The organism is Rhizobium sp. Rhizsp82, from assembly GCF_047325115.1.
Lineage (GTDB): Bacteria > Pseudomonadota > Alphaproteobacteria > Rhizobiales > Rhizobiaceae > Rhizobium.
The window spans coordinates 342,875-796,013 of sequence record NZ_CP168569.1 but is presented as its reverse complement, the minus strand read 5'-3'; the positions used below and the strand labels follow the sequence as shown (position 1 = coordinate 796,013).

The following is a 453,139-nucleotide window of genomic DNA, read 5'->3' as shown; positions in this document are numbered from 1 at the left end:
ACGCAACCGCGCGCCGATCAGGTCGGCGCGCGTGTGCATATGGCCAATGCCGCCGCTCGCCTGCGGATCGACGCGGAAACAGCCCGATCCGTCATCGGAAACGATTACCCGCAGCAGCGCCGGTGTCGATTCGACGCGCACCTCGATGCAGCCGGGCGTTGCGTGCTTGACAGCATTGTTGATCGCTTCCTGCGCAATACGGTATATCGCCGTCAGTGTCCGCTCAGGCAGGTCATCGGCTGCACCCCCGCTCGTATCATGGATGTTCACTGCAATCGATGGTGTGGCCCGGCTGACGCTCCGGTTAAGATGCGCCTCTATCGCATCGCGCAGACCGAACAGTTCGAGGACGCTCGGCCGCATGTCATCGACGATGTGGCGCAGTTCCGTCAGGCAATTGACAATTTCCCGCTCAAGTTCGGCAAGCTGTCCGGCTCCGGCAACACCATGGCGATGAAGCGCCGACACCTGACGCACCACCCGGGACAGGTCTGCAAGCGTTTGGTCGTGCAGGTCCATCGCAATGCGCCGCCGTTCCCGCTCCATGCCTTCGGTCAGCCGCGAAGCCCCGACGCGTAAAAGTTCCTCGCGATTGCGTGCCGTGCTTTCGGCCAGCATGGCGCGGTGCGCCTCCTCGCTCTGGATCAGGGCGAAGATATAGGGAGCAATGAATTCCGCACATTGCTGGGCGATCTCCAGATCGGCGGGGGTGTAGCAGCCCGGTTCATGGCGGCTGATGTTGAGCGCGCCGATGATGTCGCCCCGTGCGCGCAACGGCACGATGATACGGCTGCGGAGCTTTGCGGCAAAGATTGGTTCGTCGAGCGCACCGACGAAATGAAACCGCTGATCGTGCAGCGCGTCGTCGGTCAAAAGAAAGGGCAGCTCGCCTCTGAGCACCGCGCGTACCGGGCTCAGCTCGACCGGTGGCGGACTGAGCACCAGTTCGCTCCAACTCGTCTGGCAGCCGGTCTCATAACAGATGTGACTGCGACCCTCGTTCAGAAGTACCGCGACGTCGATATGATCGTGCGGCAACAGCCTGCCGATCTCGACTGCCGTTGCGCGAAACGCTGTCCCCGGATCCATGTGTCCGGCAAAGGCCCTGGAGATCGCCAGCAGCCGATCGACAAGTTCAGCGTCGTTTCCGATCATGCATTATCCTCCAACTCCGTTCTCCCGGCGAAGTCAGGCCGATGATGGCACCTTTCTATCGAGATTGCATCAGGTTGATTTTCCGGGTCGTGACATTGCCCGGCGAGAAGGCTGGGCTTTCGTCCCTAAAGCCGCCGAACGCGCAATCGGCCACTCGATGTCGGCCCATCACGAATGTTCGTCGCACGCATGGCGACTTTGCGGCCGAATTCAAAGCGTCCGGCCGGGACGTGAAAGTTGAGGTTCGAGCGGCATTGTTGCTATTGGCCGACAAAGGCCCAAAGCTTGGTCGGCCGTCGGCCGATACCTTGAGGGGCCCACTACGGCAATATGAAAGAGTTCCGTTTTGAAGCCGCTGATAGGGAGTGGCGCGCGGCATTCGTATTTGATCCCGAGACAAAGGGCGCAATGGTAAAAGACCATGTCGATCGCGGATTCCTTTCTGCACGTTTTGCCTTCCTGGTCTCCCCGATGGAAGCGCTCTACCTCTATCTCCTAAGCCGCCGTCATCAATCAGCGGCGCTGCGAGCGCTTGTTGCCTCCTAAAAGTCTGCGCCAGCGACCGTCCAGTCCTGCTCAAGCGGAGAGCGATATAACGACGTCCTGGATCGGTTTACTGGGCACCGCCGCCTTCTCGCCAATAACTGTCGATGATATGCTGGCCATTGTTGACGACCCGCTGACCCAGCTCTGGATCGCCGCCTTTCAGCGTATCGGGATCGCCACCGCACAAACGGACGAATGTCACCTGCTGAACCGTGAACATGAAATACTCCCTGCTGGTCGGCGCGAATTCCAGGCCGGCCTCCTTGAAACCGTCTGCGACCTCGGCAGCCGCGACGTCGATTGCCTTGAAGACCTTGTCTAACATCGAACGCTCCGCCGCATTGCGGATCTCAAGGTATTTCCGCTGTTCGGGCGTCGGCGCGGAGCAGGTCTTTTCAGTCATACTTTTCTCCATAGGATCAGGTTGGCGTTACGAACGTTTGCACTATTTGATGGGGAAACGCAGGAGGTTGTAGATGAAGGTCCGAAAGTTCAGCATGTCGGACGCGGAACTCGTCAAATCACCCGGACAGGATGCCGACATTTATGTCGGAAACCTGGTGGACGAGAGAAACGGTGGCCCTGTCTCGATCGGCTATGGGCGGTACGCACCCGGTCAGTCGCTGACCGAAACGATGGCCGTCGACGACACCATGATCGTGCTTGAGGGACGACTGTCTGTATCCACCAACGACGGAACGGTCACCGCGGGACCCGGCGACATTGTTTACATGCCTAAGGGTCAATCCGTCACCATCACGACTGAGGGCGAAGGCGCGACGACGGCCTATGTGACCTATCCGCACTGGGCCGAGGCTCGAGACAGATGAGGAAGACCTCCTGCCCTGCCGACAGGACCTGCCCGGTTTTGCAGCCGCATAGCCCTATCCTATTCGGCGATACGAGAAGACCCGTTGGATTCGCCCTGGATCGCGAGACCATCCGATGAGGTGATGCCGCTCTTCTTGAGGCCCCCCCCGGCCGCAATGAAGTCGTAAAACGAATTCTGCTTATTCGCGACCTCTCCGGCGCGCGATGCCAGGCTCCCCCGTATTCTCCACCACCGCGGATGCCGGCGATTGCCATAACCCCGCCCTGCTCCACCCAGGCGAGGTGGATCGGGTTGGCATAGGGAACCCGAGGAATTCCGAAGCCCCCGTAGCCACAAAGCAATATCGGGCAGCGATCGTAACGTCCTTTCGGCGCACGTTAAAGATCGGCACCTCCGTCCAGTCCTTCGAGCGGTAGATGCGTTGCTCGACAGTGATGTCGTCCGGCTTGTTGGAAGCGTTCCGCTCCACCGCATTGATCTCCGTATCGTACTGATGGACCGCGGTCGGCGCAGCGAACGCCGTAAACCCGAAGAATGCTTCGCTGTCGCGCGGTCGGCCCTGAGATCCGCCCGCCGTCCCAATACCTGGCAACGTGACAATCCCTGCAGGTCTGCCACTCATGCCGACGCGGCGTATCTCCGGCTTGGCATCGACGAGATGGGCGATGGAGAGCCCTCTGCCCATGACCGCAGCCTCGTTGAGAACCCCTATCTGCATCCTCGGCGACGACTTGCCGGAGACGAGGATCGTCCTCGACCGTGCCGAGCGACACGACAAGCCGGCGCTCTGTGCCATCGGGTGACGAGAAAAGGCTTGCTTTCGTCATTACCGATGACGAACCATTCGGCCCCCATACGCCGTTCCAGCATATCGCGGCCGGGAAGCGCGTGGAGATAGCGCTTGGTGACGTTGTTCCGGGCTTCAACCCGGATGGCGACAGTTATGGGGCAGAACAGAAGTGAAACTGATGCTCCAGACAGCTCAAGCAACTCATCTGGGCGAAAACTACGTTGAGAAAGTTCGCCCCGCGAGAAAGCAAATCAAACGTCCCCAACGTGTGATGTCTTTAGCTGCCGACGCCTCCTTCTCCGGCATCCGCGCTGTCGCAGGACTAAACGAAAAAGCCTGCCGCGGGAGGAGTTGCGGCAGGCTTTCAGTAATAACCGAACAGCAACTGGGAGGAGGAGTGTTGCCGTTCCCGCAAACGCCTCTGGGAGGAGTAGGGCGCTTGCATATCGAACCGATGCGGGAGGAGGTGCATCGCTTCGATGGACACATCATATGGATCCCCGCCGCCTATTAAATAGACTTTGCTGCACTGCAGTCATGCGCAAGGCGCATACCAACTACAGAGAGCCTCGGTCGATTGTTCAAGGCCGAATGGCGCGTCTGCCCACCTCCGCTCTCCAACGCGACGGAACAAATCGTTATGTATTGCCATTTGCTCGTCGAGGTCGCGTGCTGAATCAACCGGACGTGACAGGGATGATGACGCGATGATTTTCCGGTTTTCTCATCGCGGCCAACGAACGGCAGTCGCGCGTCTCACCTGTCTGGCCCGCGCCTCATCCCGTCTTCATCCGAGGCGGGAGGCGGATTTGTACCGAGGACGGCCATGGCAAGCGACAAGCTCTCGACCTACAAGCAGAAGCGCGATTTTCAGAAGACGCAGGAGCCGAGCGGCGCAGCGAAGCTGAAAGCATCGAACCGCAGGCGCTTCGTGATCCAGAAGCATGATGCGACGCGCCTGCATTATGACCTGCGGCTCGAACTCGACGGTGTCTTCAAATCCTGGGCGGTGACCAAGGGACCGTCACTTGATCCGCACGACAAGCGTCTGGCGGTCGAGGTTGAAGACCATCCGCTGGACTATGGCGACTTCGAAGGGACGATCCCCAAGGGCCAGTATGGCGGCGGCACGGTCATGCTCTGGGATCGCGGCTACTGGGAGCCGGAAGGCAACAAGACGCCTGAGCAGGCCCTGGCCAAGGGCGACTTCAAGTTCACATTGGAGGGCGAGAGGCTTCACGGTAGCTTTGTCCTGGTGCGAATGCGCAGCGACCGCGACGGCGGCAAGCGGACCAACTGGCTGCTGATCAAACATCATGACGACTTCTCAGTCGAGGAGGACGGTGCTGCAGTCCTTGAGGACAACGCAACGTCGGTCGCCTCCGGCCGAACCATGGAGGCGATTGCCGCCGGCAAGGGCAGGAAGCCGAAGCCGTTCATGGTCCAGAGCGGCGACGTTCAGGCCGACGCGGTCTGGGACAGCAACCAGGGCCTTGCTGCGGAAGAACGCAAAGCCGAAACCAAACCCAAAGGGAAATCAGCCGCAGCCAAAGGTGCCAAGCCAGCGAAGTCCGTAATGCCCGATTTCATTCCTCCGCAACTTTGCGAAACGCTGGAACGCCCGCCCTCGGCCGCGGGCTGGATCCACGAGATCAAGTTCGACGGCTACCGCATCCAGGCGCGCATCGAAAACGGCGAGGTGACGCTGAAGACCCGAAAGGGCCTGGACTGGACGGCAAAATATCCGGCGATTGCAACATCGGCCGCGAACCTGCCAGATGCCATCATCGACGGCGAGATCTGCGCCCTCGACGAAAACGGGGCGCCAGATTTCGCAGCGCTTCAGGCAGCACTGTCGGAGGGAAAGACCGACGCGCTGGTCTATTTCGCTTTCGACTTGCTGTTCGAAGGCGACGAAGATCTGCGGCAACTGCCGCTCATCGAGCGGAAGGAACGGCTGCAGAAATTGCTGGATGGTGCCGGTGAGGATTCACGCCTGCGTTTCGTCGAGCATTTCGAAACCGGTGGTGACGCCGTCCTGAAGTCGGCCTGCAAGCTCTCGCTGGAAGGCATTGTTTCAAAGCAGGCGGATGCTCTCTATGAGTCGGGCCGCACCAAGACATGGGCGAAGTCCAAATGCCGCGCCGGCCATGAAGTCGTGATCGGTGCTTATGCCAAGACCAACGGCAAGTTCCGCTCATTGTTGGTCGGCGTGTTCAGGGGTGACCACTTCGTCTATGTCGGCCGGGTCGGAACCGGCTACGGGGCCAAAACGGTCGACGCGATCTTGCCGAAGCTTCGGAAGATCGAGACCGACAAATCACCGTTCACCGGCATCGGCGCGCCAAAGAAGGATCCCAACATCGTCTGGGTTGAACCCGAACTGGTCGCCGAGATCCAGTTCGCCGGCTGGACGGCGGACGGCCTGGTCCGTCAGGCCGCCTTTAAGGGATTGCGCGAAGATAAACCCGCAGCCGAAGTCGAGGCGGAAATGCCGGCATCGCCGGCGAAGACAGAGACCCCGGCGCCGACCGCGACAAAGCCATCAAGGCCGGCACGCGGCAAGAACGCCAAGGCCGAGGTGATGGGCGTGATGATCTCCAGCCCGGACAAGGCCCTGTGGCCGGATGCCAATGACGGGGTGCCGGTCACCAAGGAGGATCTCGCCCACTATTATGAAGCTGTCGGACCATGGCTTATCGACCATATAAAGGGGCGGCCATGCTCGATCATCCGCACGCCAGACGGCATCGGCGCCGAGCAGTTCTTCCAGCGGCACGCAATGCCTGGAACGTCGAACCTCCTCGAACTGGTCATGGTGTTCGGCGACAAGAAACCCTATCTGCAGATCGATCGGGTCGAGGGCCTCGCCGCCATCGCCCAGGTCGGCGGCGTTGAGCTGCATCCCTGGAATTGCGAACCCGGCCAGCCGGAGGTTCCCGGTCGTCTTGTCTTCGACCTTGATCCCGGTCCGGACGTACCCTTCTCCACCGTGGTCGAAGCCGCCCGCGAAATGCGCGATCGACTAGAGGAACTCGGCCTCGTCAGCTTCTGCAAGACCACCGGAGGCAAGGGTCTGCATGTCGTCACCCCGCTTGCCGTGGCCAAGGGCAAGAAGCTGTCATGGCCGGAGGCAAAAGCGTTCGCACACGATGTCTGCCTGCAGATGGCACGCGACAACCCCGACATCTATCTGATCAAGATGGCCAAGAACCAGCGCAACGGCCGGATCTTCCTCGACTACCTGCGCAACGATCGCATGGCGACGGCGGTCGCGCCCCTATCGCCACGCGCCCGGCCTGGAGCAACGGTATCGATGCCGCTCACCTGGAGCCAGGTGAAGACGGATCTCGATCCGAAACGCTTCACGATCCGCACGGTACCGGCGCTCTTGTCCAAGACGATCGCCTGGCAGGACTATTGTGATGGACAGCGCTCGCTGGAGCAGGCCATCAAACGTCTTGGCAAGATGATGAAAGTGGCGGCATGACGAGCGAGGCCATAGTCAGTGCACGGACTTCCACAATGTCGACCGTCTGCGTCCGCATTGGCCACATGCGTCGGTTAGCGCGGCTCATGGACCCGGGACTCCACGTTCCCGGCATACGATTTTTTTGGCGCTTTCCGCAACGCCGTCGCCTGCGACGCAGGCCCTCGCATTCACCATTTCCTGCTCAGTCCCTCGCTGCGGAACAACTACAAACCTGCGGCGTCGACAAGCTCGCGCGCCGGGGAGCACACCAGCGATCACGCCCCGGTCTCTATCGAACTGGATAACGATTAGGCCGCGATCGCCAAAACCATTGATGACAAAGGAGCAGACAGACAATGGCGGAGGGACAAGACTTTGATGCCGCGGCGTTCGCGGACCAGCTTTCCGCGATGACCGACGAAGAACTCTTTGTGCTGATGCAGAAGCTCGAAGACGAAAGCGGAGACATTCCTTCTAAAGACCGCGACAGCAGCGAGGTCTTTGTCAGGATCGCCAAGGTTGAAACCGCGATCGAAGAGGGATTCCCAGGACAGCTATTGGCGCCATACAAGGACTGGCAGCAGCGACACCTAGATATTTAAGGAGCGACGATGGCGACAGAGTGACCCGACAAATGCCTGTTCCAGCGTTGCCGAGTTTGGTATCGACCGGTGTAAAGCATCAGTTATCGCTCTCGAAACGAGTTGACGAAGGATCGCTGGCAACCCATCTCAACGCCATGCGAAAAGAACAGAAGAATGACGTCGAACTCCTGAAGACGTGGCGGCTCGCGTCGGCAGCGACTATGGGATCGGCGGTTCGCGCCAAGGGTATTCTCCTGGAACTCCGGGCATGGGTTCCAGCTGCCGTGAAGAAGTCGCTTGATCTCGATGCGGGTGAAATCACCCTCGCGATGCCTGCCAGCCAGAAGAACGAATTCCACGCTGTATCGGCTATCGTCAGCAAGGTGCTCGACGGCATCGAGCAGTTGCCGGTCATCCCGCGCGAGATCCAGGACATCCTGACGATCACCACCAGCGAGCGCCATCGTTGGCTGGCGGACGGTCGGCTGCCGAGTGCTGGAACACGAACAGTCCGGCTGAACGGCCGCGCCCGCCGGATCACCTTCCATGTGTTCGATCCGAAGGTTGTCGAGGACATTCTGGATCGAGGTATTGTGGAGGAATGGCGCGAGGAAGACGCGATCGCCAAAGCCGAAAATCGGCGCCGCGCCGCATATCAGGCGAAGCTGACCCGATCACTGAAAAAGGGCAAGGCGAAGAAGACTGAGACCACGACCGACGCCAATTCGCCGAAACTGGAAGGCTGGGAAGAATTCGGACGCTACGGTTTCTTGAAATAGGTTCCGATCCAGGTCTCTAGGCGAAATACGCCCGGGCAAAGAATACCGTCGTGGTTGCTACGGCGAGCACAATAGTAAGAGCCCTGATCGCAGAAGCCGGCAGTTTCCGGCCGATATGCGCTCCCGCCCAGCCGCCGAGAAGCGCCCCGATCAACATGGGCAGACATTGAGACCAGGCAATCGCTCCGGCGATGACGAAAACGATGACAGCCACCGCGTTTGCGGCCGTGACCATCAGCATCCGCATCGGGTTCAATTCCTTGATCTCTCCTCCGCCGAAGACACTCCAGGCTGCCAGCATCATCAGGCCGACCGCTCCACCGAAATAGCCGCCATAGACGCCGAGTAAGAACTGGACGGGGACGATGGTTGAGGTTCGGGCTGAAGCACGGCTCCGGAAGGCCGCGCTGATGCGGCGCCCGAAAACCAGCATGAGCGTAGCGATCAGCAGCAGCCAGGGAAGGATGGCGTCGAAGACACTGCAAGGCGTCAATAGCAGCAGCACGCTGCCGCAGAGCCCTCCGAGGACCGTTGCAAGCGCAATCGGCAAGACCGGCACACCGCAGACTTTGCCGAACCCGTCGCGATAGACCCAGGAACTCGCCAATCCGCCCGGGAAAAGGGAAAATGTGCTCGTGGCATTTGCTGCGACCGACGGTACTCCGACCGAAATCAGCGCCGGCAGGGACACGAAGGACCCGCCACCGGCCAACGCATTCATGCTGCCCGCCAGCATCCCTGCGAACAACAGAAGCAAGATATCATTCATCGAAACTGCCAGAATTTGCATGTGGGCGCGTCGTACGAATGATGGTCTATCATCGCACACGCGTCGAAGCGAGGCCGCGCGAGTGCAGTCCTGCCCTCGACTGGTGCTGGGGCGCTAGCCAACGCTGTAACCGCCACCGACAGGCAAGGTCACACCCGTGACGAAATTCGCAGCCGGCGAGCACAGGAACAAGATCGGCTCGACCAGATCGTCGGCCGTGCCCCAGCGCTTGAGAGCTGACCGGTCAGCAATCTTCGCCTCGCTCTGCGGAACCGACCAGAGCGGCCTCGTGCACCCAGCGCTACTCGTTCGAAGCCTGGCTCTTGTTACGCGAACGAGGATCAGGTTACCAGCGCGCGCTGGGACGCAGCCAATCAAGCCGAGCGCGCACCGAATTCCGTCCATTTGTGGAATAGGTTGCGGAATTCCGAATGATCACTACCGTTTTTTCAGTCATTGGGCAAACAACTGCTCGCAGCCCGCAAAAATCGTCGGCTGAGCCAACCGGCACTGGCTGAGCGAGTTGGCCGAAATCGTGCCCGCATAGCGGAACTGGAACGTGAACTCCCAACGCGATCGCAGACCGGCGATAGACATCTGATCTCTCCGGCGACGTTCGCCATCTGGGAAAATGCGGACTGGCCCGATCCTCGCTGGTAATGCCGGTTCGAACGAGTAGCCGAAATGGTTGAGCCCCGACCTCATCGAAGAGCGACTGCTGGGATTGGCCGCAAGGATCGGGCCGCATCAATGCAGATGAGATTGGATGGCCGAAAGTCACCGGCGAGGTGTTTTCGAACGTGGCCGAATCTGCCGCAGCGGTCGAAGGCGCAGTGGAAAAGCCGCTGCGTGCGAGCACGCCTCCATCAAATGCCAAAAGCAACGCAAGAGTGCATTATTGCTGACATGGAAATGCTTCGCCCAGAGCCTTTGTCAGCAGTTCATCTGAACTTTGCGACAGCGCATCCTGATGTTCAGCGAGATATTGGCAGTAAGCTGTCGTCATTTGATTGGCGGAGAGGTTGCGGCTCAAGCAGAGCCTCGTCGCGCCGTCGACCTTCGAGCTTTCCAGATCGCTCAAGTTATCCGCCGACCATTTGTCGACCCATCCAGTCACGTAACCGGTCACAAAGCTTGGTGTTCGCTGACAAGCATCATGGAGATCCTGGCCCGTCCATGGACCTGCAATCAAGGGTGTGGTCGAGGAAAGTAGGAATGCTGCGGCCAAGTGAAGCTTCATGTTATCCCTTCTCATTCACTTCTCTGCTGTCTGAAGCCAGAGCTAATAGCGCCTTCTGCAATGTGCAATCGTAATTTAAAACGCACAGCTGGCATCTCGCGACGATTAACCCAGCCCTCGCCGGGGCGACGGAGCCGAAGTCGCTCGTCTGAGGCAACACCTCATATCGCCAATCCCGGTAACGACCGAGGAACCGACCCGCTTAGGCCCAAGACCTCAAGGATTGCCGGGCGTCCGCACCGAGAGCCGGCGTTCGCCAGCTTGCCGCCAGCCGGCCTACGAGGCCCCAGGTGATGCCCGGCCACGAGGCCGTTCATGACCCCTGAGCAAAGCAAGCGCGCTACGCCGAGAATGGTTTCGCGTAGGTGCACTCAAGATGACAGGAGAGCACATCGAGCTCACCGGTGACGCCGCGAAAACGGCTAAGCAAAGGGCCAATCCGTCAACGGAACAAGAAGCTTTTTGAGGCGTTTTTTGCGCTTAGATCGACAGAGGCACGCATGCACGCCAAATCTAGGTTTTTCCGCACTTCCAAAGGTACAAGCGTTCACTATCTAGAATCTGGACCGAGTGAGGCCGCCCCGGTTATTCTACTTCATGGGTGCGGAAGTTTCGCCGAAGAAGTTTTGCTGCCCTTCCGGGACACGAGCCATCGTCTTATCGCGCTCGACCGGCCCGGCTACGGCTACAGCGACAGCCTGGACGGCCCTGAACACGGCCCGCTTGGTCAATCGTTCTGGCTTGAGGACGTCTTGGAGGGTTTGAAGATCACTGAAGCAGTCGTCGTCGCGCATTCGATTGGAAGCGCGATCGCTGTGCATCTTGCCGCGCGAAGGCCCGATCTTGCCCGCCGCCTGCTGCTGCTTTCTCCCTGCTGCAGCCCGATCTACGACAAGCCGATGCTCGACCTGCGTATCGCAACGGCTCCAATCGTTGGAACCTTCATAAGTAGACATGTCCTTTCCCGATACGCGGCCTTGCTCGCAAGGAAGGGACTGACAGCGTCAGCCTTTCCGAACGAAGTCCCTACTGAACTTGCTGCGCTTGCGCCTGAGCGCTTCGTCAATAGCAGCGCTATCGTGACAATGGCCAACGAGGCGAGGCTCTTTAACCGCGACATGGCCACTCTGTCCAGATTGCCAAGCGACTTGGAGCTGCGGATCATCTTCGGATCCGGCGACCGGATCATCAAGCCTGCCCGTCACATCGAATGGCTTCGACGCGTGCACGGAAATCCAACGGTTCGGGTCCTTGAAGGGGTGGGGCACCTACCGCACCATTCGGTCCCTGGCATCGCGCTCGAGGCGCTTCAAGAACTCGTCAGCTGCCAAGCCATTGCCGATCCCGCTCTCCAGCACCCCCGTGCTGTTGCTTGATCACGATATTCCTAGCCTTTGAACTCGCGGACAGCCAGTGGAAAACCCGTCGTGGCACCCGCACACAGTTTTCTGCAGCAGTCATCTAGTTTCGATGCGCGTATGACACCGTCGCCTGAGACCCAATAGGAGGCGAAATGCGGGGAAGAAGCTACGTCAGATCGAAGGCATGGCCACTACGATACGCGAATTGGCAGTACCGGGCATGAAGCCCAAGGCGCTGATCGATGCCGTTAAAGCGCGCTATCCGGATGCATCGAAGAAAGAAATCGCTCGCGCTGCGTTCTTAAGCGTGATCCTCTCGTCCGAGTTCAGCCCCGAAGACACACAGGCGCTGCATGATCTGGCACGAGGAACACGCGACAGCGACAACGACTGACGTCCATGAGACAAAGCCTTGCTGAAGCCGCGTCACAAGGATGCCATTGCCACTACAGGCAATCCCTGAAGCCCTTTAAATCAGCTGACATTGGCGGTCGATGGCTCCCGCATTCTAAACGGTCAGCAGCAGAACTCCGACAGCCCGCTGCGAAGTTGCCGGGCGCGCCCGGGCCTGCTTGTCCAAAGTCGGCTGCGAGGTGCCGCTCCCGTTGCCAACGACTGGCGCATTCGCGTCCAGAATGGTGCATGGAAATGCTGTTTGGCCTGAAGCCTGGGACGCGCAAAAGGGTGGAACAGACTGTTAGCACAGCGGCGCAGCAGGGCTTGAAGCTCTCTTACCGCCTCGGCAAGCAACCGGAACGGGACTGGCTTTTGTAGCCGCTTAACGTCACCGCACTCAGGTGGGATGACGTCCGGATCGTAGCCGGTGATGAAAACAAACGCGACGCCGCGCGCCTTCATGGACCGGGCGATCTCGAAGCGGGTCCACCACCGCGCAGCGGCTCCCTCGCTTGGACACGGACAAAGGACTTCCGCCCCAGCTCCCCGTAACGCTGCCGCGGCGTCGCCGGCCAGATAGTCGTCGTCCACGGCTAGGATCCGGCGAGGTCACGCCGGCTATGGTCCTTTCTTTTCAAGAAGGTCTCGCTACGGCTCGCACGGAACTCCAAACCTTCACGCGGGTTTTCCCTCACAACAAAGGAGTGCCGAATGCACAAGGATACAAGGGCCCAGCAGGCCATCGAAGAGACAGGAAAGAAATCGCCTGAAGCAGCGGATCTCCCGGCAGCCGGCCCTCACGACAAGCCGCACCTACAGGACGAGAGCAAGACGCCTGGCGCCGGTTTGCTTCCAGACAAGAACGACGACAGCGTTTCACCAGGCAGCGGCTGAATATAAAAAGGGATGCTCCCCGGTTGGGAACGGGTGAACCCTCTCGGCTACGACTGCGGCGGAGGCCGGAGTGGTTGGACGAATGCCGTGCGAGCCCGGGTCGGCCCAGCAGGCGGGCGATGAACGAAAGTTGTACGGGCAAGATTGGAACAGCGTTTAATACGAGGTAGTTCCCAGCGCGCCCACCGCGTAGGTTCATTTCTCGCAGCGCTTCCACGCTCAGACCACGCCGGGATCGCGTCCGGATTGCCCGCTCGCAGGCGGTAACTGTGTCGCCCCGCGCTCGTTTTCATGCCTCCAGGCGGCGTTGCCCAGCATGTCGCCGAACGCGATCTTGCAATTTGTGAACGTCTGCTTCATGTCGCCCTGAGCCGGAGCTTCGACTTCTAGTTCGCGGCTAATGCCGTTGAGCACCTGGACGTGCCGCATGTGGGTCTTCCTTGAAGAGGCAATCTGGCTTGCGGGTTCCCGGCCATTGAGCCGCTCGATGCGAGATCTTATGCGGCGGTCGCATCATGTGCGAGGTAGAGCAGTTTTGTAGATCCTTGATGTCGGATTGTTGCCAACGGACCAATGTCGTTCTCCTTTTTGGGTTGAAGGAGATCGGGGCACAACAGTGGTTCTTTCTGCGCCGAAACCGTCCTCTATCGTACCGTCCTCAGAATTGAGGGCATATCGGCCGGAACTTCTACGGTACAGGCGGGTTACAATCACGACGTTCCTGTCCCAATCCCATCCCAACTGGAGATGACCATGACCCTAGAAGGGAAGAAGATCGCTATCCTCATTGCACCACGCGGCACCGAGGAACCCGAATTCAAGCAACCAAAGGACGCAGTCGAAGCTGCTGGCGCGACTGTCACGGTCGTCGGGATCGAGGCCGGCGAGGCCAAGACCAACAACGGCGATCTTGATCCGGGCGGCAGCTACCCCGTGGATAAGGCGGTAAACGACGTGTCGGCTAGCGATTTCGACGGACTCGTGATTCCTGGCGGGACCGTCGGCGCCGACAAGCTGCGGGCGGACGGCGATATCGTTTCGTTCGTGCAATCCTTTTTCGATCAAGGCAAGCCGGTGGGTGTGATCTGCCACGGCCCCTGGCTCTTGGTGCAAGCGGACGTTCTGAAGGGGCGTACGGTCACGTCCTATTCGTCGATCCGGAAGGACATTGAGAACGCCGGCGCAACCTGGGTTGACCAGGAGGTCGTGACCGATCAGGGGCTGGTCACGAGCCGAAAGCCCGATGACCTGCCAGCATTCTGTACAAAGATCGTCGAGGAGTTTGGCGAAGGCAGACATCCAGAACAGGCACGCAGCGCCTAATCGGATATAAAGAAGCGTCGGCTTCTTCGGCGCTTCACCACCTTCGAGCGGCCGTCAGCCCACTGCTTACGGCATTTCTTGAACGGATCTCTTTAAATTGCTGGCGGCGTCGTTCAGGCAGAGCGAAAAGCCGAAGCGTCCCCACGACGATTTCAAGGATGTGAACGTACCTGACGTTGTTCGTCAACAGCACGCCGCCGAAATGGGTTTCGGGTCGGTATTGCCGCAGGGCAACCGATGTCCAGTCGAGAGACTACGGTCCATCGTGCCGGAACCATAGCCGCCGCTGCGGCTATGGTTCAAGTCGATGGCCTCATGGCGGCAGACAGGGTCCCGTCGCCACAAGCGCCTTCAAAGGATCCATCCGCCGTCAATTGTAAGACTTGCGCCGGTCATATAGGCAGAACCAGGGCCGGCAAGGTACGACACGAGTTCGGCGATTTCCGCCGGATCGGCGACGCGCTTCAACGGGCTCCGATCCGCAAGGAACTCGATCGACCCGGCATTCATATCGGTATTCGTCGGACCGGGCTGGACGTTGTTGACCGTGATGCGCCTGGGCGCCAGGTCGAGCGCGAGCCCTTTGACCATAGCCGCGACTGCCGCCTTCGTGAACTGGTACACGCTGCTTCCCCGAAATCCGGTTCGTTCAGCCGTATTGGAACCGATGGTGATGACCCGACCACCATCCTTCATCTGTGCGACCGCGGCCTGGATGGCGAGGAAAACGCCCCGGATATTGACGTCAATCATCAGGTCCAGTTCTTCGAGTGTGACCACATCGACAGTGTTAAGGCGAAGGACCCCGGCGTTCAGGACGACGGCGTCAAGTTTGCCCAGTTCGTCCACCGCCTTGCTCACTGCCGCCCGGATCGCTTCGGGATCGGCGCTGTCGGCCCGAATGGCGACAGCATTTCCCCCTCCTCCTCGAATTGAGGAAGCAAGCTCCGATGCGCTGTCGGGTCGCGACACGTAGGTGAAGGCAACGGCGAAGCCGTCCTCGGCCAGCTTGCGTACGGCTGCTGCTCCAATTCCACGCGCACCTCCGAAGACGAGTGCGGTTCTGCGTTCTTCGATCGTCATGATTTTCCCCATTTTTGACAGGTCGATCCATAACTGGCGAAAAGAAATCCCTCTTGCTAGAGGGACCAATCAGTTTTCGAGGCGTCGCGTCGCGAAGCGAGCCATTGCCTTCAGTTCTGCGCTGGATGCGCCGCCGCGTGCCGCCAGCTGGAGGCCGGTCATTGTCATCAGTACGAACGAGGCCGCCTCCGCCGGGTTGAGGCTTCCATCGATCTTCCCCTGCTCCTGCCCTTCGCCAATCCTTTGGGCAATGCCCCTGTAGAGACGTTCGCTGGATGCCTTCCTGCGGGCATTGAGTTCCGGGTCCGTCACCCCGAACTCGCCGACCGATCCGACGCCCATGCATCCCAGCACCCGCTCCTGGTCATCTTCGGCGACGAGACCTGAAAGCAGGTTTTCGATACCTTCGAGCGGATCGCCCTCGGATAGGCGTCTGAGATGACCAGACGTTGTCCGACGCTGGTATGCATCAAGTGCTTCAAGGTACAGGGTCCGCTTGTCGCCAAATGCGCCATAAAGGCTCTGTCGACCTATGCCCATCGCTGCGCGCAGATCGTCCGTGGATGTCGCGGCGAAACCTTTCGCCCAAAACACCCTTAAAGCCGCTTCTAACGCCGCGTCGCGGTCGAACTCTCTTGGTCTTGCCATGAGGTATCAGTACGGGTTACGGACAGATCAGTCAATAACTATCTTAGCGAACGCTTTGATGAAGGCGGGGCAATATCGCGGGAAGTATCACGTTCGCAGTCTATCTCACGTCCTCGACCTCCGCATAATGACATCGCCTCTGCAAGATCGGTCATGGCAGGACGGTCGGGAGTAGTGTGTTTCGCCTACACGAGAGACTTCCGCAGAAAGGATAGTGCCTTCGCGGCGCCGGCGCTCGAAATCGTATGTCCGACGCCCGGCTCAACATCGAGCTCGACGTCGAAACCAGCCGCTCGGAATTGTGCCGCCGCAAGCGTCGACGCAGCGTATGGGATGGTCGTGTCGGCCTGCCCGTGCACCATGAGGATCGGCGTCTGCCGGCTGACTAACGATATCTTCTGGGGCGGAAGGAGGCCAGCGAAGGAAACGACTGCGCCGACCTGCCAGCGGCCGGAGGCGACCGCATCGAGAGCGACGATGGCACCCTGCGAGACGCCGACGAAGGCGACCCTGCCGTGCGCGTCTGCGAAACCTTCGCGCTGGACGACGTCGTCGATCAGTCCGTCGAATGCTTCGCGCGCGGCCATGATCTTGGCTGGATCAAGCGGATTGCCTTCCGTCGAGAACCACTGGTGGCCGCGCCAGTGATGCATGGGGGCGTCCGGGGCAGCGAACCGGGTGTTCGGTAAAACGGCGCGCCAGGAGGAGGCCAGCGGCATGAGCTGAGCGCCGGATGCGCCGATGCCGTGCAGGAAGATGACGAGGTGGTCGAGGGATGACATGACGATCCTTGGAGGTTTCGAAAAGCCCGACGGCGCTCGACCTCAAGAGAGGGAGCGGCCGTCTCACCCCACGCGCAAGCCGTCACGCAGACGCCGGCGGACGCCGCTGCGGAAGCTCACGTAATAATGGGGTGGCCCACTGTAGATGGTGTAGAGAATGCATCTTTGCAAGCTGCAGGACGCGTTGCCGTACGCTAGTGGACGGGAGGCCTCAAGCTGTTGAAGGACCTGCTCAATTACCCCATATATGAGGAAACCCTCAAGGATGATTGTCATGGTAAGCAGGATCAGGAAGACCCTGACCGTGCAACAGCGCGCGGCGGCCTTCGAACACACGAACAAGATTGCAGCCGACGCTGCAGATGAAGAGCGGCGTCTCCGCGAAGAGAAGAATGAGCGTCTCCGCAAGCTCCGGCTTGCGGCCGCCAACCCATCTTCAGAATAAACCGTTGTGCAGACCCGAACGTAACAAACACGTGCTTGCAGCACATCGGAGGAAAGTATGGATCATGTTTATATCGAAACGTCCTCGGACGATGCCGGCAAGGCGGTCGGCTCACGCCTTCGCGAAGCCCGTATCGCACGATCATACAGCCTCGAGGATCTTGCGCTCGCCACCGGCCTGACCGAAGCGGAGATTTCAGCCATCGAGGTCGGGACGTCCATCGACGCTCTTCATATCGAACGCATCGAGCACGCGCTCTGCTAGGAGCGTTCGATCCCACTCTAAATTCGGCCGCTCAAGAACTCCAGAGCTCCATATAAACCAGTGCTGTCCCGTCACTGCTGCGGCCCCTCTGCCTGCTCTTCTTTCCTCCACCGTCACCTTCGCTCAGTCTTCTGTGGCTACCGGCGACGGCGAGAAGAAGCACGCCGATCACACGAAGAAGCGTTCCGCCACTGAAACTCGAGGACCGGCAAGCAAGGCGGCCTGATACCCATGTTCGGGAACCTTCTTCCGCTGCCGCAATCGGCGGCCGGCCGAAGCGTCGACCCAGAACCTGCAGTCGGTCTCTCTCGAGGGGCGTCGAATGCACTGTCCACACATCGCGGATTGACGACCGGAATAATCATGGATATTTTGTATCTATGATTTGGAGGGTGGGATGAAACTCAGCGAAGGCGTCGAACAGGCAATTCATTGCGTGGCGTTCCTGGCGGGACTGTCGGAAGACGGCGTGCTCTCGGCGGCAGCCCTGGCGGAACTGCATGGCGTGTCCACAAGCTACCTCTTGAAGCACCTGCAGGCGCTTTCCGGCGCCGGGATCGTCGTGACGACGCCCGGCCCGAGGGGTGGCTATCGACTGGCCAAGGCGCCGAGGGACATCAGCCTGCTCGACATCGTCCTTGCGGTTGAAGGTCCGGCGCCTGCGTTCCGGTGCGCCGAAATCCGCCAGCGTGGGCCGAACCCTCTTCCGCAGCGCTACTTTACCAAGCCCTGCCAGATCAACGCCGCGATGTTGAAGGCCGAGAGGGCCTATCGCGCAGAACTCGCCAAGGTGTCCGTTGCGGAGCTTCTGGCGGATCTCGGCGCAGACGACGACGGCGGTATCGCCGCCCGCGGATGCGCCTTCCTCGAACTCCACGAACGCAAGACGGGCAATCGCGCCTCGTCATAGGAGAAGCACCATGAGCATAATGAAGAAGGTCGTCGTCATCGGCGGCACGGGCCTGATCGGCTCGAAGGCAGTGAAGCTGCTGCAGGACGCCGGCCACGAAGCCGTCGCCGCAAGCTCACGCAACGGCATCAACGCCTATACGGGAGAAGGACTGGAAGCGGCGCTTACGGGCGCCGACGCCGTCATCGACGTGTCGAACATGATGTCCTTCGACAAGGACGTCATCACGGACTTTTTCAGGACGTCGAGCCGGAACCTGACAAGCGCCGAACAGGCCGCGGGCGTGCGCCATCACGTCGCCCTCTCGATCGTTAATGCCGACCAGCTTGCGGCCAATCCTTACATGGCCGGCAAGCTGGCACAGGAAGAGGCGGTCGTATCCTCCGGTCAGGCCTATACCATCGTCCGGGCAACGCAGTTCCACGAATTCATCGCAACCCTGGCTGGCGCCTATGCAGCGGACGGGGTGGTCAAGGTACCGGATATCGACTTTCAGCCGATCGCGGCCAGTGACGTCGCCGCCGCTCTGGTAGAGGCCGCGCTCGGGCAGCCGAAGAACGGAACGGTCGATCTTGCCGGACCGCATCGGGCACCGTTCGAAACCGTTATTCGGGCGTATCTCGATGCGAAGGGCGACGGCAGTCCGGTGACCGCGGACGCCGCGGTCGATTACTTCGGCGCCCCCGTTGCCAAAGGCTCGCTTGTTCCAGGTGGAGAGTACATCAAGGGCCGCGTCACGGTCGCCGAATGGCTTAAGGTATAGAAGGAGCGCACGATCATGAAGACCATTTCATATGCGGCTGCGGCACTCGCGGCCACCCTTGCCACCGCGTCCGCTCACGATGTCGCTAAGCCAGGACTCGCGTACGATACGAAGGATGCCAAGGTGACGCTCGTCTACGAGCATCCCCTGCCCGACGTTCCCGGCAAGAGCGTCAAGGGCGTCCTCGTCGAGTACGGCCCCGGCGGCTACAGCTCCGCCCACACGCATGCGAAGTCTGCGCTGATCTATGCCACGGTCCTAGAAGGCGCGATCCAGAGCGCCGTGAATGGTGGCGAGACGAAGACCTTTATAGCCGGTCAGAACTTCACCGAGCTGCCCGGAGACCGGCACGACGTCAGCGCCAATGCAAGCAAGACTGAACCGGCGAAGCTGCTCGCCGTCTTCGTCGTCGACACCGGCGACACCGTACTGACGACGCCGCGCAAGCCGTAAAGCGTCCTCCGAACCTATTCGCTAAACCACAGATCAACCGACGACGGCTTCTCCGGCGATCGGAAAGCTGTGTCCTCAAAAAAGGAAAACAACATGTCCCGCATGAACTGGTCCGAAGTCGCCCCCGAGGGTGCCAAGGCGCTCTTCGGTGTCCACCACTATGTCACGGCCAAGACAAACCTGCCGGCAGAGCTGATCCACCTCGTCTTTCTGCGCGTGTCCCAGATCAACGGCTGCGCCCACTGCATAGACATGCACAGCCGCGATCTGCGCAAGACGATGTCCATCGACAAGATCACGCTGGTTGCCGTGTGGGACGAGGTGCCTCACCTGTTCAGCGACAAGGAACGCGCCGCTCTCGCCTGGGCAGAGGAAGTGACAAATGTCAGCCAGACCCATGCGTCGGACGAGGCCTATGCTGCCGCTGCGGCCGCCTTCGACCCGAAGGACCTCGTCGATCTGACGATCGCGATCGCCGCTATGAACGCCTTCAACCGCCTCGGCGCGCCGTTTCGCCTTCCGGTGGCGGCAAAGGCCTGATTTGGCCCGCAGCACTCGGAAGAAAGTGGCCCGCCGGACTGCGCAAAGGTCCGGCAGGCTGCGCCGACTACAGCGGCGACGAGACCATCCGCGTCGCCATCTCCCAAAGACGGAAAGCGTTCTGTGCATCAACCGCGTATCTTGCTACTCCCTTGAACGGCAAGGCTCCGCGCTCGTCGACGACAGGGGCTTCCTGGCAGTCATCGAAATATTTGCCGGAAATTCCCTCCACAAGCGGCGACCCCGCAAGCAACACCGTCGTGGATGCCCCCTGCTCTATCGTCTTGCGCAGATGCTCGGGCGTGCGAAGGCCGCCAGTGTGCTTCTGGAGCCCGGTTGCGATCGCTCCGGGGTTGAGTGCGTTCGACATGATGCCGTCGCATGCCCACGCCTGCCTGATACCAACGGACATCAGAATGCAGGCCGTCTTCGACTGCCCGTAGGCAAGCAGCGGATCGTAGGGAATGAAGCGGAAGTCTGGATCGTCCCAGAATACCGGGGCAAACAGGTTGCCCGTCGAGGCGACGGAAACGACGCGGGCGCCGTTCGCCCTGGCCAGATGCCTTCGCAGGCCAAGCGTCAACGCGAAATGCCCCAGATAGTTCGTGGCGAACTGCATCTCCCGCCCTTCCGCACTCCTCTGCAGTTCGGGAATGGCCATCACGCCCGCGTTGTTGATGAGGACGTGAAGGGGTTCGTCCCAGCACTCGGCAAATTCCTGCACGGAGGACAGATCGGAGAGGTCGAGGCGACGAACGCTTAGCCGAGCGGCGGGCATTGCCTGCCTCATCTCGGCGACAGCTCTCTCGGCCTCGTCCGGGCGGCGCGCCGCGATTGTTACGGCCGCGCCTGCCGCCGCGAGTGCGCGGCTCGTCTCCATCCCGATGCCCGCGGCGCCCCCGGTGACGATGACATTTCGTCCGGAAAGCTCCACACCTTCCAGAACGTCAGCGGCGGTCGACGAGAACCCAAATGGGATGGATGAAGTCATGGTCATACTCCTTCGAACATTCGACTTGCCCGGAACATAAGCGCGTGGCATTCGTGAACTAGATGGCAGAGGCTACACGCAATGATGAGATAATTCGTACAGTGAGCTCGCTCCCGCCCGGCGAGCTCGCGGCCTTTCTTGCCGTTTCCGAGCACGGCGGCTTTCGTGCCGCCTCGCGAATGCTCGGCCAGACGCCGTCGGCGCTGAGCCACGCGGTTGCCGGACTGGAGAGGCGTCTAAAGGTGAAGCTTTTTCACCGTTCGACCCGGAACGTATCGCTGACGGAACCGGGGCGGAGACTTGCGCAACGGCTTATGCCGGCGCTTTCGGAAATTGGCCTCGCGGTCGAGGAGCTGCACGAACAGAGCACCTCGTTGTCCGGGCTGATACGGATCAACTGCGACGCCAATGCCGCCGAGCAGGTCCTGATGCCACTTCTGACCCGCTTCATGAAGCTTCAGCCCACCATGCGCTTCGAAATCCGCTCCGAGGGGAGACTGGTCGATATCGCCGAAGGAGGATACGACTGTGGGGTCCGGGCGGCCGAACTTGTACCCGACGAGATGGTCGCGGTCGCTATCGGTCCAGACCAGCAGCACATCGTCGTGGCGTCGCCTGCCTATCTCGATGGCGCGCCCGCCATCAAGATACCGTCGGACCTTTCGTTGCACCAGTGCGTCCAGCTTCGTATGGCGAACGGGTCGATCTATCGCTGGGAGTTCCAGCGCCGCGGCGAGGACGTCGTTGTGACAACGCCCGGCAATCTCGTCGTCGACCAGTCCAGACTTCTTTTGGCAGCGGCATTGGACGGTATCGGTCTTGCCTATGTGACGCGATGGATGGCGGCCGACGCTCTCGCCAACGGCAAGCTGCAGCAGGTGCTGGACGATTGGACACCGCCCTACCCGGGCCTTTGTCTCTACTACCCGCGGCACCGCCATCTCGGCTCGGGCATGCGCGCCTTCCTTAATTTCCTGAAGGCCGAAGGATCGTTACGAGCTGCGCCTTGACGACGACCCAAGCGGCACCATTCTCCCGGGCATGAAAGCTGTCGCCCCCTCCTCCCAACGCTCACTCAGATCGCTTCCCGAGATGCCAGAAAGCGTTGGCCGATCGCATGTCGGAGGTCACACTTGCGGGCAGTGCGGCCGGCTGGCGTCCCGAAGAGATAGCTGCCGCGCTCGTCGAATTGGCGGACAACGCCATGTTGGCAGTCCTCGCGACCCGAGACGTTGAACGCAATCTTGCCTTCTGAAGAAAGACTGATCATGTGCGGACGCTTTTCCTTCAAGCATGAATGGCCGGACTTCGTGGATCTTCACGATCTGCTCTGGGATGTCGAGCGCTGCCGCAACACGCGTGCGGGCCGCAACACCGCGCCGACGCGGCAGGTCCTTATGGTGTACAACGAAGCCAATGGACGCAGGTAGCCGATGAGGCTCGATACCGCGCCGGCGTTTCGAGAAGCTTTCAAGAGCCCGCGATGCGTCGACCGTTCCTTCGTCAAAGGCCGATGGAGGCATCAGGCACAGCAATTCATCGCCCCGTCGATGTCATCCGCAGATCACTTCCATGACCAGCATGGGCGGCCAACGTCACCGGCGCCGCAACCAAGCACTCCGAAAGGGAATTTTCAGGCTCGGGAGCGGCTACTGCACCTAAACTTTGTCCTCTTCGACGGCGCCGCTGCGCGCCGGATTTCCTTCGGCGATCCGATATGCCCCTGTAGTGGCTAAGGCCTCAGCGAGTTTCGCGGCGTCATAGGGTTTTGCCAAAACGATGGCACCTGTCTCACCGCGCACAGCCGTCGGATCCCCGGTGGCGAATACGATCGTCGTTGACGGGTTCAGAGCCCTGGCCTCAGCCGCCAGCTCTAATCCCGATGCGCCTGGTAGATTGAGGTCGGTCATGAGGATATCGACTTTCATCGTCTGCAGAGCCGCTTTGGCTTCCTCAGCACTTCCCGCCTCGACGACAATCAATCCGGCATCCTGCAGCATCTCGGCCGTATTGATGCGGATGAGCGCATCGTCCTCGACCAGCAATACAGTTATGCGTGCGACGTGTTCCGCAGTCACCGCCGCTGCGCTCTTGGCGGACGTCACCGGCGTGTCCAGTTGTGGCAGGGGCTCCGGCGGAAGTCCCGTTGACTTTTGATCTCTACGCTGAGCTTGATTGGCCAAAACATGCCGGAATTTCCGCGCAAGCGCCTCACGGGTATAGGGCTTCGACAACAGCTCGACCCCTGCATCGAGCTTACCGCCGTGAACAATCGAGTTTTCGGTGTAGCCAGACGTAAACAAGACAGCGATATTCGGCAGTCGTTCTTTCGCCTTGCGGGCGAGTTCGGGGCTTTTGAGCGTGCCTGGCATCACGACGTCAGTGAAAAGAATATCGATCGGAATGCCGCTATCGATCACCGTCAGCGCGCTCGATGCATCAACCGCCTTCAGCGTGCGATATCCGAGGTCGGTCAGCATCGCGATGACAGTCTCGCGGACCTGCGCGTCATCCTCGACGACAAGGACAGTTTCCGTGCCCCCGACGATCGGCCCATTATCGACGGCGACTTCGACATCTTCCGCCTCCATCGCGCGCGGCAAATAAAGCTTGATCGTCGTGCCGTGACCAACTTCCGAGTAGATTTTGACATGCCCGCCCGACTGCTTGACAAAGCCGTAGACCATCGACAGGCCGAGACCGGAGCCTTTGCCCTCTGCCTTCGTCGAGAAAAACGGCTCAAACACCTTCTCGATGATCTCAGGCGGCATGCCCGACCCAGTATCGGTCACCGCCATCATTACATATTGACCGGGGGTGACCTCGTCATGCGAGCGCGCATAGGCATCGTCAAGATGCGCATTCGACAGCTCGATGGTGAGTTTACCCCGTCCTTCCATGGCATCGCGTGCGTTGATCGCGAGATTAAGGAGAGCATTTTCGATCTGCGTCGGGTCGATGAAGGTATTCCAAAGCCCTCCTCCAACAACCGTCTCAACCTCAATGGCCTCGCCGATTGCGCGTCGGATCATATCATCCATGTCGCGGACGAACCGGCTGATGTTGACCACCTTAGGCTCTAGCGCCTGACGGCGCCCAAAGGCTAGGAGCTGGCTGGCCAGCTTGGAGCCACGCGATACGCCCGCCATGGCGTTTGCGATCTTCGACTCGGCGCGTTGGTTGCCGGTGACCTCCTTCGAGAGGAGTTGCAGATTGCCGCTCACGACCTGCAACAGGTTGTTAAAGTCATGCGCGACGCCGCCGGTCAGTTTCCCGACTGTTTCCATCTTCTGGGCCTGCGCCAGCTTTACTTCGGCCTGACGGCGCTCGGCGACTTCGGAGATAACCCGCGCCTCAAGATTTTCATTCAGCTGCTTGAGCTGCTCTTCGGCCCGTTCTCGGTGGCGGACCTGGCGAGCAAGCACGTCCGCCTGATCGCGCAAAGTGGCCTCCGCCGCGCGCTGATGGGTGATATCGGTATGCACGCCCACCCATTCGACGATATCGCCATTTGAACTGATGATCGGCAAGGCCCGGATGGCGAACTGGCGCCAGGCGCCATCGTGTCGGCGGACGCGGTGCTCATGCACATACATGGATTTGGCTTCGACAGCCGCGTTCCAGGTCGCGACTGAGGCATCCATGTCATCCGGATGCACCGCTTGCGCCCAACCGAAACCTTGATATTGAGCAAAAGTCTGACCGGTGAGTGCTGCCCACCCCGGTTGTTCTCCGACCATTCTACCATCGGCACTATTGGTCCAGAGGACACCATGCACCGCGTTCATAGCCGTGCGAAAGCGGCTATTGCTCATTTCCAGCTCGGCTTCGCGCACAGCACGATCTTCGATATCGATGCCAAGGATGTAGACGCCCGGTACTGACCCGTCGGCCTCGACATGGGGGACGTAACGGATCTCGAGACGACGCGGCGCGCCGCCGTTGACCGGCATGTCGGCCTCGCCTGTCACGACTTCACCAGCCAATGCGCGATCAATGTCAGGCCGCCGGTTTTCGTACGGCCCCTGGCCAATCACTGCGCCGATGTGTCTACCGATCATGTCATCAGGCTTCATCCCGAACCACGTCTCGTAGGCATGATTGGCGAAGCGATAAATGTGCTGACGGTCCACATACGATATCAGCATCGGCACAGCATCGGTCACGCGGCGGAGTTTACCTTCGCTGTCCTTCATGCGCTTTTCCATCGCGACGCGGTCACTGTTGTCGACGACCGTGCACATCACGCCGCCGATTTTGCCATCAGCCTCATATACCGGCGTATAAAAGAGATCGAAGATAAATTCCTCAGGCCGCCCATCTCGGATGAGCGTCATGCTTTGATCGTGATAGGAACGAAGCTCCCCGCCAAGGCCGGCCTCAAGCATGTCGCGGTTCCAGTCCCAGATCTCAGGCCAGACTTCCGCGACGTTGCTGCCGAGAGCGCCTGGATGTTTATCGCCTGCGATCTTCGCGTAAGTGTCGTTATAGACCATCACATGGCCCGGTCCCCACATCAGCACTTTCGCGACCGGAGAGTTCACAATGTTGGCGATAGTCGTGCGGAGTTCGACAGACCAACCGCTCATCGGTCCAAGGGCAGTCGCAGACCAGTCCATCTCCCGAATGATTTTTCCGCAGACCCCGCCTCCGATCGGCCACGCTGATGCGACTGTTGCCGCCGGTCTCAGTCCATCGCGAAGCAATCGTAGCCCCGACTGGACAACCTCACTGGCGTTACTGTAGTCGCCGGACGACAAACATTCGGAGATGAACCCCTCGAGTCCGGGGGTCAACGTGAAATTGCGTGTGAGACGTTTGGCCATAATTGGCTCGTCTCATGGAATTTTGCATGTGTCAACGTGTGGCGCTCCACAAGGGATTCTTGCTCTCGATGACCCGGCTTTCCGCCAATATTTGGATCTCGATAATCGGAAACGACAGCACCGTTGCTGAGCGCCTTCAGCACAGCTCCAGTGATAGCGATTGCTTGCAGTTCGTTGCTAAGCTACGGCTAAGACCTGGTCGCCAGGGGCTGCAGGCACTGTCAGGGTTTCAAAGCTCGCTTTTGCCAGTACATAGCCCTGAATGAGCGATACGCCGAGATCTTTCAGCGTCGCCAGCTCATCGGCCGTTTCGACCCCCTCGCACAGAGGGACAATTGCCAGATCCTCGAGCATATCGAGCGTGTGTTTTACAATTTTGCGTCTCACCGGATCGACATCGATCCCACGGATCAGATCCATATCCAGCTTCACGATGTCAGGCTGGAAATGGGTTAAAAGCCCAAGACCCGAATGACCCGCCCCGAAATCATCGATCGCGGTTTTGAATCCCATGTCTCTGTAGGTGCGAAGGATATGAAGGACGTGTTTGGTATCGAGTTGCTCGTTCTCGGTAAATTCGAAAATAATACGATCGAGAGGAAAGCCCGTCTTCATCGCGGTGGCCAGTGTAAGTCGAATACAAGCCCGCGGTTCATAAACGGCGTTCGGCATAAAATTAATTGAAAGCTTCACGTCATCAGCCGGATCGTAAAGGCCCGAAGCCAATTCGATCGCCTTGACCCGACATTGCTGGTCGAAAGCATAACGATTGCTATCCTTGATCTGGCTGAGAACCGAACCAGCCCCCTCGCCATTCGGACCCCGCACCAAGGCCTCGTGCGCAAAAACAGCGCCAGTCCTGATATTCACGATAGGCTGAAACGCCATCGAGAAAGGAACCTCGAAAGCAGCGCCATCGCGGCAGCCATCACAGTGCGTTGGCATATAGAGCCCTCCATCAGATGATAAGCCTTACCGGATCGCCGATTAAACTTTCGTTGCTCGGCAATACGATAAATCGCGGTCGTTGCTTAACACTCACCCTTTACATCGCTTCCAGGGACGCGACCTATGGTCCACCGATACACTTGAGGGACGACATGAGCGAAAATCCTGAGCCGCCGAAGATCAACAAGGGTAGCCTTCAAGAACTGATCGGAGGCCTCAGTGACGGCATCATCCTTTTAGAAGAGGGAGGCCGGATAGCATGGGCCAATGCAGCAGCCTTTGCCATGCATCGAGTGAGTAGCATTGAGGAACTCGGAGGCGACGCGGCAGGATATCGGCGAACGTTCACTCTGCGGTATCGTAACAATCATCTTCTGGAGGCAGGCCAATACCCGATGGAGCGGCTTCTCGCTGGCGAAACAATCGACGATGTGACAGTCGAGATATCGCCGGCAGCCGACCTTGACCTGGTCTGGGTACACACCGTTCGCACGATGTTCATCACCGACGCTGGCGACAAGCCTGACGCACTGGCCCTGATCGTCAAAGACGAGACCTCACGCTTTGAAGCGGAGGAGCGGTTCGAGCGATCGTTTAATGCCAATCCGGCCCCTGGCCTGATCTGCCGGCTCTACGATCAGCGCTTCATTCGTGTCAACGAGGGATTCCTGGAGATGACCGGCTTCACCAAGGACGATGTCATCGGCAGAACCGTCAAGGCGATCGGACTGTTTTCGAACTGCGAAACAGCCGATGATGCCCTTTCGAAACTCAACGATGGCCGGATGATACGCCACCGCGAGGCGTTGGTGCCTCTGCTTGGCGGTGGAGACCGGCTTGTGATCGTCGCCGGCGAGCCGATTTCCGTGGTCGAAGAACCCTGCATGCTGTTTACCTTCGCCGATCTCGATGCCCGGAGAAAGGCCCAAAACGCACTTCGCCAGAGCGAAGAGCGGTTCTCAAAATCGTTCCGGCTGTCCCCCGCTCCGGCAGCGATTTCACGGCTCGACGACTTCGTATTTACAGAAGCAAACGACGCTTTTCTGCAGATTTCCGGATACCAGCTGACGGAAGTTGTCGGCCGGACTGCCGGCGAGCTTCACCTTTGGCAGGACATTGCCGCCAGACGCGCTTTGGAGCAGAAGCTGCGTGACAATATCTTCGTTCGGGAAGAACCGATGCGGTTGAAACAGAGAGACGGTGATCTTGCAGACTGTCTGGTTTCCGCCGAGCGCGTCGAAATCAATGACGAGCAGTGTGTTGTCTGGGCGCTTCAGGATGTGACAGAACGCCGGCGCAGCGAGGCGCAGCTCGTCGAGGCGATCGAAAGTGTCATGGCCGATACGTCATGGTTTAGCCGTTCGATCGTTGAGCGTCTTGCAACGCTCAAGCAAGGGTCGGCAGCCCCGTCGACAGAATTGCTGGAGCTCAGCGAGCGAGAGCGACAAATTCTTGGCCTGATCTGCAACGGCCAGAGCGACGCCGAGATGGGAGAAACGCTCCATCTTTCGAAAAACACCATTCGAAACCACGTCGCTTCGCTCTATGCGAAGATCGGCGTCAACCGCCGAGCTGCTGCGGTGATTTGGGCGCGTGAGCGCGGCTTTACAGCACCCGATCAAAAACATCGGGTGCAGCCTGGGAGAAAACCGAGAAAAAAGTGATTTCGACCGCAAAAAAGGTCACGGGATACTAATCGCCCTAGTACTTTCAGCTCTGAGTTTTCACTAGGTGCAGCCTTATTTTCTCGTTCATGGCGCCGGTCGACACCGGGGTCAGTGATCGAAACGCTGTCTAAGGAAAGGCTGCATTATGGATAAGAACCGTATCGAAGGTGCCGCAAAGGAACTGAAGGGCACGATCAAGGAAGTCGCCGGCAAAGTCACGGGCAACGAGAAACTTGAGGCAGAAGGCAAGGTCGACAAGGCCGCCGGCCAGGTACAAGGCGCCGTTGGTAAGGGCAAGGACGCCGTCAAGGATGCGCTGAAGTGAGGTTGTGATGACGGCTCGCTACAAAGGCGAGCCGTCATCACCCAATAAGGATCACGCCAGATGCTTTTTCAATCTTTTGCAAGCGTAGCAACCGCTGCGGATCCCATTGCGAGTAGTGAGGCGATCAGGTGCCTTTTGGCCTATACCTACGGTCTGGAAGATTGTCAGATCAAAGTTGAAGTAGTTGACGGCGCCATCATGCTGACCGGTATGGCGTCGTCAGAGGAAGCCTCACGTATGGCGACCTCGATTGCTGCCGACTTCACGTCAAAACAGGTAATTTGTGGTCTGCAGGTCGCTGTCACGTCAAGGCGCGCCTGAAGCTGATCGCAAAACAGAACCGCTATGTTTCAAACAAGGAAGAGACCATGAAAAAGACGCTCGTTCTCGCGGTGGCCACCACACTTGGCTTTGGCTCCGTTGCCGCGGCAGCCGATACCCACCACAGCAAAAGGCAGCATAAGCAGCAGGTTGCGTCACAGCCGAAAGAGCGGCTGGGTACGCTTTCCTGCGAAGTCGCCGGCGGTATTGGCCTTCTGATCGGCTCCAGCCGCGCGGTGGATTGCCAGTTCAAGCAGCGAACCGGGAAGGTCGAACGTTACAACGGTACGATCGGAAAGCTCGGCATTGATGTCGGGGTGACCGGCAAATCCTATCTGAGCTGGATCGTGGTCAACACGAAGCCGACGACAGTTGGCGAAGGCAGCCTTGCCGGGACCTATGTCGGAGCGTCCGCTGGCGCATCTCTTGGTTTGGGCCTGGGGGCAAACGCGCTGGTTGGAGGCAATGCCACCAATTTTGGCCTGCAGCCGCTCAGTGCTGAAGCCGGGACCGGTCTCAATGTCGCAGCCGGCGTCTCGCGCCTGCAACTCCGTAAGGCAGACTAATCCGCGATCGTTCTCATCCGGACGGCCATGAATCCGATCGCCGGGCGCACTAGAGGGGCAAGGCTGTGCCCCTCTTATGATTTTGGATGCCGACTACAAGGTAATACCCAGCTGGTATCGGAGAGCCAAGACGCATCGAGCAGGGTAGTCGTCACGCTGCTGGGACGTGCACCGGCATGGTGAAAGTGAGTGGATGGCATTGAACTCTTCTGCAGAAACCGGCAAAGCGGCAGCGCCTTAGATTATGGTGTCAGTTCAGTCGCAACAAAGCTTGAACGCCAGACCCCAACCACGCGATCTGCCGAGCCCATTCGGCACTCAGCTGATTGGCCTAAGCCTGAAGCAATTTGTTTCCCAGTTCGGCGCTGACGTTGTCCGGCTCGACAGGCTCCGACTTCGACCTGTATGAAAATGCCAATTGAAGCGCCGTACGACGAGGTTCATCTCCCCGCCTGCGTCGCCAAGGCCCCAGCGCCCCGCGTCGCCGACGTGCTCGTTGACGATGAGCGACAGAGGCGTCGCCTTCACGGCCGGCACGAAGTCCGGCGAGGTATCGGCGTCAGGCGAATGTCGTCACGCTTGATCGACTCGATAAAATCGATCGTAAGCTCCCAGTCGAAATCGCCTCACGAATGCGCGACACCGCGGCCCGATCCGTCTCAGCCCGCTGCAAGAGCTGACAGTTCCGGCCGATATGGTCTGCATTAGAACAGCCCGTCAGCTTCTGGAACGCCGCGTTGCAGAAAATAATCGAGTTGTCGTCTTGGCTCGGATCGGTGCCGATCATCGGCATGCGCGCTCCGCGGCCAACGGGTCTTCCCGCACATGCGCATCCGCTAGGCGGTTTCCAGCTGTCCTGGCGTCCAGCCGTCTCTGGTCGGTGTCCTGCATCGTCAGCCTCTGAAAGTCCACACGGTCAGTTTCGGCGCAGGATATGGTCCGCATTTACTCGGATTCGGGGAAGACAAAGAGACGTTGTCGATAGTGTCTATAACCTTTCTTGTCCTGGTTAGAAAAATCCCTCCTCAATCAACCATAACTCCGCCCCGCCTTGCCGTACGCACCTCGCAATTGGTGTGATCAGCCAAGACAGTGACAAGGGAACAAAAGGTGTATACTAACCTGCTAATTGACAGCACCGAAGAACGACGGATCGACCGCGAGATCAGCTCAGGATCAGATCCGTTCGCTGCGGCGATGCGGGCCTCGCGGATGCCGATGATCATCAACGATCCCCGTCGCCCGGACAACCCAATCGTTTTCGTCAACGAAGCCTTTGCCGCCCTCACGGGATACAGCCGCCAGGAAGCGCTGGGACGGAACTGCCGCTTTCTCCAGGGACCCGGCACGAATTCGCACGACGTCGAAAGAATCCGAAAAGCGGTCGCCGATAAACGCCCCATCGAGATAGACCTGCTCAACTATCGTAAGGACGGCTCGCTGTTCTGGAACAGGCTGTTGATATCACCGGTCTTCGACGGCGGGGAACTGACCTATTTCTTCGCGTCCCAGTATGACGCGACTTCGGAGCGGACAGCGCCGTCCCGCCCGGAGCAGCAGGAGCTGGAAGCCACGCTCCAGCGCCGGATCGTCGATCTGACGGCAAGCGAGGAGAAGCTAAACTTCACCCTCAAGGCGGGCGGCCTTGGAGTTTGGACGCTGGACGTCCAGGACGGGCGGCTGGTCTGTTCACCGATCTGCAAGGCGAATTTCGGACGCGAACCTGCCGAGAACTTCACCTACGACGATTTGCGAGCATCAGTGCATCCCGATGATTTGGAACGCTGGAGGCAGACCGTTGCGGCGGCGCTGGCGTCCGATGGCAACCTTCATGTCGAGTACAGGATCATCAAGCCGGATGGCAGTCCGGCGTGGATCGAAGTCCGGGCGGAGACGAAGTTCGACGAGGCGGGACGGCCTTTGCAGATGAGCGGCGTTTCGATCGACACGACCGAACGCAGGCAGGCGAAGGCCTATCGCGCGATGATGGCCCAGGAAATGGGCCATCGGATGAAGAAGATGTTGGCGACCACCCAGTCGATCGTCAATCAGTCGCTGCGTGCAGACCAGTCGATCGAGAGGATGAGGTCGACAATATCGGAACGTCTGGCAGCCTTGTCCCGCTCCGCAGACGTTCTGCGCGGGCGAGAGTTCGAGACGCTCGGCTTGCGCGAGATAGTCGAGCAGGCAATCGCGCCTTTCAACGAGGCCGGCCGCATCGCGTCCGACGGGCCTGACCTCGAGGTCTCACATCGGTCGAATACAAGCCTTTCGCTGGCTCTGCACGAGCTCGCGACAAACGCGGTAAAGTACGGCGCTCTTTCCGTGCCGGATGGCCGCGTCGATATCGACTGGAGTGTCGGTGGAGGCGACTTCAAATTCCGATGGCGCGAATCCGGCGGGCCGACTGTCGTGGAGCCGAGACGACGAGGCTTCGGAACGAAGCTTATTCAGATGCTCGGCGCGAGCCTGCGTGGCGAGGCCGACATCGAATTTCGCCCGGAGGGTCTGTCGTTTACCGTTACGACTTCAAAAGATGCACTAACGCAGCCTTGTTGAACGAGGCGACTGTGACGACGCTGCTCGGTCTACCGCGCTACTCCAGGTCGGTTTTCGTGACATGAAGGCAGCAGCCGCGCCGCCATCCCGACGCTGCTCGCAGCCGCCAAATGGCCTCGCCACTGTTTCAGGTACGGCGGTGACCCCGTCGCACAAAGAGATCGTCGCACAAGCCAAGGCTCAACCCAGCCGCTATCCGTGCGACGATCTCGCTTGAAGAAACGCGCATCGATCGTGTAAATTGTTTCCGGGAGCGCACCTCCACCGCGCTCCATTGAGGCCGTCCAAGCTGCCTCTAACTCTCACCTTGGGCGGTCTCTTCAATCAGTTCGAGTGGGTATCGCCGATGGCAGTTGCAGTGATCGCTAGCCTTGCATCCTTCCTCCTGGGGATGATCACAGTCCGCATGGCCGGGCTTCGGCATGAAGTGATCGGCGGGTTGCTTGGGCTGAGCTGGTTCTGGTGGACCTTCATCTGGCTAATGCAGAATAAGCGGCGTGAGATTGAAGCGATCAAAAAGGAGCTAGATCGAATGTATCGCCGGCTGAACTTCTAAGCTTCATCGCACTCCCGCATAGAAAAAGCCCACGCGAGGGCGGCGCGTGGGCTTTCATTATCTCTGCCAATGGGTTCTGAGGGGAGCAGAGATTGAACGCGTGCGGTTGGGTTTCCATAACGTTCGCTGATTAAACGACTGGGGTAACGTTGGGTTCCATCGAATCTCGGAAAAATGGATTGTACCCATGTTGACAAATCGCTGCGCCCTATTTTAGCAATCCGCTCGTGATGGACCTGAGATAACCATCACGAGAAATGCTGGTGCGCATGAAGAGACCCCGGGATCCAGGGCAAAGGTGGTTCCGGGGTCTTTTTTTGCAAAAAGACGCCGGTGTTTCCACCGGCGCAGTTGGGTCATACAGTTGAGAACTGCCGCCCGACTTAGCAAGAACTGGGGTAGCTTGCTCGAACAGGTAAACAAAGCGCCGGGCGGCATAGAGTCAACCTGCGTGGAGCCTTGAGGTTCCCTAGGCTACGCGTTTTCGCTCTGTTTCTGGTCTCAAGGCCGCATCTTTCGCCATTTGGATCATGTACGCGACAAAAGGTTTGTCGCTCAATTCCGCCAACTTCTTTGCTGCTTCGAGATGATCGACGAGATGAACTTGCGACATATCTACCTCCTGACTGTCCGCATATTCATCTTTGCTAATGAATCTTAAGCGAAGCTTACCATGGGTAGACTTTTTTGGCCTTTGATGCCGCATGGGTAGTATAGAGGAGTTTGCCGCTCGGCATACGCAGGAAGAAACTCTGACAATCGACTGAAAGAGCGCCGAGCGGCAGCGCAATAACTTGCGGTGAGCTTACTGGTTCCAAGAAAAAAGCCACCACAAGGCTTAATTCGTGGTGGCTGCCAAGTCGTTGATGGAGAACGGTTTGCCATCAATGCGATATTGTTATTGGCATTGACTGGCATCTGCAAGAGCGCGGCAACCCGTTCATCATCCATTGGGTAGCGAGGATCCCATCTTCACGCATGTCTAACACCATCTGACAGCTTTCATATGATCGTGCCAACGCGGTCACGGCAGCCGATGAAAAACCTGCGGTCGTTCAAATGCACGCGCCGCTTCATGAGAAGATGAACATGATCCTCGGCGTCTTCCTCAAGGTTTATCAACGACAGGAAGCGGACCGACGCCATCGACGCGGTCGCCGCCGACGGGCGGGGCCCATCTGAGCTGCAGCCCTTTGGACCTCGTCTTTTCGTCGGCAGTCTTCGGTGGGCTTATCGCCTGATGCATACCCCGTGCGAGCCGGTCAAAAACCGAGCCCCGCGTACGGCGAGAGGCCGCTTAGCGGTCGGCCCTCGAACATGCTTATTGAGGGGGCTGAGTTATCACGCGCACCCCACTCTATCTCCTTGGCGTTGGCGTCTTTATCCCGGTCACGAGCGATTTGTCGAGGCGAGCTCCCGTTAGTCAAGATCGATCACCTTGAACTCGCGGCTCCCTTCTCGGAGGTCTCTTCGAGCTGAGATATGTTGAACTTTTCCGGGACGAGGCCGGCGACCGGGTCGACGTAGATCGTCGCGGCAGGTCTACGAGACCCCCATAAAATGAAAGACTAAATTGCGTTGGTCGGCGAGTTAGAAAAGCGCAGCTTTGACTGCGCTTTTTCATTGTCCAGAACCAGCTGCAACACATTCTAAAGCTACGTGGAACCCAGATTGTGCCAGTCTGACATAGAGGTCTTGTCAGACCAGGATCGCATAATGGGCAACGAAAAATCGTTTAAGGCAATGCCCCGGGTCCAGATGTATGTGGCGGGCGAGCTGATCATGCTGCACCTGGTCTGTCGATCGTCAGGAAGTGGCGTACAACCGGCTTTTCGGTGCCCGTATGGTACGCGAGCACCTTGCCCTGCAGGTCTGCATCGGCATGCGAAACGCGCTTGTGCTGGCGAAGATGCTCGGCCCAGGACTCCACCATGAACCATTCCACGATCTTCTCTGGATCGGCGGAATCTTCCGTCACGCCCCAGCCATAGGCGCCATCGCGACGACGTTCCTGGGAGAGCGTGTCGAGGGCGTGCAGAAACGCTTTGCGGTGCTGCTTTTCGACATGATATTCGATCAGGATCAGGACCGGTCCACGGTCATGAGCGACGGGCTCGGCAACGAGAGGCTCCGGCCAGTGGGCCGACGGGACCAGATCGGCATCCCCGGTCGGCAGCTTCACGCGGTGCATGATGAGCCCGGCGACCAGCAGACCGGCCGCGCCGATCACCAGCGCGCCGGAAACGCCAACTGCTTCACCGACGGCGCCCCAGCCAAGGCTGCCGGCCGTCATCGCGCCGTTGAAAACGGTGAGATAGACGGCAAGACCACGACCGCGCACCCAGTTCGGAAGGACAGCCTGAGCGGCACCATTGAGCGTTGTCAGAGCGGTAATCCACGCCCCGCCCAGAAAAAGCAGAGCGATAATGGCAATCGAATTCGAAGGCGCAAGGGCCAGGACTGACATCACGATAGCGGTGGTGATGGCTGCGCCAAGCATCAGGCCATCGGCGCTCAAACGTTCGCGCAGCTTCGGCATGACGAGCGCTCCGCCGATCGCACCGGCACCGACCGCGCCAAGCAGGATACCATAAAAGCTTGCACCACCGCCGAGAAGCTGGCGGGCTACCAGGGGAAGAAGGGCCCAGACCGCACTGGCGAAGGCGAAGAAGATTGCAGCGCGCAGCAGCACGACATGCAACGGGCGGTTTGCACGGGTGTAGCGAAGGCCAGCGCGAAAGGCTCCGAAGAAATTCTCCTGCAAAGCATCATTCGGATTCTTGGCGCGCGGCCACCAGACAAGTGCTGCGATGACGATGATATAGCTCGCGACGTCAGCACCATAGGTGAGACCCGCGCCGAACGCCGCAAGCAGAAGACCGCCTGCGGCCGGCCCGATCGACCGCGCAATATTGATGCCGAGCGAATTCAGCGCCACGGCACTTTTGACGTCTTCCCGTCTGACAAGTTCAGGCACGATCGCCTGCCAGGTCGGCCCCATCAGCGCAGCGCCGATACCGCCGAGAAATGTCAGACCGATGAGGGCACTGACCGAGAGCATGCCCGTCTGGGCAAGAGCCATAAGGCTGATGCTGACAGAGGCGAGCAGCAGCTGGACGGCAATCAGGAACTTGCGCCGGTCGAGAATATCGGTCAGGACGCCGGCCGGGATGGCGAGCAGGAAGATCGGCAGCGTGCCCGCCGCCTGGACCATGGCGACAGCCGCCGGCGAGGCCGAAAGATCGGTCATCAGCCAGGAACTGGCGACATCGCGCATGAAGCTGCCGGTGTTGCCGAGAACGGTCGCAGCCCAGAGGACCGCGAAGACCGGTTGTGCAAGCGGTGCAAAGCTGCCCCCGGGCGACTTTGTGGTGCTCATTGTTCAGCTCCCTTGGTGATATCGAAAATGGTGACGAGGACGAAGGCGCCCGCGAGGCCGAGATGTTCGAAGAAGGCGTTGGTTGCCATCATCCGCTCCATGCCGGCGGGCAGTTCCCAGAAGCGGAGCGCGATGAAGGTCGCAAGGACAGTGAAGCCGGCGAGCGCGAGAGCGCCTACCCACCGGAGCGTGCCAGAGACAACCAGGGCCGACGCAGTCAGCTCGAAGGCAATGACGGCGACAGCAAAGACCGGGGCCGGGTGGAGACCGAAATGCTCCATCTCGGCGATCGCGCCGCCGAAATCGAAGATCTTGGTCAGCGGGCCCTGGATATAGGCGGCGCAAAGCGAGAGCAGCGCGACCGTTCGCACGGCGGGCGCCGAAACGACATCGGCCAGAAGCCTGCGCGAGTTTGAAGGAGAGTGGCTGGTCATCATTGCTCCTGCGATCTGGGCCGGTCGGTTCGAGCGGCGCTGTGTTCGTCTGATGGAGCGATATTGCCGGGAACCATTGCGGCCAACAATTGCATCAATAGTTTCGATTTAATTGCGATAAACGCAATTATTCGCGGGAGTTTTCCCCTCTTATAAAACAAGCCTGGGCAGCGGTCTCCCGCTGCCCAGGCCGATACGTCGTTCGATTATCGCGTCAGCCTCAAACGGCCCAGCAGGAGCAACCGAGTGCGCCGAAGAAGCCCTTGAGATCCGCGATCGGCAGCTTCGAGGTCCAGGCACCGGCATGGTCGTGGCTATGAACGCCGCAGTCGCTGGCGCAGCCGCAGGTGGAGATGGCCGTGCGGCGCAGCGAGCGTGCGCCCGCCCCTTCGGGTTCGCCCCAGGCAGCGTAGCCGCCGAACTTGCGCACCGGAGACCAATCCGGCATGGCGGGCGGGATATTGCTTTCGTCGTAGTTGGCGAAGTCACCCGAGCCGTAGACGATCTTGCCGCCGACCATCGTCAGATCGGAGGTCAGGAACGAGATCTCGTCCTCGGCGCAGGTGAAAAAGTCCTTGCTTGGCACCACGAGATCGGCGAACTGGCCTTTCTCGATGCGGCCCTTCTTGCCCTCTTCGTTGGAGAACCAGGTGACCTTTTCCGTCCACATCCTGAGCGCGGTCTCGCGGTCGAGGCAATTGGCACGCGGATAGAGCTGCATGCCGCCGACCGTTTTGCCCGTCACCATCCAGGAGAGCGATACCCACGGATTGTAGGAGGCGACACGCGTCGCATCCGTGCCGGCCGAAACATTGACGCCCTTGTCGAGCATGCGGCGGATCGGCGGCGTGGCCTCGGCAACGCCGTGGCCGTAACGCTCGACGAAATATTCGCCCTGATAGGCCATGCGATGCTGGGTGGCGATACCGCCGCCGAGTGCCGCGATACGGTCGATCGAGCGCTCCGAGATGGTCTCGGCATGGTCGAAGAACCAGTTGAGGCCCTCGAGCGGAATGTCCTTGTTGACCTTCTCGAAGACATCGAGCGAGCGCGAGATGGTTTCGTCATAAGTGGCGTGCATGCGCCAGGGCCAGCGGTTTTCGGCGAGAACGCGCACGACTTCCTCGAGCTCGCCTTCCATCTCCGGCGCCATTTCCGGGCGCGGCTGGCGGAAGTCCTCGAAATCGGCGGCGGAGAAGACCAGCATCTCGCCGGCACCATTGTGGCGGAAGTAGTCGTTGCCCTGCTTGTATTTGACCGAAGACGTCCAGTTGAGGAAGTCTTCCTTCTCCTGCTTCGGCTTCTGGGTGAACAGGTTATAGGCGAGACGAACTGTCAGCTGATTTTCGTCGGAGAGCTTCTGGATGACCTCGTAGTCATCGGGATAGTTCTGATTGCCGCCACCGGCGTCGATCACACCGGTAACGCCGAGACGATTGAGCTCGCGCATGAAATGTCGGGTGGAATTGACCTGGTAGTCGAAGGGCAGCTTGGGGCCTTTTGCCAGCGTCGAATAGAGAATGCCGGCGTTCGGCTTGGCAAGCAGCATGCCGGTCGGGTTGCCGTTGGCGTCGCGCGTGATCTCCCCGCCGGGCGGGTTCGGTGTGTCGCGGGTATAGCCGACGGCGCGGAGCGCAGCACCGTTCAAAAGCGCGCGGTCATAGAGATGCAGCAGGAAGACCGGCGTATCGGGCGCAACCGCATTGATCTCCTCGATCGTCGGCAGGCGCTTTTCGGCGAACTGGTGTTCGGTGAAGCCGCCGACGACGCGAACCCATTGCGGGGCCGGCGTGATCGCTGCCTGACGCTTGAGCATGTCCATCGCGTCAGCCAGCGAACGAACGCCGTCCCAGCGCAGTTCCATGTTGTAGTTCAGACCACCGCGCACGACGTGGGTGTGGTTGTCGATCAGGCCGGGGAGCACGCGCTTGCCCTTGAGGTCGACGATCTTGGTGTCGGGGCCAGCGAGCGCCATGATCTCGGCGTCGGTGCCGACTTCAAGAAAGGTCCCGTCCTTGATAGCGACTGCGCTGGCAGTTGGATTGGTGCGATCGAGCGTGGTGATCAGACCGTGGTGGAGGATGAGGTCGGCGAACATGGGAAATGCTCCTGGCTTTATTATTAAGATTGATTTCAACGCCTTGCGCCGGGATCGACGGGCTGGGGCCCACCGCAAGCGAATCTCCTCTCGCGGTGTCAGCTATCGGACTTGTGCTGATCGTGGCGAGACAGGACAACGTCGTTGCGGCTCTCGCCCTTCGGCATATGGCCGAACATGTGCGGCTTGATCTGGTTGATCCAGGAGACGGCTGCGGGCTCCCTGGCGATCAGCGTCTTGGCGAAAGGAATGAGCTGTTCGCCAACCAGAATGCCAAGCAGGCCGACAAGGGCCACGATCGGCGGCGCGGGAGAGCGAACATTGAGCAGGCTGTAGACGATACCGACCAGAAGACCGGCGCCGATGGAAAGAATGTAGAGTTTCATGGGGGCATCCTCGACTGTGAATGAAGCCGCCTCCGCATCCGGACGTGCGATCCTGCGGAAGCGGCGGTGATGGGTGATTACTTGGCTGGGTTCGGGCCGATGCGCTTGCCGTGGCTGACGCGCTCGGCGCCGCCGTGGACATGCGTGACCGCGTAGTCGATGCCCATGCCGTAGGCGCCGGAATGTTCCTTCACCAGCGACGTGACCGCGTTATACGTCTCCTTGCGTGCCCAGTCGCGCTGCCACTCAAGCAGGACCTGCTGCCAGGTCACCGGAATTACGCCCGCCTGCACCATGCGGTCCATAGCGCGATTGTGGGCTTCCAGCGAGGTGCCGCCGGAGGCGTCGGCGACCATGTAGATCTCGTAGTCCGGGACGTCGTTGAGAGCGGAAAGCGCGAACGTCGTGTTGCACACTTCCGTCCAGAGACCGGAGACGACGATCTTCTTAGCGCCGCCGGCCGCATTCTTGGCAAGGGCGTCACGAACGTTCTGGTCGTCCCAGGAGTTCATCGACGTGCGCTCCAGAATGTCGTTCTCGGGGAAGACGCCGAGCAGTTCCGGGAAGGTGTTGCCGGAGAAGCTTTCCGTCTCGACCGTGGTGATCGTGGTCGGGATGTCGAAAATCCTGGCGGCCTTGGCGAGACCGACGACGTTGTTTTTCAATGTCTGCCGGTCGATCGACTGGACGCCGAAGGCCATCTGCGGCTGCTGGTCGATGAAGATGAGCTGGCTGTTTGCCGGGGTCAGGACTTGGAGCTTGGACATGGTACTTTCCTCGTGGTTGCGGCCCGCATGGGGTGCCTGAAAATCGATAGCGGCGGGCGGGAGCTTCCTGGCCCGCAGGCCGTTTCGCTCGCCGTCCTGGCTGCTGAAATCAAACCTAGCGTTCGACGCCGCGCTGCAGAATTGCAATAATTCTATTGAATGAATTGCGAAAAATGAAATAACCCTTGAGGATGCATGGGTCTGGATGTGCACGAAGGGCCGCGATCCTTGCCGATCGCAGCCCTCGTTGTCGTCAGATGTCTGGTGTGCTCCTACGCAGCCAGGGGCACGAGGTTGGATTCTATTTCAGCGCGCATTGCCTCATAACGGCTGGGCAGCTTGAGCACCTCTCCGAGATGGGCGGTGTCCTCGTCTCGATTGAAGCCCGGTTCGTTCGTTGCGATCTCGAACAGAACGCCACCGGGCGTGCGGAAATAGATGGCCCAGAAATAATCCCGGTCTATGACCGGCGTGACCTGGTAACCGGTATCCATCAGAGCCTTGCGCACTTCGAGCTGCTTTTCACGGTTGTCGACGGCGAAGGCGATGTGGTGAACGGATCCGGCGCCCTGCCGGGCAAAGGGCGTCGTTGGCAGGAGCTGAAGGTCGATCGTGTCGGCGCCGTTTCCGCCCGGAATGATGAAGCGCGTGACGTCGCCTTCCTTTTCAGCGCGCTGGTAGCCCATGAACCCGAGCAGTTCTTCCGTCGCAGCCGTATCGTGCAGGCGGAAGCGAGCGCCGGCAAAACCGCGGATAGCAGCATCGTCCGGGATACCGCGACCAAGCCAGGGGGACGAGCGGCGGTCGTCGGCCGCTTCGATCAGCGCCAGGCTGTCGCCGTCCGGGCCCATGAAGCGAAGCCGCCTGGCTCCGAAGATTGTGTCTGCTTCCAGCCCATCGACGCCTTGCGAGGCCAGGCGGTCGCGCCAGAATTTCAGCGAACCTTTCGGCACGGAAAATTGCGTCTCGCCGACCTCGCCGACCCCGGGGCGGCCAAGCATCATGTTCTGAAAGGGAAAGTAGGTCATCACCGTCCCGGCGCTACCGGTCTCGTCGCCGTAATAAAGGTGATAGACGCTGGGATCGTCGAAGTTCACCGTCTGCTTGACGCGGCGCAGGCCGAGCGTATTTGTGAAGAAGTGGTTGTTCTGGCGTGCGTCCGACGCCATAGACGTTACGTGATGCAGTCCCTTGATGTCCTTGATCATGTCGATGCCTCTCTCTCAGCACGGATGATTGTTGTGTGAAGGCAATCTAGGCCCGTTGATGACCAGGCGGAATTGCAATACTTGTTTTGAACGAATTGCGATTTTTGAAATAATGATATGAACGACTACAAGGCACTCCGCACCTTCCTCCTCGCCGCTGAGAAGCGGAACTTCGCCCAGGTGGCCCGCGAACTCGACATGACGCCCGCTGCCGTAACGCGAGCCATCGCCGCCCTGGAGGCAGAGCTCGGCGTTCAGCTCTTCGTGCGCACCACGCGCCAAGTGTCCCTCACCACCGACGGCGCGATCTTTGCTGCGCAGATCCAACCCGCGGTAAAGACGCTGGAGGATGCCCGACGCGAAGTGATGAACGCCCACAAAGCCGAGGAAGGACGCCTCAGGATCAGCGCACCGACCTGGTTCGGGAAGGTCGTGCTGCCGACGATCCTTTCCGGATTCAAGGAGCGCTATCCGAAGATCAGCTTCGAGATCTCCCTGTCTGACGGCCTGATCAACATCGTCGACGACGATTACGACCTGGCGATCCGCATCTCCTCGCAGCCCTCCGACAAGTTCACGATCTGGAGGAAGATCCGCGTCGTGCCGCGCATCCTTGTTGCCGCGCCCGGCAGCCGCTTCGTCACCATGTCGCATCCCAACGAACTGACGCCGGACGATTGCCTTGCCTATAGTGGAGAAAGCCGGCGGGAGAACTGGGTTCTGTCGGACGGTGGCTCAAGCATCGCAATATCGGCGGGACGAGCGTTCAGCGCCAATAGCGGCGAGGTGCTCGCGGACATGGCCGCAGACGGGGCAGGTGTCGCCCTGCTTCCGGGGTTCAACATCGCCGAGCACATCCGCAGTGGACGGCTCGTGCATGTGTTCAAGGGATGGGCGCCGCCAGATCTGTGGCTCACCCTTTACTATCCGCCCTACCAGGCTCTGCCGCCGCGTATTGCCTCCTTTTCGAAATTCTTCGAAGAGCAGGTGGCGGCGCATATGGTCATGCTGGATTGACAGGTAGCGGGAGAGCCTGAAGCTTCGTTGCCACAAGTTCCTGTAACTGCCATAGGTTCCGGTCGAAGATTTGGCGTTCTGCAAGATCAACGACGGTGCGATGCAGGTATTCCGCACAAGACCCGGCCGGTCCGCAGGCCTGGGCAATCAGCGCCGCCGCCTGTTCGAGAGGTACCTTTTGGGTCAGTGCTGACCGCGTCGGGCTTGCCCAGAATGTCAATGCGCGACGGGGTCCTGCCGGTGTCCGGACCGTGACCCAACGGACCATATCGCAAACTTCGACATAGCGGATTTCGCGGGCCAGGAGCCTACGTAGATCTTCCTTCTTCGACGCGCAGGCAAGCTTGAGGATCAGGCCGGTGCAGCTTCCTCCCGGCTGAAGGGCAAGCATAAGACCCGGCGCATCCGAGGTCGCCCGCAGCCGTTCGATCCTCAATGCGAACGCACGGTGCCATCCGAACGCGACGGCTCTTTCGAAGCCCGCCACGTCGAACCCGGGGTTCCACATCAGCGAGCCATAGGCAAACACCCAAATCTCTTGATCGCGCGCTTCCTCATCGACCCTCTGGACGAGCTCCTCGAGCTGGTTGGACGAGATGGGCGTCCAGTTCGGCTCCGGACCTTCGTCCGTAACAGTCCTCAAGGTCCTGGCAACGAGATCCGTGGTCAGATGCAGGGCGGATGATGGCGATCTTATCGTCGCTGAATATGGTCTTGGCATCGGGAAACCCATCAGGAAAGGTTCGCCGCGGCAGTGCATCACCCCGGCAACGCTTCGAGCGACTGTTGTCTTATCAGGCGACCGTGGCGTCGAGCACCGCGCGGAACGTGATCTCGACGATCTGCTCGGGGAAGGCGAGCGCACTCACTCCGATCAGGTTGCTTGCGACGGACGGAGTGTCCGTGCCGTACATCTCCTTGCGGACCTTCGATCCGGCTGCGAATGCACTCGCGACGTCGAGGACAAAAAGCGTCTCTTCGACAACGTCGTCGAGAGTGGCACCGAACTCAGAAAGAAGCTTCTTGGCGTTCTTATAGCTCTGACGTATCTGCGCCTCCATTGGCTCGAAGTCGACAGGACGGCCTTGCGCGTCAAGGGTGGCTGGCGCGACCATCTTGCCGTCGCCGTCATGGCTTGACTGTCCAGAAATGTAGATCGTATCCTTGACCTGGACAGCCTGCGCGTAGCCGAAGGTTTGCTCCCAGGCAACGCCAAGGTTTGCGATTGTCTTTGTCGTCGTCATCACAGTTTCCTATCGATATGCAGCGCGCTCGCGCGTGTGGACCAGCAATCCGAAGACGGCGGATGCGAGGGAGCCCGCACCCGCCGTCAATGCCGATCAGGCCCGGATGAAAGCCAACAGATCAGCGTTGAGAACGTCGGCGTTGACAGTCAGCATCCCGTGAGAGAAGCCCGGGTAGGTCTTCAGCGTGCCGTTTTTCAGGAGCTTGACGGATTTGTGGGCGGAATCTGCGATCGGGACGATCTGGTCGTCTTCGCCGTGCAGAACCAATGTCGGAACGCTGATATTCTTCAGGTCTTCGGTCTGGTCGGTTTCCGAGAATGCCTTGATGCCGTCGTAATGCGCTTTTGCGCCGCCCATCATGCCCTGACGCCACCAGTTCTGGATCACGCCTTCATGCACAGTCGCGCCATCGCGGTTGAAACCGTAGAATGGACCAGCCGGCACGTCGCGGAAGAATTGCGCACGGTTTGCCGCAAGCGCCGAGCGAAAGCCGTCGAACACCTCCATCGGCAAGCTTTCGGGATTGGCCTCGGTCTTGACCATGATCGGCGGAACGGCGGAAACGAGAACTGCTTTGGCAACACGACCAGAAGGTTCGCCATGCTTTGCGACGTAGCGGGCAACCTCACCGCCGCCGGTGGAGTGACCGATATGGACGGCATTTTTCAGGTCCAGCGCCTCGACCACTGCAAAGGCATCGGACGCATAATGATCCATGTCGTGGCCGTCCGACACCTGGGCCGAGCGCCCATGGCCGCGGCGGTCATGGGCGACGACGCGAAAGCCCTTCGAGAGGAAGAACAGCATCTGCGCGTCCCAGTCGTCGGATGAAAGCGGCCAGCCATGGTGGAACATGATCGGCTGGGCATCCTTCGCTCCCCAGTCCTTGTAGAAGATTTCGACGCCGTCTTTGGTGGTTATAGTGCTCATGAACTCGTGTCCTTTGCTGGAGACTGTGGTGGGATCGATGGTGGCTGCAAGGCCGGAAGCGCGTGACATGGCTGCGAGCGTGACTGCGGCGCCTGCGCTCATCAACACGTTCCGGCGTGTGATCGATGTAAAGGCTTTCGTCATCGTGCGTCCTGCGATTTCCTTTTTGAAACTCTCAGGCGAAGACGTCTTCGTCTGACAGGTGCGATATTGCCGCCAGAACCGCGGATCAACAATTGATTGAATAGTGTTGAGTTTGTTGCGTCTGGCGAAACAATCCGCAGCCTCGGCCAGATCATGCGTGGAAGACCCGACGTCAGGAACGTCACCGCCGACCCTGAATCTGCGATGCACCGGCCGGACGCGAGCGCGCACCGTCGTAACGACACAGGCAGCTGGGCTTGGCTTCGTTGCTCACGCGAGGCAGGTTGTGAAAGCGCTGCGTCCCTCAAGGCCCTGCCAGCCACAAAAGGCATGTCGGCGATACAAGGCGCCAAGCGATCAACGTTTGCCGTTATCGTAGTCGTGCTGCGCTTGCTCCAGCTCGGGACCGTAGGTCATGGACCATGTGTAAAGGGCTTCGAACGGTTGCTGAAGGGAACGGCCAAGCGAAGTGATGGTATACTGCACCCCGACCGGTGTCGTCGTGGTCAGCACTTCACGACGGATCAGACCGTTGCGCTCCAGGCGCTTCAACGCGTCGGCGAGCGCCTTGTGCGTGATCCCGTCCAGACGCCGCATGATCTCGTTGAACCGCGACGGCCTCGAGCAAAGAACCGTCAGGATCAGCACCGACCATTTGTTGGCGATCTGCTCCAGCACCGGGCGCGCCTTTTCTACGTTCAGTAGTGCCTCGGCTGCGGCAGCTTTGTGTCTTTCAGCAGAACAAGGCTTAACCGGAAAACCTACGTCGGTCCTTCGCATCGATATACTCCATGATATCTGCTTTACATATAGTGCGTAATTGACCGTAGGTATAGAGTTTATATCTTCTGCCCATCACTATTGATGGAGTTGATGTGATGAGATTAGCAAACAAGATTTCCCTCGTAATCGGCGGCGTTGGCGGTATCGGCGGGGCCATATCGCAAAGGTTTTCCAGCGAGGGCGCAACGGTCTACGCAACGAGCCGTAAGAGCGCAGAGACACAGACGGAGCCTGGCGGCACCGGCACCATCCACGCCCTTAAGGCCGATGCCGGAAACAATGCAGATCTCCAGCGCGTCTTCGAGCAGATCCGATCGGAGCAGGGCCATATCGACGTGCTTGTCGTCAACGCCGGGCTTTCAGAACACGCGCCTCTCGGAGCAATTTCCGAGGATCACTACGATCGAACGTTCGGCCTGAATGTCCGGTCTCTGCTGTTTGCGGCGCAAGGTGCCATTACCTTGATGCAGCCCGGGGCAACGATCGTGCTGATTGGCTCGATTGCCGGCGATATCGGCACCAAGGGCTATGGGGTCTATGGCGCGACGAAGGCGGCAGTCCGTTCGCTCACACGCACATGGGCCAACGAACTCGCTCCCAAGGGGATACGTGTCAACGTCGTAAGTCCTGGCCCAACCGATACCGCGATGATGGCTGCAGCCTCGCAGGAAATTCGAGACGCACTGTCCAGGATGATACCGCTTGGGCGGATGGGCAAACCTGAGGAGGTGGCGGCCGCGGCCCTGTTTCTGGCCAGCGACGAAAGCAGCTTTACGACAGGCGCGGAAATAGCCGTAGACGGAGGCATGGCACAGGTCTGATGCCCATCCCTGTTATCCGCCGGAGACAAACTCGGCGCTAAAAAGCGCGCGAGCCATCAAAGGACCTCTTCCAGTGATGATGGGTGCATCATCACTGGAAGCAAGGCCCAGGTGAGGCGCTGTCTGCAGTGGCTTTTTCCTGCGGGACAAGCCCAAACACAGACAGGCCTTGGGTTCGACCGCCCGCCTGCTGCTTGACTCCTGCAAGCAGGAAGGCACTATCGAGTGCGTGCGTCAGTATCTGGTACAGGCATGACCGGCATCAGTCGATTGGTTCAAACAAGTCTTGTTCTCACACTCCTTCTTCCGGCTGCCACGGTAAGGGCATTTGCTGGAGATAAAGCGGCCGTTGCATCACCGGACAGCTGGGTCGTGACGCTCGGCGCCAGCATCGAATATGGCCCGAAATTTCCCGGATCGAGGCATGACGGTTTCAGCGCCATCCCGTCGTTCGATATCAGGCGCTTTGACGAACCCGATGAGCCGGGTGCTCCCGACGACAGCATCGATTATGGCCTTATCGGTCTTGGCGGCTTCGAAGCTGGGCCAGTGCTCGGTTTTCGCGATTCTCGGTCCCGTTCCGACGACCAAAGGCTCGCCGGTCTTCATGCGGTTCATTGGGACGTGGACGCCGGCGTCTTTGCGCAATATTGGGCAATACCAGACGAGCTGCGTATCCGCACCGAAATCCGCCAGGCGCTGTCGAATGGCAGCGGTCTGGTCGCCGATCTCGGCATCGACTGGTTCCAGTCGTTTGGCGACAAGTGGCTGCTTTCGATAGGACCGCGCGCATCATTCGCCGACGGCGCCTACATGCGCAAATACTTCTCTATTTCGTCAAGCGAAGCAGCCCAGAACGGGGTTTGGCCCGCTTTCGATGCCACCGGCGGCCTGAAATCGGTCGGACTTACCGTTTCGGCGTCTTGTGACGTGACGCCGACCCTGTCGCTGCAGCTCTATGACCGGCTCGAGAGACTGACGGGCGACGGCGCCGACAGCCCGATCACCTCGAAGCTCGGCGACGCGAACCAGAACATCATCGGCATTTCATTGAACAAGGCCTTCGGCGTCGGCTTCTGACCCGATACCTTCGATTTTCAATGCGATGGCACGGCCGTTGCGATGCACCAGATGCCGATCAGGATCAGACCGCTGCCTGCAAGCTGGAGCACGCTCACCGCCTCGCCGAACGCAAGCCAGGCGACGGCCATCACGAAGACATAGCTGATGGCCGAAAGCGGGAAGGCCCTGCTGATATCGAGCTGTGACAGAACTGTCATCCAGATAGCAAAACAGGCGATCTCAGCAGCGATCGCCGCGAAAAACCAGGGAGACGACAGGATGTGAAACAGCCACTCGCCGTGGGTACGAGCCGCCTCTTCGGCGCTGCGTTTCAACAGCAGCTGCTGGGCTGTGTTCAATAGCGGCACTGCCAACCATATCGGCCGGATCGCATTCACGTCATCACCTCGGCACCGTCATCGCCACTGAGGAAGGGCGATACGGTCTTCAAAACAAGCTGAAGGACCGCATTGCGATGGCGAAAATACATCGCATTGGCCGTCAGGCTGCTACCGAGCCGGACCTTATTGCGATAGTAGGCCTGACCGCTTTGGTAGCGACCGATACGGTGCCTGAGGCAATATTCGAGGTTGGTGAACCAGCTGAGATAATAAAGGTTGTGGGCCCTGCCCCGAGGGGCATCCATGCAAAAGAACTTGTCGATGAGCCTGGACCCGTCACAAACCATGACATTGACTGCCAGCAATTCGTCTTCGACGAAATACATCGTGCAGAAGGACCGGCCGGGCATCCCCTTCAGCAGACCCTGGAAATAGGCAGGCGTCAGCTCTTCAAACTGCCATTCGCTGCGTTCTCGCGTCTCCAGATAGAGTTGCATCACGCGAGGCAGCCATTCGCCGAAATCGCTGCGATATTCGACGCGCACGGTACCGCGGCCCCGGAGCTTGCGCCGCATATCCTTGCGCGTTCCCCCCGACAACCTCGAGAGATAGTCATCGAGCGTATCGAAGTCGATATCAAGGAACGCTGTCGGCATGCTAGCGATCTCAGCATACCCGCCGTCAGACAAAACGCGCGTCACACCCAACGGCAGCGGTAGCGCCAGATCCTTCATCGCGATCAGCGAACAGCCCTCGGCCTGCGCATGCGCTTCGAAAGCGGCGAGAAGCTGCGCAAAGAGCTGTGGCCGGCGGCTTTCGGAGATCCGCGGATGAAAGCCGATCATGCCGGTTTCCGTGCAGGGCGAACCAAGGCAGGCCAGGCGCAGCGTCAGAAATTCGGGGAAAAGGCAACGGATCCTGCCCACCGAACGTCTGATGCGGCCGGGCTGCAATGTCGTTTCGAGCGCGTAGCGGCACAAAAAGGCGGGCATCGCGGCAACGATCTCATCGTCTTCGCGCAATACGACATAGCGAAAGTCGAAACCGGCAATGCCGGCGTCCTCCACCACCAGCAGATAGTCATAGGTCTCGATCTCTTTCGAAAAGCAGATGTTCCAGGCGTGCCTGTCCAGCATACGGATGCTCGAAAGCACTGATGCGACTGGTGAAGGTCCGCCGGATCCGGCATGCTCGGCTGTGTCAATCTCAAGCGCTTGCTGCTGCATGTTCCGCCTCGAAGAATTCGGCTGTCATGTCGGCCACATGCCTGTGCTGGCGATCGACATGGATCATGTGATAGCTGTCATCCAGCCAGCGAAGCTCGCGACGCCCGCCGATATTGGCTGCGATATACTGGGCGTGCGACGGACCGCTAAGGTCGTCTTCACGTGAATGAACGATCAGCGTCGGCGTTCGCATGTCAGGAAGCCTTGCCTTGAGTGCTCTTCCAAGTTCATGCATCTCGATGAGACCGCGCCCAGGGAAGGTCTCGAGCATGCCCTCGCCGTTCATGCCTGCCACCATGCGACGCATTCGCTCATCCTTGATGCCGAGCGAAGGTGTTTCGCGAAATTTCAAGCGGCCGATAAAGGGGATAAACGATATCCAGCGGATATGCGGCGAAAACAGCGCGTAGTACCGGGGCACATCCCAGCCGTCGTAATGAAAGCAGGGAGAATAAACGGCAACGGCGCGGATCGACATCGGATTGCGCTCTGCCGCCATCATCGCGAGCTTTCCGCCAACGCAGATGCCGGCGGCAAAGACTGCGTCGCACCGCTCGCCCATGAGGTCACTGGCGGCCTCGACACTGTCGAGCCAGTTCTCCCAGCGCGACTTGCGCAGCACCGCCTCGTTCTCACCATGACCGGCCAAGAGCGGCGCATAGACGCTGAAGCCGCGGCGATGGAGTTGCCGGGCGACCAGCCGCATCTCGGCAGGGGCCCCCGTCAGGCCGTGGACGAGGACAATGCCCCTGCCATTCGTGCCCTCGAGATAGAAGGAAAGTCCCTCAGCCGGCATCGGGAAATTCCCCCGGCTGCCGGTTTTCCTTCGCCATGAAGCCGAGCGCATGGCAGGTGCTGATCACATGCGTGCCGGCCGCAGCCTGGTCCTGCTTGATCTGCTCGTGGAAATTCTTCAGCTTGGTCCAGTGGGTTTTCGGACGATAATGATGTTCGGCGTGATATCCATTGGCGAACCAGAGCCAGTTGTAGAGCCTGTTGTGGCTGCTGACGCCCCAGGCGATCGGTTCGTCAGGGTCGCCGTGCAGATGCTCGTAATAGCCATTCAGTGACGAGAGGCAATTTCCAAGATAATAGAACGGTAGAAAGAACAAGGCAGCCTTCCAGTCGTAGACCAGCGCCAGAAGCACGAAGGCGCCAACGCAAACCAGCTCGAAACGCCCCCATCTTGCTTCGGCCGGCCGTTTGCTGGCGATCGCGCGGTGAATGTCACCGATGTCGTCGCGAAAGAAGCTCAGAAACGTGTAGGAAAGGACGTTCTCCGGCTCGCCGTTCTTGCCATGCTTGTAGATCGACAGCATGTCGATCGTCTCGCCCCTGTCGTTGGGCCGGTCGCTATTGCCGGAGTGATGGCGCATGTGCACGAAGTGATAGTAGGTCTGCGAAAAGCCGATCGTCACCGATTCCAAAAGGCTGAAGAGACGGTTCATCCATCTCGATCTGAAATAGGGCGTGTGAATGAAATTATGCGAGACACTGTTGATGTTCCAGGATATCGATAGAGCATAAAGTGACCCAAGCGCCGCCGACAGCCAGAGCGGTCGGCTCTCAAATCCGGCAATCAGGTCGATGTTGAAGGCCAGATGCGCCATTGCGGCCAGCACCGGAACGATATCCCATTTCGAATAGGCGAAGATTGTCATAGTCCCGTCGCTCCAACACAGACCACGCCAAAGGTCACCAGGGCGATGCCCAGGACATGGCGACGATTGATAGTTTCCTTGAAGACGATCCCGCCCGCGAGCGCGATCGCCGCATAGCTCAGCGCCATCAGCGGAAAGGCGACCGACAGCGCCACTTCCTCAAGCACGCGCGTCCACATTACCAGTTCGACGGCCCAAAGGAGGATGCCGAGCCAGATTACCTTGTTGCGCAGGTCCGCAAACAGCGCGCCGGTGGCGCCGCGCTTGAAGCAGATCTCCCGGCCGGTTTCGGCCAGGATGCAGAAGACGATGACCCCGGTCGTCCATTCCGAAAGACCCCCAATCATGGCATCAGCTCCGACAACACCTCCAGCAGCGCATGGTTGGCGGCACTGTTGATGTTGCGCACCGCCGCCTTGTCGCGTCGCCGCAACGGCTGATCGATCAGCACTTCGGCCGTCTTCATTGCACGGGTATAGAGATTGCCGCTGTAATGCGGAGTTGAGTAGTCACCGGTAACATCGGCGCCGATGACGCGATATTTTTCACCGATCTCGCTCAAGAGCCAAAGCACGTAGGGAAGCCGCATATGGCCCTGATCCCAGTTTGTCACCGCATCGGCATTCGTCAGCACGTCCTTGTCGATGGTAATGTAAACCGCCTCGGTTTTGATACGGCCGAGCAACCGGTCGAGGAAATTGGCCTCGCCGAGTTCTGATATCGACTGCCAGTGCAGCGCACCGTCGATCTGGCTGAAGCTCGCTCCAGACCCGTAGCTTGATGTCACCCTGCTCGGTGGATGGTCATAAGGATAGAGTTCCAGCCGTCCATCGGTCAACGGTACAAGATTGGCGCCCTTTTTCTCGGGCGACTTCAGATCGTGACTGCAGACGCCGAGGGTAATCACCTTTTCGACGAGCGGCTGCTCCAGCGCCCTGTTGACCCAGGAGCCGCAATGCATGCCATCGCCGAAATGCACCCAGTCGGGGTGATTGTCGATATGGATCAAAGTCACGGGCCGGCGGGCACGCTCCAGCGCTAGCGACAGCAACAGTGCCGTCACGTGATGGAAATCGCCAGAACCCATGAAACAGAGCCGCGATTGATCGCCCGACGGCGACCCTATCCGTGCCAGGCTTCTCCTAAGGGCATCGAGCGCGCGGCGCCGGCCCCAGAGCCTGACTGCGCGCCCGCATTCCTTGTCGCTGACTTCGTGCGCGCCTGCCATTATGCAAGACTGCACAAAATCGGGCTGCAACTCCAACGCATCATCGAGATGAAGGAGAAGCAGTTGCACCGGACTATCTCCGTTCCGCGCGAGTGAGGAGCTGGTCGAGCAGTGAAATTGCAAGCTCGATCTCGTCATGGCTGATCATCAGGCTTGGTGCGAAGGTGATGACGTTCTTGTGGTAGCCGCCGACATCGAGCACCAACCCATATTTGCGACCGTCGACGACGAGATCGCCCTTCATGCCTTCGTCGCACATCCAGTCGAGCGTCGCCTTGTCAGGCGTGAAAGCATCGTCCCTGCAAATTTCCATCCGCAAGGCCAGGCCTAAGCCGTCCACCTCGCCAACGATCGCATGTTGCGACTGCAAGTCTTTGAGACCCTCGAGGAAATGCGCACCCTTCTCCATGACGCTGGCGCCAAAGTCATTCTCCGAAACCATCTTCAGCGTCTCCAACGCGACGGACGTGCCCATCGGGTTGCTTGCAAACGTCGAATGGGTGGAACCAGGCGGAAAAATGGTGGGATTGATCATCTCCTCCTTGGCCCATATGCCAGAAAGGGGATTGAGCCCGTTGGTAATGGCCTTGCCGAACACAAGAACATCGGGCGAAACACCGAAGTGCTCGATCGACCACAACTTGCCTGTGCGATAGACGCCCATCTGGATTTCGTCGACGACCAGCAGAATGCCGTGATCGTCGAGGACCTTCTTCAGCTCGACGAAGAAGTTCATCGGTGGGATGACATAACCACCCGTGCCCTGAATCGGTTCGACGTAGAAGGCGGCATATTCCGACTTTCCCGCCTTCGGATCCCAGACGCCATTATATTCGCTTTCGAACAGACGGGCGAACTTCTGGACGCAATCGTGACCGTACTCTTCCTTCGACATGCCCTTCGGGCCACGAAAGTGATAGGGAAATTCTATGAACTGCGCCCGCTCGCCGAAATGGCCGTAACGGCGACGGTAGCGATAGCTGGAGGTGATCGAAGTCGCACCAAGCGTTCGGCCGTGGTAGCCGCCTTCGAAGGCAAACATCAGGCTTTTGCCGCCAGTGAAATTGCGGACGATTTTGAGCGAATCCTCCACCGCCTGCGAACCGCCGACGTTGAAATGCACGCGGCCCTTTGAACCGAACTTTTCTTCCATATCTCGTGCGATCAGTGCGGCGAGTTCGACCTTCTCGCGATGCAGATATTGCGAAGCGATCTGTGGCAAGCGATCAAGCTGGCGATGCGCAACCTGGTTCAGGCGCTCGTTGCGGTAACCGAAATTGACAGCCGAGTACCACATCTGCAGATCCAGAAATGGCGTTTCGGCTGCATCATAGACGAAGGAGCCCTCACAGGTTTCGAAGAATTTCGGCTTCTCTGTATAATGCACTGTATCGCCGTGCGAGCAGTAGGTCTCTTCGAGCAGACGAAGTTCGTCTTCGCCAATGACCGGCGCGCGGGTGGGAGCAAGTTTCAGGTTGGAACGCATGAGGTCCTCTTGTTACGCTGATTTCTTCACCGGCAGTGCGGGGCGCCGGCGCGAAGGGATTGAAAGAATGCTTGCGAGAGACCGCTGAACATCGGCGAAACTGTCGTAAGGGAAGAATTCGATGCCCCGGGAGCGGCAATAGTCAGCCAAGTTTGACTTGGCGAAGACAACCGGTGCCTCGTTCGAGACACAAAAGTCGCTGCGTCCATCGCCAATGTAGATGTAATCGACCGAGGGGCTGACGACCGCGCATTTGCAAACGCCGGAGCCAGCGTTGCAGCCGCTGCTGATCGCGGGAAAATCGAGATCGTATGCCGATTTCGAAAGCTCGTCGCCCTCTCGGAGCCTGTTTGCAATCACGGGTATGGAGGCGATCTGATGGCGGCGAAGGACGCGACGGATGAAATAGTCAACGCCGTCGCTAACCACGCTCAAGCCGAGCCCGGCGTTGTCGCAGAACCGCTTGAAGGCAATAAAATCGCTGTCGATCTCGACAGTGTCGAGAAAGGCGTTCAGCTCGGCGCGCGTTGCCTCGATCAGCCTGATCTGGCGCTGCATGCATATAGCCGACGTGATCTTGCCGCTGACCCATTGATCCTCGATCGCGCGCCATTCCGGGCGCGCATAGCGCTGGAGCACGAGGTCGGTCACGTCCTCCTTCGATATCGTTCCGTCAAAATCGCAAAACACCTGCATCGCGTGCTCCGTCAAACGTCTGAGGACACGTCTAGAGCGGCGAACTGAAAGCAAGATGAGGCGAAGATGAAATGAAACTGAATTCGGCGCCTCACGCGCCGACAATGTCCAGATCGACCCTTAGGCCCCGTCCCCATTCCGAGGTCCCGAGGCTGAGGGCGATCTCCAGCCGATTGGCGATATCGGCAACGATAGGCAATCCCAGTCCGGCGCCATCGCCGGCGCCCGTATCGAGGCGGTTGAAGCGTTGAAACGCCGCCTCTCTTTGGTCTGGCGGAATGCCAGGACCGCTGTCCATGATGGAAAGCCGCCAGCCGCGCTCGCCGGGCTCGATCCGCACCTCGATCTTTCCGGCATCGCCCGAATACTTGATCGCGTTGTCGAGGAGGTTGTCGATCATGATCCGAAGGAGGGCCCTGTCTGTCTGGACCAAGGCCTCCGGCGCACCTCTAAGGCCGACATCGAAATGGCGTGCATTCAGCAGTACGGCAAAATCGGCAAGCGAGGCGGAAGCGATGTCACGCAGCGACACGGAGCCGAGCTGCAGCGGCTGGTGACTGACCCGCGCCAGGCGCAGGAGCTGTTCAATCAAGTGCATGGCACGCTCGTTGCTGACCACCAGATCCTTCAAAAGCGCTCGCCGCTCATCCTCTGAATCGGCCCGGTCGAAGAGCTGCAGCAAAAGCTTGATGCCGGCCTGTGGCGTGCGCAGCTGATGGGCTGCAAGATCGGAAAAGCGCCGTTCCATCGTCAGCGACCGGCCAAGCCGGCGCAGGAGGTTGTTAAGCGAATGGACAAGCGGCGCAAGATCCCTCGGCAGACCGGAAGTTGCGATCACCGAAAGGTCATCGGGCGTACGCGTCCGGATTTGCGATACCAGCTCCTTCATATTGCTGAGCCCGTTGGTGATCGCCATCCAGATGATGACGGCGATCACAGGGATCAGCACGACCAGCGGGAAAGCCAGGTTGAGAAGAATGTTCTCGACCAGGCCCTCGCGAAGATTGATTTCTTCAGCAACCTCGATGGAAATATCTGTATCAGGGATCGGCAGGGAATAGATCCGCCATCGTGCGCCGTTATTAACGGTCTCTGAAAACCCGGCCTTGAAGCGGCTGAGCCCGGCTGGAAAGGCATTGCTGCTGGCAAAGGCGAGCGTATCGCCCTTCCAGGCACGGAACGAGTGCGCGTCCGCATAATCGTCAGCGTCCTCGTTCAGAGCCAGCTGATTATCCATGTTGAAATCCAGGTCGGGTACCTGGATCGTTGGCCGGTTATCGGGCCGGGTGAGCGGATGCTGCATCAGGGACCACAGGACGTTCGCGTCGTTGATCAACTGGGCATCGTAGATGTTGTCTATTTCTCGTGTCGCGCTGCGATAGGCGAAGAAACCGACGACAGCGATCGCGACGATCAGGGTCGGCAGGATACGGGCAAAGAGCCGTTGGGTAAGGGTCACTGCCGGCGCTCGACCATGTAGCCGACACCACGGATCGACTGTATGAAATCAGGGCCAAGTTTCTTGCGCAAATTATAGACCGTCACTTCGATCGTGTTGCTCTCCACGGACACCTCAGAATCGTAAAGGGCATATTCGATGTCGCTTTTCGTGACGTAGCGGCCGCTGCGCTCCATCAACAGGCGCAGAAGATGGAACTCCTTTGCGGGCAGGTGAAGTTGAACCCCATCGCGACGCGCAACCATCGCGGCCGGGTCAATCTCGACGTTTGCGCAACGGATGACCGTTTCGTTGCGCCCCTGCCTGCGGCGCAACAGCGCGCGGATGCGCGCCAAAAGCTCATCCAGATCAAACGGCTTCGTCAGATAATCGTCGGCTCCCTCGTCCAGGCCGGCAACCCGGTCGCGCACACTGTCGAGCGCGGTCAGCATGAGAACGGGGATGCCATTGCCACTCTGGCGAAGAGCCCGCAGCACATCAAAGCCACTTGCCTTCGGCAAGTTAACATCCAGGACCAGCGCGCCGTAGTCATTGTCTTTGAGGACATGGAGCGCCGTTTCGGCATCACGGAACCAGTCCACGCCATAAGCATGCTTCTCAAGTGCCTTTTTCAGGGCCGACCCAAGAATGTCGTCGTCCTCGACCACCAGTATACGCAATGGAACGTCCTTGCTGCTCCCTGTCAGATCGGCTTATGTTCTCTCGAAATGAGGCTGAAATCCGGCCTGAGATTGGCCCGTACCGAAGATGCAGCCCGGCTACTGTTCAGGCGCTGGAACCCGCCGTTCATAGCGGAAATGATAGGTTTTAACGGCGGGCAAATCGCGAGCGGATCTGTTTGGCGCAGGGGTCGGGCCCTGTCGGCCGGACTGCACCGACTGCCTCGTGGGAGCTAACCGGCCTTTCGTTCCAGAACGCTTTGGCGCGCATGATATCGTGTCGACATGTCCTTGTGGGTCTGCCGCGTAACGGCGGCCACACGACCATCGCGGGCTGCGACGCCTCCGGCTTTCGCGTATGAGATGTAAGCATTTGAAATTGCTTTACCAAGCCGGTTAGCGGGACCTTAAAGGCAGGGTGCTAGAAGTCGCACATGTCCTCTTTGGTCCGTTTGTGCATGATAAAGACAGTTAGGCGCATCTTCGCATGCCGTTCGGGAAATTTCGGGTTATTGACGGCAATCCTGATCACGCCCCTGGTCGGGGCCGCCGGCATGGCTATCGATTTTTCGCACGCGCTGGAGATTCGCACCCAACTCTTTGACGCTGCCGACGCTGCAGCGGTCGGCGCCGTCGCGGAAAAGTCTTCGGCCGTTACTCAGGCCATGGCGATGCCGGCTGACGGCTCCATATCTGTCGGCGAGAGTGAAGCGCGCAAACTGTTCACGGGACAGATGTCGGGAGAAGCCGCGTCGCTACCGATCGACCTGTCAGTGACAGTAACGCGCAACTTGAACAAGGTCACCTCCAACATCGCCTTCAAGACATCAATCCCGACGACCTTCATGGCGATATTTGGTAAAACCAGTATTGAGGTGTCGGGTACCGCCAGCGCCGAATATCAAACCGCGTCCTTCATGGATTTCTATATCCTCATCGACAACACACCTTCAATGGGTGTCGGCGCTACGGCAGCTGATGTCACCAAGATGCAAGCCAACACATCCGACAGTTGCGCCTTTGCCTGCCACGATATCGCAAGCGGCAACAAGAGCTATTACAATCTGGCAAAGTCGCTCGGAGTGACCATGCGTATCGACACGGTTCGCCAGGCGACCCAGCAGTTGACGACGACGGCGAAGAGCACGCGCGTCACGAGCAACCAGTTCAGAATGGGAGTTTACACCTTTGGCACCAAGGCCGAGGATGCGAAGCTCACCACCATTTCAGATCCCACCTACGATCTGGATCAAGTTCGTTCATACACAGATGCCGTCGATCTCATGACCATTCCAAGTCAGGGATACAACAGTGATCAGACAACAAGCTTTGACAGTGCTCTGACGCAGATGAACACCATCATCACCACGCCGGGCAGCGGCAACACGTCCGCTGACCCGCAGAAGATCCTGTTTTTCGTGGCGGACGGCGTCGGCGACAGCTACAAGCCATCCACTTGTACCAAGAAAACGACCGGCGGTCGCTGCCAGGAGCCGATCGACACGAGTTTCTGCGCTCCTTTAAAAGCGCGCGGCGTCAAGATTGCTGTCCTCTACACGACCTATTTACCGCTTCCGAAGAACAGTTGGTACAATACCTGAATCTCGCCGTTCCAGAGCCAGATTCCTGCTAAAATGGCGGAATGTGCGTCCCCTGGCCTCTATTTCGAAGTGACACCGACCGACGGCATCGCGGATGCAATGAAAGCTTTGTTCCTCAGGGTTATCAGGCAGCCGCGCTTAACGTCCTAGTGATTGCGGTCTGATGGTCGATCCCCTTAAGTCGGCTTTGCCGTGCAGCTTGCTCGATCAAAGGCGCCTTGTAGTGCGCATGTCAGTCGCCAAGGTCACGAGAGACAGCACGACTGTTAGTGGCGCGTATTTCGAGGCTTGGCAGAGGAAGAACCTTTAGACCTTCCCTGCTATCGACGATGAAGCCCGACCGTGTTCTTGAGTATGCGATCGAACTTTTGCCGGGTGTAGCCGAGATCGTAAGCCGCCTTCGAGTTTGGCGCTCAAAGCCGGTGTCGGCCGAGTAGCCAGAAGGTAAAAACGACAATCGGCATCAAGGAGAGCGATGCCAGCTGCCACAACCCGTCGCTCGAAACTGACGTCTCGTCATCGGCTCCCAGAAACACTGTCCCTCCCAGGAACACCAAAATTGCGACAACGGTGGCGGCCGGCAGGCCGTACATTATCCAATGATTGGTCCGGTTGCGATCGTCGCCATCTCCCATGAGCAATCCCTTCTCCTCGGGCATAAGGCGGCCGTTTGCAGACCGTCGCGGACATCGACAGGGACGGTAGCCGGGCTGCGACACGCAGCCCGGCAATTCACATCAGGATTTCGGAAGCAGAACTTTATCAATAACGTGGATGACGCCATTTGACTGTTTCACGTCTGCGATGGTCACGGTCGCAGTGCCACCGGTCTCATCGGTGAGGGTGATCTTTCCCATGTTTTCCTTGGCCTTGATCACACAACCTCCGACCGTCTTGATGTCATGCTCGCCGCCATCGTCCTTGATCATCTTCGCGACCGTGCTTGCCATTGCTTCGGCAGCAACCACATGACAAGTGAGGACCTTTGCCAGCTTTTCCTTGTTTTCGGGCTTCAACAGCGTCTCGACAGTACCCTTCGGAAGGGCGTCGAAAGCTTCGTTGGTCGGCGCGAACACCGTGAAGGGCCCCTTCCCTTCCAGCGTCTTTACCAGCCCGGCCGCTTTGACCGCAGCGACCAGGGTCGTGTGGTCTTTCGAATTGGAAGCGTTCTGGACGATATTCTTGTCTTCATACATCGCCGCACCGCCGACTTTAGGATTGGCAGCGTTAGCACCCATAACTCCCGCCAAACCGATTGATAGTGCGACAGCCGAAGTTACCAAAAGCCTGTTCATGATGGTCTCCTCTCGTTGCCGGTCTCTTGCCCGGTCGCCTGTCTACGCATCCTCACGATTTCGGTTTGATTTTTTTCAAGACGCGTCCCGGTCGCCACATAAAGCGATGCGATCACCTCGATATGTTGAAACCCGCGTGTATCAGCACGACAACATAGGACAGAACAACGAGTGCCGTGACTCTTGAGCGCAGCCGTAGATACCAGCGGAGATCTGCACGATCAGACAAGAGCGAGAAATCGCAAGCGAGAAGCACGAGGTAGAGCGCCATCTGGATCGAAAGACCGAGCGCGGGTGATCCGATCAAAACGCTTGCAAAGGAAGCCAACGCCAACACGTTACTTAGCACAATGATACCGAGACCAGACGCCGAAGCCTGCGCGCCGCCCCACAACGCTCCGGCCATGAACGCTGCAATAATGGACCCGTAAGCAGCAAAAAGTTGCGAGGCCGCGCCGACTTGAAGGATTACTGGCAGTACGAGCAACCAGAATGGCAGCGCACCCAGATAGGTGAGGACCGTCGAAACGCCGCGTACCGTCGCTTTCATTCCCGTTCTCCGATCGCTGCGAGGATGGCATCCGCAAGCTTCGAGCCGCTCATGAATGCTGCCTCGACACGACCTCCAATACACCAGTCGCCACAAGCGCCAAGCTGATTGCCTTCATCGAGGAGAAAAGGCTGGCCGGCAGCCTCTATGACGTCGGCATCGCGCCAACGGTGAATGACAACTGTTCGAGTTTCGGCCGGCTTCAGGGGCATATGACGCTTTAAAGCCTCAACCATCGTCCGGCGCACGATATCGAGCGATACATCGATGTTGGCGTCCGCCCATGACGCCGTTGCGTTGACGACCAGGGTCGGGGACGATGCGCGACCTGGCTTAGTGTGATTACGAGCGATCCAGCCGATGACAGGATCCGACAGCCAGGCAGCCTTGAATGGCAATCTGGCATCGTTTAGCATTCTCATCATCAACGTGAAACAGCCACTCATTGTGACCCCCGTCAATGTTCGATGGTGCGAGAACAGCTCAGGCATCAGCATGGCCGCCTGTCGGGCAGGCGCTGCTACGACCACCCAATCAAATGGCCCATGCGAGGCATGACCAGCGTTGACATACCAGCTACCGGGTTTGCCTGTAATTTTGCCCGCAGACGTATGCAGCCGGAGATCAAGACCGACCGACATTGATTTTGCGAGAGCGTCCATCCCTGGAATAGCGACGTACCGTGTGGGGTCCAAGGCAGCCGTTTTCGGTAAACCACTGTCCGGTAAGGTCATGGGAGCGCAGGTCCAAACAGCGACCAGGCCGGCCTCACAAGCTGCCTTCACCTGCCTGGAAAAACTTGCATCACGCACTGTGAAATACTGTGCGCCATAGTCGAACGAGCTGTTATCGACCCGACGTGTCGCCATCCGGCCGCCGACGCCTCTTTCCTTTTCGAAAACCGTTACGTTCGCGGACTTCGACAGCGATCGGGCGCAGCAAGACCGGCCATTCCCGCACCAATAATACCAACGCGTTGCATCGCGACCATATTCGTTCGCCGTAATCAATGACGGTTCACTGTACGGTTCTGCGCCGAAACAGATCAGAAACCACTGTTCAGCTCAACGCCTGTTTGATCCACCTGTGCTTGGTCAGCGTAACACCAGCCTGACAGATTGAGGAGAAAGTGAAATGGACGCGGTGGTGACCAACAGCGAGCTTACGCCAGATCCGCAACGGCCGACCCAATTGGAAGTAGAAGCGGCCGTGCGTACGTTGATCCGTTGGGCTGGCGATGATCCGTCACGCGAAGGGCTAATGGAAACACCAAGACGCGTGGCAAAGGCTTATCGCGAGCTCTTCTCGGGGTACGATGTTGAACCTGAAGACATTCTGGCCAAGACATTCTCAGAGGTCGGTGGGTACAGTGACATGGTCCTCGTCAGGGATATAGAGTTTCATTCGCACTGCGAGCACCATATGGTCCCGTTTCATGGGGTTGCCCATGTTGCTTATATTCCCGATCATGGAGTTCTTGGACTGTCAAAAATTGCAAGGCTGGTCGATCTCTACGCCCGCAGGCTTCAGACGCAGGAGACGATGACGGCTCAGATTGCGCAAGCCTTGGACGAGAGCTTAAGACCCAAAGGTGTCGCCGTGATGCTTGAAGCTGAGCACATGTGCATGGCAATGCGCGGGATCCAGAAAAACGGCGCCAGGACCATAACCACGTTCTTCACCGGCCAGTTCCAGATGTTTGCGTCAGATCAGGCGCGCTTCATGCAGCTGGCGCGCCAGCGATAGAGGGGGTCTTGGGGCGCACGTAACATTGCAGCATGCGCAGCGACTAGCCCCGCTCCAAGCGGTAGCGCAGCTGGAAATCGTGATCAGGATGCAGGTGCATTTGACGGTTTTGTGGCACTCCTGCACCTCACCGGCCTCACCACCGGCATGCGGGCCGCGTTGCGAAACCTGTGGCCTCCAACCGGCTCATGTTTCGAACGTCGCCTTGCAAAGGATCGTCCAATGACCGACCGAACTCGCCCGGTACCTCAAAGCCGTCTTAGCCGACTTGCTGCTTTGGGAAAGCTCGCCGGCGGCGTTGTCGCCGGAGCTGTGGGAGAGGGGCTGGGGCGTCTGGCGCGGGGTGAACGGCCGCATCTTTCAGACCTTGTTCTGACACCATCAAACGCCTCGCGTGCAGCAGAGCAACTATCGCGACTGCGAGGTGCAGCAATGAAGCTAGGCCAGATGTTGTCGCTTGACCCCGGCGACATCCTGCCTCGGGAACTTACCGCAATCCTTGCTCAACTTCGTGAAAATGCTCACACGATGCCGCTGCGTCAACTCGAGGGCGTGCTCAGGAATGCCTGGGGAAGCAACTGGCGATCCAGGTTTGCTCGCTTCGATATGGCCCCGATCGCGGCGGCCTCGATCGGTCAGGTTCACCGCGCCCGGCTTGCGACAGGTCGCGAGCTCGCTGTCAAGGTTCAGTATCCCGGCGTCGCTAAGAGTATCGATTCCGATATTGATAACGTTGCTGCGATCCTGCGCATGTCCGGCCTTGTTCCGGCAAATCTGGATCTCGGCCCCCTGCTCGCGGAGGCAAAACGTCAGCTGCGGGAGGAGGCCAATTATTTGCGCGAGGCGGAGCAGATGAAACACTACAGGGCGCTGCTCGAAGACGACCCACGATTTCTGGTACCGGCTCCGGTCGATGACCTGCTTCATGAGACTGTCTTGCCGATGGACTACATGGCCGGTTCAAAGATCGAGACCTTGACCGATGCCCCGCAGCAAGACCGCAATCTCGCTGTAACTGCGCTTCTTGATCTTGTTCTTAAGGAACTGTTCGAGTTCAAACTCATGCAGACTGATCCCAATTTCGCCAATTATCGGTTTCAGGCCAATACAGGCAAGATTGTCTTACTCGACTTTGGCGCAACGCGGCAGCTTGCACCTGATACCGCCGAGCAATACCAGGCTTTGCTTGGTGCCGGCCTTGCTCGCGATCGCACCAAAATCCGACGGGCCCTGTTGACCATGGAGTTTGTTTCTTCTGCGCAGATTGCGAACCACAGCGCCGCGCTCAATGAAATAATCGATATCGTCCTTCGGCAATTGGCAAGACACGACCGTTACCAGTTCGATTTTTCAGATCGAGACTTCGTCAAAGCCATTCGGGAAAAGGCGGAACCGATCATTGCAGATCGAAATACGTGGCGCGTGCCGCCACCAGACAAGCTGTTCGTACAGCGCAAGATAAGCGGCACGGTTCTGCTGGCGGTAACCCTGCAGGCCAAAGTGCCACTCGAGGTGATGCTTGACCGCTACAATCCGATGAATGGCTGAGATCTAAAGCATAAAACAGTCAGTCGGCACCATCCAAATGCAGCCAGTGGCGTAAGAGCATCAAGGAGATCATGATGCAAATGCTCACACACAACGCGCTACCGGATGATGACGGATTTTTTGGAAGATTCGGGGGACGCTTTGTGCCCGAAACGCTGATGCCCCTCTTGATCGCCCTGAGCGAAGAGTGGCAGAAAGCGAAAACAGATGCATCATTCTGGCAACAGCTCGACATGTTGTCTCGACATTATGCTGGAAGACCGAGCCCACTCTACTATGCGGAAAGACTGACAGGCCGACTGGGAGGGCCTCGTATCTATCTGAAGCGAGACGAGTTGAACCACACCGGTTCGCACAAAATCAACAACTGTCTCGGCCAGATCCTGGTTGCCCAACGCATGGGCAAGACCAGGATCATTGCGGAGACCGGTGCAGGCCAGCATGGCGTGGCCACTGCGACGATGGCCGCGCGGTTCGGTCTCGAATGCGTGATCTACATGGGCGCAACTGATGTCGAACGGCAGGCTCCCAATGTGTTTCGGATGAAGCTGCTGGGAGCCGATGTACGCCCGGTCCGCTCTGGAAACGGGACCCTGAAGGACGCTATGAACGAGGCGCTCCGCGACTGGGTCTCAAACATCGATGACACCTACTATCTCATCGGCACAGCCGCCGGTCCCCATCCCTATCCAGAGATGGTCCGAACCTTGCAATCCGTCATCGGGCGGGAGGCACGCGAGCAGATCGTAGAACTTGAAAAACGGCTTCCCGATCTATTGGTGGCCGCTGTCGGTGGTGGCTCCAATGCCATCGGCTTGTTCCATCCCTTCCTAGCCGACCGCGATGTGGCGATGCTTGGCGTCGAGCCCGCCGGAAAAGGTTTGGACACGTCGCAACACTGCGCCTCACTGACACGGGGAAGTCCTGGAGTTTTGCATGGCAACCGCACTTACCTCTTGCAGGACGAAGAGGGTCAAATAAATGAAGGACACTCGATCTCCGCTGGGCTGGACTACCCCGGGGTCGGCCCGGAGCACTCGTGGCTGAAAGACACAGGGCGCGTTTTCTACAGCTCCGCGACAGACGCTGAGGCTTTGAATGCCTTTCAATTCCTGTCTACGATCGAGGGGATCATTCCGGCCCTGGAGCCTTCGCACGCAATTGCAGAGGTGATGAAGATCGCGCCGCGCATGGAGCGCGACGAGATCATAATCGTCAACCTTTGCGGCCGCGGCGATAAGGATATATTTACTGTGTCGGGCCTTCTGAAGCTGGAATAGCAGCTATCGATGGTAAGAACGATCTGCCCCGTCCCGAAACCTCATATTGGGACTGCAAAAACTCTTCCGTCCTTGGCCGGCAGTCCGGACTGGCAAGGTTGAGTTTTTTAATCGACCCTCGCAACGTCTATCCGGCAATCACATGATGCGGTCAGCAAGCACGCTTCTCCGATCAAACGTTGGCGGGACCGGAATAGCAACGGTCCTGGCGCCGCAAGTGCAAGTGCAGATGGCGGTGCCATGCTGACTGAGGGGCGACCGCCAGCTTGATTCTCATTCTTCCAGCAGAATAGAGGCGTGGGCCACCAGGCCCCTTGCGAAAGCGTTGTCTCTTCTGTCGATATAGCAGGCTACAGCCGGAGAGGACCTCGACGCCCCGTGGGCAGTGCCAGACGTATTCGTCCTGCGTCAGCCCAGGCGATTTGCGGACGACCGCGCCGGACACCGTCCGGCGCGTATACAAAACTATAGCTGCTCCGTCGGGTTCGGCTATGTCCTGTGCGCGGTGCTCGTCCGCAGCAAGCTCCAGACGATGCCTGTTCCGATGATCAGGAACGTGATCCCAAGCGATACTGCTGCGGGAAATTTTTCCAGACCGAGCAGATCGGCCACGAAGACCTTCGAGCCGATGAATATCAACACGATCGCAAGAGCCGGCTTGAGGTACTTGAACCGATGGATCATGGCAGCCAGCGCGAAGTACAGGGCGCGAAGGCCGAGAATGGCAAATATATTCGACGTGTAGACGATAAACGGATCTGTCGTGATCGCGAAGATCGCCGGCACCGAGTCGACCGCAAAAATTATGTCGGCCAGTTCCACCATGACGAGCGCCATGAATAGTGGCGTCATGAACCAGACCAGCCTGCCCGTTTTCGGATCGGGCTTTCTGACAAAGAAGTTTTGGCCATGGTGCTCATCTGTGACGTTAAAGCGGCGACGAAGGAGCTTGACCACCGGGTTGTCGCCCATCTCGGGTAGACTATCGCCCACCCACAGCATCTTGACGCCAGTGACGATCAAAAAAGCCGCGAATGCATAGAGTAGCCAGGAAAATTGCGATACAAGCGTCGCACCGAGGCCGATCATGATCGCGCGAAGGACTATAACGCCGAGGACGCCCCAGAAGAGCACTCGATGCTGATAGATCCGGGGGACGGCGAAAAATGAAAAAATCAAGGCGATGACGAACACGTTGTCGAGCGCCAGCGTCTTTTCGACGACGAAGCCCGTCAGATAGTTGATCCCCGGTTCGGCGCCGAGCTGCCACCAGACCCACCCTCCGAAAGTGAGTCCCAGCCCGATATACATCGACGACAGGATAAAGCTTTCGCGTACCGAAATCTCCCGGTCGTGGCGATGCAGAACGCCCAAGTCGAATACGAGAAGCGCCAAGACAATAGATAGGAACGTCAGCCACATCCAAAGTGGCTTGCCGAGCCAATCGACAAGAAGGAAGCCGTAATCCACATTTCTCTCCGACCGGTCGTTCGATCTGAATACGACATCCGACATCGCGAGAGGACCGGCTTCTCTCGCCAGAGGGCCCGGACTGCAGGGCTCGTGGGGATGTGCCGGATAAGGCACGTCTGTTTGGCGACTTGGTTTAGCGAGCCGTCTCAACTCGGTTCACGCCCAGCGCTAACGCGTTTCTGACCAGGTCGCCGGTCCGTTACATATCCTCGAGCAGAAGAACTCGGGACATGCTGCGGCGGCGGACGACCGGAACGGTCACTGAATGTCCATCTCGGTTGCGCCGCTCGATATAGTCGACACGGTCACGCTTGCGCACGCGCGACCTCTTCCCGTTCGAACGCTGGATCCCAGTTGAGATGAGCTTGCGCTGAGCCTCCCGGCGCGACGGGCTGTTGTCGTGGAATGTAACGTTATCGTTCATCTTCGCCTCCTGACACTTTTTTCAGGACAGAGGTGGAGAGCAGTTCATGATAGCGCCAATTGATTGTTGTAATCATTGCGATAGCATGCTTCTATCACGCAATGCCTTTTCGTCCGTCCTTTCGCCAGTTGGAATATGTGATTGCGGTAGCTGAAGCTCGGCATTTCGGTGCGGCTGCGCGTCGGTGTCATGTTTCCCAGCCGACGCTCTCGGTACAGGTGAGCGCGGTGGAAGACGGCCTGGGGATCCAGCTATTCGAGCGGACATCCAGCGGCGTAATCACGACGAAAACCGGTGAACAATTCGTGCATGGCGCCCGTATCACCCTCGCCGCAATCAACGATCTCCTTGACGCCGTTGGCCAAAGCGCCAAAACCCTTGGGGGTCTGATCAAGCTTGGAACCTCCCCGAGCTTTGGTCCTTATTTTTTGCCGACCTTTCTTCCCACGATCCATGCGGAATTTCCGGAGCTCAGGATATACATCACGGAGGATCGCCCTGCAGCGATCGAGAGCGCGGTGGTCGAGGGTATCCTCGATTGCGGGATAGGACCGGCTCTAACCGACAACACGCTGACATTCATTCCGATCGGGCGGGAAAAGCTTTATCTGGGAATACCCCGGGAGCATCGGCTTGCGGGGGCGCGGGTCGCCCGGGTGGCGGACCTTCGAGGAGAGACATTGCTCGCTCTGGGCAGCGGTAACAGGCTTTTCGAAAATGTCAGACATCTTGCTGACGCCTCCGGCGCCCAAATCGTCGACGACTATGAGGGAACGAGCCTTGACGCTATTCGGCACATGATGTCGATCGGCATGGGCTGCTCGCTCTTTCCCGAGCTCTACGCTCGATCAGAGTTTCGTCAATCTGAAGACGTTCTGCTGCTCCCATTCGTAGACTGGCAGGAGACGCGGACCATCGGGTTCTACTTCCGTGATGGCAGCGGCCGAAAAAGCCACTTCGAGGCGCTCGCACGGCATGGGAAGAATGCTGCGCGAGCGCTCGGGCTGCTTGAGGCCTGAGCCTCAGTGAGAGGAAAAACTGAACAGTGCTGTCACGGCCTCGATTGCGATGCGGTCTGCGATGTATCATCTGGTGTCCGCCACGCCGCCAGGTCGCCACCCTCGATCTTACTTGCGCCAATGATAAACTCAAATTCATGATCCAAAAGGTGTGGCTGCGGCCCGTAATTGAATGCAAATTGGATATTTCCGATGCGCCGCATGCGCACATGCTCAGGTAGGGCCTGAGGCTTCAATCCAGCCTCGTCGCACAATTGCGTGAGTGTCGATCGCAGAAGATTTTCGCTGGCCCAAACAGAAAGGTAGAAGTGATTGTTGTTCTGCGTCAGCGCAGGCCTTCCATCATCGAAGCGTGCGAGCACATTGGCCCCTGTCTCAAGATGCTCCTCCCACCTGGTTCCAAGCCCGGAAACCCGCCCATCGATGGAGCGGGAGAGACCGGGGCGCATCGAGCCGACTTGCGTGACCCGGACCCCGGTCAGATCGGCGAGCGGACCGGGCGCGAGGTTTTGAGGAATTTTGAAATGGCGGTCGCGCGAACCTGTACGGGGGCCGTATAACACCTTGCCCGTCGCTCGCAAAAGCGCCCGGTATGCCTCGTCAGATACGTGCATGAGGCATGGTACGAGTACAACGGCATAGCCCTCGAGAGAGGCGCCTGCCCTCACGAAATCGACGTCAAGCCCCAGACGCCGAACGCCCTCGTACCAGCGGAAGGCAAGTTCGTCGTACCTGAAATCTTTGCCCTGCGGCTGGATCATGGTGGCCCAGTATGTCTCATAGTCATAGACGAGAGCGACGGAAGCCTGCCCTGTTTGCGGCAGAGCGCCGATCTCTTGCAGCTCGCGCCCTACGATTTTTGCCTCTTCTCCGCCGACAGAGAGTTCGTCGAGCCCAGCCAGATTGAGGCCGGCATGCATCTGCTCTTGAGCGAAAGGCGCCTGCCGCCAGCGAAAGTAGCTGACGACTTCAGCGCCGTGGGCTAGCGCTTCCCACGTCCAGAGGCGGACCATGCCTGGCTTGGGCACCGGGTTCCAGGGCGCCCAGTTGACGGGACCCGGTTGCTGCTCCATGACCCAGAAGCGGCCTTTGCCCACGCCCCGATAAAGATCATGATGAAACGCGGCAATGTCAGGATGAGAGGTCTCAGCCCAACGGTCTCTCTCTGTCTCGTTGAAGGGAAACTTCTCCACGAAGCCGATGGGATAGCTATCCCAGGACGCCAGATCGAGATTTTCCGCAACCTGCCAGTGATCGAAGTCGTTTACGAAGCCCATGAAGTTGTGCGTGATCCAGCGGCCAGGCGAGTTACGTCGAATGATTTCGCACTGCATTTTGTCATAGGCGGCAACCTGATCGGAATGGAATCGCCAGAAGTCGAGCCTTGCCGCCGGGTTCGCCTCGGTTACGGTCATGTTTGGGAGACAGACCTCTTCGAATGAGTTGACCTCCATGGACCAGAATACCGAGCCCCAGGCCTCGTTCAACTGATCCGTCGATTGGTAGCGCAATCGCAGCCAGCGCTTGAAGGCAATGAGGTCCTCTGCCCCCCAGGAAAGGGTCGTATCGTGGCAGCCGTATTCATTGTCTGTCTGCCAGCCGACGACGCCTGGATGTTCACCGTACCGTTTGCTGACGGCCTCTACGATGCGACGCGATTGCGCCCACCAGACGTCTGATGAAAACGTGTAGTGTCGCCGCGAGCCGAAGCCGCGGGTTCGACCATGCTCGTCGACAGGTGCTATGGACGGATGGTCGTCCATAAGCCATTTAGGCGGCGTCGCAGTCGGTGTGCCCAGGACGATTTTGAGGTCTGCGGCATGCAGGACGTCTATCGCACGATCAAGCCAGTCAAACTGGAAATCGCCACGCCTGGGCTCCAGTCTTGACCAGGCAAACTCACCGATCCTGACGAATGATATGCCGATCTGCCGCATACGCTCGGCATCAGCTTTCCACCGGCTTTCATGCCAGTGTTCCGGATAATAGCAAACACCAAGCATCAGCGCGTCAGATCCCCATTGATAACTGCGACACCATTAGCGTCGAAGACGTGACAAGCCCGGGCGGGAATGGCAACGGCGATTTTGTCGCCCGGTCGTGCTGTAGAAAGGCCATCAGCCTTGGCGGTTATCCCGCTGTTTTCTGTAAGCGTTATGTGAAGCATCGTCTCCGATCCCAGCCGTTCGGCGAGCCTTACCGTTCCGTCGAGCAGCACGTCGCCTTCCTGGCTTTCCAGATGTTCCGGCCTGATGCCCAAAGTAACTTCTTGACCCGAGCGCACCGCACCGCTTCCCGCGACATCGATCGACGCTCCGCCAGGCAGCGTCACTCGTATGCCGCCATCTATCGGCGATGCTACCGCCTTGAGAAAGTTCATTTTCGGGGAGCCGATAAAGCCCGCCACAAACATGTTCTTGGGACGGTGATAGAGTTCCATAGGTGTCCCGACTTGCTCGACCAGGCCAGCCTGAAGCACAACGATTTTATCGGCCATCGTCATGGCCTCCACCTGATCGTGCGTCACGTAGATCATGGTGGATTTCAAGTCCTGATGCAGCTTGCTGATTTCGGTGCGCATCTGAACACGCAGCGAGGCGTCGAGATTCGACAGGGGTTCGTCAAACAGAAAAACTTCCGGATTACGGACGATCGCACGACCAATGGCGACGCGCTGGCGCTGGCCTCCCGAAAGTTGCGAGGGCTTTCGATCGAGTAGAGCCTCAAGCTGCAGCATTACAGCGGCCTGCCGTATCCGCTCGGTGATCATCGCCTTCGGATGGCCGGTCATCTTCAAGCCGAATCCGATATTTTCTGCCACGGTCATGTGAGGATAGAGCGCATAGGACTGAAAGACCATCGCGACGCCGCGCTGCGCCGTACCGACCCGTGTCATGTCCTTGCCGTCGATCGCGAGCTTGCCCGACGAAATGTCTTCAAGACCGGCGATCATGCGCAGGAGCGTGGATTTCCCGCAACCGGACGGTCCGACAAAAACGCAAAACTCTCCGTCCGCTATATCAAGGTCGACACCTTTGATCACTGCGGCTGAGCCAAAGCTTTTGGTCACGCCTTCCAGCGTCACAGCACCCATTCAATGCACTCCTGCTACGGGTTCAAGTTCAAGGATCAAGCCGCTCTCCGGTCTCAGCATTGGCAGCGGCAGTCCCAGCTCGGTGAGGTCCGGGATCGAGAACGAGAGCTCGCCCCTCAATAAACGACGCTGCATGTCCGACACTCGGATGAAATCGGGTTCTGCAGGGTGGATCGCCTTGACCCTCCACGAGCGGTCGTCATGTTGAGGCGCCGGCACCCTCAGCGGCGGAGGCTGCTCTGCGACCATCTGCGGCCCCTGCGCGACGAACACTGCCATGCGGTCGTTGTCCGCTGCCCCCCAGACGTAGCGGCCATCTTCAGGCGCCATCCGGAACTGTGCGTCCGGAGCATGAAGCAGCGGCCGCAAGTCCTTGTGCAGTTTGATCCAGCGCGACAATTCGACCCTGTCGTCCTCGGAGAGAGCGACCGGATCCAATTCGACGCCCAGATGGTAGGCGAGCGCGACGATCGCTCTGAAGGAAAGCGACAAACGACGAGCCGTCTGGTGGTTCGGCGAGGCTGCGATATGCGCCCCCAGGATCTCGGGCGGTAGCAAAGACGACGCACCGCGTTGAATCTCCAACCGCTCTAGCGCGTCAGTGCAGTCCGATGTCCAGACCCGGTGCGTGTAACGAAGGACGCCGAAGTCTATCCGTCCGCCTCCCGAAGCGCAGGATTCGATCTCCACATGCGGGAAAGCCGACCTAATGCGGTGCATCAGAGTATACACCGCTTGCGTCTGCGCAGAGGTTCGCGCCGTGCCGTCGCGGCCGCCCACATGGGTCAAGTCGCGATTCATGTCCCATTTCACGTATGATATGGCGTGCTTCGAAAGCAAAGCCGAAATCGCCCCGTAAAGGTATTCGCCGACCTCCGGCCTACTGAGGTCGAGAACCAACTGGTTCCTGGAGAGGAGCAATGGGCGACCGTCAACCTGAAGAACCCATTCGGGATGAGCCCTGAACAGGTCGGATTGAGGACTCACCATTTCAGGTTCGAACCAGATGCCGAATTCCATCCCCAGTCCAATGACATGATCGACAAGCGGCGTCAGGCCATCGGGATACTTGCGGCTGTCGACAGTCCAGTCGCCGAGGCTTGTCGTGTCGTCGTCCCGCTTGCCAAACCAGCCGTCGTCGAGCACGAAACGCTCAATCCCGAGTGCCGCCGCAGCGTCTGCCTGCGCTTTGAGCGAATCCAGACGGTGATCGAAGTAGTTCCCCTCCCAAGTGTTCAACATGACCGGACGAGGCTTCATTATCCCCTTGGGCCAGAGCAATAGCTCATCACGGACGAACGCATGGAAGCAGGCGTCGTCGCTGCAAGCGTACGCGACTGGGCTGCTATAGGTCGCGCCCCTCTTAAGCCTGATCTCGCCCGGCTCGAAAAGCTCGCCAAGGTGGACAAGACGCCGGCCGTCGTCGAGAACATCCACGGCGATCACGTGATTGCCACTCCATCCAAGATGGAACAAGAGGTTTTGCGTTCCTACCTCTACCGAGATAAGTGGAGGCTTGTCGTGGGACGTTCGCCCGCGTCTGTTTTCCTGTAGCCAGAGCGAGTGATCGACGCGACACGACCTCGATTGGAACTCGCGTCCCCACATGCCCGTGAAGTAATTCAGCGTAGCCTCCCCCTGCGGAAGAAGAAAGCTCGCGGCCATGCAGCGATCCACCGTGTATTCTGCGCCGCGGTTCGTGAGGAAGGTCGACATGGACAGGACACCAGAGTTACTCATACAGATGTTGATTGCGATCTCGATCGCCGCCACCGGATCTACGGCGTGCAGAGTAGTCGTCGATCCGTCGTGCCTGGCCTTCCAATCCCGGAACTGTAGAACGAAGTCTCGTCCGTCACGATGGCCTGAAATGGCAGGCCAACCGAAATAACCGAGGCCTCCTGTCGGTAGAAGGACCGCCGAAGGCCCGGCCTCATCCATGCCGTTGACCCGGCTCGACCGCATATCGTCGCGCCAAATCCGGCCCGTCGCAGCTTTCAACCCAAAGGAAATGATTTCCGGCATCCCTGCTGTGGGTAGACCAATTACGAGGGAAAGCGGGCCGCTCGTCATTGTGACGATCTCAGTCATCCTTTGGTTGCTCCAAGAGTAAGCCCGGCGATGAAGTGCCGTTGCATGAAAAAGAACATCAGGACCGGGGGCATCGCCGCCACGATCGAACCGGCAGAAACCAGGTGCCAGGCAGCGACCCACTGACCGTTCAGAGAGTTCAGTCCGGCCGTGACCGGCATGGCTGCCTGACCCTGCACGAGGACAGTTGCCCAGAAATAGTCGTTCCAGACGAAGGTGAAGATAAGAACCGAGAGCGCTGCGATGGCCGGTCGCATCAGGGGAAGAACGATGTGCCGGAATATCTTCCATTCGGAGACGCCTTCAACTCTCGCCGCCTCGATGAGCGCGAAGGGCAGACCCTTGATGAAGTTTCTCATGAACAAAGTGCAGAAACCCGTCTGGAAAGCGACGTGGAAAAGGACCAGGCCGGTCACGGTGTCATAAAGACCCATCTTAAGAGTAAGATCGCGGACTGGAACCATGAGGATCTGGAACGGAATAAAGTTGCCGGCAACGAAGACGAAGAACAGGAAGAGGCTTCCGCGGAAGCGATAGACCGCAAGCGCGAACCCACATAGGCACGACAGTCCGACTGCGCCAATCACGGTTGGAACGGTGATTTTGAACGAATTAAGGATATACCAGCCGATCGGAGAATCCCGGAAGACTGAGGTGTAGTTCTCGACGCCGGCGAAGCCGGAAGGCATGCCGAAATAGTTGCCAGCAGCGAGATCACCGGATGGGCGGATCGAGGTGAGTGCGACCCCGATAAGAGGAAGAAGCCAAATGACCAGCAGTATCGGCAAGAGGATCTGATAGGCCCATGAAATCCAGGGCGATGCTTTTTGAACTGGTGTCGGAAACATCACGCGTTCCTTTCCTGCCGGATCATGCGAACGAGGAAGAAGGTGATGAAGACCATCATGATCACGAACAGGACGACGGCGATCGCCGCACCGTAGCCCATTCGGAAGCCGTATTCCGACAAAGCTTCCTCGTACATGTAGTAGGAAAGCACACGGCTGGACCCGTACGGTCCTCCGGCAGTCATCACCGAAACGAGATCGAACGAACGTAGCGCGCCAATAACGGTGACGACAACGGCAATGAAGGTCGCCGGCCGAAGCTGGGGCAGAACGATGTGCCAGAACAGGCTCCAGCCCTTTGCACTGTCCATGCGCCCTGCCTCGACCTGCTCGGGGTTGATGTTGTTGAGGCCGGTTAGGTAGAGGATCATGCAATAGGCGATCTGCGGCCAGAGACCGGCCGCGATGATGCCGTAGGTCACGAAACGCTCGTCGGCGAGAATGGCGACCTCGGTGCCCGTCAGCGAATGTATCAGGGCGGAGAACAGGCCGAAGTTCGGCGCGTAGAACCAGGTGAATATAAGTCCAACGACGACTTGGCTGATCACGAAAGGAAAGAAGAAGAGCGACTTGTAGATGCGAATACCCGCAACCGTCTGGTTCAGGAACAGCGCCGCTGCGAGCCCGGCAGGCACGGCGAGGAGATAGAGGATCAGCCAGATAAGATTGTTCTCGAGCGAAGTGTAGAAGGCATCGTCACCGAGAAGTTCGACATAGTTGCCAAGGCCGATCCATGTCATGGCGCCAAGGCCATCCCAGTCGTGAAAGCTGATCCACACCGACTGCGCTACAGGTGCGATCACATAGACAAGAAACATCAGCGCGCCTGGCGCAAGAAACAAAACTGGAGCCCAGTGGCGCTGGTTTTTTGACCACATGCCGGCTGGGGTCGCTTTTCGGACGACCATTGTTATTTCCTCAACGAAAGGCGCTGCCGGAATGGGGAGAGTCATCCGGCAGCGTAGGTTCAGCGGCTTTGCTTCACTTGTAGGCGCGGGCGCGAACCTTATCGAGCCGCTCAAGGATCGCGTCGAGCTTGTCCGGCTTCACCATGAACTGCTGGAAGCCTTCCATGCCGGCTTTTGCCATGTCCGCCGGCGCATCACGATCGTAGAACTGAGCAAGTGCGTGCGCGCTCGAAAGCATCGTGAAGCCTGCTTCCAGGAACTTGTCCTCAGGCTTTGGAGCCTTGTTATTGACCGGAAGCTGTCCGAGCGTGGCATTCATCTTCGCCTGAGCCTCCGGAGAGCCCAGATACGCGAGGAACGTCCTGGCGTCCTTCTTGTTTTTGGCTGCGGCCGGAATGTGGAAGGTGTCGGTGGGCGCCTCTTCGGAAACCGGAAGACCGGCAGTGATCTGCGGGAATTGCAGGAAGCCGATTTGGTCTTCCTTCAATCCGCCGTCCTTCATCGGCGCGACCGCAAAATTCCCCATGAGATACATGGCGGCCTTGCCCTGAACGAACTGGGGGATCGCGTCCTGCCAGTCAAGTGCTGCGTGGTTCTCGATGAAGTAGCCCGGCTTTACAAGCTCCGCCCACTTGTCAAAGACCGCCTTCACCTTTGGATCCGTGTAGGCGACCTTCCCAGAGGTCAGGTCCATGTGAAATTCGTAGCCGTTGACGCGCAGATCGAGGTAGTCGAACCAGCCGCCCGTCGGCCAGAGCGCCTTGGTCCCGATTGCGAATGGGGTAATGCCATCGGCTTTCAATTTCGCGCAGGCAGCAATCAATTCATCCCAGCTCTTCGGCGGCTCGATGCCCTTGTCCTTGAAGATGTCGGCGCGGTAGTAGATGCCCCATTGGTAATAGGTATAAGGCACGCCCCACTTCTTGCCGTCGATGGTCATGGACGCCGCGGCGGACTTCAACTGGTCGTCGAAGCCGTTTGATTTCCAGACGTCCGTCACGTCATCGACCAGCCCGGCCTTCACGAACGGTTCCATGCGGTTACCTGCATACCAGGCCACGACATCAGGCGCATCGGCAGTCAGGAAGTTCCTGATCGCCGACTTGTAGCCTTCGTGGTCGAAGTTGTTCCACTTGACCTTGATGTCGGGGTTTTTGGCCTGGAAATCGGCAATCAGCTCCTCCATTGCCTTTTTCGGGGCGGGATCCGACTGATCCGAATTGAGAACGAGCTCGCCGGCCCAGGCGCCGGACGCCATGAATGCCGTGCTCATCGCGAATGCATAAATATAGTTCGTAAAGGTCATTTCTTCCTCCCTGACCGATATGCAGCGGGCCGTCCGAGTACCTCCGGCCCTTGCCATAGCCACATCACATCGCGCAGAATTCTGCTACCGCTCTTGAAGCATACGCTTCCTGGATACTAAGATGTCCGCGTTTTACAGGAGAAGGCATGTTCGAGGACGAATCCATTCCGGTGCATTCCGGCGCGACGAGACACCCGCTGGTCGTATTCGGAGATCATCGCTTCTGTGCGGGCGAGCGCCTTGACGTGCGCCGCATGAGCGGTCCTCACATGCACAGCCAGGTCGAGATCAACCTCGTCCTTGAAGGGCGTATGACCTACTGGTTGGATGGACGACTCCTTCAGATCTCGGAAGGCCAGCTTTGTCTCTTCTGGGGAATGGTCCCCCATCAAGTCACTGAGGTGACCGACCCGACGAACTTCGTTTGCCTATACGTCCCGATGAGCGTTCTTGTGAACTTGCACGGCCTGGCACCATTTCGAGACGCCGTCTTCAGGGGCGCGCTGATCGAAGCAATCAGCGTCAGAAGCTTTGACAGGGACATGTTCCTGCGCTGGCGCGAGGAGCTGCTGTCGGGCGATCAGGAAGTCGAGCAGATCGTCAGGGACGAGCTCGTGGCGCGCATCCGACGGATCGGACGGGATGGCTGGCGTGATCTGCGGGAACAGGGCTCCGCTCTCGTATCGTCTCGTGATATGGACGCCGACAGGCTGCCGAAAGTCGAGGTGATGCTGAGATATATCGCCGAACACGCCCTTGGCCCAATCGACATCGCCGCTGTCGGGGCCGCGGCGGGGCTTCATCCAAACTACGCCATGACGGTCTTCAAGAAGACAGTCGGCATGACAATGCATCAGGCTGTTACACGACATCGGCTGGACACAGCGCAGTCCCTTCTGATCTCCTCCGAGCTACCGATCGCTTCTGTTGCGTTCGAAAGCGGCTTTGGGTCGCTCTCCCGCTTTTACGATGCCTTCGAGACCCGCTTCGAAACGACGCCAGCGAAGTATCGCGAAGGTTTTGTCTCATCGCTGCGATGCTGACCAGCTTCAAAGCGCCGGAAAGAAGGTCATCTTCTCAGTCCAATTCTGGCTCACGAAAGGAATGCAACGTTTGGTGCCTGCTGGCCGAAGTCTTGACCGGAGGCTAGAATGGATTGCAAACCGATCGAAAGCAGACCGTTTGCCCCACCCCACCGTGTCACGGCAGGACGTCAGGCTGCGAAAGGTTCAGCGAACGGAGGGCGATACTGGACGGTCTGCAGCGGATGAGCGGTATGTGAAAAGGGGTCGAGTAACCCGGCGTCAATCATGATCTCGCTTTAGCAACAGCGCTGCCAGCGGGTTTGGAAACCGCCTTCGCACGGTAACCGCATAGAATGTTTCGATGATGCTCGGCAGGACGTCAAACTGGATCAACTCACCGGTCTGAAGCTCGCCCTTGACGACGATCGGGGGAAGAACCGCAAGTCCGGCCCCTGCCCGCGCCAGCAAACGCATCATTGCCATATCGTCGACCTCGGCGGCAATTTGCGGCTGGACGCCCAGGCCGGAGACGATGGCGTCGAACTGGAAGCGAACGCCACTCTCCGGTGTTGGGAGGATCAATGGATATGCAGCCAGAAGCTCCTTTACCGATGCGCCGGTTCGGGCGTGAAACGGCTTTCCGACAAGGCTGACGGGTTGCTCGTATACGTGCTGGGCGATCAAGCCGGAGATCGGATCAGCCGCGGGAGACTTGTTCAACAAGACGATGTCGAGGCTCAGTGTCTGCAACGCCTCTATCAGCTCGCGCGAGCTGCCAGATCGAAGAACCAGGTCTACATCCGGACGACCCAGGATCGGTTGAAGGAACTCCATCTGAAAATTGCGCGACAATGTCGCCAATGCCCCGATGCGAACAGTGCGTCTGGTTGCTCCACTTTCCCGAAGCGTGGCGATCAGTTCGTCGCCTGCCGCAAAGATGGTATCTGCATGATCGAGTGCGATACGTCCCGCCTCGGTGAGGTGGAGCTGACGCCCCCGCCGCTCGAACAAAGCGTGGCCCAATCGCTCCTCCAGAAGCTTGATCTGGAGAGACAGGGCCGACTGGGAAACATTGAGGAGCGAGGCGGCGCGGGTGAGGTTTGCCTCATGTGCAACGGCCCAGAAGTAGCGGAGATGATGATAGTTGAGGTCTGCCATCGTTCTATTTAAAAGAACGAAATTGCGCAATCAATGTATTTTTAACGAGCCACGGCGTGGGATAGGTCCTCCTTGAGCATAACAGGAGCCGACTTTGATTTACCTCACGCCACTCGCTTGTCCGACAATATTCCTGCTGGCCGCTGCCTATGCGTTCAGTCCGGGAGCGAAACCTCGCACCGCAGCGACTATCGTTGAGAATGCGGCGATCGCTGCGCTTCTGGTGTCGGCATTTTGTGTCGCTATCCTGCTGGGCCTTGGTGCCGGCACCTCCACCGGTGCCGGGAGCCATCTCGATATTCTGGCCTCACGCATCGACGTCGTCAGTGTGGCAATGCTTCTTCTCGTCTCATTCATATCATGGACGGTCGTGCGCTATTCTCAGATAGCGCTGGATACGGAGAATGGGCAGGCGCGCTTCATGGGGTGGATGGCGACAACGATCGCTGCGGTTCTTCTTGCCGTCCAATCAGAATCCTTTGCCGGACTGCTGGTAGGATGGGTGGGCTCGTCCATTGCAATAAACAAACTTCTTTTGTTCTACTCTGATAGACCCAAGGCTGGAAAAGCTGCGCATCAGGCCTTCCTGTTTGCCCGTGGGAGCGACCTGGCCATGGTCGCGGCGCTCGTCTTGCTTTGGTGGACGGATGGCAGCCTTCAGCTCTCATCGCTCCAGGTCTCCCAATCAACCAGCGGGATCCACTGGGCGGCAGGGCTGCTGGCCGTTGCAGCGCTCCTGCGCTCGGCACAGTTTCCCACACACGGGTGGCTCACCCAAGTCATGGAGACCCCGACCCCGGTCTCGGCACTGCTGCATGCGGGCGTTGTCAACGGCGGCGGTTTTCTGCTCATTCGGTTCGCCGACATCATGGTCCAGGCACCAGCCGTCCTTGCAGCCCTGATCATCCTTGGAGGCTTTACGGCACTGTTCGGCAGTGTTGTCATGCTGACGCAGCCGGCAATCAAGACGTCACTGGCCTGGTCGACCGTCGCGCAGATGGGTTTCATGATTCTGCAGTGTGGCCTCGCTCTCTTCCCGCTCGCGCTTCTCCATACCGTTGCCCACTCGCTCTATAAGGCTCACGCTTTTCTGGCGTCAGGCTCGGCTGTTGAACAGGTTCTTGCAACGCGTCGACCCGGACCCGTTTCCTCACCAAGCATGTTGGCGGTCGGAAAGTCTTTCGCCATTGCGATAGGGGTTTACCTCTTCATCGGCATCGCCTTCGGCATCACCGAAAAACCGCCGCAGGCGATTGCCCTTGGCACGATCCTCATCTTTGGCATCGCCTACCTTGTCGCACAGGGAATGGCGGAGACCGCGCCGAGATCGCTGACCTTGCGCACCACCATGTTCTCACTCTGCACCGCCGTCGCCTACTTTGCCCTGCAGCATTTACTGGAGCGGCTGACAGCGGGCGCCCTTCCTGCCCCTCCGCCGGCCGGTCCCCTTGAATGGACGTTGATCGTCCTCGCACTCCTATCGTTCGGCGCGGTCGCCGTTATGCAGGCGCTGCTGCCAAAATGGGCCCATCATCCCGCTTGCGCTGGCTTGCGCGTCCACGTCTCAAACGGCTTTTACGTGCAGCCGATCGTCGACAAACTCCTGCGCTCCACCGGCGCGATTTCCGCCGCCCAAACAATCACCAAGGACTGACCATGCAACTGCAAACAGCTCACAACCACGATCTTCTTCTCGTCGCAGAAGCTGCAGTCCGGGCGATCCCTCCCGCCTGGCCGCTCGAAGCCACTGTTGCCGTCAACCCTTTCCTGGGCCAGGCAAACGAGAGCCTGGAAAATGTCTCGGCGCTGTTCCAAAGGCTTGCCGGCATCCGACTTGCCCCGCCGCGTTTCTATTACGTCCAAAAGCTACGCGATGGGACCATCCGTGATGATGATATTGTCGGCGCGATCGCCTCACGTGAATCGTTTGCAAAACTGGATCTTGCGCAGATAAAACGAGGTGTTTCGAACGAGCCTGTCAGCTCCGCACCCCTTCCGTCGCTTGCCAGCATCGCCTCGGCCTTTGACGGGAGGGACTGGGAGGGATTGATTGGCGATCGCATATCGAGCTTTGCCAGCGGCTATTTCGACGCCGGGCAAGCTCTATGGGCGGCCCCGCAAGATCAGGGGCTGTTTGCAAGCTGGCGTCACTTCGCGATGCATGACCTGACGCCGGAGTTGTCGGGGCTGAGCGGTTTTGCGTCTCACGTCGCTCACGCTGCCGCAACCGCAGATGCCGCATTTTCAAATGCGTGCCGAGGGCTCGGGATTGGCGAACCGGGAACATATTTTCATCAGCTCCTGGTGAGCATGGGCGGCTGGGCCCAGCACGCCCGGCACCTGAACTGGCTCGCAGAACGAGATGGAAATCGCGACACAACATTATTCGAGCTACTCACCGTCCGCCTGGTGTTCGAAGAGGCGCTCTACAAGATTAGTCCCGCCGACGTCAGGACGCGTTGGTCCGAAGCGCTCGCCGCTCATCGTCAACCGATATCGCCAGGCGTTGAAGACCTGATCGATGCGGTGCTACAAACAGCCACAGAACGCGCCTACCAGCGCGAACTCAAGAGCTTGCTTGAAGAGAGGTGCGACAGTCGCCAGCGGACGGGACGACCGAGCCTTCAGGCAGCCTTCTGCATCGACGTACGCTCGGAAACGTTCAGGCGAGCGCTCGAAAGCGCCGACGCTGGTATCCAGACGCGCGGTTTTGCCGGCTTCTTCGGTGTGGGCGCCAGTTTCCGGCGCCGGGGCACCGTCACCTCGGAAAATCGGCTACCGGTGCTGGTTGAGCCTTCGGTCTTCGCGTGCGAAGCTTCCAGTGCCAGCAAGGATCGGGGTGCGCAGATAACCGCCCGTGCCAAGCGTGCTTGGAGCCGATTCAAGGTCGCCGCAGTCTCCTCCTTTGCCTTTGTCGAAGCGGCCGGTCCCCTGGCTGCCCTGCCCCTCATTCTATCGACCTTGGCAACAGGCAAGGCGGGCAACAAGGTCTACCCGCTGCAACTCTCCGATCAGATGACTGCGGAAAGAAAGACGGACGTCGCGGAGGGTGCTTTGCGCGGGATGGGCCTCATCACCGATTTCGCGCCCATCGTTCTGCTGGTCGGACACGGTTCAAAGGTCGTCAACAATCCCTTTGCCAGCGCTCTGCAATGCGGGGCATGTGGTGGCCATGCAGGCGATGTCAGCGCGCGGCTGCTGGCGATGATGCTGAACGAAGTCGATGTCAGAAACGGCCTGGCTGCGAGGGGGATCGACGTTCCGACCGACACTGTCTTCGTCGGCGCGCTCCATGACACTGCGTCGGACGATGTGACGCTTTTTGAAAGCGACCTTCCAGAAGGCATCGAAAGATCCGCGCTGACCACCGTAGGAACGTGGCTCCAGCAAGCCGGTGACCTCACGCGAGCAGAGCGGGCGGGTCGCCTGCGCGGATCGTCAGCAGACACGATCGGCACACGTGGCCGTCAATGGGCCCAGATGCGGCCGGAAGCCGGGCTTGCCGGCTGCTCGGCCTTCATAGCTGCGCCGCGCACCAGGACGCGGGGACGTTCTCTCGGCGGACGGGTCTTCCTGCATGACTACGAATGGCAACGTGATGTCGACTTCAAAATCCTGGAGCTGATCCTGACCGCCCCGGTCGTCGTGGCCAGTTGGATCGGGTTGCAATATTTTGGCTCCGCGGTTGCCCCGTCGCTGTTCGGGTCTGGAAACAAATTGCTGCACAACGCGGTGGGCGGCATCGGCGTTCTGGAGGGCAACGGCGGAAACTTGCGGACGGGGCTGCCCTGGCAATCAGTTCACGACGGTGCGAATTTGATGCACGACCCGAAACGGCTCACTGTGGCGCTGGAGGCGCCCAAGGAAGAGATAGCAGCGGTTCTGCGCCGGCACCCATCTGTCCAACCGCTCTTCGACAACGGATGGATGCACCTCATTGTCCTCAACGAGGAAGGACGGCTGGCCTGGCGCTATCGTGCCGGCTGCAACTGGGAGCCGGTCGAGGACCCGAATGAAGACGCCGGCCTTGCGCAGGTTGCATGAAAAGCGTTGCGGAAGAAAGCCGATGAAGCCCGAGGAAACAGCAACGGACGAGGCTCCAGCCGTATGCCTCAACGTGCTGCAGGAGTTGATCGAGGATGGGTGGATCGGCTCGGATGAAGAGCGCATTTCGGTGCGAGCACTTTTGATCGACTTCCACGGCCACGGAATAATCAGCCATTCCACGCTGCGCAGGCTTGCTCTCTCGAAGACGGTCAACAGATTGATCAGGGAGGAGCCGAGCCTACTGAAAGTCCGCCCCTCCTACTACGGGTGGGGCCGAGGCCTCTAAGGTCGCAGGAGGGTCCTAACCCTCGCAGCCGGGAAAATACGTGATAAAAAGGTCCTCGTGCGTGATATTACGAACCTCGTGGACTGCGGCTTTATTAGAGCCGCGCAACGATCTGATTTGGCGACGGCGGGAGGGTAATGGCCTTTCGCCAAGACAAGCGCCATGCGCTGCTCAAATCCATAAGAGATTGCAGAGAGGGGAGCGACGCCCCGACGGAACCATTGCTCCGCCCTCGACCTTTGGCGTCTTGTCGGCCCTTATCTGCCAGCGGGGTGGACCCCTGCCACGTTGGTGCGTTCAGGCGGCGTCAACGAAAAAGCAACGTCTGTATGCGGCACCGGTCGACCGTAAAGATAGCCCTGTAGCTCATGGCAACCGAGGCCGCGCAGAAATGCGGCCTGCTCGGGACGCTCTACGCCTTCGGCGATCACTTTCATGTCGAGGCAGTCGGCCAGCAGAAGGGTTGCCTTGACGATGGCCTGGGAGACGGTGTTCGCATTGATGTCCTTTATAAAGGAGCGATCGATCTTGACCTTGTCGAAGGGAAAGATCTGCAAGGTAGACAATGACGAATATCCCGTGCCGAAATCATCCATGGCGATCTGAACCCCCAGTTCCTTCAGCTCAGTGATCACCGCAAGCGCGCGCTCCCGGTCCTCGATGACGCTCGCCTCTGTTATCTCAAGCTCCAGCCGCTGCGCAGGCAACCCCGAGCCTTGCAATATCTCTGCCAGCATCGACCGAAATCCTGGTTCTCCAAGCTGCGCCGAGGCGATGTTAACGGCGACTCTGACCGGAAGCGGCCATGATGCCGCCTGACTGCAGGCACAGACCAAAACCCATCTTCCGATCGGGACGATCAGCCCGGTTTCCTCTGCGATAGGGATAAACTCCGAAGGCGGGATCAAGCCCCTTTGCGGATGGTTCCAGCGCAGGAGCGCTTCCAGACCCAGTATGTCTCCGGAAGCTGCGTTCACCTGGGGCTGAAAATGCAGAACAAATTCGTCCCTGTCCAAGGCAACCCTTAGATCCGCAGCAAGCGCCGTCCTGTCGCGTCGCTTTTCGTCCATGGAGAATTCGTATCTGCAGAATCGGCTGCCGCCGGAGCGCTTTGCACGATACATGGCAGAATCTGCCCGTGCTATCAGCTCCTCGACATCCGAAGCATCCGTGGGGTAAACCGACACGCCAACGCTTGCACCGACAGACAAAAGCCAAGGCTGCGAGCCGTCGCTTCTGACGATCGCGCGCAGCACCCGCATCGAAAAATCCTCGACGTCTTGATCCGCTGCGATGTCGTGCCTGACCACGACGAATTCATCCCCGCCCATGCGAACCGCGAATTCGTTTGGTCCAAGCGAAGCCGACAGGCTCCGAGCGACATCTTGCAACAGTTCGTCACCGGCTTGATGTCCCCTGACGTCGTTGACCTCTTTGAAATGGTCGAGATCAACGACCGCCAGTGCGAGACGCCCAGGCCGGCACGTCGCCACATCCAAAAGCCTCGTCAGCTCGTCATAGAGGTGGGCTCGGTTGGCAAGCCTGTCAGAGCATCGTGGTGCGCAGCGAAACGATACGCTTCGAGAAGCTCGCGTTGCGCGCGTGCGTCAGTCACAATAACGACTGCTCCCGCAAAAATGATCGCGGCGCCGACCACCAGAACCGCCAGCATGCTATTGGATAGCGTACCGTTCGCGGCAGCCTGCAACGGCGCGGGTTCGACCGTGACCGCAGTCATTGCCGTGAAGTGAGCACTGCAGATGGCCAGTGTCATTAGCACGAGGCCAAGACCGAGGCCTATCCTTGAACGCAGACGGATCAGGGTAACCATCGTCGCGACCCCGAAGCCAAACGCCAATGCCGCTGCCGCGACGAGCATACGGCGGTCCCAGAAAAGCGCGTCGGCGTTCCTTAGCCCCGTCATCCCAACGAAATGCATGGAAAGGATTGCGCCGGCAAGACAGAAGCCCGAGACGAACGGTATCGCCGGTCTCGACAGGTTGATCGCGATAGTAAAGGCGGCGACTGAAAACAGTGCCGCAAGAAGGAGCGACCCGACAGTCAGGTAGGGATCAAATGCCAACTCTGTCGGCATTTTGAACCCTAGCATTGCCACGAAGTGCGTCGTCCAAATGGACAGACCTCCGGAGATGCCCGCGACAATAGCGCCGGAGAGACGTGACGTGGCGGGAGAACGAACGGCCTGATCAAAAAGTCTGGCGGTGACCGTACACATCAACATGCAAAGAACGGCCGCGGCTAAAACATAGGCGAGATTATGCTCGTAAGCGATACATGACATAACTCTCAGCACTTCGAACTCCCGAAAATATGACTTTCAATAACATCGTTGGCAAAGTCGTCAGCCCGCCCCTCACGCGAAGCTCACCCCTCTCTCCCACGCTTGCGATTTTTCGCACCGAATCTTTTAGGCCCCGTTAACGTCACAACCCAGGAAAGGCAAAGCAGCTTGCCAGGGTGCCTTTCAGCACGCCTGTGGCGAGTTCGCGACTGACGCGAAGCTGGCAATCTGAACATGCAAAGCGGAACCGGCGTTCTTCAAACGAGGCTTTGCAAGCCGCGACCTGCGATAAAGAAACTCGATCAGTGGACGCTGCGCGTGAAACGATCTTTCGTCCGGCGCGACACGATTGCCTTCCCGGCATCCGTGAGGGTCAGATCTGGCCCTATGAGACCAAGTTCCTCCAGCGATGCCAGACTGGTCGATGTTTCAGGAAGACGTCTGAGCTTGCTTGTATCGTCGAGCATTTCGAGGAGGTCGAACTGCTCAGGGGTAAGTCGCTTCATCTCTGTGACAGCCTTCGGCGGGTGAAGAGGGGCGCCAACGCTTATCACGATTGCGATCTGCAACTATACCCCAGAAGGCATCTTTCCGGAGATCTACAATATATCGTGAGGACTGCGTCCGCGCCGGTCTCTCGGTCACCAGGAAGGAATACAGGTGCAAGGCCTTTGGCCAAGAATGAGCCGCGCAGCAAGGATCATGACTCCCTTCGCAGCATTTTCCCACGACCAAGGCGGCCGCGCATCGGAGCTATGCGGGCCCGCGACTGGATTTGCGTGACCTTCCGACATAACATTTGAAGCAGTTTCAACCGCCTTTAGCGACGGTGGGCCATGCACAGGCATATCGAAAAGCATTCGATCGAGCGGATAGGCTGGCTGCGGGCAGCGGTTCTCGGCGCAAATGACGGCATCATTTCAACCGCCAGCTTGATGGTCGGCGTAGCATCGGCATCCACTTCAACCTCACAGGTGCTTGTTGCCGGTTTCGCCTCGCTCGCCGCTGGCGCTATGGCTATGGCAGCGGGCGAATATGTTTCCGTCAGCTCCCAGGCTGATACCGAGGCTGCCGATCTCGCGCGCGAACGGCGTGAGCTCGACGATCAGCCTGAACACGAACTGGTTGAACTCGCCGAGATTTACGAAGCTCGTGGCGTCTCCAAGGAATTGGCGCTTCAGGTCGCCCGACAGTTGACCGCTCATGACGCCCTGCATGCGCACGCACGAGACGAGCTCGGTATCACTGAGACGTCTACGGCACAGCCCGTTCAAGCCGCCTTGACCTCGGCCTTGACGTTCTCAGCCGGCGCAATCGTTCCCGTCCTCACCGCAGTTTTGGCGCCGCCTCATTCAATTCAACTCGCAATCCCGGTCATATCTCTGATATTCCTCGCAGCGCTCGGCACTGTCAGTGCCAGGGCGGGCGGCGCCGGCATCATCAAGCCAACGATCAGGGTAGCGTTCTGGGGAGCCATGGCCATGGTCGTCACCGGTCTCGTTGGCGCCTTGATCGGCAAGGCACTCTGACATAACCGCGTCGAGCGGCGGTCAACTGGTATGCAGAGACGGATAGGGGAGTTTTTGTGTCGAGGCTGATTGTCATCCTTGGAGACCAGTTGTCGCGGAGTATTTCGTCGCTGGATGGCGCCGACAAAGACCATGACAGCGTACTCATGTGTGAAGTTATGGCCGAGGCAACCTATGTCGGTCATCACAAAAAGAAGATCGCCTTCATCTTTTCGGCCATGCGCCACTTTGCTGATGAGTTGAGAGGAGCCGGCTACAAGGTTCGCTACACCACGATCGACGAGCCGACCAACACCGGCTCTTTCACCGGCGAGGTCCAGCGTGCGAGTGCCGCACTCCGCCCTTCCGCCATATGCATCACGGAACCTGGCGAATGGCGCGTCCTCAAGGAAATTAGGAGCTGGTCGGATACCCTGGGCCTTGAGGTCGAACTTCGGCGCGATCACCGCTTCATCTGCTCGCACCGCGAGTTCCGGCAGTGGGCGCAGGGCCGCAAGTCGCTGACGATGGAGTTTTTCTATCGGGAAATGCGACGAAAAACCGGGCTACTGATGCAAGGCGACAAGCCACTTGGCGGACGATGGAACTTCGATTCCGAAAACCGCAAGCCGGCAGAGCCGGGCCTCCTCAGACCAAGACACCTGGAGTTTGAGCCGGATGCGATCACTACCGAGGTGCTGAACGCGGTCGGACAATTGTTTCCTGGCCACTTCGGCAAGCTTGAGGGCTTTGGCTTTGCAGTCACCCGCTCCGACGCCTTGAAGGTGCTCGACGGATTTATCGAGGATTTTCTGCCAAAGTTTGGCGAAACCCAGGATGCGATGCTGCAGGGTGAGCCCTGGCTTAACCACTCGCTTCTGTCATTTTACATCAACGTCGGGCTCCTCGAACCGCTCGAGGTCTGCCTTTCGGCTGAACGGGCCTATCATGAGGGTCGTGCACCGCTCAACGCGGTCGAGGGTTTCGTCCGCCAGATCATTGGCTGGCGTGAATATATGAGGGGCATCTACTGGTTCGCCGGGCCTGACTATGCCGAGAGCAATTATTTCGGCAACACCCGCGCGCTGCCCTCGTTTTACTGGTCCGGCGACACGGATATGAATTGCCTCTCAACGGTGATCACGGAAACGATCGACCACGCCTATGCCCATCACATTCAAAGACTGATGATCACCGGGAACTTTGCCCTGCTGGCTGGCATCGATCCCAAGCAAGTTCACCAGTGGTATCTCGAGGTCTACGCAGATGCCTATGAATGGGTCGAGCTTCCGAACGTCATTGGAATGAGCCAGTTTGCCGATGGTGGCTTCCTCGGCACCAAACCCTATGCGGCCAGCGGCAATTACATCAACCGGATGTCGGACTATTGCGGCAGTTGCCGCTTCGATCCAAAGCAGCGCGTGGGAAGCAAGGCTTGTCCGTTCAACGCTCTGTACTGGGACTTCCTCGATCGCAACCGCGACAAGCTGAGCTCCAACCACCGCTTGGTACAGCCTTACGCAACATGGTCGAGAATGAGTGATGAGAGCCGTGACGAGACCAGGCGACAAGCCGCCAGCTTCCTCGCAGGCCTTGAGTGAAGCAACCCACGCGACATGCTGCATCTGTATCCCGGGTCAACCTGGTCCTCATGGTCGGAAGGTTAAGGTGAAGGTCGACCCACTTGCCGATGTCGAGCGCCTTAGCTTGCCGCGATGGATCTCGGCAATTCGGCCGATAATTTTCAACCCTATCCCAAGGCTGTCGGTCTCTGCTTCCCTGACAGTTTGGTCGACAGCTGCCATCCGCCGATCTTCAACCTCTATAAGATGGGACCCGACGCGGACGACGATATGGGTTCGCTCCGGCGTATGACGAACGGCGTTTTCAATCAGATTACGGACCGCATCGCGCAAGAGAGACGGAACTCCCCTGACCAGCGCGCTGTCGACGTCTTTTATAAGCTCTACGGAGTGCAGGTTCTCGTATACCCAGGGTGCTACCTGCTCGACGGCAGAGGTTGACACCTCGATCAGGTCAACAGTTTCAAAAGCGCCGTGATCGAAGCTTTCAAGGTGGGCGAGCGACGTTAGCTGGGACACGAAGCGCACGAGATCATCGAGGTCGGCCTCGACCAGCCTCGCGCGCGGATGATCGATATGCCCAAGTTCCAGCTTCATTGCTGCGAGCGGCGTGCGGATTTCATGCGCGATCCCCGAGGTCAGCGTCTTTTGCGACGTCATGAGCTCCGCCACCCTTTCGAACGCCCTGTTAACGGCAATGGCAAGATGAGCAACCTCGCGCGGCATCTCGTCGAACTTCAAATGAGAGCGCGCATCCATCGGATCGATCTGGTCTGCTGCCTCGGCGGCGGCGCGGACCGGTCCCAGAGCCTGTCGTACGGAAAGCAATGTGGCCCCAAGCACGAGAATGAGCAAAATGCTCATTGGCACGACAAGGTGCTCGATGATCTCGTTCCACAAGACGTCGGAAACAACCTCTTGCGGATCACCAAGCGTGGCGACATCGATCAGAAACCGCTGGCCTGCGATAAAAAATGCCCGCCCCCCGACCAATGTGAGAGGTTTGCCAGACGTCAGCGACCGTAGCCAGAAATCCGGCCTGTCGATATCGACGGGAAGAAATCGATCTTCGCAGGCCGGATCGCAAGACTCGAATATGAGTGTGCCGTTGGCACTGCGGATCCTTGCCAAATAGCCAGCCCCGTCCTGTCGATATCGATCCCGGATCGTCTGCGGAAGCTGGTAGCGAACGGTGTCGCGATCGACGAAAATCCCCTCAGACAGTCGTTGGGTTTCCTGTTCGACGTAGAGGCGAGACAGTTCACCAGTGTTCCAGTAGTAGTCGGAGATGACGACGGCAAGCTGAACAAGCATTGCGAGAACCGCAAAGAACGCGATTCTTTTGGCCACTATGGTGCCGAGCGTCGGGCGGTTTCGGCTCAATCAGGCACCTCGCGCATCATGTATCCGACCCCCCTGACCGTTTCGATCAAGGTCCCCGTCTTATGTCCCTCCACCTTCTTGCGTAGCCGCGAGACGGCGAGCTCGACGGCATTGCTGCTTTTTTCGTCTCCAAATTCCGAAAAGGCATGCTCGATCTTCGATTTCGCGACGACTTTACCGCCATTTCGCATCAAGAGCTCAAGCAAGCCCTTTTCCGAGGGGGCCAGAGTGATTTCCGCCCCCGAACACATGACCCGACGCGAGGCGACGTCCATCCGCAGAGCGCCGTATTCCAGAACTGGCATGGACGTCACAGGCGCCCGTCGCATGAGGGCCCGAATTCGGGCGACGAGTTCGCCGTTGTGGAACGGCTTGGCGAGATAGTCGTCAGCGCCCGCGTCAAGCCCGGCGATACGCTCATCGATGGCACCGCGGGCTGTCAGGACAAGCACCGGAGTTTGCAGCTTTTCCTCACGCAGGGATTTCAGGACATCCAGGCCGTCTTCATCCGGAAGGCCGAGGTCGAGTAGCAACAGATCATACGTGTGATCGGCCAGAGCTGCGCGACCAAGTTCGGCGGTTGCAAAGGCGTCGATCTTCCAACCGGCATCCCTGACGGCTTCGCTGACGAGATCGCGAAGCCGGGCGCTATCCTCGATCAGCAGGATCCTCATAGTTTCTTGCGACCCGTTACCATCGACCAGACCAAATTCTCCCGGTGTCTCCAACTTTCGATGATGGCGGCGCCGGCATGAATGAAAACAAGCACCATAATGCTGTTGGCAATGGTCCCATGCAATTGCTCCAGCCATTTTTCTCCCCAGAAGGCATCAAGCGTCGTCATCCAGCCGGTCAGGGCCGTGGCAGCGAGCAAACCGATCAGCACAAGCATCATGATGGAAGCGAGCGGGTTGTGACCGATATATCGGTCCTCGCTGCGCGTCATGATCCCGCGGACCTGTTTCCTGACCTTGGCCGGAGTTGGCAGGAAGTCACGGAAGCGAGCGTGCTTTGTGCCGACAAAGCCCCATATGATCCGGATGAAAATTACGGCGGCAACGACATATCCGGTCACGCGATGCCAATATTTGCCCTCTTCAAGGACAAAGAGGTTGAGGGTACAGGCGGCGACGATCGTCCAGTGGAAAATGCGAACAATCGGGTCCCAGACCTTGATCATCCGCGGTGCGGTATTGGAGGGCGATCCGCCCTCCGCTCTCTTCCCAGTTGTGGTCATGGGTTAATCACCCTTCTGAACGATTTCGCCGGACACCGGGTTGAAGTAGACTTCGGCGCGCTTGCCGTCCTTGTCCTTGCCGTAGATCTCGTAGCAGCTGCCGGTGATCTCAAACGTCTTGACCTTGTAACCAAGCGCATCGATCTTGGCCTTCATGGCGTCCTCGGACATCCATTTGGACTTCGGCTCCGTTGTGCAGCTTGGGCTGGCGAAGGCGACGGCCGGAGTTGCAGCAGACATTGCAAGTGCAGCGATGAGTTTCAGCTTCATGATTTTAATCCCGATTAAAGCCCTCGTGGGGCGACGAGGGGATTAATGGCCTGGCAAACCTGTCCGTCTCCTGTCCGACAAAGTCATTACTCCCAAAAAGAGCTATCGACCATGTAGGCCGTTGGGAACGCTCCAACCTGTGCTCTCTCGGGATTGCAACCTGAGCCGATCTCGTCACGCCCACCCCAAAGCGCGCGACGGACGCGATCGCCGAAACGGAGACGGTGTGAGATCAGTCAGTGATCAATCCTTGCGGGGATCTGACGTTGACCAGCCGGCCGTTGCTCTCCGCGCCAAAATGGCCAGTTGACGAGATAACCTGCCAGACCGTCAACGATGCCAGAGGACGCCTGCAGCGGCAGTTGAACGAGATGGCGGAGCCATTGCCTTAGAGAAACATCGGCAACTCCTAGGCTGTCGGAGGCGCGCTTGATATTGGCTGCTAGGCGTTGTGGCTCAGCGCAGTGATACGCTGGCTCGCACAAGCCATCTGGATGAGCGCTTAGCGTCCGTCGTAATGGAATCCGCACTCCCGGTCGGTCGACTTGTAGCTCGTTGCGAGACCGCCGACGAGGTCAATCTCTCGCAGCGGCTGCGTCGAGAAATAGCCTGCGAATAGGACTCCGGCGTTGTTGACCAGAATGTCGAGCCCGCCAAGTTCCTCGACTGCTTGCTCGACGGCAGCCGTCGCAGATTCGGCAAGCGCGGGGTCTGCTTGAATGGCAACAGCCTTGCGGCCCATCGCGTGGATCTCCGCGATAACGGCACTGGCGTATTCGGAGGACTTCTCGAAAGTTACGGCAACGTCGGCGCCATCTTCGGCAAGCTATAACGCCACGGCGGCACCGATGCCGCGAGCGGCCGCCGTCACGAGTGCTCGCTTACCGGCGAGCGCAGAGTTATCTGTCTTGAGCATCGCTGTGTACCTCGGTTCTATGTTGGACCTGCAAGGGGTATTTCTCACGGCGCCCGCATCGGAGGGCGTGTATCGCTTTGGCGGCGAGCGTCGTCGTTCATTGGGGGGCTGACGGAAAGCCAAGCTGCGGCAAGTAGACAGATAGCTATCGCAATCGCTGCGATGCTGTAGGCATGGCCGATGGATGTCGCGTCGGTCGACGATCCCAGGATCGAGAAGAACAATCCACCGATAAGAGCCGTCGCCAAGGCTCCACCGATCTGAAGCATCGAGTTGACCAGCCCGGAGGCCAAACCAGACTGCGTCGGGTCGACGCGCTGCACGACTGTCCGAACCAGGTTCGGCAACGCGATGCCCTGCCCGGCGCCGACGAAGAACAATGCGACGGGCATGAGCGTCGGCGCCCCGAGTAAGATCAGAGCCGCCGTTCCGAATAGACCCGCCGCTTCCAAGGACATGCCTGCGGCAGTGGAGTACCTGCCAAAGACCCGGAATATGTGTCCACTAGCGAATGGGCCGAGAACGAAACCGACCGCCGCTGGAAGTATCGCTACCCCAGCTTCCAAAGGCGTCCGGCCGAGGCCCGCTTGTTGAAAGACCGAGAACGTCAGCCAGAACGCAGCGAAGGCGTAGAAGAAAAAGGCGGCGAGCAGGCCGCGCTTCAATCCAGGGGTCCGCAGCAGGCGCGGTGCCAGGATCGGATCTCTTCCTGCCGCCTCCAGTTTCCGCTCATGGTGCCAAAATAGGAGGAGAAGTGGCAGGGACGCAGCAAGCATCACAAGCGACCAGATCGGCCACCCTTGTTCACGGCCCTCGATCAGCGGCGATATCAGCGCGAAGAGCGCCAGCGCAATCAGCACGGCTCCTCCCAGATCCAGTTTGCTAGGATGGTCCGAACGGGTTTCGCGCAGGGTCATTATCGCGGACGGCGCGGCTACGGCTATCACTGGAAGATTGATCAGAAATATGGCTCTCCACCCGAGACCAAGGACATTCAGCGCGATGAGCGCCCCGCCCAAGAACAGTCCGGCCATCGACGCCACCCCGAATGTGAGGGCATAGAAGCTCAGCGCCTTCGATTTCTCTCTATCGGGAAAGATGGCGTTTATCGACGCCAGAGCCTGAGGCGCCATAATCGCGGCGGCGAAGCCCTGAAGTACCCGGCCGACGACCAGAGCCAGTGGAGACCATGCGAAGCCGCAAAGGGCGGAAGCGGCAGCAAACGCCATCATCCCAGCAAGGAAGACATTTCGTCGACCGTATAGGTCTCCAAGCCTCCCACCGGTGATGAGCATAACCGCGTAGGTGGTGGCGTAGCCGGAGATTATCAGCTGCATCGTCGAGGCGGAGGCATGGAAGTCCTCGCGTATAGAAGGCAGCGCCACGTTGACGATGAAAAAATCGAGTGGTGGGAGGAACGCTCCTGTTAACAGGATTGCTAACGCGATCCACCTGCGCGGATCAGGGCTTTGCTCAAGGGAACGGACATGTTCCATGAAACTCTCCATGTCGATGCGGAACCGATCGATCAGCTTGTGAAAACACACGTATTTTGGAACCTTTTGGTTCCTATTTAGGCTCAGTCGAGCGATTTCAGCGCGAAGTCAACCATCGCTCGGGTGGCGTCGCGATCAGCTCCGGCCTTCCCGAGCACTCTCATTCCCTGGATTTGGCATACCAGGAATTTCGCGAGTGTTCGCTCGTCGAGACCGGAATCGATCTCACCGAAGGCTTGGGCTCGAATAACCGCTGCCGCATAAAGATCCTCGAGACGCCGAAACAGGCGCGCGATACGTTTGGAAACCTCGTCGTCCGCAGGAAGCATTTCGACAGCCGACAAAACGACAAAGCATCCACGCAGTCCCTCTTTGCCGGAAGACTCTTCAACTTGCCGCGAAAAGGCTTGCTTGATGGCAGCCTTAGGCGATGGGTTGGAATGCAGGATTTCGCCGGTCTTGCGAACGGCGTCCTCGATGTAGACATCGAGCGCTCGGAGATAGACTCCGCGCTTGTCAACGAACGCCTTGTAGAAACTACCTCTCGACAGCTCCATACCTTCCAGTAGGTCGGGAAGCGATGCATCGTGGTATCCGCGGTCCCAGAAAACGCTCATCGCCTTGCGAATAGCATCGTCGAGTTCAAATTCGCGGGGCCGTCCAACCGACGGTGATGTCTCAGTGCGCTTTAGCATTACGAGACTATGGAACCAAATGGTTCCTAATGCAAATGAAATCTGGCCTCTCTCAGATATCAGGCCATCTCGCCGCTCGCTCGACTGGTCCACGATCAATGCGAGCGCCGAAATTTAGACGTCAGGCGCCGGCGCAAATATACCTCAGTCGTCCTGCACTTTGGCTGAACGACGAGCCCTTCCTCATTCGCCGCGCTTTCGCAGGAGACCCGCCTTGCCATTGTCCGAGCTCTGGTCGTGGCCGGGCCTGAAGGATTGGCCGCAGGCGTGATCGCCGAGCGCATGGGCGTTTCCGCCACGAGTGTCTCGTTTCACCTGAAGGAGCTGGAGCGGTCGGGATTGATCTCCCAGCGACGGGAATTCCGCTCGATCATCTAAAGCGCCAGCTACGAGGCGCTCGCCGATCTTGTCAGATTCCTGATGGAAGACTGCTGCTCAGGTCACCCGGCTATCAGGGGGAACCTCGAGCGTGCCGACGACTGCTGCATCCCGGCCGGCAAGGATGACGTCGTTGCGTAGTTCGAAAATTTCGGCCGGGCTCGTCTCGGCTCTGGGCGTGACGCAGTTCATCGGTTACGGCACCCCTCTATTACAGCTTCAGCACCCTGGCGTCCGGCATGGCGGCCAATCTCGGCTTGTCGCTGGCGGAAGTTTTTGGCGTCTTCTCCGTGTCACTGTTCATCGGTGGCCTGTCGGCCACCTATATCGGCAAGCAGACAAGATCGGCGCCGCGACGATTATGACGAACGGCTCGGCCTTGCCGCAGTCACGCTCGCCCTATGCGCCTGGTCGCCCTCGGTCGCGATCTTCGCCGTCGCTATCATCCTACTCGAGGTTTCGTCCGGCATGGTCCAGTATCAGGCGCATTCGCAGCACTGGTCGAAAGCGATCCTCGCACGGCGTCCCGCGGCATCACCTATCTGACGCTAATCGGCGGCTTTGCCTCAACGATCTTCTGGCCGATCTCGGCCACGCTCACCGTCTATCTGTCCTGGCGGGAGATCTACCTCGTCTTTGCAGCGTTGAACCTGCTTCTCTGCATGCCGCTGCACTTCTGGATCCGAAGCCTCAGAAAGAAGGCAGGCGAAACATCCATCCGGCCGCGCGAGACGGTCATCGGCGCAATCCCGCCGCATGCACGCCGCCGCGCCATGGTCATGGTCTCATTTGCGATCGCGCCCCTCGGCTTCACGCTTGCCGCGGTCCTTGCCCATATGGTGCCGATGCTGGGATCGACTGGGCTGGGTGCGGCCGCCGTCGTGATTGGTTCGCTGTTCGGGCCGGCGCAGATGCTGAGCCGTCTGATCAACATGGTGTTTGGGAAGAACCTGTCGCCGCCAGGGCTTGCCGTCCTCTCGGCCGTGCTGATTGTCTTCGGCGTCCTGGTCCTGCTGATGACAGGCAACTGGCTGCCGGGTGCGGTCGCCTTCGCCATTTGCCTCGGGCTCGGTTCCGGCATCAACAGCATCGCGCAGGGGAGCCTGCCGCTCTATCTGTTCGGATCGGACGGATATGGTGCGATCACAGGTAAGATGGCGGCCGCCCGTCTGGCGGTCGGCGCCGGCGCGCCCTTCGTGTTCGCGGCGGCTACCGAGAATATCGGTCTGAGCGGCGCCCTCGTCGCACACGCATGTCTCGGGGCGATCAGCATCGCGGCATTCGTCGCGGTGGCAGCGTCCTGCCGCCAGCCTGCCACCGCGACGGGTTGATCCGTCAGATCGACTTGAGCGAAACCCGCTTCTCCAGCTCGGCTGCTTCTTCCTTCCGCTCGCTATATCGGTCGGTGAGGTAGGACGAGGCATCGCGGGTCATGAGCGTGAACTTCACCAGTTCCTCGCAGACATCGACGACGCGGTCATAGTAGGAAGATGGTTTCATCCGGCCATCGGTGTCGAATTCCTGAAACGCCTTCGCAACGCTGCTCTGATTGGGAATGGTGATCATCCGCATCCAGCGGCCGAGGATGCGCAACTGGTTCACAGCGTTGAACGACTGACTGCCGCCGGAGACCTCCATCACCGCCAGCGTCTTGCCCTGCGTCGGACGGACGGAGCCGAGCGACAGCGGGATCCAGTCGATCTGCGCCTTCATGATGCCGGTCATCGCGCCGTGGCGCTCCGGGCTGATCCACACCTGGCCTTCCGACCATAGGGAAAGGTCGCGCAGTTCCTGAACCTTGGGATGGCTGACGGGTGCCTCGTCCGGGAGCGGCAATCCCGCCGGATCGAATATCCGAACCTCGCATCCGAGGCGTTCAAGCAGCCGACGGACTTCGAATGCAAGGAGGCGGCTATAGGACACTTCCCGTAGCGATCCATACAGGATCAGGATTCTCGGCTTGTGAGTCGAGAATGCCGGCTGCAGAGATTCCGGTGCGATGGGCTGAAGATGGTCGTCCTGCAAAGCGGGAAATGTCTCAGACAATGGGCTTTCCTTCCCGGTCGAGGACCTGTTCGCCGTCTTCCTTCGTGAACGGTCCTTTGAAGGCGTCGGCAGGCAGGATGTCGAGCACGATCTCCGACGGGCGAGCCAGCCGGGTGCCGAGCGGCGTGACGACGAGTGGCCGGTTGATCAGGATCGGTGTCGAAATCATCGCGTCCAGCAACTGCTCATCCGTTCGGCCCGGATGGTCGAGGCCGAGTTCCGCATAGGGCGTGTCCTTCTCACGGATCGCTTCGCGGACCGTCAGGCCGGCATCTGCGATCATCTTCGAGAGCTGCTCGCGCGATGGCGGGTTCTGCAGGTACTCGATGACGGTGGGTTCGATCCCGGCGGCACGGATCAGCGCCAGCGTGTTGCGAGACGTGCCGCAGGCCGGATTGTGATAGATGGTGGCGTCCATGGTCAGGGCCTTTCGATGGTGGTGTTGCGGGAAACGGCGGGCGATGCCTCGTACCAACCCTTCGAGCGGTTCACGATCCAGACGACCGATAGCATTACGGGCACCTCGATCAGGACACCGACGACGGTGGCGAGTGCCGCGCCCGACTGAAACCCGAAGAGGCTAATGGCGGCGGCAACCGCAAGTTCGAAGAGGTTGCTGGCACCGATGAGCGCTGACGGCCCCGCGACGCAGTGACGCTCGCCTGCCATGCGGTTCAAGAGATAGGCCAGTCCGGAGTTAAGATAGACCTGGATCAGGATCGGCACGGCCAACAACGCTATGATGGCCGGCTGAGCGATGATCTGCTCGCCCTGGAAGGCGAAAAGAAGCACGAGCGTGGCGAGCAGCGCGACGAGCGATAACGGATGCAGATTCGCAAGCAAGCGATCGAGCGCGCCTGTTGCGCCGTCGGCTGTCAAGTAGTTCCGCAGCACCTGGGCGATGATGACGGGAACCACGATGTAGAGCGCGACCGACAGGGCAAGCGTCGCCCACGGCACGGTGATGGCTGAGAGACCGAGCAGGACGCCGACGATCGGCGCGAAGGCGACGACCATGATCGCGTCGTTCAAGGCCACTTGCGACAGGGTGAACAGCGGCTCACCCCGCGTCAGGTTCGACCAGACGAAGACCATGGCCGTGCAAGGTGCTGCGGCAAGGATGATCAGGCCTGCGATATAAGAGTCGATCTGGTCGGCCGGCAGATAGGGTCGGAATAGCCAGCCGACGAAAAGCCATCCCAGCAAAGCCATGGAGAATGGCTTGATCGCCCAGTTGATGATCAGCGTGACGCCGATCCCGCGCCAGTAGGAGCCGACCTGCGCTAACGACCGGAAATCGATCTTCAGCAGCATAGGGATGATCATCAGCCAAATAAGGACCGCGACCGGGATGTTGAGCTTGGCAATCTCGGCGCCCCCGATGACCTGGAAGACGCCGGGCATCAGGTGACCAAGAGCAACGCCGACGGCGATGCAGAGGAAGACCCAAACAGTCAGGTATCGTTCAAATGTCGACATCTTACTCGGCCTTCGGGGATTTGACCGATGCGCCTTCCAATGAACCGATTTGGCGAACGTGCTGCTCGAGGGCCAGTCGGTCGATCGAGGCGACGGGCAGGTTGAGGAAGGCGGTGATCCGGTTCTTCAGAAACCGGGCAGCTTGGGCGAAGGCACGCCGGATCTCAACTTCAGTTCCGACGACGGCCGCGGGATCCTCGACGCCCCAATGGGCGGTCATCGGATGGCCAATCCATACCGGGTACGCTTCGCCGGCTGCGCTGTCGCAGATGGTGAAGATGAAATCAATCTCCGGGCTACCTGTCTCGGCGAACACGTCCCAACTCTTCGACGAGATACCCGTCGATGAGTAGCCGAGCGTTTCCAACTCCTTCAGCGCGTGTGGATTGACCTCGCCCTTCGGCTGGCTGCCGGCGGAATAGGCTTTACACCTGCCGCCACCCTCCTTGTTAAGGATGGACTCGGCGAGAATAGAGCGAGCGGAATTGCCCGTGCAGAGGAACAGCACGTTATCGGTCTTGTCAGTCATGGTCGTGGTCCGTGGTCATCGGAGGCCTGTGAGCTTCATGATGGTCGCCGACGATGGGCAAATGGATGATAGTTGGCGGGTCGCCATCACCGCAGCCGGCTTCGGCCCGAGGAACTTCGGAAAACCCGATGGCGGAGAAGAACGGGGCGGCGCTAGTGGTCGCGAGGAAGACATTGCCATCGACGTCGCGCAGCGTTGCCTCGACGATGGCTCGGCCGACCCCATGACCCCGATGTGCCGGCAGAACGACAACAGACCGCAGCAGACAATCGCCGGCGCAGCGTTCGAGGCCGGCATATCCGATCGTTTGGCCGTCGCCTGAGGCTGCTTCAAAGAATGCGCGGCCATCGTCTTCAATGTCATCGGTTGGGAGATCCGCCGCACGGAGCGCTTCGCGAAGACGAGCGTCGCTACCGGCCACTTCGTGCAATGCGATCACGCTCAGCATGGGGTCGCCCCCGGCGCGCAGCACGGCGTCAGTTCTGCGATCAAAGGAGCGCAAAGCTCCGTCGATCCGCCGCAACAATCCTTCAGCAGGAATAGTGTCAGGTCGCGCAAGCCGTTCAGGTCGGCCCGGTAGATGATTGATCGGCTCTGGCGCTCGCTCCTCACCAACCCTGCACGGGAAAGCGTCGCAAGATGCGCCGACATTGTGTTCTGCGGGACATCGAGGAGCCGTGCGAGCTCACCTGCCGGAATTCCCTCCGGTTCGTGCCGCACGAGCAGACGGAACGTCTCCAGGCGGGTGTTCTGGGCCAAGGCCGCAAGGGCCGCTATTGCGCTTCTGCTTTCCATATATCCAGAATAATGGATATATGGAAGAAGTCAACCGCCGCGTAGCCGGGGCGGATTATGTGCAGCTGGAACTCGGAGATGCCCTGCAAACCAGGCCATCGAGCCTGAGGTGACCATAAGTCACCACGGCTCATATTCGGCGATCTCTTCCGGATCGACGATTTCGCCGGTGACCTCGGTGACGACGACAAGGCCGAAAGCGGTTGTCGCCATAGGCCGAGCGAGGGGTGAGAGATCGTCGCTCGGCACGGGCAGCCGTTCTTCCTGCGCTCCGACGCTTCGCTTTGTCCTCCTCGTCGGTGCCCTTGCTTGCCTGGGCGCGCTTTTGCCTTTCTTCCGGTTCATCGCTTCGCCGCCTCCTTGTTGCGACTGTACCCCTGTTGCGGCCCACTTGTTGAGAGGCTATGAAATGCCTGCGCGACATCAGGGGGATCGCTAGTGGCTTACGGCACGGTCAAGTTTTTCAACCAGGAAAAGGGCTTCGGCTTCATTACACCGGACGAAGGCGGTCAGGACGTGTTCGTCCACGTAAGCGCAGTGCAGGGTTCGACACTTCTGCGGGATGGCCAGAGGGTTTCCTACGAGGTGGGCCAGGATCGCCGGACCGGCAAGTCACGGGCCGAGGGCGTCCGCGGCGCCTGACTTAGCGCTGGAGCGTGTCGATGAAAGTCAGGGAAGCGACCAGCAGCGACGTGGACGCGGTGAGCGAACTTCTCGAAAATCTGGTCGCGGCCGGCAAGCGAACTATGCCGGCAGATATCGACTACGTTCGGGAGCATTATGTCGACAATCCGCTGAGCATATGCTGCACTCTTGCCGAAGACGACGACGGTATCATCCTCGGGTTCCAGTCCCTGATTCGCGCCGTCGATGGCAATCCGTACGGCACGCCGGTCGTCTGGGGTATCATTGGTACGCACGTTTCACCGGATGCCGCACGAGGCGGTGTGGGAACCAGACTGTTCGCGGCGAGTGAGCAGGCTGCGATCAGTACGGGACTGACGAAAATCGAAGCTTTCATAGGCAACGCGAACGCTGTCGCCCAGGCTTACTATGAGCGCATCGGCTTCAAGACGTACCGGCATACGGAAACGGCCGTCTGCAAGGTCTGGACGCGCCCGGAGAGTTGACGAACAAGCGATCGTCTGACGAAGATGCCGGCGACGTTCGCAAGACGGGCGCCAAGATGCCGAGATCGAGGAAGAGAGTTCACCGCCATGAACCCTATCCCTTCCCCTCCCGCCGAAGGGGATCCCGACCGTTTCCTGCGGTGTCAGGATGCCATGGACGACCTCGTGGCCGCGGTTGCTTTGGCGGCCGTTGACGCGGGTTGGACACCGGAAGAAGTCGCGGCCGCACTCGTGGAGCTGGCGGACAACCTCATGCTTTCGGTGCTTGCAAATCGTGGTCTGGAACGCGATCTGGCGGGCCTCAGAAGCGGGAGAGCGTAAGAGCATGTGCGGCAGGTTCACGTTCGACCATGAATGGCGGGTCTTCGGGAAGACGAACGGAAACGTCTCGTGGGCGAGCTGATGTCGGATGATGATGATCTGGCGGACTTACCCGCCAGGTCGGCTGTGCGACCAAACACGTATTGGGCGGCTAAGAGCGCCTCCGGAACGGAGTGCACGAGGCGTTCTGGCTATCTGGAAACAGCACGACCCCCGACACCGGTCTCCTGCGAAACTTCGTACTGAAGACGGCAGCCGACATCGACCGGTACTGTCCACTCCGGAGAAACACTTCCACGGTCTTCGTTTCCGGATTGGCGCGCAGCTGACGGCAGCGATCCCAGTCACACAGGAAGCTTGCTGCTGGCATGTCCGTCACATCGACGTCTAGAAGAATATCCTGCGCACTTGCGGTCGCGAAGATAATCAGGTCGTCCGCGCCAACCAGTAGTGCGGGAGCCCTGAGGCGTTCCAGCTTATCAAGAAGGTCCGTCATCATTTTTCGTCGCAGGTGTTAACTAAGTCATTATTGGATTGGACGGGCATCCTTGCCCTTTTTGGATCTGTGTAGCTACAAGCTGGTGTTTGCTCCCTGTTTGTCCAGCGTCCTGCTAACCAATGGCAAATGAAGTCTCTTTCCAATGATTAAAATGCATCAGTTCGACCAAGGTCCGTGGCGCATTTTGATAGACGCACTAGATAGCGTGGGGTAACCACGGGTTACGGTCACGATTTTTTACCGGGAAGATTGCAGTCGAATGACACAGGGACCAAACCCCAGCATTGAGCAGCGCTACCGCCTGCTGATCGAAGCAATCACCGATTATGCAATCTACATGCTGGACCCGGCAGGCAACATCACGAGTTGGAACCCGGGAGCGGAGCGGCTGAAAGGATATTCCGAGGCCGAGATCATCGGTCGCCACTTCTCGACCTTCTATACCGAGGAAGACCGCGCAAAGGGTTTCCCGGAAGAGGCGCTCAGGATCGCTGAAGCCGACGGTCGCTTCGAGCGTGAGGGATGGCGGCTGCGCAAGGATGGATCCAAGTTTTGGGCGAACGTCATCGTCGATCCGATCCGAAACGCTGACGGGAACCTGATCGGCTTCGCCAAGATCACGCGCGATATCAGCGAAAAGCGCGCGGCTCACGAGGCCATGGTTCAGGCTCACAAATTGGAGGCGGTCGGGCAGCTGACAGGCGGCTTGGCCCACGACTTCAACAATCTCCTGACGGCGATCCTGGGCAGCCTCGAGATTGCCAGGAAGCGAGCCATCAGGCCGGACGTCCTAGACCTCATCGAAAATGCCATTCAGGGCGCCCAGCGCGGCGCAACGTTGACGCAACGGCTTCTGGCGTTCGCACGGCGGCAAGAGCTGAAGATCGACTCGCTACGCGTTCCCGACCTTGTCGGCGGGATGGCAGACCTGATGCGTCGAACGATCGGCCCGGAGGTTGTCATCAACACCGCGTTTCCAGCTGATCTTCCCCCCGTGCTTACCGACGCCAATCAGTTGGAGAGTGCGCTCCTCAACCTCGTCGTGAATGCGCGCGATGCAATGCCGGATGGTGGCGAAATCGCCATCACGGCGGAGCGGCGGTATGTGACAACAGGCAGTGCTAACTCGCTCGCGACAGGCGACTACGTCTGCCTTTCGATTGCCGATCAGGGAGAGGGGATGGATGCAGAGACACTCGCAAATGCCAGCCAACCATTCTTCACGACGAAAGGCGTCGGCAAGGGCACAGGATTGGGTCTCGCGATGGTCCAGGGGCTCATGGCACAGTGCGGCGGCCAACTGGTGCTGAAGTCTAAACCGGGTGTCGGCACGACAGCCGAGCTTTGGCTTCCGGTGTCAGGGGAGCCGTCGACATTGGCCCCTTCTACCCCCGAGACCGTGTTTGATCCCGCGCCAACCGCCATGACGGTCCTGGTGGTCGATGATGACGCGCTGGTGCTCATGAACACAGTCCTCTTACTTGAGGATCTCGGCATGGAAACCATGCAGGCGTCCTCCGGGGCGGAGGCCATGACGATATTGGATAGTGGTGAGCTCCCTGCTGTCGTGATCACGGACCATGCCATGCCCCACATGACCGGCGCAGAGCTCTGCAGGCGCGTAAGGCAGCAGTATCCGAGCCTTCCATTGATTTTAGCGACAGGCTACGCCGAGCTTCCCGAGGGGGCCGAGCTTCTGAGCGATGTCGTCCGATTGTCGAAGCCGTTCAGTCAGACCCAGTTGTCGCGGGCACTTTCGGAAGCCTGTAATGCCGGACGGTGCTTCTGACTGATAGACGATTGCGGCTCGGGGACCTGATCGGCCGCGCTTTGTACGGATGCGGACCAAGCTGCGATCCCGGACCAAAGTCCGGATGATCAAACGCGACGGTTGTGTTAGCTGTTGATCTGCCCTGGGGAGGACCCGAATGACGCTGGCGACCGATATCCGTGATGCGTGCCTTGTTCTGCCACAGCTTGATCGTCAGAGCCGCCTGGGCCTGATCGAGCGAATACTCGGACAGCTTGAAGCCTACCGCACGACGGCGCTTGAGGGCGTGCGGCCGGACAAACGCTTCTGGATCGACACCCTCATTGCGTCCGTCAAGACGTCTCTGGACGAGATTGCATCAATGGACACAGCAGAGCTCCTCGGCATCTTAATCGAGTTCGAGAAACTGATTGCGGTTCTCGACGGAATCAGCGCTTCTCGTGTCGCAGTGCCCACGTTCCACTGATCGCGGAGGTTTGGTATGATCGAGACGCAGCAGACCTCCGGCTGGTTGAATCCGACGTTCAACGATCGCCTCGTTTCCAGCTACGAAACGTTACTCTCTCCGATCCTCTTCGATCCCTATGCCGTGCACATGGTCGAGTATGCCGCCCGATCCCGTCCAGCAAACATCCTCGAAGTCGCAGCCGGCACCGGCGTCCTGACACGCGCGCTTCGCTCTCGCATGCCAACCGCTGAAATCGTGGCGACTGATATCAGCCCGGCCATGGCAGCTGAGGGGCGCAGGGCGACCGAGGGGCTGGAGGTCCACTGGTTGGAGGCCGACGCTGGTAAGCTGCCCTTCGGGCCGCAAATGTTCGATCTGGTCGTCTCGCAGTTCGGCGTCATGTTTTATCAGAACAAGGTGGCAGCGTTTCGCGAAGCTGCGCGGGTTCTGCGCAAGAACGGCAGGTTCCTGTTTTGCACCTGGGACTGGCTTCACGACAACGACTTCGCCAGGGCCGTGGACGAGGCACTGGCGAGGCTGTTTCCTGCAGACCCACCGTCGTTCCTGCGCCGGCTGCCGTATTCATACTACGATCAGGATGTCATCCGAGCGCAGATGTCGGCGGCAGGATTCTCGGCCGTCTCCTGCGATCGCGTCGAGCTGACATCGACAGCACCGGACGCCGGCACGATCGCGGCGGCATTCTGCGAGGGCACGCCGCTTCGCAGCGAGATCGAGGAGCGATCCCCGGGCCTTCTGTTCGAAACGGTCGCTGCGGTAGAAAAGGTCATCAGGGCGGATCTCGCCGCCCGACCAGAGGGTGCCATGACTGCTTTGCTTGTGCTCGGTACGGCCGCTTAGTGCTGCAGCGCTTTTGGTCACAAGCAAACGGCAGTAGACCCGTCACGAGCACTGATTTCCGTTGGCATCGCAGGACGAGCCACCCCACGCACAAAATGCAGGGGCGTCACGAATTTGGCACAGTCGTCACGCGTATTTGGTGAGATTATGGTTCGCGAGCATCGACTCGATGCCGCTGCTTTGCAGCGTCTCCCGCACAGACTCCACCGGCCCGCGAACCGTTATCTCAGCGTGGCCATGCCGATTATATCATACCATGACACATATAAGGTCTTTTCGATGTCCCGTTCAAAATCAGCGGCCCTGAGCGATCAAGTCTATGAAGGTCTGGCCGGCTTCCGGCTCGCAATGCGGCGCTTCCTGGCGTTCAGCGAGGCCGCGCTTGCGGAAGCGGGCGTCACGTCTCCACAATATCAGGCCCTCCTCGTGGTGCGGTCCACCCCTCATCGTCAGATCAGGCTTCGAGATCTCGCCGAGCAGTTGCTGATGCATCACCATGGCGCCGTCCAGCTCGTCGACCGCATGTGTTCCGCTGGCTTGGCGGAGCGTATCCCGGCGGAGGACGATAAGCGCAGCGTCATGATTAGCCTGACCTCGAAAGGGCGGGAGGTCCTTGAAGCACTTGCCCGCATCCACGTCGATGGCATGCTCGAAAACGAGCCGCTGCTGGCGGAATCCCTCTCCCGCCTGCGACAGGTCACCGAGCTCGCCTGACGCCGTCAAAGTTTTTTATCACGTCGTGATTGATCTCCAACTTCGTTCTTGTATCATGACATGATATAAAACCAGGATAACAGCTATCGCGGACGCAGAACGCTGGTCGGCACCCTATCGCCCCTCAAAAACCCTCTGGGCGTGGTCGCTCGTCGGCGCATCAGCCTTGACGTCATTATGGGCGGGCCTTCCGCCTTTGCACGGGCGCTCAAACTATCGAAGCATACATCGATAGCGTCCCGCATTAAAAGTTCGCCACCTGGAAACCGATGCATCGCCCGCGCGTTTGCATTTCCTACGGCGTGGAGGTTTTCATGAACGAGCATCTGACTGACCCTGCATCCGAAGGACCGGCCGGCGGCTGGGGATCGGTGAAATCGATCGCGCGCATCTACGGCGAGACCCTCGCCAATCCGGCGGTCCTCGAAACCCTGAAGCAGCAGAACAAGCCTGGCGGCTTCATGTGCGTTTCCTGCGCCTGGCCGAAGCCGGCAAACTACCATCCCTTTGAGTTCTGCGAGAACGGGGCGAAGGCGACGTTGTGGGAATCGACCTCGGCACGGTGCAAGCCCGACTTTTGGAACGACCACACGGTCCTTGAACTTCGCGACTGGAAAGATCACGACCTCGAAATGGCCGGACGCCTTACGCATCCGATGCGCTACGACGCCGACACGGATCGCTATGTCGAAGTCAGTTGGGAAGAGGCGTTTTCCGGCATCGGCGCCGTGCTGAAGCGCCTAGAACCAAAGGAGGTCGTCTTCTATTCCTCCGGCCATGCCGGTCTCGAAGCCTCCTATCTCTATGCTCTGCTCGCACGCCTCTACGGCAACAACAACCTCCCGCAAAGCTCCAACATGTGTCACGAGACGACGTCGGTCGGCCTGACCAAGGTCATCGGCTCGCCGGTGGGTACCGTGGTCTGGGACGATCTGGAAAAGACCGACTGCCTGTTCTTCTTCGGCCAGAATCCTGGAAGCAACAGCCCACGCTTCCTGCACCCTCTCCAGGAGGCGAAGCAGCGTGGGGCGAAGATCGTCACCTTCAATCCGGTGATCGAGCAGGGCCTTGTCAGTTTCGTCAATCCGCAGAGCCCGCGCCAAATGCTGACAGGCGAAGAGACGGTAATTTCCGATCTCTATCTGCAGGTGCAAAGCGGCGGCGATGTCGCGGCAATCCTTGGCCTCTGCAAGGTGGTGGTCGAGGCCGACGACGACGCCAAGACGCTCGGTCTTAAACGCATCCTCGACGTCGAGTTCATCGAGCAGCATACGACGGGCTTCGACCGGTTCGTCGACTGTGTCCGGACGGCATCCTGGTCCGACATCGAGCGCGAGAGCGGTCTAACCGAGCCCGACATCCGCCGGGCCGGTCAAATATATGTCGAGGCCGAGAGGGTCATCGGCGTATACGGCATGGGCCTCACACAGCATTCGAAGGGCGCGCTCAACATCGCGATGCTGGCCAACCTGCTGATGCTGCGGGGCAACATCGGGCGCGAAGGCGCAGGCGTCTGTCCCGTGCGCGGCCACTCTAACGTCCAAGGCCAGCGTACGGTCGGCATCGCAGAAAAGACCAAGCTGGTTCCGATGGACAAGCTGAAGGAACTTTTCGATTTCGATCCGCCGACGGAGGATGGCACCCATATCGTCGACGCGGTGAAGGGCTTGATGAGCGGTCACGTCAAGGGCTTCGTATCGCTCGGCGGGAATCTGCTTCGGGCCGTCCCCGACCAGAGGGACATGGAAGTCGCATGGGCGAAGCAGGAACTGACCGTGATGGTCTCGACCAAGCTCAATCGAAGCCATCTCTTTCCGGCAAAGGCGGCCTATATCCTGCCATGTCTCTCGCGCTCGGAGGTAGACGATCAGGCGACCGGAAACCAATATATTTCCATCGAGGACAGCTTCTCCCACATCCACGGCTCGATCGGCAAGCGCAGCCCGGCCTCGGAGCACCTGAAGAGTGAACTCGCCATCATTGCCGGGATCGCCAAGGCGACCCTTCCCGTAAATCCCAAAGTGACATGGGACGACTGGACCGGCGACTACTCCCTCGTGCGGGACCTCATCGAGAAGACCTACCCGGAAGATTTCGCGAAGTACAACGAGCGGCTCAACGAACCCGGCGGCTTCTATCGTGGCAACGCGGCGCACGACCGCATCTGGAAGACCCCGGAAAAGAAGGCGGTCTTCACAACGCCCGATCAACTGAACTCGCTGTCCTTCCCCGACAGACCTGGCCGTTACCGACTGTTGACGATGCGATCGAACGACCAGTTCAACACGACGATCTATGGATATTCCGACCGATTCCGCGGGATCGAGGGCACGCGCGATGTCGTCCTCATGTGCGCCGAAGACATCGCCGAAGCCGGCCTTGAGCCCGGACAGACAGTGCGGCTCGTCAGCGACTTCGACGACGGCAGGCGGCGAGAGCTCGGCGGTCTTGTCGTGACACAGCACGCCCTGCCGAAGGGGACGATCTGTTCCTACTATCCGGAGTGCAACGTTCTCAATGCGATCGATCACCACGACCAGCTTTCGAAGACGCCCGCCTCCAAATCGATACCCGTCCGGATAGAGGCCAAGCCATGATGGGTGCCCAGCGGGTGACAGGAGGCTTGGCAGCATGAGCGAGCGCAGCGATGAGGCCGGACCAGACCGGCGCACAGTGCTTGCCGCCGACCGCACGATCTATGCCGCCGAACGCACCTATGCAGCCTGGATGCGCACGGGCTTGACGGCGCTTGCCAGCGGGATGGGAGCCAAAGCACTCTTGGCGGACGTCGTTCCGGAAATCCTCATTGTCACGACGGGGACGATTCTGGTCGTCTTCAGCGCTTTCTGTTTCGTCGTCGCCGTTATCAGGGAGTTCAATCCTGGGCCGCCACCGCCGGAGCCGGATATCAAGAAGATACCGAGCGTCCTGCTGCTCGCCGTGAGCGGGTTTCTGGTGATCGTGTCTTTCGCTGCTCTCCTCGGCGTATGGTTTGGTCGCTCAGGCACGCTTGGCCAGTGAGCTGGACGAGGCATGGATCACGAACCCAACTATGGCACGATCGGCATTGCCGCGATCCTCGGGATAGGTGTCCTCGTATGGATCGTGGCAATGACTTTTTGAACGAGCCGGGCTCCTGTCTATCGATCGAATTCCGAGCGCTGCAACACGTTCAAGACTTCCTTCACCATGAGATGTGCCGCCATCAGGACTGCGGGCGATAGCGGCCGTCCATCGCGCGCATCGCGCGAAATCCTCAGGAGACCAATCAACTCGATCGGATTGTCTATGAAGCCGTCAAGAACCTCCTCTATCTCCTGCGGGAAAGAAGGCCCCATCCCGACGGCAAGCTGTCCTTTTTCATCGAGCAATTCCCGATCGATGAGTATGGTTTCGATCCGACCGACCCAAAGGCCGAGTTCGGCGCGCATATCTTTCATCGGTATACCCCTGCTTGCCAGCTCAGTCGAATAGTCGCAATCCCCCCGGGGGAATGCCACGGCCGCCTTTTCGGATGTCCTGCAGATAGGTCAGGACCTTGCCTATCATCGGCGGATGAACTGGCTTGGATATCACGCCCACGACGCCCAGAAGTCCGGTTTGAATGGCCTCGGGATTGCCAGTCACCATCACGACTGCCAACCCGAACTCGCTTGCCAGATAATGTCCAACCCTGGGACCCGTTGCACCGTCTCGAAGTTTGACATCGACAAGCGCGATATCGCTGAACGGAGCGAGCGCTTGAGCGGTCTCGAAACTATCGGCGACGCCGGACGTCTCGTAGCCGAAGCTTGTCACTATGTCGCGAAGATCGGCGGCCAGGATGGCGTCGTCCTCCACAATCAATATTTTCTCGGCCGTCATCGCCCCTCCTCCCAGTTTTGTTCAGCCTGTATTCAGGATTGACAATATGGTCGAAGCGTTAAAGAATGTCATCACATGATATAAAGGATGGTACGATGACGAAGACGGCTTTCATTTCAACGGTATTCGCAGCCTATGTCGCCGTCATGTTCGCTGTCGCGTCGATCCCCGCAGAAGCGCCCCAAGTCGTGTCGCAAATGCAGACCCAGCAGGCGGTCAACTGAGGTTGACGGGATGGACGTGAAGCTTTTTCTCGCCGGAGCAGCCATCATGTGCGCGAGCATCTATGGCGGATCTGTTTATGTCCTGTTCTATCTTTGAAGCACCTTCATCATGACGTGATATAAATTTTGCGGATCGCGGAACCGCAAGGGCGCCTCTCCATTATCTTTCGATAAAGGGAGTACGCAGATGCAGCCTACCCTCATCAGGCCGAACCATTCTTACGTCGCGCGTGGCGGCCGCAATCGCAGATATGTCGCGAGGATCGACTGCGGCGTCGTCGACTACAGCGTGAGCGTCTTCGGCGTTTCCTTTACCCGGTCGGAAACGTTGGACGCGTTCGCGCGGTGGGCCTACGAAGACGCGGACCTTCTGATCCACCGTACGTCAACCCGCGGTGCGGGAGCATCGTGATGCTCATGGCGACGCCGGTCAAGAAGGCCGTCATCTACCGCATGGTCATGAAGGACCACATCTGTCCGTTCGGTCTCAAGTCGCTCGACCTGCTGCAACGCGAAGGATATCGGGTCGAGGACCACTGGCTCAGGACCCGTGAAGAAACGGATCGCTTCAAGGCTGACCAGGACGTTGGCACCACACCGCAGATTTTCATCGACGGCAGACCCGTCGGTGGGTACGACGACCTTCGCAATTTCTTTGGCGATCCTCTAAAGGATCCGGACGCCACTTCCTACGTGCCGGTCGTGGCAGTATTTGCGATGACCGCATCGATGGCGATTGCAGCTGGCTGTGCTGCCGGGACGCTGGCATCGCTTCGCACCGTCGAGTGGTTTGCCGCCTTCAGCATGTGCGAGCTGGCGATCCTAAAGCTGCGCGACCTGGAGAGTTTCACGAAAATGTTCCTCGGCTACGATCTCCTGGCTCGGCGCTGGGTTCGCTACGCCTATATCTATCCATTCGCCGAAGCGTTCGCGGGCGTGCTGATGATCGCAGGCGGGATGTTGGCCCTGATCGCCTCGCCGGTCGCACTGGCCATCGGTACGATCGGCGCCTGTTCAGTATTCAAGGCGGTCTACGTCGAGAAGCGCGAGTTGAAGTGCGCGTGCCTTGGTGGGGACAGCAACGTTCCCTTGGGATTCATATCCCTGACCGAAAACCTCATGATGGTCGCGATGGCCGTCTGGATGATAATAAAGGCAGTTTTGACATGAGCGAGCACCAGGACGAAACCACAGACGGTCAAAATGAGCCGGAAGCGATCCACAACATCGCGTCGCTCCGCCGGCAGTACGGCGTCAGCAGGCACGAGGCCCGCCGGCTTATCGAGCGCTTCGGCAATTCGAGGGATGAACTGGATCTGCTCCTCGCAGGCCGCGGTCGGACGGCCCTCCATCGACGGCGTGAGGTCGCTACACCCGAGAGTGACGCCGCGTTTGGTATTGGGTAGTGCGCGTTTCAATGCGAAACCCTGTCTTAGGGCATCGAAGTTCCATCGTGAGACTCGGAAGAGCGCTTCAGGGTTTGGCGCGCCAAGACCGCCTGCAGAACCCCAGTTCACCCGGACCGCGGTTTCGTTCAAAACCGGATGGACCAGCCCAAGCATTTCCGCAATGACTGCAGCAGGGACACCGCTCACCTATCAGAAAAATCGATCAATTCAATACGAATGCCACGTATATTCCGATGGAGAACCGGAATGAGCGGCATCGGTCTGCCGTTCGCCAATGCCTTTAAGCTGTACGTTGTGCCATCCTCGGCGACGAACGTGCTCTCGATCGGCAAAAGCGCGTTCGGTCTCCGGCCAATCCGCGCTTCCGGATAGAAACCACAGATCACTCGGGGTAGATGTGTCGATCTTTGAACTCTCCGCCATTCTCTTGACTCTATCGGCCGCCCTCGGCTGGATCAACCACAAGTACCTGCCGCTGCCGAACACGATCGGCCTTCTGGTGATGAGTGTGGGGGCGTCGTTGATCCTTGTCGCCGTCGACGCCGCTTATCCCAAGCGGCACCTCTTCGAGCCGCTGACCCAGGCCTTGCTTCGGATCGACTTTACCGAAGTGGTGATGAACGGGATGCTCGCATTTCTGCTGTTTGCCGGCTCGCTGCATGTCGATCTGGGCAGGATGCGCGACCGCGCTGCGCCTGTGGCTATCCTCGCCCTGTTCGGAACGATCGTGTCCACCGCTATTGTTGGCGTCGGTTTCTGGCTCATCGCAAAACTGTTCGGACTCGAGATGCCGCTGGCCTGGTCGATGGTATTCGGCGCCCTCATCAGCCCTACGGATCCCGTGGCGGTTCTGGCAACCCTCAAGAACGTCAAGGTGCCTGCCAATCTTGAGGTCGAAATGCAGGGCGAATCACTCTTCAATGACGGTATCGGGATTGTTCTGTTCACCGTGATGCTGCTGTTTGCGACGCAGGGTCATGACAGCACCATCACCGCCGGGTCGATTATCAAACTCCTTCTCGTGGAAGGCGGCGGCGGTCTCCTGCTTGGCATCGTTACCGGGGGTATTGCTTACTGGGCTATGCGCCTGATCGACGACTATTCGGTCGAGGTCCTGATCTCGCTTGCCCTTGTCACAGCCACTTACGCGATCGCCGATCGCCTTCACGTCAGCGGACCGTTATCCGTGGTCGCTGCGGGCCTGCTGATTGGCTACCACGGACCGCGCAAGGCCATGAGTGATCGCACCCAGACCTATCTGTTCGGGTTGTGGACGCTGATCGACGAGATCCTCAACTCGGTTCTCTTCCTGCTGATCGGGCTCGAAGTACTCGTCCTGAAATTCGACACACGATCCCTGGAGATAGCGGCCGTCGCCATCCCCCTTGTTCTGTTTGCTCGGTTGATCGCCGTCGGCGCGCCCGCCATGGCTGCTTGGTCGAGCGATATGATGTCGACCAGGAACGTGCCATTCCTCACCTGGGCGGGCATCCGTGGTGGCATCTCCATTGCGCTGGCCCTGTCTGTTCCGGAGAGCCCGGCCAAGCTCGCCATTCTCTCCTCCACCTATGCGGTGGTGTTGTTCAGCATCATCGTCCAGGGTCTCACCTTGGGTGCACTCGCCCGGCGAACCATACTTACAGATAAGCCTCCAGCAGCTGAAAAGACCTCCCACTAACAGCCGACTGCCGGAGACGTCCTTCGAGCATTGTCGCACATGGGCCGGCGCCGGGGAAGCCGCCACACGCGCGCTGCAGGCGTCTAACGCTTCACGCTAAGCAAGGGAAACGCAGTTTTGAGTGGAAGACGCATGCATGTCAGAAATAAGTGGCGTCTATAAGTGATCGCGCTCTGGTCCTCCTTGCACTGGGGCAAATTGCGGTCGGCGCCGCTGGGTGGTTCGGCTTTGAGCCTCATTCCATCTCGCTTCCTAGACGGGTGGCGGTGCGACGGTATGGCCGACGGAGAAAGCCAAGTATAGCAGTCCGGCGATCGCGACTGCTGTGACGGCAAGCAATATCGTTTGAGAGGGACGCATTAGCGACCTCCTATGGGAAGAGACGGAATGCACGGCCCTGTTCAGGCTGCTGATCGACAAGTAAGGCGCCTGACGTGCCGTTCAAGCCTTTGTCAGAACGGGCGGCGCCTGTCGATTTCACTAGGCAAACCCATATCCAGTCCTTACTTATGAGACACGCGTGTGCTGCGTGCGCCGGGGATTCCCCTTATTGACGGAGACTGAGATCAACCTTCATCGGAGAAGCGAACCCGTGTCGAAAACGATCCAAGGCCGCATCAAGTCCACGCTGCGTCAGTTTCTCGATAGCGAGGCGTCGGGCGGCCTGATCCTGATGGCGGTGGCCGTGCTGGCGATCGTCGTCGCAAACTCTCCCGCCGCAGACGTCTACTTCCACGCCCTGCATGTCTACCTCGGCCCGCTCAGTCTACAGCACTGGATCAACGACGCCCTCATGAGCGCCTTCTTCCTGCTGGTAGGCCTTGAGATCAAGCGGGAAATGCTGGACGGACAACTGTCGAGCTGGAGCAGACGAATTCTTCCAGGCGCCGCTGCAGCGGGCGGAATGGTGCTGCCCGCACTGATCTACATCAGCTTCAATCTTTCAGACACGTCGACCTTGAGAGGATGGGCGATTCCGACCGCGACCGACATCGCCTTCGCACTCGGCGTCCTTTCCCTTCTCGGGGATAGGGTGCCCGCCTCGCTGAAGATCTTCCTGGCGGCGCTGGCGATCATCGACGACCTCGGCGCGGTGATCGTCATCGCCATTTTCTATACGGCAGACATCAACGTTCTTGCACTTGCCGTCGCAGCCGTCTTGATCGGAAACTTGGTGATCCTGAACCGGTCCGGCGTGAAGAACATCTGGGCCTATCTGGCGCTGGGAGTTCTCCTCTGGATCGCCGTCTTCCTGTCAGGGATTCACGCCACGCTCGCGGGAGTCGTCCTGGCGCTTGCCATTCCGCTGAAGGTCACCCCCGGCGCGCCCGAAGCCTCGGACGCGGACTCACCGCTCCATAAACTGGAGCACGCACTCCAGAAGCCGGTGGCTTTCTTCATCGTGCCAATATTCGGCTTCGCCAATGCCGGCGTCTCCTTCGCAGGCGCGTCGGCAAACGTCCTTGCGGAGCCGGTGACCATCGGCGTCGCCGCCGGCCTCTTCCTGGGGAAGCTTGCAGGCGTGCTTGGAACGGTGGCGCTTCTGGTCAAGTCCGGGTTAGCGCAGCTTCCGGCGCGGGCGACCTGGTCGCAGATGACGGGCGTGTCTCTGCTTTGCGGCATCGGCTTCACGATGAGCCTGTTCATCGGACTGCTGGCCTTCCCGGATGCGTCGTCTCAAGATCACGTGAAGATCGGGATCCTTGCGGGCTCGCTTGCATCGGGCGTGGCCGGGGCCGTCGTCCTGAGGGCGTCGGGCCATAGGAAGCAACCGACGTAGACGCGTATACATTACAAGCTTCGATCGGCGTCAGATGCGGGACGCGAGCGGTTCAATTGGTCTGCTTTTATTGGTCACGCCGATCTGAAAGCACTTCAGCAACTCGCGCGCGAGGTCCCGCCCTTCCTCGCTGTCCGGATTGATTGCCTTCGTCAGGCAATGGTCTTTCACCAGAGCCTGCATCGTGGAAACGTCGTCTGGCCGAGGGATGGCGATCCCCTTCCGAAGGCGCTGAGTATAACGTGCTTGGTGGTTCGGCACGGAGCAACAAACCCCGATCCGGCGCATTTTCAATTCTTGGGGGGTGATCTCCGGGCGCCTTTGGCGTTAGAAGATTTCTTGCCTGCGTCACGTACCGAGTCCGCCATGCCAAGCCGTTACCGCCCTTCCAAGCTTCTTCGCCGCTCCCGCGTGATTTGGGGTTCGTTTTCTCTCTGGAAGCCAAGACTGGTGTTCTGGTGCGGGGCCTTCGCGATCGGTGTAATAAGCGTCGGTTTCGCCAAGCTCGCGGATCTGGCGCAAAACGCATTCCTATCTCTCAACTCTGTCGCTGAAGGAAGCTTCCTGCTGCCGCTGTTGCTGACGCCGGCGGGCTTCATCCTGTCGGCCTATCTGGCGTCGACGTTGTTTCCGAATTCAGGCGGCAGCGGCATTCCGCAGGCAATTGCAGCGCGACACTTACATCACGCAGAAGACAGGGCACGGCTGCTGTCGCTGAAGATTGCCTTCGGCAAGATTGTACTGACAGTGCTTGGATTGTTCTGCGGCGCCTCGATCGGCCGCGAAGGGCCAACGGTACAGGTGGGCGCTTCGATCATGCTCGCCGTCGCCCGCTTTGGCGGCATGGCGCAGGCACGCGGGCTGATCCTGGCGGGTTCGGCAGCAGGTATCGCCGCTGCCTTCAACACGCCGCTCGCCGGTATCGTCTTTGCCATCGAAGAGATGAGCCGTACGTATGAATCGCGAGCCAACGGGCTGGTGCTGACCGCCGTCATCCTCTCCGGTCTGGCCGCACTCGGGCTTTCGGGCAGCTACAATTATTTCGGTATGGCCTCGGCGGCGCCGACCGAACTTCGCGATTGGGGACTGGTTTTGATCTGCGGTGTGGGTGGCGGCGCCCTTGGTGCCGCATTTAGCGGTTTTGCCTTGCATTTCGGCCAGAAGATCCGCCGCTGGGCGCAACCGAGACCGCTGAAGCGCACGCTGGCACTTGCGGGAGCCTGCGGACTGGGAATCGCTGTCATCGGTATCGCATCCGGCGGCACCACCTTCGGCACCGGCTACGAGCAGGCGCGTGGCGCGGTCGAGGGCAATGCCTTGCCCCTGCTCTTCTGTGTCGAGAAACTTGCAGCCAGCTTCCTATCGATGCTGTCAGGCATACCCGGCGGCATCTTCGCGCCGTCGCTCGCCGTCGGCGCCGGTCTTGGCAGCACCGTCGGCTCCCTGCTCGGCACCAGCATCGCCCTTGCAGCAATCCTCGGGATGGCGGGTTACTTCGCAGGCGTCGTACAAGCGCCAATGACGGCCTTCGTCATTATCCTGGAGATGACCGGCGACCACCAGGCCGTCATCCCGATCATGGCGGTGTCGATGATCGGTTACGTGACCTCGCGATTGCTTTCACGTGAACCGCTTTACCACGGTCTGTCGCGGGTCTTTATCGCCGCCGCAATCCGGGCGCGACGCGCTGCGGAGAAGGAACCGGGATCAAATCGAACCTAACACACTCGGCCGACGACCATGCGCGACTATCTCACTGACCGGTATTCTATTCGCCGCGAACATGACGGCTCCTGGACAATCTTCGATCTGTTCACCGGGCTCGCCGCGGAGTACCACGGACGCACAACAACACTGATGGACGAAGGCGGATCGAAGTCCCTATGCATCGTCATGAATGCACTCGACAAGCAACGGCGGCGACAGACCTCGACATAGTGCTCGCTGTGGATTTGGGAAAGACGCAGGCCATATGGAGGATCAGACCAAAGCGACAGTGACGCGAGAAGCCAGTTGCTCCTGCGGCCAGCTTACCATCAGGGCTAACGCGGCCCCCGTAAAGATCTCCGCATGCCACTGCCAGGAGTGCAAGCGCCGCACTGGCAGTGCATTCGGGGTAGCGGTCTTCTTCGACCGGGAAGAGGTGGCGGCTTCAGGAGCCTCGCGACGTTACACGAGGGCGCAAGACAGCGGGAGATCGATCGAGTTCAAGTTCTGTCTTGACTGCGGGTCGACGTTTTTTTGGATGACGGACTTTCGGGAGGATCTCGTCGCGCTCGCCCTGGGATGTTTCCACGATCCGTCCTCCCTGGTTCCGACACTAAGCGTCTACGAGCAAAGTCGCCTGAGATGGGTGGGGCTCGACCTGCCCGGCGGAGACTGACACTCCACCGAGCCCTACCAATGCTTGCGCCTTCCCAGCAGCAGACACCGCTCGCGGTATTGTCATTTCCTTCACGTCCAAAAGTGAATTAGTATCACAACATGATATTTTCAGCCGCAGCGATAGGTCTTAAGGTCATTGGATTCGTAAGCCCTGCCCTTCATCGTCAACCGCACGCCCAAAGGACGGACGCCCGTGAGCTTGTGGCTGTGAGCCTTCTTCTCGACCAGTGGTGCAGGCAAACGGCGGTCAACCGAAGCGATCCAGTGGCCTATGCCACAATTGCCAGGATCGTGGCGCTCCGAAAGGCCGGCAAGACCATTGAAGAGGTGTGGTCCGAAATAGCTTCGGATGCTCCGAGAGGCGCCGAAAGCAGTGACAAGGGGGAATGAATGCGAAGATTCGACCTGGTGGATAGCGGAAACGCATCGTCTTATCCGGGGCATGTTATCATCGTCGCAGGCGACGACGTAAGGACAACCGGCGAGCTCGCAATCAGAGGCCAACCGCATCAAGGCGAAGCGGAACCACTCGAAGCCGCAATCCATCACGCCTTGCTGGTGCGGCAGAGGGACGCGTTGCCAGTTGCGGTGCAAGACGATCTCGGACTGTGGCCCTCAAGGCTCGGAGAACTTGTTCCCTGGACGCCTTAGCGAGGTAGACCGTGCCGATCGACGAACCGGTCTGCGAAACGGCGCCGTCAGTGAGCCGTCGCCGGGGACGACGCTGCCGTCGTGATCGATTGCGTAGAAGCGAAATCATTGAACGGCGCTCGGCAACCTTGATGTCGTGTCCCATCAATCCTCTGCGCCCGGCGCCCAAATATGTTTACCGTCAGCAATGATGGGTGCAGCAGCGGCCCGCAACCTCTCCATGTCGGCGTCAATCTGTATCACCGCGGCCGCTCGATCGAGTGCCTCCTTCGAATGGCGCACGGCGTTTGAATGGAATTGCGGGCCGAGCTTAGAAAGAGCTGCGAGGGTCTTCTGAAGTCGAAGTCCGACTTCGACAAGGCCGGCGCCGTCGCGGGCGATCGGCGTGAACAGGTCGTCGAACAAGTCGGCTGCCGTCAGTGTCGCGACATTGAGCCGGCGATAGACAGCCTCCTCCGGCGCCTCGCCGATTGCTTCGTGCCAGGAGTAAAGGATTCGCATCGCGCGGGAGATGACGTCGATGGCGGTCCCCGGATCATTGACAGCAGGAGACAAGGCGCGCGACGCGATCTCAGTTAGTACCGACGCTCCGAACCGCGGGTCCTGATCGAAGGATCGGACGTCGCCGATCGAAAAGCAGGCCGCGGCCCGATCCAAAACATCCTCGCCCAAAGCTCCACGCAGCCATCCAAGCGGCCGGGCGGGCGAGGCAAGCTTGCCAGGTAACGCCAAGATCACCACGTCGCACTCTATCTCGTCGGCGATTTTCGCCAGCGCCGCTGCATCAACATGCTGCACGTAGCCGATCTCGTCCGTGAAAAACGGTGTGTCACCGGCCCTGGGCTCGAGACTGTCTCCGTCGAGCGCTTTCCCCCCGAGGTTCGGGGATTTCCGCCAGGCCTTTACGGCGTCGAGCGTCGCCTCCTCCACACGGCGTGTCGTCTCTGTCACCCTTCCTAGCCGGGACAGGTGGTCGATCCATCTCAAAAGCGTCACCACGATGAGCACAATGACGCCGATCGTGACGACGAAGAGAACCAGCCGCCCCTGCTCGCCATATGCGCCCGTCGTCAGGGCGACGATGCCGACAAGACTGAACAGAAACGAGCCGACGAAAGTCGCCAGCACGTTTTGTGTCGTGCTGTCCTCCATGACGAGACGGGTCGCACGCGGCGTTACGTTGCTCGTTGCCGCGGAGTAAGCCGAGACCATTGTGCTGAGCGAGAAGGTCGTGACGGTGAGCATGCTCGAAGCGATGATACCCAGGATATTATCGACGGAGTCGGCGCCGATCTTCGTCGACAAGTCCGCCGGGATGTAGGGCGTGACGACGATCGCCAGCAGGGCGGTGGCAACTGCCGCGATTGAGAACAGGGTCGCCCTGAACCAGATCCGCCGCGCCAGAACCGATATCGACCAAATCAAGCGCGAGCTCATGGCATCCCCTTCTTCGAGACAGGTTCAGATAGCATTAGGAGATGGAAATGCAATCGCTCCGATATTTCCGGCCTGAGAGCCGTTTCAACGGCGCGGCGTCGCGCGGTGGCGCTTGTCCAAGGCGTTTACAACGGCGCAAAGGCTGTCGGCGACGCCCTTGTCCAATCCATCGAGAAGCCGTCCGACATAATCTGCCGGCCAGCCGGTGAAGATGTCGAACACCGTCCAGGTGCCATCCCCTTCGATCCGCACGCCGAAACGATCGGTCTCAAATGGCTGCGTTCCTGACCTGCTCTTGCCAACCATGATGAATTTTTTCTCGACGTCACGAAATAGGCACAGTCTTTTTGCCAGCATCAGAAGAATATGGTCCGCGAGTGATCGGTCGACGCCGGTGGTTTGCACCGTCTCCGCATCTCGCACACGCGATCCATTCTCCTGGCGTGGTTCGACGTTTATATCACATCATGACATTTTGGAAGGACTAATGAATGCCTCGATCGGGACGCCGGATTTCCGGCCCGGCTGACGAAGTCTATGATGGACTTGCTGGCTTCCGGCTTGCCATGCGCCGATTCCTGTCCTTCAGCGAGGCGGCGCTCGCCGAGGCTGGCGTGACCTCCCAGCAGTATCAGGTTCTTCTCGTCGTCCGCACGGCGCCTGGCCGCCAGATCAAGCTTCGCGATCTCGCAGAACAGATGCTGATGCATCACCATTACAGCTCGTTGACCGCATGTGTTCGGCTGATCTTGCGGAGCGGATACCCGCTGAGGACGACAAGCGGAGTGTGCTGATCGGCATGACCAACAAGGGCGAGAAGGTTCTTGAAGCTCTGGCGAGGGTTCATGTCGACGGAATGCTCGAAAACGAACCGCTCCTGGCCGAATCCCTCTCGCGACTGCGACAGGTGACCGAGCTCGCTTGACCGGCGTCACCGTTTTTTGATCAGTGCGTGATTGACCTCCGCTCTCTATTTTGTATCATGACATGATATAAAACGGAGGAGAACAGCTATGGAAAATGGCGACAGTGGCTGGTCGCGATACCGGCCTTCCAAGACCCTTTGGGGTTGGTCGATCGTCGGCGCCTCGGCATTGACGATGGTGCTCGGCTTCACCTGGGGCGGCTGGACGACATCAGGCAGGGCGAACGTCATGACCGAGATTGCCGTCCGTAACGCCAAGGCGGATCTGGTCGCAAGCATTTGCGTTCATAACTTTGTTACCGCGAACGACGCCGAGCACAATCTCAAAGCGCTGCAGGCAAAGTCCTCATGGCAGCGCGACGACTTCATCACCGAAGGTGGGTGGGCGAAGATCGCGGGGATCGACGGAACCGTCACGAACGCGGCCGACGCCTGCGCCGACCAGCTCGTAAAAATGAAGGAACTGCCGCGATCGGGAGGAGACGCGCCAGTCACCGACAGCTAGGGTTTAGGTCGGACGTGATGAGATGTCTGGTCCGCGCGAGGCCCGTCCGAAATGATTTCGGGCGGGCCACTTTTGAAAGTGGCGCCGACATTTTGGCGACTGTGGACCCTGAACAGTATCTTCAATGCGGATACGATGTGAGGATTTTGAGGTTACGCCACAGTGTCGGCCAACACGACGCAGAGCGCCTTGGCATAAGTTCGAAAGCTCGAAGCACGAATTGGACCGCTACTTTCGGGCAAAGGTAAACCGCCGTTGCGCCTCCCTGGCGAACTCGCGGCGCCCGCTTACACGTTCGTTTCGAATTGGTTAAGCCCGGCTTCACCTGCATCTCGCGACCCGCTCCAAAGCAGCCGTGATGCCTGACAGAGAATAATCGTAGCTAGTACGCGTTCCTCGTGCAGACGTCGCCTGCAAGGTCATGCGACTGCCGGAGCGAAGCGCGTTGATGAGTCCGGGTTCCTGCGCGGCGTCAGCGACCCAGGCGGTATTGTCCTTTACGAACATCTTGAACGTCTTCTCGCCAACGGAAACCCGTACCGAACCGGGCTGCACTGCGTAGCCGAGGACGGCCTCTGGCTCGTTGCTGCCGCCGTTTTCCGCTGGCGCGACCAGGAAGTAGTTCTTCCCGTGATCGACCTCCGAGGGTCTGGCTTCCTTGGGCACCGAAAGCGCGTAGCAAACAAGCTTTCCATCTCTTTCGAAGGAGTAGACGCCCCAGTCGCCGGTCTGAGAGACCATTCTGGCCGCAGCGTGGGCGGACAGAGGGATCGAGATTGCGACAAAGAGGCCGGCGAGCTTCTTCATTGTTTTCCTTTCTTTACGTCGAATCAGGATCCGCGGCGAACCATCGGTGGCGGGTTGCCGGCGCGCTTTCCGCGCAGAAACCGGACCTCTTCAGAGATGACGGTCCCATCTAGGATAACCCCTTCCCAGATCCTGTTACCGAGCTGGCAGGTGACCACAAACCCGTCGCTCCCGACCGCGTCCGCGGTGGAAACTGAAACGAGGTTCTGCAGGCGATATCGCTTGAACTCCTTGGTGGAGAGGCCCAGGCGATCCGCCAGGATCTCGTCATTCGGCAGATGCCGGGGTTTGATTGGATCTGACACCTCGACGTCACGCTCCGGTCATAGCAATATCATGTCGTGATATAAATCAATGAGCGCCAGCGGTTCAACCCCTTTTTCAAGTGAACTTCGCAGGCGTGTCACATGTGGTCGTTACGCAATGAACCGCTGTGCTTTTCGTCTCCTGGCTCGCCGCTGTGTTCGCCGGCATTCTCGTAGGGAACCGCGGTCCAAAGGATGCGCTGAGTGACGTGACCCAGCGCCATCTTTTCGGCCTCTGGACGCTGGTCGATCAGATACTCAATTCAATCCTCTCCCTGTTGATCGGCATCGAAGTTGCCGTGCTTCGCCTTCGACCCGGCTTAGCTTCCGGTCTCGCTCCTTGCGATCCCGGTTGCCGTCGGCGCGCGCTTCGTCGCCACTGCATCTGCCGTTGCGACAGTCAAGCGTCGGTATAGCTTCCAGCGTAGTACGACCGTGGTGCTGGCCTGCGATAGCCGGCGCGGGGGTATAACGATCGCGCTGGCGCTGTCGCTTCCAGACACCGAATGGAAGCCGCTCCTCCTCTCAACGACAGACTGCGTGGTCGTCTTCTCGATATTGGTTCAGGGGCTTACGCTGGGGCGTATGGCAAGCCACGCGCTGGAGCGGCATGCAGCAAGCGGCTAGGCGACTTTCGACCTCGTGATTGCAGCCTCAGGAGCGGCGATTGTCTCAAAAGCGCCCGCCTTGACAAGGCTCGCTAGGGACACTCCGGCATGGCGGTCCGCCCGAGGGAACTTGTGGACTCTTGACGGCCAAATCGATTATTGAAACCTTCGTTTGCCGGGCGCCGACGTGCCACGCAACGGTTAAGGGGACACCTGAAAAGTTGGCGGATATTAGAACTTGACCGATACTCGACCCTCGAATACATCACGACATGATATTTCTAGGGACTCAAGCGTGCAGAGAGATACCCGCATTGTTGTGGCGGCGGTCATCGGAAGCGTGCTGGTTTGTGGCATCTGCTTCGTCATTTGGATGTGGAACGAACCGTATCGTCCGAACTGGGACCTCCCGGCGGAGACGCGCTCGCGTGAATGAGCGACCGAACGCTGCGAATTTCGTCCGGTCAAACCTGGGCCTCTTGATCGATTGGCAGCAACCGCCGCCAAGACCATGAGGCCGGTGGCAACCAACGGATACATGACAAACAGCACGACCGGCACCGACATAAGGAAGTGCAAGGATAGGTCAAATGCCAAGGGCGCACCTCGGACCCATGCCGGTAAGGGCGATGCCACGCCACGGGATCAGGCCTGCGGAGAAGGAAATCATTAAGATCGGCTCAAGGTTCGGTCGAAGCGTCGGGTTTCCGCGACCCTTCTTACTTTTAGAACTATCGAATGACCTCGGCTGGCTTTTCTAAAACGCCAATGGAGCGCCCTTCCCTTATGTCTCTATGAATACAAAGGATCGATCGGCGGTCTCCAGCAAAGTGTCTGCTATTGTTCCGTAAGAAAGAATTGAGCCTGCACGCTTGCTTACCCCTAGAACAATTAGATTGAACCGGCCCTTTCTCGCATGAGCAAGGATCGCCAGCTCAGGGGAGGAACCATGCGAAACCACTTTCTCCACATCGACATCGTAGAAGCCCGCAATCTGATCGATGCGCTGGAAAGCAGAGTGGTGAATATTGCCGGTGTCGCTTACCCTGGACGGCGACGCCGCTTGCCCAGGCTCCTGGAAATAGACAGCGGATATCGCGGCACCACTCGCCTTTGCTATGACGCATGCGAACTCGGCAGACTTCATGGAGCGCTCTGTTCCGCTGACGGGAACAAGAATTCTGAGCTCGGTATCCTCCGCTGGAACTCTTCCTCTTGATGCGACGAGAGCGGTCGTACCTTCGAATGCTTCAATCATGGTCGAAAGATACTCGCTGTAGCCGCCACCTTCTGACGTCGTCGGCTCGATGCCGACGAACATCATGTCATGGCCCTTCTCTGCCGTGTCAGCGAGGACATCTTCCAACTTGCCATCCCGCTCTCTGATCGACACGTGGATGTCGGATCTGACCTCAGCTCCTTCTTCAGAGGCGGCTTCCACAGCGCCGCCGGCGATTTGGCGAACGCGATCGCTGACCAGTTTTGCGCGATCGCCAGCCTTCGACGATTGCTCTGCCTTGGCGGCGTCGGCATCTGGCGCATCGACCGCCAGAACGGTGACAGGCATATTCCTGACCGCCGCGAAATGCCCTGCCACCCGGGAAGCCAGATCGCTGCTGGATGACTCATCGGTGACAAGCAGAACGCGCTCGAAATCCGATAGGAAGCTGGTGTCTTCGAAAGATTCAAGCTCCAGCCGGTTTCTCTCGTCGTCCCGCATCGGCAGTCTCTTTAGCGCCCAGCGTAATGTCGGTGGCATGGCCATCGTTGTGACAACCGCCATGGCAACAATCACCGAGAACAACCGCTCGTCCAGCACGCCAACAGAAAGGCCAATCGAGGCGACGATCACCTCTGTCGATCCGCGTGCGTTCATGCCACATCCGAGTGCAATTGCCTCCGCGTTAGTGAAGCCGCTGACCTTAGCGCCCGCGAATGCACCCGCAAACTTCCCGACACTTGCGATGACGATCAGGCCGGCAGCGAGGAGAGCGATCGAGGGCTCTCCAAGCACGCTGAGATCCGTGCTAAGGCCCGTCAGTCCGAAGAAGACCGGCATGAACAGTGCCGTCGTCAACCCCCGTAACTGACCTTCGATCTGCTTGGTGAGGATAGGAGATTGCCCTACCAGAATGCCCGCGACAAACGCCCCGAGCACGGTGTGAACGCCTATGGCATTGGTGATGATCGCCATTGTGCCCATGATCGCAATAATGGCGCTTAAGACCGGCAGATCGCTTTTGAATTTGTCGTTCGTCCAACGAATGATTTCAAAAACGATGCGTCGGCCGACTGTGAAGCTCAAAGCCATAAAAGCGACGGTACCGACCACACTCTTCGCCAATGTTGTGAGGTCAACGTGCCCGCTTTGCGCGATACTGAATGTCACTGCGATGATGACCCAACCAACCGTATCGTCGATGATGGCAGACGCCACGATCAGTTGGCCGACGTTGCGGCGCATGAAATCCATCTCTCGGACAACTGATGCAACGATCTTCACCGATGAGATAGACAAGGCAGTACCGAGAAACAGCGAGGTGACAAGACGCGCGTCAGGATCAGGGAGCAGCGTAGCTGGCACGAGCTCACCAAGAGCAAAGCCCAATGCGAACGGCAAAACGATGCCTGTGAGCGAGACGCCTGCAGCCGCGCGACGAAGCTTTAGGGCTAGGCCAAGGTCGGTTTCCATGCCCGCGAGCAGCAACAAAAATAGGATGCCAAGCTGGGCAACAGCATCAGCCATCGCCTTCTGCGCTTCACCATCCGGAAAGAGTGCCGTGTGTGCGCCCGGTGCAATCACCGCGAAGATGGAAGGACCAAGGAGAATTCCTCCGATGATCTGACCCATGATCGAGGGTTGCCCCAATCGCACCATCACCTCGCCCAGGAGTCTGCCGACCACGACGAGGATCATGATCTGAACTAAAAACAAGGCTTCGGACGCCCCGGTGCCGTTTCCTTCCGCCGCTGCCGCGGCGCCGCAAGATGACATGAAGCATAGGAAAGCGATCGGCCACACGGAACGTGAGGGCTTCCCAAAACTTATATTGCTGAATGTCAATTTGACGCCCCCGCACTCTCTTGCGGAGAAACGGTTCAATCGCGGTCCAGTTCCGCCAGGGGGCATCGAGCCAAGCAAGATTGCGCGTCGATGTTGAAACGAAGCGCGGATAGCGCCGGAGCAAGAGGTGTAAACGCGCCTCAACAAAACCGCCACAGATCCGCTTCCCGAACGACCTTCTTGACGATTGGAAATGGACCACTCAGCCTCATCCCATCGCGCGTTGGTTTTTGTCGAGGTCGTCCTGTTTAACGAGTGAACGGCCAGCGGGCGGTTCTAGCAAAGCCGCAGCGAGATTGAGGTCGGCACTTGAGCTGGCCGGGCCTAGCTTTTTTCTCGTCGCAGGTCCGGATCACCGGAGAGATGATTGACGAGGAAGGACACGAACATCCTGACCTTGACGGCGATGTGACGATTGGCAGGATAGACTGCATGGACCAGCGTCGCGATGTCCCAGTCGCTCAGGACCGGAACGAGTTGCCCTGTCCGGATCGCCGGTCCAACGACCAAATGCTGACTGCAATGCGATGCCCATTGCGGAAAGTGCTGCAGCCAGCAAACTTCGTCCGTCATTGCACTCTAATAGCGGCACGACAAAGACGCGCCGTGCGGCCTCTGTGTCCACTGAGCGAGCGGAAATTCCGCCGCAGGTGCCATTCACCCCGGACGACCAGCAGAAGCTTGCGGCGCTCTGCAAGCGGAAAGGCATTGAATTCGTTGGTCCACCGATCGACTGCAGGAGCACTTCACCGACAGCGCGGCCAGACACCGATCTCAGAACCCGAAGTGGCGCTGAGGTACGGTGCTCGATCGACCTGCGGAACACCATGGCAAATCAAGGCGGATCGCACGAACAGCACGTAAGGGCTGCTCAGAGCAAGTCGAGTTCAAAGCAGGCTTCGACGACGAAGTCATCGCCTTCCGAAGGCAAATCGGCTGACAAGCAGGGTGGCTCGCATGAGCAACACGTCAAGCCGGGCCAGCAGAGCCACAAGAACAGCCATTAGGTTCCAGGCCCCCCATCGCCGTGGGCCTGATGCGATTAAGACGCAGGCTTGCGGTTTTTCTGAACATCGAATGGCGATGAGCTGCGGTCGACCCAGACGGTACCGAATTCGAAACTGTCGAACTTGCCTTCGAAGAAGCAAGGGCGAGCGCTAGGGATCTGATGGCGGAGAAAATTCGCGGAGGCCAGAAGGTTAATGGCCATCGTATCGAAATTGCCGATGCTGACGGTATGGTCGTTGCCGCCTCGCCGGAGAGGTTTTACAAGTCGCTCCTACCAAGTACCGTCAACCACCCGAAGCAAACGGAGCGAAATTGACGAAAAGCAAACCGGAAGAATTTGACGCGGTCATTGGATCGCGGATGCGCGCGCAGCGACGGCGCCTAGGTCTGTCGCAGACGCAGCTCGGCAACTGCATTGGCATCACCTATCAGCAAATCCAAAAGTATGAGACGGGACGCAACAAACTGAGCCCGGGACGGCTCCTCCAGATCGCCAGGTGCCTAGAGGTGACTCCCGAATGGCTTTTTGGCGATGTAAAGTTCGTAGGCGCCCTCGGTGACGCATCAGTTTCACGGTTCTCCGACGCTTTTCATTCCTCAGAAGACTTGTTGTCTGCCTTCACCTCCATCGCCGACGCTTCACTTCGGTCACTCGTTATCGAGTTCGTGGAATATTTGACGCAGCGGCCGGAGCTGGCCTCGGGAGTTTTTCCAACTCGCGCTTGCGAGCTTCGCCTGCTGCTCGAAGAAACAGGGGGAGCTAAATCGCTGGGCCATGCCGACCTGGCCGACCGTGAGATCGCCGCCCGGCATCGTTAGAGACGTTCCTTTTTGCCCGCAGATGCAAGGTGCCACCTTCGTAGGTTCTTGAAATAAACCCGTTTATGCGATCTCGCATAAAGAATGCTGGCGGCAAAACGGTGGGCAAGGTTTTGCCGGAATAGCCGGAACCTTCTTCGCGTCTGATCTTTGTTCAGCAATTACTCTGACACCGCGGGGATCTTCCATGGCCGACGACAGCAAACGGACCGAAAGGTGGTGGGAACGCAAGACAATCTACCAGATTTATCCACGCAGCTTTGCCGATAGCAATGGTGACGGCGTCGGCGACCTCGGCGGCATCATTTCCAGGCTCGAATATCTCAAGACACTGGGTATCGAGATCATATGGCTTTCCCCGATCTACACGTCGCCGATGGACGATAACGGCTATGACATCTCCAACTACACCGACATCGCCCCGGAATATGGCACGCTCGCAGATTTCGACCGGCTCGTCAGTGAGGCGCGGCGCCGCGGCATCGGTATTGTACTGGATCTGGTCGTCAACCACACCTCTGATGAACACCCATGGTTTGTTGAAGCGAGGAAATCGGTCGATAATCGCTTCCGTGATTTCTACATCTGGAGAAAGCCCCGGCCGGATGGCAGCGCTCCGAATTCCCTGACCTCGTCTTTCGGCGGCCCCGCCTGGACACTCGATCCCGCAACCGGCGAATACTATCTTCATCTCTTCTCACGGCGGCAACCCGACCTGAACTGGGAAAATCCGCAAGTCCGTAACGAGATCTACAAGATGATGAACTGGTGGCTTGACCGCGGCATTGCGGGCTTCCGCATGGACGTCATCGATTATATCGGCAAGCAGGTGGATCGCGAAGTCGTCACAGACGGACCGCATTTGCACACTTATCTGCAGGAAATGCGCCGCCAGACCTTTGCGGATCGCGATATATTGACGGTCGGCGAAGCATGGAGCGCAACACCCGGCTCCGCGCTTCTTTACTCCGGCCGGGACCGCAATGAACTTTCGATGGTTTTCCAGTTCGAGCATGTAACGCAGCAATGGGATGAGGTCTACGGCAAGTGGCGCTCGCGGCCGTTCGATCTGATCAGGCTGAAATCCGTTCTCAACAAATGGCAATATGCGCTGGCCGACGACGGTTGGAATTCCCTTTTCTGGGGCAATCACGACCTGCCGCGGGCTGTGTCGAAATATGGAGACGTCAAAGGCTATCCGGTCGAATCGGCCAAGATGCTGGCAACGGTTCTGCATCTGATGAAAGGAACGCCCTTTGTCTATCAGGGCGAGGAAATCGGCATGACCAACGTGCCGTTTTCGAAGATCGAACAGTATCGGGACATCGAAACCCTCAACATGCACCGTCTGCACCTGGAAGCCGGCCTTTCGCCCGAAGACTTCATCAAGGGTGCCAACGAAAATGGCCGCGACAATGCCCGCACGCCGATGCAGTGGACGCCTGAGGCCAATGCCGGCTTCACCACTGGCATCCCCTGGATTGAAATCAATGAGAACTACACGGTGATCAACGCGGAACAGGCTATTTCTGATGAACACTCCATCTGGAACCACTATCGAAAGCTGATCGCGCTTAGGAAAAACAGTCCCATCGTCGTACACGGGCGCTACCAGTCCTACTTGGACCATCACCCTGATGTATTCGTCTATTCGCGCAGGCTCGGCGATGAGTTCATGGTGGTGGTCGCCAGTTTTTCCGCCCGCATCATAACCGTCGAACTGCCGGAAGAGCTGCTCGTCTCCGGTCAATGCCTGATCAGCAATTATGCGCCCGTCACACGGTTAGCCGGTGTCGTCGAACTCCAGCCATATGAGGCCTTTGCCATTCTTGTCATGCGAACCTAGGCGAATGGAACAATGACCGGGCAACATGGTTACGACCATCGCCCGCGCATGGCTGTCGATGCACGTGGTCCATTGTTGGAGGGTGAAGTATGAGCGCCAATCAAGACGTCTTGGCAGGTAACGAAAAGATCGGTGAAAACCGACGATATCCGATCGGCGCTGAACCGATCGGCGCGTGCGTGTCCTTTCGCGTATGGGCACCGGCACAGGACAGGATGACAATTGTGCTTGACGAGGGACAGACGTTCGACATGCGTCGTCAGCATGACGGTTACTTCCAAATCGAAGTCGATAACCTCAGGCCGGGCGCCCTTTACCGCTTCAAGCTGGGAAGCTGTGACCAACTTGCCCCAGATCCGGCGTCGCGGTTTCAACCCGACGGGCCCACCGGTCCATCGATGGTCGTCGATCCGGGAGACTTTGACTGGCATGATCACGAATGGACGGGCCTCAGCCCAGGCGGTCAGGTGCTCTATGAAATGCATATTGGAACGTTCACGGCTGAGGGAAGCTATCGGGCAGCGGCCGAGAAGCTTCCCTTCCTCAAAGAACTCGGCATCACCTGCCTGGAGCTGATGCCGGTCAATGAATTTTGCGGATCGTTCGGATGGGGCTACGACGGCGTTCTGGCCTATGCCCCGACACGCCTATACGGATCGCCCGATGACTTGCGCTTCTTCGTCGAGACGGCCCACAAACACGGAATTGGGGTTATTCTGGATGTCGTCTATAACCATTTTGGTGCCGGCGACCGGTTTAAGGATTTTTCGCCGGACTATTTCACGGATCGCTACGCCAACGAGTGGGGCAGTTCGATCAATTTCGACGGTCCCAACAGTGCCGGTGCGCGCGAATATTTCGCGAAAAATGCTGCCTATTGGATCGATGAATTTCATTTCGATGGTTTGCGATTGGATGCGACGCAGGCGCTCTTCGATGAAGGCGACGAGCATATATTGGAGGTGATTGCTCGGGAGGCGCGCCGAGCCGGCGAAGGCAAGTCGATATACCTCGTGGCGGAGAACGAGCCTCAGCAGACCCGTCTGGTGCGCAGCCTGGAACAGGGCGGTTACGGTCTCGATGCGCTTTGGAATGACGATTTCCACCACTCCGCGACAGTCGCGCTGACCGGACGCAATGAAGCCTATTACCACGACCATCAGGGCTGCGCACAAGAATTCGTTTCTGCTGCGAAGTACGGCTATCTCTTTCAGGGTCAACGATATGATTGGCAGGACGCGCCACGAGGGCAGCCAGGCTTCGACCTGCGTCCCAGCGCTTTTGTCCATTTTCTGCAAAACCACGACCAGATCGCCAATTCCGGCAGGGGCGTCCGTATGGACAAGCTTGCGTCACCCGCAAGGGTCCGCGCGATGACGGCGCTGCTCCTTTTGGGTCCGCAGACGCCGATGCTATTTCAGGGCCAGGAGTTCGGCTCCTCAAGTCCGTTCCTTTACTTCGCCGACCAGTCGGGCGAACTCGCGAACCTTGTGCGCAACGGGCGGATCGACTTCCTCAGACAGTTTCCGAGCTTACAGGACAATAGCTTCGTCGAATGGATGCCCGATCCGGCTCAACCCAGCACTTTTGACCGCTCGAAACTCAACTGGTCGGAGGTCGACGCCAGCGGGCATGTCATAGCGTTGCACCGGGATCTCATTGCCCTGCGTCAGCAGACGCCAGCAATAGCCGGCAACGGCGACGTCGATGGAAGCGTTCTTGCTCAGTCGGCTTTCCTGTTGCGGTTTTTTTCCCCGGACCCGTTGGACGAGAGACTGCTGATCGTTAACTTGGGCCAGGATCTCCCGGTCATGAGCCGTGCAGATCCGCTTTTGGCGGCGCCTTCGGGAACACGATGGTCAGTGGGGTGGGCGAGCGAAGAGTTTGTCTACGGCGGATCCGGCAGAAGGCCGATCGACCTGCTGCATCGCTGGACCTTATGCGCAGACAGCGCCGTATTGTTTCGCCCTGTCGCGGTGGCGCCACGATAAGACAGCCGACAGTACTATCAGCCGAGTGGCATGCCCCTCGCCTGAGGGAGCCCGCGAAAACCGCATGGGCGGGCGCCCCCTCCTCACGTGTGACTGAAGTCTCGGCTGACGGCCCTACTTCGCCTCTGTCCACTCGATCGTCAGCGCGCGGGCAAGCTCCGAGAGGGGAGGGAAAAACCAGCCGCATAACTCGCTTGCCACTATCTACCGCCCGGGGTCTTTTGTGAAAGTGCTTGTGCTCCGCATAATCCCCATCTGCTGTTCTCAGCTCACGCCTGCACGACAGCTGGATTCTGATCCTGCGCTGCCCAGTTTATTCTACTATTAACCATCTGAAGAAATGACATTATTTTCAGTGCCGGAAGCAATATCGGCCTTTTCTTCCGCTGCCCGTACAGCCTACGTAGCCACTATTTCCGGGCCCTGGAAGTCGATCGCTGCAGAGTACTCCGCATGGCATCCGGCGCACGTGGCCAACCAGTCTGGCGCCTGGCAAACATACCCGTTGGCGACGGGTTTATCAAGCCGAACCGCCTCTAACATAGGGCCAATGTTCGCAATTTCCGATCCACGCGTTGCCAAGGATAGCTCCCGACCCAATGGCGTCAGCAGGATTGCGGTGCCGGTCGCGAAAGATAGGCGACGTCTTCGGACGGCACGCAACGCGACTATGGCGACCTCGCCGCGGGCGTCTGCCATGAAGACCTGTGGAGGAATGGGTTCGAGATCCCGGGCAAAGTCCTAGCCCAAATTGGCTTTGCGCGCAGATCAACAGGGGGAAGCAACAGGGCCGGTGCCGGGCGGCGTTGCGATCAAAAGGCAGATATTGGTGTCATCGACGAACCAAGCCGGAGGCCTTCCAAGAAGAAAATCGAGCGTCCGCCAGATGTTTCCCGCGGGCAACCCTGTTAGGCAGCGCCGCCAGGAGTTAAGTGACCTCGGAATTGTCAATGACAAGCGGCATGTCCTTGGCATTCGAACCGACCGGGCAGGGATAAGAGCGACGGGGCGGCCTGCCGGGCACCAGCAGATTGACGTGATGCTTCGGAGCAGCATGAATCAAACCGCAGCCCCCCGTGCCGAGGCACCCCTTACGGGCCGTGGCGGGACGTTACGCGCGGGACCCTGCCTCAGCCCCCGCGCTGCACGCCGTGATCGCATCACGGATGCCAAACAGTGCAGGATGCGCCGCAGGATCTCCTATCGCGGCTTATTCCAAGGCCGGACGCCCCGCGCAGCAAATCCCCTCCCCTGAATGTTCATCCAGCGCAGCTCGTCAACCCCGAGCGGGCATTGGCATCCGCCGGAAGGCTCTGGATCTGCTATCCAGCTACGAGCATCGGTCTGGTCTGATGCGAACCGATCCTCGCGTCGATGCCAGGGGAGCCCCCTCGCCGGTCTCACGCGCCCTCTGTTTTCTGGCACGGCGCAGGAAAACCGCAGCGCTACGTCGGAAACGTCAACGGGCTTATGGCGGCGCGCATGAGACAGGAAGAAGCTTCGGCGCGCATGGCGATCGCAACTGGACCCCGACAAGCGCCGGCGCGGAAGAGATCGCATCCTGAGTTGCGCCGGTGTGTACGGCCTATTGTGGGTGTCGCATCGGCAAGATGAGCGCAATCACTGGGGCACTGGAGTTGTCCGCGGACAACTGTTGTGCTGCTCTACATCTTGGCGGGTGGACATCGGCGCTGACAGTCCACCAGCGCTCGCAAGGGTGGGAACGGGCGAGCAATCTTCCCGACATGTCGGCTTCCAAAGGTGCCGGGACCGTTTCGAGCGTGACCTTCTTCCGGCAAGCTCAGAGCGCTAGCCGAGGTTTGCCACAGGGGCGGGTTGGCCGGCTGGTAGAAAACAAGCCGCGCGATCACCTATCCGCCTCGATACAACACTCCCAACGCGAACCGACGTCTCATTAAGGTCGCGCGTTCGCAATCGCCTGACGCTGGGATGCGTCGCTCCCAATCCCTTGCTGGCGATTGACACGGACCGCTGCTGCATCCAGCGCGTGATGGAGATCGTTGGCGCGGCTTATCTTCACCATCTTTAGGTGGCTACCCCACGCAAGGCGCCGCCACCAACCATTGTCATACTGTCTGACTGGAAGCCCTTCTGGGACGCATCTCAAATTGGACTGCGCACCACAATCCGGAACATTGACGGAGCGGCGAGAGCGGTGCCCGTTTGAAGCTGTAAGGCTCCAGGTTCGAATGATGCGATGTGCTGTCGCCGCCTATCAATTTCGTGGGACAAGGCCGCGGGTGAGAGCCGCACCGCCGCGCCGACGTCGCGACGCACAGCACTCAGCGCCACACATCGGCCACGACAGGACCAACCCAATGCAGTTGAAAGGTCCTGCCGACCGCCGGGCAGAACTGACTACAAGCTCAGCGGCAATATCGTTGATCCTGACTGGCATGCTCGCCATGCCTGGCACCAGCGTTCGCCGCCCGTGTGGGACCGGCCCTTTCTGCAAGGCGAACTGGACAGGAGTCTCGCGGCCCACCGCAACATTGATGAACGGGGTGCATCGCCGCTGGCGCCGGCTGGAACGGACCTGTCGCAGAGTTTCCGCTTCACGGCGGCCGCGGACAACCCGCCGAGTTGTCCGCGGACAACTCGCAAATCAGGGCGTGGCGAACACCGTTTCTTGGCCCGAAGGGCCCATCAAATCGGCTCTCCACAGGTCATGGTTAAGCGTTTGTAAATTGGTAACGAATCGGAGCATACTCTAACTGCGCAGTTTTCCACCCTATTCGAACATTTGCGCAGTTGATTGGAAAAACACTATGCAGCCGAGTCTCGCCCTTCAGGATGATCAAGAGCACCTCCCCTCGCTTCTGGCAACAGATGCGCAGGAACTCTCATACCAGCTTCAGCAGCACCAGGCGAAGATCTTTTCGCCGCTGGCACGCAAGACCCTGCGGACATTCTCGCCGGCCGAAGCGGCAAGCTTCATCGGCATCGGCGAGGGCTACCTGCGCCAGATTGCAGCCGAGGGCCACGGCCCCGATCCCCTGGCCAATGGCCGCCGCCTCTACAGCGCCGAAGACATGGATCGTATTCGCCATGCGCTCGACCAGCGCAACGGCAACACCAAATATATCCCCGCCCGCAAGGCCTCCGAGAAACTTCAGGTGGTCTCGGTCATGAACTTCAAGGGCGGATCGGGCAAGACAACCACCGCCGCGCATCTGGCGCAATATCTGGCACTACGAGGTTACCGTGTTCTGGCGATCGACCTCGACCCGCAAGCGTCGATGTCGGCGCTGTTTGGTCATCAGCCCGAGTTGGATGTCGGCGAGGGGGAAACCCTCCATGGCGCTATCCGCTACGAGGATCCGCGGCCAATCGCCGAAATCGTTCGCGCGACCTATACGCCGAACCTCCATCTTATTCCGGGCAATCTCGAACTGATGGAATTCGAGCACGAGACGCCGCGCGCGATGGCATCGGGCAACGCCGAGACGATGTTCTTTGCCCGTATCGGCGAAGCACTGACGGACATCGAAAGCCACTATGATCTGGTGATTATCGATTGCCCGCCGCAACTCGGATTTTTGACGATGTCAGCCCTTTGCGCGGCGACGTCGGTATTGATCACCGTTCACCCCCAGATGCTCGACGTCATGTCGATGTCGCAGTTCCTGACGATGACGAGCGAGCTGATGTCCGTGGTCGAAAGGGCAGGGGGCCGCACAAGCTACGACTGGATGCGGTATCTCGTGACCCGCTTCGAGCCCAATGATGGACCGCAGAGCCAGATGACCGGTTTCATGCGCGCGATCTTCGGCAATCGCATGCTTCACAATGCGATGCTCAAATCGACGGCTGTCTCCGATGCCGGCGTAACGAAGCAGACACTCTATGAGGTGGACCGCGCGCAATTTACTCGCGGCACCTACGATCGTGCACTGGATTCCCTCAATCTCGTCAACAGCGAAATCGAGGCCCACATCCGGTCGACCTGGGGAAGGAGGTAAGTGAATGTCGAGAAAGAACCTGCTTGAGATTTCAAGCCCGAACGGGGAACGCCCCGAACCGGCACCTCATCGTGACAGCCGGCCATTGGCCGGCCTTGCTCCGACGGTCCGCTCAGGCTCACCTGTCGGGGGCATTACCAAGACCCTCGGAAACATAACCGAGAAGATGGAGCGCGCCACCGACCTTGAAAGGCAGCTGGCACAGGGACAGACAATCGTCGAGATCGATCCGGCTCTCGTTGACGCCTCATTCGTTGCCGATCGACTTGAAATCGATCCCGTTGAACTTGCACAACTCGTCGAACAGATTCGCGAACACGGGCAGCAAGTTCCGGTTCTGCTCAGGCCGCATCCCGAGGCCAAATCGAGATACCAGGTCGCCTATGGTCATCGTCGTTTGGCGGCAACGCGAATGCTCGGCATCAAGGTCCGTGCCGTCATTCGCGAACTGACCGACGAACAGCTGGTGGTCAGCCAAGGCCAGGAAAACAGCGCCCGCACTAACCTGTCATTCATCGAGCGGGCATTGTTTGCTGCACGCCTGGAGGAACGCGGCTTCGGTCGCGACGTGATCATGGCGTCTCTCGGCGTCGACAAGGCTGCGCTGTCCAAGATGATGTCGGTCATTTCTCAGGTTCCGATGGCCGTCCTTACGGCAATCGGCGCTGCTCCAGATGTCGGCCGGCGACGCTGGGCAGAGCTGGCAGAAAGACTGACCCCAAGCAGTTGCGAGACCATTGCGACCGAGTTGTCCGCGGACAACTGGCGTGCCTTGAGCAGTCCGGAACGGTTCCAAAGAGCTCTCGAAATTGCACAGAACAAGGAGCAGCGTACTCTTTCGGCCGCCTCCAACGCAGAAATTCCAGGCCTGCCCGTCACCCTGAAGACGTCAGCAAAGAGTGCCACCTTTGTCTTCAACAACAAGGCCGCACCTGGATTCGACCGATTTGTGCAGGAGAGGCTTTCGCAGCTCTTCGCCGAATACCAACAGCAACAAGGAGCGTAACGCGCAAAAGAAAAAGGCCCCCAAACGTCGCCGTCGTGGAAGCCCTTCTCGATCTTAAGCAAATCAAGAATCGCATTTCCCCGAATCACAGTCAAGAGTCTTGGCGCCATTTTGGTGAGCGGATTTCTTTTGCCTCAACGTAGGTGAAAGAAAATGGATACGACATACGTGACGACGCCTGTTGGGCGGCGGCCGATGACGCTTGCCATGATGTTGGCACAGCACAAGGCCGGTACCTTGCCAAAGGACCACCGGCGCAACAAGTGGAAGCTCTTCAGATCGGTCTGCGAGGCACGCCGTGATCTCTGCGTGAGCGACCGGGCGCTGACGGTTCTTGATGCCTTGCTGACGTTTTTGCCTGATGATGAGCTGTCCGGCAGTGCCTCCCTCGTTGTGTTTCCGTCGAATGTTCAGCTCTCTATCCGGGCCCGGGGCATGACGCCAGCGACCCTACGCCGGCATCTGGCTATGCTCGTTGGCGCCGGACTGATTGCCCGCAAGGACAGTCCCAATGGAAAGCGCTATGCCCGCCGGGGAAAGGGCGGGGAAATCGATGAGGCCTTCGGTTTCAACCTCGCCCCGCTGCTTGCCCGCGCCGATGAGATCGAAGCTATCGCCCAACGTCTCCGCCTCGAGCGGGAACACCTGCGCCTTGCCAAGGAACGTCTTTCGATCTGCCGCCGTGATATCGGCAAACTGATTGCTGCAGCTACGCTTGAGGAAGTCCCCGGTGACTGGACATCGCTTTTTGGGGCGTTCCGCCGCGTTGTCGATGAATTGCCTCGCCAGGCCACTCTCCTGGAGGTCGAGGCTGCATTGCGTCAACTCGAAGATATTCGCTCCGGTGTCGTCAACCAATTGGAAAATCATGTAAAAGCACAAAATACAGGCGCCAATGAATCGCAGAGTGAGCGCCACATACAGGATTCAGATCCAGAATCCCTTTTTGAAATTGAAGCCGCAAATCACGACGGAGAAATCCAGCAGCGAGGTCCGGAGACCTTCGTCACTCAGACGGGGGGCGGAGAATATGCAACGTCAGCCGTCAATCTCGGCGCTGTCCTGAAGGCATGCCCGCAAGTGAACTCCTATGGCCCGAACGGAGCCGTCCGAAACTGGCAGGATCTCGCTGCTGCAACAGAGATCGTGCGCACCATGCTTGGCATCAGTCGTTCGGCCTATCATGATGCGGTCCTCGCTATGGGTGCCGAAGGGGCGGCAATCGTTACGGCGTGCATTCTTGAAGGCGCAGAGCGGATAAACTCGCCGGGTGGATACCTGCGCAGCCTCACCCTTCGAGCGCGGCATCGCTCCTTCCAGCCGGGCCCCATGCTCCAGGCACTGTTGCGAGGTAGCCGTCAGAACAGTTGAAAGTCGCAATGCAAACCGTAAGGCCCGATGGTGAAAGCCCATGCAAACTAAAAAGCAGTCCTACACCTTGAGGAAGGGATGACGGAAACTAAGATCCATTTCACTTCTTCTCACGGCAAGATATGTTTTGTTTTCAGAAGGCTACCCCTACGCTGCAGATATTTCTGAAGCGTTCCTCAACCTGAAAAGCAACGCGATGATGCTTCCACCGGGCCCAACGGCGCTAGGGCACGTTTGCTGGCCACAAACGGGAACTTCAATTGACGTCGTTTCTGGGCGGTAATGAGGACGATTATGGAAAAGACATCGGGAGGCCGCGCCCAGATAGTCGACGAGCAGGATCACGAAGTCCACTGCAACGCGAAGAAAGAAGGTGTTTAAACGACGCCGTGAAGCTCGGCAATTCCCGCAAAAAGTGGATCCAACTAGGCAAGTAGGGGAACTCAGTACGCAATCGGACTGATCGATTCGCTCGTTGGCGCGTTACTCTGCCGGAGAACGCAACCATGACGGACGGAATTAGCAAACGCAGGAATGCCACGACGGCGGCCAATCGGCTTGCTGCGAGCGAGTGTACGAATTCACCCGCCGTGAAGCGCTGGCAGAAGAGCGTCGACGGCGCGACGAGATGAGGGAACGTTCGAAAAGGCTCGCCTTAAGGCGCAGGAGCAGGCCGCTAATCATAAGCCCCAGGAGGCAATCATGGACGACGACATTCGAAAGGACGCGTACAAGCGGTGGGAGGACGAAGGTCGCCCTGAAGGCCAGCACGAGAGACATTGGCGCGAGGCCGAAGAGGCCCACCGGTCGAACTCGAGCGGGACACCCCAGACCTGGTCTTCGGACCAAGACGCCGGGGTCGTACCGCCGGACCGAAGCGAGACTTCCTCGGACGCAATCCGTTCGAACGAGCCGGGAAGCTTCAAGCCGGGCGAACTCGCTTCCGAAAACAAGTGAATTTATCCGGCAACTGGAAGCCACGATAATCGATCCTTGTCATACGCACACTACCGGTTATGGTCGATCTTCGTCATATTGCTCTGCCCCCGCGATCGGCGCTAGCCAGGGTTCCCGGCGTTTTACCCAAAGTTCGTACGCAGGCCTTAGCGGCGTCGGCGCGTCGGACAGAATGCCGAGCTTGACCTCGGCCTCCTGTTCGTTGGCCGAGAACAGCCGCGACCCGCATTTTGGGCAAAATGATCGACCGCGAAACTCACGTGTTTCGCCTTTCAATTCGAACCCGCTCGCGGGCCACACGCCGAAGAACGTGAACGCCGATCCGCTTTCTTGACGACAGTCGGTGCAATGACAGATGCCGGTGCGCAGGGCTTCGCCGCGCACCGCAACCTTCACATCGCCACAAGAGCAGGAACCGACCAGCGTTCTCATGCCGACTTCTCCGCTGCATCATCGACGACGTCGGTCTCCGGACGGTCTCCGCCAGATGCATGCTCGGTCTGCCAGCGTCCGTCCGCAAGCTGATATGAAATCTCGGCGTCGCGGCCTTCCAGGTGCTGTCGCTCTGCAGCAGATCTTGCCGCGGCAAGCGCCGCATCATGGTCGGCAAAGGACTCGGACCACACCTCGCCTAGTCGATACGCGAAACCTCCGTCGTGCTCTGCGACATGATAGGTGATCTTGCTCATGTGTCATCCTCTTGAGACTATCAAAGAAAGCGCTCGGTTCGCTTAGCATAACGAGCGTAGTCAAATGGGCGTCCTTGATCGGCGCTATCAAGGCTGCGGTGGCAGTTGCCAAGTCTTCGACGCTGTAATTCTTCCCAAGGAAGCGTCGAAGGCGTCCACCAAGTCGTTCTTCTGCACCTTGCGTCCGGGATAGGGGCACATCTGATTCACTCTGTGCTCCATATGGCGAGAAACGTGTCCGACAAGATCCAGTTCCGCTTTAGCTCCATATCGGCGATGAGCTTAATGCGAGCCCTCGTCCGTTTTATCCTCCAAGGTCCTCCTCAGCGGCGTCTAAAGTGGCTCGGGGTCTGGCCGAGCACGACAGTGGACGGACGTCAAGACAGCGCCTACTCGGGCAGTCCCTCGACGAAAGGAAGGCCCTTCGCAGGTTCTCTCGTCGCGAGTATGGCTGGCCGCCATTCATGTCCCGCATCCTATGTCGGGTGGCACTGCTAATGGATGATCCAATTTAGCGCGGGTGAAAACACTGGCGCTAATTTTTCGTCTTGATGGAACCCGACAAGGCCCACACTCGTTTGTGCCTTGAACGTCATCGCTTTAACCCAGCACGCACGTTCAAGGCTGACTGCAATTAGCCAAAAAGGCCACCGTCGCATCGCCCGCCACGGTGGCTTTTTTATGCGTGGGACTGCCCGGCGAGGGTTAGGTTAAACGAGCACCCCCACGCGATAACGGGGCTGCAATCGCCACGTCGGAAACTTAGGTGAGGTCATCGCCGGACCGCAGGGAGAAAACGATGACCTCCTCCTAAATGAGGCCTGCGTCGCCATTACCCGCGTGCGAGTTAGCCAAGCCGGAACAGTGCTGCTGCCGGGAGGTCCTGAGAAAAGAGAAAAGCGGCAGATGTCATGCTGATCGAGCAGCACGACAAGAGTTTATCATCGGCGCGGCGAGAAACGATAGCGAACGCATCGCACGCGCGATGCCATCGATTTCTGTGGAACGATATAAGAACATCAGCAACAAGCTGGTGCTAAACAAGACTTTTTCAAAATACGAGCGAACAGCCGGTGCACGAACCGTAAATATCCACAGAACACGCACCGTGCACTGCGTTTGAAAAGTAATATGATATCTCGGATTATCGTTCCGCGGGGGGTGTCCTAGCATCACCTTCAATTCGTCGGCGAGTGTATCCAAATTATTCCCGAATTCGTCGCGGACGATGGGGAGGACCTTGCCCGCGTCTTAAATAGAAGCGCGCCTGGAGGCGGGCCTCTTGCGACCGAACTGGCGTCCAAGGTGGTGCCCGTTGCTCCCGGATGCCATGGCCCGCTTTTAGCACTTTTTGAGGCGGCCTATTGCAATTGCCGCAAGGCAGCCGTGCTCTACCTGTTCAAGCTGAACAAATGCATGCGTTGGAATTCAGTCCTCCGCATGGCCTCTGCCACGACGTAGTCGAACCGTCAGCAGCCCGCCGGCCTTTCACCTCGGGGCAGGACGGAGGTTCGCTAAGCAAGGAGGAGACGCGCGATGGGCGATCACTCGGACGGCAATGACCGCCAGCGGGCGCTTGCCGACTTCGGAGACTTTGTGCTCGATCACGACGATCTCGACGAGATTTTGACCGAAGGATGCAGGCTCGTCGCCGCGGCGCTTGGAGCAGATCTCGCAAAAATTATGGAGATCGAGCGAGGAAGCAACACTGCGATCGTGCGTGCCGGCGTCGGGTGGCACGACGGCGTCATTGGAAGAGCACGGGTTGACCTTAACGATCGGTCCTCGGAGGCCTACGCCATCGAGGAGTCTCAACCGGTGATCACCAACGACATCTTTGACGAAAGTCGCTTCGTTTTCCCGAGATTTCTGCGTGATCACGGGGTCGTGGCGCTGGTCAACGTTCCGATTCTCCTCCCCGGCCGCAAGCCTTTCGGCATCCTGCAGGTGGACGCCCGCCATCCCCGCAGCTTCGATAGAGCCGACATCGAGTTCCTGAAGACATATGCAATGGTGCTCGGACCGGTGATCGACCGTCTCCAGACCGTGGCAGAGCTCAGGGCCACCGACAAGCGTCTTCGCCTGGTTGTGGACAACGCACGTGCATACGTCCTGATTGTTAGCGACGCCGATGACAAGATTACCGACTGGCTGGGTGGCTCCGAGCAAATTCTTGGTTGGACAGCCGCAGAAGCCGTAGGGCAGGGTGCCGACATGATCTTCACGGAGGACGACCGGGCCAACGGGGTTCCCGAACGCGAACTCGCCAACGCACGCGAATGCGGGCACTCCGCCGACATCCGCTGGCATCTTCGCAAGGATGGCTCGAAAGTCTTTCTGGATGGCCAGACCATCGCTCTTCGCGACGTGAGTGATACGCTTAAAGGCTACTACAAGATCGGTCAGGATCAGACAGAGCGAAAGCGCAATGAAGATCAACAGGCGTTCCTCCTGGAGCTGTCGGATTCGCTTCGGTCGCTTTCGACGGTCGAGGAAATCGCGCTTGAAGCGGCGCAGCGCCTCGGCCCTGTCTTGAACGTGCATCGCGTTATCTACGGTGCCATCAACGATAGCGAAATGAACGTTTCGGCCGAATATACTGCCGGTGTCCGATCGCTCCTCGGCCGTCACCACCTGACTTCTTTGGGCGCGGAATTCCTCGGCCGATACAAGGCGGGTAACCTTGTGACGTCGAATGACGTCGCCGCGGAAGCCGGTATCAACGCTGCGGGCAAGGAAAGCCTCCTGAACAGACAGGTGGCGGCGTTCGCCGATCTCGTCATTTTCGACGATGGTTCGATCGTGAACTTTCTCGGTGTGCAGAGCGCATCGCCGAGAACTTGGAGCAGTCTTGATCAATTCATCATCCGCGAGGTCGGCGAACGCCTCCGCGCCGCCATAGATCGGGCGAGGGCGGAAGGCGGACGTCGGGAAAGCGAGGCTCGTCTGCGTCAGTTCGGTGAAGCGTCGTCGGACGTCATATGGATACGCGACGCCGAGACCCTGCAATGGGAGTATCTAAGCCCGGCTTTCGAGACGGTGTACGGCATTGCCGTCGAGAAGGCGCTCACAGCCGACAACATCGACAGCTGGCGTGAGATGATTGTTGAAAGCGACCGCGAACGCGTCATCGATCATCTCGATCGGGTTCGCGCAGGCGACGAACGAAGCGTCGACTTCAGAATCCGAAGACGGGACGGCGAAATACGCTGGCTGCGCGACGCCAGCTTTCCGATCCGAAGTTCGGACGGGCGAGTGCAGAGGATCGGCGGTATCCGGCGTGACGTCACCCAATCCAAGCTTGCCGAAGAGCGGCTCGTCCAAAGCGAGGAGAGGCTCAGCAGCGCTGTGGAGGTCGGAAAGCTCGGGCTCTGGGACTGGGACGTCCGAACCGGCGCCATTCACTGGTCGGACGAGCACTTCCGCATGGAAGGATACGAGGTCGGCGAAATCACGCCCAGCTACGATGCGTGGGTGTCGCGCATACATCCGGATGACAGGTCTGCGGCGGAGGAAGCCATCCGAAGGTCGATGGAGGGCCGGGAGGAATTCGCTCACGAGTTTCGAACCGTTCATCCTGACGGCTCCGTCCACTGGCTGTCCGGACGCGGAAAGTTCTTCTACGACGACGCCCGCCGGCCGCTGCGCATGGTCGGCGCAATGGTCGAGACAACTGAGCGACGCGCCTGGGAGGAACGCCAGAAGGTGCTTGTCGCCGAACTGCAGCACCGGACGCGAAATCTCATCGCCGTCGTCCGCTCGGTGGCGGAGAATACAGCCCGATCCAGCATCGATCTGGCTGACTTCCGTGTCCGCTATCGCGACCGTCTTGACGCCTTGGCGCGCGTGCAAGGTCTTCTATCCCGGCTGAAGGACGACGTCGATCGCGTCACGTTCGATGATCTGATCGATATGGAACTTTCGGCAGTCGGCGCAAGTTCCGAGCGCACAACCGTAGAAGGGCCAGCTGGAGTAAGGCTTCGATCCTCGACGGTTCAGACGCTCGCCATGGCCATCCACGAGCTGGCCACCAATGCGGTCAAGTATGGTGCTCTCGGGCGGCCCAGCGGGAGATTGTCAGTCACGTGGTCGCTCGATCCCGACGAAGATGATGGAAGGCGGTGGCTCCACATCAACTGGGCGGAGAGCGGTGTAGACATGTCTGCGGCAGGCAGCGTGCCGCGGGGGACAGGTCAAGGCCGTGAATTGATCGAAAAGGCGCTGCCCTATCAACTTGGTGCGCGGACGGCCTACAGCCTCGGCGCCGGTGGTATTCACTGCACCATATCAATTCCGGTGTCCAACCGCTTGGAGGATCCCCATGATTGATCTTGGCGTGCCAACCAGCCAGATTCTCGTCGTTGAGGACGAGTACATGCTTGCCACCGAAATGAGCAGCGAGCTTTCGGCAGCGGGTGCAGTCGTCGTTGGGCCTGTTCCGACCGTCGAGCAAGCAACCGCTCTAACCCAGGAGAGTGGCGCTATCGATGGAGCAATCCTGGACGTCAATCTTGGTGGCGAACTGGTGTACCCCGTCGCGGATCTGCTCGCGCGGAGCGGAATTCCGTTCGTCGTTGTCACCGGATACGAGACGTCCGCGCTTCCGCAAGAGTATGCCGCCGTGCCGTGTATCATGAAGCCGGTAAACATGGCAGAAGCGATCCGTGCCTTGGGGCGGGCAGGAGGCTAATGATTGCAAAGAAGCAAGGTCTAAACTTGCCTTCCACCTTTGTATTATAGCCACCGCTCCTGCGAGATCATCGCTATGTTCATGCCTGGAACCGTCGTTAGGAGTGCTTGAGGCGGTCCGGCGCCTGCGCCCTGCAAGTCGTGGGCGATGATGAACCTCGCACGAACTCCGGATTTATTCGGTGCCGACTCGGCAAAATCGACCTTTCGCCATCAAAACCATTTCACGTCCGTTATGACCATTTGGGTTCGACAGTCCCGATCCGTCTGTTTCCTGACAAGATCGACGGATCTGGCCCAGTAGCTGGCGTTTTACGGCGTCGGCACCGATGTTCTGCGCGCTCAATGGCCGCCATCATACGGATCTTGCAATCAGACGTATGGACGCCAGGTTTCCCCTATCGTCAGCGGTCACAGCAGCGCCGGATTAACAAATGCGACGTCAGGATCACGCGCAAGCCACAGCCCACTGCCGCGGACGATCTGGTTCAGTGCGAGCCATGACCTCGCCCCGCACTGCCGTCGCCCCGTTGCTGCGCCAATACGTCTGACATGGCGTTTTGATGATCAAGCAGATAGCGCTCGACATCGCCCGCACAGGCGTCCTTTATCTCGGCTATGCTGAAACCTTCGGCCACGCCCGCTTCGACCAGCGCTTTCGCCTGGTCCCGAAAGTCGGATTTTTCTGCGTGGTGGCCGGACAGATCGACAATCTCCTGAACGCGGTCGTCAAGCCAGTCTATGATATTCACCATGACCTCCTCCCGATGATGAGTCTCCAGGGAGATAGGGAGACCTCCTATCACGACAAGACGGTGTTGCCTGCGTTCGTAGAGCTCATCGACGCGCAGCGACAGGCGCCGGCGTATCCCATATAAATCGGTTCGCGGCTGCGACATCTCATCCCTGCCGCAGAGCATTACATCTAACTTCCATGGCGTCAGAAACGCCCGGACGCTTATGTGGTATGTTCATGTGGGTATGTTTCTGCATGGAGGCAGCTATAGGCACCACCCGCTTGACGAGCCGTGAATTGAATCACGATGCCAGTTGTGAGGCGCTCGCGGTTGTAACCCGCAATATCCCAGATTTTGAAGAAGCCCGTGTTGTCCTCGATTCATGGAGCGTAACATTCGATACCCATCGAAACTGAGCGCAACTTCAGTCGCCGCCTTGAGGCAATGCAGATGTCTCGGCAGATGATGCTTGTCGGAGACAATCGGAAAATTGCGGCGAGGCTTTACGTTCTATCGATGTAAAGCGGACGGCGGCGTGGCGTGCGTCTGCCTCTCGGTGAAGCAGACAGGACTTTGGACCGGAACGGCATCAGCAATCCATGACGTCGCGTGCGTTACACCCATCATATTTTTGCAGTTCGCCCCGCATCCTGCCGCTCCACCGGCCGATAAACGCAATGGTATCAGCTGCCAGCAGATGAGCGGTCAACGCATTCTGGTCGACCCACCGTTCCGATATTAGCAGTCGCCCAGTGCGCGAACCGACCACGGCAGCATCATAGCTGATGCATCCGGGACGCCCGCGAGTGGTGGATGCCAGTACATTCAGTTCCGCCATGAATTGCGCCAGGTCGGCTGGATCGACATGCACGTAACCCGTAATGATCAGCATGAGAACTTTCTCCATCAAGAAGACCCGACCGGCCGCCCGCGGCGGCCAGGTGTTTGGTCAAGCGATGATCACGTGGCAACCAGCACGATCTTGCCCTGGATGCTTCCTGCAGACGCACGGCGGTGCGCTGCCGGTGCCTCGGCCAGGGCATAGGTGCTGTCGATCACCACCCGAACGGAGCCGTTATCAAGCAGACGGCCAGCGTCGGCCAGTTGCTTGCCGTTCGAGCGCACCTGCGTCGTCGAGACGGTGATCTTGCGCCGGGCGGCTTCCTCATGGCCTGAAAAGCCAAGCGGGTTGACGAGGAAGAGGGCGCCACCCGGCTTGATGGTGGAAAGGAAGCGTTCCATCTTCGCGCCACCGACGGCATCGAGCACCAGATCCGCATTCGCCACTGCCCTTTCGGCGGCCACCTTCGTGTAGTCGATGAAACCATCCGCGCCGAGGTCGGTCAGCAACGCCTCATGTTTGCCGGAAGCAACGGCAACCACCTTTGCTCCTTGCCATTTTGCGACCTGCACCGCGAGATGACCGACGCCGCCTCCGGCGCCGTTCACCAGCACTGTCTTGCTGGCGAGCGGCACCGGGGCATGGGGGAAGGACTGAAAAGGGTTCGGCGCATCATGACCAAGCTCGACCAGAAACTGCCAGGCTGTCAGCAGCGACATCGGCGCAGCCGCCGCCTGGATATGGTCGATCCCGGATGGTTTCAGCGCCAGGTCCGATGCCGGAACGCGAACATAGTCTGCGTAGGCGCTGCTTCCGGTCATCAAGTCGTGCGGGAACCGGACCATCGCGTAGACAGCGTCGCCCAAGTGGAACTGCGACACGTTTTCGCCGACAGCCGCAACCACGCCGGAAACGTCCGTGCCCAGGATCAGCGGAAAAGCCTGGCTGGGACGCCATTGCGGCGGCAGGGCGCGATAGCCGTCGCGCAGGTAGAGATCCGGCGGGTTGATGCTTGCGGCATGGACGCGAACGAGCACGTCGTCCGCCGAAATCGCCGGTCGGGGCGCATCCTCATAGAGAAGGACATCCGGTCCACCGAATTCGTGGATGCGCACGGCTTTCATCATTTTAGTCATCATCGCCTCACTGGTGCTTGTTTCCGCAAAAGAAATACGAGCATCTTTGCGAGTTGATAATGGCGGCGCTATTCGCTTTAATCATGCCATGAGGGAACAAATCGGAATTGACAGGCTGACCGGATTAATCGCTTTCGCGCGCGCCGGATCGCTTGGAAGCTACACCGCCGCCGCCCGCTCCCTGTCGGTCTCACCCTCGGCGGTCAGCAAGAGCATCCAGCGGCTGGAAAAGCAGTTCGGCGTTTCGCTGTTTACGCGCACAACCCGTTCTCTCACCCTGACGGCCGAGGGGCGCGACCTGCATGAGCGCGCGCTCAAGCTCTTGCACGACGCAGACGAGATCGAGCAGGCGGCAAGAGCAGCACGAACCGAGCCTACCGGCACTTTGCGGATCGCCGCCTCGTTGCCGATTGGCCTGCACATCATCGCACCGGCGCTGCCTGAATTTCGCAGGCTCCATCCAAAGGTGACCATCGATTTGCGTTTGAGCGATCAAATGGTCGATCTCGTCGAAGGCGGCTTCGACCTGGCGGTCCGCATCGGCGATCTTCCAGATTCCAGCCTGCTTTCACGCCAGCTCCTGCCATACAGGCTGTGCTGCTATGCCTCGCCACAATATCTGGCGGGGCGCAGTCCGCCGACCCGTCCCGACCAGTTGGAAGAACATGAGACTGTCAACCTTCGCTACCAGAACAGCGGCCAGTTGTTCCGTTGGCCATTTCTCGTCGGGGGCAGGGAAGTGGAGATCCTGCCGCCCTCCGGTATTATCGTCGATGCGAGCGAAGCTGTGCTTGCGGCGATCGCGGCCGGTGCCGGCATCGGAATGGCAACCAGCTTCATGGCCGGCGCCTGGGTCAGCCGCGGGGCGCTTGTCCCTGTCCTGGCTGACCACGCGGTGGAACGGCACAATATCACAGCGCTGTGGCCAGAAAGCCGCCGGTCCAATCCTGCCGTGCGCGCCTTCCTCGACACTCTCGTGGAGCTGTCGTGAAAAATCACTGTGACTCCCTGCGTCTGGTGTAAGCCGGCCCAACGCCTTCAAGGAGCATGTCGGACGCGGGCAGTCGGTCCCGCTTCTCCTGCGGACCGCTATGCTGAAGCTCCTACGGCTGCCCCGACACGCCCGACCTGCGTCGCGAATTCCCGCTTTCCCGCGCCGGAGGCACGGCGCGATGCTGAAAGCTCCGATACGCTTCATGTTTGTCGCAGGCTCGCCGAGCGAGCCGGCCGCTATTCGAAACCCGGTCATTTCCCCGCCCGAGCCGAGGTAAGACACCGCTCCGCTTTCGGACACAAGGGCGCATCTTGGTGATCCGAGTGGTAATGCCGGGACCGGGGAATGGCGCACCCTCATTGAACGCGACTGTACCGCCGCTCACCTGCCACGACCATCCGTGGCGCGTTCGAAGCAGGTGCTGGTTCAAGGGAAGCTTGACCATAAAACTTGAGCAGGCCGTCTTGCTCTCAGGCGCGCTCCTGGTTCAGGATTCGCAACGTCCGGATCTGGCTTGCCAGGGCGAGAAGCGCCTTCGCCACAGTCTCGTCCGACATCTCCTCGATATGCTGGGCGATGTCTTCGATGACCCGCCCGGTCGGCTCGTCCGACGGAGCAGGCTTGCCGGTCTTCAGCAATAAGCTGCGCAGCGCTCCTGACGCCGTCATGCCGCGTTCAAGAAGCCGTTTGCGCTCGGCAAGCGTCAGGGCCTGGACGGTATTTGCGGCGCGCACGAAGTCCGAAATCATCTGCGTTGTCAGCGTCACCGCGGATGGTCCTCCATCAGCCACTCGTCTTTCATCATCAACCCTCGACATGCCGTAATGTGCTTCGGCCGCCATCATCACGAGCTCGTCCCGCTGGGTCAATAGCGGTAAGAGGCGGCGCGATTTGTCAGGAAGGGCGAGCGCCACGCTAAGGTGGTTATTCACACCATGGGTTCTGATAATGAGGGATCGCACATCCGAACTGGTGAAACGGACGTCGAGCGCATCGGCGTAAAAGCTTGAAAGCCACTGAGCCCATGACGGAACTCCGCGATCGAGACCTTGCCGAAGGCTAGAAGACCGGGCCCCCAGCGCCGGTCGCTGACCCATCTTCACGGACGCTTGCGACAGAGGCACGTCGCGTGCAGGGACAGGTTGCCCACGATGCGTTTCCCGCAACCATCATCCGATCGCGTCCGACAGCATCAGTCAGGGTCCTGGTCGAGGTCTTTCTTGCGGCAGATCGAAAACGTCTTCCCGCAAAGTTCATCTTTGGGGCTGCGCCTTCTTTACCGAAGGAAACGGTCCTTTGCGAACGCCCTGAAGTCCAGGCCGACGTCTGCCCTCTGCGGTGTTCCGCAACAGGCAGAGAAGCCCGGACTCGGCCATTTCAACAATGGGCGAGCCACGCCGAATGGAGCGCGAAGAGAACGGTGGCGCTCAACAACTGAGCCGGCCAGGTTGTGCGCTGAAAGGTGCTCGAAGCGGCGTGTGACAGAGGGAGAGGAGGGAAGGGGTTTTGTAGCGGGTTGGGAGGCTGGAGAGAGTTTCTGGCCGGCTCGCGACGGAGAAACCGCATGGCTAAAGCAATCGAGAAGTTCACCCTCGGTGCAGCCCGAAATATTCCCTTCAACAAGCTGGTGCCCAGCCAGCAGAACGTCCACAAGATCAGAGCGGCCCTGTCGATCGAAGACTTGGCGCAAGACATCGCGATCGCGGATTGCTCACCAGCCTCAGCGTCCGGCCCGCACTCGACGGCGATGGCAACGAGACCGGCATCTAGCGCATTCCCGCCGCAGAGCGCGCTATCGCGTTCTCGAACGCTTGGTCCACGGAAGCGACTGACCAGAACCGCCAGCATTCCTCTCACCGTCAGCAGAGGCGACACCCACGAGGTCGAGTACCCGCTTGCTGAAGGCCTCCAGCGCATCGCCTTGCATCCGCTCGATCAGTTTCCCGGCCTTGCAGGTCTCGCGCAGGGCCTCGGCGAGGACGAGATCGCCGACCATGCGTGCATTGGCGGGAACGAGGCGGATCAGTCTCGGTCGGTTCACCAGCATCACAAAAGCCTGACCCGATCGCGGTGCGGTCGGGTCTTCTGAGCGATGGTTTTCCAGCATGATCGCCAGCGCAAAATTCGCCGCGGCTTTTGGCGATCCGGCTTGCCGCATCGCCGGCCGACACATGGCTAAGCTTTTTTCGAAAACACCCCTCAACCTCGCCCGGCCATCGCGCCGGGTTTTACGTTTATGGAGACAAATCGATGCACATCCTGCCTTCCAACATCCAAACCGCCTCTTCCGCTTTCAAGGTCGATATCTCCCGCGGCATGCGGATCGGCCGCGTTTCGTCCGAATGGTTCTCACGGCCCGACGACGAACGCTTCCTGTCGCTGAGCGATCTCTATGACACCGTTCGATCCCGCGCTGAGCACGCCCATGCCCGGACGATCGAAAGCGCTGCGATCCGGGTCGAAGCAACCCGCGACAATGCTGAGCGGCTTGCGCTTCTTGTTCCCGGCCAGCGCCAGCCGATCGCGCCGACCCACTGGAGCTTCGGCCAGCTCTGCAGCCTGGTTGGCGCGCCCGCCACCTATATGCGCCAGCTTCCGGCGCCGCTTGCGGCGATCAATTTGCAGCATGGCCTGCTCAATCACCGCGCCGAGCTCGTCAAGACTTTGGAGATGGACGATGGCCGGCTGGAACTGCGAGCGGTGACCGGACCCGACTATGGCCGCATCTGGGACCATGAGCTGGTGTCGGCGGTAATGGAGATCGCGGGCAATGGAACTGGCGACACGATATGGAAAGTGCCGGGCATCCTGGATTGGGCGACGATGACCCACAATCCCTTCGTCGATATCACCAGGGATACGACGACGCTCTATGCCAGCGACCGTGACGTCTTCCTGTTTTTGGTGGACGACACCCATCCGATCGAAGCCGGGCGGTTGGCGAACGGCGAGCCGGATCTCTACTTCCGCGGCTTCTACGCCTGGAACTCCGAGGTTGGATCGAAGACGCTCGGCATTGCTTCATTCTATCTCCGCGCTGTCTGCGCCAACCGCAACCTCTGGGGGACTGAGAATTTTGAAGAGATCACCATTCGCCATTCGAAGTTTGCCGCCCAGCGCTTTGCCCATGAGGCGGCACCTGCGTTGACGAGCTTCGCGAACTCCTCGCCGGCGCCCTTCATCGCCGGCATCAAGTCAGCCCGCGAGCGGATCGTCGCGCGCAAGGACGAGGATCGCGAGACCTTCCTGCGCCGCCGCGGCTTTTCCAAAGCCGAGTCCGGCAAGGTGATCGAAATGGTGCTGTCTGAGGAGGGCAGGCCACCGGAATCGATCTTCGATTTCGTCCAGGGCATCACCGCGCTTGCTCGCACCAGGACCAATCAGGACACGCGTCTCGATCTCGAAGGCAAGGCCAGGAAGCTGCTCGAAAGCGCTGCCTGACAGGTTGGCGCGCCTGGCCCACAGATCCGGCGCGCCTGCCAACCCCTCGTCATCTCAGAGCCCGGTCAGGCGCCGGGCCTCTTTGTCTGGGCCACCCTGTGCGTGATGGGCTATCCCCGATCATGCCGGGGCAATCTTCGGCACCCCGCTGTGCGCTTCGCAGCCGATGGGAATCTCGATCTTCTGGAACGCCTCGATGGGTCGACACGCCTTAGGTGCTTTGCGGCGTCGGCTGCAGTTACGGCAAACACGTCTTTGCGTCTTTGGCCATCTTCCCGATGCCCACCCCTCTGACCTCCACCGCCCGACGCCGATGATCCCATCGGCTTTATGGGCAGCCCGACACGCTAAGCGCCGGTGATCATCGGCGCTCCTTGCTGGCGATCGCCGATCCCTCCTTGGCTGCCCGATGACACTTGTCCAGCCCATCCGGCCGGGCGCCGAGCCAGGTCGCTCTTTCTCGCTTCAGGAGAAACTTCGATGACAATCCTCTCGCACCCACACCCCCTTTCCCCCGTTCCGCGGGTTGTCAGGTCCGGCCTTCACGCGCCTCTCGCGGCTGAAGAAACCCAATCGTTTCTGCAGCGGAGTCGCGTCGTTGCTGGAGACAGCCTTGGCGCGAACGTGACCGCCATGTTGGCCGTGACCCGGACCTTGCGGGTCTGGACGGTCGATGTCGCGTACTGGTCATAACGGAGGCCCGCCATGTTCTCCCCAGCCGAACTGGCGGAGCGTCTCGCACAAGACGCGGAGGCCGTCTGCCGCCACTATCTTTCCGCCGGCCGCCGGGCCGGTCACTACTGGCTGGTCGGCGATGTCGACAACACCAGGGGCGCTTCGCTCTACGTGCATCTCGCCGGTCCACGCGCCGGCCGATGGACAGATGCAGCGACCGGCCAGTTTGGCGATCTTCTCGATCTCATACGCGAGACCTGCGGTCTCGTCGATTTCCGGGACGTTGCCTTTGAGGCCCGCCGGTTCCTCAGCCTCCCCAGGCCGGAGCCGCTATCGCCCTCTCGAAGCGGCAGCCATGATTCCGCGGCGGTCGTACTGCCGGCTTCTGAGCGTGCCAGGGGGGGGCGCGGGATCCTGTGCGGTTCTGACCACGCGGCATTGCGCTTCCATGCGGCCTGCTACTACCGCGATCTCGTCACCGGCCAGACGAGCAGCTATCCGGCGCTGATTGCCGCCGTGACAGGCCCTGGGGGCGAGATCACCGGCATACACCGCTGCTTTCTCGATCCGGCCGGCGGGGGCAAGGCGAGGGTCGATAATCCTCGCCGAGCGCTTGGAGCGTTGCTCGGCAATGGCGTTCGCTTCTGCTTCCCGCTCAACGCACCGATCCCGGTCGTGGCCGCGGGCGAAGGTCTCGAAACCGTGCTGTCCCTCTCACAGGTGATGCCCGGCATGCCTTTGGTCGCGGCTCTCTCGGCCAGTCACCTTGCTGCCTTCCGCTTCCCGCCCGGATGCCGGCGCATCTATATTGCCGCCGACGCGGATGCCGCCGGCCGCCACGCACTCGAGCGATTAAGCCGGCGTGCGCAGATCTGCGGGATCCTGCCGCGGGTGCTGTCGCCCGAGCTCAGCGATTTCAACGAAGATCTGCGCTGGCTGGGACCCGATCGGTTGGCCGCAAGCCTGAGGTCGCAACTCACGCCGGAAGACGCGATGACCTTCATGGCCTGACGCCGGGTGGTGGGACGGAGCCGCAGGTTGGGTCGCAGGCGGCGTGGGCGGTAGGATCGGGCCAGCTTTCCGGTTTCCCTTGGCGCGCCTGCGGGCCTGCCGAGAGGCGACCGGTATCACGCGGAGCTCGACCTTCAGCGGGTCGGTTGGGTTTCTTCCCCTGACAGTCCGCCGGTGCGGCCTGTCATTCCTCTCGGGTCAAGAAACCCTCCCTCCGCCGCCCGGCGCTTCGCTGGGCCGCCCGCGCTCCGCTTGCGGTTCCGGTCTCGATCCGCATGACCGGGTTCGCCGTCAGGCCGCGAGAGGCGCGGCCCAAAATAACGGAGATCATCATGGACCCGATCCGTCACGCCGACGACAGCTTCGAGCCCAACCATTCTTCCTCCCCGACCGACCGCTTCATCTACGAGATGCAGCTCTTTGGCTACCGACCCTTCCAGGACGAGCCCGATCCGCGGTCGTTGCCGGAGGAACCGCAGGTCCAGTCATCAATCACTGCGATCTTCGATGCCTTCGCCGACATGCTCGGCGACACCCGGCTGGAGCCTGATCTCGAAGATCTGTTCTGGTCGGTCCCCAATCTCTTCCATCGCGCTGGCGAGCGCATCCAGCGCGAGCTCCACCGCAACGAGGAAGCGCAGCGCACCGGCCAGCGCGAGCAGGACGGTTCGGAGCTGAAGAGTGTCGAGCTCGAACGCCTCGTCGCCGAAGGCATCACGCTCCTCGAGCGCCGCAATGCCTTTGAATTCATGCGCGACTACGCGGCCGATCTCTTCGAGGCGCAGACCGGTTCGTCCTGGCGGCCGCGCACCGGCTCGAAGGTCAACCACGCCACCGTGACGGCGGCGATGATCGACAGCCGCGACTTCCTCTCCGCCCGCCGCCGCGCCGAAACCGAGGTGCTAATTCCGGCGGGCACCAAGATCGCGTTTGCCGGCGGCATGGACTATAACGATCATGAGCGGATCTGGGCAAAGCTCGATCAGGCGCGTGCCAAGCATCCCGACATGGTGCTCTTGCATGGCGGTTCCCCGAAAGGTGCTGAACGCATCGCCGCCTGCTGGGCAGACGCCCGCAAGGTCACGCAGATCACCTTCAAGCCCAACTGGACCAAGCATGCGAAGGCCGCGCCATTCCGGCGCAACGACGAGATGTTGTCCGTCATGCCGGCCGGACTGATCGTCTTTCCCGGAAACGGGGTCACCGGCAATCTCGCCGACAAGGCACGCCGGCTCGGCATCCCGGTCTGGCAGGCGACAGAAGGCGGCGCGTGAGCGCCGATTTCATGTAAATTCGCAAAAGATGGAAAACATGGGAAAATTGGATTATATGGAGAACCATACCGGAGATCATGGCTATGAAGCAGTTCACCACAAGCGATTTGAATAAACAGATCGGCGATATTACCGATGCGGCGAGTCGCGAGCCGGTCATGCTCACCCGGCACAAGAAGCCGCGTTTTGTGCTGATGAGCTACGAATACTATGAGCGCATGCGCACAGGCGGCGATCCGCGCCGCGCCTATCATGTCTCAAAAATGCCCGCCGAGCATGCAGAATTATTCGATGAGGCGCTTGATCGGCTGGCGCGCGGCGAAGGCTACGACGATGAGCCATGAATTCCGCCCCGGCGAAGTCATCTCCTATCCCTACCTTTGGGCCTGGCAGCAGCAGCGCGGCGAAACCGAGGGCCGAAAGCTCGGCCGGTTTGCGTCGTCATCGCCATCCGCAGCGCCGCCGACGGAAATAGCCATCTGGCGCTTCTCGCCATCACCAGGCAGCCGCCCCAGACGGGCCGCTCTGGAGATCCCTGATATCGAGCGCAAGCGCGCTGGCTTAAGCGATCTAAAGCAGTGCTGGATCATGATCGACGAGTACAATTACGATATTGTCGAACGCTCCTGGTACATCGAGCCCGATCAGCGCATCCTTGGCCGCTTCAGCAAATCCTTCATGATAAAGATCGCCCAACTGTTTGCCGACACGCGCGGCCGAACCAGCCGGGTCAACCGCCTCGATTGAGCGGCGATCGAAACGGTCATCACCCGCAACAAGTCCGCAGTTGCATCGTCGGCGCCAACCACGTCTGAGGCCGTCCTCCCGAGGCGACTCTCCGACTGCCGGGTGTTTTCGGCCGGTCTCCTTTTCCTGATCATCACCGGCGCGGGAGCGACGCCGGGCAATCAAACCGGTGTCGTGATCTCACTGCACCCGAGCTGTAGTCGCGCAAGAGCGAGCAGCAATCCGGGCGCCACACCGACTGAAGCCATCTCTCCCAATGACGATGAGATCAGGACGGTGCTGATCTATGGCGTCGCGTCAGATGAGTGGTGGGCAGCATCCGTTGACCCGGAACACCCATCGAAGCAATCGACAAGCGCGGCACTCGGCGGGTCCGCAAAGGGCAGCCACGGCGAGGTCTCCTGCCGACGTCGCAATCAAGGACCATTCCCGTTCTTTGTGTCGCCTTTCTAAGGGACCGGCCGCGTTCAGCGTCAACCCCGCAAGGGGGTTTCCCTTCGCTAAAGCTTCGGTGACGCTTGCGGCGCAGCCCCTTCTTCGGGCGCCATCGGGAATGGTCCCGATGCAACGAAGGAGACAATTCCATGGCTACCACGATCGCAACCCTCACCGAAAAGACCGACGGCACTTTCGAAGGCGTCTTCGCCACCATCCGGGTCAATGCCCCGATCGCCCTCGTCCCGAACGCCAGCAAGGCGAGCGAAGAAGCCCCCGATTACCGCATCATCCATCGCAAGACCGGCTTTGAGATCGGCGCCGGCTGGAACCGCATCTCCCGCCAGACCGGCGAGGAATACATCTCGACAAAGATCGAAGCGCCCGAGATCGGCGTGATCTTCGGCAACGTCGCCCCGGCGCCCGGAGGCGAAGCCGGCAAGAAGGTCATCCTCTGGAACAACCCCGCATGAGCCGGATGCCGGCCCCGAAACGGGGGCCGGCATCCCCTTTTTCAAGGAGATCGTCATGAGCCGCTACTTACGGTCACCCGGACCGCGTCCTAGCACTTAGACCGGATGCCATCATCGGCTACGACCGCCCGCTCCAGACCTTCTTGCCCCAGGCATTTCTTGAACCCGAGGGCGAGGATCTGGACCTTTGACTGGGCACGGACTACCAGGAATTCGAAACACTGTCGCAATTGAAGACCGCAGCTATCGCCAGCGGTGTCGACTTCATACCCTTGCAATCCGGCATCCTTCACAAGCTGCTCGACGACCATGCTCGCGAGGGCTAACCGGCGGTCAGCGATACGATCGTCCGGGGTCTCATCAACAGGACCGATCTTCGCAGAAGCGCCTAAAGCAAAACAATAGCCCGGCTACGGCCGGGCTATTTTACCAGGACTGCAGAATTATTTGTTCAGCGCGTCCTTCAGCGCCTTTGCCGGCGTGAACGCCAGCTTCTTTGCCGCGGCAACCTTGATCGTCGCGCCCGTCGCAGGATTGCGCGCTTCGCGCTCCGGCGTCGCCTTTACTTTGAACTTGCCAAAGCCCGGGAGCGAGGTCTCGTTGCCAGCAACCGCTGCCTCGGTGATCGAAGCGATGACGGCCTCGACGATGGCTTTGCCCTGAACCTTGGTGAGGCCGTGCTCGCCTGCAATCTTGTCGGCGATCTCATTTGTGGTGGTCATTCTGTTCTCCGCACTATGTTAGATTCAGAATCCCTGCCATTGCTGGTTGGACCTGTCATCGACGCTCCGCAGAAAATCGTTCGACAGCCCAGGATCTCCACAGTTATTCAACTAATCACACATCTATAACCCGAAGCCGGGCATCGAGCCCGCCCTCGCGTTCGGGTGCGATACGGAGAGGAAATATCTGCTCAGTCTGTCCCAGGATGCCATGGCGCCATGCCGGCCTCAAGGACGAGCGGTCCCCCCAATTTTGCCTCCGCTCCGGTCCCCTGCGCTCAGGCAAATTTGGCCCCCCCGCTCGCCGCCGCTGGCGGTCGCGTTCCGCGATCCCTGACCCCGCCACGTCCCCATGACCGCGCACGTCGTCTTTCACAAACGTCAAGGAGACGACGATGCTTCTGGAACAACACCTTGAAGAGCTGCAGGCCGAATTGCGGAATGCCGTGCATTCCGACGACCGCCGCGAGATCGAGGTCGAGCTGGAACTCGTCCGCGCCGAGTTGGCCATGATCATTGCGGAACAGGAGGGATTTAAGCACGCCGAGGCGCCGGGCTAAACGGCAGTTGCCAAGTGGCCCTTTTCGGGCACGTTCAATTCCAACCGCAGCTTTATCTGCCGCTTCACTCGCCGTGCGCAGGGAGCCGTACCCGCCCCACGGCGCAGCCTGTTGTATCCATCGACTGATGCAAATGGGGGCTTCGGCGTATAGCCACGCCTTGGCTAGCAAAGCTAAAGACGGCGCGCCGCGGCTTCTTTCTTCCGCGTGAGATCGTGCTCCTGCCTGCGGCCGGTGGCGCCGATAAGCCTATCGCTAGATCACAGTGCCTTCGGCGAACACGTTCCAGATTGAACGGTGGTCAACTCTGAAGAATGGCAGGATAGGCTATTGGTATACCAATAGCCGGACGCCCGAGGGGCGAGTCGCCTCAGAGGCGAGCAAGCGTTTCCCGGTCTGTCATATTTGAGACGTAACGAGGGCATGAGGTAGAGGCGTGGAAGGGGGGCCTGGGGAGCGGACTCTTTCGGACAGGGCCTGCGAATGTGCGAATAGGCGACTGCGCGTGTACGCAAACAGGTGCGTCGCCGTCTGAGCGTATCGGTTGGCCGGCGAATGAGTGAAGCAGTGATTGGGCCTTTAGGTGAAACGGCAGATCTGCAATTAAGCATATCCGCGAACCGGCGAGACACCGATCTAGCGAATGGGAGTTCAGGGGATCGCCTCAATCGGTGTATTGGTGATTGCGCCGATCGCCGAACGGGTGGTTGCGTGCACGCGCGATTGGGCGGATCAGCGAACAGGTCATTCCGGGAGCGGGCTATTGAGCGATCCGGCGCATCGGTGAATGAGTGATGCACCCGTCTGCCAAAACGGTGAAAGCGTGACCAGGCGGCCTCCGCCTTTGCGGATAAGCCCTTAGTTGGCAATTTGTGATCGCAGTCGTGGTCGCTGCGGTTATTGCAACAAACGAGGCTGCGACAAAGGCTCTATCACAATCGTTCGCGTCAGAGGAGCAGCGCGATCACCTGATCCGACGCCCAGCTCCCTCGTCTTTTCCCGCTTGAGCAAGCCAATTGCAGCTGATAAATTATACCCGAGTATAAGTTGGTAATTGGTCCTAGGCTGCGGGCCGGGCCGGTACTCCGTCTTTCAAGAATAAGGTTTGACTCTGATACACAATCGATCCCTCCTGACGAAGGAATGGTACATGGTGCCATTCTCAGCGGACTGCCCCGGCTGTGGTGCACAGACAAGGTCCGCAGCTGTCGTCGTTGGCCCTTCAAGCCTGGTGGGCGACGCATGGTCTGAGCCGGGAAGCGATATACTCGCGAAACCCCGCAGAACCCTTGATGCCTTCGCATTCATCGAGGCGCTGAGCGGTCAGACCGAACACGTCGAGCGATCCGTAGTCAACCGCTTCCATAGCACCTTCGCTTTCCTGGATGGCCAACTGACATCGATCTGTGAACACTGCGCGGAAAATCTTCCACCCGCAGCAATCCGCTCCGCCGTCATGAACGCCTTTGTTAGGCTCGGGCAGAAGCGCCTTCTGGTGAACGAGCGCTTGATGCTCTTTGCGTCTGAGGTGGTGCTGACGGAATTTCGTAGGGACACCTCTGTAGAGGAAAGCGCGATGCGCGATCCTGATTACGCGCTCCTGCTCATCTGCGATACGGAAAGCTCGATCGGCGAAACCGGCACGATCGAGCTTTGGCACAGCATCGCGCGTGACGACTACGCGATCGTGGTCAAAGGCCACGACGGCGGCGAGATGTTGCGGGACGCGTTCAACAGTGACCTTAAGGACGTCGTCGCGACCGTTTCCGATCTCGGATTGGTGCTTACCCAGCTTCACCTGGCTCAGGCATCATCACACTATTGCGCGCTCGCCCGCGATCTTTTTCTCGAAGCCCTCGAACATGCCGGTTATCGGCAGGCAAGCTAGAAAGTAGCACCATGCGGACACTTGCAAAGCTCTTCGGATCTCTGACGGCAATGTTGGCGCTGGCAGGATGTGGTCATCAAGTTGAGCGCCATCACTCGCTGCCGCCGGCACCTTTTGCGTATCTCACGCTGGCAGGCTGTAAAGGATACTCCAGCAATATCTTCGAGTGCCAACTTGAATATGGCACTGACTTCGAGCGCCAACGTCTTGGCCCCGTCCAAGACAGGGGTTTGTCGATCGATTTCTATGGCGGACGCTACCAGATCGAGTCCTGCTATCCGGTGGACAGGATACAAAGAGAGTTGCCGAATTTCGTGTGCCGAATCTCTGTCGCGACTTCGGGCACCGACGCCGGTTCGATACTGATAAAGGGCGGGACCGCCGTCCGTCTTTCTCGCGTTTTGGGAGACCGCGAACAGCTTCAGTATCAGTGGACCCCGGATAAACGGTCACGGCTAAGGGATTGAGTTTCTTTCGGGTTCTCTCCTCCGGACGCAGTGCGGCGAGACATTAATTATACTCCAGTTAAACTTTAGGGTTGATTTCCGCGGCTGAATGCGGTTCAAAATCTTATACCGCAGTATAAGTTTGCATTGGTTCAGCCATGGATAGCGTTCCGCTTTTGCCTGCGAACAGACCGCACAAGATATCCTCGCGGAGCGTGCTTTGGCTCGCCGGCACGTCGGCTTTTCTGCTCACCGGTTTCGCCTCCGGCTCCGATGACAGCAGCGCTTACATCGTCTCGGGAAAGTCGACCCACGTCGCGCATAATGCCAACCGGACGGATCTGAAGGCTGACGAGATGTCAGCCGTCCCGCCAAGTCCGGAGATTTCCGCCGCTGCTTCCACACGGGATGTCCCAACCATCGATTCCGCCAGCTTCAACGACCGATTTAGCGGGCCGGTCACCGATGCGCTTCGGGTCAGCGCTCGCCCGTCGGCGTTCATCGGCGGGTTTAGTGACAGTGCTGGGCCATCATCGGGATCAGCGGCTGGGAGCGCAAATGACCGCCGGGAACGCGCAGTGCATTCGCTGGTCAGCGTCTATTCGTTTGAGGCAACAGCCGTTCCCGAGCCGGCAACCGCACCTGATGTCAGCGAGCAACCAGTACAGGCCCGATCGGATCTGTTATCCGGCGTTCCCACGGACTATGCCAAACTTGCGTTGACGGTTGCCGGGAAGGAGGAGGTGGATCCGAACTGGGTGCTTTCGGTCATGCGGGCCGAGAATGCCGGGTTCGATCCAGATCTGGTGAGCTCTGCCGGCGCCATCGGTTTGATGCAAGTCATGCCACGGATCGGCGAAGCCTTCGGTGCGACTGATCTAACCGATCCCAAACAAAACATCCGCGCCGGCACGCGATTTCTTCGCGTCTTGATCGGCAAGTACAAAAATCCCGTGTTGGTCGCCGCCGCTTATAATGCTGGCGAGCCGAATGTCGACCTTCGCCATTCAATGCCGCTGATCCGCGAGACCGCCGACTACGTCACCCGTGTCGTTGGATACTATACCGGCACGGCGACCACACCGGTCCTATCGACCGCAGGTCGGACGTCCGCCCCCCGCAGCACCGGGCGGGCCGCGCGGGCCAAATCCCCCATGCTTGTGTTCCCAATTGTAACCCCATCCCCGTCAGACGTCACTCCTCAGCGTGATGAGGCTCAGAATGATGCTGGCGGGCCGGTCAAAATTGTCAAGGAAGAGGTGTCTCAATGAATCCCATCGTACTGGCAGTCCAGATGGTCGTTCTCTATGGCAGCGTAGCCTGGTCCTCAATGGCCAAAAGGAAATGGGTCGGAAACGCCGCGATCGTGCTTGCCGCGAGCCTGATCCTGCTCGTCAGCCAGTACGAGCCAGCGGCTGCGCAGAACCTCGATGCCCTTCAAAACGCTGCTGACCGGCTCGTGCAGTTCTTCACCGGGCCGTTCGGTCGTTCGGTCGGAGCGATCGCCTTTATCGGCATGTTCCTCGCCGCAGCCTTCGGCTACTGGTCCTGGGGAGCGCTGCTTCGGGTTGGTGGAAGCCTTGCCGGCATGTTTGCCGCCGCCGAGCTCGTCGACTTCCTCGCTGGCAGCGGGTCTTAAGTCATGGCCGGAGCAGGGAACACCGCCGAAGGTGGCGACGAATATATCGAATCCCATCCCGTCATATTGGCCCTCACACGACCGCCGACGGTGATGGGAATTCCCTACACTTACTTCCTGGCGGAATGTTTTGTTTCGCTAATGGTGTTCATGATCCTGGGATCCATCCTGTGGTTCCCGGTCTCCTTCGTTGTCCTCCACAGCATCCTCTACGTGCTCACTGTCAAGCTCGATCTCTGGTTTTTCGAGATCGTCGGGCGCCTCAGCATGTGCGGTATCAACCCTCTTGGCCGGAAGCTCGGTGGCGGCGTCAGAACCTACGGAGTGTAAGCGATGAACACGATGGCGAGATCGCTGAGAGGCAGTCTGTCGAAGGGTTGGGAGATCTTTGCAGACCGCAATGTCGCGACGCATGTACCTTTCTACGTCCCAATCGAAAACGGCATCATCCGCCTGAAGAACGACTGCCTCGTCTCAACCCTGAAGCTCACCGGCTTTTCCTTCGAGACGGCGGATATCGAAACGATCAATATGCTGCAGCGGCAGCGCAATGCCGCCTTCCGTGCGATCTCCTCGATCGGCAGCTTCGCACTTTATACTCACGTGATCAGACGCAAGGTTGCGCCGTCGTTGCCGTCGGCCTTCGCCGATCCCTTTATGGAGCGCCTCGATCACGTCTATCAGTCGAGCATCTCGAAAAACGAGATGTTCGTGAACGACACTTATGTCTCGCTGGTCGTGCGCCCCATGTTCCGGAAGGGATCGGCGCTTTCCCGCCTCATGGGCGCAGGCGGCACGATCGTGCGCAAGGAACAGTTCCGCGCGATGCGCGATAAACTCAGCGAGGCAACGCGAGCACTTGAGAAATCGCTTTCCGTTTATGGGCCGAAGGTCCTTCGCGACGTGCAACGCGTCCAAGCTGACCTCGGCGAGAACAGAAAAGTCTTCCGCGATGTCTCTGAAGATATGGTCGTCGACGAAGCCGCGCGGAAAATTTGGTTCTCCGAGCAATGCGAGTTCTTCTATACGCTACTGAACGGTGGACGCGTTCGGCCGATCCGGCTGGGCAACATTCCGATCGACGAGATGCTGCCGGCGCGCCGGACATCGATCGGCAACCGCATCATTCACCTGCAAGGCGACATACCGGACGATGACCGCTATGCGGCGATGGTCTCCTTGAAGGAATATCCACCGGAGACGGGCGCCGGCATGCTTGATTATATCCTCAAGCTGCCATTAGAGCTGGTGCTGACGCAATCGATGTCCTTTGTCGACGACATGGCGGCCCGCAGCCGGATCGAACGGCTGGACCGGCAGATGTCGAAGGCCGACCAAGGTGGCTCGAGTGTCCAGGCCAATCTCGATATTGCCCGGGACGAACTTGCCCGCAAGCGGGTTGCCTTCACCGAACATCATCTCACGGTGATGCCGGTCGCCAAAACCACCGCCCAGCTTGACGATGCCGTGGCGCTGATTGGCAACGAACTCGGCGCGCTCGGCGCCTCCTATGTCCGCGAAGACCTGAATGCGGAGCCGGCCTACTGGGCGCAACTGCCCGGCAACCAGGCCTATATCGCCCGGCGAGCGCTGATCTCCACGCTGAACTGCGCCGGCTTGAGCAGCTTTCACGCCTATCCCTATGGCAAACCCGACGGCAACCATTGGGGGCCGGCGATTACGATCTTCGAGACGACGTCAGGCACGCCCTTCTTCTTCAACTTCCATCAAGGCGACGTCGGGCACACGACGGTCTTCGGCCCGACCGGATCCGGCAAGACCGTCATCATGGCCTTGCTGATCCTGCAGGCCTATCGTGTCAGCCCTCGGCTGAAGACGATCGTGTTCGACAAGGACCGTGGCCTCGACATCATGGTCCGCGCGGCAGGCGGAACCTACATGTCGCTGGAGCCCGGCCAGCCGTCGGGATGGAATCCGCTGCTGCTCGACGACACTGAGGAGAACCGCGTTTTCCTCTATGGGCTCCTGAGCTTCATGCTGAAACCGTCCAGGGAAGGCGAAAGCCTGACTCCACAGGAAGAGGCGATCATTCGCAACGCGATCAAATCGGTCCTCAAGACGAAGGACAGGTCGTATCGCCGTCTTTCGTCACTGCGGGCGCTTCTCGCTGGTAGCGAGCGGACCGAGGGCAGCCTGATCGCTCGGCTCGACAAATGGGTCGACAAGGGTCTCTACGCCTGGCTCTTCGACAACGCGGCCGACGATCTCGATATCTCGCGACCGATGATCGGCTTCGACATGACGTCGATCCTTGATGATCCGACGGTGCGCACCGCAGCCCTTCTCTACATGTTCCACCGCTTGGACGCGATTTACGACGGCAAGGCACCGATCATCAACCTGATGGACGAAGCCTGGAAGCTGCTCGACGACGACGAGTTCAAGCGCACCATGAAAGACTATTTCAAGACCATCCGAAAAAGGAATGGTCTCGTCATCTTCGGTACGCAGTCGGCCGACGATGTGGTGCGTTCAAGCGTCAGCCGCACGATCATCGAACAGACGTCGACCAATATCTTCTTTGCCAATCCGAAGGCTGACGAAAACTCCTACATGGAGCATTTCGGCCTGTCGCGAGCGGAATTCGACTGGGTGAAGAACGGCGATCCGAGTTCGCGTTTCATGCTGATCAAGCAGGCAAAGAGCAGCGTGATCGCCCGCGTCGACATGTCCCACATGCCGGAGTTCATCAAGGTGCTCTCCGGGAGGGAAGAGACCGTGCGCGAAGTCGAGATGTTGCTCGACGAGTACGGCGACGATCCAAAGAACTGGCTCTCGAAATTCTGCGACTGGGATGGGGTGACGGTCGATGAAGCACGCAAGGCACCTTGAGGGAGCCGCGGCCGGCGTCTTGGCCTTGGCGCTGGTCCTTCCCGTCGGCACAAGCCATGCCCAGGTCCCGGTCATCGATCAGGCCCGCCAGAAGATCCAGCAGGCGACCGAGAACTGGTATCAATCTTATCAGGCCGATACGCGCAAGGCCAAAGGCGCCTCGGGCGGAACGACCGATAGCGTCGCACCTGGTCAGGGCTCGGGCGCGCCGGCCGATTGCTCGGCCGACGGCATGGGGGGAGCAACCGCGCCCGCAGCGCCGTCGTCTCGCACGCCAAGCCAGCAGGAAGTCGCCAGCATGGTGCAACAGGAGGCAATCCGGCAGGGTGTCGATCCGAATTTCGCGATGGCGATCGCCGAGCAGGAGTCGCGCTTCCGCCAGTCGGCGCGCTCCGCGGTCGGCGCGACCGGTGTCATGCAGCTGATGCCGGGGACCGCCGCGCAGCTCGGCGTCAACCCCTACGACACGCGCGACAATATTCGGGGCGGCGTCAAATACATCAAGCAGCTCCAAGGGATGTTCGGTGACCGCTATGATCTGATCGCCGCCGGCTACAATGCTGGGCCGTATCGGCAGTCGCTGCAGAACGGTCAGATCCCCAACATCCCCGAGACGCAGGACTACGTCAAAAAGGTTTCTGCCTACTATGCCCGTAACAAGGCCCAGATCGGTAATAATACCCCGTCGGAGGGTACAGCCGAGCCGGAAACTGCGAGCTACGCAAACGGCTGCGGCGAGCAGCTGAAGAAGGCGGTCGACCGAAACACGCAGGCGCAGATCGAACGCGGCTCGGTTTGGAACGAGCTGCTTGGAAAGTCGCTCGCTGCGAACCAGCAATACCTTCAACGTCTGCAGGCCGGCCTGCAATCGTCATCGGCAAGCCTTCGTGGCAGTGGTGGCGGCAATTCGAAAGACCATGACGGCTCGCTTGTCATGGCCGAGATCCGGTGCCCGACCAACATCATCGATACTGGTGGCACCCGTTGCTTCGCTGTGCCGCCCAACGCCACCACCGAACAGATCCAACGCTGGCTGTCCGAACTGCAGGATGAGGCACGTGCTAATGGCGCGGTCGCGACCTTCACGGCGTTGGACGATCCAGCACTCGGCCTCGTCACGGTGGTCGATTCCAGGCCCACGTCAAACTGAGAACAGGAGAGGTTAGACACATGAAGACAGCAGTGATCGCAGCGGCGCTCGCCATCGTTTCCGTCCCTCAGGCCTATGCACAAGTACCTGTCAAGGACTCGGAGAACATCTCGATCAGCGAAGAGATTAAACGGCTTTCTTCGGAGATCCAGCAGGACACATCAGTCGTCAAGGACAACACCACGAAGACCCTGGCGGCGATCACTGGCGAGCGAACGCAGGATGCGAGCCAGTTTGCCAAGCTTGCGACCGGCAACGGCTTCACCATGGGACAGGCGCCGGATTTCAGCACGGTGCTATCAAGCAACGCAGCCGTGTTCGGCGGTATTAACGGTCAGTTCCAGAATACCGCGGCCAAACTGATCAATGGCCTCAACCTCGTGAAGATGGTGGTCGATACCGTCAAGGGCGGTGAGCTCTCCGGCGCCAATCAGGCCTATTCTCAAGGGATCAACGCGTTGACGACGCTGACTGCGCTGACGGACGCGATGAACAGCGCCACCAAGGACCGGCAGAATTCGTTCATGCAGGCCACCCAGCAGATTGGAACGGCGAAGGATCTGAAAGGGGCGCTGGAGCAAAACACCCAGATGGTGCTGCAGGGAAATCAGACCGCCAACGAAGCCGTCGGCTCGCTCAACAACCAGGTCATGCTGCTGAACCAGCAGTATAAGGCCGCCCTAGCAACCTCGTCGCAAAACCTCAAGACCTTCGCGCCGCTTCCCGACAGTGTCATGCGTGACGGCGGTACTCAGCCGCAGGATACGTCTGTTCGCGATCAGCTGAAGGCATTCGAGGATCAGAACCAGTGAGAGCGGTTCTGGCCTTGGGGCTGAGCGCGGCAGTGCTTGCCGGTTGCGCCGGAAAATATGAGCAGCTTGCGAAATGTTCGGCCGACGAAAATCCGGTGCCGGCCCTCGGCTTCGTATCCGAGCCCGCGATCACGGCAGGTGAGAATGCGCTTGCGGGCGCCGTCAAAGACGATTGCGGCCCGATGCGACGGGTCAATAATTTTCAGGGTGAGACATGGATCCCGTCAGCTACGCGATAAACTTCTATGGCGACGCGCTTCGATACTTTGACAAGATCAACGAGGCTTCACTGGAGCGGGCCTGGGGGCTGTTTGCCGAAAACAGAAACCTCGTTTCCGGCATCCTGGCGATCTTCCTGACCCTCTACTTCCTTTGGGGCGCATTGGGGCTCTCGAGCGTTTCCCTTCAGGACATGGCGATCACCGCCTTCAAGATCACGCTCGCCTATACTCTCATCATGTCCTGGGCGCTCTTCTACGACAACATCGGCCAGTTCGTGCTGTCGGCCCCGCAGGATCTCGGATCGGCCATATCCTCGGCGATGGGCGGTCAATCGGCTGGCGCGGATATCGCCCAGCAAGTCGCCAGCATGGCTCGCAAGGTCTACGACTTTGCCATGCAGCTCTTCAATTCCTACGAATCCGGATGGCTGCCGAATGTGACCGGCGCCGTGGTTGTCTTCATCGTGCTGGTCTTCGGCCTCCTGCCGATGCTGCTGGTCCTCACCGGCGTTACGCTCTTTGCCAAGATGATCACCGCCGTCATGCTGGCCATCGGTCCGATCGCCATCCTCTGCTATTTCTTTGGCATCACCCGTTTCGTCTTCGATGCCTGGGTGAGGGGCGTCGCGTACGGCATGTTCATGCTGCTGTTCACCTACATCATGGCCGGCCTGTCCTTCGGCTTTCTGATCGGCATGATGGACACGATCAACGGTGACATGGCGACCAAGGAGAACGCACTGGCGATCGTGCTCGCCATGGTGCTCTACCTCGCGCTGATCTCCTATTTCATTTTCCAGGTGCCGGATTTCGCGCGCAGCTTTGCCTACGGGGCAGCCTTCTCCGGCGTCCCGGGCGGCGGTGGCGTGGACACCGCCTACAATACCGCACGCCGGCGGCTCTACTCCAGTAATTTGCGCGCCGGCCAGGCTGCGGCAATAGCACTTAGCACGCTTGCCGGGCCGAGGGGCGCCATCACGGCCGCAGCGCTTGCCGGCCGCAGCAGTGTCGCTGGCGTCGGTGCGCTTGGTCGAATGCTCACCAATCGTCGGCGCAACAGCGAATGACGCGGAGGCGGCAAGGATTAGCGATTTCACTCATTGCGATTTCGAGGTTTGAACTTGGCATTGTTCAAAAGGCAATTGAAAGCCGCTCCGGCCGATCATCCGGCGGGACCACAAGAGATCTACGATCAGCACCTCTCTTGGGGTGAGAAGAACAGGTCGCTGCGGACCCTGATCGGTCTCATCCTGCTGGTTTTCGCGATGGCAGGTTGGATCGTCGCTGGTGTGCTGTCCTTTTCTGTCGCGCAGCTCTTTCCACTGGTGCGCACCGAGGTCGTGCCGCTCATCGTGGACAAGAACACGGGCTACATGGAGACGGTGACCACGCTCGACAAGGACCGGTCGAACGTTTCGGAAATCCAGGCTGTCCGCGCTTCGTTCGTCGGCAATTATGTCATACGCCGCGAGACCTACGATCCCCGTTATCTATCGGAAAACTTCGACATGATCGCTCTTTGGTCGGACCCGGATTCGCCGGCTTTCAAGGACTATTCGGAGTGGATGAACCCTTCCAATCCGAGAGGTCCGGTCAAGACCATGGGAACGACGGGCGAGATCCGGCCCGAAATCCTGTCCGTCAATCCGCTCAATGCCACCACAATGTCGGTGCGCTTCGAGACCCGGGAACGGCGCCGCGGTGGCGATGTCGTCAACCGTTGGTCGGCGACGATCCGCTACCGCCAGATCAATCTGCCCGCCAGCAACCGGGTCCGGCTTTATAACCCCCTCGGCTTTGTCGTCACCGAATACGTCAAGGTTCCCGAGACGATGCCTTCGGGGCTCACCCCATGAGGCGGGTGAGGGTCGGAATAATGCTGTCACTGCTGCTGACGGCCTCTTCGGTTCATGCGGAATTGACCGCCCGGCCTGGCAGGCTCGATCCGCGCGTGCGCACCTTGCCGTACTCAGCCGAACAGGTCTTCGTCGTCACCGGGACTTACGGAATGGTGACGACCATCCTCTTCGGTGCCGACGAAGAGGTTACCCAGGTGGTCGCGGGGGATACGGTTTCCTGGCAAATCCTGACTTCGGCCGACAGGCGCTCACTCACCCTGAAGCCGATGGAGAAAGACGCGCCGACAAACCTCTCCGTGGTGACGACGAAACGAACCTACTCGTTCGATCTTGAGGTCAACGACAGCAGGTCGATCCAGAACCAGACCTTCAAGCTGCGCTTCATTTATCCGGAAGACGCCGGGCTGAAGGGCACGGCCGAACTGTGGAAGCAGGCGCAGGATGCAGAGCGCAATCCCAACATGAAGAATATCCGCCGCGACAAGGTCAACTATGACTATGGCTTCAAAGGAAGCGATGCCGCCAAGCCCTTGTGGGTGTTCGATGACGGTTTGAAGACCTTCATGAAGTTCACCGGCGACGTGCCAGCGATCTTCATTGTCGATAACAAGCGGCGAGAGAGCCTCGTCAATTATCGCCGTGAGGCCGACTACATCGTCATCGACACGGTCTCGCGGCAGTGGACGCTTCGTTACGGCACCGAGAACGAGACCTGCCTGTTCAATCTCAGGACCGCTCCAGCCGATGTGCCGGCGCCGATCGAGGGGGCCGTGGCGCCGAAGCGGCTCGGCTCGTCAGGTGCTGGCTCACCATCGAAATCACGATAGGGAGGCACGATGTCTGATCCGCACTATCATTCGATAGACAATGACACCGCCATCGGCGGTCAGGTGAGGCGCTCCGGCTTCGGGCTGATGCGGCCGATCGCAGTGGTGGCCGCGATCGCCGGCGTTGGTGTCGTCCTCTATTTCCTTCTTTCGGCCGGCGAGCGGGAACCGGCGGTCGACAATACGCCGCATGAAGAGTTTCGCCCGGTGCAGGCGCCAAGAAACGAGGGCTTCAACCCGCCAGCGCCGCCGCCCTTGCCGACGGTGCAGGTGCCTGAGGCACCACCCCCTCCGCCACCCCCGCCACCCGTCATCCCGGCGCCGGCCCAGGTCGCGCCTCCAGTCGATGTCGACTGCTCGAGAGGGAAAAATCCTGACGATCCCAAATGCATCGAGCTTGCGAGGCAGGCTAAGCTGCTTGAGCGCGTGCGCTCCACTGCTGTCGTCTTCGATCAATCGGAACGCGCAGGCGGGGCCGCAAGCGCGTCGTCAGACGCCACGGGAGCCGGCTTGTTCGGTGCGAACGGCTCAACGGCCACGGCCGGCGCACCGTCTGACTCGGGCGGTGCTGTCGATGGCGATCGAGCCTTCCTGAAGGCCATGGGAGGGCAGGGGGTACAGGTGTCGGTAGCCGCCGAGAACCGCCGTATCGATGCCTGGATCCCACAGGGGACGATGATCCGCGGCACATTGGAGACGGCGATCAATTCCGACCTCGCCGGCATGGTGAAAGCGATTGTCCGCGAGGATGTCTTCTCCTTCGACGGCCGGCGCATCCTGATACCGGCCGGCTCCTCGCTAATCGGCGATTATAAATCCGGTGTCGAACGCGGGCAGGAGCGCCTGTTCATCGTCTGGACCCGGATGATCCGTGGCGATGGTGTTTCGGTCCAGCTCGGCTCTTACGGCACGGATCGTCTTGGCCGCTCCGGCATGGCGGGTGCGGTCGACCGGAAATATTGGGAACGGTTCGGGCCACCGGCGCTGATGACTATGATTGGCGGGGTCACGCAATACATTGCCCAGCTCGGTCAGAAACAGGATCGAAATATCACGATCGTCAATACGGACGGTACTGTGACCAGCATTCCGCAAGACAATGGAACGACCTCGCAGGATCGGGCGCGCGAGATCGCCGCCGAGACGATCGCATCAGGGATCCAGCAACTTGCGACTGAAGCCTTCCAGGGCACGCGCAGTATCCGGCCTACGATCCACATCGCCCAGGGCTCCGATATCACCGTCTTCGTCACCCGGGACCTTGATTTCTCGGATCTTTATCCGGACCCGGTGCGCGAGGAGTTCGACCGCCTGCGTCGAAAGAGGGGCGGCAAATGAACGCGCACCCATCGATCTCCGCCGAGCAGCACTTCCTCTCCGAGGCGCTAGACCCCATCAGGAAGTTTCTCGACGATCCCGCCGTGGTGGAGATTTCCTGTCAGCGCAGCAACGAGATCTGGCTTGAGCGGATCGGCCAGCTCAGCATGGTCAGGCGAGAGGTCGACGGGCTAGATCAGGAGTCGATCCGCCACATGGCATCGCGCGCGGCCTCGTTCACCAAGCAGACCATCAATGCCGAGAATCCGCTGCTGTCGGCAACGCTCACCAACGGCGAGCGCGTCCAGTTCGTTCTCAGTCCAACCTCCGCCACCGGACATGCTTTTTCGATCCGCAAACAATTTATCCGGCGCTTCGATCTCGACGACTACGAGAAGGCGGGTGCCTTCCGCTTCACCAAGGTCACGGGTGACGACTATATCGATGACGTCGATATCGAGCTGTCGCGCCTGCTGCGGGCGGGACAGGCGCGCGCCTTTCTGCAGCTCGCGGCGATCAACCATCGCAGCATGCTGATCTCGGGTGGTACCTCCACCGGCAAGACGACCTTCCTCAATACGATGCTGACGGCGATCCCGGACCATGAGCGTTTCATCCTCATGCAGGATACGGCGGAGCTGGAACCGCGCCAGGAAAACGTCGTCTCGCTGCTGGTCTCGAAGGGCGCCCAGGGCGAGGCGCGAGTGACGATGACCGACCTTCTGGCCTCCGCACTGCGTCTGAGGCCAGACCGGATCTTCATGGGCGAGCTTCGCGGCGACGAGGCTTTCGACTTCCTGAATGCGATCAACACCGGGCATCCCGGATCGATGTCGACGATCCACGCGAACTCGCCGCATCACGCGTTCAACCGGCTCTCGACGCTGGTGCTGAACAGCAACGTCCGCATGGAGCGCGACGACATCATCCGCTACATCCGCTCGATCATCCCGATCGTGGTGCAGTTGAAAAAAAGCGATGCCGCCGGCGGCCGCGGCGTCAGCGAGATCTATTTTGCCGACGAGGTGGACGAAGATGGCAAGCGTATCCACGGACGCAGAGGCTGAACGCCCGAAGTGGACGAGGCTTCAAGAGGTTTCGGCCTTCACCTTCCCAGTCGCCGTTGTCGGCACCGTGGCGATATGGCTGCTGTTCTTCACGCTGATCTACGAAGCCTATGTCACATCCTTCGGAACGACATCCTATTACGATTATGTCGTGCAGGCGCCCATTCCAGACGGCATTGCCTACACATGGTCGATCATCCGGACGCGGAACACCGTCGGGCTCTCAATTCTGGCGTTTGTTCTGGCTTCGCCGTTTCTCTTTTTCCTGTTGACCCTCTGGATGCTAAAGGGGGGCAGGGCGCTATCGCGTAAAATCCTCTACCTCCTGCATGTTAGGTCGATGTTGACCCTGATCGCGCATACGGCATTGATATTCGCTGCCACCTATGCCGCTGTCATTATGTACGGCACGGCTTTTTATCTTGTTGCAAACAAGGCCGGCGGGTTAGCGGGAATTGCGGATTATTACGGTGCTCATCTTGCGGCCATGTATCAGGCACCCTTTGGAGCCACCGACGCGGCCGGTGCGTTTCAGCGGCCGTCGAGGCAGACTGTGTTCGCCGCCCTCGCCGGTCTGGCGGCTGCTGGAGCCGTGGTTGGGTTTCCGATCGGGGCAGCGATCCAGAAGCGCCAGCGCATGATCATGGGCAAGGCACGGCTGGCGACCCTGAAGGATGCCGCCGATTTCCGGCTGCGCGATAAGCATGGCATCGTTCTCGGTCTCAAACAGGGCCTTCTTCTGCGCAACGACGGCGACCAGCACGTGATGGTCATCGGTTCGCCAGGGCAGGGCAAGTCGCGCGGCTTCGTCATTCCGACGATGATGAGTTTCAAGGGATCGCAGATGGTCCTCGACATGAGCGGCGAACTGTTCCAGGAGACGTCCGGCTATCTGAAACACCAGGGGTACGAGATTTTCCTGCTGGCGCCAGGCTCCAAGTTTACGGACGGCTATAACCCGCTCGATCTCGTCAGCGCCGACCCGAACCAGCGCATCACCGACCTGCAGAAACTGACGCAGATGCTGTTGCCGGAGCGTCTGCGCTCCGATTCCTCCGACTTCTGGGAAGAGAGCGCCAGGATCCTGCTGACGGCCATGCTTGGTTTCGTGCTGGAATGCCCGGACACCCGAAAATCGCTCAGCGAGCTCTACCGCATCCTCAATTCGATGTCGGACGAACGCAAGGCGATCATCCAGCTCCTGGAAAACTACGAGGCGGTTCTGTCGGATCAGACCCGGATGCAGCTCACAAAATTCGCCGGGCGCCATGAAAAGCTCGGCGAGGGGATCGCGGCGGAGATCGTCGCCAAGCTCAATTTTCTGCAGAACCCTCTCGTCGAGGCGCTGACCTCCATCACCACGATTCCGATCGACACGATCAGAAAGCGCAAACTGGTGATCTTCATCCAGGCCGACTGGAATGCGATGCAGATCTACGAGCGACTGATTTCGATGTTCATCCAGCAGATGGCCGATAAGCTCGTGCAGATGGGACCGTTGCGCAATGGAGAGCACGAGGTGCTGATGATGCTCGACGAGTTCGGTAATGGCGGGCGCATAGACACTGTGCTGACGCTTGCGCCATTGATCCGCAAGAACGGTGTTCGCTTCGTCTTTATCCTGCAGGACGGGGCGCAGCTCGAACGATTGTATCAGCGCTCCGGGCAGAAGATCCTGATGGGCGCGTCCACGATCAAGCTTTTCATGAACTTCCAGAACCAGGAAGACGCCGCCGCCGTCTCTGCCGCAGCCGGCAGGACGACCGAGTGGGTCGAGCAGTCCTCTTACTCCCATCGCCATGGTCGCAGACAACGATCCATCTCGAAGGTGCCAGTGTCGGTGGACCTGCTTCCGGTCAACACGCTGATGATGATGAAGCCGGAGGAGGCGATCCTCCAGGTTACCGGCATGCCACTCATGCGCATCATGAAACTCGACTCCGGCGGCGAGCGAACGTTCTCGAAGGTGCGGATGTTCAAGCCGGTGACCAGGCCATGCATCAAGCCGGTCGAATGGACGGTGGCCGACAGCGAAATCTTCGGGGCGCAGCAGCCTGAGTACGCTCCATCAGCGAGAACGGATAGCCAGTTGCCGATCGTTGGGATGGATGTCGATCGGAGCGCGTTCAATCGGCCGAACCGGCCACAGCAGATTCGGTTTATCGTCAAAGAGGGGGTGCGACACGTCTATATCTCGTCGCTCGACGAACTGCGTCAGCGTCTGGATCTCGACGAAACGCGCGAGGCCGGTCGCACAGAGGAACAACTGCGAGACGAAGAGCAGACTACGGCGCAGAAAAAGCAACCCGCTGCAACAGGCGGCCGCGAAGGGAGCCGCGGCGAAGCGCGCGGTTCCGGCGCCATCCGGGTCGACGACGCCCACATCGAGCTGGATCAGGCAAAGTTGGACCGCAGTGTGTATCCAGGCTCTCCACGAGGAACACGGAATCGAGTTCAACGGAGTTCGGATGTTCAGGATGAAGCTGGAGATCCCGCCACCTCAGCTATTCTGCGGCGACAGGATGTGCGTGGCGCATTCGGTACCGACATCAAGGCCCTGAACGACGCCATCTTTGAGCAGGCGGATGCAGGCTCGTTCGACCCGATGGCGTTGAACGCAGATGTCGAGCTCTTGATCGGAACCCTCTCCGAGCGCCTCACGGAAGATAGCTCGAAAGCATTTCTTCGCGAATTTGTCGATTGCGCTCGCGATCCGCTGCGCGAAGAGGGTCCGCAACAAGACGAGGCAGAAGACCCGGTTGCGTAGGCAGACAGCATGCCAAGCGCGGCATATCGCTCGACATTGAGAAGCAGCATTGACCAGTTTCAATTGGAGCTGACGGAAGGAGGAAATACCGTGGGCGAAATCCGATACCTCCCAAATCGAGGTCTTTTGAAAGACGAGAGTATCCAAAGAATTGTTGCCGCGGCCAAGGCTAACGCTGGTCTCTGGCTGATGGTCAAGGAGCGTGCAGTGGAAAAGCGCGCCATCAAAGCCGAACTCGAACGCCTAGAGGCGGATGCAAAAGACCTGGACCGGCTCTTTCCGACAGGCCTGACGCCGACGATTGCCGAACTCGCAGACGAGCTAGTCTCCACCATGTTCGGGAACTGCCCGCCGGAGATCGGGTCACGTGTTCAGAGCGCTTTGCTAGAGGCAGCCGAATCCGAGCTTGATGGCGATTCGCCACAACCCCAGCAAAAGGCGTGAGAATCTTACCGCGCAACCATCTTGTTGCGCCGATCATCGTCCATCTGTTCCGCCACGGTCGCAGCCATTGCCTATTTTGTCGACGACCCACCCTGCAGCCGGCGCCCGGTCCGTTCAGAATTCGCCTCGGTAAGATCCTCGGGAGAAACAGCAAAGATCGGCCCGAGATGTTTCATTCGGGGGATCGTTTTTTCCTTGGCGTCCCGATATTCCTCAGTCTCCATCCCGAAGGCCTCGATGAGCAATCTGCGCGGTGGCTGATCTCGATAAGTCATCTCCAAAACGAAGTCTGGCCTGCACAGGCCCATGGGCGTTTCCATGGCGAAGAGGGGCTTGATAATGGATATCCGGAGTTCTGGAGCAGCATCGAACAGCGATTGCTGAAGCCAAAGCAGCAGATGGGAAACGTCGCGCTCAAACCCGGACTCGACGGGAAAGAGCGTATCGCCATTGTAGACCGGTTGGGCGTAGGCTTGCACAGCCCGAAGCGGGCCTTCATCGTCGTCCTGAAAATCCACGTTCAGCAGCGTCAGGAACGGTCCTCGGCTTGCCGGATCCCCCCGAAGCGGCTGGCGCACCTTGGAGAGAATGCCGATTGTTCGCGAGGTGGATGCCGGCATGACGGCTTGCGTGGAAACACTGGTCGAAAACAAGAGCATGAAGCCGGTACGGCGAAGCCCCTCGGGCCAGTCGCCGCGCGAGGTCGCAAGCAGCTGCTGCCAACGACTCTCCGGATTCCAGTAGTCGGGGCCCCAAGTCGATAGTAGCGCGTTCAGCGTCCAGGTCCTGAGCACTCTGAGCTCACGGGAAGCGGAACGCAACCGTGACAACTGATTGGCGAGTGTGAAATCAACGCCATCTTGCAACGGCGGGATTACGTTCGTACCCGCCCTATCAAGCATCCGCCCTAGCACGCCACCCAGTCTGGACGGCCGGTCGTTTCGTTCGCTCGGTCGCGCGGGATCCTGACCTGAGACATCGGCCAGGCGATCAGGAATGGCGGGAAGGGCATCGATATACGAGCGGTCGGATTTGGGCGGGGGGCGAAGATGATAGCCGCGGTCAATGAGAGCGGGGCTGGCGTCCTTGTCAACGTGGAACGGGCAGGCAGGGGCGTGGTTCGGCCGCTCCTCATGCCGACCAGGGTCATTGTCCTTCGGCGTCAACCGTCGCAGCGTGAAGGTGCGTTCCTGTTGGATCGGTGCAAGCAACGGCTGATGCTGTGCCTCCAGGCAGTCGCATTCGATCCAGCCATTCATGACCTTGACGCGCCGGATAACCGAAAGCGCAATTGCCTCATCACCGCCGGAGCTCGCGTTGCCGTACCAGGCCCGTAACGCAAAGGCGTCGCCATCGTCCAAATCAGCCAACACATGGGCAGGGCTATTGCGGACCACGATACGCATGGCTCGCCGTTAGTACCCCATCAGCCAAAGACTGAAGCCGAGATACCCGATGCCCGCGGCACCAGCGACAGCCACGACCGTCTCCGCCCAGCCGCGAATGTCCCAGAAGCTTCCGCTCACGGTCCGAGCGCCTTCAATCACGACCGCCAGGAAGACGTAGGACGGGATGACCATCGCGTAGCCAAGGGTTAGACTGTCCCTAAAGGCCATCCGCGCAGCGACGAACGCGATCGCCAGAAATAGGATCGCTATCGCTAATCGCTGTAGGTTGATCCGATAGCCTAACCGTTCGAGCCATACCATCCGCGCTCTCCACTATAAGAAGCAGATGAAAAATTTAACTGCAGTTAAAGTTTTGAGCAATCGGAGATTTGTCTACCAGGTGGCTATGACATGCATTTCGGGGGCCCAGGGGTCGCTTGCACAGCCTGCCTGCTGCGGTGTATTGAAGTCGCACACGAAGATGAAGAATAGAGCGTTGATGCTTAACTTTTTTGGTCTCTGGACAGCCTTATGCATCGGATGAGCGGTAGAACTCTGAGGCCTCCACGGGGCTGTCGGCGCGCCCATTCGGCTGGTTACGGGCCCTCGTCGCTTGGGAACGCGTTTTTGGAACCTCCGCGTAAGGGTGTCGTTCTATGTCGCCGTTGAAGGACGATCACACCGATCAAGTTTCGAATGGGATTGATCTGACGTCTCTCTCCTTTCAGGAACGGCTCGCCATCGGTCTGATGCGGTTGAAGGCTCAACGGCGGTTGACGAACAAGGATCTGGCCGACCAACTTGGCGTGTCGGAAGCATACATGTCGCAAGTCACCCGCGGCATGCGGGATGTCAAGCTGTCGACCCTCGATAAGATGCAGCGCGAGTGGAATGTCACGATTGAGGATTTGTTCAAAATCTCGGAAAGTGATCTTGCTCGGATCGCCGAGTGGCGAGCCCGTCGGAAGAAAAAGAAAACCACCGACGAGCCGACGTAAGTTCTTCCGGTGACACTGGTTCGATGTGGATTAATGGTTCAGGTTGAACCAGAACCTCTGCTTCACGCCTTGTTCGTTAGGGATATCGAAGTAATAGGGGTCTGGACGGCGCGGCCGCGGCGTCGCGATCTGCTGAATGCAGCTATCGCCTCGATCGCCGAAGCTCCGCCGTATCACGACATTGCTCTGATTGCCATCGGAAGCGCGCAGCCCTGGAGATCGGCAAACATCAACAGTTCTGATACATTGGTCAGGCTTACTACTCCAGCCATTGCCAGTCTGCGAACTGCTGCCAACTGTGGTGCCCGACGGGCAGTTTTCGTAGGTCTCGCGCCCCGGTTTGCCGGCATTGGCCTCATGGCAAATAGGCCACGAAAATCCCGGCTCCTTCATGGCCGCGATGAGCTTTGTCATGGGCGGAACGCAGTAGGAAACGCCCTGCCAGGACGGATTCTGTGACGCGGCGCAAAGCAGAACCTGGCATCCCCAGGACGCGTCCTCGGCCTTTACGGGCGCCGTCGATGGCGTAAATGCCGATCCGGCGATGATTGCAGCCAATAGTAGTCTCTGTCTCATTGTCCGCTTCTTCCACGTTATCATTGGATTTGCCGCAAGACCCCATCGATTTTCGCAAAGGAGCGCACACCCGGTTGGCTTGCCCGGCAAAAGATCCAGCGGTCGTTGTGATGATGCCTGAGCACGTCACACCCGTTACTGCCTGGCGCGGTTTGCATTCCGAAACGCGCATCGACCGTCCGGATTTCGCGAGCGCAGCGCTTGCCGCCTCGTCACTTGGGACGTCAGTTATCGTCTTTTGCGACGCTTCGCTTTTAGCCGGGTGAGCTCGTTTTCCAGATCGGTCTCGCGGTCGCTCCTGATCACTCCGTCGATCGCATAGCCGCCAGTCGCGCCGATCATCAAGGCGATCACAGCTGCCAAGACCGCGCTTCCGTGAGGTTTGTTCAGCGCCATCTTCAGTATCCCTCGATCCCGAGCCGTTTCAGGATAGCGACCGGACTGGTTTCGCAGTCTTGTTTCCAATCTGGATGCTTGGCGCATGCGTAAGCGTACTGGCTGAGATCGGCTGACGAGAGATCGGCAAGCCTGTTGCCAACGACCTTCCAACGTTGCACCTCGGCGGGATCGCAGCCAGCGCCTCCGGCTCCGCAAAACTCCGGATCGCGCCGGTCTATCTGCTTCTGGGTCGCGCTGTCCTCGGCGATCGCTGCCGAAGCGGATCCCGACAGCAATATGACTACTACAGCGGCTGCAGCAATACGGCTCATTCAACCTCCATGCACGTCGTTGGTATTGGGTGACTTGGCCGGGATAACAGGCAAATGCAGGGGCAAGCTGGTCTCGGGTTCCGATGCGGAAGCCCTGGCTTTCTCCCCATTCTCTGTCGACGCGGTATATAGCCAAGGCGGAAGGAGATCTGGCGATGACCAGACGCCGTATCCGAGGCCGCGCGCCTTCCTCTCGATGTCGAAATAGGCGGGAACCTGAGGTTCGCCGCGGTAGTTGAACGCATAGCCGATCCCTTCTGCGATCGCCGTGGCGGCGAGGTTGGTCTCTCCGACAAAGCAGTGTGCGAGGATCACGCCGTTGGCATCCCGAGCGATCGGTGCGCAGTTGACGTCCTGCCCAAGCGTACGAAGGATCATCCAGGCCCGCGAGACCTGACCGGCCGGCCAGTCGACGCCGTCGCTCGTTGCTGTCTGTTCGAGGCGAGGTGCTTCGTATCCCGCAAGCCGGACGGTCTCCGCGCCCTTCCTGAATTCGAGGGTGGTCGCATCGACGACCTGGACTTTTCCATAAATTTGGCGCGGGATGTCAGCTTGCCGGACTTGTGCCGTCGTGGAGCCCACTGTCATCGTCAAAAACAAGATCGACAGCGAAACAGGTTTCATCGTTTTTCGCTCCCTCGACCTGCGAGGATCGCGACTGGATGAGGCATATCCGAATAGCCCCACAGGCCGGCGCGCGCCGATCGTGCGCTCTCTTCCGCTACCCTGTATCCGGGAACGATCAATTGCCCAGCGGTATCGACGGCGGCGAATCCCCATCCCTCAGCGATCATGTAAGTTGCCAGGTCATAGCGCCGTTTGCCTGTCGTCGTCTGGCAGCCGACGACGGCATTGTTCTGATCTATATCCTTGATGGTTGTGCAGACGGGCTTGGTATCTTTAATCAACGCCTGGACCATGATCAGGTTGAGCTCGCCGCAATCCCTGACAACGCCAGGAGATATTGTGATGGAGGTTCCGCGCAAGCACGCCTGCAGACCATAGAGACGATATCGCCGCCCGCCGGAAATCCAGGTGTCGCCGGTTTCGAACTGCGCCTGTCCTGGAAAAGGCGCGAATTCGGTCCCATCGCTTTCGTGGCTATCCGCGGCGGCCGCTTTGTTCTCAATCGCCTGGACCGGGATAATCGGAACTTGGGAGCGAGGAAGTTCTGCGAGGTTCGAGCCGGCGAGCATGGGTGTGATGGACATGCCTGCAAAAAGGCCAGAGGCTGCGAGCGCCGACATCAACATCAGGAACCTCATCCGCATCAGTTCATCGAGGGCTTGGCGCGGTAGCGCTCACCGTAAGGATGTAGGAAATGCGGTCTCGCCCATATTCCGGCTCTTGCCTTCTGCGCGACTTCCTCTGCCTGTGCATATTCCGGAAACAATGGCCGGCCCGAACGATCGCGTGCCGCGAACGCTACTCCGGTGCTGATGAGCACTTGCGATAGCGATTGTGTTTCACCGTCCTTCATGAAGAAGCATTCGGCAAAACGGACGGACGGCGAGCCGGCATTCTGACCGAGGAAATGGCACGGGAAAGCGTTATCGGCGCCAGCCTTAGCCTCCTCGAGCATGGCATTTAGACCGGCGAGCGAGACCATAGAGCATGTGGTCTGCATGCCGGCAAATTCCACCTCCTTGGTCGAGAGGCAGCCTTGGGCGCCGGCCAATTTGATGACGGTACCGTTGGAGGCGAGGAACGCGCTTCCGCTCAGTGCGCCTTCAGGCGTGATAGATTGGAGGTCGAGCCGGGCGGCCATTGAGGGGATATCGAGGGGCTTTTGCGGGGCAGGGATCAGATCGCGCCCCTCCGCGTAGGCCTTTTGATAGTAGTCGACAAATCTTGAGACGGCATCCTCTTCGGCCGCAAGCGCCACTCCGTTTGTCGCGCATGCAATGGTGCAGAAGAGGATTTGTACGAGCCGTCGTGCGCCGGGATTCATGCTTGCGTCCGTCATCAATTGGCTCCAGCGATAATGCACAAAATTATACTGCAGTGCAAGTCTAGAAAAGGTGTGCGGATTGGAGTACCTTTGTCCAGGCACTGAAAATCGCTCGTGGAGAAAAGCGGATGTCAGCCTTCAGGCAGTCACTTAAGGTCGTTGTCTTCCCGTTTCGGGCGGCCTGGTTCGTCGTGCTGATCGCCAATTTTATCATAGTGTCGGCCGCGGGACTGATTTTTGCGTCGTTCGTCGCATACGTTGTCGCGTTGATATTCTCATACGCCTTTCTCCCCGCAGAATGGACGCAAGCGCTGTGGCTGTCGGCGACTGGTCTCTACGCTCATTCGTTTTGGTTCAAAGCGGCTACGATTACATTCTCCGCGCTGCTGTTTTTACCAATCCTTCGCTTTTGGCTGCGAAGGGATCCGGTTGCGGATACAACTCGTGAACGCCAAATGGTACGGCTGAACGATGATTTGATCGCCGCTCGGCGGCAGCGCGAGCTACGAGCCCAACTTCGGGCATAACGAGAGAAGAGCTGGTTCGTCCAGAGCGTGGCGGCGATCTCTGCAAACGTTCGCAGCACATGCAACTCCCTTCCGCCCATCAGTAATAGTCGACACAAGATGGTGAAGAAGCTTATGGCAGTTAAACCCCTTTCCCTGGCGATTTCGACGTTCAAGGGCGGTGCCGGCAAGTCAACCCTGAACGTCAATCTCGCAGCCGAGTTCGCGCAGCAGGGACATCGAACGCTCCTGATTGATTGCGACGAGCAGGAGTCATCGACGCGCTGGTACAATGTCTCAATGAAGCGCGGGCTGCTCCCGACGGACGGCACGTTGCTGCATCTGCGAGTCGCACCTGGCGACAGGTTTCGCGACCGCCTGGCCGATGCACCTGAAGCGGATATCCGTATCTATGACGTCGGCGGCTACGTGCATCAACGGGCTATCGAGGTCTATCACGAGTGCGATGCCGTCCTCATTCCGATCATCCCCGAGCCGACCGCTGCCACGTCTGCAATCAAGGTGGCGACGATCCTGAAGGAAATATCCAAAAAGCGCGCTGCAGGGCCGATCCCCTATGCGGCCATCTGGAATTACGTCGACATGATCGCGCTCAAGCACAACAGGTCACTTCCCGAGGTTCATGCGATCCTGACGAGCGGCCGGATTCCGATGGTGGAGACGGTCATCCGGAAGAGCAATCATTTCAGCGATGTCGGAGCCGGTTTTGGCTCGCTCTATTCCAAGCTGGCAAGTATCGAGAACAGTTCCTCGCTCACCCCATCGGCAAAGCGGCGAGCATCCGAGAGCGTGCGCGACGCGATTGATCTCGTGAAGAAGATCAACAACGAATTCATCGGCCTACTGCAGGCGGAAGCGGCCTAACGCATGTCGAGAGAACGGACGCCCGCCGGCAATATTCTTGCCCTTGCCCGGTCCAGGGAGGACCAGGCGAAGGAGGTGGAAGAGAGTGCCACGTCCTACATGCCGACGGACATCGATCTTGAGACGTTGATGCCGGATGAGGCTCCCGAGGCACAAGACGACAGAGCCATCGCGAGCGTTGAGCCCCAGCAACTGGGGATTCCAGCCAAGAACCGCCGCCACGGACGATTGCCGTCACAAGGTACCGCGACGGGCACTGAAACAAAGCGGAAGCGTATCTCTCTCTACCTCGATGACGACGTGCTGACCAAGATATTCCGTGTGTCGTTGGAACAGCATGAACAGCTCTCCTCGGCGACCCACCGGCTGATCGTCGAGGCGCTGAAGGCAAGGGGATTGTGATCAGATGCGCGAGCCAGCTGTGATGTTCCGCCTCCCGGCCCACATTTTAAGCAATCTCGAAGCCCTTGCCCGCAGGCTGGATGTCTCGGTCAACATCGTCGCCAAGCTGATCGTTACTAGAGAAGTCATGCAGATCCCCGCGATGCTCGAGGAACATGATCGCCAACTGGCAAACATCCACCAGTTCCTGCGAGAACTTGCCTTTCGAAATGAGGAGTTCCTCACCGAAGAAAGCGTGGATGCTCCAACCGCCAGAGCGATCGTGCAGCAACTCGAGGACGTGATGGCCGCGCTCGACGCAATTCGAGACGCGGCCTATGTCCGGCCCTCCACCTATATCACCGACTTGATCAGGAACCATGATGAACGACATGTCCAAAAGTCGCTTCGCATCTAGGTCCGAAGGCCGCCGACTGCCGAGCTACTTCGAGCTTATAGAAGACGAACTCCGGCGACGAGGCGGCGGTGGAGGAGGCGGCGCGAAGCGACCAGCGTCGGCCAAGGCGGTCCCCCGCGCCGGCAAACATCCCGGCGCTGACTCGGCTTTCAGCCGTGCTTCCGGCAACAATGCGGTTGTCGTCAAAGTCCTGTCTTATGGGGCGGGCGCGGCTTCAGCGCGCAACGTTCTTGTTTATCAAAGCAAGGAAGAAAAAGCGCACGATCAGGATGGCCGTGAGGTTACTGATCTGCGCGACGCTGTTCGCTCGTGGGAGCGGGAGGTCGGCAACCGGAAAGGCAGTCAGGACATCCTTCGTCTGACCTACGAACTGGAGAATGCCAACCGCGACGATATCGCTCGTGGTCTTGCTTCTCTCGCGGAAGATGGTTTCCGTCAGTCTGGCGACACCGATCGAACCTATGCCTTCAGCGTCAGCGAGGGTGTGAAGGGTGGCATCCGTCTGCAATTTGCCCTGGTCATCGCTCACGAGAAGAAAGACAGGTCGGATCGAAGCAGCGCGACCCGGGTTCCTGCAGAGATAGAGGATGTTCGTGCGATCGATGATCGACTGGACACGGCTCTGCGTGACGCCGGGATCACTCCGACCTCACGCTATCCGGCGGAGTTTTCCTCTGGACCCAAAGGCCTGACGGCAACCCTGCATGCGATGCAACGGGCAGGAGCGGAGGTCACGATTTCTACAAAGGCGCATATCCAGGAGCGGTCTGGCAGAAGTGGCCGCTATGAACTCGGCGAGGAGCGGCGCGAAGTCACGACCAGGGACCACAAGGAACTGACCGCGGAAGGCAGGACGGTTGGCGTTCTCCTCCAAACCCGCCAACCGCGGGATTTTATGCACCTTTTGCTCTCAGGACCCGCTAATGTGGATCGCGACCAGTTCATCCTCGCTGGCCGAGATTTCCTGCGGGAGCAGTTCGCAGGGCATCGTTTTGCCTATGCTGTCCACAATCGTCACGACCGTGAAAAGCACCCGCACCTGCATGTGATCGTCGCACTGCGCAATGCCAGTGGGAGGACGCTCAGCCCCAACATCCGCGACTTCACTGAATGGCGCGTTCGCTTTGCCGAAAAGGCGCGAGAGCGTGGTATCCCGATCGATCGTCAGAAGCGCATCGAGCGCGCCGGGCCACCGCCGGTGAAGCGATGGGAATGGGAGATGTTCCGGCGGATGGGCGCAACGGCGCCTGGCAACGTCGTTGATAAGGTCATGGAAAGGATGCGTGACACTCCGACCGCGCCAAAGCGCCAGGACGCTCGGATCCGGCTCGAACAGAGTCGGCGGTCCGTCGGACGTGTCATCGAGATGCTGGAGAAAATCGCAAAAGATCGATCGGCCCCTAGCACCGCACGCGATCTTGGTCACGATCTGTCCGTGGGGCTTCGTCACGAATACCAACGGCTCGAAACAGCGGTTCAAGAAGGCCGCGATCCCATACGAGAGAAAGGCGAAGAGCACATGCTACGATCCACCCCCATTAGTGCCGCGCAGGCAAGGGCGGCGAAGGAAACACTCGCGAATACAGCTTTAAGCGTTGCCGCCAAGATCGCTAATCCGTCTGATCGGTTGATCTTCGAGCAAGCGACAAAGGTCATCGGCAAGGTGGTAGGGCTGCAGCTCGATTCCCGCGTCGCGAAAATTCGGGATCGAGCGGAGGCTGGCAAGGATAAGCGCACGTCGGATAGCCTGGAGACGAAGTCGGCGACCGGGCGCGACCACGTTGCGGAGCAGGGCGTCGTTAACAAGAGCTCGAGCAACCGTGCTGTTGATCAGTCGCAAATAGCCCGTTCGAATGCCGAGCATGATATCCCTGAGAAAGGTCGGTCAGACCACCAAAGAAACCAACAGCGCGATCGCCAGATACCGAAGTCGATTAAGCTGCGCCCGCCGCAGGAGAAAGACTGGGACCGCGGTCGGTAATGGAAAGAGGTGGAACCGAACCGCCTACTCCAGATCCAAGACATGCTTGATCATCGTCTCAAGCCAACCCACCTTCGATGGCCGGCTGATGTTTGAGGCCGCGCGGGCGCTTAGTCCCGGATAAAATATTTCCGTGAGGCCCGACGGATGAGCACTGACCCGGGGGGATTCTGCCTTCCGTACCAAGACCAACTTATCAAGATCAGCTCCGTAACTTTCCGTCAGTTTCGTTATCAGATCGAGTTCATCTCTAATTTGCGATCCATGGCGCTGTCTCAGGGTCGACATACAGGCTGTGCCTATCCAGAAGTCGGGCAGGGCGCCCGTTACCCTCAAAAGATCGTCGAGCAGGCGTGTCAGCGTAGCGCTATCGGTACGGACACGCGATTTGCGTCGCGGCGGTGAGTGATAGGTAATAAACCCAAAACGAACATCGAGATTACGAAAGTCCTGAAGCATCGCTACGAAATTGGCATCGATATCGCCGAGTGTCAGGTCTTCGAATTGTGGCCTGTGCCTCAGGAGGATATCGTCACGCTCAAAAATAACCAAGCCAGTTGAACCCACTCGTCTGCGGATGCAATGCACATCGAATACGTCAGAATCCATAGCTGCTCTCAAAGCTGACATAGCTTCCCCTGTCGCTTTCGATTTGCGCTCTGCGTCGTTCAAAATAAACGCCTAAGGCGCTGCTCTTCCATAACTCAAAAAGCCGACCTCATAGGTGCTAGAGCCCGGTTAACGTGCGACGGGCATCTGCTTTGCAAACAGCTCATGCGGCAGAGCTTGATAGACATATTCCCGCGGCAATGCTGGGCGCCCCATCTTGCTGATAAGGCGCTTCAAGTTGCGAGCGCTGTTGCTTGCGGCGACAGTGTAAAAGTTGCCGCTGTTCCACGTAATGTAACTTTCGGCAAAGGCGTTAGCCAGGACTTCCGCGAGCTCGCCAAGAGTGACCTCGTTGTCGTTCATCCGTGTCAGAACTTCATCTTCCTTGGCCTGTATTTGCTCATTGCTAAAGTAGCGGGCCTTGAATCCGAAGTCTTTCTGTTGCTCGCGACGGCGGTATTCATCGACGTCGTCATGCCGAAATTTTTCGACCAGGAGAAGGATCCCATCAGCCTTCAAATGCTGCATGACAAAGGCAATCTGATTGGTCCTGTTTGGCGAATACATCTGAAACGTCGTATCTTCCATGATGATGTCGAACCCATCGGAGAACGCTCGCAGATCTTTCCGGCCCGACATCAGAGCCGGCGTCAGATGATGGAACGGGCCGCAAAAGAAAGTCGCATAGGGTGGCGTGCCATACGCCATGAAGCTCCTTTCGTTTTCGACGTTGGGACTGCATGACAAAGATATGACGCCACCGTCAGCGAGTTCGCTAATCGTGCGCGCCATCGTGGCTTCGGCAGTGCCTAAACTATAGAGCTTCAGCGGTTCAATACGATCTTCAGCGTAGTGCAGGATTGCCGTTCCCAAGCGAACTTCTTCTTCGAACCTGTATGGTATGCTGCTCAGATAGTGCTGGTCGAACGGACCTTGGCGCTTCTCATGAAGGTGTATAAACTTCGTTACCAGCGGGTCTCGTCGAAGAAGACGTCGATCAACATCCGGTCGCCTCCACGGCATACCGGAACGGCCCGCGGCAGTCGCCGAGAAGAACGAAGCCAGTTCGTTTAGACGAGGCGCGCGGTCACACTCCGCTATGAAGTCGGTGAAGTCATGCATTGTTAGGTTTCCTCTGGCTCGGCCGCCGCCGCCTCCCTCGGATCCGATCAATTTTGCTACCTGAAGGAAGTGCCGTGCGGCTTCTAGGTCGGCACTTTGAGCGCGCATTTCACGCGGCTGCTTTCGAAAAATTGATGTTCTTTCAGAATATTGATGTGTTTTCTGACCTGAAGTTAACAAGCCTTTGATTGGCAACTATGGGTAAACCTGGTTAGGTTCATGGTTCTGACATAATAGCGGAACGGCCAATGCGTTTTGGATCTGACGATCATCATTTAAGGTCATCGACGGGCAACGTCATTCTTCAGAGAATCGGCGCATGGGAAGGCTTCAGAGCCGAGCTAGTGCGCCGTCGGAGCTTAGCGCGGCAGGATTTTCGAGTGGGTGGCGACAAGCACGCCATATTTCTCAATCTCGAGGGTACAGCTCGTTTTGGCGAGAACTTCTTGGATGGCAAACGAGCCGACTTCGTTGCGCGACCTGAGGGGTCGATCGCCTACGTCCCTCCACATCGCATATGGACCGGCTGGGACGATGGCGATGAAACTGCAGCCTACTTGTTTCTTGCCGTTGATCGAGAACACGCCTCCCGCTTCTTTCGTGACGCTCGAAAAGCCCACGACTTGAAGCCGGAATTCGGTTTCCATGATCTCGCAATCCAGCTTGCCGCACGCAAGATCGCGGCGGAGCTCCCTCGGATCGACCACGCCAGCGGGATGATCGTCGAGGGCTACCTGACGACGATCTTCGGCCATCTCTCCAGACGCGCAAACATCGTTGAACGTCAGGTCAAGGGAGGACTGGCACCCATTGTCCTTAAGCGTGTACTTGACCGCCTAGGCGACGTCCAGGAGGACAAATTGACCATTTCCGGGCTCTGCCACGATATTGGAATTTCCCCATCGCATTTCATTCGAGCATTCAAGCAGTCGACAGGCATGACGCCGCACGCCTACTTAAACGGCCGAAGGATCGAGCGTGCTTGTAAGCTATTAAGAGGGACCGATTTACCAATCACGGAGATTGCACTTATGTGCGGCTTTGCAAATGCCAGTCATTTCTCAACTGCCTTTGCGCAAGCACTTTCCGACAAGCCAACGATCTACCGTTCGATGTGGCGCCAGCAGAGCGGAAAATAATATCAAATTCTCGAAAGCGGTAACGTTCGGCCCCTGCTAGCGTGGTTTGCAAAGCACCCTCGAAGGATGGTTTGACATGAGCAGGTTACTGAAATCCGATCTTTGCATACGCTACATGACCGCCGTCGCGGCATCTGCGGCGGGAAGGAATGGATATTTTATCATTGTTGCATACCTTGCGGTTGATTTGGCTGATGGACCATCGTTCATAGCGATCCTCCTTGCGGCCGGCAGCATTGCTGAGTTTCTGACCACGAACCTTGGCGGTATGATCGTTGACCGCTACGAGCGACGTCTGATCTGCCTTGTTTGCGATTTCCTTCGTATCACACTGATGATTTCGACCCTGTTCGGTCTGTCAACGTTTGACCCTCATCCAGTACTTGGCATCTCGTGGATCCTGTACGCGATTATCGACCGAACTTATTTGACGACACTTCAGGCTGTCATACCTACCCTCGGTCCATCAAGCCAACTGGTTCGCAACAACTCGATTTCCTACATCAACATGCAGGCCGGAAACCTGATCGCGGCCGTTGTAGCTGGAGCGTTACTCATTCTGGTACCGCAATCCGTTGTCCTATTGCTGCCTGTTTGCTGTTTTGTAACGTCATTTTTGGCGATGTTCTCAGGGGATTTTAGCGGTCTTTACAGCAGTGCGGCCGCTACGAAAATAACGAGTATCGTGGGTCGCGACGCACTGCCAACAGCGCTACCATCTAACGAATTGCGGCTTCTGGCGTTTGTCTATGGCCTCATGTACGCGATGGGGATGCTCGTCAGTGTTCTGGCATCGACACTCGTTCTCAAGGAATTGGCAGGGACTGCACTTGATTTCGGCTTTCTTGAAGCGGCTTGGGCAGTAGGCTCGATCTTGGGATGCGTCGTTTTCTGGGCCGGTCCGGCGCGAACCCCTGAGCAGATTGGCCTACTTTTGATTTCAGGGTGCCTTCTGTCAATCTTCCTGATGTTCGGATATCTTCACCTCGCCATCCTGCAATTTACCGTCCTTGGCGTCACCTACAACATCTCTCGCCTCAAAGTGGACGTTCATATCCAGAGATTGATCCCTTTGCAGGAACTCGGCCGATGCAGAGCGCAAGTCCATACGATATGCGTTGGAGTTGGGCTTCTCACCTACGGATCTATCGCTGCAATTGGCAATAACGCAGAGCCGAAAACGATTTTTGGTTTCTTCGGCCTTCTCATGGTGGCGACCGCCTTACTTGTATCGATGAAAGGGAGCGCCGCCGCACGGGCGTCGCGTGAGACATGAGTGAGCGCCGATTTGACCGGGAACAGTTGCTGGGAACAATTTTTGACTTGTTTCCTTGGACGCGTCAGTACCGCGACGAGCCTATAAGGCATTACGCGGCGGCGCTCTATGACTACCGGCCGGCGGTAGCGGATTCGACTCGTCGCCAGGCCCGCAATACCCTCCGCAGATGGGTAACGAAGAAGGCGCTAGAACGTGGCTTCGGCCAAGCTCAGGCCGAACGGCTGGCCGATGATATTGATCAATATCCTGTACTGCAGACTGGACCGCATCTTCATCTGCTGATCGAGCCAGACGCGTTTTTTACCCACCTTTTCAGCCTGATGGGGCTCGCCGCACTCGGTAGCCGATCCTATATCTCCTATGCGTGTTCCACCGTTAAATTCGCGGAAAAAAGCCGGAAAGGGCCGGGCTGGCTGCGGCTCGATGGTCAGGCCATCAATGTTTTCGGGCTTAGTCGCCGGGAGATGATTCCCTACAGCATACTGGCCAAAAACCAGATGTACGAGTTTGCTTTGAAGCCCGCTGAAGGCTTCTCGCGCCCACATGACGCGATCTCCGCGCTGGAGCCGCTGCTTCCCGCCGCGTCGTTCCCTTCCGCAGCGGCGGCGATCAAAGCTGCGAACCTAAATCTCTGGAATGCCCACTTCGACCAGCATGTCGGTTTTCTCCAACTCGATGACGATGATGTTTCCGATCTTGTGCTCATGCATCTGGATGATCCGAACTCATGGCTATGCCGCAAATTTCTTGTTGATCCCGTTTTGCCGGTCAAAATCCTGAGGACTATAGACAGACTGGCTTCCACCCCCTGGAGGGACTGGCTGAAAAACAGCACTCATTTCTTCTGGGGATGCGACAATGGCCGAATATTTCCGATGGAGCTCGGCGACGGCTTCCTGCGCCCAAGTAATGGTGAAGGCGATACCATTGCGTTGACGCGCGAAGGGCTGATGGAAGCGCTTGCGGCGGGGCGGATAATTCCTAACCTGTTCCTCGTCTTCATTGTTATCGCCATCTTGCCAGGTATCAGAGTCCTTGGTGGCAGTCGCCATACGGTTTACTACCCGCTGATGCGATACGCATTTTGTGCTGGTCTCGTCGATAGCGGTTGCGATGATGATCTCTTGCGGTCTCTCGTTCATGAAAGGCGAGCAAGTGCCTGGGGGCACCGTGTCATCCTGGACACGGCAGAACCTTTTGCTCTGTTGCGTTTAAAGAGTGGGGCCGTTCCAAGTTTGATGTCGCGTTACGGCGCGATGAGCTTGGACCAGGCGTGCGGATCGCTGGACGGGTTCTTGGAGGATCCGCTTTGGCAGGATCTTTTCTCGTCGCTAAAAAGCGGGGCAGTTAGTACGACGGGCGGCCCCTGGGCATTCGTTTAGGCCCGCTGGTCCCATCGCCGACAAGTGCGCGAACGCTAAAATAGAAGCCATTGAATCTACAGTGATTTCGCTTGAATATTGCTTCCTCAGCGTGTAGACTTTTAATTGAGGCAGTACGCGCTGCCTTGGGGCTTGGAAACCCCTACGTGCGGCTGGTGCCGGCCGTTTCGGCACCGCACTCCTTGACCTTTGGTCGAGGAGCCTGTGGCGTATGTCCAGGTTCCTCGGAACTAAAGGCCACAGGGTCGTCACGTACGGCTTTCCAACTCCCCGATCAGTGGGTTAAGTGAGTTTCTTCAGGCGGGGGCGCACCGCTTGAAACTCTCTTATGGGGAGTTCGCGATGAACCGTCGATCCGCAATTCATATATCACATGCAAGAGCAGTGAAGAAGCCAGCAGCGCTCGTTACATCCGCTGACGCCCATCCGGTTGACAGACACGTCGGTCAGCAGATCCGGATTTGGCGCATTCAATCTAACGTATCGCAAAGTGATCTTGCCAAAAAGATTGGCGTCAGTTTTCAGCAGGTCCAGAAATATGAGAACGGTCGCAACCGGGTCAGTGCCTCGATGCTCTATCAGGTAGCAAGCTGCCTGAATACCCCGGTCAGCCGTTTCTTCGAGGGGCTGCCAGAACCCGAAGGAAGCCTCAAATCCATCCCGGTTGCTGAGATCGATGAGCGTATTGCGTACATCTCCACCGCCGAAGGTCGGCGCCTGATCGAAAGCGTCCTCAATCTCTCGCCGCGGGTTCGCAGCAAGTTTGCGGCGCTTGTAACCTCGCTTGTGGATGACGAGGACTAAGGAATCAACCTCCGGAGCGGCTCGACGGACCGCTCCGGACTGCAGCCGAGAGTGAATTTTTAGATGCGTGCCTTGTAGATCGCGCGCTCATTGTTTCGCGCGAGTGTCGTACCGAACCCTTCGCAGCGTTCGACCAGGTCGCTTAGGATTTCATCTGCGAGCCAGCCTTCTGCCAAAACAGGATAGGGTAGCCGCTGCTGACCTCGGCTTTCAAGGGCATCTGCGCCGCCAACCACGATCGGCCGGAAATCGATCTCGTCGATCTCATTCTTCTCATTGAATGTGCACGTGGCAACCACGCTTTTCCAGACCTCTCGCGGGCTCCATTCGGTCTCATCCTTCGATGTATGGAACAGGAAGTTGCCGAGCCCGTAAAAAAGGGGAGCCTGCTTATAGATTTCCATGCCCTGTAAAACTGGCGCGCCGTGGCTGACGAAGGCGGATGCTCCATTGTCGATGCATAGACGCGCGAATTCCTGAACCCATTCCGGCACACGACGCCAATCCGGCTCCCAATGGTGATGATGGAGATAAGCGATGACGAAGTCGCCGTTTGCTCGCGCGCGCCGGATGGCTGCAAGCTGAGTGATCGCGCTTTCTGGTTCAATCTCGATGCGGCGCGCACTCGCAGATGCCCGACGGAAGACGGTCCCGAAGAAGTCGGCTTCAGTGCCGCTCGTCGATGGAGGATCATTGGGCTGAGCGTAGTTTGCGAGCTCCAGGCTTGTCGTTCCGAACCGCCGTTGGACTTGCTGCAGCAGGGCAAAAGTTTCGTCGTCGACATCGAAGCTACGCTCAACCTGCAGACGGTTAACACCGGGGCGCGCAGGCCGATTGTCAGTTCCATCGTCGGCATACATAAACGCGGGACCAGGGCCGGCATCCATGGAAACCAAAGCAACTGCTTTTCCTGCGATGGAAGCGGAGGCCGCCTTGGACGCACTGCGTCGGTCTTTGCCGATCCCGGCATGGAGGAAGCCACGCAGCGAAGCCTCTTCGAGGGTCGACAGGACGCCTGGTGGGCCAAGATCGAAGGCGTGATTATTGGATAGCGACAGGACCGAAAAGCCAAAGTCTTTCAGGGCATCCAGAACCTCCGGCTGAGCGCAGCCGAAATAGGAGCCTTTCAAAGGCCAGCCCTCGTGGCGGCCGTAGATCGTCATCTCGAAGTTGGTAAAGGAGACGGCCGACGATCGAACGAGAGCTTTGATCGCCGCAAGCCGCGGGTCGTCGATGGCGCGCAGGTCATGATGTATGAGCGATTGCCCTGTAACAAGGAAAGTGAACGGTTTGGTCATGAGTACTCCAGCGATGGTGTGAAGCCGCCGCAGAAAGCGGCGGCGCGCTCAACCTATTGATTGGGGGAAACATCGAGACCGAACCATTGCAGGCTGAGCCGTCGGAGCGTCCCATCCGCTTTGGCTTCGGCGATCGCCTTGTCAAAAACCGCCACGAGGTCTTTGTCCGATTGACGAAGTCCGATCCCGACGCCCGGTCCCCAGGGGCCACCGGAAAGCTCCGGGCCGAAGAACGCAGCATCGGCCCCATCAGGACCGTCGAGGAACGCCTTCCATGTGAAGTAGTCTGCGAGACCGCCATCGATCCTGCCGGCGGCAAGATCGAGCTGGAGGTTGTCCTGGGAATCGTAGCTGCGAATTGACGCCGCTGTCCCGACCAGCTCGTTGAGAACGACTTCAGAGTTCGATGACCGCAACACGCCGAGCGCCTTGCCGCTGAGAGCTAGCTTAATAGTCGCAAGGGTCTTTTTCTTGGCGTCGTCGATGTCCGTGAGGTCTAGCTTGGCGGCGGTGTCCATAGGCGCGACCTGGAGGTCCTTGCGCAGCACAATCTGATTGAAGCCGCCGGCATAGGGTTGCGAGAACGCAATTGATTTCTTGCGCTTCTCGGTAATCGCCATTCCCGACATGATCGCATCGAACTTGCCCACGGTCAGCGCGGGTATGATCCCGTCCCAGTCCTGGGCGACAAAACGGCAGTCGAGATTGGCGCGCCGGCACAGGTCCTTCCCGACATCGATGTCGAACCCGGCCAGTTGGCCATCCTCGCCTATGGCGTTCCAGGGTGGTGATGCGCCTTCCGAACCGATCGCTACGGAGCGTGGAGCGGCCATCGCTGTGCTTCCGATGGCAAGCTCCAAGCACATTGCAAAGAGCGTCAATTTCATTAGTGTTCCCTTTCTTATTGCTGGAGGCCGACTACTGCGATCCGGTTCTCAGGGCCGGCAGCCTGAGAAGACGGTTGGTTGCTCTCGTGCTGGATCGAAAATCGTTCGACGCGGGTGTCATATGCCGTTCCAGGCGACGCGCGAGGGCTGTAATCATGAGGGTTACCGCGAGGTAGATCAGCCCAGCCACGACGAAAACCTCGTATGGCGCGAAGGTTGCCGCGACCAGCTGACGGGAAAGCCCGGTGACCTCGAGCAGTGTAACGGTGCTGCCAAGCGAGCTGGCCTTCAGCATGCCAATGACTTCGTTGGTGTAGGCGGGGAGGACGATCCGAAACGCGAGGGGGAAGCGGATAAGGAAAAACGTCTGGAGCTTTGAAAGGCCAAGCGCCTGCGCTGCCTCGGTCTGTCCTCTTGGGATCGCGCGAAACCCGCCTGCGAGGATCTCGGTCGTGTGGGCGGCGCTGTTGAGGGTAAAGGCGATAACGGCACACCAGAAGGGCTCGCGAAATACGAGCCAAAGCATGCCGTGCCGGATGAGCGGCAGCTGTGCCAGTCCGTAGTAGACGATAAAGAGTTGGACGAGCAGCGGTGTGCCTCGAAAGACATAGGTGTATGAGAATACCAATGCTGCGGATATCCTGGCCTCGGAGGCGCGAATGAGAGCAAGGGGCAGGGATATCAGGAAGCCGGCGATCAACGGTGCGACCGTCAGCAGGAGCGTGAGGAGCAGGCCACGCGGTAGTGAAACCAGTGCCTCGGAGAGGGCATCCAGGTTCATTTTGAGCGCTCCGGAAGCTGATATCTGTTGTTCAACAGTCTGAAGCCGACGAGCGCGACCGTCGTACAGGCCAGGTAGATCGCGGCGGCTGCGAGATAGAAGGGTAACGGGGCACGCATCGTGCCCGCTCCGATGAACGCAACACGCATGACGTCGCTGAGCCCGACAATCGAAACGAGGGCAGTGTCCTTGATCAGTGAAATGCAAAGGTTGGTGTAAGCCGGCAGAGCCAGTGGGACCATCTGCGGCAGCAGGATGAAAGCCCATCGTTGCCAGCGCGACAGGCCCAGAGACAACGCCGCTTCACCCTGTCCCTTCGGGATGGACATCAGCGCGCCGCGGAAAATCTCCGCGGCATAGCCCGCAAAGACGATGGTCAACGCGCCAACGCCGGACCCGAAGGCATTTACCTCGATGTATCTGCCGGCAATCGCGCTGATCGCAGCTGTCCCGCCGAAGAATGCAAGCAGGATGATCAGCAGCTCCGGTACGCCGCGGATTGTCGCGACGTAGGCTTGAGCCGTGCTTCGGAGATACGCTGAGTTTGCCGAGGTCCCCGCCGCCACAACCAGGCCGACCGCAGTTCCCAGGCAAACGCTGACGGAAAAGACCGATATCGTCACCATTAGTCCGGATAAGAAATGGTAATACATGCAGCAACCTCGGTTCTCGGAATGGAAGGCCGTGAGTGGTCGGTTAGTCACTAGTACTTAGTTGGCTTTAATTTATAAATGTACTTAATGAATAACCTATCGGCGATTTATTTACCCAATTTAACCTTCGGTTTATCATGCTGTACCTACTAAATATACTTTACAATTTGAGCGTCAATTTATAAGTTTCCGAAAATTGCGATAAGCAGAGCTTATGGGGTTTCGCATGGAAGTCGCCGGTACCGGGATCAAGCTCCGCCAGCTTCAGGTTTTCCGCGAAGTTATTAGAGCGGGATCGGAGCGCCTCGCAGGGCGTCTTCTCAACGTCACGCAACCGGCCGTCAGTCAGAACATCCGGCAGCTTGAGGAAGCCGTCGGCTTCCCGCTCTTCCTTCGGGAGAAGGGAAAAATGCGGCCGACTGACCAGGGATGGGAGTTGCTGCGTTCGATCGATTCAGCTTTTTCGGGCCTTGATCGCCTGCGGCAGAACATAGATGGCATACGGTCACGGGATCGGCGCTCGATCGCGATTGCGGCGCCTAGCGCATTCACGTTGCGCCTGCTGCCCGAGGTCGCCAAAGCTTTGAGACAAGAGCACCTTTTCGATCATTTGCAAGTTAGGTCAGGACATTACAAGGAAATCGCGGACGAAGTTCGTGACGGCCACTCGGACATCGGTCTGTCACGGCTGCCTATCGACGAGCGTCTGTTCGCCTACGTGCCAGTGGCAAAAGCCACAAATGTCTGCCTGTTCGCCCGTGGCCACCGATTTGAAGACCTGCGTACGGTAACTCCCGAGGATTTAGTGGGAGAACCACTAATCGACATCGACCCTCAGTTCTCGTCGCATCAGATGAACGTCAATGCGCTGCGCTTCATGGGTGCAGACCCCGACATCGCGGTGGAATACGATCTTCATGGGCATGATGCAGGCTTCGTTGCTGCTGGCATCGGTGTCTCGGTCACAAACAGTGTCATTGCGAGGGAATATCAGCAATTCGCACTCGATAGCCGAGGTTTCGAGCCTGGTGCTGCCTACCACTACGTCATATTGTGGCAAAAAGGACGAACGCTTGACGTCTCAACGAAGCGAGTGGTGGAGATTGCCGCCAGCGCGATGGCAGTGAACTAGGCTATCGACCGGCGCCCGACTTGATCGGCCTGGGGACGAGCAGGGGGCGCGTTGCCTGCCTGCTAGACGAAGCTTCCGTTGATCTCCGACCAAGTGCGCGAGGTGCGAGCAACCGAAGTGTCGATCGTCTGGAACGAGATTTTGTGGACCTGATTGAGGCAGTCTGCCGATGTGGCAGATCAGGTGCAGCATGACGCCGGATTGCTTCTCGGCGGCCTCATGCTTGTGCCCCGCACAAGACAAGCGGAATGTCATTTGCCTTTGCCGTACTCAGACGATTCGGCTAGTTCGCCATCTGCATCCTACACGTAATCAGTTTGTCGCCGGCAGCAGAGAAAGCGCCTCGTGGGTATCCATGCTGCCCTCTCGGAAGAACAGGGCGCCCGCTTTGGTTTCGATATCAATTCTGCGCGAGACGTGCGTCGGGTTGTAAGACTTTTGCGGAACGCTGATAGCAAAACTCTCGGGCATGGCCTGAGCACGTTAATGCTGACGCATCAAGCGGAGATCATATCGAGTTCCGGAACTCGGAGGTTCGCCCCGCTACGCGCGTCGTTCTCGCGCCAGCCCAGAGTATTTGTGCTGAAAGGCTCCGGCGATACGCTGCAACGCACTTTCACGTAGAGCGCTCGCACAACATTGGCTGAGATCACCGGCCCGTAGTGAGGCTCGAAGCCGACAGCAACCTGCATAGGCCTACATACTCCAAGGAGCGCCATATGTATCGTAGTCTGAGGGCTTGAAAATTCTCATCGAAAAATCCATCTCACGCGCGGATTATTTGCAGTGGGGATTGCCGATGACAACAACACAGAAACAGCCAGAACAGCATGCATTCGAAGCCGACGTCAGCCGACTTTTGCACATGATGGTGCATTCGGTCTACTCGGATAAAGATGTCTTTCTCAGGGAACTGATTTCCAACGCAGCCGATGCCTGCGAGAAACTTCGTTATGAGGCGATCGCCCGGCCGGAACTCGCAGGCAGCGGATGGAGCCCTCAGATCCTGGTGACGCTCGACGAAGAGGCGCCCCTCCTCGTCGTCGAGGACAACGGGATTGGCATGAGTCGCAACGACCTTATCGACGCGCTCGGCACGATCGCTCGATCGGGTACAAGGGCCTTCATGGAACGTATCGAGGCCGCCAAGGGCGGCGAGAGAGCCGAGCTGATCGGCCAATTCGGCGTCGGTTTCTACTCATCCTTCATGGTCGCAGGCAAGGTCGACGTGATCTCCCGGCTAGCCGGAAGCGAGGATGCCTGGAAGTGGTCTTCAGATGGCAAGGGAAGCTACGACGTGGTGGCTATCGATCTCGCAGATGCTCCGACTAGAGGAACTCGCGTCGTTCTGCATCTTTTGGAGGACGCCAAGAAGTACACCACCAAGTGGGCCGTGGAAAAAATCATTCGCGATCAGTCCGGGCATGTGCCCGTGCCGATCAAGCTGATCGAGAAGCTCGGCGCCGAGCCGACTCAAATTACAGACGGCGCCGCACTCTGGACGAAGCCGAAGGGCGAGGTTTCAAAACAGGATTATGACGATTTCTATCATAATGTCTCCGGTCAGTACGACGAGCCATTGACCAACGTTCACTTTCACGCCGAGGGTCGCCACGAATACACGACGCTCGCGTTCATTCCTGGTTCTCAGCCCTTCGATCTGTTTGATCCGGACCGACAGGGTCGTATGAAGCTCTACGTCAAGCGCGTCTTCATCACCGACGACGCCGAATTGCTACCGCGCTATCTGAGATTCGTACGCGGTGTCGTCGATACGCCGGACCTGCCGCTGAACATCTCGCGCGAGATGATCCAGGAGAGCCCGGTTCTTTCGTCGATCCGTAAGGGTGTAGCCAGCCGTATACTTTCGGCGCTCGAAAAGATGGCGGAAGGGCAACCCGAAACCTTTACGAAATTCTGGGATCTGTTCGGCACGATCGTCAAGGAAGGTATCTACGAGGATTACGAACGCCGAGAACAGCTACTGAAACTGGCGCGATTCCGCACGACCGCGTCCAGCGAAGCGTCCCGGACCCTTGCCGAGTACGTTGGCGCTATGAAGGAAGGGCAGTCGGCGATCTATTACATAACCGGCTCCAGTGTCGAACAACTCAATTCTTCTCCGCATCTCGAAGGTTTCCGCGCCAAAGGCATTGAAGTTCTTCTGCTCACGGACCAGGTCGACAGCTTCTGGCCGACCAATGCTCGTGACTTCGATGGAAAGCCGTTCAGATCGGTTACGCAGGGTCAATCCGATCTAGATGCGATACCGAGTAATACGGATTCCGACGACAATAAGCCTTCGATATCATCGGATGTGACCGCGTTCATCGAGTTCGCTCGTGGAGTGCTTGGCGAGGAAGTGGCCGACGTGCGTGTTTCTCAAAGGCTAACCGAAAGTTCCGTTTGCTTGGTCGCCCCGGATGATGGGCTGGACCGACAGTTGGAAAAGATACTTCAGGGGGCCGGGCGGCTGCAGGCCGCGTCGAAACCGATCCTCGAGATAAACGCGCAGAGCGAACTTGTGCAGAATATTGCCTCAGTCGCTGATCACGCGTTCCGAGAGGACGCCGTTCGCCTCCTACTGGATGAGGCTCGAATTCTCGATGGTGACAAACCCGGAGATCCCCGCGCTTTCGCCGGCCGGCAGGCCCGTCTGTTCAGTCGGGCAATCGGCCAGCACTGATCATCGTGCACCGAAGGATAGCTGGGGCGGAACTTTGATGGGATGCTCGCGGTCTAGAATACTAGCGTCCTAGGGCATCGCCTAGGTCATTGACGCCGCCCTACACCGCCCGGTTGCTGGGGCTTGTTGGAGGCGTTTTCAATGATAATAACGAGAGCGTTGCGTCAACGCTCTCGCAATTGGAGGTCTCGACGGCGGTGCGGCGCGTGCACAGTCCTCAGCCGCTTGGTTTGCTAGGCAGCTTTCGATAACTTTGCGTTCCTGAAACGAGTTTGATCACAACACGGGATTCGGGACAGCGCTCGAGCAAGATGGTGGTTCGGACTTTGAAGTTGCAGGTGTCGCGGGACTGGCAGCTGATGGGCTTGTGATCAGGTTCACGGTTCCACCTGATCCTTCGCGTTTCCTCATAGCCGGGAAACGCAGAACGCCATGCTTGTTGGCCGTTCTTCGTAACACACGAGGCGACGTCCGGTGTAGGCGCGCCCAAGCAGATGGGGTCGCATTGCGTTTTAATCTGAATTGACCAAGTCGAGACACCTCTTATGCGAAAAGAACGCGACCTATGATGCTGGCAGAATTTACCGCCTGTCGAGAAGCGGGCACGTTCGAGCCCCAGGGCGTGGTCGATACGATGACGCAGCCGAACGTCGCCCTCGATCAGCGGCTATGTATGACCACCAGCCAATAACGCTTTCATTAAAACCTTCCAGGTGGAGTGCGACGATCTCCTCGAAGAGAGCCTGTTCGAGCTGGGCAACGGACTGTAGGACATTCGCGAACTTCGTGATCTAATCGTCAGCGTTATCCCGAGAGTTAGGGATCGGGCAGCGTACCTTCCTGGTCGATGCCCACCGTCTCGTCCACACTGATGGCAACAGCACTAACATCCTGGTGCTCTCGACGACGTCACCAAGTGTCAACCGCATGATGCGGGGAGGCATCATTTCATTCTGTCTGAAACCCGCCACCGCATGAAGAATATGTCGCCGTTGGTCGGTCCCTTGTTCTGCAGACGGAGGTGGAGGGCGCAGGCGGCGCTGAGTACCGTCAGACATTCTCCTTGGTCGCCTCGAGGTCACGCTGCGGGCACAGGAAATCGCCGCGCGCAATGACGGGCCGACCTGTGGGATCTGGTTCAGCAAGCAGGCAACGCATGGAGCGAGCGGAGAAGGCCTTGCCGTTCAGCTCGGACCCTCCAAAATCCTTGCCACAAGCATGATTTCGACGAGCTCACGACCAACGCGGTCTAAAGCGTTTCGCGCCAAACCAGATTCGGGATCCGTGGCGTAGCGGGATATCAACTTGGCGAGTGCTTCAGCGGGTTCGGTCATGCCGGGATAACCTGATCAACGCGGCTGGCTCCATAGGATTAGCGGGCAAAGCGATCGTCTTCCCCTGAGATAAGGCGGGCGTGATCAAGCCGCTTTGTGTAGCGGTGCAGATCGTTTGCGGGCGGGTAGAGGCAGCTCAGCTGTCGGCTGCGAGAGCCGGAGTGCTCGCAGAGCCTGCGTTTTCTTACTCCTAGCCGCTGATTCTGCCTCAAGATTAGTGCGGACCGTGGCGTTGAATAGAACTGCCTTGGCATCAGCCGACAATTTTTCAGGCTTAAAAAAGTGGTCTTTCGTAGCGGTCATGTTGTTTCTCCTGATGGGCTTTTATCTTCGAGCACCATGCGAAGCGCGGCGCGCTCGGGACCTTGAGGATGCAGGTACAGAAAGCGCTCGATTCGTATCGGGTTTAATGCCCACCAGCTTTGTTGGCGCGGTGCAGGACATGATCCATGCCTTCCGCGTTTCCCGTTGCAGGAACCGTCGATCCCCGTTGCTGCTCTATGCGAATTCAGCTCGTTCCATGTTGACCTCCAGGTGTCACTGCGATGAGCGGGCTATCAGCCTTTTCGGGAGCTTCGACGGCTGCTATCGGCCTTGCCTTTCGCCGATGATGTCTTTGCATCATAACCCTGACCAAAATTCGTGCCACCGAGATGGCCGCCGCCGCTGGTGTTTTTCACCTGGCGCACCGCTCTCTGGATCTGCTGTTCGGCGTTGGTTTTTTTCATGTGAGGATCCTTTTAACAAAAATAGGCCGAGGACATTCCTCGACCTTGTGACATACGGTCAATGCCAGTACATCCGTGGTCAAAGGCCGGCGAGGTGTCAGGCTGCCTGAAGATTTTCGGCTGCGCTCTTGCCCGAGCGGCCGTCAGCCACGATGTCGTAGCTCAACTTCTGGCCCTCGAGATGTAGCTCATCCCGGAGCGTTCGACGGCCGAGATGTGAACAAAGATGTCTTTGGAACCGTCGGTCGGCTGGATAAAGCCAAAGCCTTTGGTGGTGTTGAAAAACTTTACGATACCTGTATTCATGACGATTATCCTTCCAATCGCACGATTAGTCGCTGCCCGGCGCGAACCGCCGACAGTCATTCGATCGATGTCTGAAAGAAAAGGTTCGCCAGCTGCGGCTTACCGCAAAGCAAAGCTCAAAAAGCAAATTCGATAGTTCATATATGGTCATAAAATTACATTCAGCAAGGCTGACACCGGCTTTTATTTTTCGTGTATCGCAGCCCGGAGCCTCAAATTATCGCCTCGATCTGCGGATCTATGCTTGTGACCAGTGGCGCGGTCGGGTTCTTCAAACTCGATAAACGAGCCGGGCCAGCAGTGCAGGAGCAGGAGCGGGGCTTGGTGCTATCGCCTGTCATGTGCACGACTGCTGGCTTCGATCTCGGCCGCGAATTGGCGTCGCTCCTAAGCACGCCAGTCAAAGGTATCCATTCAGTAGCTGGCAGACCTAAAGCTCTGCGTACTCCGTTATCCTCGCACAAGCCGCGCCCTCTGATCCTCTACGGTTCCCTGCGCACCGTGTCCTATAGCCGGCTTTTGGCACAGGAGGTGGCGCGCTTGCAGAAGCATTTCGGCTGCGAGGTGCAGATCTCCGATCCGGCTGACCTGCCGCTTCCCGATGCGGAACCCGCCAGTCATCCGAAGGTGCAGGAGCTGCGTGAGCTGTCGGCGTGGTCGGAGGGCCAGGTCTGGATCAGTCCGGAACGCCACGGCTCCATGACCGGCATCATGAAGGCGCAGATCGAGTGGATCCCGCTTTCGGTCGGTTCCGTGCGGCCGATCCGATCTTACACTTGTTAAATTCCAAACTGTACCCACATATCTGTTATCGACCAATGTTTGTGATTTGGAGCTACGCCGGACTCTGGGCGTCTCTACCGGGCGGTCGTTCTTTCCGGCGGGTGCCGCCGGGACCAGGCGGGTTTAGCCGTTCCCGTGGGCGTCAAAGTTTCTGCTGACGGCTTTACCTCAAACAGAAGGAGGACAAAATGTCTTCCAATGAATATGCAGCATGCGTCTCGCAAAACCTGGTGCGAACGAGTTCTTTCGAGTACAGAGAACGAACAAATCCCCTCAGACATGTATTAAGCACAAGCAGCCTGAAATCGCTACCGTTGGTGGTAATGAGGGCGCTCTCACGGTCCGCATCGCAGTGGCATAGGGATTTGCCGCCAGCCTCATAGCGACGGCTGCGCCGTCCCGCGCACGCGGGGCCCTCGTCCATATATAGCGGATGATCAGATAAGCGGACCGAGACCCGGGCCAAGCTTTTTAGCGTCATCGACCACTATCACCATTCAAGGAATTCATAATGAACCACATATTCCGCAAATCGGCGGACAAGCTCTTTCGCGTTGCAAATGTCGAGCAAGGCTCGAATGGAGAAAAGCTCCAGGACCTGCGACGGGAGATGCAGAAGCGATTGCTCGAGCGGAGACAAACGGAGCGAACTCTTAGGGAAGCCTCCCGTCTCGAAGCTCAGCGTCGCTCCATGACCTGGAGGGCAACCACCTGACCCAGTTCGATTATGCAAGTTCGGCGGGGTTGTACGCTGGGAAAGCGGTTCGAGGTCACAACGGGCCTCGCTACCGGCGTTTTGAGACAGCGGCCGAGGCCCTTCGTTTTGCGGTGGAAGATATGCCTGGCGCACAGCAGTTGGGCTGTCTTCTCGAAGTCGATGAGGCCCGTTTCGATCATCGACAGATCCGTGCGCTTTACGACGCCCCCTCGTATCCTCTCCACCGACGCGTCAAATGATGCAACCGTTTGTGATTTGAAACGAGATAGCTTGTTCCGCCGCAAGCGTTGGATGATGCGAAAGATGAAAATTGACCACGACTAAACAGCCTCTCAGCCTCGACGTGTGCTCCGAACTGGTCTGGCTCAAGATCATCGCTAGCTACCGTAATCCCGTGCGGGCGCGAAGCTTTTTCGAACTCGCTGTCACTTTGATCCCGTTTGTGCTTTTATGGACCGCCGCGGCAATCGCGCTGCAGTCCGGTTACTGGGTCGGCCTGGTGTTGGTCATCCCGGCTGCGGCTTTTTTGCTACGGCTGTTCATGCTGCAGCATGACTGCGGGCACGGGTCCTTATTCGCAAATCGGCGTTTGGATGATTGGACCGGTCGCGCCCTCGGTGTCCTGACGCTAACGCCTTACGATTACTGGCGGCGTGCGCATAATGACCATCATGCGTCGGCCGGCAATCTCGATGAACGCGGTGTCGGGGACATAACGACACTCACGGTATCGGAGTATCGCAATCTGCCGCTGGTGGGTAAGCTTGGCTATCGGTTGTATCGGAATCCATTTGTGATGTTCGGGATCGGCCCTGCTTTTCTGTTTCTCATCAAGCAACGGCTGCCGTTCGGAATGATGCGATCGGGCGCACTGCCGTGGATTTCCACCATGGCGACGAACCTCGCCGTTGCCCTGTTAGCGGCAGTGTTGATTTGGAGCGTGGGCATCATTCCTTTCCTATTGATCCATCTGCCGATCGTCCTCATTGCCGGATCCGCGGGCGTCTGGCTGTTCTATGTCCAGCATCAGTTCGAGGAGACCCACTGGTCGAGGCCGCCAGAATGGGCATTCCCATATGCAGCGATGCATGGAGCCTCCCATTACGATCTGCCTCGCCCCTTGCGGTGGATTACCGGCAATATCGGAATGCACCATCTTCATCATCTCTCCAGCCGGGTACCGTTTTACCGGCTGCCTGAAGTGCTTCGTGACCATCCTGAGCTCGCGAATATCGGCCGCATTGGAATTCGCGATAGTCTGGCGTCAGTCCGGCTCGTGCTTTGGAACGAGAAAACGCAGCGACTAATTTCCTTCAGCCAGGCCGAGAAGGAAGCCCAGTGATTGCCTTATCTGCCGGTCTCACGTGGTATTTGCAGTGAACTCGGCCGATCTCTTTTCCGTACTTGCAATTGTGCAGTGCAGCATTACCTAGAGTATCCGGGACGTCGATTGGCATTCCGCAAATAGCGAGGATGCTCCATGAGAAGTCTTTCGGATACATTGCAGCGGCTACAACGATACCGCACCAGTCCGGTGATGGATGCGGGTCCAACCAGACTAACGCGGTTGGAGATCGCTAATGCTAATCCCGGCAACCTGTTCGGCTGGTACTATGCTCCCGAACCGGGCGATCGATCTGGCCTGCTTGCGCTTGTTGTCGTCCTGCATGGCTGCACCCAGACCGCGGCCGGCTACGATGCCGGATCGGGGTGGTCGAAATTGGCGGACGAATTCGGTTTCGCAGTTCTGTTTCCGGAACAGTCCCGCCAGAACAACCCCAACCTTTGTTTTAACTGGTTTTCCGACAACGACATTGAACGCGGTCGCGGAGAGGTTCGCTCGATCCGAGAGATGATCGATACGATGGTTTCTGACCATGGTATCGACCCCACTAGAGTGTTCATTACGGGGCTCTCAGCCGGCGGCGCGATGGCAAACGCCATGCTTGCCGCTTATCCGGAGGTGTTTTCCGGGGGAGCGATTATTGCAGGTCTGCCCTATGGTGTTGCATCCACGGTCCCGGACGCGTTTGACCGGATGCGGGGCCACGGCCTGCCGTCCCACCAACGGCTCCAAGAGCGTCTCCGATCGGCATCGCCGCATGTTGGCCCGTGGCCCACGATATCGGTCTGGCACGGTACGGCCGACAAGACAGTCGATGAGTTGAACGCACGGGCCATCATTGAGCAGTGGAAGGCTATACACGAGGTTGGCGATCGGCCGGCGCGGTCTGACGCAATGGATGGACATGAACATCACATTTGGACAAATAGGGCAGGCGCGGACGCCATTGAGCTTCACCGCATTGGCGGCATGGGACACGGCACCCCGATCGACACGTCGAGCGGCTATGGCGTGCAAGCCCCCTATATGCTCGACGTCGGCGTCTCCTCAACGGAACACATTGCCCGCAGTTGGGGTCTGACGCCCTCCTTCGAGCGTCGCGTCCAACTCGATGCGAGGGCGACGACCTCCAACGAGACGAGACGCGATGACCGCAAGGATGTGACGAATTATGTCCAGGATGTCATCGAGAGCGCGCTGCGATCAGCCGGGCTTATCAGATGAGATGTCCTTGGCTGCCCCCGAGGAAGAAACCTGCCCTGAACTTACGCGCACTTAGGGTACTTCTGCGCGAGGAGCGGAAATGGCGAAGCTTTCCATAGAGCACCGGACGTCCTACAGCTACCGATGTCCCGTCCAACTCACGCCCTATCGGCTGTTGCTGCGGCCGCGCGAGGGACCGGATCTCCTGCTGCGACATCACCAGATCACGGTCTCGCCGGAAGGCAAAGTCGCGTGGACCACGGACGTGTTCGGAAACGCAATTGCGACCCTGACGTTCTCGGAGCCGACCTACCAGATCGAGATCATAAGCCATGCCGACGTCGACCTCAGATCGCAAGCCTGGCCGGTATTCGACATCGCCGCATCGGGCGCAACTTACCCCTTCCTCTACGACGAGCAGGATTGGAAGGATCTTGGCTCTCTCAGGAATGCTCAGTACCCAGACCCCTCCGGCGAACTGCAGCAGTGGGTCAGGGGCTTCGTCATGGGGAACTCGACAGATACGCTGTCGCTGCTGAAAGACCTCAGTGCCGGCGTTGCGAACGGCGTTGCCTATCAGGCGCGAGAGATCGAAGGCACGCAGGCTCCGCTGAAAACCCTTCGCCTAAGGTCCGGGAGCTGCCGGGACCTCGCGACGCTGCTTGCTGAAACTGTCCGGGTCCTTGGCCTCGGGGCGAGGATCGTGTCCGGATATCTCTATGACCCAGCGAGCATCCTCGTCGGTTCAACGCCGGGCGGATCGACCCATGCATGGGTTGAAGTGTTCCTCCCGGGTGCAGGATGGATCGCGTTCGATCCGACAAACAGGAGCATGGGTAGCGGCAACCTGATCCCGGTGGCCGTCGCACGCGACATTACCCAGCTTATGCCTGTTTCGGGAATGTTTATCGGTCCTGCGGACGCATTCGTGTCGATGGATGTCGCCGTGGAAATCGCTTTGATCGCCTGATGGTGCGAGCGACAGACGGGAGCGGTTGAATTCTCCGTGGGCCGAACATAAACCCGGCGCGCCCTTGTAAAATCAGAACTTGCACCCATATGTTGTTTATCGACCATTGCTTGTGATGTTGGTCCGGAGCTTCGCTCCCGTCGGATTTCCTCTCAAAACATCGATCTTATCCCGCAAGGCATCGCGGTAACTACAACGATTGTTCTGAAAGGAAATCGTCATGACTACTGGTACCGTCAAATGGTTCAACTCCACCAAAGGCTTTGGCTTCATCCAACCGGATAACGGTAGCACGGACGTCTTCGTCCATGCGTCTGCCGTCGAGCGCGCCGGAATGCGTTCGCTCTCAGATGGCCAGAAGATCTCCTACGAGGTTATTCAGGACCGCAAGTCCGGCAAAAGCTCGGCCGAAAATCTTCAGACAGCTTAAGTTTCATTCGCCCCGCTGACCTCGGATGTACTGGCAGCAGAGCTGAGTGACTGTGAAAGGTCGGGTTAGCGCCCGGCCTTTTTGTTTTTGGCCGGCCTCTCCTCCGGCTTCGGTCCAACCGTCGACGTTTCGGATGCGTCCGAGCGACAAACCGAAAGAGGATCATCAGGATGACGAACCAGGAGTTATTCAAGCCGGAGAAGGTCTCCGCACGAGACAAGGCCGCGACCACCAGCCAAGTCGCGCGGCAGATCATTGACACGGAAGCGGCCGAGCGAATCCGCAAAACCGAGCGCTTGCGCGTATTACGAAAAGCGCATGCGAACGAGCTGAAATCAACTCGTCCCACTCGGCGCCGGAAGATGGCGCCCGCGGCAGCGTGAGGAGGGAAGATCAGCGGGACCGGCGGTCGCGACCGACACTCTAACTGAAGGAGAGGATATGCCTCCCACCTGTAGATTTTATTTGCCAAGCCCTTCCAACGCTGCTCCAGCAGCGGTTGCTGTAGCGAGCTTCGTCTTTGTCCTGTTCTTGATCGCGGAGGGCTGGCTGTGGTGAACATATCCGTCGTGAAGCAGTCTCTTCTACGTAGGTTACTCAAAAGAGCAGACTATGCGACGCTTGATCTGAAGCCCGAAGCGGGAGCGGACCATGCGGCGGAGACCACTCTCATCGAGCAGATCCGGGCTGCGATGATTGCGCCGGATGACTATCCCGCCTCGACAGAAGACGCGCAAAGGGCGGGCGAGCTGGCAGATCAAGAAACGATGTCTCGCAAGCAGGCTCAGCCCCTAGACGAGATGATTTTTATCGAGGAAAGCTGCGGCCCGGAAAATCAGATGGAATTCGCCAACAGCTCCAACGGCGACCGCTGGTTCGTATGCGATCAGAGCAAGGGTGAAGATGCCTTTGTCCTGCATCGTGCCAATCCAGCATCGGGCGGACAGGAGACAAGCAGGTCGATCGACGCATTCCTCAGTCTGAAACCTAACGGGCCTGAACATGAGGCCTTACGAGCTTTACTCCAAATCGGTCAATAGAAGCGCAACTCTGGCCCTCTTCGAACAACCCGTTTCCGACATTAGCAGCGGGTGGTCCTGACGTGCCCCCGTGGGCATTTACGACATGCGTGCAGCCCGGCCGGTCCGCCTCGTTGCGTTGTTGTAGTAGCTGCTCGTTTGCTGAAGCGATCGATGGCGCGACTGCTCCATTGCCTCGGGGAGGGGAATGCCGCGACCGGCCGCCTCCGTCAGGTACCCCGACCGAACGTTACACTCCGAATCAACAACCATCGATAAGCGATACTTATCGATAGTTTAAACTCCAACTTCCAGTCATACGCAGTGACGAACTGTAATCATACTATAGCATTCGTTTAACGAATGATTTACCATGAATTCAATGCGTTACGATCTCGCTAATCTGCCACTCCAAAGCCTGCTCAAGCCCGTCACCGAGGCGACAGCCGCTCTGTGCCGTCTGGACGAGCGCATCGCCCGCTCAGCCGTTGGCGCCGGCGTCCTCGAGCGCCAAAATTTCGCCGACGCTTGCGCCTCGCTGTGGCTCGACGGCGAACTCGTGCATCTCGAGGACCTCGTCCTCCACGACGCCGGCGCCGACGTCCGCGCCCCGACCCACGAACTGACCATCGCCCGCGACGTACTGCGCAGCCGCCGCCGTATCGCCAGCCCGTCGCCAAACTGGGCCCTCAGTCCCGACGGCCTGCGCACCCTCCGGCAGGCGCCGGCGCAGGCGGGGCCTGCAGCCTCTCTTGGTGAAGACGAAGTTCGCGGTACTACGGATGCCAAGGTCGCAACGCCCGGGGGAGGGGAGGAGGAGCGGGGTGACGAGGCCGACGCGATCGGGTCTGCGGATGGGCCCGAGGCGACCACAAGCGAGTTCGCGGGCATCGATGCGATCCTGGCGCGTTCCAGCGCCGCGATCGAGGAGGCAAAACGCCCCGGCCGTGTGGCCGCTAGCGGTCGCGACGCGGACACCAAGGCGCTGGTCTACGATCTCGACTGGGACGAGGATGCCCGGCTCGAGGAGTGGCGCGACGTCGTGCGGCGGGCGCACGACCTGCCGCCGGTGCTGGCAGCGATCGTCGCCCTCGATGCCTGGAACGAATTGTCCGTGTCGCAGCACGCGCCTTGGCTCGGCCGGCTGCTGGCCGCGGCGCTGCTGCGCCAGGCTGGCAGCTCAACCGGCGGCCACCTGGTGGCGCTCAATGTCGGCCTGAAAACCATCCCGGTCGATCGCCGCCGGCATCGCGATCGCGACACAAGGCTGCTGGCGATCGGCCAGGGACTTTTGGCCGCCGCCGAGATCGGGCTGAAGGAGCACGACCGGCTGGCGCTGGCGCGTACGATGATGGAGCGGAAGATTGCCGGACGACGGACGTCGTCGAAACTGTCGGAGCTGGTCGAGCTGGTGATGGCGAAGCCATTGGTTTCGGCCGGCATGATTGCGGAGACGCTCGGCGTCACCCAGCAGGCCGCGCGGCGGATCGTCGTGGAGCTCGGTTTGCGCGAGATGACGGGGAGGGGGAGGTTTCGGGCGTGGGGAGTGATCTAGATCGGGACATGGTGCCACTAGAAAATCGGCCACAACACAAAAGCATCTGGAAAGAATTCACATTTAATTTTGCAATAAGGTGAGTAAGAAAGCTGCCTTCAGTTGCTGGCAGATTTTGCAGCTGCTATCAACAACTTCCACGATAGCATTCGATATGTGAAGGTCTTATGCAGCCGCCTGTACGATCGAGAACAAGCCATGGTCCAAGCTTTCTGCGATGGGCTGGAAGCAAGAGAAAGGCGCTGAAGCAGTTGTCCGCTGCATACACGTCCGACAGTCTGCTTTATGTTGAGCCATTCGCCGGGTCAGCTGCACTATTTTTTGAAAGGGCTCCACGCAGGGCGCTACTTGGTGACCTCAACGGTCATCTAATCAATACAATGCGCCAAGTCCGCGACAATCCCGTAAATCTCCATTCAATGGTAAGTGCATTAAGCCGGGAGCCCAATGAATACTACGAGAGAAGAGACCAATTCAATTTGTTGAAACCGCATGGCTTGGAGGCCGCGGTTCTTTTCGTCTATCTCAATCGTAACTGCTTTAATGGGCTATGGCGCACCAACAGCAGCGGGAAATTCAACGTGCCGTACGGCGGTACTGAGATGGGCAATACGCCTCCACTGGAGCTGTTTTTGAAGTGTTCTGCCTCACTTCAGAACGCAAAGCTCCGCCATCAGGATTTCAGAATTACAGTTGGGCAGGCTGGCGAAGGTTCCTTCATCTACGCGGACCCGCCTTATTTCACGGCGCATGAACGCACTTTCGTAGAGTACGGACGACGTTCGTTCGGTCGTAAGGATCTCCAGGACTTAATTAATGGGCTGGAAGCTGCTGAGATACGAGGAGCGAAAATTGCACTGACTTACAGCGACGGTATGCCGATTGATGTGCCGAGCCATTGGGTGCAGACCCGATTTGATGTGACGCGGAATGTCGGCGGCTTCAGCGGTAGCCGTAAGAAAAACAGCGAAGTTCTTTATACGTCTGTTCCGCTGAGATACGAAGCATGAAGCGTTTTTTGCTTGTTAGTGACCTCCACGCGACAGATGAGGATCCTTCCTCGTCGAGCGCTCCATCGTATGTCAGCTCCTATTCTGCGTCGGCTTCGGCTCGGCTCGACCCGATTTCTGAGCTAGAAGCCGTGATAAGGGACGAAAAACTTTACCCCGATTACATCCTTTGCCCAGGTGATATCACGAACCGCTCGAATCCTCGCGCATTTACCTATGCCTGGGACCGCTTGAACCGGTTAGCACTCTCTTGCGGGGCAAAGCTCATCGCGACCGTGGGCAACCATGATCTCGATTCTAGATACAAGGAGAACAAGTTCGATCCACGCGGATATGTGATGTCTATCAAGCCTCAAATTCCAGTGATTGAGCGAGAACGTTTCCTGGAGTTTTGGGCCGAAAATTTCACGGTCATCAGTGAGCCAGACTGCAACATCGTGGTGGTGAATACTGCGGCCTACCATGGCGGCGGTAAAGAGGTTGCTGCCGAAATAGAGCACGGCCGTATCAGCGAGTTAACTCTTCTTGCCATTGCTGAGGCAATAAGGGCCGCCCCAAAGGCTGATACCAATGTGCTGCTGTGTCATCATCATCCTATCAAAGGCGATCAAGGTGATGTCGAGTTCGTCGGCCAAACGAGGGGCGGCGAAAAGCTTATCGAGCTGCTAGAGAAAGCTCGAAGCTCGTGGATTTTAATTCACGGCCACAAGCACGTTCCAGACATCTTTTATGGGCACGGCGGCGCTAACGCTCCTATAATTGTCGGTTGCGCTAGCTTCAGCGCCCAAGTCAATGCAGACTCGCAGAACAAGAATCCCAATCAATTTCACTTTCTTGTCACCGATCCCGTCGGCGCCAGAGCAGAGGGTCTTACGACCGCAGGATCGCTTCTTTCTTGGACATGGCAGCCCGGCGTGGGGTGGAGCAAACCATATCGTGGGGTTATCGGCCTACCACATTTTGCAGGTTTCGGCTTTCGAGGAAGTGTGAGAGTCTTGGTTGACCGCGTAAACGATCTGCTAGTGGCCAATGGGACTAGTTATGAGACATGGCCAAACGCAGTTGCGGCCATCGCTGGACTTGAGCGATTGATCCCAACCGACTTCGATGCTTTTGAGGCCGAGTTGGCAGAATCTGGCCTCAATATTCTCAATAACCGTGACGGCAGTCCCGCGCAGATAGGACGCAATGCATGAGCGTTCAACTGGAATACAACGCACGGTCGATGCCTCCAGCCGATGTGGCTAAGTCTTTCATACCGCCTGAAACCCACTTCGTAAGCTTGATTTCTCGGAACCACACTTTGCTGCTTGGTCCGAGAGGAAGTGGCAAAACGACCTTGCTGAAGATGTTGACTTTACGCGCGCTAATCGGATGGACACATCCGCGTGCCTCCGAGTTTGCAGCGCAAGTCTCTTTCAATTCGGCGTTCGTACCTGCAGATATCGCCTGGGGAAAGCAAATTGATGCGCTTGAAACGCTAGACTTCAAAGCGCACAGGAAAGAAGCTGCATTTGTCATTCACACCCTCCGTGCGCTTGTGCATGCGATGCGCGAAGCTGCAGAGCTGGGTGCTCGAGGGGCTCCGGACTATCTCAAGCATTTAGCGGTGAACATCACCTCCCTTCAGGAGGAGCAATTCGCGAAAGTTGTGAGCCCAAATCTTTCAATTCGGCCAGTCCTAAATTCACTTCTAGGTGTTGAACTGGCTCTTGAGGCTAAACTTGATGCTATTAACGCTGGAGAAGTCGACAAGGCGTTTTCCGTAGATGCGTTTCCATCGAAGATCACGTTGTTGATCTCTGCGTTCAACGGACTGACGGGAAACGACGATAGACGTTGGGCGCTATTGTTTGATGAGCTCGAAATTGCCCCCACGCCCATAAAGTCGTTTCTTTTGTCCGGCATTCGAGGTTTTGATGACCGTGTGCTGGTGAAACTGGCGATGGCCCCATATATGGAGGATGTCGCCTTTGAAAGAACGCCATCTTCCCCACAGCCATTTCATGATTATCAAACGATACAACTATCTTACGCAAACAAAGAAGATGCCATCCAGTTTAGCATCGAACTGTTCACGACCACGTTTTCGCGTCTCGGTTTCGTGGTTTCGTCGATCCCCGAAATTTTTCAAAGTCCAACAGATGAAGCTTCCTTCGGTCGCAGAGGTCGCAAGCGACATGCAATCCCTCCAGTTTTCAAAAGCCTGGCCGAAAAAGATGACTCATTCCGCAAGTATGCGAACGAGAGAAAACTCTTATCAGCCGAATATAAGTTCAATGAAAATAGCAATGCTCAGGACATAAGGAAAGTTCTCCCGATTGTTGTCGCCCGTGATTACTATCTTAGGCGATTTGAACAGGGACGAGTGGTCGCAAATCGGTCTCGAAAATCTCATTCATTGTACACTGGCTACCCTTCGATCGTGGAAATCACGGAGGGAAATCCCCGGGCGATTTTAACTTTAGTTGGCCCAATGGCTCAGGAATACCGCGAGTATGCAGCGAGAACGAACTCTGTGGCGCCGATTTCCACAACGTCGCAGGCAAATGCAATTAGGCGTGTTGAGCTCCTCCTTACATCATTGTTGCAAGTGATTCCTTTAGATCTTGGTGGCTTTGAAGCTGGAAAGGGTCTCCTCGATTTTGTTGATCAAATCGGACGCGGATTCGAGGACAGACTGCTTAAGCGACCTTTTTCTGCCGACTACGTAGGCACCTTCACACTGGATGAAAACGTTACACCTGCGGTAGTTAGCGCAGTGGGGAAAGCACTCAATGCGGGCGCTCTCATTCATGTGCCCCCTCCCGAGGGCGGGCCGGACAGCCTTTTGCGCGGTTTGAAAGGGCAACGGTTTCGAGTTTCTTACGCACTAGCTTCACGCTATCGGTTGCTTCTCACGCTTGGCGACAAGGTCAACCTCTCCAAACTCCTTCTGGAGATGCGGGGAGTTCAAGTTTCCGAAACACAGAAATCGCTGTTCGACGAAGGCGCATCGAATGATTAGAGACGAACAGGAGGGAGAACCGCTCGAGTTCGAGTTCGACGTTTCGATCGTATCGATAGGATTTGAGCAGCGATGCAGGTGGGTCACAGAATCGAGAGATATTTCATCTAAGCGAGGCATTGGTTTAGAGTTCGGGTTTCTTGCCGACGGCTCTTACGCTGACAACAAGTCGTTTTTCGAAGGCCGTAAGTTCAAGGTAATCAATGGATTAGGTTCAGGCGCAGTCGGCGCTATCATCCGAGAAGTGAGTTCGCGCGTAAGCGATGAAAGGGACATTTCCGTATTTGTAGATATTTCAGCGATGTCCCGCGAGATGATTGCAAACGTGGCCCTTGCGCTCAAAGAGATTTCTCGGGTAACAGCGCTTAAAGTCACGGTCGCCTACGCGCCGTCGAAATACGCCGGGCCCTACGCTAGTGCACCGATCCGGCTAGCCAGCCCCATCAAGCCGGCATTGGCAGGTTGGTCCGCCTTTCCGGAGTTACCAGTGGGTGCGCTCTTTGGGCTCGGCTGCGACCCCGGATTGGCGTTGGGCGCCTTACAGTTTCTTGAACCTAAAAAGGCATGGGTGTTTTCACCCAAAGGAATTGATCCACAATTTGACAAAGCCTTACTATCGGCGAACGAGCACATTGAGGACATTTTCGACGTTACGCGTTTTGACTACAGGATCTCAAATCCTTCACAGGCAAGGGGTCGGCTCGAGGTGTTACTGAACGCGATTGATCGCGATTTTAGAGTTGTCATCGTTCCGTTCGGTCCCAAGATTTTCGCGTGGCTCGCGCTGGCGACAGTGGTTTTTACTGGGAGATCGAGTGTGGGCGTGTGGGCTTTCAGTTCTAAGGAACAAGCTCAGCTTGTAGACCGAGCGGCAGATGGTCCGATCATTTGGCACACACTGAAGTTAGGTAGTCAGTGATTGAGTGACGCAATTCTCGGCCCTGTCAGTAAAATTAATTGTTTTGGAAACGCCAGCGTTGGATCAGGCATCAATAACGACTTATCGGGTAGTCCACCATGCTCACTTCAAAAGGCCCTCGTCACAGCGGTGACAAAGCCAAGGCAATATTGAGTGATCTTTGTTGCTTGGGTCGCCCTCACCGCAGATAGCCAGTCTCAAGCGGATCAATTTCAAGCATCTCTGAGGCAGAGCTGGTGGTTTGGCTTCCTTGGAAGGCCTTCGGCAGATAAACCTTTTCCAGTGCCTTTCGGACCTCGCCAGAAGGATAGTACTTTAACATTCGGAAATCTGTGAGTAGCTCATCAAGATTTTTGGCCTGCTCCATCAAGCCATTGAATCCAGCGAGCCCAACCTCGAAAGAGGTAAGTTGTGCTCTCAGAAGGTTAGCATACCGGCGGCGCTCTTCTGACGATAATTTCTTATCTTCTTTTAAGCGCCACAGGATCGTGTACAGAAGACGAAAGTACGGCCCGAAGGTACTTTCATATCGCTGATGAACGCGTTTGCGGTACAGCCGGCCCAGGACATCAATTGCTGTTCTGCGATGTTGGGGAATCTCTTCTCGACTGAGCCAAAATTTGAATTCAAACATCGCGGCGCGGAACGCTCCTGGCCCTTCCTCAAGAGAAGATTTTTTCCGGGAGCTTTTGTTAGAAAGGCGATAGTCCTCACTTTGCCTGAATCTGACTTCAGAACGAGCGGCACGGAGCAACTCGAGCAACTCGAAGTAAGTGGCTTCGAACCGCTGCCTGTGCACTTCCTCCTGTTGCTGCTTTATCACCGCCCCCTGTTGAACCAGTGTGACGATTACACCGGCAAAGCCTATTGCTCCAAAGAAAGCGCTGAACGCTCCGAAGCTATCTCCCCAAGCGCCTGCGTTAGCTATCCCGTTGACGTCACCCGCTGCCCAGGTTGCGATTGCCAGGCTATTGCGCGCCCACAGCAACCATAAAACACCCATCAATAGAAGTCCGACGGTTAGACCGCATCTTAATCGTCTCAACGGCTCCCCCAGCCAGCTATCTTAAGTGTTCTCGGTTCTGACGACGGTCAGAGGTCAGTCGGCCGAAAAGATCACTCTATCAATATGCCAGGAATCAACGAGGCTGAAGAGAATGCTTTTCAGCTCAACACTGGCAAAATTGTGAGATCTAAATTCTTTTGCCAAAGCGAGTTGCTCGAACTCACGGCCGACGCTGAAAAGCGCGCGCGCAACGTCATTCTTGGAGAAAAATTCTCCGAGGGCGGCCGTATTCAATTGTTCTAGTTGTCTCTCCACACTCACTCTGACCTGTCTCGATATCGCGGGACCTTCATTTGCATGTTGTTCTACGAGACCCATCGCGACGTTCAAAACTCTTCTCATACCCGCGCTACCACGAGAGCCGTAAGTAAAACCGTCCCTCATGAACTTGCTGCGCTCGCCAGGCTCCAGAAACGAAGCCTCTTTCATGACAAAATCCAGGGCGATAGCGGTAAATGAACATATCAGATAAAGGCATCGCAGTGCCGTTTCCCGCTGATTGCCTTTAGTTACCGCGTGCTCCGCGAAGAATTTCCCCTGAGCGAGCCATTCGTTACAATTGTCAAATGATAATCCCTTGGACAGCAAACTCTTAGAGAAGACAACTCGACCTTTCCAGTCGCCATCCAACTTACTCAGCGAGTATTGGTTTATCTTGGCATAAAACTCTTCGTCAGAGAGCCTGTTCTCTGTCGGGTCTTCTGCAGTAGCGAGTTTACTGAGAAATCCTCCGTCGAGCACAACCACGCCAAGGTCTCGGCCAAAATCCTTAACTTCCGGCCGCTTGTCTGTCGTGGCAACAATTGCGTTTGTGGCTTTAGAAGCCGCCCTTAACCCTTGAACCCAAAAGATGCGCTCGATCGCTTGCGGAGTTTTTCGATTTTTGGCGTCAACGATCGTAACTTCCCTAGAAACAGAAGATGTCCGGCTATACAGCCACAGGTCTATATCTGTGACATCAAAACCTTCGTAAACGAATGGAACGCCCCGAACGACGTAGTAGCCAGCTTTGAGGAAGTATGCTCGCAAGAGCTCTTCCATTTTCGCGCCCTTAGACACTTGCGTGTCATCTCTTTTCATAACCCGCCACCCTTCCGCAGTATTGAAAGCATATCATTTGTTGCTTGCGGACTTACTTTGGTCTGGACTCGGCGCACCTTCTCTCGATTGGCTTCAGGGCCGTCGAACGTGGTCACCGCGGCAGTAGGAAGTGCATTCAAAGAATGTTCACTCACATCACCTTGTCGAATGGCTTGGAGTGCCAATTCGCCGACCTCCTTCTTCAAAAGCCTCAGCATCGGTCCGGTGCGTCCGTTCTTTGAGCCTTGCTTCACCTCGACCACGCCTTTCAGCTCAAGGACCTTATAGTCTTCAGCTATAGCCCGGACTGGCCCAACACTCTCCCCTCGGACTAGGGCGCTCAACAGCGCATCAATCATCTGGATTTGACCGCGCGCCCAAGAGCTTTTGGTCATACCATACGTGACTGAGCTGACGAACGCTTTCGCGAGGTCGAACGCGTCATCGATCATGGAGCTGCTAAACTTTGAAAACGCTGAAGGCAGCGTCACGAAGCCCACGTCCTCTGTCGAGTTACTGACGACGCTGATATCAAAAAGGCCCACGGCTGTCACTTTCTGAAAGAGGGGTTCGCCGAGTACTTTCACAGCGTAGTCCGTTGAAACACATGCCCGCTTTCGCAACGTCTCAGTCAGTTCAGTCAATGCGGTCTGTTCCGCCGGTTTGAGAGAGTCTAGAACCGCCTTTATTTTCTGCGTAGTGTCACGGCGAAACAGATTTCCGTTGAAAAGCAACGTATCGGCTGTTCCAAGCCGCTCTGTGTCGACGAAGCCAATCGTCTCAGAGTCACTGAACAGCTGGCTGACGTCTGCTTTTACGAGACTAAAATTATGCGCGAGTTCTTCCGCTATGTCCTTGGTAAGAACTGGGGAAACAGACGCTCTTTCTGCGAGACTGATTGCTGCAGATTCTTGTGCACGGGGTGACAAAGATTCGAATATATCAGCAGTTCTTTCGAGGGCCGTAGACGTCGTCACGCCCAGGACTGCGATTCCATTCGTCGACCGATCAATGAGCTTCTGCTGCTGCAGAACATCTAAGAGCTTTGGGAGCTCAAACGTAGTATTGATGTTGGCCGCTTGCGCTAGTACGTTGAGTCGTTCGTTACCGATGGTAATCTGCCTGTTAGCCGAAACTGCAGACAGAAGTATTCCGGCCTTTCCAGCGAGGAAAGTTTTCTCGAATCCAACCTGATTGGTCACTCCCTGGAGCTTGTTTGTATGGTGAACGAGCCAAGAACCTTGCGTTTTTTTATCCATCTGAGTGCCTACAGGGAAGTCTAAATGGCCAAATTGGGAGGTGGCAAGTAAAAGCGAATCTAAATTGCCACCGGCGTACCTTTTAACTAGATTGCTTTTTACTGATGCGCAACCGTGGATCGCATCGAAACTCGACAGAGGTTTGTGACCTCAGGCAGGAGCTGAAGACAGGCAATTTGGGAACGTAGAATGCGAACGAGCTGGGTTTTAAAGGATCCGCTGAACTTGCCTCGTTGAAATAATCTATTTTGAAGAGACCTCATGCGATTGCAGTGCTGCACTGGATGCAGAGTAATGATTACTTTGCACTTTTGCTTTTAAGCCTGTGTCATCCTAAAGACCATTCTAGATGTTGCAGATATAATGATTGAGAGCATCCGCGATATTTTGAGCTACTGGCGGGCTTCACTGGCCGACGGCGCCTTGGGTGAAGGAAAATTCACGCAGGCCGATCGCAAGCGGTTTGTTGAAATCCCTGCAGTTGCGTTGAAAACCGGTTTGCTGCCAGCAGAGGTTTTGGAACAGCTCTTCCGGGGCCAGACTGCGGTTACGACCGTCGCCATTCGGTTTTGGCCACTCGTCACGGCGCGAAAGTCTTCACACGGCGAAGCGAGAGCCGGCGGATTGCCGGAACTGGTTGCGCCGGTCGTCACCGAGGCAACAATCGATCGGGGTGGACAAATCACACCACTGCGCAATGCACTCGCTCGAGATCTCTTGACGCCACTTCCGACCGGTGAGTTTGCCATCGGTTCGGTCGATGCCTTGGATGCATTCCTAACCGAAACACCTCTTCCCGATATGTCGGGTGACGATGCCTGGGACAACTACCTCGGCCACTGCCGCAAAATGGTGGATGCCGTTTCGCAGGGGTGGCCGCGCGGAGACGCAGACTATCAGCCGATAGGTTCCGGGTTTCTCGAACTGGCTGAGGATGCGAACGCGACGGTCCGGGGAATCCTCGACCTCTATGACAAGCTTCTAGCCGAGCAGCCCGATACGCCATTGCTGAAGCAAATTGCGCAGCCAGCGGGAACCGCCGCGGACCTGGACCATCGGATTGAACAGGAGTTTTCCCGGCGGCTTGGCCACTCAAACCCGAACTTCCCATTGGCTGAACAGCAAAGGCAGGTGCTTGCGTGGCTGGATGCCTCGGCACCGGGAGAGGTAATCGCCGTGAACGGCCCGCCTGGGACCGGCAAGACCACCATGCTGTTATCGGCGGTCGCAGGCCTTTGGGTGCGTGCAGCACTTCGTGGGGAAGATCCGCCGGTGATCGTGGCGGCGTCGTCCAACAACCAAGCAGTGACGAATATTATCGACGCTTTCGGGAAAGACTTCGACAGGGGAGTGGGTCCGTTTGCAGGGCGGTGGCTGCCTGAGGTGGAAAGCTTCGGATTGTTCCTTGCATCGCATTCCCGGCGTCTTGAAGCAGCCCGTCGCTATCAGACCGAAGAGTTTCAAGTGGAGCGCGAGACAGTAGCCTATGTCGAGCGCGCCAAGAGCGTCTATCTCGAGGCTGCACGGACAGCATTCCCTGAACTTGCAAACCCCGATGTAGGGACCGTGGTTGCGGCCCTGCAGAAGCGTATGGTGAGCGAGGTAGACAAGCTGGAGCAGATCGATCGCGCCATCGATGCATATCGCCACGCCGCCTCTGTTCTCGAAACAAACCTTGGCCCAGATCCGGCGGCGACGGAGGCGCTGCGCGCCGAAGAGGCCGCGAGACGAACGGCTGCTGTCGGGAAGCTTCGTGCGGCGAGGACCGCACTGGATCAGCATCTAGCGTCAGAGTCATCGTTGACCGCGGTGGTCGGTTTTTTGACCTCCGTCAAAGAGAAACGCGCGGCGCGGGCCCGGCTTGCCATCGGCGATCTTGTACCAGGGCTGGAGAATGCCAGGCGGGTTTCAGAGATCGACGATAAGGTTCGAGCCGAACTTCGGGCGGCCGAGGATGCTCTGAAATCCGCCGAACTGTCACTCGCAACGGCGAAAGCTCTGCGCCTTGATTTCCATGAGGCGGACAAGAACTGGGCCAAGGCGAGGGAGCTCCTGGGCGGGGCTGCCGACGTCGCAGAATTGGAACGTCAGGCAGATCTGGATGTTCGGTTTTCCCTCTTCCTTTTGGCAACACATTACTGGGAAGGTCGCTGGCTTCTGGCGATGGAAGCTGATCTTGCCAGTATCGTCGCCTCCAAAGGGAAAAACGGCAAAGCGACAGTTATTCCCCGCTGGCTCCGCCGGATGATGCTGACACCCTGCGCCGTGGCAACATTCGCCAGCCTGCCAGGCAAAGTGACTTACACCCGCCGCGACGGTGGAAAATGGGCGACCGAGTATCTCTTCAATTTCATCGACCTCTTGATCGTCGACGAAGCCGGGCAGGTCTTGCCGGAAGTTTCCGGAGCCGCCTTCTCGTTGGCGAAGCGCGCTCTGGTGATCGGTGACACCCAACAGATTGAACCGATTTCGTCAATTCCTCGGCCTGTCGACGTGGCCAATCTCCGACACAGTGGCCTTTTGTCGAGCGAAGCAGGCATCGAAACACTTATCGACCGCGGGGTCTCCTCGACCAATGGCAGCGCCATGCGCCTTGCACAGCAAGCCTGCCGAGTATCCCCTTACGCAGATCTCGAGAAGGGTCTCTATCTCTTTGAACACCGTCGTTGCTACGACGAGATCATCAGCTTCAGCAATGCCCTGTGCTACAAGGGCAAGCTGCGACCGTTGCGAGGAACGGCCCCGCCAAACGCTGGTCTTCCGGCCCTCGGATATCTTCAAATTGACGGCCGAGCACTCATGTCGGGCAGCAGCCGTTGCAACTCGCTCGAGGCGCAAACAATTGCTGCTTGGCTCGATGCAAACCGGACCGGGCTGGAGACCCGCTATGGCAGGCCTTTGGAAAAGATTGTTGCCATCGTCACTCCTTTTGGCCGGCAGGTTCGCGAAATTCGAGGCGCTTGCGCCGGGCGAAGGATCGCGGTCGAAGGGCGCGATGGCATGACCATCGGAACAGTGCACGCGCTGCAGGGTGCCGAGCGACCCGTCGTCATCTTCTCGCCCGTCTATTCGAAACACGCAGACGGTGGTTTTATCGACGCCTCTCCCAGTATGCTGAACGTGATGGTCTCACGGGCAAAGGACAGTTGCCTGGTATTTGGCGATATGGACCTCATGGCTGCAGCGAAAGCCGGGTCGCCAAGGGCTATACTTGCGGACTTCCTGTTCGCATCGGAGCGGAACGCGCTTGAGTTTGCCGTCGAGCCACGTGAGGACCTGAAGCAGGGCAGCGGTCAGATTCAAATGCTGCGAGATGCAGCCGGACATGATGCCTTCCTGCTGGACGCGCTGTCCGGCGGTGGTCGCCGCTACACCATCGTTAGCCCCTGGGTGATCGCTTCCACAATGGAACGAGTTGGAATTCTCGCCGCCTTCAAGGCCGCCGTCCAGCGAGGCGCCGAGATCGACGTCTTCGCTGACCCACTGCTCAATCTCGGCCCTGCTGCCGATGGATTAAGTCAGATGGAAGCGGTCGAGAAGGACCTCTCGAGGATCGGCGTTCGGCTGCACAAGCTTCCGAAGCTGCACAGCAAGATCGTGGCGATCGACACGGATCTTCTTTGCATCGGTTCCTATAACTGGCTCAGCGCCGATCGACATGGCCAATATGCGCGCCACGAGACGTCGTTCGTTTACCGAGGGCGGCATCTCGACGAGGAGATCAGCACCATCGTTGGCAGTCTTCGGCGCAGAGAAGCATAGAGGCTTGAAGATCGTTCATGGTGCGCGATATGGCGGCAAGCCCGCGCAGGTAAGAGCTCCGTTAGACGTCCGTGGTGCTCCGTTCGACAGGTGCGGGGATGGCACTTTCAATTTTCCGGGCCCGCCAAGTCTCGACCAAGAAGGTCGCCATGGTGCCGGACAGGTTCACGGCAAGCTCGGCATGGCGAGGTTGCGGCTTCGCCTTCTTGGGAACGGGACTATGTGCGTCGCCTAGTTTGCTGCGCAGAGATCCAAGAAGTTCGACAATCTGCTGGCAACTGCCCAAGAGCTGCTTGAAGGTCTGTTCCGTATGATCGTCGGGCGCCAGTCGGAGAACCTTGGCAAGCTTCCGATATAGAACCGGCAGATCAGCGTTGTCGGGGTACTCAGTCTGCGCTTCGTCAAGGATCCATTTGCAGACGTCCTCAAGAAGGGTGCGCGCCAATGTGATGGCGCCACGTGGATCGTCGGCACGACGTTCGACTGCAGCTATCCATCGATCGTGAACATCGTCCGGGTCGAAAGCCCGAAGAGCCGCACTGATACCCTGATCAGCTGGGCTGCCTAGAACAGCGCGCTGCATTTTGAAGATTGGAGACCCGGAAACCTTTCTCACCACGGCAAGTCGGAAATCGTCATGCTGAAGGTGACTGTTCAACTCCGCGACCATAGCTGCCTGCGCATCGGATGTTTGAGCAATTGGCGCGGTGACTTCCTCAAGGAACCGGAACAGCTGGGCTTGCGAACAGGTCAGGAAGCCAAGGTGGATCAGTGTCTCGTCAGTTTCCCAATCATAGTTCCGCACGGTGTGCTGATAGATATCGTCAAGGATGCCGCCAGAAGAGTCATATGGGGATGGGATTGCCGCGACGGGCCAGACCCGCTGCAAGAATTCAACCTCTTCCATTTCAGTGGTCAATGGCCGCGTTTTGAACACGGACAGCAGCCGCCGGCGTGTTATTTCTGTGATCGCGGGTTGCCCAATCTCTTCGAGCTTCGCAACTTGCTCAGACAGACGATAGCTGCTGACTTCCTGCAGATGCTTCTTCGCCATGGGCAGAATCTCTTCTGCCGGGACGGCCGCGAGCCTGCTCATGGCGTACTTGTACTTGCTATTGAACGCCTCGGAGCCATCACCATCCGCTAGGCCCAGGCGGCTGCAAACCCCGGGCACGTCGTAAGCTTTGAAATCCGCAATTGCATTTGCAAGCTCGGTGCGGAGGTCACGGATCATTTGAGGTGGCGAAGTGGTCATTGTCAGTGATCAAATCAGGATGTTCTAGTCCTAGTCAAGCGTCACCACCTAACTGCTGCAACTCCTGTGCCCGATATCGAACTTTATCTCATCGATTCAGTGCTTTGGACTTCAACAGGACAAAATTGCGAGCCGACCAGCGGCTCGCAGGTGCCCCTTATACAGCACGCTTTAGAGCGCCGCCGATCGTCGAGACGATCTCGTCGATCTGGGACTTTTCGACGATCAGTGGCGGGGAGAGCGCAATGATGTCGCCGGTTACACGCACCAGCAAGCCCGTCTTGAAGCAGTCAACGAACACATCATAGGCGCGCGTTCCCGGAGCGCCGTCGCGTGGGGCCAGTTCGATCGCGCCGACGAGACCGAGGTTGCGGATGTCGACCACGTGCGGAGTGCCCTTCAGCGAGTGCAGCGCGTCCTGCCAATAGTCGGCAAGCTCGGCCGCTCGGATCAGAAGGCCTTCCTCCTCGTAGATCTCGAGCGTGGCGATGCCTGCGGCGCAGGCGACAGGATGGCCGGAGTAGGTGTAGCCATGGAACAGCTCGATGGCATTCTCGGCGCCGACCATCAGGCCGTCGTAAACCTTACGGCTCGCGAACACCGCGCCCATCGGAATGGTGCCGTTGGTGAGGCCCTTCGCGGTCGTGACGAGATCGGGAACCACGCCGAAATAATCGGTTGCGAACGGAGTGCCGAGACGACCAAAGCCGGTAATGACTTCGTCGAAAATGACCAGGATGCCGTACTTGTCCGCAGTGGCGCGGAGCTTCTGCAGGTAGCCCTTGGGAGGAAGGATGACGCCCGCAGATCCGGACATCGGCTCCACGATGACGGCGGCGATCGTCTCTGCGCCGTGTAGCTGGACGAGCCGCTCCAAATCGTCCGCAAGTTCGATGCCGTGCTCGGGAAGGCCCTTTGAATACGCATTGCGCTCGATGTCGAGCGTATGGCGCATGTGGTCCGCCGGGATCTGGGGAAACATGCGGCGGTTGTTGACGAGGCCACCTACGGAAATCCCGCCGAAGCCGACGCCGTGATATCCCTTCTCGCGTCCAATGATACGCGTGCGGGTACCCTGCCCGATCGCGCGCTGGTAGGCGATCGCAATCTTCAAGGCGGTGTCCACCGACTCGGAGCCCGATCCGGTAAAGAAGACGCGGTCCAGTCTGTTGTCCGGTCCGCCAGGCGCGATCTTTGCAAGCTTGGAGGCGAAGTCGAAGGCGATCGGATGGCCCATCTGGAACGTGGGGGCGAAATCCATCGTCGAAAGCTGGCGCTCTACGGCCTGCGAAATCTTCTTGCGGCCGTGGCCGGCGTTGCAGCACCACAGGCCGGCCGTGCCGTCAAGCACCCGGTTGCCGTCCACGTCGGTGTAGTACATGCCCTCCGCGGAGGCGAGCAGACGCGGCGCGGCTTTGAACTGGCGGTTCGCGGTGAACGGCATCCAGAAGTTATCCAGCACCGGTTCGTTTTTCATATTGATCTGATCCATCTTGCCCTCCATCGGCGTCGCAGAGGTTTCAGCCATTTCTCGGAGACGAACAAGCCCTTTTCTTCGGCGGCATAAGTCGTTGAAATGTGGTCATTCGCGTGGCATGTTTTCGCTATCTTGAACAACAAGAACACGCGCCTCATGACCTTCGATATCGGAAACCGTCTGCGATACGTCCGGACCGCCCACAACCTTTCGCAGCGCGAGCTTGCAAAGAAGACGGGGGTGCCCAACTCGACGATCTCGCTCATCGAGTCGAACAGTACGAATCCTTCAGTGGGAGCTCTCAAGCGGATCCTGGACGGCATCCCGATCGGGCTGGCAGAGTTCTTCGCTCTCGAACCCGAGACGCCGAAGAAGGCATTCTATGCAGCCGAGGAGCTTGTCGAGATCGGCAAGGGCGGCATATCGTACCGACAGGTGGGCGAATCCATGTTTGGACGGAGCCTGCAAATCCTGAAGGAGTGCTACCAGCCTGGCACCGACACGGGGAAGGTGCCGCTGGTTCACGAAGGGGAGGAGGGAGGCGTCGTCCTGTCGGGAAGACTAGAGGTCACCGTGGACGACGAACGCCGGATCCTAGGACCCGGAGACGCCTACTACTTCGAGAGCCGGCGTCCTCACCGATTTCGATGTGTCGGCCCGGTACCGTGTGAAGTCATCAGCGCATGCACGCCTCCGACGTTCTGACGGGTTCGCCTCCACGAGTTCAGATTAAAGCGCAGTCGTTATTCGGCTGCCTTCAGAGGCCCGAGGGCGACGTCCGTCGTGTAATTCTCGCGCATAAAATTGATGAAGTTGTCCTGGAATTGTCGCGTGTGGGCGTGCGCCAACTCGTCAGCAAGATCGATGTTCCGATCACGGACGGCCTCGAACATCTTGGTGTGCTCGTCGGTCAGCAAATAGCCTTCGTGCGTCCTTTCCAGATACTCGAAATGGAGATGAAGCATCCGCTGTCCCTGCGACAGAAGTTTTTCGTAGAAGGACGCGAGGTACTGGTTCTTGCCCGCGTAGGCGATCGCCATGTGGAATTCCTTGTTGGCTTCCGACATGGCAAGATGATTGCCTGTCTTGACCGCGGCGGCGAACGCCTTATCGCGTTTGGCGATGACCTTGAGGTCGGCGTCCGTACGCAGCGCGGCTGCTAGGCGCGTGTTCATGCGTTGAGCGATATCGAGCGCTTCCACATATTTGGGAAACGTGGCCACCTCGATGGGAGCGACGATCGTGCTGCGGTTGGAAAGCGTGACGACCAACTCGTCGGAGCCGAGACGGATAAGAGCCTCACGCACCGGAGCACGGGACATGTTGAAGCGCTCTGCCAGCGTCGTCTCGTCCAGAAGCTGCCCTGGTGGAAGTGCGAGCGAGAGAATTTCGTTTCTCAGGCTTTCATACACGCTTCGCGAGCCGGTCCCACGCACCCGCTTCGTTTCAGTCTCTTCAGACACTTAGGTCCCTTTCCTTCGCAAGTCCGGCATTGGGCCAGAAAATACTGCCGCTCGCAATGTAAAATTTTCCCTTGACTTTGTCGACACGCTGTTGACATTTTATAGTCAGTCGACACCAAGCCGACAGGTAATTATAAGAAAATCGGTTCTAGCCGACGAGTGGAACAACGCGCTTCGCGCACAGCAAAGAGGAATGCCGATGCTTTCGAAGATGATAACGTCCGCCATGCGGGCGATGCCCGCGCTCGCCTTGGTGGCAGGTATGGCCGCCACTTCCGCACACGCCCAGACCGCCGAGGGATACTGGCAGGGCGTCCAGAAGGCCGGCGTTCTAAAATGTGGTGCCGCCGTCGCGCCGCCCTACATCATGCGTGATCCCGCAACCGGCGAGTACTCTGGTTTCTACGCGGATCTTTGCCGCGAATTCGCCGACGCACTCAAGGTCAAGCCTGAGTTCGTCGATACGACTTGGGACAACATCGTAGCGGGCCTGCAGGCCGGCAAGTGGGACGTCTCTCTGGCGCTCAACCGCACTCCCGCGCGTGCCATGGCCGTGCAGTTCTCGATCCCGGCGATGGAGTACCAGATCTCTCTCGCCTACAATAAGAACAACCCGAAGATTCCTCAGGATGCCAAGTCGGTCGCTGACATCGACAAGGCCGGGGTTACGCTCGCGGTCATGTCGGGTACGGCGCAGGACAAGGCCATTTCCGCTGCGGTCAAAACCGCAACGATCATGCGTCTTCCGGGTAACGACGAGACGCGTCTGGCCCTGACGTCCAAGCGCGCCGACATTCTTGTCGATGCATCCGACACCAATCTACTTCTGACGCAGGCCAATCCAGACTGGGCGGTTGCACTCAGCCCGACCCCCGCGCTCGCCAAGCAGGGCGTTTCCTTTGGCCTGCCGCACAACATGTCTGCTGCAGATGTGGAAGTGGTCAACATCTTCCTCGAAGAAAAGGTCGCGACCGGTCATGTCGACGAGCTGATCAAGAAGGCTGTCGATCAGGTCCTCAAGGACTCGAACTAAGATCGCCAACAGCGCCGACGTTCAAAAGTCGGCGCTGCCCCCGCACTCGATGTAAACCGAGATCGGCCATGACCATGTCTTTCAGTCCACCTCTCGTTAAAATGCAGGCATTGCATAAGAGCTACGGTGACGGTGCAATCCAAGTGCTCAAGGGCATCGACATCGAAATGAAACCCGGCGACCGCGTCGTCGTCATCGGCCCGAGCGGTGGCGGCAAAAGCACGCTTCTCCGCGTCATGATGGGTCTCGAACAGATCGACAGCGGTTCGATCAGTTTCGACGGCAAGCCGTACATCTCGTCGGAAGGTTCTGCCAAAAAGACCCTGATCGACACCAACGTCCGCCGTTGGATCGGCATGGTGTTCCAGCACTACACGCTATTCCCGCATCTCAGCGTCATCCAGAACTTGATGCTGGCACCTTGCAAGGTCCGGGGCGAACCGAAGGCGTCGGCGCAGGCTCGTGCGCAAGCACTCCTTGAGCGTTTCGGCCTGGGCGCGAAAGCAAAGGCGTATCCGGCACAGCTATCGGGCGGCCAAAAGCAGCGCGTCGCCATCGCGCGTGCCCTGATGCTCGATCCGAAGCTGATGTTGTTCGATGAAGTGACGTCCGCGCTCGACCCGGAGCTGGTGAGCGAAGTCGAGCAGGTGATCATGCAGCTCGCCTCGCAGAACATGCCAATGATGATCGTCACGCATGACATGTGGTTTGCCAAGAACATCGCGTCGCGCGTGATCTTCTGCGCTGGCGGCGTCGTCGTCGAAGACGGTCCGCCCGAACAGGTGCTGGGTTCTCCAAAGGAGGAGCGCACGAAGGAGTTCATCGACCGCGTTTTCCACATCAAGCAATAGGAGGTGGCGATGAACTACACGTTCGACTTCAACTCCATCACCTTTGCGCCGCTTCTGCGGGGACTGATGGTCTCGCTCGAACTGACGGTCGCTGCAAACATCATCGGCGTCATCGCCGGCTTTGGCCTGGCCCTGCTGCTGATGAGCCCATACCGGCTCCTGCGCATGCCGTTCATGCTCTTCGTCGAATTCTTCCGGTGTACGCCCGCGATCGTCCAGATCGTCTGGATCTTCTACTGCGTGCCCATGTTGTTCGATGTTTTTCTCGATCCAATCACCATGGGGGTGTTGGCGCTCGGCCTGAACCTGACCGCCTTCAATGCAGAGGCTTACCGCGCCTCGATCCAGGCGGTTCCCAAGGAGCAGATTGACGCCGGGATCGCGCTTGGTCTCAATCCTTGGCAACTCGTGCTCTACATCGTGTTTCCGACCGCGTTCCGCGCCTCGGTCCCCGTGCTTTTGACCAACGGAATCGTCATCTTCCAGCAGAGCGCGCTCGTCGCCATCGTTGCCATCGCCGACCTGATGTACGAGGCCAAATCGCTGGCGACCGAAACCTATCGCCCGATCGAGACCTTCACGGTTGTCGCTCTCATCTATTTCGCAGTGTCGTTCCCCATCACCCAGATTGTTGGGTTCCTGGAACGCCGCCGTCAATTGCTCGCAAGTTAGGAGGTCCAGATGTCGCTTGATTTCTCCGTCCTCGCAAGGTTCGAACACGCTCTTTTTCTTGGACTCGTGACGACCTTGGAGCTCACGGCGGTCTGCATCCTGTTGGGGTGCACGCTTGGCTTCCTCGTCGGCCTGGCGCGGACATCGCGCAGCACGATTCTTCGCCTGGTTTCCGGAACCTACGTGGAGTTCTTTCGCGGCACGCCAGTGCTCATCCAGCTTTTCTGGATCTTCTTCTGCCTTCCGCTGATCCTGGGGGTGGAACTGTCGAACTTCGCCTCGGGCGTCATCGCGTTGACGCTCTACATGGGAGCCATCACCAGCGAGACGTTTCGAGCAAGCCTCAAATCGATCGGGCCTGAACAAAGGGATGCGTGCGTTGCCCTCGGTCTGCCGTCGCGGGTCCAGGTGACAAGCGTCATTCTTCCCCAGGCCGTCTTGCGCGCGATTCCAACCCTTCTGTCGAATTGCGTCAGCCTTTTCAAGGAGAGCGCGCTGGTCTCGGCGGTCGGCATGGCAGACCTGATGTTCGTCGGACAGAACATTTCGAACAACACGGCGCGGCCGGTCGAAGTCCTGACCGTGGTCGCTCTCATCTACTTCGTCATCGCTTTCCCGCTGACGCGAGCGGTCACGCTCGTCGAGGGACGCATCCTCAAGAAACTCGCAATCTAGCGGCCCGTTACAGGAGACAGATTTCATGAAACTTTCCGGCGTCATGCCCGCTCTCATCACCCCGTTCGACGCGAACGGCAAGGTCGATTTCAAAGCCTACGAAAGGCACCTGATTGCGCTGCGCGCCGCTGGCGTCACGGGCTGGGTCCCCATGGGATCGACAGGAGAATATTCGGCTCTTTCTAACGACGAGCGCCTGGAAGTGCTCAAGTTCGTCAAGGATTTCGCGGACGACGGCGAAATCCTGATCGCCGGAACCAACGCCCCCGCGACCCGCGAGGTCATCGAGAACACTCTTCAGGCCAAGGAGATCGGCTATGACACGGTGCTGCTCGCAACGCCATTCTACACCCGTCCGACGCAAGACGAGCTCCTCTCGCACTTCAAAACGGTGCTGAAGGAAACCGACATCAACCTCGTCCTCTACAGCTATCCCTACAAGGACGGAGTCGAGATCGGTTTCGACATTCTGGACGCGCTCGCCGACGATCCGCGGGTGCTCGGGATCAAGGAAAGCTCTGGATCGCTCCAGCGGGCGATCGACATCCATTCTCGATACAACGGCCGCATCGCGCTCGTGTCCGGTTCTGACGACATCGCCCTCGACTTCATGTTCTGGGGTGCGGACTCCTGGATCTGCGGTCCGGCAAACTGCATGGCGAAGGCCTGCGTCGACCTCGACCGCACCTTCCGCTCGGGCGACCTGAAGGCAGCGCGCGAAAAGATGATCGTCCTCTATCGCGCGATGAACATCCTTGAGAGCGGCAAGTTCGTGCAGAAAGTGAAGTACGGCTGCGAGCTGCAAGGGCTTCCAGTCGGTATCACCCGCGCTCCGCTCGGAGAGCTGACCGCTGAAGAAAAGGCCGAGTTCAAGGCTGCGATGCAGCCGATCCTGAACTGGTAAAATGATGCGGACGTCGGGGCAGATCCCCGGCCGTCTCCCATGACCGAGGAGCTGAAGTGTCTCAAACCATTGTCGTCGGCGCCGGGATCATCGGCACAGCAATCGCCTACCAGCTACAGCGTCGTGGCGAGACCGTGGTGCTCCTGGATCGCAACGAGCCGGGGACCGGCGCATCCTACGGCAACATGGCGAGCATCGCCGTGACCGAGTTCATGCCCGCGTCCCGACCGGGGATCTGGGCGCAGATGCCGGGATGGATGATGGACCCCGAGGGACCGGTCCGGATCCGGCCCTCCTACATGCCAAAGCTCATTCCGTGGTTCCTGCGGTTCATTTCCGCCAGCCGCCCTTCGAAGCTCCGCGAGCTAGAGGCGGCGGGCGCGGTGCTTTGCCGTCGCGTTTACGAAGACCTGGACGTACTCTTGGCCGAAACCGGTCTTCAGCACATGATCTCGGCAGAGGGATGTTTGAGCGTCTACACGGACGAGGCGGAATTCAAGGCTGATCGCGAGCACATTGAGATCCTCGATCGTTTTGGTTTCCGCTACGAGATCCTTGGTGGTAATGCGATCAGAGACCTCGAACCCGCCGTGACCACGAAGATCGGCAAGGCTGTTCTCTTCCCGGACAACCGCTCGATTTCCAATCCGTTTAAACTTGTTCAGGCACTCGCCGACCAGTTCAAGAAACTCGGTGGGGTCGTTGAGACCGGGGAGGTCGTCGGCTTCGACCAAGACAACGCTGGCGTGAAGAGCGTGCGGCTTCGCGATGGTCGAGCGCTGAGTTCGGATTGCGTCGTTCTCGCAGCAGGTGCATTTACGGGACGTCTTTCTTCTATGCTCGGCGAGCCGATCCCGCTCGAGACCGAGCGAGGCTATCACACCCAGATCATGGCGCCGGGGGTCTCTATGCGCCACTCGCTCATATGGTCAGCCCGCGCGTTCATGGTGACCCCGACGGCAGGGGGTATCCGTGTTGGCGGGACCGTCGAAATGGCTGGCCTTGATGCAGCGCCGGATTATCGCCGCGCCAAGGTGCTGGTGAAACGAGCCAGGGAGGCGCTACCGGACCTGAAGGTCGAACAGGCGTCCGAATGGATGGGTCACCGTCCCGCGATGCCTGACACAGTCCCCGTCATGGGACGGTCGGCAAAGCGAGGCAACGTCTGGTACGCGACAGGTCACGGACACCTGGGCCTTACCTACGGGGCGACCACGGCTCGACTTCTGACAGATCTGATCCTGGGCGTTACACCGCCCGTCGACATGAAACCCTATCGAGTCGACCGGTTTTAACTGGCTCGACCAACGACAGCAAGGGAAGCGACTATGCGTACAGAACTCTACATCGACGGCCAGTGGGTCAAGCCGATCAAGGGCGGCACATGTGATGTGATCAATCCGGCGACCGAGGAAGTCATGCAGGCAATTGCATCGGCAACCGCAGAGGATGTGGATGTTGCCGTAAAGGCAGCTCGTCGTGCGTTTGACAAGGACGGTTGGGCGCAGCTCACGGGTGCAGAGCGTGCCAGGTATCTTCGCGCTATCGCCGATGGCATCCGCGACCGCCAGGCCGAGATCGCCAGGCTGGAAGTCCTCGACAACGGAAAGCCGTTCCCGGAAGCCGATTGGGATATTGCCGATGCCGCGGGCTGCTTCGACTTCTACGCCGGGCTTGCCGAGCAACTCGACAACAACCCTGAGGAAATTGTTTCCCTCCCAGATGACCGTTTCGTCTCCAAGGCTGTCAAGGAGCCGGTTGGCGTCGCCGGAGCGATCATTCCGTGGAACTTTCCGCTGCTGATGGCTGCCTGGAAAGTTGCGCCCGCGCTTGCGGCCGGTTGCACGATGATCCTCAAGCCAGCTGAACTTACTTCGCTGACGGCGCTGGAACTTGCTGCAATTGTGGACGAGGTCGGCCTTCCGCCCGGCGTTCTCAATATCCTGACGGGATCGGGATCCGTCGCGGGCCAGGCGATCATCGATCACAAGGGTGTCGACAAGCTGGCCTTCACCGGGTCTGGTCCAGTCGGCTCGAAAATCATGGCTGCGGCTGCTCGCGACATCAAGCGCGTCAGCCTCGAACTCGGCGGCAAGTCGCCATTTGTGGTGTTCGATGATGCGGACATCGATGAAGCCGTCGAATGGGTGATGTTCGGCATTTTTTGGAATCAGGGACAGGTGTGCTCGGGCACGTCGCGCGTTCTCGTTCAAGACACGATCTACGGGCGGTTTCTCGCACGGCTCGTCGAGGAGACCAAAAAGATCAAGATCGGCGATGGCCTTGAAGAAGGTGTGCTGCTTGGACCCTTGGTCTCTCAAAAGCAGCACGACAATGTGGTCGCTGCGATTGAAGGCGCGCGAAAGGCGGGTGCGACCGTTGCATACGGCGGCGAGCGTCCTGAGGGCTTCGATAAGGGCTACTATCTGCAGCCGACCGTCCTGACAGACGTTCCACTCGACAGCGACGCCTGGGTCGAGGAGATCTTTGGCCCTGTCGTCTGCGTCAGGCCATTCAAAACTGAGGAGGAGGCCGTCGAGCTGTCGAACGACTCCCGCTTCGGTCTTGGCGCTGCGGTCATGTCGAAGGACGACGTCCGCGCAGAGCGTGTCGCCGCTGCTTTCCGTGCAGGCATTGTCTGGATCAATTGCTCGCAGCCGACATTCACCGAGGCGCCGTGGGGCGGGTACAAGGAGTCTGGGATTGGCCGCGAATTGGGTCGTTGGGGCCTCGATAATTATCTCGAGACCAAGCAGATCACGAAGTACGTCACCGACAAGCCCTGGGGTTGGTACATAAAGTGAGGTCAGAGGCCGTGGCTACCGCAGACAACCTTGAACTACTGCTGGTCCATTGCCAGGGCGAGCTCGGCCACGTCCTGGTCGGTGGCGCTCCGGAAGTCCCCGGCGCGACCATGCTCGACAAAATGAACCACATTAACAATGTCGACGACGGCCTTCGGCGCTTCGTGACGTTCGAGCCGCGGGCCAACGTAGCGATGTCGGTGAACCTCCTGGTCGCTCCGACGCGGCCGGAGGCTGATGCAGGCTTCATCGTGCTGCAGGCCGATCGCGCCCATCCGATGTCAGGCAGCAATTGCATCTGCGTGGTAACAGCACTCCTTGAGACCGGTCGCGTCCCAATGGTCGAACCTGAAACAACGGTCCGGCTCGACACACCCGCCGGACTAATCGTGGCGCGCGCCCGGTGCGAAAACGGCCGCTGCGTAGGCGTCAGTCTCGACAACGTGCCGAGCTTCGCGGAACTCCTGGACCACGAGATCGACACTCCGCAATGGGGTAGGGTGAAGGTAGACGTGGGATTGGGGGAGTCTATTACGCGCTCGTCGATGTCGGCCAGATCGGCCTGAAGATCGACCCGGACAATGCCCGTGAGCTTGCCGAGGCGGGCATAGAATTGAAGCGGCAGCTGGGCCAGCAGGTGAAGGTCTCCCATCCGACATTGCCCGGTGTCGACGAGATCGCCTATGTTATGTTCCGAGATAGCGAGCCTGATGGCGCGGTGCGCACCTGCACTACGCTTCAGCCGGGTCGTGTCGACCGCTCACCTTGTGGAACGGGCAGCTCGGCAAATCTTGCGACGCTTCATGCCCGTGGCCTCGTCTCCGTCGGAGATATAAGGACGTCGCGGTCAATCATCGGCGGCGAGTTCAAAGCGGAAGTCATTGGTGAAACTGAAGTGGCTGGCCGCAAGGCGGTACTGCCCCGGATTACGGGCAGGGGCTACGTCTACGGCCGCACGGAGTTGCGGGTGCTGGATGATGATCCGTTCCGAACCGGTTTCGCGCTTTCCGACACTTGGGGACCGCAGGTTAGCCTGTTGCGTTGAGGTGACGACATGAAAAGAGCACTGGAAGGGCAGGCAGTTCTGGTTACAGGCGCGCCCGGCGGGATCGGCGCGGCGATCGTCAGAAGGCTGGCCGAAGAGGGCGCGAAGCCGGTCATTCACTTCGGACGAGACAAAGCCAGTGCGGAGAAGCTCCTGGCGGAAATTGGCGGAAACGGCTGGATCATCCAGGGCGACTTGTCTTCCGCCGACGGACCGTTCGAACTTTGGTCGAAGGCGTAGATGTCGCCGGACGGATCCACGCCCTGGTCAACAATGCTGGCGTGCGAACTGAAATATCAATCGAAGCATCGCCGGATGAGTGGCGGGCGGCCTGGCACCGAGAATTCCAGGTCAACTTCTTTGCCGCTGCTGATCTCAGCAAGGAAGCCATACGGCACTTCAGGGAACATGGGGGCGGTCGGATCATCAACATGGCGAGCCGGGCGGGGCAGCGCGGTTATGCGGCCGAGGCCCTGCCATATGGCACAACGAAAGCCGCGCTTGTTAATCTGACCAAATCGATCGCCCGGAGCTTCGGCGCGATTGGCGTGACCGCCGTCGCCATTGCACCCGGCTGGGTGCGGACAGACATGGCAATGGAATTCATCAAAACGAACGGCAAGGCGGCGGCTGTCGCCGATATTCCGATCGGCGAAATGGCTGAACCGGCGGAGGTAGCCGAGCTTGTTGCGTTCGTCCTCAGGCCCTCTCAGGTCTCTCTGAATGGTGCCACGCTGGACGTCAATGGCGGCAGTTATGTTCGGTAGAGGAGAAGTCATGATGAGGCGTTTCGAAAACAAAGTTGCGATTGTCACGGGCGCCGGCGGGGGCATTGGGTCCGCGATCGCGCGACGCTTGTCGTGGGAGGGCGCGATCGTTGTCGTTACCGATGTATGAGAGCGGCGGTGGAAAAGTCGGCCACGGTAGCGGCGGAATAGTCCAGCCGCGGGCGGAGTAAAATCCGGCCACCTATTTCCTTTCTGCAATGAGCGCAGGAGGGACAGGGGATCTACACCGTGGAACTTTATTTGAGGGTTCGCCTGGCTGTTTCCGAAGGGATGACGCAGCGCCAGGCAGCAAAGCATTTCAACGTATCGCGCGACAGCGTGGCCAAGATGCTGTCGTATTCGACACCGCCTGGCTATCAGCGGCGGTCACCGATCCGGCGTCCGAAGCTGGATGCATTCGTTTCGACGATCGAGCAGTGGCTGGAAGCTGACATTGTGATGCCGCGCAAGCAGCGGCATACTGCCAAACGGGTGTTCGACCGGCTTCGTGATGAGTGCGGCTTCACCGGTGGCTACACGATCATCAAGGACTACATGCGCGAGCGGGATCAACGCCGCCAGGAGGTGTTCGTGCCGTTGTCGCATCCGCCGGGCCATGCGCAGGCCGATTTCGGCGAGGCGACGGTGGTGATCGGCGGCGTCGAGCAGAAAGCTCGCTTCTTTGTGCTGGATCTTCCTCATAGCGACGGATGCTATGTGCGTGCCTATCCGGCGGCAGTGGCAGAAGCCTGGGTGGATGGTCACATCCATGCGTTCGCGTTCTTCGGAGGCGTGCCGCAGTCGATCGTCTATGACAACGACCGTTGCCTCGTCGCGAAGATCCTCCCTGACGGCACGCGCAAACGGGCAGCGCTGTTCAGTGGCTTCCTGTCCCATTACCTGATCCGGGATCGCTATGGCCGTCCGGGAAAGGGCAATGACAAAGGGAATGTCGAGGGTCTCGTGGGCTATGCCCGTCGCAACTTCATGGTACCGATCCCACAGTTTGCGACATGGGATGCGTTCAATGCCTTTCTGGAAGAGCAATGCCGCAAACGCCAGAACGACAAGCTGCGTGGCGAGATCGAGACGATCGGAGAACGGCTTCAGCGCGATCTTGCCGCCATGCGCCCTTTGCCGGCGTCGCCGTTTGATGCCTGCGACCAGGCCAGCGCTGTTGTGACAGCCCAGTCGCTGGTGCGCTACAAGACCAACGACTATTCCGTACCGGTCGCCTACGGCCATCAGGACGTCTGGGTCCGGGGCTATGTCGATCAGGTGGTGATCGGCTGCCGTGGCGAGGTCATCGCCCGTCATCCGCGGTGCTGGGAGCGGGAAGACGTCGTCTTCGATCCCGTCCATTACCTGCCGCTGATCGAGCGGAAGATCAATTCTCTGGATCAGGCAGCCCCTCTTCAGGGCTGGGATTTGCCAGACGAGTTCGCGACGCTGCGCCGGCTGATGGAAGGCCGCATGGCCAAGCATGGGCGGCGAGAGTACGTGCAGGTTCTGCGCCTGCTGGAAAGCTTCGACCTTGCCGATCTACATGCAGCGGTGAAGCAGGCCATTCAGCTCGGCGCGATCGGCTTCGATGCGGTCAAGCATCTGATCCTGTGCCGGGTCGAGCGCCGGCCGCCGCGACTGGACCTGGCGATCTATCCCTACCTGCCGAGGGCGACGGTCGAGAAGACGTCAGCAAAGGCGTATATGCGCCTCCTGTCATCTGATGCGGGAGAAGCGGCATGAGCAGCGACGCGCCAGAGATCCTGCTTGGCCACTATCTCAAGACTCTCAAGCTGCCGACCTTCCAGCGCGAGCACCAGAAGCTGGCCCGGCTATGCGCCACCGACGGCGTCGATCATGTCGGCTACCTGTTCCGGCTTGTCGAACGGGAGATGATCGAGCGGGATCGCCGCAAGGTCGAACGTCGGATCAAGGCGGCCAAATTCCCGGTCGTCAAAAGCCTCGACAGCTTCGACTTCGCCGCCATTCCGAAGCTCAACAAGATGCAGGTGCTGGAACTGGCCCGCTGTGAATGGATCGAGCGCCGCGAGAACGTCATTGCGCTCGGCCCCAGTGAAACCGGCAAGACGCATGTCGCGCTCGGTCTCGGCCTGGCCGCGTGCCAGAAGGGCCTGTCCGTCGGCTTCACGACGGCCGCCGCCCTGGTCAGCGAGATGATGGAGGCACGCGACGAGCGGCGTCTGCTCCGGCTCCAGAAGCAGATGGCCGCCTATAAGCTGCTGATCATCGATGAGCTGGGCTTCGTGCCGCTGTCGAAGACCGGGGCGGAATTGCTGTTCGAGCTGATCTCGCAACGCTACGAGCGCGGCGCCACCTTGATCACCAGCAATCTCCCATTTGACGAATGGACGGAAACCTTGGGCTCCGAGCGTCTGACTGGCGCACTGCTGGATCGCATCACCCACCACGTCAACATCCTTGAGATGAACGGCGACAGCTATCGTCTCGCTCAAAGTCGCGCCCGAAAGGCCGGCTAAAACTACCCTCAAAAAATCGCCGCGCCGGCTTGAGACCCCCGCTCGGGCTACGCCCTCCCGGCGGTCTCAGGCCGGCGCCACAGTGGCCGACTTTTGCTCCGCCCCGTGGCCGGTTTTTACTCCGCCGTTGACAGCGAAGCTGTTCTTTACCCGGTGTGCCATCTCCTCAAGGAGGAGCTGCTTCTGGTCCTCCTGAAGGCGCTCGCTCGTCTGAACCCGAAGAATTTTTAGATACCCCTGTAGCGAGCCGTCTTCGGCCGTCAGAGGCATAAGTTCGCCGTTCGCCCAGAAGCGCTCGCCACCCTTCCGCAGGTGCCAGCGTTCGTCCATACCGTGTCCGCTTTCCAGCGCCGATTGCATTTCCTGGTCCGGAATGCCCGCCTCCCGATCTTCCGGCGTGAAGAAGAACGAGCCGTCGCGCCCGACCGCCTCCGACCGCTCCCAGCCAAGGATACGGATCGCACCCTCGTTCCAGTCGGTGACCAGCCCGGCACGGTCCATGACGATGATCGCGTAATCGGTTGCACTGTCGAAGACCGCCTTGTATCGCGCCTTCTCCTCGCGCTCCGCCCGGCGGGCGGAAGCCTCTAACGCCGCGACCCGGCGCAGCTCAAGCCGGGCCATCACCTGCGAAGCCAAGACGCGAAGCGTCCGCTGCTGGACTTCGTCCAGCTCTCGCGGCTCGTAGTCCAGAACGCATACCGTACCGACAGGCAATCCTTCCGGCGTCTTCAGGATCGCGCCGGCGTAGAAACGTAGGTGAGGCTCGCCCGTCACAAGGGGGTTGCAGTCGAAGCGCGCGTCCTCCGTCGCGTTAGGGACCATCAGGAAGTCGTTCTCGAGGATGGCCTTGGCGCAGAACGAACTTCCGAAAGGCGTCTCGCGAACACCTAGTCCGACCTCAGCCTTGAAGAACTGCCGACGGTCACCGATCAGATTGACGACCGCGATCGGCGTCGCGCAGATGTCGGAGGCGAGCTTCGCGACGTCGTCAAAATCCTCCTCCGGCGGAGTGTCGAGGATTGCGTAGGCCTCGAGAGCCTGCAGGCGGCGGAGCTCTCTGGCGTTTTCGTTCGCATTCATAAAGTATGCCCCTTGACCCGAGGGCCATTGAAGTGAAGGGACCCTATTACCCCGGTACGTAATCCGGCAATGGCGCCCCGACTAAGCGCTTCTTTGGTCGCTCGACAGGACTGAGTAGAATGGCGTCCCCCGATCAACTGATCCGACTGCTCGGCTCATGGATCGGGCAACCGTTGAAGCGCTCTCTGAAGCCGGCGGAATGTTCGTACGGCGCCTTCCTTGCCCGGTTGATGTTGCCGAGAGGACGGTGGGCTTCCAATCCAGTCCAGACGCTGAAACGCATTTCCTCGTCGACCCGCTGGACCTGCTCCGGCTGCCAGCTATCCTGCGGTCCGGCTCGAAGCCGGGCAACCGTGACGAAGGGTGCCGCGTCTTCCTTCCATTCGACCGTCGGATCCTCGACCGGCTGCTGTTCCAGATCACGACAGAGCTGCACTCGAAACTCCCACTCCGCCTCAAGGTGGTTCATGTCGGCATGGACGGTTTCGCGGATAGCGTCCTGGCGATCGGAGGCGTCGATTTCCTTGCCCGTCAGGTCCGTGAGATCTTTCGACGACGGCTTCAGGCTGAACTTTGCGATATAGTCGCCATACCTAAATGGAGTGACGCTGAAATACGTCTCACCCATCGGATCGACGTTCGGCGCGCCGCCCAAGGACTGAACCGTCGAACTCGAGACGCCAACGGTTTCCAAAGCAGTGTTCACGCCCTGCAGGACGGTGGACATCGTCTTCTTGGCGCCTTCCATGCGGTCGGTGGTCTTCGACAGCATCTTCAAGCTGCCTAGAAACTTCTCAGCAGTCTTCGCTTGGAACACCGGGCCATTCACCATCACGAAGTCCTGCGTGTCGCCGGCTGCGTCGGGCAGGCGCGCACCGTCTACGCCGACGACTTTCAGCGCGAGCCCGCGCGGCAGAGAAATCGCATCCGGCAGGATGTCACCGGCGTTCGTTGAGATGCGGATGTATGCCTCGTACTCGCCGGGCTTGGAAAAGAGACCCTGCGCGAGCTCCGGTGGAAGGCCATCTAGCACGGTGAGCCTTCCGCGAAGGATTCCATGCGCCTTCGCATGAACAGAGCGGACTGCATGGCCGTAGTCCTTCGCCGTCGTCACGAGGATCGTGTCGAAGGTCTCGTTTAGTTTTCCGATGGTCGCCTGCTCGTCCGGAAGGATCTCTTCCACCTCCGGCGTGTAGAGGACGGGTGAGGGAAGTGACATGATCGGTCCTTTCGCAACATATTTCGCTAAAGGCTTGAAGCGGCTGGAAGTTCCGTCGACCGCTCCCACGACGCGTTGGGAACTGGGAAGGGCTTCTACTACGACGATGAGCCTCCTCCGGATCACAAAGCGCGTGTGACTTTTTCGTGAGACACGGTAGGGGAACTTAGCGGGGGTGCAATGGTTTCGCATCCGTCTTTTCACGGAGTAACTCCCTTGCTAAACCAATTGAAAATCACGCTGCTTGCGGCGGCGCTGGCCGCGTCCACCTGCGTGGCCGCATCGGCGCAGGATGCCCCCAAGCCAACCGCCGAAATGCAAGCCGTCCTCGACAAGCTTCAGGCGCTCAACGTCAAGCCTTTTGCAACGCTTACGGTGCCCGAAGCCCGTACCCAGGCAAGCGCCGCCGACGCCGCGCGGGCCGTCCAGTGGGACAAGCGCATTTCCTCTAATCCGGAGGCGCAGGTCACCACCAAGGACATCGCGATCCCCTCGAAGGCAGGCGCGCTCGCGGCACGTGTCTACATCCCCGGCGGCGAAGGCCCGTTCCCGGTCGTGGTCTACTACCACGGCGGCGGCTGGGTCGTCGCCGACATCAACGTCTATGACGGCGCCCCGCGGGCACTTGCGCTCGGCGCCCACGCCATCGTGGTGTCGGTCGAGTATCGGCACGCGCCCGAGCACAAGTTTCCGGCCGCTCACGAAGACGCCTGGACAGCCTACAAGTGGGTGGTCGAGAACATTCATGAGCTGAACGGCAACGCCGACAAGGTCGCCGTTGCCGGTGAGAGCGCAGGTGGCAACCTCGCCGCCAATGTCGCGCTGATGGCAAAGGAGATGAAGACGAAGCAGCCGGTTCGTCAGGTCCTGGTCTATCCGGTCGCCGGGAACGACATGGACACGGACTCCTACAAGGAGAACGCCGACGCCAAACCTCTCGGCAAGGCCGACATGGAATGGTTCGTGAAAAATACGTTCACCTCCATGGACAAGACGTCCGACAAGCGGCTGAACCTCGTCGGTCGCGACGATCTCGCCGGCGTCGCTCCGGCGACTGTCATCACCGCCCAGTTCGATCCGCTTCGCTCCGAAGGGCAGGCCTATGCCGAAAAGCTAAAGGCAGCGGGCGTCGAGGTCGACGCAAAGACCTTCGATGGCGTGACGCACGAGTTCTTCGGCATGGCGAAGGTCGTCCCGCAGGCGAAGCAGGCCATGGACATGGCCATCGCCGATCTCACCTCCACCTTCGACAAGGCCAAGTAAGGATTCCATCATGAAGAACATCGCACTGGCATTGGTTGCCACCACGGCCCTGGCCTTTTCGTTCGTCCCATCCGTCGACGCCAAGTCTCCGGCTTCTGCCGATACCGCAGCCGCACCCTTCAAGGTCGACAAGGCGTCGTTCGTGAAGGTCGTATCCAGCTCCAACGCCTTCGAAATCGAGTCCAGCAAGCTCGCCGAAGAAAAGGCGAAAGACGGCGACTTCAAGGAGTTCGCCAAACAGATGATTGCCGATCATACCAAGGCCGCGGAGGAATTGAAAGCGGCGGCGAAGGTGGACGGCCCCGAGCCGCCGATGGCTCCGAAGCATGCAGCAATGCTCGAGACCCTGAAGGGCGCCTCCGAGCAGGAGTTTCAGCCGCTCTATATCGAGATGCAGAACGTCGCTCACATGGAGGCCGTCAGCCTCTTCGCCACTTATGCCAAGGGCGGCGACGACCCTGCAGTGCAGGCCTTCGCCAAAAAGACGCTGCCGACGCTGGAGATGCACAAGATGCACGTGCAGAAGCTGGTGGCTGCTCACTGATCCAGTGGAAGGCCCGGCAGTTTGCCCGGCCTTCCGAGAGAGCGGAGAACGGCTCGCGCGGATGCTCCCTAGTCTGTTGCGGTGTGCCTCTCGCGGAAACCCTCGATCTCCTCAGGCTCGCGTTCGTCGAGTTTGGTGATGTCTTTCCTCGCTTCGCCGTTGGCGTGCAGGAGTTCATCGAGCTTCGCATGAACTGCCTGGGTGTCCCAATGCTCGGCGCGTTGGATGAATAGGGTCATAAGCCATGTCGCCAAGGTCGCATAGCCGCCATTCGAGGGTGCCGGGACTGAAGATGCGCCACGACAGCCCATACAGAAGCACTACCGCGAACGCGATGGGACTAGCAGTCCACGATCCGAGGTCGGTCAGCCAGGAACGCCATTTCATGCCGATGCCTTTCTGGAAAGGTCACGGTCGAACATCTGACAGGCCTCGAAGTTCCAAGCACGCTCATCCTGCGGTCAAGGGGTTTGCCGCTTCAAGCTCGGATTTGTTGGACCGGTGTTGCTCGGGCTTCCGGGGAGCTCCGAACTGGAAACACCCCAAGACTGGCTCGTTCCACGTAGGGAGCCGTAGTGTGCACCTTCACGCTGAGGACGTGGAGGAACTGGCGGAATGTCGGGAGGGCAGGCTTCCCAATGCTGCCGAGGTTGAAGCCACGCGGAATGTTTGCGTTTGCTGTCTCCGTTCGCGACGAGCACTGGTTCGCGAGGGAAGAGAAGAAGAGATAGTTCTTGATATGGGCGGGCGGCCCGCTACTTCACCACCCTGGAGGAAGTCCGATGCCGACTCTCGACGAACATTTCCGCATGCTTTCCGAAGCAGTCCAAGCCTGGTACCGATACTATGAGGTGGAGCCGGACGATCAGGCATCGCACACGCTCAGCGCAGCCGCGATCGGGTTCTTTCAGGAAGGACATCGTTCGCTGGACGACGTCACTACCATGCTGATCGGCACCTATGTCGGGAGGTGGGCGACCCGCGTCAACGCGCCTACCTCCAATTCCGTGCACTAGCTCGTCGATCGGTTCGTCTTCGAGAGGCGGTTCCTGCTGCTGTATGAACGCCAGCCCGCATGCCGGTTGGAACCCGGAAGCGCTGCGATGGTTTCCTCTGCGAAACGGAGGAATACGATGAAGATCACTCTAGTCGTCACTTCGATCGTCGTGCTCATCATTGCTGTGGTCGCCGTGAACGTGCTGCCGTCCCGTCATGAGGCTTCCTATCCGAAACCGTACGACATCACGCGAAAATAGGTGGTCGGGTCCGCCGCCCCGCGGTGGCGGAACGCGTTGAACGGCAGCACACGGAGACTTGTATGTTTCAGGCTACCTCGAACCTCAAGACGCTGCGCGACGCTCTCTCCAGCCACATGAAGCTGTCGGAGTACTTTCTCGGAATGCACGCCTTCTTCGATGGGGAGGTCATCTTCGCTAGGGACGTCGTACAGGTGAACACAGAATTTCCCCCGTTCCCTGTGGACTTCGACAATGTATGGAAATGGTTCCGGGACCAGATCAAGGGGCCGCCGATACAGGAGACCTTCGCCTACGAAACGACTTTCGGCGTGGATGACGAGGCAGATCCCGTCATGGAGAGACTTATCGAGATTACCGAAGGCTCGGCGAACACGATCTGGTTGATCGATCTTGCGAACCAGAATGGACAGGGCGACGGACGCCGCTTCGTCATCGTCACCTCACCAGACAAAAGGCAGGCGGGAAATTTCCTTAAAGAATTTCATGGCTATGACTCGAACTTGCTTTAAATGGGTGATGGACGCGACATGACTTCTAGCCAAATCGGTGTAAATGTTAGGCCTGCGACCGAGGCCGATGCCGACACTCTGGGTGCTTACGGCGCGCAGCTCGTTGCGCTCCACCACGACTGGGATCCCTCGCGCTTCATATCAGCGGGCGAGAAGACGCCTGCAATGTACGCCGACTACCTCAAGAGGCAGATAGACCGGCAGGGCGCGCTCGTACTGGTCGCGGAGGCCGCGGGACAGATCGTCGGCTACGTGTTCGCTGGACTGGAAGGGCCGGACTACATGGCGCTCCGGGGGGCGGCAGGCGTGATCCATGACATCTTCGTGGAACATGCCAGTCGAAGACGCGGCGCGGGGCGAGCGCTCCTGCTCGCCGCAGTCGAGGAACTGCGGCGCCTCGGGGCAGGGCAGGTCATACTTTCGACGGCCTTCCGAAATGTTGCCGGACAGGCGCTTTTCGATGCGGTGGGCTTCAGGCCGACGATGATCGAGATGACGCTCTCCTCGAAATGACGAGGTCGGCGCTGTCCGTTCCGACGTGCGCTCGTGCGCCAATGTAGCTGTCGCCGCCTGCGGTTTTCACCAAGCTTAAAACACGGACCATGTAGGCGCTCTGGTCGCGCTCCGCGAATGCGACACCGGCCTCGTCATCAAGGAACCGCGAGAAATCGGATTCTTCGATTAAGAGCGCCCCGATGAGCGGAACCGATAGACGCCCCGTAAGGTTTTCCTGATCAAGGAGAAATGCCATGACCGATGAGAAGAAGATCGTCGAGGTGAAGGTGGTGACCGGCACTGGCGAAGAAGTGCCGATCGGGCTGATGAACGTCCGACAGGCGATGAAGCTTCCAGAGGAACTCGATGTGACGGTCTCACACCCGGAGAATGAGGCAGTCTCGACCGGAGCTGCCAACGAGAAAGCCGGACTGGGATCCAGCCCGCGTTCCGGGGCCGCATCCGATTTCCCGGCGCCCTCGACCGAAGTTGAGGCCGAGCGCTTCAAGGAAGCAAGGAAGACGGTCCGCCTGGCATTGGACGATCTCGTGGCTTCCGCCAACCGCGCGGGTTGGAAGACGGACGAGATCGTCGTCGCGATCATGGAAGCTGGTCAGGCGATCAAGGATTCCTGCCAGGTCGAGTTTGATCCGGCAGACGATCCCGCTGTCTCGGACACGGTGCGTTAGGAGATGCTGTCATCCTGCACTCAGCGAGGTAAGGCATTTACAGTAAGTGCCCGCGTAAATTTACGGAAGGGCGCGTCGCTCTCAAGCTGTTCGCCTCGGGCGTGGCCTGGTTGGGTCGGACACGTCCGCCACGCCACCGTGAGCGAATAACGCGTACTGGTCTAAGACAAGACCATCTCGGTTGGTTCACGCGGAACTGAGCCGCGCGCCTCGAAGAGTTTGAGCCGCCGAGGATGGAACGCGCCCATAATTGCGACGCGCAGGTTGGGCAGGCGCATTGCAAGGCGACGTCTTCAGAGTTCTCTGCGTTGTACGCGCGAATGCATCATCTCAACAGCCGAGCATCATTTTCGCTCGATCATCCTGGACCATGGTCGCATATCTGCTGGGACTGAAGTCCGGGGTCCGGAACTGGGACCGGCTAGGGTCGTTCGATATGCCGACGGTCCCAAGGGCCGTATGGAGAAGCAAGGAGGACACTATGAACGCTAGACTCATCGTCGGCGCGGCAACAGTCGCAGCTCTTCTGTCGGGCGCGGCATTCGCCCAGTCTTCAACTGTGAACGGCGCGGCCGGTGGCGCAGTAACCGGCGCGATTGTCGGTGGCCCGGTCGGTGCGGCAGTCGGTGGTGTGGCTGGTGCCGTGGTCGGTACCGCGATCGATCCGCCGCCGGAAAAGGTCGTGACCTACGTTCGCGAAGCGCCGGCGCCTTCGGCAAAAGTTGTCGTCAAGGAGAAGGTCGTCGTTGGCCAGCCCCTTCCCCAAACGGTCGTGGTCACGCCTGTTCCCGAGAACCCGAAATACGCCTACGCGATCATCAATGACGAGCGGGTTATCGTCGAACCTTCATCGCGGAAAGTCATCCAGGTCATCAACTGACCAAAAATCGTGACGCGGCCTCAGCCGCGTCCCTTCGCCTTATCCAACTGAACAAGAGCCGCCGCGAGCGAGCCTCGCATTCGTGCGGCCGGAGATGGAGTACGAGAATGAATACCAAGACCTTTACGGTTCTGATGGCGGCACTTGCCATCGGCGTTTCGCCTGTGAGCCTTATCACAGCCTCTGCCCAGGATGCACCAATCATCAAGAAGAACGGCACCGGCGAAACCGACCAATCCGGCAGCGGCGCTCAGCAGCCCCCGCAAGGTGGCACGTCCGCCGGCAGCAGCACTTCCGATTCCGGCGAAGCAGGCACGCAAGATCAGACAAAGGCGCCGCAGCCGGCCGCCACGGATAAAGTAGGCACGGGAACACCTGATGCAAAGACCGGCAAACAATCCAGCTCAAATGGGTCGGACACGACCAACACCGATGCTTCTCAGTCGTCAGGTCAGGCAGGCACGTCGAGCGACACTCAAAGCGGTTCCACAACCGATGCTTCGAAGACCACGAAGGACGGTGCCGCAACAGTGGGTGAGGTCGAAACGAAGTCGAAGTCATCTTCCGACGCTCAGAAGGCAACAACGGATAGTTCGAAACCATCCGACGCGATGAATTCAGCTACTGATCAGACGAAGTCCGGAACCGACACCCGGAAATCTGGCGACGACGCTAATTCTGCCGGTGGTTCTACCGAAACGCAGACCAATAAGACGAACGCCGCAGGTACGAACGACACCACCGTCAACAGCAAGACTAACGTGGAAAACAACAGCACAACAGTGAACAAGACTGAGAACAGGACCAACGTCAACATTACCGTCGAGCAGCAGACGGAAATCCGTCAGGTCGTGAAGGAGGTCCATGTCGAGCCTGTGCGCGAAGTCAACTTCACGGTCTCGGTTGGAACCAGCATTCCAAAGAAGATCCGCTTGGAGCCGCTTCCGCCTCGGATCATCAAGATCGTTCCGCAATACGAAAGCTATCGGTTCTTTATTCTGGCCGACGGCCGCATCGTGATCGTGGACCCGACGGAATACACTATCGTCTACATCATCACGGCTTGATTACCGTCTGGGCGGCACGTTGTGCCGCCCTCCGCTGGAGGGGAAGCATTGATTCACGAAGACAGGAAGACCTCGGGCTTTGCGGTACCGATCATCGCGATCCTTCTCGCGATGACAGGAATGGTTCTCATGCTGATATCGACCCTGGATACGGGATCTCGCCGCGAGGGTAGGGTGTTCGTGCAGGTCGCGCAGTCTCCGGATAACTCGCCAAAGTAGCGGCGTGCGGCGCCTGATTAACGCGAGCGATGTCCGAGAAGGTGGGCATGACACCGGGGCGTCACAGGTCTTTGGCATCGTTGCCTATGCCGCGGGAAGGAGAGCGTAGAGTGGCTTGTTTGGCACAGGATCTGCGGCTTGAGCTCGGCGAGTGGATGGGTTCGGTCGAGCACGTTTTGATTGATAGGGGCCTGCTCGTCGACGGAACTATAAGCTTCCTACCGAGAGAAGTGGATACCGCTCTGGACGGCTTTATTGAAGATCCGATTGAGCTGTCGACGCTTTTACAGATGGGACGAATTGCGCGCGACGGCGGCAGGCTGTCCCCGGCCTCGTTGTCGGCCGCACATTTGCTTGCGAAGGAGGTTCATTTCGCTCTCTCACTGCCACCCGTTTCAAGTGAAGAATTGACGGTACCTGCGGCTGGACCATTAGGCCGATTGCCGGCGTGCCGTAACGACTAAAGCAGTTGTTAATAGACGCGCTGCGCTATCGTCCGCAATCCTGTAGAAAATTGTCTGAGCGAGCCGCCTCGTCGCGACAGTGCGAGCATCTCGAAGCTTCTTAAGATGTTGAGAGACCGATGACTGGGCAAGCCCAACCGCGGAAGCGATCGATGTTACATCCATCTCTCGTTGCAGCAGGATGATCATGATATTCATCCTGTGTGGGTTGGCGAGACATTGCAGGACCTCTGAAGCGCGGTCAGTGTCGAACGTTTGGTCGCTCATCGTGTTCTCTCGGCCTGTGAATCAGCACCTCCATCGTTATGACAATTAGCGGACAATACAACGGGTGGGGCTGGTACGAAAACGGACCGATTGCTGCGATCGGACTAAAGTCCGAATGACGAACTCTTCAGACAACCTAGATCACCATTAGACCTCTATGCTGGGCAGCATCTATGAGGTCGGGGCCGTCGATGTACAAAGTGGCGGCCCCGTTTCATCTCGTTGGGTGAGTAGATGTCCGCGCTCGTTTTTGTTTCAGCTTCCCTGGTAGCGCTGATGGCAACCGGAATTTCGATTGAGTTTTTTCTCGCCGGTCGCTTGGTTGCGGCTTCCCTCACATTAGGCTGGTCGACAGTGATTATGACCATCGTCCTCGTCGCGCAAAGGGTCTTAATGCGCGGGCCTGGCGACGTGCCATCGCAAAAACTTGGCCTACAACCGCGTCACGCGCGGATCCTTCAACTGCTAGGGTCGACGTCACTCCTGGCGCCAAGCGTCTTCACCAGAGCGATTACTGCCCGCCTCACCTTCGGATCGGCGATCTTTACGAACGACCGGTTCAGGGCGGCCCCATCCGCAGTGCCCATCATTTCCTCGATTGCCGTCATCTCCGGAGAGCGAGGAACGACCGAAACGCCAGCTTCGCCTTCGCCGAATAAAGATGCAGGACTTGTGCCGAGGGCGGCGGCGATTTGAACCAGGCGGCTCGCGCCAATGCGGTTCGTGCCTTTCTCGTACTTCTGAAGCTGCTGGAATGTCACGCCAATCCTTTCGGCCAGGGTGATCTGCGACATCCCCAGAAGCTTTCGGCGGTTTCTGACACGCGCGCCGACGGTGACATCGATTTCAGATACTCTCGAACTCACGATTGCATAGATCCTTCAGGTTGCGATTTGTAAGAACTGCATATATCGGATGTGAAGTCTATAAATTGATAGCGGTATCAGACCTTGGTCCGGTAACGGGTCCGGCATCACCTACTTAAGTTTAATGAGCTTTAGCAGCAGATGAGCCTGGCTGAAGATTGAGGAGGGCATCATGAAGGATCATGACGACAAGATTGAGCAACGCTACCGTCTGCTCGTCGAGGCGATCACCGACTATGCCATCTACATGCTCGACCCAGAGGGCCGGATAACGAGTTGGAACCCAGGCGCCGAGCGTCTGAAGGGGTACACCGAGCAGGAGATCGTGGGACGTCATTTCTCGACCTTCTACACGGAGGAGGATCGGGCCGAAGACCTTCCGGCGCGCGCCTTGGATGCGGCTGCAAGGGAAGGGCGATTCGAGCGCGAGGGGTGGCGGCTTCGCAAGGACGGCTCCCGCTTCTGGGCGAACGTTATCATCGATCCTATCCGGGACGCGGACGGCCGCCTGATCGGTTTCGCCAAGATCACGCGTGACATCAGCGAAAAGCGGGCCGCGCAGGAGGCGATCTTCCAGGCGCAGAAGATGGAGGCGGTAGGTCAGTTGACCGGCGGCCTGGCCCATGATTTCAACAACCTCCTGACGGCCATCCTCGGAAGCCTTCATATTGCCCGAAAGCGGGCCATTCGGGAGGACGTCAGGGACCTCATCGACAACGCCATCCAGGGCGCGCAGCGCGGAGCGACGCTGACCCAGCGGCTGCTTGCCTTTTCGCGGCGTCAGGAACTCCAGCTTGTCGCCATAGACGTCGTCGACCTCGTTCATGGAATGACCGAGCTGATGCGCAGAACGATCGGCCCTGAAGTCCTGATCAACACGAACTTCGCGCAGGACCTTCCGAAGGTTCGCACCGACTCAAATCAACTCGAGAGCGCGCTTCTCAACCTCGTTGTCAATGCCCGCGACGCCATGCCGGACGGCGGAGAAATTATGATCGCCGCTGAGCTGGAAACCGTCACCTCGGGCAGGCGTTCGACACTTCCGCCCGGCGACTACGTCCGTCTTTCCGTCCGCGATCAAGGGGAAGGGATGGATGCCGAAACGCTGGCGAAGGCGGCTACCCCGTTCTTCACGACGAAGGGCGTCGGGAAAGGAACCGGTCTCGGTCTTCCCATGGTTCACGGCCTCATGGCACAGTCCGGCGGCGATCTGGTTCTGAAGTCCGTCGCCGGCGAGGGAACAACCGCCGAATTATGGCTCCCCGTTGCCGACAAGGGCGAAGTGGAGGTCACCGCGGCGCCGGTGCTGGAAGCTCCGCTGGACCCCGCTCCCACGGCCCTGACCGTCCTCGCCGTCGACGACGACTCGCTCGTTCTCATGAATACGGTGCTCCTCCTCGAAGATCTGGGGATGGAGACCATCCAGGCATCTTCGGGCGAGGAAGCTCTGACTGCACTCCAGACCGGCGTTCTGCCGGACGTAGTCATTACGGACCATGCAATGCCGAATATGACAGGAGCGCGGCTTTGCGAGGAAATCCATTCCCGGTACCCGACGCTTCCAATAATTCTCGCCACAGGATACGCGGAGCTTCCTGATGGCGTCGGCATTCCGGGTGGTGTCGTCCGGCTCTCGAAGCCGTTCAGTCAGGCGCAGTTGTCGCGGGCGCTTGCGGAAGCCTGTCAGGGCGGCCGATGCTTCTGAGTTCCTGATGTCATGCTGCTGTAAACCGGTTCGTCCCACCCAGCTACTCCATCCGAACGACCTCCTTGAAGGTGACAGTCTCCAGGATGTCGCCCGTCTCGTCGGCGATCTCGAAGCGGCGCCCGTCAACCAGCGCGTCCTGCAGCACAAGTTCGGCCACCATCTCGCGAGCTGACTGCCGAGCCTCCTCGACCGCCGCCGAAAGCGACGAGAGCTCGGTGCCCTCGACGTCTTCATCGTAGGACTCGATGTCCCTGACGTGGAAGTAGAACTTCATGCACCTCTCCTATGGACCGGCTCGACTTCACCTGCCGGGCCCTCTGAGCATTCCGACGATGGCATCGTATGCGTAGGGCTTGGGAATGAACGACACTACGCTGGCGAGGTCGAAGGCGCCGAGGCGAACGTGACCGGGGGTCACAATCACTCGTGTTCGAGGCGAGCGGGCTCGCACGAGCGCCGTGAGGCCGAGGCCGTCCGTGGTGCCCGGCATGTTGACGTCGGTGAAGACGGCGTCGAACCCGTGCCGTTGCTGCAGAACGAGCACCTCGTCTGCGTTGCCAGCTTCGAATACCTCGAAGCCCGCGTCTTCTAAAGCCTCGACCGTCGCGAAGCGAATGAGAGCCTCGTCGTCCACCACCAGCGCCCGCCTGACGTGGTCGGTGGGTGCGGCCGAGGCGAGGTCATGCTGCTTGTCGCGCCAGTCGTTCACGGCCTGCGCCCAGTGGTCCCTGTCGCGTCCGTTGGGGCAGCCTTCGCTCTGCCATATCGCGTGCGCGCGTCTGCTGATCCAGTTGTAGTCGTCGTCTTGCATCGCTTCCTCCGCCCCCACCGAACGCCACGCCAAGGGCAGAGTTGCAAGGAACCGTCACGCGGTCGGAATGGAAGCGGCTTTCTCCTTTCGGCATTTTGCCGTTTGCTCGCCTTCGACGACCCGATCCAGTGACTAGCGCGTCATGCGCCGTCTTGATCATCCTGTCGCAAGGCAGAGTTCGGGAGCACTCGCCCCAAGGACCCGCTCGTATTCCTGTTCCGGCCGGCCATAGGACTTGCCTGCGTAGGCCTCCAGTCCGAGACGGTCTCTGATAGTGATGGCCCCGCGTTCCGACCTGATTAGGAGAAGCCCCTCAAGTACGTGGAGGCTGGTCGTCACGCCTGGCCGGCGGACGCCCAGCATCACTGCGATGTAGTCGTGAGTGATCCGGATGACGTCGCCGTCGATGCGATCGTGGCTCATCAGGATCCAGCGCGCGAGCCGCCGGTCCACGTGATCCGTCGCATTCGAAAGCGCGGTGTAAGCGACCTGCGCCGCAAATACGTGTGTAAACTTGGCCAGGACTGCCGCGATCATCGGCCTGGCGTTTACGGCTTTCGAGAAGGACTCAATAGGGACGCGATGTCCTCCGCCGTGTGCCTGCATGACAATCTCGTAGATGCTACGGTCGTCGCCAACCGCCGCGGCGAGAGGCGTGAATCCTTCGCGTCCGAACATGCCGGCTTCGGCCCGCTTGCCGTTTTCGCCGACGACCATGACCGATCCGAAGCCCGACGACGGAAAGTAGACGTAGTCGATCAGTGCCTCGGCCCGCGCCATGACGAACCCTTGAGGCATCTCGACCTCTTCGAGGGACCAACCGATCGATGCGAAATCTTCGTTGGAAAGCATGTTGAGAATACGATTGCTGCTGAAGCCTGCGGAGCCGTTGCCATCCATGGCCGGAACCTCCTCCTGGGGCTAGAGTGCCCAAGGCTCCCGGCGCTCGCGCCCTGGAAAGTGGCGAGCGATTAGGCACACTAGCACGTCGTGGAGGTTGTGTCCGATTTATCTCCTCCGGTGCCAATCGCAGAAATCGACTCGACGGCGACGAATTGGCTCCCATCTGATTCGTTTGTGACATCGAGAAGTATTACGTAATGAACCTATCGGATCTGAAAGTTCCAGTACGTCCGCTTCATGTTGAAATTGACGGAGTCGGCAGGTATCGGCAGGCGTTCTCTGTCGACGACCTGGCCGCACTGCTTCTGCGCGGATGGCCCCAGTCGGCGAAGACCGATCCCGCATTCCATCGGGCACTAGCGACTTCTCTCGACGCGATGGAGCTCTACGTCGACGCCGAAACGGCTCGCGAGGCGTTCGTGGATGCTGCGCGCACGGCTGGAATGACCGTGCTACCCGACGACATGGCCGAGATGCGCAGTACGGGATAGGCAAAAAAAGCCCCGCCGGGGCGGGGCAGTCGGAGAGCGTCACATCCGGGAAAGGACGTCACGCCTCCATCGTAGCATCCCGTGAGCCATAGACAATTCGTCATCAGCTTTTCCTAACGAAGTTTGAGACATGAATAAGCGATCCCAGCCCCTGCTATCCGATGAACAGAGCCTCAGGAGCCGGGCGCGCAAGCGTCGCGACCCGGCGCAGCCGAACCTGCTTCTGGACCAGATGCCCGACCGCATCGAACCTGCCTTGGCGCTCCTGAAGGCCAGGCCTCCCAGCGACTCTCGCTACATCGCCGAGGTCAAGTTCGACGGCTATCGAGGCGCGATCCACGTTGAGCCCGGCGGCGTCCGCTTCCTCACCAGGGGAGGTCATGACTGGACGGAGCGCTTCCCCGGCATCGCCGACGCGGCACGCGATCTCGGCGTCGCGAGCGCCATTTTGGACGGCGAGGCTGTCGTTCTGGACGAGCAGGGACGATCGGACTTCGGGGCATTGCAGCGTTCGCTCGGCGGAAGGGGAGGCAAGCTGCCCTCGGGCAATTCCGACTTCTACGCGTTCGACCTGCTCTACCTCGACGGTCACGACCTCAAGAAGATGGAGCTGTCGAGCCGCCGGCATCTGCTGGAAGAACTGCTTGATGGGAGGGAAGGAGCGATCCGGTTCTCCGACCAGATCGACGGCGACGCCGTCTCGATCTTCAACGCGGCCTGCGAACACGGGCTTGAAGGCGTCATCTTCAAGGACCCGGACAGCCCGTATCGTTCCGGCCGGACGGGCGACTGGATCAAGGTGAAATGCATCCAGTCCGAGAGTTTCTTCGTCGTCGGCTATGAGAAGTCGGCGGTTGCCGGCGGAGGCGTCGGAAGCCTCCTGCTGGCCGCGCGCAAGGGCGGCGTCCTTCAATACGTCGGTTCGGTCGGTACGGGATTCAAATACAAGGACGCCGTGGAACTGCGCGATATGCTCGACAAGCTGGCCATGAAGAAGCCGCTGATCACCTACGACGGACGTCGAAAAAATGTCGTCTGGGCGCAGCCCACCCTTATAGCCGAGGTCGAATACCGCGCCTGGACCGACGACGGCAAGCTCAGGCACGCGTCCTACAAGGGACTGCGAGTCGTGCAGGACAACGCGGCCGTCTACGAGATCGAGGGGTGATCGTCGACGGCGTCCTGCAGCCGTTTGACGCGCAGCGGACACCGTTAGCCGAGACATGTCCACCATCCCGTTGTAGTCTGGGTCGAGCTGCACCGCTGAGAGGCGCTCCCGAGACGGCCTCAAAAAGCTCTGTATGGAGAGGACTTATTCGCGCGGCGAAGATTATCGTCAATGTTGCGCATTGCTTGAAGATGGAAGGTTATAAGAACATCATCAAGGGTAATGTCCATAATAAGATCATACAAAATACGGGCGAACGGCCGGTGTACGTTGCGGATATCCAAGGAACATACACCGGCGCCCCTCGCTTGCGTAAAGTAATATGATAACGCAATCATGGTCCGCCGGTTATATCCTAGCATAAACCCTTGATTCGTCGCCTAGGGTTCTTTTGGGTTCCCATTACGATCAACGAGTCTTCACAGGTTCGAACCGAGCCTCCATCGGGTCACGCAGTGGGTACCCTCTAGGTCCTCGAGATATGGTTGGTCGCAAAGGTTCCCGGCAAAGGATTGCGTGTCGACGTATCGTCGCAACGAAGACAGTTCCGTCGAGAGGGAATGCCGACAGAACCTTGATGAGATCGAATGGGAGGCCTCGACACATGGTTGGGCGACTGCCGAAGCACCGACGGCCGCTAAACCTGTAGGTCGTCAGACGGGCGGGGGTGCAACCGAGTGCCCCAATAGTAAGACGCTCGCCATCAGAACGCCTATCAGGGACACTGCGCCCACAAGCGCGAGCGCGACTTGGTAATCTTTCAATCTCATGGATATGATATAGGCGTCTCGAACTTCTTTTGAAACACGTGCGACGATACGACCTCGATTAAAAAGATCCGGGCTGGATCCGGATATCCCCATTCAAGCGGGCATTCAGCTCAATTAGGCGCGCCTCTTGAACAAGCCGAGAACGATCGCTCCGATCACGCCGGACGCCACCGAACCGAGCAAGATGCCCATCTTCACATGATCCTGGATCTGCGGGTCATCGAAGGCCAGCAGGCCGATGAAGAGGCTCATGGTGAAGCCGATCCCGCAAAGAGCCGCCACGCCTGTCATCTGCCCCCAGCTCGCCTTGGCTGGGAGATCAGCGAGACCAAGCTTGACTAGGAGGGCGACCGTGCCGAGCACGCCGACAAGCTTGCCAAGCAAAAGGCCCGAGGCGACACCCATTGTTAGCGGCTCGGAGAAGATGCTGAGCGAGGCTCCGTCGAAGGAGACGCCGGCGTTCGCAAACCCGAAGATCGGCACCACGAGGAAAGCGACTGGCATGTGTAGCAGGTGCTCGAGATGGTGGAGCGGAGACTCCTGATGGGTAGCCTCCGGCGTGCCTGGCGTCACCTTCAGCGGGATGGTGAGCGCGAGCAGCACGCCCGCAAGCGTCGCATGAATACCGGAGAGGAACACAAGAAGCCACAGCACTGCGCCAAGCGCGATGTACGGCCACAGCGTGACGACCTTCGATCTGTTCAGGCCGTACAGGGTTGTCAGAACCGCGGCCGCGCCCGCGAGTGCCAGGAGGTTGAGGTCAGATGTGTAGAAGAGGGCGATCACCACCACCGCGCCGAGGTCGTCGATGATGGCGAGCGCGGCAAGGAAGATCTTAAGCGACGCCGGCACGCGCGGGCCGAAGAGCGAGAGCACGCCCAGAGCAAAGGCGATGTCGGTCGCGGTCGGGATCGCCCAGCCGCGCAGCGCGGCCGGGTTCTCCCAGTTGAAGCCGACATAGAGCAAGGCTGGGAAGATCATGCCGCCGAGCGCGGCCGCGCCGGGCAGGATTCGTCTGCTCCAGGACGAGAGCTGGCCGTCCAGCATCTCGCGCTTGATCTCCAGTCCAACGAGTAGGAAGAACAGCGCCATTAGCGCGTCGTTGATCCAATGCAGCAGGCTGAGCGGGCCGATGTAGACGTGTAGGGCGTGGAAGTAGTCCTCAGCGAGCGGAGAGTTGGCCGTGACGATGGCGGCAAGTGCCACAGCCATCAAGACAAGACCGCCGGAGGCCTCGTTGTCGAGGAAGTGGCGAAAGGTGGACCGAATACGGCCCGCAGGAATAGGCGACGACATAGGTCAGCGCTCCCTTGTGGAAGGTTGATCGTAGTCTCCGTCAATTTCGGGAAATGGCCCGTGGCGCACGCAGCACACGCCGTGTGAAGTGGATAGCGCAAGAGCGCGTCGCCTTCCAGAAAAAACGCCCTTGGAGCTTGAAAACCCGCAGTTCACTGCTACGACTCGCGGGGTCACTTCTTGATCCTTCGACTATCAACATTTGCCATCGACAAGTCTTGATCGTGCTTAATGCGCGGTTAGTAAAGTCACCCCTAATTTAGGCTCATCTTCAGCGCCGTGTGATAGGGGTGACTATGCGGAACGTTTCGATCAAGGGAAAATTCTTACTGCTACTGGGCATCTTCGGCGCCTTCGTCGCCGCTTCGACGGCCTACACAAGCTTCAAGATGATGGAAATCGACGGTTCGTATAACGCGCTCATGTCGGGAGAAAGTCTTGCCGCCACCAACATGGCGAGATCGAACCGGGCGCTTCAGACGGCGCGGGCCTCGATTGGCGATCTTCTCATGTCTCGAAGCAAGGATCTCAGCGCCTCTGCGACAAATGCTTTGTCTGACGCCCGGTCTTCGTTCGTCAAGTCGATGGATGTCGCGGCCGCTGCCCTTCCGTCCGACGCCGAGATACCGGCGCTTAAAATACGGGCTCTTCGCGTCCTTGACGAGGCATGCGCTCCATCCGTTCTAGCTGCCTCGAAATCGACCTCTTTGGAAGAAATCGGCGCCTCCCAGGATGCATTTTTGAAATCTTGCCAGCCGTTCTTTCCCGAGCTTTCAAAAGAGTTCGTGCAGAAGACCCAGAAGCTCGTCGATGTCGCCGACCAGTTGTCCGACGGTCTCAGCGCCGATGCGTGGGCCACCGAATGGCAAACTGCCGTCGGAACCCTTCTTGCGCTTGTGATGATCCTTGCCGCCGGCCTGTTCGGCGTTAGCCGCTGGCTGGTCAGGCCGATTACTGGACTTGCCGCGACGATGAGAACCTTGGCGTCGGCGGATCTGACCGCTCATGTCGCTGAAACCGACCGTAAGGATGAGGTTGGCGTGATGGCGCGCGCCGTGCAGGTCTTCAAGGACAACGGCCTCCAAGCGATCGAAGTCGAAGGAGAAGCCACGAAGGCACGTCATGCCAGCGAGGCGGAAAGACGTGCCAAGCTGGAGGACGACCGCCGTCGTGCCGATGAAATGTCTGCTGCCACCAAAGGTCTTGCTGAAGGCCTCAAGCGCCTCGCCAGCGGCCGGCTTGACTACAAGCTTGCCGAGCCTTTCGCTCCGGATTACGAAACGCTCCGTGCAGATTTCAACGCCGCTGTCGATCAGCTTGCGAACACGATGCTGTCGGTGTCGGAAGCTACGTCATCCATCGATTCCGGCTCCAACGAGATCAGCCGCAGCGCGGACGACCTGTCCAAGCGAACCGAGCAGCAGGCAGCTTCGTTGGAAGAGACCGCCGCTGCTCTGGATGAGATCACCACCAATGTGTCAAACGCGTCGCGTCGGACGGAAGAGGCTCGCAAGGCCGCTTCGGACGCGCAGACAAGTGCCGGCCATAGCGCTGAGGTCGTAGCTCGGGCCGTTGAGGCCATCGAAAAGATCGAGGGCTCGTCCCGGCAGATCTCCAGCATCATCGGCGTCATTGACGAGATCGCCTTCCAGACCAACCTGCTGGCCCTCAACGCAGGCGTCGAGGCTGCGCGCGCTGGCGAGGCTGGGAAGGGCTTCGCAGTCGTCGCCCAGGAAGTTCGCGAGCTTGCCCAACGATCTGCTCAAGCAGCGAAGGAGATCAAGGCGCTCATCCAAATGTCCGAGGCCGAAGTTGGGAATGGCGTTTCCTTGGTGAGGGAGACGGGAGGAGCGCTCGCGTCCATTCAGGATCATGTCTCCAGCATCAACAGGCTGATGGACGCGATTGCGATTTCCGCAAAAGAGCAATCGGTTGGTCTTGTGCAGGTGAACACGGCCGTGAACGAGATGGATCAGGTGACGCAGAAGAATGCCGCGATGGTCGAAGAAGCCAATGCCGCGAGCGCCACACTTGCCAGCGAAAGCGGAAGGCTCCAGAGCCTCGTTTCCACTTTTACCTTGCCGCACGCAGTGCGATCCAAGCCCGAAGACTCGAACGGGACTGCCGTTCGGCGTCTCCGCAGCGTGATAGCGACGGCCCGGTCAGGCACTGCCGCCGCTTTGGCGAAGGATGATTGGCAGGAGTTCTGATAACGCCGACAGCAGACTGATCGCGGCGGTAAAATTCGGCGCGATCAAGAAGATCGGAGTCTCGCAGCACCAGATGAGCGTGCGTCACGAGAGCCGACGCGGGCACGACTTGATCACCCTCGGGAGCGGGAACCGATTGCGCCGAGATAGGTTATTTAAGTGCCGCCCGGCGACTTGTTTACCTGTTCGAGCAAGCGACCCCAGTTCTTGCTAAGTCGGACGGCAGTTCTCAATCTGGATGACCCAACTGCGCTGGTGGAAACGCCAGCGCTTTTTTTGGGAAAAGAAAAACAGAGACACCGCTTTGCCCTTGGTATCGGGGTTGTCACATGCGCACCAGCACTTCTTGCGATGGCGATTTTAAGTCCACAGGGCCAGCCGCTAAAATATGAAGCTGTATTCTTCAAAACAGGACGAAATCTAATTTTTCAATTTTGATGGAACAAGGCGCCGCTCTGATCGTTAATAGCGCGGACGCTATGGTGACCCACCGCACGCGTTCAATCTCTGCTCCCCTCACAACTCATTGGCAGAGAAAATAAAAGCCCACGCGCCGCCTTCGCGTGGGCTTTCTCTTTGCGAGACGGTCCTCAAAAGTACCTCGGAACTGATCCCCGGTTTGCTCGAGCCAACGACTGATCCGACGCCTCATACGTACTGGCCGCCGCAGCCAACCGGCCTTCATACTGGCCGTTTCCAGGACATCCCCTACCGAGGAAAAGCGGCCGCGATGCTATGTCTTAATTAGTTGCGGACGCACTTCGCCTGCCTTAAGACAGTGAGGCACTCTCACGTGATGGTTGCGCCAATGGCCCCGAAGGGAGCCTCAAATGTCCTCCGAAACTTCCCGGACTACGCCACTGGCGATACTGACTTACTCCGTTGCGCGGCTGGCTGGCGTCAGAGATCCGAAGGACATTGTCCAGATCGTCCGATCCACCGCGCGCAGCATGATCGGGTGCCAAGGCATCGCGGTAATCCGTAAGGAAGGCGACCTGTGCCACTACATCGACGAAGACGCGATTGGCTCTCTTTGGAAGGGGCAGAAATTCCCAGCCTCGGCTTGCGTCAGCGGCTGGGCAATGGCTGAGCGACGGACGCTCGTCATTCCAGATATTGCCATGGAACCCCGTCTACCGAGCGAGCTCTACCAGGGGACGTTCGTCAGGGCCATCGCAATGGCTCCGGTAGGTGTGGCGGAGCCGGTCGGCGCGATTGGGGCGTACTGGGCGGCGCCCTATAGCCCGACTGACGGCGAGATCGCGGTTCTCGAAGCGCTCGCGAGCGCGGCAGCAACGGCGATCGAGAACGTCAGGCTGATCGAGGCGCTCTCAAAAGCGCTGGAGGACGCCGAGCTTGCACGTGACGAACTCAGGCACCGTGTCAAGAACGCATACATGGGGGTCCAGGGCCTCGCCCGACTTTCCGTCAAGGGGGAAGCTGGGGAGCAGCTTGTGAGCCGGATCGCGGCGCTCGCGCGCACGAACATCTTGCTCGACGAACGCATCACCGACGAGGCCCGGATCGATCTGCAGGAACTGGTTGAGATCGAGCTGGAGCCATACAGAACCACGGCGGCCGGCCGGTTCGTTGTCCACGGCCCAGTAACGGAGATTAGCGGAGCGAGGGCGGTCCCGCTCGGTCTGGCGATCAACGAACTCGCGACCAACGCTCTGAAGCATGGGGCGCTGTCCGTCGCTGAGGGAAGGGTCGAAATTTCGTGGTCGCGAGATGGCGGCCATCTCTATCTGTCATGGACGGAAACGAATGGCCCCACGGTGACGGTAAAGAAGGTCGGCGAGGGATCGGGGCTTCTCGCGCGCCTGGTCGAGCGCCAGCTTCGCGGGACACTCCGCCACGTGTTTGAACCCGAGGGGGTACGATGCTCTATCTCGTTCGACGAGCAGTCGTTCAGCGACGTCATGTTCGAGCAGACTAATACATTCTGAGAATCACGCTTTTCCAGCCGGCGGGCGCAGACATCGCTGCAGCCTTCCGCACTTCCTCGTCGCCATTAGGGGGCCGGGCGTTGCCTGTGTTCGCGCGCCGATCAGCCCCCGTCGCCAGCAAATTTAGCAGGGCAGGTATTGCTTCGATGGTTGAGACGATCTCGCATGTTCCATCTGCATCGACAAGTTCGACGCCCGTCGAAAAGTTTTCCGAGCGGGACTGAATCGTGTCGGCGATCAAGTCTCGAAGGATTTCCAGAGCCTCTGCCCGCGCTTCGGATCGACTCGGAAAATCGCTCCCCTCGCGATCTTCTACGAGATAACCTTCGTGCCTGACGCCAAAAAAGTACTTGGTCATGACGGGCCTCCGTTGCGGCCCTAACCTCGTCGCACCTGCCAGGTTCCCACCTCGACCAAGCTTTTGGCTTCTTCTGGCGGCTCCAATCTCTCCATGGAGCCGTAGAACCCTCGGGCGGCCGCCTCCAGCCCCTCGCGGTCAAGAATTTGTACGTGGCCACGCGTGGAGCGGATCACGCCCGTTCCTTCCAGAACGTGCAGGGCCCCGGTAACTCCGGGTCTTCTGACGCCAAGCATCGCCGCGAGGCATTCATGCGTGATGTCGATATGCCTTTGTCCGAGGCGATCATCAAGCATCAGCAGCCATCTGGCGACTCGGTGCTCGATGTGTCCCCTGGCGTTCGCAAGCGCGGTTCCTGCTGCCTGTAGAAACGCGTTCCGGCAGTAATCGCGGCACGAGGCTTCCAACGTCGGGAACCGTCGAAGCATATGCAGAAAGTCGGCTGCGTCGACACGCCGTCCTTCCCCAGGAACCTGTACGACTACCTTAGTCGCAGCGTGGACAGGCCCGTCGAGAAGGGAAACCCCGATGAAACCTTCCGGACCGACGAGCCCAATTCCTGCACGCCCAACGGAGCGTGCCTCCACGAACGAGCATGCCACTCCTTGGTCGATGAACCAGACGTCTTTGATCGGCCGCTGCGGATCTTCGAGAACCTTCCCAACTGGTAGCGGAACCGGACCCGCCAACACCCGAAGGGCGTCTGCCTCCTTCTGAGGCAATGAAAGAAGTATCGCGTTGCGATCGACGAAGCCCATCTTCATCTTCAACCACCTCCTGCCCGCAAAACGCGAGAAGGCGAAGATGGTTCACGATGGTCGGGGTCGTTTGACGAAGCTCGACGAATAGCTTTTGGCGAGGCAACCGAAGTCAGTCCTTGCACGAGGATCGAAAACACCACGACGATATACGTTGCTGACGACGCGAAACGTTGACCGAAGCTCTTTTTCAAATAACGGGAACATCGTCCTGCTTTCGGGGTTTGACAACCTTGGAGAATCCCGATGGTCGAAGCTGTCCCAGTCAAGCTTGAGAACGTATTCGCTAGTCCGACGACAGATGTCGAAGCCGAGCGTTTTAGGCAGGCCCAGGAACAGGTTAGATCGGCGTTGGATGGTCTTCTCTTGATGGCAACGGCAGCGGGTTGGGGAGTCCAGGAAATTGTAGTCGCGATCTCCGATGCCGCTGCCGTACTCAAAGAGAGTCATGTGGCGGACGCGAGCCCGATCGAAGTGCCCTCATCCGTTCAAACCTGACGCCGCCAGCGGAGTTCAGACCCGGTGCGAGGCGTCATCGAGAACTCCCACGGTAGCTCCTGTCTCTCAAACATGGCAGTCCATCAGCTACCGCGTTGTGCGCATCGCTGACGTCGCTTGAGTGTTCGTGTTGCTCACCGCCCCCTTTGAAAGCGTCGCCGGGCACTGATCGATCCCCGCCGTTGCCTACTGCCAGCCCGACACACCGCGGTCCTATTCCGGATCAGACCGGAACGAGACGCATCGCCTGGAAGCCGAGCTTTTGGCGAAGATCTCCTGGACGAGCACGGCGGAAGGAAGCGGCCGCCACGCGACTTTGATTCTGGCGATCAGGCCGTTTTCGTCGAGGTGCAGATGCTCATTTCCTTCGATCTTGATTCCGTTGCAGGTGAACGCAAAAAAGACGGCGACATCACGCCCCGACGCGAAACTCAAGTCGACGTCGAGGCTGTCGATCGTATCAAGAAAGCCTGAGAGGACGCCGACGACGGCCTCCCTGCCTTCGGTCGGCTCGGGGAAGATCGGACCGAGCAGAACAATGTTCTCGGAGAGGTGTGGGACGATGCCAGCCTTGTCCCTGTTGGCAAGCGCTTGGAAATAGGTATCGACGTGTGTGGTGTTCAACGATTTGGGCTCCTTGGTGGAGAGGCGGAATTTTGGGTGTACGGATATGGCGAGCAGCGGCGCTGCCCGCCGGAAGTCATGCTCACTTCCTCGACTTACGGTAGTCGCGTAGCGGCAGTCCGCCTTGTCCGATGTCCTCGATCTCGTGCTCGTGGATGATCACGGTCGTGTCTTCGCGAGGCTTGCCCATCACCTTGAAGAGAAGATCCGCAACGCCCTTGTAGATGGCTTCCTTCTGTTCGTCCGTGGTTCGGTCAGCGCCTGGAGCGGTCCCCTCGCGGGTAACCAGGATGTTCACGATTGGCATGACGTGTCTCCGATCAGCGGCCGGCGATAAGGCCGCCGTCGACATGGACGATCTCGCCTGTCGAGAAGGCGGCGTCCTCGCGGTAGAGGACGGCTCTCACGATGTCCTCCACCTCTCCGAGCTTGTTCATCGGGTGGAAGGCGGCAAGGGCGTCGAAGTTTGCCGGCGAATGCATTGACGTCTTGATGACGCCGGGAGCGACGGCGTTCACCCGGATGCCACTTTTCGCATATTCGATCGCGAGGCTCTTCGTCGCCGCGTTCATGCCGCCCTTCGTCAGCATGGCGATGAAAGCCGGAGACCGGGAGCTTGCAAACTCGGCAGTGGATGCCGTGATCTGAACCACATGACCGCTGCCCTGCTTGAGAATGACGGGAATGACCTGCTGTGTCGTGAAGAAGAAGCCGTCGAGGTTCGTTCTGAGCTTCAGGCGGTAGTCCTCTTCGGTGTAGTCCGTGAAGGCCTTGCCGATAAAGATCCCCGCGTTGTTCACCAGCGTGTCGATGCGGCCGAACTTCTCCAGAGCGGTCGCGACCAGCTTCTTGCCGGTTTCGGGGTCGCCGATGTCGCCGGCGACAGTGACGAGATCTGGATCGGAGGACGGCTTGATCGAACGCGAAGATGCAATCACGGCATATCCGCGCGACCGGTACCCGTTGACGATGCCCTCTCCCAGCCCTTGGGAGGCGCCTGTAACAATCGCGACTTTCTTTGTGTTTGTCATTGTCATGTATCCTTGAAAGGTGTCCTTGCCGACTGGATGTAAGGACCTTCCATCCGACGAAAAATTAGCTATTCTTGAACAATGGCTGATAAAAAACGTACAGGGTTCGACTGGGAGGACGTACGCACATTCATCGCCGTCGCGCGGCATGGAAGCCTGTCGTCCGCTGCTCGGTCTCTCTCCGTCACTCATGCTACGGTGTCGCGCAGGCTGCAGTCCCTTGAAAACAGCCTCGGCGAAAAACTTCTTGAAAGGCGGCCAGAAGGGTATGCCCTAACGTCTGCCGGAATCCACGCGCTCGAAGCGGCCGGCGGGATGGAACATGCCGCAGAGCTTCTGGGCCGAGGCGCGGCCGACGCCGCGCCAAGCGGGCTCGTGCGGATCAACGCGTCTCCGGCGATGGCGAACGGCTTTCTCAATCTGAAGCTCGCGAAGCTGGCTATGCGGTATCCGACGCTCGACATCAATCTGACGAACAGTCATCGCTTCATCAGCCTTGAGCGCCACGAGGCGGATATCGCCATCCGGTTCGGCAAGCCAGAAGGCGGCGACGTTATTGCACGCGCTTTGGTGACCGTCGGCTACGGGTTCTACGGGACAGACGATGCATGCCGCGCAGTTGAGGCTGAGGGCAGGCCGGTCTTCATCGGCTTCGACGAGGCAGAAGCACATATGCCGACCGCAGTGTGGCTGACGCGGCACTGTCCCCGGTCGCGTCTGGCATTCCGAGCAAACGATCAGTTCGCCCAGTCTGTTGCCGCGCGTTCGGGAGGAGCGCTCGCGCTGCTACCGCATTACCTCGGTCGCAGCGATGCCGCGCTTCGCCTCTGTTCTCTCGGTCCTTTGCCGCCGGACAGAGATGTATTCTTGCTTACCCGCAGGCGAGACAAGAAGGACCGGCTGATACGCGTTATCGCCGACGAAGTGGTGGCAATGTTCGAGGAAGCAAAGGACTTGTTTGCATGATCTCGAATGGAAACGGCGGCCGGTTTCAATGCGCTCGGTAGCGGTCATCGTTTTTTCTGGCGTTCAGGCCATTGACGTGTCCGGCCCTATGGACGTCTTCGAGGAGGCTAATGCTTTCTTGCCGGGCGCCGAAAGGTATCACGTCCAGATCATCGGCCCTGGCGGCATATTCAACGCCTCGAACGGAATGCGAATAGCGGCCCACCGTACATATGGGGAAACGGACGCGGAGTACGATCTCGTGCTCGTAGCCGGCGGCCCCAGGCTGGCGGAGGAACAGCCCGAAGCGGCGATGCTGGAATGCATCCGGCGCCTGTCGAACTCCGCGGGGCAAGTGGGATCGGTCTGCACTGGGGCGTTCGCTCTGGGCCACGCCGGTCTTCTGGCCGGGAAGCGGGTGACAACCCATTGGCAGAATGCCCACACCCTTTCAAAGCGGTTCCCGGACGCTGTCGTGGAGAGCGATCGCATTTACGTCAGGGACGGCAAGCTCGTTACCTCGGCCGGAGTGACGGCCGGGATCGACCTGGCGCTGGCAATCGTCAGCGACGATCACGGAAGCAAGGTCTCGCTTGCAGTCGCCAAGCGCCTTGTCGTGGTCGCCCAGCGCCAGGGCGGGCAATCCCAGTTCAGCCCATACGTCGTCGCTCCATCGGATCCGAAGTCTCCGCTAGCGGCGATCTCTACTTTCGTCATGGCGAACCTGAAGTCACGTCTGTCGGTAAACGATCTGGCCGATCACCTGCATATGAGCCGCAGGAGCTTCGCCCGCCTGTTTGCACTGGAGACGCGAACGACGCCTGCCGAATTCGTCGAGAACGCCAGGCTGGACGCCGCCCGCAACCTGCTGGAAGGTACCGGCCTGGCGCTCAAGGAAATCGCCTTCGAATGCGGGCTGGGCTCGCCCCATCGCATGCGTCAGGTCTTTCTCCGGAGAATCGGCGTCACCCCCGGTCAATACCGAGCGAGCTTCAAGCGGCCGAGTAAATGAACAGACTTAGGTAGCAGTTGCCACCAATGACCGCAGTCGGCCCAAACCGGTCATGAAGCCTGCCTTGCGGCGAGAGGGAAACTCATATATGAGCATGCCCCATGATCAAGACCGTGCTCATCGCCGCAATTATCCGACCTCTCCATAAGGAGCGGCGCGTTTCGATCATGCCTTGAAACAAGCCGCCGTCAGGCGGCTTTGTTCATTCTGGAGAACCCCTGGCGGCAACACCAGGAGACTTCTCGTGACACACTCAGAGACCACCACTGACCAATTCAAACCACGTTCGCCAGTGCTGAGGACGCTGGTCGAACGCGGTTACGCAAACCAGGCAACTGACCTCGCTGGCCTCGATTTCGCCTTCGAGGAAGGGATTGTGCCTGCCTACGTAGGTTTCGACGCGACGGCCGAGAGCCTGCATGTCGGGCATCTTCTTCCGATCATGACCCTGCGTCGACTTCAGCAGGCGGGCCACAAGCCCATCGTCCTCATTGGTGGCGGCACTACACGCATCGGCGATCCGAGCTTTCGATCCGAAGTGCGGCCTATGCTGACGGACGAGCAGATCGCCAGCAACATCGCGGGGATCAGAAAGGTCTTCGACCGACTCCTCGTCTTCGGTGACGGCCCAACGGATGCGGTCATGGTCAACAATGCGGATTGGCTGGACAACATCCGCTGGATCGACATGCTGAGAGATGTCGGCAGGCACTTCTCGGTAAACCGGATGCTCTCCTTCGACAGCGTCAGGACGAGGCTGGAGAAGCAGGAGAACCTGAGCTTCCTGGAGTTCAATTACATGATCCTCCAGGCTTTCGATTTTCTCGAACTATCCCGCCGCACAGGCTGCCGCTTACAAATGGGCGGAGCCGATCAATGGGGTAACATCATCAATGGTATTGAACTGGTGCGACGGACCGAGGGGCAAGAAGTCTTCGGGATGACAGCCCCGCTCGTCGCAACGTCTTCAGGGGCCAAGATGGGCAAGACGGCGGCGGGAGCCGTATGGTTGAATGAGGACCGCCTATCGTCCTACGACTACTGGCAGTTCTGGCGCAACACGGAGGATGCCGATGTTGTACGCTTCCTCAAGCTCTTCACCGATCTGCCGATGGACGAGATCAATAGCCTTGGCCGAGTAGAGGGCGCAGAACTCAACGCAGTCAAGGAACGTCTTGCCAATGAAGCCACCAGCCTCGCGCACGGCGCAGATGCAGCGAGGCATGCTGCCGCAACTGCGAGGCAGACCTTCGAACATGGTGAAGCCGCGCAGGGACTGCCTACACTCCAGCTTGATGATGAGGAGCGATCCGCTGGCGTCTCCCTCGTTGATCTCCTGGTCCGTACGGGGCTGTCCTCGTCCAAGAGCGAGGCAAGGAGAGCAATCGCAAGTCGCGGAGTGCGGCTTGATGGGAACGTCGTTGAAGACCTCGATCTTGTGGTGTTGGTACAGCCGTCCCCCGTCCGACTTTCCTTTGGCGAAAACGCCACGCCATCGTGAAGTAATAGAGACGAGCGTCGGGTATTGTGCCCGGCTTCGTCCGCTTATGGCGCGAAGCCGCCGCCCGTTGGCTTGGTGGCGTCTGCTGCCGAACTCTGTAAATGAACCGTCTGATGGCGACAGCAGCCTCGCTCAGCTTTCCCATTTCGACCCGAGGATAAGATCGGCGAAGTCGACTCTCTTGTAGGTCGGATCCATCTTAGAGAGCACGTCGGCTTTCACGTTTCCGAAGGTCGTCTCCGGCTTGCGGATTGTACCCATGCAGAACGAAGACAGTATACCGTGCTTGAACTTCAAACCGCGGGGATGACACGAGCAGACCTCCTCGCGCTGCTCCTTCGTGAAATCATCGAAGCCTATCCCGAGGACGTCCATCTCGACCCCGGCTGTGACGAGGGCGACTGTCGACCGCTTGTGTCGCGGGATCCCCGGTGTCGTATGCAGCGCGATCGAATCCCACACGTCGTCTACGTCTCGCTCGGAGATGTCGTAGCCGCTCAGGAAATCGCGCGCGGCGTTGGCTCCATCGACCTCGAATCGTTCGGTGTCGCTCGCATGGGAATCCATGAGGCCCATGTCGTGGAACATGGCGCCGATGTAGAGAAGTTCCGGGTCGTAAGGCACGCCCTTGCGGCGACCGATAAGGGCGCCGAACAGGAAGACCCGCCTGGAGTGGTGGTAAAGCAGGTCCGTTTCCGTATCCCGGACAAGCTCCGTTGCCGCCTTGGCCATAGCGCTGTCGGGCATTCTGACGCCCGCGATTGTGGTAGGTTCGTCGATCATGTCTACTCCTTCGAAGCGTTGTCGCTGCAGCCGACAATCGCTCGCGAAGATCATTTCTCCTAACTCGGCCTTGATACACTTTCTGCCAAATCGGGTTCGAAAACGGCCCAGAACAATATTGCGGAGGGTAGGTCGCGCATTTCGTTCGGGAACGAGTTGTTCTTCCCTTAAGCAAAGGGACGAGCGCGATCTGGCTACGATTTCGCCGGTCATCCCCTTGCAAAGCGTAAAACCCCCGCGTCCTGCAGGGGCCTTTCACTTTGAGGGCTCGCGGCGTGATGGAAGTGGCGATGTGAGAAGCCGTCTCTTCACAGCGTGTCGATAAGGCCGCCGTCCACCCGCATTGAGGCACCGGTCGTGGCCGAGGCCAACGGCGATGCCAGATACGTGACGATGTTCGCGATCTCGTCGACGCTGGCTGCTCGCTGGATGAGAGAGCTGCTTCGATGCTGCTTTACGAAATCGGCGGCGACCTCCTCGATCGACTTCCCACTCTTCTCGCGTTCGTCGGCAAGCATCGCCTCGACGCCTTCGGACAGAGTAGGACCCGGAAGGACCGAATTCACGGTAATTCCCGTGCCGGCCATACGCTTGGCGAGCCCGCGGGCGACAGCGATATCGGCCGTCTTGCTCACCCCGTAGTGGATCATCTCAACCGGGATGTTGAAACCGGACTCCGACGCGATAAAGATGACGCGTCCCCAGTTCGCCTTTTCCATGCCGGGCAGATAGGCACGCGACAGCCGGATCGCCGACATGACGTTCACCTGCCAGTGCCGGTCCCAGACCTCGTCTGACGTGTCGAAGAAGTCGCTCGGCTGAAAAATCCCAGCATTGTTGATCAGGATGTCGACGCGAGGCAGTTTCGCAACGAGCGCTGCACATCCTTCGGCCGTGGCGAGATCGGCTGCGATTGCGGTGACAGTGCCCTTGGCACCTTCGTCTTTCAGACGTCCGCCGGCCTTTGCGGTTTTTTCGTCGGATCTGCCGTTGATGACGACGTCCGCTCCCGCTCTCGCGAGCTGCCGGGCGATCGCGTAGCCGATGCCCTCGGTGGACCCCGTTACCAGGGCGGTCTTACCAGTGAGATCGATTTGCATGTTCTGCTCCTGTGGGTTGGATGGCGGTTAAAGGTTGCTCATGCCACCGTCGATGACGAGCTCGCTGCCGACGATATAGGCCGCCTCGTCGGATGCGAAGAAGACCACGGTCTTCGCTACTTCGACACGTCGCCGAAGCGACCGACCGGTATCTGCTTCTGCACGCCGTCGGCCATCGCCTTCATGTCCGCCTCGGACATGCCGAGCTTTCCGTACAGCGGGGTAGCGATAGGGCCGGGGCTGACGGCGTTCACGCGGATGCCACGACCTACCAGTTCGCCCGAGAGCGTCTTCGCCAGCGTCAGCAGCGCGCCCTTGGTCAGCGAATAGACGCTCGAGTTCGGCATGCCGATATGTGCGTTGATCGACGTGTTCAGTACGATCGAAGCGCCCTTCGAGAAGATCGGCAGGAGAGCCTGGATAAGGAAGTAAGGACCCTTGACGTTCGTCGCGAACGACCTGTCGAAGTCCGCTTCCGACCAGCTCTCGACCGGTCCGAACTGCGCGACGCCCGCATTGACGAACAGGATGTCGAGGTGACCGAACGCTTCTTCGATCTGGCTGACGACCTTCTTCTGGCCGTCGACGTCGCCCGCGTCTGACTGAATGACGATGACGCTGTCGCCGAGCTCGATGCGGGCCTTCTCCACGCTGGCAGCGCTGCTGCCGGTTACGGCGACGCGCGCACCTTCGGCGACGAACTGCCGGGCGGTTTCAAGGCCGATGCCGCTGGTGCCGCCGGTGATTAGAGCGGTCTTGTTGGCAAGTCTGGACATGATGAACTCCTGGCGTTGGTGAGCGGTCCCGATGCCGAGGCCGATGACCGTGATTTACTACCGGGGAGCTGTCCGAATTAGCGGGCAGAAAACAATTCTGCTGTTCGGACTCGCCGAACGTTGCGCGAAACGTATGGGGCTTTCCAAGCCCTGAGCCTTCCCGGCGCACGGCATCTGCTTCGAATGCAGCCGCCCGCCGACGCACGGAGAGGGCCGGATCATGTTCCATATGAACCGGGAGACTGCGGATTCGGCCGATGCCAGAAGACTCAGACAGCCAGTTCAGACGCAGGAAAAGCAATGAGATCGGCGGACGGAGTAGTGAAAGAAAGGCTTTGGAACCAGCTTTGCCCTTTGGTTCCAAGGCCTACTCATGCGCACCATCATTGCATGTCGTCGGTATCTCAAGCCTGCGACGGGCGCCTGGTAAAACAACGCGGGCTGGTTTGTCAACTCGACACGAGATCGATATTTCCATACTTGGAAACTGATGAACTCCGCGAATATTGGCTTTTCCTTTCTTGGTGAGTTTTACCGCGGAAGCTCCTGGATGCCCGAGGCTCGGACCGGATACATCGCAACGACCGTGTGCCAGGTTGCGCCTCAAGGCGCACTATTGATCTCGATTACGTTCAGATCCGGGTCGCGAAGGTATAGCTGGGGAAAACCAGCCAGGCCGATGCGGGAAACAAGAAGATATTTTGGATGATCTTCCGGGAGGTCCTCTCGGAAGCCGAGGGCCTCCAGACGTTCGAGGGTCGCATCGAAATCATCCGTTCTGAACGCAAAGTGCTAGTCATTGCGGTCGACGAAAGGTCGTCTGCGAAAAGTGCCTTCAGGGTGCACGACGAGGTGTATTTGCAGACTGCCGCAGGCGAGCCAAGCTCCCTTTACGGGAAAGTTGTGACGGGGGATCTCGGCGAGCTTGAACACGTCGCGGTGAAAAGGAAGCGATGTCGCCAAGTCAGCAGTGATGACCGATACATGATGCAGGGGGAGCGACGGCATGTCTGTCCCCAAAGATCGTGCTAACGGAGCCATATTCGCAAAGCTTTTCGTTGAATGCCATAAATTGCAAATGTGGCTCAGGCTGGGGAGCACGCCCGCCGCTCTAGCGGAAAGAGCTGCCTTGGCGCTGCTTTTTCGTGATGGAGAGGTGATTGCGGGAGTCGGCTTGGCCAACAACCTGACGCGTTGATTTGCGAGAACCCTTAAGGCTCTCGCCACTCTGGGCCGGTTATGAGTCCCTACCAGGCGTGAGAAGCATCAACGGGCAAAGCGCAGTCGGATGCCGACCCAATCCCATGAATGCAAAACAAATGAGAGCGTACGTCAGCTTGGGGTCGATTCTAAACCCGCGTCCGTGCCGGAGGTCAGTAACGTCTCGACGACAGAAATGCGGTGCGACTGACTGTGGCAGCGGCAGGCTGCGGCAGTTTCTCAATAATTCTTTTGTACCTGGCGCGGTCTGAGCCAGTGCTGAAAGAGACGAGACGGAGACGAATGCGGCTGCGAGAACGATTTTCTTCATGGTTCCCTCTCTAGTTTAGATCGTCATATTGAATCTATCCAACCCTGACATTGCATTGGTTCCAGCATCGGACCTTAGTCCGATAGGCTGAAGTACCGTTGGACAGCGACAGGAACGCCGGGACGAGCCCTGAACCTGATACCGCGCAATGGCCCAGCGGATAACAAATCGAAGCCTGCGCCAGGAAGCGACAGCGAGCTGTCGCAGCGCCCGTGAAAACAACCGTCCTTCCAGGTCAGCACGAAGCCTGCTGCTCATTTCTAAAATGGTTCCAACTCCACCATGGGGATAACTTGGACTTAAGTCCGATCGCGGAACAGCACGCGTCGAAGTCGCGTTCAAGACAAAATGGAAAACAGAGGCAGGGAAAGAAATGTCGATCGAACTATGGCAATCAACAATCGAGGTGGCGATCGACGGCGGTGATCATTTTAAGAGCGTGAGCAACAGCCGAGAAGCGCTTGCGTGCCTGATGACCTGTTGGCCCAGCCGCGGCGGCAAAGCTTTTGCGGCCGCCCGGCGGGCCTGTATCGGCGCTGTGAACGGTCGTGTGGACCCGTCGGTGGCAGCGGAAGCGTTCAAGAACGCGGCCACGGAAGCCGGCCTGCTACGGCAGTAAACTGCTGCCAAGATTTTTTGATCGTGTCGCAAGTAAACAACATTGGGAGTTCTGTCGACGTATAACCGGACTATGGCGATATAACGCTCCCACAACCGGTCGGCGCATGAATACCGCATGCCGGTTTGGAACTGTCAATCAGCGTCGGAAGCTGAAGCCCCCTGTTGCTTAGGATCTGAGGGGACTTTTAGGTCGACTGGGCGTCCCAGCGCCAGTACCTCGTCCAGCGGTTACTGGTACGATGCTTTGGAATTAGCCGTGACCGATCGAAGTCGAGCCTCCGTCATTGCCATCAACCGCCGAACCACGCATATTTTGTGTATCCAGATCGATTTGCAAAACACCATAGTAACCATGGCGTTCCTTTCAAACATGGTCGCCATCGTAACTGGCGGCGGTTGAGGGTAGGTCTAAGAGTTCGCTCCACAGCAGGGTAGGGAAGGGGCAAAAGTTGTCGTGTTGCGCGGAGGCCACCCAGTTAAGGAAACAGCCTCTCATTGAGGAAGCGGGCAAAGGAGCGATCGCCCTTGCGACCAACCTGATGACCTTACCGCCTTTGTTCGCGTCGCGAGCGAATTGGGCCTGATCGACGTCCTCATCAACAACCACGGCTCGTTTCCGGGCTTTAGTCCTAGTTGGAACTGCGATCCCGTTTTCGAGATCATTCTGCGTGGCACGTTCAACACCTGCCGCACGGCCGGCCCTATGATGCTGGCCCAGGGCAGCGGCCGGATCGTAAAACTCGTTGGTGGCGGAACGGGCAACATTTTTCGTCATGGCTGGCTCTGGCTACGCGCCCAGCAAATCCGCCAGCGATGCGCTCGCAGAGGAGAGGGATGCGATCGTTCCGGCAAAGGACCGAGCACTGCGTTTCAGCTCCGCCGAGCAAGCAAAGATTTGAAGATATTCGGGAAGGTTGGAGAGCGCCGTTTGCAGAGTGCATGAATGAACGGACGGCGCCGACGCCGTCGAAGCCCTTCACCTCCTATGCGGCGATCTTCATGCAAAGGAACTTCGGTGATGTAGAGGGATGACCTCAGATCGCCAATGGTTCCTCTTGCTCTTCCCGGCGTTTCGGTGAAGCTATACCTTAGTGCGAAGTTCGCTACGCATTTTCAAGCGGGAGCGCGCGGTGCTCGTAAACCAGCTGTTTCTGCGCTTCCCGGAAAAGGGCCCCGACCGCTATCGCCTCGGTGATGACGGTTGCCTAATCCTGAGTGTATTATAGTGAGCCTTTCAGCTGGGACCGCTTATTCGGTAGGGGCCGGCTCGCTCGCTCATTACGACAGATTTCCAGGTCAGGGTAATTTCGCCGCGCGCCAGCAACACATCTACCGCTTCATGGACGACCGGCATGAATTTGCGCCAGTCCAGCGGGGCGTTGTGATCACGCGCAAGACTACGCGCCACTTCGCTCGGACAGGTTGTGCCAGCAGGTCGGCTTGCCACGAAACTTGAGATCGTCGATTCAGCATCTTTGGTCATCGCGCGACTTCATTCTCTCGAACCCTGAGTGACTCTATATGGGATAGCGCTAGCGGCTGACGATGGGCAAACTGTTCATAAGCCGCTGTTTTTCTCAGGTTGCAGTTAGCCCCTGACAAACCAGGAGGCCAAGTTTTCAATTTTCGTATCGATTGGTTGCGGGCCGCCGGTCAATATCCTTCAAGGCCAGCGTTTGGACTCAGGTTTACGTTTGATTGGCTGAACTGCCGTGAGTGCATACCCTGGTCCGATTGCGGCCCTCTCTCTTTGCCGCATAAAGTGCTGCATCGGCTTCCCGCTGAAGGTCGTCCACGCTCTTTGGCGCACGGTCCGGGGGGAGGGTAGCGACGCCGATGCTGAGCGTTACTACTGGCGCCGCCCTCGATGCGGGGTTGGGAAATGAGGCAGCCTCGACGCGCTGTCGGATCGTCTCGGCCAGGCTGAGGGCCGTCGTTGCATCGCAACTAGGAAGAAAAATCAGGAACTCCTCCCCACCAAAGCGCGCGACCTGGTCGTTGTCGTTCCTCAAGCTGCTCTCGATGATACCGGCCACCTTGACGAGGCAGCGATCACCTTCGGCATGGCCGAGACTATCATTGAGGCGCTTGAAGTCGTCGACATCACACATCAACATCGCAGCTTCCAGGCCGCCAGGTCCATTCTTCCAATGAGCTTCAAGCGTTGCCATCATTGATCTTCTGTTTGCAACACCTGTCAGGGGATCGGTGCGGGCCAGTCGTTCCAGACGGCCGTTAGCATCTTTCAGGTCTGCAAGGCGTTTGCGATCGCGTAGCTCCAGAAGAAAAGTTTTCTGCGCCAGGATGATTGCGGTCCGGCGCGCTACCAGGGTTGCCATTATGCCAGCCGCAAAAAACAGCGAGCCCGCGATCGCGCTCCCCGGTCCTATCATCGGATTTCGGAGCTGGAATATCAGGTAGATAAAGATCGCTCCCACGCCCACCATAGTTGCAAGGGTGAGCGGCACCGGGAATATCACTATCGCAGTCACAGCCACGAACAACATGATCGTTAGATGCCGCTCATAGAATTCGCCCCCGGAAGCTACCCCAACCAGGGCGACTGACAGCAAGATGACCAGGATGCCACCGAGCAATACTGAGAATTGTTGCCGTGGCCCACGCGGCTTCGAGAAAAAAATGGCCGTCGATATTGCGGCGGGAAGAAGCAGTGATGCCGGCAAGAACATTGCTGTAGCTGTTTGCGACGGAAGGAGGAGCAGATTTAGCGTGAGAGTGACGACATCCAGCAGAACAACCCACACCATCCATGCACGGATGATCTTCGCTGCCTGCCTGGCCGAACGTTCACGGAAAAGCTGGGCCAGTTCTCCTTCGAGGCGTATGTGCCGCGTCCGGCCGTCTAGCAACCGTTGGACCTCGGCCCAGCCCCCTTCGGTAACAACGGGAGTTTCTCTCGGCGGCGACGGTTGGGCGCCAGTGCGGACTCTTTCCATACCCATGGTTGTGAGTTAGGTCGCGACAAAGGATGAGCAAGGCCACCGGTCATCCCGACTGGAGCCAAGTCGTGAAAGTGTGGGTACGGCGGTTCGGGTAGATTTCTGATAGTTCCGACCGCAGCGCGGTTACTATAGATCCGACTAGGCGGGTGTTGATTGCAGCGGTGAAGGGCTCGGCAGGTCGTTACTCTGCTGCCTCGGTACGATTGCCAGATTGGCTCAGCCGAGCTTTCTGGCCGCTTGCCCAGCTGCGGGCGTGGCTTTCAAGCACGAACTCTTTTTCGGTCACAGTACCGTTCTCGACAACGCGTACCCACCACTGATCGTCTTTGAAATCAACATTGACAGAGTTCAGCTCCATCGTTGCGTCCTCCTTGTCTCGGGGCGCAAGGTGCCAATCTCACAGCGGCAACGAGCCCCGTCATTTGGGGTGCCGATAACCGATAGTACGCTAACGTACTTTGGCTTGTCCATCCGAGAGGTTGGAAAAAGGTCAAATCAAAATCGGCGCCATCACCCTGGCCGAACACTCGGAAGATGAAATGCGGCTTAGAGAGGCCCCTTCTATCGCGCCGAACGTGGGTGCCGTCTGGTATCAGTAAAAGGTCGCCGGCTCCCCGAACTTGATGTCGTCCGTCACATGGATCAACATCGGTCGGCCCGTCCCGGACGCTGTGGAGGCGGTGGTCGAGTGGCGAGTCATCTGGGCGGGCGCTTGACTTCTTCTTTCACACAATCTCGGGCTCGGAAGGCGCTTCTTCTAAGGTACTATTCGACCTCTATGTGTTTGCGGGTTCTCGAACCGCCTCGATCCTCGTCAGCCCTGTGCCCAGCGTCCTGACGGAAAGGTCGTGCAATTTGCCAGACAACCTTACTGCATGACCCATTCTCGCAACGGAGCGGATGTTGCGCAGACAAAGCAACCGAACGATCTGTCCGCTCCGACCCGACGGGGGCGCGGCTGCGGGAGCCACGACCGCGTTTTTCTTCTTCACCGGCACGGTGTCTGCGTGACCCTTGCGAAACTCCAACGAATGGCGGCACTGATAACTGATCGGCTCCGGTCGCACGGATCCCACGGCTAGCCGGGCACGGTCGCACGCGCCATCGCGAACGAGCAACTGGAACTATCGGTCACCTAATGTATTCTGACGGCATGAGAATCAATATCGCAATCATATCAATGGCGGGCGCCGTGTTGGCTGCGTGCAGCCCGGCTGGGCCTTCTGGCAACTCGTCCGTACCTCAGCCAGCCAAGCCTGTCGAGATCGAGCAATACCTAGGCCATTGGTTCGAGATGGCGCGCTACGAAAATCAGTTTGAGCGCGGTTGCGAGGCGGTTACTGCCGACTACTCGCTTGGTGAAGATGGTATGGTCCGCGTGCTCAACACCTGCCGGGAAGGCGGAATAGACGGTAGGCGCAAAGAATCCGAAGGCAGGGCAAAAACTGTCCCGGATAGCGGCAACGCCAAGCTCAAAGTATCGTTCTTCGGCCCGTTTTACGGGGATTACTGGATCCTTGATCGCGCCGCGGATTATTCTTGGTCGATAGTTGGCGAACCTTCGGGTCGATATTTATGGTTTCTGACTCGGAGACCCGACCCGACAAAAAAGACCCGTAACATGCTTGTTGAAAAGGCCAAAGCGCTCGGCTACGATGTCGACATGCTGCGGTGGACGCAGCATTAGAAGCATTGTGGATGCTCGCTGCTCTGAGGGGCGCGTCGTCTAAACTAGCTGCAACTGATCCGTTCGGAGGTCATCTGCCCTTTCGAGAGAGGATAGCGTCACCCCCAGCAATCGTATGCCTTGCGGCAGCGGAAAGATTGACTTCAAGAGCGAGGCAACAACCTCGTCGATTTCGCAGGCAGACAGGAAGGACCGCGCGACTGTTCTTGAGCGCGTGATCTGCGTGAAGTCGGCATATTTCACCTTCAACGTCACGGTTTTTGCCCTTATCGGGTTGGTCTCGCAGTAACGCCAGACCTTGGCGATGAGCGGCCGCACGCCCTCGAGCGCCGGGTCATAGCTGTGAATGTCCTGCGCGAAAGTATCCTCGGCGCCGACCGATTTGCGGATCCTGTCCGGCTTGACGCGGCGCTCATCGATGCCGCGGGCAATGCCGTAAAAGTATGGACCAGCTTTCCCGAAATGATCGGTCAGGAACTGCAGCGACTGCGCCTTGAGGTCGGCGCCGGTCTGGATTCCGAGGCGGTGCATCTTCTCGGCGGTCGCCGGCCCGACGCCGTGGAATTTCTTCACGGCCAGCCCTTCGACAAAGGCAGGGCCGTTCTTCGGCGTGATGACGGCCTGCCCGTTCGGCTTGTTGAGGTCGGAGGCCATTTTGGCGAGAAACTTGTTGTAGGAGATTCCGGCTGAAGCATTCAGCCCGGTAACGGCCTTGATCCTTGCGCGGATCTCCAGCGCAATCTCGGTCGCGATCGGCATATCCTTGAGGTTTTCGGTCACATCGAGATAGGCCTCGTCGAGCGACAGAGGCTCGATCAGCGGCGTGTATTCGGCAAAGATCTCGCGGATCTGCTGCGAGACGGCGCGATAGACCTCGAAGCGGGGCGTCACAAAAATCAGGTCAGGGCATTTGCGAGCGGCCGTGACCGAAGGCATCGCCGAGTGGACACCGAATTTTCGTGCTTCATAGCTAGCAGCCGCAACCACGCCTCGGGCGGCTGCACCACCGACGGCGAGCGGCTTGCCACGCAGTTCCGGATTATCGCGCTGTTCCACTGACGCGTAAAACGCATCCATGTCGACATGGATGATCTTTCTAATCGTCGAAGCTGCCGTCACATCCATTGGTGCGGCCTCAGGTGAAGTTCGAAGTGTGCCGGTTCATGTCTATTTCATCTATCTAATGAATAGAACAAAGTAAGAACTTTTTTAGCTGGAGTCAAATATCTATGGCGATCCCGTGCCGCGGCTAGCGCCTTGCCAGCCCTTCCTGTCCTCATTTTTTCCGAAGACACCTCCCGGACCGCAGGACGGCCGGACTGCCGCGACTGCTGCCGAGCATCCCTGCAGGCCAGGACGAGGGGGCATCTGCCCTGCGATGGACAACCTGCGCTGATCGCGCAGGCGGCGATTGAGCGACAGCCGGGGGCAAGAGGATCGAGCTGCGACCGAGTACACTTTGTTTTCTCCTTTGCCATCTCAATTTTTTGGCTGGACGGCAGCTCCGATATAGACGGCGTGCCTTTCCGGATTGGCCGAACTTGAAATCCGGATTGGACGAAGCTATCTTCCGGATCAGACGAATAGTTACGGTTAGTTCCAAAGGGGCCAATATTTGATCAGCAACAACAAGGCCGACCTGCTGTTTCCCAGAGGTGCGTCTCAACGCGTGGCCATAGCCATGACAGATACGCCGGTCGTCCTCGTGAATGGACCCCGACAATGCGGCAAGACCACTCTGGTACGATCTCTCCTCAAGACAGACCGGCCGTATTTCACGCTGGATGACGACACGACGCTCGCATCGGCAAAGACCGATCCGGTCGGCTTTATCAGGCAAATCGATACTGCAATCCTCGACGAAGTGCAGCGGGCTCCCGAACTGTTGCGCGCCATCAAAAGCGCCGTCGACAACGACCGACGTCCCGGCCGATTTCTTTTGACAGGATCCGCCAACATCCTTGCGCTTCCGACCGTCTCGGAAAGCCTTGCCGGCAGGATGGAGGTTGTGACCCTGCTGCCCCTGGGCCGGGCAGAAGTCCTGAGAGGGAAGGGCAATTTCCTCGACAAGGCATTTGCCGGAGAGCTTACGGCGCCTGGGAGCGTTATTGTCGGGTCTGACCTGATCGAACACGTCCTCACTGGCGGATATCCGGAGATGATCGCACGCCCCGATCCTCGCCGTCGTTCTGCTTGGGCAAGAGAATATATCCGAGCGATTGTCGAGCGCGACGTTAGCGAAATCGCCGATGTCGAGCGTCTCGACCAGATGCCTCAGCTACTTCGCGCACTCGCACATCACTCGGGACAGCTCTTGAATTTCGCGCAGCTGGCAGGACAAATCGGTCTCGATGATAAAACCGCGCGTCGCTATATCGGCATCTTCGAGAATCTGTTTCTGGTGCGCAGGATCGAGCCATGGTTCCGCAATCCACTGAAGCGTCTCGTGAAGACGCCGAAGCTGTTCTTCCTGGATAGCGGACTTCTTGCCGCATTAACGGGATTGACCCAGGATCGTATTGCAAGAGACCGCTCGGCCTTCGGTGCCCTGCTCGAAACCTTCGTTGCCAATGAGATTCTCAGGCTCGCCACATGGAGCGATGCTCGACCGACCTTCCATCATTATCGTGACAAAGATCAGGACGAGGTCGATATTATTCTGGAAGATGAGAGCGGCGATATCATCGGGCTTGAGGTAAAGGCTGCGGCGACGGTCACAGCGCCGGATTTCAAGGGCCTCCGGAAAGTTGCGGCTGCCACCGGAAGCGCCTTCAAGGCAGGATGGGTTCTTTACGACGGGGACAAGATCCTACCCTTTGGTGATAGACTGGCGGCGGTCCCGCTTTCCTGCCTCTGGGGCGAGTGATTTCGGAAACAGCCCATCGCTTGCGGGAATGCTCACACAAAAAAGGTCGATTCAACGCAGAGCTGCATGCTGCGGCGGCGCCGTGTGGCTTTCCGTAGCGAAGGCGCGGCTTCCGTGCGTGCTAACTCGTAAAGCCAGGTTGAAGAGCAGGCGATTTCCTCAGTGGAAAGAGTCTCGTGAGACTGGGCGCGGATACCATAGTGCCGACATCCGCCACCACATGCTAACGTGTGCGGACCTGTACGTGGCACCTGATGCTCGTGCGCAAACACGGCTTCTTTTCGCAGCCGAGTTGCAGAACGAAAATATATTCCTTTAGCGCCCCCGCGCCGTAGAGAATATTGGGCCGAACCCAAGCGACAACCGAGTTCCCACGCCGCCGACAAGTATCGGCACCGGGAGCCGAGAAGGTGAACGCAATTGACCGAACGGCAACTTCATCTGGGCGCCTTCATGCGCCCCGTCAGCCTCCATACCGGAGCCTGGCGGTATCCGGGGTCTTATCCGGACGCGAATTTCAACTTTGCCCATATCGTCGCGTTTGCGAAGAAACTGGAAGCGGCGAAGTTCGACGCCTTCTTCATGGCCGATCATCTTGCCGTGCTCAACATGCCCGAGGAGGCTTTGAAGCGCAGCCACACGGTCACGTCGTTCGAGCCGTTCACGCTGCTTTCCGCTATTGCGGCGCTGACGAGCCGCATCGGTCTCGTCGCCACGGCATCGACCACGTTCGACGAGCCCTATCATGTGGCGCGGCGCTTCGCATCTCTCGATCACATTAGCGGCGGACGCGCCGGGTGGAACATCGTCACGACTTCCAATCCCGATGCTGCACTGAATTTCGGCCTTGATGCGCATGTCGCTCATGGCGAACGCCACGAACGTGCGCGCGAATTCTATGACGTCGTCACCGGTTTGTGGGATAGCTTCGACGACGACGCCTTTATCCGCGATATCGAAAGCGGTGCCTTCTTCGACCCGGCGAAGTTGCATGCCCTCAACCATAAAGGCACTGAACTGTCCGTACGGGGTCCGCTTAATATCGCCCGCCCTCCACAAGGATGGCCCGTCATCGTTCAGGCCGGTCAATCCGACCCGGGCCGGCAGCTTGCCGCTGAAACGGCTGAGGTCGTCTTTTGCTCGCCGCGCGACTTGCCCTCCGGACAGGCGCTCTACGCCGATATCAAGGGGCGGATGGGGAAAGTGGCGCGCAATCCTGATCATCTGAAGATCCTGCCTGCGGCATTCGTGGTGATCGGGGATACGCTTGAAGAGGCGAGGGCAAAGCGCGCGCATCTCGATGGCCTCGTGCATTACGACAGTGCCATCGCCTCATTATCAATCGCGCTCGGTCATGACGCCTCGAAATTCGATCCTGACCTGCCGCTTCCCGAGGTCCCCGAGACCAATGCCAGCAAGACCGGCCGCGAGCAGGTGCTGAAGCTCGCTGTTCAGGAGAGCCTGACCGTGCGGCAGCTGGCGCAGCGATACGGCGGGTATTCGGGGCTCGCCTTCGTCGGCACGCCGCAGCGGATCGCCGACCAGATGGCCGAGTGGCTTCATGAAGGAGGATCGGATGGTTTCAACGTTGTGTTTCCCTACCTGCCGCAGGGCCTCGACGATGTCGTCGAGCGGCTGGTTCCTGAGCTTCAGCGGCGGGGGCTCTTCCGCAGCAAGTATGAGGGAGCAACGCTGCGCGACCATCTCGGGCTTCCCCGGCCCAGGAGCCGCTACGCTTGACGCGCCCATGACGTCGCGGGAACACGATCCCGCCCGGGCGCGTTTGCCGTGCGCTTACGAGGGAAACGAATGATTTATGATACGGTTTTGGTTGGCTCCGGCTTCTCGGCGATCGCGACGCTCTGCAATCTCATCGAGATTCTTCCGGCATCGGCTGCCGTGGCCGTGATCGGCGATGACCCGGGCTTTGGCCGCGGAACCGCCTATCGCTCGGAGCTATATCTCCACCGGCTGAACGTCCCGGCCGGCCGGATGAGCCTCTTTCCAGACAGGCCGAATGCATTCGTCGAATGGCTTGCCGAGCGAAAGCGGCCGCTGAGAGACGGCGATTTTGCTTCCCGCCAGGATTACGGCCTCTACGTTCGCGACAGCCTTGCGGCGCTGCTGCGCAACAGGCGGCCGCGATGCAAGGTGGACTTCATCCGCGCCAAGGCAACGGGCTGCGTCGAGCGCTATAACGCCACACTTGGCTTCCTTCTCGACAATGGTGGGGAGATCGCCGGGCGGAACGTCGTGCTGTGCCTCGGCGTCGGCAATGCGCCGCTGCCCTTCGATGTATCCGGATTGGCCGCGTCGGCAAGGAAGCGTATCGTCGAAAACCCGTGGCGCCTGTCGTGGCTGAGACGCGTCGGGCGCGACGACAACGTCTGTATTCTTGGCTCCGGCCTGACGATGATCGATCAGGTTCTGGCGCTGCGCGCACGCGGTTTCCGCGGAAAAATCGATGTCCTTTCCCGGCGCGGCCTTGTCCCCCATGGGCACGTCGTCGCTCCGGCGCCCCCGGCCGATTTTGATCCGCAGACCCTGCCCGTCAAGTTGAGTGAGCTGCTTCGTCGACTGCGCGAGGAAAGCCGGGCTGCAGGTGACTGGCGCTCAGTCATGGACCGTCTGCGCCCGCAGACGCAGGCGCTCTGGGCACGGCTTCCGGCCGCCGAGCGCGTCCGCTTTCTTCGACACGCGCTGCCATGGTGGAACATTCATCGCCATCGGGTGGCCCCAGATGTCCATGCACGCTTTCGCGAGTTGATGGAGAGTGGCCGCGTCGCTGTGCATGCCGGCTTCCTCTCAGGCGTGGAGCAGACAGGGGGCGCCCTTACCATCACTTATAGATCCAAGGGGACGCTGCAAAGCAGGCAGGTGAATGCCGACTGGCTGGTCAATTGCACTGGCGTCGAAAGGGCGGGTATCGCGCATTCACCATTGCTTGCGGAAATGAAGCGCCAGGCTCTGATCAAGGCAGACGCACAGGGGCTCGGCATCGTCGTCGATCGGCAATCGAGAGTGCAGGCAGATGCCGCAAGCGCCGCAGGGCTCTATGCAGTCGGAGCGCTGACGGCAGGCCAGTTCTGGGAAATTACGGCGGTTCCGGATATTCGCATTCAGGCAGGCCGTCGCGAGCGATGTTGCAGCCGCAATCGCTGGCGGTGATCGCGAATGACAGCCAGTCGCGGCTAGCTTTCCCTTGTGGCCTTGGGATTGTTGATCTCCAGAAAAGAGGTGATCTGCGTTCGGCGGGAGGTGTCGATCGAGACCGGATCGACAGCCCCTCTTCAACAATCGATCTGGTGAAAAGGCAATTTTCTCCCACTCGGTTAGAAGTCGATAGCGACGGCCCGGCCGGGCGGCCAGCATCATTCGGTAAAGACCACCACGACGCCAGGTTTTACCATGCTTGCCAGTTCCTCGACGTCCCAGTTGGTCAATCTTACACAGCCATGCGAGCCGGTCTTATCGATGAGGGATGGTTCAGGCGTTCCGTGGATGCCATAGGTCGGCTCCGAGAGGTCGATCCAGACAGACCCAACCGGATTGTTGGGTCCGCTTGGCAAGGTAAGCTTCGTCCTGTTCTTGCCTTGCTGGAAATTGACACGCGGATTGTATTCGTAGGTTGGGTTGCGGGCAACACCGTTGACCTTGTGCTTTCCGGAAGGGGACGGGTTGTCTTCGCTGCCAATTGTCGCCGGATAGATTGCCAGAACATCTCCATCATCGGCAAAGGCGACGAGCTGTCCGTCCGCGCGACGCGCTTCGATCCGCTTCACCCGGCCGGTTCTGGGTGCTCCGACAACGGCTACGGAGATCGTCTCGCCGGGCGAAAATTTTGCGGACGGGTTGAGGGCATGGAGAAGGTCGATATCCATGTGAAAGCGCTCGGAAAGCTTTTCTGGGATGCTTGTATAGCCGAGGTGATCCATCTTGGCTTGTTCGGCATAGTCTTTCGGCACTTCACTAACGAGGTCGTCGGCGTCATCGGGCGCGATGATATACGGGCCGATCACATGCTTGTCGTCGCCGAGCCGCTCTACCACCAGGGCGTCGAGCTTGCCGTCCACCGGCAGATGCTGCATTGCTTCGAAACCGGCAATCGCCTTGCTGACATTGGCGCCATCGAAGCCATCGATCACACCCGGCGATGCGCCTGCCCGGTCAAGCAGGACCTGAAGATGGACTATTGCGGCCTTCGGTACAGGCGGGTCCTGCGCAACCTGCCCGTCGAGCCCTGACAAGACATCCGAGTTGTTGATTGAATCGGGCGACAATTCCTGGGCGTGGGAAAAGCCAAGCGAGCCGAAAAAGATCATTGAGCCAAACAGAAGTCTTTTCATAGCACCGAAAGGGCTGAACAGCTCGATTGTTCCATAGCGCGGAAGCCGCGCTCTCCAGCGGCCTTCAAGCGCCGCAGTGAGCCAAAATCGAGCGGTCAGTTTGGCTTGGAAGACGCGAGCCCGCGAGAGCAGCGTGCGAGGCAAGTCACGAGCGCCTGGCGAGAGAAGGCCATGAGCGAAGATTTGCTGACACCACTGCGACGATGATATCGTTGAGATAGAAAAGTCGCTGGTTCCGGCGCGCCTGGCAACTCCGGTCGATCGAGCTGACCGATGCCGGCTCGCGACGATAGGTGTTTGGCAAGCGTTCAGATTGCGAGGCTTGATAATTTCGATCCCTTGAAACTCTCCCTCGTTGTCGGTGACAACGTTACATCCGTTGGCCTGAGCGACGGCGGCCACGATGGTATCCATGGCACTTCGCGGGGGGCCGGTTGCCTTTCCCTGTGCCATCAGTTCTCCCCAGATGAGATCGGCCTTCGTCGAACGGAGGACGACGGTGAGGGATGCGACCAATAAATCAGTATCAGCTCGCTCGGCCATCCATGTCGAAAGCAACTATAACGTTTGTGGCTTCGTGATATTGCTCAGAATGTTCGTGTCGAGCAGAGCGCGCATTACAGATCGAGCTCACGACCTTACTCGGGCGAGCGGGCTCGACGCAGCGCCGCGAGAATCCCGCCCCTCTTTGGCGGCTCACCGGGGAGCGTTTCGCTCACGACTGTGCGTAGGTTAGCTGCTTCCGTGCGCGCAAGAGACCTGATCAAGCTGCGATCACTATCGCGTCCAAGGACCTCGAAACGAGCGAGGCCGCGGTCGCCAAAGCGGCTTCTGTAACTCTGAATTGCCCATGTCTGAGAGCTGGCCACGAGACCTTATTTATTTCCCGTAATACACCCAGATTGGCCGTTGTACGCAAGCAAACTCGGCATGTGACGTCTGACGTGGGGCCGCCGATACAGAGGCGTCTCAACAGCGTGATCAAAGAGCACACCTATCCGCGGTAATCGCATGGCACGTCAGGAATGGCAACGCAGCAAAGCGGTAGCATCGGTGCGCACCGGTGTCGTTACCAGTAAGCTTCTGCAGGTCCGTCCTCGAATGGCAGAGCTAATCAGCACGCCTCAGTAGTCTTGCAAAAAAATCGGTGAAGACACGAACCTTCGCAGCACGATGGCTCGCGACGAAAGATGTGGTCTCGCGATTCAGGAAAGAATCTTGACGCGCTTGCCACTCGCCATGATGTGCTGCGACCGTCTCCAAAGGCTGTCGAATGGGTAATGCTGATTTTCCGGAATTATGGACAGGTCTGCGCGGGCACCATCATCGACATCAGGCACCGTCAGCCCTTGACGGCACCCGCCGTCATCGAACCCGATATCTGCCGATACATCAGCAGTCCGAGCAGAGCAGGTGGCAGCGCGCCGAGCGCCATGACCGCCGAGGCGACGCCCCATTGTACGCCGCCGCCGCTGGCGGCGAAGAAGAAGGAGGCGCCGACGGTCATTGGCACCGCCTTGTTGGTCGTCAGCATCAAGCCGAAGAGGAACTCGTTCCAGGCGGTGATGAAGCCGAAGATGAAGGCGGTGACGAGTGCCGGGCGGATGACGGGCGTGATGATGCTGACCATTGCCTGGAATGAGGAGGCGCCGTCGATGCGGGCGGCTTCGTCGAGCTCAAGCGGCACGTCGTTGATGGCATTGACGAGCATGACGAGGGCGAGCGGGATGTTGACGATCGTCAGGATCAGGCCGAGGCCAAGCTGGGTGTCGAGCAGCCCGAGCCATTGGTACATCATGTAGAGCGGGATCGCGAAGATGATCAGCGGCACGGCGCGCAGGTTGATGACCAGCGGCATCATGATCCGCCGGCCGACCTCGCTGCGGGCGATGGCATAGGCGGCCGGCAGGCATAAGGCGATGGCGAGCGCCGTGCCGAGGGTCGCAGCGATCGTGCTGTTCAGGAGATAGGCATAGATATTGAAGCGGTCCGTCTCGGTGAGGATGCGTGCGTAATTCGCAAACGTCGGCTGGTTGATCCAGAGGCCGGCATTGCTCGAGAGTTCGCGCGCGCTCTTGAACGAGGTGACCAGCGTGACAATGATCGGGAAGTTCATCGCAACGGCGGCAATTGCGAAGACGATCCAGCGGAGCGCGTTGATCATGCTGCCTTCCTCCTGCGGCCGGCGAGCCAGTTCAGCCCGTAGAGAACGGCAAGCGAGGCGATGAAGAGGACGACTGAGGCCGCCACCGCCTTGCCGATCGAACCATCCTTGAAGAAGGCCTGATAGATGTAGATTGACAGCGACGTCGTGGAGCCGCCAGCACCGCTGCCGGTCAGCGCATAGACATTGTCGAAGACGCGGAAGCCATCGATGAAGCGGATGAAGAAGGCGATGACGAGCGTCGGCATCATCAGCGGCAGATCGATCCACCAGAGGATGCGCCACGCCGAGGCGCCATCGAGCGAAGCTGCCTCGCGGACATCGAGCGGGATCGCCGAATAGGCGACGTAGAACAGCAGGAAGGCGAACGGGGTCCACTGCAGCGTCTCGACGACGACAAGCGTCTTGAAGGCATTGTTGACGTCGAGGAAAGCCGGGCTGTCGCCGAACCATAGGAAGAGATAGTAGGGCACCGGGCCGGCAAACTCATGCAGCACAAGCCGGTACATCAGACCGATCATCGCCGGCGCGACCATCAGGGGCAGCATCAGCGGCGCCATCAGCACCGAGCGCTTGGCTAGCAGCGGTGCGAGGAAGATCGCCAGGAACAGGCCGATCAGGCATTCGGCGACCGCGGTCACCATGCCGAAGCGGAAGGAAAAGAAGGTCGCCTGCCAGAAGGTGCGGTCCTGCACGACGGCAAGGTAATTGCCGAACCCGCTGAGTTCCGGGCTGCGCAGGTTCTGGAATCCGACCGTCGAGACCGAATAGACCAGATTGACGAGAGCCGGAAAGCCCAGAAAAAGCAGCAGGAAGCCGACCAGCGGCGTCAGGTAAGCCCTGCCTTCGGCACGTGTTACTATAGCCATGTCGCTCCGCCGGATGGGAGGGATGCCGGGATGACCCGGCATCCAGATCAGGGTTACTTCTTGAGGAGATCCTGCATGCCCGTCTTCGTGTGGGCAAGCGCATCCTCAAGGCTCTGCTGGCCCGACCAGTAGCCGGTGAACTCCTTGGCCTGCAGCTCGTAGACCGAGAGGGCATTGGCCGAGGTGGCGCCGGTCATGACATAGCCGTACTTGCTGGCGAATTCGCCGAGCTTGACGAGATCCGGGCGCTCGGAAGCGACCTTCGCCACGACCTCAGGCGTCAGCGCCGGTGAGCCGCCGCTCTTCGCATAGGTCAGGGCTGCATCCTCGGTCGCCAACCATTTCAGGAACTTGACGGCACCCTCCTTGTTCTTGGCATTCTTGTTGAGGCCAAGACCAAGACCGTGGATGTGATCGGCGCGGCCGTTCGGCCCGGCCGGCGGCGCGACGATACCCGTCACGTCGGCGACGGCCGGCGACTTCTCGGCGCTGGTGAGGTCGGCGGCGGCGGCATTCCACTGCAGCGCGGTTGCAGCCTGGCCGGCTGCGAAGGCGGCGTTGGTTTCCGGATATTCGTAGCTCAGCGAGTCCTTCGGCGAAGCGCCGGCATCGTAGAGCGTCTTATAGAGCTGCAGCGCAGTCTTGTAGGCGTCGGAATCGACCGTCACGTTGCCGCTGGCATCCATCCAGTCGCCGCCGTAGGAACGGGGCAGGGACTGGAACACCATCATGTTGAACAGCAGGTTCTTCATCTGCAGCACGGTGCCATAGCGCACGGGGCTGTCGGGATTGGCCTGCTTGGAGAAGTAGAGCGCGGTCGCCGCCCAGTCGTCCCAGGTCCAGCTGTCCGGGTCCTTCGGCTGCAGATCCTTGCCAAGCACCTTCTTGGCGAGCTCGGCATAGGTCTTCTTCGCTGCATCGTCCTTCATCAGGGCGTCGATGAGATCTTTGCGGTAATACATGAAGTGCAGCGACAGGTCGGTCGGAACGCCATACTGCTTGCCGTCGAACTGCATGGTCTTCAGAACGGAATCGCCGAACACCTTGGCGGCATCGGCACTGAGATCGACCGGTTCCATGTAGGGCGCGTAGCGGCCGATCGAGTAGGTTGCGACGAGGTTGATGTCGAAGGCGGTCGAACCGGCGGCCATGTCGGCCTGCAGCTTGTCGAAGAAGCCGTCACGGTTGAAGAACAGCAGCTCCACCTTGTCGGCGTCGGAGGCGGTCTTGTTATAGACCTCGACGGTGGCGCGCAGCGCCGTCTCCTCTGAACCGCCAGGCCAGCCGAGGACGGTGACGGTGGCATTGGCAAGTCCCGGCAGGGCGGCGCTCGAAAGAAGCGCGGCGAGAGCCGGAGCGATTATCTTCTGCATTTTCATTTTTGTTCCCTTTCTTTGTTTTCGTGATTATCCGGTGGTCTTCATGCCCTGCTGCGCGCCAGATCCGCGGCGCCGATAATGCCTGCGCGGCTGCCGAGTTCTGCCGCGACGAGGTTGGGAGTGATGCGGGAACTCAAACCGCCAAGCTGCGACCGCACCTGATCGAGATAGCCGGGGGCAAGGCCGATACCGCCGCCGATGACGATCCGCTTCGGATCGAGCATCAGTTTGATATCGCTGCAAAGCAGGGCAACGCGCAGCGCGGACCGCTCGACGATCTCCTTCGCCCAGGCAGCGCCCTTTTCTGCCTCGGCAAATACCGTCACCGCGTCGGCGTCATGGCCGGCCGCTTTCGCCTGTGCGGCGATCCAGAGCCCGGATGTCATGTCTTCCAGAGGCTCCACGCCCTGCGACGGACTGCGGGTCAGCCCGAAATGCCCGGCAAGACCGGAGGCGAGCCTGCCATTGATGACGATGCCGCCGCCGATGCCGGTCGAGATCGTCAGGAAGACGATATCCTCGCCGCGTCCGGCGCCAAACCGGTATTCGCCCCAGGCGGCCGCCTGCGCATCGTTGATGGCGATGACGGATACGCCGAGACGCTTCTCCGCGCGCGCCACCAGCGGATAGTTATCGGGAATTCCAAGGGTTGCCGGATTGAGCGCCGACCAGTTGCCGTCTTCGACGAAGCCTGTCACCGCGATACCGGCGCGGGCGAAGTGACCGGCCCACCCGGCGGTTTCCGCAGCGATTGCATCCAGCCAGACGTCGGGACCCTCTTCGCGCCGTGTGCGGACGACGCGCTCCTCCAGCACCTCGTCCTGTTCGACGAGGGCGACCATTGTCTTCGTCCCGCCAATATCGATCGCCAGCACCGGCTTGCCCGCATCTTCGCGCGCCGAGAAGGCGGCGTCGGTCGCTTGATGAAACCAGGCCGTCGCATGCTCGGTGCGGGTGATGGCGGAGCCGACGACAACGGCGAGCGCGCCTGCATCCGCGGCCTGCGCCGCCTGTTCCGGCGTGCGGATACGGCCCTCGGCGATGACGTAAGGCGTCAGCGCGCGTATTGCCGAAATCAAGGCGATATCGGGCTCGACCGGTTCCGGTCCGCCGACATAACCCGACAGCGTCGTGCCGACAAAATCGACGCCGGCGGCCAGCGCGCGCCTGGCGTCTTCGAGCGAGGAGCAATCTGCCATCGTCAGCTTGCCCTTGGCCTTCGCCGCGGTCACCAGCGCTTCGACAGGTGCCGGACGGGTGCGATCTGTCGCGTCGAAAGCGATGATATCGGCGCCCGCATCTGCCAGTGCCTCGACATCCGCAATAAAGGGCGTGATGCGGACCGGGCTGTCGTCGAGATCGCGCTTGACGATGCCGATAATTGGAAGCTTCACATGCGGCCGGGCGGCCTTCACATAGGCGACGGATTCGATGCGCACTGCTTTGGCGCCTGCGGCCGCTGCGGCATTTGCAAAACCGATGACGAAGCGCGCATCATCCATCGGGCCGTCGGGCACCGGCTGGCAGGAAACGATGAGGCTGTTTCTGATGTCTTCGCGCTTCACGGGATGCTCCATTTCGGACATCACGATAGATGGAAAATACCAGATGGCAACCAGTTAATGACTGGTATTATCGCTGCAATTCGAAGACGAAGTCATATACGTCGCCCTTATAGCGGGTTTCGCACAGTTCGACGGTCTGGCCTTCCGCCAGATAACAACGCCGCTCGGTCACCAGGAGAGGTGAGCCCGCCTCGCAGTGAAGATGGTCGGCGTCTTCAGGGGTCGCTGCTCGCGAGCGCATACGCTGGATCGCGCGTTCCGGCATGAACCCTCGCGCTTCCAGCACTTCGTAGAGCGACTGGCCGATCAGGTCAGGTGAGGGCACGAAGCGAACGGGAACGATCGACGTCTCCAATGCGATCGGCAGTCCGTTCGCGGTTCGAACCCGCTTCATCCTGATCACATTGGCATTTCCGGCAATGCCGAGGGCCATCATCTCGGTGGAAGAGGCCCGGGTTATCTGCTTCGCGATCCAAATACATCCAGGCACTTGGCCCCGGGCGCGAATGTCCTCGGAAAAGCTGGTGAGCGTCGAAAGCGACTTCTCGACGCGCGAGCCGATTTCGGTCTTGAAGCCGTGGCGCCGATTGAGAAGCCCCTCTTCTTCCAGAAGCGCCAAAGCTTTGCGCACCGTTACGCGGGAGAGCGACAAAGACGTCGCAATCACCCGCTCACCAGGCAGGACGCTACCGGATTGAAAGGCCTGCGTCTGGATCGCCTCCTCGATTGCCAGCTTCAGCCGCTTATAGAGCGGGATATCGGCCGGAAGCTGATCGAGGGACGTCCCGATTGCATCGATGACCTGATTGTCTGCCATGGGAAATCTGCCGAAGGAGGACTCAAGAAAATTCACTGGATATATACTGGTATTATCTCGCGGGCGCAAACAGTGCTTCGCGAACGATTGAATTGTGCATTGCGTCAGGTCGAGCCACGCGACAGTTTCGGGCGAGTTTCGCCGCAAGGTTTAAGGAGGTGGTGTGCCTTGGTCCGATCGAGTACCTGCAGCGCGGGCGCATCGCCTTTGCCAAGGGTAGTCTGGCCGGTGAAATCAGAACCGTTGCTGAAGTTGATCCTTTGGGACATGATCTGTGAAAGTCGCCTATCTGCCTCGCAATCTCAGCTGCTGGCAATGAGCTGAACATTTCCCAGCTAGCGCTATCGGCGGGTAATCCGCCAGCTCGAGAATCCCCACGGCGTTCGTCTGTTTTGCAAACTGGCGAAGGCGTTGAGCCCCTATGGGTCAGCTCTCTTCAGCAAAGCCTTCCAGATATGGACAGCGCTCGCCGAGGTGCGCGAAGAAATTGAGCATCTTGAGGGTCGCGCCAAAGCGAAAATCAGACTGGCTAAAGGCGATCCCTGGAGATTTGTCATTTTCTCTGAAATCATACTCACATTCAACGAGAGCGATCCGGGCGGCGGTCTCGATCGCCAACAACGAAGGTGGACGTTCTGGAGCGCGGGCGGTGTCCAGGCATCAGGAGCAATCTACACCGCGGCGGCATCTGCAAAGCCATTCGATTTCTCAGCGTTGGAATGACAGGGAGCAGGTCTCACCAACTGGCGCCCCAACCTTGTCGCGAGCTTCCATCGGTTCTCAGCGTAGGTACTTCTACGCTACCTTCGACGAAAGGGCGTCGGCGATCTCAGCGGCTTCCATCCGTGCAGAAGTCTTGTAGGGATAGTGGCTCCAACACCACCATTCCTCACGCTCGCCTTTCCCGAAGCCGAACCCCGCCCAATCCCCGCAACTGCATTTGCGGGCGACGAGGGTAGGGGCACGCTGCAGCGTGGGACGGTCGAGGTCACTCATTGCGTTCTTCCTTGTGCTGTTGCCGTGGGCCCCAGAGGCAGCCAAGCTTCATTGGAAAATCTTATGTTCCCATTTTGTTCTTTCTGGGATATATGTCAACTGGACTTGCCGATACTCAAGGGAGTGCGATGTGGCGAAGAAGCTGACTCTATCGACAATCAATCGGGGCTGGCCTCATCAGATCGCGCTCTTGAAAGCATTGTCGGAAGGCAGTTTGGCAGACGAGCAAGCGCTTTACTGCAACCGTCTGTTACGCTGCAGTGTCATCCCATCGGTGACGTCCAACGGGCAGATTTTCAATATCCATTGTTTCGCCACGCGAGCGGGAGCTTCTGCATTCATGTCGAAATTCGGTGGAGAGTGGTTCGACCCTGCACGGCGTGGCCGTGGCGAGTAGGTCGACCGCTGGATCCGGACATCCGTCGGGGACCACGGTATGACTGAGCTTAAAGATATTGCCGTTGAGCAGGTGAGGTCAGCATCCGGCGCCGCAAGCCGACGCATGCAGCCATCCTCCTTCCTGGAAATGCTCTGCCGCCTTCGATGACGCCTAACCAGGTGTAAGCTCTCACTGCAATGACAGCTCATTCCCTGCTGGAACACTCGAAGGAATTCGAGGGCGCGTGCGATGACTACCAAGCCTGGTATCTGGATCGCTCGACTTAGGCTGATCGCGTCGCTGGAGTTCTCCAGTCGCGGTTGTCAAGCACGTCGCAGCTGGCATCGCAGGTCAGGCTTATGGTTCTCTCGAGGTCGTGCGAGCCTGCGCATGTCACTCGTCGTCATTGCTGGCAAGGGTCTTTACCAGCGCTATCAACGAGCGTCTCACGCCGGCATCTTTGATCCTGATGAACGCCTGGTTCAACGCAATACCTTCAGCTGTTCCAATCATGTCTTCTATCGCAGATGACCCGACCGCCCCGTGTCGGTTTTCCTCCTCTTCGCCAAAGAGCCAGGCTGGAGTCGTCCCAAGAATATTGGCAATCTGCTGCAGACGGCTGGAGCCGATCCTGTTTGTGCCCTTTTCGTACTTCTGGACCTGTTGAAATGTGATGTCCAACTTGTCGGCTAAGCTGGTCTGTGACATGCCGAGAAGCTTTCTGCGGGTTCGTACACGGGTTCCGACGGCAACATCGATATGAGAGGGAATAGCGGGAATTTTCGGCATGACTTTCCTGGAGAGTTGGTGTGCAACGGTTGCACTAGCGAGCGTGCGCTGTCCATGCTTTTCAGCTGGGTCGGACCATAGTCTGATTTATGAAACAAATCGAGCAGCTCAGGAGACCAGAGAGCGGCAATGACGGTATGGCCACCCCCCCGATTTGTTCTTTCAGGAAGAAGCCGGTCCCGGCATTCGCGTTGCGCGGCGATGTTTGGGCCGCTGTCTGCTCTACGGCTCAAGTCGAAGTAAATCGCATAAGAGCGTAATAGCCCGAAAGTTCCGGGATCATCGCCGCCATCACGTCGAAGCGGGGATCGTCCTCGACCAGTTCGCCGGCATATTTCGCCTGCAGGAACAGCGCGTGGGCGGCGAGCGCATCGTCATTGGCCCGGTGCAGAATAGTGAAGACAGGGGCAGGGACGGTCTTGCCCTTGACGATGACGCGGTCGAGCTCGGCGATTGTATATTTGCCGCTGACCAGGAATGCCGTGGTCTCGCCGAGCAGAAGCGCGACGCCATAATTCTTCGAGGCGCCCTCCAGCCGTGAGGCGAGGTTGACGCTGTCGCCGAGGCAAGAGTAGTCGAAGCGGCGGGTGGAGCCCATATTGCCGACGACGCATTCGCCGGTATTGATGCCGACGCCCATCTTCAGCACATGCAGCGGCGTACCAAAGGCCCTGGCTTCGGCTTCCAGCTCGTGATTGAGCTTGGTGATCTCCTCCTGCATCGCCAGCGACGCGGTGACGGCATGCATGGCATGATCGGGATCGTCGAGTGGGGCGTTCCAGAAGGCCATGATGCAATCGCCCATATATTTGTCGATCGTGCCGCCATGGTTCATCACCACTTCGGACAGCGGCGTCAGCAGCCGGTTGATCAGCGTCGTCAGCTGCTCCGGATCGTCCTTCATCGTCTCGGCGATGGTCGTGAAGCCGCGCACATCCGAAAACAGCACCGAGAGCGTGCGCCGCTCGCCACCGAGCTTCAGCTGCGAGGGGTCTTCCGTCAGCCGCTTGACGAGTTCCGGCGAGATATATTGCGAGAAGGCGCGGGTGATCTGCTGCTTGTTGCGACGCTCCTCGGCGAAGTCGAAGGCAGCCTGGCCGAAGGCGACGGCGATATAGGCGATCGACGGGCCGAGCGGCGAGACGAAGACATGGCCGAAGCGGATGCCGGCAAAGCTTGCGGCAGCGAAGACGCCGATCGCGGCAATCGCGGCTGCGAGTGTCAGCCAGCTGGTGGAGCGCCAGACCGTTGCCGCCGCGAGGATCGCCGCGACGAGGATCGCCAGCGCCACCAGCGGCAGCGCGCCCCTGGCGATATAGAAGCGGTGGACGATATTGTCGTAGATCGTTGCCTGGATCTCGACGCCAGCCACCAGCTTGCCGGTGTGGACGGTATAGGGCGTCGCAAAGGTATCGGCGCCGCCCTTGTCGATCTCGGGTGCGTTCTGCAGGCTGAGGCCGACGAGCACAACGCGGTTCCTGAAGAAATCAGGGGGCAGGAAAGTCGGCGGATCGAGCGCCTGATAATAGGAGACCGTCGGATAGCTGCGGGCCGGGCCGAAGGACTGGATCATCGCGCCCGCGGGCGGCATCGCGGCCGCCTTTCCCGCGGCGGCCGCCAGCATCACGGCAAAGCCGTCGCGATAGGCGGGAATGGTGCGGAAGGTGCCGTCGCCGCCAAGCTCGATTGAGGCGATGCCGGTTCTGGCACCGGCGGCCGTGAACTGCGGCATCGGCGTGGTGCGGATCAGCTGATCGGCCTGCGGCGCCTGGATCAGCGTTTCATCACCGGCGAGCACCAGATCGGGTGCGGAGGCTGCGGTGATTGCCGCGTCATTCTCGGGAGACGACGGCTCGGCCATGATGATGTCGAGACCGATCGCCTTGGCGCCGGCGGCCCGCAGCGCCTTGATCAGGTCGGCGTGCAGGCGGCGCGGCCAGGGCCATTGGGCGTTGATCTGCGCCAGCGCCGGTTCGTCGATCGCGACGATGACGGGCGCATCCTCGGGCGGAAGGGGATCATCGACCGTCGAGAGATAGTCGAAGCTCCGGAGCTCGAGCAGCGACCAGGCGGGCAGCCGCGACAGAAACGAAATTGCCACCAGCGTCGCCAGCACCAGCACGGCAAGCCTGACCGGCCGGCTGCTGAACGGCCAGCCGGGAGCGCGGGTGGACTGGCGGGGATTGGAGCGCATCAGAAGCGGATCTTCAGGCTGCCCTTGACCGCACGCCCCCAGCCCGGCACGCCGGGCGCAACCTCGAAATCCTCGTCGAGAAGGTTAAAGGCAGAGGCTTCGAGGGCGAACCGCTTGTCGAGCGGCTCCCAGATCATGTTGGCGTCGAGGGTCCAGTAGTCGTCAAGTTTAACGGTCGTGAAGGGACCGAGTTGCCCCTCGCGTGTGCCTATGTAGTTGGCCGCGAGTGTTGCTTTGACATTGGCTTCGTTGACCCAAGTGACAGCAAGCTGGGCACTGCGTTCCGGCACATAAGGCAAAGCCTCACCGAAGCCAATGTTGCTCGCATCCTCGTTTTTGGAGTGCGCATAGGCAACCGTTGCAGAGATACCAAAGCCGTAGGAGAGAGCAACGTTGGCTGTGGCACTTAGCCGATCAAGTCTACCATCACTGATGCTGATGCCCCCTGGAAGATAGGGAACAAAGGGGCTGGTGATCGGGTAACCCAGGTTCAGATCCTTGATCTGCTGATGCTGGTATTCGACACTCGTGAAGAAGCTATCGGTCCACTGCGCGTCCCATTGTACCGCAATGGTGTCGGTGTATCCGTCGTTGCCTGAGTATAGCTGGTTTGATTGCAGGCCCAGAACGCCAATCGGCGACAGCGTCGGGCTGCCAAGGTCGAAGCTCTGGCGCATGTAGGCAACACGTAACCACTGGCCGTCGGAAGGTGTCCAAGCGACACCAAGGCGAGGCTCAATCCTAGCCGTGTCTGTTGTCTCGCCATCCACTAACGTTCCGAAGATTGCATACTCGGCTTTCAGCGTGGGAGTGATTTCATGAAGCAGGTCGATATAGGCACGGCCAAGACCGATTGCTTCATCAGTTCCGGCCGCGAAAGGAAATGAATCCGACGCCTCTGCATGGATGACACCGCCTTCCAGGCCGTACCGCCAAGTCAAATCATCACTTCCGTAGAGGTGGTTGATCGCAACTATATAGTTCTGTTGAGAACTTGTAGCAAAGCGCCCTGTAACTGGTGGTATGCCAAAACCTTGGGTAATGCGCTGTTCACTATCGGTATAGAAGAAAGCTGAATTTACAACGTTGCGATACCCGAAGGTATGGCTCCAACCAATCCCGGCCGCAGTCTCCCTTGAGTTGACCCTGTCGCTTTCGTTGTACGGCACACCGCCCGGTGCGAAGGGGAAATCGATCGTTTGATCGATCCGGCTATCGCTATGATTGGCGTAGAGGACGAAGCGATCGTCGGGATTTGGCGTTGCGGTCAAATACGCATTACCGGACCAGTTTTTGATATCGCCATTGTTGGTTCCAGGCCCGAGCAAACCGACTAGAGATTGACCATAATCGCCGCCATACGGCGTCTGCACCCACGTCAAATTCAGATACCCGCTCACCGGGAACGGGGCATTGGCAAAACCCTGGAGCTCCGCTTCACCCGTCGGTTTCGTCTCGCCAGCCGAATTGATAAAGCCCGCGCCAAGCGACCCCTCCAGAAACGGGCGGCGCAGGAGGTTGGCGGAGCGTGAGCGGCCGGACAGCATGTGCGGATCGAGCAGCAGACCCTGCAAGAGCGCTGAGAAGCTGTTCGAGTTCAGCTTGTAGAGATCGATCTCGTCGTCGAAGATTTCGGTATTGGCGAAGGGGCGGATGTTGCCGCGGATCGACTGGTCGACATAGCCGCTGCCGGCGAAGGGGTCGAAGACCGCATCGCCGTAATAGCGGCCCCAGGCGTTGAGGCCGCGCAGGCGGAAGGCATTGTTCAGCGTCGAGCCGGCATCCTGATTGGCGCCGAGCGAGCCGTAGTGGCCGCCGCGGGCCTTGGAGCGGCGCAGGAATTCCTGGGCATTCTCAAGCGCGCCATCCGGATCGTAATCATCGATCGCGACGGCGGTGCGGAATGACGAGATCACCGGATCATTCTTGTCCAGCCGGTCGGCATTATCCAGCGCCTGTTCCGAGAGGACGCGGTCGCCCTTTTCGTAGTGGCCGGCGGCGAGCATCAGCTGCGCCTGCGAATGCGCCGGATTGGCGGTCGAGGATGCCAGGAGATCGTCGATCGCCTTGTCCATCTCGCCCATCTGCAGATAGTAGCGGCCCCGGGCGAGCAGCGCGATGTCGAAGGCCGGGTCGGCGGCGAGCGCGAGGTCGATTTCGCGCTTGGCTTCCTTCATCCGTGACTGATCGAGATAGAGAATTGCCAGATTGGCGTGGCCGATCGGATCGTCGGGATCGAGCTCGATCGCCTTCTTGAGGGCGGCTTCGGCTTCGCGCGAGGCGCCGCGGGCATCCTGCAGCAGACCGAGGTCGTTCCAGGCCATGGATGAGCCGGGCGCCACTTCGATCGCTGCGTTCAAGTCGGCGAGGGCGCCTTCGAGATCGCCCTGATAATCTGCGCGCATGCGGGCGCGGGCCTGCAGGGCGTTCGGGTCCTGCGGGTCGATCGCCAGCGAGCGGGCGATTGCATCCTGCATCTGGACGCGGTCGTTGATCAGCAGCGCGAGCTGGGCGCGCAGCGCCGGAAGCGTCGAGTCCTCGGGGTAGTGCGCCTCGGCTTGCTTCATCGTGGCGATCGCTGCCGGGATGTCTTCGAGGAAGCCTGCCGTATAGGCCTTCATCACCGCGGCGTAGGGGCCGGTGACGCTCGCCGGCGGCTTCTCGTTGCGGGAGGGATCGCGCAGCGACCGGGCGTAATAGCCGCCGTAGGCGGCGATGCCGCGGCGCAGCGGATCGAGGGAGCGTTCGGCGCTGGCAAAGAGTTTGGCCGCATCGTCATAGCGCTTCTCGGCGCCGGCGATCAGCGCCTCGATGAGATCGGCGCGGGCGCGCTGGGAGGCGGAGAGGCGAGAGGCGCGGGCCTGCGCCAGGGATTCCAGCGCTTTCCTGCGGCCATCGAGCGAGAGCTGCACTTCGGCAAGCGTCAGCCAATCCTCGGCGCTGCGGGCGCCGGGCGCCTTGGCTTCGATGCGGCTGCGCTCGCTGCGCATCTTCTGCACCGGAAGCGGCGAGGCGGGCATGAAGGTGAAGCCGCTGCGCAGCGTCAGATAGAAGAGCATCTGCTCGCGATCATCCGGCGTGACGATGACGAGCTTGCGCGGCGCCTGGCCGATGGTGGCGACGGCGCCTTCGCCCTCCGCCACCTGGACGCTGCCATACTCGTTCTTCAGCTCGACCTGTCCCTCAAGCACGATCAGCGAGGTCTGGTCGCCCTTGACGGTCAGCGTCCAGTCCGTGCCGCGGATGGCGGCGGCCGCTGCCGGGGTCTCGACCGTCAGCCCCGTGCCGCCGCGCTGGGCGCGGGCCCACATGGTGCCGGATTGCAGGTTGAGGATCGTGTCGCCGTCGCGCGCCATCTTCTTGACCTGCAGCGCCGAATTGCGGCCGAGGCGAACCTGGGTGCGGTCGGCAAAGAGGATGGCGAGCTGGCCGGATGCATTGGTGCGCAGCACGTCGCCGCCGAGCAGATCCTGGTGCAGGTCGACATTCTGCCAGTTCGACAGATCGACGAAGCGCACTTCCTCGCCCATCTTGCGGTCGATGACGGAACCGGCTGCCGGTTCAGCGCGCAAAACAGGGTCGGCCGCTGCCGGCCGCGCAACAAAAGACGCCGCCACAGTCAACGCCATCACGGCGGACATGGAATTCGTAAATCTACCCCTCATAGAAAAGCGTTTGTCTTTGGCGTCGCCAAAAGTCAAGCAGAGTTCTACTTATGCTCTTGCTTTGGTTGTGAAGTGTAATATCAGGGAAACACTTTGCGGCGGAGGTAAGTGCGTGGCGGATTTCGAAAGTGCGACTGAACTGATGATGAGCGATCCTTCGACAGAGGATATCGGATCGGAATATTTCGACCATATCAAGAAGATAAACGACATCTTCTACGATCAGATCAAGATATCCGATCAGAAGGCGGCTTACATCTTCACCTTCATGCTTGCCTTTCTCGTCAGCTCCAGCGAGGTACGCGCGGTCTTTACATGGACGCGCTATGCCGACGGAAACCTGCAGCACATTCTGTTCTCCGGTCTGCTTGCAGCGGCGTCCGTCTTCTCGATCCTGTCAGCGATCCTGGTGGTGCTGCCGCGCCATCTCACCAAGTCCACCTCGCTGTTCTGGGGCACCTGGGGCGAGCACCGGCAGCTCTTCTGGGACGCGGCGACACGGCGCGACGAGCGCTATCTCTTCGCCGAATATCTCGACAATGCCGATATTCTCTCCACCATTGCGCGCGGCAAGTATCGTTGCGTCACACTCGCGTTTCGCGGACTGATGGTAACCGTCATCGCTTATGTGCTGCTTCTGATCGCCGGGTGAGGGTGAAACTCACACCCAATCTCTCTCGATAAAATCAATTTCGAAGAAAGGCTCCTTCTGGTCTTAAACCGTATCTGTGTGCTGCCTCGACGCTTCGGCTGCACGACACGTCCCAGCCGGCATCGGCAGCGAGTTGCTTAACAGCAATGTCCCGCAGGTGAGGGCATCGATGGATTAGACCGCGCCGCGAACGAATGATTAGGACGCGGTTTCCGGTGAATTTCGGATCGTTTCCGGAACACGCTCTGGGGCGAGGGTAAAAGAGCTCTCAGTCGCCCGCGCCACAAACTGTGGCGAGCAGAGCGCACGCGCGGGCAATCAGGCAGACGGCGAGCCGCTGCTAGGCTCTGCAAGAATTTTCGCCTTATCGAAGCGCTGACAGCATCCGCGCGTCGCGGAGATCTCGCGGAACTTTTTCACATGGCGCTCATTCATATGGGACGCTGGAGAAATAAAATGTTCGCCCTTCTGACAATACTGACAGTCCTTATCGCGACCATGTTTGTGGGACTGGTAGCCTCGACCTTGAGAGAATTGCGCAACGAAAGCGCTGATCCAGGCGAAAGAGCGCTCTGGAAGACGAGCCGCTAAGCTCGACTTCGATCTTCGGTACGATCTCCGCTGGCAATTGACTGCAGTCGCCCTATCTGAAAGTCAGGCGGTACCATTTCCGGTCCTTCCATGGAGGAATAGTATGGACCGACCAGAGCTCGAAACGGAAAAGTTCTACTGGGCTCGCCGACGAGGCAGCAGCCGCACCGAGATAGTCATGGTTTCATCCGTTTTCGGCGGAGAGCGCGAATTTTGGACTGTCGCGGTGATGGGCTCTGAAAGCCACGCGATGCTTGATAACTTTGAGTTCTTCTCCGCCGTTGATTGTCCGGCTGGTCTCCACTACAGTCCTTCCCTTCAGGATCGTGATGATCGACATTGATCCCGATCAGCGCGCCCTGTTCCGGACGCTACTTTCCCATCCCCTAAAGCTTAGACTCGCTAAGGCGGTATCGGAAGGCGAATTACGTGCCGAGCAGATTGTTCGGCTTTGCGACCGGAGCCGATCGACTGCAACCGCTCATCTTCGCGAGCTGCGCAAGGCCGGCCTGATCAGGACGCGGAGATGCGGCCGAACAGTATTCTACCATTGTGCCTCCGAAGAGATTAGATCTTGGATCGACAGCTTCCAGCCAGACTCCTCGGATCGACAGCCTGTATGACCGCATTAACCGAGGTCGTCATGGGCCTTCTCCAACCGGCAGCGGCAGCGGTGTGACAGCCGGAGAGCGGCCTGTCGGTCGCAGTGCCCCGCCTGATCGACAAGCAGCTTCGTTGTACGAGATCTGTGGTTCATTCCCTCGCATTCAAAGCAGCCAACCTCAGTTTGCAAAGTCGCTCGCTCTCCTCCCGGAGATGCCGCTCTTCATCTGCGGCGTCTGCTACAATCTTGTTCGTGCGTTCGAAGGCCGCTGAACGCTGTTGCACGGCCAGCGTCTTCCTGATCCTCGTTACGATGACAGCCATTCGTGAAGGTTTCCTCAGATGTGGGGAAATTGAGAGGGCGCTTCAACGGCTTCGGGCCCCGTGTCCAGTAGCGTATGGCCAGCCTTTCTTCTTTGCGGAGGCGCTGCATGTACACCATCTACGATCTGCCACCCGTCATCACGTGGACTTCCGCAGCGGTATCCGCCGGCGTCTGCGTGACGGCTTATGTGTGGGGTGAGACGACTGCTCCCTTCCTTGAGGTCGAGCGCCGTCGGGCCATTCCGCAACCTCCAGGATCGTCATGTCATCGCTCGACCACCTCGTCATCTTCCTGCATGGCATCGGCGCGTCTGGCGGGCAGCTCATGCCGCTGGCCAAATCATGGCGCGTCAGTCTGCCGAAAACGCGGATCGCTGCCCCAGACGCTCCCCTGCATCACTGGCGCGGCCACCAGTGGTTTTAGGGGACGGCAATCCCCTTGAACCAGCGAATGTCATGGCCGCGCGTGAAGCATTTGACGAACTGATGAACAAGGCGGACCTTCGCTCCAAACGGCGAATTGCAGAGGCATCGGACTAAGGTCGAATTGACCCCGGACTGAGGTCCGGGGTCTGGAACGAGTGCGCGGTGAGAAGGTTTGGCCTCCCGGTGGAACGGTCCATCAAAAAAGGAGGAAACATCATGAATATCAGAGCAGCAATCGCCGCCGCCGCGCTTATGACTTCGAGCGTTGCATTTGCACAGTCGGCCATGCCGTCGGAGAAGGTTATCACCTTCGTCCAAAAGGCTCCTGCTCCCGAGGAACGCGTGGTTGTCAAGGAGAAGATCGTTGTCGGACAGGCACTTCCTGACACCGTCGTGGTGACGCCGATCCCCGACGAAACTGGCTATGCCTACGCCATCGTCAACGATGAGCGCGTGATCGTCGAACCTTCCACCCGGAAGGTCATCCAGGTCATCCAGTAAGACAGTCGCGCCGTGATCGCCGGGCGGCGACAGCCGTCTACCATCAACAAGCGGCCACGCCTGCCGCAACACAAGCATTCGTTACGGCCGACGCTGCCTCTTCAAATTTGGAGATTATGTCATGAAACGAACCCATCTCGCCGCTGTGTTGGCCGCGTTATCTCTAAGCGTCTCGCCGTTAGCGACCACTCCGGCCGCCGCACAAAGCGGCACGAAAACGCAGTCAGACGCTCAATCCGGTTCCCAGTCAGGCGCGACCTCGACCAATGCCGTCTCTGGGTCCCAGTCAAGTCAGTCAGATGCCGGCTCGCATGCCTCCGGCACGGATTGCACTCCCGACGCGTCAGGCGCATGTCCGCAAACCAAGGATCAAGCCAAGCAGAAGAGCGACGAAGGGTCCGATGGGCAGGAGAGCAGGACAAAGCAGTCGACCGATGGTGCAAGCGGAACTGAGCCCCGGAAACCCTCTGCCGACATGAAGAAGACGTCTGCATCGCAAGACGCCTCCAGCGGCACGACGACCGAGCAGAAGGCGAAGTCTGGCACCAACGACGCGGCGACGGACGCGAATAACGGCACCACAAAGAACTCCAGCACGTCTGGCACGAGCCGTCAAGGTGGTGACGCTTCCAAGAGTTCTGCCGATCAGAACACCTCCACTCATAAGTCAACCGAGACGAACGTCAATAACAGCACGACAAGCAACGAGACGACCAATTCCAAGACCAACGTCAACGTGACCGTCGAACAGCGCACTGAAATCCGACAGGTGATCCAGGAAGTCCACGTTGCACCGGTCAAAGAAGTCGACTTCACGGTTTCCGTCGGCACAACTATCCCTAAGCGGGTTCACCTTGAGAGGCTGCCGCCGCGAATCGTTAAGATCGTACCGGCGTATGAAGGCTACCGCTTTTTCCTCCTTGCGGACGGCCGGATCGTCATCGTCGATCCGGACGCGCTGACGATCGTCTACATCATCGAGGCCTAGCAGGCAGTACCCGGCGGCGTCACTTTGCGCCGTCGGGGCCGCTGGAGGAATGTCCATGATCTACGGTGAAGAAAAATCATCAGGTATCGGTTTCCCGTTAATCGTCATTGTCATCGCTATCGCCTGCGTCTGCGGGGGCTTGGTGCTGACGACGGAGCGCCCGTCGCCCGCCCGCGTCTTCGTCCCCGCGGCTGGCATATCACCGTGATAGGCTATTAATACAAAGAGCATCAGACCCCAATCCGAGCTGATGAGGGATGCCTGACCACCTCACCGTGGAGCATGATCATTGACCGATAAGGCACCCTATATGCGACAACAAAGGCGAGCGGCGATCCCATGACGAGCCGCTCGCCACGCGCGTTCACAAAGCGCTGTCGAACTTTGGGCGACGATCTACCCGGGGTCCCGCGCTCCGATTTTCTCGTTTTCTACGTGATCGGCGCGACTATTGCGCACCCCGCCGTTGAGCTTTTGGAGAGAAGGCGTCCGGTGACAGCGGCCTAATCGTTGTGATGTCGGAGCTTCCGAGTCTCGCCTGAGTGCAAGCGTCGTCGTAGACAGGGTGCCTCGCATCGGCAACGCAACACACGTGTCGGCATCGAAGGGCTGGAAACTGAGATCGTCCTCGACAGATGGCGACGGTTGGTCTCAAAGGCTGCTGCCACATCGATCGGAAATTCCTTCCCATGCGGCTGGAGAAGCAATTCACCTAGTGAGAAATTGTAGTCCCGGTTCAGAAATCGTTTTCGTTTTCATCTCAGTGATGTCTGTCACGTATAAGGACGGTCAATATGTCGGATGTGAACATCAAGCGGCCCTTGTGGCTCACGATTACGGCCTGCGGTTTCGCAGCGGTTCTGTTTTCAAGCATCGCAATTGGAGGAAGTGCTTGGTATCGGCAATCGGTCGCCGTTGACGAAGCCCTTCACCGCGAGGCAGCAGGAGACCTTTCACTCATTCAGACCGATATGGCTGCCCAGCAGAAGGCCGCCTCGGCATTGGCTATCGCGCTCGCTGGAGAGCCTGACACGGCGACATTGGTTAAAGGCGGCGACAAAGACAATATAATCGCCCGCTATGTCTCCGCGATGCCGGCGATCAAAGACGCCGGCGGCCTTCAAAACATTACCTTCATCGATGCAAAGGGTATCGCGCTCGCGCGAATTCATTCACCGGACAAGTTTGGCGACGATATGACCGGCCGGCGGAAGACCGTCGTGGAGGCGCTAGCGAGCGGTAAGCTTGTTGCAGGGATCGAGCCCGGTCGGACGGCGGTCTCAATGTTCGCGTCTGCGCCGATCGTTGCCGATGGAAAGACAGTCGGGGTCGTCGATGTCGGCACGGGGCTCACGAACGACTATTTCAATACGATTGCCGACCGGATCGACGGCGCGATCACCGTTTACATTCTTAATGACGGCAAACTGGCGGTCCAAGCCTCGACGGGTTCGAAATCCAAGCTCTCTGCCGAAGAACTCAAGGCGGCAATGGACGGAGTGTTCAGCCCACGGGAGGTCGCCGACGGTGAGACGACAGTGGTCGTCAATGCCGTGCCGTTCAAGAACTTTTCGGGGCAAACCATTGGTGTGCTGGAGGTGGCGTCAAACGTCACCGACGTCGCTTCGAATGCGCAGGCCGCCCTCCTGACGACTGTCTTGGGTACGGTTCTAGTCGCAATCATTTCTTTACTCGGTTTTTATTTCTTTGCGCGCTCGCTTGCCGGGGTGCTCGCCCGGCTAACCGCAACCATGTCGAGGCTGGCCAATGGCGACCTCGCTGTGTCGATCGAAGGCACTGCGCGCCGTGACGAAGTCGGCGCAATGGCGCATGCGGTGCAGATTTTCAAGGACAATGCGATCCGAACCCTTCAGTTGGAGGAAGATGCGGACCACCACCGGAAAGCTTCGGATCAGGAGCGCCGCGAGATCGCTGAGCGCGACCGAGCAAGGGCGGAAGCCATGGCTCAAGCGACCGAGGGTCTTGCACGCGGCCTGGAGAAGCTTGCTTCGGGCGATCTCAGTGTACGTCTTGTCGATCGATTTGCCGACGAGTTCGAAAGCCTTCGTGTCGACTTCAACCGCGCGGTCGAACAGCTGCGCTCGACGTTAGCGGCAGTCGCAACATCCACGAGCTCCATCGAAAGTGGCTCGCGGGAAATCAGCCAGAGCGCCGACGATCTTTCGAGACGGACAGAGCAGCAGGCAGCTTCGCTTGAAGAAACGGCAGCAGCGCTGGACGAGATCACGGTTAATGTAGCGAATTCGTCGAAGCGGGCGGATGAGGCGCGCTCGATCGCAATCCAGGCAAACAGCAGCGCCAGCCAGTCGGGAGATGTTGTCCGTAATGCGGTCCAGGCGATGAGCAAAATTGAGAAATCGTCGAGTGAAATTTCCAACATCATCGGCGTCATCGATGAGATTGCCTTCCAGACGAATCTCCTCGCGCTCAACGCTGGCGTGGAAGCTGCCCGGGCGGGCGAAGCGGGGAAAGGCTTTGCGGTTGTCGCGCAGGAAGTCCGAGAACTAGCGCAGCGCTCTGCCAAGGCTGCAAAGGAGATCAAGGAGCTCATCCGTGCATCCGGTGACGATGTTCAGGACGGCGTCCAGCTTGTCAGTGCAGCTGGTGAGGCGCTCCAGAGTATCCAAGCCTACATCGTCAGCATGAACACCCATATGGATGCCATTGCTACTTCCGCCCGTGAGCAATCGGTCGGCCTGGCGGAGGTGAACACCGCTGTCAATCAAATGGACCAGGTGACACAGCAGAATGCAGCTATGGTCGAAGAGGCAAATGCCGCAGGTGCTACACTTGCCGCAGAATCCGCGAAACTGAAGTCTTTGGTAGGACAGTTCCGCTTGTCCGACGCCCCTGCGGCAACGGTCAGCATGGTTCAAGCCGCAAGGGTCATCACGGAACCAAGCGTCCGAGCTGTTGCCTCGCCAATACGAGCGATGACGGACAGAGTGGCCCGATCGTTTGGGGGCGGTCGCACCGCAACGGTGGTCGCTCCTGATCAGAACTGGGAAGAATTTTGATCGTCGTACCTCCCACTGCTCTAATATCGCCGACGCTGACGAGCGTCGGCCGATGTAATAATTACCAGAGCGGGCTCAGTAAACGTCTTTAGGAAGCTGATGGCGTTGGCGAGTTGTCAGCGATGTGGCCGCATTCACCAGGGTATGCGCAATCATAAAGGTCGACGACATCCGTCAACCTCTACCCTCCTCGTGTCGAGCGTATCCAGTGAACAAAACAATGTTCTCTGACATGTGCGGGACGATGCCGGACTTGTTTCCGGTTGAAAATGCTTGGAAGTGGGTGCCGACGTGCGTGGCTTCCGCGACCTGGCGCTTTAAGTGATCGTTTTAGAACGATGAGTTGCCGGGCTTGACCAACAGCGGCGCGGCCCGCCAAAAATCATGATCATTTCTTCACCGGTGGTAGCCGCGTAGCGTCAGGCAGGCCTTGTCCGTTATCCCTGGTTCTGGATGGTGGAAAATGACCGTGGTGTCTTTGCAAGGCCTGACGATCACGTCGAACAGAAGACCGGCGACACTCTTGTAGACGGCAGCCTTCTGGTCGTCCGTGATCTGATGAAGCTTCTGCTCCCGCCGACCTTCTACCACTGCTATTGCCGACGATCTCACTCACGCCTCAGGGGTAATGTCACGGTTCATAGGGCTACTATCGTCGCGACAATCGATCTCCGGACAATCGCGAGTTCTCTCGCAACCGTGACACGGAACTGAGTAAGCGCATGGGCATTTGGCTTTGAGGCGAGTTTGCAATTGAAAAACGTCGGAGATTAGCGTCCACCCATGATGGAGATTTTCACGCCGGCCGGTCTGACCGCACTGCTGCAGGTGATTACGATTGATCTTGTGCTTGCTGGCGACAACGCTGTAGTCATAGGTCTCGCGGCCGCTGGTCTTGAGCAATCGCAACGGGGCAAGGCCATCCTTGTCGGCATTCTCGCCGCCACCGTGGTTCGAATAGCTTTCGCCAGCGTCGCAGTCTATCTTCTTGCCATCGTCGGTCTTCTCCTCGCAGGTGGACTTTTGCTGCTGTGGGTGTGCTGGAAGATGTGGCGCGAACTGCGGTCAGGCCACCGCGGCGAGGAAGTCCCACACGAGGCGAACACTCCCCGAAAGACATTCCTTCAGGCTGCAACGCAGATCATCGTCGCCGATGTCTCCATGTCGCTCGACAACGTGCTGGCAGTCGCCGGTGCTGCGCGCGAACATCCGAGCGTTCTTATACTTGGCCTGATGCTGTCCATCGCATTGATGGGGTTGGCAGCAAACTTCATTGCCCGCCTGCTCAACAGGCATCGGTGGATAGCCTATATCGGCCTTGCCGTCATTCTCTACATATCGCTTGACATGATTTATCGAGGGGCGATCGAAGTCACGCCTTATCTGATGAAAGTGTCGGCAACGTAAATTTGCGCCCTTCCCGGCCCAACTGGGAACGGCCTGCCCGCGGTCACAAACGTTGAAGTTGCTCATGTCGGCTGATAGGGACGCTCCTGGCGTCGGTTTACGCTCGCCGGAGAAAGACCAACAACCGCAACGCCTGCAGCGTTGTCGAGAACTGGTAGATCACCACGCGACTGTATCCCGTCTGAGTACGGAAGGTGTCAGCTGCCAGACGGTAAAGGCTTTCCGGGCCCCGTCTGTTCGAAGTCCGAAACAATGCCATCGAGATCTTCGAGGAAGAAAGCTGCGGTCCCGACGCCATCGGCGTTCCGAAAAGCCTCGACGACGACATTCTCGCCCTTTGGAGCGCGACCGGGTCGAGCAACTGTCCGGAAGCCCGCACGGAACCTGCAGTGGACCGCCACCGCCCGCCCCGCGCCGAATGTTTTAGGACAGCTGTTTGGTGCGAGGACGTCGAAGAGGCGTCGGCCAGTCAGGCCTTGAACAATGGCGCTTTTTCGGCGCCGCGTCGGCGAATTTGTCTTCCTCCCGTCGACCGCGACCATACCTCTGGCTGCCGCAAATGGGTTCGGTGCGCTTCACGACGGGCATGTTCCTCGAGAATGAGAGCGTAATTTCAAAGCTACGCTCGGGCCCTGACTAGCCCCTCCAGCGTCGTGTCGTCAGAAAACACAGATGAAAGGGGCAGCCAGAACGGCGGTGGCCGCGGGTCAGTGCAAGATCGACGCCTTTGCCTGGTAGTCGAGCATGCGCTCGACGCGACCGATCAAGCGGCAAACCCGTCGCAGCGCGCTTAGGCCAAGCTCGTCGGTCGCATTGTCGCGGGCCATGTCGTCCATTTGGCGGGCGACACAAAGAAGGCTGTTAGCGAGCACCGGGCGGTCCATTTTCCCTGCTTCGCGTGCAAGTCGGCGAAGGTTCTCGGCATAACGGACGGCGATGTCCGCGGGCGTCGTGGCGGGGACCTTGTGTCGACCGGTGGGCGGGGTGAAAGCCGACCGTCTCATGGCAGCCCCTCCACCTTCGATGAAGAACGTTGCGAGCCGCCTAACGATGCTAATCTTTGGATGCTCATGATGCGTCTCCTAGAAAACGGATGAAAATCCTCAGGTGAATTGGAAGATCGGAGCCGTTGACATCAACTTCAAGACCTAGCCGAAGGCGGTCTAAAAATTTTTGTCTCAGATCTCTTGAAGCCCGAAAAACGCGATCCCAAATCGTCGACACGGTCTTCCAATGGGGTCCGGAAACCGGAGGCGCGAGTTGCCGCTGCGTCTCCTTCCAACTCGCTTCACGGAGGTTTTGGGATGAGAAATGAACTCGATTTTTCACCGCTGTACCGGTCCAGCGTCGGCTTCGATCGCGTCGTTAAGCTGCTCAACAATTCGCAGCGCCTGCAGGCAGTCGACTTTTGGCCGCACTATGACATCGTCAAGACAGGCGAGGACGAGTATCGCATATCAATGGCGGTTGCTGGATTCGACGAGAGCGACCTCGACATTACCCAGGACCGCAACTTCCTGGTCGTCAAGGGAAGCAAAGCTGAAGACCAGCAGGGCGAATATCTGCACCGCGGCATTCCAGCACGAAGCTTCGAACGCCGTTTTGAACTTGCCGATCATGTGTGGGTCGAAGACGCTTCGCTCGCCAGCGGGCTTTTGACGGTATCACTTCGTAGAGAGATCCCGGATGCCCTGAGACTACGAAAGATCGCAATCGGATCGGGCAGCCAGGATACCGTGCTGCAGATCGACGCCAATCGGCACACAGCGTAATCCCTGGGTTAGAGGCTGCGGCAGGCTAGCGGGTGCCAGTAGAATGGATCCGGTGGCGGGCCGGCCCGAGTTTCGAAAGCAAGAAATTCTTCCCATGCATCATTCTTCAAACATCGCACAGTTGTCCGTCGAAGAGCGCGAACAGCTCTTTATTGCGGTAGGCCGTCTGCTGGACGGCGCTGCTCTTGAATCCATGGCCGAGGGTAACCGCAAGTTTGGTGTCTTGTCGAAGACGATGGCCGAAGCCATTCTTCTGAACGCCGACGAACTTGCTCGAGACGATGTTCGTCATGCGGAGAACGTGCTCAGGCAGGCCAACGAACTTATCAAACAGTTCGGTGCGAGCCATCCGTATAGGATGCTCAGCTATTCGGTTCACTGACGACCGCCGGAATAGTGCCCGAATCGTCGCGGCTTTATCCTCGCCCATCGTCATGTCACCCTGCCGATCGCTCGTCAGCAGTCGCTGATAGGTCCGCTCTTGAACGGCTGGCTAAAACGCTGCACGAGTTGCTATCGGAGGCGGCGACACGATTGCCATGGGAGCCTTGACCGGCCCCTGATCGTGACGGAGTGCCATGGCGCACGTTTCATTGCAGATTTTTTCACAGGTGACGGAAATCCATTGCCGTCCGGGCCGCTTTCCACGGGAGTGTCATAGGCGGCCCGATTGAGACGCGCTGTTCATGAAATACCCTTTAATCGATTGGCGGTCCGATCAATTCGATGCTATTCTGTCGCGGGGCACAGCAAGCTTCCGCTGATCTATTTGGGTGATTGGCAACTGCGATGACGGTTCGCCCGCTGGGCAGACATTGACGCTGCGCGCACCATTTCTTCGAAACTGCCGTTGATGATGCTCAGAAACCGAGCCCGCGTGAGATGATCTTGAGCATGTGCGCCTTGTCGCCGGGAACGTATGGGAACCGCCGGTGTAGACTTGCGAGATTCCGCCTCGACCATGAAGCGCACAATTCCGTCAATGACGTCTCCAACGGCCCGCGTGGAGGCGCGGTGATATGGCCCGTGTCCCGTCACGGTTGAGGGGCCTAACGCGGATCGGTCGAGCCCGTGAAAGACCGGTTCCGAGTCCTTCCGCCGAAGAGTATCTTGCTGAGTGTGTGGCTCCTGCGGGGCATCATGCGAAACAGCGTACCTAAAGCAGTAGTCTTATGAGGGACTTCTCGTCTTTAACGCCGTTACGGCATGCGAGGAGGATTTGCTTTGCAATCTCTTCTCGGTGCATGTCGAGCGTGACCTGCTTGACTACGCAGATATGATCGAACACTCGCTGGCAAACGGCGAGCTCGTCCGGCCACAAAGTCGTGTCGTCTTTCGAGAAAAACATGGCGGCAGCTCCATGCGCTTACATTTTGTCGAACTTTAGCGCCGACGGTGTTTTGTGCCAACCCAAGCCCGCCCAACGAAACTGCCTTGGTCGAGCTCAAGAGCCGCGCCAGTGCAAACGCGGCTTTCAGTCACCGGTGCTTTGCCGGTGGAAAGAGAGCGCAGTATGTCTGAAATTCGCTACCGATAGCTTAGTAGTCTGAGAGTTGGAAGACTCGGTAGCGCTTCAAGCTTTCGGCGCTCCGCGCTAACTGTCCAAAAAAATGCAGAGGATGTAATCGCCGCTTCGCTAGCCTGACGCCTGCGGTGTGCCATATTCCCTGCGCCAGAGAGTGAGCTAAACCCCCTGGGCATTAAGGTGGCAAGTCCAAGAGTGCCGACGATGAGTGCGCCGAACAGCGCTTTTAAATTCAGCCTTGGCATCCGATCGAGCTCAAGGATATCCTGGCTCACCCAGCCAGTGCGCCTCGATTGCAGGACAAGCAGTCATAATCATTCGATACCAGATCCAATCAGCTCTTCTCTTCGACGTCCATATCAAGTCGCTTGGCGAGAGCGGCTACCTTGTTCGTAAAGTCGTCCACCATCGCTTGAACCTGCGCGTCGATCTGTTCGATTTCATTCGGCGATTGAGCGCTTCGCAATGCGATCGCGCCGATGCTCAGCAAAGTCCGCTGCATGAGGTTTATGTGCTGAAACAAGCCCGCTATATCATCGACCGTTGCCGGTGTGTCGCCCTTACGAAACTTCGTCACCATCTCCCCCGCTGCTTCCTGTGTGCTTGCTGTGAAATAGTCTCAGACTTGGCAAATGCCCGAACATCCTCGCCAGATCGGGCCTGCCCTCTGCCGCCCCATGATTAGCGCGGCGCGCAGTCGGTAAGAGGTTTGGCGATGATCGTCAAGATGGGTGCAGTGGAGGATGGTGGTCAGCCACAAGAGGAGGGCTCGCCACACGATACACAGGCGAGCCCTCCATGCGACACAGTGGTTCGCCAGGTCGCATGTTGCGGCACCGACCTAATCACATCGGATGAAAAGAGTCCTTTGAAATCGTTGGTCAGACAAACGTACTACGAAAGCCGAATCGCCTCCTACCGGCATTGGGAACCAAAACCTTCCCCTGCGCGTTCAGTGCGCACATTTCACAAGAGGGTAGCTATGGACACCAATCTCGCCATCGCAGCATTTGCCGCAACACTTTCGTTCGTCTTTATGGTGTGGGCAATCGGCCGTACCTACTGACCAGTAAACGAAAAGCCCTGGTAAAGCGAACTGACAAAGGGAGCTCGCCAGCATCCCCAAAACGCACGGCCGTTGTTTTCGTCTACCGGATTCAAGTATTCTCTGCCTTGATCATAAGCCCCAGTGTTTGATAAACCAGACCTTCACCAGATGGGCCAACGCCGCGTAGGTCACCAGCATCACCACGAGCATTGGCCAATATAGTAGCGGCAGAGGCGCGAAGCCCAGGGCCGACCCCGCCCAGGTGAAGGGGAGAACGATGCCCAAGGTACTTATAACAAGCGAGGTCGTAATCAGTGTCGCGCTGGCACGGCTCTCGATGAAGGGGACGCGGGCTGTCCTGATGATGTGAATGATTAGTGTTTGGGTCAGCAGAGACTCCACAAACCAACCTGTCTGGAACAGCGACGGATTATTCCAGGCGTTGAAAATGAATAGCATCATGCCGTAGGTGGCATAGTCGAAAATAGAGCTGATCGGCCCTACGAAAATCATAAATTTGAAGATGTTGCTGATTTCCCAACGCCGAGGACTGGCAAGGTAGTCTTCATCAACGTTGTCCGTCGGGATCGCCGTTTGTGAGAAATCATAAAGCAAATTGTTGGTCAGTACCTGGATTGGGGCCATCGGCAGAAACGGCAGAAAGATGCTTGCGCCGAGGACACTGAACATGTTTCCGAAGTTCGAGCTCGCGCCCATCTTGATGTATTTGGTGATGTTGGCGAAGGTGCGCCGTCCCTCAATCACTGCGGATTGCAGAACGAGAAGGTTCTTTTCCAGCAAGATGACGTCGGCCGACTCTTTCGCGATGTCGACTGCGGTATCGACGGAAATGCCGACGTCAGCGGCCTTGAGAGCCGGGCTATCATTGATCCCGTCGCCTAGGAACCCGACGACATGACCGTTCCGGTGAAGTGCTGCAATGACCCGCTCCTTCTGGGCTGGGGTCAACTTGGCGAAGACGTCAGTCTGCTCGGCAGCAACTGCAAGTTCTTTGTCCTGCATGACGGCGATCTGACTGCCCAGTATGATCCGTCCCGGCTTGATCTGCACTTCCGAACAGACCTTTCGGGTGACGATGTCGTTGTCGCCGGTCAGGATCTTCACGGTAACACCTCGCGACTTAAGCGCCGCGATAGCCTGACGCGCCGACTCTTTCGGTGGATCGAGAAAGGCGACGTAGCCTAGAAGGGTGAGTTCGCTTTCGTCTGCGAGGCCATAGTCCTGTTTGTTACCGTCGAACTCTCTGAATGCGACCGCGACGACGCGGAAACCGTCCGCATTCAGGGCCTCGGTCTCCGCCTTGGCTGTTTCGAAATGACCAGGGTCTAGGGGGCCGGTCTCGGCTCCCAGCGAGTACCGTGTGCAGACCGCAAAAATCTCCTCTACCGCGCCCTTGCAAATGAGCAACTGGCGCCCGTCCGGGCGGATGACGACAACCGACATTCGGCGCCGGGAGAAGTCGAACGGCAACTCGTCGACCTTGATATAGTTCTCGGTTCTGAGTTCGCCATGGAGCTGCACATGGGCCAGCACGGCCTCGTCGAGCAGGTTGCGTAGACCCGACTGAAAATGGCTGTTAAGGAACGCGTACCGCAAGACGTCGTCGGATTCGTCGCCGCGAATATCAAGGTGACGTTTCAGAATGATACGGTCCTGTGTCAGCGTACCGGTCTTGTCGGTGCATAAAACGTCCATCGCCCCGATGTTCTGGATGGCGTTCAGCCGTTTGATGATTACTTTCTGCTTCGACATTGCGATCGCGCTTTTTGCAAGGTTCACCGTGACGATCATGGGAAGCATTTCGGGCGTCAACCCAACTGCCACGGCGACCGCAAACAACAAAGCTTCAAGCCAATCGTGCTTGGTGAGCCCGTTGATGAGGAACACGGCGGGCCCCATTACAAGGATAAAGCAGATCATCAGCCATGTGAATCGCGCCACGCCGCTGTCAAACGCCGTTGGTAACTGTTTGCCAGCCAGGTCATGCGCAAGTTGGCCGAAGAAAGTCGATGGACCAGTCCGAATAATAACGCCGGTGCCAAAGCCCGAAACGACGTTGGCCCCCATAAAGCAAAGGTTGGATAAGTCAAACGGGTCTGCTTCAACGGTGCATTCGGCGTCCGAAAACTTTTCTGCTGGCATCGCTTCACCGGTGAGTGCTGATTGATTGACGAACAGGTCCTTCGTCTCGAGCAGCCGCAAGTCCGCAGGAATCATGTCTCCAGCAGACAAGCGAACGATGTCCCCTGGTACGAGCGTCTCCAGTGGCACGTCTGCGAAAGAACTGCCTTCCGGTAATGGGATGCGTCTGACGCTCGCACGTGTGTGTACCATCGCGCGCAAGCGGGCCGCAGCTTCATTGGATCTATGCTCTTGGACAAAAGCTGTTGCGACTGCGAGCGCGACCATGACCATGACCACCATGGCGGCACGGACATCGCCGAGGAAGTAGGAAACGATGCAGAGCGTCAACAGCAGCCCGTTTAGCGGGTTCCTTAAAAGGCCCCAAATTTCCTCGACAAGGCTGGTACGCTGTTCCTTGCTAACGATATTGGGACCGAATTGACGCAGCCGTTCGCCAGCTTCGTCGGCCGATAGACCCGTTGGTGCCGAGAGCATCCGCTCATAACAGGCGGGCGGCGTCAGGCCAGCAATTAAGGCGAGGTCGCTGTCAGTCGCCGCTATCAGAGCCTTCGGCGAACGTGCAAACACTTCTTCGCGCGTCTTCTCATTTCGAGCCAGCTTAGTCTCAGTGTCCATTTCTCATGTCCCAGCTTTAGGCGGACCCCGCTTGGCGGGCTTCTCAGAAAAAGAGAATTACGGCGCGGGCTGATACCGCAGCAAGCCAATCGGCTGCTCTAGATGACGCAACAAGGTTGCCATGACACCAACTTCATGCCGTGACCCCATGCGGTCGGCGAGAAAGGTCACGGAACGACTTCGGTAGGCCTCCCATGCCCGTTGAATGCACGTTTAAAGCTCGACCCAGAAGCCACACTTACGGGACGTCTTAAGGGATACTTCCACGGTCGTCATGGTCAGTTTCTGATGATCACAATCGTCTTTTCGGTAGCGGCATGGCGCTTCAAGTGTAATTTTGATTTCGCTAGGAACTACTGCATTGATGCGTGTCAAAGACTACAGAATACTTCTGCCAATTGGCCTGCGCCACGCGAAGTGAGGCACGGACCCCCTAACGAAACGAACTGCCCCTCGCTTCAGGATGAGGAGATGGATGATGAGCATGATTTCGGCGCATCCTGCATTGTCGCGAACGATGCAGGGCGAGGATATGCTTTAGGCAGATGAGGTGGTGCCAATGTTGCGGCTTCAAGAGCTAGGCTGTGCTCGCAACACTGTCCGGCGGTGCGGGAGGGTGGAGCGGTGCCACTCAAAAAGCCGGTTCGCTGCACTGCTTTCGATGGCTTGGATGACTGGCTGCGCGAAAGCTTCTTTCGGCACCACGGCAATGCCGATGTGATCCGACAGGAGCTGGCCAGCGAGCAAGGAATGATCATCGGTTTGCGCTCTGTCGAGCTTTGGGTGCGGGAATGGCGGCACGAATTTAAAGTGCAGAAGCGGGCAACAGTCCGGTTTGAGAGCTGCTCTGTTTCCGGCTCGGACAAGATGGCGAGAGAGGCACCGGCGAAGGAGCCGCCCGGGGTTCGCAAAGCCGAAAATTGGTACCACGACCAAGGCTACCGGCTTGTGTAGCAGGTGCTCAAGATGATGGAGCGGTGATTCCTGATGAGTGGCCTCCGGCGTGCCTGGAGTAACCTTCAGCGGGATGGTAAGCGCAATAAGAACGCCGGCAAGTGTCGCGTGGATGCCGGAGAGGAACACAAGAAGCCACAGCACTGCGCCAAGCGCGATGTACGGCCATAGCATCACGACCCTCGATCTGTTCAGGCCGTACAGGACACCAAGCACGATGGCGGCGGCTGCGAGGGCCAGAAGGTTGAGCTTGGACGTGTAGAATAGGGCGATAACCACTACGGCGCCAAGGTCGTCGATGATCGCGAGCGCTGCGAGGAAGATCATCAACGACGCCGGCACGCGCGGGCCGAAAAGCGAGAGGATACCCAGAGCGAACGCGATGTCGGTCGCGGTCGGAATAGCCCATCCGCGCAGAGCTGCTGGGTTTTCCCAGTTGAAGCCGACATAGAACAAGGCGGGGAAGATCATGCCGCCGAGCGCAGCCGCGCCGGGTAGGATCCTGCGGCTCCAGGACGAGAGCTCGCCGTCCAGCATCTCGCGCTTGTTCTTGAGCCCGACAAGCAGGAAGAACAGCGCCATCGAGGCGTCATTTATCCAATGCTGTAGGCTGAGCCGCCCGATATAGACGTGCAGAGCTTGAAAGTAGTCCTCGGCATGGCGAATTGGCCGTCATGATGGCGGCAAGTGCCACAGCCATGAGGACAAGACCGCCAGAAGCCTCGTTGTCGAGGAAGTGGCGAAGGGTGGACCTGATACGGCCCGTAGGAATAGGCGACGACATAGGTCAGCGCTCCCTTGTGGAAGTTTGATCGTAGTCTCCGTCAATTTCGGGAAAGCCCGCGGCGCACGCAGCACACGCCATTGGGACTAGAAATACGGATGCCAGGCTTGTCCAGCAAAAAGCAGATCCCGACGCCGCGCGTGACTGAAGTTGTCGGGTCATCCAGGCGTCCCGAGGGGGCCGTTCAGCCGCAGCGATCGACGGCACGCCGAAGCCTGCCGTGAATCTCGTCTGTCCTTGCCCGCTGCCGACAGAGGTCAATCATTCTTAAGTTCGGCCATGATTTGGTTGTATCAGTCTCTGGAGTGATCGTGTCTGCGTTCGATTGTGTGCTACTTTGCTTCATTCGTCGTTTGTTGCCCATGCGCCCAGCGATGAGTGTCAGGTTGCCCAGGCCAGGGACCATGAGCCTGGCCAAACTTGCATGCTTACGATGTGGTGCCGAACAGAACCTGGATCTCCGCCGGGCCACGCGGGCTTGCTCAACTTGTGCGTGGGGGCGGGAGCGAAGACAATTTCGGCCCTGCGCCGGGCGTTGCAACGCACCATCCCGAGGCGCCAGCCAGGGTATGCTAAACGACAAGACGGGCAGAAGCGACGTGGCGATCGCATTGATCATCGGCATTTTTCGTCGCCAGCATCAGACCCGGGACGATCAGGAACCCCCGCCGATCCGGAAGAAGTCGGAAGCGGCGCCCACGGCGAACGCCATGGCTGCAGTGACGAGACACATTCTCAGATAGTCCGGGCGGTGTTAGGTTGAGCCGGACTCCCTGGGTTTGAGCATTAGCGCACCGACGACGCCCATCAGGATCCCGAACATGAAGATCGACTTGCCGAGGCTAGAGCCGGCCAGCGCGCCAAGAACGCCGAGCGTGAAGCCGTCGATCAAGTCGGAGCTGACGGCCGCGGGAACTGAACCACTCATGTCATTCTGCTCCGCGCTCTGTCGTAGACTGTCATCCCGATCAGCATGGCGACGACGAACAGCGCTGTCTGTGGGATGCCAACCGACAGGGAGGCGACTGCAGGGCCGGGGCAGAAGCCGCCGATCCCCCAGCCGAGACCGAAGAGTGCCGAACCGATGACCAGTGGCGCGTCGATCCTTCGGTTCGTGGGCACGTGGAAGCTGTCGTCGAAGGCGGGATGACGCATCTTTTTCATCACCTGTACGCCGACGAAGGCGATGGCGACGGCGCCGCCGAGGACGAAGGCGAGACTTGGATCCCAGTTGCCGAAGACGTCGAGGAAGCCCTGGACTCGAACAGGGTTCAGCATGCCGGAAAGCGACAGGCCCAAACCGAAGACGATGCCTGAGGCAAGAGCTGCGCCGACCTGATAGATGTTTCCGGTCATAGTCCGATACCTCGAAGAACCGTGACGGCGATTACGCCCGTGGATAGGAATGTGGCGACCGCCACCATCGATCGCGGCGACAGGCGGGCAAGCCCGAGAACGCCGTGCCCGCTGGTGCATCCAGCGCCCATGCGCGAACCGAAGCCGACGAGCAGCCCGGCAACGATGATCAGCGGCCAACCAGCTGTGATCACGACGGTCGGCCAACCGCCGACCACCAGCCGATAGACGAGCGGCCCGACCGGGAGGCCAAGCACGAAGGCGAGATTGGTGGTCAGTCCGATGCCTTGGGCCAGACGCCCTACAATGCCGCTAATGCCGGCGATCCGGCCGTTCAGAAGCAAGAGCATGACCGCGGATGCGCCGATCAGCATGCCGCCGGCCAACGATTGGAGATATGGGGTCATGTCTCTTCCTTCGCGCAGAAGATATCGTAAAGGGCGCCGACGAGCTGGGCCGCTTTCTCCTCCGTCAGGCGGTAGAAGATCTGCTTTCCGTCGCGCCGGGTTTCGACGATCCCGGAGTTCCGCAGCACCGTCAGATATTGGGAAAGATGCGGCTGATGGATGTCGAGCTTTTCTTCGAGTTCGCTGACCGAGAACTCGCCCTCGACCAGCGTGCACACGATCATCAGGCGCGCCTGATGCGACAACGTCTTCAGGAGACTTGCGACCTCTCCGGCCCGGCCGGCCATCTCTTCGGGGGAGAGGCCTGCCTTCGCTGCAGCTTTCGATACGGTACTCATTCCCATGCGGCTCCCTGCAATGCGTCGAGCGGAAACTTGAGGTAGCGTTTGCCATTGGCTTCCGGCTCCGGCAGACGTCCACCCCGGATATTCACCTGCAGCGCATGCAGGATCAGTTTCGGCATCGGAAGCGTCTTGTCGCGCTTCGTCCGCAGCGCCACGAACTGCACCTCACTTACGCTGGCAAGATGCTCGTTGGACTTCTTCTGCTCGGCGATCGTGCTCTCCCAACGCGGAGCACGACCGCCCGGCTGGTAGTCGTGTCCCGTGAAGATGCGGGTCTCGTCCGGGAGGGCGAGGATGTCCTGGATCGACTTCCAAAGGATGCGGGCGTCGCCACCCGGAAAGTCGGCGCGCGCCGTGCCGCTGTCGGGCATGAACAGCGTGTCATGAACGAAGGCTGCGTCTCCGACCACGTAGGTGATCGAGGCGAGCGTATGTCCGGGCGAGAACATCACCTTGGCGTCGATCGAACCGACCTTGAACGTCTCGCCGTGTGCGAACAGCCGGTCCCACTGTGAGCCGTCTGCGACAAGCTCTGGCCAGTTGTAGATGCCCTTCCAGAGCGTCTGCACATCCACGACGCGTTCGCCGATCGCGGTTCTGGCACCAGTCTTCCCCTTGAGGTATTGAGCCGCTGAGAAATGGTCTGCATGCGGATGGGTGTCGAGGATCCACTCGACCGTCAGGCCATTCTCCATGATATAGTCGAGGATCGCGTCGGCATTGATGGTCGCGGTGGCGCCGGACTTCTCGTCGAAATCGAGCACCGGATCGATAATGGCGCATTTGCCTGTCGCTGGATCGGACACGACATATTGGACGCTACAGGTGCGTTTGTCGAAGAAGCCTTTCACCTGCGCGCAGCGTGCCGCGTGCTGCTTGAGCCAGGCCGCAGCGGCGCTAGTGTCGAAGCCGTGGGCACGGCCAAACTCGACGACGTCTTCGGCAGCCATCCGCCCGTCCAGAACCTCGCCGATCAGATACAGGCTGAGGGATCTCGTGCCGGATTTGCAATGGGCGAACACCTGGCCGTCGGACCCGTCGAGCACCTTCTGGAACGAGCGCACGTCGGCTTCGGTGATGGTGCCGAGCGTGACCGGAACGAAGGAGTAGGAGAGGCCGCAATGTTCGGCCGCCTGGCGTTCGGCGTCCGTTCCCGGCTGAGCGGCGTCCTCTGCGTCGGGACGGTTGTTGATGAGCGTCGTAAATCCCAGTTCACGCAGGGAGCGGATGTCATCGACGCTCGGCTGCGGCGAAACCGATAGCTTGTCGGAGATTTTAGCGATCGACATGTCTGGCTCCACGTTCGCTTAACAATATATAAAATAATATATTGTATAATATTATATGCAATAGCCCGATCGGGCGTTGTTATGCGACCGTCTCAGCGCTTGACGATGAACCGACATCGCGACGGTAGTCGGGCGACGGACTATCCACCTATCGACGCAGAACTTCCAATTCGCTTTACGAACCGCCGCTCTACCAAGTGGCAGGTAATCTTTCTCTGGTTTGGCTTGTTGCCCTCAATCAGGAGCGGGCGGCTGCAGGCAGCAGCTCGCCTCGCGAAAACTAGCATTCCTTATGTATCAAAGCACCAATACGTGGACGCATTGCGACCTCCCGCATGATACTTGTTCCGGCGGCTCAGCCGAGGCGATCCCATCTGGCTTGCCGGGACATGTACTTTCCAAAGGCTGCTTATCCGAGCCACTGGTTGCCCCAAATTCAAGGCCTATCGCCCCATATCAATGCGACATAAGGAAAGACAATATCGCAAAGCCCGTGTTTGGATAGCGCCGGTCTCGTGGGAGCAATGGCGTGCGTGAGGCTGCTCCCTCGAGCCGGCAATGAAGCTTGGAGGTCAGCCCTTGTAACTTCCTTGATCAAGCGGCAATGAGGTCACATTTTGTCGGGTCGTGCCGTCGGAGGACGCCGGCGCGATCTGTTTCGCGGGATCTTTTGGCACCTCAGGCCGAACACGCAACGCCCGCAGCGCATTCAAAATGACGGCAATATCGATTGCTTCCTGGAGGATGGCGCCCTGCACAGGCGTTAGATAACCGAACGCCGCCGCGACCATGCCGACGATGGACAATCCGATGCCCGCCACGACGCTCTCCAAAGCAATGCGGCGTGAGCTTCGGGCAATTTTGATCCCGCTTCCAAGGCGGTCGATCTTGTCGACCAGCAGCACGACGTCAGCTGCCTCGGCAGACGCCGAGGCCCCCCGAGCTCCCATGGCCACGCCGACATCGGCGGCAGCGAGCGCGGGGGCATCGTTAACTCCATCGCCAACCATCATGACAGGGCCGCTCTTGCGTTCGGTTAGTACAAGCATAACCTTTTGATCTGGGAACAGCCCGGCGCGAATCTCATCGAGACCAAGCCCCTCTGTGACACGTTTGGCAACCTCCACCCGGTCTCCAGTCGCAAGGAGAACGCGCTTGATGCCCTGACGGCGCAATTCAAGGAGTGTTGACGCGGCATCTTCACGTAAGGGATCCGCCATGACAAGATGGGCTGCCAGGCAATCATCGACGGCCACCGCGGCAAGGACGGAACCTGACGCCAGGACCGGATGTCCAACAGGTTGCGGCCTCACATAGCTGCCGACGAAGTCGTTCCCTCCCACGGTGACCTTGTGGCCATCGACGATACCCCTGACGCCTTCGCCAGGGAATTCTGCCGCTTCGACCGGTATGGACAATTCCAGTCCTCTTGCCTCGGCCGCTGCCACAATGGCTAGCGCGACAGGATGCTTCGAAGCCTGATCGAGGGATGCGGCAAGTCGAAGTATCTCATCTTCCAACATGTCAGTGTGTCTGTCGATCGCGACAATCTGTGGCCGTCCATCCGTCAGCGTACCAGTCTTGTCGAGAATAAGCGTCTGAATGCCTGACATCGCTTCAAGAGGCTTCGCCCCTTTGATCAGCACGCCGTAATGCGCCGCCCGCGAAAGACCGGCCACGAGCGCAACCGGAACGGCTAGAATCAAAGGACAAGGCGTTGCTACTACCAGCACCGCTACGGCGCGAATCGGATCGTTCGTGAACCACCAGGCTGCTAAGGCGAGTGCGATGGTGATACCAAGAAATCCCAGCGACCAGCGGTCTGCAAGTCGCGACATAGGGGCCTTTGACTGCTGCGCTTCTTCAACCAGACGGACAATACCTGCATAGGTACTCTCCTTTGCTGGTCTCGTGGCGATCAGGTCGAACGCGTCTCCCGCATTTGTCGAACCACTCATGGCCTCAGAGCCCACGGCAAGCAGCACGGGTAGAGACTCGCCCGTAAGTGCAGATGTGTCAACAAAGGCGGTGGTCGATGCTACGGTGCCGTCTACAGGGACTGCGTCGCCCTGTCGGATAAGAAGCCTGTCGCCCGCGACTATCGCGTCCAGCGGGACATCCTCAAGTTGGCCATTGCGATGTCTCGTCGCACTACGGGGAACACGTGACATAAGTTCACGCATCTCGCGACGGGCGCGACCCTCCGCAAAGCTCTCGAGGAAGGTGCCGCCGGCGTACATCACTGCCACGATCGCGGCGGCTAGGCACTCGCCAAAGGCGAGCGCGACTGACATTGACAGTGCCGCAACGATATCTAGGCCAACTTCTCCGCGCCAGAGATCATGAATGATCTCAAAAACAAGGGCCATAAAGATCGGCAGTACACCTGCTGTCCAGACCACCCATGCAAAATCTGGCCAGCCCGAGAGGTTGAGCATAAGTCCGCCAATCAGCCCCGCCGTCGCGATGACCAAAAGGACCAATTTCGTTCGAACACGACTGACAACGGCCATGAGCCTCGCCCTTGCTGCCACGATTAAACTCTTGCATGACTAGAAGCGGAGTGACCTCGAGATAAGGCCTTGGCTGGAGCGTCGCTCAGGTATGCAATGCAGAATAAGGCGGAGCGATATCTGCGTATTTGAGGAATTTCACGCGTGCATTCCTTACTCCAAGCTCAAGGGGATTTCATTATAGAGACACCGCTTTTGCCAGATGTCTTTGACGCCGGTCAAAGTCTAGGCGACAATCGACGCATTACGCAGATGCAGCGAACTGCATCCTGCTGCCTCCCTGGCGCTTGAGACTTTCCACGCTCATCGTTGAGAACCCCACACAAACGGATTTAATCAAAAGCATCGGTTCGCGGCCGATCTGTTCGCTGAATAGCCGGCTTCTTCAAGGCTCTGGCGAGCTCCGACTGCATCATTTGCGGCAGGTCAATGACAATAGCGCGTGATCCGGCGAATTCGAAAGTTGGCATGGAGGCACGATCATGGGGACCACCGTAGGAAAAGCAACGTCAAAGCTCGTACAGGAACCGGAGCCGTATAGCGCCAATGCCATGCCGCGTCGGCTCTCGGAGTTTATCTGGATGATGGGAGGCGGCCACCAGGCACTGCTCGTGCTTCTTTCGGTCCTTCTCTTTGCCGTTGGCATCCTTCCGCTGGAAGTCCAAAGACGTATAATCAACGGCGCCACCAAAGACGCCGGCTTCAACTCAGTTATGGTCTTGGTTCTTATTTATCTCGCGCTCGTTCTCGGCGAGGGCGGGATCAAGCTGATCTTGAACGTTTATCGCGGGTGGATTAGCGAAATATCAGTTCGTTGGCTGCGACTAGCGGTCATTAATGCCAGAGAGCACGATCGAGATTCCACGGTAGCTCTCGCCGAGGGCGTCGAAATGTCCATTGTTCTCGCAGAAGCTGATCCAGTCGGCGGGTTTGTTGGAACGAGTATTTCTGAGCCCATTTTGCAAGCGGGCGTTCTCTTTGCTGTCGGCAGTTACATGATCTATCTGCAGCCATTCCTTGCGCTGGTCGTCATTGCTGTGTTTTTTCCCCAGGCGATCTTAGTCCCGATCCTTCAGGGAAAGATAAATCAACGTGTAAAAACGAAGGTCACCGTGACGAGGCATCTGAGCGAGGAGATGGTGGATCGCGCGTCGCAAAGAGCGCCGCTTCACCGGGTCGCGCGCGTTCAGCGCCTTTTCGCGACCAATATGAGCATCTATCGGCTGAAGTACACGTTGAATTTCTTAATGAACTTACTCTTTCACCTCGGATATGCTGGGATTTTTGGCCTTGGAGGCTATTATGTCATCAAGGGACGCATCGAGATCGGAACGGTGGTTGCATTCATCGCAGGACTGAACAAAGTATCTGATCCGTGGGGCGCTCTGGTAGACTGGTATCGCGATCTGCGTGCAACTCAGGTGAAGTATGAACTAATCCGCGACGCGAATGTTGCCGCCTTGCGGGGAGAGTGACGGTTCAAAAAGACCGTACTTGCGCAGTCCACGCGTGAACGACCGAGCGGCACCCATTGGCCTGGGATTTCTGCTCCGACACGTGATAAGGGTGCGACAATGGGCGCGAATATTGCAAGCCGCGACTAGCGAGAGTTTCGAAACTTCTACTTCACTCGGTCGCCTTTGTCGCGCTTCCAGTCCGTGCCCAGATATGACGCTGCCTGCGATCGCCGTTGAAGAAAGAACTCATAAACGTACCGTCTTTGACGCGCTCGGGCCTGGCACAGGAAGCGTCATCCCGGCTCATGTTCGCGACGGGCGATGCCGACGATCGTCGCGTCCGAACACCAGAGTTTTGCCATCGCAGATGTCGCCACAGTCGCTATGTCTTCCTTCGTCGGCGGAGGGCAGGAAGCAGTGATTGTTTGAGTTGATACCGGTCTCTTCACCACCGGAAATGTCTCATCGACTACGGCCGCTCGCTGACGTAGAACATGCTTCCACATGAGACCATCAGCAGGGATGAGGCTGCCAGCGGAGAGGCGCGTCGCGGGATAAGACTTGGCTTCGCATAGAAACCCCGTGTCATGGCGCTAAGGTTCGCCAACACTGTCTTGTTTGAGACCAGTAGGGCTGGGATCGGGTCGCTGTCGCATGTCCGCCCACGTCTCCGAAACTAGGGCGCGCCGCTGGCATCGATCCTTCACGTTGAAAAATCCGAGCTACTGAGTGAGCGTGCGACGCGAAGTATCGTTCCCGCAGCAGAGATCGTCGATCCTGCCTCCTTCGGCAGCTCACTCCTATTGATCGACGAGTGCCTCAAGGAGCTGTCCGCAGCGATTTTCTAAGGATACTAAGGTCTGATGCTAATCCCGGAGGGACGCGTATTGCGCTCGCGCGGCCGTGATCTGCGGGCATAAGCAAGCTTGTCGAGGCGCTAGCCTCATAAATCCAACTTCCGCCCGCTTTGTGTCCGGCTTCGCGACTGCAGAGCAAGTCGTTACCAGGTGTGATACGTTAATGCGCAAGAAAGATCGGTACACGGCTGTCCTCGATCATACTGCGCGTCACCCCTCCGAACAGCGACTCCTGCCAGCGTGGGTGATTGTAGGCTCCCATCACAATGAGGTCAGCATTGACATCTCTGGCATGCTGCAAAAGGACTTCGTCGGACCTTGCTCCACCGCTCGCGACCCTGTCGACCTGAACCTTGACCCCGTGGCGGCTCAGGAAAGTCGCGATGTCCGCGCCCGGCTCTTCGCCGTTAATGCCGAAGCGTGCCACCGGATCGACCATTGTCACATATACACATTCTGCCGACTTCAAAAGATCCAGGGCCTGTCTTGCCGCACGGGAGGCTTCGTCGCTTGAATCCCAGGCCAACAAAACCGACTTTGACGTGGGTGACATCGGGACCGCGCCACGATTGATGATGATCGGCGTTGGCGTTTGAAACAGCGCGCCGTCGATTATCCGTTTCCGCAGATCCTCGTCTCGCGCAGACTGTCGACCGACAAGGACGACATCCGCATAAAGGGCTCGGTCAGCGACGTCCTCGCTGGCGAAGGCGTATTCTGTGTAGATGTCCTGCACCTCATAGGATAGCCCGGTTCTTGAAAGCTGCGCCTTGATGTCATCGGCTCTCTTTCCGAGTTCATCAATCTCTTTTTGTCGCTCGTCCAGCCATATCGTGGAGAGCGAGCTGTATTCCCCAACCATCATGGGAGGGCTGCTGACATAGATCAAGATTGCTGTCAGGTGGGCTCCGCAAGCGTCGGCGAAGTCAACAGCTGCCTTCAGGTCTTCATCGTGGTTTTGCGCGCTCAGGATGCTCAATATAGTCCGGATTGCCATTTCGATCACCTCTCTCGATTGATCTGTCGAGCTTATCGTTGGCGAACCATCTGTCTTTGATCTCCGTCAAGCGCTCAGCGCCGCTAGAGATGTTTGAGCGAGATCAATGCGGCGCGGGCGCCGGTTTGCGAGGTTCCGAACAAGCGTGCTTCCAATGGGAGAATGACATGGACCAGCAAAAGACGAGAACAATTCTTCAGGATCTGAAACGTGATCTCTTGCAGCGTGAACAAGCGATCTCAGCTGATCTTCACGTCGCGCTTGACGCCGACGGTGAGGAGCGAGCGACACAAGTGGAGAATGATGAAGTGTTATTGCAGATGCATGCCGAGGGGCGGGGGCAAATTACTTCGATCGACGCAGCCCTTGAACGCCTTGAAAACGGGACCTATGGCAACTGCTCGGTCTGTGGCGATCCGATATCTGGAGATCGCCTTGCGGCGGTCCCCTACACGCCATTCTGCATCAACTGCGCGGCTGCCCTGGCCAGGCGGTAGACCAGGCATGGTTCCGACAACGGCTCCAGAGGCCTCTCCCTTTACTTGGCCGAAGCGATGGGGATAGGCCTCTTGATGGTGACCATAGGATTTTATGGAGCTGGCTTGCCGTCTTCCCGGTCCACACCTGCAGGAAGCAACGGGAGTCGCAGCGTTTTCAGTGAGCGAGCAGGGTTGGCAGCGTCGTCCTCACCAGAAGATCCCGCGTGACACCCCCGAGAATGAACTCACGAAAACGAGAGTGCCCATACCCGCCGGCAACGAGCAGGTCGGCCCGCCCTTCGGCCGCGGCTGCCTGAAGAGCAGCAGTGGGGCTCTCTTCATAGGCTTGTACCGGTATGTCATCAACTTGGTAACCGGAATATCTCAGAGCCGAGATGAACATCATTCGGTCTCCCTCATCAATCTCCTTGTCATCCGTGACGGATATAACCTGCAAGCGCGTTGCACGCTCCATGAAGATGCGCGCAGCACAAACTGCGCGGGCGGCCGCCACACTTCCATCCCAGGCAATTGCAACCGTGTCAAAGCGACTGCTGACGCTCGTGGCGGGAAAGAGGACAATTGGACGCCCAGTCTCGAACAACAACGTTTCGGAGAGCTGGCGCGAGAGTTCCGAGGCCTCGACAATCGAGAGATCGTGAGCTCTGCCGATCCGGGCGAACCTTTCGAAGACGAACGGCTCTCTGGCCTCAAAATCGTGGACCCGGACCGTGACCCCGCTTTCGGAGTGGGCATCGGCAAGGTGTTCTTTGAGCGCGGTTGCACTGTTGAGGCTGAAACTCTCAGCTTGCGCACGCCAGGTGTCGATATCGATTGCTGTCGGAAAGGGCGGCGATATCCGCGGTACGCGAACCTGAGGAATACTGGCAACGAGTTCCGCCCCGTTGTGGCGCGCCAGATCAAGTGCGTTGTCTACAACCGTAAAGGACCCTGCGTCGGGATAGGTCGGTAATGGCAAATGGAACTGCGGCTTCATGCTGGCCTCCAAACTTTCTCTCTCGACACCATGGCTTAAACTGCACGCGGTGCATTGCGCTTGATCAAGGCGCGTGCGCCCTTAAAACATAAAATGCAGCTTTTACGACAGGAGGCCCGCATGACGATAAAGCTGACGGAGATTAACCCGGCCGAGTGTTACCGCATTCTGGAAGGTGAGCGCTTCGGGCATCTAGGCTGCTGCAAGGATGGCCAGCCCTATGTGGCAGCGATCTATTTCGCCTTCTCGAAAGGGAAGGCCTACAGTTTCACAATGCCGGGAAAGAAACTGGAATGGATGCGTTCCAACGACAAGGTTTGCCTGCATGTTGAGCATCGAGGATCAGGGAGTGACTGGATAAGTGTTGTGGCCGAGGGCCGCTTTGAGGAGCTTCCCGATACTGAAGCCTGGCAGGGTGAGAGGCTGCATGCCTGGTCACTCCTGCAGAAACACTCGGATTGGTGGGAAATCGGCGCTATGAAACCCTATGAGATGCCGATCATCGGAAAATCACCTCACGTCTTCTACGGCATCGCGGTGACGGCAGTTTCCGGAAGGAGTGCCAGCAAGCTGGACTAAATCCGTCAGCTGGAGCAGGTCAAGATCCGCCCAAGCTCACGTTCCCGGGCGCAGGACGAGAACCGAGCAGGGTGCGCGTTGTATCACGTGATCGACGACCGAACCAAATATGTGTTCGAGCACGTCATCGCGATGAGCGCCGATGACGACGAGGTCCGCACCGACGTCTTTTGCGACTGAAACGATTACGTCAGAAGGATGGCCCGCGCGAACGCGGATGAATGCCTGTTGACCCGCTTCGTGCAGGAGTTCGGTTAACCTGTTTTCGGTATCAGCGATAACACCGACAGCCCATCCGTCGGGCGAACGAACGGACGAGGAGGGTAGACCTTCGACCGCATGGACGAGATATAGGTTCCCGTTCGGGGCAAGCATCTGATGGCCTGCTTCGATGAGTTTTTCCATTCGGGCTCTGGAGCCGCGCCCTATTGCGCAGACGATACTTTTGAACATTCAGAATATATCCTTTCCTGACAGGCCAACGAACTCTGTTGTGAGCCCATCTTCATGCGCTTCCTTTAAAAGCCGATCAGCGCTCATGACATCGAGACAGATACTGCCATTGAACGACAATCTGAGCGGGCAACAGAAACGGTCCCTCACCCATGTCATGCCATGCAGCGTCACCGCACTCACTTCCCAGCGCTCCTCATCAAGACGATCGAGAACCAGATCTGGGACCGGCTGATGCGCCATACACCTTTTACAGCCACCATCCGTCAGTGGCGAGTGTGCCAATCCGCGATCGTTCATGTCAGGGTCCTCCACTGGACTTGAGTTTTTCGTGATCCCACGTCGCGCCTTGTCCGTCGTCCATCATACCGGTCAGACTCATACTGCCTTTGCGCTTCGTCAATGCGACGGGGCTAAACGGAGGTTCATCATGAATACACTTCGATAAGCTGGAAGGACGAAGATATGTCGGCGAGAGCCATGGTGATGGCGCTGATCTGCATCGCATGCGCGCCTCTGCGTTCAGAAGCGGGATCAGCCTTGACGCCGATGTTGAAGCGCGTGATGCCCGCGGTTGTGAGCATCGCAGTACAAGGCAAGGAAATCGACAACACAGATGCAACCTTGGCCGACCCCTTTTATCGAAAGTTCTTCGGCTTGCCCGATGACGCCCCTGGAAACGGCTTTCAGTCGGCGGGCTCGGGCGTGATCATCGACGCGGCCCGCGGCTATATCGTGACAAACCAGCACGTGGTGGAGAGCGCTGAGAAAATTGGAATCACGCTCTGGGATGGGCGCCACCTCGATGCGGACGTCGTCGGTTCAGACCCGGAGATTGATATCGCAGTCGTTCGCATCACTGCTGACCGACTTGTTCAGGCTGAATTCGGTAGTGCATCTTCTCTGCAGATCGGCGACACAGTCGTGGCAATTGGAAATCCCTTCGGCCTTGGCGAGACGGCCACGATGGGTATCGTCAGCGCGCTTGGTCGTCGGGCCTCGGGGTCGGAAGGCTACGAAGGCTACATCCAGACTGATGCCTCGACGAACCCGGGCAACTCCGGTGGCCCGCTCGTCGATGAGTACGGCCGGGTTGTCGGGCTCAATAGCGCAATAATTGGTCCGGCCGGGGGCAGTATCGGAATAGGCTTCGCCGTTCCCGCAGAAACAGTAGCAACCGTGATGCGACAGCTTATCGAGAGCGGAAAGATTGTCCGAGGCGAAGTCGGTCTTGTTACCCAGGACCTGACAGAAGATCTCGCAAAGGCATTCGGCGTGACATCTGGTCCTGGAGCGCTGATCAGCGAGGTGATATCTCATTCACCGGCCGCAGCTGCCGGCCTTCAGCCAGGTGACGTGATCAGGGCGGTCGATGGCAGATCGGTGCGCGATGGTTTTGACGTTCGCAGACTGGTCGGATCGATGCAGATGGGCAGCCGTCCGGCCTTCAAGATAGACCGGGCCGGAAGGACGCTTGAATTCTTTCCGACCGTTTCGGCAGCTGAACCCCAATCCGAGCCTGATGTATCGCTTAGCATAGATCGGGGACCTCTCGCAGGCGTCGAGGTTCAGGGCGCGGAAGGTTCAATCAAGGTCATCTCGGTACCGGAAGGATCTGTCGCGGCCGCCGCAGGTCTCCAGCCCGACGACTTGATAGTTGCGCTTAACCAGGTCGAAATGGCCGGCCTAAGGCAGCTCACAACCTTCTTGCAGAGCGAGCGATCCCGAGTGCTGGTTACCATCAAACGGAGTGGCCATCGTCGCTTTGTAGCAGCTGACTTGCGGACGCAGTAGTTTCCGGCCTAGCGATTTCGATGGACAGAAATTGCCATTGACGGGGATCAAGGACTGCTGGACGCCGCATGACAGAATGCAATGTCTTAAACCGAAGGAGGTTGTCATGAACGACATTCAGCTGAGAAAGAACATTCTAGACGAACTGGAATTCGAGCCCAGTATCGACGCGGCCGACATCGGCGTCACGGCCGACAACGGTATAGTGACATTGTCCGGCCATGTTCGAACCTATGCCGAGAAGGAAGCCGCAGAAAAGGTCGTACGGCGTGTCAGGGGCGTGCGCGGCATTGCCGCCGAAATCGCGGTCCGAATTTTCGGAGCAAAGGAAACTGACGATGACGACATCGCTCGCAGAGCCGTCAAAATGCTTGATTGGAACGTTTCCGTTCCGAAGGACGCCGTACAGGTTCGGGTATTGAAGGGCTGGGTGACGCTCCGCGGCAAGGTCGAGTGGCAGTATCAGAAGAACGCGGCCTTCGATGCAGTGCGCGACCTAGCCGGGGTTGTCGGGGTCTCGAACCTTGTCGAGCTGACACCGAAGCTCAGTGCGGTCGATGTCAAGAAGCGCATCGAGGATGCTTTCGAGCGCGATGCTGAAGTTGAAGCCCAGGCGGTTAAAGTGGACGTGCAGGGCGGGAAGGTCACGCTTTCTGGAAGGGTCAAGACCTGGTCGCAGCGGCGCGCAGCAGAACGAGCCGCCTGGTCAGCGCCCGGGATCAGCACTCTCAACGACAATCTGACGGTAGGCTGAGCTGCCAGTGGGAAAGGGCGGGGGTGTCGCTCGGCTCCCGCCGGCAATTGTCGCCGACGCCTGTTTCGGTCCTGGCCGCCGTTCAAGCTTACATCGCAACAAAGGCATGAGAATAGTTGGGTCAGGGAATCTTGGCGAATGCTGGGCCGGAGATTTCATCGAAGCAACGGCTATCCTGACATCTCGTTGGAGTACCTGTCGGCCTGGCGGTCCAGCAAAGAGCGGATCCGAATAGTCATCTCCGACGCCGTATAAGGCTTTTTGAGCCACTCGGCTCCTGCTTCAGTCGTCCTTTCGGCGACGTGCGGCTCAGAAAAGCCCGAGGTTAGCAGGATCTTGATCTCGGGCCACTGCTCGCGAACCTTGCGCCAGAGTTGGTCGCTACTCATCCCAGACATAGCAACGTCGGTGAACACGAGGGATATGTCGTTGGCGTTCTCCAATACCTGCAGCGCTTCAATGACATTGCATGTTTCAATCACCTTATAGCCCAGCGCTAGTAGCCGATTAAGTGTGACCCGCCGCACCCGCTCATCGTTTTCAACGACAAGTATGGTCTCGGTGCCTCGAATGAGTTCCGGCTGGCGCAGGTGGGCACGAGCATGCTGGGGCCGGTCGACAGCCCGCGGCAAGAACAAATGGACTGTCGTTCCCTTGTTAGGCTCGCTGTATAGCTGGAGGTGTCCAGACGACTGCTTTGCAAACCCGTAGACCATGCTCAGTCCCAGGCCGGTTCCCGATCCGGTCGGTTTAGTCGTAAAGAACGGCTCGAAAGCATGTTCGAGGACGTCCGATGTCATGCCGTAACCCGTATCCGTAACGGAGATTAAAACATAGCCGCCCGCTTTTACGGATGGATACATACTAGCATAATCGGTATCGATCTCGACGCCGGAGATCTCGATGACGAGATGTCCACCGTCTGGCATTGCATCGCGCGCGTTGATCGCCAAGTTCAACACCGCGCTTTGCAGTTGCGCCTTGTCGGCTATGGCGCTAAGTTTTTCAGCAGGCACGATCGTTCGTAGCTCGATCTCGTCTCCGACTGCCTGATGCACGCGTTCGGAAAAGTCGCTCAGCAGAGATTTGATGTCGATCACCTTTGGTGCCAGTGGTTGTCGCCTGCCAAAGGCGAGGAGTTGCGCGGTAAGCCTCGCGCCGTCGTCGGCGGCAGACTGCGCCTCTCGAAGCAGCGCAAGTTGACCCGGCTCCCGGAGGCGCTCTTCCAACATTTCCAGATTGCCGCTGATGACCGCCAGGAGATTGTTGAAATCGTGAGCAAGGCCTCCAGTCAACTGTCCGACGGCCTCCATTTTCTGGGCCTGCCGCAGTTCATCTTCGATACGATTGCGGCTCGATAGATCCCGGCGACGACGCGGCCATAGCCTATAACGCGTCGCAATCCCGTGCGAAAATAGGCATCGAGGTACTGGTCGTGAGCATCTCTATCGGGCGGTGGCATCAGGACGGAGACGTTCGAGCCGACGATCTCGCTCGCAGCATAGCCGAACACCTGTTCGGCAGCCGTACTAAACGAAATAATCGCTCCCTTGTCGTCGATTACGATCATTGCATCGGGCACGGACGCAAGGATCGATTGAAGATGCGCCTGCCTCTCGCATAACTCGTCCTGGACCTGCTGCATGTGCGTGACATCACTGTCTGCCTGGACGAACCGCGCTTGAGGATCGTCCAGGTCAAAAACAGTCCAACGTGTCACAATCGAAAGTCGGGTGCTGTCCTTTCGCCGGTTTATGACCTGTCCAGCCCACGCACCAGTATTTCGCACCTCGCTGCGCAGGGCCTCCAAGCCAATAGGGAATTCGGTTTGAAGCAGATCGTGAACGACCTGTCCCGACGCCTCACGTGCCGTCCAGCCGTAGAGCCGCTCACTGCCCATCGTCCATCGTCTGACCACGCCGTCGAACCCATGGACAATCAGATTGGCGCTGTCGAACATGCGAACAATCTTGTCCAGATCCGTTTCACTAGAAGCGCCTTCCGGCATAGCGTCTCTCCCGAGCGTCCTCGTCATCATCATCTGGCTCTTCATCGGCGGCACGCGCGAGAGCCGCTCGGCTGGCGACCTTGAATTGGTGCCTGTCGGCTGGCAACAGTACCCCCTTGCTCACGAGCCTCGTGAGCGTCCTCGACACCGTCTCTATGGTCATTCCCAGATGGTCGGCAATGTCGGCGCGAACCATGGGCAAGGCAAGAACGCCGCCGTCTCTGCCACCAGCCAGCTCGACCCGCTGCAGCAGGAAAGTGCACAGGCGTTGCTCCGCATTCTTGTGCGAAAGAAGAAGCATGTGATCCTGTGCGGCGGTGATTTCGTCGCGCAGATGCGACAGCAGTTGAACGCGAAATTCCGGCACGAGTTGCAGTTCTTCCTCAAGCAGACGCTTGCCGATGCGACTGAACGTGAGATCGTCGATAGCTTCAGCACTGAAGAGGTACTTGTTTCTGAATGACAGGCCGATCAAGTCGCCGGCTGCAAGGAAGCCCGTTATGATTCTGCGGCCGTCGGGCAGGAGCCGGCAGACACGAACGTTACCCGAGGCAATACGGAAAACCGATTTTGCGACATCGCCCTCGAAAAACAGTGTAGCGCCGGCCCTCGCTATTTCGGTCGGCTGCCTGAGAAAAAGCGGTGCGAAATCTGCCGCACCTTTCGATTGGAAATACGGGACTGGCGTACCGTGTGATAGCGCTAGCATGTCGTGGCTCCCAATGATTGGATTGGGAGGATTTGAGCGAATCTTGGTGACATCAGAATGCGCCACGCGTATAAATTAGTGCGATTTTGTAATATTTCGTAATAGCGAAGACTATTCGGATGGCAAACGGGGCCGACAAGCGCACTCGGATGCTCGTTGTAGACGACGATCCGAGAATACGAAACCTGCTCGCGCAGTATTTCGGCGGGGAGGGTTTCGATGTCGACACCGTTTCCGGAAGCTCTCAGATGCGCGAGAGCCTCGCTGTCTCTCCCTTCGATGTCATTCTGCTCGACCTTGTTCTACCGGGCGATACCGATGGTCTGCAGCTGGCGAGGGAGATACGCACCAGATCCGACGTGCCGATCATTATGCTTTCCGGACGTGACGACGTCATGGATCGAGTGGTCGGGCTGGAAATGGGCGCTGACGACTACATCGGGAAGCCCTTTCACCTCCGAGAGGTCCTCGCCCGGGTAAAGACTGTTCTAAGGCGTCGCGAACCCTTCGTCAGCAGCGAGCGATCGAAGACCGCCCCTCTGATCTTCGATGGATGGACGCTCGACGTCGATCGGAGAACTCTGCGAAACCCCGCGGGTATCGAGGTCCCCCTGTCGACGGGGGAATTTGAAATGCTTCACGTATTCCTCACTCACGCCGGCAGAGTCCTGTCGCGCGACCGTTTGATGGATCTTACGCGAGGTCGATCGCGCGACGGGTTTGACAGAACGATCGATGCCTTGATCGTTCGGATCCGCCGCAAGATCGAAATCGATCCAGCACAACCCAAATTGATAAAATCAGTTCGCGGGGTCGGATATGTCTTCACAGCAAAGCCGGTAACGGTTTCTGATCGACCCGTATCATGAGACCATGGTCCCAGCGGGAAAATCTCACCTCATCGTCCAGTTCGGCGCGATTTTTGGGAAGCACGTTCCAGATTCTGATGTAGTCGCATCCGGCTGACCGACGTCGCAACGACCGAAAAATCGCGTCTGCGATCGCGTCGTCATCTACCGCGCTGCCCACTATGAACATTGGCACGTCCAGCAGCCTGCCTGCGATCGCATGGGTTCCGATTCGATAGGTGGCGAGTCCCCGGACATAGCCAGCTCGATCTTCAAGCACGAGAATCGACCATCGACTTATATCCCTTACAAGCTGGGCCCACTGAGCCGGTGGAAAATCCGGCACAAGAATCTGCACCAGACCGAAGGCCTGGAATGCCAGCTGTTCATCCATTTTCCCGACGCGGTATGCCGAGGTCATTCGGCGATACTCCCCTTATACCGCGCCACTTTCGCACACCGCCACTAAGCTGCATTTGTTCTCGATCAAGCAAGGCGTTGTTCGAGCGATTTGGTAAATCGCTCTCGCAGTTGACGTTCGTCAAGGACCAGCAATGGGGCAGGTATTTGAATGTGTCGTCGCCGCCGTAAGGGCGGAGCTAACGGATGGAGATAGAAGATGGCAGACACAGCAACGAAGCTAGCCGTGAAGACCGAGGCCAAAGCGCCGGTCCCGACCGATCGTTGGTGGCCCCTCGATGGTCTACGCGCAGAAATTGATCGCGTGTTCAGTGATTTCGGCAGCCCTTCGATTTTGGATCGAGCGTTCGCACGTGTGCCGAGCGCCTTCGGCCGTGGCGTTCCGGCCATCGATCTTGTCGAGACGGACAAAGCTTTCGAACTCTCGGCCGAACTTCCTGGGGTAGAGCCGAAGAACCTCGATGTCACGCTCGCAGACGGCGTCCTCACCATCAAGGGCGAGAAGAGCGAGGAGAGACAGGACAAAGAAAAGGACTACTACGTGTCGGAGCGTCGCTTTGGCACCTTCCAAAGGAGCTTGGAACTTCCACGTGGCGTCGACAGCGATCACGTTGAGGCGACATTTGCCAAGGGCGTTCTCAAAATTATCCTGCCGAAGACACCGGAACGTCTGAAAAAGGACAAGAAGATCGAGATCAAGGCTGCCTGAACGGACGCCCGACCGGAGGGGTCTCGCGTCCAAGATGGTGGAGAGGGATGGGGCCTACCTCTCCACCATCCGCGAGATTGCGCGATGGTTGCCTTGAAGCATGAAGCCCAACTCTTCGAACGAGAAGTGCCATGGATCTAGCAATTGAACGATTGGCTCTGGCACTCTCCATCGGCCTGCTCGTAGGCCTCGAACGGGGCTGGAAGGAGCGGGATGCTCCGGAGGGTAGCAGGACCGGCGGGATTCGAACTTTCGGAATTTCCGGCCTGCTTGGCGGTGCAATGGCAGCTCTCTCACGCGAACTATCGTCTCCCCTGCTGCTGGCCTGCAGCTTCATAACCTTCGCGATAATGTTTTGTCTCTTCAGACTGCGCGAAGCAATGGACGACGACGATTACAGCGTTACCTCCGTGATCGCCGCACTCTGCGTCTTCGGCTTCGGCGCTATGGCCGTCGCAGGCAGTCCGACGGCTGCGGCCGCAGGCGGCACGTCCCTGGCAGCCTTGCTGGCGAGCCGGGACTTTCTTCACGCCTTCCTCAAGCGTTTGACGTGGCCGGAGTTGCGATCCGCATTATTGCTTGCCTTTATGACTGCTGTCGTGCTGCCGCTCCTACCGGACAGGGAAATTGGCGGGATCGCGGCGGTGAACCCTTTCCAGGTTTGGCTCTTTACGGTGTTGACGGCCACCATCTCGTTCATCGGCTACATTGCGGTTCGCCTTTTCGGTGAACGGGAGGGCAGGATGATCGCAGCCGCAGCCGGCGCACTCGTGTCCTCGACAGCCGTTACTCTCACCTTGGCCCGGTCGGCAAATGGCTCTTCAGCCGTGAGGCAACTGGTGGGGGCTGCGTGCCTGGCAGCTTCAATCTCGATTGTGCGCGTCCTCTTCCTGGCTGCGGTCATCAGTCCTGCTGTGCTGCCGAAGATCGCGCTGGCGGCGACGACAGGGGTGGTAACCTTTGTCTTTGGGTCTTGGTTCTTCGCCAGATGCTCATCGGAGGTCGCAGACGTTAGTCTCAAGCCTGAAAATCCCTTCGAAGTTCGATCGCTGGCACTTTTCGCTGCGATCTTTGTTGCGACGCTTATGCTGAGCGAGGTTCTGACAGAACGGTTTGGGACCCCGGCCGTTCCTTTCACCTCAGCAATAGCTGGGAGTTTCGACGTGGATGTGGCAGTTTTGACAGCGCTTCGACGAACTCGCCAGATTGGCCCAGATGTCGTCGCCCAGGCTATCCTGAGCGCAATGGCAGCAAACGCCCTGGGCAAGGTTGCATTGGCAGGATTGCTCGCGCCTGCCCGATTTAGCGCCCGCTTTGCCGCTGTCTGCGTGCTTGCCATCACGCTCGGATGCGTCGCCTTCGCTCCGCAGGTTAGTCACCATTGGCTGTAAGAGCGTGCCAGGTCCTGATTGACCTTCGTCAACGCGCGCCGCTGACCATCCCACTATCATTTTTATGACGACGGGGAGTTACCATGGCGTTTCCAATCCTTCACTTCTATGGCGCTGCAGGCTGTGTGACAGGGTCCTGCTTCCTGCTTGAATTGCCATCCGCGCGTGTACTTGTAGACTGTGGATTGTTTCAGGGTGCAAAGTCGGAAAAGGAGCTGAATTACAAGCCGTTCCCGTTTATACCGGCCGAACTTGACGCAGTTGTTCTCACACATGCTCACATCGACCATTCAGGACTCTTGCCAAAGCTTGCAAAGGAAGGATTTTCCGGACCGATCTTCGCAACTGCAGCGACAATCGATCTCTGCGCCATCATGCTGCAAGATTCCGGGCACATACAGGAATCCGAGGTAAAGCAGCTCAACCGACGCAACCGCCGGCGCGGGCGTGGCACCGTTGAGCCCATTTATTCCGCGGACGACGCGCGAAGAATGATGCCGCAGTTTGTCCCAATTCCCTACGGCGAGTGGCGTGAGGTCGCGCTAGACCTTCGGTTTAGAATATGGGATGCCGGGCATTTAATGGGCTCTGGTTCAATCGAGATCGAGTGCATGGGCGTAGAGCAGCTGATCCGACTTTTGTTCTCCGGCGATGTTGGTGCGGCGAACAAACTGTTTGAGACGCGTCCCACCGGCCCCGATCGGGTGGATTACCTGATTTGCGAAAGCACTTACGGCGACCGCGAGCGAGAGCAGTACGCAATGAGCGAGAGAAGGGATCGGCTGAAAGATATCGTTGTCAAGGCCTCGGACCTGGGCGGGGTGCTTCTGATCCCATCCTTCGCCGTTGAGAGAACACAGGAAGTACTGACCGATCTCGTTACGCTCATGGACGAACATGTGGTGGCGCGATGCCCTGTGGTGATAGATTCGCCCCTCGCGTCACGAGCGTCTGAAGCGTTCAAGAGGCATGCGGCAGAGCTTCCCAACGGGTCAGCGTTCATTCGCGCTCTGAACGCATCCAACGTACGGTTCACCGAGAGCGCGGAACAGTCGAAGGCGCTCGATCTCGTGAAGGAATTCCATATCATAATCGCCGCAAGCGGTATGTGCGAAGCAGGCCGGATCCGCCACCGTCTAAAAAATTGGTTGTGGCGACCAGAATGTACGGTTCTGTTCGTCGGCTTCCAGGCCGCCGGAACACTTGGACGAATTATACAGGACGGTGCCAGCACGGTACGCATTCAAGGCGAAGAGATCCATGTCAGCGCTGCAATTCGGACGCTCGACGCCTATAGCGGTCATGCCGACGCCAGCGAGCTCGATGACTGGATTGGCAAACGCGGTGTCAAGAAAGGTCTGTTCCTCGTGCACGGTGAGGACGCTGCGCGAAAGGTGATGTGCGACCGGCTGGCGTCCCGGACGCAAGTAACGACATACTGCCCATCCCTTGACGATTCTTTCGAGCTTTCGCCAACTGGTGCCCGGCTGATCGGTGCCAGCGCTCCCCCGCGCGTCCAGCCGTCAATTCCCGGTCACGCGGATTGGAATAATGACCTCCAGGATTTCGTGCTCGATCTCTCAGACAGATTGAAATCGATTGCACAGGACAAAGGCAGGGCGATCGTCTTGAGGCGGCTGCGCGCCGCTCTCGACGCAGATGAGGTTCCTTTGAGCAAGACGAAGGGAAAAGGCGATGCTGATCACCGAACGTGACTGGAAGCGGGGCGGGGAGCGATTTGCTATTCCAACCATCGGCGAGATACAAGGCAGGCTGGTTGTCTCTGAGGTCGTGGCCCTCGAGTGTCTGGGTGCTTTGCTCGCTTCAAAGCAAGCTGACACGATCCGTAGCGTCAAAAAAGCTGTTTTTGTACAGCTCAAGAAAAGATGCGCGCCGTTTGCGCTGTCGAAAGACGAACAGGAGGCGGCGATGGGCTATGCTCGGGAGCTGTTTGAAGCAGCGCTGGCTGAGGCGCGCACGCCTCTGGCACAGCCACCCGGGAGATCGGCGGATGGATAGATACGCGTTGACCTTCAATGCTGGGTCGTCGAGTTTGAAGCTTGGCCTCTTCAGGCTGGCCGATGGTCGGGGTGTTCGCATCGGTGGGGGTGCCATGAGCTTCGGCGATGGCGAAAATTTCTCGTTCCAGATTCATGATCGAGCCGAGACCGTCAGGTTGTCCGGAGCATCAACCCGCAAGTCTCAGGTTAAGGCGGTCGTCGATCACCTTCTTCCAGATGGCGCGATACCGGTCTTTGCAGGCCATCGCATTGTCCACGGCGGACCGAAATTCGATCAGCCGGTTCAACTTCGCAAGGATGTCCTGGCCTCGATCGAGGCGCTTGCTCCTTTTGCACCAATGCATCTTCCGCCGGCACTCGAAATTGCACGGGCGGTCTGGGAAATCTATCCCGGTCTGCCTCAGACAGCCTCTTTCGATACAGCTTTCCATGCGTCTCAAAGTTCTTTGGCATCGAGGTTTGCAATCCCTCGCGAACTTCATGACGCCGGCGTTAGGCGCTACGGCTTTCATGGGCTGTCATATAAGTACATTGCAGGAGCCCTGCGCAGGCTCGATCCGGATCTTGCAAGCAGTCGGGTTATCTGTGCCCACCTTGGGAGCGGCGCCAGCCTCTGCGGTATGGTCGATGGCGTTAGTATTGACACGAGCATGGGTTTTTCTGCCCTCGACGGAGTTCCGATGGCGACCAGACCGGGGGCGATCGACGCGGGCGCTGTCATCCATCTGCTACGCCACGACTACCGGCATGCCGATGATCTCGAAAATTTCCTCTACCACAAATGCGGACTGCTCGGCGTGTCCGGCAAGAGCGGCGACGTGAAGGTATTGTTGGAGGATTGCCAGCCTGCCTCAAGAGAGGCGGTAGACCTCTTCTGTTTTCGAATAGCGGGTGAAATCGGCAGGCTCGCCGTCTCGATTGGAGGGGTCGACGCGATCGTGTTCACTGCAGGCATTGGGCAGCATCAGCCTGAAATCCGCAGGGGCGTCGCCCGCCATCTTGCATGGATGGGGCTTTCGTTGAGCGAGACCGCCAACAAAGCAAACACGATGGTGGTCAGTGCCCGCGATAGTGATGTTACCGCAATGGTAATAGGCACTGACGAGGAGCAGGTCATCGCTGATGAAGCAGTCAGCATCTTAGCGCAAGCGATTTTGAGAGGAAGCCATGATGAAGAACGAGGTTAAGAAAGACGCGCCAATGGTAGATTTCGAACTTATGGACCGCTACTGGAGGGCAGCGAATTATCTGTCAGTCGGTCAGATCTATCTCATGGATAACCCGTTGCTGCGGGAGCCGTTGCAACCGCGTCACATCAAGCCTCGTCTCCTTGGTCATTGGGGAACGACGCCTGGACTAAACTTCGTCTACGTGCATCTCAACAGGGTCATTAATCTTCGAGATCGGGATGTCCTCTACGTCTGTGGTCCCGGCCATGGGGGACCTGGGATGGTTGCAAACGTTTACCTTGAAGGCACCTACACAGAAGTCTATCCGCAGATCGGCGAGGACGCCGATGGAATGCGCCAGCTCTTCAGACAATTCTCCTTTCCGGGAGGCATTCCCAGCCATGTTGCCCCGGAGACACCCGGTTCGATACATGAAGGTGGAGAACTTGGTTACGCTTTAGTCCACGCGTTCGGAGCTGCATTCGACAATCCCGATCTCGTTGTGGCCTGTGTCGTGGGTGACGGCGAGGCGGAGACCGGCCCCCTTGCCGCGGCCTGGCACTCGACCAAGTTTCTCAATCCGTCACGCGACGGCGCGGTCTTGCCGATACTGCATCTCAATGGCTACAAGATTGCAAACCCGACGATCTTATCGCGAATGAGCGATGATGAGCTGGAGCGCTTGTTCGACGGCCTGGGCTACGAGCCAATCTTCGTCGAAGGAGGTGATCCTGCAAGTATGCATGCGAAGATGGCCGCTGCCCTGGATCGAGCGTTCGATCTGATCGAGGTCTTGCAGCGCCATGGAAGAGAGGCCGATGATCCGGTTGGAGTACCGAGATGGCCGATGATCATCCTGAGAACGCCTAAGGGTTGGACCGGCCCGAAAGAAGTGGATGGCAAGAAGGTCGAGGGCTTCTGGCGTTCACACCAGGTGCCTGTCAACAACTGCAGGGACGATGCTGGCCACCGTCAGATCCTTGAGCAATGGATGCGCAGCTATCGACCGGAAGAGCTGTTTGACGGCGAGGGACGCTTGCTGCCGGAACTGCGCGCTCTCTCACCAAAAGGTGCAAAACGGATGGGGGCGACCCCGTATGGCAATGGCGGAAAGTTGCGCCGCCAGCTGCAGCTGCCGGATTTCCGGGCGTTTGCCGTTGAGGTCGAAGACCGCGGAATGCCGCAGGTCCAGTCGACCGAGGTGCTCGGTCGCTATCTTCGTGAAGTCATGCGGTCGAGCGCAAGGGATCGCAACTTCCGCATCTTCGGGCCAGACGAAACGGAGTCGAACCGCCTGGGCGCAGTGTTCGAAGCGACCACTCGAATTTGGATGCAGGATATTGAAGATTATGACGTGCATCTTGGCCGTGATGGTCGTGTGATGGAGGTGTTGAGCGAGCATCTCTGCCAAGGCTGGCTAGAGGGTTATTTGCTGACCGGGCGACATGGTTTCTTCTCATGTTACGAGGCTTTCATCCACATTGTCGATTCGATGTTCAACCAACACGCAAAGTGGCTGAAAGTCTCTCGTGCAATCGAATGGCGCGAGCCGATTTCATCCTTGAACTATCTGCTGACGTCGCATGTATGGCGCCAGGATCATAATGGCTTTTCTCATCAAGACCCTGGCTTCGTCGATCTCGTAGCCAACAAAAAGCCCGACGTCGTTCGCGTCTACCTACCGCCGGATGCCAATACACTGCTGTGGGTCTCAGATCACTGTCTCAGGACCTATGACCGCATCAACGTTATTGTTGCCGGCAAACAGTCCGAGCCACAATACATGCCAATGGACGAGGCAATCGCTCACTGCGAGGCGGGAGCCGGCATCTGGCACTGGGCAAGCTTTGAGCAGGGGACAATTTCGCCGGACGTCGTCATGGCCTGTGCCGGTGACGTGCCGACCATGGAGACGCTCGCTGCAGTCATGCTGCTGCACGAGGCAATCCCTGATCTGAAAATTCGGACCGTAAACGTGGTCGATCTGCTGGCCCTTCAGGATCCAGAGCAGCACCCTCATGGCCTCCCAGTTTCTCGTTTCGATGCGTTATTTACGCGCGATAAGCCGGTGATTTTTGCCTATCACGGGTATCCCTATCTCATCCATCGACTGACCTACCGACGCACCAATCACAGCAACTTCCATGTCCGCGGCTTCGTGGAGGAGGGAACGACAACGACCCCCTTCGACATGGCCGTGCTGAACCAACTGGACCGCTATCATCTTGCTATTGAAGCCATCGCCCGCGTTCCGGGTCTTGCAGAGCAGGTCCCTCACGTCCTCGTGGCTCTGAAGGCAAAACTCGAAGACCATCACGCTTTCGTTCGGCAATATGGCGAAGACCTGCCGGACATTCAGAACTGGCGGTGGAGGCGGTCGCCATGATGGAGTTCCGGAAATCGCTGCGATGGTCTTTGGCGGTGCAATGCTCCGCAGCCATCAACCAAGTCTTGATAAATAGTCTTCTATACTTGCAACCGGTTTCTTGCCGAGGTCCTTTGCGATTTCGGCCAGGACCAATTGTTTTGTCTTTTCGGGCAGAAGTTCGCGCACCAGGCCCAAGACCCTCGGCGGCGATATAACGACGATGCCAGGTATCTTGTCCTCATCACACCGATGGGCCACATTCGTCGCCACTTGCGACAGGAAACGCCGTTCGGCTTCGGCGTGAAGATCGGCTTCGTCGAACGCTGCCCGGCGTGTTCTTGCGCTAGGCGTTCCGATCTTTCCTGGTCTGTCTGATCCGAGTGAACTCGTGCGTCCGGCACCGTCCGCCAGGTGCTCGACCACGACAAGATTGATTGCGTTCGCATCTCCTTCATTTCGTAGGAGAATTGCGCGACCGCCGTCGCAAACGAGAACCAGAGCACCCTTTGAAATTCGAACGTTTTTCATCGGTTTATCCTCTATAGCTGCCAAACCTCTATTGAAAGTTTGAACTCAATTCAGATGACAGACCTTGTTCCGGATCAAAGAATGGCTGAAAGCTCACCGGTGGGGAGGCGATGAAGCACTGGGGATTTGACCACTGTCAATGAAAGGGTCGCTCTTCTAAGCAAAGCTGGAGCCTCACCGTTCAAGGACGCGAAAATGACCTGGAAGACAATAACGGCTCACATCGACATCGGCTCGGAAGCAGGCCGGCGCGCCGCGTTCGTCTATAGCCTCGCCTCGAACTTTGGTGCTGAGGTTCGGTTCATCACAGCAGCGCAACCAGATTCCGACCTGAATACAAAACCGCAGTCGGGGCTCGGCGAGCAATCCACTATGATGGATCTTCAAGCTATCCAGGAAAAGCAAAGACAACTGAAGGCCAGGGCACAGGAGCACCGGCCCAACTCAGTGGAGTTCAACTGGACGAGCGAGATTGCCAATCCTACCGCTGTGATGCTCAATCGCATCTGCGGATGCGACGTGGCGATTATCTTTCCTCCCGAACCTTGGCAGTCTTTCGACGAAAGACGCACGATCGACGTGGGGCGTTTCCTGGTTTCAGCGGGTCGGCCCGTCTTCCTGCCGAGCGCATTGATGAGACCATGTTCTGGAGAGGTCGTGCTGATCGCCTGGAAAAACACGAAAGAAGCAAGACATGCAGTCAAAGATGCGTTCCCTCTTCTTGTCAAGGCAAGGGATGTCGTCGTGCTTTCCGTCGCTGAGGAGGGTGAAAAGGACGGTTCGGTCGAGGACGTCATCAGATGTCTGATCGCGCACGGCATCCCCGCCAGACTGATGAGCGAATGGCGCCCTACTTTGACCGATGGAGCGACGATCACCACCGTTGCGCGCTCCATAGGCGCTGACGTAATCGTTGCCGGCGCCTATGGCCACGGTCGTATTCGCGAATGGCTATTCGGGGGCGTAACGCGGTGGCTGCTTGAGGATAATTCGTTCAACCGATTGTTTTCCAACTGATCGACCCGCCGGTCCTTCCCGAAGAAGCAGTTGTCCGTTGATCTTTCCATAGCGCGCCTGTGCAGCGATCGAGTGACGTTCAGGCGACGCCGAGATCCATTTTCTGATCACCGTTTTCAGGTCCAGCCGGCACTGCCGGAGCGGCCCAGAAGACGCTTGGAATTCACAATGTACTTGGCAATGGCGGCAGACGCTACACGAGATGATGGGCGATCTGCGCGGCTTGTCAGTATGATCGGGACTTTGGCGCCGAGCACGAGCCCCGCGGCGTCGGCCCCGGCGAGGTAAACGAGTTGTTTGGCGAGCATGTTCCCGGCCTCAAGATCTGGTACCAGCAGAATATCGGCGTGACCCGCAACTGTTGATCTAATCTCTTTGATCCGTGCCGCCTCAACGCTTATTGCATTATCGAGCGCCAGTGGGCCGTCAATCACCGCGCCACGGATCTGGCCGCGCGAAGCCATGACGGTGAGGCAGGCGGCATCGATCGTCGCCGGCATCTCGCTGTTCACAGTCTCTACGGCAGCCAGGACCGCGACCTTGGGCTGGCGGACCCCGAGCGCGTGCAAGAAGTCGACCGCATTCTGGCAGATGTCACGCTTCTGCTCCAGGCCAGGCCTGATGTTGATCGCCGCATCAGTGACGACAAGTAATTTTCGATATGCTGGGATATTCATCACGTATACGTGGCTCATTCGCCTCTCTGTCCTCAGGCGATGGCTTGCCACAACGGCTTGCAACAATTCATCGGTGTGGAGGCTGCCTTTCATGAGAGCGTCGATCGAGCCACTTGCAGCGAGTTCGGCACCGAGATCAGCCGCAGCGTGACTGTGTTCGACGAATTTGATTTGTAACCCTTCAAGACTGACGCCGGCTGCCTTTGCGGCGTCAGTGATCTTCTGTGGTGGGCCGATTAGGACAGGATCCAAAATGCCTGCGGTCGACAAGCCAACGACGGAACTGATCACTTCAGCAGAGCATGGATGCACAATGCCGGTCCGCAGCGGGGGCGAGGCGCGGGCTGCCGCAATAAACCGATCGTAGCGTCCGTGCCGTTTGCTTTGCAATTCAGGTAATCCGAATGTGGTTCTCGACCGCCGAAACTCCGGGTACGGACCACGCTGCGCGCTCGGCGGCTGCGCGTTCGTTCCAGGCGCGAACTCCTCCTTCCAGGACAACTCTGCGATCATGCACCTCGACGGAGATCTTTCCTGCGTCAACCTCAGCGTTGCGCCGCAACGCCGCTTCGATGCGGCCACGCACGTCCGTGACGGTCGGCCCGGGGCGGACAACGATGAGGTTGATGACCCCGCGCACACCTCCAAGCTTCCGGACCGCTTCCTGCGCTGCAGTCTTTTGGAACTGCCAATGAACATCACCGGATAAGGTGACCCAGCCGCCCTCGACTTTGACGTGGATCGGCCCCTCTGGCAGGGCCGTGTTCCAAGTTATGATGTCGAGCGCTCGGGAGGCGATCTGGTCGTCGGCGTGTTGCTTGCGTTCAGGATAACGCACTTCGATGTCCACAGTCACCGCGCGCACACCTTTAACACGCATCGCGACATCCTCGGCTGCGAGTTTTTCGGCGTAAGAAGTCACATGCCCGCTTAAGGTTGCTATACCGTCTTCAACGGACACTCCTATATTTGCAGCGTCGACGCTCGGTTCGAACGCCAGCTCATCGAGCACATCCTGCCGAATTTTCAAATCAGTCATCTCTTCCTCCGTGAACTTGACCAAGGCTGCTTGCCTCATCGTCGAGAATGCACCTGTCCCGGCCCCGTTACATTGCGCTGCGTCAAGGCGAAAGGCGTTGCAGGCGCTGCAAGCGTTTCCAGTCTGAAGGGCGTCAGCCGCGTTTCGGAAAAAGTATCGTATCGAGCCTGCTTCATAGGGCTGGTGCGTGAATATCGGAAAGTTGCAAGCAGCACACATCCTGGTTGACCGGCATCAATGCCCCTTGCCGAAAATCCGCCTTATTAAGGAATTGGCTTTTCCGTTCGTGAAACGGCTAACGCAAAGGAGCCGGGCAAATGACCAACGAGTCAGCGCAAGGGGCACACGACTGGAAGCATCCGGTCTTCGTTCAGGCTGGCATCGAAACTCCGAAAGCCATCCAAAACCCAAAGGCGGCACTGTTATTTCTGTCGAAGAACTGGAGAGGACCAAAAACCCTGCATGCATTCGCGAAGGAGATCTGTGCCGCCGCAATTGCCGGCCATGTCTCCTCGTATGCCGCAAGGGAGGCCTTCGTTCACGCCGTAACTGCTGCTCGCATGACCGTATGCGCGCCAAACCCGCACTCTTTGCCCGAGGAGAACGAAGCTTTAGGGCAACGGATGGGCAAGGCCGCCGAAGATGCGATCCTGGACTGATCTAGGCGAATGTCAGGATGTGCTGAAGCGCGTCCGGGCCGATCACCTGGATAGCCACAACTTTACCCTCCTGTTCATCAATAAAGATCTCCCGGGGATCTCGAATGACGTGCGTCATACCCTCCATCTGAATTTCGAGCAAAGATTGCTTTGGTTCGAAGGTCACTCCGTGCAGATGTCTATGCGATGCGAGCGTCTGGCTACCGATAGTCGCACCAATGACTTCTATTTTATCTGATCCGCGGTGATGGTTCGCGGCAGGTTCTGGAAGAACTCCGGCCACTTCTGCTGCTCTAGCACGGTTGTCGACATTGCAAATCTCCTTCCTTGCTTTGCCGGCTGAACGGACGCGCGGCATTAAGCTTGTTGTGAAACAGCTGGGCCAGTCGCGTCATTGACGAAGGTCAAGTTGCGAGCAGTGCGTCGGTTTCTCACCCGACCAATCCCGCCCCAACGGTAGCAACCGGGTCGGCAAATCGCGACATTTCAACCAAAAGATCGCTTATATACATGAAGCGCTTTGGCCCGATAGCAGTGCGACGAGAGCAACTCTATATCAATTCGCAGGAGGCGTCGGCGCTGGTTGACCTGCAGGAGTTTCAGTCTGTGACGCGGCAGGAGGGGTCACAACCGGCACCGGCGATCGGATCGACTGGTACAGAGAGAATGCGAGAAGCGCAAAGACTGCCACGCCCGCAACGTACATAAGATTTCGTACCGTATGGCTCATGATCCACCTATGGAACAGCGACGCATCATCGCTTCCACGACAAAATGGCCTAGTTGCAACGCCGGTCCATTGTCCTTGGTCAAATTCTTGAGGGACGATCTCTACCTGGCGTATTCAGTTCCTGCAGCGTCCACCGGGGACGATCCACGTGTCCCCTTGAGGCGGAACGTCAGGTCTCTTTACCCAAAGTGCGGATTTAGTTGATCCACGTCAAAGCACAACGCCTTGAAAGGCCGCTCTACTGCAATCCTTTGAAGCGATGGAGAGTGCGATGCTGGCCAAAGACATCATGACGAGCCCAGTAACGACGATCGAAGAAGGGCACAACGTTCGCGACGCGGTCGAGATCATCAATCTGAGCAACATCGGTGCCGTGCCGGTGCTTGATGCCCTCGGCCGCGTCGTCGGGATTGTGACCGAGGGCGACTTGCTTCGCCGCGTAGCCTCCTCATGGGCACGGCATCCCGTCCCCCATACGCGTGACCGCGACAGCGCGCTCGCTGATTACATCAAGGCCAGGAGCTGGCGTATCGAAGACGTCATGACGTCGCCAGTGATCAGTGCCACATCGACTGCTACGGCGAGTCAGCTTGCCGAGCTTCTTCAAGCCCACGGGGTGAAGCACGTGCCAGTCGTTGATGCCGGAAAGCTCGTCGGAATTATAAGTCGACGGGACCTGATGCGCGCGCTGCTTGATGTCCCAAAAGACTGCACCGCCTCGGGCGACGAAGCTCTTCAGACGGCTGTGCAGAGCCGCCTGGAGTCAGAGCTCGGACTTTTGCGACCTGCCGTTAAGGCAACTGTCTCCGGAGCAATTGTCACCTTATGTGGTGAAGTTGACAGCGAAATCGAAAAAGACGCTGCTCGGGTCGCCGCGGAGTCTGTCAGAGGCATCCAGGGCGTCGTGACCAAGATCACTGTCGCCTACCACATGCTGAGCCGCTTCAAGCCATAGGCGAGCTCTTGATGCCCCGCTGGACAGGTGGGGTGCTCGACAACCTGTGAGACACGTTCGTGGCCATCTTCCGAACCATCATCGACGCCTTGTTATCGAGGCTGCTGCTTTTGATCCTGATTGGAATGCTAGGAATGCTCGCGGCCGTGTTGTGGGTCAAAGGAACGTCAGATACATCCCGCAACCAGATTGAGCGGTCTTGGTCGGCGCCGTGACCGCTCGATCTTGGGAGATCATCGGACAATGTCAGGCGTGAGCGGCTTCGGCAAACGAGTTTTCCTGCGCCTCTGCGACGGAAGGAATTTCGCGGGCTCAGAACTCGCGTACCAAGGTGCCATTGGCCGTAACTTGATCTGCTAGACCAACCAAGGCGCGATTTAGCGTTAACGAATATGAAACTATCAAACCCTACTATTGGGGCAAGGCAACGCTAATGCCTTGAAGCATCGCTTGGGAAGCCACATGAGCAAGTTCGCCAATTCTATTCCCATCAACCAAAACGGCGTGACTGCGATAGAATATGGATTGATAGCGGCTTTGCTCTCGCTGGCACTGGTTGCAGGAGCGACATCACTCGGTGGCAACTTCGACAGCCTTTTCTCAAGTGTCGCGGGCGTGCTCGGCAACGCGCCCCAGTGACGTAAGCGCCGCCCCGGATGCCAGTATCAACTGGGCAAATGGGATGAACCCATAAAACCAACCAATAAAGGCGAGGTGACCACAGACGCCTGCACGATGTGCGTGACGTTCTGCGCCCGGAAGAAGAAATGATTGAAGAGCGAGATTGGAAACTCATCTGTGTCTGCCCGTGGAAGTCGCCACGACGAGCCCGCCGATCCGAAGCAAGACTGTCACCTAATATCATGACCCGGCCGGAGAAGCACCGCTACGCTATCGACGACCAGACGTTAACCGCGCCCCTAATGTAGGCGGGCACAAGTTCTGGAGAAACATATGACACAAAGTTCACATGCAAAGCTCGTAGAGCGTCTTGATTTCGTCGGTCTAGATAAGAAGCAGCGGGAAGCGCTGTCTGGGCTTGCAACGACTATCGAGACTTCCTTGGACATGGCACTGAATGTCTTCTACGCGAAGGCCAAGGTGAACCCGGAAACTGCAAAGTTCTTTGCAAGTGAAGCCCACATTCAGCTTGCTAAGGAGCGTCAGGTCAGACATTGGGAAACCATCGCATCGGCGACATTTGACAGCGGCTACGTCGACGCCGTGACGGCAGTCGGCCGTACCCACGCAAGACTTGGCTTGGAGCCACGGTGGTACATCGGCGGATATGCGCTAATCCTGGAGAGTATCATTCGATCGGTTGTGGATGCCGAGCTGCCGGGCTTCATGGCGAGAGGCAAGCGCGAGAAAATTGGTGACGGGATTTCAGCCGTAGTCAAGGCGGCCTTAGTTGACATGGATTACGCGATCTCTGTTTATCTGGAGGTTCTCGAACAGGAAAGGACCAAAGCGGAGCGCGAGCAGCTTCAGCTCAAGGACGAACAGCAATTCGCGCTGTCCGCACTCGATCGCGCCCTTGCTACACTTGCTTCGGGAGATCTTACAGCTCCGATCGACAGCGAGCTCGCCGCCAACTTCCAGTCGCTGAAAGACAATTACAACACGTCACTAGATAGTCTCGGGGCAGCAATTTCCGAGATCCGGCGAACAGTCGAACTGGTCTCCAGCCAATCCCACGAGATCTCGGCAGCAACCAACGACATGGCCAAGCGGACGGAGAAACAGGCGACCGCGCTTGAAGAGGCCGCGGCCGCTCTGGAAGAGATCAGCACGATCTCCAAGCTGGCGCAGGATCGAACCCAGGAGGTCCAGGCGCTTGTCCGGCGATCGGCAGCAGAGGCTGCGCAGTCAGGAACCGTCGTCGAGCAGGCGGTCACCGCCATGAGCGAGATTGAAACTTCCTCCCACGAGATGACGGCGATCATCGGTGTCATCGACGAAATTGCGTTTCAGACTAACCTCCTTGCGCTGAACGCAGGTGTAGAGGCCGCCCGCGCCGGAGAGCAGGGCAAGGGCTTCGCGGTCGTTGCGCAGGAAGTCCGAGAACTTGCGCAGAGGTCCGCCAAGGCAGCCAAGGAGATCAGTGTGCTGATCGGCAAGTCATCAGCTGATGTCGCTAAAGGCGTCGGTCTCGTGAATAAGACCGGAGCGGCGTTGCGAAGTATCGGAGATCAGGTGACAGCCATTGATGGACACATGGTGTCGATTGCAAAATCGTCTCAGGAGCAGGCGACGGGGATCGACGAAATTAACGCTGCTGTCGGCAACATGGACACCATCACGCAGCAGAATGCCGCCATGGTCGAGCAGTCGTCGGCTGCAACCAGCAAACTTTCCGAGGAGGCGTCTCGTCTTTCTTCCCTGGTCGGCACCTTCAAGGTGGGCGACATATGGCGGGGTCGAAGTGATCCTCGGCGTCCGCAGCTTTTCGACGCGGTGCGGGCTTCTCTAAAGGTCGTCGGGGGCGCCGCACCATCCGAGTGGCAAGAATTCTAGGAGCTGGGAGCGCGTTGGATAACGGACAGATCCTCAGCGCAGATGGTTGGAGAAATCCTCGGCCAGCTAGTGGATCAGACCAGGCAATTGGCGCAGAGCCTGATCGCAGTGCAAACGACCTGCGCGGCTCTGATCTCCGAAGTCTGCAGGCTCCACCTGATCCGAAACATCAGGTGATTCGGATCACAAGCTTCTGTGCCGGGATCGCGTATGGAGGAGCGGCGACGGAGGGCCATGGGGGAGATGCGGTGATCGACACCAGCGCAGTGACAGCTGTGATGGAGCCCATCACACGGCTGGCTGAGCATGGGCTGTTACGCGCGTGAGAAGAGAGACACCTTTCGGCCGGCTGCTGGAAAAATCGCCGCGCGCGTAGGTGCGAGATGAGGAGCGATCATCGACATGCTATTGAGATTGCCTTCCAAACGATGCTCCCCGCTCTCAATGCTGGTGTGGAGGCTGCCCGTGCCAGGGAGGCCAGAATGTAGTTTGCTGTCATAGCCGGCGCGGTGCGTGAAATGGCGCGACGTTGCGCCAACGCAGCGAAGGAGATTACGAGCCTCATTGGCAATTTAACCTTTTGTTAGGATCTGAGCGCCAATAGTCGGTAACCGACAAATCGGAGCCGCCGCCATGCCCGTCAGCGCCCTTTCCGTCCTCGACCCCGAGGCACTGGACGACTACGTGGATCTGAGATCGGTGCCTCGGCATCGGTACTTCGGGCGCATCGACATGATCGACCGGCTGCGTCACGCGGTCCCGTTCGACTACATCTTCATTTCTGGACTGGACGTCGATCATTATAGGTTCGGCCAAGGGTTTTCCATCGACACCGATCTTCCCCCGGCCTTCGTGGAGGCTTACATGGAAGACCAGATATTCAAAAATGATCCATTCATTCACGCTGCTCGCGCAGCCAACTCGGTCGTCAGGGAGCATGAGGTTGCACCGGATCACGAGACACCTCAGCGGCTGCTCTACCTGAAGCGCACTTTCGGGGTGCACAACCGGACACTCATTCCGATCATGCGTGATGAGACCGTATATGGGGCGGTCGGAGTAACGCGCGAGGTTCCTTTCAACGACGACGAGGTCGCATTCCTGTCGCTTGTGGCGGAAGCAATCCATACAACCTTCACGAAGCCGCTTCTGGACAGGTTTGCCGCCGATCAGATGAAGCTCTCGAAGGGCGAGATCGCCTGCCTGAGCCAAGCCAGCCTCGGATTGACAAGCGAGGGCATCGGTAAGGCGACAGGTTACCAGCTCGATACCGTCAACAGCTACATCAAGTCGGCGACCAAAAAGATCGGGGCTGCCAATAGAACCCAGGCGATCGCCGACGCCATCCGTAGGCGGCTCATCGCCTGAGCTCTCTTTCAATGCATTGTTAACCCTGGCAAGCGACGCTGCCCCAGAATTAGGGCTTCATTCGAAGCTGCTTTATTAGATTCATGATTCATTGAGATATCACACCTAGATTTGGGGTGTCCCGGCCAAGTAGCCGAAGCTGACATGATGTCTGCTCCCGACGGTGACCCTTTCACCGACTCGCTGGACGAATGAATGCTGTCCCTGGCACGACCTGCCCATCCAAGGCTATCTTCATGAGAATACTGTTTCTTTCAGTGGCGCTTGCCGCTGCGATGCCTGCCGTTTCTCTTTCGCTCGAACTGCCCCAAGGAGAGGTGATTCTCACCGTCAAAGGCAAGCTCGATCATCCCAATGTCGACAATACCGCTCAGTTTGATCTGGCAATGCTAGAAGCACTGCAGGGGCGCAGGGGAAGCATGGAAACACCTTGGACCACAGGCAAGGTGGAATTTTCTGGACCACTGCTTCGCGCCGTCCTTGACGCTGCCGGAGCGCATGCGACCCGTCTGAAAGTCGTCGCACTCAACGATTACGCTGCAGAGGTTCCGGTCGAAGACGCGTCCAGCCTCGACACGATGCTTGCAACACGCATGGACGGCCAGCCAATGTCGGTGCGTGAAAAGGGACCGTTGTTTCTTGTCTATCCCTTCGACAAGACAGCTCGCTCTATAACGAAAAGTACTTCTCCCGCTCTGTCTGGCAGATAAAGACGATCGAGGCCGAGTGATGAACGAAAGTGCCCGGAAGAACGGAGACGTCATCAGGCGGGTCAGCAAGGCCACCGCTCTCCTTCAAGCCTTTGCGGCGATGCTGCTGATCGGCCTTATTTATCTTCTTTCGGGCATCTACGGACGATACGAGGCCTTACAGGACGGGGTCAGGGAAAATGCCCTCTGGTCCGTCTATCAACTCGACCGCGAAGCACGCACGTTGCGTGAGGTCACCAATGTGATGGTGGCGCGCGCTGATCTGTCGGCCTCCGCGTTTAAGAGCCTGTCGACGCGGTATGACATCCTCTACTCGAGGATGAGCATTCTTAAACGCGCTAACTTCGATTTGCGGCTGCAGGACAATCCGGAACTGCGGATGCTCGTCGCCACGATAGAGCCGATGGTGCTCATGCAGGCTGCCTGGTTCGACGAACTGGCAAAGGGACACGAGGCTGACCTTAGCCATCTTAGCGCTTTTGCCGGTGGGCTGGACGATCTTGTCGGTAAAACCGAGAGCCTGCTGACCAGCGCCAACAACAAAGTCAGCACAGACCGCGCCGATGCGCGCAATGACCTAGAGTCTTTGCAGATCCGCACGGGCTTGGTCACCGTGCTCCTTGCTGGCTCGATCGGTGTGCTCGTCTTCTCTTTGCGCCGGCAGCTCCGCTCCGTGCGAGCCGCGGCGCTTGCCTTCGAGGGCATGGCACGAGAATTGACAGACGCCTACGCCGCGGCCGAAGCCGGCAACCGTGCTAAATCGCAGTTCATGGCGACGATGGGACACGAAGTGCGCACCCCACTCAACGCTATTCTCGGAACCGCAGAGCTCCTGGAACTGGGTGCTCTTCCGGAGGCTGTAAGAGGCAGTGTTCAGACGATCAGACGATCGGGCGTGACGCTTCTGGAGATCCTCAACGAGATTCTCGACTTCGCCAAGATGGAGACCGGACGCATCGATGTAAGTCCGGCCCCCACGGACGTTCGTGAGCTACTGTCTAGCGCGATAGAAATGATGCGGGACCGAGCCGCCGAGCACGGCGACACGATTGTCACCGACATCAGCGGCGCCGGACCAGCGAAGTTGATCTTGACCGACGCGACCAGGGTTCGGCAGATCGTTCTGAATCTGCTCAGCAACGCGATCAAGTTCACCAGCAATGGTGCCGTTGTCGTGAAGATGTCGGGTGTGGAAGACGATCAAGGGAACGCGCGGCTTCGAATATCCATCAGCGATACAGGGATCGGCATCGACGAAATTGGGCAAAAGAAGCTATTCAAGCCGTTCTCCCAAGTCGATGCCAGCATCAGCCGCAAATACGGCGGCACAGGGCTTGGCCTCACCATTTGCAAGGAGATCGTCGACGCTCTTGACGGCGAGATCGGCATGCACAGCCGAAAGGATGAAGGCAGTACGTTCTGGTTCGAGATTCCGGCTTTGGCGGTGGAAGCTCCTCCGGCCGCCGCAAAGACTGAGGAGGTGGTCGGCGATCTCAGTGAGAAACGTCCGTCCTTCCGGGTGCTTCTCGTCGAGGACAACCTCGTAAACCAACAGGTCGCTTGCGGTTTCCTTCGCCATCTCGGTCAGTCTGTCGTCGTAGCGAACGATGGACGCGAGGCCTTGCAAAAGGTCCATGACGAAAACTTTGACCTCATTCTGATGGACATGCAGATGCCGAACATGGACGGCATCGAAGCGACGCGCCAGATCCGCAGCCTGGGAGGAACGTCTTCAACTGTTCCTATTGTTGCCATGACCGCCAACGCTTCGGACGAAGACCGCACGCTTTGCGCAGGCGCAGGCATGACTGACTTCAGACCGAAGCCGATCACGCTGGAAGTGCTGAGGTCGATCATCAACGCGCTCGAAGCCAAGGCGCCCTGCATCTCTGCCGCCAGCAGCGTCAACGACAGGCAGCAGGAAATCATCGACGTTTTGGGAAGGGATGTCTTTGACGACCTGCTTGATACCTTCTTCAGCGATGCCGCCGCCATCCTCTCGGATATCGCCGACAACATGCGCGGTGGGAGACCAGAAAGCATCGACCGACAGCTTCATTCCCTGAAGGGCGCCGCCAGCAATGTTGGCATGCAGACCATCGCCGACATGGCACAAAGGCTGCGCCAGGACACCGTCATTACCAGTAGCGAGCTGCTCGACATCAAAAGAGCGGTCGATGAACAGCGGCGCATGCATGCCGCTTAAGGAGCAATGAATGCGTATTCTTCTCGTTGACGACAACAGGACAAACCTTGCGCTGCTGACGAAGCTCGTTGAGAAGCTTCCGGACTGCGAGCCGCTTCCATTCTGCGACCCGGCAGAAGTCTTGGCCTCCATGCCTGGGGTCGATTTCGACATCGCCGTCATCGACTTTCAGATGCCTGGCTACAACGGCGTCGAACTCCTACGCGAGATCGAGATGTTCGAACGCTATAAGGGAAAGCCGTTTGTCATGGTTACGGCCGATACCGACATGGCTACCAGAATGGCATGTCTCGATGCAGGCGCGATCGACTTTCTCAACAAGCCCGTCAACCCGCTCGAATTCCAGGCTCGGATCAAAAATCTCCTTTCGCTGGTGGACGCTCGCAACAAGCTGGCGGACAAGGCCGAGTGGCTCCGTAAGGAAGTCAGCAAGGCGACAGCCGAGATCCGCGAGCGCGAAGAGGAGATCATCGACCGTCTTTCCATCGCCGCCAGCTTCAAGGATGCCGAAACGGGGCTGCATACAAAGCGAGTGGGAGAATATTCGCAGCTGATCGCCCAGGCGCTGGGCCTTTCGCAGCAGGAATGCTCGGACATCAGGCTTGCGGCGCCTATGCACGATATCGGCAAGGTCGGAATCCCCGATGCGGTGCTTCTGAAGAAGGGGAAGCTGACCGAGCAGGAGTTCGCGTCGATGCAGCGTCACACGATGTTGGGTTGCGACATTCTTCGCGAATCGAAGTCCAGCTTGCTGCGCCTGGCCGCAACGATCGCGGCGACCCACCACGAACGGTGGGACGGGCAAGGTTACCCCAATCGTCTGGCCGGTGAAGATATACCCATCGCTGGGCGCATTGTCGCTGTTGCCGACAATTTCGATGCGCTGACGACTGCACGTCCTTACAAGGAAGCTTGGTCGATCAGTCAGGCCAGCGCTCACATCCGGCAAAGATCCGGAACGCAGTTTGACCCCGCCTGCGTCGCGGCGTTTGAAGGGGCTCTCGGCGAGATCCTTGTAATCCGCGCGTTGCTGCAGGACAGTGCTGGGCATGGCATTCTGCCGATTGTTGCATGACGGCCAACCTTGAAATGCGACTATCTTCCACGACGCAGGACCCAATCAAAACGACGCATTTGAGAATGCGCACGATACTTCGGCGTTTGTCGATTGGTCTTTCCGAAAGCTGGAGAACGTGGGTCTCAAGACAGCCGTCGCCGCCGAAGACATCGACAATGACGAAGCCGAGCGGTTCTTGGAAAATTCGAGCTTCAGCTAAGGAAGCTCGGCACGGAGGAGCGGGCGCAACTCGCTGGCTTTACCCGTTCGCAACGATCCGCAAGTCGGATCGGCAGCCTGGATTCTCAACCGAGCCAATGGGCCGAGATCTGGGATCCCGCGCTCGGCACAAGCACGACTCCGGATACAGGTTCCGAACGGTATTTCGTCGTGAAGAAGGCGGCGGGCATCGACATCGATTGACCCGTCTTTAGGAGTACCTCCACGATCATCGTCGCGGGATTAATCTCCATTGCACTATAATTCTTCCAGTCCCGGAGGAATCCTGTGATCGGCATATCTGTGACATCGATGTCGAGGAGTAGCTCCTGCGCGCTCCAGTTTGCGAAGACGATGAGGTTATCTGCTCCGACCAGGAGAGCGGGCGCGGGTAGTCTTTCGAGCTTGATAAGAAGGTCTGAGGTCATCGTCACACTGGCATAGAATGTCAGTCAGTCTGAAAGCGGCCCCGCGGTATCAGCATCTCCGCAGGGCCGTGGCGTTTAAGCCGCGTTTGTCCAACTCCTAGCGTTCTGTTGCCCTGAGTATCCACTCGCCGAGGAACCCGGTTCGCGGATCGCCTTTCTTCGATTGAGCTTGAAGCGCCCCACAAGCTCGGTTAGCCTGCGGACGCCGTCTGCAAGAGAATGGCTGACGGCACTTGTCTCCTCGACCATCGCCGCATTCTGCTGGGTCATCTGGTCTATCTCGTTGACAGCCGAAGCAATCTGCTGCAGACCGACGGCTTGTTCACTGGCAGCGGTAGCGATAGCGTCGATATTACGATCGATCCGAATAACGAAATCTTCGATAAGGTCCAGCGCGCGGCCTGCATCACCGACATGCTTCACGCCTTCCGATACCTCACTGCTGGAATTGACGATGAGTGCCTTGATCTCCTTGGCGGCTTGAGCCGAGCGCTGGGCAAGTTCACGCACTTCCTGCGCGACGACCGCGAACCCCTTCCCGGATTCGCCAGCCCGGGCAGCTTCGACGCCTGCGTTGAGGGCGAGCAAGTTTGTTTGGAAGGCGATCTCGTCAATCACGCCAATGATCTGTGCAATTTCGTTTGAGGCAGTTTCGATCCTCGTCATGGCATCGACAGCCTGCTTGACAACTGTGCCGGACGCTGAAGCACAGTCCTTCGCCTCACGCACTAGCTTGCGCGTGTCAAGGGTCCGTTCCGCCGATAGCCTGACCGTAGTCGTGACTTGTTCGAGCGAAGCGGAAGTCTCCTCCAGAGCGGCAGCCTGCTGTTCTGTCCGACGCGATAGGTTGTCCGCAGCGGCGCGCATTTCTTCGCCATTTTCGTTGATCTGCCGGGTCTGTCCGAGAACTTGTTCCAGTGTCGCTTGGAACGCGCCGATGGAAGTGTTGAAGTCGTGGCGTAGGCGCTCGAACTCGCCTTGGAAGGGCTCGTCGATCGTCATGCGGATATTGCAGTCAGCAAGACGCGCGAGGCCTGCACCAAGCGTCGTGATGATCCGTTCTAACTCTGCCGCCTCGCCGGTGGTACGCGCTTCTCGCTCGGCTCGTTCTGCTTCGGATTTGGCATGCTTGTAATTGGCCTCTTCTTCGAGCCGCATTTTGTCGATCGCGGCCTGCCGGAAGATCGCCAGCGCGCCAGCCATTTGGCCGATCTCGTCATGCCGTTGCGCGTATGGAATGGGCTGCGCCAAGTCGCCTGCGGCCATGGCAGACATGCGTTTCGTTATTGATGTGACTGCCCCTATTGCCGCCACTCGGAGGTAGAGAACGCCGCCGAGGAAGAGAACGAGTGCGGCGATTCCGAAAGCCAAAGCCAATGCGCTGCGACCTGTTGCCTCGCTATCTGCGCTGCTTTCGGTTTCCGCCGCGAACTTGTTTGCCGCATCCACCAGTCTCAGGACAGCCGCCTCATGGGCATGGAACGTGGCCGAGAGCTTGTCGAGCGCGCTGTTGATCGTGATCTGATCTCCGCCTGCGAGTGCGGGAAGGTAATCATTTTCAATGATACTCCAGAACCGGTCTCCCGTCGTGAGAACATCGCCGTCGAGAATTCCCTTGAGCTTGGCTGGAAGGTTGGAGCCACGCCAGTGTTGCGCTCTGTCTGCGGAGACCCGCTTTAGACTTTCGAGCTTGGAGAAGGCCGCTTTTGCGAGCTCGGGCTGAACTGCTGCCTCGTTGGCTAGCATATATGGTTCGACAAAGAAGAGGGGAGGCGGCAGGATGTCTGCCACGAGGTCCTTTCCTTCGATGATGCCGTCGTAGACTGGCCCCGTCACCCTCAGCCGCGACATTGTTATGGTCTGAAACGCCAAGGCGCCGCCGATGCCAAGGCTAACGATCACTGCAAATCCCGTAAGCTTTTGAGCTATGGTAAGTCCCATCGAACTTCTTCCTCGACTTAGCGCGCGAGTGATTTCTGTTTTAGCAGCGCGTCATATGAGCCCCAGAATTAGGGAGGAAGCATTAAAAAAGCGTTCCGATCGTTAGGGCTTCAACCCGAATATTGGTTATTAGCTCAAAATTGAGAGTATTCAGCAAGGCTTAGTTACAGGGTTTGCAATAGAAGTCGGACGTCGGGCAAAAGCTGGCCTCATGAATGAGCCGAGCGGCGAATGCTGCTGCCGATGTGTTCGCTTTAGAATTTGGCATAAGAGGCAGCGGATCGTGTTTTTTGGAATTCACACGCCGGGAGTCAGTGTCGCTCGCTTGGGAGACAGGTGCTTCGAGTTCGACGGAGGTCGCATTGTTGCGCTCACGGAGGAATGGAGCAGCTTTAGGCGCTCCGCCCATGGCCCATCCGGCTACAGTTCCTACAAGGGCGAGGTTATCCCAGTGTACGACCTCGGTCGCCTAGCGGGCTCCAGTGACTGCAATGGCGCACAGCTCGCTATTCTCGAAACCACGGGCGGGTACATTGCGATCCTTGCAGACGGTATCCAGCCAACTTTCCGCGGTCCGACCGCCGTAATCGATGTCCATGCGCTACTGGCAAACGGATGAGATCGGCCTCTGCCAATTCAACCGGCTGACAAGCAAAGTGCAAGGACGCGTGTCGACCCTCATTACGCGCCACCACCGTCGAAATTGGCTGCGGGGAACCGAATGACTTTCGGCGGCTGCGCCGAGAGGCTCGCGTCGAGAACTGATGGTTTCCGATTTCGAAAATCAAGCTGCGCTTGCGGGGGATGGACTGGTCTCGGCTTCGACAAAATCTTGGATTTCCTGAAGCTACGGTCATAAATAGCGATGTAAATGACACTTGGTGGGGAATGACAGGATACTGGCCACGAGTGACTGGACGGGATTATCGAGATGATTAAATCTGAACTTATCGATGCTGTTGCGGCTCGTAACCCTCACCTTTATCGGCAGGACGCCGAGAAGATCGTCGAAACGATCCTCGAGAGAATTGCAGAGGCGCTCGAAAGAGGAGAACGTGTGGAGATACGCGGATTTGGTGCTTTCCAGGTGCGATATCGGCCGTCACGAGCGGGTCGCGATCCGAGCAACGGTAATGCGGTCCTTGTCGAGGAAAAGTGGGTGCCAACATTTCGCCCCGGCAAGGCGATCAGTGACAGGCTGAACGAACCTGCGAAGCGCTAGGCTCGCTTCGCCCTTGCTTTGCGGCAGCTGACTGACCAGCCTACTATTGATATTCCAGCCATATCTTGCGATCCCCGCCGAAAGGAGAAGGCCAAACCTGACGGTGCAGTCGCGGCGATCTGATCCTCAATGACACGGTCCGCAAAGGCCGAGTTGGTGGCTTTTCATTGTCAAACACCATAGCACCTCTTCGCTTGGCCGCATCGAGCGCTCGCAACAGTGTACTTCCGGGCTGTTGTCCTCGATTTCAAAACCCTTCCCGCAAGATTATCGGTTCGGGGGACGGTTTGCTTTCGTCCAGGGGACGTCGCCGTTCCGAGGCGGACCAGCACCCTTGCAGGATTAACGCTCGGCTTTGCAGGCGTGGGTCCTTATTGAAGCCTGGGCGTTGGGAACAGAAAACGGTGCGTGCGGCATTTCTGTCAAGTTTGGCATTCGATCATACCTGCGTCGCGTGCTACTTGCCAGTACGTTAGCGTACCGTCGCGCAGCTTTGGCCGAATGATCGGCAACATGCAAGTTTCGCGCAAGCCGCGGGCCACAGAAGTTGCCCGGACGCAAGGCTCAGGCGTCACGTGAACCATGGAGATCTGGATGGGCTTTGACGTTGACGCGATTCTCGATTGGCAACAGCGGGGCATTAATGCGAGGATCTTGGGGCGCTCCGAGCGCGATAACCCTGTTCTTCCATATCTTGAAAACGCCAGATCGCAAATCGAGAAGGAAAGCTGGCTGTTCCGGGCAGAGGCATGGTTCTTTGGCTGGCGAATAGAGGACGCGTCGCGCGTGAAGTTGGGCGCATGGTAAATCTGGGGGCAAGACGCGGATGGGCGATGCCGGTGTGAGTGACTCCTGGACCGAAAGCAACGCGGAAGGCTGTTAACCGACCGAGATATCTGCCCTGCATCCGTAATGCCGCTTGACGTTCTCTATCGCAGTCGGCGGGCTTGGTATGTATGACCGTTCACGAGCGAGGTGGCTTTCGAAGCTGGCGTTTTGAACGCCCGGGTATGGCGATGCTTAGCTCGGTGACCTGCGCGATGTCCAGCTCGCCAGTTGACCAAGCCGACGGCCGCGTCCCGTGGCATTGTCCGACGCTCATCTCCTTGACACCCGCAATGAATCCGAGCCGTGTCCCGCGGGCACCAAGGCCAACCGCGTTTTATTTCAGCAAACGATCATTTCCTGACGACTCCCTTCAATCCGCCGCCGATGAGAAAGGTCGCATCCATCAACGCGATCATCGGATTGCCCCCTCCTGAAACCGCAAGATAGCGCGGTTGCCAGTGCGGATGAAACTTTGATTTGAATGCCCGAAGGCCTTTGAAATTGTAGAAGCGCTCGCCGTGCTCGAAGACGGTGCTGCCGATACGGTCCCATACCGGCGCCGTTTCACGCTTCGACATGCCCGAAAGCGGTGCCATGCCGAGGTTGAAGTGCTTGTAGCCCTCGGCTCTGAGATATTCCATGATCTGTACGAAGAGGAAGTCCATCGAGCCCTTCGGCGCTTCCGGCGAGAAGCGCATCAGGTCGATCGTGCCCTCGGACTTGGTTTCGGTAACGAGGATATTGGCGAAGGCGACGATCTTGCCGTCCTTCTTCAACACGCCGACCGGCTGCGAATTGACATAGTCGGGCTCGAAAGCGCCGAGCGAGAAGCCCTTCTCCTTGGCATTGTGGTCTTCGAGCCAGGAGCTGGAGACCACCGAGAGATCACCGAGAATGGCCGGTACGCCGTCGGCGGGAATGACTTCGAAGCTCAGGCCATCGCGCTGGGCGCGGCTTGCCGTCTGGCGAAGGTTCGCCCACTTGCCGCCCTTCATCTCGAAGGCCCCGAGATCGGCAACGGCAAGCTCGCCGAGCTTGAAGGCGCGCAATCCGGCATCGGCGCAGTGCGAGAGCAACCCGGGAGAAATCTGGTAGAACACCGCGCGGCAACCCGCGGCGCGCGCCGCCTCCACAAAGCTCCAGACGAGTTCGGGAGCGGCCTCCTGATTTCCAATCGGTCCGAACAGCGCGATCCAGGAGCGGCCCTGGCGGCCGTACATGATGAAGGCATCGCCCTTCTCGGAGAACATGATGCTCTTGTCGGCCATGCGAACGAGATTGGCGTCCGCATAATCCTGCGCCATGACGATATCGACGGCGCGCTGCAGCGCCTCTTCTGTCGCCGGTTCCGGCCGGAAGGTCGCCGGGCGCAGCAGGCTGAAGATCGCGATCGCCGAGGAGATGATGGTGATGCCGAGCACGGCGCGCAGGCCGCGCGGCGCTTCGGCGGCGAATTCGAATTGCCACCAGAGCTCGTTGCTGTACTCGACGTCGCGATAGACGAACAGCAGGATGACGACCGCGCCGACACAGATGACGGCAATCGCCATCAGCCAGGCCGCCGTCAGCGTCTGGTTGAGAAGCGAAGCATGGCGGGTGAAGAGCCGGCGGCTGACGAACAGGCTGAAGATCAGGATCGCCAGGAAGATCGCCTCGACCAGCGCGATCGCCTTCAGGAGCGACAGCGCCAGCGCCAGCACGGCCGAGACCACCGAGACCAGCCAGGCGCCGTCGAGACGCTGGCCAAGACCGCGGGCGGCGACAACGAGCGCCAGGCCGAACAGGCTCGACAGGAAATGCGCGCCTTCGACGATCGGCAGCGGCAGGTAGTTGGCCAGGAATTCGAGGTTTTCGTCTGGCGTCGGCGTGACGCTCGAGAAGATCAACATGACGCCGAGGATCAGCGCAAACGCCGACAACAGCTGCGGCGTCAGGCGTCCGCCGATGCGACGGATGCTCGATGCGGCCGGATGATCGACGAAGCGGCGAAGCTCGGTCAGCGATACCGCAAGCACCGCGATCAGCAGCGGCAGCACATGATAGATCAGGCGGTAGAGAACCAGCGAACCGAGAACCGCATCGATATTCACCGCGCTGCCGAGCGAGGCAATAATGACGGTTTCGAAAACGCCGAGGCCGGCCGGAACGTGGCTGAGAACGCCGAGGCCGACGGCAATCGCATAGACCGCCAGAAACACCGGCCAGCTGATCGCCGTCTGCGGCAGGAGAACGTAGAGAACGGTCGCCGACGCCGCGATATCGAAGGCGGTGACGAGGAACTGGCGCGACCATGTGCGCGAATCCGGCAGGCGGACAGCGATCGGGCCAAGATTGACGGCCCGGCCATCACGCCCGAGATAGACGACGAACCCGAGCCCCGCCAGGATCGCACCGGCGATAATCCGCAAAAGCAGCGCATTGGTATTGATCAGCGGTCCGATTTCATCGGCGATGATCATCAGCGCGATTGCCGCGACGCTGGCAAGGCCAAGACCGAAAGACAGCGTCACGAAGGCGATGACGCGGCCGATATCTTCAGGCGTCAGGCCGAGGCGAGAATAGGCGCGGTAACGGATCGCGCCGCCGCTGAGTGCGCCGAAACCGGCAGTATTACCGACCGCATAGGCGCTGAAGGCCGTCAGCGCCACATGCGGAAAGGGCAGCTTCTTGCCGATGTAGTCGATGGCGTTCAAATCATAGAAGATCAGCGCGAAGAAGCTGAGACCGGTGAAGAGAAGCGCGAGAAGGATCGAGCTGACACGGGTATCGGCAAGCGCCTCGACGACGTCGTCATAGCGAACTTCATCCGTAAGCTGCATGATGGCATAGCCGACCATGCAGAACAGGATCAGCGTCGCGGCTGCCACGAGCTGCGTGCGATATCGCCGGAGAAAGCCGCGAAACCAACCGGCCTCTTCGCTTTCCATCTCTTCCAGACTGTTCTGACTCGCCATGTTACCCCTCGCGGTTGCGGTCGCCGCCGCTATCAAAGCGGCGTTTTAAGACACTGGCATCAGGATTCAACTGGTCCGTCGTCAGAAGGGCCGCGTTTGATGGGGTAATCACAAACGTCGGCCGATTGAGCGAAGCTTTCGATGAAATGCTTGGGCCGGTCGACAACCGATCTATCGGTCAGATGTCTTGACCGCGGGTATGCCCCGAAGACTTCGTTGATCATCCTTCCCTGGTCGTTTCATGGTCTACGAAGCCATAGCGGCCCGCCAGTCTCGGGAAGGATCAGCGAAATTTAGTGGCTTTGCACCAAAGCAAAATCTCTGTCACTATGTCTGGCGTCTAAGGTCGGTTATTCGGATGCCGTCCTCCATGTACGGCCTTTCGCCTCGCAAACAGACAAACGGCACTCTCATGCATGCCGATTTTGCAAGGCAGCCTGTTACAATGACGTCACGACGGATAGGAGCCCCACTTCTCCACCTGCTTGTGACTCTACGGCCGGCGAGTCTTCAAATGGTGGATATTGGTTCTGCCAAAACCTGTTGGCGCTCGTCAAACGGGAGCGCCTTGTTGCTGCGTCAAGCTGCGCCGGCTTTTCGGTCGAGAGGCTGACGGGATCCTTCAAGATCTGGTTTACCAGCAATCGCTTGATTGGGATTGAAGCCTTTGGTAAATAATCGAGCACCGCTTTTCCGTGGTTCGTGAAGCGGTTCTTTTTCATGAAGTGCTACTTGGGCCACCGCGATCGGCGCATTCCTCGCGGTGGCCTTTTTGTATACATGATAAGCCGGCGGTACGTCGAGGACTTCCGAGCCCCGGTGTCTGTAGCGAGCCGAGCAGGTTTCAACGAGACGGCCGAGATCTAATTGCAGCGCGCTCTCCTGATGTGTTCGCGATTTTGATACCGTTGACGAACAGTGGGCCCTGGGCGATGGGATCTTGGTTGGAGGCGGTCGGTGACAACGAAGGCTATTAATCCCGTACTGCGATAAGCCTGCGTGCTTTGTTACAACACCCTGCTGCGCGCGTGACGCTCATGGCGCTGGCACGGATGGACGGCCGGCATGTTGGTACGGTAGCGAACTCTCGACATCACCCGCAGAAGGTGTACGTTGCTCTCCGGCAAGTGGTTTGAATCCAATTGCCACTGAGATCGCCCTGCAAACCCCAGGCTTCAACCCAGCCCCATCCGTGGGGCGATCTCCTTTAGGTGTGACAGAGCACTTACATTTGCAACCGTGTTAATTGCGCCTCAGCGGCATCTCCAAGACTGCTTCACGCAAACGCCATCTTGCATGCGGAGCGGGGGCCTCGAGCGACACTCGGAAACCTGCTGCCCGCAATGGAGGTTTTGCGATTGCCAAATCGCACAGGTTTCTTTGAGCCGATCTGGGTGCATGCAAAAAGGTCAGCGCTGAATGCTAACTTGGACGCCGCTGCCCTGCCCAGGTCAAAGACGTGGGCACGCTCTTGCATCGACTGAAAGAGCCTGACACCCGATCGTGTCACCAACAATCAGATGCCGATGGCCAGACACACCGAACGTCTGTTGGTTCCGCAGGCCTAAAGGAAAAGCCCGCGCGAGGCCGGCGCGCGGACTTTGCTAGACACTGGCGACGGGTTGTCGAGGCGAGGCAGAGCCGAACGCGTGCGGTTGGGTTTCCCTTCGAAAAAGTCCGAATTCGCGTCTCGGGCGATAAAGCAGTTTTTGCTTGCTCGCAAAGCTGATCATGTCGTGCAGCACATTTGCATCCGCCTTCTCCTCAAAGAGCGGGGCCATGTTCATCATCTTCCTCGCGGTCTTTCTGGACAGCCCGCCCCAGCGGAAACGACCGATGACCTTCCCAAAAAGATTGATCTGCAACAGCGCTACCGAAAGTGCCGGGCGCTCAATCCTGCTAGCTTCCGCCACTTACGCCGCGTCACGTGCCGAGCTCGTCTGATGGCCGTCTGATCGGATGCAGCAAATCAATAAGCGGTTGCAAGGCTTTCTGCAAAGCGCCTATAGACACGAAGCGCTGAAGAAGTCGGACGTTGACCGATGCTTTGCGCCGCAACTGCACGCCCAACAACAAAAATGTCCATGATGCATCCAGATCTGATTGAAAAGTCGAAACTTCTCTCTGCCATGGCCAACCCGGTCCGCCTGAAAATTCTTTCGATCATTTCCAACGAGGAAATCCGAGTAAGTGAACTGGGTGAGCGACTTGAAATCAGCCAGTCAGCCTTATCACAACATTTGTCGATCCTGCGGGAGGGCGGGCTTGTCGTCACCCGCCGTGAGGCGCAGAGCATCTTTTACTCAACTGGCCACCCGGGTGTGTTGAAGCTCTTGCGGTCGTTGAAGGACATCTATGCCGTACCCATGTCAGAATAAGGTGCACAAAAAGTCCGGATCTTCGCGATTCGCCGCCTTGAAGTTGTTATGCGAGATGGCATTCTCACCTGGAAATTTTGGTGGTGGGGATGACGGACAGCTTCGAATTTTCGACGTCGATTACGACCGAGCGCATGCCTGACCCGGGCCTCTTCACCTGGGACCTTTCTAGCGATCTTGTCTATGCCGACAGCGCCGTTGCGTCGCTTTTCGGGCTAGACCCGTCCATGACGGAGAGGGGGCTTCCTATCAGAACCTACCTTGAGCGTGTGCACCCTGACGACCGGGCGTCATTGGCGAAGCAGATCAGCGATGCAATCATCGCGGAGCATCCCACGGAGCAATTTTACCGCACGCTCGGCTTGCTGGGAAAGTACAATGCCGTGCGCGCCTTCGGGCGTTGCTTTCGAGACAAAACCGACAATCCCGTCCACTATGCCGGAGTGGTGATACCCGCACCTTCCACAGGTCAGGTCACCAGCAACTGAAGCCGGGGAGCTTGGTCGAGGATGTGCAGTTGGCCAGAACTCAATTTGCTCCAAATCCCGACGCAATAAGAGCTTCTCTAAGGTCTTCAACCTTGAACGGCTTCGTCAGCCTGGGTAGATCCGGTGCGATCCCCTCGACGTCGGCATATCCAGAGACGATCAGGCAAGGCAGATTAGGCCGCAGCAGCTGAACACGCCTCACAAGTTCGACCCCATCCAGGCCCGGCATCAAGTGATCCGTCACGACGAGCTTTAAATCTGCGATGCTGTCCAGCGATGCCAACGCAGCCTCGCCATTGGAGGCTTCAACGACATCAAAGCCGATCTCCTCAAGCATATCGGCCGCGCTAATGCGAACAAAATCTTCATCGTCGACGAGCAGCACCGTCCCTCGATGGCCGATCGACGTCGTGCCGCCGGGGTCATTGGTCGCAAGACTGACAGGGGCGTCACCGGCCTCTGGTAACCAGAGCTCAATATTCGTGCCAACACCCACCCGGCTAAAGATGCGGATGCCGCCGCCAAGTTGCTGTGCAAGGCCGTGCACCATTGAAAGGCCCAGTCCGGTTCCTTGTCCTAAGCCTTTGGTCGAGAAGAATGGCTCGATTGCACGCGCTCGGACCTCATCACTCATTCCCTCGCCGGTATCGGCAACAGAGATAACGACGTAGCGGCCAGGCTTCAGATCTTCAGGCTTCTGCGGATGGATTTCGCGAGCGCTCGCGCTGATGCGCAGCGTGCCGCCTGTCGGCATGGCGTCCCTGGCGTTCACGGTAAGGTTCAAAAGGGCCATCTCGACCTGATTTTGGTCGGCTCGGGCCGCCGGAAGGTCCTGGCTTGCGTCAATGACAACCTGGATCTGAGGGCCAGTCGTGCTTCGGATTAACTCTCCCATCCCGGCGACAAGCGTCGTCACGTCGATCGGTAGCGGCTGCAGCGGCTGGCGCCGAGCAAACGCCAAAAGTCGCTGGACGAGTATTCTGGCGCGCTCGGCCGACTGTAATGCGCCACCAATCAGCTTGCGCTCGCGATCGGTCCCAATTTGCCTGCGCACCAGCATGTCGAGAGAGCCGATGATCGGGGTCAGCAAGTTGTTGAAGTCATGAGCGACGCCGCCCGTCAACTGACCGAGCGCTTCGACCTTCTGCGCCTGTCGAAGTTGATCTTCCGCCTCCGCCAGGCGCCTTTGCTCCGCCAAGCGCCCTGTGATGTCATACACAATCTGGTAGGCACCGATCTGGCGACCCGCAGTGTTTCGCAGCACGTTGAAATTGAGTTCGAACCAACGCTTGGAATATGCGGTATCTCCGAACTCGTCTACCAGCGTGAACTCCTCGCCGGCGAGCGCCCTCGACCAGGTCCGGCGCACATGCTCGCGATGCTCGGGGAGGTGATCGAGCGCCTCTAGCATAGATGCTCCGATCACCGGGCGCACGCCATAGACCTGCTCGAACGCGGTGCTTGCCGCCCTGTTCATCGCCAGCCAACGGAAGTCCTGGTCCGCCACGAAAATGATTGCTGTCGTGTTCTCAACGACATCAGCCAGAAGCTTGCGTTCGGCCAGCCCCTCAGCGACCCGCGCTTCCAGCGTCTCGTTGAGGTCGCGTAGGGCAAGCTCAGTCTTCTTGCGCTCGGTAATGTCAATCGCGGTTCCGATCACTCGTAGACAGCGCTCCCCTTCAAATACGCCACGCCCTTTCGCCGCGACCCAGCGGACGACTGAATCTTCCTTGCCAATCGTCCGATACTCCACGTCGTAGACGGCGCGCACGGCGGGATCTGCCGCTGCCGCGTAAGCAGCCGAAGTTCGTTCGAGGTCCTCAGGATGAAGGCCGCTGTAGTAATCTTGCATCGAAACGGGGACGTCGGGCGAGATGCCAAACATCGCTTTGACCCTGGGCGGCCAGAACAAGGTGTCGGCAACCACGTCCACATCCCAAAGGCCGATTTCAGCTGCATCGACGGCCAGGCGAAGCTGTTCTTCACTCGCGCGAAGGTTTGCTTCAGAACCCACACGCTCGACATGGGCCCACGATCGCTCCGTGACCTCGCGGATGACCGTCAATTCGTAGTCGGACCATCGATGCGGTGCCTTGTCATGGATTGCCATCAAAGCGGTCAGCCGACCGTTTTTCACCAGCGGCATGCAGATCGTTGCAGTGATCCCGATATCCTGGAAGGTTTTTGCCTCCTCGGGCGCGATCTCGGCAAGATTGTCATTGATGATCAGCGGCCGGCCGGCGGCCAGCTCCTGCACCGCTAGAGTTCCGAAATCGGAGAGACTATAGTGCCCGACGATCGAGGGAGACCCCGGTGCGTGCCAGTTACCACGGATGGTGAAGCCATCCTCATCAGGATCCATATCGGCATAGGCGCAGTTTGAGAGGCTCAAATGTGCGCCTATTAGGCGCGTCGTGACGGCGAGAACTTCATCTGCATCATGCAGGCCCGCAACTGCCTGACCAAGTTCGTCCAGGAAGCGGTATAACTCTTCACTCTGCGCCAGGCGACGCTCGGCGAGCACGCGGTGGGTGATATCAAACACCATCGCCAGGGAGCCGATCGGCTTGCCCGCGGCATCCCGTATCGGCAGATATTCCAGGTCCATCCACACCTGCTCAGCTCTGCCATGTCGCCAGAGTTCGAGCTCTTGGCCATGGAAGCTAAGCGGCTCACCACGCAATCCAGCTGCTATCACATGAGCGTTGAAGTCTGCAGCCTCAGGCCAGACCTCAAGAAGTTTTCCGCCAAGAGCTGCGGGGTGACGAGGGCCGCATACAGCTGCATAACCGTCATTATAGATGAGAATGCCTTCCGGTCCCCACAGAACCACCATCGGAACCGGTGACGCTAGCACGGTCTGGACATTAGCCTTCAATTCCGCTGACCATGCCCGGATTGGTCCGAGCGGCGTCAGTCCCCAATCCATCTGTCGGATGGCATCGCCGGCTTCACCACCACCAACGAATGCGTGGCCTTCAAGATATTGTTTCGTATCATCCATTTGGCGAACCTAGCGCGCATCCTGCCCTATGGACAGCATGCGTGCGAAATTATTCTCGGCTGATTGACTTCAGCCGAGCAGCCTCTGCGACGCGGGGATCCGGCGAGGACCCGGAGGAGTGGCAAAAGCGGAAAAGGCTCCAGAACACCCTCCTCTTTCGTCGGGGTGTCGAACGATATCGCACAAAGTACTAAGTCGATCCGAAGCCCTGCTACCCGGGGAGACGCGATTGCCAAAGTCAATCCGCTGAGCTTGCCGATCAGGCCTGTCGAACCGCTAGCCGCGCTTTTTCGCTTTCAGTCGCTGCCGGTCGCACTGTTCGCCCGGGTCGCAGCGTCTTGACGCGAATTGTCGGTGTGGGCGCGCGGGGTTCGATCCGATCGCGGGACGATGACATATGACAACAAAGCGATGGCGAGCGCCAGGCCGGTCGCGGCGAAGATCAGGCGATAGGTTGTTGTTGGCGCCAGCGACAGTCCTGCGATCTGCCCGAACACCACCGAGGCTACCGACACGCCCAAGAAGACCAGCGTGTTCAGCACTCCAAGCGCAATGCCGCGCATGTGCGAAGGGATGCGGGCCTGGGCTTCTGTCATGATGAGCGGGTGCACGTTCCCCATAGCATAAAGGAGGGACAGCCCGGCACAGGCTGCAGGGAAACTGCCATCCGGCCCTGCGGACAGCATGACGGCACAGATGACGCCCGCGACATAGGCGAAGATCACAATCCTGCGTCCCTCAACACGGGCGAGGACTGCGGGAAGGACGACGCTTGTGACGATGCCAACAATGCTGATCGCTGTGAGGATCTCACCTATTGCCGTATGTGTGCCGAAGACGGACGTGACATATGGCGCGGCCCAAGCATTGCGAAACGTTCCGCCAAGGGAGAGCGTCATGCAGATGGGAACGAGGTAAAGCAGTGGCACAATCGATCTGCGGTGCTCAGCGGCCGGCGCTTCGCTCGCGGCTGAGGGCGTCTTGCCGAGCGCGACGCAAACAGCAATTGCGCTCGCCGCCATGGCTGATGCGGCCGCCCAGCATGCAGATCGCCAGCCGAATACCTCAACGAACCAAGATAGTGGCGAGGCCGAGATCAGCGCGCCCATCGAACCGATTCCGCTGACGGTTGCAGCAAGCCGTCCCGCCTTCGCCGGTGAATTTGTCCGTCCGACATAAAACAGGACACCCATGAAGATCGGCGCGCAACCGACGCCAATCAAAATTTGGCCCATGATTGCCGCCTGATACCCGGGCGTTAATGCTATCAGCGCAGCCGCTGCGGCTCCGCAGGCCATCATCGCTGCCATCGGAAAGCGCACGCCCCACCTGTCAAACGACATTCCGACCGGGATCTGCAGGATCGAGAAAGATGCGAAAAACGCCGATGCGAGCCAGCCGTACTGTTGCGGCGACAGGCCCAGTTCAGCGGTGAGGGCCGGACCGACCACGCCGAAGTAGCTTCTGAAATACATGCTCATGAGGAACGCGGCGGATAGGGCAGGCAAGGACGTCGCTGTCATTTCGGCCTCGTAACTCCGTCCATCCGGCGGTCGGGCTGCTTTTTTGTCGCTGTGTGGCAGGATCAGCCCATTTGAAACGTCGCGCCCTGAAGAGCCGTCATCGCGCATGGCCTGCCTTACGCGAAAGCAACGAGGAGGGCTCTACATGGTTCCGGGCGTTTCCTTTGCCAAAACGAGTGCCAGCAGTGCGCATTCAAGCATCGCTTGCGATTGTGTCGGTGAAAGGTGGCGAGTCTCATGTCGCGGGCAGCACGATAGCAGCTAAACATTGGGCAGCGCAGCTACGAGAGGACTTGCCGCGCGGGACCCCTAATGCCAGCCTTCACGCGTCATGGCGCTCCGCGCCTCGGTTTTGCATCCTCCTGCGCTGTGTTGGAGGACTATTGGGCAGCCGCAAAGGCGGCACAAATGGTCATCCGATGACGGGCATCTCGAACCTGAAAACTGTTGCTTCGGGACCTGAAGTCACCGTCAGCGTGCCACCATGCGCTTTGGCAATCTCCGAGGCGATGTAGAGCCCAAGGCCGAGACCCTCACGGCTCGTGTCGTTTCCACGATGGAATGGCCGAAACAGCGTCGCAATCCTTTCCGACGGGATAGCGTCGCCGCGATTGATGACGTCGAGCCACAGGGTTTCGCCGCTGATGCCTGCGATAATCCTGACAGGGTCCGTCCGGGATCCGTGGGTCAGCGCATTGCCAAGAAGGTTCGAAAACATTTGGGCGATACGTGCGTGGTCGACTGGCAGTCCGATGCGCGGCAGGATGACGGTCGTCTCGATCACCTGGTCGGGCTGAGCGGTTTTGAACTCGCCGATGACCTGGTCGAGGGTCTCGGAGAGATCCCTGTCCAAATCCATATTGAGGGTGATGCCGTCACCCAGCCTAGCGCGCGCCAGATCCATGACGTTGTCGACCAGCCCTGCCATACGCACAATGCTTGCCTTCATCAGGCGCAACATGTCGGGGGAGTTGTCGTCCCATCCCTTCCGCAGAAGGCGGTTTATACCGGCATCAAGTGCAGCCATCGGGTTTCGCAAGTCGTGGCCAAGGACCGCGATGAACTGCTCACGCAATTCCGAGAGCGCGCGCTCGTCAACGAGGTCGTCCTTGGCTGCCCTGAGCTGTTCGTTGGCTTCAAGATGATGGGCGATAAGCTCGGCGAAAAGCTTAAATGTGCCGATAACCTGCGGGTTGTTCACCTTGGCCGGCGCGATGTCGATGGCACAGAGCGTACCGAAAAATGTGTCGTTCGACAACACGATAGGCACGGATATGTAGCTCAGGAGACCGTACATCCGCGGGGTGTGATGGTCGCAATATGTCGCGTCCTCGGCGACGTTGTCGATCGCCACGACCTGGCGATGGTCGCGTATTTCGTTGCAGATGGTGGTTTCGATCTTGAGTTCGCCCCCGGCCGGCAAGCCGAAGTTCACGTGGTCCAGTACCTGGCAGGCGATCCAGCGATCCTCCGTTACCCTTGCAACGGCGGCAAATCCCATTCCCGTTGTCCTGCACACGACGTCGAGGATGCTTGGCACGGCGGCGATCGACTGAACCGCAGCTATGTCTGATGTAAATGGTTCTGCCACCAAGGACGCTCCTGCATCGAAACGTCACTTTGATTACATTAAGGGCTGTTTTGCAACGAGTGGAAGCCAAAAAACGAGTGACCCGATTAAAGCGGATGCCGGAACGGCTTTCCGACGGCTCCTCCGCCCTGGCCTTCACGAGACGCTCAGATCGCGGATTTGCCGGTGCCCGCGGACAACGCCTCGTAGATATCGGTTGGGCCGGCCAAAGTTCGCCAGCGCAGCGCAGCCTCCGTTCTGTTTGTCACGCCCAGTTTCTTCAGGATGTTGGTCATGTGATGCTTTATCGTCTTCTCCTGGAGGTTCAAGCGAAGTGCTATTTGCTTGTTGATCAGCCCTTCAACGACAAGCCAGATGATATCCCGTTCCCGTTTCGTCAGCCTGTTCTGCAGTCGCGGTCCGCCTGCCGAGATCGCAGCCAGCCGCGAGGACATGAGCGGGGAGATGTAGCGCGCGCCGTTAGCGACTCGACGAAGCGCCTGTGCAAGCTCGCGCAGCCCGACGCCCTTGACGACGTATCCGGAAGCGCCATGGCGAAAGGACGACGCAAGTGTTTCAATCTCTTCACTTGCGGTCAACATCACTACCTTGGTCTCGGGACTGCCTGCGATAATGCTCCGGATCGCCTCTATAGCCCCACCGCCGGGGATGGTTATGTCGAGCAGAAGGATCGCGGGCCGGTATGTTGCTGCGAGCACCAAGGCGTCCGCCGCACTTTCACCTTGCGCGACGATGATGAGATCGTCATAGCGTGACAGTGCGCTCGAGACGCCTTCCCGAAAGAGCGGGTGGTCGTCGACGATGGCAATGCTGATTGAATTCAAGATGTCCTCCAGGAGCGTCGTAGCGAACGCCTCCCGCTTCAAGAAGAGGATGCGCCGGACATCACCCGGGTGACGTCACGCTCTATGTCGAGACATGTTTGGCAGTATTCTTCGAACAGACCGGCCTCGGAAGGGTTTATCCGCATAAGCTCTCGATATTCGACAGCCAGTTCATAAGCCTCGAAGAGCTCAAGCTGCCAAGGGTGGGCAGCGTGCATGATCCTGCTGCGCACTTTCGGCAGACGCATGGCTAGCCGTCGCCTTCCGAGTTCACGACGATGCATTCTTCCAACTCCTCTTCATTGAAAGTCTTTAGCACAGGCTTTCAGCGAGATCCCCGGACCATGGTCGTAATCGGAATGGGACTGAGGTCCGGGGTGCGGAACCGGGTTTTGTGATCGCCGTTTCTGTTGAGCGGTTGGAAGACCGCGGATAGGAAAGGAGGACAAAATCATGATTACGAAGCTTTTCTTGGGCGCTGTCACAGCCGCAAGTGTGATCGCCGGCGGGGCCTTTGCCCAGTCATCGACCGTTAACGGTGCAGCCGGCGGCGCGGTCACCGGCGCAATCGTCGGCGGACCGGTTGGAGCGGCTGTGGGAGGTGTCGCAGGCGCCGTCGTCGGCACCGCGATCGATCCGCCGCCCGAAAAGGTTGTAACCTATGTCCGCGAAGCGCCTGCTCCCTCGGCCAAGGTTGTTGTTAGAGAAAAGGTTGTCGTCGGCCAGCCGCTTCCTGAAACAGTTGTCGTCACACCCGTGCCAGAAAATCCGAAATACTCCTACGCTATCGTCAACGACGAGCGGGTTATCGTCGAGCCGTCGTCGCGAAAAGTAATCCAGGTCATCAACTGACCTTGCGGGAGGCAGCTTCATGCTGTCTCCCAGCATTTGCGCAAAAGTACGTGCAGGGCGGCGGCGGCTGCAACCGACACGATCGTGCTAAATCAGGGAGTGTGGTTTGCGTGTCGCAGCTCGGCGCGCACAGCCATTTGCGGAAAATCCGAATGTGCGACGTTCGGAAATTGCCGACTTGGCCCGGGCCGATCGTTGCCTGCCTTTAACGATCGCAGCAATTGCGGCTATGTTGGCCGGTACACGGCTTACGGCGGGAACGTTTGGTCGTTCATGGTCCAAATCGACAGCTGCTTGATCGATGCATGTGCCGCAGGTCGCAAGCGACGTCTATGCCGTCGCCAGACGATTGGCGACGAAAGCGTTGAACTGCAGGACGTCCATCGGTCGCCCAACGAGGTATCCCTGAAGCTGGTCGCAACCGGCGCAGAAGAGGGCTTCGGCTTGTTTTTCGGTCTCGACGCCTTCCGCCGTGACCGATATTCCTAGAGCATCGGCAAGCGCGACCGTCGCATTCAAGATCTTCAATCCCTTGGGATCGTCCAGTTCCACGACCAGAGATCGATCGATTTTCATCCGATCGAAACCGAACTCCCGAAGGGCACCGATGCTTGCATAGCCGGATCCGAAGTCGTCGAGGGCGAATTTTATGCCGAGCTTCCTGAGGGCTTCCATGCTCCTTTTGGCTTGTTCTGGATTGGCGATCAGCACACCTTCGGTGACCTCGAGCATCAGTCGCCGAGGATCAAAACCAGTTTCGTAAACGATGGCGATGACGTCTTCAGCGAAGCGCGGATTTTTAAGCTGGCTCGGGGAGACGTTGACCGACACGTAAATGCCATTCCACTGCATCGCCGCACCGAGCGCCTGTCTGAGCATCAGTTTGCCGAGATCATCGATGAGACCGGAACGTTCGGCAAGCGGGATGAACACCTCGGGACTTACCGGCCCTGCTTCGGTCCGCCACCGCGCAAGGGCTTCTACGCCTTTAATTTCCCTGGATTTCGAACCGACCAGCGGCTGGAAGAAGGGTTGCACTTCGCCTGCGGCGATGGCCTTCCTCAGGCGGTCCTCCAGGCCGGTTCGCATCGCTCGGTCCCGGTCGAGCTCTGGCAGATAGGATCCGGCGTGACCGCGGCCATTCTCCTTCACGTGGTAAAGCGCCATATCGGCACGGCGCATCAGCTCCAGCCGATCGCATCCATCCTCGGGAGAGGCAAAGCCGATACTTGCACCCACCTCGATCGTGCGACCATCGATAACGAACTCGCGCTCCATGACTGTCAGGACGCGGGCCGCGACCGTTGACATTTCGCCCGGATCGGTCAGCAGGGCGAACTCGTCGCCCCCCAGCCTTGCGACCGTTCCCTCGGGCACCGCCTCGCGAAGCCGCGCCGCGACGCCTTGGATCAGACTGTCGCCGACGTCGTGTCCCCAGGCATCGTTGACCTCCTTGAACCCGTCAAGATCAACAATCGCCAATGCCGCGGGAAGCTGCCTCTTGTCGAAGGCTTCCGCTAGCCCGGTGCGGTTGGCCAGTCCGGTCAGATCGTCATGGGACGCGCGGAGGCGAAATCTCTCCGCATCGTTCTTGTGCCGGCCGGCAGTGCGAATGCCCACGCGCAACAGTCCGGCGAAAATGCATGCCAAAACCATGGCGGCCGCAATCAAGTAGCCATGGACGTGCGCAAAGGCTTGGTCGCCGGGCAGGCGGCTCGGCCATTCGAAATAGGCCACAGCGCGTCCGTCGGGCCCCAGCAGCGGCATGCTGAGCTCTTCCTGCAAAGGCGCGGGCGCCAGTCGAAGACCCGTTATGTCGAAGGTAGTTTCGAGCTGGCCGACCACGTCCGGGGTGAGTAACTTCGCATAGACCAGGGTATGCAGTGTCGAGACCTCTGGCCTGCTGTCGTAAGGTTGGATACGATCGGCAGCGACGACATAAAGGCCCTCTTGCGTGGGAATGAAAGCGGTGGACGCAGCCGGTTCGGTTGCCGCAGAATTTGCCACCAGGCGAAGCAGTCCTGCCCCGAAGTCCTTCATCGGATCGAACGCGATGCCCTTTTTACAGGCGCTCAAGACGCCGAGGGTGGGCGTTAAGACGATAGCGACGTCGTATAGTGGGTAATCGGCGCTGACTTTCCCCCAGTTTTCGTAGGCCCAGGCTGCACCGGCGGGCGACTGCATCCGTAAGTAGGCGTCGTCCCAGATCGCATTGTCGCGTACGGTCGCTCCGAGCCGTGATTGGAAGGACTTGATCGCCGCTCTTGCAGCTTGACCGGCTCGCGCGTCGTCAATCCAGTTGGCGTCCCGTCTCATTTCGCTGAAGGCAATCGTAACGAGCCCGGACAAGATGACGAGGGCGGAGACGAAGGCGAGCGTGCCTAGGGCGGCCTTCGTCAAAAGGATCGGTTTTGGGAACTTTGGTAGCGGCATGAGACGATGGTTCGTTGAAATTCTCAGGACAATCTAGGCCGGGACTGCAAATATTACCTTAAAGGCGCTGCGCGGTACGGTTGCGTACCGAGCGCCGGGGGTTCGACCGGGCTTCGGCTGCTCATGTGGAAGCAAAGGGGCACTGCGACCTGCTCCAGACGCCAGAGGCCATGGTCCCGGATGATGTGAGTGCTGGTGGAAGTTAGTACTTGATTGCGAAGTTTGGTAGCCATGATTGCTTGGCCATCGCATCGGCTGCTCGAAGTCGCTGGCCAGCTGTGTGGGCATCTTGTTTCAACGGATCGGCTCCCCATCTCAGATGAAACCTCGAACCTGGAGAACTCGAGATGGAAGACGAGACCGTAGACTTGACTGGCGCATCGGAGATCGAGATCCTGCCGCCGGAAGCCATATTTGGTGACATCGAGCACACCTGCATCTGCTGCCGTCGTTCGAAGTCCATTCTCGACGAAGACGGCTGCGGCATCTGCGAAGAGTGTCTAGCGCCCTGATAATTTCTATCATAGCGCCGCGATGCTTGAAGTGCGCAGAAGCTACTCTCGCTTGCCGCATCGGTTTTGGCATCTGCCACACTGCACCGGCTTTCATCATATCCCCGGTTGTCCCGGAGAGGTGGCGGCTGATCGAAGGGGGCGGTGAGCATTGTCTCCGTTTTAGATAGCTTCACTCCGATCCGGCGGTCTGGGTAGGGGCGCTGAGCTCTGAACTTTGTTCCGCTTTCAAACCCAGGGCGCAGGCGCCTCTTTCGACAGCTCGGCAGCCCGGCTCGCCGGGCAACACCGCCGACCGCTTCTCTAACCGTTACTAGATCAAGGCTTTCGATTGCAAATGCATTGCGGCCACATCCACCGGCCATACAATCGAAAACATTAGGTCGACGATGACCTGGCGGCGTCGTCGAAGGCATTTCACAGCACGGGGCCGCAATACTGACGAGCGGTTTTCCTGCTGCGCGACATATCAGGAGAGATCAACCCTGTTTTGTTAGCCTCTTTGCGGTGTCTTGGACGCGCGCCGCAGCCCCTGTATCGCCAGATCGGGTTTTCTTCGAATGTCTTGTGTGCATTGCAATCGGCGACGGCGCATCGGGCATGAATGGGCGCGCATTAATAGCCGCAATCGGAGCCTGCAAACCTTCCAGTTCCGATATGACTTTATCGAATATGTGCGTGTTCATCGCAGCATTCCCCTCGCTTCACATCAAAACGAGTTAGGGCGGCCATTCCTGAAAGCTATAGCCGACGCGCAAGGTCACCCGCCTTTGGTCGCCGCCCATCGCCATCCTCCTTGGGCCGCGTTCGACCTACCGCACCGTCGCGACGCTCCTCAAGGCTTCTCTTCACCTCGATAAAGGATTTCTGTGCAGCCGCCCGGTCAGCCGCGGTCAGTGGCGCTACAGGCTTGCCGTCGATGTCGTGCCGCATCGAATCTGGCTGCGCGCTCGCGAAATAATAGCGTTTTGAGAAAATGTAGAAGGCCGTGGCGCGCCGCAAGGCGCTTACGCCGAACTCGGGTTTCAAGCGCGTCTTGATGTGATTGAACAGGCCGAGGGAAAATGGACGGATTGGATCGCCCGGAGCCTTCGGCAGTATGCCAATCGGCTCGCAAAGCATGGCGTTGATCGCGCTCGCCTTTTCGACATCGGCCGGCGTGGCGGCGATCGGGCCGCGGCTGACGGTCCAGGTCTTTCGCATTTCTGCCTCCGTGTCGTCGTTGGAAAAAGCTCTATACTACGAGCATGTAGGACTTGTTAGGTGCGCTATGGTGAAAAGCACTTAACCCTATTGTTCCTGCACCACAAGATCCGGTCAAGATCGGTCGATTTTCCATATCGAGGTCAGAAATTGTCGGCCGCGCTTATCGAAACGCGAGACTGACTTATGCTCGCGCGACCCTGCCGCGGACGCGGAACCATCAGTCGCGGCGCGGGTTAAGGGATGGATATAGTTAGGCGCGGCCATCGGCCGGCGCCCCAACCATCGAGAACATCTCATGAAGATACTTGTTGTCTTTTCACTAATCTTGATCACGGCCCTTGGATGCACCAATCGTTCTCAGGAGGGCAGCATGACCGATACAGGAATAGCGCTTCAGAATACGCCGCAGCACGGGATGTCTATCGGTCGCCAGCTCGACCGCCAGCACATGCGTTGAAACCCTACCGCGGAAAAATCCCGTCATTCGCTATCGCGGGGCTCTTGCACCCGCGAAAGGTGTCGGGGACATCGTGACCGCGAGGCGGTGAACCCTCTGCACGGATTATCGGCAGCCGGTGCAAGCGCAAGCGACACCCATGACCAAGCTGCCGGCTCAAGTGCACCTCTCGCTCGGCGCACGATTGGCACACTGCCAGTCATTCCTGACGCGTCGATCACACTGGAACTTTGTCGCGTGGCGCTTCTTATCTCTTCGAAAGGCACTGTCATGGTCACCAGCACTGCCAAAAGAGGTGCGGTGGCCCAATCTGCAGGAGACACGATGACATATTCGACCCCTGTGTCACTCACCATCAATGGCGAGCGGCATGAGCTTGACGTTGACAACCGGACGACGCTTCTCGACCTGCTGCGCGAACATCTGCACCTCACCGGGACAAAAAAGGGTTGCGATCATGGGCAGTGCGGCGCCTGCACCGTGCATGTCGGTGGCCAGCGTATCAATGCCTGTCTTACGCTCGCCGTGATGCACGAGGGCGACGATATCACGACAATCGAGGGACTGGGGAGACCCGGTCAACTCCATCCGATGCAGGCCGCATTCCTCAAACATGATGGCTTTCAATGTGGGTACTGCACGCCTGGCCAGATCTGCTCGGCTGTCGCCGTACTTGAAGAGATCCGGGCCGGCATCCCAAGCCACGTCACCGAAGAGCTGACGAGACCACCCCGCCCTACTGATGCGGAGATTCGCGAGCGCATGAGTGGCAACATCTGCCGCTGCGGTGCCTATTCCAACATCCTGGAAGCGATCGAAGAGGTCGGAGGGATCAACCCATGAGACCGTTCACCTATGAGCGCGCTAGCTCTGCTTCGTCCGCTGCAAGGGCGGCTGCGGAAAATCCCGAGGCGAAATTCATTGCCGGCGGGACCAATCTGCTCGATTTGATGAAGCTTCAGATTGAACGTCCCGCCCATCTGATCGACGTCAACGGACTTGGGCTCGATGAGATTCAGCTGACGGAGGCAGGCGGTCTGCGGATCGGAGCGCTGGTACGCAACACCGCACTAGCCTCACACGAGGTCGTGCGTCGCGATTACGCTCTTCTGTCGCGAGCGCTGTTGGCAGGAGCATCCGGTCAGCTTCGAAATAAGGCAACCACCGCAGGCAACCTCTTGCAGCGCACGCGCTGTCCCTACTTCTACGATCCGCACCAGCCCTGCAACAAGCGCCAGCCCGGTAGCGGCTGTTCGGCGATAGGCGGCTTCACCCGCCAGCATGCAGTCGTTGGCATCAGCAATGCCTGCATTGCCACGCATCCGAGCGACATGGCGATCGCAATGCGCGCGCTCGACGCTGTCGTCGAGACCGTCAAGGCAGATGGCTCGGCGCGCGCAATACCAATCGGTGAATTTTATAGACTTCCGGGCGAGACGCCCCACATCGAAACCGTTCTCGAGCCCGGCGAGTTGATCACAAGCGTTGTCCTGCCGGCTCCAGCCGGCGGCACCCACATCTACAGGAAGGTCAGAGACCGTGCATCCTACGCATTTGCGCTTGTTTCGATCGGTGCCATCATTCAGCCCGATGGCAGCGGTCGCGTCGCCGCCGGTGGCGTCGCCCACAAGCCATGGCGTGTCGAGGACGGGGACAAGGAACTCAAAAACGGAGCCAAAGCCGCTGCCGCCGCCTTGATGGCAGATGCCCGCCCGACCGAACAGAACCGCTTCAAGCTCGAGCTGGTAGAGCGAGCGCTCGCAGCCGTCATTGCGCAGGCAAGGGGATAATCATGCAGTTCGACAAGCCGGCAACCACCAATCCGATCGACCAGCTCAAGGTGGTGGGCAAGCCGACCTTAAGGATTGACGGCGAGCTGAAGACCACGGGTACGGCGATTTATGCCTATGAGTGGAACGAGCCGAACGCGCCTTACGCGTATGGATACCCCGTTGGCGCAGCGATCGCCAAGGGTAAGGTCCGGGCGATCGACGCCAGCGACGCACGTAAGGCGCCCGGTGTGCTCGGCATCGTCACGACGCTCGATGTGGGTGACCTCGACAAGGGCAAGTACAACACCGCCACGCTCTTTGGCGGCGCCGAGATTCAACATTATCATCAGGCTGTCGCCGTGGTGGTCGCCGAGACATTTGAACAGGCGCGCGCGGCTGCCACTGACCTGAAAATCGACTATGAAGCGGAGGCCGGTACCTTTGACCTGCGGGCTGCTATGGCGTCGGCACAAAAGCCCGACGAGTCCACTGAACCGGATACCGCAGTTGGCGACTTCGAAGGGGCGTTCCGATCGGCACCCGTCAGCCTCAATGAAACCTATACCACACCAGACCAGTCCCATTCGATGATGGAGCCACATGCGTCGGTCGCCTCATGGGATGGAGACCAGCTCACCGTCTGGACGTCGAGCCAAATGATCGACTGGTGGCGGAGCGACCTCGCAACGACGCTCGGCGTGGACAAGGAAAAGGTTCACCTTATGTCAACCTTCGTCGGTGGCGGTTTTGGTGGCAAGCTGTTCCTGCGCGCTGACGCCGTCCTCGCCGCCTTCGCGGCAAGGGAGGTTGGTCGCCCGGTAAAGGTTGCTCTCCCACGCCCGTTGATGCCCAACAATACGACCCACCGGCCAGCAACCATCCAGCGGATCCGCATCGGCGCCGAGCGCGATGGTAAGATTACCGCGATCGCCCACGAGAGCTGGTCCGGCGATCTCAAAGGCGGCGGCCCCGAAACTGCGGTCAATCAGACAAGGCTGCTCTACGCTGGAGCCAACCGCATGACTGCCATGCGGCTTGCTGCGCTCGATCTGCCAGAAGGCAATGCCATGCGCGCTCCCGGTGAAGCGCCAGGCCTCATGGCCTTGGAGATTGCAATCGACGAAATGGCCGTGAAGCTCGCAATGGACCCAGTCCAATTTCGCATGGTCAACGATACTCAGGTCGATCCGGAACATCCCGATAGACCGTTCTCTCATCGCAATCTGATCGGCTGCCTGGCCCTGGGAGCCGAGCGCTTCGGGTGGCACAGGCGCCCCGCGACAGCTTCGCGCCGGGAGGGAAACTGGCTTGTCGGGATGGGCGTCGCAGCTGCCTTCCGCAACAATCTCGTCATGCCGTCGGGCGCGCGGGTGAAACTGGATAGCGACGGCATCGTGACGGTCGAGACCGACATGACCGATATCGGCACCGGAAGCTATACGATCATAGCGCAGACGGCCGCGGAAATGATGGGTGTCGGGATCGACAGGGTCAGAGTCCGATTGGGAGACTCACAGTTCCCGGTGTCCGCCGGATCCGGGGGGCAGTTCGGCGCCAACTCATCGACGTCAGGCGTCTATGCGGCCTGCGTGAAGTTGCGCGAGGCCGTGGCGAGCAAACTCGGTTTCAACTCCGATGACGTGGTGTTCGAGAACGGCCAGGTCCGGTCCGGCAATCGCACGGTGGCGCTCGCGGAGGCAGCGGGAGACGGTTTGGTTGGCGAAGATACGATGGAATGGGGTGACCTCGCCAAGACGCATCAGCAATCGACCTTTGGGGCTCATTTCGTCGAGCTTGGGGTCGATGCCTTTACCGGGGAGACGCGGATCCGTCGTATGCTTGCCGTTTGTGCCGCCGGGCGGATCCTCAACCCTATCACAGCTCGAAGCCAGGTCATCGGCGCAATGACCATGGGGGCCGGCGCCGCATTGACCGAGGAGCTCGCAGTCGACACACGTCGCGGCTTTTTCGTCAATCATGATCTGGCGAGCTACGAAGTGCCGGTTCACGCCGACATTCCTCATCAGGACGTCATTTTCATGGACGAGACAGATCCGATGTCATCACCGATGAAGGCCAAGGGCGTCGGAGAACTCGGCTTATGCGGTGTATCGGCGGCCGTCGCCAATGCAATCTTTAACGCGACAGGCATCCGCGTCAGGCAGTATCCGATCACCCTCGACAAGTTGATCGCCGGTCTGCCAGTCGTCGCCTAGGTCGCTCGCGTCGCGGTCCACCCTATTACCGGGTGCCAGGCCCCAGACAGCCTTTCGTTTCATGAGATCACCGGCCCCTGGTGGCGCGTAGCCCGGGCTGCGGCGCAGAGTGTGCGCCAACGCACTTGCGGATTGGAAAAAATCTGTGTGCCTGGCAAGAAATATTTGCGCGTGCATCTTCCACAGACGAGATCTGCCGTTAGATTTCGTCGCGTGTCCGGGCGAGGGGTCTTCCGGGTGCCTCCCGTCATGACAAGAATGCCCCGCGAATGCCAATGAGGTTAGAATGACTGACGCGCGTATGCCGGATCGATCGAAACCAACGCTCGGTCTCGACCCTGCTGTCGCTCTTGGTCTGGCAGGCGCAGTGCTCTTCTTCCTTCTCAACGGGTTCGTATCGTTCTTCAATCTGCAGGCACTGGAGGATGGGAACGAACGGGTTGTCCAGACGCATGTGGCCATCGTTGCGCTCGACGAGTTGCTATCGCAGATACAGGATGCAGAGACCGGCCAGCGCGGCTTCCTCCTGACAAACACCGAGACCTACCTCGCACCTTACAATGAGGCGCTGCGCGCGATCCCGCGGCAGCTCGATAGGATCGGCGAACTCACGGGAGCCAATCCCGGGCAGAGCCAGAGACTGGCGACGTTGAAACAGCATGTCGATGCGAAGCTTTCCGAACTTGCCCAGACGATCGATCTGCGCCGTTCTCAAGGTCTCGAAGCAGCGCTTGCGGTTGTCAACGCCGACAGCGGCAAGCAGGAGATGGACGCGATCCGCGCTCAGATCGCTGCCATATCAGGCGCAGAAGCTGACATACGCCTGAAGCGCTTCGTGGAAATGAAACAGGCACAGCAACGCGCTTTGTTGAGCACGGTTTTTGCCGTTGCTCTCGGCCTGGTCCTGACAGCGACGATCGGCTTTCTGGTTCGCAGGGCCACGCTTGCGCGACGCCGGGATCAGTGGCTGCAGTCCGGTGAGGTCGGGCTTGCCAGTGCGATGATGGGCGATCAGGAGATCGCCAAACTGGGCAACAGCATCCTGGATTATCTTGCCCGCTACTCCGGCGCAGTGGCCGGCGCCATCTTTTCTGGCGGCGGCGACACCTTCCAGAGACAGGCGCTCTACGGCGTGGGTGACGCCGCCAGCATTCGCTCGCAATTCAGGTTGAGAGAGGGGCTGCTCGGTCAGGCGGCTGCCGAAAACAGGGCAATCGTTGTCGATAATGTCCCGGACGGCTACCTCACCTTCAGTTCCGCTCTCGGTGCACACAAACCAAAGCACCTGGTAATTCTGCCAGGAAGCGTCGATGGCGCCGTCAATTCCGTGATCGAACTCGGCTTCCTGCACCCGGTCGACGAACGGATCGTCGCCCTCCTGGAACGGGCATCCGAAGCCGTTTCCATTGCCGTCAGGTCGGCCACATACCGCAGCGAATTGCAGGATCTCCTTGAAGAGACACAGCGCCAGTCCGAAGAGCTTCAGACCCAAAGCGAGGAACTGCGGGTTTCGAACGAGGAACTGGAGGAGCAAAGCCGGGCGCTGAAGGAACAGCAGTCGCGGCTGGAGCAGCAACAGGTCGAGCTCGAACAGACGAATTCCCAGCTCGAAGAGCAGGCCCAGCAACTGGAAACCCAGCGCGACGAGCTGGAACGCGCCAATGTCGCCGTCGGTCTGAAAGCGCGCGAACTTGAGCAGGCGAGCCAGTACAAGTCTGACTTCCTTGCAAACATGTCGCATGAACTGCGCACCCCACTCAACTCCTCGCTCATTCTGGCGAAGCTTCTTGCCGACAATCCGCAGGACAATCTGACCGACGAGCAGGTCAAGTACGCACGTACGATCCAGTCCTCTGGCAACGACCTGTTGAACCTGATCAACGACATCCTCGACCTTTCGAAGATCGAGGCCGGACATGTCGAGATCAGGCCCGAGACGGTCACGCTTGAACGGCTGGCCGGCAACCTCCGGCAGGTCTTCCAGCCGTTGGCTGCAGACAAGGCGCTTGCCTTCGCCATCGAGGTCGACAGCGCCTGCCCTGCCGTCATCGAGACCGATCCGCAACGCCTTGAACAGGTGCTCAAGAACCTGCTTTCAAATGCGATAAAGTTCACCGAGGACGGGCAGGTATCGCTGTCAATCCGCCGCGCGGCGGGCGGGCAGGTGACGTTTTCCGTTTCCGATACGGGGATCGGGATCGCCAGCGAGCAGCAGCATACAGTCTTCGATGCCTTTCACCAGGCCGACGGCACGATCAGCCGCCGGTTTGGCGGCACCGGGCTTGGGCTGTCGATCTCGCGTCAGCTTGTCAGGCTTCTTGGCGGAGCGATCGATTTGGAGAGCACGCTCGGAAAGGGGAGCACGTTCACGGTGACCCTGCCCGAACAATACGATCCGGCGAAGGTGACACCGCGCGATATGCGTCCCGCCACAGCCGTTGAACCGATCATTGCCGCTGTCAGGGAGCCTCCCGCGGCGCCCCAAAGGCCGATCCGCCGCGTCGAGGACGACCGCCATTCGCTCGACGAGACAAAGCGTGTCCTGCTGGTCGTCGAGGACGATGATGCCTTTGCATCGATCGTCCGTGATCTGTCGCGGGAAATGGGCTTCCAGACCATCGTTGCCGGAACTGCCGAGGAAGCGGTGACGCTTGCAAAGGACTTGAAGCCGAGTGCCATCGTCCTTGACATCGGGTTGCCGGATCAATCAGGGCTTGCGGTGCTCGACCGGTTAAAGCAGGACGTTCAGACACGCCATATACCGATCCACGTCGTATCCGGCAGCGACCATCTTGAAACCGCCTATTCACTCGGCGCGGTCGGTTACTTGATCAAGCCCGTCAATCGTGATCAGCTTGTCGATGTGCTCCAGAAGTTCGAAGCCCGGTTGTCCCAGGGTGTTCGTCGCGTCCTGATCGTCGAGGATGATCCGGTGCAGCGCGAGGCTGTTGCGCGACTGCTCGCCTCGCACGACGTCGAGACGGTGACAGCAAGTACGGCGGCCGAATGCCTCGACCGGCTAAGGCAGGAGACGTTCGATTGCATGGTCATGGATCTGACGCTCCCCGATGCGTCCGGATATTCCCTCCTGGAGACCTTGAGCCAGGAGAGCGCCTACGCATTCCCGCCGGTCATCGTTTATACCGGTCGTGAGTTGTCCGCGGACGACGAGCAGAAGCTCAGGCGCTATTCCAAGTCGATCATCATCAAGGGTGCGAAATCCCCCGAGCGGCTGCTCGATGAAGTGAGCCTCTTCCTGCACCAGGTGATCTCCGAACTGCCGGCCGAACGGCAAAAAATGATCCGTCAGGCGAGGCACAGGGACGCGCTTCTTGAAGGCCGGCGGATCCTCGTTGTCGAGGACGATGTGCGCAACGTCTATGCTCTCACCAATATCCTGGAACCGCGGGGAGCGATAATCGAGATTGCACGCAACGGCCGGGAAGCGCTCGAAGCTCTGGAAAAATCCGCAGCGCAAGCCGATGGCGGCATCGACCTGGTGCTGATGGATGTGATGATGCCGGTCATGGACGGCCTGACGGCGACCCGCGAGATCCGCAAGAATGCCGCTTGGAAGAAACTGCCGATCATTACGCTTACGGCCAAGGCTATGCCGGACGACCAAGAGCGCTGCATCGAAGCGGGCGCAAATGACTATATGGCAAAGCCGCTCGACGTCGAGAAGCTTCTGTCGCTGGTACGGGTCTGGATGCCGAAATGACGCTTGTACCGATCCCCGAGAAGGTCGAGGACATCGAGATCAGGTTGCTGCTCGAAGCCCTGTTTCTGAAGTACCACTACGATTTCCGCAGTTATGCCTTTGCCTCCATCAAGCGGCGCCTGAAGCAGGCGCGCGAGCAGCTCGGGCTGGCGACTTTCTCAGCCATGCAGGAAAGCCTGCTTCATGATCCGGAAATGGTCGGGCAACTCCTGCGCTACCTGACGGTACAGGTGAGCGAGATGTTTCGCGATCCCTCCTATTTCAGGGCAATCCGGGAAAAGGTCGTTCCACATCTGCGCACCTATCCATCGATCAAGCTATGGGTTGCCGGCTGCAGCGGCGGTGAGGAGCTCTACTCCATGGTCATCCTTTTTAGGGAAGAGGGGCTGGAAGAGCGCACGCTGTTTTACGCCACCGACATCAACCAGGACGCGTTGAAAACGGCGGAAGCAGGCGTCTATCCCTTGGACCGCGTCCCCCTCTTTACCGAAAACCACCGCAAGTCCGGGGGAAAGTCCTCGCTTTCGGATTATTACCAGGCAGCCTACGGCCGGGTCACCTTCGACAGGACATTGCGCCGCAATGTCGTATTCGCGGACCATAGTCTGGTAACCGATGCCGTTTTTGCCGAGATGCACCTCATCTCCTGCCGCAACGTCCTCATCTATTTCGATCGAAACCTACAGGACAGGGCACTTGGCCTCTTCAAGGACTCGCTCGCCCGCAAGGGTTTTTTGGGGCTCGGTGCCAAGGAGAGCCTGCGCTTCTCGCCTCAATCTGGTGCCTTCAGAGACTTCGTCCGTGAGGAGAAAATCTACCAAAGGCAGGGAGAATGAGCGCGATCAGGCCGCAAGCCGTGGTAATCGGAGCGTCGGCAGGTGCACTTGAGGCGCTTTCGGCGATACTGCCGCTCCTGCCTGTCAGCTTCCCTATCCCGATCCTAGTGGTTGTTCACCTCCCGCCGGACAAGCGCAGCGTCATGGCCGAACTCTTCCGCGCCAAATGCAGCCTGCGCGTCGAGGAGGCCGAGGACAAGCAGCCGATAGAGCCAGGCACGATCTATTTTGCGCCGCCCGACTACCATCTCCTCGTTGAATTCGATAAGACCGTGTCACTATCGAGCGATGAGCCGGTCCTGTTTTCCAGGCCGTCCATCGACGTTCTGTTCGAGAGCGCTGCCGATGCCTATGGGCCGTCTCTTATTGCAATCGTGCTGACCGGCGCCAACCATGACGGCGCAAAGGGTTTGCAGGCGGTCGGCGCTGCCGGCGGGATCGCCCTCATCCAGGACCCGCTTACGGCTTTCGCATCCGCCATGCCTGAAGCAGCTATCGCAATGTGTCCAGCGGCGCATGTCATGTCGATTGCAGCGATCGGCGAATTTTTAAAAGAGGTTTAGATCACTTGTTGGCGCCCGTCCCATTTCTCCTCGTCGACGATCTTGAGGAAAATTTGCTTTCCCTAGAGGCGCTGCTGCGGCGCGACGACCTCCTGCTTCTCAAGGCCCGATCAGGCGACCAGGCGCTGGAGATCCTGCTGCAAAACGATGTAGCGCTGGCGCTGGTCGACGTGCAGATGCCGGGCCTTAACGGCTTCGAGCTCGCCGAGCTGATGCGTGGAAACGAAAGGACCCGGCGCATCCCGATTATCTTCGTGACCGCTGGTACGACAGACGGACAGCGCCGGTTTCGGGGCTACGAGGCCGGAGCGGTCGACTTTATCCAAAAGCCCATCGAGCCAGACATCCTGCGCAGCAAGGCCGAGGTTTTCGTCGAACTCTATCGTCAGCGACAACAGCTGGCAGCGCAAAGGGACGAGCTCGCCCTTCAGGCCGAGGCTCTCAGGCAAGCAGCCGGGCACAAGGACGTGCTGTTGCGGGAGATCAATCACCGGGTCAAGAACCTGTTCAGCATCACGGCCGGGCTGATCTCGCTCAGCGCCCGGTCGGCCACCAGCGCCGCCGACCTCGAGAGCGACCTCAGGTCGCGCATACAGGCACTTGCCAGCGCTCATGACCTGACGCTGCCCGAACTTGGAAGCGGCGACGGGATCAGCTGGGCTGATACAACCGTAAAGGCGCTCCTGGAAGCGATCGTTGCTCCCCATGAAAACAGGCAGAAAGCCAATATCGCGATCAGCGGAGCGGACGCTCCGCTGCGCGGTAACGCGCTGACCTCGCTCGCGCTCCTTCTCCATGAGCTGACGACGAATGCCGCCAAGTATGGCGCGCTTTCCACGCCCTCGGGACAGCTTTCGATCGACGTTTCTATGTCCGAGGGTGTCCTTCATCTCAGGTGGGTCGAGCAAGGCTCGCCCGAGATGACTGGTCCGACGGATCGGGAAGGCTTCGGGACGACGCTTGAAAGAGCCGCGCTCAAAGGTCTGAATGCGGCAATCGAGCGAAAATGGGCCGGCGACGGCGTTTCGATTTCACTCGAAATTCCTGCGTCAGGCCTGATAAAATAACTGGCAATGCAGCCGGCAGTCCGCAGTCTGCCCCCGCTTGCAAGTTTGGCTTGCTCGCATATGTCATAACCGTTGCCGAATAACATCTGGGAAATCGCTTGAACAAAGTCCGGCCAGCGCTCCTTCTCCTCAGCGCCTCCCTCATACCGGTCATCATCCTGGCCGCGGGAATGGAGTGGTTCTTCGTGACCGAGCAACGACGGTCGCTCGATGATGACGTCCGGTTACGGGCCGACACGATCGCCACGACGGTCCAGCGCGAGCTCAATACCCAGATACAGCTCCTGTCAGTGATCGCCGACTCGCCAAGGTTCGATCTTCCGGTTTCTCGCTCAAGCTTTGCAGAGACGGCGCGCCGGCTGCGTGAACGGGTGCCGGGATGGCAGCAGATCCGCGTATCAGACCAGGACGGTAATGTCGTTCTCTCGCTTCCGCCCCTGGATGCATCGGCAAGCCGGCGTATTGTTGATGTCGAGAGTTACGAAAGGCTACTCAAGACAGGCGAGCCGGTCATTGGGAACGTCGTTGTCGGTCCGAAGGGCAGGGCGGCTTTCGCTATCCGGGTCCCCATCGAAAGAAGAGGCAAGCTTCAGGCTGTGCTTTCCGCGGTGATCGGCCCGCAGACCGTTACCGAGCTGTTGGCCGCGACCGGTCTTCCCGGCACCTGGCCGGCATGGATCGTCGATGGGCAAGACCGGCTGGTTGCATCGACCGGCGCGCCCGCACTCTCAGGCAGGCCCGGCGACGAATTCGCACGTTTTACCGGCAGCAGCTTTGGCAACGCAGTGTTGGCGTCCGGGGGGACCCTCAGGGCTGCCGAGGCACGACTTGCAGAGACACCCTGGCGCGTGAGGGTCGGCATCCCCGCCGAAGAATATGATCGACTGGCCAACAAGGCCTGGATGCTGCTGATTGCTGGCGCATGCGTGACGCTGTTGCTGTCAGGCGCTGCGGCATTCCTGCTGCTGCGGGAAATCGATGCGCGAAATCGCGAACGCGAGAGCATGGCCAACTGGCAGCGAATGGACGCACTCGGCAAGCTTACGGGGCAGGCTGCTCATGACTTTAACAATCTCCTGATGGTCTTCCAGTCGGGGGTCGAAGGCATCAAGCGGCGCAGAGGCGACGAGCAGCGCGTTACGCTTTTGCTCGGCCACATGGCCGACGGCGTCACCAAAGGCAAGGCGATCACCCAACGCCTTTTGTCATTTTCCAGGCGATCCAACCAGGGTGCGACGCATGTCGAACTCGACGAGAAACTCGCTGCCATCAAACCGCTTCTTCGCCAGGCTCTTAATGACACGGTCACGCTGGATTTTGAACTCCATGATGACCTCTGGCCCGTTCACGTGGATCCGGCCGGGCTTGAGATTGCCCTTATCAACCTCCTGACCAATGCCAGGGAAGCGATGCGGGATGGAGGAAGGGTGACGATCTCGGCCAGGAATGTCGCCGAGGCCGGCCTGGAAGATGCGCGGCTTCGTGGCGCCTTCGTGGCGCTGACTGTCACAGACGCAGGCAAGGGCGTCGACGCGGCAAACCTGGTGCGGGTGTTCGAGCCCTTCTTCTCGACAAAGGAAAACGGCCAGGCCGGTCTCGGGCTCACTCAAGTTCATAGTTTCGCCTTGGCAGCCGGAGGCGCGGTCAAGGTCTCCAGCCTGCTCGGACATGGCAGCGCCTTTACACTCCTTCTGCCGAAATCCGATGCGCCAAAGACCTCCAGACAGATTAAGCCTTCATCGGCAGAACTCGCCAAAGTCATCCTGATTGTCGACGACACGCCCGCATCGCTTGAGTCGGTCCGTCTGGGGCTGGAAGGTCTCGTCGCAACGATCTTCACGGCCGGGCGAGGCGCTGAGGCGCTCGAAATCCTTGATCGTCATCCAGAAGTCGAAGCCATCGTCAGCGACATCATGATGCCGCAGATGTCCGGGATCGAGCTTGCCGAAACGATTGGACACAGCCATCCCCGCCTTCCTGTCGTGTTGATGACCGGTTACAGCGACAAGCTGGAATCAGGAGCCGAAGTGACGCGGCCGGTCGTCGCCAAACCGTTTCGGACCGAAGACCTGGCAGCAGCCCTGGCGGCGGAGCGATCAAGGATCGCCCAATCAGCCAACGTCGTCCGCTTGGACAGTGTGTTGAAAACGTAGCCAGAGAGCTCAGGGTTCAGGATCTCCTGCAGGCCCTGAGGCAAGAAAGGCCGCCTGGTGTCAGGCGGCCTCCTTTGGCACTAGTTGTACGGGGAAATGCATTCGGCGCGCACGCCAGCGCGCGGCACGTAGGTGTTGTCGGATGCACGATAGGTGCGGTAGCGCTCCGAGCACCACTGCACATGGCGGCTGGAACCTGCATAGGCTCGGGGCGCCGCGAGAGCGCCGCCGATGATTGCCCCGGCACCGAAAGCGGCAAGCGGGTACCAGAAACCGTCGCTATGGCGGCGATAGCCTCGGTGGTACGAGCGATAACCGCGATGTCCATTATACCATCCACGCCTCACGGGGCGGCGAAATTGGACGTCTTCTAGGTTGCTGATCTGTGTCTGCTTCACAACCGGAACCGGCATCGCCGCAGCGGGAAACATCGTCGTCACGGTCAGTGCGCCGCTGAGGGCAGCAAATAGCAATGGTTTTGCAATTGTCTTCATTCTCGGATCCTTCAAAGGTCAACGAAAGGCGAACGGTCGTCGCCAGACGTTGTTCCCAGCACACGAAACTGTGAAAACGGCGAAATCCCTGGGACGGCGATGATAAGGTGAGCAACGCGGCAGACCTGAAAGCCGTCGATCGAGCGTGCGATTATCTGAATTTGGGTTCGCGCCGAGCGTTGTGAAGCAATTCGCTTGCAGTTGCAAAAGATCCGAACAGTTCCAACAGCCGCTGCCGCTCCCTGTCGTCGATGCGATGCCGGTCGCAAAATTGGCGACGGACCAAACCCGCGTTAAAGCATCGCTGGTTACGTTCCTCGGCTCGACATATTCCATTCTGCAAACTCCTGTAAGATACGGGGACCGCCCCAGCGCGTCGACGACGGTGGAGAGAAAGGCGTTTCTCGCGCAGATGTTGCAGTGCGGAAAATGATCAAGTGCCTGATCAGGATAATTTTTTGCCGTTTGGATGGGCACGTTCATTCTCCTGATTTGCCGCGCAAATTATAGTCTCCTTGCCTGGATTTGAGGCGCCCAGGTGAGGCCATCTGATGCTGTCGCTGCTTTATGTGCGGCGGTCCCCGGGGGCAGCTGCAAACTTTCGTTGGCCCAATACCTCCCGGGGGCCCTTGGTTGGAGGGACTTCTCCGCACCTTGCCGTTCGGCTGGCGAACCCCAATTTCTCCGGATGATAGACAGGATCGGCATCGTCAAACTGATGCCAACAATGAGACCGGCGGATATGGTAAAGCAAAGCGACCTGAGAAATAAAATGCTAAGGGCACTGACAGCAGAGGATTTCGGTCTGCTTGAACCTTATCTCGAACCCGTAAGACTGACGAGTGCATTCCGGATCGCCGAACCGCGCAAGACGCTAGAGCACGTCTATTTCCCCGAGAGCGGCATCGGCTCGGTGCTTGCCGTGGCCGCCACTGGAACCGCGACGGAAGCCGGGATGTTCGGGCGCGAGGGCTTTGTACCGACCGCGACAATTATCGGCGATAACGAGGTCCCCTATCTGATCGAAATGCATGTTGCCGGATCCGGCTACCGGATTCCCATCGACCACATGAGGAAGGCTACTCTCCAAAGCTCGACCTTGCAGATACCTTTCATCAAGTACATGCATGTGTTTGCCACGCAGGTATCCTACACCTCGCTTGCCAATGCGAAGTTTCGGCTGGAACAGAGGCTGGCGCGCTGGATCCTCATGTGTCACGACCGGCTACGCGCCGACGTCATGGAGATCACGCACGACTACATCGCGCTGCTGCTTGGCGTGCGAAGGCCGGGCGTCACAACCGGTCTTCACCTGCTGGAGGGACTTCACCTGATAAGATCAACGCGTGGTGCAATCGAAGTCCTTGATCGTGAAGGCCTCGAAGCCTATGCAGCAGGCTCCTACGGTATCCCCGAAGAAGAATTCGAACGTCTGATTGGCGAAGCAAGCTAGTCCAGTTTGAGGACGTCGCGAAACCACACGGTCGCAACGACTTCGTTTGCTTCGTCGGCGATCTCGTAACGCATGCCGTCGATGCGGTCGTCGTTAAGAACCAGTTCAGCCACCATTTCGCGCGCAGAACGAACCGCCTCCTGGTGAGCTGCGGCAACATCCGGAAAGTCGCTGCCTTCCTTGTCGATCTCGTCGAAAGCCTCTGATTTGACGTTGAAAAAGTAGCGCATGCCGGTCTCCTTTCGTGTGACAACGGCGATCGAAGGTACCGGTTCCACCATTTTCCTGCCGCGATCGTCTTGGCGCAGCTTCGGCACTGCGATGAGTGCGATCTGCTTGGGTTTACTCCAGAAAGCCGGCGCGCATTCATTCTTGTCAGCCATCCAAGTTCGACGCGTCGCCGTCAGTGGCGGGCTGACGGGTGTCGCCTCCTTTTTCCTCGGCGATAGGGTCAGCTTCGCCCGATATGCGGCGCGACGCCGTCTTTCGACTTGGTTTATCAGGTCTTCCTCGCCTCATTCCTCTAGAATGGCGCGGGCAAGCATGTCCTCGACCGCTTTCGGACCCGGTCATGAAAGATAATCTTACGGGCCCGGCGATTGAGCCCGTCCAGTTCCCGTTCCGGCACGTGGAAGTCGTCCGTCGGGCAGCAAGCAATGACGGAGTAGATGTATTGGTCGGATGTCCTGGATCTCGCGCGCAGTACAATTTTTCCTGTCGCAAGATCGAGCGACTTCACTCTCGCAGCGGGAATCCGCACCCGGAGTTCGAGGAGGACACTGAGGCGCGAACCACCGACCCCATGCTGAAAGATGGGATGCTGCATAGTATTCGTCAGAAATCGGAACCGGGTCAGGAAGCCCGCCGTTCGATCTTGACAGGGCGGGTATCCGCCTCACAAGGTACCACTGGGACCGGGTTTTGCTCCCGTCGGCCTTATCGATCGGGCTTGCCAGCACTCAAGCCAGACTTGCCGATTGGCACGAGCTTTTCTTTCTCATCCGGCCGGGGCGCCATGCCGCGCTGCTCGCTTGATTCCTTGATCGGTGGCTCCAAGCCAGGGCTTGTTTCCGGCAGCTCTGCTTGCTTCTTGTTGTCTTCCGTCATCTCAAAACTCCCTTTCCACCGACGCAGGCGCGAGGCGGCGAACTCGCTCGTCCGTCGCTCCCGGCAGCGCAATTAAGCCTATCAGGCGCCGCGGGCCTGTTCGGAATGGCGGCCCTCTGCAAATTCTTCGACGATCTTCGCAACGACGCTGTCGATCTGATAGCTGCCATCGGGGACCGGATCGCTGTTGTTCGTCTGGCCCTTTCCCGTTTCGATGCCGATGACCGTTACGGCCGCACCTGCCGCCTCCACGGCCACCTTCGGCTTGACAAATTCCGGCTCTTCCGTCCCGCGCGGCGCAATGAGAATGGCGATCTTCTTCCCGGCAAGGGTCATGGCTTCAGTTCCGTCTTTTGTGAGTTGTGACAGAAGTGTCGCAGCACTAACAAGCAAGCGGCTGCGATGTTCCGCAACCCTTCTGCCGACGCGCACTTGAGTGCATCTTTTTTTCCTGATGTGCGTTTACCGCCCGCGTCCATAAGAGGAACTACGAATTTGCTGGTGACGGAAGAGACATTCGCGACATTGGGGGTGGCGGAAAAGCAGGCGTTGTTGGAGCGGCTGGCGATCACATTGGAGCGAAATGCACGCTGGGCAGCCGATGAGGGGGACGATGGGCTCGAGACGGTTATGGCATCGGTCGGCAAAGCACTGTCCTCAGTCGCGAGTGATCTTGCCGTCAATGATCCTGAACTCGCGAAAGACGTGGTCACACGCGCTCTCGCCCTTATGACGACATTCCATGCGCTTCATCCAGACTATCCTGTCGGTCCGGCCTTTCAATCGTGAGTGACGGCGTCGACCGGTAAGAGTTCAGGCTTGCCGGCCGGCAACTGTCGATGCCGGAGCGGCCGTGCCGTCATCGGCGCAGCAATGTTCCTCCGCTCGAGCATAGTTTAAGCGCTTCGGATCGAAGTATCCGCGACGCGCCGGAAGCGGCCAGTTTGTTCAGATGGGCTGCGTGACCCTTGTCGTAGACAACGCAGGACAGGATCAAAAACCCCGCCGCCACGCTCCGCGGTCTTGTCACTCAAAGGTCGATCAAGGCGATCCCGAGGTCGTCGTGTTTGCGGCGGCGGAAACCGGTTGCGCTCTCGCGGATGACGATTTCGAATGTCGGATGAACGATACCGCTTATGAAATGACCGCCTTTGGTCGAACCGTCCTCGAAACCGAGAACGACGTGCAAATGCAGGCTTGCATGACCGTCGTCTCCGATCGCGATGTCGCCGATCGCGCTCAATACTTCCGCCTGCCGGTCGACCACAATCTCCTTGTACCTGCGTGTCGTGAAATCGAAAAAACCGAGGGTGGCGGAACTGAATGCTCCAATCGCGGTCAACGACGCCCCTGCGATGCGCTTATCTTCCGCAAAGCGAGTGATGGCCTGGAAAGCCTCGTCGCCATCGGCGACGACAGCAACCCAGTTGCGTTCGCTCCAGGGATTGGTATCGCCGAGATCCTTGCTTTTCATGATATCGTCTCCTTCATAGATCGGCCTTTGCCGAGTGTGGCATTAACCCTTGGCATCAGAAGGGAGTTCCAGCAGTGGGACGATCCGAGCAAAGCCAGAAACTGGGCGGCACATGCCACCGCGCCCTTCGAACGCAATTGCCTCATCGACCTTGGGCGCGAGGAAAGCGCAAGGTGGCTTTACGAAATGACAAAAGCGTTTTTGCATGGTCGCTTCCTGGCAGCTGAAGCGATCGATCCGGTCTGAAACCGTACGGAAGGCGCCAGTTCGGGAGAATTTGGGCTCGGCTATGGAACCAAGTTCACCCGCAATACGTTCGTTGCCCGCCGCAGACGGAGGGAGATCGATCAATGACCGGTAATCGAAGTGAGTGGATCGCCGCACGCGCCTATTCTCTATGGGAGCAGGCCGGCCGGCCTTTCGGGCAGGATGATCTCCATTGGCACCAGGCGGTGCTCGAACGCGAGCTTCTTGAGCATACCCAGGCATCGCCAGATGGTCGCGAAGTGCTTGATCGCGTGCGCGCGCCTGCCGCGATCGAGGACATGGCTGAGCGCAGTATCCTGGTCGTCGAGGACGAAAGCCGCCTGCGCTTCGATATTGTCGACTTCCTCGACCGCGCCGGTTACCGGACGCTTGAAGCTGCCAATGCCGACGAGGCGCTGGTGCTACTCAAGACCAACCAGATCGACACCCTCTACACCGATATAGATATGCCCGGCAGTATGGATGGCCTCGGCCTGGTTGCGCGGGTCCGATCGCAATGGCCAGCGACCCGGGTTATCGTGACCTCAGGTCTCGTGAAGCTTTCGCACGACGATGTCGAGGCCGGCGTGACTTTTGTCGCTAAGCCGACGGCGGGACTGGAGTTGCTGAAGCTCATCGCCTGAACTCGGTGAAGACGAAAACTGCCTATTTCGCTTGCTGTGGTAGTGCTGTCGCTTCAGGAATGGTTTCGCCCGCCGACTGCACGGAAGGATTCGAAGGCCTGCCAGAGAGGGTAAAGATCACGCCAGCTATCAGGCCCAGTGAAAGAAGCGCGCCGAGATAAAGAAGCATTCCCCGCACGGCGGGCTTCGAAGATTCGGACATTTTTTTCTCCATTGAATAGACTCGCGCCTTCTGTCAGCCGGGCGCTGGTTGCGCCTGTGTCACGCGCAGCGTACTGGTCAAGCGCGGCGAATGTCAGTTACTGTTCGCTTTCGATGTGCAAGCTGTGCAAAGACGTTTTCGGCACTTTCTTGTCGCAACCGTGCATGGCCGCCACTCATCACAGTTCAAAGCTAACGAGATGGTGCAAGTTGGGTTCCACGCTTCCTGACGGACCATGCGGACGAGACCGTCGATCCGGTACGAAACCGTACCAACCGCCTGTTTTCAATCAAAAAACCGTGTGGTTTCGTGGTCATTTTCTAAACCCGACCTATTTGCTGGACTAATCGTAGGAGGGATCAATGCGTGTTTTGATTATCGAGGATGAGCCAATCATCGCTCTTGAGCTGGAGCGGATCGTTCGCGACGCCGGGCACGAAGTCATAGGATCGGTTGTCACGCTGGAACAGGCTCTTGCCCACGCTCCGCGCGCCGAGGCGGCGCTTGTCGATCTCGGCCTGGCGGACGGTGCCAGCGGCTCAGCTCTTGGCCGCCGGCTTATGGACCGCTTTCATATCAAGGTCATCTTCGTGACTGGCAGCCCTAAAGAAGTGGGAAGCGGATTATCCGGCTGTATCGATATCGTTGCCAAGCCGTTCAGCGACGCGCGAATTTCTGCGAGCCTCAGAAAGGCCGCCGTTTCCGGTCCCGTTGCGGCCTAGCAGGCGTCATGAACTATTTGTGGTGCGGTGCGATGGTGCAAATGACTGGATTTGGATCACGCGTGGAACCGAACAAGGCCTCTGGGAACGGAGGTATTATCCTTGCCGCTGCGACGATCCGCAGCATAGCGGATCGCATCGCCGAGATCCCTGTCGGGCACCGGCTTTTGCATTACACCGATCGCGCCCGGCACGCCGCCACGTAGCGCGCCGGGGTCACTTGTCATGAACAGGACGGTGACGTTCGCATCGACGAGCGTCTTTCCGAGAATTGGTCCGGTCGGGCCATCCTCCAGGTTGACATCGACGAGCGCCAACTCCGCATCATGAGACAGCATCAGTGCCTGGTACATGTTGCTGGCGATGCCGATCGTGCGGTGTCCAAGCTCTTCGACCGTATCCTGAAGATTGAGGGCAATCAGCGGCTGGTCTTCGACAATAAGCACGTTGTAAGCCATGTCGCACTCCCTTCAAGCACATAGGGCTCTCATCGGCTGCACAGCTACCGCGCCGACCCTGCGGCCAGCATGTCGGCGCGTCCGCCCGTCAATCTCGGTGCTCAGGCATCTCTTTCAGCTGATCCTTCGTCCAGGCGGTGAGGGCGTGCACGTCGCCGTCCTCGTCACGCATGAATTCGAGATCACCGACCGGCACCGACACCGGCTTGGCGCCTATTCCAAGGAAACCACCCACATCGATGACAACGCTGGTCGCCGTGCCGCTTCCGTGAACATGATCAACCTTGCCGATCTTGTGATCGTCGGCGCCATAAACGGTAGCGCCTTCAAGAATAGCTGGTGTCAGCTCGTCGGCGGTCAGCCGGACATGATTTGCATGGTCCATAATTGCATCTCCTTAGGTTGCGTTGGATGAACCCTTATCGCGTCGGCTTTGTTCCATGGCGAATTTGGTCAGGCTAGAAGCGGTATTCGGCACTCATCAGGGCAATGCGTTTTCTGCGACGTTGACCTCGGACGGTTCTTAATCCTGGGAGTGGTCCTGGCTGTTACTCAGGCGGCTGCTGGCAACAAAAGCATGTTCCGCGTGACCTGGACCAGGCGGACATTGTCATCGATGAAAATGGAAGGCTCAGCCCCAGCAAGGGCATATGAGGCGCAGACCAGATTATCTGAAATTCACAAGCGCCGCGTTGTCGGACCCGTCCACCGTTGGCCGCAATGAAGGTGCGCCACGACCATCAGCTACCTAGGCGTAGGGTGACGTCACCGGCCCGCCAGACGACTGGACAGGACCCATTTGTGATGATCTGGCCTCTCGTAAATGCTGACGGGTCAGACAAACGGCCTTTTCCCTAAAGACGCCTGATTCAGCCGCCGCCGATCGACAACCGATTAATGACAGTCCCTAGTCCTGTTCGCGCGTTCCAGGCGCCGCCCCGCGTTCCTCATGATCTTCGAGGTCTGATGTTACGATGAGACCGTCGGAGCGCTGACGCACAGCCTCACGCATGGCTTTGAACTTAAACCCGTCGTCGCCGCGGTCGGCTGGCTGACCTCCGGTATTGCCGTCGATGACGTCCTCGCCGTCGACGTCAAGCGAACCTTGATTTTTTGGGTCTGTCATTGATAGCGCCTTTCGATTTATCTACCTTGGAACCCGGGAGCCTTATACCGATCTATCCGGGACTGAGACGTAGAGCGGCCGGACATGGTTGTTCTCCGCGATGTGAGCTGTCTCAAACCGGTGGCCTGTGCCTATCGTGCTGACTGGCTGCTGGCCGCTCATCATCGCGGGTATCTCCGCTAGGGGCTTGAGTAAACGCGTTCCTCATCACCGAGCTCGCGTTCGACCCCTGTCTTAACTCCGCCATCTCCTGAGGGTTCCCACTTCGATGGGCCAAATTGAAGTCACCGGCGCCGCCAGGGGACGTTCCCGGAACAAATCCCGCGCACCGACGGTTATGGAAACGAGCTCCCGAGAATGGTGAACATGCCCCGATTTTTCTTCAACATCCGCAACGGTGACGATTATATCGCCGATCCCGATGGCACCGAGCTCGCAGATCTCGACGCCGCGGTCGAGGAAGCCTTGACAGGCGCTCGCGAACTCCTGAGTGAAATTGTAAGGCTCGGCAAGCTTGTCGATGGACAAAGCTTCGAGATCACCGACGAAACGGGAGCTGTGGTGCGGGTCGTGCCCTTTAAAGATGCGGTCAGGTTTTCCTGATCCTGCTCCATTCAAGCTCTTAGCGACTTTCTCAGCCTGTCTTTGACGTCTTCCCCTATCGGGGAGGCGAAGATCCAACCCGATTCAGTCAACTCGGTCGTTCACGTTGTTGCCGAAGCTATCAGGCTGTTGCCCTCACGATTGTTGGCTCGACATTGCAAAACGGCAGGAAAATCGGCGATAAACCGTCAAGCCCACGCCCGCTGGATTTCAAAGACACTCCATTCCCCATGCGGCAGGACCGAGCAGGGCCGATCTGCTTCAGTCTTGAAGGGAGGTACGGAGGGAAGGAACTGCGGACCGCCGGTCGACAACGGTTTGTACGATTTCAACCAGCTGTGAGTTTTGGCCGTAAACCGCTTGTGCGCCTTGAACTTTCGCCTATCGTGGACCTTGGCGATCTGACGCCGATGAGGGGAACATGAACACCACCTGTTGGCCGAAGGCGCCTCTGGTCGAGGAGGATGTCGACTGTATCGATCGCGTCCTGCGCGGTTGGTGCGCGCGCCGTGGCTTGGCAATCACCGATGACGCGAGCAGCCTTAAGGCCCGAGAGCTCATCGGATGGTATGAGTTTGGCATTCGCAGTCCGGCCGAGCTTGCGCGTCTAATCGAAGATGACGGGCTATAGCTCATACCCTTTTTTGCTCAGCGAGTGCTCGGAATCGACTTCGTCACGTCCTTAAGCGATGGGCTGCGCACGATCCGGTAGCGCGCCTCGATCAAATTGTAGATGCCGAATGCGGCCAGACCGATTGCGACTGCCGCATAAAGGATGCCGCCGAACGGGAGGTGGCGGACCCATTCGAGGGCGTCGGCCATGCTCCCCGCTTCATCAGGATTAACATGGATGCCAGCGAAAACGAACAGCACGCCTGTGACCGCAAAGACTGCGCCACGTGCGAGCAGACCATAGATACAAATCCATGAAGCTGCAGACCCTTCGTCCAGCCTGATGTAACGCCTGAACTTTCCGGTGACACCCTTGAGCGCGGTCATGCCCCCGCCAAAAATGAAACCGACGCCGACGGCGATCGCTAGGTAGGAGCCGAATGGCTGCGACATGATCCATCCCGCTAAGCCCTTTTCTCCAGAACCTCCACTCGTGCCGCCGACCGCAAAGGCGTGACCGAGTGCATAGGCAGCAAGACCGATATAGGTTATCGCACTGCCAAACAGGGCTGAGCGAATGATCATTGCCTTTACGTCGCGCCCATGCCGATCCGCATCGGCCAAAGATTGTGCGAGTCGCCATGCGACAAAGCCCAGTAATCCGACCCCGATAAGGCCGACCCACACGCGGCCGAAAGGTTGCTGCAGCAGCGTTGAGAGTGCTGATTTCGTCTCAGGAGTGCCGCCGGTGAGACCCGAAAACAGCGCCAGTCCCGCGACGAGAAGGAAGACGAGACCCCGTGCCGCATAGCCAGCTTTCGCCAGAAGCGCGAACCGGACGTGATTTTTCATTTTTGTTTGCTCCTGGCTTACAAATGCTGTCACGTCATAACGCGCAACGGCATCATGAGTTCGGTCGCGCTTTTTCCACCAGAGCTTCTCCGCAACGACTGCAGCGTCTGGGGCTTACCGTTCGCGGTCTACGGCCTATATCCAGGTTCTACAGAAAGCGGGAGCACCAATTGAGCGACGACGACTTGCGTCAGACTTTGATCGAGGGCGGCGGGGAAGGGGCGCGAATATGTCGACAGCCCCGCTTGGCCCGATTGCTGCCTGGCCGCGCAGTCTTGGATGCCGCACTTCGCGCAACGATGCAGGCAGTTTCATCCAGACGGGACACATGATGATTAGATGGCTTTTGCAAAGCGCGACCGGTAGCCCAGCCCTTTTTTCGTCAGCTTGAACCGCGCAGCTTTAACGTCGTCGTTCCATTGGACGAGGCCCAGTTCGACAGCTCGCAGGCCGGTTTTCAGCCCAACGCCACTCGGCGGCGAGATGTACTCTGTCTGGTTCAATCCTTCCAATAGGATCAGAAGCCTGGCATTTTTTATCGGTGGCATGATGGCACGACAACTCCGCCTTGCATGCGCCTATGCTATACCAAGATGAGACGACGGAGGGTGTCTGTACGTTTGATAACAAAAAGCCGGCAGCGCGTGAGCGCTGCCGGCTTTTCAATGCGCACTCAGACGAGAGGGCCGCGCGTCGTGCGCACTAAGTCCTCTTCTTCGTCACGCTGGCGGCCACCAAGTGCTGCCGCAGCCGATGCGATGAAGGCGCCGACTAGCAGCGAAATCGTTCCCACAAGAGCGGCTGTTGCCGCGCTCTTTCGCGCTTTGTCGAGGGCAGCCTGCGCGGCAACCTTCGCATCTTCGATCTCTTTGAGCACCATATCAACCCGGTTGCGCGCATCCTGTTCGGACAAGCCGGTACGTGCGGCAACGAGGCTTGCGGTATAGGCCTTGTCGTTATCGGAAACCGATCCCTTCGCGGCGCTCTGCATCAAGATGCGCGAGATTTCCGCAGTCGCCGCCGCGTTGTCCTCTTTTGCCCTGGCACCGGCCTCGGCCGGGCGAAGAAGAGCATCAGTGAAATAACCCGTCGACAGATCGCTAGCGGATGCGGCGGATGCTGCAGGCGCGGCCGCCGCGATCCCGGCGCCGGTCGCGACAGAACCGGCTGCGCTTGCGCCAGCGCCCGCAAGCGATGCGAGAGAAGAAGCAAGGAATCCGGCAACGAAGATCGTCGCCAGTGCCCAACTGAGGAAGCCGTGCGCTGTATCGCGGAAGAAGACCTCGTCGGTATGGACCACAGCCCACTTCGTACGCAGGCGCCCCGTTAGATATCCGCCAAGGGCCGAAGAGAGCCACTGCACGACGACCAGCCAGATCGCTGCGGAAATCCCAACGGTCGCGGCCGAGCTGCTCTCGCCCGACCACGGAGACACCATGGTCAGGCCCATCCCTGTACCGAGCAGAAGAAGCATCAGCGTCACGCCGATCGACGCGACCGTCCCACCGATAATTGGACCCCAGGAGATCGCTGATTTTGCCGATTCGACCGGAACGAGCCCGGTGCCGGTTTCGGAGCCAAGAGCCATCAGCCGCTCCTATCGCATGAACAGTACGAGAAGAATGACGATTGGCAGGGGGATCCCAAGCAACCAGAGCAATAGTCCACGACCCATTTTAAAACCTCCTGAAAAAATGACTAGCGGGGTCGTAACTTCGCAAAGCGTTGTTTGTTCCAACCGCGACTTGGAAGATCACAGTTGAAGGTCACGTCAGACAAGCGCCAGCCCACAAGCGAATGTCGAGTGGGGGCCAAAAGCGCGCCACTGCCGCCCTCGTAGCGCCAACGGTCGGGATCTGCGGGCGTCGTCAACCAATTGTATAACGGACATCCCCTCCGACCGCTCAAATCGCTCATGAGCTGGAACTAAAGTATCCGACTTAACGTTAATGTGCGGTCTTAGAAGGGCGCACTACATGAACGTTATGATCGTCGAAGACGAAATCATCCCTGCTTTGAACCTCGAAGACGACGTCCACCATGCCGGACATCGCTCCGTCGGGTTTGCTGCATCACATGATGATGCTCTCGCGCTCGCTCCAAAGGCGGATGTCGCTTTCGTCGATGTTCGGCTGCGTGACGGGGTAGAGGGTCCCAATATTGCGCGCCGCCTCATCGACGAGTTCGGCGTGAATGTCGTGTTTCTGACCGGCAATCCCGAAGCTGTTGAGGGATTTCGCGGCTCGCTTGGTGTACTCGCCAAACCCCTTCGAAACAACGATGTGGCCGCAGTGTTGCGCTATATCAGTGCCAAAACTCAAGGTGAGGACATTCCTGCACCGCAGCGGCTGGCAATGGCAGCCTGAGCCGATGAGTTCTAGGCGCAACTCGGGGCCGACGCCAGCAGAGGAAGTGCGGATCCGTCGTGCAATGCGCCTCGCAAACCTCATGGACACCGCTGTTGGCATTCCTGGCCTTGGGATAAGGTTCGGCGCCGATGCGATACTCGGTCTGATCCCGGGCATTGGCGATATTGCCGGATCGCTGGTTGGGCTGGTGATCATCAACGAGGCGCGACAGCTAGGCCTTCCGCGCGAAAAGCTCGTCAAAATGCTTGTCAATCTCGGGCTTGATGCGGCGTCGGGCACCATCCCGATTGCAGGCGACTTCTTCGATGTCTATTTCAAATCCCACCGGCGTAACGCCCGCATCATCCTCGACCATTTCGGGATCGACTGACAGTCCTGACGATGACGCTGCGCGTCGCCGCTATCCGAGTGAGATTTCCGCGATAAAGACCGTTCCGCCGGCCTGCTCATAGCGATATTCCCCGCTCATTTGCGAAACAAATGACTTGATCAGCCGGGTTCCCATCCCTGACCTGGCGCCTGCCGGCACATAGCCGATGCCGTCATCGCTCACCTCCAGTCTGACCCGCCCGGTAGACAGTTTTTGAAGCCGAACCTCGATGCGGCCATCTTGGCGCGTATCGAAAGCATACTTCATTGCATTGGTCAGGAGTTCGTTAAGGAGAAGCGCGAACGGTGTTGCCTTGTCCGCATCGATCTCGATATCGTCGATCTCGAAATTAAGTGCTATGTCGCGATCATGGAGGTCAACGAGGGTTCTGACGAGGTTTGGTATGAAATCGCGTGCTTGGACACTTCGAAACTGGTCGAAGCCATACATCTGCTCATGGACAGCTGACATGGCAATGATACGCTCGTGCAGCCGTTGGACTGTCTCCTGCTTGAGGCCCTGAAGCCGGATCAAAGCCATCACGGTCTGGAGATTGTTCTTCACCCGGTGGTGAATCTCGCGCATCAGCACCTTGTTGGTGCGCACTGCCTGTGCGAGCTCGGTGGTGCGTTGTGCTTCGGCCTTGGCGAGACTGAGGATCTTCAAGGCGCCGGTCGTGGCTGCGGCAAGCGCAAGCAGAAGAACGGTCGCCGCTATCAGGACGTCACGCCAGAACGGCCACATGATGGCTGACACTTCTGCCGAGGCGATTGCCACGAAGGGCGTGCGCTCGACGATCCGGTAGCCGACGAGCCTGGTGACACCGTCGACGGGCGATGCCGATATGTAGGTGCCCGCCGTTGCCTTTCGCATATAGTCTGTAAACAGCACATAGTTACCGAGATCGACCGCATCCTTTGCTTCGGGATGCCTGGCGATCAGCTTTCCGTCACGTCGGATGAAACTCACCGTTGAACCTTTTCCGAGGGATGCGGCATCCCATATCGTCCTCAGCATCCCGGCATCGAAGGCAAGCACGGCAACACCTGCGAAAATCCGGTTACGCTCGATCCTTGTTGCCGACAGGAACACATGACGGTTCGTGCCTCGAAGCATGGTCAAAGCGGAAGTGTAATCCTCCGCCCCGTTCGACAATCGCTTGAAGAAAAGCTGATCGGCGATGTCGGAAGGGCTGTTCTCGCGATCGTTGGAGTAAATCACGCGGCCGTCGGGCGCAATGACGTATGCCGTTGCGGTGACAGGCAATCCGGCTGTCGCCTGGTTGAGATGCTTGATGCCGGTAGCGTCGAGCGGCTGGGAAGCGTCACCCACCGCATCGTCCATGCGATAGAGCGTCTGGCGAGCGAGCGAATTGATCCAGATCGCGTTTGCAGCGACGATCTTGGTTGTCGCCGTGACCTGTTCTTCACCGCGTGTGACGGCCGACCAGTAGGTCGAATGGAGCCACAGGGAAAGGACGACCGCCAATCCGCAGAACATCGCCGCAATCGCGCCGACCGCTGCCTTTCCAACTATCGTGGAATCGCGTTGGGTTCGCATTCAATCCCCGCCGAACGGTAGATTTCATTTCTCTGATAGCAGGCTATAGGAGTCAATGTCTGCCAGAAGACAAACACGCGAAAGGCTGCGATTGATCGGCCGGACGGGCACTGGAAGGCGAACGGTCCTGGTCGATTGCCCTCCTGACAGTCGGGTCAGCGCCGTGTCGTAGTCCGGCGAAGGGCGCGTTCAGCCTGAGCGATCGCCTCCTCTATACTGGCCGAGGTCCCAGTCGGCGGCAAGGTGCCAACGCCGTGACCAACGCTCAGACGCCAACCCCACGGAGCCTTGCTGGTCAGGTTGCTGCCGTCGCAGGCAAGAACCCCGATATACGTACCCTCGTGCGCGAGGTTGAAGACATTTGGATCATCCGAGGGCACAACTTCCAGACCCGGTGTCAGCGCGGTCTCGCTCATTTGCCGAACTCCCTTCAAGAAAATCTGCCGAACAGTTTCCAAGGTAGAAAGTTCCGGCCTTGGTGAGTTCGCCGCGCTGGAACTCGCGCTTTGCGCCGACGTTCGGGAGGCAAAGGGAGATCGGCCAATGGACACATCCACCGAGGCAGTCGAACGCAACGGCCTGCTTTCTGCTATCGCAAAAGACGCGATGTCTGCGCTACGGCCTCTTCTTGAACCTGTCGTCCTTGCAAAGAATTCGATGCTCTCGACCAGTGGGAAGGTTCCGGAATTCTGTTACTTTCTGGAGGGTGGCATAGCCTCGATCATCATGACGACGTCGGAGGGCCGGTCTTGCGAGGTGGGCATTGTCGGACGGGAGGGGGCAGCGCCAATTGCTGGATTGCTCACGGGGCAAAGCGCGCCGTTCGATGCCGTTATGCAAGTCGAGGGATATGCCCTGCGGGCCCGCACAAAGAATTTCCGGCCCGTCCTGCTAGCCCACCCGGCAGTAAGCGAGATCATGTACCGGTATGCCCAGAGCTTCCTGGTGCAGACAGCTTCGACGGCCTTGGCAAACGCCAACTACTCCGTCGAAGAGCGCCTGGCGCGCTGGATATTGATGTGCCACGACCGCATCGACGGCGACCGTGTATCCCTCACACACGAATTCCTCTCACTCATGCTGGCTGTTCGCCGTCCAAGCGTGACGACGGCGCTTCATGTGCTTGAGGGCCGGCGATTGATCCATTCGGAACGCAGTCTCGTCGTGGTGAGGGATCGCCGCGGACTGGAACAATTCTGCCAGGGCTGCTACGGGCAGGCAGAAAGCGCCTATCGCGATCTTGTCGCAACGCTGCGCCCCAATGCTCCCAGCTAGGGCGTCCCACTCTTCAACTCGCCAAGGTCTTGCGCAATCCGCTCTCTTGCTCGGTTGACGCGGCTTTTGATCGTTCCGGCTGGACAATCGAAGTGCTCACTGGCCGCTTCATAGGAGTGGCCTTCGATGAACACGAACTCGAATGCCGATCGATAGGGTTCGGGCAGTTGGCCGCAGGCACGCTCGAGTTCATGGCCTCGCACGCGCCACTCCTGCTCGGGTGGGACGCTGCCACGTGAGGAGGCGCAATCTTCGGCGCCAAGAATCTCCCGCTTCCCGACACGAAACTTCGAGCAGAAAGTGTTTCGCATGATGGTAAAGAGCCACGACTTCAGCCTTGTGCCCTCTTGAAAGCGGTCAATGTGTGATAGCGCCTTGACCACCGTTTCCTGGACGAGGTCGTCCGCTTCGGTCGGATTGCGATGAAAAGTCCTCGCAAAAGCGCGCAGAGCCGGCAACAGAAGGACCAGCTCGTGCTCTATGTTCGACTGCCGATTGATTTTAAGGGCCATTGTGCACCTCCCTGCCTCATCAAAGCTCAGAAGGTACCTTTGTTCCGGGTGAAAAAGGCAAGGTACGCAACCGTACCTAGGGATCGGTGCCTAATGGTCACCTCTCGCGGTGCCGAAAAGTGCGACAGCAATGGCGCCGAGTTCCGTCGGCTTTTCGCAAAGATGATATCCCGCGTAGCGGTCGGGAATCTGGCTGCGGATATAAGCGGTCGCGAACACAAACGGTATTCCCATTGTCTGAAGCCGTTCGGCAATCGGAAAAACCGTCTCACCGTCAAGCCGGATGTCCAGGATCGCGCCGTCGATGGCACGCGTGTCGATTAATACCATGCCGGCTTCGACAGAAGGCGCCGGGCCGACCACGCACGCTCCCGCCCGCCCGAGTGCCTGCCGCACATCGTCGGCGACGAAATATTCGTCTTCAACGATCAGGATATTCTTCCCAGTGAGCAGGCTAAGCTTCTGATCCACATTACCCTCCATGCCGAGCGAGGCACCGCCTCCGCGCGTCAGCGTCACTGTCCTTCCTGTACGTCGCTCCACGAGAACTGGATCGCCCGGCCTTTTGTCAGCCCATTCAATCTGAGGCAGCTTTCGTAATGGGCTTCGACCAGTGCAACAGCATCCGATTCTCGTTAAGCTGCCCCGACGTGCGGTTTAATGATCATCTTGATCCGTGGGTCAAGCCCGCCTTCCCATCGCCATTGCCGCGGGCCGCCACCCACCTCAAAGATAACCCGCCCAAAACGGACGTTGCCGTCGAAGCCATCCAGGGATCCGGTGCCTGTCCTGCGCCATTCATATTTCGATCGAAAGGGTTCCATCGCGTGGCTGTATCCCATATCGCTTCGTCGAACTACCGAGGCCGCCAGCAGTTCCATGGACGACAGCCCGGATGTTGGGAACCAGGCTGGTATTTCCACGTTTGAAGCATCATCCCGATACCGAGGCGTTCCAATGACATGGATCATTTTGATAGCACTGCTGCTGATTGCCGCTGTTGCCGGACGAACATTATTGTACGTTGCCCTTGGCTATGCTGACTACCTTATCGAGCAAAGACGGCAGAAGGGTCTTATCCGGCGCGCCATGCGGCGACGGGATGGCCGAAATTGAACAGCAGTCTTAAACCGGGCCGTTGTCCGGCTCGATCATGTCTTCATTGCGCTCAAGAAACGCCTGCGCCTGATTAATGGCGGCCGTAATTTGATCCAGTTCGGCAAGATCTGCATCGCGGACAATGCTGGCGAGCTCCCGGCAGAACCGGATCAATTGTCCAATGCTCTCGGCATCGGCGCGGGTCAATCTTACCGTTCGAGGCTGGTTCATCGACAAATCGCCTTATCTTTCACTTCGCTGGCTTTTCCGTATGTGCGTGCCAGTCAGATAGTCTGCAGCGAAGCTTCCCTTTTGGATAATCATGCTGGCTCCCGCGCGATGGAAAGCAAACGATAGTTTTCCGATTTTGTTCAAGCGGAGATCGGTCCGATTTCGCTTCGCATGAGATCGAACGCCCTCTCTCGCTCGCAAAGTTCGATGGCTTTTAAGCTCTCGACGATGAGACAAGTCCGGGTGGTCTACAAAGTGCGGATAGCGGGCGAGCCTGTCCAGTCCCATGCTGATGGATCTTCAGTTCCGAGAGTGCGCGCCGTGGCGCTGTCGGTGCCGACGCACCGTCCCACAGACCGGACATTCCCAAATCTCGAAGTACCGATGTCGAAAACTGTTGCAGCATTGCTACGCCGCTTCCAGACAACTTCAGCTTCGACGAGTAGATATGGTCCTTATGACCGGAATCGTACACAGCCTTGCAGGATGAACGGGTTGGACTAGATCATAGCTGTTATCCGAACCTCCATAGCGCAAAGTAATTTTGGGACTGCCAGCATGACAGATCTTGAGGGGAGCGACCTGGACGGCCGATATAGGCTGCTCGTCGATGCTATCACCGACTACGCCATCTATATGCTTGACCCGCAAGGGCGGGTAAACAGTTGGAGCATGGGCGCCAAGCGCCTTAAGGGATACGAGGAAGACGAAATCCTCGGTGAGCACTTTTCGCGCTTCTATACGCCGGAAGACCGGGCATCCGGCGTTCCCGCAACCGCACTGCAGACGGCAGCCACAACCGGCCGCTTCGAGGCCGAGGGCTTCAGGCTCAGAAAGAACGAGGAGCGTTTCCCAGCCCACGTCGTGATCGATGCGATCCGCGATAGTCGCGGATTGCTCCTCGGCTTTGCCAAAATCACCAGGGATCTTTCTGAGCGCAAGAAGGCCGAACAGATTCTCAAGCGTCAGGAAGAGCAGTTCCGCATGCTCGTTCAGGGTGTCACGGATTATGCGATATATCTGCTCGATCCCGATGGCCTGGTTTCCAGCTGGAACGCTGGCGCTCAGCGCATCAAGGGCTTTCTGCCCGACGAAATCATCGGGCAGCATTTCTCACGCTTTTACACCGACGAGGACAAGGCAGCGGGTCTGCCTTCTATAGCCCTTGAAACAGCCGCGCGCGAAGGCCGTTTTGAGAAGGAAGGCTGGAGGATCAGAAAGGACGGCAGCCGCTTCTGGGCAAACGTCATAATAGATGCCATACATGCCGATGACGGCAGCCTTGTCGGCTTTGCGAAGATCACCCGCGATATTACCGAAAAGCGGCAAGCCGAAGAAGCGTTGGCCCGTGCACAGCAGGAGCTCTTTCAGGCGCAGAAGATGGAGGCGGTCGATCAGCTGACCGGCGGGGTCGCGCACGACTTCAACAATCTGCTGATGGCAATCCTTGGCAGCCTTGAGATCGCCCGCAAACGAACCCTGGCTGGGGAAGGCGTCCTCGATTTGATTGACAACGCCATCGTCGGCGCGCGAAGGGGCGCGTCTCTCACGCAGCGGCTGCTGGCATTCTCCCGCAAGCAGGACCTCAAACTTGAACCGGTCAAGGTCGCTGATCTTGTAAGCGGAATGACGGAACTGATGGAACGCTCGATCGGTCCGGCGATCGAGATCGTGAGCCGATTTGAGCCTGACCTGCCGGCAGTTCTGTCGGATGCAAATCAGCTTGAAAACGCTCTCCTGAATCTGGTCGTCAATGCGCGTGATGCCATGCCCGATGGTGGCACGATCACGATTAGCGCCGGGCGCCATCGCCTCACAGGTACCAACAGCCAGGGACTGCCATCGGGACACTATGTCTGTCTTTCGGTCACCGATGAAGGAGGCGGCATGGATGACGAGACCCTGGAGCTTGCCACGACGCCCTTTTTCACAACAAAGGGAATTGGCAAAGGTACTGGACTGGGTTTGCCCATGGTCCAGGGCCTGATGGCCCAGGCAGGCGGGGCCCTTCATCTGAAGTCGGCGCCGGGCCTTGGTTGCACGGCGCAACTGTGGTTGCCAGTCGCGGCTGATCAGACCGAGCCGGCGTCCCATCTGCCAAGCGAACCGCTTGTCCAATCACCGTCGCAATTGACTGTTCTTGCCGTCGATGACGATGCTCTCGTCTTGATGAACACTATTCTGATGCTGGAAGATCTGGGCCACGAGGCCATACAGGCTGAATCAGCGGGGCAGGTGCTTGAGTTGCTCAAGGAAGGGTTCATTCCGGACGTCATCCTGACCGATCATGCCATGCCAAATATGACAGGGGCGGAGCTGATCCGAACACTCAGCCTTTCGCACCCGTCCGTGGCGCTGGTTCTTGCCACAGGCTATGCGGAGCTGCCCGACGGCACGGCGCCACACGTCGTGAAGCTCTCGAAACCATTCACGCAGGCACAGCTGAGTGTCGCGCTGGCAGCTGCCAGACCTGCCGCCCTGCTTGATCGAATTGGAGAATGAAGGTTCTTCAGCCCCGTTTGCGTACATTCTATTTGTCGCTCTTTTGACCGGTCACTCCGTACTGATCTGCCAGCCGCTGCGCGAAGATGCGGTGGAACCCAGTGACGAGAGCCTGCCTGCCCGACAAGGGATCCGCTCGAGCGGGTTGTTATCTTTTGGCATCCGGGATCTTTTGGCTCAGTGTGCAAGCTTTGATGTTGCCGTGCAAACCGGTTTACAAGCTTCATGCGCGTTGATCCCATTTTCCGTCCCACTCGACACCTTCCGTAAGCTCGATCAATATTGGCATCGCCGAGATGATTACCGGCGATCTTAGGACAACGGGCGGTTCCGTCTCCTCGCCAGAAAGACCATGTCCTCGTCTTCCGAACCTTGTGTTTCGAATGAATCCGCGGATTCGGTGACTTGAACGGTAAGTTTGACGATCAAGTCACCCTTGCGCTCGCATCCCGCCTCCAATGTCAGGTAGTTCGTCATTTGCAGCCCCTTGAATAGTTGCTCAATCGAACCAGGGAACCGGAAAGTTGTTCCTGCCCACCTGTGGCCAGCTGTTGCAAATCAGCAATGACTGCCGCTAGAGTCAATCGACCATCGTCCGCCCCGCTATCGATGCCGTTGCGTCGAATCGGATTCTGATCCCAGTTAGGGTCGGGGTGACGGTGGAACGAAGATGGCATTCAGGGTGATCGAGGGTGGCCTCGCGGCCAATGGGTGGGTGAATGGAGACAATGCCGCTCAGGTTGATGTAGCGCAGGTCAGAAGAGAGGGCGCGCGTCGGCTGCGAGATTCGGGCTATGATCGGCTGGAGGCACGGCGGCGCATTACCGGTATTGCGGTGCCGCGTTCTGTTGATCACTTTCGAATGCAAATTGAATTTGTGGTAGGCGCCTTGTCACGCCTCGACCCAATTCCAGCGGATTTCCGGAACGACTGCTACTGGCCGATACTTGACAATGCCTGAGGTGTGAAGCGCTGTGACCGTGCCGCAGCGCTTCAAGATGTCAAGCTGCCTTGGTGCCCTTGGCGTTCGCCGCTGACAGTGCCAGTTCTGTCAGTTTCTTGTCGGTTGCCTCCTCCTCCGCAAGGTTCTGCTGGAGAAGGGTGACTGCCTGCTTGTGCCCGAGCTGCTTGGCCCACGCAATCAGCGTGCCGTAGCGCGCAATTTCATAATGCTCTACAGCCTGCGCTGACGAGATCAGGCCAGCATCGAGAGCAATGCTTCCGTCGAATTCCTCGATGATTTCGTTTGCTTCTGCAATGATCCCCTGGATCGCCTCGCAGGTCTTGCCTCGGGCCGGCTTCCCAATGATCTCGAATACCTGTTCCAGGCGCTCGATCTGGCCTTGAGTTTCGTCGCGATGCTTCAGAAAACCTTCCTTGCCATCTTCAGACTGTGCAGCCCGGGCCATTTTCGGTAGTGCACGCAAAATCTGCTTTTCGGCATAATAGATGTCCTTGAGAGTGTCGAGAAACAGGTCGTCGAGGGTCTTTGCTGTGGCCATGTCGTTCTCCTTTTTAGGTTTGCACGCGTCCAACAAACAGCGGCGTCCTTTGTTCCAAAAGTGGTGTTCCCGCTAGAAGCGGTGACGAACTCGCGTGAACCACAACCAGCGGCATCATCACGATGACGGCACTAACTGCTACGAGATCGAGAACTTGAAGTCGCTCGGAGGAGAGTGCATCAGCCATGCTCCGGCGAACACTGGCACATCGCGTCATAGACGTTCGCATGCGTTTTTCACCGCGTGGATCTTCGAAGGCGACGCGGCTTGTCCAACGAACGCTGATTTCCTGACCTTGATCACCGTCTTCAAGCTTCCTGATACAGCGGAGCCCCGGATTGGGTCAGTGAGAGCGTCCCTCGTTCATTTCTGACGGGTCATAGTTGATGTCCCAGTCCTTTTCCGGCTTTTTGGAACCTGGAGGACGCTTGTGAGCTGTCGCATCCTCTGAGCCGGTCACGACAGTGGGCTTGGCGCTGTGGACGCCGGACGCCTTGCGGTCACCTTGTGATTTCGCAAACTGTCCGCGTGCATCCTTTTCGACGTTACTCATCGCCGGTCTCCTTTGTCTTCAGTGCGTCGGAGACCTTTCTAGTCTCTGGGTCGCGATTGTTATCGCCCATGGCGTCACGGTCGAGATCCGGATCGTCCTTGGCTGGCATGTAGCCGCGCGGCGTGTTCGATTTCGGTCCTTCCCAGCGCGGCGACTGGTCCGTCGTGCCGGGCATCCCGTCTTTGGGAGTATTCATTCCCATTTTGCTTCTCCTTGGTCGTCGTTCGAAACAGTCTAGAACCCTAACCTGTGGCCGACCGTCATGTTCCCTCGATACCCACGGCCGCGGCCTTCTTTCAAAAAATGTCCGGTTTCGGACAATGGCAGTCCGGCATTGACTTATCGTCTGCGCTCCCTCGCTCCCGTGCTATTCTGCTTTAACGCGTCTTTCATGAGGGAGAGTGGGCATGCGCGTCTTGGTTATTGAAGACGAGCCTCAGATGTTTCTTGAAATCGAGGAGGTCATCCTGCAGGAGGGCGGGGAAGTGATCGGGATTGCCACGACGCTGGCCGAAGCGCTCGAACTTGCGCCTCTCGCGGACGTCGCCCTCATCGACATCCGTCTTGGCAACGGAATGACCGGCCCGGAGATTGCCAAAAGCCTGGTCAATGGTTTTGGGATTGGGGTTGTTTATTTGACGAACGGTCAGGACGCGCCGAAGGGTTCCAGCGACGCGATGGGCGGCGCGGCAAAGCCGGTGACGCGCGAGGCTGTGCGACACGCCATACGACTGGCCGCAGCCATTCAGGCTAGTCCAGAGCATACCGAGCCGAACTCATCAAAAGCCCAATGACGGCATTTCAAAACTTCGGGACGCTCATAATAACTAGGCTAGACGACGAGCAGAGCTCTCTGCCTCTTCCGAAAACGTTTGGTGGATCGGCTATCACCTGTTGCCGATCAGACCGGCAACGGTCGCGATCAGCGTTTTTTCCCGATAAGGCTTGTCAAGGACGGCATCGAAGACCTCAGGGTGCGCTCGCCCAATGCTTCCCTGTGCGCCGCTTACCAGCACGATTGGAATGGACGAAAGAGTGGCATCAGCTCGCATAGCTTGAGCGAGCTCCAAACCGGTCATGAGCGGCATCATGAAATCCGTTATGACGAGCGCCGGCAGCTTTTGCTTGACCAGCGTCAGCGCGGCCTTTCCATGTGATGCGGAGGCCACCTCATAGCCCGCGTCCTCCAGCATCATTGTAAGGACATCTGCGAGCAGGAATTCATCCTCGGCTATGACGATCAGCGGCATCCCTGGCAGTTCCCTGTTGTCAAGCCGGCCCCTGCGCCAATCCGGTAGCGGCCCCCGCGACCGGTTCAAGTGCCGCTCGAACCTCCATTCCACCCGGCCCGAATCCGATCTCATGGATGATCGGTTCAAACGCCCGGTCACGGACCTTCAGGACCGAAACAGTGCGCTTGTAACGCGATCCGATCTCTACATGGCGCAGCATTACCAGATTATCCAGGAGACTGGAGATCTCCGATCCTGGCGCCGTCACCGTGGGTCCGAAGAGATCTCGCAGTTCCCACGTCGTGATTGTAGTAACGTTGAGCGCACGCAGTTCGTTCGTCAGAGCTGCGAAAAATTCGACCATACGCGGTTGATAAACCGCCCCACGCTCGAAACCGCCAAGGCCGTCGATCAGCAGCCTTTTCACGCCGCGCTCACGCACGGCGTCGAGAAGACGATGTCCGAGCTTGTCCAAGAGATTTTCGGTCATCGGATTCCAGATCATTTCGAGAGCGCCATTTTTGATCAGCCCTTCGAAATCGACACCCAGCGCGGCTGCCTTGCCGCGCAGGCGGGCAGGCGTCTCATAGAAGCCGAAATGAAGCGCCGGCTGCTCTTGCGTCGCAAGCGACAGGAAATTGATCCCGAGCGAGGTTTTTCCGCTTCCTGACGGTCCGAAGACGAGTGATACCGAACCTTCAGGCAAGCCGCCTCCGACCAATGCGTCGAAACCGCCCGTCCCGGACGAAACTGATCCAGTCGGCGCATGATCAGGCACGCTCGTATGAGCGAGAAGCGCCTCGACTCGGGGAAATACCGCCACGCCATCAGACGTGATCTCGAACTGATGGTGCCCGCCAAGTGCTGCGGTTCCTCTGGACTTCTTGACCTGGAGGCGGCGAACAGCGCGCACACCGCTCAACTCGTTATGAAGATCGATCACCCCATCGACCATCGTGTGCTCCGGGCTTTCTTCGGCGATCCGGCTGCTGGTCAGGAATAAAACCGTGCAACCGACGAAGGCGGCCTGGCTCTGAACCTCGGCGACAAAGGTTTTGACGTCAAGCTGCGTATCGGCCCGATCACGCGCATTCAGGAGCCCGTCGAACACCAGCAGGGTGGCGCCCTGACGGGCGATCTCCTGCCGGATCAGCTTTACGACCGCCGACAGACCCTCATCACGCAGGGTCTGGAACACGCTGACATAGGTGACGTCGATACCGAGACGTGAACTGTCGAAAAACTCAAGAGTGCCAAGCGCCTGAAAGAGCCGCTCGTGCGTCTCTGCAAGGAGCGTGACGTAGAGCGCCTTGCTGCCCTTCTCGGCTGTCTTGAAGGCGATCTGATTGGCGAAGATCGTCTTTCCTGCGCCAGGGTGGCCTTGCAGGATGTATGATGCGCCGATGACGAGCCCTCCGCCGAGGACGGCGTCTAGGCCGGGAACGCCCGTTTGAAGTCTTGCTAGTGCCTGTGTCACAATTCTGGTTCCGTCAACTACCCCTGCCGCACCCTAGAAGGCTTGGCGGCATTTGGAAACACCCTATGATGAGGCCGTTGGCGAAGCGGCCGGTTCGGTCGACGATCCCTAGGCCTCTGCTGCAGGCCGAAGCTTTCTCTGGATTAATGAAAAATGAGAAGGACACCGGGCGACGCTTCCTATAAAGGCCGCGATCGCCGAATTTGCCGCACGATTCCTCGTATCTCCGTCGAGGCGAGGGCAGGGGAAAGACATTTGCGATCGATCAGCGGTAGCTTGCAATGCCCTTAAATATGATCGATCCGCTGAGCAAGGATGGCAAGGGCAGTTGTCTCGGGCGGCCGACCCTTCATCGATCGGGTTCCGGCTCAGGCCGAGTGGGTTGGTGTTCGCCCTGCTGCGCGCGAACGGCCGCACAGGCATTTGAGTTGCCGCCGACAGGGGCAGACTTACATCGACGACGACATCACCACGTTCGGTGAGGGCGTGTCCGCAGCTTCGGCGCCGGGCTGAGGCGGTGCCGATAGCGCGGCACGGACCTCATTTTCCTCCCATCCCGCCCGCACTGCCGATTCGATCAGAGCGACCATTTTCTCCGCAGATGACGATCGAGATGTCTCATCAAGATGTTTGCTTGCCGTCTCAAGACATTCCTTGAGGTTTGCCGCACGGGCAGCCGGGTCCTGACTGAAACGCGGGGAGGCGACGTAGATCATGATAGGCTCCTTTCTGATTAGAACAGAGGGAAGCGCTCGCGGTTCCATCCGCTTGCAGGGATTTCCGTGAGGCGTGGTCCGACCCCATGCTCGAACTGCTGTCGAAGGTGCGGTCCACTCGCGCTCACGCAGGAGCTGCAGCACGCACAGCGGCGGTCCTTGGAGCTTTAGTCTGTTCTGCCGATCAAACTATCGGCCGGGATTGTTGGCCAGCATCATCTCATTGATCTTTGCGGCAAGATCATCGACGGCGAAAGGCTTGCCGATCATCGCCATGTTGGGCCCAAGAAAACTTGCCTTTGTGGCAGCGTTTTCCGCATAGCCTGTCACGAACAAGATCGGAAGATCCGGCCGATATTGCCGGGCAATTTCCGCCAACTGTCGGCCGTTCATCCCAGGAAGGCCGACATCCGAAACCATGAGGTCGACCGTTTTTTCAGAGGCCAGAATACCGATGGCGGCTTCCGCGTTGGCCGCCTCGAAGGCGAGATAGGACAGTTCACCGAGCACGTCGCAGATCAGGAGGCGCACTGCGTCGTCATCTTCGACCACAAGGACGCTCTGCCCCCGTCCCTCCGGCGCCGCTTCTGGAACCATCGGTCCTTTATCATCGCTTGGCCCGTCAGCCGCCGGGAGATAGAGCTCGATCGTTGTCCCTTGTCCCGGCCTGCTATCAATGCGGACCTGGCCACCGGATTGACGAACAAAACCGTAAATCATCGACAGGCCGAGGCCGGTGCCCTGGCCGACCGGCTTTGTCGTGAAGAACGGTTCGAACACCTTGTTCACAACATCGGCCGGCATGCCGATACCGGTATCGCTAACGGCTAGCAATACATAGGTGCCCGGCTTCAAGTCTAAACTCCGCTCGCAGGCCTCGACAACGCAGCGCCTGGCGGCAACTCTCAATCGACCGCCGTCTGGCATAGCGTCGCGCGCGTTGACTGCGAGATTGAGCAATGCGCTTTCCAACTGGTTGACATCGGCTAAGGCTGCCCCGGTCCCGGCCTCGACGTCGATCTCTACGCGTATGTTCTCCGGCAATGTCCTTTCCAGGAGTTCCCGGGTTGCTTCCAACTGCGGCGCGATCTCGACTGGTTTGGAGTCCAGCGTCTGGCGGCGAGAAAAGGCCAACAGCCGTGCGATCAGAGCTGCCGCCCTATTTGCCGAATCCACGGCGGCGTCCATGAATCTGTCGACGTCTTCGAGCCGTCCGCTTGCGATGCGGCGTTTTGCGATATTGATGCCCCCAATGATACCGGTGAGCATATTGTTGAAATCATGTGCGATCCCGCCGGTCAGTTGACCGACCGCTTCCATTTTCTGGGACTGGCGGAGGGCTTCCTCGGCAAGATTGCGAGCCGCCATTTCGTTTTCCAGAGCGGCTGTGCGCTCGGCAACCCGCTGTTCAAGCGTTCGGTTCAGGGTGTCGAGCGCCTCACGCTCCACACGCAGCGCCGCCTCCGATGCCGCAAGAGCGCTTTCCGTTCGCTTTCTTTCAGTAATATCGATCACGGTTCCGATGAAGCGCACCGCGCTCGCACCAGAAAATATTGCGCCTCCCTTTGCAGCGATCCAACGCTCCTTGCCGTCGTCAATGCCGATGGTGCGGTATTCGACTTCGAATTCGCCGCGCCCTGTGGGCTCCAAGGCAGCTTTGACGGCGTTGTCGGCGCGCTCCTTGTCCTGTGGGTGAAGTCCAGCGAGAAAGGTGCCCTCGTAGGAAATTTGCCGATCAGACGTCAATCCAAACATCGCCCTGCAGCGCTCGTCCCAACGCAAGGCCCCCGTCGCAGGGTTATAATCCCAGGTCCCGATTCCCGCCGCACTCGTTGCTAGACGTAACCGCGTCTCGCTCTCATCGAGGTCCCTCAGGCGATCGCGCATCTGGAACTGTTTCTGCCTCAGCCGCATCGCCGATGCGATCGCACTGAAAAGAGAGGCGCTTCCGAGTGGCCGTTCGAGCACAACGCTGTTGCTCGACAAATCGAAGAGCGCCAGTTGCGACAAGCGTTCGCTGGGCATGCGCGCCGCGCGAGGCGCGGCCAAAAGCACGAATGGCACGTCAGACCAGGAGGGTTGAGCCTGAAGCGCGGACTTCAAGGTGTCGGCATTTCTTGCCAGCGCTTCTTCCGTCAGCAGGATCGCGCCGATCTGTTCGCTCATCATGCCTGCGACATCTTCGAGATCGCGGCAGATGACCGCCTCGTAGCCTTTATGCGTCAGGATCGATGAGACCGCATCCGCATCCCTGCCGAAGGGCGCGCAGATCAGGATACGCCGGCCTTCGGACGTCTCTGACCTATCGCTCACGATCTCGATCTTCCATCAAGGGATCCCGTTTACCGAGATATTCGGGCGTACCGGTCAGAATGCCCCTGAACTGGGACAGGGGTTCGCCCACGCGGATCCCGCCCGCATCGACCCTCAATTCACGGATCGTATCCTCGTGCGCGCCTCCACGATTCTTGAGTACCGAGACTGCCTTGCGCACCCGCCCCTCGGCTTCGAAAAACCGCAGTAAGACGACTGCATCTGCAATATAGGATATGTTGAGGCTCGTCGTCATCGCGCCGACGAGACCGGTTTGAGGATCGATCAGCAGCGTCACAACGCCTTTCTGACTGAGGTAGGACAGGAGCTCATGCATCTGCAGGATGAGATGCTGCTCCTGAGGCATGGCAGCGACATATCCGTTCAGGCTGTCGATGACGATCATCCGGGCCTTGCGCTCCTCGACCTCACGTCGCACCCGAAATGCAAATTCACCGGGCGAAATCTCCGCGGGGTCGATCTGTTCGACGAAAAGCGTGCCATTCGCAATATGCTTCTCCAGATCGAAACCGAAGGCTTTGGCGCGAGCCATCAATGTCCCTATCCGCTCGTCGAACTCATAGACGGTGGAGGGTTCACCCCGCTCGCAGGCCGCATGCAGATATTGCAGCGCGATCGTCGTCTTGCCGCTGCCAGCGGGGCCGGTCAGAAGCGTGCTCGTGCCGCGAAGAGGTCCGCCGTCAAGCAGGTTGTCGAGCCCCTGCACTCCGCTCGGCGTGACCTCGTCGGCAAATTCACCATGGTGAGTAGCCGCAATCAGTCTTGGATAGATCTGCAGCCCGCCTGTCCTGATCGTGAAATCGTGATAGCCGGCGGTGAAATCAATGCCGCGCAGCTTCTGGACCTGCAGTCGCCGCCGCGCGGCGCCGAAGTCGAGCGTCAGCCGCTCAAGGGTTATAACGCCATGGCAGAGACTATGCAGATGAGCGTCGCGGCCATCGGCTTTGCCGGTCATGTCATCAACTAGGATCACCGTTGTGTCGCGTCCCGAGAAGAACTGCTTGAGAGCGAGCACTTGCCGGCGATACCGTAGCGGATCCTGTGCGAGCAGGCGCATTTCCGATAGGCTATCGAACACGACGCGCTTAGGCTTAACCCGCTCCACCTCTTCTTGGATGAGCCTGATCGTCTCGCCGAGCTCCATCTCCCAGGGGTGTAGGATCGACTGATCACGGCCCTCACCAAAAATTTCGGCAGCGGAGTCGAACTCGAACACGTCGAACTCGCCACTGTCCCATCCATGCGATGCAGCAACGGCCGCAAGCTCTTCAGCCGTTTCTGACAGAGTTATGTAAAGGGCCTTTTCGCCGCGCCGCACCCCTTCGCGAAGAAATTGCAAGGCCAGCGTCGTTTTGCCGGAGCCAGGTGCGCCTTCCAGAAGATAAAGTCGTCGTGGCGACAGGCCGCCTTTGAGGATGATGTCAAGGCCTGCATTTCCGGTCGAAATAGTGTCAGGCAACGTTATGGGTCCCAGATATCAATTGGTTTTTTTCAAGAAATATGATCGATCCACAATCTGGCAAGCCCGTTCGCTCGTCTCGGGCGGGAATCTGTCGCTGATTGGCACCTGCATCCACTGCGACCAGGTTCTTTATGACGCTCAGCCTCGCACGCTCGCGGAACCAGCGGATGACCTAGAGGACTAATAAAAATCCCCGACGACGTCAGTCATCGGGGAAATTGGGCGTGCTGAAAACAGAGAGCAAGGACCGCCGGGTTGCATCGAAAAAGCCGGGGTCTCGTTAGATCCGCGTCACATCGCCCAGCGGCTAGACAAAACGTGTCAGCGCTACCATTGTTCCCGCCGTACAAAAAAGAAATCTCACTCCAGGCGATAGCGGCCCTACTCCCTTAGTCGCGGACGCAACATCACCGTCCGGACGAGGTTATGTCGTGATCAACGCCGAAGCAATTTTCGTGTCGCAAGCTGGACCATCCAGAGCCGGTCGGCTTTGGACATCGCTGCAACCGTTGGCATGTTGCGGTCCTAATCGTCCGTGAGGTCCATGTCAGGATCCCCTCTCGGCGGTCTCATCTCCCAAAACGATTGTGCTTCGTTTCGACCCGCTCTAAGCTGTGCCGTTCTCCACTATTCGGCCGCCAAAAAGCCCGCTGTCGAACGGCGGCGGCGAAACCTCACTGCGTTCCCGAAGTGTGGCTAGTTCTTATCCCGAGCCGTTACTACGGCTAGGAAGACAGTATGACATCGCCGTTTTCTTCACCGTCCCAATAACGGATAGATGCAGCCGAAACCTTTATGAGAACCAGGCCTGGCGTCTCGGTCCCTTCCGGAAACCAACGCTCTAGACCGGAGGACCAGTGATCCTCGAACATCGCCTTGTCGCGGATGACGGAAGCGCTTCCCTCAACCGCGATGAAGATCCCCGGTTTGCCCAGCAGGCTTGGGGGAGCGGTGAAGGTCAGCAAAACGTCATTTATCCCCTCAATCTCGCTGACCTTGCGGGTGTCTTCGTAGGAGAAAAACCACGAGTCCCCGTCATACTCGACGTCGCCGTTGTTACTCATCGGCCGGGTGGCAATCCTGCCGGCGCCGGCGTTGGTGCAGAGCATGCAAAAGTCGATTTTCCTCAAGTGCGAGGACAGGTCCTCAAGTGTCATTGACGGCATGATGTCCTCCTGGGCGTGACTGAGATCCTATAAGTATCAAAGGCTCCCGAATGTTCCGGCGAATGCGAAACACTCTGAAAATGGCAGGTCCGCCGGAACCTGGATCATTTCTCGGTGTTTTCGCTGGAAAGGAGCACAACCATGATGACCCAATCGAAACAGCTTGCAGAGGAGTACCGCCGGCTCGGTGGCCGCAGGCTCGCCAAGGTTGACGATAACATCGTCAGTACGCGGGCATGGGATGAGGATACTCCCGAGGCGGAAAGGTTCTGGCAGGAGCATGTTGCTCCTCTCGATGAAGAAAAACGTCGGGAAGTCGAGCTCCATCTGCCGTCAATCAGCGAACGCTGACGATATGCCGTTTTCCAATTTCGAACTTAAAACGGTAGATGTCGATGCCGGTGCCATCCGCCTCAGAATTGGTGGAAGGGGGCCGCCCTTGCTTCTGTTGCACGGCCATCCCCGCACGCACATGACATGGGGCACCGTCGCCGAAATCCTCGCGCCGTTTTTCACCGTCGTCTGTCCCGATTTGCCTGGTTTCGGGAAATCCTACATACCGCAGGACGCGCCCGATTCGATCCATTCGTCAAAGATGGAAAAGGCCAGATCGCTTCGCCAGCTGATGGATAAGCTTGGTCTTCCGTCCTTCTTTCTCGTCGGGCATGACAGAGGGAGCCTGACCGCGTTCCGGCTGGCCATGATGTATCCCGACATTGTGCGAAAGCTCGTGATCATCGACGGCCTGCCTGTGCTCGAACATCTCGAACGCGCCGATTGGCGGTTCGCCCGCGACTGGTATCACTGGTTCTTCTTCGCCCAGCCCGGAAAGCCCGAGCGGGTCATCTCCGCAGATCCCGAAGCTTGGTACGACAAGCTGTCGCCCGACGTAATGGGGGCGGAGGCCTATGCCGACATTCGTGAGGCCATCCATGACCCAGCCGTGATCCACGGGATGATCGAGGATTATCGAGCCGGGATCCGCGTCGATCATATCCATGACCAGCAGGACCGGGAGGCGGGCCGCAAGGTTTCCTGCCCAATGCTTTGTCTTTGGTCTCTTCGCGATGACCTGCAACAGATTTACACCGATCCCGTCGCGATATGGCGTAACTGGGCCAGCGACGTCAGCGGCTTCGGGGTCGACAGTGGGCATCATGTCGCAGAAGAAAATCCAAGAGATCTGGCTGCCGCAATCAAGACATTTCTCCTCACTGAGGATTGAGACGCGTCGGTTCGCATGGAACTTTTATGGCGCGTCATATTTGTAACTCGTGATCTCGGATCCGCGCCTGCTACCCGCGTCAAGCGACCGCGAAAGGAAAGACTATGAATAACAACCACCGCAGCAGTGAAAGAGTGACCGAAACGGCGACTGAGGCAAGGCAGGGTCGATGGGGCAGGCCGGTGTTCCTGGTCCTTATCGGTGGCCTGGTCCTTGCCATGATCGTCTGGGTAGGTGTCGATATGTGGGGCGAGAGCATAGACACCGACAAAACCTCGACGGCCGCAACTGCGAATGACCCCATCAATGCCCAGCCCTCAGGGGAAGGAACCTTCGACAATAATGCCGCCGATGGCAGCGCGCCCCCGCCGGAGCAGACAGATCGCTCGCCTTCGCCGAGCGGCAACGGCGGCGGTCCGACGCAGGTCACCACACCGTCGGGCACCGAGAAGGTTCAATGAGGTCATGTTCGGACGCCGGCGGCATAGTCTGCCCCCGCACTTTGTTCAATGAAAACAGTCAGGAGACTTTTAAATGACGGAGCATGACGAACTGCACAAGGTATGGGACCTTTCAGAGAAAATTGGCTTCTGCATGCTGACCACACAGTCGGGAAGCGATCTACGCGCCCGTCCGATGTCGGCATATGCCGAAAGGGTCGACAACGCATTCTACTTCCTTACCGATATCGACAGCCACAAGGATGACGAAATCGAGCGTAACCCGGCCGTCTGCCTCGCCTTCGCAGACAGCAAGGGGCAGAAATACGTCTCGATATCGGGCATCGCGGAGGTCCAGAACGACCGGGAAAAGATCCGGGACCTCTGGGCAACCCCCGCCAAGGCATGGTGGGATAGTCCCGAAGATCCCTCGATCCGCATCCTCAAGGTAACGCCGAACTTCGCCGAATATTGGGATAGTCCAGGCACCATCGTCAGCTACATCAAGATGGCTGCCGCTGCTGTATCCAGCGCCAAGCCGGATATGGGCGAGAATGCCAAGGTACAAATGTAGGTCGAGGCGGTCATGGGTGTCGACAGACAGGAAATAATCCGCCGGCGCGCCTTCGAAATATGGGAGGACGAGGGGCGTCCGGACGGTGCCGACCAGCGACATTGGCTGCAGGCGGAGGACGAGCTCTTCGGCGATGATGATCACGAAACGATGCAGGAACTGCTCGATGAGGACGATCATGACGATGACCTCGCATTTGGCAAATCTGCGACAGCTAAAAGTCACTCGTTCGAGGCGGGGCCAGCCGGCCACGCTCAAAAGGAGACGGATCTCATGGCAAAACAAAAAGGCGACGGCCTCAATGGTTTGTTGACCGAATTGGGCGTTCTGCCTCCGGAGCGGGATGGGCTGACAACCCTGACCGTTGATCAGCAGGAAGTGCTGAACGCCTATCAGTCGGGCCGGATGGAGGAGGCTGATTTTCAGCGTCATCTCGCGACCGACACTGTGCTCGCAGATCATGTCCGCTCATCGCTGACGGCCGGCCGCGATTAGGCCACCCGGCAGCCAATTTCGATCTCGGCAAGCAAGGATCACCAATGCGTCATGACACCTTTGGTTTCGCGTGCTCAGCCTAAGCCGGCGATAGAACTTCTGACGATAACCAGTACAAGGCTGGGTGAGGCACTGCCGTAGGACTTGGGAATTTATTGTTGCTGCCGGTGGAACCAGGCATCGTTGCGTAGGTTTGGCAATGGTTACCAACTCAGAAAACTCCCACGGAGGAAATTCCCAATGCGTATCAAACTTATTGCGGCATCCGTCGTCGCACTCGCTATGGCAACGTCTGTATCCTACGCGCAGTCCAACCCGGTTCCCAATCACATGGCAACCGATAAGAACGCCAACGAGGATGCCGGCGGCGGCGCTGGAAGCAGCGATTCATCCGGCACCAAGACCATGAAGCCGATGGGCACAGACTCGACGATGACCAACAGCACGACCGAACAGACCAAGTGTAAGGACGGCTCGAACGCCAAGGGCGCTCTCCAGACCCAGGCCGGCAAGGGTGATGCGACCCCACAGGATCAGGCCTGCGGCGAAAACAACAACTGACAGATTGTAACTGACGACAGGGAGGCCGGATCATCTCCGGCCTTTTTGCTGTTTGCACAGCCTCGAATGTTTTGCCGGAGGTCCACTCTTTGCGGGTTCGGCAACGCCAGCCGGAACCGATTGGCTTCACAAATGTTTGTGAGGAGACAAGGAACCCGCCCGTCGCCTGGAGGCCTGGATGAGTAGTGATCAATTGACACCGGAACTCTTTTCTGAAGCCTGGTCAGCTGGGATAGCAGCTGTCGTCGATGAGCGAATAACGCCCTTGCAGCATCTCGTTGTTATGTCATCGCCGGGAATCGATCGATACGAGACAACGGACGGTCCGCTGAAACGCGAGATGGATCAGGTATTGGAGATTGGCCTCGCCAAGCTTCAAAAAAGTGGCGAGGCAGCGCCGGGCTAACGTTCGTAAAGTTGCGCTGAAGACGAGCAAGCGTTCCTTTGCGAAAGAATACGGAGCCGATCAACTTGGGCCTGTCGATCAAACGATATTTAGTCCCTCTCGCCGGCGCGATGATGGCCTTAGCGGCGATGCGGCTCATAGTTCGCCTCAGCAGCCGGGGTGATCCGTGTCTCAATATCGCGACCGAAGATCCTCATGGAAGGGATGCCGAACGGCCTGAGGCGATACCCGCCCGGGGATTAGTCGATGTTTTCTGGCGCGTCTACGAGGAAGTCTCGAGGGACAGGGTCAGCCTGATCGCCGCTGGCGTCACTTTTTATCTGTTTCTGGCACTCTTTCCCGCCCTTGGCGCGGTCGTCGCACTTTACGGGCTTGCGGCGGATCGAGCGACGATGGCCCAACATATCCGGGAGCTCGCCGTTCTTCTCCCGCCAGGTGCCTTCAACATTGTCGCAGACCAGATCCAGGAGCTTTCGAAAAAGCCGAACGGATCGCTCGGCATTGCCTTCTTTGCGGGCTTCGCGATCGCTTTGTGGAGCGCCCACAATGGAACGTTAGCGCTTTTTGATGCGATGAACGTCGCCTATGAGGAAGACGAAAAACGGACCTTCCTGTGGCGCAACCTGACCGGCCTCGCGTTTACGCTTGGCGCTACGATCGTAGTCATTGCAATGATCGGGCTGGTCGCGGGATTGCCGATCGTCCTCTCCTACGTGTGGCTGGGAGAGGTGCCCGAAGAGATCGTGCTGATGATACGCTGGCCGGTTCTGCTTGCGATCTTCTTTTGCGGCATCATGGCCCTTTACCGCTTTGGCCCAAGCCGTGAACCCGCCAGGGTGCGCTGGATGACCTGGGGTGCTGCGATGACGACGATCGCCTGCGTGGCAATGTCGCTCTGCTTTTCCCTCTATCTCGACCGGTTCGCAGACTACAAGGCGACATACGGGGCGCTTGGCGCGCTAATCGGCCTGCTGGTCTGGACCTGGCTTTCTGTCACGATTCTGATCGTTGGCGCCGAGCTTAATGCCGAGCTCGAACATCAGACGGCGAGAGACACGACAACTGGCGCTCCGCTTCCAATGGGAGTGCGCGGTGCCTTCGTCGCCGACAGCCTCGGAAAGACCTCTGGTCAGTCTGGCTAAGCTTCATGGTTAAGCTGGGCGATCGACACGGCCTCAAGATCGACGGGGAGCGTGCGAATAGCGACGTTTCGACCCTAGGCCAGATCTTTAGAATCTTTAGCGACGTTCCGCAAGGAAACTGGGGTTCGGTATGCGATGGAGCAGAGCGCCGCCTGGGCGATGTCTCACGTTTCGTCGAAGCGCAGGAGCAGGCTGTTAGCAGCTCGATTGCCCCTGCCGCTGTACAGCCAGCGGAACGAAGAGATGAACGCGTGCGCGCTCGTCGATCCTGTTTCCGCTGCGGCGCTATGAACGGAAATTTGGACCTGAACCCTGCAGTCGACGCCCTCGCCGATGCCGCCGCAGGTGCAGTTATGGGTAAATTTCGATGAGTTCGCGCTCGATGATCTTGAGAGGGTCTTGCGCGACGAGTGGCGCATGCGGGGCCTGCCGTTCAACGACAGTGCAAGGCCGTAAAAAGCATCCTCGTAATCAGTCGCGTTGCGTTGGTCGAATGGTGTCGACGCTGATCTGGCCGTCCAGAACACCGCGCTTCACGTCGGTGCGGCCGTGAGCGATCTCAATCACGGTGTAGAGCTTATCGTCGCGGAAGGAGCTGGCATTTGCTGTCGTGACGTCTTCTGCAGGCGCAGAATCGATCTCCATGTAATCAAGTTCGCGGCTGGCGGCGACGATCCGCGCGTCACCGGAGGTGCGCGCTGCCACAACAACCACACCATGACCCGGTGCGTTCGCCCATCTCGGATCGCCTGGACCCGCAATCGGCTCCAGGCGATAGATGGAAAGAGGTTCCGCGCTCAGATCGGCGCCGGCAGCGGTCGCGTCCTTGATCTGAGCCTTGCTCTCGACAGAGCTTCCAAACTCGACCTGGCTGGTCGCGGTGTTGATCTCTTCGGTATTACCGGTCCTCGAGACGTTCGACATGATGTAGGAACCTCCGTTTTCGCGTTAAACCTAACGACCGCGAAGGTCGGCGGTTCCGCCATACGGCGCTCCGATCGAAGAAATTGTCTACGGCTGGGATGCCATCTACCTTCGCCGAACGAGGGCCGCTTACGATGCAGCCGTCGATCCCCGGCCACCTGCGCGGCCGGGGCAGGAGCAGTCAGCCCAGTCTGACATTTTCGGCCTTGGATTTGCCGGTCTTACGGTCCTGACCGACGTCGTAAGTGACTTTGTCGCCATCCTTGATCGATCCCTGACCGCTGAGCCCGCTGACATGGACAAAGACATCCGGTCCGCCGGCGTCCGGGGTGATGAAGCCGAAGCCCTTGTCCTGGTTAAAAAACTTCACTGTTCCTGTTGCCATTTTTTCCTCGGAATATGTCGGTCCAGACGTATTCACTTTAGGCAGGCAACCGGGTGGGCACAACTGCCTTTTTGCAAGTGACACAATGAAAGAGGAAGGAACCCAATTGTGTCTTAGCTGGCTTGATCGGTTGGACGAAGAGCGGGCACGCGTGGCGAGAGGGGAAGCAAACGACGAGTTTCGATCTTGATGCAGGCCGTGCCTTCCCGGGTAGATCGCACTATCTGTGATTTGGGCCAGCGCTGAAGATGCTTCAGATGCCCCGAGCTTTTCCAATGAACCGAACTTCGGCGATCTAGGGTTCAGCGTGACTGAGTATTGGGCGCAATGCTCTGCGGACATATCCACCGATGTCCCAGAGAACAACATTGTCTGGTGCAATTACCATAGGCGGGACCCTCTACAGGGCAGTGTTTATTTTCTCACCATCGGAATGCGCGCATGGCCTCTCACTCGCCTGTACAGTGCGGCCGAGTCGAGGCTCAAGAGACGCGGTGTCACGGGGCATCGAAGCTATCTCTGAAGAGCGTCGGGCACGGTTCGACCGAGGGGTGGCCCAGATCCGGGCCGAGACGACGGCCAAGACTTGGATCAGATCGCTGAGCTCGTCGGTTGCGTCTTGCGAATTGGAGCGAGGGCGATGACAATCCTGCAGTCAATCCATGCGAAGAGTTAAGGTTTGCTCCTCGCCAAAATCGATTGGCCTCCTACCTCTAGGAAAATGGCGGTAGCGAAGACGGAAGCGCAAACAAGCGGTGAATGGGATGGCAAGGCGTTTACCGCAGGCCTTGGACGAGGTTTTGCCGGGGCATTGATCTTTGCTCTGCCGATGTTCATGACCATGGAGATGTGGGAACTGGGTTTCTACATGGATCGCTGGCGTCTGCTGCTCCTTCTGATTGTGAACGTCCCGCTTCTTATCCTCCTTTCGGACCGCGTCGGGTTCGAACAGACGTCGACGTGGCGCGATGCGAGCCGTGATGCAGCGATCGCTTTTGCCATTGGTATCGTGTCGTCGGTGGCGATCCTTCTCGCTGTCGGCGTGCTTAAGGCTGGCCAGCCTGTCTATGAGATTGTCGGAAAGATCGCCCTCCAGGCGGTACCAGCCAGTATCGGCGCTCTGTTGGGCCGAAGTCAGCTCAATGGCGACGAGAGTGCCAAAGGCGATGAAGGTGATCCGGTGCAGGAAGGCCCCGCCGACTATAGCGGCGAGATGTTCTTGATGGCGCTCGGGGCCTTGTTTCTCGGCCTGAATGTCGCTCCGACCGAGGAAATGATCCTCCTGTCCTTCAAAATGAGCCCATGGCATGTTCTTTGCGTCATTGTCATCTCACTGGCGGTCATGCATGGTTTTGTCTACGCTGTCTCGTTCAAGGGGGGCCATGAGATCGGCGACAAGGTGCCCGCCTGGCACATCGTGGTTCGGTTCACATTGCCGGGATATGTCATCGCGCTGTTGGTCAGCGCCTTTTGCCTCTGGATATTCGAACGCTTCAGCGGAACATCTGCATCGGCGATTCTCCCGGCCGTGGTGGTCCTTGGGCTTCCGTGCTCCATCGGTGCAGCGGCCGCACGCCTGATTTTGTAGGACGACGAAAAGTGGCACGAAAGAAAACACCATCAGCGAAACCGCACCCGGTTGAATGGGCGCTCGGCGTTGCCAGCAGCCTTCTCGTTGTAATTCTTATCGCCATCGTTGGCTATGAAGCGGCAACGAACTCTGGATCCCCACCGGACTTTGTGGTCTCCCGACTTGCGCCCACTGACGCTATCCCCAAGGGACAGGTGCGGTTCAAAATCACAAACATCGCCGATACCACAGCTGCGGCCGTGCTCGTGCGTGGCGAATGGCGCCGCCCTGATGGAATAACAGAGACGGCCGAAACGACGCTCGACTATGTCCCGGCAAACTCGTCGGGCGAGGGGGCGCTGATTTTCTCCGCCGATCCTGCTGCCGGCGACCTGTCGGTCCGCGCGGCCGGCTATGCAGACCCATGAGCAATGGAGTGCCGATGAGCAAGAAGAAGCAACCGATGCGCTGGCTGCGTGACAGGGAGGCGAAAAAGTCGAAAGCCAGCTTTCCGGAGCTTTTTTTTGATCTCGTCTTTGTCTTCGGCCTGATCCAGCTTTCTCATACACTTGCAGAGGATTTTACGTCCACCGCTGTTGGTGAGGCCCTGCTGCTCATCTTGGCGATCTGGTGGCTCTGGATCAACACGACCTGGGTGACCAATCTCCTCAACACCGATAGTGAGCCGGTCCGCTATCTGCTTTTTGCCCTGATGTTCGCAGCCATCCTAATGGCGATCGCGCTTCCCGAAGCCTTTGGCGATCATGCGTTGCCCTTTGCTGCCATCTACGCTTTGATGCAGGTCGGCCGATCGCTGTTTGCCTGGGTTGCGTTTGGCAGTCACGATCCGAAATCCGCCTCGACCTTCGGTCGGATCACGTTCTGGGCCTGCATAGCCGGCACGCTCTGGGTGGCTGGCGCATTTGCATCCACAGAGTGGCGTCTGGCAGTCTGGGGCTTGGCCCTTGCGATCGAATATGGCGTGCCGCTCCTGCGCTTTCCTTTTCCGGGGCTTGGCAGAGCCGACAAAGAGACCTTGAACCTCAACGGAGAACATCTGGCTGAGCGCTGCGCACTCTTTGTCATCATTTGTCTCGGAGAGACGATCCTGACCACGGGTCGCAATGCCGTCGAGCATATGGGGCCAGATCTGACGTTCATGGTTTTCTGCGGCGCATTCCTAAGCACCGTCGCTATGTGGTGGATTTACTTCCACCGCGGCCAGGAGGAGGCGGCAGAGAAGGCGGAGGAAACCAACGAGCCTGAGGCGGTCGCGCATAGTTTGTTCACTTACGGACACCTTCCGATCGTCGCAGGCATAATCCTGACAGCAGTTGGCGAAGACTTTGCGCTTTCGCATCCAGAGGAACAGGGGGACTGGAAAAGTGCCTGCGCGATCATCGGGGGCCCCGTGCTCTTTCTGTGCGGGAACATCTGGCTGAAGCTCGCGGCCGCCGAGCGGTTTCCCTTTTCTCACCTTGCTGGTCTCGCTGGCCTCTTGGCAATCAGTATCGTTGCACTGCTGGTCCCGCTTTATTTTCTGAATATCGCAGCAACGGCAGCATTGCTTTGCGCCGCCATATTCGAATATGCCGCGCGTCGCCGACCGCAGTCACATCGGCCCGAGCGATAGCCTCATGTCTGACGGCATGTGATCTCCTGGTTATAGCCATCTGGAACCGGCTATTGCCATTCGTTCGATTGGGCCCATCTTACGGCTCAGCACACCACAACGGGGACTAAACGATGTCTACGCACGAAGACCAGATTCGCCAGCGCGCCTATGAGATATGGGAGCGTGAAGGCCGTCCGCACGGGGACGATCTGAAGCATTGGATGCAGGCCTTCCAGGAAATTGCAGAGAACGCGCAGCCCAGCACCCTCAAGCCTGCTCGGGCCACGAAAATGACGACCTCTTCGCCAGATGCCAAAAAGGCGACGACCGGGAAGATTAAAAAGGAAAAGTCATCAGCAAGCGCTGCGTCATCGCAGCCTGTGGTGTCTGGCGGCGCCAAACCGGCTCGGGGCGTCACGACGCACTGAGGCAGTTGGTCTCGGTTCAATTCTAGCCAGCGTACCCAGGGGTGCCTGTCGGCCACTAAGCTTACTGATGGGTTGCGCTATGATGCTGCGATCTTAAAAACACGCAGGCGAAGAAGGGCGGCAGGTCCTGCCGTCCAGCGAGTTGCTCTGTCACCACGAAGCTTTTCAAAGAGCTGCTTTGCTAACGCTGCTTATGCGCGGTCACAGGGACCTCAGAACTTGTAGCCAAGCTGAAGTCCCGCGCGTGTCATTCCGTTGTTGGGGCCATCACAGAGATTGGCGTGAGAAGAATGGGCGACCTGTGCCATTACATTCCAGTGACTGTCGAACCGGAAGCCCGCGCCTATGTATTCATGGAAGAGCAGGCGGCAACCAAGGGCTGGGCCGTTGTCGTTGCTGTCGAGGTCGCCTGTATGGATGACGCCGCCGAAGCCCGCCTCTGCAAACAGTTTATCGGAAAAATCGGCTGTCCACGAAAAGCCGGTGAAGACCTGACTTGCAGATCCTGACGTCCCGATGGAGGTTCCCAGATGGATTCGAGGGCGAGCAAGCTTTTGCAGACCCGTCGATTGATCATGGCCAAAGGGGTCGAAGAACAGCGTAAATTCGGGAAAAATTCCGTCTTCATGTTCGCCGCCGCCCTGGATGGACGCAGATGCGCCGAATCGTAACTCGTCAAAAACACCATCATCTGCAAGCGCCGGTGTGCCCGCAGCAAGTGTCGCCATTATTGCAGCGTGTAGAATTTTCATTGGGCGCCCCGAATCGTCGACGTCGATCATGCCAGCCCTCAATCAACGGCGTAAAGGGCATTCCGACTTTGTACGAAAGATGACAATCGGCATCAATCGTGGAACCCGCAACGCCACCGTTGCATTATAGCTGCGCTGGCACGTTCCTCAGTCGGCAACCTCACTTCAGCCCCGGTCAATGCCGGGGCTTTTCTTGTGTGCCTCGTTGCAGCCATCGCTTGTCAAAACGCTCCGCGGTGTTCACCCTGTCTCAACAACATCGGGCTTCACTTCCTGCGACGAAAGATGCAGGTTGCTGGTAACTTCAGGCGCTGGTCATTATTCTGGTGCTTCTGCCTCAGATCGGAAACATCCGATGCGCTCCAGCCCGTTCGTCGCCTCAGACTGAAGGCTTAGTGCGAAGTTGCAAAAAAACCTAGCGCCTCCCGACGCCTTCCATGATTGCGGCGACGATTGCCTGCTCGAGAGCATGCGCGTTGTTTTCCAGGCCAGCCTCGTCTCCGTTAACCGCAGACGCCGCAAACTGAACCGCTTCATCGCGTACGATACGTCGCGCTGCTTTCCGCGCCCTCGCCTCGTAGACGCTGTCGTCATCATTTTGGAGCGTCATGGAACTCCCCCATCATCCCAGGATCCGAAAGGCGGTTACGACATACAGATTGGTGGTGGTCCTTGCAATCGTCTGTCCGGCCTCGAACGCTTAGCGGCGCCGTTCGTCTTCGAAGTCGTTTGCAATAGCTGGTAAAGCAGGATCGAGCCGCGTTCCGGTTGGGGCACCTTGGGTCGCCTGCGATCAGACGCGGCACAGGCAACGGCGCAATCTTGAAAAATTTCCTCGCCCTGAAATATCTGCATCTTGCTGCAATCGACGGCGATATGATGAAGGAGATCTTTCCTGCAGCATGAGCAGAGCGAGGAACTTGAGATCGGGCGGCTTCGCGGACCCTGCCTTGCCGTCATCAGGTCGCCCTGATGCTGCCACAGCGTTCAAGAGCGCTGCACATCCCTATCTTTCAAACCACCTTTTTCGATGCGACGGGAATAGCTGCTGGCGCGTCTGCCCTCGACCTCTCCCCAGCTGGAATGAGCCGCAAAACAACAGCAGCGAGGAGCACGATCGCAAAAGCAATCGGCAGGCAGATCGTCAACGCCAGCATCGTCATCCTCCGGTTCGCCCGGCATCATTTCACGGTCTTAGGCCATATGGCAGCTGTCTTTTCGGATGATGCGGGCAAGGAGCGGTTGGGCGCTCGTGGCAGGAGCGAGCGTCCGGCGCCAGGCTCGTGCTGCAGCCACACAAAGGCGCTCAGTCGTTTCGCGGGCTACCCTTACTGTGGTCACCGCCGCTGATAATTCGGGGCTCCACGCGCCAGAGACGGAAGAAGTATCGGCGCGCGTCGCCCTCGACGGCCATCATTCCAGCGATCTGGTCGTCACAGATCCGTTTGAAGTAGTCGGCGATCGGCTGGCTGTCGTAGACCATAGCCGCTGTCTGCGCGCCATCGAGTTTCCGCAGTTCGACCATCGCCGTCGTGCCCCGCGCGCGGCATGCCTTTTGCACGTACGAAAACCAGTTCCGGGCGATAGATGTCCGGCCGACGGCCGCCAAGCGCAGGGCAAGTTTGATAGGCAAAAAAGACGGCTCCAGGGCAATAAGCCGGCCTGTCTGCCACTGGAACAGGAGGGCGTCGGCTCTAAAATCCGCATGAAACCTTTTGCCGAACCATTGCAGATTTTCGAGCACGCCGTCGAGGGGATGACCGGAAGAAATGCCTTCGCCCTGCCAAAGGCCGACCATCTCCGTCGGCAATACTGGCGGCAGCGAGCCGAACCAGGCGATCGTCTTCAATTGCTGGTCGTTGGTCATCCTTGCTCCGGACAAATGCAAGCGGTTCATTCCGGCAACCATGGTGAAACCGCGCATCATACGCGGCTTCCGTGATTGCCGGTCGATCAGCGGCTGCCGGGAAGCATCTGGCTTTGCCGGACGTCGTCAATAGACTGATCCTGCGATGGCCGATCTCCGGCAGGTCGATCCCCTTCGGAGACGTCGCGCTGATGACCCGTCGGGATGACGTCGTCGACCACGTCGGGGGACAGTTCTGTCAGGTCGTATCCCCGCACTCGCGGTGATGTCGCTTGGGTGCTTCGCGTGTAACGGCCAGGTCCTGATGCGCTTCCTGCAGCCGCGTCCGCCTGGAAGACGTCTTCCTTGGACGCTGCTGCCTGTTGGGAACCAGTGCCTGCCGTCCAGCCTTCGGTGCGCCAAAGGTCGGCGCGTTCATCGAGGTCTATGGAACCCGCGTCGTCGAGAATGTCATGCGCCGTGTCGTAATTCGACTGATCGACGGAAGCGGAGACAAGAAAACCGCCGCGGCGCAACCCCTCGGCATAGACGTCGCGGTCTTCGTCCGGGAAGAACCAGTCCCCGAGCCTTGACCAGAAGCCGGAACTTTCCGCGGCAGACGATGCTCCTTCGCCGTCGGCTTCGTAGCCCGGCATAAGCCGCACGTCTGCGACGCCTTTAGACCTCAACTTTTCGACGGCGGTTTCGGCGTCGCTGCGGCTGTCGAAGAATGCAGTCAGGGTGCTCTTGGCTAGACCGCTTGCGAAGCTCGGCGCGCCTTCGTTATAGACGTTGGTCATGGAAATGCTCCTCCGTTGGTTGCTAGGGGAGCCAACGGGCAACGAAGGTGAATGTTCCAGCGGTCTACGGCTCAAGATTTGCAAACCGTGTCTGGCAGCGATCGCCTTCGGAACCGACCATTCGCTCGCAGCCCATCGCCAGTCGACGGCGCAGCTTTGCCAGACATGCGTCTGCGCCAAATTGTGCGACGAGACTCTTTCGCTCGAAGCCATCGCTGCGATGACAGAACCTACATTCTAGCACGATAACTGCGTCACGGAGGTCCTTTAGCCTGGGGCCATCGCCACCGGCCAGGTTGTGGTGTCTTCTGGCCATCTCTTCTCCAGGCGCAGGGCATCTCATCGCGCGGCAGCTAGCTAGCCGCATGGTTTTCAACAGGCAAGGCACCGACGGCGAATTTTTTCGATAACGGCATTTAAGCTGAAAGCTTCCACTATGGAATTGATTCACCTCGCTTATCTTTTCTATCACCCAGTTCGAGGAATAGATTCCTGGAATCGGCGATCTTGACGGCGGTCAAGATAAGGAACAAAAAGGGAACAATCAACTTTTCACGGCATGAAGCCGGATGTTTTAACGCGATTTCGAAAGGATTCGTGACAGATGACTGTTGCCCGCGAGCACGTTCTCGCCGACCTGCGAGAGCGCATTTCCGCCCTTGAAGGCGGGATCGCAAGACGTGCCGGTTCGCTGCCGTTCGGTGTAGCCGAGATCGACGCGACCTTGCCAGGCGGTGGTCTGGCGCGCGGCGCGCTGCATGAATTCGCGGGTGGGGGGGCAGGGACCGTCGACGGGGCGGCGGCAGCTTTGTTCGCCGCTGGTATCGCAGCTAGAACCACCGGTCAGGTGGTATGGTGCCTAACCCGCCCGGACCTGTTCATGCCTGCTCTGGCACAATCCGGTCTGCATCCCGGCCGGGTTGTCTTTGTCGAAGGAGACAAGGAGGAAGATGTCCTTGCCAGTATGGAGGAATGCCTGGCCTATGGTGGTCTCGGAGCGGTAGTAGGCGAACTCGTTCGACTTCCCATGACTGCCTCAAGGCGGCTTCAGTTGGCTGCAGAACGAAAGGGTACGATTGCCCTGGCCGTAAGGCGGTGGCGACGACAGATCGAAGCCAACGACTTTGGTCAGCCAACAGCGGCAACGACGCGCTGGAGGATCAGCGTCCTGCCAAGCGTTGATCTCCCGGTTCAGGGCGTCGGCAGGCCAAGGTGGTTGTTGGAATTAATGAGATCGCGTGCGGGCGAGTGTGCTGAGTTCGAAATCGGAGCCTGCGATGACAAGGGTCGTATCGATATTCTTCCCCGATCTGGCGACCGATCGGATTCGGAGAGCCGATCCCTCTATTCCGCTTGATCAGGCCATCGCGGTTATCGCGAAGTCGGGTTCCAGACGTTGGGTGTCTGCCGCCGATGACGCGGCGCGCAGGGCCGGAGTAACCCCTGGAATGCCGGCTGCCAAAGCGCAGGCGATCTTTCGCGACCTGAAGTTGGTGGATGCCGACCCTGTTGGCGACCAGTTAGCTCTCAAACGGATTGCGTTATGGGCGCTTTCCATCTACTCGCCCGTCGTCGCCGTGGATGGCAACGACGGTATCGTCATGAACACCGAGGGTGCCGATCATCTGCAAGGCGGCGAGCAGAAAATGCTCAGCCGTGTAGCAAGCCAGTTCAAAGCCAAGGGTCTTAACGCACGGGTGGCAATCGCCGACACCTGGGGCGCTGCTCATGCCTGTGCTCGATCGATCAGGCGTGAAACGGTCATCGTTGGCCGCGGTGAACTGTTCCATGCGGTGGCGAGGCTTCCTGTTGCATTGCTAAGGCTTGCCCCCAAGATCGTCGCCGATCTCGGGACGCTCGGGTTCCGGACCATCGGCGAGTTGTCGGCGACGGCCAGAGCGCCGCTCGCGCTGCGGTTCGGCCCGGAAGTCGGCCGGCGCCTCGACCAGATGTTCGGCCGGATCTCCGAACCGATCGAACCAATCCGCGAAGCCGACCGGATCGACGTATCACGCGCTTTCGCTGAACCCATCGCAGCCGCCGAAACGATCAACAAGTATGTGGGTCGGCTCATCCAGCAACTGATCGGCGAGCTCCAACGTCGCGGTCTGGGGGCTCGCAAAATAGACCTGATCGTCGAAAAGACCGACGGCACCCTCCAGGCGATAAGGGCAGGAACTGCCAAGCCCGCTCGCGACGAGGCCTGGCTGACGAAATTGTTCAAGGACCGCACCGAGAAAATCGAGCCAGGTTTCGGTATCGAGAAGCTGACGCTCATCGCGGTCGTGACCGAACCACTCCAAGAGCAACAGAAGACGTCGTCGCTTGTAGAGGAGGCGGCGGCAGACATTGCGCCTTTGATCGACATACTGGGCAATCGCGGTCAGCGCGTTTACCGTATCGCTCCGGTCGCCTCGGATGTTCCGGAGCGCAGCGTCAGACGGATTGCGCATGCTGGGGATGATATCCGAGGGACCTGGGACGGCCACTGGCGACGGCCGATACGGCTGCTTCACCAGCCTGACGAGATCAAGGCGCTTTCCCTCATGCCGGATTATCCACCGCGCAGCATCACCTGGAGGGGACGTCAGCATAATGTGCGCAAGGCAGACGGTCCCGAGCGTGTCTTCGGCGAATGGTGGACCTGCGAGAGCGAGCTTGAGGCCGTGCGGGATTACTACGTGGTGGAGAACGAGATGGGAGAGCGATATTGGATATTCCGCAGCGGTGACGGCGTCGATCCGGAGACGGGAGATCGCAAATGGTTCATGCATGGAATATTCGGATGAGATATGCCGAGCTCCAGGTCACCACCCATTTCTCGTTCCTGCGCGGCGCTTCTTCTGCCGACGAATTGTTTGCGACGGCAAAGGAGTTGGGCATCGAAGCGCTTGGCGTTGTCGATCGAAACTCCCTGGCCGGCATCGTCCGGGCGCTCGAGGCGTCGCGGGCCACGGGTGTTCGCCTGGTGGTCGGCTGCCGTCTTGACCTGCAAGAGGCAATGTCCATTCTCGTTTATCCGACCGACAGGGCGGCCTACTCTCGGCTGACCCGGCTGATCACGTTCGGCAAGGGTAGGGGAGGCAAGGACAATTGTATCCTGCAACTTGACGACCTCGCTCTCTACAGCGATGGCCTCATCGGCATTTTGGTTCCTGATCTGCCGGACGAGCTTTGCGCGCTCCACCTTAGGAAGATGTCCGAAATCTTCGGCGACCGAGCCTATGTTTCGCTCACCTTGCGACGTCGGCCGAACGACCAGATGCGGCTCCACGAGATTGCCAACATGGCGGCCAAGCACCGTGTTCGCACTGTCGTCACAAACGATGTGCTGTTTCACAAACCGGGGCGGCGTCAATTGCAGGACGTGGTCACCTGTATACGGAACAACACGACCATTGACGAGCTCGGTTTCGAGCGTGAACGCCATGCCGACCGATACCTTAAGCCGCCACACGAAATGGAGCGCCTCTTTCCGCGCTATGCGGAAGCTTTGGCCAGGACCACGGAGATTGCCGAGCGCTGCAGGTTCTCACTCGAAGAGCTCACGTACCAGTACCCGCAGGAGGCCATTGTTCCCGGCATGGATGCCCAGCAGTCGTTAGAGCATTATGTCAGGGAGTGCATTCCCCAACGATATCCGGAAGGTTTGCCCCAAAAGGTTCTTAGAGCCGTCCGACATGAACTCGATCTCGTCAAGGAGATGCGCTATGCGCCGTACTTCCTGACGGTGTTCAGCATCGTCAAATTCGCGCGGAGCCAGGGCATCCTGTGTCAGGGCCGGGGATCAGCCGCCAATTCGGCGATCTGCTACATCCTCGGGGTCACAAGCATCGATCCTGAAACCAACGATCTCCTCTTCGAACGCTTCGTATCCAAGGAGCGCGACGAGCCACCCGATATCGATGTCGACTTCGAGCATGAGCGGCGTGAACAAGTCATCCAGTGGATCTACAAGACCTACGGCAAGGAAAAGGCGGCGCTCTGCTCAACGGTCACGCGCTACCGGGCCAAGGGCGCGATCCGTGATGTGGGCAAGGCGCTGGGCTTGCCGGAAGACGTTATCAAGGCGTTGTCCTCGGGCATGTGGTCATGGTCAGAGGAAGTGCCCGATCGCAATATCCGGGAGCTGAACCTCAATCCCGCGGACCGCCGGCTGGCTTTGACCCTCAAGCTCGCCCAACAGTTGATGGGAGCGCCGCGTCATCTTGGCCAGCACCCGGGCGGTTTCGTCCTCACCCATGATCGCCTGGACGAGCTCGTTCCCATCGAACCGGCAAGCATGGCCGATCGTCAGATTATCGAATGGGATAAGGACGACGTTGAAGCCTTGAGGTTCATGAAAGTCGACGTCCTGGCGCTCGGCATGCTCACCTGCATGCAGAAGGCCTTCGATCTCATTCGCGACCATAAACACCAACCCCTGGATCTTGCTTCTATACCGCAGGAGGACGCCGCGACCTACGCAATGATACGCGAGGCGGATACGCTTGGGACTTTCCAGATTGAGAGCCGCGCGCAAATGGCGATGCTGCCGCGTATGAAGCCGAGGACTTTCTACGACCTCGTCGTCCAGGTAGCGATCGTTCGGCCAGGCCCGATTCAGGGCGATATGGTCCATCCTTACCTCCGCAGGAGAGAAGGCAAGGAAAAGGTCGAGTACCCGACACCGGAACTGGAGGCCGTCCTCGGCAAGACGCTGGGCGTCCCGCTGTTTCAAGAGTCGGCAATGAAGGTCGCCATGGTCTGTGCCGGCTTCACCGGTGGCGAAGCCGACCAGCTTCGAAAATCCATGGCGACCTTCAAGTTTACGGGCGGCGTCTCACGCTTCAAGGACAAGCTCGTGTCAGGCATGATCAAGAACGGATACTCAGCTGAATTCGCAGAGAAAACCTTTAGTCAGCTTGAAGGCTTCGGCAGCTATGGCTTCCCTGAAAGCCACGCGGCGTCGTTCGCACTGATCGCTTATGCTTCCAACTACGTGAAGTGTCATTTCCCTGATATCTTCTGTGCAGCGCTATTGAACTCCCAGCCCATGGGCTTCTACGCGCCTGCGCAAATCGTCGGAGACGCCCGAAATCACAACGTGGAAGTCAGGCCCGTCTGTATCAATCGCTCACGCTGGGACTGCACGCTTGAGGAGCTCGAAAACAATACGGGCCGGCATGCGGTCAGACTTGGCATGCGAATGGTCAAGGGGTTGGCCGTCGCCGACGCGGCACGCATTGTTGCTGCCCGCATGAACCGGGTATTCGAAAGTGTCGATGACTTGTGGCGACGTTCGAACGTTCCAACGGAAGCCCTTGAACAACTTGCTGAGGCGGACGCCTTCCTGCCGTCAATGAAGCTTGAACGCCGCGACGCGCTCTGGGCAATTAAGGCGCTACGCGACGAGCCCTTGCCGTTGTTTGCCGCAGCAGCCGAGCGCGAGGCAACGGTGATAGCCGAACAACAGGAACCGGACGTCCATCTGCGCCAAATGACTGAAGGGCATAATGTCATTCAGGACTACGGCCATGTCGGCCTGACACTCCGTGACCACCCGATCTCCTTCCTGAGGGCCGATCTCGCGAGGCGAAACATCGTCACCTGTTCGGACGCCATGAGCGCCCGCGACGGTCGATGGCTGATGAGCGCCGGCCTTGTTCTTGTCCGCCAGAAGCCGGGCAGCGCAAAGGGCGTCATGTTCATCACTATCGAAGACGAAACCGGCCCTGCCAATGTCGTCGTCTGGCCGTCGCTATTCGAGAAGCGGCGTCGGGTGGTGCTGGGATCGTCGATGATGGCGATCAACGGCAGGATTCAGCGCGAAGGTGACGTCGTCCATCTTGTCGCCCAGCAACTATTCGATCTCTCCGACGATCTGACAGGGCTTGCTGACCGCGATCTCGACTTCAAGCTGCCGACGGGCAGGGGTGATGAGTTCGCCCACGGATCTCCTGGAAGTCCGGATTCACGGGATCGCAGGCCGTCCGTCAGGCCAAGAGATATCTTTATTCCGGATCTGCATATCGATACGCTGAAGGTAAAGAGCCGGAATTTTCAGTGATATCCAGGTCGGGCGGCGCCCGTTTGCTGTGAGGAAAGCCGAAAAACATGAGCCGGTTGACGAAAGCTCGCCGACCGGATCATGTCCAAAGACGACAGTCCCTCATCGAGCCTGGCCCGGCAAACTGATAACCATGCACTCGAGCTGGCGGGTGTAGCGATGCCAGGGCCGCCGATGACGGGTCAATGGTGACGGCGTCGGGGCATTGGCGCCGATGGGCGGTTTTCGGTCGGTCAAACGGCCTTTGATCGACGCTTTGCGAGTCTTGCTTTGACGGACTGCAAAGATTTTTGTCCGATACAGAAGCGGTCGATCTGTTGCCGATCTGCCGGGACGTTCCCGGCCAGCTGCAAAGCGAGGGCAAGAAAAATTTGCCCGGTCCGCCACGCGTCTAGCGAGCTTGAATGAACAGTGCGCCGCTGCAACGTCTCGGGCGGCTCGCCGATTCCGAGCCATTCGCTCAAGCTCACCACCCCGGGGCTGACCGGCTGGCCGCGAGCGATGGCGGCCTTGGCCATCCGGTAGGTGCAGAAGATTCGACTTGGCAGGTCCAGTGTTCGAACATCGCCCTCGCCAAGCATCAAGAGGTCGCCGATCGCATCATGAGCGACACAGACCCGTCCTTCCACGGCCACGGCAATCTCATGTGAGATTTCCGCAAATGCTCGCGCTCCCTTGACGTCGCCGTCACGCAGTCCATGCTTTCTTGTCGCAAAGTAGCTGATCGCTCTTCCAGGGTCGACCAACCAGTGCCACTCCCGGGTAAACAGCCCGCCATCGAACTGGCACAGGGAGATTTCAACCGGGCGCTGGTCTCTGTTACCGTCGCCTTCGATATCGAGAGACAGGAAGCTGCCACGTGCGTAATCTTCAAGCGATTGTGAGATAGGACCGGTACCTTGAAGAGACTGGACCCCGTTTCACCAGGCCCATAGTCATCATGTCATCTGGATGTTTATGTGGCGCTTTGCCGGTACGTCAATCCCAGCTCGGCTTCCGGCATTCGCTCAACGCGCGCAGACCGGAGAGCTCGACTATTTAACCTACAAGCAATCTGGCGTCCCTTTCGCCGCGTTGGCAAAAGCGGAAGACCTTATCCGTCTGAAGAATTTTTTGGTGCCGTTGGCAACCATTTGCTTGTCCCTGCCAGCCGACCTCAGCCCAAGTCAGCCGTTCGGCTTTACCCGGGTACGTCGGCCATATTCGAGCAGGCTGTTGCGAGCCTTCCAGCTATCGCCAAGTGGAGGTGTGATCCGCAGCCCCGCGGCCGAAGACGAAGCCCGCCATAAACGCCAATGCTCCTACGCCGAGCAGGAGCCCAGTTGCCGTGTGGGTGATCGGCTGCCCCTGCCGCAACGGCGCTAGTTTCGCGCCGTACAGTGTCCACAGCGTTCTTCGCCACCTTACGCACACCCGTCGCGGGTTCGCGTGGAATGCCAGTGAAGCCAACACTGAGATCTTTCGACATTTTTGGTCCTCCTCATTGGTGTCGTCCAGAAACAGTCTTGGCGCCGGGATGTTCCCCGGCCTAAATCAAACCTGCAGCCCGCAATCGAAGAGCGGGGTGCAAACGCCGCGAAGGCCTTCGTGCCGACTTGGTCACAGGTTCGACTGAAATACGCTCTCGACGCCTTAGGCCAACGGCTTACCCGGCTGGTATAATTTCAACGCGAAGAAAGGATTGAGCGAGAGGGCTGCAGTTGCCAATGTGGCTGCGAGCGTGAATTTCATCGGCGCGAGCCACAGCGCGTCAACGGATCGAATAGTGGCTGAGGCTAGGTCGTCAGGCTCCTTTGCCGGTATGACCTCGGTTTGCTGCTGGTAGCCATCCTCAGGGGTTATGACGCCGACCGGGATGGGCAGGCCAATCGCATTTTCTGTCGACATGCTACGTCTCCTCTTTGTGAAATCGTGTAACGCCAGAGTGTCGGGCGAGTTCCAAGATTGGCAGATGACGCTGACCTGGCGATGACCATCGCGGTGCGTTCATAACCAGGCGCAGGTCTGGACAAAGGGTTTTTGTTCGCGCGGGTCCCGAACGTGTAGCGGAGCACGCTAGGCGGCGGTTCAGTAGAAGTCGAGAAAAAAGCCCCACGCTGGAGAATGGGGCCTGTCAACGATGATAGGATGCAGCCGGATACGCTGGCTAAGAACACCCCTCCGAAAGTCCAGCTGGGCTCCCGTCCGAACAGCGGCCTGCCTCTCGTTTCGGCGCTAGCTCTGCGACGATTGGGAGCGATACTCTTGCTTGTCGGTTATCAGAGGATGCCGAGGACGAGACCGACGCCGGCGAGCGCCGCGACGCTGCCCGCTACTTGAGTTATGATTGCGCCTCGGCGTTGATCAAGCTGGCTAAACAGCAATCCGGTTCCGATCCCCACCAAATGAAGCGATGCAGTGGCAGCGAGGAAGCCGATGGCGTAGGTAAGGCCCGACACATCCTCAGGCATCTCTGCTCCGTGAGCGTGCCCATGAAACAAGGCGAAGAGGCCGACAACACCCGTTGCTGCAGCCGTCGGTGTCTTGATCCTGAACGCGACGGATGCTCCGAGGATGATCACCGAGACGGCAATACCGGTTTCCACCATAGGCAGGTGCACGCCGGCGATGCCCAGGATCCCTCCAAAAACCATCAAACCGGTAAATGCCATCGGCAGGAGCCAAACAGCTTGTCCGCCAAGCTGGAAAGCCAGCAGACCGACCAGCACCATCGCAAGAGTGTGATCAATACCTGATATCGGATGCGCGAAGCCGTGCGCGAACCCGGATGGAGCACCCGCTCCGGTATGAGCGTAGGCAGCGGCTGGCATGATGAAACCACACAGAGCCAAAGTAGCGCGAATTAGTAGGCGTGTCATACGACCTCTCCATGCATTGAGCTTTCCCGCATCTGATCCAAACTTGTCATACAAGGCAAGGGGGTAAATGCCGTATTCTCATGAGGAGCAGAGGAAGCTAAGAGGCGGATCGCGGGTATCTGCGATCCGCCCGGCCAGCTACCTCACATCTTGATGCTGCAACCAAGTGTACGGCTTCCATGCAAGGGCTTGCAATGAGCCTCAGCGACTTACGCGGGACAAGCACCCGTCACTCGAGCGTGCTCGCAAGCACAGGGTATTCGTCGGTGTTGCTCGCCTGCTGTGCATTCGATGATCGGCATTCCGGCCGAAGCTAAGCGGCCCGTGTTAACCAGCCGCGCCGGCTATGCCAGCAGTTCCGGATTCTAAATGCCACCGTTAACAAGAAGCGCCCAGATTGTTCTTGCAATTTTATCGGCAAGGGCGACCGCCGCAACTTTGAAGGGACGTCGTCGCTTTAACGAGGCCACCCAGATGCGCGCATCCTCTTTAGTGTTTCGAACGACAGACATAGCTCCCGCGACGATCAACGATCTCAGTTCGCAGTTGCCCCTTTTGGTGATCCCGCCAGTCCAGGTGCGCTCGCCGCTCGAGAGCGTTCGGGGAGTAAGGCCCGTCCATGAACCGAAGTGGCGCGCAGACTTGAAGATGCTGGCATCTGGTACGAATGCTTTGACGGCAGTGGCGGTCATCGGTCCCACCCCTGGGATCGTCATGAGCCTCCTCATTTCGTCGTCAGCCTTCGCATGAGCCTTTATTGCCTTTTCGAGACCGGCGATATCTTGAGAGAGCCTGTCAATCTGCTTCGCAATGATCCTGAGAGCAGCCCTGGCCTGCGGCGGCAAGATGGTGTTTGTTCGGTTGCGGACCGCTGCAACCAATGTGGGAACATTGGCAGCTCCCGGACGAGAAACGATGCCAAATTCGGCTAGGTGGGCTCTCAACGCATTTACTGCTTGAACGCGCTGACGCACCAGGAGCGCCCGCGTTTTGAACAGCATCGTAGAGGCTTGATGACCTGCCGACTTGACCGCTACGAAGCGCATCGACTTCCTGGAAGATGCTGCGTGGATCGCCTCGGCATCGTTCGCATCGGTCTTGTCACGGTTGACGAACGGCTTCACATATGTGGGGTGGATCAGGCGGACCTCATGACCGAGCGCGGCAATTGAGCGGCCCCAGTGGTGGGCTGTCGCACAAGACTCCATCGCGACAACGCATGGCGGCACCTTACGAAAGTAGTCCAGGATTGCCGAGCGCGCTATCTTCCTATTGAACAGTTGCTCGCCTGCTCGTTCGCCCCGTAGACTTGAAAAACGTTCTTCGCGATATCCAGTCCAATTGTCGCGACGGCCATCTCTGCATCCCTTTTGGTTTGTGAAACGATGCCAGGATGCCTTAGATAGACGACACATATATCGTCGGGGGACGTTGATGGAACTGGAAACGATCAAGAAAAGCGGGACCAAGGCAATCGATTTGCAGATCGGCGTTCGGTTAAGGGAAGTTCGCAAGAATGCGGGATTATCGCAGAAGATTGTTGCGGAGAGGCTAGGAATATCATTCCAGCAGCTCCAGAGATACGAGCAGGGCGAAAACCGGGTGACCGCGGCTTCGCTCCACCACATTGCCCAGCTGTTCGGCCTCCCAATGGAGTATTTTGTGAGCGGGGAAGCAGCGAAAGACACGAGGTAGTCCTTGTGACCGACGATGAGGCCAGATTGATAGCCCGGTTACGGCGGGTGGAGGCTTCCGTGTTCAACCAAGTGCGCGAACTGGTGGAGCTTAAGTCATTGTAATGCCCCGACTTGGGGTGAGCGGAGGGCGCGTTCACCGCAAACGCCGACATGCGAGCTCATGGCCACGGGATCTATAAATTTTCGCTTCTTGCCGGGCTGCGGCGGTAGGATCGGCACGGAAGATAGACGATCCCATGGTGGGAAAGCCGTATCAAGGGGTCACAAAATGATGTTTGATACCCTGCATGATCCGAACACACGGGCTTGGCCACAGTCCCGGAAGCCGTCGTTATGCGCACCGCATGATGGCGCGTACTCCATATCTGTACGGTTTCAAACCATCTTCTCTCTTTTCGCAAATTGCTTAACCAGCGTATGATGTCATGCTCAGAGAAAGATGGGACCGTCGATGATGTTCAGTGATCTCATTGGACGAAACGTCCTCGTCGTTGAGGACGAATATCTACTGGCCGTCGATATCGAATTGGCGATGGAAGAACATGGCGCGAACGTTATCGGCCCTTATCCAGATCTACAAGGCTCCTTGGGAGCTTTGGCGAAAGCGGCCGTCGATTTTGCGGTTCTCGATGTCCGGCTCGGTTCGGAAAATGTATTCGAACTGGCCGATATTCTGTATAATCGAAAAGTGCCGTTTGTCTTCGTGACCGGCTATGATCGCAGCCGCATGCCAAAACGCTTCGCACGAGTTCCCTGCCTCAGCAAGCCGGTCCAAATGGATGAACTAATGATTAAAATCGCATCGCTAACAGCTAAACAGGCTGTACGTCACTGACTGATCCTGCGGTCGCTTAAGCTCCGGACCGGTGTTTCATTCGGTTCCAAGCGCCGACTGTTAATTGGCCACCAATCACAGTGAGGAACGTCTGCTTAGCTTCCGGTTTTAGCGGATGTTTCTAATTCCGCGATTTTGGCGACGCAGTCGGCGATGGATACTCCACTAAGCACTCTGGCTACTGCAGCGTCAGCATGCTCGCCGAGTTGATCGCTGATGGTGCCGATATTACGTGTTACTGCGCACAAAGAAGGGATTTTTTCGCGTGCGGCCCATGATCGTTGATCGGGCAGTATCGCGTTGTAGATCTCGATAAGTGGGATTTTTTCGGATTTTCTAGCCAGGCCGATACCGCCGCCCGATCCGTCCTTGGACGCCAAAATGCCCGCCTTCGTTAACGTGGAAACAAGTTTTCGCACGAAACTAGCGTTCGTATTCAAAGCTTCGGCAAGGATGGGGCTTGTCGTTCGCACGCCGGCGGCCTCATTCACCGCTACAGTGACGACGATATGGAGTGCTGTTGGAAAACGTGTGTCGGCCATCGCCGTGAGATAGCGTCAACCACGCCGAAATCCAGCGAGTATGACGGTTTGTTAACGGTCCCTGTGAGCGCTATGAAGAGACGCTCCTGCGAGAATATCGGCCAGCGTCTCACGCGGTTTTAGTCCTCGTGTAGCTCGCAAAACTATCCCGTACTGTGTAGGGATTTCATCGTCCAGTTTGGGATCTTGGACCTTGATAGTGGCGTGGGCGTGGGATGGTACGCAGCGCCGAATGCCGCTATGATTTCAGCAAGAGCAAGACTCTCGATCACCGATATAATCGCCGGGACTTCCGTCACTGTAGGACGCTGGCTCCCGCAGAGGCCGACCCGGGGCAGTGGGGTGGTTGTAGGCTATGGAAGAAGCGCACCGAGCGAAATCAGAAAATTTTCCGGGTGACACAAGTCTTCCCCTTGTTTGCTTTTCATAAGCACATCTCGCTTGCGGCCGGCCATCAACGATGGCAGCCCCGAACGCCAACGAGGTTGTCTGAACCCTTGCTTAAGGGATGCTCCGTTGCTGCACGCCAAAGAGGTGGCGTATTCGAGCGGCAAGCGACACCGGATGATCTTCAACCGCAGAGCGCCCATCGATCTTTAAGTGTTCTTCTGTTTCGACACGTTTTGCCAGAAGTTGACTGAGTTCCTCCGCCAAGGACGGGCGCTGGTGCATCACGCTGGCCAGGTGTTCTTTGGAGATCTCGTAGACCACAACAAATGTCAGGGCGCGCATGGTTGCCGGCTCGGGCGCTCCCATCAGCACGCCGCGCTCACCGAAGAGGTCGCCTGGAGCCAGCCGGGTGAGTTCTTCTCTTCCATGATCACTGACGCGTTCGATCGTGACGACGCCACTGCGAACGATCATCAACGATGTCATCGAAGCGTCTTGTGGAGCGATGACGACGCCCTTCTTGAACGCCAGACGCTCCATGCTGTTGGCCAGAGCCTCCATCTCATCCTCGGTAAGCGTCGAGAAGAGCGGGATGGACGTCAGTAGCCTCCACGGCGTTCCCGGGTGCTTCGATCCGGGATCAGGGTTCATCACCGCCGATGCGTTCGCCGCCAAGGACAATTGGATCCCCGCCGCCTTCGCGTGCCTATACACAAGGTCGAAGATTTCGTTCTTCGCCACGCCAGTTTGCCCAAGGCTCGAAACCTTGAACGAGAGCTCAACTTCAACAGCGGAACCGTCCAGTGCGGTAACGGATACCGACGGGGGCGGCGACTTCAAAATCGAATTGGCGCTCAGCAGCACCGTCCTCATGGTCTCTTCGATCAGCGCCGGCGACTTCGACGGCAGCGCCCGGATTACCACTTTTGAGCCATGGATGGCGTCGCCGCCAGTCAGGTTGGTCAGCGTTGCCTTGGCCAACGCGCTGTTTGGCACGATGACAAGATCATTGGCGTCGTTAAGAAGGTGAGTGGAGCGCCAGTTGGTTTCGACGACTTGACCGCGAACGCCGCCCTCAACTTCAATCCAGTCACCAACCGAGTAAGGACGCCCCAGGTTCAGCGCTATGCCAGAGAACACGTCGTTCAACGTGCTTTGCAGAGCCAGCCCTAAGACGATAGCGAATACCCCGGATGTTGCAATGAGCGTCCGCACGGGAAGGTCGAACACAAAGGCGATTATGGATAGGGCCGCTCCAATGTATATGATGGCAACCAATAGATCTTGCAGGAGGCGACCTTCACGCGGTTTACGCTCGATGATGAGGTAGACGCGAACCGAGCTTGCGATAACCATCGCTCCGCCTGCCCACCAGGTCGCCTTCGCAATGCCAATGAACATCCTGTGGGGGAGGTCTTCATCGTCGATCACCGTCGTCCATGGTGCGACGTCATGGCCGACAAGTAGGATTGTGAGGAGGACAAAGAAACCGATGTGAATAAGGAAACGGTCAGTGGCCTTCCCTTGAACGATTATCCTCGCCAGGACCAACAACAACACCAGCGTTACGAATTGGCTGATCGGGTCCCCGGCAATGTGTACGATAGTGTCGAGGCCTGCTTCCATTCGCGCCTTCCTTGGACTGCCTGGCAAGCGGCCACTTGAAAGCCATGCCTATATGTCCGTCAAGCGAAACGATGTCAAAAGCCTTTACGACGTGAACTTCCAACAAATGAGGCCGCGATCATGCCACTTTTCCTCGCAAGAAAAGTCGCGCCAATGTTGGCAGATTCGAGACGAGGACCCTAATGCTAAAATTTCCACTCGCCACCATCGTATGCTGTCTCTCCCTCGCGCAGATCGCCGACGCTTCAAGTGACGCAGCTTGGAACGGCCTCTTTGCAAAGGCCAATGGCAAGTGCATCGGGCAGTCACGGATGGTTTCCCCGGAAGCGACTACACCGATCCTCTTCGATGACACTGTGGGAAAAATCGCAATCCTGCTTCGCGAAAGGAACACCAAGACCAAAAAAATGGTCAACCTGATATGTCTTTACGACAAGAAGTCAGGGAAAGTATCCATTGCCGAGTACAACTGGCTCGGCCAATAGGTCGCCGGCCGTAGCCGCTTCCTCACGGTCGGTCCCCGCGATGATGCGGATAAGATCCCGTTTACAGCTCGTCAGTTGACAACATTGGCAGTGTTCAAACGGGGTCAGTTAATACGGACGGAGGGAGGACATCGCGGCTGGCGATCATCGTGACAGGCTTGGGGCGCTGGAGGCGAGGACATCCGCGGCCGACCTTGAACAGACGATGTTTCGCCCTAGCTTGCTAGAATCACCTCCATGAGCGCCGGAGTTCGAATGAACCAGCCGCTTATCGTCGACGCGATTTCTCCCTATGTGAGTCACTGTTTTGCCAGACACACTAAAGCCGCTTGGAATGACGCCCGAGCAGATGACGGCGGTCCTCCTCAACTTCAGTGCCACCTTGGAGGCGTTCGCCCGCCGAGTCCCTCGCGAAAGGGTCGCCCTCTCAGTTTTGGTCGCCAATGCAGCAGCCGCGGTCGGCGAGATGGCCGTCGAGGTAGGTGAGGGCGATGAGGACATTGCAACGGAAATCATCACCTCGACCGCTCGCTTAGTTTCCACCATACGTAAGGTCGTCGAAGGACCGGTTGGCGGTGCCGCAATCCATTGAGTGATCTCGGCCTGTCTGCCTAATCCGGGATGCCAATCAGCATCTCATTGGCGACCGCCGTAGGGGCCAAACGGTTTTCTGATCCTCTAACACGAAACGACTAATAAGCCGCGCGCGTCTCAGTCGCGTGAGCTTTCTGTTGCCGTGCCAACCACGGTAGGATTTGCCGTTGGTACGGTGGCAGACGGGAACTCCAGCTGCCGGTCGATGTTAAATAGGGGTCGCCCGACGAGAGATTGGCTTGCCATTCTTCTTTCCTTTCCCGCGTTGGGAGGCGCTCCCAATGGATGACCAACTTAGCGCCAGTGTTGCACTGGCGTTATTTTTTTGCCGGCTGGAAACTTTCATTGATACAAGCAGTTCGAATGCGGTCACTGCGGGCGCATTGTCTAAGACGTGCACACGACCTGCTAGCCCACGGTGATCCTTCGAGAAGATGCGTCGTATTCTGCTGTGTGCGGCGCATCTTTTTGCGTCTACAAAAAGCGCTATCGGCGCACCCGCGGTGAGGGTAGGAGAGCCATTCTCCAACGGGATCCGCAGACCGCTATGACAGGGCCGCAACCGCCAAAGACTTTGGTGAGGTCATCGCCGGACTGTATTAAGTCTAACGATAATCTCTTGGCAATGGTGTCTGCTTAGCCAATGCCTACACGCACGTTAACCGAAGCGGTGGCCGTGTCTACCATCATTTTTGGGTGAAACAGCACAGCCGTTTACCGGAGGCGGGGCAGTGGGGCAAATAGCGGGCTTGTGGGCGTGTTGAAACTGATATCATTTGGCTGTCTCCGGTGGGAATCACGATAGACATTTAGCTGGACAAGCGCGCAAGCGATCTGGACACGTTGCAGTATGGAAAGTGTTGCTGAAGAGCTACTTGAAGAGCTTATGAGCTATCTACGCGATGCAGCGGTCGAGGAAATTCTGCCGCGATTCCGATCTGTCTCCTCTGACTCGAAGCGTGCCAAGACAAGCTTTGACGATATCGTAACTGATGCGGATATTGCGTCCGAGCATCTGATTGCTGAAAAGCTGAGGACGAGGCTGCCCGACATCGTGATAATCGGCGAGGAAGCGGTGTCAGAAGATCCATCGTTGTTGGATCGTCTCTCCGGAGCCGACCTAGCCGCCGTCGTTGATCCGTTAGACGGCACGTGGCATTTCGCACACGGTTCGCCGATGTTCGGCAGTATCCTGGCGATCGTATCACGGGGTAGAACCATCGCCGGAATTATACACTATCCGGTGCTTGGGGACTTCCTCATTGCCCGACCCGGCGGGGGCGCTTGGCATGTGGGGGCGGATGGAGCTTCCACGCGGCTGGCGGTCGCGGGGGGAGGTTCAGTAAATGAAATGCAAGGTTTTGCAGCAGTTCACGCATTCGAAGCTCAAACGCGCGCTTCGGTTGCGTTGGGCGTGTTGAACTTTAGCCGCGTCACATCTTGGCGCTGTTCAGCCTGGGAATACCGGATGTTGGCAACGGGTGCCATGAGCTTTTGCTTAAACGAAGGCATGAACCCATGGGATCACGCGGCTGGGATATTGATTCACGCGGAAGCGGGTGGTTATGCAGCAACCACTACGGGCCAGCCGTATCGACCAACAGTTGCAAAGGGTCACCTCCTAGCGGCGCCGGACTGCCGGTCGTGGAAGGCTATCCTCGAAGCACTATCCTATCGTTGATTTAGCGCCATTCTGCGCGGTCCACTGACATCGGTGAATGCGAGACGGGCTTGCCTCGACCGTAAGCCTCCGAATTGAAATGCTGAAGAGGATCACTGTGTCGTCTGATGCGTCGCGGAGACGATCGCGGAAACGTACGCTGGTGAGGTGGTTTAGTGGGTATCGTGCTACGCTCGTCGGAAGCCCGTTGAGCCTGAACGCTCGGAACAGGAAGGGCCTGGTCGATTGGCCATGTCGACGGCCACTAGATCGAAAAAGACGGTAACTCCGACCGTCATCGGCAGACCAAGAGATCGTGATTGTCCGCCGAGAACAACTGAAAGATCCATAAACCTTCAGGTGAAAAATTTAGAACGCTTCCTGTTTTGCAGACGCCGAGCCATACGGTCTGATATGGCCGCCGAGAGCAGAATGATCAGCAGCAATGCGGGCCCGGCCGTTATGCCGATCCATAGGCTCCGCTCGCCCCACTTGAGACAAATTCCAATGACACCAGCGCCAAATGAAGCTGCTAAGGCAAGTGCCAGCGATCCGACCGCGCCTCCTCCTAGCCCGGATACGACTGTCCAAATAATGACACTGATAAACGCTAGGGACCACATCAAACCTCTCCATCGCTCGCGCCGTTTTAGAAGCCATTCGTTCACTTATCGTGAAAACGCGCTTAAGCTCGCTCGCGCCCTCGTCGACGACACTTCGTAGCGCCAGTCTGCGCTCAAGCCTATGCGTGAGCTTAGCGAGCGCGGGACGCCAATGACGGGCACGGGAAGTGGTCCATCGACGCCTAACAGCTTTCCACTCTGCGAAAGATCTGCGGCGAGCTAGTCATTCAAATGCGGTATGGAAAATTTGGCATCTGCAGCGGCAATCCCGGCGAACCGAGTTGCAGCGATGACCATTCGCGGCCTCTTTCAGCGTCGGGACCACCGTGGAGGGTCATTGTCCTGATTTTCGCAATGTCCGCCGAGGAGCTTTTCGCTCATCTGGCAACGATTGATACAGCGAATCCCCGTCTGCAGGTTAAGTGATGCAAATTTGCTTGTCGACCATTGTCGCGTCCCTTTGGTGCCGCGGCATCGAGGTCGGTGACGAGTAACTCAACGAGACTTAGTCGCCGACGAGTACTGCATGGTAATTTCCGTGACACAAGCAAGCAGCGTGGCCGCCTCAACCGATCGCGAAAAATAATAGAAAGTCTGGGCTCTCCGCCGCGCTTTGGCGACGCCGGCCTGTTTCAGCACTCGTAGATGTTGCAAAGCAGCACCTTCGGTGATGCCGATGATCTCTTGGAAGTCGACGGCGGTCCGCTCCCTCTCAAGCATCAGTTCCGTCATATAGTATCGGATCGGGTGGCTGAGCGTACGCAAAAGTAGATCCGCCTTTTGCAAATCAAAAGGCACGATCACATTGAATGCATCACTGTCAGATTTTCCCATAGATTATCTCCCCCACCTCGGACACTACTGGCACTAGAAGAATATTGGAAATGGTTAATCGGATATCCGGCTAAAAGCGTGCAGGTCCGGAGAGAGGCAATCTTGCCAAGGCAGCGCCTCACTATGAGTTATTGGAGCGGGCAGCGCCACGATCTCGGTGCGCTGCGCTTTTTATGCTTCTTAAGCACTAGCCCTACAAGAACGATAGGCAGTCATCGTAAGCGGCCGAGAATGCCAGCGAGCACGCTCTTGCCGTTTGCCTCGTTACCGTAGGACCAGTTGGTCCATGAATTGCCATCGGGTCTGCTTCAGAAGGCCTCGAACTCAATGTTGCTTCAGGCTCTCGTCGATGATTTGGATCGCTAGCCCTCCGAACTTGTCGGTGAGCTCGTCACGGACGAAATCGGGCGGTTGTTCCGGGTGTGCGTAGCGGGAAGTAGGATTTCGATAAGAAAGCTTATCGATGAACACTCGCTTGAAGGGTCGGCGTACTCACTCGCCAAGGCAGTTTGTTTGTCATGATCAACGGCTGGCCGGTTTCGTCGAAGATAGAGCAGGCAACAGGATGAGCAGGACGTAGGCGGATGGGATAGCAATGTTATGGGACATGAGAGGTTTTCCTTCGACGAAAGGAAGCCCCGTCATCCGAGCTTTGTTCCAGTACGCTTTGGGACGTGCAGGGTGAGGGCGCCAGCGTGCTTGTGCTGCAGGAGCGTCGTGCGAGTTCAGACACCTGCCTGACGCTCCCGTGCAAACCGGGAAAGCTCCTCGGCCTCAAGCCGCTCGATCCCGATCATGTGATTGCCAGCTTCGCTCGAGCGGATGAGTTCGTCCACCTTGACTTGCAAGGCCGCCATGTCGCGGTTCTGCGAATGCTGCATGATCAAAAGAACGAACAGCGCCGCGCTCGTGCCGATCATGTTTGAAAGCAGGAACCATTCCGTTGGCAGGCCGAACATCGCGCCAGCCGCGCACCACAGCATTACGAGTGCGAACGCCCCTGCGACCGTGAAACGGTGACCGGCAACCCGAACAACTGCTTCAGACAATGCGAGGAACAACGGTCTCATGCCTCCGAAATGCTCAGACGTCGGGTGGGTTCCACGCGACGTCGTTGCAATGTCGTGGGATCGGCGTAGGCTCCCTCACGTGCATAGACGCTCGTGCGAAGGAGGGTGCGATGTTCCAGGCGTTCGACAGTGGCGGGAAGCAGCCGTTGGGACCGGACGAAGTCTTGATGGTACAGGGCCTTGTGAAAGAATTCTGCGAGGCCAAATCAATCGATTCCGGTTGTCCCGAGGCGCATGCCGCCGCGAAGGATCTTCTCGGATGGTTTCAGGCCGGCGTCACCGACAAGAACCGTCTTCGCGAACTATTGACTTCCCGCGACTGATCGGGGCCTCCGACGACGATGCACCTCCCAGTCCTGGTCATTACAGGAAGGGCGCTCGTCGGGCTGCGGTCAAGCAACTCGTCCGCTGTCGTTCGGTCAGACGATGACGGCTTAAACTTGCTGACCGCATCAAGGCGACCGCAAGGTCCGCGAAGGAACCAACAAGATAGCTCGCGACGCTCTAGCGGAAGAGCGAAGCTCCGCGAGGCGAAACCGAGCGTCTGCGCGCCGCCCGGTTCAGGCCGAGCAGCAATCCATGTCAGCTCGGTTTGATGTCGGAGAGGTCGACCGACACGACGAGCGGCTCCGGCACGCGCTGCCCGTCCGGTTGGCGCGGGTAGATCCGGCGTTCCGTTGGAAAGACGCAACGCAAAGTCTTCCGACGGCCGTTGGAATGTCCACCTGCCCGGTCTACCCGGAAATTCTGTCGCGCGTTGGAGCGGTGTCCCCGCCAGGCTTGTCCATCACAAAAAAAGAAGATCAGCAACGCTCTTTCAAGCTGCCTTCTGGTCGCCGCTTAGCGAGAAGCTTAGCTAAGGCATCACCAGATTTTGTCAGAGCCCAGTGTCAAACTGCGAGCGAAATCTTGCAACAGAGTTCGCAATTCGGGTACTTGCACCTTTAGAGCAGCGTCGGTGGGATTCATCCATATGACGTCTCGTTCCGCCCGTTCGGGAAAACGCTTCTTACGACGACGGACCTTGATAACATAAACCGACACCAGCGGCTCGACCTTACTACCGTCTGAGAGGATCTTCGCGTACCTGAACTCGCCAAAGATCCTGCGCTTGACCTTTCCGATAACGCCGGCTTCCTCCCACGCCTCCCGCTCGGCGACCTCATGCGGGAGGAGGCCGGCGATCGGCCATCCCTTCGGGATCATCCAACGGCCGGTTTCGCGTGTGGTAATCAGCAGCACTTCGGGGCCGTGGTCCTGTAGTCGCATGCATATTGCGCCGATCTGCTGATATTCAGCAGCAGGCGCGGTCGGACTATCTGTGGCAACCATCCAATCACCGCCAATCTCGTGATCCAACCGAGAATGGGTGTGAGAGTTCCCAGGAACCCATTCAGTGGTCATTCAACGCGCTGTCGTCACTGCTGTTACGCGTCTCGATTGCGATATCGTGTAATTCTTCCACTCGGTTCGACTTTTCTTCGGAAGCGAGGATGACCGCATAGAACGCAGCGCGTGCGATATCCTTTTTCGTGGCTTCGGGATGTTCTGTTCGCACCGCAGAAATCAGCTCTTTTGGCTTCATGCCTGGCCGGGCGAGCGATGCCACGGTCTTCGCGATGCTAGCTGTCTCCGCCATGGCTTTCTCCTTCATCAGGTTGCCTTCTGCTGCCGGACTTCTACCTGACACCCGGCTGCTGATCGAGTTATTGTTTATGAAACTTTCTTGACAGTCGGCGGCGGTACAAGGGCGGGGGATGCCATGCCAGCAGTCGTGCAGGAACGTTCGCCGAGCTTCATAGGCGTGCCACTAATTGACGGTACCTTCATCACCTGTTGCTTCGGCAGGGCAGGGCTCGCCGCACCGGCTGAGAACCTTCCAATGGAACGATCGGCCCTTCCCGATCTTATGGTGGCAGCCGCAACAGGAGTTCATCGAATGGATACGGAAAACGACAGGCGCGACCGGGCTTATAAGATTTGGGAGGATGAAGGTCGCCCAGAGGGAAAGCACGACGATCATTGGAAGCGTGCCGGCGAGGGGCAACAAGTCAGCGAAGAAGAGGCTGCAGAGATTACCAGGGCGAACGAGGAAGCCGAACGCGCTTTCAATGACGACGCCTCCAAGGACTCGAATATCCGACCGCCCTCTACCATCAGCCCGGACTGATCAGACGCCAAGGTCGAAAGAGGTTAAGGCTACGTCCAAACAATACATGACGGCGACGACGCCTGACGGCTAAAGCCTCCAAAAGCGCTTCGTGTCCAGCACCTCATCGAGCGCGTCCTGTGCGGCATCGATCAGTTTGCCCCTGGCACCGTGATACATGACAGTGTCGGCGGCAGGGTGATTCGATAGACCGTGTCGGTTCAGCACATCCGGCTCAGTGACGAGATCATTGAGAGCGCCGAGCTGGTCTTGCAACGCTTCCATTGCCTTGAGGAACTTGCTATGCCGCCGCGCGCTGCGCTTGTCATCGAAAAGCGAGGCGAAGAACTCCGCTGCATATCTGAACTTCTTCGCATCTTTCCGGACTTCGTGCCGATCTTGGTCGTCCAGCTTCTTTAGCGCGCGCCCGTCCTTTTTCAAACGCTTGCGCTGCTTTTCAAGCACCCCGGCCGCAAAAGCCTGCGACGCATCCGACGCTTCGCCTGTCCCGAGGCCGCCCGAGAGGTAATCGCCGCATTGGAGCCATTCGACCACGTCAAGCATGAGCGCACGTGTCCTGGAGGATTCCAACGCGTCGAGAGCGTCGCGATACGTTGCTTTCCTTGCGGTCTTCAGCCTCCAGATGAAATCCGGATCGACGGCCTTGGCGAGAAGCACATCGACATTGCGGGCTTCCCCAAGCACGCCAGCGAGCCAACGCAGCTCATCCTTTAGCCATTGCGGCTCCTGGTTTTCGAGGATCGGCTTGAACAATGAAAACGCCGAGCGCAGACGCCGAAGGGCCACCCGCGCCTGGTGGAGGGCTTCAGGATTTCCCCCGCGCATAAAAACGTCTTCATTCAACCGGAAATGTCTCAGACATGACAGTGCGACCGACTGGAAGGCAAAGGCGGGACTCCCTCCGCGGTCGAGGTAGATTGGTTCCGACTTGAAGACCGTCTTCTGCGCATCGATGAGCAGGAACCCCCGCTCGGACTTGGAGATGACGCCGAACCTGAAGGCAGCGATCGCATCGACCTTCCTTGCAAGCGCGAAGAGGTCGCCAGGACTTCCGTCTTTCAACTCAATTTCGAGCTCGCGGATCGGAGAGCGGCGCTCACCGGAGATCACCTCGCCCTGGTCAACGACGACCTCGATACGGGATCCGTTCTCGTCAACGTTCCAGAGGCGCCTTTCGACGACGACGTCGAAGACAGGTTCGAGCCTTAGTTCCTTGCCAAACTCGCCGATCAGCGGGCTCGTATGATCGAGAACAGGCTCGTCTCCTTCCACTGGTATTTCCCACTCGGACCTGGCAAACAACGCTCGGCTTGGCCCGGTAGCCTTCACCGTTTGAGTTCGCGCATCGCCGACTTTCCGGATGCGAAGACTATAACCTTGCTTCCACATTGTGCGCTCGGGCGTGTCGAAATATGTGGAACGCTGCTGAAGAGTTCTGTCAGGCTCGCCAAGAAGATCGGATCCGAGGAGGGCGACGCAGGCATCCTGTGAAAGATCAAGCTTGATTTCGGTTTCCGACGACAAGATATGCTCCGGTTGCGATTACAAGGAAAGCGGTCTGACCGCCGCGACTTCGCGGTCATTGTTCGAATGAAGATAGGAAGAATTTCGGGAACGCCATGCAAGCGAACGAAAACTTTTCAGGGACCGGAGCGTCCCGCGAGATCACGCAGGCTGGCGCCATCTGCTACCGACAGGGTGGGGTGGTTGAAATCCTGCTTATCGGCAGTCGTCGCAACGGAAGATGGGGCATTCCCAAAGGGCATATAGACGAAGGCGAAACCAGTGGCGTCGCGGCTAAACGCGAATCCTTTGAGGAAGCGGGCGTTATCGGTCGGATCGATCAGGCGATTTTCGGCTTCTTCGCCTACGTGAAGGACAGCGCACCGCATCGCTACCATGTCACCGTCCACCTCATCGAAGTGGTGGAGATCGCGCTCGAATATCCGGAAAGAGGCACTCGCAAGCAGAGTTGGTTCCCGCTCCCAATCGCTGCACGTGAAGCGTCGCAGCCTGGCTTGCGAGCGCTCTTGATGGAGTTTGGCAGCAGCCATGGCGTTCCATTCGGTGCATGATAGGACAGTATCGGACGGATCTGCCTCGCTGTTATGCGGCTTTAAGGCAACCGGATCGGGGACGGCAGATGAGCGCAGTCG

The 453,139-nt window shown here is 58.7% G+C and carries 444 protein-coding genes and 26 pseudogenes (1 of these 470 only partly in view); 246 read left to right on the top strand and 224 right to left on the bottom strand.

Features of this window, described 5'->3' with window-relative positions:
- Positions 1-1,155 carry the 5' portion of a GAF domain-containing protein gene (locus ACEN84_RS04025; RefSeq protein WP_130279694.1) on the bottom strand. Its footprint begins 123 nt before the window's first position, so the window shows 1,155 of its 1,278 coding nt (coding positions 1-1,155); the start codon lies at positions 1,153-1,155; its stop codon lies beyond the left edge, outside the window.
- Positions 1,156-1,485: 330 nt separating this feature from the next.
- Here ACEN84_RS04025 and ACEN84_RS04020 point away from each other — a divergent pair, with 330 nt between their 5' ends.
- Positions 1,486-1,701: a hypothetical protein gene (locus tag ACEN84_RS04020; RefSeq protein ID WP_413708700.1), complete on the top strand. Its 216-nt coding sequence runs from the start codon at positions 1,486-1,488 to the stop codon at positions 1,699-1,701.
- A gap of 67 nt (positions 1,702-1,768) precedes the next feature.
- Here ACEN84_RS04020 and ACEN84_RS04015 read toward each other — a convergent pair whose 3' ends face one another.
- On the bottom strand, positions 1,769-2,104 hold the full coding sequence (locus ACEN84_RS04015) for a hypothetical protein (protein WP_130279696.1): 336 nt from the start codon (positions 2,102-2,104) through the stop codon (positions 1,769-1,771).
- A gap of 73 nt (positions 2,105-2,177) precedes the next feature.
- Here ACEN84_RS04015 and ACEN84_RS04010 point away from each other — a divergent pair, with 73 nt between their 5' ends.
- Entirely contained in the window at positions 2,178-2,531 is a 354-nt protein-coding gene (locus tag ACEN84_RS04010) for a cupin domain-containing protein (RefSeq protein ID WP_203431315.1), read from the top strand.
- 180 nt (positions 2,532-2,711) lie between these two features.
- Here ACEN84_RS04010 and ACEN84_RS04005 read toward each other — a convergent pair whose 3' ends face one another.
- Positions 2,712-3,218: a hypothetical protein gene (locus tag ACEN84_RS04005; protein WP_413708699.1), complete on the bottom strand. Its 507-nt coding sequence runs from the start codon at positions 3,216-3,218 to the stop codon at positions 2,712-2,714.
- A gap of 283 nt (positions 3,219-3,501) precedes the next feature.
- Here ACEN84_RS04005 and ACEN84_RS04000 point away from each other — a divergent pair, with 283 nt between their 5' ends.
- The 4 genes from ACEN84_RS04000 to ACEN84_RS03985 all read left to right on the top strand — a co-directional run bounded on the left by ACEN84_RS04000 (position 3,502) and on the right by ACEN84_RS03985 (position 8,158).
- Positions 3,502-3,837, top strand: a complete 336-nt coding sequence (locus tag ACEN84_RS04000) for a hypothetical protein (RefSeq protein ID WP_413708698.1) — start codon at positions 3,502-3,504, stop codon at positions 3,835-3,837.
- 312 nt (positions 3,838-4,149) lie between these two features.
- Entirely contained in the window at positions 4,150-6,813 is a 2,664-nt protein-coding gene (gene ligD / locus ACEN84_RS03995; RefSeq protein ID WP_413708697.1) for a DNA ligase D, read from the top strand.
- A 338-nt stretch (positions 6,814-7,151) separates the two neighbouring features.
- On the top strand, positions 7,152-7,397 hold the full coding sequence (locus ACEN84_RS03990; RefSeq protein WP_413708696.1) for a hypothetical protein: 246 nt from the start codon (positions 7,152-7,154) through the stop codon (positions 7,395-7,397).
- 137 nt (positions 7,398-7,534) lie between these two features.
- Positions 7,535-8,158: a hypothetical protein gene (locus ACEN84_RS03985; protein WP_413709038.1), complete on the top strand. Its 624-nt coding sequence runs from the start codon at positions 7,535-7,537 to the stop codon at positions 8,156-8,158.
- A 16-nt stretch (positions 8,159-8,174) separates the two neighbouring features.
- On the opposite strand, the gene ACEN84_RS03980 is transcribed toward ACEN84_RS03985, so the two are convergent.
- The 4 genes from ACEN84_RS03980 to ACEN84_RS03965 form a co-directional block, all read right to left on the bottom strand.
- The gene (locus ACEN84_RS03980; RefSeq protein WP_413708695.1) at positions 8,175-8,927 is read right to left on the bottom strand and encodes a sulfite exporter TauE/SafE family protein; all 753 of its coding nucleotides are present in this window, start codon (positions 8,925-8,927) and stop codon (positions 8,175-8,177) included.
- A gap of 114 nt (positions 8,928-9,041) precedes the next feature.
- Positions 9,042-9,332, bottom strand: coding sequence for an SDR family oxidoreductase (locus ACEN84_RS03975; RefSeq protein WP_413708694.1), 291 nt, complete (start codon positions 9,330-9,332; stop codon positions 9,042-9,044).
- Positions 9,333-9,380: 48 nt separating this feature from the next.
- On the bottom strand, positions 9,381-9,524 hold the full coding sequence (locus tag ACEN84_RS03970) for a hypothetical protein (RefSeq protein ID WP_162708697.1): 144 nt from the start codon (positions 9,522-9,524) through the stop codon (positions 9,381-9,383).
- Positions 9,525-9,822: 298 nt separating this feature from the next.
- On the bottom strand, positions 9,823-10,167 hold the full coding sequence (locus ACEN84_RS03965; RefSeq protein ID WP_413708693.1) for a Rap1a/Tai family immunity protein: 345 nt from the start codon (positions 10,165-10,167) through the stop codon (positions 9,823-9,825).
- Between the two features lie 500 nt (positions 10,168-10,667).
- Here ACEN84_RS03965 and ACEN84_RS03960 point away from each other — a divergent pair, with 500 nt between their 5' ends.
- The 3 genes from ACEN84_RS03960 to ACEN84_RS03950 all read left to right on the top strand — a co-directional run bounded on the left by ACEN84_RS03960 (position 10,668) and on the right by ACEN84_RS03950 (position 12,818).
- Complete coding sequence (locus tag ACEN84_RS03960) at positions 10,668-11,543, top strand: alpha/beta fold hydrolase (protein ID WP_413708692.1); 876 nt, start codon at positions 10,668-10,670, stop codon at positions 11,541-11,543.
- A gap of 169 nt (positions 11,544-11,712) precedes the next feature.
- Positions 11,713-11,922 (top strand): hypothetical protein, encoded by a 210-nt coding sequence (locus tag ACEN84_RS03955; protein WP_413708691.1) that lies wholly within the window; start codon positions 11,713-11,715, stop codon positions 11,920-11,922.
- A 713-nt stretch (positions 11,923-12,635) separates the two neighbouring features.
- Positions 12,636-12,818 (top strand): hypothetical protein, encoded by a 183-nt coding sequence (locus ACEN84_RS03950; RefSeq protein WP_413708690.1) that lies wholly within the window; start codon positions 12,636-12,638, stop codon positions 12,816-12,818.
- 219 nt (positions 12,819-13,037) lie between these two features.
- On the opposite strand, the gene ACEN84_RS03945 is transcribed toward ACEN84_RS03950, so the two are convergent.
- On the bottom strand, positions 13,038-13,247 hold the full coding sequence (locus ACEN84_RS03945; RefSeq protein ID WP_413708689.1) for a hypothetical protein: 210 nt from the start codon (positions 13,245-13,247) through the stop codon (positions 13,038-13,040).
- A gap of 324 nt (positions 13,248-13,571) precedes the next feature.
- Here ACEN84_RS03945 and ACEN84_RS03940 point away from each other — a divergent pair, with 324 nt between their 5' ends.
- Positions 13,572-14,141, top strand: a complete 570-nt coding sequence (locus tag ACEN84_RS03940) for a type 1 glutamine amidotransferase domain-containing protein (RefSeq protein WP_112717037.1) — start codon at positions 13,572-13,574, stop codon at positions 14,139-14,141.
- Between the two features lie 351 nt (positions 14,142-14,492).
- Here ACEN84_RS03940 and ACEN84_RS03935 read toward each other — a convergent pair whose 3' ends face one another.
- The 3 genes from ACEN84_RS03935 to ACEN84_RS03925 all read right to left on the bottom strand — a co-directional run bounded on the left by ACEN84_RS03935 (position 14,493) and on the right by ACEN84_RS03925 (position 16,654).
- A complete protein-coding gene (locus ACEN84_RS03935) occupies positions 14,493-15,224 on the bottom strand; it encodes an SDR family NAD(P)-dependent oxidoreductase (protein ID WP_413708688.1) in 732 nt (243 codons plus the stop codon).
- Between the two features lie 69 nt (positions 15,225-15,293).
- Entirely contained in the window at positions 15,294-15,872 is a 579-nt protein-coding gene (locus ACEN84_RS03930) for a TetR/AcrR family transcriptional regulator (RefSeq protein ID WP_112717041.1), read from the bottom strand.
- Positions 15,873-16,057: 185 nt separating this feature from the next.
- Entirely contained in the window at positions 16,058-16,654 is a 597-nt protein-coding gene (locus tag ACEN84_RS03925; RefSeq protein WP_112717043.1) for a dienelactone hydrolase family protein, read from the bottom strand.
- 274 nt (positions 16,655-16,928) lie between these two features.
- Between ACEN84_RS03925 and ACEN84_RS03920 the strand changes: the two genes are divergently transcribed.
- The 6 genes from ACEN84_RS03920 to ACEN84_RS03895 all read left to right on the top strand — a co-directional run bounded on the left by ACEN84_RS03920 (position 16,929) and on the right by ACEN84_RS03895 (position 20,029).
- A complete protein-coding gene (locus ACEN84_RS03920; RefSeq protein ID WP_199628417.1) occupies positions 16,929-17,099 on the top strand; it encodes a hypothetical protein in 171 nt (56 codons plus the stop codon).
- 57 nt (positions 17,100-17,156) lie between these two features.
- Positions 17,157-17,363 carry a helix-turn-helix domain-containing protein gene (locus ACEN84_RS03915; RefSeq protein ID WP_413708687.1) on the top strand — a complete coding sequence of 69 codons (207 nt, stop codon included), beginning with the start codon at positions 17,157-17,159 and terminating at the stop codon, positions 17,361-17,363.
- A 397-nt stretch (positions 17,364-17,760) separates the two neighbouring features.
- The gene (locus ACEN84_RS03910; protein WP_112717049.1) at positions 17,761-18,273 is read left to right on the top strand and encodes an RrF2 family transcriptional regulator; all 513 of its coding nucleotides are present in this window, start codon (positions 17,761-17,763) and stop codon (positions 18,271-18,273) included.
- 10 nt (positions 18,274-18,283) lie between these two features.
- A complete protein-coding gene (locus tag ACEN84_RS03905; RefSeq protein ID WP_413708686.1) occupies positions 18,284-19,036 on the top strand; it encodes an SDR family oxidoreductase in 753 nt (250 codons plus the stop codon).
- 15 nt (positions 19,037-19,051) lie between these two features.
- Positions 19,052-19,489 carry a cupin domain-containing protein gene (locus tag ACEN84_RS03900; RefSeq protein ID WP_112717053.1) on the top strand — a complete coding sequence of 146 codons (438 nt, stop codon included), beginning with the start codon at positions 19,052-19,054 and terminating at the stop codon, positions 19,487-19,489.
- Positions 19,490-19,582: 93 nt separating this feature from the next.
- Positions 19,583-20,029: a carboxymuconolactone decarboxylase family protein gene (locus tag ACEN84_RS03895; protein ID WP_112717055.1), complete on the top strand. Its 447-nt coding sequence runs from the start codon at positions 19,583-19,585 to the stop codon at positions 20,027-20,029.
- Between the two features lie 67 nt (positions 20,030-20,096).
- On the opposite strand, the gene ACEN84_RS03890 is transcribed toward ACEN84_RS03895, so the two are convergent.
- Positions 20,097-21,020: an SDR family NAD(P)-dependent oxidoreductase gene (locus ACEN84_RS03890; protein ID WP_112717057.1), complete on the bottom strand. Its 924-nt coding sequence runs from the start codon at positions 21,018-21,020 to the stop codon at positions 20,097-20,099.
- A 101-nt stretch (positions 21,021-21,121) separates the two neighbouring features.
- On the opposite strand from ACEN84_RS03890, the gene ACEN84_RS03885 reads away from it, so the two are divergent.
- A complete protein-coding gene (locus ACEN84_RS03885; RefSeq protein ID WP_413708685.1) occupies positions 21,122-22,030 on the top strand; it encodes a LysR family transcriptional regulator in 909 nt (302 codons plus the stop codon).
- A gap of 65 nt (positions 22,031-22,095) precedes the next feature.
- Here ACEN84_RS03885 and ACEN84_RS03880 read toward each other — a convergent pair whose 3' ends face one another.
- The 3 genes from ACEN84_RS03880 to ACEN84_RS03870 form a co-directional block, all read right to left on the bottom strand.
- The gene (locus tag ACEN84_RS03880; RefSeq protein ID WP_112717061.1) at positions 22,096-22,290 is read right to left on the bottom strand and encodes a hypothetical protein; all 195 of its coding nucleotides are present in this window, start codon (positions 22,288-22,290) and stop codon (positions 22,096-22,098) included.
- Positions 22,291-22,678: 388 nt separating this feature from the next.
- A complete protein-coding gene (locus ACEN84_RS03875) occupies positions 22,679-25,846 on the bottom strand; it encodes a PAS domain-containing protein (protein ID WP_413708684.1) in 3,168 nt (1,055 codons plus the stop codon).
- 177 nt (positions 25,847-26,023) lie between these two features.
- Positions 26,024-26,791, bottom strand: coding sequence for an EAL domain-containing protein (locus ACEN84_RS03870; RefSeq protein ID WP_112717065.1), 768 nt, complete (start codon positions 26,789-26,791; stop codon positions 26,024-26,026).
- Positions 26,792-26,946: 155 nt separating this feature from the next.
- Here ACEN84_RS03870 and ACEN84_RS03865 point away from each other — a divergent pair, with 155 nt between their 5' ends.
- The 4 genes from ACEN84_RS03865 to ACEN84_RS03850 all read left to right on the top strand — a co-directional run bounded on the left by ACEN84_RS03865 (position 26,947) and on the right by ACEN84_RS03850 (position 29,673).
- The gene (locus tag ACEN84_RS03865) at positions 26,947-28,458 is read left to right on the top strand and encodes a helix-turn-helix transcriptional regulator (RefSeq protein ID WP_413708683.1); all 1,512 of its coding nucleotides are present in this window, start codon (positions 26,947-26,949) and stop codon (positions 28,456-28,458) included.
- A gap of 148 nt (positions 28,459-28,606) precedes the next feature.
- On the top strand, positions 28,607-28,786 hold the full coding sequence (locus ACEN84_RS03860; RefSeq protein ID WP_112717069.1) for a CsbD family protein: 180 nt from the start codon (positions 28,607-28,609) through the stop codon (positions 28,784-28,786).
- Between the two features lie 60 nt (positions 28,787-28,846).
- The gene (locus tag ACEN84_RS03855) at positions 28,847-29,107 is read left to right on the top strand and encodes a BON domain-containing protein (protein ID WP_112717071.1); all 261 of its coding nucleotides are present in this window, start codon (positions 28,847-28,849) and stop codon (positions 29,105-29,107) included.
- A 47-nt stretch (positions 29,108-29,154) separates the two neighbouring features.
- Positions 29,155-29,673, top strand: coding sequence for a DUF992 domain-containing protein (locus ACEN84_RS03850; RefSeq protein WP_203431339.1), 519 nt, complete (start codon positions 29,155-29,157; stop codon positions 29,671-29,673).
- Between the two features lie 559 nt (positions 29,674-30,232).
- Here the strand turns inward: ACEN84_RS03850 and ACEN84_RS03845 are convergent.
- Complete coding sequence (locus ACEN84_RS03845; RefSeq protein WP_413708682.1) at positions 30,233-30,466, bottom strand: PAS domain-containing protein; 234 nt, start codon at positions 30,464-30,466, stop codon at positions 30,233-30,235.
- A 317-nt stretch (positions 30,467-30,783) separates the two neighbouring features.
- On the opposite strand from ACEN84_RS03845, the gene ACEN84_RS03840 reads away from it, so the two are divergent.
- The gene (locus tag ACEN84_RS03840; protein ID WP_413708681.1) at positions 30,784-32,232 is read left to right on the top strand and encodes a PAS domain-containing protein; all 1,449 of its coding nucleotides are present in this window, start codon (positions 30,784-30,786) and stop codon (positions 32,230-32,232) included.
- 346 nt (positions 32,233-32,578) lie between these two features.
- Positions 32,579-32,788: a hypothetical protein gene (locus ACEN84_RS03835; RefSeq protein ID WP_413708680.1), complete on the top strand. Its 210-nt coding sequence runs from the start codon at positions 32,579-32,581 to the stop codon at positions 32,786-32,788.
- A 469-nt stretch (positions 32,789-33,257) separates the two neighbouring features.
- Here ACEN84_RS03835 and ACEN84_RS03830 read toward each other — a convergent pair whose 3' ends face one another.
- The 7 genes from ACEN84_RS03830 to ACEN84_RS03800 all read right to left on the bottom strand — a co-directional run bounded on the left by ACEN84_RS03830 (position 33,258) and on the right by ACEN84_RS03800 (position 41,060).
- A complete protein-coding gene (locus tag ACEN84_RS03830; protein ID WP_162708699.1) occupies positions 33,258-33,401 on the bottom strand; it encodes a hypothetical protein in 144 nt (47 codons plus the stop codon).
- A 1,167-nt stretch (positions 33,402-34,568) separates the two neighbouring features.
- Positions 34,569-36,167: an MFS transporter gene (locus ACEN84_RS03825; protein WP_413708679.1), complete on the bottom strand. Its 1,599-nt coding sequence runs from the start codon at positions 36,165-36,167 to the stop codon at positions 34,569-34,571.
- Complete coding sequence (locus tag ACEN84_RS03820; RefSeq protein WP_130279726.1) at positions 36,164-36,601, bottom strand: DoxX family protein; 438 nt, start codon at positions 36,599-36,601, stop codon at positions 36,164-36,166. The genes ACEN84_RS03825 and ACEN84_RS03820 overlap by 4 nt, the downstream gene beginning before the upstream one ends.
- Positions 36,602-36,821: 220 nt before the next feature.
- Entirely contained in the window at positions 36,822-38,699 is a 1,878-nt protein-coding gene (locus tag ACEN84_RS03815; protein WP_413708678.1) for an amidohydrolase, read from the bottom strand.
- 98 nt (positions 38,700-38,797) lie between these two features.
- On the bottom strand, positions 38,798-39,085 hold the full coding sequence (locus ACEN84_RS03810) for a XapX domain-containing protein (protein WP_112717083.1): 288 nt from the start codon (positions 39,083-39,085) through the stop codon (positions 38,798-38,800).
- A 77-nt stretch (positions 39,086-39,162) separates the two neighbouring features.
- Complete coding sequence (locus tag ACEN84_RS03805) at positions 39,163-39,852, bottom strand: hydrolase (RefSeq protein WP_112717085.1); 690 nt, start codon at positions 39,850-39,852, stop codon at positions 39,163-39,165.
- Between the two features lie 272 nt (positions 39,853-40,124).
- Entirely contained in the window at positions 40,125-41,060 is a 936-nt protein-coding gene (locus tag ACEN84_RS03800) for a VOC family protein (RefSeq protein ID WP_413708677.1), read from the bottom strand.
- Between the two features lie 117 nt (positions 41,061-41,177).
- On the opposite strand from ACEN84_RS03800, the gene ACEN84_RS03795 reads away from it, so the two are divergent.
- The gene (locus tag ACEN84_RS03795) at positions 41,178-42,077 is read left to right on the top strand and encodes a LysR family transcriptional regulator (RefSeq protein WP_112717089.1); all 900 of its coding nucleotides are present in this window, start codon (positions 41,178-41,180) and stop codon (positions 42,075-42,077) included.
- On the opposite strand, the gene ACEN84_RS03790 is transcribed toward ACEN84_RS03795, so the two are convergent.
- From ACEN84_RS03790 to ACEN84_RS03780, 3 genes are all read right to left on the bottom strand, one after another.
- Positions 42,064-42,810: a gamma-glutamylcyclotransferase gene (locus ACEN84_RS03790; protein ID WP_413708676.1), complete on the bottom strand. Its 747-nt coding sequence runs from the start codon at positions 42,808-42,810 to the stop codon at positions 42,064-42,066. The genes ACEN84_RS03795 and ACEN84_RS03790 overlap by 14 nt on opposite strands.
- 61 nt (positions 42,811-42,871) lie before the next feature.
- A complete protein-coding gene (locus ACEN84_RS03785) occupies positions 42,872-43,321 on the bottom strand; it encodes a Rid family hydrolase (protein ID WP_413708675.1) in 450 nt (149 codons plus the stop codon).
- A 96-nt stretch (positions 43,322-43,417) separates the two neighbouring features.
- Positions 43,418-44,254 (bottom strand): alpha/beta fold hydrolase, encoded by an 837-nt coding sequence (locus ACEN84_RS03780; RefSeq protein ID WP_413708674.1) that lies wholly within the window; start codon positions 44,252-44,254, stop codon positions 43,418-43,420.
- Between the two features lie 28 nt (positions 44,255-44,282).
- On the opposite strand from ACEN84_RS03780, the gene ACEN84_RS03775 reads away from it, so the two are divergent.
- Positions 44,283-44,453, top strand: coding sequence for a hypothetical protein (locus tag ACEN84_RS03775; protein WP_354541227.1), 171 nt, complete (start codon positions 44,283-44,285; stop codon positions 44,451-44,453).
- A gap of 302 nt (positions 44,454-44,755) precedes the next feature.
- On the opposite strand, the gene ACEN84_RS03770 is transcribed toward ACEN84_RS03775, so the two are convergent.
- Positions 44,756-45,178: a winged helix-turn-helix transcriptional regulator gene (locus ACEN84_RS03770; protein WP_130279733.1), complete on the bottom strand. Its 423-nt coding sequence runs from the start codon at positions 45,176-45,178 to the stop codon at positions 44,756-44,758.
- 95 nt (positions 45,179-45,273) lie between these two features.
- Between ACEN84_RS03770 and ACEN84_RS03765 the strand changes: the two genes are divergently transcribed.
- Positions 45,274-46,002, top strand: coding sequence for an SDR family oxidoreductase (locus ACEN84_RS03765; RefSeq protein ID WP_130279734.1), 729 nt, complete (start codon positions 45,274-45,276; stop codon positions 46,000-46,002).
- 372 nt (positions 46,003-46,374) lie between these two features.
- A complete protein-coding gene (locus ACEN84_RS03760) occupies positions 46,375-47,082 on the top strand; it encodes a MipA/OmpV family protein (protein ID WP_413708673.1) in 708 nt (235 codons plus the stop codon).
- 17 nt (positions 47,083-47,099) lie between these two features.
- On the opposite strand, the gene ACEN84_RS03755 is transcribed toward ACEN84_RS03760, so the two are convergent.
- The 10 genes from ACEN84_RS03755 to ACEN84_RS03710 are packed head-to-tail and all read right to left on the bottom strand — an operon-like array spanning position 47,100 to position 55,820.
- On the bottom strand, positions 47,100-47,432 hold the full coding sequence (locus tag ACEN84_RS03755; RefSeq protein ID WP_413708672.1) for an EamA family transporter: 333 nt from the start codon (positions 47,430-47,432) through the stop codon (positions 47,100-47,102).
- A gap of 26 nt (positions 47,433-47,458) precedes the next feature.
- Positions 47,459-48,631, bottom strand: coding sequence for a GNAT family N-acetyltransferase (locus ACEN84_RS03750; RefSeq protein WP_413708671.1), 1,173 nt, complete (start codon positions 48,629-48,631; stop codon positions 47,459-47,461).
- The gene (locus ACEN84_RS03745; protein ID WP_413708670.1) at positions 48,612-49,427 is read right to left on the bottom strand and encodes an alpha/beta hydrolase; all 816 of its coding nucleotides are present in this window, start codon (positions 49,425-49,427) and stop codon (positions 48,612-48,614) included. The genes ACEN84_RS03750 and ACEN84_RS03745 overlap by 20 nt, the downstream gene beginning before the upstream one ends.
- Positions 49,417-50,292 (bottom strand): fatty acid desaturase family protein, encoded by an 876-nt coding sequence (locus tag ACEN84_RS03740; protein WP_413708669.1) that lies wholly within the window; start codon positions 50,290-50,292, stop codon positions 49,417-49,419. The genes ACEN84_RS03745 and ACEN84_RS03740 overlap by 11 nt, the downstream gene beginning before the upstream one ends.
- Positions 50,289-50,639, bottom strand: a complete 351-nt coding sequence (locus tag ACEN84_RS03735) for a permease (protein WP_112717107.1) — start codon at positions 50,637-50,639, stop codon at positions 50,289-50,291. Before ACEN84_RS03735 ends, ACEN84_RS03740 begins: the two co-directional genes overlap by 4 nt.
- The gene (locus ACEN84_RS03730; RefSeq protein ID WP_413708668.1) at positions 50,636-51,589 is read right to left on the bottom strand and encodes an arginase family protein; all 954 of its coding nucleotides are present in this window, start codon (positions 51,587-51,589) and stop codon (positions 50,636-50,638) included. Before ACEN84_RS03730 ends, ACEN84_RS03735 begins: the two co-directional genes overlap by 4 nt.
- Before the next feature lie 4 nt (positions 51,590-51,593).
- The gene (locus ACEN84_RS03725) at positions 51,594-53,006 is read right to left on the bottom strand and encodes an aspartate aminotransferase family protein (protein ID WP_413708667.1); all 1,413 of its coding nucleotides are present in this window, start codon (positions 53,004-53,006) and stop codon (positions 51,594-51,596) included.
- Positions 53,007-53,018: 12 nt separating this feature from the next.
- Positions 53,019-53,807, bottom strand: a complete 789-nt coding sequence (locus tag ACEN84_RS03720; protein ID WP_413708666.1) for an MtnX-like HAD-IB family phosphatase — start codon at positions 53,805-53,807, stop codon at positions 53,019-53,021.
- A complete protein-coding gene (locus ACEN84_RS03715) occupies positions 53,794-55,161 on the bottom strand; it encodes an ATP-binding protein (protein ID WP_413708665.1) in 1,368 nt (455 codons plus the stop codon). Before ACEN84_RS03715 ends, ACEN84_RS03720 begins: the two co-directional genes overlap by 14 nt.
- A complete protein-coding gene (locus ACEN84_RS03710; protein ID WP_413708664.1) occupies positions 55,158-55,820 on the bottom strand; it encodes a response regulator transcription factor in 663 nt (220 codons plus the stop codon). Before ACEN84_RS03710 ends, ACEN84_RS03715 begins: the two co-directional genes overlap by 4 nt.
- Before the next feature lie 458 nt (positions 55,821-56,278).
- On the opposite strand from ACEN84_RS03710, the pseudogene ACEN84_RS03705 reads away from it, so the two are divergent.
- Positions 56,279-57,571 (top strand): annotated as a pseudogene (locus tag ACEN84_RS03705) (TadE/TadG family type IV pilus assembly protein).
- A 263-nt stretch (positions 57,572-57,834) separates the two neighbouring features.
- On the opposite strand, the gene ACEN84_RS03700 reads toward ACEN84_RS03705, so the two are convergent.
- The 4 genes from ACEN84_RS03700 to ACEN84_RS03685 form a co-directional block, all read right to left on the bottom strand.
- Entirely contained in the window at positions 57,835-58,062 is a 228-nt protein-coding gene (locus ACEN84_RS03700; RefSeq protein WP_165402660.1) for a hypothetical protein, read from the bottom strand.
- Positions 58,063-58,158: 96 nt separating this feature from the next.
- Positions 58,159-58,659 carry a fasciclin domain-containing protein gene (locus tag ACEN84_RS03695; RefSeq protein WP_413709037.1) on the bottom strand — a complete coding sequence of 167 codons (501 nt, stop codon included), beginning with the start codon at positions 58,657-58,659 and terminating at the stop codon, positions 58,159-58,161.
- A 169-nt stretch (positions 58,660-58,828) separates the two neighbouring features.
- On the bottom strand, positions 58,829-59,266 hold the full coding sequence (locus tag ACEN84_RS03690) for a DUF3429 domain-containing protein (protein ID WP_203431355.1): 438 nt from the start codon (positions 59,264-59,266) through the stop codon (positions 58,829-58,831).
- Positions 59,263-60,276 (bottom strand): NAD(P)/FAD-dependent oxidoreductase, encoded by a 1,014-nt coding sequence (locus tag ACEN84_RS03685; RefSeq protein WP_413708663.1) that lies wholly within the window; start codon positions 60,274-60,276, stop codon positions 59,263-59,265. Before ACEN84_RS03685 ends, ACEN84_RS03690 begins: the two co-directional genes overlap by 4 nt.
- A gap of 124 nt (positions 60,277-60,400) precedes the next feature.
- Here ACEN84_RS03685 and folE point away from each other — a divergent pair, with 124 nt between their 5' ends.
- From folE to trpB, 3 genes are all read left to right on the top strand, one after another.
- A complete protein-coding gene (folE, locus tag ACEN84_RS03680) occupies positions 60,401-61,012 on the top strand; it encodes a GTP cyclohydrolase I FolE (protein WP_413708662.1) in 612 nt (203 codons plus the stop codon).
- A 222-nt stretch (positions 61,013-61,234) separates the two neighbouring features.
- Positions 61,235-62,560, top strand: a complete 1,326-nt coding sequence (locus ACEN84_RS03675; protein WP_413708661.1) for an ABC1 kinase family protein — start codon at positions 61,235-61,237, stop codon at positions 62,558-62,560.
- Between the two features lie 74 nt (positions 62,561-62,634).
- Positions 62,635-63,840: a tryptophan synthase subunit beta gene (gene trpB / locus ACEN84_RS03670; RefSeq protein WP_413708660.1), complete on the top strand. Its 1,206-nt coding sequence runs from the start codon at positions 62,635-62,637 to the stop codon at positions 63,838-63,840.
- 489 nt (positions 63,841-64,329) lie between these two features.
- On the opposite strand, the gene ACEN84_RS03665 is transcribed toward trpB, so the two are convergent.
- The gene (locus tag ACEN84_RS03665; RefSeq protein WP_413708659.1) at positions 64,330-65,355 is read right to left on the bottom strand and encodes a TerC family protein; all 1,026 of its coding nucleotides are present in this window, start codon (positions 65,353-65,355) and stop codon (positions 64,330-64,332) included.
- A 157-nt stretch (positions 65,356-65,512) separates the two neighbouring features.
- Positions 65,513-65,737, bottom strand: coding sequence for a hypothetical protein (locus ACEN84_RS03660; protein WP_148194973.1), 225 nt, complete (start codon positions 65,735-65,737; stop codon positions 65,513-65,515).
- A 59-nt stretch (positions 65,738-65,796) separates the two neighbouring features.
- Here ACEN84_RS03660 and ACEN84_RS03655 point away from each other — a divergent pair, with 59 nt between their 5' ends.
- Complete coding sequence (locus ACEN84_RS03655) at positions 65,797-66,756, top strand: LysR substrate-binding domain-containing protein (RefSeq protein WP_413708658.1); 960 nt, start codon at positions 65,797-65,799, stop codon at positions 66,754-66,756.
- Positions 66,757-66,788: 32 nt separating this feature from the next.
- Here ACEN84_RS03655 and ACEN84_RS03650 read toward each other — a convergent pair whose 3' ends face one another.
- The 6 genes from ACEN84_RS03650 to ACEN84_RS03625 form a co-directional block, all read right to left on the bottom strand.
- The gene (locus ACEN84_RS03650) at positions 66,789-68,759 is read right to left on the bottom strand and encodes a beta-galactosidase (RefSeq protein WP_413708657.1); all 1,971 of its coding nucleotides are present in this window, start codon (positions 68,757-68,759) and stop codon (positions 66,789-66,791) included.
- Complete coding sequence (locus ACEN84_RS03645; RefSeq protein WP_112717135.1) at positions 68,759-69,850, bottom strand: sn-glycerol-3-phosphate ABC transporter ATP-binding protein UgpC; 1,092 nt, start codon at positions 69,848-69,850, stop codon at positions 68,759-68,761. Before ACEN84_RS03645 ends, ACEN84_RS03650 begins: the two co-directional genes overlap by 1 nt.
- Positions 69,851-71,941 carry an alpha-galactosidase gene (locus ACEN84_RS03640; RefSeq protein WP_203431359.1) on the bottom strand — a complete coding sequence of 697 codons (2,091 nt, stop codon included), beginning with the start codon at positions 71,939-71,941 and terminating at the stop codon, positions 69,851-69,853. It abuts the gene before it with no gap.
- Positions 71,938-72,789: a carbohydrate ABC transporter permease gene (locus ACEN84_RS03635; protein ID WP_112717139.1), complete on the bottom strand. Its 852-nt coding sequence runs from the start codon at positions 72,787-72,789 to the stop codon at positions 71,938-71,940. The genes ACEN84_RS03640 and ACEN84_RS03635 overlap by 4 nt, the downstream gene beginning before the upstream one ends.
- Entirely contained in the window at positions 72,789-73,667 is an 879-nt protein-coding gene (locus ACEN84_RS03630) for a carbohydrate ABC transporter permease (RefSeq protein ID WP_112717562.1), read from the bottom strand. The genes ACEN84_RS03635 and ACEN84_RS03630 overlap by 1 nt, the downstream gene beginning before the upstream one ends.
- 103 nt (positions 73,668-73,770) lie before the next feature.
- Positions 73,771-75,003, bottom strand: coding sequence for an ABC transporter substrate-binding protein (locus ACEN84_RS03625; RefSeq protein ID WP_413708656.1), 1,233 nt, complete (start codon positions 75,001-75,003; stop codon positions 73,771-73,773).
- Positions 75,004-75,149: 146 nt separating this feature from the next.
- Here ACEN84_RS03625 and ACEN84_RS03620 point away from each other — a divergent pair, with 146 nt between their 5' ends.
- Entirely contained in the window at positions 75,150-76,046 is an 897-nt protein-coding gene (locus ACEN84_RS03620; RefSeq protein WP_112717143.1) for a helix-turn-helix domain-containing protein, read from the top strand.
- A gap of 261 nt (positions 76,047-76,307) precedes the next feature.
- On the opposite strand, the gene ACEN84_RS03615 is transcribed toward ACEN84_RS03620, so the two are convergent.
- Positions 76,308-77,186, bottom strand: a complete 879-nt coding sequence (locus ACEN84_RS03615; protein WP_112717145.1) for a LysR family transcriptional regulator — start codon at positions 77,184-77,186, stop codon at positions 76,308-76,310.
- Between the two features lie 94 nt (positions 77,187-77,280).
- On the opposite strand from ACEN84_RS03615, the gene ACEN84_RS03610 reads away from it, so the two are divergent.
- The 3 genes from ACEN84_RS03610 to ACEN84_RS03600 are packed head-to-tail and all read left to right on the top strand — an operon-like array spanning position 77,281 to position 81,519.
- Complete coding sequence (locus tag ACEN84_RS03610; RefSeq protein WP_413708655.1) at positions 77,281-78,840, top strand: proton-conducting transporter membrane subunit; 1,560 nt, start codon at positions 77,281-77,283, stop codon at positions 78,838-78,840.
- Positions 78,841-78,842: 2 nt separating this feature from the next.
- On the top strand, positions 78,843-81,230 hold the full coding sequence (locus tag ACEN84_RS03605; protein ID WP_413708654.1) for a YbcC family protein: 2,388 nt from the start codon (positions 78,843-78,845) through the stop codon (positions 81,228-81,230).
- A gap of 22 nt (positions 81,231-81,252) precedes the next feature.
- Positions 81,253-81,519, top strand: coding sequence for a hypothetical protein (locus ACEN84_RS03600; RefSeq protein WP_112717150.1), 267 nt, complete (start codon positions 81,253-81,255; stop codon positions 81,517-81,519).
- A 257-nt stretch (positions 81,520-81,776) separates the two neighbouring features.
- Here the strand turns inward: ACEN84_RS03600 and ACEN84_RS03595 are convergent, their stop codons facing one another.
- From ACEN84_RS03595 to ACEN84_RS03585, 3 genes are all read right to left on the bottom strand, one after another.
- On the bottom strand, positions 81,777-83,012 hold the full coding sequence (locus ACEN84_RS03595) for a putative bifunctional diguanylate cyclase/phosphodiesterase (protein WP_413709036.1): 1,236 nt from the start codon (positions 83,010-83,012) through the stop codon (positions 81,777-81,779).
- 14 nt (positions 83,013-83,026) lie between these two features.
- A complete protein-coding gene (locus ACEN84_RS03590; protein WP_413708653.1) occupies positions 83,027-83,833 on the bottom strand; it encodes an MHYT domain-containing protein in 807 nt (268 codons plus the stop codon).
- 290 nt (positions 83,834-84,123) lie between these two features.
- A complete protein-coding gene (locus ACEN84_RS03585) occupies positions 84,124-84,327 on the bottom strand; it encodes a hypothetical protein (RefSeq protein WP_148194964.1) in 204 nt (67 codons plus the stop codon).
- A gap of 330 nt (positions 84,328-84,657) precedes the next feature.
- Between ACEN84_RS03585 and ACEN84_RS03580 the strand changes: the two genes are divergently transcribed.
- Together ACEN84_RS03580 and ACEN84_RS03575 are read left to right on the top strand one after the other, a co-directional pair.
- A complete protein-coding gene (locus ACEN84_RS03580; protein WP_413708652.1) occupies positions 84,658-85,350 on the top strand; it encodes a VIT family protein in 693 nt (230 codons plus the stop codon).
- 56 nt (positions 85,351-85,406) lie between these two features.
- Positions 85,407-86,930: a cryptochrome/photolyase family protein gene (locus ACEN84_RS03575; RefSeq protein WP_413708651.1), complete on the top strand. Its 1,524-nt coding sequence runs from the start codon at positions 85,407-85,409 to the stop codon at positions 86,928-86,930.
- Between the two features lie 48 nt (positions 86,931-86,978).
- Here the strand turns inward: ACEN84_RS03575 and ACEN84_RS03570 are convergent, their stop codons facing one another.
- The 7 genes and pseudogenes from ACEN84_RS03570 to ACEN84_RS03540 form a co-directional block, all read right to left on the bottom strand.
- Complete coding sequence (locus ACEN84_RS03570) at positions 86,979-88,295, bottom strand: sensor histidine kinase (protein ID WP_413708650.1); 1,317 nt, start codon at positions 88,293-88,295, stop codon at positions 86,979-86,981.
- A complete protein-coding gene (locus ACEN84_RS03565; protein ID WP_148194980.1) occupies positions 88,292-88,969 on the bottom strand; it encodes a response regulator transcription factor in 678 nt (225 codons plus the stop codon). The genes ACEN84_RS03570 and ACEN84_RS03565 overlap by 4 nt, the downstream gene beginning before the upstream one ends.
- A complete protein-coding gene (locus ACEN84_RS03560) occupies positions 88,966-89,532 on the bottom strand; it encodes a cytochrome b/b6 domain-containing protein (RefSeq protein ID WP_148194960.1) in 567 nt (188 codons plus the stop codon). Before ACEN84_RS03560 ends, ACEN84_RS03565 begins: the two co-directional genes overlap by 4 nt.
- 3 nt (positions 89,533-89,535) lie before the next feature.
- Complete coding sequence (locus ACEN84_RS03555; RefSeq protein ID WP_112717164.1) at positions 89,536-89,802, bottom strand: PepSY domain-containing protein; 267 nt, start codon at positions 89,800-89,802, stop codon at positions 89,536-89,538.
- 574 nt (positions 89,803-90,376) lie between these two features.
- Positions 90,377-90,718, bottom strand: a pseudogene (locus ACEN84_RS03550) (SDR family NAD(P)-dependent oxidoreductase); the annotation flags it as partial.
- 44 nt (positions 90,719-90,762) lie between these two features.
- Positions 90,763-92,214 (bottom strand): MFS transporter, encoded by a 1,452-nt coding sequence (locus tag ACEN84_RS03545; RefSeq protein ID WP_413708649.1) that lies wholly within the window; start codon positions 92,212-92,214, stop codon positions 90,763-90,765.
- Positions 92,215-92,297: 83 nt separating this feature from the next.
- Entirely contained in the window at positions 92,298-92,831 is a 534-nt protein-coding gene (locus tag ACEN84_RS03540; protein WP_413709035.1) for a TetR/AcrR family transcriptional regulator, read from the bottom strand.
- A gap of 297 nt (positions 92,832-93,128) precedes the next feature.
- On the opposite strand from ACEN84_RS03540, the pseudogene ACEN84_RS03535 reads away from it, so the two are divergent.
- A pseudogene (locus tag ACEN84_RS03535) lies at positions 93,129-93,428 on the top strand (ArsR/SmtB family transcription factor).
- Positions 93,412-94,618 (top strand): annotated as a pseudogene (gene arsK / locus ACEN84_RS03530) (arsenite efflux MFS transporter ArsK). The pseudogenes ACEN84_RS03535 and arsK overlap by 17 nt, the downstream one beginning before the upstream one ends.
- Before the next feature lie 4 nt (positions 94,619-94,622).
- Here the strand turns inward: arsK and arsH are convergent.
- From arsH to ACEN84_RS03500, 6 genes are read right to left on the bottom strand one after another with little or no spacing between them, the layout of a single operon-like run.
- Positions 94,623-95,333 carry an arsenical resistance protein ArsH gene (gene arsH / locus ACEN84_RS03525; protein WP_162708705.1) on the bottom strand — a complete coding sequence of 237 codons (711 nt, stop codon included), beginning with the start codon at positions 95,331-95,333 and terminating at the stop codon, positions 94,623-94,625.
- Positions 95,326-95,751, bottom strand: coding sequence for an arsenate reductase (glutaredoxin) (arsC, locus tag ACEN84_RS03520; protein ID WP_413708648.1), 426 nt, complete (start codon positions 95,749-95,751; stop codon positions 95,326-95,328). Before arsC ends, arsH begins: the two co-directional genes overlap by 8 nt.
- 2 nt (positions 95,752-95,753) lie before the next feature.
- Positions 95,754-96,812, bottom strand: a complete 1,059-nt coding sequence (gene arsB / locus ACEN84_RS03515) for an ACR3 family arsenite efflux transporter (RefSeq protein WP_413708647.1) — start codon at positions 96,810-96,812, stop codon at positions 95,754-95,756.
- Position 96,813: 1 nt separating this feature from the next.
- Positions 96,814-97,341 carry an arsenate reductase ArsC gene (locus ACEN84_RS03510; RefSeq protein ID WP_413708646.1) on the bottom strand — a complete coding sequence of 176 codons (528 nt, stop codon included), beginning with the start codon at positions 97,339-97,341 and terminating at the stop codon, positions 96,814-96,816.
- Complete coding sequence (locus ACEN84_RS03505; RefSeq protein ID WP_413708645.1) at positions 97,334-97,789, bottom strand: GNAT family N-acetyltransferase; 456 nt, start codon at positions 97,787-97,789, stop codon at positions 97,334-97,336. Before ACEN84_RS03505 ends, ACEN84_RS03510 begins: the two co-directional genes overlap by 8 nt.
- Positions 97,783-98,136, bottom strand: a complete 354-nt coding sequence (locus ACEN84_RS03500; protein WP_148194956.1) for an ArsR/SmtB family transcription factor — start codon at positions 98,134-98,136, stop codon at positions 97,783-97,785. Before ACEN84_RS03500 ends, ACEN84_RS03505 begins: the two co-directional genes overlap by 7 nt.
- A gap of 438 nt (positions 98,137-98,574) precedes the next feature.
- Here ACEN84_RS03500 and ACEN84_RS03495 point away from each other — a divergent pair, with 438 nt between their 5' ends.
- The 9 genes from ACEN84_RS03495 (at position 98,575) to ACEN84_RS03455 (ending at position 106,901) form a co-directional block, all read left to right on the top strand.
- Positions 98,575-98,778 carry a cold-shock protein gene (locus ACEN84_RS03495; RefSeq protein ID WP_112717180.1) on the top strand — a complete coding sequence of 68 codons (204 nt, stop codon included), beginning with the start codon at positions 98,575-98,577 and terminating at the stop codon, positions 98,776-98,778.
- 20 nt (positions 98,779-98,798) lie between these two features.
- Positions 98,799-99,266, top strand: coding sequence for an N-acetyltransferase family protein (locus ACEN84_RS03490; RefSeq protein ID WP_413708644.1), 468 nt, complete (start codon positions 98,799-98,801; stop codon positions 99,264-99,266).
- Positions 99,267-99,419: 153 nt separating this feature from the next.
- Positions 99,420-99,587, top strand: a complete 168-nt coding sequence (locus ACEN84_RS03485; RefSeq protein WP_413708643.1) for a hypothetical protein — start codon at positions 99,420-99,422, stop codon at positions 99,585-99,587.
- Positions 99,588-100,345: 758 nt separating this feature from the next.
- A complete protein-coding gene (locus tag ACEN84_RS03480) occupies positions 100,346-101,875 on the top strand; it encodes a PAS domain S-box protein (protein ID WP_413708642.1) in 1,530 nt (509 codons plus the stop codon).
- 139 nt (positions 101,876-102,014) lie between these two features.
- Positions 102,015-102,323: a hypothetical protein gene (locus ACEN84_RS03475; protein ID WP_112717190.1), complete on the top strand. Its 309-nt coding sequence runs from the start codon at positions 102,015-102,017 to the stop codon at positions 102,321-102,323.
- A 15-nt stretch (positions 102,324-102,338) separates the two neighbouring features.
- Positions 102,339-103,166 carry a class I SAM-dependent methyltransferase gene (locus ACEN84_RS03470; protein ID WP_112717192.1) on the top strand — a complete coding sequence of 276 codons (828 nt, stop codon included), beginning with the start codon at positions 102,339-102,341 and terminating at the stop codon, positions 103,164-103,166.
- Positions 103,167-103,445: 279 nt separating this feature from the next.
- Positions 103,446-103,880, top strand: a complete 435-nt coding sequence (locus ACEN84_RS03465; protein WP_112717566.1) for a MarR family winged helix-turn-helix transcriptional regulator — start codon at positions 103,446-103,448, stop codon at positions 103,878-103,880.
- A 314-nt stretch (positions 103,881-104,194) separates the two neighbouring features.
- A complete protein-coding gene (locus tag ACEN84_RS03460; RefSeq protein WP_413708641.1) occupies positions 104,195-106,477 on the top strand; it encodes an FdhF/YdeP family oxidoreductase in 2,283 nt (760 codons plus the stop codon).
- Between the two features lie 34 nt (positions 106,478-106,511).
- Positions 106,512-106,901: a YidH family protein gene (locus tag ACEN84_RS03455; protein WP_413708640.1), complete on the top strand. Its 390-nt coding sequence runs from the start codon at positions 106,512-106,514 to the stop codon at positions 106,899-106,901.
- Positions 106,902-107,020: 119 nt separating this feature from the next.
- On the opposite strand, the gene ACEN84_RS03450 is transcribed toward ACEN84_RS03455, so the two are convergent.
- On the bottom strand, positions 107,021-107,320 hold the full coding sequence (locus tag ACEN84_RS03450) for a hypothetical protein (RefSeq protein WP_413708639.1): 300 nt from the start codon (positions 107,318-107,320) through the stop codon (positions 107,021-107,023).
- Positions 107,321-107,342: 22 nt separating this feature from the next.
- Positions 107,343-107,744, bottom strand: a complete 402-nt coding sequence (locus ACEN84_RS03445) for a response regulator (RefSeq protein ID WP_413708638.1) — start codon at positions 107,742-107,744, stop codon at positions 107,343-107,345.
- Positions 107,745-107,839: 95 nt separating this feature from the next.
- Between ACEN84_RS03445 and ACEN84_RS03440 the strand changes: the two genes are divergently transcribed.
- The 7 genes from ACEN84_RS03440 (at position 107,840) to nhaA (ACEN84_RS03410) (ending at position 112,835) form a co-directional block, all read left to right on the top strand.
- Entirely contained in the window at positions 107,840-107,968 is a 129-nt protein-coding gene (locus ACEN84_RS03440) for a hypothetical protein (RefSeq protein WP_281438228.1), read from the top strand.
- 187 nt (positions 107,969-108,155) lie between these two features.
- Positions 108,156-108,380 carry a hypothetical protein gene (locus tag ACEN84_RS03435; protein WP_112717200.1) on the top strand — a complete coding sequence of 75 codons (225 nt, stop codon included), beginning with the start codon at positions 108,156-108,158 and terminating at the stop codon, positions 108,378-108,380.
- Positions 108,381-108,385: 5 nt separating this feature from the next.
- Positions 108,386-109,138, top strand: coding sequence for a MauE/DoxX family redox-associated membrane protein (locus ACEN84_RS03430; protein ID WP_413709034.1), 753 nt, complete (start codon positions 108,386-108,388; stop codon positions 109,136-109,138).
- Positions 109,135-109,374: a hypothetical protein gene (locus ACEN84_RS03425; RefSeq protein ID WP_112717204.1), complete on the top strand. Its 240-nt coding sequence runs from the start codon at positions 109,135-109,137 to the stop codon at positions 109,372-109,374. The genes ACEN84_RS03430 and ACEN84_RS03425 overlap by 4 nt, the downstream gene beginning before the upstream one ends.
- 249 nt (positions 109,375-109,623) lie before the next feature.
- Complete coding sequence (locus ACEN84_RS03420; protein WP_281438229.1) at positions 109,624-109,749, top strand: hypothetical protein; 126 nt, start codon at positions 109,624-109,626, stop codon at positions 109,747-109,749.
- Positions 109,750-109,774: 25 nt separating this feature from the next.
- Entirely contained in the window at positions 109,775-111,055 is a 1,281-nt protein-coding gene (locus ACEN84_RS03415) for a cation:proton antiporter (RefSeq protein WP_246777703.1), read from the top strand.
- Positions 111,056-111,647: 592 nt separating this feature from the next.
- Positions 111,648-112,835: a Na+/H+ antiporter NhaA gene (gene nhaA / locus ACEN84_RS03410; protein WP_413708637.1), complete on the top strand. Its 1,188-nt coding sequence runs from the start codon at positions 111,648-111,650 to the stop codon at positions 112,833-112,835.
- Between the two features lie 30 nt (positions 112,836-112,865).
- Here the strand turns inward: nhaA (ACEN84_RS03410) and ACEN84_RS03405 are convergent, their stop codons facing one another.
- Complete coding sequence (locus ACEN84_RS03405; RefSeq protein ID WP_246777704.1) at positions 112,866-113,018, bottom strand: hypothetical protein; 153 nt, start codon at positions 113,016-113,018, stop codon at positions 112,866-112,868.
- Positions 113,019-113,201: 183 nt separating this feature from the next.
- Here ACEN84_RS03405 and ACEN84_RS03400 point away from each other — a divergent pair, with 183 nt between their 5' ends.
- Genes ACEN84_RS03400 through ACEN84_RS03390 form a run of 3 tightly spaced genes read left to right on the top strand, consistent with a single transcriptional unit; the run spans position 113,202 to position 115,218 of the window.
- Positions 113,202-114,557: a chloride channel protein gene (locus ACEN84_RS03400; RefSeq protein WP_413708636.1), complete on the top strand. Its 1,356-nt coding sequence runs from the start codon at positions 113,202-113,204 to the stop codon at positions 114,555-114,557.
- An 18-nt stretch (positions 114,558-114,575) separates the two neighbouring features.
- Complete coding sequence (locus ACEN84_RS03395; RefSeq protein ID WP_148194946.1) at positions 114,576-114,773, top strand: hypothetical protein; 198 nt, start codon at positions 114,576-114,578, stop codon at positions 114,771-114,773.
- Positions 114,733-115,218 (top strand): GFA family protein, encoded by a 486-nt coding sequence (locus tag ACEN84_RS03390; protein WP_413708635.1) that lies wholly within the window; start codon positions 114,733-114,735, stop codon positions 115,216-115,218. The genes ACEN84_RS03395 and ACEN84_RS03390 overlap by 41 nt, the downstream gene beginning before the upstream one ends.
- Positions 115,219-115,328: 110 nt before the next feature.
- Here the strand turns inward: ACEN84_RS03390 and ACEN84_RS03385 are convergent, their stop codons facing one another.
- From ACEN84_RS03385 to ACEN84_RS03370, 4 genes are all read right to left on the bottom strand, one after another.
- Positions 115,329-115,814 (bottom strand): hypothetical protein, encoded by a 486-nt coding sequence (locus ACEN84_RS03385; RefSeq protein ID WP_413708634.1) that lies wholly within the window; start codon positions 115,812-115,814, stop codon positions 115,329-115,331.
- A 201-nt stretch (positions 115,815-116,015) separates the two neighbouring features.
- On the bottom strand, positions 116,016-117,308 hold the full coding sequence (locus tag ACEN84_RS03380; protein ID WP_413708633.1) for a DUF2254 domain-containing protein: 1,293 nt from the start codon (positions 117,306-117,308) through the stop codon (positions 116,016-116,018).
- Positions 117,309-117,392: 84 nt separating this feature from the next.
- Positions 117,393-117,713, bottom strand: coding sequence for a hypothetical protein (locus tag ACEN84_RS03375; RefSeq protein ID WP_413708632.1), 321 nt, complete (start codon positions 117,711-117,713; stop codon positions 117,393-117,395).
- 50 nt (positions 117,714-117,763) lie between these two features.
- On the bottom strand, positions 117,764-118,024 hold the full coding sequence (locus ACEN84_RS03370; protein WP_413708631.1) for a hypothetical protein: 261 nt from the start codon (positions 118,022-118,024) through the stop codon (positions 117,764-117,766).
- 17 nt (positions 118,025-118,041) lie between these two features.
- On the opposite strand from ACEN84_RS03370, the gene ACEN84_RS03365 reads away from it, so the two are divergent.
- Together ACEN84_RS03365 and ACEN84_RS03360 are read left to right on the top strand one after the other, a co-directional pair.
- A complete protein-coding gene (locus ACEN84_RS03365) occupies positions 118,042-118,233 on the top strand; it encodes a hypothetical protein (RefSeq protein WP_413708630.1) in 192 nt (63 codons plus the stop codon).
- 88 nt (positions 118,234-118,321) lie between these two features.
- Entirely contained in the window at positions 118,322-118,738 is a 417-nt protein-coding gene (locus ACEN84_RS03360; protein ID WP_112717220.1) for a hypothetical protein, read from the top strand.
- Between the two features lie 321 nt (positions 118,739-119,059).
- Here the strand turns inward: ACEN84_RS03360 and ACEN84_RS03355 are convergent, their stop codons facing one another.
- Both ACEN84_RS03355 and ACEN84_RS03350 read right to left on the bottom strand, forming a co-directional pair.
- Positions 119,060-119,545, bottom strand: a complete 486-nt coding sequence (locus tag ACEN84_RS03355) for an invasion associated locus B family protein (protein ID WP_112717222.1) — start codon at positions 119,543-119,545, stop codon at positions 119,060-119,062.
- A gap of 23 nt (positions 119,546-119,568) precedes the next feature.
- Entirely contained in the window at positions 119,569-119,850 is a 282-nt protein-coding gene (locus ACEN84_RS03350; protein ID WP_246777706.1) for a hypothetical protein, read from the bottom strand.
- Between the two features lie 345 nt (positions 119,851-120,195).
- Between ACEN84_RS03350 and ACEN84_RS03345 the strand changes: the two genes are divergently transcribed.
- Entirely contained in the window at positions 120,196-120,477 is a 282-nt protein-coding gene (locus tag ACEN84_RS03345) for a cation:proton antiporter (protein ID WP_130279899.1), read from the top strand.
- A 765-nt stretch (positions 120,478-121,242) separates the two neighbouring features.
- Here the strand turns inward: ACEN84_RS03345 and ACEN84_RS03340 are convergent.
- Together ACEN84_RS03340 and ACEN84_RS03335 are read right to left on the bottom strand one after the other, a co-directional pair.
- Positions 121,243-123,480: a cation:proton antiporter gene (locus tag ACEN84_RS03340; RefSeq protein WP_246777707.1), complete on the bottom strand. Its 2,238-nt coding sequence runs from the start codon at positions 123,478-123,480 to the stop codon at positions 121,243-121,245.
- 366 nt (positions 123,481-123,846) lie between these two features.
- A complete protein-coding gene (locus ACEN84_RS03335) occupies positions 123,847-124,095 on the bottom strand; it encodes a hypothetical protein (RefSeq protein ID WP_413708629.1) in 249 nt (82 codons plus the stop codon).
- Between the two features lie 580 nt (positions 124,096-124,675).
- Here ACEN84_RS03335 and ACEN84_RS03330 point away from each other — a divergent pair.
- The 8 genes and pseudogenes from ACEN84_RS03330 to ACEN84_RS03295 form a co-directional block, all read left to right on the top strand.
- Positions 124,676-124,846, top strand: a pseudogene (locus ACEN84_RS03330) (hypothetical protein); the annotation flags it as partial.
- Positions 124,843-125,349: a helix-turn-helix domain-containing protein gene (locus tag ACEN84_RS03325; RefSeq protein WP_413708628.1), complete on the top strand. Its 507-nt coding sequence runs from the start codon at positions 124,843-124,845 to the stop codon at positions 125,347-125,349. The pseudogene ACEN84_RS03330 and the gene ACEN84_RS03325, both read left to right, overlap by 4 nt.
- Positions 125,350-125,536: 187 nt before the next feature.
- A complete protein-coding gene (locus tag ACEN84_RS03320; protein ID WP_413708627.1) occupies positions 125,537-127,195 on the top strand; it encodes a glycoside hydrolase family 13 protein in 1,659 nt (552 codons plus the stop codon).
- 89 nt (positions 127,196-127,284) lie between these two features.
- The gene (gene treZ, locus ACEN84_RS03315) at positions 127,285-129,186 is read left to right on the top strand and encodes a malto-oligosyltrehalose trehalohydrolase (protein WP_413708626.1); all 1,902 of its coding nucleotides are present in this window, start codon (positions 127,285-127,287) and stop codon (positions 129,184-129,186) included.
- A gap of 2,789 nt (positions 129,187-131,975) precedes the next feature.
- Positions 131,976-133,169 carry a plasmid partitioning protein RepA gene (gene repA, locus ACEN84_RS03310; protein WP_112717235.1) on the top strand — a complete coding sequence of 398 codons (1,194 nt, stop codon included), beginning with the start codon at positions 131,976-131,978 and terminating at the stop codon, positions 133,167-133,169.
- Positions 133,170-133,173: 4 nt separating this feature from the next.
- Entirely contained in the window at positions 133,174-134,175 is a 1,002-nt protein-coding gene (repB, locus tag ACEN84_RS03305) for a plasmid partitioning protein RepB (protein WP_413708625.1), read from the top strand.
- A gap of 153 nt (positions 134,176-134,328) precedes the next feature.
- Positions 134,329-135,546 carry a plasmid replication protein RepC gene (repC, locus tag ACEN84_RS03300; RefSeq protein ID WP_413708624.1) on the top strand — a complete coding sequence of 406 codons (1,218 nt, stop codon included), beginning with the start codon at positions 134,329-134,331 and terminating at the stop codon, positions 135,544-135,546.
- Positions 135,547-136,248: 702 nt separating this feature from the next.
- Positions 136,249-136,503: a DUF2934 domain-containing protein gene (locus ACEN84_RS03295; RefSeq protein ID WP_413708623.1), complete on the top strand. Its 255-nt coding sequence runs from the start codon at positions 136,249-136,251 to the stop codon at positions 136,501-136,503.
- Positions 136,504-136,560: 57 nt separating this feature from the next.
- Here ACEN84_RS03295 and ACEN84_RS03290 read toward each other — a convergent pair whose 3' ends face one another.
- Positions 136,561-136,935 (bottom strand): GFA family protein, encoded by a 375-nt coding sequence (locus ACEN84_RS03290; RefSeq protein ID WP_112717243.1) that lies wholly within the window; start codon positions 136,933-136,935, stop codon positions 136,561-136,563.
- Positions 136,932-137,192 (bottom strand): DUF2188 domain-containing protein, encoded by a 261-nt coding sequence (locus tag ACEN84_RS03285; protein WP_112717245.1) that lies wholly within the window; start codon positions 137,190-137,192, stop codon positions 136,932-136,934. The genes ACEN84_RS03290 and ACEN84_RS03285 overlap by 4 nt, the downstream gene beginning before the upstream one ends.
- A gap of 1,536 nt (positions 137,193-138,728) precedes the next feature.
- Here ACEN84_RS03285 and ACEN84_RS03280 point away from each other — a divergent pair.
- Together ACEN84_RS03280 and ACEN84_RS03275 are read left to right on the top strand one after the other, a co-directional pair.
- Complete coding sequence (locus ACEN84_RS03280; RefSeq protein WP_413708622.1) at positions 138,729-141,521, top strand: PAS domain-containing protein; 2,793 nt, start codon at positions 138,729-138,731, stop codon at positions 141,519-141,521.
- The gene (locus ACEN84_RS03275) at positions 141,514-141,882 is read left to right on the top strand and encodes a response regulator (protein ID WP_413708621.1); all 369 of its coding nucleotides are present in this window, start codon (positions 141,514-141,516) and stop codon (positions 141,880-141,882) included. Before ACEN84_RS03280 ends, ACEN84_RS03275 begins: the two co-directional genes overlap by 8 nt.
- Before the next feature lie 487 nt (positions 141,883-142,369).
- Here the strand turns inward: ACEN84_RS03275 and ACEN84_RS03270 are convergent, their stop codons facing one another.
- The 3 genes from ACEN84_RS03270 to ACEN84_RS03260 form a co-directional block, all read right to left on the bottom strand.
- Positions 142,370-142,636, bottom strand: coding sequence for a hypothetical protein (locus tag ACEN84_RS03270; RefSeq protein ID WP_413708620.1), 267 nt, complete (start codon positions 142,634-142,636; stop codon positions 142,370-142,372).
- A gap of 571 nt (positions 142,637-143,207) precedes the next feature.
- Positions 143,208-143,510 (bottom strand): putative quinol monooxygenase, encoded by a 303-nt coding sequence (locus tag ACEN84_RS03265; RefSeq protein ID WP_203431392.1) that lies wholly within the window; start codon positions 143,508-143,510, stop codon positions 143,208-143,210.
- A 68-nt stretch (positions 143,511-143,578) separates the two neighbouring features.
- Positions 143,579-144,595, bottom strand: coding sequence for an NADP-dependent oxidoreductase (locus tag ACEN84_RS03260; RefSeq protein WP_413708619.1), 1,017 nt, complete (start codon positions 144,593-144,595; stop codon positions 143,579-143,581).
- 88 nt (positions 144,596-144,683) lie between these two features.
- Between ACEN84_RS03260 and ACEN84_RS03255 the strand changes: the two genes are divergently transcribed.
- Positions 144,684-145,586, top strand: a complete 903-nt coding sequence (locus tag ACEN84_RS03255) for a LysR substrate-binding domain-containing protein (RefSeq protein WP_413709033.1) — start codon at positions 144,684-144,686, stop codon at positions 145,584-145,586.
- 473 nt (positions 145,587-146,059) lie between these two features.
- On the opposite strand, the gene ACEN84_RS03250 is transcribed toward ACEN84_RS03255, so the two are convergent.
- Positions 146,060-146,692, bottom strand: a complete 633-nt coding sequence (locus ACEN84_RS03250; RefSeq protein WP_413708618.1) for a hypothetical protein — start codon at positions 146,690-146,692, stop codon at positions 146,060-146,062.
- A gap of 461 nt (positions 146,693-147,153) precedes the next feature.
- On the opposite strand from ACEN84_RS03250, the pseudogene ACEN84_RS03245 reads away from it, so the two are divergent.
- The 7 genes and pseudogenes from ACEN84_RS03245 to ACEN84_RS03215 all read left to right on the top strand — a co-directional run.
- Positions 147,154-147,579, top strand: a pseudogene (locus ACEN84_RS03245) (DNA-binding protein); the annotation flags it as partial.
- 260 nt (positions 147,580-147,839) lie between these two features.
- Positions 147,840-149,030, top strand: coding sequence for a DUF932 domain-containing protein (locus ACEN84_RS03240; protein ID WP_413708617.1), 1,191 nt, complete (start codon positions 147,840-147,842; stop codon positions 149,028-149,030).
- A gap of 705 nt (positions 149,031-149,735) precedes the next feature.
- Positions 149,736-150,716 carry a toprim domain-containing protein gene (locus ACEN84_RS03235; protein WP_413708616.1) on the top strand — a complete coding sequence of 327 codons (981 nt, stop codon included), beginning with the start codon at positions 149,736-149,738 and terminating at the stop codon, positions 150,714-150,716.
- A 332-nt stretch (positions 150,717-151,048) separates the two neighbouring features.
- Entirely contained in the window at positions 151,049-151,990 is a 942-nt protein-coding gene (locus ACEN84_RS03230) for a DUF2493 domain-containing protein (protein ID WP_413708615.1), read from the top strand.
- 83 nt (positions 151,991-152,073) lie between these two features.
- A complete protein-coding gene (locus ACEN84_RS03225) occupies positions 152,074-152,334 on the top strand; it encodes a type II toxin-antitoxin system Phd/YefM family antitoxin (RefSeq protein ID WP_413708614.1) in 261 nt (86 codons plus the stop codon).
- A pseudogene (locus tag ACEN84_RS03220) lies at positions 152,324-152,737 on the top strand (hypothetical protein). Before ACEN84_RS03225 ends, ACEN84_RS03220 begins: the two are co-directional and overlap by 11 nt.
- A 584-nt stretch (positions 152,738-153,321) precedes the next feature.
- Entirely contained in the window at positions 153,322-153,645 is a 324-nt protein-coding gene (locus tag ACEN84_RS03215; protein ID WP_130279807.1) for a DUF736 family protein, read from the top strand.
- Between the two features lie 443 nt (positions 153,646-154,088).
- On the opposite strand, the gene ACEN84_RS03210 is transcribed toward ACEN84_RS03215, so the two are convergent.
- Complete coding sequence (locus ACEN84_RS03210) at positions 154,089-154,367, bottom strand: HU family DNA-binding protein (RefSeq protein WP_049730551.1); 279 nt, start codon at positions 154,365-154,367, stop codon at positions 154,089-154,091.
- Between the two features lie 395 nt (positions 154,368-154,762).
- Here ACEN84_RS03210 and ACEN84_RS03205 point away from each other — a divergent pair, with 395 nt between their 5' ends.
- The 16 genes from ACEN84_RS03205 (at position 154,763) to ACEN84_RS03130 (ending at position 172,217) form a co-directional block, all read left to right on the top strand.
- Positions 154,763-154,927, top strand: a complete 165-nt coding sequence (locus tag ACEN84_RS03205) for a hypothetical protein (RefSeq protein ID WP_413708613.1) — start codon at positions 154,763-154,765, stop codon at positions 154,925-154,927.
- Between the two features lie 1,150 nt (positions 154,928-156,077).
- Complete coding sequence (locus ACEN84_RS03200; protein ID WP_413708612.1) at positions 156,078-156,815, top strand: hypothetical protein; 738 nt, start codon at positions 156,078-156,080, stop codon at positions 156,813-156,815.
- An 11-nt stretch (positions 156,816-156,826) separates the two neighbouring features.
- Positions 156,827-157,282 (top strand): hypothetical protein, encoded by a 456-nt coding sequence (locus ACEN84_RS03195; protein ID WP_413708611.1) that lies wholly within the window; start codon positions 156,827-156,829, stop codon positions 157,280-157,282.
- 137 nt (positions 157,283-157,419) lie between these two features.
- Positions 157,420-158,532: a lytic transglycosylase domain-containing protein gene (locus ACEN84_RS03190; protein ID WP_413708610.1), complete on the top strand. Its 1,113-nt coding sequence runs from the start codon at positions 157,420-157,422 to the stop codon at positions 158,530-158,532.
- Positions 158,529-158,900, top strand: a complete 372-nt coding sequence (locus ACEN84_RS03185; protein WP_413708609.1) for a TrbC/VirB2 family protein — start codon at positions 158,529-158,531, stop codon at positions 158,898-158,900. Before ACEN84_RS03190 ends, ACEN84_RS03185 begins: the two co-directional genes overlap by 4 nt.
- Before the next feature lie 3 nt (positions 158,901-158,903).
- Positions 158,904-159,230 (top strand): VirB3 family type IV secretion system protein, encoded by a 327-nt coding sequence (locus ACEN84_RS03180; protein ID WP_148195493.1) that lies wholly within the window; start codon positions 158,904-158,906, stop codon positions 159,228-159,230.
- 3 nt (positions 159,231-159,233) lie between these two features.
- Positions 159,234-161,753, top strand: coding sequence for a VirB4 family type IV secretion/conjugal transfer ATPase (locus ACEN84_RS03175; protein WP_413708608.1), 2,520 nt, complete (start codon positions 159,234-159,236; stop codon positions 161,751-161,753).
- 25 nt (positions 161,754-161,778) lie between these two features.
- The gene (locus ACEN84_RS03170; protein ID WP_413708607.1) at positions 161,779-162,903 is read left to right on the top strand and encodes a lytic transglycosylase domain-containing protein; all 1,125 of its coding nucleotides are present in this window, start codon (positions 161,779-161,781) and stop codon (positions 162,901-162,903) included.
- 20 nt (positions 162,904-162,923) lie between these two features.
- A complete protein-coding gene (locus tag ACEN84_RS03165; protein ID WP_413708606.1) occupies positions 162,924-163,715 on the top strand; it encodes a conjugal transfer protein in 792 nt (263 codons plus the stop codon).
- 214 nt (positions 163,716-163,929) lie between these two features.
- Positions 163,930-165,003, top strand: a complete 1,074-nt coding sequence (locus ACEN84_RS03160; RefSeq protein WP_413708605.1) for a type IV secretion system protein — start codon at positions 163,930-163,932, stop codon at positions 165,001-165,003.
- A gap of 54 nt (positions 165,004-165,057) precedes the next feature.
- Positions 165,058-165,792: a type IV secretion system protein gene (locus ACEN84_RS03155; RefSeq protein WP_148195487.1), complete on the top strand. Its 735-nt coding sequence runs from the start codon at positions 165,058-165,060 to the stop codon at positions 165,790-165,792.
- A gap of 20 nt (positions 165,793-165,812) precedes the next feature.
- The gene (locus ACEN84_RS03150; RefSeq protein WP_413708604.1) at positions 165,813-166,622 is read left to right on the top strand and encodes a TrbG/VirB9 family P-type conjugative transfer protein; all 810 of its coding nucleotides are present in this window, start codon (positions 165,813-165,815) and stop codon (positions 166,620-166,622) included.
- A gap of 9 nt (positions 166,623-166,631) precedes the next feature.
- Complete coding sequence (gene virB10, locus ACEN84_RS03145; protein WP_413708603.1) at positions 166,632-167,960, top strand: type IV secretion system protein VirB10; 1,329 nt, start codon at positions 166,632-166,634, stop codon at positions 167,958-167,960.
- Positions 167,957-169,006, top strand: a complete 1,050-nt coding sequence (gene virB11 / locus ACEN84_RS03140; RefSeq protein ID WP_413708602.1) for a P-type DNA transfer ATPase VirB11 — start codon at positions 167,957-167,959, stop codon at positions 169,004-169,006. Before virB10 ends, virB11 begins: the two co-directional genes overlap by 4 nt.
- A complete protein-coding gene (locus ACEN84_RS03135) occupies positions 168,975-171,773 on the top strand; it encodes a type IV secretory system conjugative DNA transfer family protein (protein ID WP_413708601.1) in 2,799 nt (932 codons plus the stop codon). The genes virB11 and ACEN84_RS03135 overlap by 32 nt, the downstream gene beginning before the upstream one ends.
- Positions 171,774-171,782: 9 nt before the next feature.
- Positions 171,783-172,217: a hypothetical protein gene (locus ACEN84_RS03130; RefSeq protein WP_413708600.1), complete on the top strand. Its 435-nt coding sequence runs from the start codon at positions 171,783-171,785 to the stop codon at positions 172,215-172,217.
- A gap of 33 nt (positions 172,218-172,250) precedes the next feature.
- Here the strand turns inward: ACEN84_RS03130 and ACEN84_RS03125 are convergent.
- Both ACEN84_RS03125 and ACEN84_RS03120 read right to left on the bottom strand, forming a co-directional pair.
- Positions 172,251-173,623, bottom strand: a pseudogene (locus ACEN84_RS03125) (hypothetical protein).
- Positions 173,624-173,632: 9 nt separating this feature from the next.
- A complete protein-coding gene (locus ACEN84_RS03120) occupies positions 173,633-173,926 on the bottom strand; it encodes a hypothetical protein (protein WP_148195461.1) in 294 nt (97 codons plus the stop codon).
- Between the two features lie 335 nt (positions 173,927-174,261).
- Here ACEN84_RS03120 and ACEN84_RS03115 point away from each other — a divergent pair, with 335 nt between their 5' ends.
- Positions 174,262-174,603, top strand: coding sequence for a helix-turn-helix domain-containing protein (locus ACEN84_RS03115; protein ID WP_413708599.1), 342 nt, complete (start codon positions 174,262-174,264; stop codon positions 174,601-174,603).
- A gap of 30 nt (positions 174,604-174,633) precedes the next feature.
- Here ACEN84_RS03115 and ACEN84_RS03110 read toward each other — a convergent pair whose 3' ends face one another.
- From ACEN84_RS03110 to ACEN84_RS03085, 6 genes are all read right to left on the bottom strand, one after another.
- Positions 174,634-175,179 (bottom strand): hypothetical protein, encoded by a 546-nt coding sequence (locus ACEN84_RS03110; RefSeq protein WP_413708598.1) that lies wholly within the window; start codon positions 175,177-175,179, stop codon positions 174,634-174,636.
- Positions 175,180-175,407: 228 nt separating this feature from the next.
- Positions 175,408-175,575 (bottom strand): hypothetical protein, encoded by a 168-nt coding sequence (locus ACEN84_RS03105; protein ID WP_413708597.1) that lies wholly within the window; start codon positions 175,573-175,575, stop codon positions 175,408-175,410.
- A gap of 2 nt (positions 175,576-175,577) precedes the next feature.
- Complete coding sequence (locus tag ACEN84_RS03100) at positions 175,578-175,889, bottom strand: hypothetical protein (RefSeq protein ID WP_413708596.1); 312 nt, start codon at positions 175,887-175,889, stop codon at positions 175,578-175,580.
- On the bottom strand, positions 175,890-176,513 hold the full coding sequence (locus ACEN84_RS03095; RefSeq protein ID WP_413708595.1) for a thermonuclease family protein: 624 nt from the start codon (positions 176,511-176,513) through the stop codon (positions 175,890-175,892).
- On the bottom strand, positions 176,510-177,142 hold the full coding sequence (locus ACEN84_RS03090) for a thermonuclease family protein (protein WP_413708594.1): 633 nt from the start codon (positions 177,140-177,142) through the stop codon (positions 176,510-176,512). Before ACEN84_RS03090 ends, ACEN84_RS03095 begins: the two co-directional genes overlap by 4 nt.
- Positions 177,143-177,159: 17 nt before the next feature.
- Positions 177,160-177,855 (bottom strand): thermonuclease family protein, encoded by a 696-nt coding sequence (locus ACEN84_RS03085; protein ID WP_413708593.1) that lies wholly within the window; start codon positions 177,853-177,855, stop codon positions 177,160-177,162.
- A gap of 113 nt (positions 177,856-177,968) precedes the next feature.
- On the opposite strand from ACEN84_RS03085, the gene ACEN84_RS03080 reads away from it, so the two are divergent.
- From ACEN84_RS03080 to ACEN84_RS03060, 5 genes are read left to right on the top strand one after another with little or no spacing between them, the layout of a single operon-like run.
- Entirely contained in the window at positions 177,969-178,367 is a 399-nt protein-coding gene (locus ACEN84_RS03080) for a hypothetical protein (RefSeq protein WP_413708592.1), read from the top strand.
- A 27-nt stretch (positions 178,368-178,394) separates the two neighbouring features.
- Positions 178,395-179,231, top strand: a complete 837-nt coding sequence (locus tag ACEN84_RS03075; protein WP_413708591.1) for an AAA family ATPase — start codon at positions 178,395-178,397, stop codon at positions 179,229-179,231.
- Positions 179,232-179,234: 3 nt separating this feature from the next.
- Positions 179,235-179,633: a hypothetical protein gene (locus ACEN84_RS03070; protein WP_413708590.1), complete on the top strand. Its 399-nt coding sequence runs from the start codon at positions 179,235-179,237 to the stop codon at positions 179,631-179,633.
- A gap of 4 nt (positions 179,634-179,637) precedes the next feature.
- Entirely contained in the window at positions 179,638-180,030 is a 393-nt protein-coding gene (locus tag ACEN84_RS03065; RefSeq protein WP_413708589.1) for a hypothetical protein, read from the top strand.
- A complete protein-coding gene (locus ACEN84_RS03060) occupies positions 179,996-182,011 on the top strand; it encodes a relaxase/mobilization nuclease domain-containing protein (protein WP_413708588.1) in 2,016 nt (671 codons plus the stop codon). Before ACEN84_RS03065 ends, ACEN84_RS03060 begins: the two co-directional genes overlap by 35 nt.
- A 24-nt stretch (positions 182,012-182,035) precedes the next feature.
- On the opposite strand, the gene ACEN84_RS03055 is transcribed toward ACEN84_RS03060, so the two are convergent.
- Positions 182,036-182,620: a hypothetical protein gene (locus ACEN84_RS03055; protein WP_413708587.1), complete on the bottom strand. Its 585-nt coding sequence runs from the start codon at positions 182,618-182,620 to the stop codon at positions 182,036-182,038.
- A 129-nt stretch (positions 182,621-182,749) separates the two neighbouring features.
- The gene (locus tag ACEN84_RS03050) at positions 182,750-183,742 is read right to left on the bottom strand and encodes a class I SAM-dependent methyltransferase (RefSeq protein WP_413708586.1); all 993 of its coding nucleotides are present in this window, start codon (positions 183,740-183,742) and stop codon (positions 182,750-182,752) included.
- A gap of 380 nt (positions 183,743-184,122) precedes the next feature.
- Here ACEN84_RS03050 and ACEN84_RS03045 point away from each other — a divergent pair, with 380 nt between their 5' ends.
- The 4 genes from ACEN84_RS03045 to ACEN84_RS03030 all read left to right on the top strand — a co-directional run bounded on the left by ACEN84_RS03045 (position 184,123) and on the right by ACEN84_RS03030 (position 188,346).
- Entirely contained in the window at positions 184,123-184,881 is a 759-nt protein-coding gene (locus tag ACEN84_RS03045) for a helix-turn-helix transcriptional regulator (RefSeq protein ID WP_413708585.1), read from the top strand.
- 76 nt (positions 184,882-184,957) lie between these two features.
- Positions 184,958-186,157 (top strand): MFS transporter, encoded by a 1,200-nt coding sequence (locus tag ACEN84_RS03040; protein WP_413708584.1) that lies wholly within the window; start codon positions 184,958-184,960, stop codon positions 186,155-186,157.
- Positions 186,154-187,542 carry a hypothetical protein gene (locus tag ACEN84_RS03035; RefSeq protein ID WP_413708583.1) on the top strand — a complete coding sequence of 463 codons (1,389 nt, stop codon included), beginning with the start codon at positions 186,154-186,156 and terminating at the stop codon, positions 187,540-187,542. Before ACEN84_RS03040 ends, ACEN84_RS03035 begins: the two co-directional genes overlap by 4 nt.
- A gap of 342 nt (positions 187,543-187,884) precedes the next feature.
- On the top strand, positions 187,885-188,346 hold the full coding sequence (locus tag ACEN84_RS03030; protein WP_413708582.1) for a helix-turn-helix domain-containing protein: 462 nt from the start codon (positions 187,885-187,887) through the stop codon (positions 188,344-188,346).
- A gap of 59 nt (positions 188,347-188,405) precedes the next feature.
- On the opposite strand, the gene ACEN84_RS03025 is transcribed toward ACEN84_RS03030, so the two are convergent.
- Genes ACEN84_RS03025 through ACEN84_RS03010 form a run of 4 tightly spaced genes read right to left on the bottom strand, consistent with a single transcriptional unit; the run spans position 188,406 to position 191,965 of the window.
- Positions 188,406-189,644: a CapA family protein gene (locus ACEN84_RS03025; protein ID WP_413708581.1), complete on the bottom strand. Its 1,239-nt coding sequence runs from the start codon at positions 189,642-189,644 to the stop codon at positions 188,406-188,408.
- A gap of 53 nt (positions 189,645-189,697) precedes the next feature.
- The gene (locus ACEN84_RS03020) at positions 189,698-190,531 is read right to left on the bottom strand and encodes a transporter substrate-binding domain-containing protein (RefSeq protein ID WP_413708580.1); all 834 of its coding nucleotides are present in this window, start codon (positions 190,529-190,531) and stop codon (positions 189,698-189,700) included.
- 31 nt (positions 190,532-190,562) lie between these two features.
- A complete protein-coding gene (locus ACEN84_RS03015) occupies positions 190,563-191,312 on the bottom strand; it encodes an ABC transporter permease (RefSeq protein ID WP_413708579.1) in 750 nt (249 codons plus the stop codon).
- Positions 191,309-191,965 carry an ABC transporter permease subunit gene (locus tag ACEN84_RS03010; protein ID WP_112717323.1) on the bottom strand — a complete coding sequence of 219 codons (657 nt, stop codon included), beginning with the start codon at positions 191,963-191,965 and terminating at the stop codon, positions 191,309-191,311. The genes ACEN84_RS03015 and ACEN84_RS03010 overlap by 4 nt, the downstream gene beginning before the upstream one ends.
- Before the next feature lie 226 nt (positions 191,966-192,191).
- On the opposite strand from ACEN84_RS03010, the gene ACEN84_RS03005 reads away from it, so the two are divergent.
- On the top strand, positions 192,192-193,097 hold the full coding sequence (locus ACEN84_RS03005) for a LysR family transcriptional regulator (RefSeq protein WP_413708578.1): 906 nt from the start codon (positions 192,192-192,194) through the stop codon (positions 193,095-193,097).
- A gap of 312 nt (positions 193,098-193,409) precedes the next feature.
- Here ACEN84_RS03005 and ACEN84_RS03000 read toward each other — a convergent pair whose 3' ends face one another.
- Positions 193,410-193,568: a hypothetical protein gene (locus ACEN84_RS03000; RefSeq protein ID WP_162708712.1), complete on the bottom strand. Its 159-nt coding sequence runs from the start codon at positions 193,566-193,568 to the stop codon at positions 193,410-193,412.
- Positions 193,569-193,896: 328 nt separating this feature from the next.
- Between ACEN84_RS03000 and htpG the strand changes: the two genes are divergently transcribed.
- Positions 193,897-195,783 carry a molecular chaperone HtpG gene (htpG, locus tag ACEN84_RS02995; RefSeq protein ID WP_413709032.1) on the top strand — a complete coding sequence of 629 codons (1,887 nt, stop codon included), beginning with the start codon at positions 193,897-193,899 and terminating at the stop codon, positions 195,781-195,783.
- A gap of 1,891 nt (positions 195,784-197,674) precedes the next feature.
- Here the strand turns inward: htpG and ACEN84_RS02990 are convergent.
- Entirely contained in the window at positions 197,675-197,845 is a 171-nt protein-coding gene (locus tag ACEN84_RS02990; RefSeq protein ID WP_165402667.1) for a hypothetical protein, read from the bottom strand.
- A gap of 97 nt (positions 197,846-197,942) precedes the next feature.
- Positions 197,943-198,151, bottom strand: a pseudogene (locus ACEN84_RS02985) (cold-shock protein).
- A 339-nt stretch (positions 198,152-198,490) separates the two neighbouring features.
- Here ACEN84_RS02985 and ACEN84_RS02980 point away from each other — a divergent pair.
- The 7 genes and pseudogenes from ACEN84_RS02980 to ACEN84_RS02950 form a co-directional block, all read left to right on the top strand.
- Positions 198,491-198,928 (top strand): annotated as a pseudogene (locus ACEN84_RS02980) (NAD(P)H-dependent oxidoreductase); the annotation flags it as partial.
- A 1,034-nt stretch (positions 198,929-199,962) separates the two neighbouring features.
- Positions 199,963-200,994, top strand: a complete 1,032-nt coding sequence (locus ACEN84_RS02975) for a fatty acid desaturase (RefSeq protein WP_130279810.1) — start codon at positions 199,963-199,965, stop codon at positions 200,992-200,994.
- Between the two features lie 138 nt (positions 200,995-201,132).
- Positions 201,133-202,221 (top strand): alpha/beta hydrolase family esterase, encoded by a 1,089-nt coding sequence (locus ACEN84_RS02970; RefSeq protein ID WP_413708577.1) that lies wholly within the window; start codon positions 201,133-201,135, stop codon positions 202,219-202,221.
- A gap of 79 nt (positions 202,222-202,300) precedes the next feature.
- The gene (locus ACEN84_RS02965; protein WP_413708576.1) at positions 202,301-203,170 is read left to right on the top strand and encodes a transglutaminase family protein; all 870 of its coding nucleotides are present in this window, start codon (positions 202,301-202,303) and stop codon (positions 203,168-203,170) included.
- A gap of 220 nt (positions 203,171-203,390) precedes the next feature.
- A complete protein-coding gene (locus ACEN84_RS02960) occupies positions 203,391-203,600 on the top strand; it encodes a cold-shock protein (protein ID WP_413708575.1) in 210 nt (69 codons plus the stop codon).
- Between the two features lie 170 nt (positions 203,601-203,770).
- Entirely contained in the window at positions 203,771-203,983 is a 213-nt protein-coding gene (locus tag ACEN84_RS02955; protein ID WP_112717341.1) for a hypothetical protein, read from the top strand.
- 171 nt (positions 203,984-204,154) lie between these two features.
- Positions 204,155-204,640, top strand: a complete 486-nt coding sequence (locus tag ACEN84_RS02950) for a hypothetical protein (protein ID WP_162708713.1) — start codon at positions 204,155-204,157, stop codon at positions 204,638-204,640.
- A 78-nt stretch (positions 204,641-204,718) separates the two neighbouring features.
- Here the strand turns inward: ACEN84_RS02950 and ACEN84_RS02945 are convergent.
- Positions 204,719-204,868: pseudogene (locus ACEN84_RS02945) on the bottom strand (integrase); the annotation flags it as partial.
- A gap of 124 nt (positions 204,869-204,992) precedes the next feature.
- On the opposite strand from ACEN84_RS02945, the gene ACEN84_RS02940 reads away from it, so the two are divergent.
- The 5 genes from ACEN84_RS02940 (at position 204,993) to ACEN84_RS02920 (ending at position 211,110) form a co-directional block, all read left to right on the top strand.
- Positions 204,993-206,174: an RHE_PE00001 family protein gene (locus tag ACEN84_RS02940; protein WP_413708574.1), complete on the top strand. Its 1,182-nt coding sequence runs from the start codon at positions 204,993-204,995 to the stop codon at positions 206,172-206,174.
- 251 nt (positions 206,175-206,425) lie between these two features.
- Complete coding sequence (locus tag ACEN84_RS02935) at positions 206,426-207,184, top strand: DNA adenine methylase (RefSeq protein ID WP_413708573.1); 759 nt, start codon at positions 206,426-206,428, stop codon at positions 207,182-207,184.
- Positions 207,181-208,380, top strand: a complete 1,200-nt coding sequence (locus ACEN84_RS02930) for a metallophosphoesterase family protein (RefSeq protein WP_413708572.1) — start codon at positions 207,181-207,183, stop codon at positions 208,378-208,380. Before ACEN84_RS02935 ends, ACEN84_RS02930 begins: the two co-directional genes overlap by 4 nt.
- Positions 208,377-210,191, top strand: coding sequence for a hypothetical protein (locus ACEN84_RS02925; protein ID WP_413708571.1), 1,815 nt, complete (start codon positions 208,377-208,379; stop codon positions 210,189-210,191). The genes ACEN84_RS02930 and ACEN84_RS02925 overlap by 4 nt, the downstream gene beginning before the upstream one ends.
- Positions 210,184-211,110 (top strand): hypothetical protein, encoded by a 927-nt coding sequence (locus ACEN84_RS02920; RefSeq protein ID WP_413708570.1) that lies wholly within the window; start codon positions 210,184-210,186, stop codon positions 211,108-211,110. The genes ACEN84_RS02925 and ACEN84_RS02920 overlap by 8 nt, the downstream gene beginning before the upstream one ends.
- Before the next feature lie 178 nt (positions 211,111-211,288).
- Here the strand turns inward: ACEN84_RS02920 and ACEN84_RS02915 are convergent, their stop codons facing one another.
- The 3 genes from ACEN84_RS02915 to ACEN84_RS02905 form a co-directional block, all read right to left on the bottom strand.
- Positions 211,289-212,113 carry a putative phage abortive infection protein gene (locus ACEN84_RS02915; RefSeq protein ID WP_413708569.1) on the bottom strand — a complete coding sequence of 275 codons (825 nt, stop codon included), beginning with the start codon at positions 212,111-212,113 and terminating at the stop codon, positions 211,289-211,291.
- Positions 212,114-212,209: 96 nt separating this feature from the next.
- A complete protein-coding gene (locus ACEN84_RS02910; protein WP_413708568.1) occupies positions 212,210-213,256 on the bottom strand; it encodes a hypothetical protein in 1,047 nt (348 codons plus the stop codon).
- The gene (locus ACEN84_RS02905; protein WP_413708567.1) at positions 213,253-214,515 is read right to left on the bottom strand and encodes a hypothetical protein; all 1,263 of its coding nucleotides are present in this window, start codon (positions 214,513-214,515) and stop codon (positions 213,253-213,255) included. The genes ACEN84_RS02910 and ACEN84_RS02905 overlap by 4 nt, the downstream gene beginning before the upstream one ends.
- A gap of 363 nt (positions 214,516-214,878) precedes the next feature.
- On the opposite strand from ACEN84_RS02905, the gene ACEN84_RS02900 reads away from it, so the two are divergent.
- Entirely contained in the window at positions 214,879-218,277 is a 3,399-nt protein-coding gene (locus ACEN84_RS02900) for an AAA domain-containing protein (RefSeq protein WP_413708566.1), read from the top strand.
- A gap of 61 nt (positions 218,278-218,338) precedes the next feature.
- Here ACEN84_RS02900 and ACEN84_RS02895 read toward each other — a convergent pair whose 3' ends face one another.
- The gene (locus ACEN84_RS02895) at positions 218,339-219,532 is read right to left on the bottom strand and encodes an abortive infection family protein (RefSeq protein ID WP_413708565.1); all 1,194 of its coding nucleotides are present in this window, start codon (positions 219,530-219,532) and stop codon (positions 218,339-218,341) included.
- A 157-nt stretch (positions 219,533-219,689) separates the two neighbouring features.
- Complete coding sequence (locus ACEN84_RS02890; protein WP_413709031.1) at positions 219,690-221,024, bottom strand: aspartate aminotransferase family protein; 1,335 nt, start codon at positions 221,022-221,024, stop codon at positions 219,690-219,692.
- A 141-nt stretch (positions 221,025-221,165) separates the two neighbouring features.
- On the opposite strand from ACEN84_RS02890, the gene ACEN84_RS02885 reads away from it, so the two are divergent.
- On the top strand, positions 221,166-221,714 hold the full coding sequence (locus ACEN84_RS02885) for a cupin domain-containing protein (protein WP_413708564.1): 549 nt from the start codon (positions 221,166-221,168) through the stop codon (positions 221,712-221,714).
- 38 nt (positions 221,715-221,752) lie between these two features.
- Here ACEN84_RS02885 and ACEN84_RS02880 read toward each other — a convergent pair whose 3' ends face one another.
- Positions 221,753-222,472 carry a GntR family transcriptional regulator gene (locus tag ACEN84_RS02880; protein ID WP_413708563.1) on the bottom strand — a complete coding sequence of 240 codons (720 nt, stop codon included), beginning with the start codon at positions 222,470-222,472 and terminating at the stop codon, positions 221,753-221,755.
- A 199-nt stretch (positions 222,473-222,671) separates the two neighbouring features.
- Between ACEN84_RS02880 and ACEN84_RS02875 the strand changes: the two genes are divergently transcribed.
- The 12 genes and pseudogenes from ACEN84_RS02875 (at position 222,672) to istB (ending at position 233,724) form a co-directional block, all read left to right on the top strand.
- Complete coding sequence (locus ACEN84_RS02875; protein WP_413709030.1) at positions 222,672-223,505, top strand: substrate-binding periplasmic protein; 834 nt, start codon at positions 222,672-222,674, stop codon at positions 223,503-223,505.
- A 68-nt stretch (positions 223,506-223,573) separates the two neighbouring features.
- The gene (locus ACEN84_RS02870) at positions 223,574-224,356 is read left to right on the top strand and encodes an amino acid ABC transporter ATP-binding protein (protein WP_413708562.1); all 783 of its coding nucleotides are present in this window, start codon (positions 223,574-223,576) and stop codon (positions 224,354-224,356) included.
- Positions 224,357-224,365: 9 nt separating this feature from the next.
- Entirely contained in the window at positions 224,366-225,028 is a 663-nt protein-coding gene (locus ACEN84_RS02865; protein WP_413709029.1) for an amino acid ABC transporter permease, read from the top strand.
- A gap of 9 nt (positions 225,029-225,037) precedes the next feature.
- Positions 225,038-225,703, top strand: a complete 666-nt coding sequence (locus ACEN84_RS02860) for an amino acid ABC transporter permease (protein ID WP_111564626.1) — start codon at positions 225,038-225,040, stop codon at positions 225,701-225,703.
- Positions 225,704-225,728: 25 nt separating this feature from the next.
- Positions 225,729-226,607 carry a 4-hydroxy-tetrahydrodipicolinate synthase gene (gene dapA, locus ACEN84_RS02855; RefSeq protein WP_413708561.1) on the top strand — a complete coding sequence of 293 codons (879 nt, stop codon included), beginning with the start codon at positions 225,729-225,731 and terminating at the stop codon, positions 226,605-226,607.
- A 56-nt stretch (positions 226,608-226,663) separates the two neighbouring features.
- Positions 226,664-227,902, top strand: coding sequence for an NAD(P)/FAD-dependent oxidoreductase (locus ACEN84_RS02850; protein ID WP_413708560.1), 1,239 nt, complete (start codon positions 226,664-226,666; stop codon positions 227,900-227,902).
- A 33-nt stretch (positions 227,903-227,935) separates the two neighbouring features.
- Positions 227,936-229,411 (top strand): aldehyde dehydrogenase family protein, encoded by a 1,476-nt coding sequence (locus ACEN84_RS02845; RefSeq protein WP_413708559.1) that lies wholly within the window; start codon positions 227,936-227,938, stop codon positions 229,409-229,411.
- A gap of 11 nt (positions 229,412-229,422) precedes the next feature.
- A pseudogene (locus ACEN84_RS02840) lies at positions 229,423-230,456 on the top strand (proline racemase family protein).
- A gap of 9 nt (positions 230,457-230,465) precedes the next feature.
- A pseudogene (locus ACEN84_RS02835) lies at positions 230,466-231,223 on the top strand (SDR family NAD(P)-dependent oxidoreductase).
- Between the two features lie 13 nt (positions 231,224-231,236).
- A pseudogene (locus ACEN84_RS02830) lies at positions 231,237-231,350 on the top strand (SDR family NAD(P)-dependent oxidoreductase); the annotation flags it as partial.
- 164 nt (positions 231,351-231,514) lie between these two features.
- Positions 231,515-232,969: an IS21 family transposase gene (gene istA, locus ACEN84_RS02825; RefSeq protein WP_413709028.1), complete on the top strand. Its 1,455-nt coding sequence runs from the start codon at positions 231,515-231,517 to the stop codon at positions 232,967-232,969.
- Positions 232,966-233,724 (top strand): IS21-like element helper ATPase IstB, encoded by a 759-nt coding sequence (gene istB / locus ACEN84_RS02820; protein WP_413708558.1) that lies wholly within the window; start codon positions 232,966-232,968, stop codon positions 233,722-233,724. Before istA ends, istB begins: the two co-directional genes overlap by 4 nt.
- A gap of 66 nt (positions 233,725-233,790) precedes the next feature.
- Here the strand turns inward: istB and ACEN84_RS02815 are convergent, their stop codons facing one another.
- Both ACEN84_RS02815 and ACEN84_RS02810 read right to left on the bottom strand, forming a co-directional pair.
- Entirely contained in the window at positions 233,791-234,807 is a 1,017-nt protein-coding gene (locus tag ACEN84_RS02815; protein WP_413708557.1) for a PAS domain S-box protein, read from the bottom strand.
- A gap of 133 nt (positions 234,808-234,940) precedes the next feature.
- The gene (locus ACEN84_RS02810; protein WP_413709027.1) at positions 234,941-236,026 is read right to left on the bottom strand and encodes a catalase family protein; all 1,086 of its coding nucleotides are present in this window, start codon (positions 236,024-236,026) and stop codon (positions 234,941-234,943) included.
- A gap of 216 nt (positions 236,027-236,242) precedes the next feature.
- Here ACEN84_RS02810 and ACEN84_RS02805 point away from each other — a divergent pair, with 216 nt between their 5' ends.
- Both ACEN84_RS02805 and ACEN84_RS02800 read left to right on the top strand, forming a co-directional pair.
- Positions 236,243-237,289 (top strand): alpha/beta hydrolase, encoded by a 1,047-nt coding sequence (locus ACEN84_RS02805; RefSeq protein WP_413708556.1) that lies wholly within the window; start codon positions 236,243-236,245, stop codon positions 237,287-237,289.
- A gap of 10 nt (positions 237,290-237,299) precedes the next feature.
- A complete protein-coding gene (locus ACEN84_RS02800; RefSeq protein ID WP_413708555.1) occupies positions 237,300-237,833 on the top strand; it encodes a DUF4142 domain-containing protein in 534 nt (177 codons plus the stop codon).
- Between the two features lie 68 nt (positions 237,834-237,901).
- Here the strand turns inward: ACEN84_RS02800 and ACEN84_RS02795 are convergent, their stop codons facing one another.
- The gene (locus ACEN84_RS02795) at positions 237,902-238,072 is read right to left on the bottom strand and encodes a low affinity iron permease family protein (RefSeq protein ID WP_413708554.1); all 171 of its coding nucleotides are present in this window, start codon (positions 238,070-238,072) and stop codon (positions 237,902-237,904) included.
- Positions 238,073-238,615: 543 nt separating this feature from the next.
- Between ACEN84_RS02795 and ACEN84_RS02790 the strand changes: the two genes are divergently transcribed.
- From ACEN84_RS02790 to ACEN84_RS02755, 8 genes are all read left to right on the top strand, one after another.
- Positions 238,616-238,849, top strand: coding sequence for a hypothetical protein (locus ACEN84_RS02790; RefSeq protein WP_413708553.1), 234 nt, complete (start codon positions 238,616-238,618; stop codon positions 238,847-238,849).
- 117 nt (positions 238,850-238,966) lie between these two features.
- Complete coding sequence (locus ACEN84_RS02785) at positions 238,967-239,089, top strand: hypothetical protein (protein WP_413708552.1); 123 nt, start codon at positions 238,967-238,969, stop codon at positions 239,087-239,089.
- Between the two features lie 62 nt (positions 239,090-239,151).
- Positions 239,152-239,601: a hypothetical protein gene (locus tag ACEN84_RS02780; protein WP_413708551.1), complete on the top strand. Its 450-nt coding sequence runs from the start codon at positions 239,152-239,154 to the stop codon at positions 239,599-239,601.
- 18 nt (positions 239,602-239,619) lie between these two features.
- The gene (locus ACEN84_RS02775) at positions 239,620-240,114 is read left to right on the top strand and encodes an N-acetyltransferase family protein (protein ID WP_413708550.1); all 495 of its coding nucleotides are present in this window, start codon (positions 239,620-239,622) and stop codon (positions 240,112-240,114) included.
- Between the two features lie 236 nt (positions 240,115-240,350).
- Positions 240,351-240,785 carry a hypothetical protein gene (locus ACEN84_RS02770; RefSeq protein ID WP_413708549.1) on the top strand — a complete coding sequence of 145 codons (435 nt, stop codon included), beginning with the start codon at positions 240,351-240,353 and terminating at the stop codon, positions 240,783-240,785.
- Positions 240,786-241,266: 481 nt separating this feature from the next.
- Positions 241,267-241,665, top strand: a complete 399-nt coding sequence (locus tag ACEN84_RS02765) for a DUF1236 domain-containing protein (protein WP_413708548.1) — start codon at positions 241,267-241,269, stop codon at positions 241,663-241,665.
- Positions 241,666-241,772: 107 nt separating this feature from the next.
- A complete protein-coding gene (locus tag ACEN84_RS02760) occupies positions 241,773-242,732 on the top strand; it encodes a DUF1236 domain-containing protein (protein ID WP_413708547.1) in 960 nt (319 codons plus the stop codon).
- 338 nt (positions 242,733-243,070) lie between these two features.
- On the top strand, positions 243,071-243,415 hold the full coding sequence (locus tag ACEN84_RS02755; RefSeq protein ID WP_413708546.1) for a hypothetical protein: 345 nt from the start codon (positions 243,071-243,073) through the stop codon (positions 243,413-243,415).
- Here the strand turns inward: ACEN84_RS02755 and ACEN84_RS02750 are convergent.
- Together ACEN84_RS02750 and ACEN84_RS02745 are read right to left on the bottom strand one after the other, a co-directional pair.
- Complete coding sequence (locus ACEN84_RS02750; RefSeq protein ID WP_413709026.1) at positions 243,383-243,604, bottom strand: ArsR/SmtB family transcription factor; 222 nt, start codon at positions 243,602-243,604, stop codon at positions 243,383-243,385. The two genes, ACEN84_RS02755 and ACEN84_RS02750, sit on opposite strands and share 33 nt — an antisense overlap.
- A gap of 536 nt (positions 243,605-244,140) precedes the next feature.
- Positions 244,141-244,551: a helix-turn-helix domain-containing protein gene (locus tag ACEN84_RS02745; RefSeq protein WP_413709025.1), complete on the bottom strand. Its 411-nt coding sequence runs from the start codon at positions 244,549-244,551 to the stop codon at positions 244,141-244,143.
- Positions 244,552-244,720: 169 nt separating this feature from the next.
- Here ACEN84_RS02745 and ACEN84_RS02740 point away from each other — a divergent pair, with 169 nt between their 5' ends.
- The gene (locus tag ACEN84_RS02740) at positions 244,721-246,253 is read left to right on the top strand and encodes a PAS domain S-box protein (RefSeq protein WP_413708545.1); all 1,533 of its coding nucleotides are present in this window, start codon (positions 244,721-244,723) and stop codon (positions 246,251-246,253) included.
- Between the two features lie 43 nt (positions 246,254-246,296).
- On the opposite strand, the gene ACEN84_RS02735 is transcribed toward ACEN84_RS02740, so the two are convergent.
- The 3 genes from ACEN84_RS02735 to ACEN84_RS02725 all read right to left on the bottom strand — a co-directional run bounded on the left by ACEN84_RS02735 (position 246,297) and on the right by ACEN84_RS02725 (position 247,967).
- Entirely contained in the window at positions 246,297-246,530 is a 234-nt protein-coding gene (locus ACEN84_RS02735; RefSeq protein ID WP_413708544.1) for a DUF6894 family protein, read from the bottom strand.
- Positions 246,531-246,557: 27 nt separating this feature from the next.
- Entirely contained in the window at positions 246,558-247,067 is a 510-nt protein-coding gene (locus tag ACEN84_RS02730; RefSeq protein WP_413708543.1) for a response regulator, read from the bottom strand.
- 156 nt (positions 247,068-247,223) lie between these two features.
- A complete protein-coding gene (locus ACEN84_RS02725) occupies positions 247,224-247,967 on the bottom strand; it encodes a Crp/Fnr family transcriptional regulator (RefSeq protein ID WP_413708542.1) in 744 nt (247 codons plus the stop codon).
- A gap of 200 nt (positions 247,968-248,167) precedes the next feature.
- Between ACEN84_RS02725 and ACEN84_RS02720 the strand changes: the two genes are divergently transcribed.
- Together ACEN84_RS02720 and ligD (ACEN84_RS02715) are read left to right on the top strand one after the other, a co-directional pair.
- Positions 248,168-248,461, top strand: a complete 294-nt coding sequence (locus tag ACEN84_RS02720; RefSeq protein WP_413708541.1) for a DUF982 domain-containing protein — start codon at positions 248,168-248,170, stop codon at positions 248,459-248,461.
- Between the two features lie 130 nt (positions 248,462-248,591).
- Positions 248,592-249,629 (top strand): non-homologous end-joining DNA ligase, encoded by a 1,038-nt coding sequence (gene ligD, locus ACEN84_RS02715; RefSeq protein WP_413708540.1) that lies wholly within the window; start codon positions 248,592-248,594, stop codon positions 249,627-249,629.
- Positions 249,630-250,513: 884 nt separating this feature from the next.
- Here ligD (ACEN84_RS02715) and nhaA (ACEN84_RS02710) read toward each other — a convergent pair.
- Positions 250,514-251,695, bottom strand: coding sequence for a Na+/H+ antiporter NhaA (gene nhaA, locus ACEN84_RS02710; RefSeq protein ID WP_413708539.1), 1,182 nt, complete (start codon positions 251,693-251,695; stop codon positions 250,514-250,516).
- Between the two features lie 296 nt (positions 251,696-251,991).
- Here nhaA (ACEN84_RS02710) and ACEN84_RS02705 point away from each other — a divergent pair, with 296 nt between their 5' ends.
- Both ACEN84_RS02705 and ACEN84_RS02700 read left to right on the top strand, forming a co-directional pair.
- A complete protein-coding gene (locus ACEN84_RS02705; RefSeq protein WP_413708538.1) occupies positions 251,992-253,905 on the top strand; it encodes a methyl-accepting chemotaxis protein in 1,914 nt (637 codons plus the stop codon).
- A gap of 830 nt (positions 253,906-254,735) precedes the next feature.
- A complete protein-coding gene (locus ACEN84_RS02700; RefSeq protein ID WP_112717488.1) occupies positions 254,736-255,854 on the top strand; it encodes an HWE histidine kinase domain-containing protein in 1,119 nt (372 codons plus the stop codon).
- Here the strand turns inward: ACEN84_RS02700 and ACEN84_RS02695 are convergent.
- Together ACEN84_RS02695 and ACEN84_RS02690 are read right to left on the bottom strand one after the other, a co-directional pair.
- Entirely contained in the window at positions 255,841-256,212 is a 372-nt protein-coding gene (locus ACEN84_RS02695; protein WP_112717490.1) for a DUF6894 family protein, read from the bottom strand. The two genes, ACEN84_RS02700 and ACEN84_RS02695, sit on opposite strands and share 14 nt — an antisense overlap.
- Before the next feature lie 20 nt (positions 256,213-256,232).
- Positions 256,233-256,976, bottom strand: coding sequence for a Crp/Fnr family transcriptional regulator (locus tag ACEN84_RS02690; protein ID WP_413708537.1), 744 nt, complete (start codon positions 256,974-256,976; stop codon positions 256,233-256,235).
- A 240-nt stretch (positions 256,977-257,216) separates the two neighbouring features.
- Here ACEN84_RS02690 and ACEN84_RS02685 point away from each other — a divergent pair, with 240 nt between their 5' ends.
- Complete coding sequence (locus tag ACEN84_RS02685; protein ID WP_199628634.1) at positions 257,217-257,468, top strand: hypothetical protein; 252 nt, start codon at positions 257,217-257,219, stop codon at positions 257,466-257,468.
- Between the two features lie 213 nt (positions 257,469-257,681).
- Here the strand turns inward: ACEN84_RS02685 and ACEN84_RS02680 are convergent, their stop codons facing one another.
- From ACEN84_RS02680 to ACEN84_RS02670, 3 genes are all read right to left on the bottom strand, one after another.
- On the bottom strand, positions 257,682-258,092 hold the full coding sequence (locus ACEN84_RS02680; protein ID WP_413708536.1) for a nuclear transport factor 2 family protein: 411 nt from the start codon (positions 258,090-258,092) through the stop codon (positions 257,682-257,684).
- Between the two features lie 82 nt (positions 258,093-258,174).
- Positions 258,175-258,399, bottom strand: a complete 225-nt coding sequence (locus ACEN84_RS02675; protein WP_112717496.1) for a tautomerase family protein — start codon at positions 258,397-258,399, stop codon at positions 258,175-258,177.
- A 13-nt stretch (positions 258,400-258,412) separates the two neighbouring features.
- On the bottom strand, positions 258,413-259,123 hold the full coding sequence (locus ACEN84_RS02670) for an SDR family NAD(P)-dependent oxidoreductase (RefSeq protein ID WP_413708535.1): 711 nt from the start codon (positions 259,121-259,123) through the stop codon (positions 258,413-258,415).
- A gap of 81 nt (positions 259,124-259,204) precedes the next feature.
- Here ACEN84_RS02670 and ACEN84_RS02665 point away from each other — a divergent pair, with 81 nt between their 5' ends.
- The 3 genes from ACEN84_RS02665 (at position 259,205) to tyrS (ending at position 262,581) form a co-directional block, all read left to right on the top strand.
- Positions 259,205-260,089 carry a LysR family transcriptional regulator gene (locus ACEN84_RS02665; protein ID WP_413708534.1) on the top strand — a complete coding sequence of 295 codons (885 nt, stop codon included), beginning with the start codon at positions 259,205-259,207 and terminating at the stop codon, positions 260,087-260,089.
- A 28-nt stretch (positions 260,090-260,117) separates the two neighbouring features.
- Complete coding sequence (locus tag ACEN84_RS02660) at positions 260,118-261,080, top strand: GlxA family transcriptional regulator (RefSeq protein WP_199628672.1); 963 nt, start codon at positions 260,118-260,120, stop codon at positions 261,078-261,080.
- A gap of 244 nt (positions 261,081-261,324) precedes the next feature.
- Positions 261,325-262,581, top strand: coding sequence for a tyrosine--tRNA ligase (gene tyrS / locus ACEN84_RS02655; protein ID WP_413708533.1), 1,257 nt, complete (start codon positions 261,325-261,327; stop codon positions 262,579-262,581).
- Positions 262,582-262,713: 132 nt separating this feature from the next.
- Here the strand turns inward: tyrS and ACEN84_RS02650 are convergent, their stop codons facing one another.
- From ACEN84_RS02650 to ACEN84_RS02635, 4 genes and pseudogenes are all read right to left on the bottom strand, one after another.
- Complete coding sequence (locus ACEN84_RS02650; RefSeq protein ID WP_112717620.1) at positions 262,714-263,364, bottom strand: HD domain-containing protein; 651 nt, start codon at positions 263,362-263,364, stop codon at positions 262,714-262,716.
- Between the two features lie 308 nt (positions 263,365-263,672).
- The gene (locus tag ACEN84_RS02645) at positions 263,673-264,464 is read right to left on the bottom strand and encodes an SDR family NAD(P)-dependent oxidoreductase (protein ID WP_413708532.1); all 792 of its coding nucleotides are present in this window, start codon (positions 264,462-264,464) and stop codon (positions 263,673-263,675) included.
- Positions 264,465-264,491: 27 nt separating this feature from the next.
- A pseudogene (locus tag ACEN84_RS02640) lies at positions 264,492-265,240 on the bottom strand (SDR family oxidoreductase).
- Positions 265,241-265,843: 603 nt separating this feature from the next.
- Positions 265,844-265,987 carry a hypothetical protein gene (locus ACEN84_RS02635; protein ID WP_413709024.1) on the bottom strand — a complete coding sequence of 48 codons (144 nt, stop codon included), beginning with the start codon at positions 265,985-265,987 and terminating at the stop codon, positions 265,844-265,846.
- A gap of 1,157 nt (positions 265,988-267,144) precedes the next feature.
- Here ACEN84_RS02635 and ACEN84_RS02630 point away from each other — a divergent pair.
- Together ACEN84_RS02630 and ACEN84_RS02625 are read left to right on the top strand one after the other, a co-directional pair.
- Positions 267,145-267,390 carry a DUF982 domain-containing protein gene (locus tag ACEN84_RS02630; protein WP_112717516.1) on the top strand — a complete coding sequence of 82 codons (246 nt, stop codon included), beginning with the start codon at positions 267,145-267,147 and terminating at the stop codon, positions 267,388-267,390.
- A 576-nt stretch (positions 267,391-267,966) separates the two neighbouring features.
- Complete coding sequence (locus tag ACEN84_RS02625) at positions 267,967-268,335, top strand: SDR family NAD(P)-dependent oxidoreductase (protein WP_112717518.1); 369 nt, start codon at positions 267,967-267,969, stop codon at positions 268,333-268,335.
- Positions 268,336-268,626: 291 nt separating this feature from the next.
- Here the strand turns inward: ACEN84_RS02625 and ACEN84_RS02620 are convergent, their stop codons facing one another.
- The 3 genes from ACEN84_RS02620 to ACEN84_RS02610 form a co-directional block, all read right to left on the bottom strand.
- Positions 268,627-268,875, bottom strand: coding sequence for a DUF3253 domain-containing protein (locus ACEN84_RS02620; protein ID WP_112717520.1), 249 nt, complete (start codon positions 268,873-268,875; stop codon positions 268,627-268,629).
- Positions 268,876-269,080: 205 nt separating this feature from the next.
- Positions 269,081-270,349 carry a GGDEF domain-containing protein gene (locus ACEN84_RS02615; protein WP_413709023.1) on the bottom strand — a complete coding sequence of 423 codons (1,269 nt, stop codon included), beginning with the start codon at positions 270,347-270,349 and terminating at the stop codon, positions 269,081-269,083.
- Positions 270,350-270,536: 187 nt separating this feature from the next.
- Positions 270,537-270,713, bottom strand: coding sequence for a hypothetical protein (locus ACEN84_RS02610; protein ID WP_199628640.1), 177 nt, complete (start codon positions 270,711-270,713; stop codon positions 270,537-270,539).
- Between the two features lie 780 nt (positions 270,714-271,493).
- Between ACEN84_RS02610 and ACEN84_RS02605 the strand changes: the two genes are divergently transcribed.
- Positions 271,494-272,042, top strand: coding sequence for a lipocalin family protein (locus ACEN84_RS02605; protein ID WP_413708531.1), 549 nt, complete (start codon positions 271,494-271,496; stop codon positions 272,040-272,042).
- 39 nt (positions 272,043-272,081) lie between these two features.
- Here the strand turns inward: ACEN84_RS02605 and dinB are convergent, their stop codons facing one another.
- The gene (dinB, locus tag ACEN84_RS02600; RefSeq protein ID WP_199628642.1) at positions 272,082-273,167 is read right to left on the bottom strand and encodes a DNA polymerase IV; all 1,086 of its coding nucleotides are present in this window, start codon (positions 273,165-273,167) and stop codon (positions 272,082-272,084) included.
- A 517-nt stretch (positions 273,168-273,684) separates the two neighbouring features.
- Between dinB and ACEN84_RS02595 the strand changes: the two genes are divergently transcribed.
- From ACEN84_RS02595 to ACEN84_RS02585, 3 genes are all read left to right on the top strand, one after another.
- On the top strand, positions 273,685-274,908 hold the full coding sequence (locus ACEN84_RS02595; protein WP_413709022.1) for an ATP-binding protein: 1,224 nt from the start codon (positions 273,685-273,687) through the stop codon (positions 274,906-274,908).
- Between the two features lie 420 nt (positions 274,909-275,328).
- Positions 275,329-276,648 carry an LLM class flavin-dependent oxidoreductase gene (locus ACEN84_RS02590; RefSeq protein WP_413708530.1) on the top strand — a complete coding sequence of 440 codons (1,320 nt, stop codon included), beginning with the start codon at positions 275,329-275,331 and terminating at the stop codon, positions 276,646-276,648.
- Positions 276,649-276,717: 69 nt separating this feature from the next.
- The gene (locus ACEN84_RS02585; protein ID WP_413708529.1) at positions 276,718-278,076 is read left to right on the top strand and encodes an FAD/NAD(P)-binding protein; all 1,359 of its coding nucleotides are present in this window, start codon (positions 276,718-276,720) and stop codon (positions 278,074-278,076) included.
- Between the two features lie 203 nt (positions 278,077-278,279).
- On the opposite strand, the gene ACEN84_RS02580 is transcribed toward ACEN84_RS02585, so the two are convergent.
- The 7 genes and pseudogenes from ACEN84_RS02580 to ACEN84_RS02550 all read right to left on the bottom strand — a co-directional run bounded on the left by ACEN84_RS02580 (position 278,280) and on the right by ACEN84_RS02550 (position 286,048).
- Positions 278,280-279,230: a L,D-transpeptidase family protein gene (locus ACEN84_RS02580; RefSeq protein ID WP_413709021.1), complete on the bottom strand. Its 951-nt coding sequence runs from the start codon at positions 279,228-279,230 to the stop codon at positions 278,280-278,282.
- Between the two features lie 677 nt (positions 279,231-279,907).
- Positions 279,908-280,123, bottom strand: a pseudogene (locus tag ACEN84_RS02575) (hypothetical protein); the annotation flags it as partial.
- Between the two features lie 473 nt (positions 280,124-280,596).
- Positions 280,597-281,418, bottom strand: a complete 822-nt coding sequence (locus ACEN84_RS02570; RefSeq protein ID WP_413708528.1) for a carbohydrate ABC transporter permease — start codon at positions 281,416-281,418, stop codon at positions 280,597-280,599.
- On the bottom strand, positions 281,415-282,287 hold the full coding sequence (locus ACEN84_RS02565) for a carbohydrate ABC transporter permease (RefSeq protein WP_413708527.1): 873 nt from the start codon (positions 282,285-282,287) through the stop codon (positions 281,415-281,417). Before ACEN84_RS02565 ends, ACEN84_RS02570 begins: the two co-directional genes overlap by 4 nt.
- Positions 282,288-282,340: 53 nt before the next feature.
- A complete protein-coding gene (locus ACEN84_RS02560; protein WP_413708526.1) occupies positions 282,341-283,666 on the bottom strand; it encodes an extracellular solute-binding protein in 1,326 nt (441 codons plus the stop codon).
- Between the two features lie 41 nt (positions 283,667-283,707).
- Positions 283,708-285,243, bottom strand: a complete 1,536-nt coding sequence (locus tag ACEN84_RS02555; protein ID WP_413708525.1) for a putative N-acetylmannosamine-6-phosphate 2-epimerase — start codon at positions 285,241-285,243, stop codon at positions 283,708-283,710.
- 55 nt (positions 285,244-285,298) lie between these two features.
- Positions 285,299-286,048 carry a GntR family transcriptional regulator gene (locus tag ACEN84_RS02550; protein WP_413708524.1) on the bottom strand — a complete coding sequence of 250 codons (750 nt, stop codon included), beginning with the start codon at positions 286,046-286,048 and terminating at the stop codon, positions 285,299-285,301.
- 411 nt (positions 286,049-286,459) lie between these two features.
- Between ACEN84_RS02550 and ACEN84_RS02545 the strand changes: the two genes are divergently transcribed.
- Entirely contained in the window at positions 286,460-286,771 is a 312-nt protein-coding gene (locus tag ACEN84_RS02545) for a hypothetical protein (RefSeq protein WP_199628646.1), read from the top strand.
- Between the two features lie 72 nt (positions 286,772-286,843).
- On the opposite strand, the gene ACEN84_RS02540 is transcribed toward ACEN84_RS02545, so the two are convergent.
- On the bottom strand, positions 286,844-287,044 hold the full coding sequence (locus ACEN84_RS02540) for a hypothetical protein (protein WP_130284494.1): 201 nt from the start codon (positions 287,042-287,044) through the stop codon (positions 286,844-286,846).
- A 130-nt stretch (positions 287,045-287,174) separates the two neighbouring features.
- Between ACEN84_RS02540 and ACEN84_RS02535 the strand changes: the two genes are divergently transcribed.
- Positions 287,175-287,441: a hypothetical protein gene (locus ACEN84_RS02535; protein WP_130284492.1), complete on the top strand. Its 267-nt coding sequence runs from the start codon at positions 287,175-287,177 to the stop codon at positions 287,439-287,441.
- 375 nt (positions 287,442-287,816) lie between these two features.
- On the opposite strand, the gene ACEN84_RS02530 is transcribed toward ACEN84_RS02535, so the two are convergent.
- From ACEN84_RS02530 to ACEN84_RS02520, 3 genes are all read right to left on the bottom strand, one after another.
- Positions 287,817-288,212 (bottom strand): helix-turn-helix domain-containing protein, encoded by a 396-nt coding sequence (locus tag ACEN84_RS02530; protein WP_199628647.1) that lies wholly within the window; start codon positions 288,210-288,212, stop codon positions 287,817-287,819.
- A gap of 229 nt (positions 288,213-288,441) precedes the next feature.
- On the bottom strand, positions 288,442-290,406 hold the full coding sequence (locus ACEN84_RS02525; RefSeq protein ID WP_413708523.1) for a CHASE2 domain-containing protein: 1,965 nt from the start codon (positions 290,404-290,406) through the stop codon (positions 288,442-288,444).
- Positions 290,406-294,071 carry a FecR domain-containing protein gene (locus ACEN84_RS02520; RefSeq protein WP_413708522.1) on the bottom strand — a complete coding sequence of 1,222 codons (3,666 nt, stop codon included), beginning with the start codon at positions 294,069-294,071 and terminating at the stop codon, positions 290,406-290,408. The genes ACEN84_RS02525 and ACEN84_RS02520 overlap by 1 nt, the downstream gene beginning before the upstream one ends.
- Positions 294,072-294,183: 112 nt before the next feature.
- Here ACEN84_RS02520 and ACEN84_RS02515 point away from each other — a divergent pair, with 112 nt between their 5' ends.
- The 3 genes from ACEN84_RS02515 (at position 294,184) to ACEN84_RS02505 (ending at position 295,937) form a co-directional block, all read left to right on the top strand.
- Positions 294,184-294,723: a Pycsar system effector family protein gene (locus tag ACEN84_RS02515; RefSeq protein ID WP_413708521.1), complete on the top strand. Its 540-nt coding sequence runs from the start codon at positions 294,184-294,186 to the stop codon at positions 294,721-294,723.
- Positions 294,724-295,417: 694 nt separating this feature from the next.
- A complete protein-coding gene (locus ACEN84_RS02510; RefSeq protein ID WP_112720325.1) occupies positions 295,418-295,657 on the top strand; it encodes a hypothetical protein in 240 nt (79 codons plus the stop codon).
- Positions 295,644-295,937, top strand: a complete 294-nt coding sequence (locus ACEN84_RS02505; protein ID WP_112720324.1) for a metalloregulator ArsR/SmtB family transcription factor — start codon at positions 295,644-295,646, stop codon at positions 295,935-295,937. The genes ACEN84_RS02510 and ACEN84_RS02505 overlap by 14 nt, the downstream gene beginning before the upstream one ends.
- A 130-nt stretch (positions 295,938-296,067) precedes the next feature.
- Here ACEN84_RS02505 and ACEN84_RS02500 read toward each other — a convergent pair whose 3' ends face one another.
- Positions 296,068-296,241 carry a hypothetical protein gene (locus tag ACEN84_RS02500; protein ID WP_162708791.1) on the bottom strand — a complete coding sequence of 58 codons (174 nt, stop codon included), beginning with the start codon at positions 296,239-296,241 and terminating at the stop codon, positions 296,068-296,070.
- A gap of 262 nt (positions 296,242-296,503) precedes the next feature.
- On the opposite strand from ACEN84_RS02500, the gene ACEN84_RS02495 reads away from it, so the two are divergent.
- From ACEN84_RS02495 to ACEN84_RS02475, 5 genes and pseudogenes are all read left to right on the top strand, one after another.
- The gene (locus ACEN84_RS02495) at positions 296,504-296,665 is read left to right on the top strand and encodes a hypothetical protein (protein WP_354541191.1); all 162 of its coding nucleotides are present in this window, start codon (positions 296,504-296,506) and stop codon (positions 296,663-296,665) included.
- 290 nt (positions 296,666-296,955) lie between these two features.
- Positions 296,956-297,168, top strand: a pseudogene (locus ACEN84_RS02490) (DUF1236 domain-containing protein); the annotation flags it as partial.
- Between the two features lie 121 nt (positions 297,169-297,289).
- Positions 297,290-298,156, top strand: coding sequence for a DUF1236 domain-containing protein (locus ACEN84_RS02485; RefSeq protein WP_112720322.1), 867 nt, complete (start codon positions 297,290-297,292; stop codon positions 298,154-298,156).
- A 55-nt stretch (positions 298,157-298,211) separates the two neighbouring features.
- Positions 298,212-298,364: a hypothetical protein gene (locus ACEN84_RS02480; RefSeq protein ID WP_199630027.1), complete on the top strand. Its 153-nt coding sequence runs from the start codon at positions 298,212-298,214 to the stop codon at positions 298,362-298,364.
- 586 nt (positions 298,365-298,950) lie between these two features.
- On the top strand, positions 298,951-301,194 hold the full coding sequence (locus ACEN84_RS02475; RefSeq protein WP_413708520.1) for a methyl-accepting chemotaxis protein: 2,244 nt from the start codon (positions 298,951-298,953) through the stop codon (positions 301,192-301,194).
- Between the two features lie 396 nt (positions 301,195-301,590).
- Here ACEN84_RS02475 and ACEN84_RS02470 read toward each other — a convergent pair whose 3' ends face one another.
- On the bottom strand, positions 301,591-301,785 hold the full coding sequence (locus ACEN84_RS02470) for a hypothetical protein (protein ID WP_112720320.1): 195 nt from the start codon (positions 301,783-301,785) through the stop codon (positions 301,591-301,593).
- 195 nt (positions 301,786-301,980) lie between these two features.
- Here ACEN84_RS02470 and ACEN84_RS02465 point away from each other — a divergent pair, with 195 nt between their 5' ends.
- Complete coding sequence (locus ACEN84_RS02465) at positions 301,981-302,601, top strand: TerC family protein (protein ID WP_112720328.1); 621 nt, start codon at positions 301,981-301,983, stop codon at positions 302,599-302,601.
- Positions 302,602-303,308: 707 nt separating this feature from the next.
- Here the strand turns inward: ACEN84_RS02465 and ACEN84_RS02460 are convergent.
- Positions 303,309-303,605: a hypothetical protein gene (locus tag ACEN84_RS02460; RefSeq protein WP_112720318.1), complete on the bottom strand. Its 297-nt coding sequence runs from the start codon at positions 303,603-303,605 to the stop codon at positions 303,309-303,311.
- A gap of 300 nt (positions 303,606-303,905) precedes the next feature.
- Here ACEN84_RS02460 and ACEN84_RS02455 point away from each other — a divergent pair, with 300 nt between their 5' ends.
- Together ACEN84_RS02455 and ACEN84_RS02450 are read left to right on the top strand one after the other, a co-directional pair.
- Positions 303,906-304,373 (top strand): Hsp20 family protein, encoded by a 468-nt coding sequence (locus ACEN84_RS02455; protein WP_112720317.1) that lies wholly within the window; start codon positions 303,906-303,908, stop codon positions 304,371-304,373.
- A 94-nt stretch (positions 304,374-304,467) separates the two neighbouring features.
- Positions 304,468-304,755 (top strand): hypothetical protein, encoded by a 288-nt coding sequence (locus tag ACEN84_RS02450; RefSeq protein WP_112720316.1) that lies wholly within the window; start codon positions 304,468-304,470, stop codon positions 304,753-304,755.
- Between the two features lie 1,477 nt (positions 304,756-306,232).
- Here ACEN84_RS02450 and ACEN84_RS02445 read toward each other — a convergent pair.
- Positions 306,233-306,478, bottom strand: a complete 246-nt coding sequence (locus ACEN84_RS02445; RefSeq protein WP_148195208.1) for a hypothetical protein — start codon at positions 306,476-306,478, stop codon at positions 306,233-306,235.
- Positions 306,479-306,613: 135 nt separating this feature from the next.
- Here ACEN84_RS02445 and ACEN84_RS02440 point away from each other — a divergent pair, with 135 nt between their 5' ends.
- Positions 306,614-306,964, top strand: coding sequence for a hypothetical protein (locus tag ACEN84_RS02440; protein WP_413708519.1), 351 nt, complete (start codon positions 306,614-306,616; stop codon positions 306,962-306,964).
- Between the two features lie 111 nt (positions 306,965-307,075).
- Here the strand turns inward: ACEN84_RS02440 and mgtA are convergent, their stop codons facing one another.
- Positions 307,076-309,727 carry a magnesium-translocating P-type ATPase gene (mgtA, locus tag ACEN84_RS02435; protein ID WP_413708518.1) on the bottom strand — a complete coding sequence of 884 codons (2,652 nt, stop codon included), beginning with the start codon at positions 309,725-309,727 and terminating at the stop codon, positions 307,076-307,078.
- 475 nt (positions 309,728-310,202) lie between these two features.
- Between mgtA and ACEN84_RS02430 the strand changes: the two are divergent.
- A pseudogene (locus ACEN84_RS02430) lies at positions 310,203-310,570 on the top strand (IS21 family transposase); the annotation flags it as partial.
- A 5-nt stretch (positions 310,571-310,575) separates the two neighbouring features.
- Here the strand turns inward: ACEN84_RS02430 and nhaA (ACEN84_RS02425) are convergent.
- The 7 genes and pseudogenes from nhaA (ACEN84_RS02425) to ACEN84_RS02395 form a co-directional block, all read right to left on the bottom strand.
- A pseudogene (gene nhaA, locus ACEN84_RS02425) lies at positions 310,576-311,465 on the bottom strand (Na+/H+ antiporter NhaA); the annotation flags it as partial.
- Positions 311,466-312,033: 568 nt separating this feature from the next.
- Positions 312,034-312,339, bottom strand: a pseudogene (locus ACEN84_RS02420) (TSUP family transporter); the annotation flags it as partial.
- A 50-nt stretch (positions 312,340-312,389) separates the two neighbouring features.
- The gene (locus tag ACEN84_RS02415; RefSeq protein ID WP_413708517.1) at positions 312,390-312,821 is read right to left on the bottom strand and encodes a DUF6691 family protein; all 432 of its coding nucleotides are present in this window, start codon (positions 312,819-312,821) and stop codon (positions 312,390-312,392) included.
- A complete protein-coding gene (locus ACEN84_RS02410) occupies positions 312,818-313,228 on the bottom strand; it encodes a YeeE/YedE family protein (RefSeq protein ID WP_130284474.1) in 411 nt (136 codons plus the stop codon). The genes ACEN84_RS02415 and ACEN84_RS02410 overlap by 4 nt, the downstream gene beginning before the upstream one ends.
- On the bottom strand, positions 313,225-313,572 hold the full coding sequence (gene bigR, locus ACEN84_RS02405) for a sulfite-sensing transcriptional repressor BigR (RefSeq protein WP_112720310.1): 348 nt from the start codon (positions 313,570-313,572) through the stop codon (positions 313,225-313,227). The genes ACEN84_RS02410 and bigR overlap by 4 nt, the downstream gene beginning before the upstream one ends.
- The gene (gene blh / locus ACEN84_RS02400) at positions 313,563-314,861 is read right to left on the bottom strand and encodes a bifunctional sulfur transferase/dioxygenase Blh (RefSeq protein ID WP_112720309.1); all 1,299 of its coding nucleotides are present in this window, start codon (positions 314,859-314,861) and stop codon (positions 313,563-313,565) included. The genes bigR and blh overlap by 10 nt, the downstream gene beginning before the upstream one ends.
- A 572-nt stretch (positions 314,862-315,433) precedes the next feature.
- A complete protein-coding gene (locus ACEN84_RS02395) occupies positions 315,434-317,374 on the bottom strand; it encodes a heavy metal translocating P-type ATPase (RefSeq protein WP_413708516.1) in 1,941 nt (646 codons plus the stop codon).
- 482 nt (positions 317,375-317,856) lie between these two features.
- On the opposite strand from ACEN84_RS02395, the gene ACEN84_RS02390 reads away from it, so the two are divergent.
- Complete coding sequence (locus ACEN84_RS02390) at positions 317,857-318,849, top strand: ABC transporter ATP-binding protein (protein ID WP_413708515.1); 993 nt, start codon at positions 317,857-317,859, stop codon at positions 318,847-318,849.
- A 999-nt stretch (positions 318,850-319,848) separates the two neighbouring features.
- Here the strand turns inward: ACEN84_RS02390 and ACEN84_RS02385 are convergent.
- Complete coding sequence (locus ACEN84_RS02385; protein WP_112720307.1) at positions 319,849-320,685, bottom strand: universal stress protein; 837 nt, start codon at positions 320,683-320,685, stop codon at positions 319,849-319,851.
- Positions 320,686-320,852: 167 nt separating this feature from the next.
- Between ACEN84_RS02385 and ACEN84_RS02380 the strand changes: the two genes are divergently transcribed.
- Positions 320,853-321,182 carry a TraR/DksA family transcriptional regulator gene (locus tag ACEN84_RS02380; protein WP_130284466.1) on the top strand — a complete coding sequence of 110 codons (330 nt, stop codon included), beginning with the start codon at positions 320,853-320,855 and terminating at the stop codon, positions 321,180-321,182.
- 157 nt (positions 321,183-321,339) lie between these two features.
- On the opposite strand, the gene ACEN84_RS02375 is transcribed toward ACEN84_RS02380, so the two are convergent.
- Positions 321,340-322,161, bottom strand: a complete 822-nt coding sequence (locus tag ACEN84_RS02375) for a universal stress protein (RefSeq protein ID WP_413709000.1) — start codon at positions 322,159-322,161, stop codon at positions 321,340-321,342.
- A gap of 120 nt (positions 322,162-322,281) precedes the next feature.
- Here ACEN84_RS02375 and ACEN84_RS02370 point away from each other — a divergent pair, with 120 nt between their 5' ends.
- Complete coding sequence (locus ACEN84_RS02370) at positions 322,282-322,740, top strand: pyridoxamine 5'-phosphate oxidase family protein (protein ID WP_112720304.1); 459 nt, start codon at positions 322,282-322,284, stop codon at positions 322,738-322,740.
- Positions 322,741-322,776: 36 nt separating this feature from the next.
- Here ACEN84_RS02370 and ACEN84_RS02365 read toward each other — a convergent pair whose 3' ends face one another.
- Positions 322,777-323,145, bottom strand: coding sequence for a universal stress protein (locus tag ACEN84_RS02365; RefSeq protein ID WP_413708999.1), 369 nt, complete (start codon positions 323,143-323,145; stop codon positions 322,777-322,779).
- Positions 323,146-323,193: 48 nt separating this feature from the next.
- Positions 323,194-323,493 carry a hypothetical protein gene (locus ACEN84_RS02360; protein WP_413708998.1) on the bottom strand — a complete coding sequence of 100 codons (300 nt, stop codon included), beginning with the start codon at positions 323,491-323,493 and terminating at the stop codon, positions 323,194-323,196.
- A 165-nt stretch (positions 323,494-323,658) separates the two neighbouring features.
- Here ACEN84_RS02360 and ACEN84_RS02355 point away from each other — a divergent pair, with 165 nt between their 5' ends.
- Both ACEN84_RS02355 and ACEN84_RS02350 read left to right on the top strand, forming a co-directional pair.
- Positions 323,659-324,987, top strand: coding sequence for a trypsin-like peptidase domain-containing protein (locus tag ACEN84_RS02355; RefSeq protein ID WP_413708997.1), 1,329 nt, complete (start codon positions 323,659-323,661; stop codon positions 324,985-324,987).
- 106 nt (positions 324,988-325,093) lie between these two features.
- Complete coding sequence (locus ACEN84_RS02350; RefSeq protein WP_413708996.1) at positions 325,094-325,741, top strand: BON domain-containing protein; 648 nt, start codon at positions 325,094-325,096, stop codon at positions 325,739-325,741.
- 170 nt (positions 325,742-325,911) lie between these two features.
- Here the strand turns inward: ACEN84_RS02350 and ACEN84_RS02345 are convergent.
- Positions 325,912-327,749 (bottom strand): annotated as a pseudogene (locus ACEN84_RS02345) (PAS domain S-box protein).
- Positions 327,730-328,458: a helix-turn-helix domain-containing protein gene (locus ACEN84_RS02340; RefSeq protein ID WP_413708995.1), complete on the bottom strand. Its 729-nt coding sequence runs from the start codon at positions 328,456-328,458 to the stop codon at positions 327,730-327,732. The pseudogene ACEN84_RS02345 and the gene ACEN84_RS02340 overlap by 20 nt, the downstream one beginning before the upstream one ends.
- Before the next feature lie 119 nt (positions 328,459-328,577).
- Here ACEN84_RS02340 and ACEN84_RS02335 point away from each other — a divergent pair, with 119 nt between their 5' ends.
- The gene (locus ACEN84_RS02335; protein WP_130284456.1) at positions 328,578-329,327 is read left to right on the top strand and encodes a response regulator; all 750 of its coding nucleotides are present in this window, start codon (positions 328,578-328,580) and stop codon (positions 329,325-329,327) included.
- Here the strand turns inward: ACEN84_RS02335 and ACEN84_RS02330 are convergent.
- On the bottom strand, positions 329,284-329,727 hold the full coding sequence (locus tag ACEN84_RS02330) for a hypothetical protein (protein WP_148195196.1): 444 nt from the start codon (positions 329,725-329,727) through the stop codon (positions 329,284-329,286). The genes ACEN84_RS02335 and ACEN84_RS02330 overlap by 44 nt on opposite strands.
- Positions 329,728-329,925: 198 nt before the next feature.
- On the opposite strand from ACEN84_RS02330, the gene ACEN84_RS02325 reads away from it, so the two are divergent.
- The 6 genes from ACEN84_RS02325 (at position 329,926) to ACEN84_RS02300 (ending at position 337,402) form a co-directional block, all read left to right on the top strand.
- A complete protein-coding gene (locus ACEN84_RS02325) occupies positions 329,926-330,435 on the top strand; it encodes an Hsp20/alpha crystallin family protein (protein WP_112720296.1) in 510 nt (169 codons plus the stop codon).
- Between the two features lie 131 nt (positions 330,436-330,566).
- Entirely contained in the window at positions 330,567-331,826 is a 1,260-nt protein-coding gene (locus ACEN84_RS02320; protein WP_413708994.1) for an MgtC/SapB family protein, read from the top strand.
- Between the two features lie 83 nt (positions 331,827-331,909).
- Positions 331,910-333,541, top strand: coding sequence for an MBL fold metallo-hydrolase (locus ACEN84_RS02315; RefSeq protein WP_413708993.1), 1,632 nt, complete (start codon positions 331,910-331,912; stop codon positions 333,539-333,541).
- On the top strand, positions 333,522-333,845 hold the full coding sequence (locus ACEN84_RS02310) for a hypothetical protein (protein ID WP_112720293.1): 324 nt from the start codon (positions 333,522-333,524) through the stop codon (positions 333,843-333,845). The genes ACEN84_RS02315 and ACEN84_RS02310 overlap by 20 nt, the downstream gene beginning before the upstream one ends.
- On the top strand, positions 333,838-335,034 hold the full coding sequence (locus ACEN84_RS02305) for an acetate/propionate family kinase (RefSeq protein ID WP_413708992.1): 1,197 nt from the start codon (positions 333,838-333,840) through the stop codon (positions 335,032-335,034). The genes ACEN84_RS02310 and ACEN84_RS02305 overlap by 8 nt, the downstream gene beginning before the upstream one ends.
- Positions 335,018-337,402, top strand: a complete 2,385-nt coding sequence (locus tag ACEN84_RS02300; RefSeq protein WP_413709020.1) for a phosphoketolase — start codon at positions 335,018-335,020, stop codon at positions 337,400-337,402. Before ACEN84_RS02305 ends, ACEN84_RS02300 begins: the two co-directional genes overlap by 17 nt.
- A gap of 54 nt (positions 337,403-337,456) precedes the next feature.
- Here ACEN84_RS02300 and ACEN84_RS02295 read toward each other — a convergent pair whose 3' ends face one another.
- Positions 337,457-337,912 carry a host attachment protein gene (locus ACEN84_RS02295; protein WP_130284446.1) on the bottom strand — a complete coding sequence of 152 codons (456 nt, stop codon included), beginning with the start codon at positions 337,910-337,912 and terminating at the stop codon, positions 337,457-337,459.
- 195 nt (positions 337,913-338,107) lie between these two features.
- On the opposite strand from ACEN84_RS02295, the gene ACEN84_RS02290 reads away from it, so the two are divergent.
- Positions 338,108-338,929: a universal stress protein gene (locus ACEN84_RS02290; protein ID WP_130284444.1), complete on the top strand. Its 822-nt coding sequence runs from the start codon at positions 338,108-338,110 to the stop codon at positions 338,927-338,929.
- Between the two features lie 116 nt (positions 338,930-339,045).
- Here ACEN84_RS02290 and ACEN84_RS02285 read toward each other — a convergent pair.
- Positions 339,046-340,002: pseudogene (locus tag ACEN84_RS02285) on the bottom strand (bifunctional enoyl-CoA hydratase/phosphate acetyltransferase); the annotation flags it as partial.
- Complete coding sequence (locus tag ACEN84_RS02280) at positions 339,998-340,645, bottom strand: BON domain-containing protein (RefSeq protein WP_413708991.1); 648 nt, start codon at positions 340,643-340,645, stop codon at positions 339,998-340,000. The gene ACEN84_RS02280 and the pseudogene ACEN84_RS02285, both read right to left, overlap by 5 nt.
- Before the next feature lie 317 nt (positions 340,646-340,962).
- Here ACEN84_RS02280 and ACEN84_RS02275 point away from each other — a divergent pair, with 317 nt between their 5' ends.
- Complete coding sequence (locus ACEN84_RS02275) at positions 340,963-341,304, top strand: DUF982 domain-containing protein (protein ID WP_413708990.1); 342 nt, start codon at positions 340,963-340,965, stop codon at positions 341,302-341,304.
- A gap of 1 nt (position 341,305) precedes the next feature.
- Here the strand turns inward: ACEN84_RS02275 and ACEN84_RS02270 are convergent, their stop codons facing one another.
- Entirely contained in the window at positions 341,306-341,662 is a 357-nt protein-coding gene (locus ACEN84_RS02270) for a DUF5335 family protein (protein ID WP_413708989.1), read from the bottom strand.
- Between the two features lie 643 nt (positions 341,663-342,305).
- On the opposite strand from ACEN84_RS02270, the gene ACEN84_RS02265 reads away from it, so the two are divergent.
- The 8 genes and pseudogenes from ACEN84_RS02265 (at position 342,306) to ACEN84_RS02230 (ending at position 350,865) form a co-directional block, all read left to right on the top strand.
- Positions 342,306-342,989: a CBS domain-containing protein gene (locus tag ACEN84_RS02265; RefSeq protein ID WP_112720284.1), complete on the top strand. Its 684-nt coding sequence runs from the start codon at positions 342,306-342,308 to the stop codon at positions 342,987-342,989.
- A gap of 462 nt (positions 342,990-343,451) precedes the next feature.
- On the top strand, positions 343,452-343,628 hold the full coding sequence (locus ACEN84_RS02260) for a Flp family type IVb pilin (protein WP_112720283.1): 177 nt from the start codon (positions 343,452-343,454) through the stop codon (positions 343,626-343,628).
- A 315-nt stretch (positions 343,629-343,943) separates the two neighbouring features.
- Positions 343,944-345,506 (top strand): methyl-accepting chemotaxis protein, encoded by a 1,563-nt coding sequence (locus ACEN84_RS02255; RefSeq protein ID WP_413708988.1) that lies wholly within the window; start codon positions 343,944-343,946, stop codon positions 345,504-345,506.
- A 410-nt stretch (positions 345,507-345,916) separates the two neighbouring features.
- A pseudogene (locus tag ACEN84_RS02250) lies at positions 345,917-346,072 on the top strand (methyl-accepting chemotaxis protein); the annotation flags it as partial.
- 67 nt (positions 346,073-346,139) lie between these two features.
- Positions 346,140-346,874, top strand: a complete 735-nt coding sequence (locus ACEN84_RS02245; protein WP_112720281.1) for an autoinducer binding domain-containing protein — start codon at positions 346,140-346,142, stop codon at positions 346,872-346,874.
- 236 nt (positions 346,875-347,110) lie between these two features.
- The gene (locus tag ACEN84_RS02240) at positions 347,111-347,584 is read left to right on the top strand and encodes a molybdopterin-dependent oxidoreductase (RefSeq protein ID WP_413708987.1); all 474 of its coding nucleotides are present in this window, start codon (positions 347,111-347,113) and stop codon (positions 347,582-347,584) included.
- Positions 347,585-347,603: 19 nt separating this feature from the next.
- Positions 347,604-349,790 carry an ATP-binding protein gene (locus ACEN84_RS02235; protein ID WP_413708986.1) on the top strand — a complete coding sequence of 729 codons (2,187 nt, stop codon included), beginning with the start codon at positions 347,604-347,606 and terminating at the stop codon, positions 349,788-349,790.
- Between the two features lie 10 nt (positions 349,791-349,800).
- Positions 349,801-350,865, top strand: coding sequence for an HD domain-containing phosphohydrolase (locus ACEN84_RS02230; RefSeq protein WP_130284430.1), 1,065 nt, complete (start codon positions 349,801-349,803; stop codon positions 350,863-350,865).
- Between the two features lie 287 nt (positions 350,866-351,152).
- Here ACEN84_RS02230 and ACEN84_RS02225 read toward each other — a convergent pair whose 3' ends face one another.
- Together ACEN84_RS02225 and ACEN84_RS02220 are read right to left on the bottom strand one after the other, a co-directional pair.
- Positions 351,153-351,494, bottom strand: coding sequence for a hypothetical protein (locus ACEN84_RS02225; protein ID WP_130284428.1), 342 nt, complete (start codon positions 351,492-351,494; stop codon positions 351,153-351,155).
- Positions 351,495-351,569: 75 nt separating this feature from the next.
- Positions 351,570-353,435: a methyl-accepting chemotaxis protein gene (locus tag ACEN84_RS02220; protein ID WP_413708985.1), complete on the bottom strand. Its 1,866-nt coding sequence runs from the start codon at positions 353,433-353,435 to the stop codon at positions 351,570-351,572.
- A gap of 931 nt (positions 353,436-354,366) precedes the next feature.
- On the opposite strand from ACEN84_RS02220, the gene ACEN84_RS02215 reads away from it, so the two are divergent.
- Together ACEN84_RS02215 and ACEN84_RS02210 are read left to right on the top strand one after the other, a co-directional pair.
- Positions 354,367-354,657, top strand: a complete 291-nt coding sequence (locus ACEN84_RS02215; RefSeq protein ID WP_112720274.1) for an integration host factor subunit beta — start codon at positions 354,367-354,369, stop codon at positions 354,655-354,657.
- 594 nt (positions 354,658-355,251) lie between these two features.
- Positions 355,252-355,464: a CrpP-related protein gene (locus ACEN84_RS02210; protein WP_112720273.1), complete on the top strand. Its 213-nt coding sequence runs from the start codon at positions 355,252-355,254 to the stop codon at positions 355,462-355,464.
- A 371-nt stretch (positions 355,465-355,835) separates the two neighbouring features.
- On the opposite strand, the gene mprF is transcribed toward ACEN84_RS02210, so the two are convergent.
- From mprF to ACEN84_RS02195, 3 genes are all read right to left on the bottom strand, one after another.
- Positions 355,836-358,439 (bottom strand): bifunctional lysylphosphatidylglycerol flippase/synthetase MprF, encoded by a 2,604-nt coding sequence (mprF, locus tag ACEN84_RS02205; RefSeq protein ID WP_413708984.1) that lies wholly within the window; start codon positions 358,437-358,439, stop codon positions 355,836-355,838.
- 440 nt (positions 358,440-358,879) lie between these two features.
- The gene (locus ACEN84_RS02200; protein WP_148194907.1) at positions 358,880-359,161 is read right to left on the bottom strand and encodes a hypothetical protein; all 282 of its coding nucleotides are present in this window, start codon (positions 359,159-359,161) and stop codon (positions 358,880-358,882) included.
- 882 nt (positions 359,162-360,043) lie between these two features.
- A complete protein-coding gene (locus ACEN84_RS02195; RefSeq protein WP_130284420.1) occupies positions 360,044-360,304 on the bottom strand; it encodes a hypothetical protein in 261 nt (86 codons plus the stop codon).
- A gap of 219 nt (positions 360,305-360,523) precedes the next feature.
- Here ACEN84_RS02195 and ACEN84_RS02190 point away from each other — a divergent pair, with 219 nt between their 5' ends.
- Positions 360,524-360,817 carry an ArsR/SmtB family transcription factor gene (locus ACEN84_RS02190; RefSeq protein WP_298883710.1) on the top strand — a complete coding sequence of 98 codons (294 nt, stop codon included), beginning with the start codon at positions 360,524-360,526 and terminating at the stop codon, positions 360,815-360,817.
- Between the two features lie 89 nt (positions 360,818-360,906).
- Positions 360,907-361,305, top strand: a complete 399-nt coding sequence (locus tag ACEN84_RS02185; protein WP_130284418.1) for a PAS domain-containing protein — start codon at positions 360,907-360,909, stop codon at positions 361,303-361,305.
- 40 nt (positions 361,306-361,345) lie between these two features.
- Here ACEN84_RS02185 and ACEN84_RS02180 read toward each other — a convergent pair whose 3' ends face one another.
- The 5 genes from ACEN84_RS02180 to ACEN84_RS02160 form a co-directional block, all read right to left on the bottom strand.
- Positions 361,346-364,309, bottom strand: a complete 2,964-nt coding sequence (locus ACEN84_RS02180; protein WP_130284416.1) for a PAS domain S-box protein — start codon at positions 364,307-364,309, stop codon at positions 361,346-361,348.
- Positions 364,310-364,605: 296 nt separating this feature from the next.
- Positions 364,606-365,940 carry an MFS transporter gene (locus ACEN84_RS02175; RefSeq protein WP_413708983.1) on the bottom strand — a complete coding sequence of 445 codons (1,335 nt, stop codon included), beginning with the start codon at positions 365,938-365,940 and terminating at the stop codon, positions 364,606-364,608.
- A 304-nt stretch (positions 365,941-366,244) separates the two neighbouring features.
- Positions 366,245-367,423: an ATP-binding protein gene (locus ACEN84_RS02170; protein WP_413708982.1), complete on the bottom strand. Its 1,179-nt coding sequence runs from the start codon at positions 367,421-367,423 to the stop codon at positions 366,245-366,247.
- Between the two features lie 146 nt (positions 367,424-367,569).
- Positions 367,570-368,247, bottom strand: coding sequence for a response regulator (locus ACEN84_RS02165; protein ID WP_112720393.1), 678 nt, complete (start codon positions 368,245-368,247; stop codon positions 367,570-367,572).
- 38 nt (positions 368,248-368,285) lie between these two features.
- Positions 368,286-368,531: a hypothetical protein gene (locus ACEN84_RS02160; RefSeq protein WP_112720334.1), complete on the bottom strand. Its 246-nt coding sequence runs from the start codon at positions 368,529-368,531 to the stop codon at positions 368,286-368,288.
- 169 nt (positions 368,532-368,700) lie between these two features.
- Between ACEN84_RS02160 and ACEN84_RS02155 the strand changes: the two genes are divergently transcribed.
- On the top strand, positions 368,701-369,099 hold the full coding sequence (locus ACEN84_RS02155) for a DUF1236 domain-containing protein (RefSeq protein WP_112720335.1): 399 nt from the start codon (positions 368,701-368,703) through the stop codon (positions 369,097-369,099).
- A gap of 330 nt (positions 369,100-369,429) precedes the next feature.
- On the opposite strand, the gene ACEN84_RS02150 is transcribed toward ACEN84_RS02155, so the two are convergent.
- The gene (locus ACEN84_RS02150) at positions 369,430-371,532 is read right to left on the bottom strand and encodes an EAL domain-containing protein (protein WP_413708981.1); all 2,103 of its coding nucleotides are present in this window, start codon (positions 371,530-371,532) and stop codon (positions 369,430-369,432) included.
- 347 nt (positions 371,533-371,879) lie between these two features.
- On the opposite strand from ACEN84_RS02150, the gene ACEN84_RS02145 reads away from it, so the two are divergent.
- A complete protein-coding gene (locus tag ACEN84_RS02145; protein ID WP_165402772.1) occupies positions 371,880-372,044 on the top strand; it encodes a hypothetical protein in 165 nt (54 codons plus the stop codon).
- 741 nt (positions 372,045-372,785) lie between these two features.
- Here the strand turns inward: ACEN84_RS02145 and ACEN84_RS02140 are convergent.
- Entirely contained in the window at positions 372,786-373,247 is a 462-nt protein-coding gene (locus ACEN84_RS02140; RefSeq protein ID WP_112720337.1) for a ProQ/FINO family protein, read from the bottom strand.
- A gap of 298 nt (positions 373,248-373,545) precedes the next feature.
- Here ACEN84_RS02140 and ACEN84_RS02135 point away from each other — a divergent pair, with 298 nt between their 5' ends.
- The 9 genes from ACEN84_RS02135 (at position 373,546) to ACEN84_RS02095 (ending at position 386,035) form a co-directional block, all read left to right on the top strand.
- Positions 373,546-373,707, top strand: coding sequence for a hypothetical protein (locus tag ACEN84_RS02135; protein WP_413708980.1), 162 nt, complete (start codon positions 373,546-373,548; stop codon positions 373,705-373,707).
- A 192-nt stretch (positions 373,708-373,899) separates the two neighbouring features.
- Positions 373,900-374,550, top strand: coding sequence for an aldehyde dehydrogenase iron-sulfur subunit PaoA (gene paoA / locus ACEN84_RS02130; RefSeq protein ID WP_130284510.1), 651 nt, complete (start codon positions 373,900-373,902; stop codon positions 374,548-374,550).
- Positions 374,547-375,497 carry an FAD binding domain-containing protein gene (locus tag ACEN84_RS02125; protein ID WP_112720339.1) on the top strand — a complete coding sequence of 317 codons (951 nt, stop codon included), beginning with the start codon at positions 374,547-374,549 and terminating at the stop codon, positions 375,495-375,497. Before paoA ends, ACEN84_RS02125 begins: the two co-directional genes overlap by 4 nt.
- Positions 375,498-375,499: 2 nt before the next feature.
- On the top strand, positions 375,500-377,695 hold the full coding sequence (gene paoC, locus ACEN84_RS02120; protein ID WP_112720340.1) for an aldehyde oxidoreductase molybdenum-binding subunit PaoC: 2,196 nt from the start codon (positions 375,500-375,502) through the stop codon (positions 377,693-377,695).
- A gap of 286 nt (positions 377,696-377,981) precedes the next feature.
- Entirely contained in the window at positions 377,982-381,416 is a 3,435-nt protein-coding gene (locus ACEN84_RS02115) for a response regulator (RefSeq protein WP_148194897.1), read from the top strand.
- Positions 381,413-382,252 carry a CheR family methyltransferase gene (locus ACEN84_RS02110; protein WP_112720342.1) on the top strand — a complete coding sequence of 280 codons (840 nt, stop codon included), beginning with the start codon at positions 381,413-381,415 and terminating at the stop codon, positions 382,250-382,252. The genes ACEN84_RS02115 and ACEN84_RS02110 overlap by 4 nt, the downstream gene beginning before the upstream one ends.
- Positions 382,249-382,815 carry a chemotaxis protein CheB gene (locus ACEN84_RS02105; RefSeq protein ID WP_112720343.1) on the top strand — a complete coding sequence of 189 codons (567 nt, stop codon included), beginning with the start codon at positions 382,249-382,251 and terminating at the stop codon, positions 382,813-382,815. Before ACEN84_RS02110 ends, ACEN84_RS02105 begins: the two co-directional genes overlap by 4 nt.
- 8 nt (positions 382,816-382,823) lie before the next feature.
- On the top strand, positions 382,824-383,882 hold the full coding sequence (locus ACEN84_RS02100; RefSeq protein WP_112720344.1) for a sensor histidine kinase: 1,059 nt from the start codon (positions 382,824-382,826) through the stop codon (positions 383,880-383,882).
- 98 nt (positions 383,883-383,980) lie between these two features.
- Positions 383,981-386,035: a response regulator gene (locus ACEN84_RS02095; protein ID WP_413708979.1), complete on the top strand. Its 2,055-nt coding sequence runs from the start codon at positions 383,981-383,983 to the stop codon at positions 386,033-386,035.
- A gap of 80 nt (positions 386,036-386,115) precedes the next feature.
- On the opposite strand, the gene ACEN84_RS02090 is transcribed toward ACEN84_RS02095, so the two are convergent.
- A complete protein-coding gene (locus tag ACEN84_RS02090; protein ID WP_112720345.1) occupies positions 386,116-386,529 on the bottom strand; it encodes a BA14K family protein in 414 nt (137 codons plus the stop codon).
- Positions 386,530-386,680: 151 nt separating this feature from the next.
- Positions 386,681-386,865 (bottom strand): annotated as a pseudogene (locus ACEN84_RS02085) (hypothetical protein).
- Positions 386,866-387,271: 406 nt separating this feature from the next.
- Here ACEN84_RS02085 and ACEN84_RS02080 point away from each other — a divergent pair.
- Positions 387,272-387,982: a Crp/Fnr family transcriptional regulator gene (locus ACEN84_RS02080; protein ID WP_112720396.1), complete on the top strand. Its 711-nt coding sequence runs from the start codon at positions 387,272-387,274 to the stop codon at positions 387,980-387,982.
- Here ACEN84_RS02080 and ACEN84_RS02075 read toward each other — a convergent pair.
- From ACEN84_RS02075 to ACEN84_RS02065, 3 genes and pseudogenes are all read right to left on the bottom strand, one after another.
- Positions 387,979-388,365, bottom strand: coding sequence for a DUF6894 family protein (locus ACEN84_RS02075; protein WP_413708978.1), 387 nt, complete (start codon positions 388,363-388,365; stop codon positions 387,979-387,981). The genes ACEN84_RS02080 and ACEN84_RS02075 overlap by 4 nt on opposite strands.
- A gap of 553 nt (positions 388,366-388,918) precedes the next feature.
- Positions 388,919-389,089 (bottom strand): hypothetical protein, encoded by a 171-nt coding sequence (locus ACEN84_RS02070; RefSeq protein WP_165402771.1) that lies wholly within the window; start codon positions 389,087-389,089, stop codon positions 388,919-388,921.
- A 176-nt stretch (positions 389,090-389,265) separates the two neighbouring features.
- A pseudogene (locus tag ACEN84_RS02065) lies at positions 389,266-389,425 on the bottom strand (protease); the annotation flags it as partial.
- A 66-nt stretch (positions 389,426-389,491) separates the two neighbouring features.
- Here ACEN84_RS02065 and ACEN84_RS02060 point away from each other — a divergent pair.
- On the top strand, positions 389,492-389,878 hold the full coding sequence (locus ACEN84_RS02060; RefSeq protein ID WP_246777734.1) for a hypothetical protein: 387 nt from the start codon (positions 389,492-389,494) through the stop codon (positions 389,876-389,878).
- 241 nt (positions 389,879-390,119) lie between these two features.
- Here ACEN84_RS02060 and ACEN84_RS02055 read toward each other — a convergent pair whose 3' ends face one another.
- The gene (locus ACEN84_RS02055) at positions 390,120-390,563 is read right to left on the bottom strand and encodes a PPC domain-containing DNA-binding protein (RefSeq protein WP_148194894.1); all 444 of its coding nucleotides are present in this window, start codon (positions 390,561-390,563) and stop codon (positions 390,120-390,122) included.
- A 350-nt stretch (positions 390,564-390,913) separates the two neighbouring features.
- Between ACEN84_RS02055 and ACEN84_RS02050 the strand changes: the two genes are divergently transcribed.
- A complete protein-coding gene (locus ACEN84_RS02050) occupies positions 390,914-391,453 on the top strand; it encodes a response regulator (RefSeq protein ID WP_112720347.1) in 540 nt (179 codons plus the stop codon).
- Positions 391,454-391,475: 22 nt separating this feature from the next.
- Here the strand turns inward: ACEN84_RS02050 and ACEN84_RS02045 are convergent, their stop codons facing one another.
- Positions 391,476-391,655: a hypothetical protein gene (locus ACEN84_RS02045; RefSeq protein ID WP_112720348.1), complete on the bottom strand. Its 180-nt coding sequence runs from the start codon at positions 391,653-391,655 to the stop codon at positions 391,476-391,478.
- A 362-nt stretch (positions 391,656-392,017) separates the two neighbouring features.
- Here ACEN84_RS02045 and ACEN84_RS02040 point away from each other — a divergent pair, with 362 nt between their 5' ends.
- A complete protein-coding gene (locus ACEN84_RS02040; protein ID WP_112720349.1) occupies positions 392,018-392,377 on the top strand; it encodes a response regulator in 360 nt (119 codons plus the stop codon).
- A gap of 56 nt (positions 392,378-392,433) precedes the next feature.
- Here the strand turns inward: ACEN84_RS02040 and ACEN84_RS02035 are convergent, their stop codons facing one another.
- The 3 genes from ACEN84_RS02035 to ACEN84_RS02025 form a co-directional block, all read right to left on the bottom strand.
- Entirely contained in the window at positions 392,434-392,835 is a 402-nt protein-coding gene (locus ACEN84_RS02035) for a response regulator (protein WP_112720350.1), read from the bottom strand.
- A gap of 88 nt (positions 392,836-392,923) precedes the next feature.
- On the bottom strand, positions 392,924-393,220 hold the full coding sequence (locus ACEN84_RS02030) for a PRC-barrel domain-containing protein (RefSeq protein WP_413708977.1): 297 nt from the start codon (positions 393,218-393,220) through the stop codon (positions 392,924-392,926).
- A gap of 522 nt (positions 393,221-393,742) precedes the next feature.
- Entirely contained in the window at positions 393,743-393,961 is a 219-nt protein-coding gene (locus ACEN84_RS02025) for a hypothetical protein (protein ID WP_413708976.1), read from the bottom strand.
- 357 nt (positions 393,962-394,318) lie between these two features.
- On the opposite strand from ACEN84_RS02025, the gene ACEN84_RS02020 reads away from it, so the two are divergent.
- The gene (locus tag ACEN84_RS02020; protein ID WP_354541183.1) at positions 394,319-394,564 is read left to right on the top strand and encodes a DUF6894 family protein; all 246 of its coding nucleotides are present in this window, start codon (positions 394,319-394,321) and stop codon (positions 394,562-394,564) included.
- 648 nt (positions 394,565-395,212) lie between these two features.
- Here ACEN84_RS02020 and ACEN84_RS02015 read toward each other — a convergent pair.
- From ACEN84_RS02015 to ACEN84_RS02005, 3 genes are all read right to left on the bottom strand, one after another.
- Entirely contained in the window at positions 395,213-396,028 is an 816-nt protein-coding gene (locus tag ACEN84_RS02015; protein WP_413708975.1) for a DUF1206 domain-containing protein, read from the bottom strand.
- A gap of 335 nt (positions 396,029-396,363) precedes the next feature.
- Positions 396,364-396,576 (bottom strand): hypothetical protein, encoded by a 213-nt coding sequence (locus ACEN84_RS02010; protein ID WP_112720355.1) that lies wholly within the window; start codon positions 396,574-396,576, stop codon positions 396,364-396,366.
- Between the two features lie 125 nt (positions 396,577-396,701).
- Positions 396,702-397,616, bottom strand: coding sequence for a hypothetical protein (locus ACEN84_RS02005; RefSeq protein ID WP_413708974.1), 915 nt, complete (start codon positions 397,614-397,616; stop codon positions 396,702-396,704).
- 388 nt (positions 397,617-398,004) lie between these two features.
- On the opposite strand from ACEN84_RS02005, the gene ACEN84_RS02000 reads away from it, so the two are divergent.
- Together ACEN84_RS02000 and ACEN84_RS01995 are read left to right on the top strand one after the other, a co-directional pair.
- On the top strand, positions 398,005-398,394 hold the full coding sequence (locus ACEN84_RS02000; protein ID WP_413708973.1) for a response regulator: 390 nt from the start codon (positions 398,005-398,007) through the stop codon (positions 398,392-398,394).
- A 4-nt stretch (positions 398,395-398,398) separates the two neighbouring features.
- Positions 398,399-398,767 carry a DUF4112 domain-containing protein gene (locus tag ACEN84_RS01995; RefSeq protein WP_413709019.1) on the top strand — a complete coding sequence of 123 codons (369 nt, stop codon included), beginning with the start codon at positions 398,399-398,401 and terminating at the stop codon, positions 398,765-398,767.
- A 30-nt stretch (positions 398,768-398,797) separates the two neighbouring features.
- Here the strand turns inward: ACEN84_RS01995 and ACEN84_RS01990 are convergent, their stop codons facing one another.
- Both ACEN84_RS01990 and ACEN84_RS01985 read right to left on the bottom strand, forming a co-directional pair.
- The gene (locus tag ACEN84_RS01990; protein WP_413708972.1) at positions 398,798-400,327 is read right to left on the bottom strand and encodes a sensor histidine kinase; all 1,530 of its coding nucleotides are present in this window, start codon (positions 400,325-400,327) and stop codon (positions 398,798-398,800) included.
- Positions 400,328-400,482: 155 nt separating this feature from the next.
- Positions 400,483-400,743, bottom strand: coding sequence for a hypothetical protein (locus tag ACEN84_RS01985; protein WP_130284387.1), 261 nt, complete (start codon positions 400,741-400,743; stop codon positions 400,483-400,485).
- Positions 400,744-400,870: 127 nt separating this feature from the next.
- On the opposite strand from ACEN84_RS01985, the gene ACEN84_RS01980 reads away from it, so the two are divergent.
- Positions 400,871-401,602 (top strand): Crp/Fnr family transcriptional regulator, encoded by a 732-nt coding sequence (locus tag ACEN84_RS01980; RefSeq protein WP_413708971.1) that lies wholly within the window; start codon positions 400,871-400,873, stop codon positions 401,600-401,602.
- Here ACEN84_RS01980 and ACEN84_RS01975 read toward each other — a convergent pair.
- The 4 genes from ACEN84_RS01975 to ACEN84_RS01960 form a co-directional block, all read right to left on the bottom strand.
- Entirely contained in the window at positions 401,599-402,114 is a 516-nt protein-coding gene (locus tag ACEN84_RS01975) for a sigma-70 family RNA polymerase sigma factor (RefSeq protein ID WP_130284383.1), read from the bottom strand. The genes ACEN84_RS01980 and ACEN84_RS01975 overlap by 4 nt on opposite strands.
- 90 nt (positions 402,115-402,204) lie before the next feature.
- A complete protein-coding gene (locus tag ACEN84_RS01970; protein WP_413708970.1) occupies positions 402,205-402,633 on the bottom strand; it encodes a response regulator in 429 nt (142 codons plus the stop codon).
- 116 nt (positions 402,634-402,749) lie between these two features.
- Entirely contained in the window at positions 402,750-402,995 is a 246-nt protein-coding gene (locus tag ACEN84_RS01965; RefSeq protein ID WP_130284381.1) for a hypothetical protein, read from the bottom strand.
- A gap of 244 nt (positions 402,996-403,239) precedes the next feature.
- Positions 403,240-403,443, bottom strand: a complete 204-nt coding sequence (locus tag ACEN84_RS01960) for a hypothetical protein (protein WP_112720364.1) — start codon at positions 403,441-403,443, stop codon at positions 403,240-403,242.
- Positions 403,444-404,001: 558 nt separating this feature from the next.
- On the opposite strand from ACEN84_RS01960, the gene ACEN84_RS01955 reads away from it, so the two are divergent.
- Positions 404,002-405,945, top strand: a complete 1,944-nt coding sequence (locus ACEN84_RS01955; protein WP_413708969.1) for a PAS domain S-box protein — start codon at positions 404,002-404,004, stop codon at positions 405,943-405,945.
- A complete protein-coding gene (locus ACEN84_RS01950) occupies positions 405,926-406,261 on the top strand; it encodes a hypothetical protein (RefSeq protein WP_130284375.1) in 336 nt (111 codons plus the stop codon). The genes ACEN84_RS01955 and ACEN84_RS01950 overlap by 20 nt, the downstream gene beginning before the upstream one ends.
- Here ACEN84_RS01950 and ACEN84_RS01945 read toward each other — a convergent pair.
- A complete protein-coding gene (locus tag ACEN84_RS01945; RefSeq protein WP_413708968.1) occupies positions 406,258-406,422 on the bottom strand; it encodes a hypothetical protein in 165 nt (54 codons plus the stop codon). The genes ACEN84_RS01950 and ACEN84_RS01945 overlap by 4 nt on opposite strands.
- Before the next feature lie 193 nt (positions 406,423-406,615).
- Here ACEN84_RS01945 and ACEN84_RS01940 point away from each other — a divergent pair, with 193 nt between their 5' ends.
- Positions 406,616-406,906 carry a hypothetical protein gene (locus tag ACEN84_RS01940; RefSeq protein ID WP_112720366.1) on the top strand — a complete coding sequence of 97 codons (291 nt, stop codon included), beginning with the start codon at positions 406,616-406,618 and terminating at the stop codon, positions 406,904-406,906.
- A 40-nt stretch (positions 406,907-406,946) separates the two neighbouring features.
- Here the strand turns inward: ACEN84_RS01940 and ACEN84_RS01935 are convergent, their stop codons facing one another.
- The 3 genes from ACEN84_RS01935 to ACEN84_RS01925 all read right to left on the bottom strand — a co-directional run bounded on the left by ACEN84_RS01935 (position 406,947) and on the right by ACEN84_RS01925 (position 408,202).
- Positions 406,947-407,447 (bottom strand): ferritin-like domain-containing protein, encoded by a 501-nt coding sequence (locus ACEN84_RS01935; RefSeq protein WP_112720367.1) that lies wholly within the window; start codon positions 407,445-407,447, stop codon positions 406,947-406,949.
- 343 nt (positions 407,448-407,790) lie between these two features.
- Positions 407,791-408,000: a hypothetical protein gene (locus tag ACEN84_RS01930; protein ID WP_112720368.1), complete on the bottom strand. Its 210-nt coding sequence runs from the start codon at positions 407,998-408,000 to the stop codon at positions 407,791-407,793.
- Positions 407,993-408,202 (bottom strand): hypothetical protein, encoded by a 210-nt coding sequence (locus ACEN84_RS01925; RefSeq protein ID WP_413708967.1) that lies wholly within the window; start codon positions 408,200-408,202, stop codon positions 407,993-407,995. The genes ACEN84_RS01930 and ACEN84_RS01925 overlap by 8 nt, the downstream gene beginning before the upstream one ends.
- Positions 408,203-408,407: 205 nt before the next feature.
- Here ACEN84_RS01925 and ACEN84_RS01920 point away from each other — a divergent pair, with 205 nt between their 5' ends.
- Positions 408,408-408,794, top strand: a complete 387-nt coding sequence (locus ACEN84_RS01920; protein ID WP_112720370.1) for a response regulator — start codon at positions 408,408-408,410, stop codon at positions 408,792-408,794.
- A 93-nt stretch (positions 408,795-408,887) separates the two neighbouring features.
- On the opposite strand, the gene ACEN84_RS01915 is transcribed toward ACEN84_RS01920, so the two are convergent.
- The 6 genes from ACEN84_RS01915 to ACEN84_RS01890 form a co-directional block, all read right to left on the bottom strand.
- Positions 408,888-409,250, bottom strand: coding sequence for a response regulator (locus ACEN84_RS01915; RefSeq protein WP_112720371.1), 363 nt, complete (start codon positions 409,248-409,250; stop codon positions 408,888-408,890).
- A gap of 19 nt (positions 409,251-409,269) precedes the next feature.
- Positions 409,270-410,709 (bottom strand): ATPase domain-containing protein, encoded by a 1,440-nt coding sequence (locus tag ACEN84_RS01910; RefSeq protein WP_130284363.1) that lies wholly within the window; start codon positions 410,707-410,709, stop codon positions 409,270-409,272.
- 449 nt (positions 410,710-411,158) lie between these two features.
- Positions 411,159-411,425 (bottom strand): hypothetical protein, encoded by a 267-nt coding sequence (locus ACEN84_RS01905; RefSeq protein WP_413708966.1) that lies wholly within the window; start codon positions 411,423-411,425, stop codon positions 411,159-411,161.
- 189 nt (positions 411,426-411,614) lie between these two features.
- Positions 411,615-413,738, bottom strand: coding sequence for an ATP-binding protein (locus tag ACEN84_RS01900; RefSeq protein WP_413708965.1), 2,124 nt, complete (start codon positions 413,736-413,738; stop codon positions 411,615-411,617).
- Positions 413,728-415,224 carry an ATPase domain-containing protein gene (locus ACEN84_RS01895; RefSeq protein ID WP_413709018.1) on the bottom strand — a complete coding sequence of 499 codons (1,497 nt, stop codon included), beginning with the start codon at positions 415,222-415,224 and terminating at the stop codon, positions 413,728-413,730. Before ACEN84_RS01895 ends, ACEN84_RS01900 begins: the two co-directional genes overlap by 11 nt.
- A gap of 722 nt (positions 415,225-415,946) precedes the next feature.
- Positions 415,947-416,387 carry a pyridoxamine 5'-phosphate oxidase family protein gene (locus tag ACEN84_RS01890; protein ID WP_112720375.1) on the bottom strand — a complete coding sequence of 147 codons (441 nt, stop codon included), beginning with the start codon at positions 416,385-416,387 and terminating at the stop codon, positions 415,947-415,949.
- 141 nt (positions 416,388-416,528) lie between these two features.
- Here ACEN84_RS01890 and ACEN84_RS01885 point away from each other — a divergent pair, with 141 nt between their 5' ends.
- From ACEN84_RS01885 to ACEN84_RS01850, 8 genes and pseudogenes are all read left to right on the top strand, one after another.
- The gene (locus ACEN84_RS01885) at positions 416,529-416,738 is read left to right on the top strand and encodes a hypothetical protein (RefSeq protein WP_112720376.1); all 210 of its coding nucleotides are present in this window, start codon (positions 416,529-416,531) and stop codon (positions 416,736-416,738) included.
- Positions 416,739-416,742: 4 nt separating this feature from the next.
- A complete protein-coding gene (locus tag ACEN84_RS01880; RefSeq protein WP_413709017.1) occupies positions 416,743-417,612 on the top strand; it encodes an alpha/beta fold hydrolase in 870 nt (289 codons plus the stop codon).
- 104 nt (positions 417,613-417,716) lie between these two features.
- The gene (locus tag ACEN84_RS01875; protein WP_413708964.1) at positions 417,717-418,073 is read left to right on the top strand and encodes a hypothetical protein; all 357 of its coding nucleotides are present in this window, start codon (positions 417,717-417,719) and stop codon (positions 418,071-418,073) included.
- Positions 418,074-418,146: 73 nt separating this feature from the next.
- Positions 418,147-418,626, top strand: a complete 480-nt coding sequence (locus ACEN84_RS01870; protein ID WP_112720379.1) for a pyridoxamine 5'-phosphate oxidase family protein — start codon at positions 418,147-418,149, stop codon at positions 418,624-418,626.
- A gap of 12 nt (positions 418,627-418,638) precedes the next feature.
- Positions 418,639-418,812: pseudogene (locus ACEN84_RS01865) on the top strand (DUF2934 domain-containing protein); the annotation flags it as partial.
- A 549-nt stretch (positions 418,813-419,361) separates the two neighbouring features.
- Complete coding sequence (locus ACEN84_RS01860; protein ID WP_112720381.1) at positions 419,362-419,682, top strand: hypothetical protein; 321 nt, start codon at positions 419,362-419,364, stop codon at positions 419,680-419,682.
- A gap of 178 nt (positions 419,683-419,860) precedes the next feature.
- A complete protein-coding gene (locus ACEN84_RS01855) occupies positions 419,861-420,088 on the top strand; it encodes a hypothetical protein (protein WP_413708963.1) in 228 nt (75 codons plus the stop codon).
- 110 nt (positions 420,089-420,198) lie between these two features.
- On the top strand, positions 420,199-421,230 hold the full coding sequence (locus tag ACEN84_RS01850; RefSeq protein WP_413709016.1) for a YihY/virulence factor BrkB family protein: 1,032 nt from the start codon (positions 420,199-420,201) through the stop codon (positions 421,228-421,230).
- Between the two features lie 164 nt (positions 421,231-421,394).
- Here the strand turns inward: ACEN84_RS01850 and ACEN84_RS01845 are convergent, their stop codons facing one another.
- The 3 genes from ACEN84_RS01845 to ACEN84_RS01835 all read right to left on the bottom strand — a co-directional run bounded on the left by ACEN84_RS01845 (position 421,395) and on the right by ACEN84_RS01835 (position 422,539).
- Positions 421,395-421,649 (bottom strand): hypothetical protein, encoded by a 255-nt coding sequence (locus ACEN84_RS01845; RefSeq protein ID WP_413708962.1) that lies wholly within the window; start codon positions 421,647-421,649, stop codon positions 421,395-421,397.
- Between the two features lie 52 nt (positions 421,650-421,701).
- The gene (locus tag ACEN84_RS01840; protein WP_413708961.1) at positions 421,702-422,154 is read right to left on the bottom strand and encodes a hypothetical protein; all 453 of its coding nucleotides are present in this window, start codon (positions 422,152-422,154) and stop codon (positions 421,702-421,704) included.
- A gap of 181 nt (positions 422,155-422,335) precedes the next feature.
- Positions 422,336-422,539, bottom strand: coding sequence for a cold-shock protein (locus ACEN84_RS01835; RefSeq protein ID WP_130284340.1), 204 nt, complete (start codon positions 422,537-422,539; stop codon positions 422,336-422,338).
- Positions 422,540-423,260: 721 nt separating this feature from the next.
- Between ACEN84_RS01835 and ACEN84_RS01830 the strand changes: the two genes are divergently transcribed.
- From ACEN84_RS01830 to ACEN84_RS01815, 4 genes are all read left to right on the top strand, one after another.
- The gene (locus ACEN84_RS01830; RefSeq protein ID WP_148194871.1) at positions 423,261-424,127 is read left to right on the top strand and encodes a TIGR02587 family membrane protein; all 867 of its coding nucleotides are present in this window, start codon (positions 423,261-423,263) and stop codon (positions 424,125-424,127) included.
- An 11-nt stretch (positions 424,128-424,138) separates the two neighbouring features.
- Complete coding sequence (locus tag ACEN84_RS01825) at positions 424,139-424,537, top strand: hypothetical protein (protein WP_413708960.1); 399 nt, start codon at positions 424,139-424,141, stop codon at positions 424,535-424,537.
- A gap of 14 nt (positions 424,538-424,551) precedes the next feature.
- Entirely contained in the window at positions 424,552-425,742 is a 1,191-nt protein-coding gene (locus ACEN84_RS01820; RefSeq protein ID WP_354541175.1) for a low temperature requirement protein A, read from the top strand.
- 113 nt (positions 425,743-425,855) lie between these two features.
- Positions 425,856-426,152 (top strand): DUF2934 domain-containing protein, encoded by a 297-nt coding sequence (locus tag ACEN84_RS01815; protein WP_203431539.1) that lies wholly within the window; start codon positions 425,856-425,858, stop codon positions 426,150-426,152.
- Positions 426,153-426,364: 212 nt separating this feature from the next.
- Here ACEN84_RS01815 and ACEN84_RS01810 read toward each other — a convergent pair whose 3' ends face one another.
- From ACEN84_RS01810 to ACEN84_RS01790, 5 genes are all read right to left on the bottom strand, one after another.
- Positions 426,365-426,880: an acyloxyacyl hydrolase gene (locus ACEN84_RS01810; protein WP_413709015.1), complete on the bottom strand. Its 516-nt coding sequence runs from the start codon at positions 426,878-426,880 to the stop codon at positions 426,365-426,367.
- A gap of 439 nt (positions 426,881-427,319) precedes the next feature.
- The gene (locus ACEN84_RS01805; protein WP_148194868.1) at positions 427,320-427,514 is read right to left on the bottom strand and encodes a hypothetical protein; all 195 of its coding nucleotides are present in this window, start codon (positions 427,512-427,514) and stop codon (positions 427,320-427,322) included.
- A gap of 403 nt (positions 427,515-427,917) precedes the next feature.
- Positions 427,918-428,061: a hypothetical protein gene (locus tag ACEN84_RS01800; protein WP_413708959.1), complete on the bottom strand. Its 144-nt coding sequence runs from the start codon at positions 428,059-428,061 to the stop codon at positions 427,918-427,920.
- Between the two features lie 149 nt (positions 428,062-428,210).
- Complete coding sequence (locus ACEN84_RS01795; RefSeq protein WP_413708958.1) at positions 428,211-428,831, bottom strand: GXWXG domain-containing protein; 621 nt, start codon at positions 428,829-428,831, stop codon at positions 428,211-428,213.
- Between the two features lie 26 nt (positions 428,832-428,857).
- Positions 428,858-429,550, bottom strand: a complete 693-nt coding sequence (locus ACEN84_RS01790; protein WP_203431541.1) for a hypothetical protein — start codon at positions 429,548-429,550, stop codon at positions 428,858-428,860.
- Between the two features lie 604 nt (positions 429,551-430,154).
- Between ACEN84_RS01790 and ACEN84_RS01785 the strand changes: the two genes are divergently transcribed.
- From ACEN84_RS01785 to ACEN84_RS01775, 3 genes are read left to right on the top strand one after another with little or no spacing between them, the layout of a single operon-like run.
- Positions 430,155-430,907: an ImuA family protein gene (locus ACEN84_RS01785; protein ID WP_148194866.1), complete on the top strand. Its 753-nt coding sequence runs from the start codon at positions 430,155-430,157 to the stop codon at positions 430,905-430,907.
- Complete coding sequence (locus tag ACEN84_RS01780) at positions 430,828-432,339, top strand: Y-family DNA polymerase (RefSeq protein WP_413708957.1); 1,512 nt, start codon at positions 430,828-430,830, stop codon at positions 432,337-432,339. The genes ACEN84_RS01785 and ACEN84_RS01780 overlap by 80 nt, the downstream gene beginning before the upstream one ends.
- Positions 432,336-435,599, top strand: a complete 3,264-nt coding sequence (locus ACEN84_RS01775) for an error-prone DNA polymerase (RefSeq protein WP_413708956.1) — start codon at positions 432,336-432,338, stop codon at positions 435,597-435,599. Before ACEN84_RS01780 ends, ACEN84_RS01775 begins: the two co-directional genes overlap by 4 nt.
- Before the next feature lie 233 nt (positions 435,600-435,832).
- Here the strand turns inward: ACEN84_RS01775 and ACEN84_RS01770 are convergent, their stop codons facing one another.
- From ACEN84_RS01770 to ACEN84_RS01755, 4 genes are all read right to left on the bottom strand, one after another.
- Positions 435,833-436,345: a hypothetical protein gene (locus ACEN84_RS01770; RefSeq protein WP_413708955.1), complete on the bottom strand. Its 513-nt coding sequence runs from the start codon at positions 436,343-436,345 to the stop codon at positions 435,833-435,835.
- Between the two features lie 886 nt (positions 436,346-437,231).
- Positions 437,232-437,486 carry a hypothetical protein gene (locus tag ACEN84_RS01765; protein WP_203431543.1) on the bottom strand — a complete coding sequence of 85 codons (255 nt, stop codon included), beginning with the start codon at positions 437,484-437,486 and terminating at the stop codon, positions 437,232-437,234.
- Positions 437,487-437,857: 371 nt separating this feature from the next.
- Complete coding sequence (locus tag ACEN84_RS01760) at positions 437,858-438,457, bottom strand: HupE/UreJ family protein (RefSeq protein WP_413708954.1); 600 nt, start codon at positions 438,455-438,457, stop codon at positions 437,858-437,860.
- Between the two features lie 365 nt (positions 438,458-438,822).
- Complete coding sequence (locus tag ACEN84_RS01755) at positions 438,823-439,737, bottom strand: IS110 family transposase (RefSeq protein ID WP_413709014.1); 915 nt, start codon at positions 439,735-439,737, stop codon at positions 438,823-438,825.
- 154 nt (positions 439,738-439,891) lie between these two features.
- Between ACEN84_RS01755 and ACEN84_RS01750 the strand changes: the two genes are divergently transcribed.
- Both ACEN84_RS01750 and ACEN84_RS01745 read left to right on the top strand, forming a co-directional pair.
- On the top strand, positions 439,892-440,152 hold the full coding sequence (locus tag ACEN84_RS01750; RefSeq protein ID WP_148194859.1) for a helix-turn-helix domain-containing protein: 261 nt from the start codon (positions 439,892-439,894) through the stop codon (positions 440,150-440,152).
- 453 nt (positions 440,153-440,605) lie between these two features.
- On the top strand, positions 440,606-440,989 hold the full coding sequence (locus ACEN84_RS01745; RefSeq protein ID WP_199629979.1) for a response regulator: 384 nt from the start codon (positions 440,606-440,608) through the stop codon (positions 440,987-440,989).
- 95 nt (positions 440,990-441,084) lie between these two features.
- Here ACEN84_RS01745 and ACEN84_RS01740 read toward each other — a convergent pair whose 3' ends face one another.
- Positions 441,085-441,531, bottom strand: a complete 447-nt coding sequence (locus tag ACEN84_RS01740; protein WP_148194857.1) for an Rrf2 family transcriptional regulator — start codon at positions 441,529-441,531, stop codon at positions 441,085-441,087.
- 501 nt (positions 441,532-442,032) lie between these two features.
- The gene (locus ACEN84_RS01735; RefSeq protein WP_148194856.1) at positions 442,033-443,547 is read right to left on the bottom strand and encodes a cyclic nucleotide-binding domain-containing protein; all 1,515 of its coding nucleotides are present in this window, start codon (positions 443,545-443,547) and stop codon (positions 442,033-442,035) included.
- 182 nt (positions 443,548-443,729) lie between these two features.
- On the opposite strand from ACEN84_RS01735, the gene ACEN84_RS01730 reads away from it, so the two are divergent.
- The 3 genes from ACEN84_RS01730 to ACEN84_RS01720 all read left to right on the top strand — a co-directional run bounded on the left by ACEN84_RS01730 (position 443,730) and on the right by ACEN84_RS01720 (position 446,307).
- Positions 443,730-444,032: a hypothetical protein gene (locus ACEN84_RS01730; protein ID WP_148194855.1), complete on the top strand. Its 303-nt coding sequence runs from the start codon at positions 443,730-443,732 to the stop codon at positions 444,030-444,032.
- A gap of 334 nt (positions 444,033-444,366) precedes the next feature.
- Positions 444,367-444,624, top strand: coding sequence for a hypothetical protein (locus ACEN84_RS01725; RefSeq protein ID WP_246777738.1), 258 nt, complete (start codon positions 444,367-444,369; stop codon positions 444,622-444,624).
- Between the two features lie 852 nt (positions 444,625-445,476).
- Positions 445,477-446,307 carry an inositol monophosphatase family protein gene (locus ACEN84_RS01720; protein WP_413708953.1) on the top strand — a complete coding sequence of 277 codons (831 nt, stop codon included), beginning with the start codon at positions 445,477-445,479 and terminating at the stop codon, positions 446,305-446,307.
- A gap of 1,097 nt (positions 446,308-447,404) precedes the next feature.
- On the opposite strand, the gene ACEN84_RS01715 is transcribed toward ACEN84_RS01720, so the two are convergent.
- Positions 447,405-447,743, bottom strand: coding sequence for an ArsR/SmtB family transcription factor (locus ACEN84_RS01715; RefSeq protein WP_148194853.1), 339 nt, complete (start codon positions 447,741-447,743; stop codon positions 447,405-447,407).
- 725 nt (positions 447,744-448,468) lie between these two features.
- Positions 448,469-448,813 (bottom strand): low affinity iron permease family protein, encoded by a 345-nt coding sequence (locus ACEN84_RS01710; protein ID WP_413708952.1) that lies wholly within the window; start codon positions 448,811-448,813, stop codon positions 448,469-448,471.
- 110 nt (positions 448,814-448,923) lie between these two features.
- Between ACEN84_RS01710 and ACEN84_RS01705 the strand changes: the two genes are divergently transcribed.
- On the top strand, positions 448,924-449,136 hold the full coding sequence (locus ACEN84_RS01705) for an acetyltransferase (protein WP_148194852.1): 213 nt from the start codon (positions 448,924-448,926) through the stop codon (positions 449,134-449,136).
- A gap of 541 nt (positions 449,137-449,677) precedes the next feature.
- Here ACEN84_RS01705 and ACEN84_RS01700 read toward each other — a convergent pair.
- Together ACEN84_RS01700 and ACEN84_RS01695 are read right to left on the bottom strand one after the other, a co-directional pair.
- Positions 449,678-450,145, bottom strand: coding sequence for an NUDIX hydrolase (locus tag ACEN84_RS01700; protein ID WP_413708951.1), 468 nt, complete (start codon positions 450,143-450,145; stop codon positions 449,678-449,680).
- A gap of 61 nt (positions 450,146-450,206) precedes the next feature.
- Positions 450,207-450,467 (bottom strand): hypothetical protein, encoded by a 261-nt coding sequence (locus ACEN84_RS01695; protein WP_413708950.1) that lies wholly within the window; start codon positions 450,465-450,467, stop codon positions 450,207-450,209.
- A gap of 108 nt (positions 450,468-450,575) precedes the next feature.
- Between ACEN84_RS01695 and ACEN84_RS01690 the strand changes: the two genes are divergently transcribed.
- Complete coding sequence (locus ACEN84_RS01690) at positions 450,576-450,983, top strand: DUF2934 domain-containing protein (RefSeq protein ID WP_413708949.1); 408 nt, start codon at positions 450,576-450,578, stop codon at positions 450,981-450,983.
- A gap of 69 nt (positions 450,984-451,052) precedes the next feature.
- On the opposite strand, the gene ACEN84_RS01685 is transcribed toward ACEN84_RS01690, so the two are convergent.
- Positions 451,053-452,507, bottom strand: a complete 1,455-nt coding sequence (locus ACEN84_RS01685) for a CHAD domain-containing protein (protein ID WP_413708948.1) — start codon at positions 452,505-452,507, stop codon at positions 451,053-451,055.
- 95 nt (positions 452,508-452,602) lie between these two features.
- Between ACEN84_RS01685 and ACEN84_RS01680 the strand changes: the two genes are divergently transcribed.
- Complete coding sequence (locus ACEN84_RS01680) at positions 452,603-453,058, top strand: NUDIX hydrolase (protein ID WP_413708947.1); 456 nt, start codon at positions 452,603-452,605, stop codon at positions 453,056-453,058.
- Positions 453,059-453,139 lie beyond the last annotated feature (81 nt).

Bases quoted from the DNA above. Each gene is read 5' to 3' on its own strand.
- ACEN84_RS04020 (WP_413708700.1), top strand. From the start codon at position 1,486: ATGAAAGAGTTCCGTTTTGAAGCCGCTGATAGGGAGTGGCGCGCGGCA.
- ACEN84_RS04015 (WP_130279696.1), bottom strand. From the start codon at position 2,104: ATGACTGAAAAGACCTGCTCCGCGCCGACGCCCGAACAGCGGAAATAC.
- ACEN84_RS04010 (WP_203431315.1), top strand. From the start codon at position 2,178: ATGAAGGTCCGAAAGTTCAGCATGTCGGACGCGGAACTCGTCAAATCA.
- ACEN84_RS04005 (WP_413708699.1), bottom strand. From the start codon at position 3,218: ATGGGCAGAGGGCTCTCCATCGCCCATCTCGTCGATGCCAAGCCGGAG.
- ACEN84_RS04000 (WP_413708698.1), top strand. From the start codon at position 3,502: ATGCTCCAGACAGCTCAAGCAACTCATCTGGGCGAAAACTACGTTGAG.
- ligD (WP_413708697.1), top strand. From the start codon at position 4,150: ATGGCAAGCGACAAGCTCTCGACCTACAAGCAGAAGCGCGATTTTCAG.
- ACEN84_RS03990 (WP_413708696.1), top strand. From the start codon at position 7,152: ATGGCGGAGGGACAAGACTTTGATGCCGCGGCGTTCGCGGACCAGCTT.
- ACEN84_RS03985 (WP_413709038.1), top strand. From the start codon at position 7,535: ATGCGAAAAGAACAGAAGAATGACGTCGAACTCCTGAAGACGTGGCGG.
- ACEN84_RS03980 (WP_413708695.1), bottom strand. From the start codon at position 8,927: ATGAATGATATCTTGCTTCTGTTGTTCGCAGGGATGCTGGCGGGCAGC.
- ACEN84_RS03975 (WP_413708694.1), bottom strand. From the start codon at position 9,332: ATGGACGGAATTCGGTGCGCGCTCGGCTTGATTGGCTGCGTCCCAGCG.
- ACEN84_RS03970 (WP_162708697.1), bottom strand. From the start codon at position 9,524: ATGTCTATCGCCGGTCTGCGATCGCGTTGGGAGTTCACGTTCCAGTTC.
- ACEN84_RS03965 (WP_413708693.1), bottom strand. From the start codon at position 10,167: ATGAAGCTTCACTTGGCCGCAGCATTCCTACTTTCCTCGACCACACCC.
- ACEN84_RS03960 (WP_413708692.1), top strand. From the start codon at position 10,668: ATGCACGCCAAATCTAGGTTTTTCCGCACTTCCAAAGGTACAAGCGTT.
- ACEN84_RS03955 (WP_413708691.1), top strand. From the start codon at position 11,713: ATGGCCACTACGATACGCGAATTGGCAGTACCGGGCATGAAGCCCAAG.
- ACEN84_RS03950 (WP_413708690.1), top strand. From the start codon at position 12,636: ATGCACAAGGATACAAGGGCCCAGCAGGCCATCGAAGAGACAGGAAAG.
- ACEN84_RS03945 (WP_413708689.1), bottom strand. From the start codon at position 13,247: ATGCGGCACGTCCAGGTGCTCAACGGCATTAGCCGCGAACTAGAAGTC.
- ACEN84_RS03940 (WP_112717037.1), top strand. From the start codon at position 13,572: ATGACCCTAGAAGGGAAGAAGATCGCTATCCTCATTGCACCACGCGGC.
- ACEN84_RS03935 (WP_413708688.1), bottom strand. From the start codon at position 15,224: ATGACGATCGAAGAACGCAGAACCGCACTCGTCTTCGGAGGTGCGCGT.
- ACEN84_RS03930 (WP_112717041.1), bottom strand. From the start codon at position 15,872: ATGGCAAGACCAAGAGAGTTCGACCGCGACGCGGCGTTAGAAGCGGCT.
- ACEN84_RS03925 (WP_112717043.1), bottom strand. From the start codon at position 16,654: ATGTCATCCCTCGACCACCTCGTCATCTTCCTGCACGGCATCGGCGCA.
- ACEN84_RS03920 (WP_199628417.1), top strand. From the start codon at position 16,929: ATGGTAAGCAGGATCAGGAAGACCCTGACCGTGCAACAGCGCGCGGCG.
- ACEN84_RS03915 (WP_413708687.1), top strand. From the start codon at position 17,157: ATGGATCATGTTTATATCGAAACGTCCTCGGACGATGCCGGCAAGGCG.
- ACEN84_RS03910 (WP_112717049.1), top strand. From the start codon at position 17,761: ATGAAACTCAGCGAAGGCGTCGAACAGGCAATTCATTGCGTGGCGTTC.
- ACEN84_RS03905 (WP_413708686.1), top strand. From the start codon at position 18,284: ATGAGCATAATGAAGAAGGTCGTCGTCATCGGCGGCACGGGCCTGATC.
- ACEN84_RS03900 (WP_112717053.1), top strand. From the start codon at position 19,052: ATGAAGACCATTTCATATGCGGCTGCGGCACTCGCGGCCACCCTTGCC.
- ACEN84_RS03895 (WP_112717055.1), top strand. From the start codon at position 19,583: ATGTCCCGCATGAACTGGTCCGAAGTCGCCCCCGAGGGTGCCAAGGCG.
- ACEN84_RS03890 (WP_112717057.1), bottom strand. From the start codon at position 21,020: ATGACTTCATCCATCCCATTTGGGTTCTCGTCGACCGCCGCTGACGTT.
- ACEN84_RS03880 (WP_112717061.1), bottom strand. From the start codon at position 22,290: ATGATCAGTCTTTCTTCAGAAGGCAAGATTGCGTTCAACGTCTCGGGT.
- ACEN84_RS03875 (WP_413708684.1), bottom strand. From the start codon at position 25,846: ATGGCCAAACGTCTCACACGCAATTTCACGTTGACCCCCGGACTCGAG.
- ACEN84_RS03870 (WP_112717065.1), bottom strand. From the start codon at position 26,791: ATGCCAACGCACTGTGATGGCTGCCGCGATGGCGCTGCTTTCGAGGTT.
- ACEN84_RS03865 (WP_413708683.1), top strand. From the start codon at position 26,947: ATGAGCGAAAATCCTGAGCCGCCGAAGATCAACAAGGGTAGCCTTCAA.
- ACEN84_RS03860 (WP_112717069.1), top strand. From the start codon at position 28,607: ATGGATAAGAACCGTATCGAAGGTGCCGCAAAGGAACTGAAGGGCACG.
- ACEN84_RS03855 (WP_112717071.1), top strand. From the start codon at position 28,847: ATGCTTTTTCAATCTTTTGCAAGCGTAGCAACCGCTGCGGATCCCATT.
- ACEN84_RS03850 (WP_203431339.1), top strand. From the start codon at position 29,155: ATGAAAAAGACGCTCGTTCTCGCGGTGGCCACCACACTTGGCTTTGGC.
- ACEN84_RS03845 (WP_413708682.1), bottom strand. From the start codon at position 30,466: ATGCCGATGATCGGCACCGATCCGAGCCAAGACGACAACTCGATTATT.
- ACEN84_RS03835 (WP_413708680.1), top strand. From the start codon at position 32,579: ATGGCAGTTGCAGTGATCGCTAGCCTTGCATCCTTCCTCCTGGGGATG.
- ACEN84_RS03830 (WP_162708699.1), bottom strand. From the start codon at position 33,401: ATGTCGCAAGTTCATCTCGTCGATCATCTCGAAGCAGCAAAGAAGTTG.
- ACEN84_RS03825 (WP_413708679.1), bottom strand. From the start codon at position 36,167: ATGAGCACCACAAAGTCGCCCGGGGGCAGCTTTGCACCGCTTGCACAA.
- ACEN84_RS03820 (WP_130279726.1), bottom strand. From the start codon at position 36,601: ATGACCAGCCACTCTCCTTCAAACTCGCGCAGGCTTCTGGCCGATGTC.
- ACEN84_RS03815 (WP_413708678.1), bottom strand. From the start codon at position 38,699: ATGTTCGCCGACCTCATCCTCCACCACGGTCTGATCACCACGCTCGAT.
- ACEN84_RS03810 (WP_112717083.1), bottom strand. From the start codon at position 39,085: ATGAAACTCTACATTCTTTCCATCGGCGCCGGTCTTCTGGTCGGTATC.
- ACEN84_RS03805 (WP_112717085.1), bottom strand. From the start codon at position 39,852: ATGTCCAAGCTCCAAGTCCTGACCCCGGCAAACAGCCAGCTCATCTTC.
- ACEN84_RS03800 (WP_413708677.1), bottom strand. From the start codon at position 41,060: ATGATCAAGGACATCAAGGGACTGCATCACGTAACGTCTATGGCGTCG.
- ACEN84_RS03795 (WP_112717089.1), top strand. From the start codon at position 41,178: ATGAACGACTACAAGGCACTCCGCACCTTCCTCCTCGCCGCTGAGAAG.
- ACEN84_RS03790 (WP_413708676.1), bottom strand. From the start codon at position 42,810: ATGGGTTTCCCGATGCCAAGACCATATTCAGCGACGATAAGATCGCCA.
- ACEN84_RS03785 (WP_413708675.1), bottom strand. From the start codon at position 43,321: ATGACGACGACAAAGACAATCGCAAACCTTGGCGTTGCCTGGGAGCAA.
- ACEN84_RS03780 (WP_413708674.1), bottom strand. From the start codon at position 44,254: ATGAGCACTATAACCACCAAAGACGGCGTCGAAATCTTCTACAAGGAC.
- ACEN84_RS03770 (WP_130279733.1), bottom strand. From the start codon at position 45,178: ATGCGAAGGACCGACGTAGGTTTTCCGGTTAAGCCTTGTTCTGCTGAA.
- ACEN84_RS03750 (WP_413708671.1), bottom strand. From the start codon at position 48,631: ATGCAGCAGCAAGCGCTTGAGATTGACACAGCCGAGCATGCCGGATCC.
- ACEN84_RS03745 (WP_413708670.1), bottom strand. From the start codon at position 49,427: ATGCCGGCTGAGGGACTTTCCTTCTATCTCGAGGGCACGAATGGCAGG.
- ACEN84_RS03740 (WP_413708669.1), bottom strand. From the start codon at position 50,292: ATGACAATCTTCGCCTATTCGAAATGGGATATCGTTCCGGTGCTGGCC.
- ACEN84_RS03735 (WP_112717107.1), bottom strand. From the start codon at position 50,639: ATGATTGGGGGTCTTTCGGAATGGACGACCGGGGTCATCGTCTTCTGC.
- ACEN84_RS03725 (WP_413708667.1), bottom strand. From the start codon at position 53,006: ATGCGTTCCAACCTGAAACTTGCTCCCACCCGCGCGCCGGTCATTGGC.
- ACEN84_RS03695 (WP_413709037.1), bottom strand. From the start codon at position 58,659: ATGGGTGCTAACGCTGCCAATCCTAAAGTCGGCGGTGCGGCGATGTAT.
- ACEN84_RS03690 (WP_203431355.1), bottom strand. From the start codon at position 59,266: ATGAAAGCGACGGTACGCGGCGTTTCGACGGTCCTCACCTATCTGGGT.
- folE (WP_413708662.1), top strand. From the start codon at position 60,401: ATGGACGCGGTGGTGACCAACAGCGAGCTTACGCCAGATCCGCAACGG.
- ACEN84_RS03675 (WP_413708661.1), top strand. From the start codon at position 61,235: ATGACCGACCGAACTCGCCCGGTACCTCAAAGCCGTCTTAGCCGACTT.
- trpB (WP_413708660.1), top strand. From the start codon at position 62,635: ATGCAAATGCTCACACACAACGCGCTACCGGATGATGACGGATTTTTT.
- ACEN84_RS03665 (WP_413708659.1), bottom strand. From the start codon at position 65,355: ATGTCGGATGTCGTATTCAGATCGAACGACCGGTCGGAGAGAAATGTG.
- ACEN84_RS03660 (WP_148194973.1), bottom strand. From the start codon at position 65,737: ATGAACGATAACGTTACATTCCACGACAACAGCCCGTCGCGCCGGGAG.
- ACEN84_RS03650 (WP_413708657.1), bottom strand. From the start codon at position 68,759: ATGCTTGGTGTTTGCTATTATCCGGAACACTGGCATGAAAGCCGGTGG.
- ACEN84_RS03645 (WP_112717135.1), bottom strand. From the start codon at position 69,850: ATGGGTGCTGTGACGCTGGAAGGCGTGACCAAAAGCTTTGGCTCAGCC.
- ACEN84_RS03640 (WP_203431359.1), bottom strand. From the start codon at position 71,941: ATGACTGAGATCGTCACAATGACGAGCGGCCCGCTTTCCCTCGTAATT.
- ACEN84_RS03635 (WP_112717139.1), bottom strand. From the start codon at position 72,789: ATGTTTCCGACACCAGTTCAAAAAGCATCGCCCTGGATTTCATGGGCC.
- ACEN84_RS03630 (WP_112717562.1), bottom strand. From the start codon at position 73,667: ATGTGGTCAAAAAACCAGCGCCACTGGGCTCCAGTTTTGTTTCTTGCG.
- ACEN84_RS03625 (WP_413708656.1), bottom strand. From the start codon at position 75,003: ATGACCTTTACGAACTATATTTATGCATTCGCGATGAGCACGGCATTC.
- ACEN84_RS03620 (WP_112717143.1), top strand. From the start codon at position 75,150: ATGTTCGAGGACGAATCCATTCCGGTGCATTCCGGCGCGACGAGACAC.
- ACEN84_RS03615 (WP_112717145.1), bottom strand. From the start codon at position 77,186: ATGGCAGACCTCAACTATCATCATCTCCGCTACTTCTGGGCCGTTGCA.
- ACEN84_RS03605 (WP_413708654.1), top strand. From the start codon at position 78,843: ATGCAACTGCAAACAGCTCACAACCACGATCTTCTTCTCGTCGCAGAA.
- ACEN84_RS03600 (WP_112717150.1), top strand. From the start codon at position 81,253: ATGAAGCCCGAGGAAACAGCAACGGACGAGGCTCCAGCCGTATGCCTC.
- ACEN84_RS03585 (WP_148194964.1), bottom strand. From the start codon at position 84,327: ATGAAGCGACTTACCCCTGAGCAGTTCGACCTCCTCGAAATGCTCGAC.
- ACEN84_RS03580 (WP_413708652.1), top strand. From the start codon at position 84,658: ATGCACAGGCATATCGAAAAGCATTCGATCGAGCGGATAGGCTGGCTG.
- ACEN84_RS03565 (WP_148194980.1), bottom strand. From the start codon at position 88,969: ATGAGGATCCTGCTGATCGAGGATAGCGCCCGGCTTCGCGATCTCGTC.
- ACEN84_RS03560 (WP_148194960.1), bottom strand. From the start codon at position 89,532: ATGACCACAACTGGGAAGAGAGCGGAGGGCGGATCGCCCTCCAATACC.
- ACEN84_RS03555 (WP_112717164.1), bottom strand. From the start codon at position 89,802: ATGAAGCTGAAACTCATCGCTGCACTTGCAATGTCTGCTGCAACTCCG.
- ACEN84_RS03545 (WP_413708649.1), bottom strand. From the start codon at position 92,214: ATGGAACATGTCCGTTCCCTTGAGCAAAGCCCTGATCCGCGCAGGTGG.
- ACEN84_RS03540 (WP_413709035.1), bottom strand. From the start codon at position 92,831: ATGAGCGTTTTCTGGGACCGCGGATACCACGATGCATCGCTTCCCGAC.
- arsC (WP_413708648.1), bottom strand. From the start codon at position 95,751: ATGGACGCCACCATCTATCACAATCCGGCCTGCGGCACGTCTCGCAAC.
- arsB (WP_413708647.1), bottom strand. From the start codon at position 96,812: ATGTCGACATTTGAACGATACCTGACTGTTTGGGTCTTCCTCTGCATC.
- ACEN84_RS03510 (WP_413708646.1), bottom strand. From the start codon at position 97,341: ATGACTGACAAGACCGATAACGTGCTGTTCCTCTGCACGGGCAATTCC.
- ACEN84_RS03505 (WP_413708645.1), bottom strand. From the start codon at position 97,789: ATGCTGAGCGTGATCGCATTGCACGAAGTGGCCGGTAGCGACGCTCGT.
- ACEN84_RS03500 (WP_148194956.1), bottom strand. From the start codon at position 98,136: ATGGAAAGCAGAAGCGCAATAGCGGCCCTTGCGGCCTTGGCCCAGAAC.
- ACEN84_RS03490 (WP_413708644.1), top strand. From the start codon at position 98,799: ATGAAAGTCAGGGAAGCGACCAGCAGCGACGTGGACGCGGTGAGCGAA.
- ACEN84_RS03485 (WP_413708643.1), top strand. From the start codon at position 99,420: ATGGACGACCTCGTGGCCGCGGTTGCTTTGGCGGCCGTTGACGCGGGT.
- ACEN84_RS03480 (WP_413708642.1), top strand. From the start codon at position 100,346: ATGACACAGGGACCAAACCCCAGCATTGAGCAGCGCTACCGCCTGCTG.
- ACEN84_RS03475 (WP_112717190.1), top strand. From the start codon at position 102,015: ATGACGCTGGCGACCGATATCCGTGATGCGTGCCTTGTTCTGCCACAG.
- ACEN84_RS03470 (WP_112717192.1), top strand. From the start codon at position 102,339: ATGATCGAGACGCAGCAGACCTCCGGCTGGTTGAATCCGACGTTCAAC.
- ACEN84_RS03465 (WP_112717566.1), top strand. From the start codon at position 103,446: ATGTCCCGTTCAAAATCAGCGGCCCTGAGCGATCAAGTCTATGAAGGT.
- ACEN84_RS03460 (WP_413708641.1), top strand. From the start codon at position 104,195: ATGAACGAGCATCTGACTGACCCTGCATCCGAAGGACCGGCCGGCGGC.
- ACEN84_RS03455 (WP_413708640.1), top strand. From the start codon at position 106,512: ATGAGCGAGCGCAGCGATGAGGCCGGACCAGACCGGCGCACAGTGCTT.
- ACEN84_RS03450 (WP_413708639.1), bottom strand. From the start codon at position 107,320: ATGAAAGATATGCGCGCCGAACTCGGCCTTTGGGTCGGTCGGATCGAA.
- ACEN84_RS03445 (WP_413708638.1), bottom strand. From the start codon at position 107,744: ATGACGGCCGAGAAAATATTGATTGTGGAGGACGACGCCATCCTGGCC.
- ACEN84_RS03440 (WP_281438228.1), top strand. From the start codon at position 107,840: ATGACGAAGACGGCTTTCATTTCAACGGTATTCGCAGCCTATGTCGCC.
- ACEN84_RS03435 (WP_112717200.1), top strand. From the start codon at position 108,156: ATGCAGCCTACCCTCATCAGGCCGAACCATTCTTACGTCGCGCGTGGC.
- ACEN84_RS03430 (WP_413709034.1), top strand. From the start codon at position 108,386: ATGGCGACGCCGGTCAAGAAGGCCGTCATCTACCGCATGGTCATGAAG.
- ACEN84_RS03425 (WP_112717204.1), top strand. From the start codon at position 109,135: ATGAGCGAGCACCAGGACGAAACCACAGACGGTCAAAATGAGCCGGAA.
- ACEN84_RS03420 (WP_281438229.1), top strand. From the start codon at position 109,624: ATGAGCGGCATCGGTCTGCCGTTCGCCAATGCCTTTAAGCTGTACGTT.
- ACEN84_RS03405 (WP_246777704.1), bottom strand. From the start codon at position 113,018: ATGCAGGCTCTGGTGAAAGACCATTGCCTGACGAAGGCAATCAATCCG.
- ACEN84_RS03400 (WP_413708636.1), top strand. From the start codon at position 113,202: ATGCCAAGCCGTTACCGCCCTTCCAAGCTTCTTCGCCGCTCCCGCGTG.
- ACEN84_RS03395 (WP_148194946.1), top strand. From the start codon at position 114,576: ATGCGCGACTATCTCACTGACCGGTATTCTATTCGCCGCGAACATGAC.
- ACEN84_RS03390 (WP_413708635.1), top strand. From the start codon at position 114,733: ATGCACTCGACAAGCAACGGCGGCGACAGACCTCGACATAGTGCTCGC.
- ACEN84_RS03380 (WP_413708633.1), bottom strand. From the start codon at position 117,308: ATGAGCTCGCGCTTGATTTGGTCGATATCGGTTCTGGCGCGGCGGATC.
- ACEN84_RS03370 (WP_413708631.1), bottom strand. From the start codon at position 118,024: ATGGTGATGCATCAGCATCTGTTCTGCGAGATCGCGAAGCTTGATCTG.
- ACEN84_RS03365 (WP_413708630.1), top strand. From the start codon at position 118,042: ATGTGTTCGGCTGATCTTGCGGAGCGGATACCCGCTGAGGACGACAAG.
- ACEN84_RS03360 (WP_112717220.1), top strand. From the start codon at position 118,322: ATGGAAAATGGCGACAGTGGCTGGTCGCGATACCGGCCTTCCAAGACC.
- ACEN84_RS03355 (WP_112717222.1), bottom strand. From the start codon at position 119,545: ATGAAGAAGCTCGCCGGCCTCTTTGTCGCAATCTCGATCCCTCTGTCC.
- ACEN84_RS03335 (WP_413708629.1), bottom strand. From the start codon at position 124,095: ATGACGGACGAAGTTTGCTGGCTGCAGCACTTTCCGCAATGGGCATCG.
- ACEN84_RS03320 (WP_413708627.1), top strand. From the start codon at position 125,537: ATGGCCGACGACAGCAAACGGACCGAAAGGTGGTGGGAACGCAAGACA.
- treZ (WP_413708626.1), top strand. From the start codon at position 127,285: ATGAGCGCCAATCAAGACGTCTTGGCAGGTAACGAAAAGATCGGTGAA.
- repA (WP_112717235.1), top strand. From the start codon at position 131,976: ATGCAGCCGAGTCTCGCCCTTCAGGATGATCAAGAGCACCTCCCCTCG.
- repB (WP_413708625.1), top strand. From the start codon at position 133,174: ATGTCGAGAAAGAACCTGCTTGAGATTTCAAGCCCGAACGGGGAACGC.
- repC (WP_413708624.1), top strand. From the start codon at position 134,329: ATGGATACGACATACGTGACGACGCCTGTTGGGCGGCGGCCGATGACG.
- ACEN84_RS03295 (WP_413708623.1), top strand. From the start codon at position 136,249: ATGGACGACGACATTCGAAAGGACGCGTACAAGCGGTGGGAGGACGAA.
- ACEN84_RS03290 (WP_112717243.1), bottom strand. From the start codon at position 136,935: ATGAGAACGCTGGTCGGTTCCTGCTCTTGTGGCGATGTGAAGGTTGCG.
- ACEN84_RS03285 (WP_112717245.1), bottom strand. From the start codon at position 137,192: ATGAGCAAGATCACCTATCATGTCGCAGAGCACGACGGAGGTTTCGCG.
- ACEN84_RS03280 (WP_413708622.1), top strand. From the start codon at position 138,729: ATGGGCGATCACTCGGACGGCAATGACCGCCAGCGGGCGCTTGCCGAC.
- ACEN84_RS03275 (WP_413708621.1), top strand. From the start codon at position 141,514: ATGATTGATCTTGGCGTGCCAACCAGCCAGATTCTCGTCGTTGAGGAC.
- ACEN84_RS03270 (WP_413708620.1), bottom strand. From the start codon at position 142,636: ATGGTGAATATCATAGACTGGCTTGACGACCGCGTTCAGGAGATTGTC.
- ACEN84_RS03265 (WP_203431392.1), bottom strand. From the start codon at position 143,510: ATGCTGATCATTACGGGTTACGTGCATGTCGATCCAGCCGACCTGGCG.
- ACEN84_RS03260 (WP_413708619.1), bottom strand. From the start codon at position 144,595: ATGACTAAAATGATGAAAGCCGTGCGCATCCACGAATTCGGTGGACCG.
- ACEN84_RS03255 (WP_413709033.1), top strand. From the start codon at position 144,684: ATGAGGGAACAAATCGGAATTGACAGGCTGACCGGATTAATCGCTTTC.
- ACEN84_RS03240 (WP_413708617.1), top strand. From the start codon at position 147,840: ATGCACATCCTGCCTTCCAACATCCAAACCGCCTCTTCCGCTTTCAAG.
- ACEN84_RS03235 (WP_413708616.1), top strand. From the start codon at position 149,736: ATGTTCTCCCCAGCCGAACTGGCGGAGCGTCTCGCACAAGACGCGGAG.
- ACEN84_RS03230 (WP_413708615.1), top strand. From the start codon at position 151,049: ATGGACCCGATCCGTCACGCCGACGACAGCTTCGAGCCCAACCATTCT.
- ACEN84_RS03225 (WP_413708614.1), top strand. From the start codon at position 152,074: ATGAAGCAGTTCACCACAAGCGATTTGAATAAACAGATCGGCGATATT.
- ACEN84_RS03215 (WP_130279807.1), top strand. From the start codon at position 153,322: ATGGCTACCACGATCGCAACCCTCACCGAAAAGACCGACGGCACTTTC.
- ACEN84_RS03210 (WP_049730551.1), bottom strand. From the start codon at position 154,367: ATGACCACCACAAATGAGATCGCCGACAAGATTGCAGGCGAGCACGGC.
- ACEN84_RS03205 (WP_413708613.1), top strand. From the start codon at position 154,763: ATGCTTCTGGAACAACACCTTGAAGAGCTGCAGGCCGAATTGCGGAAT.
- ACEN84_RS03200 (WP_413708612.1), top strand. From the start codon at position 156,078: ATGGTGCCATTCTCAGCGGACTGCCCCGGCTGTGGTGCACAGACAAGG.
- ACEN84_RS03195 (WP_413708611.1), top strand. From the start codon at position 156,827: ATGCGGACACTTGCAAAGCTCTTCGGATCTCTGACGGCAATGTTGGCG.
- ACEN84_RS03190 (WP_413708610.1), top strand. From the start codon at position 157,420: ATGGATAGCGTTCCGCTTTTGCCTGCGAACAGACCGCACAAGATATCC.
- ACEN84_RS03185 (WP_413708609.1), top strand. From the start codon at position 158,529: ATGAATCCCATCGTACTGGCAGTCCAGATGGTCGTTCTCTATGGCAGC.
- ACEN84_RS03180 (WP_148195493.1), top strand. From the start codon at position 158,904: ATGGCCGGAGCAGGGAACACCGCCGAAGGTGGCGACGAATATATCGAA.
- ACEN84_RS03175 (WP_413708608.1), top strand. From the start codon at position 159,234: ATGAACACGATGGCGAGATCGCTGAGAGGCAGTCTGTCGAAGGGTTGG.
- ACEN84_RS03165 (WP_413708606.1), top strand. From the start codon at position 162,924: ATGAAGACAGCAGTGATCGCAGCGGCGCTCGCCATCGTTTCCGTCCCT.
- ACEN84_RS03160 (WP_413708605.1), top strand. From the start codon at position 163,930: ATGGATCCCGTCAGCTACGCGATAAACTTCTATGGCGACGCGCTTCGA.
- ACEN84_RS03150 (WP_413708604.1), top strand. From the start codon at position 165,813: ATGCTGTCACTGCTGCTGACGGCCTCTTCGGTTCATGCGGAATTGACC.
- virB10 (WP_413708603.1), top strand. From the start codon at position 166,632: ATGTCTGATCCGCACTATCATTCGATAGACAATGACACCGCCATCGGC.
- virB11 (WP_413708602.1), top strand. From the start codon at position 167,957: ATGAACGCGCACCCATCGATCTCCGCCGAGCAGCACTTCCTCTCCGAG.
- ACEN84_RS03135 (WP_413708601.1), top strand. From the start codon at position 168,975: ATGGCAAGCGTATCCACGGACGCAGAGGCTGAACGCCCGAAGTGGACG.
- ACEN84_RS03130 (WP_413708600.1), top strand. From the start codon at position 171,783: ATGCCAAGCGCGGCATATCGCTCGACATTGAGAAGCAGCATTGACCAG.
- ACEN84_RS03120 (WP_148195461.1), bottom strand. From the start codon at position 173,926: ATGGTATGGCTCGAACGGTTAGGCTATCGGATCAACCTACAGCGATTA.
- ACEN84_RS03115 (WP_413708599.1), top strand. From the start codon at position 174,262: ATGTCGCCGTTGAAGGACGATCACACCGATCAAGTTTCGAATGGGATT.
- ACEN84_RS03110 (WP_413708598.1), bottom strand. From the start codon at position 175,179: ATGAGACAGAGACTACTATTGGCTGCAATCATCGCCGGATCGGCATTT.
- ACEN84_RS03105 (WP_413708597.1), bottom strand. From the start codon at position 175,575: ATGGCGCTGAACAAACCTCACGGAAGCGCGGTCTTGGCAGCTGTGATC.
- ACEN84_RS03100 (WP_413708596.1), bottom strand. From the start codon at position 175,889: ATGAGCCGTATTGCTGCAGCCGCTGTAGTAGTCATATTGCTGTCGGGA.
- ACEN84_RS03095 (WP_413708595.1), bottom strand. From the start codon at position 176,513: ATGAAACCTGTTTCGCTGTCGATCTTGTTTTTGACGATGACAGTGGGC.
- ACEN84_RS03090 (WP_413708594.1), bottom strand. From the start codon at position 177,142: ATGTTGATGTCGGCGCTCGCAGCCTCTGGCCTTTTTGCAGGCATGTCC.
- ACEN84_RS03085 (WP_413708593.1), bottom strand. From the start codon at position 177,855: ATGACGGACGCAAGCATGAATCCCGGCGCACGACGGCTCGTACAAATC.
- ACEN84_RS03080 (WP_413708592.1), top strand. From the start codon at position 177,969: ATGTCAGCCTTCAGGCAGTCACTTAAGGTCGTTGTCTTCCCGTTTCGG.
- ACEN84_RS03070 (WP_413708590.1), top strand. From the start codon at position 179,235: ATGTCGAGAGAACGGACGCCCGCCGGCAATATTCTTGCCCTTGCCCGG.
- ACEN84_RS03065 (WP_413708589.1), top strand. From the start codon at position 179,638: ATGCGCGAGCCAGCTGTGATGTTCCGCCTCCCGGCCCACATTTTAAGC.
- ACEN84_RS03060 (WP_413708588.1), top strand. From the start codon at position 179,996: ATGAACGACATGTCCAAAAGTCGCTTCGCATCTAGGTCCGAAGGCCGC.
- ACEN84_RS03055 (WP_413708587.1), bottom strand. From the start codon at position 182,620: ATGGATTCTGACGTATTCGATGTGCATTGCATCCGCAGACGAGTGGGT.
- ACEN84_RS03050 (WP_413708586.1), bottom strand. From the start codon at position 183,742: ATGCATGACTTCACCGACTTCATAGCGGAGTGTGACCGCGCGCCTCGT.
- ACEN84_RS03040 (WP_413708584.1), top strand. From the start codon at position 184,958: ATGAGCAGGTTACTGAAATCCGATCTTTGCATACGCTACATGACCGCC.
- ACEN84_RS03035 (WP_413708583.1), top strand. From the start codon at position 186,154: ATGAGTGAGCGCCGATTTGACCGGGAACAGTTGCTGGGAACAATTTTT.
- ACEN84_RS03030 (WP_413708582.1), top strand. From the start codon at position 187,885: ATGAACCGTCGATCCGCAATTCATATATCACATGCAAGAGCAGTGAAG.
- ACEN84_RS03025 (WP_413708581.1), bottom strand. From the start codon at position 189,644: ATGACCAAACCGTTCACTTTCCTTGTTACAGGGCAATCGCTCATACAT.
- ACEN84_RS03020 (WP_413708580.1), bottom strand. From the start codon at position 190,531: ATGAAATTGACGCTCTTTGCAATGTGCTTGGAGCTTGCCATCGGAAGC.
- ACEN84_RS03015 (WP_413708579.1), bottom strand. From the start codon at position 191,312: ATGAACCTGGATGCCCTCTCCGAGGCACTGGTTTCACTACCGCGTGGC.
- ACEN84_RS03010 (WP_112717323.1), bottom strand. From the start codon at position 191,965: ATGTATTACCATTTCTTATCCGGACTAATGGTGACGATATCGGTCTTT.
- ACEN84_RS03005 (WP_413708578.1), top strand. From the start codon at position 192,192: ATGGAAGTCGCCGGTACCGGGATCAAGCTCCGCCAGCTTCAGGTTTTC.
- ACEN84_RS03000 (WP_162708712.1), bottom strand. From the start codon at position 193,568: ATGCCCGAGAGTTTTGCTATCAGCGTTCCGCAAAAGTCTTACAACCCG.
- htpG (WP_413709032.1), top strand. From the start codon at position 193,897: ATGACAACAACACAGAAACAGCCAGAACAGCATGCATTCGAAGCCGAC.
- ACEN84_RS02990 (WP_165402667.1), bottom strand. From the start codon at position 197,845: ATGAAAAAAACCAACGCCGAACAGCAGATCCAGAGAGCGGTGCGCCAG.
- ACEN84_RS02970 (WP_413708577.1), top strand. From the start codon at position 201,133: ATGAGAAGTCTTTCGGATACATTGCAGCGGCTACAACGATACCGCACC.
- ACEN84_RS02965 (WP_413708576.1), top strand. From the start codon at position 202,301: ATGGCGAAGCTTTCCATAGAGCACCGGACGTCCTACAGCTACCGATGT.
- ACEN84_RS02960 (WP_413708575.1), top strand. From the start codon at position 203,391: ATGACTACTGGTACCGTCAAATGGTTCAACTCCACCAAAGGCTTTGGC.
- ACEN84_RS02955 (WP_112717341.1), top strand. From the start codon at position 203,771: ATGACGAACCAGGAGTTATTCAAGCCGGAGAAGGTCTCCGCACGAGAC.
- ACEN84_RS02940 (WP_413708574.1), top strand. From the start codon at position 204,993: ATGAATTCAATGCGTTACGATCTCGCTAATCTGCCACTCCAAAGCCTG.
- ACEN84_RS02930 (WP_413708572.1), top strand. From the start codon at position 207,181: ATGAAGCGTTTTTTGCTTGTTAGTGACCTCCACGCGACAGATGAGGAT.
- ACEN84_RS02925 (WP_413708571.1), top strand. From the start codon at position 208,377: ATGAGCGTTCAACTGGAATACAACGCACGGTCGATGCCTCCAGCCGAT.
- ACEN84_RS02920 (WP_413708570.1), top strand. From the start codon at position 210,184: ATGATTAGAGACGAACAGGAGGGAGAACCGCTCGAGTTCGAGTTCGAC.
- ACEN84_RS02915 (WP_413708569.1), bottom strand. From the start codon at position 212,113: ATGGGTGTTTTATGGTTGCTGTGGGCGCGCAATAGCCTGGCAATCGCA.
- ACEN84_RS02910 (WP_413708568.1), bottom strand. From the start codon at position 213,256: ATGAAAAGAGATGACACGCAAGTGTCTAAGGGCGCGAAAATGGAAGAG.
- ACEN84_RS02905 (WP_413708567.1), bottom strand. From the start codon at position 214,515: ATGGATAAAAAAACGCAAGGTTCTTGGCTCGTTCACCATACAAACAAG.
- ACEN84_RS02900 (WP_413708566.1), top strand. From the start codon at position 214,879: ATGATTGAGAGCATCCGCGATATTTTGAGCTACTGGCGGGCTTCACTG.
- ACEN84_RS02895 (WP_413708565.1), bottom strand. From the start codon at position 219,532: ATGACCACTTCGCCACCTCAAATGATCCGTGACCTCCGCACCGAGCTT.
- ACEN84_RS02890 (WP_413709031.1), bottom strand. From the start codon at position 221,024: ATGGATCAGATCAATATGAAAAACGAACCGGTGCTGGATAACTTCTGG.
- ACEN84_RS02885 (WP_413708564.1), top strand. From the start codon at position 221,166: ATGACCTTCGATATCGGAAACCGTCTGCGATACGTCCGGACCGCCCAC.
- ACEN84_RS02875 (WP_413709030.1), top strand. From the start codon at position 222,672: ATGCTTTCGAAGATGATAACGTCCGCCATGCGGGCGATGCCCGCGCTC.
- ACEN84_RS02870 (WP_413708562.1), top strand. From the start codon at position 223,574: ATGACCATGTCTTTCAGTCCACCTCTCGTTAAAATGCAGGCATTGCAT.
- ACEN84_RS02865 (WP_413709029.1), top strand. From the start codon at position 224,366: ATGAACTACACGTTCGACTTCAACTCCATCACCTTTGCGCCGCTTCTG.
- ACEN84_RS02860 (WP_111564626.1), top strand. From the start codon at position 225,038: ATGTCGCTTGATTTCTCCGTCCTCGCAAGGTTCGAACACGCTCTTTTT.
- dapA (WP_413708561.1), top strand. From the start codon at position 225,729: ATGAAACTTTCCGGCGTCATGCCCGCTCTCATCACCCCGTTCGACGCG.
- ACEN84_RS02845 (WP_413708559.1), top strand. From the start codon at position 227,936: ATGCGTACAGAACTCTACATCGACGGCCAGTGGGTCAAGCCGATCAAG.
- istA (WP_413709028.1), top strand. From the start codon at position 231,515: ATGACGCAGCGCCAGGCAGCAAAGCATTTCAACGTATCGCGCGACAGC.
- istB (WP_413708558.1), top strand. From the start codon at position 232,966: ATGAGCAGCGACGCGCCAGAGATCCTGCTTGGCCACTATCTCAAGACT.
- ACEN84_RS02815 (WP_413708557.1), bottom strand. From the start codon at position 234,807: ATGAATGCGAACGAAAACGCCAGAGAGCTCCGCCGCCTGCAGGCTCTC.
- ACEN84_RS02810 (WP_413709027.1), bottom strand. From the start codon at position 236,026: ATGTCACTTCCCTCACCCGTCCTCTACACGCCGGAGGTGGAAGAGATC.
- ACEN84_RS02800 (WP_413708555.1), top strand. From the start codon at position 237,300: ATGAAGAACATCGCACTGGCATTGGTTGCCACCACGGCCCTGGCCTTT.
- ACEN84_RS02795 (WP_413708554.1), bottom strand. From the start codon at position 238,072: ATGACCCTATTCATCCAACGCGCCGAGCATTGGGACACCCAGGCAGTT.
- ACEN84_RS02790 (WP_413708553.1), top strand. From the start codon at position 238,616: ATGCCGACTCTCGACGAACATTTCCGCATGCTTTCCGAAGCAGTCCAA.
- ACEN84_RS02785 (WP_413708552.1), top strand. From the start codon at position 238,967: ATGAAGATCACTCTAGTCGTCACTTCGATCGTCGTGCTCATCATTGCT.
- ACEN84_RS02780 (WP_413708551.1), top strand. From the start codon at position 239,152: ATGTTTCAGGCTACCTCGAACCTCAAGACGCTGCGCGACGCTCTCTCC.
- ACEN84_RS02775 (WP_413708550.1), top strand. From the start codon at position 239,620: ATGACTTCTAGCCAAATCGGTGTAAATGTTAGGCCTGCGACCGAGGCC.
- ACEN84_RS02770 (WP_413708549.1), top strand. From the start codon at position 240,351: ATGACCGATGAGAAGAAGATCGTCGAGGTGAAGGTGGTGACCGGCACT.
- ACEN84_RS02765 (WP_413708548.1), top strand. From the start codon at position 241,267: ATGAACGCTAGACTCATCGTCGGCGCGGCAACAGTCGCAGCTCTTCTG.
- ACEN84_RS02760 (WP_413708547.1), top strand. From the start codon at position 241,773: ATGAATACCAAGACCTTTACGGTTCTGATGGCGGCACTTGCCATCGGC.
- ACEN84_RS02750 (WP_413709026.1), bottom strand. From the start codon at position 243,604: ATGATCATCCTGCTGCAACGAGAGATGGATGTAACATCGATCGCTTCC.
- ACEN84_RS02740 (WP_413708545.1), top strand. From the start codon at position 244,721: ATGAAGGATCATGACGACAAGATTGAGCAACGCTACCGTCTGCTCGTC.
- ACEN84_RS02735 (WP_413708544.1), bottom strand. From the start codon at position 246,530: ATGAAGTTCTACTTCCACGTCAGGGACATCGAGTCCTACGATGAAGAC.
- ACEN84_RS02730 (WP_413708543.1), bottom strand. From the start codon at position 247,067: ATGCAAGACGACGACTACAACTGGATCAGCAGACGCGCGCACGCGATA.
- ACEN84_RS02725 (WP_413708542.1), bottom strand. From the start codon at position 247,967: ATGGATGGCAACGGCTCCGCAGGCTTCAGCAGCAATCGTATTCTCAAC.
- ACEN84_RS02720 (WP_413708541.1), top strand. From the start codon at position 248,168: ATGAACCTATCGGATCTGAAAGTTCCAGTACGTCCGCTTCATGTTGAA.
- ligD (WP_413708540.1), top strand. From the start codon at position 248,592: ATGAATAAGCGATCCCAGCCCCTGCTATCCGATGAACAGAGCCTCAGG.
- nhaA (WP_413708539.1), bottom strand. From the start codon at position 251,695: ATGTCGTCGCCTATTCCTGCGGGCCGTATTCGGTCCACCTTTCGCCAC.
- ACEN84_RS02705 (WP_413708538.1), top strand. From the start codon at position 251,992: ATGCGGAACGTTTCGATCAAGGGAAAATTCTTACTGCTACTGGGCATC.
- ACEN84_RS02700 (WP_112717488.1), top strand. From the start codon at position 254,736: ATGTCCTCCGAAACTTCCCGGACTACGCCACTGGCGATACTGACTTAC.
- ACEN84_RS02695 (WP_112717490.1), bottom strand. From the start codon at position 256,212: ATGACCAAGTACTTTTTTGGCGTCAGGCACGAAGGTTATCTCGTAGAA.
- ACEN84_RS02690 (WP_413708537.1), bottom strand. From the start codon at position 256,976: ATGAAGATGGGCTTCGTCGATCGCAACGCGATACTTCTTTCATTGCCT.
- ACEN84_RS02685 (WP_199628634.1), top strand. From the start codon at position 257,217: ATGGTCGAAGCTGTCCCAGTCAAGCTTGAGAACGTATTCGCTAGTCCG.
- ACEN84_RS02675 (WP_112717496.1), bottom strand. From the start codon at position 258,399: ATGCCAATCGTGAACATCCTGGTTACCCGCGAGGGGACCGCTCCAGGC.
- ACEN84_RS02670 (WP_413708535.1), bottom strand. From the start codon at position 259,123: ATGACAAACACAAAGAAAGTCGCGATTGTTACAGGCGCCTCCCAAGGG.
- ACEN84_RS02665 (WP_413708534.1), top strand. From the start codon at position 259,205: ATGGCTGATAAAAAACGTACAGGGTTCGACTGGGAGGACGTACGCACA.
- ACEN84_RS02660 (WP_199628672.1), top strand. From the start codon at position 260,118: ATGCGCTCGGTAGCGGTCATCGTTTTTTCTGGCGTTCAGGCCATTGAC.
- ACEN84_RS02650 (WP_112717620.1), bottom strand. From the start codon at position 263,364: ATGATCGACGAACCTACCACAATCGCGGGCGTCAGAATGCCCGACAGC.
- ACEN84_RS02645 (WP_413708532.1), bottom strand. From the start codon at position 264,464: ATGCAAATCGATCTCACTGGTAAGACCGCCCTGGTAACGGGGTCCACC.
- ACEN84_RS02630 (WP_112717516.1), top strand. From the start codon at position 267,145: ATGTCGATCGAACTATGGCAATCAACAATCGAGGTGGCGATCGACGGC.
- ACEN84_RS02620 (WP_112717520.1), bottom strand. From the start codon at position 268,875: ATGACCAAAGATGCTGAATCGACGATCTCAAGTTTCGTGGCAAGCCGA.
- ACEN84_RS02615 (WP_413709023.1), bottom strand. From the start codon at position 270,349: ATGGAAAGAGTCCGCACTGGCGCCCAACCGTCGCCGCCGAGAGAAACT.
- ACEN84_RS02610 (WP_199628640.1), bottom strand. From the start codon at position 270,713: ATGGAGCTGAACTCTGTCAATGTTGATTTCAAAGACGATCAGTGGTGG.
- ACEN84_RS02605 (WP_413708531.1), top strand. From the start codon at position 271,494: ATGTATTCTGACGGCATGAGAATCAATATCGCAATCATATCAATGGCG.
- dinB (WP_199628642.1), bottom strand. From the start codon at position 273,167: ATGGATGTGACGGCAGCTTCGACGATTAGAAAGATCATCCATGTCGAC.
- ACEN84_RS02585 (WP_413708529.1), top strand. From the start codon at position 276,718: ATGATTTATGATACGGTTTTGGTTGGCTCCGGCTTCTCGGCGATCGCG.
- ACEN84_RS02580 (WP_413709021.1), bottom strand. From the start codon at position 279,230: ATGATCTTTTTCGGCTCGCTTGGCTTTTCCCACGCCCAGGAATTGTCG.
- ACEN84_RS02570 (WP_413708528.1), bottom strand. From the start codon at position 281,418: ATGATCAACGCGCTCCGCTGGATCGTCTTCGCAATTGCCGCCGTTGCG.
- ACEN84_RS02565 (WP_413708527.1), bottom strand. From the start codon at position 282,287: ATGGCTATAGTAACACGTGCCGAAGGCAGGGCTTACCTGACGCCGCTG.
- ACEN84_RS02560 (WP_413708526.1), bottom strand. From the start codon at position 283,666: ATGAAAATGCAGAAGATAATCGCTCCGGCTCTCGCCGCGCTTCTTTCG.
- ACEN84_RS02555 (WP_413708525.1), bottom strand. From the start codon at position 285,243: ATGGAGCATCCCGTGAAGCGCGAAGACATCAGAAACAGCCTCATCGTT.
- ACEN84_RS02550 (WP_413708524.1), bottom strand. From the start codon at position 286,048: ATGGCAGACAATCAGGTCATCGATGCAATCGGGACGTCCCTCGATCAG.
- ACEN84_RS02540 (WP_130284494.1), bottom strand. From the start codon at position 287,044: ATGAGTGACCTCGACCGTCCCACGCTGCAGCGTGCCCCTACCCTCGTC.
- ACEN84_RS02530 (WP_199628647.1), bottom strand. From the start codon at position 288,212: ATGCCGAAAATTCCCGCTATTCCCTCTCATATCGATGTTGCCGTCGGA.
- ACEN84_RS02525 (WP_413708523.1), bottom strand. From the start codon at position 290,406: ATGCGCTCCAATCCCCGCCAGTCCACCCGCGCTCCCGGCTGGCCGTTC.
- ACEN84_RS02520 (WP_413708522.1), bottom strand. From the start codon at position 294,071: ATGAGGGGTAGATTTACGAATTCCATGTCCGCCGTGATGGCGTTGACT.
- ACEN84_RS02510 (WP_112720325.1), top strand. From the start codon at position 295,418: ATGGACCGACCAGAGCTCGAAACGGAAAAGTTCTACTGGGCTCGCCGA.
- ACEN84_RS02505 (WP_112720324.1), top strand. From the start codon at position 295,644: ATGATCGACATTGATCCCGATCAGCGCGCCCTGTTCCGGACGCTACTT.
- ACEN84_RS02500 (WP_162708791.1), bottom strand. From the start codon at position 296,241: ATGGCTGTCATCGTAACGAGGATCAGGAAGACGCTGGCCGTGCAACAG.
- ACEN84_RS02495 (WP_354541191.1), top strand. From the start codon at position 296,504: ATGTCATCGCTCGACCACCTCGTCATCTTCCTGCATGGCATCGGCGCG.
- ACEN84_RS02485 (WP_112720322.1), top strand. From the start codon at position 297,290: ATGAAACGAACCCATCTCGCCGCTGTGTTGGCCGCGTTATCTCTAAGC.
- ACEN84_RS02480 (WP_199630027.1), top strand. From the start codon at position 298,212: ATGATCTACGGTGAAGAAAAATCATCAGGTATCGGTTTCCCGTTAATC.
- ACEN84_RS02475 (WP_413708520.1), top strand. From the start codon at position 298,951: ATGTCGGATGTGAACATCAAGCGGCCCTTGTGGCTCACGATTACGGCC.
- ACEN84_RS02465 (WP_112720328.1), top strand. From the start codon at position 301,981: ATGGAGATTTTCACGCCGGCCGGTCTGACCGCACTGCTGCAGGTGATT.
- ACEN84_RS02460 (WP_112720318.1), bottom strand. From the start codon at position 303,605: ATGAGACGGTCGGCTTTCACCCCGCCCACCGGTCGACACAAGGTCCCC.
- ACEN84_RS02455 (WP_112720317.1), top strand. From the start codon at position 303,906: ATGAGAAATGAACTCGATTTTTCACCGCTGTACCGGTCCAGCGTCGGC.
- ACEN84_RS02450 (WP_112720316.1), top strand. From the start codon at position 304,468: ATGCATCATTCTTCAAACATCGCACAGTTGTCCGTCGAAGAGCGCGAA.
- ACEN84_RS02445 (WP_148195208.1), bottom strand. From the start codon at position 306,478: ATGGTGACGAAGTTTCGTAAGGGCGACACACCGGCAACGGTCGATGAT.
- ACEN84_RS02440 (WP_413708519.1), top strand. From the start codon at position 306,614: ATGATCGTCAAGATGGGTGCAGTGGAGGATGGTGGTCAGCCACAAGAG.
- mgtA (WP_413708518.1), bottom strand. From the start codon at position 309,727: ATGGACACTGAGACTAAGCTGGCTCGAAATGAGAAGACGCGCGAAGAA.
- ACEN84_RS02415 (WP_413708517.1), bottom strand. From the start codon at position 312,821: ATGACCGGAAACATCTATCAGGTCGGCGCAGCTCTTGCCTCAGGCATC.
- ACEN84_RS02410 (WP_130284474.1), bottom strand. From the start codon at position 313,228: ATGACCCCATATCTCCAATCGTTGGCCGGCGGCATGCTGATCGGCGCA.
- bigR (WP_112720310.1), bottom strand. From the start codon at position 313,572: ATGGGAATGAGTACCGTATCGAAAGCTGCAGCGAAGGCAGGCCTCTCC.
- blh (WP_112720309.1), bottom strand. From the start codon at position 314,861: ATGTCGATCGCTAAAATCTCCGACAAGCTATCGGTTTCGCCGCAGCCG.
- ACEN84_RS02395 (WP_413708516.1), bottom strand. From the start codon at position 317,374: ATGGCCGTTGTCAGTCGTGTTCGAACGAAATTGGTCCTTTTGGTCATC.
- ACEN84_RS02390 (WP_413708515.1), top strand. From the start codon at position 317,857: ATGGGGACCACCGTAGGAAAAGCAACGTCAAAGCTCGTACAGGAACCG.
- ACEN84_RS02385 (WP_112720307.1), bottom strand. From the start codon at position 320,685: ATGGCAATCCGGACTATATTGAGCATCCTGAGCGCGCAAAACCACGAT.
- ACEN84_RS02380 (WP_130284466.1), top strand. From the start codon at position 320,853: ATGGACCAGCAAAAGACGAGAACAATTCTTCAGGATCTGAAACGTGAT.
- ACEN84_RS02375 (WP_413709000.1), bottom strand. From the start codon at position 322,161: ATGAAGCCGCAGTTCCATTTGCCATTACCGACCTATCCCGACGCAGGG.
- ACEN84_RS02370 (WP_112720304.1), top strand. From the start codon at position 322,282: ATGACGATAAAGCTGACGGAGATTAACCCGGCCGAGTGTTACCGCATT.
- ACEN84_RS02365 (WP_413708999.1), bottom strand. From the start codon at position 323,145: ATGGAAAAACTCATCGAAGCAGGCCATCAGATGCTTGCCCCGAACGGG.
- ACEN84_RS02360 (WP_413708998.1), bottom strand. From the start codon at position 323,493: ATGAACGATCGCGGATTGGCACACTCGCCACTGACGGATGGTGGCTGT.
- ACEN84_RS02355 (WP_413708997.1), top strand. From the start codon at position 323,659: ATGTCGGCGAGAGCCATGGTGATGGCGCTGATCTGCATCGCATGCGCG.
- ACEN84_RS02350 (WP_413708996.1), top strand. From the start codon at position 325,094: ATGAACGACATTCAGCTGAGAAAGAACATTCTAGACGAACTGGAATTC.
- ACEN84_RS02340 (WP_413708995.1), bottom strand. From the start codon at position 328,458: ATGCTAGCGCTATCACACGGTACGCCAGTCCCGTATTTCCAATCGAAA.
- ACEN84_RS02335 (WP_130284456.1), top strand. From the start codon at position 328,578: ATGGCAAACGGGGCCGACAAGCGCACTCGGATGCTCGTTGTAGACGAC.
- ACEN84_RS02330 (WP_148195196.1), bottom strand. From the start codon at position 329,727: ATGACCTCGGCATACCGCGTCGGGAAAATGGATGAACAGCTGGCATTC.
- ACEN84_RS02325 (WP_112720296.1), top strand. From the start codon at position 329,926: ATGGCAGACACAGCAACGAAGCTAGCCGTGAAGACCGAGGCCAAAGCG.
- ACEN84_RS02320 (WP_413708994.1), top strand. From the start codon at position 330,567: ATGGATCTAGCAATTGAACGATTGGCTCTGGCACTCTCCATCGGCCTG.
- ACEN84_RS02315 (WP_413708993.1), top strand. From the start codon at position 331,910: ATGGCGTTTCCAATCCTTCACTTCTATGGCGCTGCAGGCTGTGTGACA.
- ACEN84_RS02310 (WP_112720293.1), top strand. From the start codon at position 333,522: ATGCTGATCACCGAACGTGACTGGAAGCGGGGCGGGGAGCGATTTGCT.
- ACEN84_RS02305 (WP_413708992.1), top strand. From the start codon at position 333,838: ATGGATAGATACGCGTTGACCTTCAATGCTGGGTCGTCGAGTTTGAAG.
- ACEN84_RS02300 (WP_413709020.1), top strand. From the start codon at position 335,018: ATGAAGAACGAGGTTAAGAAAGACGCGCCAATGGTAGATTTCGAACTT.
- ACEN84_RS02295 (WP_130284446.1), bottom strand. From the start codon at position 337,912: ATGAAAAACGTTCGAATTTCAAAGGGTGCTCTGGTTCTCGTTTGCGAC.
- ACEN84_RS02290 (WP_130284444.1), top strand. From the start codon at position 338,108: ATGACCTGGAAGACAATAACGGCTCACATCGACATCGGCTCGGAAGCA.
- ACEN84_RS02280 (WP_413708991.1), bottom strand. From the start codon at position 340,645: ATGACTGATTTGAAAATTCGGCAGGATGTGCTCGATGAGCTGGCGTTC.
- ACEN84_RS02275 (WP_413708990.1), top strand. From the start codon at position 340,963: ATGACCAACGAGTCAGCGCAAGGGGCACACGACTGGAAGCATCCGGTC.
- ACEN84_RS02270 (WP_413708989.1), bottom strand. From the start codon at position 341,662: ATGCCGCGCGTCCGTTCAGCCGGCAAAGCAAGGAAGGAGATTTGCAAT.
- ACEN84_RS02265 (WP_112720284.1), top strand. From the start codon at position 342,306: ATGCTGGCCAAAGACATCATGACGAGCCCAGTAACGACGATCGAAGAA.
- ACEN84_RS02260 (WP_112720283.1), top strand. From the start codon at position 343,452: ATGAGCAAGTTCGCCAATTCTATTCCCATCAACCAAAACGGCGTGACT.
- ACEN84_RS02255 (WP_413708988.1), top strand. From the start codon at position 343,944: ATGACACAAAGTTCACATGCAAAGCTCGTAGAGCGTCTTGATTTCGTC.
- ACEN84_RS02245 (WP_112720281.1), top strand. From the start codon at position 346,140: ATGCCCGTCAGCGCCCTTTCCGTCCTCGACCCCGAGGCACTGGACGAC.
- ACEN84_RS02240 (WP_413708987.1), top strand. From the start codon at position 347,111: ATGAGAATACTGTTTCTTTCAGTGGCGCTTGCCGCTGCGATGCCTGCC.
- ACEN84_RS02235 (WP_413708986.1), top strand. From the start codon at position 347,604: ATGAACGAAAGTGCCCGGAAGAACGGAGACGTCATCAGGCGGGTCAGC.
- ACEN84_RS02230 (WP_130284430.1), top strand. From the start codon at position 349,801: ATGCGTATTCTTCTCGTTGACGACAACAGGACAAACCTTGCGCTGCTG.
- ACEN84_RS02225 (WP_130284428.1), bottom strand. From the start codon at position 351,494: ATGACCTCAGACCTTCTTATCAAGCTCGAAAGACTACCCGCGCCCGCT.
- ACEN84_RS02220 (WP_413708985.1), bottom strand. From the start codon at position 353,435: ATGGGACTTACCATAGCTCAAAAGCTTACGGGATTTGCAGTGATCGTT.
- ACEN84_RS02215 (WP_112720274.1), top strand. From the start codon at position 354,367: ATGATTAAATCTGAACTTATCGATGCTGTTGCGGCTCGTAACCCTCAC.
- ACEN84_RS02210 (WP_112720273.1), top strand. From the start codon at position 355,252: ATGGGCTTTGACGTTGACGCGATTCTCGATTGGCAACAGCGGGGCATT.
- mprF (WP_413708984.1), bottom strand. From the start codon at position 358,439: ATGGCGAGTCAGAACAGTCTGGAAGAGATGGAAAGCGAAGAGGCCGGT.
- ACEN84_RS02200 (WP_148194907.1), bottom strand. From the start codon at position 359,161: ATGAAAAAGAACCGCTTCACGAACCACGGAAAAGCGGTGCTCGATTAT.
- ACEN84_RS02190 (WP_298883710.1), top strand. From the start codon at position 360,524: ATGATGCATCCAGATCTGATTGAAAAGTCGAAACTTCTCTCTGCCATG.
- ACEN84_RS02185 (WP_130284418.1), top strand. From the start codon at position 360,907: ATGACGGACAGCTTCGAATTTTCGACGTCGATTACGACCGAGCGCATG.
- ACEN84_RS02180 (WP_130284416.1), bottom strand. From the start codon at position 364,309: ATGGATGATACGAAACAATATCTTGAAGGCCACGCATTCGTTGGTGGT.
- ACEN84_RS02175 (WP_413708983.1), bottom strand. From the start codon at position 365,940: ATGCGCGATGACGGCTCTTCAGGGCGCGACGTTTCAAATGGGCTGATC.
- ACEN84_RS02160 (WP_112720334.1), bottom strand. From the start codon at position 368,531: ATGCATCGTCGTGAACTCGGAAGGCGACGGCTAGCCATGCGTCTGCCG.
- ACEN84_RS02155 (WP_112720335.1), top strand. From the start codon at position 368,701: ATGATTACGAAGCTTTTCTTGGGCGCTGTCACAGCCGCAAGTGTGATC.
- ACEN84_RS02150 (WP_413708981.1), bottom strand. From the start codon at position 371,532: ATGCCGCTACCAAAGTTCCCAAAACCGATCCTTTTGACGAAGGCCGCC.
- ACEN84_RS02145 (WP_165402772.1), top strand. From the start codon at position 371,880: ATGGAAGACGAGACCGTAGACTTGACTGGCGCATCGGAGATCGAGATC.
- ACEN84_RS02140 (WP_112720337.1), bottom strand. From the start codon at position 373,247: ATGCGAAAGACCTGGACCGTCAGCCGCGGCCCGATCGCCGCCACGCCG.
- ACEN84_RS02135 (WP_413708980.1), top strand. From the start codon at position 373,546: ATGAAGATACTTGTTGTCTTTTCACTAATCTTGATCACGGCCCTTGGA.
- ACEN84_RS02125 (WP_112720339.1), top strand. From the start codon at position 374,547: ATGAGACCGTTCACCTATGAGCGCGCTAGCTCTGCTTCGTCCGCTGCA.
- paoC (WP_112720340.1), top strand. From the start codon at position 375,500: ATGCAGTTCGACAAGCCGGCAACCACCAATCCGATCGACCAGCTCAAG.
- ACEN84_RS02115 (WP_148194897.1), top strand. From the start codon at position 377,982: ATGACTGACGCGCGTATGCCGGATCGATCGAAACCAACGCTCGGTCTC.
- ACEN84_RS02110 (WP_112720342.1), top strand. From the start codon at position 381,413: ATGACGCTTGTACCGATCCCCGAGAAGGTCGAGGACATCGAGATCAGG.
- ACEN84_RS02105 (WP_112720343.1), top strand. From the start codon at position 382,249: ATGAGCGCGATCAGGCCGCAAGCCGTGGTAATCGGAGCGTCGGCAGGT.
- ACEN84_RS02090 (WP_112720345.1), bottom strand. From the start codon at position 386,529: ATGAAGACAATTGCAAAACCATTGCTATTTGCTGCCCTCAGCGGCGCA.
- ACEN84_RS02080 (WP_112720396.1), top strand. From the start codon at position 387,272: ATGGTAAAGCAAAGCGACCTGAGAAATAAAATGCTAAGGGCACTGACA.
- ACEN84_RS02075 (WP_413708978.1), bottom strand. From the start codon at position 388,365: ATGGCTGACAAGAATGAATGCGCGCCGGCTTTCTGGAGTAAACCCAAG.
- ACEN84_RS02070 (WP_165402771.1), bottom strand. From the start codon at position 389,089: ATGACGGAAGACAACAAGAAGCAAGCAGAGCTGCCGGAAACAAGCCCT.
- ACEN84_RS02060 (WP_246777734.1), top strand. From the start codon at position 389,492: ATGTTCCGCAACCCTTCTGCCGACGCGCACTTGAGTGCATCTTTTTTT.
- ACEN84_RS02055 (WP_148194894.1), bottom strand. From the start codon at position 390,563: ATGAAAAGCAAGGATCTCGGCGATACCAATCCCTGGAGCGAACGCAAC.
- ACEN84_RS02050 (WP_112720347.1), top strand. From the start codon at position 390,914: ATGACCGGTAATCGAAGTGAGTGGATCGCCGCACGCGCCTATTCTCTA.
- ACEN84_RS02045 (WP_112720348.1), bottom strand. From the start codon at position 391,655: ATGTCCGAATCTTCGAAGCCCGCCGTGCGGGGAATGCTTCTTTATCTC.
- ACEN84_RS02040 (WP_112720349.1), top strand. From the start codon at position 392,018: ATGCGTGTTTTGATTATCGAGGATGAGCCAATCATCGCTCTTGAGCTG.
- ACEN84_RS02035 (WP_112720350.1), bottom strand. From the start codon at position 392,835: ATGGCTTACAACGTGCTTATTGTCGAAGACCAGCCGCTGATTGCCCTC.
- ACEN84_RS02030 (WP_413708977.1), bottom strand. From the start codon at position 393,220: ATGGACCATGCAAATCATGTCCGGCTGACCGCCGACGAGCTGACACCA.
- ACEN84_RS02025 (WP_413708976.1), bottom strand. From the start codon at position 393,961: ATGACAGACCCAAAAAATCAAGGTTCGCTTGACGTCGACGGCGAGGAC.
- ACEN84_RS02020 (WP_354541183.1), top strand. From the start codon at position 394,319: ATGGTGAACATGCCCCGATTTTTCTTCAACATCCGCAACGGTGACGAT.
- ACEN84_RS02015 (WP_413708975.1), bottom strand. From the start codon at position 396,028: ATGAAAAATCACGTCCGGTTCGCGCTTCTGGCGAAAGCTGGCTATGCG.
- ACEN84_RS02010 (WP_112720355.1), bottom strand. From the start codon at position 396,576: ATGCCACCGATAAAAAATGCCAGGCTTCTGATCCTATTGGAAGGATTG.
- ACEN84_RS02005 (WP_413708974.1), bottom strand. From the start codon at position 397,616: ATGGCTCTTGGCTCCGAAACCGGCACCGGGCTCGTTCCGGTCGAATCG.
- ACEN84_RS02000 (WP_413708973.1), top strand. From the start codon at position 398,005: ATGAACGTTATGATCGTCGAAGACGAAATCATCCCTGCTTTGAACCTC.
- ACEN84_RS01995 (WP_413709019.1), top strand. From the start codon at position 398,399: ATGAGTTCTAGGCGCAACTCGGGGCCGACGCCAGCAGAGGAAGTGCGG.
- ACEN84_RS01990 (WP_413708972.1), bottom strand. From the start codon at position 400,327: ATGCGAACCCAACGCGATTCCACGATAGTTGGAAAGGCAGCGGTCGGC.
- ACEN84_RS01985 (WP_130284387.1), bottom strand. From the start codon at position 400,743: ATGAGCGAGACCGCGCTGACACCGGGTCTGGAAGTTGTGCCCTCGGAT.
- ACEN84_RS01980 (WP_413708971.1), top strand. From the start codon at position 400,871: ATGGACACATCCACCGAGGCAGTCGAACGCAACGGCCTGCTTTCTGCT.
- ACEN84_RS01975 (WP_130284383.1), bottom strand. From the start codon at position 402,114: ATGGCCCTTAAAATCAATCGGCAGTCGAACATAGAGCACGAGCTGGTC.
- ACEN84_RS01965 (WP_130284381.1), bottom strand. From the start codon at position 402,995: ATGGAACTGCTGGCGGCCTCGGTAGTTCGACGAAGCGATATGGGATAC.
- ACEN84_RS01960 (WP_112720364.1), bottom strand. From the start codon at position 403,443: ATGAACCAGCCTCGAACGGTAAGATTGACCCGCGCCGATGCCGAGAGC.
- ACEN84_RS01955 (WP_413708969.1), top strand. From the start codon at position 404,002: ATGACAGATCTTGAGGGGAGCGACCTGGACGGCCGATATAGGCTGCTC.
- ACEN84_RS01945 (WP_413708968.1), bottom strand. From the start codon at position 406,422: ATGACGAACTACCTGACATTGGAGGCGGGATGCGAGCGCAAGGGTGAC.
- ACEN84_RS01940 (WP_112720366.1), top strand. From the start codon at position 406,616: ATGGCATTCAGGGTGATCGAGGGTGGCCTCGCGGCCAATGGGTGGGTG.
- ACEN84_RS01935 (WP_112720367.1), bottom strand. From the start codon at position 407,447: ATGGCCACAGCAAAGACCCTCGACGACCTGTTTCTCGACACTCTCAAG.
- ACEN84_RS01930 (WP_112720368.1), bottom strand. From the start codon at position 408,000: ATGAGTAACGTCGAAAAGGATGCACGCGGACAGTTTGCGAAATCACAA.
- ACEN84_RS01925 (WP_413708967.1), bottom strand. From the start codon at position 408,202: ATGGGAATGAATACTCCCAAAGACGGGATGCCCGGCACGACGGACCAG.
- ACEN84_RS01920 (WP_112720370.1), top strand. From the start codon at position 408,408: ATGCGCGTCTTGGTTATTGAAGACGAGCCTCAGATGTTTCTTGAAATC.
- ACEN84_RS01915 (WP_112720371.1), bottom strand. From the start codon at position 409,250: ATGCCGCTGATCGTCATAGCCGAGGATGAATTCCTGCTCGCAGATGTC.
- ACEN84_RS01905 (WP_413708966.1), bottom strand. From the start codon at position 411,425: ATGATCTACGTCGCCTCCCCGCGTTTCAGTCAGGACCCGGCTGCCCGT.
- ACEN84_RS01890 (WP_112720375.1), bottom strand. From the start codon at position 416,387: ATGCCGTCAATGACACTTGAGGACCTGTCCTCGCACTTGAGGAAAATC.
- ACEN84_RS01885 (WP_112720376.1), top strand. From the start codon at position 416,529: ATGATGACCCAATCGAAACAGCTTGCAGAGGAGTACCGCCGGCTCGGT.
- ACEN84_RS01880 (WP_413709017.1), top strand. From the start codon at position 416,743: ATGCCGTTTTCCAATTTCGAACTTAAAACGGTAGATGTCGATGCCGGT.
- ACEN84_RS01875 (WP_413708964.1), top strand. From the start codon at position 417,717: ATGAATAACAACCACCGCAGCAGTGAAAGAGTGACCGAAACGGCGACT.
- ACEN84_RS01870 (WP_112720379.1), top strand. From the start codon at position 418,147: ATGACGGAGCATGACGAACTGCACAAGGTATGGGACCTTTCAGAGAAA.
- ACEN84_RS01860 (WP_112720381.1), top strand. From the start codon at position 419,362: ATGCGTATCAAACTTATTGCGGCATCCGTCGTCGCACTCGCTATGGCA.
- ACEN84_RS01855 (WP_413708963.1), top strand. From the start codon at position 419,861: ATGAGTAGTGATCAATTGACACCGGAACTCTTTTCTGAAGCCTGGTCA.
- ACEN84_RS01850 (WP_413709016.1), top strand. From the start codon at position 420,199: ATGATGGCCTTAGCGGCGATGCGGCTCATAGTTCGCCTCAGCAGCCGG.
- ACEN84_RS01845 (WP_413708962.1), bottom strand. From the start codon at position 421,649: ATGCGCCACTCGTCGCGCAAGACCCTCTCAAGATCATCGAGCGCGAAC.
- ACEN84_RS01840 (WP_413708961.1), bottom strand. From the start codon at position 422,154: ATGTCGAACGTCTCGAGGACCGGTAATACCGAAGAGATCAACACCGCG.
- ACEN84_RS01835 (WP_130284340.1), bottom strand. From the start codon at position 422,539: ATGGCAACAGGAACAGTGAAGTTTTTTAACCAGGACAAGGGCTTCGGC.
- ACEN84_RS01830 (WP_148194871.1), top strand. From the start codon at position 423,261: ATGGCGGTAGCGAAGACGGAAGCGCAAACAAGCGGTGAATGGGATGGC.
- ACEN84_RS01820 (WP_354541175.1), top strand. From the start codon at position 424,552: ATGAGCAAGAAGAAGCAACCGATGCGCTGGCTGCGTGACAGGGAGGCG.
- ACEN84_RS01815 (WP_203431539.1), top strand. From the start codon at position 425,856: ATGTCTACGCACGAAGACCAGATTCGCCAGCGCGCCTATGAGATATGG.
- ACEN84_RS01810 (WP_413709015.1), bottom strand. From the start codon at position 426,880: ATGGCGACACTTGCTGCGGGCACACCGGCGCTTGCAGATGATGGTGTT.
- ACEN84_RS01805 (WP_148194868.1), bottom strand. From the start codon at position 427,514: ATGACGCTCCAAAATGATGACGACAGCGTCTACGAGGCGAGGGCGCGG.
- ACEN84_RS01800 (WP_413708959.1), bottom strand. From the start codon at position 428,061: ATGCTGGCGTTGACGATCTGCCTGCCGATTGCTTTTGCGATCGTGCTC.
- ACEN84_RS01795 (WP_413708958.1), bottom strand. From the start codon at position 428,831: ATGATGCGCGGTTTCACCATGGTTGCCGGAATGAACCGCTTGCATTTG.
- ACEN84_RS01790 (WP_203431541.1), bottom strand. From the start codon at position 429,550: ATGACCAACGTCTATAACGAAGGCGCGCCGAGCTTCGCAAGCGGTCTA.
- ACEN84_RS01785 (WP_148194866.1), top strand. From the start codon at position 430,155: ATGACTGTTGCCCGCGAGCACGTTCTCGCCGACCTGCGAGAGCGCATT.
- ACEN84_RS01780 (WP_413708957.1), top strand. From the start codon at position 430,828: ATGACAAGGGTCGTATCGATATTCTTCCCCGATCTGGCGACCGATCGG.
- ACEN84_RS01775 (WP_413708956.1), top strand. From the start codon at position 432,336: ATGAGATATGCCGAGCTCCAGGTCACCACCCATTTCTCGTTCCTGCGC.
- ACEN84_RS01765 (WP_203431543.1), bottom strand. From the start codon at position 437,486: ATGTCGACAGAAAATGCGATTGGCCTGCCCATCCCGGTCGGCGTCATA.
- ACEN84_RS01760 (WP_413708954.1), bottom strand. From the start codon at position 438,457: ATGACACGCCTACTAATTCGCGCTACTTTGGCTCTGTGTGGTTTCATC.
- ACEN84_RS01750 (WP_148194859.1), top strand. From the start codon at position 439,892: ATGGAACTGGAAACGATCAAGAAAAGCGGGACCAAGGCAATCGATTTG.
- ACEN84_RS01745 (WP_199629979.1), top strand. From the start codon at position 440,606: ATGATGTTCAGTGATCTCATTGGACGAAACGTCCTCGTCGTTGAGGAC.
- ACEN84_RS01740 (WP_148194857.1), bottom strand. From the start codon at position 441,531: ATGGCCGACACACGTTTTCCAACAGCACTCCATATCGTCGTCACTGTA.
- ACEN84_RS01735 (WP_148194856.1), bottom strand. From the start codon at position 443,547: ATGGAAGCAGGCCTCGACACTATCGTACACATTGCCGGGGACCCGATC.
- ACEN84_RS01730 (WP_148194855.1), top strand. From the start codon at position 443,730: ATGCTAAAATTTCCACTCGCCACCATCGTATGCTGTCTCTCCCTCGCG.
- ACEN84_RS01725 (WP_246777738.1), top strand. From the start codon at position 444,367: ATGACGCCCGAGCAGATGACGGCGGTCCTCCTCAACTTCAGTGCCACC.
- ACEN84_RS01720 (WP_413708953.1), top strand. From the start codon at position 445,477: ATGGAAAGTGTTGCTGAAGAGCTACTTGAAGAGCTTATGAGCTATCTA.
- ACEN84_RS01715 (WP_148194853.1), bottom strand. From the start codon at position 447,743: ATGGGAAAATCTGACAGTGATGCATTCAATGTGATCGTGCCTTTTGAT.
- ACEN84_RS01710 (WP_413708952.1), bottom strand. From the start codon at position 448,813: ATGAGACCGTTGTTCCTCGCATTGTCTGAAGCAGTTGTTCGGGTTGCC.
- ACEN84_RS01705 (WP_148194852.1), top strand. From the start codon at position 448,924: ATGTTCCAGGCGTTCGACAGTGGCGGGAAGCAGCCGTTGGGACCGGAC.
- ACEN84_RS01700 (WP_413708951.1), bottom strand. From the start codon at position 450,145: ATGGTTGCCACAGATAGTCCGACCGCGCCTGCTGCTGAATATCAGCAG.
- ACEN84_RS01695 (WP_413708950.1), bottom strand. From the start codon at position 450,467: ATGAAGGAGAAAGCCATGGCGGAGACAGCTAGCATCGCGAAGACCGTG.
- ACEN84_RS01690 (WP_413708949.1), top strand. From the start codon at position 450,576: ATGCCAGCAGTCGTGCAGGAACGTTCGCCGAGCTTCATAGGCGTGCCA.
- ACEN84_RS01680 (WP_413708947.1), top strand. From the start codon at position 452,603: ATGCAAGCGAACGAAAACTTTTCAGGGACCGGAGCGTCCCGCGAGATC.